The following is a 461,373-nucleotide window of genomic DNA, read 5'->3' on the forward strand; positions in this document are numbered from 1 at the left end:
CAGTTGATCGTTACCACACCGAGCGATCCGGTCTGTTCCGCCGAGCCGAACAGGCCGCCGCCCCGCTTGAGCAGCTCACGGACATCCAGCTGCAAGCGGCAGCACATCGAGCGCACCTGATTGGGCTGCAGGTCCGAATTGAGGAAGTTCTGGAAGTACGGCAGGCCGTAACGGGCGGTCATCTCGAACAGCCGGTCGGCGTTTTCACTGTCCCAGGGAAAGTCATAGGTGATGTTGTAGGTCGGGATCGGAAAGGTGAACACCCGCCCTTTTGCGTCGCCGGCCTGCATCACCTCGATGTAGGCGCGGTTGAGCAGGTCCATTTCCACTTGCAGCTCGCCATAGGCAAACGGCATTTCCTCGCCGCCGATGACGGGGATCTGCTCACGCAAATCCTGCGGACAGACCCAGTCAAAGGTCAGGTTGGTGAACGGCGTCTGGGTGCCCCAGCGCGAAGGCACGTTGAGGTTGTAGATGAACTCCTGGATCGCCTGGCGCACCTCCTCAAAACTCAACTGGTCCTTGCGTACATAGGGTGCCAGGTAGGTATCGAACGAGCTGAACGCCTGGGCGCCGGCCCATTCGTTTTGCAGAGTGCCGAGGAAATTCACCATCTGCCCCAGGGCACTGCTCAAGTGCTTGGGCGGACCGGCTTCGACCCGCCCCGGCACGCCGTTGAGGCCCTCGTGCAGCAGCACGCGCAGCGACCAGCCAGCGCAGTAACCGGCGAGCATGTCGAGGTCGTGCACATGCAGGTCCGCCTCGCGGTGGGCCTGGCCGATGGCCTCGCTGTACACCTCGTCCAGCCAGTAGTTGGCGGTGACCTTGCCCGATACGTTGAGTACCAGGCCGCCCAGGGAATAGCCTTGATTGGCGTTGGCCTGGACTCGCCAGTCGTCGCGGTCCAGGTATTCGTTCATCGAGGTCGCTACTTCGACCAGGGTCCGGCGGTCGCGGCGCAAGCGCCCGTGTTGTTCGCGGTAGACGATGTAGGCGCGCATGGCGAAGAAAAACCCGGCGTCCATCAAGACGCGCTCGACGCGATCCTGGACCTGCTCGACGTGCAGCCGGGATAACCCTTCCAGCCGGGCCAGTACCGCCTGCAGCAAGCCGTCGACTTCATCCTCGGTGTATTCCCCGGTCGCCTTGCCGGCGGCGATCAACGCCTGGCGGATCTTGTCCGCATCGAAGGCGACCAGACTGCCATCGCGTTTGTGCAAGCGGTTGAATCCTGTTGCGATCAGCGTGCTCTGCATTCGGGGCTCCAGACACTACATATAGATGTTTAAACTTAAATAAACACAACATGCAGTGGAGACTACGGACTAAGGGCTGATCTGCAATTGATCAACATCAAGAATATGGGAACAAAAACAACTGGGAAATGACCGAAATGCCAGCCACCCCTGTAGGAGCAAGCTTGCTCGCGATGGTCGTTAACGATTACGCGTGCTGCCTGACGAAACGCATCCAGATTCAAGTCCATCGCGAGCAAGCTTGCTCCTACACAAAACCGAGGTCGGGCTTACCCGCCACTCATATTCATGAACCGCACGATCTGCACCTCCCCCTCCGGGCTGAAATCATGGCGCAGGGGCTTGCCGCGCAAGGCTTTGTGGATTGCATCGATCACCGGCTGGTCATCCAGCGGATAACGCCGCAGCAATCCGCGTAAATCCAGAGCATCCTCCTGCCCCAGGCACAGCAACAGCTTCCCCTCCACAGTCATCCGCACCCGATTGCAGCTGCCACAGAAGTTGTGGCTGTTGGGTGAAATGAAGCCGATGCGGGTCTCGGGGTGGCGCTCCAGGCGCACATAACGCGCCGGCCCACCGCTGTTTTCGGTGCTGTCGAGCAAGCGATGCCGCCCGGCGATCAGCGTGCGCACTTCATCGCTGGAACAAAACGACTCGCCCCGGGAGCGCCCGACGTCGCCCAGGGGCATTTCCTCGATAAAGCTGATATCGATGCGCTGGTCGATGGCGTATTGCACCAACGCCGGGACCTCATCGAAATTGCGCCCCTTCATCACCACGCAGTTGAGTTTGACGCGCTCGAACCCCGCGCCGCGCGCCGCTTCGATGCCGCCCAGCACCTGGTCGAGATCGCCGTTGCGGGTGATCGCCCGAAACTTCTGCCCGTCCAGGCTATCGAGGCTGATGTTCATCCGTTTGACCCCGGCCTCCACCAATGGCCCGGCCAGCCGCCCCAGTTGCGAGCCGTTGCTGGTCATCACCAGTTCGCGCAAACCGGGCAAGGCGGCGATGTTGCGGCACAATCCGACAATGCCCGGGCGAATCAGCGGCTCACCGCCGGTGAGGCGGATCTTGCGAACGCCCAGGCCGACGAACAGCGTCGCCAGGCGCTGCAATTCCTCCAGGGTGAGCACCTGCTGACGCGGCAGGAAGGTCATGTTTTTCGCCATGCAATACACACAGCGAAAATCACACCGGTCCGTCACCGACATCCGCAGATAATCGATCTGGCGCCCAAAACCATCCTGCATCACAGCGTTCATCACATCTCCCGATTGGCCCGATTTCACTGCACCAGCGGTGAGTCGGCGCCCTGCAAGTGGATGCCACGAATGTCCGCCGCACCGATCAGGGTTTGCAGGTACTGCACCAGGGCTTTTTGCCAGACGCCTTGCTGCAGCTGCGTGCGAATCGCAGTCGACACCACTTCATAAGGCAACGGCTTGCCTTCGATGCGCTGATCGACACTGATCACATGCCAGCCATAGCGACTTTCCAGCGGTTTGCCGGCCAGACCCGGAGCCAGGGTAAACAGCTGGCGCTCCAGTTCGGGCACGGTCTGGCCCTTGCTGATCTGGCCCAGGGAACCGCCTTGGGCCTTCGACGGGCAGGCCGAATATTTCACGGCCAGCTCGGCAAAACTGCCGGGCAACTCTGCCAGGCGCTCCAGCAGGATTTGCGCCTGGACCTGCGCCAGGGAGCGCGCCTCGGCATCGTCCGGCGCGCACTCGAGCAGGATGTGCCGCACTGCCAGCAACGGCGCGCTGTGGAAGCGTCCGCGATTGTTTTCGTAGTAACGCAGACTCGACTCCTCGTCGCACTGCGGCACTTTCACCTCACGTTCGAGCAGCAAGCGTGTGGCCGCCTCTTCTTCGTTCTCACCGGCGCCGATCTCCAGCGACACGCCGAGCTCGGTGATGCGCTGCTGCAACAACTCGCGGATCACCAGCGCCCTGGCAGCCAGATAGACCGCCTCCTCGCGGCTTTCGGCCGGGTGATACTGCAGCTCCTGGGCCATCGCCTCGGGGGTGATCGACACCTCGTTGACGCTGATGATCGGCCACTCCTGCTCACTGCTGGCGATCAACTGCGCCGGGGCGTCATCGGCCCCTGCGGGTTCAACCGGCAGCGCTTCAAACTGCGCCTGCGCCACCGGCGCGATGTCGAGGACGTCCTCGGCTTTTTTGGAAGAACCGCAGCCACCGCTGCCCCCGTTACCGCCACCACATCCACATCCACCTGACATGATTCTCTCCTCAGTACTTCTGACGAACGATTTGATAACGACGCCCCAGGTACCAGATCGGCGCGCTGATCATGTGTACGAGACGGGTGAAGGGGAACAGCACGAACAGGGTCAAGCCGAGGAACACATGCAACTTGTAGATCAGCCCGACCGGCGCAATGGCTGCCGCTGCTTCCACCGGACGCAACAGCACGGTGTTCTGCGCCCAATCGGCGAGCATCACCATGACCGAGCCGTCCATGTGCCCGGTAGATGCGACGATGGTCAGCAGACCGAGCAGCAACTGCGCCAGCAGCACCAGCAGAATCAGGATGTCCGAAGGGCTGGAGGTGGCACGGACCCGAGGGTCGCTGAGCCGCCGGTTGACCAGCATCAGCAGGCCGATCAGGCACAACAGCCCGAAAAAGCCGCCGGAGACCATCGCCAGCAACTGCTTGTTCTCAGTGCTGATCACGTGGTGATAAATCGACGCCGGGGTCAGCAGGCCGACGAAATGCCCCGCCAGCACGAACAACACACCGATGTGGAAGAAGTTGCTCGCCACGCGCATGCCGCGTTGGTTGAGCATCTGGCTCGAGCCGGCCTTCCAGGTGTACTGCGACAGATCGAAGCGCGCCCAGCTGCCAATCAGGCAAATCGCCAGGGCGACATAGGGATAGACCCCGAACAACAACAGGTTCCATTTAGACATTGCCCACCTCCTTGGCCGGCACGGCGGCCAACCCTTCATGCTGAAAATCCACCCAGTGCAACGGCACTGCGCTTTCCTCACGGACCTTGCCCGGTGCGCTCGGCAGTCCACTGCAACGGTCCTGCTGTTCGGCCTGGAGAAAGTCCACCGCCTCCTCTTCCCAGATCTTGTCGAGGGCTTCGAGGGAGTCGTCGCGCGGTTCCGCCGCGACCTGCGCCCGCAAGTCGGCGACCGCCTGATGCGGTTCGGCCCCGGCAATTTGCAGCAGCGCTCGAAAGCAACTGGCGTAGGCGCTTTCACGCTCTTCCAGACGTGCGGCGAGCAAGGCCAGCAAGTGCGAAACATCCGCCAGGCCCTCGCGGGCCTCGATGTCTTCGCGGGTGGAGAGGAATTCCAGGTACAGCGGGATGTAATCGGGCAGCTCCTTGACGCCGATGGCAAAACCGGCTTCTTCGTATTGCGCCATCATGTCGACCATCGCCTGGCCACGGTCGCGGGACTCACCGTGCACATGCTCGAATAACAGCAGCGACAACGAGCGCCCCCGACCGAACAGGGCACCGTAGTACTCCTGCCCGTCCATCAGGTCATTGCCGCAGATCAGCTCGAGCAATTCGAACAAGGCGCCGCGCTGTTTCGGGCTGATTTCCCTGGACTGGATGATGGCCTGCTCCAGTTCGTCGCGACCGCCAATCAGCGTCTCGGTCGGGTAATCGAGCAGCAGCGAAATCACTTTGAGAATTTGCATGCTCATTCCTCCCACAACTGCACGGTTTTCAGGATGTCGCGGCGGTTGGCCTTCTTGGCGCCGAACATGTTGGTGTCGGAGCTACCACTACAGCCGCTGCCGAAACTGAAGCCGCAACCGGAACGCTCGGCGAAGGCATCGCTCATGGCGTCTTCACGGTGGGCACTCGGTACAACAAAGCGGTCTTCGTAGTTGGCGATTGCCAGGTAGCGATACATCTCCTCGACCTGGGCCACGCTCAGGCCGACATCCGCCAGCACCTGCAGGTCCTGCACGCCGTCGACTTGCTCGGAACGTTTGTAGGCGCGCATCGCCAGCAAGCGTTTCAGTGCACGCTTGACCGGTTTTTCATCGCCAGCGGTCAGCAGGTTGGCCAGGTACTTCAAGGGAATGCGCAGGCTGTCGACGTCCGGGATCACCCCGTTCATACCGACGGTGCCGGCAGTGGCAGCGTTCTGGATCGGCGACAGCGGCGGTACGTACCAAACCATCGGCAAGGTGCGATATTCCGGGTGCAGCGGCAGTGCGAGTTTCCAGTCCACGGCCATTTTGTAGACCGGCGAACGCTGGGCTGAATCGATCACCGACTGCGGCACGCCATCGGCCAAGGCCTGACGAATCACCGCCGGGTCATTCGGATCGAGGAAGATCTCCAGTTGTTTCTCGTACAGGTCCTGCTCATTGGCGGTGCTCGCCACTTCGCTGATGCGGTCGGCGTCATACAGCAGCACACCGAGGTAGCGGATACGCCCGACACAGGTTTCCGCGCAAACGGTCGGCATCCCGGCTTCGATACGCGGGTAGCAGAAGATGCATTTCTCGGACTTGCCGCTCTTCCAGTTGAAATAGATCTTCTTGTACGGGCAGCCGCTGATGCACATCCGCCAGCCACGGCATTTTTCCTGGTCAATCAGAACGATGCCATCTTCTTCACGCTTGTAGATCGCCCCGCTCGGGCAGGCCGCGGCGCACGTCGGGTTGAGGCAGTGCTCGCACAGGCGCGGCAAATACATCATGAAGGTGTTTTCGTACTCGCCGTAAATGTCCGCCTGGATCTTGTCGAAGTTCTTGTCCTTGCGGCGCTTGGCGAATTCGGTGCCGAGGATTTCCTCCCAGTTCGGGCCCCACTCGATTTTTTCCATGCGCTTGCCGGAGATCAGCGAACGCGGACGCGCGGTAGGTTGATGCTCGCCCAGTGGTGCGGTGTGCAGGTGCTGGTAATCGAAGTCGAACGGTTCGTAGTAATCGTCGAGGCTCGGCAGGTCCGGGTTGGCGAAAATGTTCGCCAACACGCGGAATTTACCGCCGATGCGCGGGTTGATCGTGCCGTTGGCATTGCGGATCCAGCCGCCCTTCCACTTGTCCTGGTTTTCCCATTCTTTCGGGTAGCCGATCCCGGGTTTCGATTCGACGTTGTTGAACCAGGCGTATTCCATGCCTTCGCGACTGGTCCAGACGTTTTTGCAGGTGATGGAACAGGTGTGGCAACCGATGCACTTGTCCAGGTTCAGAACCATCCCGATTTGTGAGCGAATCTTCATCTCAGTTCTCCTCGATATCGGTCGGCAGTGGACGCGGCAGGTCATCGCCACTTGAACCATCGAGCCAGTCGACTTTGGACATTTTGCGCACCACGACGAATTCATCGCGGTTGCAACCGACCGTGCCGTAATAGTTGAAACCGTAGGCTTGCTGCGCATAGCCGCCGATCATGTGGGTCGGTTTGAGCACTACCCGGGTGACCGAGTTGTGGTGGCCGCCACGGGTCTTGGTGGTTTCCGAACCTGGCACGTTCACGATCCGTTCCTGGGCGTGGTACATCATCACCATGCCGTCCTTGACCCGCTGGCTGACCACCGCTCGCGCTGTCAGTGCGCCGTTGATGTTGAAGCACTCGATCCAGTCGTTGTCCTCGATGCCGGCGCTTTTCGCGTCGTTCTCCGAGAGCCAGACAATCGGCCCGCCGCGGCTGAGGGTCAGCATCAGCAAGTTGTCGCTGTAGGTGCTGTGGATGCCCCACTTCTGGTGCGGAGTGATCCAGTTCAGGACGATTTCCTTGTGGCCGTTGCTGCGCTTGCCTTTCACCCCTTCGATGGTGCGGGTGTTGACCGGCGGCCGATAACTCATCAGTTGCTCGCCGAACGCCTGCATCCACGGGTGATCCTGGTAGAACTGCTGGCGACCGGTGATGGTGCGCCATGGGATCCCTTCGTGAACGTTGGTGTAGCCGGCGTTGTAGCTGACGTGATCGTCTTCGAGACCCGACCAGGTCGGGCTGGAAATGATCTTGCGCGGCTGTGCCTGAATGTCGCGGAAACGGATGGCCTCGTGGGCCTTGGACAGCGCCAGGTGGCTATGGTCGATACCGGTGAATTCCGACAGCGCGGCCCAGGCCTTGACGGCCACCTGGCCGTTGGTTTCCGGTGCCAGGGACAGAATCACTTCAGCGGCGTCGATCGCCGTGTCGATTTTCGGCCGACCCTGGCTGATACCGGCATCGCCTTCCTTGTGATTGAGCTCACCGAGGAATTTCACTTCGTCTTCGGTGTTCCAGTTGATGCCTTTGCCGCCGTTGCCGTGTTTCTCCAGCAATGGCCCGAGGGACGAGAACTGCTTGTAGATGTTCGGGTAGTCACGCTCCACCACGTGCAGGTTCGGTGCGTTCTTGCCCGGCACGGGTGCCACGCCGGCGCTTTTCCAGTCGGTGCCGCCAAAGGGTTGGGCCAGTTCGCCGACGCTATCGTGCATCAGCGGGATGGTCACCAGGTCCTTCTCAACGCCCAAGTGCCCGACCGCCATGCTGGAAAACGCCTTGGCGATGCCTTTGTAGATTTCCCAGTCGGAACGCGATTCCCACGCCGGGTCGATGGCGGCCGACAACGGGTGAATGAACGGGTGCATGTCCGAGGTGTTCATGTCGTCTTTTTCGTACCAGGTTGCGGTCGGCAACACGATGTCGGAATAGACGCAGGTCGAGGACATGCGGAAGTCCAGCGTAGTGACCAGGTCGAGCTTGCCGATCGCGCCCTCGTCCACCCATTCGGCTTCTTCGGGTTTGCAGTCGCCGACCTGGCCGATGTCTTCGTTCATCACGCCGTTCTTGGTGCCCAGCAGGTACTTGAGCATGTACTCGTGGCCCTTGCCCGAGGAGCCCAGCAGGTTGGAACGCCAGATGAACATGTTGCGCGGGAAGTTGACCGGGCTGTCCGGCTGTTCGCAGGAGAAACGCAGCGAACCGTCCTGCAACGACTTGACCACGTAGTCTTTCGGGTCCATGCCGGCGGCAGCGGCGTCGCGGCAGATGTGCAAAGGGTTAGTGTTGAGTTGCGGTGCGCTGGGCAACCAGCCGGCACGTTCAGCGCGGATGTTGTAGTCCAGCGCATGCTCGGGGAATTGCGATTTGTCGGCCAATGGCGAGAGCACGTCGTGCATGCTCATTTTCTCGTGGCGCCACTGCGAACTGTGGGCGTAGAAGAAGCTGGTGCCGTTCATTTGGCGAGGCGGACGGTTCCAGTCCAGGCCGAACGCCAGGGGCAGCCAGCCGCATTGCGGACGGAGTTTTTCCTGGCCAACGTAGTGCGCCCAACCGCCACCGGTCTGGCCGACACAGCCGCAGAGCATGAGCATGTTGATCAGCCCGCGGTAGTTCATGTCCATGTGGTACCAGTGGTTCATCGCCGCGCCGACGATAATCATCGAGCGGCCCTTGGTCTTGTCGGCGTTGTCGGCGAACTCACGGGCAATCTGGATGGCTTTCTCGCGGCTGACGCCGGTGATCTGTTCCTGCCACGCCGGGGTGCCGGGCACCGAGGCGTCGTTGTAATCCTTGGCGACGTTTTCGCCGCCGAGGCCGCGATCGATCGCCAGGTTGGCGGCCGACAGGTCGAACACGGTGGCGACTTTGGCCACGCTGCCGTCCGCCAGCACCACGTTATGCACCGGCACGCGGCGGTATTGCACGGCATCGCCGGCCACGTGCTGGAAGTGCTCGTGGGACTCGCCGGCAAAATACGGAAACGCCACTTCAGCCACGTCATCGCCGATCAGGCTCAGCTTCAGATCGATCTCACGGCCTTCGCCGCCTTCACGGGGCAGGATGTTCCACTTGCCCTTCTCGCCCCAGCGATAACCGATGGAACCCTGAGGGGACACCAGTTCGCCGCTGACGTCGAGGGCGATGGTTTTCCATTCCGGGTTGTTTTCCTGGCCGAGGTTGTCGGTCAGGTCACTGGCGCGCAGAAAACGGTCCGGCTGGTAACCGGCGCCCGGTGCCTTGTCGACCATTTGCTTGAGCAGCACCAGCACCGGCAAATCGGTGAAGCGCTTGGCGTAGTCGGTGAAATAGGCGCTCGGCTTGTCCAGGTGGAATTCTTTGAAGATCACATGGTTGAAGGCCTGTGCCAGCGCCGCATCGGTGCCCTGCTTCGGGTTCAGCCACAAGTCGGTGAGCTTGGCGACTTCCGAGTAATCCGGAGTAATGGCAACGGTCTTGGTACCCTTGTAGCGGACTTCGGTAAAGAAGTGCGCGTCCGGGGTACGGGTCTGCGGGACGTTGGAGCCCCAGGCGATGATGTAGTTGGAGTTGTACCAGTCGGCCGATTCCGGCACGTCGGTCTGCTCGCCCCACACCATGGGCGAGGCCGGTGGCAAGTCGCAGTACCAGTCATAGAAACTCAGGCAGGCGCCGCCGATCAGCGACAGGTAACGCGAGCCTGCGGCATAGCTGACCATCGACATGGCTGGAATCGGCGAGAACCCGACGATCCGGTCCGGGCCGTATTGCTTGATCGTATAGACGTTGGCGGCAGCGATGATCTCGTTGACTTCTTCCCAGTTGGAGCGAATGAAGCCACCCATGCCGCGTTTGCTTTTATAGGAGTCGGCCTTGGCCTTGTCCTCGACGATGCTGGCCCAGGCTTCGACCGGCGCCATGGTTTGCCGCGCATCGCGCCAGAGCTTGAGCAACGGCTTGCGGATTTTCGGGTACTTGAGCCGGTTGGCGCTGTAGATGTACCAGCTGTAGCTGGCACCACGCGGACAGCCACGGGGCTCATGGTTCGGCAGGTCGTTACGGGTACGCGGGTAGTCGGTCTGCTGGGTTTCCCAGGTGATCAGGCCGTTCTTGACGTAGATTTTCCACGAGCAGGAGCCGGTGCAGTTCACCCCGTGGGTGGAACGCACGATCTTGTCGTACTGCCAGCGCGAACGGTAGACGTTCTCCCAGTCGCGGGACTCTTTGCGGGTCTCGCCATGACCGTCGGAAAACTCGTTTTGCTTGCGATTGAAAAACTTCAGTTGATCCAGTAAATGACTCACGGTGTAGTCCTCTCAGGCTTGCTGCGGGGTTCTGCGCCCCGCCCACGCGATGGTTGGATTCGGGTTTCTCAGCAGGGAGTCGCTGCGCCTTTGCGCGCGTACCACCACCACGTCACCACGATGCAGCTCAGGTAAAAGCCGACGAACATGTAGAAGGCCATCTCCGGGCCGCCGGTCTGGGCCATCGAAGTGCCGAAGGATTTGGGAATGAAGAACGCGCCGAAGGCGCCCATGGCCGAACTGAAGCCCAGGACCGCGGCTGACTCTTTGCCGGCATTTTTCAGCGCCTGTTCGCGCACTGCCGTTGGTTTGCCGGCCGAAGCTTTTTCATGCTGGGTGCGGAAGATCATCGGGATCATGCGGAAGGTGGAGCCGTTGCCCACACCGGTGGTGATGAACAGCAACATGAACATGCCGAGGAAGCCGTAGAAGTTGCCGCCCGAGCCGTTCTGCGGCAAAAAGTGCAATACGCCGAAGACCATCACGATCATCAGGACGAAGTTCCACAAGGTCACTTTCGCGCCACCGAGCTTGTCCGCCAGCCAGCCGCCCAATGGACGCACCAGGGCGCCAACCAACGGGCCGAGGAAGGCGAATTTCAAGGCGATGACATCAGGGAACGAGGTTTTGATCAGCAGCGGAAACGCGGCGGAGAAGCCGATGAACGAACCGAAGGTCGCCAGGTACAACCAGCACATCAGCCAGTTGTGTTTGCGTTTGAAGATCACCGCCTGCTCGCTGAACGAGGCCCGGGCACTGGACAGATCATTCATGCCAAACCAGGCCAGCACCGTCACCAGGACAATGAACGGCACCCAGATGAAGCCGGCGTTCTGCAACCACAACTGGCCGCCATCCGGCAACGCTTGCGGCGAGCCGCCCATGAAGCCGAACACACCGAAGGTAATCACCAGCGGCACGCAGAACTGCATCACCGAGACGCCCAGGTTACCCAGCCCGGCATTCAGGCCAAGCGCCGTACCCTGCTGCGACTTGGGATAGAAGAAGCTGATGTTGGACATGCTCGAGGCGAAGTTGCCGCCACCGAAACCGCAGAGCAAGGCAATCAACACGAACACGCTGTAGGAGGTGCTCGGGTCCTGCACGGCGAAGCCCATCCAGATCGAGGGCAGCAACAGCGACGCGGTGCTCAGGGCGGTCCAGCGCCGGCCACCGAAGATCGGCACCATAAAGGAATAGAAGACGCGCAAGGTCGCCCCGGACAGCCCCGGCAACGCGGCCAGCCAGAACAGCTGGTCGGTGGTGAAGCTGAAGCCGATGGCGTTCAACCGCACGATCACCGTGCTCCAGACCATCCAGACCGCAAAGGCCAGCAGCAGCGCAGGAATGGAAATCCACAGGTTGCGCGTGGCGGTCTGTTTGCCGCTACTTCCCCAGAACGCGGGGTCCTCGGGGCGCCAGTCATGAATGACCGGGCCTTTGTCAGGCTTTTGCAGAACGGACATGTTCTTCTCCTAGGGCAATGCTGGAAAACGGGGACTGGGTCAGCGGCGGCGCTTTACCCAGCACCGGGCTTTTGCGGATTTCGCTGAAGTACATCCAGGTGAGGGAGACCCAGACCACGCCGTACATCAACATGAAGCAGGAAGAGCGCACGCCGGTGATGTCCACCAGGGCGCCGAACAGGATGGGCAACACGAACCCGCCCAGGCCACCGGCGAGGCCGACGATGCCGGACACCGCACCCATGTTTTTCGGGTAGTCGTTGGCGATGTATTTGAAGACCGAAGCCTTGCCGAACGCGAAGGCGATGCCCATGACGAACAGCAGCACGGTGAACAGCGCGGGGTTGAGGCCGATGTGGAAATCCACCGGGCCGTTGATCGTTTGCACTTGCAGCTGGGTCTGGGGATACGAGAGCAGGAACAGGCAAATCCAGCTGACCCACAACACCCACCAGGTCACGCTTTGCGCACCCCAGCGATCCGACATCCAGCCGCCGACCGCACGCAGCACGCCACCGGGCAGAGAAAAACAGGCCGCCAGCAACGCCGCGCTTTGCAGGCTGAAACCGTATTCCTGCACGTAGTACTTGGTCATCCACAGCGCGAGGGCGACATACCCCCCGAAGACGATCGAGTAGTACTGGCAGTAGCGCCACACCGCCGGATCCTTCAGCGAGCTCAATTGCTCCCGCAAAGTCGCGCCAGTGGCACTGCGGTGGTCCTTGTTTTCGGCGCTGAAGAACCAGAACAACAGCGCAGTAATAAACAGGATTGCGCTGAAGACTTTCGGCACCAGCTGCCAACTGCCGGCAGCGATCAGCGCCGGGGCGAGAAACTTGGTCACCGCGGCCCCGGCGTTACCGGCACCGAAGATGCCCATCGCGAAGCCCTGGTTCTCCTTGTCGAACCATTTGGCGACGTAGGCAATCCCCACCGAGAACGAGCCACCGGCCAGGCCGACGAACAAGCCCAGCACCAGGAACTGCCAGTAGGCGGTGGCGTGACTGATCAGGTACAGCGGCGCGACGCAGGCCAGCATCAGCAGGAAGAACACGCTGCGCCCGCCAAAGCGGTCGGTCAGCAGGCCCAGGGGCAACCGCACCAGCGAGCCGGTCAGTACCGGGGTCGCGGCCAGCAGGCCGAACTGGGTTTCGTTGAGCTGGAGAAGGTCCTTGATCGGCACCCCGAGCACGGCAAACATCATCCAGACCATGAAACAGACAGTGAAGGCCAATGTGCTCATGCCCAGCACTAGGCCTTGTCGTACACGGGGTTGGGTCACGATGCTCTCCAGTCAGTTAGCCACGGCTGCAGACTAGAGAGGCCGACCCCGCAAAAACTTGATCCATATCAACGTAGCCCATGGGGGCACAGGCCTATGCTTGCGCGGCCTACCTCCAAGGAGGTAGTCCTGCAAAGGCTTGAAACCCTAGGTTTATCAGGGGCTTGGGCTTTTCTTCCAAGGTTTTTGCTGACAGGGATCAGTCGACAACTCTTTAGAGGTAGCGCGCCCGGGATCGGCGGCAAAACCTGCTCTGGTGCACTCTATGCTCTGTTTTCCTGATTTTTTCCCGAGTCGGCGTTGATGATTCGCTGGTTGCGCAGCTCCCTGCCCGCTCGCGCCGGGCTGGCGGTGATCCTGATCGCCGTGCTCGCCCTCGCCAGCTCATTGAGCGCCGGGCTGATCGCCTGGTTCAGCCAGGGCGATGCCGCCGCGATCAATACCGCGGGCTCGGTGCGCATGGAGACCTACCACCTGAGCTGGAAACTGGCGGCGGGCGCCTCCAGCGAAGACATCGCCAACGTCGCCGACAGCCTGCAGAATCGCCTCGACAGCCAGTCACTCAAGGCGGTGCTGGAGGATGGCCCGACCACCGCGCTGCAAATCAGCTACGGGCAAATCCAGCACTACTGGAACGAGGAGTTGCGCCCGGCGCTGGAACGCGGCGATGGGGCCGCTTTTCAAGCCAAAGCCCTGCCCTTCGTTGAACAACTGAACCAGTTCGTCCATCTGCTACAGCGCCAAAGCGAACAAAAGCAAGGCTGGCAACAGGTGATCCAGGGCATGGCCTTGTTCACCACCCTGTTCGTCCTGCTGATCGGGTTATACGAATTGCAGTATGGGGTCGTCATGCCCCTGAAAGAGTTGGTGGACGCCACCCAGCGCTTTCGTCGCGGTGACTTCAAGGTGCGGGTCAATCATCAGTCCCAGGATGAACTGGGCCAGTTGGCCATGAGTTTCAACGCCATGGCCGAGACGATCGAAGAGTCGCACCGCACCCTGGAGACTCAGGTCCGGCAAAAAACCCTGAACCTGCAACAAGCCAACGCGGCTCTCGAGTTGCTGTACCAAAGCAGCCGCAGCCTGGCCACACGCCTGGCCAATGCCGAAGGCCTGGATGAGTTGATCCGGCGCTTTCAGCAACGCCTGCCCGGTTTGCGCCTGTCGCTGTGCCTGCAAGGACAATTGCAGGCACCGGCCCAGCAGTTGCTCGCCCTGCACGGCGCAAACATCCGCGAAGTCTGCGCCAGCAGCGATTGCGCCACGTGTCAGAAGCACCATGAAACCAGTCCGCAAACCTTCAGCATCAGCAACCAGGGCAGTGAACTGGGCGAACTCAAGGCGCATTTTGTCGACGGCCATCCCACGCAAGCCTGGGAAACCCAACTGATCCAGGCCCTGGCCAACCTGATTGGCACCTCGCTGTCGCTCAAGCGTCAACGGGAACAGGATCATCGCCTGCTGCTGCTGGACGAACGCACGATCATTGCCCGCGAGCTGCACGATTCACTGGCCCAGGCCCTGTCCTACATGAAACTGCAAGTCAGCCGCCTGCAGACCCTGATGCGCCGTGGCGAACCGGTGGAAACCCTGGAAAACGTCACAGCGGAACTGCGCGAAGGGCTGAACAATGCCTACCGCCAGCTACGCGAGTTGCTGACCACCTTTCGCTTGCAGATTCACGATGCGGGGCTGGTGCAGGAACTCAAGGACACCGCCGAGGAGTTCTCTCGCCGCGGCGAATTCCAGGTGCACCTGCACGTCGACGCATTGGCTTTTCAGCTATCGGCCAGCGAGCAAATCCACATCCTGCAGATCACCCGCGAGGCGCTCTCCAATTGCCTGCGCCACGCCCATGCGCAAAGCGCCTGGCTGCAACTGCGTCAGGAAGGCGAAACCGTGAGGCTCAGCGTCGAAGACGACGGACGCGGGTTCAGCGGCAAAGTCGATCCGCGCGAACACCACGGCCTGAACATCATGGATGAGCGGGCCCGCAGCTTGCGCGGCCAGTTGCAGATTTTTTCCAGGGCGCCCCAGGGCACCCGCGTCCAGCTGGAATTCCGCCCGGAGTTTCTTGGACAGCAAACAGAAGGTAGCGTCACATGACCCCGTCCCCGCGACACCGAATCCTGCTGGTCGACGACCATCCGATGATGCGGCACGGCATCCGCCAGATGCTCGAGCTTGAAGATGATTTCGAGATCGTCGGCGAAGCCAGCCATGGCGAAGAAGCCCTCCCCTTGATCGAGCCGTTGCGACCGGACCTGGTGCTGCTCGACAACAACATGCCGCAGATGAACGGCATTGAAACCCTGCGTCAATTACGCGCGATGCACTACAGCGGCAAGGTGCTGCTGTTCACGGTCTCGGACGCCGAAGACGATATTCGCGACGCACTGCGCCTGGATGCCGACGGCTACCTGCTCAAGGACATGGAACCCGAACTCCTGATTCAGTACATCCGCGATGCCTTGAACGGTGTATTGGTGATCAGCCCGGGCCTGACCCAGGTCATGGCCCAGGCACTGCGCTCACCGCAACGCCAAACCGTGGTGGAACTGACCGAACGTGAACGCCAGGTACTGAAAACCATCGCCAGCGGTTTCAGCAACAAGGTCATCGGGCACAAGCTGGGCATTACTGAAGGTACGGTCAAGGTTCACGTCAAGAACCTGCTGCATAAACTCGGCTTGCGTTCGCGGGTCGAGGCGGCGGTGTGGGCCATGGAGCACTTGCGCAGTGCGGGCTGAAGGGCATGCCTCTTTCGAGGTAGACCTGCAGAGGCATGGGGCAATTGCCTCGTGTTCTTTACTATGATCGTCAGCGGAGGTACGCCATGCTGACCCACCCTTCCATCGTTTTAACGTTGCGCCGACACCATCTGTTCAGCCAACTGCCGGAGAAAGTCTTCGAGGAAGTCTGCGGGCTGGCGATGCTCAAGCGTCTGAGTTGCCACAGCACGCTCATGCACCAAGGGGATCCGGCCAAGCGCTTTTTCCTGTTGGTCAGCGGGCAGATCAAGCTGTACCGGCTCACCGGTGAAGGCCAGGAAAACCTGGTGGAAATCATTCAGCCCGGCCAGACTTTTGCCGAAGCCTTGCTGTTCAGCCAGGCCCGGCTGTACCCGGTGAGCGCCACGGCGCTCAAGGACAGCGTGCTGGTGAGCATCGAGGGCAGCCATTATCGCAACGTTCTGGAGGACCAGCCGAAAGTTTGCCTGGCGATCCTGGCGAGCATGAGCGTGCACCTGCACCTGCGTCTGCGCGATATCGATACCTTGACCATGGCCAGCGCGAGCCGGCGGGTGATCCATTTCCTGTTCCAGGAGCGCAACCCGCTCACCAACCGGATTGTCTTGCAGGTCTCCAAACGCCTGGTGGCCTCGAAGCTGGGTATTCAACCGGAAACCTTTTCGCGGATTTTGCACCGCCTGGTGGACAGTGGCCTGATCGCCATGGAACGGCGCAATATCAGCATCCTCGCCGAAGAGGATCTCGCGGCCTTCCAATAGACGGAATTGACCGCAGTCAATGCGCAATACCGCCGGCCTTGCACACTGAACAAGTCCATCCATGGAGAGCGCTCATGCCCCGTTCAACCTTGCCTCTGGTTTACGCCTGCTCAGGCTGTTCCAATGTTGCCCAGCTGGCCAATACCCTGGCCGTGCGTCTGGATCGCAGCGGCCTGGCGGAAATGTCCTGCATCGTCGGGGTTGGCGGGCACGTGGCGGCGCTGGTAAACAAGGCGAGCTCGGGGCGGCGGATTTTCGCGCTGGACGGTTGTGCGCTGGAATGTGTCGAGAACTGCCTGAAACAGCATGGACTGCACGCGGATGTGCACCTGATCCTCAACCAACACGGCCTGCGCAAACGCAATGGCGAAGACTGCACGCAGGCGCAGGGGGATGAGTTGTTTGAAGCGATCAGGCAGTTGATTGCCACTGATGCCCTGCAGGAAGAAAACCGCCAGGAAACGATGGCCTAAGGGACAACGTAAATCTAAATGTAGGAGCCGGCTTGCCGGCGAAGGCGTCTTCATGGGCGCTGCAAGGCTCAAGGCCGCTTTCGCTGGCAAGCCAGCTCCTACAGGATCGGCTGCGAACCGCTGAATCGTGGACACGTTAAAACCTGTAGGAGCCGGCTTGCCGGCGAAGGCGTCTTCATGGGCGCTGTAAGGCTCAAGGCCGCTTTCGCTGGCAAGCCAGCTCCTACAGGATCGGCTGCGAACCGCTGAATCGTGGACACGTTAAAACCTGTAGGAGCCGGCTTGCCGGCGAAGGCGTCTTCATGGGCGCTGTAAGGCTCAAGGCCGCTTTCGCTGGCAAGCCAGCTCCTACAGGATCGGCTGCGAACCGCTGAATGGTGGACACGTTAAAACCTGTAGGAGCCGGCTTGCCGGCGAAGGCGTCTTCATGGGCGCTGCAAGGCTCAAGGCCGCTTTCGCTGGCAAGCCAGCTCCTACAGGATCGGCTGCGAACCGCTGAATGGTGGACACGTTAAAACCTGTAGGAGCCGGCTTGCCGGCGAAGGCGTCTTCATGGGCGCTGCAAGGCTCAAGGCCGCTTTCGCTGGCAAGCCAGCTCCTACAGGATCGGCTGCGAACCGCTGAATTGTGGACACGCTAAACCCTGTAGGAGCCGGCTTGCCGGCGAAGGCGTCTTCATGGGCGCTGCAAGGCTTGAGGCCGCTTTCGCTGGCAAGCCAGCTCCTACAGGATCGGCTGCGAACCGCTGAATGGTGGACACGTTAAAACCTGTAGGAGCCGGCTTGCCGGCGAAGGCGTCTTCATGGGCGCTGCAAGGCTCAAGGCCGCTTTCGCTGGCAAGCCAGCTCCTACAGGATCGGCTGCGAACCGCTGAATCGTGGACACGTTAAAACCTGTAGGAGCCGGCTTGCCGGCGAAGGCGTCTTCATGGGCGCTGCAAGGCTCAAGGCCGCTTTCGCTGGCAAGCCAGCTCCTACAGGATCGGCTGCGAACCGCTGAATGGTGGACACGTTAAAACCTGTAGGAGCCGGCTTGCCGGCGAAGGCGTCTTCATGGGCGCTGCAAGGCTCAAGGCCGCTTTCGCTGGCAAGCCAGCTCCTACAGGATCGGCTGCGAACCGCTGAATTGTGGACACGCTAAACCCTGTAGGAGCCGGCTTGCCGGCGAAGGCGTCTTCATGGGCGCTGCAAGGCTTGAGCCGCCTTCGATGCGGTGCGGCGATCCGACAAGCCAGCTCCTACATGATCTGTGTTGTTATCCTGCCGCCAAGCCCTTCCCCGCCCGCTCCAGATTGCGCCATAGCCAGACAGGCAATACGTCAGGATCCAGGCTGTCGATCAGGTTCTTCAGCGCCAGTCCCAGTTCGGTATCGCCCTCGATCACCAGGCGCCGGCGAAAGAACAGCGTGTCCGGGTCTTCCTGGCGGCTGGCCAGCAGCAGAAACTCACGCCAGTTACCGCTGATGGTCACGTGTGCCGTGGCGCGCTCGGCAATCTGCAAACCCTGACGGCCGAGGGTCAAGTTCCAGGACAAACCCAGGTCCGGGATCCGCAGGCATAGCCAACGCCCGCGTAACACTTCAAATTCGCCATCGCGTAACGGCTCGGCGAGGCAGCGATTGAGCGCCTGCTGCAACGCCAGGCGCTGCACCGCAAACGGCACTCGACGCACCAGCGGCAACAAGCAGTCGGCACCCTTCAACAGCCATTTTTTTCGATTCAACACAGGCCAACCTCCTCGACGCGCAACATGCCGGCCTGGCCATGCCAGTAGCCGTTGCAACCGTCGACGTACAGCGGTGGAGTCTCACCGAGGCGAACCCGTTGGTAGGCGGCAACCACCTCGGCCATGCCTTCAACCCGGGGGCTCAGGCGCAACAGATCGGCACCGCAGGCCACCAGCCCGGCGTAATCCGCCAGCAGATTGGTCACCTCGGCCGACATCGTTTGAATGCCGTTGATGGTGAACAACGCCTGCCCTTCCTGACTGGTCAACGCCAGGCCATCGGGGTAGTTGATGCAGCAAAACTGGCAGTCGTCCTTGGGCTTGTTTTCCGCCCGAGCCGTGAAGCAGCGTGCGGAATAGGCCAAGGGCAAATGTCCATAGGCGAAGATCTCGACTTCCGGCACCTCACGCCCCAGTTCCCGCACCTGGCCAAGCACATCGCCAATCAGCGCCGCCGAGCATTCCACCGGCGGTACCCAACGGATCATGCCGCTGTCCAACAGTTGCGCCAACGCATGACCGTTGTACAAATTCAGCGCCGGACCGCCCACGAACGGCAACTTGCGCTCGGCGAGGAGCTGCACCGCGCCCATGTCGTTGGCCTCCACCAGCAATTGACCGTTGTCGCAGAGCCGGCGCAGGCTGGACAGTTCGGAGGCCGCTTCGATCAGTGTCAGGCTGGAGATCACCAACTGTGCCTGGCTGCATTCCTGTAACTCGCGTCCCAGCCCCAGCCATTGATCCAGGGAAAAGGACCGGCGTTTGGAGCACACGGTTTCCCCCAGGTAAATCACATCCAGGGGCAAGGCCGACATCTCGGCGTAAAAGTTGCTGAGTTGCTCTTTGTCCCAATAAAACAGGACCGGTCCAAGGCTGAGCTTCATCTCGCCTCCCTCATTGCCATGATCGATGGTAAGCACCCAGGGTGGTCTGGCTGCCTTCGGACAAACCGGCCAGCACCCGACGCCATTCCTCCTTGACCCGAAAACTGCCCGGCGAGCCACGATGGGCATCCAGTGCTGCGCGCCAGACGCGGGTGACTTGCTCGACATAGGCCGGACTGCGTTGCCGGCCCTCGATTTTGACCGCCTCGACGCCGATGGCCGTCAACTCCGGCAGCAAGTCCAGGGTGTCGAGGCTGGTGGGCTCCTCCAGCGCATGAAAGCGTTTACCGCCAACCAGAAAACGGCCCTTGCACAAGGTCGGGTAACCGGCCGGTTCATCGGGGGTGTAGCGATCGATCAGCACTTCACTGAGTCGCGCGCTCAAGCCTTCGGCGTCGTCGCTCCAGCGCACCGCCTTGGCTGGCGAACAGACGCCGCACAGGTTCGGCGACTCGCCGGTAATGTAGGAAGACAGATGGCAACGGCCTTCAGCCATGATGCACAGGCTACCGAAGCCAAAGACTTCGATGGGCACCGGGCTGCTGGCGGCGACCTGGCGCACCTGCGCCAGGGATAACACCCGTGGCAGCACCGCGCGCCGGATGCCGTAGCGTTGCGCATAGAATTGCAGCGCCGCGGCATGGGTCGCCGAGCCCTGGACCGACAGGTGCAACGCCAGTTGCGGATGGCGCTGGCTGGCATAGTTGAGCACCCCGGGGTCGGCGGCAATCAACGCGTCGACGCCGAAATCCGCGGCCCGATCCACTGCCCGTTGCCAGCGCTCCCAGCCCTTGGGCTGCGGGTAGGTGTTCACCGCGACGTAGAGCTTGCGCTGATGCTGGCGGATGTGGGCGACCGCAGCGTCGAACTGCTTGTCGTCCATGTTCAGCCCGGCGAAATGCCGGGCATTGGTGTCATCGCGAAAGCCGACATAGACGGCATCGGCGCCTTGGCGCACCGCCGCTTTCAGCGCAGGCAGGTTGCCTGCCGGGCAGACCAGTTGCATGGGTAATCCTCATGGGAAATCGCGTCTCGCCCGTCCATCGACGCCTGTGGCGCACCGGGCGAAAAAGGCGCTGCCAGTCTAGCGAGACCGGCAGGCATGGCCTTGACGGCAATCAATTGCCCTCAATGCAACAGGTCGGCGAAGGACAGGAACATCACGTTGTCGTGCTTTAGCACTTGCTGTTCGCACTCGATCACCGCCAACCCATCGGCCCAACAGGCGGCCGTCAACATCGCCGAGCTTTGCTGCGGGTGCAGCGCCAGGCTCAACTGGCCATCAGCGCCTGGGGTCAGCCGAGCCCGCAGATACTGCCGACGCTTGTTGCGCTGCAACCAGTCGAACCCGGCGGGCACGGCCAATGGCACCGGCAACACGTCTTTCACGCCCTGGGCCCTGAGCAGGAACGGACGCACCACCACCAACGCGGTAATCAGCGCCGCCGACGGATTGCCCGGCATGCCGATCCAGGGTTTGCCGGCCAACTCGCCAAAGGCCAGTGGCTTACCCGGTTGAATGGCCAGCCGCCAGAAATCCAGGCTGCCGAGTTCCTCGATGGCCTGCTTGAGATGGTCTTCCTCACCGACCGAGACGCCACCGGAACTCAACAGCAGGTCGCACTCCGAGGACGCCAGGCTCAAGGCATGCCGACTGGCCGCCAACTCATCGGCCATGACGCCATAGTCGTGCACCTCGACGCCCCAGCCGCGCAATAACGCGGCCAGGCAATGGCGATTGCTGTTGTAGATCTGCCCCGGAGCCAAGGACTCGCCGGGCTCACGCAGTTCATTGCCGCTGCTGAGCAGGCACACCTGCAGCGGCCGATAGACTTCGACTCGTGCGACACCGGCACCGGCGAGCAAGCCCACTTCCTGGGCACGCAGGCGCTTGCCGGCCTGGAGCAACAGATCACCGCGGCGGACTTCCTCTCCTTCCTTGCGCACGTGATCGCCAGCGCTTACGGGCGGAAACCAGACGCGTTCGCCATCGATCCGGCAGCGCTCCTGCGGCACCACGGTGTCGGCACCCGGAGGCAATGGCGCACCGGTAAAGATCTGCACCGCCTGCTGCGCGAGCAAGGGCGAGCACGCCGGATCACCCGCCGCGATTCGTCCGCCAATCGACAAATAGCCACCGTCCGGTGGCAGGTCAGCGGCCCTCAGGGCGTACCCGTCCATGGCGCTGTTGTCCCAGGCCGGCAGGTTGACAGAAGAATGAATGTCCGCCGCCAGCACCCGCCCCAAGGCTTGATCCAGGCCGATCTTTTGCGCCAGGGGCGGCGGCGGTGCCTGATCCAGCAGACGGCTGATGGCCTCATCCACCGGCATCAGATTGCCGAGGTCGCACACCCGGCCGGTCATGAGCGTGTCTCGCAGGCATCGATGGCCCGCTGAGCTTGCGCTTTCAAATGCGGAGCGAAATTGCACGGGCCGGTGCGGCTGTCCAGCTGTTCGAGCAGGATCTGGTTCCAGGCGGTTCGACACGCGCCCGGCGAACCCGGCACGCAGCACACCAGCACGCCATTGCTCATCCCGGCCAATGCCCGGGACTGCAGGCTGGACATGCCGATCTCCGCCAGGGACACCTGGCGGAACAGTTCACCGAAGCCTTCCACATGCTTGTCCAGCAACGGCAGCACCGCTTGTGGCGTGTTGTCGCGGGTGGTGAAGCCGGTGCCACCGGTCATCAGGATCACTTGCACCCGAGGGTCGGCGATCCACTGGGAGACCTTGGCGCGGATCTGATAAATGTCGTCCTTGACCAGGTCGCGGTCGATCAACACGTGCCCGGCGGTTTGCAGCAAATCGGTCAGGGTCTGTCCCGAGGTGTCGGTCTCGACGGTGCGCGTATCGCTGATGGTCAGCACGGCGATGTTCAGGGGGGCGAAAGTGCGTTGCGCCAGGTGGGCCATGTCCAGGTCTTCCCGTAGATGAGGGTATGGCCCGAAGCCTGAACCGGAATGGCGAGCGGGCCTATTCCTCGTTGGAGGTACCTCCACAGGGCAATACGGATAATGCGTCAGGCACAACACCTGTGGGAACGGGCTTGCTCGCGAATACGGTGGGTCAGGCACATCAATTGTGAATGACACACCGCATTCACGAGCAAGCCCGCTCCCACAGGTCCCTCATAGCTACACGTTTTGCGCGAAGGAGCTCAAGGCGCCAAACGGGTCCGTTGCCACACGCCATCACGCGACCGGTAATCAAGCCGGTCATGCAACCGATCGGCGCGGCCCTGCCAGAACTCCAGCCGGTCCGGCTGCAGGCAGTAGCCGCCCCAATGCTCAGGACGCCGGATGCTGTGGCCGACGAAGCGTTTGATGGTGTGCGCGAGCATGGATTCAAGGGCTGCGCGACTCGCCAGCGGCCGGCTTTGCGGTGAAGCCCAGGCGCCGAGGCGGCTGGCCACCGGGCGGGAATCGAAGTACGTGTCAGAGAGCTGCGGGTCGAGCCTGGACACCTGGCCTTCGATGCGCACCTGCCGTTCCAGTCCCGGCCAGAAAAACGTCATCGCGGCATGGGGGTTGGCCGCCAGTTGTTGCCCTTTGTCGCTCTGGTAATTGCCGAAAAAAGTGAAGCCTTCATCGCTCAGCCCCTTGAGCAGCAGCACCCGGCAGTGCGGCCGGCCGTCGCTGTCGACCGTCGCCAGCACCATGCTGTTGGCCTCGACCGGCGCGCTCTCGGTGTCGCGGGCCTGTTGCAGCCATTGTCGGAACATCGCCAGCGGATCCTCCAGCGCCGCTTCGTCTTGCAGGCCATGAAGGGTGTAGTTACGGCGCAGTTGAGCCAGGGACAGGGGCATGGCGTTGATCTCCGGTGGGTTCTGCGCAGTGTGCGAGGCACCGCGTCAAACCTCCTTGACCGCCATCAACACTGTCGATTACTTGAGCCGCAGGCGCCGCGCCAGTTTGTGCAGATTGCTCGGATCGACTTCCAGGATCCGCGCGGCACTGGCCCAGTTTTCCCCGGACAGGGCCAGGGCCTGGAGGATTTTCTTGCGTTGGTAATCGTCGACGGCTTCCCCCAGGGGCTGGAACGGCGCATCCGCCATCACGTCCTCATTTGGCTCGACCACTACCCCGGGCGCACCCATTGCACTGTCGAGATCGAGAACTTCCGGCTCCAGCGTCATGATCAAGGTGCGACTGCTGCCGCGACTCAGTTGCTTCAACGCGGCGCGACTGATCACGTGCTCCAGTTCCCGCACGTTGCCTGGCCAGGTGTACGCCAGCAGCGCGCGCTCGGCCGGCGGCGACAGGCGCAAGCCGCGCAGGCCGAGCCGCGCCCGGTTTAGCTCGAGGAAATGCCCGGCCAGCATCAACACATCGTTGCCCCGCTCGCGCAGGGGCGGAATCGGCACCGGGTACACCGAGAGCCGGTGATACAGGTCGGCCCGGAACAGACCTTCGCGAATGCTGTCCGGCAGGTGCCGGTTGGTGGCGGCGATGATGCGCACATCGACGTGCAACGGCTTGTCGGCGCCCAGGCGCTGGATCTCGCCATTTTGCAACGTACGCAACAACTTCGCCTGCACCGCCAAGGGCAATTCACCGACTTCGTCGAGAAACAGCGTGCCGCCGTTGGCCGCATCGAAGCGTCCGGCGCGGTCACTGGTGGCGCCGGAAAAGGCGCCTTTGACATGGCCGAACAATTCACTCTCCGCCAGCGACTCCGGCAAGGCGGCGCAATTGACCTGGATCAGCGGCTTGTGGCTGCGCCGTGAAAGCCGGTGCAAGCGGCGGGCGAACAGCTCTTTGCCGACACCGGTCTCGCCCAACAGCAACACCGGCAGTTCGGAATCAGCCAGCACATCCAGCTCATTGAGCAGCTGATGCAAGACCTCGCTCTGACCGAGGATCTCGCCCTCCTCGACGGGCATGCGAAAGTCCTGGGTATCGCTGCGGGACAAACGCAAGCTGCGGTTTTCCTGCTCGAGTCGGGTCACCCGTACGGCGGCCTCGATCTGCAGGGTGCAGCGCTTGAGTTCCTCCCGGGCCTGGCTGTCGAAGGTTCCGGCGTGCAGCGCATCGAGGGTGATCGCCCCCCAGATCCGCCCTTCCACGTACAGGCTCACGCCCATGCAGTCATGCACCGGCAACGGTTCGCCGACGTGGCCGTCGAGCAAGCCGTCGTAAGGATCCGGCAGGCGGCTGTCGGGCTCGAACCAGACCGGCTCGCGGGACGCCATGATCGCCGCCAGCCGGGGATGCTGGGCAATGACGAAGCGCCGCCCCAGGGCTTCATGCACCAGCCCCACGGTCGCCACCGGCCGGAGGCTGTCGTCATCCAGGCGCAGCAATCCCACCGCGCCACTGTTGAAGTATTCGCGCAGGGTCTGGACCAGTCGTTGCAACCGCACGGCATTGGGCAACTCGACAATCAGGTCGGCCGCCAGGCTTTCACGCAACATGGTAGTAAGTACCCTCTTTGGTTGGATTCACCCTAAAGCGTCAGGGTAACTATCACCACAGCTAAAAAAACATCGTTTTTTTTCAATCAGTTAACTATGGCATGCGGGGTGCAATGAGCCTGGGGAACCGTTGAAATCCACACAAGGAACCCTGATGAGCCAGACCCTATTGGAACAAAGCCTCGGCCAACTGGCCTGCGACATTCCCGGCGCCACCCGGATCTTTCACAGCTTCAAACTGGACTTCTGTTGCGGCGGGCATAAAAGCCTGCGCGAAGCGGCCCTTGGCAAGGACCTCGATCCGCTGCTGATCGCCGATGCCCTGCACGACCTGCAAGACGCCGGCGACACCCAGCACGACTGGCGCAACGAACCGTCGGAGACGTTGATCGCCCACCTCCTGGCGCGCTATCACGCCCGCCATCGCGAGCAACTGCCGGAACTGATCCGCCTCGCCCGTCGGGTCGAGCAGGTCCACGGTGCCCGCAGCAGCTGCCCCAATGGCCTGGCCGATCTGCTGACCGACATGCAACAGGAACTCGAAGGGCACATGCTCAAGGAAGAGCAGGTGCTGTTCCCGATGCTGCAACAGGGCATCGGCCCGCAGGCCGCGCCACCGATCCAGGTGCTGCGCTTCGAACATGATCAACATGGCCAGGCGCTGGACCAGCTGCTACTCCTGACCAACCACATCATCCCGCCGGTCGAAGCCTGCAACACCTGGCGCGCGCTCTATCGCGGGTTGCTGGAGTTCAAGGACGACCTGATGCAACACATCCATCTGGAAAACAACGTGCTGTTCATCAACGCCCTCAAACCCCGTCATTGATCGACAATCAATGACACCGCATTCGCCGGCTTGCCGTAATTGTAGGAGCGAGCTTGCTCGCGATGGACTCAAGAGCGCCGCGTTTAACCAGTAAACACGCGTTATCGTTAACGACCATCGCGAGCAAGCTCGCTCCTACAGTATGAACTGACCCACACGTTTTTCAGCGTGATCAACCCTGCCAATAGAACATCGCCTTGGCCAGGATCACGATCATCACCATGTGCCCAAGGATGCTGCGGCGAATCCAGCTCGCACGGCTAACCGTCAGCCGCTCGCTTTTCAGCCAGTACGCCAGCAACAGGTAATGGCCGATGATGCTCAGGGCCAGGACGATCTTCAGGCTCAGCAACGTGCCAAAGCTGCTGGCCAGCGGCTGACTCAAGACCCCACGATGCTGCCATGCCAGGCTGATGCCGGCGCCATACAACAGCACCACCACGCCATGCAGCACCTTGCGTGAACGCACTGCAATCGCTTGATCTGCGCTCGTTTGCGCGGTATCCGCCAACTGCTGGCGGGCGCGGTGCCAGATCACCACTTCGAAAAACAGCGTGCCGATGAAGGCAATCGCCGCCAGCAAGTGGGTGACCAGTAAAAAGGGATACATCACCGGCAGCCTCCATTAGTTCGTTTGCTTATCCCGGATGACCGTCGACCCGGGCCCGCAGCAGCATCGGCCCATAACGCCAGGCGTATAGCGCAAACGCCAACGCCCAACACACGCCGGCCAGCCACAACGCAGGCAGGGGAAAGAACAGGACCAACACGACCCGGCTCAGACAGGCCAGGTTGAGCAGAATGAACGCCAGGGTCATGCCCTGTGGCGGCTCCAGCGCGCGGCCGGTATGCCCCAGGCTGACCCGCGCGATCATCGCCAGAACCAGGCCGCCCATGGCGCCGATGGTCAGGCAATGCACCGCCAGGCTCGAATTGACCGGTACGCCAAAATGCCACAGCGCCATGCCCAGACAGGCCACCGCCAACCAGCCATACGCCAGGTACAACGACCACAGCAACGGCACGTGCCAGAGGGCGCGATCATGCCAGCGCACCAGCCGCACCAGATGCCCTGCTGCCAACACGGCGAACAACAGGCCCACCCACAGATTGGGCTCAAGAGAGAATCCTGCGGCATAGGACAACGCCACCAGGGGCGAACCGATCAGCAGCAGCCAATCCAGCCACGGCCAGGGGGTAACGCCTTCAACCTTGCCGAGGCCGCGCTGAATGAAGAACGGAATCACGCGCCCGCCGATCAAGCCCATCATCGCCGCCACCAGCCAAAGGCCGGTCAGCACGCCTTGACGCTGCCAGCCTTCATGACCTTCTAGCAGGCCGTACAGGGACAAGCCGTCGGCTGCCGCCAATAACAGCAGTACCACGGCAATCGGGTAGTTACGTTTCTGCCGCACCTGCCACAGGGTGAATCCCATGAGCGCGGCCACCGCCAGCGGGAATGCCAATTCCAGCAACGCCAGTACCGGCCAGGGTGCGTTGACCAGCCACGCCACTCGCGCCAATAACCACAGCAGTGCCAGCGCCGCCAGCGGTGCGCCGCTGATGCCGGGGCGGCCGGTCCAGGTCTGTACGGCCGTCAGCAGGAAGCCGGCGATAATCGCCAGGCCGAAACCGAACAGCAATTCATGTCGATGCCAGCCCAGCCAACCTCCGGCGGGTTGCCAGTCGCCCACCGAACCACTGAAGGCTGCCAGCCACAGCGGAATGGCCAGCACGGCCAACAGGCAGCCGGCGAGGAAAAATGGCCGAAAGGCCAGTCGTAACAGCGGCGCAGTAGCCATCGCTTTGCGGCGGTCAATTACTTGCATAAAGCCACTCCTTTACCTTGCTGCTGACCTGACGCCAACCTGCACACGTCGAGGTAAGTCCGGGGGCAATCATCGGGTATTGGCGATCAATTACCGTTGTCGCAGATCAAGTGTGCAAGGGGCGTGCCCCAGGTGCAGATCGACAGCCAGGCGCAGTTCCCTCGCCACAGGGTGATCCGCCTCAGGGTATAAATGACCATTACAGGGTTTTAAGTACCCTGATGCCCATGGTCTTTTTCACCCTAATCCTTGACTACCCTAATAAACAAGGACTTGCGCCTATGGCCCGGGTCTTGCTCAAGCGTTTGCACATCAAAGAAACCTCCCCTTGGAGTCGTCATGAAAAAAGTCATCCAGCCCTTGGCCTGGTTTGTGGTGTTGACCTCGGTCCTGGCGCTGGCCAGCGGCGTTTCCCTGGGCCTCGTCTGACTTGATTGCCCTCCTCCTTCATTTCTCAGGATGAATTCCCATGGTGCTTCACCGCGTCCATCACCAGATTCTGCGCAGTCATCATTTGTTCGAGCCGTTGAACGAAGAACAGCTGGATGAATTGATGAGTACCAGCCACTTGCTGAGCATCGACAAGGGCGAACCGCTGTTCCGCCAGGGTGAGCCGGCAGATTCGTTCTACTTCGTGATCGCCGGCGCGGTGAAGATCTACCGCCTGACGCCCGACGGGCAGGAGAAGGTGTTCGAGGTCATCGGCGATCGGCAAACCTTCGCCGAGGCGATGATGCTGATGGACACCCCCAATTATGTCGCCTCGGCCGAAGCGATCTGCCCCACCCAGTTGTACCGGTTATCCAACAACACTTACATGCGCCTGCTGCAAAGCAACAGCCGACTGACCTTTGCGCTGCTGGGCAAGCTGTGTGTACGCCTGCATCAGCGGGTCAACGAAATCGAAACCCTGTCCCTGAAAAACGCCACCCACCGGGTGGTGCGCTATCTGCTGACGCAGCTGGTGCGTCAGCAGACCGTTAACAGCCAGTTCGAACTGCCGATGGCCAAGCAGCTGATTGCCGGGCATCTGTCGATCCAGCCGGAAACCTTTTCGCGGATCATCCGCCGCCTGATCGATGAAAACATCATCACCCAGGACGGCCGACAGATCGCCATTCTCGATCGTCTGCGCCTGGAACAGTTCGAGTGAGTGACATGCCCGTCTGCCTGTATTGCCAACACGCCAACCCCTCTGGAGAAACCGAATGCCGCCGATGCGGCATGCCCCTGCCAGCCTTGGCCGGCCACGCCGCAGAACGCCGGCAGCGCCGGTTCATGTGGTTTTGCGTGGGCCTGACGCTCTTCTGCGTGGCGATGTTTTTCTGGTTGCCGCGCAGCACCGGCTGATGCTGCGTTGCTCAAGCCGGGGCTCAAGGTTGGGTCAGCTGGCGGTACAACTGCGGCAACCGCAGGGGTAGCTGTTCCGGCTGGCGGATCAAGGTATAGCCATTGGCGCCGAACATGTACGGCAGGTAATCCCCGGCTTCGCGATCAATCGTGATGCAGAACGGTGTCAACCCCTGGCGCCGCGCTTCCAGCACCGCCTCACGGGTGTCCTCGACACCGTAGCGCCCCTCGTATAAATCCAGATCGTTCGGTTTGCCATCGGTCAGCAGCAGCAACAGTTTGCTGCGGCGCTTGCTCTTGCCCAGCAGTTGCGCGGCCTGGCGTATGGCCGCGCCCATGCGCGTGTAGTAACCCGGCTTGAGCCCCTGGATGCGACCGCGGGTGTTGTCGTCGTAACGCTGGGTGAAGGACTTGAGTTCCTGCATCCGTACCTGGTGGCGACGCAGCGAGGAAAACCCGTACAGGGCGAAATCATCACCCAGCACCGACAGGGTTTCGCCGAACAGCAGCAGCGTGTCACGGATCACATCGATCACCCGATGTTCATCGTTCAGGTGCGCGTCGGTCGACATCGAGACGTCGGCCAGCAACAGGCACGCCAGGTCGCGGCGGGTCTGGCGCTGCTCCATGAACAGACCGCGTTCGGCACACTGGCCATGCGCGCGCTCGACATGGAAATCCAGCCAGGCCTGCAGGTCCAGCTCCGAGCCCTGGGGTTGCTGGCGTAACCACTGGCGGTCATTGCGCAGATGCTCGAACTGGCGCCGCAAACGATGCGCCGAGGCCTTGAGCCGTGGCGGCAGCGGCTGTGCCTCACAGTCCCGGGGCACCATCATTTGCAGGTTGACGAAGGCGTCCTGCATCTGCTGTTTGCGATAGTCCCATTCCGGCAACTTGATGCCCTCGCCCAGGGGAATGTCGTCGACATCCGCCGGCGGCAAATCCAGGTGCAGCTTGAGGCCGCCGCCCTTGCGCAGACGGGTGCGCGACAGGCTCAATTCGTCCAGGTCTTCGGCGACCCTGGCCGCGTCCGGGTTGTCGCTGTCGTCGGACCAGCGATCCAGGTCCACATGTTCGGTCCAGCTGAACAGGTTCTCCAGGCGCACGATCAACAACCCGCCGTCGCGGGTGCCTTCATCGATGCGCTTGGCGCGTTTGCTTGCGCCTTTGTGCTCACCGGGCGGGGTCGTCAGCGATTCTTCCGACTCGTCACCGAGGTCGGCAGCCTGGGGGCTGGCGAGGTTTTGCGGCGGGTACAACCACAGCGGCAGCGGCCAGGCCGCCCGTTCGCTGCGGGGAAAGTGCTCGACACTGCCGGGCTCGCGCAACGCCTGGCATAACGCCCGTTCCAGCGCGGCTTCGCCGGGGTTCAGCGTCGCCGGATCCGGGCGCAGTGGCAGATGGGCATCGACCAGGCGCTTGTAACGCGCTCGCAACGCGGGATAACGCCGCAACAGCTGTTGCGTCCAGCGTTGATTGTCTTGCCCCCAGTGGCGCATGGGGCCGGACTGCGCCGCCAGCAAGGCGAGCCAGCGATAGAGTTCCTCGTTCAGTGCCGCTTCGGGAAACACCGCAAGGCTCGACGGCAGCCGCAGGTTGGCCGCGTCGCACCACGCCAGTGGCACCTGCTTGCAGGTACCGGCGATCTGCTGCAATACGTTGCGCCGCAGCAGCAGCTCGCGGTCGCTGGCGGCTTCGACACCGATGCCATTGGCACCGCCCATGGCGCGAAACAACACTGCCAGTGGACGTTGCCGGCTGGCCAGTTCGACCCGCGCTTCGGGGAAGTCCGGGCTGGCGCGCCGGGTGATGAAGCGATGCCAGACACTGCCGACCCACTCTTCCAGTTCGACGGTAAAGGCCATGGTTCTTTTCCTCTGAAAACCAATGTAAAACGGCCCGCTGTACCAGCCGGGCCGCCCTCCTCTAAAGTGTTACCTGACTCACGAGCTAACGACGGAAGCGTTCGCATCGGCGATCGTCAAAGGCACACGCCGCTTGAAGCTGAACAGGTAGCAGATCAGCCCTGCGAAGAAACCGAGACCGGCGCCCAGACGGGCCCAGAACAGCACTTGCAGATGATCGACAGTGGCCATGAACGGCAACGCGACCCCATCCACCGGCCAGCGTTGCAGGTAGATCTGCACGGCTCCGGCGGCGGTGAGCAACAGCGTGATCATCACCATCGACAGGGTCATCAGCCAGAAGCCCCAGATCTCCAGTTGCTGCGAACGCTCGTCCGCCGCCTCGCCCAGCCCGCGCAGCTTCGGCATGGCGTAGCTGATCAAAGTCATCACGATCATCGCGTAGGCACCGTAGAAGGCCAGGTGACCGTGAGCGGCCGTCAACTGCGAACCATGGGTGTAGAAGTTGACCGGTGCCAGGGTATGCAGGAAGCCCCAGACGCCAGCGCCGAAGAACGCGGTGACCGTGGTGCCCTTGGCCCACAGCGTGGCCGCACGGTTCGGGTGGTCCCGGCGCCGGTTCTTGACCATGCTGAAGGCGAATATCACCATCGCCAGGAACGGCAGCGGTTCGAGCGCGGAGAAGATCGAGCCGACCCACAACCAGACCTCTGGCGCACCGATCCAGAAGAAGTGGTGCCCGGTGCCGATGATCCCTGTTATCAACGCCATGGCGATGATCACATACAGCCATTTCTCCACGACCTCGCGGTCCACGCCGGTGATCTTGATCAGCACGAAGGCCAGCATCGACCCCATGATCAGTTCCCACACGCCTTCTACCCAAAGATGCACCACCCACCACCAGTAGAACTTGTCGCGGGCCAGGTTGCCGGGGTTGTAGAAGGAGAACAGGAAGAACACCGCGAGCCCGATCAGCCCGGTCATCATCACCATGCTGACGGTAGTCTTGCGGCCTTTGAGCAGGGTCATGCCGATGTTGTAGAGGAAGCCCAGGCACACCACCACGATCCCCATCTTGCTGATGGTCGGCTGCTCCAGGAACTCCCGGCCCATGGTCGGCAGCAGTTCATTGTGGGTCAGCTTGGCCAGGCCGGCATAAGGCACCAGCAGGTAGCCGAGGATCGTCAGCACGCCCGCGGCGGCGAATACCCAGAACAGGATGATCGCCAGTTTCGGACTGTGCAGTTCGCGGTCGGCCTCTTCCGGAATCAGGTAGTAGGCCGCTCCCATGAAGCCGAACAGTATCCAGACGATCAGCAGGTTGGTGTGGACCATCCGCGCCACGTTGAACGGGATGATCGGAAAGAGAAAGTCCCCTACCACGTATTGCAGGCCCATGATCAAACCGAACAGGATCTGACCGAGAAACAGGATCAGGGCAAACACGAAGTACGGTTTGGCCACGGCTTGCGAGGCAAATTTCAGATGCGGATTAGCAATGCTCATCGCTTAGCCCTCCTTGTTTGGCGGCCAGCCATTGGTGTTGATGTTCGAGGTCCATTTGAGGAACTCGGCGATGTCATCCACCTCCTGGTCACTCAACTTGAACTGCGGCATCGCGCGCCGGCCCGGTACGCCCAGTGGCTGCATTTTCATCCAGGCATGCAGGAAGGGTTTGAAGCCCGCCTCGCCGCCGCGCCGCTTGTACACGTTGCCCAGCTCCGGCGCGAAGTAGGCGCCCTCGCCCAGCAGCGTGTGGCAGCCGATGCAATTGTTTTGCTCCCAGACCAACTTGCCGCGCTCGACTGATTCGGTTAATAGCGCCTCATTGCTGCGCTCTGGAAAGGTCTGTTCCGTGTGATAGGTCAAGGCCAGGAATATCAGGAAGAAGAACACGCTCCCCCCAAAATAGATGTTCCTGGCCATGCCTTTGGTGAAGGTCTCTGACATGGTCGCTTCCTCTTTGCTTGGCGTGTCCATGATAGGAAGCGAGGGGTTGAAAACTGCTTGATGGCGATCAAGAAAGGCAGATGGTTTTAGTCGGGTATAGATCGTATGGCTGACGAAGATCCAAAGTGGGAGCGGGCTTGCTCGCGAAGGCGGTGTGTCAGCCAACATCAATGTCAACTGACACACCGCCTTCGCGAGCAAGCCCGCTCCCACATTGGAAATGTATTTCTTCAGCGGAACTCCACCAGCGTCAGCCCTACAACGGTCGCCAGGGCCACCGCCCAGCTCAGCATCAACCGGCGCCACAGCCGCGGGGCGTGACGCATCTCCATGAAGCCGTCGGCGATCAGCCAGGCCTTGCCGACGGCCACCAGCAGGATGGCGATCGTCAATAGCCGGGTGCCCTCGGCACGCCCCAGCAGCACGGTGCACAGGCTTAACGCGGCCAACGCCGCCCAGCAGACGAGCAAAACCCTGGATACAGACATGATCACCTCGTCAACTCAACACGTAGACCAGCGGAAACAGCACGACCCAGATCAGATCGACCATGTGCCAATACAACACCCCGGATTCAAAGCCGCTGCGGTTGTCGGCGTGGTACAAACCACGGCGGCAGCGCTCGGCCAGCCAGCCGAGGATGACCATGCCGAGCACTACGTGGAGAAAGTGGAACCCGGTGAGGATCCAGTAGAGGGTGAAAAAGGTGTTGTGCTCCATGCCCAGCCCCGAGCCCAGCAAGTGGTGGTACTCGGTGAGCTTCAACAGCACATAGACACTGGCCGCGAGCAGCGCCGCCAGAAGGTAGACCGCGCCATGACGGGATCGTGAGCGCCTGACCTGTTCCTGGGCCAGCGCGGCGAACAGTCCGCCGGTCAGCAGGCTCAGGGTCATCGCCAGGCCGGTAGAAGTGTCGAGCAACAGCCGGCTGTCACTGAACATCTGCGGCTTGAGGGCCTGGGTCACGGCGAACGCCAGGATCAGGATCGCGAACACCGACAACTCGGCCAGGATGAAGAACCACATCGCCAGATCGCCCGGCAAATGGCCCCGCTTAACCCCTGTGAGCTCAGCCGAAGTGGACATCGACCACGCCCATCAGCGCTGCCACGGTCAGCGGATCATCGCTCAGCGGCTCGGCCAGGCAGGCCATGCACGCTTCCCGCGGGCTCATGCCGGCGCCGATCATGCGCGCGGTAAAAATCAGCAGGCGGGTCGAGGCGACTTCCTCCAGATCGTGCTGGTCGAGCCGACGCAGCGCCTGGCCCAGCCTGACCACTTGCGCCGCCAGCGCGTTGTCCACCTGGGCCTCCCTGGCGACGATGCGCTCTTCATCGGCCACCGGCGGGTAGCCGAAGCGCATCGCCACGAAGCGTTGCCGGGTGCTGGGTTTCATGCCTTTGAGCAGGTTCTGGTAACCGGGGTTGTACGACACCACCAGCATGAAAGAAGGCGGAGCCTTGAGCACTTCGCCGGTGCGTTCCAGAAACAGCTCGCGCCGATCGTCGGCCAGGGGATGCAGGACGACCACGGTGTCCTGGCGCGCCTCGACCACTTCGTCCAGATAGCAAATGCCGCCTTCACGCACCGCGCGGGTCAAGGGTCCGTCCTGCCACCAGGTGCCCTGGGCGCCGATCAGATGGCGGCCGATCAGGTCGGCGGCGCTCAGGTCGTCGTGGCAGGCCACGGTATACAGCGGCAGTTGCAGCCGATGGGCCATGTGCTGGACGAAGCGGGTCTTGCCGCACCCCGTCGGCCCTTTGATCAGCACCGGCATGCCGTGGCGCCAGGCTTGTTCGAACAGCGCCTCCTCATTATTCAGTGGTTGATAGAAGGGTTCGATCGGATGTGCGCTAGACGGGATTCGGTCCATGGGCTGCCTGCTCCAAAAGCGGATTCAAGCCACACGCTACGGGCCCCTACGACAACCTGGCAAGGGGTGTGGCCGGCAAACTTGATCGCCGTCAAGCGAGCATTGGCCCCTTGGGCATAGCCTTGCAATGCACTAAGAACCTGCGTTCTGCGCTGCCGTTTCAGCACATCGCAAAGGGCTTGCCTGAGGAGAAATGGAATGCTGATCAGCAACAGAAGAACGTTTGCCCTGACCCTCGCCACAGTGTGTTCGTCACTGGTCCTGGCGGTGAGTAAAGCAGTCATCAAGGACAAACGACTGATCATGCCCACCGGGAAGTTCAACGTCTACAACACCCAACACGACATCTATTGAGCTCCATCAATGCAAGGAACCATCATGAAAAATACACTGTTTTCACTGTTCGCCCTGACCGCTGCGCTGAGCGTGCAGCCGGCCATGGCTGCCGAGGACGGGCCGACGCTGTTCAAGAGCAAACCCTGCGCCGCCTGCCATACCATCGACACCAAGCTGGTGGGCCCCGCGCTCAAGGATGTCGCGGCCAAGAATGCGGGCGTGGCCGGAGCCGCGGACACCCTGGCAGGCCACATCAAGAACGGCACCTCCGGCAACTGGGGGCCGATGCCAATGCCCGCCAACCCCGTGACGGATGAAGAAGCGAAAATTCTCGCGACCTGGGTACTGACGCTCAAATAACCACCTGGAGGGCGTCATGAAGGTCTATCGACACGCTGTGATTGTGGCGGCCCTCCTCCTCATTTGCACCACCGCGGTTGCGACACCGGACGCCACGTGTCAGGCGCAACTCAAACACCTGCCGAGCCTGGACTGTGGCGCCTGCCATGGGCTGCACATGACCGGCGGGCTGGGCCCCGAGCTGACCCCCACGGCACTGGCACTGCAGTCATCCCGGTCGCCGGCCAACCGGTGTTCGTCACGTCGCGGCGCGGTGGTCGCTATGTCCCCTCGCCAACAGGAGCATCCCTGCATGTCAGTGTGGTCTAGCGCGGCCACGTCAATTCACGGTATGCCTGGACCGATGTGTTCTTCGGCCCCGACAACGATGCGATCCACCTGATTGACAAACAGACCCTGGAAATCGCCCGCACCCTGCGTCCGATGCCCGGCAAGACCGCCGCCCATGTCGAGTTCACCCGCGATGGCCGCTACCTGCTGCTGAGCATCTGGGTCACCGACGGCGCGCTGATCGTGTACGACAGCAATACCCTCAAGGAGATCAAACGCATTCCGATGAACAAGCCGTCGGGCAAGTACAACGTGGGCAACAAGATTGAGTTTGTCGAGGGGATGTCGCATTAAGCCTTGGCACACTATTCGTGTACACCCCGATTACCTGTAGGAGCCCGGCTTGCCGGCGAAGACGGTCTGATATACGGCATGGATGTTGGCTGACACGCCGCCTTCGCTGGCAAGCCAGCTCCTGCAGGGTTGCAGGTCGAGCACACTATTCGTGTACGCCCCGATTAACTGTAGGAGCCGGCTTGCCGGCGAAAGCGGTCTGATAGTCGACATTGATGTTGGCTGACACGCCGCCTGCGATGCTCAGCTCAAGGTGTAGCCATTGTCGACCTTCCAGTCCTGGCCATAGACACCCCGGGCGCCTTGCGACAGCTGGAAGACAATCACATTGGCCACCGCCGATGCATCGAGGAAATGCCCGGGCAGCAGACGTTTGCCGAGAGTGTCGGCGACGTCGTCGAGCTCCCTTTCACTCAACCCCAGGTGGTCCCACATCGAGGTGGCGGTGGGTCCCGGGGAGACCAGATTGATGCGCACGTCATACCGCGCGAACTCCACCGCCAGGGTGCGCGCTTGCGCCGCCAGGGCGGCCTTGCCGGCAATGTAGGCCGCCAGGCCGGGAAAGCTCGAACCCGTGAGGAAACTACTGACAAACACCACCGAAGCCGGGCTCGCCAGTTCACCGCGTAACGCCGCCAGGGTGTTCAACGCCCCGGCACCGTTGACCGCCCACTGGCGCTGAAAGGACGACATGTCCAGGCTGTCGGCCATTTCCGCAATGCCCGCGCAGGGCACCAGCCAGGCCACCGGGCCCAGTACCGCGGCTCGCCGCGCCAACTGCTGCAGGTCGTCCTGGCAGGTGACGTCCCCGGCGCACCGTTGCAGTCGCTCACCGTGTATCTCTTTCAAGGCCGGCAATTCACCAGCGGTACGCGACATTGCCAACACCTTGGCGCCACGGGCCAACAGCGCGGCGCACAACGCCAGGCCAATCCCGGAACTGGCGCCGGTGATCACCGCCAGACGATCCTGAAACTCGGTTTGCATCATGTTCTCCTGGGCATCGCTGATGCCAAGCACTGGGGACGTAGCCAGCCTCTATCTTTGAACAAGTGCAGCAATATCGACTTGACGGCGATCAGATTTTCACCAGGGAAACCGGGCGATGCAGCGGGTCAATGGCTCGAGTGCGACGGTGCGGACTGTTGCTGCAGCAGCGCCTGATCGATCTCGCTGAAGCGCAGCACACGCCCGCCCTGTTCCGCCACCAGCTTGTCGGCAGCCTGGCGGCTGGAGAAGGACGCCAACACCACGCCCATCGCGCCCTTGAGCGAGATGCCGACCACGTAAAAGGCGTCTTGGGCATCGATCAGATGGGCGTCATCCGGCGCGTCCCACGGACTGCGGCCCATGTCATGGACATACAACCGGGCAGCGCGATGCTGGTTTTCCGGTTGCAACCACCAGCCGATCATTTCCGCCGTGGAGCAGAATTTCCTGACACCGCTGCGTTCGACCACTTCACCCTTGGGCCCGGGGAAGCCATTGATGATCATCCCGCAGACATGGCATTCATCGCTGGGGTGAAAGGCTACCGCGGCCTCACTCAAGGACGCTTGTGCGGGCTTGTCACAGGCCGCCAACAGCAGGCAGACCATCAGGCCCGCCATGGCACGTACCGTCGTCAGATAAAACGCACTCATCGTCAATTACTCCAGAATTTCAAAGTGAAAATCAACTCGCCCGACGGCGGAACAGCAGCCAGGCCGCGGCCAGCGGCGCCGCCACCCACAGCGACAGACACAGCCACAGCATCGCGCCCGGCATCGGCAACTCACTGCCCAGGGTCAGCACCCCGGCGGTATTGGCGCCGGGTTCAAATCCGGAGAGGTTGATCAGGCGATAGATGTCCGCAGGATTGAGCAGCAACAACCAGGGCAGGATCTTCGGATTGAATTGCCCTTCGCTGAGCACCAGCAGCGCCAGCAGGGCCAGGTCGAACACCAGCACGAAGAAAAACCACACCCCCAGGGCGAGCCCGGCGGCGGTGGACTTCTCCGCAGACACACTGCTCAACCCGTAGGCCAGGCCGAGAAAGCCCCAGCCCAGCAACGTCGACGACAGCATGAAACGACCAAAGGCCCAGAGCAGCAGGCTCAGTTCCACCTCATCCACCAGCAGCGCAATCGCCAGCATCGCGCAGCCGAAGCCGATCAACGTCGCCAGTGCCAGGATCAACCCGTGGCCGACGAACTTGCCGAGCAGGATATGCCCGCGCCCCAGCGGATACGTCAGTAACAGCAGCAAGGTGCCGCTCTCGTCCTCGCCGACGATGGCGTCATAGGCCAGCAGCAAGGCAATCAACGGCATCAGGAAGGTCGCCAGGCTGGCCAGGCTGGCGATGGTCGCGGGCACCGAGGTAAAGCCCACTTGCCCGGACGCCGCGGCGCCCAACCAGGCAATACCGGTCGCCAGCACCGCGAACAACAAGCTGATCGCCAACAGCCAGCGATTGCGCAGACCGTCGTTGAACTCCTTGCGTGCCATGTTCCAGATCGGGTTCATACCACCTCCCCGGTCGCTGTTGCAGCCGCGCGGCCCATGTAGAAGCGGTAGATATCTTCCAGCGACGGTGGGTCGATCTCCACGTCAGCCGGTTCATCGTCATTGAGCAATTGGCGCAACAGGCCGAGCTTGCTGCCATTGAGCGCAGCCACTTCAAGACCTTCCGTGCCCCAGCGTTGAGTGACATGCCCGGCATTGTTCCAACGTTGCTGCAAGGGCCCGGCGTGCTTGAGCCCGTGGGCGCGAATCAACGTCGGCAGCCCGGCTTCCTCCCGCAGGCTGTGCAGACTGCCCAGGGCCAGCAGACGGCCCTGGGTCAGAATCGCCGCGCGGTTGATATGCGCCTCGACCCCGGGCAACACGTGGGAACACAAAATCACGCTGGTGCCCTGGCTGCGCAGGCGATCGAGCAATCGGTACAGGTCCCGAGTGGCGATCGGATCGAGGCCGACGGTTGGCTCGTCGAGCAAAAGCAAGCGCGGCGCCCCGAGCAAGGCTTGCGCCAGCCCCAGGCGTTGGCGCATCCCCTTGGAGTAAGTCTTGACCCGCCGATGCGCCACACCCGCCAGACCGACTTCCTCGAGCAGCCCGTCCACCTGGGTGAACGCTGCGCCCTTGAGTCGGGCGAAATGCCGCAAGGTCTCCAGGCCACTGAGCTGCGGATAAAAGGTCACGTTCTCCGGCAAGTAACCCAGCAGGCGTCTAACGTGGGGATCACTGGGCAATCGACCGAACACCCTGACCTGCCCTGCGCTGGCCTGGAGCAATCCCAGCACCAGCTTCATGCAGGTGGTCTTGCCCGCGCCGTTGTGGCCGAACAAGCCCAGCACTTCCCCTTCGGCCAGGCTCAGGTTCAGCTGATGCAGCACGGTGCTGTGCCCGTAGCGCTGGCTGACACCTTCGATGTCGATGACGTTCATGCGGCAGGCTCCTGGGCCAGGGGTTGAATGGGTGACTTCATCAGCGGATTACTGTCCTGCACACCCGGCGACTTCATCACCGGAAAGGCCCGTTGGACCCAGCGCAACAACTCGATACCCGGGCTGTTCATCAGCAGGCGCACTTGCGGGTACAGCCACAGCAGGCGGTCGACGTTGTCGTTGGGTTCGTAGGCGATGTCGCCCAGGCCATCGTTGTTGCGGTCCCAGCCCAGGTAATCGCTCCAGAAGTTGCCCCGGCCATCCGCCGACCATTCCTGCAAGCGGGTGGCCACGTACTTGACCTGGCGCTGGTTGCCGACAAAGGCGTTGTCGGCGATGCGGTTGTCTTCGGAGCCGGCGGTGAGGTGGATGCCCACGGCGCTGTGTTCGAAGCGATTGTGTTCGATGCTGTTGAACAGCGAGTTGTAGATGAACAACGCCTTGCCCTCGGCGCCGCTGATCATGCTGTCGCCGGTCGAACCGTCGCGCACGTCGCTGACGACGTTGTCGCGCAAGGTTGAATAGGTGATGTAGTTCATCAGGATGCCGTAGTTCTGATCCTGCTCGGAGCGATTGCCGATCACCGTGAGCTTGCGGCTTTGCATCAAGGCGTAGCCGGTACGGGTGCGGCGGGTGGTGTTGCCGATCAGTTGATTATCGTTGGCGAACATGTAATGCACGCCATAGCGCAGGTCTTCCAGGGTATTGCCCTGCAGCAGGTTGCCGTTGGAGGTATCGATATAGATGCCGTCGCGGGTGTCCCGGACCTGGTTGCCAATGACCCTGGCCCCGTGCACCGCATACAGATGGATACCGTTGCCGCGATCCTGGGAGCGCACCGTCGGATCACCCTGGATGCGGTTGTCGACCAGGCTCACATCCGCCGTGCCATCGACCCAGATACCGAAACCCCGGCCTTGCAGGCGATTGTTTTTGATCACGGCGCCACGGGCCTTGGGCTGGATGAACAGCCCTGCGTTCATGGCCGTGAGGTCGTGCCCCCAGTCGAGAAAGGTGCAGCCCTCGATGCCGACATCCGGGGCGCTGATGATCAGGCCGTTGCCCTGCCCCTCGCCCTGGAACACCGCGCCCGGCTCACAGACAATCTGCATCGTTTGATCGACGCTGAACGAGCCGCGGTACTCCCCCGCCGGCAGGTGCCAGCGTTGCCCGGCGTCCTGCTTCAACGGCAAGCTGGTGACGGGTTGCACCGCCGCCAGCGCGCTGCCGCCCAGGGACAGGAGCGCCAGCGCAATGACCTTCATCGACCTTTGCTTGAAATAGGTCATTGGCCCGCTCCTGTCGATGGGCAACCGTCAGGCCTTCTCGACCAGCATGCGGCCGACCATTTCCATGTGCAGCGCATGGCAGAACCAGCTGCAGTAGAACCAGTGCAACCCCGGTTTGTCGGCGACAAAGGTGATCGAGGACGTCTGCTGCGGGCTGATCTCCATGCTCACCCCGTGATTGGTCATGACAAAACCGTGGGTCACGTCTTCGATCTGGTCGATGTTGGTGATGGTCACGGTGACTTCGTCACCCTGCTTGACGGTGAACTCCGGCAAGCCGTAGGCCGGGGCCATCGAGGTCATGTAGACCCGGACCTTCTTGCCGTCGCGGATGACCTTGTTGTCGGTCTCCAGCTTGATCCCGTCCTTGGCGGCGATGGCCACGGTTTCGGCAAAAAACGGGTCGTTGCGGTCCCAGATTTTCTTGGTCTTGATCTGGTCGCGCCGGGCCATGATGCAATCGTGGGGTTCGGCGAAGGCCGGGCCGTCGTGCACCAGCTTCATCTCGTCGCCGGAGATATCGATCAACTGATCGTTTTCCGGGTGCAGCGGGCCGGTCGGCAGGAAGCGGTCCTTGGAGAATTTGCTCAGGACCATCAGCCATTTGCCGTCGGCCTCGCTGGTTTCGGTCAGCGATGCATGGTTGTGCCCCGGCTGGTACTGCACATCGAGCTTCTGCTTGATGTAGTTGACCTTCTCGCCGGTGTAGGCGCGAACGGCTTCTTCCACGTTCCACTTCACCACCTGGCTGTCGATAAACAGCGTGGTGTAGGCGTTGCCGCGACCGTCGTAGGTGGTGTGCAGCGGGCCCAGGCCCAGTTCCGGCTCGCCGACCACCACCTCGCGCGGGTCCTTGAACCTGTCGTTGAACAGATCGTCGAGCTTGGCGGTGGCAATGATGGTGCAGGTCGGCGAAAGCTTGCCGGCAGCAATGAAATACTTGCCATCGGGCGTCATATTGATCCCGTGAGGGTTCTTCGGCACCGGGATGTAGCGGGTGAATTCGCTGTCCTTGCCTGCGGTTTTTCGACCGTCGACCACCGGCACTTTCGCGTCGCCCAGGGTGATGAACTTGCCGGCCTTGATCGCCGCTTCGATGCGCGGGATGTTGAACACCACCACCCAGTCGCGCTCGTTGCGCATCATGCCGCCGAGGTCGTAGGCCTTCTCCGAGTTGTAGCAGGTCGAGGCCGCGTACTTGCCGGTGTAGTCGGCATCGGTGTTGTCCAGGTTGCCGTCAACGATGACCTGAAAGGCCATCTCCATCTTCTCGGCATCGATGGCGTTGAACATCGTGTAGCTGTTCTTGTCCTGCAGGTCGAAGGTGCTGCCGTCATTAGGATGCGGAATCACGAACTCGGCGTTGGCGAACACGTACTTTGTGTGGGGCATTTTCTGCAGGCGCAGACCGTGCACGGCCTGCACATTCGGCACGGTGAGCATCTTGTCGCACTTCATCACATCCAGGCGGATGCGCGCGACCCGGCTGTTGGCCTTGTCATTGATGAACAGGTACTTGCCATCGTACTTGCCATCGGTCATGGACAAATGCGGGTGGTGGCAGTCGCCGTTCTGGAAGTGGGCGCTGTCGCCCATGATCCGCTTGCTTTCGTTGGTCAGGCCCCAGCCGGTGGCGGAATCGACGTTGAACACCGGGATGCGCAACAGTTCACGCATCGACGGAATGCCCATGATCCGCACCTCGCCCTGGTGACCGCCACTCCAGAAACCATAGTAGTCGTCCAGATCCCCCGGTCCCACGTGGATCTTCGACTTCGACTCCTTGGCTGCCGCCGCCCAGGATTCACGAGTGAAGACTGCGCCGCCGATGGCCGTGGCACCGGCCAGCACCGCACCGGTCACTGCACTGGTGCCGAGGAAACCACGCCGGCTCAGGCCGGTCGGTTCCGTTGCCTCGGCTGGTAATGTGGATTCTGTGTCGTTCATGAGGTGCTCCTTGGAGGAATAAAATCAGTCACAGGGGCCGTGAATTCGCGGGGTTCAGCCGTCACTTCCACGACAGGTATGAGTTGCGCGCTGACCGGTGCGGCCTTGCCGCGTTGTTTCTTGCGTTTGTTGATCAGCGGCGGGCATTTGTGATCGTTGTTCCAGGTCATCTGGCAATCGAGGCAGTAGTGGCACTCGTTGGCATTGATCCGGCCATCGGGATGGATTGCCTGGATCTCGCATTCTTTGGCGCAGAGCTGGCAAGGGTCGCCGCACTCCTTGCGGCGCTTGAGCCAGTCGAACAGCCGCAGTTTGGTGGGAATCGCCAGCGCCGCGCCCAACGGGCAGATGTAGCGGCAATAGACTTTGCGCGTGAAGATATTGATCACCAGCAGCGCCACCGCGTAGAGCACGAACCACCACTGGCGGTCGAACCTTAAGGTGATGGCGGTCTTGAAGGGTTCCACTTCAGCGAACAGTTCGGCCGTGGCCATCGACTCCAGGGAGACGCCGAACAGCGCCAGCAGGATGATGTACTTGATCGCCCACAGCCGCTCATGGACCGCGAACGGCAGTTCATATTGGGGAATCTTCAGCTTGCGCGCGGCTTCGTTGATCAATTCCTGCAAGGCGCCGAACGGGCACAGCCAGCCGCAGAACACGCCACGGCCCCACAGCAGAATGCTGGCGGCGGTGAACACCCAGAGCATGAAGATCAGCGGATCGGTGAGAAACAGTTCCCAGCGGAAGTTCTCGAACAGGGCATGGACGAAGGTCAGCACGTTGACCACCGACAGCTGCCCCAGGGCGTACCAGCCGATGAACACCACGGTAAACACCAGGTAGCCGCGGCGCAGCCAATGCAGAAAGTGCGGCCGGCGAGTGAAGGTGTCCTGCAGGAACAGAATCGTCGTCAGCAGCAGCAGCGCCACGCCGAGCACCATGATCTGGAACTGTTTCTGGTACCAGATGGTCACCCACATCGGCCGGCCGGCTTCTTCGATGGCTGCCAATTCTTCGGCGCTGGGCAATGGCCGTTCCAGGTAAGGCTCGGGCATCTGGTATGGCAGTTCGAAACTGCTGAAGGTGCCGCTGACCGGACCGGTCTGACGGCGCACCAGCAATTCCAGGGTCCAGGCGGCTCCCGGATCGAACCTGGCCGGTTCACGCACGATGAAAATCGACATCTCATCGAACTCGGGGATACCCTCGGCGAAGACGTCGTCGAGCCGTTGATGGTCCATGTCGCGAAAGCTGATGACGTTGCCGAACTGGCGCAGTTGCACCCGGTCGAAGATCCCGCCGCGCACATAACCCGAACCCTTGTAGGAGAACAGCCCACGGCCCAGCACGGCGATGGCCTGCTCGCCCGGCTTGAGTTCCTGCATGAGAAACCGGTACTGGTTGTCGCCCAGCAGGTTGCGGCCGATGGTCGGCGGGTTCAGGTCGGCGACGTAGAGTTCGATGAAGGTGTCGTCGACCTGTTCGGCACTGGCGTTGTCGATGCCTTCGGCTTCGGTGCCCTTGAAAGCGGCGTCGACCTGGCCACGGGTCAGGTTCAGGCGGCGGATCGCGCCGTTGCCGGTCAGCTGCTCCCAGGTGGCGGCTTCGAAAATGTCCTGGCGTACGGTGGCAGGTTTCTGCGCGTGGCCGGTCTGGTCCTCGACCAGTTTCAGCGATACAGCCACCTCGTGGGCGGCGCGCATGATCACCTCGTTGACCACCATCGCCGTGACGGTCGCCCCCGCGATGGCATCCACGGTGACGGCATTCGGGTCGCTGGAGTGGCCGACGACCACCCGCTGGCTGACCTTGATGTCCTTGTATTTGGCACTGAAGGCATGAAGTTTTGCTTCGGGAATCCCGATCAGCAGGATCGGTTCGTGGTGCTCCAGGACATAGGCGTCCTTGATCACCCCCGCCGGGTCGAGGATCACCTGGGTGTTGATCGGCTTGCCCGAATAGGCCGGAATATCCACCACATCCAGGCTTTGGAACACATAACCGGTGACGGTGCCGGCCGTTGACAGGGTACGCACCTTGAACGGGCCTTCGGGGGCGGATACCGAGTCGGTCAAGGGGAAGGTTTTTTCGATGCGCTGTTGCTCGATGCCCCCGTATTCCTTGGCCTGAACCGCGCCAATGGTGGCGGCTAGCAGTACGAGCGTCAGCACGACGCACCACTCGCGCAGGCTGCGCAGGTGGCGATGGATCGATGGCTGATGGAGGGTCATGGTTGGCCGAAATCAAGAGGGCTTCCGGTCATGTTAGGGAGCGCTGCGCCCCCTGCCCTTGATTGAAATCAACTTCAGAAAATAGCGGCCGGGGGCACGCGCCAACGCCTCAGACAGTGCGGGAAAACAGGCCTTTTTGCTCAGCCCCCAGATAGGCGTCAAACGCCATCGCGGCACTGCGCATCATCAGATGCCCCTGTGGCAACAGCAGCAGTTCATCGCGGTGAACCAGCAGCAATCCGTCCCGTACATGTTCGTCCAACTGTGCCAGCGCCTCGGCAAAATACTCGGTAAAACAGATGCCATGACGCCGCTCGAACTTGCCGAAATCAATCCGGCCGTGGCACATCAGGTCGCCGATCACCTCTCGGCGCAGCAGGTCGTCGGCGTTCAAGCGGTAGCCCCGATGCACCGGCAATAGACCTTGATCGATTCGGGCGTAGTACTGCGAAAGCTCCTTGACGCTCTGGCTGTAGCTGTCGCCGACATTGCCGATCGACGATACGCCGAGGCCGATAAGGTCGCAGTCGGCATGGGTCGAGTAGCCCTGGAAGTTGCGTTGCAGGGTGCCGTTGGCGCGGGCCAGGGCGAGTTCGTCGTCCGGCAAGGCGAAGTGGTCCATGCCGATATAGACGTAACCGGCCGCGGTCAGTCGGCGGATGGTCAGCTCGAGCAATTCCAGCTTGCGCTCCGGCGGCGGCATGTCTTCCTGGCGGATCAAGCGTTGCGCACGCACCATCTGCGGCAGGTGGGCGTAGCTGTAGGCGGCGATACGGTCCGGGCGCAGGGCAATGATCTTGCCCAGGGTCACATCGAAACTGGCCACGGTCTGCAACGGCAGCCCATAGATCAGATCGACGCTGACCGACTTGAATCGCGCCTCGCGAGCAGCGGCGACCAGCGCATAGATCTGTTCTTCGCTTTGGGTACGATTGACCGCAGCCTGCACGTCCGGATCGAAATCCTGCACGCCGAAGCTCAGGCGATTGAAGCCCAGTTGGCGCAGCGACTGGATCTGTTCGGTGCTGATGGTGCGCGGATCGACCTCGATGGAAAACTCATGGTCGTCGCTGTCGTCCAGGTTGAACGCCTGGTGCAGGCAGTCCATCAGGTCCGCCAGCTGTTCGCTGGTCAGGTAGGTCGGTGTGCCGCCGCCCAGGTGCAGCTGCGTGAGTTTGCGGGTGTTGTCGAACAAGGCCGCCTGCATCGCGATTTCACGCTTGAGGTACGTCAGGTACTCGACGGCGCGATGGGTTTTCTGGGTAATGATTTTGTTGCAGGCGCAGTAATAACACAGGCTTTTGCAGAATGGGATGTGGATGTACACCGACAGCGGTTTGGGCACCGCCACCTGATTGCTGGCGCGCGCGGCCGTTTGATAGTCGTCCACGGCAAACGCCTGGTGAAACTGCGGCGCGGTGGGGTACGACGTATAGCGCGGCCCGGGGCGGTCATACTTCTCGACCAGGGCTCGATTGAAATCGAATGCAGGCTTCATGATCAATCTACTCGCAGGTGGGTCAATGCCATGCCGCGCTTGACCCCTTTTCAAACAAGTTGCAGATGGCATCCACGTCCGGCCGACCGGCGGGGAGAATGCTGATGAAACGGTCCGACAGCTCGATCAACCCATCATGACCCAATTGCTCGAGCAACGGCCAGATCGAGGAAAAATACCTGGAGAAGACCAGGCCGTAACGGCGCTCGATGGCGTGGATATCCAGTTCCTGGTCACAAGCCAGCCGCTCCATGACCAACTGCCTGATCTGATCCCCGGCCTCGAAGCGCCAGCCCCGGGACGTCGGCAACTGCCCGCAGTCCAGATGCTGCTGATAAGGCTCGACTGCTTCGGCGTTTTGCGTATACAGATCGTCGATCTGACCGATGGCCCCCAAGCCGAACCCGAGATGATCGCAATAACCGTGACGGCTGAAACCGTCGCAGGTGCGCCGTAGCCGGCCTCGCTCCTGGGCGATCGCCAGGTCATCGTCGGGCCGCACGAATTGCCCCAGGCCGATGTAGTGATAACCCGCGCCAATCAACTGATCGAAGCAGATCTGGCGCATCGCGCCTTTATCCTCCTGGCTGCATAGCGCCCTGCCCCTGGCGCCGGGCATCGGCCGGTAACGTCGAGGTGGCCGGGCATAGTCGAACACCAGCAGCCTGTCTGGTTCCAGCTCGATAATGGTCGCCAGTTTCTGCGCAAAGCTGTCCGGGGTCTGCCAGGCATGACCGAAACCCAGGTCGACGTTGACGGAGCGAAAGCCGAAGGTGCGCGCAGCATCGATCAGTGAATGAATCGGCGCCGGGTTCTGGTAGCAGGCCACCGACATGTCAGTGTCGCGGTCGATATCCGGAACGCCGATGCTGACGTGGTTGAAGCCCTGGTCGCGCAACGCGCCCATGGTCGACCAATCGGTATGATGAAGATCCACCTCGACACTGTAGTCGCCGCACTCATGTTCGAGAAAATTGAACCGGCCACGCAGATGCGCCATCAGCCGCTGCAGATGAACGATGGTGGGGGTGGCGCCGCCCAGATGAAACTGCTCGACCCGCTGCTCTGCACCCAGGTGGCAGCCGACGAGGTCGATTTCCTTTTCCAGGCGCTGAAGATACTGCTCGATACCGCCGTGCTCGCAAGCGATCTCACGTGGGGAACAGAACGACGGCGTGAGCCTGGACGGCAGTTGCACGTTCAGGGCCAGCGGGCGGCGCTTCTGGCGACTGACGCGCAAGGCCCGCAACAGGTCCAGCGAGCCGATGCCCGCATGAAACTTTTGCGTGTCGGCATGGCAGTTGGGGTCGAGTACGCCCTGATCGCACCGGGCGCTCTCGCCTGGGGCGTGAAAGAAATCGAGCATGGCGGGTCTCCGTGACGGGCTGCGAATCACAGTGTCCGGGCTTGACGCTCAATGCTCCTTGATTTGCATCAAGCTCGAGCGAAGTGGCGGGTCCTACAGGGGATCGGTGGCGTTCGCCGATTTCGTGGCCACATACCGATCCCCTGTAGGAGCCGGCTTGCCGGCGAAGGCGGCGTCACATGCAGCAGAGTTGTTGGCTGACAGACCGCTTTCGCTGGCAAGCCAGCTCCTACAGGGGATCGGTGGAGCCCACCGAGTTTGTGCCCCTGGCGATCACCATGTCAGGTAGAACATACCTTTGGCCAACAGCACGATAACGACCATGTGGCAGAACAGGCTGGCGTGGATGAAGCGCAAGTAGCGCGCATTCATCCGGCCGCTCTTGAACAGGAACATGGCTGTCAGGAAATGCAGGAGCACGCTGGCGGCGACCGCGATTTTCAACGCCAGCAAGGTGCCGAACGATGAAGCCAGGGGCGCCGCGAGGGCTGGCAGGTAACGCAGCCAGACCATGCCCAGCCCCGCGCCGAACAACACCAGCAACACCCACGGCATCAGGCTGCGGGCGCGGCGGCCGATCCCCTGTTCGACCAGCAGCATCACTCTGGCGGGCAGCTGTTTGCGGATGCTTTCCAGAAACAGCACTTCGAAGAACACCGTGCCGATGAAGATCAGGGCGGCAAACAGATGCAGGGTCAGAATCAGCGGATAGATCATGATGAGCGCCACTGGCGGGGTGTCTCTGCAGACTACACAGCCGAACACCCCACCCGGTTGACACCGATCAAGAAAGCCTTGCACCCTGCCGCCACGCCAATCAATGCCCGCGAATGTAATGCTCCAATTGCCGAATCAAATCGGCCTGCTCGACGATGGCTTCCTTGACCAGATCACCGATCGACAACAGTCCGATCAGTTCCCCGCCCTCCACCACCGGCAGGTGGCGCAGGTGGCTGTCGGTCATGACCGCCATGCACCGCTCGATGCTGTGCTGGCTGTCCGCCGTGACTACCGGCGCACTCATGATGGCCCTGACCGGGGTGCCGACCGACGAGCGTCCCAGCAGCACCACCTTGCGTGCGTAGTCGCGCTCGCTGATCACGCCCACCACCTGCCCGTCTTCAATGACCGGCAGCGCGCCGACGTTCTTTTCGGCCATGATCTTCAGCGCTTCAAGGACCATCACGTCTGGTGCGACGCTATGCACCTGGCGGTTTTGCACTACCTTCAGCTTGAGTAACTGTGCGGCTGTTTTCATAAGAGTCTCCGATTCTGTTGCGCCCTGACCCGAAGGAGCGTGGCATCAAGCCACCCCCACCTCCACCACACCGCCATTCAAGCGCACCGGCCACACCCGCAGGCGCTGTTGCGGGTACTCCAGGCAACTGCCGTCCTCCAGGCGGAAGTGCTGCTTGTAGATCGGCGAGGCCACTACCAGGTCGCCCTTGATGCTGCCGACCAGGCCGCGGCCGATCACATTCGCGCCGGATTGCGGGTCATGGTTGTCGATGGCGTACAAGGTCTTGCCGTGAACGCTCGGCAGGTAGAACAGCGCCACTTGTGCGCCGTCGAGCCAGACGACCACGCCGGAGTTGCTGACCAGATCCTGTTGCCCGCACACCGTTTGCCAGACATCGGTGTGGGTCAGGGATGCGACACGCTGGGTAGTGGACTGGCTCATCAGACAATCTCCTCGATGACAGGGATAAGGTTGAGTTCGGCGGCCATGATCGGACGCCGCTGGCCGCGTTCCTGGACAAAGTGGATGTCCGGGTCCGGGCGTTTATCGTTGACGAAGGTGCGAAAGCGCTTGAGTTTTTCCGGGTCCTGGAGGGCGTTGGCCCATTCGCATTCATAACGATTGACCACCAACTGCATCTGCGACTCGAGTTCGGCGCCCAGGCCGAGGCTGTCGTGGATGATCACGTCCTTGAGGTAGTCCAGGCCGCCTTCCAGGCTTTCACGCCAGACCGAGGTGCGCTGCAGTTTGTCGGCAGTGCGGATGTAGAACATCAGGAAGCGGTCGATGTAGCGGATCAGGGTCGCATCGTCGAGGTCGGTGGCGAACAGCTCGGCGTGGCGCGGGCGCATGCCGCCGTTACCGGCAATGTAGAGGTTCCAGCCGTTCTCGGTGGCGATCACGCCGACGTCTTTGCTCTGGGCTTCGGCGCATTCCCGGGTGCAGCCGGAAACGGCGAACTTGAGCTTGTGCGGCGAGCGCAGGCCCTTGTAGCGGTCCTCGATGGTCAGGGCCATCTGCACGCTGTCCTGCACGCCATAACGGCACCAGGTACTGCCGACGCAGGACTTCACCGTGCGGGTCGACTTGCCGTAGGCGTGGCCGGTCTCGAAACCGGCTGCGATCAGCTCGGCCCAGATGTCCGGCAATTCGTGCAACTGCGCGCCAAACAGGTCGATGCGCTGGCCGCCGGTGATTTTGGTGTAGAGGTCGTATTTCTTCGCCACGACGCCGATCGCGATCAGCTTGTCGGCGCTGATTTCGCCGCCGGGAATACGTGGCACCACCGAATAGGTGCCGTTCTTCTGCATGTTGGCCATGAACGTGTCGTTGGTGTCCTGCAACGGCACCAGCGAGGCGTCCATGATCGGCTGGTTCCAGCATGAAGCGAGGATCGAACCCACCGCCGGTTTGCACACATCGCACCCGGTGTGGCCGCGGCCGTGTTTGGCCAGCAGTTCTTCAAAGGTGATCACCCCTTCTACCCGCACCAGTGCATACAGCTCCTGACGGGTATAGGCGAAGTGCTCGCACAGGCTTTTGTCGACACTGACGCCACGGGCAATCAATTCATGCTCGAACACCTGCTTGAGCAACCCGGCGCAACCGCCGCAACCGGTGCAGGCCTTGGTCTGCGCCTTGAGCAGGCCGAGGTCGGTGCAGCCGCCGTCGATGGCCGAGCAAATGGAACCCTTGGTGACGTTATGGCACGAGCACACCGTGGCCGACTCGGGCAACGCGCCCGGGCCCAGGGTCGGCGCGCCTGCGGATGATGGCAGAATCAGGCTGGCTGGCTCAGAAGGCAGCGCAATCGCGTTCTGCATGTATTGCAGCAGCGTGTCGTAGTAGCTGTTGTCGCCGACCAGCACCGCGCCGAGCACGTGCTTGCCCGTGGCGTCCACCACCAGGCGGCGATAGCTGGCGCTGGTTTCGTCGAGGAACTGATAGCTGCGTGCGCCCGGCGTGTTGCCGTGGGCATCGCCGATGGAGCCGACATCGACCCCCAGCAGTTTGAGTTTGGTCGACATGTCGGCGCCGGTGAACGGTTCCGCGACCTGGTGGCACAACCGCGCCGCGACGCTGCGCGCCATCTGGTAGCCGGGCGCGACCAGGCCGAACAGGCTGCCGTTCCAGGAAGCGCACTCGCCGATGGCGTAGATGTTCGGGTCGATGCTCAGGCAATGGTCGTCAATCACCACGCCACCGCGCGGGCCGATGTCCAGCGCGCATCGACGGGCCAGCGCATCCTGCGCACGGATACCGGCGGAGAACACCACCAGGTCGGTTTCGAGGCATTCGTCGTTGGCAAAATTCATCCGGTAGCGGTAGTCCTGACCCGCAGTGATCGATTGGGTGGCGCGGGACAGGTGCACACCGACGCCGAGCCGTTCGATTTGCGACTTGAGCGCCAGGCCGCCCATCTCGTCCAGCTGCACCGGCATCAAGCGCGGGGCGAACTCCACCACATGCGCTTCCAGGCCCAGGCTTTTCAGGGCGTTGGCGGCTTCAAGGCCGAGCAGGCCACCGCCGACCACCACGCCACGCCGGGCGTTGGCGGCCGCGGCACGGATCGCGTCGAGGTCTTCCAGGGTGCGGTAGACCAGGCGCGAGTCGCCCTCGGCGCCTTCGATCGGCGGCACGAAGGGATAGGAGCCCGTCGCCAGCACCAGCTTGTCGTAGGCGACGCAACCTTGCGCGGTGATCACCTGGCGGCGGCCGCGGTCGATTTCCAGCACCGGCACGCCCAGGTGCAGGGTCACGCCCGGGGTCTGGTACAGCGACGCATCGGACAGCGCCAGCGACTCGGCATCACGACCGGTGAAATATTCGGAAAGGTGCACACGGTCGTAGGCGCGCATCGGCTCCTCGCTGAACACATGCAGCCGATAGTGATCGAGGGCACCGCGCTCGATCAGCTGTTCGACACAATGATGTCCGACCATGCCATTGCCGATCACGACCAGCGTCTGCAGTTTGTTCAACGCGCCAACATTGGAATTCATAAGTAGCACCCGGCTAAAGCCCGTCACGGTTCAAAAATGCAAAAAAAAACGCCTGAAACCTTGCGGTTCCAGGCGTCTTTGCCTGTTCTTTTGCGGTGTTGAAACCAGACGTCTATGCCTGATTCACCGATGTTGCCCACGAATCGATCGTCGTTGACCGAGAGGGGCTGCCCACTCGACTGTATTCGCGGCGGGCCTGTAAAGGGCTATGCAGCGACTGTGCCAGATCGTGCAGACAGCGCTTTCAGGCCCGCGTACCGGGCACTTGGCGACGCAAGGGTACAGGGTCGGACACCGGCGGTTTTGCCTTCGCATAGTGCAGCGGTTGCATCAGGGCTTTATAAAAGTGCACGGATCACGCGCCGGCCAGCTCAACGGGGATTGAGCAGGGCCTCGCGCAACAGTCTGGCGGCGAGCCTGCTCGCGAATGCGGTGTGACGGGCGACATCGATGTTGGATGTACCGGCCTCTTCGCTGGCAAGCCAGCTCCTACATTTGAACTGCGCCGGGCGCAGTATCTGTGTACGACCCCAATCCCTTGATCTGCGCCGGGCGCAGTATTTGTGTACGACCCCGATCCCCTGTAGGAGCTGGCTTGCCAGCGAAAGCGGTGTGTCAGGCGACATTGATGCTGGATGTACCGGCCTCTTCGCTGGCAAGCCAGCTCCTACATTTGATCTGCGCCGGGCGCAGTATTTGTGTACGACCCCGATCCCCTGTAGGAGCTGGCTTGCCAGCGAAGGCGGCGTGTCAGGCGACATCGATGTTGGATGTACCGGCCTCTTCGCTGGCAAGCCAGCTCCTACATTTGATCTGCGCCGGGCGCAGTATCTGTGTACGACCCCGATCCCCTGATCTGCGCCGGGCGCAGTATCTGAGTACGACCCCGATCCCCTGATCTGCGCCGGGCGCGGTATCTGAGTACGACCCCGATCCCCTGTAGGAGCTGGCTTGCCAGCGAAGGCGGCGTGTCAGGCGACATCGATGTTGGATGTACTGGCCTCTTCGCTGGCAAGCCAGCTCCTACATTTTGACTTCGGTCCGAGCGCTGACATCGCGCAATAAAAAACGCCACTCCGAAAACGAGTGGCGTTTTTTATCCGGGCCATGCAGCCCTAGATCATCGGCGAACTACTGACCACCCGCAGCGCCAGTCCTTCATAGGCATCCAGGGTGATGGTGAACTCGCCCTCAGCGGTGAGATCGCCCTCGACCCGCTCATTGATGATGTCGACCACCGGCCCGGGCGCAATATTGGGCAGGTGCAGGGTTTCGGTGATCGGTGTCGAGCCGAAGTTCAGCGCGGTGATTTGCGTGCCTTTGCCGGCCGGCAACTCATGGACCATGATCAACAGCCCCGGATGCTCGACATCCGGCACCAGGATCTGGCGGCTGGCGGCGATATCGTAGGCGCGGCGCGCCGCGAGAATCTTCTGCAGCTGCGAGGCGAACGAATCCGGGTCGTCCAATTGACTGAGCAGGCTGCCATACAAGGTTTTCGCCCGCGGCATCTGCCCCGCCGACAGCGGTGCATCGGGATTGAGATCGACCAGGTCGTAGGCACCGCGATGAATCCAGCGGGTATCGCCGTCGAGCATCAAGTCCGCGACCTGCTCCGCCGGCAACGGCAGTGCACCCACCAGGTCCCAGCCCGACAGTGCGAACACCCCGGGTTGCATGGCGTTGTACATCACCAGCAGCAAATGAACCTGGCGGATCTGCTGGATATCCGCAGGGGTAATCGCGTCGAGGTCGCGAATGCCGAGCGCCGCGGTGATGATGCTGGCGGTGGTGCAGGACACGCCATTGGTGACGAACTTGAGGTTATAGGGCGCATGCTCACCGGCCAGGCGTTCGTACATCTGCTCGCGGATGTGCTCGCGCAAAATGTTGCCGGGAAAGGTCTGGCCCTGATAGAGGAAGGTGTCGTGGGCGTGCAGGGTCCAGAAATGCACCAGCTCCAGGGTCAGTTCGTCATGGTTCTGCAGGGCATGGATCAACGAGCCCGGGTCGATGCCGAGGTTGTGCATCTGACGCAGCATCAAACGCAAAAATTCGGTGTCGCCCATCAGCAACGCATGCTGGTAGGCCGGCCGGGTGATGAAGTCATACGACAGGTCGGCCCCACCGTGGGACATGGAAGCGATGTCGTCGACCGTCAGGTTCAACTCCTGAAAACTGAAGCCGCCAGCCTTACGAATCGCGCCGCCCAGCAACTGGTTGCCGGTGATCGACAAGGGGTGGCTTTCGGACCAGGCGGTGCCATCCAGCTTGCGTTCGACGCCGAGGAAACCGTTGGCGTCCAGGCGCAGGATCTTCGCGCCCATGACATCGATTGCATGCAGCGCGTCGCCGATGATCATCTGTTGCGCGGCGAAGGTCGGGTCCAGCCAGTTCAACGACGGTTGCCCCTCCTTGAAGTAATGCAGGTAAACCCAGCGACGCGGCTTGCCGTCGACCCCGATCACCACCGATGTCGCGCTCCAGTCGGTTTCCTTGACCCCGGGTTCGAAGAAGATCACCCGCTGCAACTGGCCGACGATGTAATGTTTGTCCCGCAGCATGTCGACCTGCGGCGGACTGAGGTTCTGCGCATCGCGCCCCTCGGCAATCTCCGGCAGCAACGGCCAGTCCTCTTCGCGGATTTCCACCATGTGGTAGAGCCCCGGATAGTCCTCATACGCCATCTCGGCCAGGCGAAAGTCCGCGCCTTTGCCCGTGTGCGAGGGGATTACGTCATCGATGATGACCGCGTTGTGCGCGGCGGCCATGCGGGTCAGCGCGTGAAGTTGCGCGTCGGTGCCCAGTTGCGGGTCGATGTCGAAGCTGATCCGGTCGAAATTGCCGTCGATCGTCGGGGTGAATTCAGTTCCCTTCAGGCCGCCAGAGCGTTTCAGCGGGCCATTGTGAATCCCCTGGATACCGATTTTCGACAGCGCGTGCCACAGGGCTTCATCACCCAGCGCTTCCAGCACGGTGCCCTCTTCCCGGGTGATGATGGATGCCGGGTACGCGGTGAACCAGACGGACGCCAGGGCCGAAGCATCACGGGGCCGCGTATGGGCATAGGGCTGTTGCCACAATCGACCTTGCCCGGAGTAAAGCCTGGCTCGCTGCCTTGCGGCATACAGCATGGATTGCTCGACCAACCAGGTCACTTGGTTCTTTTCAGCAGCCGTCATATAAACAATTACCTATTGTCGGGGTGAAACCGCAATCGGCCATTGCATCGGTATCAATGGCTCCGCTCGTCTTTATATGAGGCCCTGGCGTGGCATTCGTTGCATCACGGCGGTGTGATAGGCGCGCTGTCATGCCTGGCGAGGCGGGTCGGCCGGGCCAGAAGCCCGGCTTCAAGCGTCCCAAGCCGCCGGTGCATCCACGTCAATGGCATAGCGCGCAATGGCCTCGGCACAGACGCCGGCGTCGAGGCGGCCCTCGTGTACCAGTGCAGTCAGCGCACTCAAGACGAGCTGATAACGGTCCACTTCAAAAAACCTGCGCAGCTGGCTACGGGTATCGCTGCGACCAAAACCATCGGTGCCGAGCACGGTGTAAGGGGCCTTGAGGTAGCTTGCGATCAGCTGTGGCAAGGCGCGAACGTAATCGGTGCAGGCAATGATCGGTGCCGCGTCGTCGAGCGAGGCCTGGACATGGCTGCGGCGCGCGGGCTGTCCGGGGTGAAGGCGATTCCAGCGCTCCACTTCACGGGCATCCCGTGCCAGCTCGGAAAAGCTGGTAACGCTCCAGACCTGGCTGTCGACCTCCCAATCGCTGGCGAGCAACTCGGCGGCGGCCATCACTTCGCGCAGGATGGCGCCGGAGCCCAACAGCCGGACTGCGCCGCGCGCGCCCTCGCCTTGATGCCGGGCAAACAGGTACATGCCCTTGATAATCGCCTGTTCGACGCCTTCAGGCAGGGTGGGCTGCGGGTAGCTTTCGTTCATCAGGGTGACGTAATAAAACTCGTCGACCTGACGCTCCAGCATCTGGCGCATGCCGTGATCCAGGATCACCGCAAACTCACCGGCGAACGCGGGGTCGTAGGCACGGCAGTTGGGCACCATCGACGCCATCAAATGGCTGTTGCCGTCCTGATGCTGCAGGCCTTCGCCCCCCAGCGTCGTGCGTCCCGCGGTTGCGCCAAGCAGGAACCCGCGAGCCCGCTGATCCGCTGCCGCCCAGATCAGATCGCCAACGCGCTGGAAGCCGAACATCGAGTAATAGATGTAGAACGGCAGCATCGGCAGGCCATGCACCGAATAGCTGGTCGCGGCGGCCACCCACGAACTGATGGCGCCGGCCTCGCTGATGCCCTCTTCGAGAATCTGGCCATTGAGGGCTTCGCGATAACTGAGGATCGAACCGATGTCCTCCGGTTCATAGCGCTGCCCCACGCTGGAATAGATACCGATCTGCTTGAACAGGCTGGCCATGCCGAAGGTCCGCGCCTCATCCGCCACGATCGGCACGATTCGCGGCCCCAGTGGCTTGTCCCGCAGCAGACCGCCGAGCATCCGCACGAAGGCCATGGTGGTGGACATTTCCTTGCCTTCGGCGGTGAGGGCAAACCCGGCGTAGCTGTGTACATCGGGCACGGCCAATGATGACTCGCAGGTCGCAGGCCGCGACGGCATGTACCCGCCCAATGCATGGCGGCGTTCATGCAAGTAGCGCATTTCCGCACTGTCTTGCTCGGGTTTGAAGAAGCTCAGCGAGATCGCCTGCTCATCGGTCAACGGCAGGTTGAAACGGTTGCGGAACGCGAGCACTGCCTCGTTATCGAGTTTCTTCTGCTGGTGCACGGTCATCTTGCCCTGCCCCGCAGCGCCCATACCGAAGCCTTTCTTGGTTTGCGCCAATATCACCGTGGGCTGCTTGCCCTCGCGCAGTGCACGTTGATACGCGGCAAAGATCTTGACCAGGTCGTGACCTCCGCGCTTGAGACGGTCGATCTGCTCGTCGGTCAGGCCCTCGGCCAACGCCGCCAACGCCTCGTTCTGGCCGAAGAATCGATCGCGGTTGAAGCGTCCGTCTTTTGCCGCGAATGTTTGAAACTGGCCATCGACGGTGCTGGACAATGCCTGGACCAGCGCGCCGTCGTTATCCCGGGCAAACAGTGCATCCCAGTCGGAGCCCCAGACCAGTTTGATGACATTCCAGCCGGCACCGCCAAACAGCGCCTCAAGCTCATCGATGATGCGCCCGTTGCCCCGGACCGGGCCGTCCAGGCGCTGCAGGTTGCAGTTGATCACCCAGACCAGATTATCCAGCCCTTCACGCGCCGCCAGCGTCAGGGCCGACATGCTTTCCGGCTCATCCATTTCACCGTCGCCGAACACCCCCCAGACGGTCCTTGCGCTGGTGTCTTGCAGGCCGCGGTGCTCCAGGTACCGCATGAAGCGCGCCTGGTAGATCGAATTGATCGGCCCGATCCCCATGGAGCCGGTCGGGAACTGCCAGAAGTCCGGCATCAGCCAGGGGTGCGGATAGCTCGACAACCCCCGGGCGCCGTTGGCGCGCGCGCCTATCTCCTGTCGATAGTGCTGCAGATCCTGTTCCGCCAACCGTCCCTCGAGAAAGGCCCGGGCGTAGACGCCAGGTGCCGAGCGCGGCTGGTAGAACACCAGGTCACCGCCGGACGTTTCGGTTCGGGCCTTGAAGAAGTGGTTGAAACCCACTTCGAACAGGTCCGCGGCACTCGCGTAACTGGCGATGTGGCCGCCCAGTTCGCCATAGGCGTGATTGGCCCTGGCAACCATGGCCAGGGCATTCCAGCGCATGATCGATGCCAGGCGCTCTTCGATGGCCAGGTCCCCTGGAAACACCGGTTGTTGTTCAACGCTGATGGTATTGATGTAGGGCGTGCCGTGACTGGGCCGCCAGCCGATGTCTGAAGCGCTTGCCACGGCCACCAGCATGTCCAGGATCTGCCTGGCCTGTGCGGTGCCGCCGTGCGCGATGACCGATAGCAACGCATCGCGCCATTCAGCGATTTCTTGAGCGTCTTCGGGGATCTGCCCCGGTAACCGGGTGTGAAGATCGGACGGGTTCATGGGCATCTCCCCGGGTCATGGTTGATTCAGTAACAGGATAGTCCTGACATGGCGTCAGAGCTGAAAGCCGTGCCCGATCAACCCCGCCAACACATCCCCCGCTTCACTCAATGTCCCCGGGGCCAGCATCAGTCGCAGTTCATGCACCGGCAATTCAGGCAACCCGTCCGCCGTGGTCAATACGCGCATGCCTGGCCGCACTTGGGCGCGGTCGACGATGCCGACGGCCAGTCCGGCTTCTATGGCGGTTTCCAGGGCGGTGACCCCGGCACTCATGATGACCACCCGCCAGCGTCGGCCCAGTCGGCTAAGCGCGTCTATCGCGACACTTCGATACGGACAGCCCTTGCCGTGCAAAGCCAGCGGCACCGGCCTGGCGAGATCCAGCCGATAGTCGTGGGCGGCGACCCAGACGGGTTGGGTGATGCCCAAGGTCTTTATGCAGCGCGCCTCGGCTGCAGTCGCCTCAACCGGCTCCACCAGCAACGCCAGATCCAGTTGCCCGCGCTGCAGGCGAGTGTTCAAGCGTCCGCTGGAACCGGTTTCGACCTCCAGCTCAATGTGGGGAAAGTCCGCGGTCAAATGCGGCAGCGTACAGCCCAGTACCGCACCCGCGTACTCTTCGGAGATGCCCAGCCTGACCCGGCCACTGGCCACCGGCGTGCTGAAGCTGGCGAGCATCCGGTCGTGCAGCAACAGGAGCTCGGCGCTTTGCAGGGCGAAGCGACGGCCCAGGGGAGTCAGGTTGACCGTCTGGTTGTCACGCTCCAGCAAGCGCCCCCCTGCCAGGGCTTCCAGGCGCCGCACATGCAGACTGACCGCCGATGGGCTTTTGTTCAAAAAGCTCGAAGCCGCCAGGAACTGCCCAAAGCGCACGATCGCATGAAAGGTGCGCAGCAGTTCAATATCGATCGTTTCGGCCATGATTGATAAATCCTGCACCAGTTGTGCTGATCGTATCGTTTGATTGCATCACCTGTTCATTCATACCATCGAACTGAGCCCACTGTCAGGTGCCATTCGATGAACGTCACTGCCTCCCGCTTATCGCTGCTGACCAGCAGCTTGCTGTTGTTGGCCATGGTCGTCAGCTGGAGCTCCGGCTTCATCGGCTACCGATATGTGGCCGATCAGGGCAGCGTCTACCTGGCCACGCTCTGGCGTTTCATCCTGGCAGCGGCTGTATTGCTGCCCTTCGCCTGGACGGGTTTGCGCGCCTTGCGTCGCCGCGATCTGGTGCATCAAGGACTGCTGGGGCTGTTCGCGATTGGCGGCTATATCGGACCGATCGCCGCCTCCATTCAGCTGGGTGTAGCGCCAGGCACGGCCTCACTGATCGCCAATCTGTTGCCACTGACGATCGTGGTGTTGGCCGGTAGCGTGCCCGGGCAGCGCACGCGTGGTTGGCAGTGGCTGGGACTGGCCCTGTGCCTGACCGGCATGCTGGTGGCCAGCGCGGCCAGCGTCGAATGGGACGCGACGAATCTGTGGGTGTATAGCTTGCCGCTGCTGGCAGTCCTGTCCCTGGCGGCGGCGACGCTGTACCAGAAAGCACTGCCCGGGGCCTCGATGTCCGCCCTGACTGCGCTGTTCATTCAAGTCTGTGCGGTGATCCCGGTGTTTGCCGTGCTGGCGGGCCTTGAAGGCGAAATCAGGCCGCCGCTGAGGACAGGCTTTGCAGTGGGCGTGGTGTGGCTGGTGGTCTTTGCGACGCTGGGTGGCTACGGATTTTACTGGCTGTGCCTGCAGCGTTTCAGCATCCAGCGCATCAGTGGCGCCTTGTTCCTGACCCCGCCGGTGACCATGATCTGGGCCTGGCTGCAGTTCGGCGATCCGTTGGCCAGCAGTGCATTGGTGGGCGTGGGATTGACGCTTTTGGGATTGCCATTGCTGGGGATGAGCCCGGTGGAGCCGCTTTGCGCCGGCAAGGCCAGCCGGGTCGGGTAGCGCAGAACCCGCTACCCATTGTCTTGCCAGCGCGTCAGAACGGTATGGTCAGTTTCATCCGGTACGCGTTGCCTTCAGCCCGATTGCGCACCTCGGTTTCCTGCTCCCATTTGGCGGTAAGAAACCATCCCGAGTGGCTGGTGTACTTCACCGAGGGACCGATGGCGAGCGCCCGGCCCTTGTTATCGTCGATACGGTCACCGTGCTGTCGATCGTCAGTCGTCTGATACAGCATGTAGCCGCCGACTCCGACCACCCAGCCATTGCCAAAGCCCCAACCTACTGCGTAATCCACGTGCAGTTCCTGGCCGGACCGGTAGTCCGTGGCATCATTGCGCAGGTTGAAGTCATACATGGTTTTTGCATCGACGTTGAGCCCGTTCGGATCAACGTAGGACACTGCCAGCACCGGTTCGATCACCCAATAATTGCGGCCGATATTCGCCAGGTCGCCGCCATCATACTCCCCCGAAGGAGCGATGAAATCCAGGGCCAGGATGCTGTGCAGTTTCTCGCTGTGATGAAAGCCCAGTGCCGGGCCGAAGATGATGTCGCCCAGCCCCTGCTTGCTCTGTGACTGGCCATTCACTGTAACTTTGAGATCCACTAACGGCACTAAAGCATGAAAGGCCAGGCTGCCTCCCAGTACCTGTTGCTCGGTGACCCAGATCAGCCGTGGTGCCACCGAGTTGGCCCGCACGCGAAAATCCACCGGCACTTTGTCGCCGCGATTATCGCGCAGGGAGTCAGCCTCGTAGTGGCCGACAAAAAACTGCGAGTACAGACCCGGCGGCGGCATCGCGCCGGACATGTAGTTTTCCGCCCCCATCGGGTAGGAAGACCCACCGTTCTCGGCGGCATGAACCCCGGCGCTGGTGGCTGCCAGCAGGCTTAGCCCGGCATGCCACCATTGCCTTGCACGTGTCGCTCTGGATACAGCATTCATAGTCAATGACCTTTTTGTTGTTTTTATAGGCAGCCAGACACAGCCGATCACGGAGCAATCGGCGATGTCCGGCTTTTTCGGGAACACAGGAACGGTGGATTCAGATGCGTTTGAACAGCGCCGATCGCGTACCCTCAGTGGTGCCATCGGCGGCGCTGTAGAACCGCTCCATAAAGATGTCGCGCTCGAACAGTCGCCCTTGCATCAGGCAGGTAATCGCCGAATCGATCATCAGCGGTGGCCCGCACAGATAAGCCTTGCGATTGCTGAAACGACCGTCGAAGTACTGCCTGGCGGCGTCATGCACGTAGCCGTTGAACCCCGTCCATTCGCTGTCTTCTACCGCCTGGCTGAGCGCGGGCACGTAGGTGAAGTTGGCGTGAACGCTCGCCAGCGACTCGAACAAGGTGCGATTGTAGAGCTCGGCACGATTGCGCGCCCCCTGGAACAGGACGATCTGACGCGTATCGCCGGACTCCAACAGGTCGAGAATCATCGACTGCGGACTCGACAGTCCGGAGCCGCCCGCGATGAAAATCAAGTCACCGCTTTGTGAGGTGCGCACAAAAAACTGTCCATACGGCCCGGACAATTGCACCGCGTCGCCGACCTTCAAGTCGTCATGAATTTTGCCGGTGGCCAGTCCGCAGTCGACCCGCCGCACATGCAGTTCAATCTCATCGGCGCGACTGGGCGGGTTGGCCAGGGAAAATGCCCGCGTGCCTTCAATCCCGGGCAACTGCAGGTTGATGTATTGGCCCGCCTGGAACGCCATGGGTCGATCAAGCTTGAGATGCACGCCCTTGATCGTCGGCGACAGGTCGACCAGCGCGCTGACCACCGCCCGATAGTCTTCGACGGGATGCCCGAGGAAGTCCGGGTCGGCATCGATATCCGCCTCGATCACCATGTCGCTTTGCGGAATCGCACAACAGGCCAGCACCTTGCCTTCGTCACGCTCGATATCCATCAGCGCAAAAGACGAGGCCGCGCCCAGGTCCGCTTCGCCTTCAAGCACCTGGACTTTGCAGGTGGCGCAAGTGCCATGGCCGCAGGCGAATGGCAGCCAGACACCCTGGCGCAGCGCCGCCTGGAGAATGGTCTGGCCCTCCTCCACGTCGATCTGCTCGCCCGTGGGTTCGATGGTTACTTGGTAGCTCATTACCCGGTCCTCAGTTGAAGCTGTCGGCGATGCCGTTCAAGCCAGGGGTGTCGAGGTGCAACAGGCTTTTGTGATCGATGCCGTTATCGATCAGGCTTGCTGCATTGTCGGGGGTGAACGGATGATCGTTCAGGCGCCACAGTGCCTGGCTGAAGTCCACCTGCGCTGCATCCGGATGCTGGGCGATCGAAGGTTTGACCACCTGTTCGATAAAGTCGGCGAACGGCATCGCCGGTGGTAGCGGGAAGGTAAAAGGCGCGCAAAACATCAGGTGTTTTTCCCAGCACAGGTACACCAGTTGCAGGCCATGGAAGTTTTCCTGGCGGTCCAGGGGTTGGGCCTCATAGGCACCAATGGAAGTCACGGGCATGATCTTGTCCTTCTTGTAATGTGGGCGTGAAGCAGACCCGCAGGCCCGCTTCGGCGCATGGCTTCATCCGGCCTTGAGCAGGTCCGGGTCGGCGGGGGCGACGGGCGCGCTGTTGCGATCGTTCGGGTGCCAGTCCTGCCAACGGCGATGCTCGGCGGAACCCAGGTACTCGAAGTTGTCCTCGCCCGGGTTGATGTTGTAGTAGTCGCGCACCACGGACTCGACATCCGCGCCACCACAGTTGCCCTGCAGAATCTGGTGCACCGGCAGCCAGGCCTGGATGTACTTGGTCGGCTCGTATTCGAAAATGTCGCAGCAGCCCTGGGAGCAAAAGTGATAGCGCTCGCCTTCGTGCATGGCGCTGCGATGGCCGATGGTGGTCTGGTCGTCCGGCTCGCCGAACGACAGCGGGATCTGGCAGATCTGGCAGAGCATCGGCAACGTCGGGTTGTAGAAACGCTCGCCCTTTTCCTGCAACGCTCGCCAGTGTTCAAACCGTGGGCGGTAGATTTTGTCGAAGGTGTCCGGGTATTTTGCCGACAGCCAGTCCAGCTCTTCGTCGGTCGGCATCCAGGTATGGAAGTTGGTCGCCTGGCTGTATTGATAAAAGATCGACCAGGCCTGGTGACTGACGTGATCCTTGGCGATGTTGGCCTCTTCGACATGCTTGGGTGGACGGATGCCGTAACGCTCCAGATCCTTGAACAGCGCACCGCCGGCCTCTTCGAAATACACGCCCCAGGCTTCGGACCAGGACATGACCTTGTTCGGCAGCATGTAGTCCATCATCATCCCGACCAGCGTCAGCAGGCGGTAGCCGCGCCAGAACCATTTGTCGATCCAGCGCTGGATGATTGGCACGTTGTCTTCATGTTGCTCCAGCAGAAACTTGATCACCTCGAGGCCCAGGGTCATGTGCCGGGCTTCGTCGGATTGTGCGGAGAAGCCGAAGGTCACCGTGGCCATGTCTCCGTTGAACGCCGCTCCCGACATGAACGGCACGAACAGCAGGTTGGTCAGCACGTACTCGAACGAAAACGAGATCGCGGTGAGAAACTCGAACGGGCCGGCGGTGCGCGCATCTTCGAAGAACGACTTGGGCACCGAAAGAAACCACACGCGGTCGTGCATGTGGGCGAAGTCATGCAGGCCGTTGAAGTGCTTGTTGTAGTGACTCATCGCGTGAATCTGGGTCTGCACGTGGCGCAACTCGTCGATGGCCTGCATCTGGCAGGCGATTCGCGCACCGGCACCGCTGAATTGTCGACCGACCCTGGCGAAACCTTGATACGCCTGGTACTCCAGCGGGGTGACGCCCGACAGGAACAGCTTCAGCGCGTTGACATAACGGGCGTCCGACAGCGTGGTATGGCCGTTGTTTTGCGAGAACGCATCGAAGATTGCGTAGAGTTTTTTCTCTTTCTCGGCCTGGTATTTCCAGTAGGTGTCCATGGTCAGGCGGAACGGGTCTTCCCACTTGTCCCAGTCGGTGATCTTGATCCCTTCGAAGCGTTCGTGCGGATAGATGTCTTCGTGAGTCTGGTAGCTCGGCTCCCAGTCCAGGTCACGGGTCATGCAGCGATACTTCTCTTTGGCATTGAGGCGTTTTTTCACGGCCATGATGGCGCTCCCGAATTTTTGTTATGGATCAAACGCTGGTTGGCGGCTGGGGCTCAGCTGTTCCAGTACAGGGAAAAGCTGTCGTCCTCCTCGACGACGTTGCCGCCCAGGGTGATCACGTACATCAGCATTTCCTGAATGTCCCAATGGCTTCCGGTCATCTGCTCGACCGTTTCACGGTGAATATCCAGGCGGCCCGGCGCCTCGATGCGGATCATCGAAGGCTGGTGCCGGATCTCGGCAAGGGGGTTGTCCTGAATGATGGCGTCCACTATCGAGCGGGCGTAGTCGGTGTCCTGCAGGTTCATGTACACAAGGGAAGTCATGCGCTGGCTCCGGTCAGGCCGATTTTCTTCAGGCGGGCATCGAACTCGGCGCAGACCGCATCCAGTGCGGACTCGTCCAGGCCCAGGCCAGCCAGTGGACGCAGCGCCCCGACCGAGCGCTGCTGCCAGTGATCGATCCAGCCCTGAACCAGGGTCCTGTTGGCCGGGCTTTGGTTGATTACGGTCTTGAGCATGACATCGACCCAGCGCTGGCTTTCGGCGAACCACAGGCGCATGAATTCAGTCAGCATGCCGACCTGGCCGGCGCCGTTGGCCGACAGTTGCTCATCGAGCTTGTGGAACAGCAGCGGGTACACCAGGCCATCGCTGACCAGGTTTTGCGCCACGGTCAATTCGAACCAGTCGCGCACCACCAGGGTGTCTTCGACGTAGCGGCGCAGGTCCTGCCATGCCGGATCGCCGAGCCACTGTTGCTTGGCCTGTGCCAGGAGCAGGACATCGCCGTCATCGAGCATCAGGCCGATGCGCGACAGGTACTGGGCGATGCCCAAGCGGTCCATGGCCTGGAACATATGCATTTGCGTGACGCTGGTGCCGAAACCGTCAGCGGCGATGTTGCTGTTGTTCATGTTGGCACCCATCTCGGCGTGCCGCAGGGGCAACAGCAGCTTGCTGATCAGCTGGGCGTTGCGCGTCGACAGGCCGGCGAGCATGTCGCGTTTCTCACAGAACGCGTAATCATGCTCGGCGTTTTCCTGCATTTTCGCCCGGGCCTGGACGTAGGCGCCGTAGTAGTACTGGCGTGGATCGGTGACCGCGTACCAGTCGGCCATGACCACCGCGGTGCGGGTGGCGTCGTTGAGCAGTTTGTTCGGTTGCCACAGTGGCCGGTAATGGAAATTGGTAGCGGACTCGAGATCGAAACTCGCTTCCTGGTAGCGGCTGGCAACTTTGTCGCCAAACCGGCGACGGGTGTGGCTGAAGGTGTTGCGGATCGTCTCGACGGTTGTCGTCTTGATCTCGACACTCATGGAGTGGACTCCTGTGGTTATTGTTCTGTTGGGTGGTCGGCGGCTTGATCAGCGTCGCGGGTTTCGCCGTAGCGCCACTTCTTCGCATCGGCGTCGAGGGCCTCGGACATCTGCGCGTCCATGTGCTGCACACGGTTGTTTTCACAGAACTGGCTGAACGCCTGGCGCGGCAGCACCAGCTCGACAAACAGATCGGGATAGCCGATGGCGAAATCGAATTCGACAAAGGTGTCATCCGGCCCGCTGCGTACGCGGATGTAGCGCGGCATCTGATCGAAAGTGCTGCCAGGTTGGCTCATGCTCGGGGACTCCCTTGGTATGTAAGGGGGGACAGAGCAACAAGGGTGCCAGCCCGCCAAAATGTGCTTGACTTAAGTTTTTACTCTTTAAAAATCAACTAGTTACAAAAACGCTTCGGCCGGTTACGTGGAACTGAAGACGGGTCTTGCAAGGGGTTTCAACGCAGTTGAATCAATCATTTGATCAATCCCCTCGCCCGCTTTGAGCAAATGGAACAATCATCCAGTGATTGACTTTTGATCCGCTTTCAGGCCGCTTAGAAAAAGGAAAACCGACCTTGCCTTGCCAGAAAATAGCGGTCGTTACGGTGCGTAAAAAATCGCCATAGCCTGAGCGGAGCGCATCATCACCCCACATAACTACAATCAGGGGCGCAACAGAATGATCACCACGTACAAGGCCTCGCAGCACCCTCCTTCACTCAAGGACCTGAGCGACCAGGTGCGCTTTCTCGGCAGCGAAGGCAAAATCTGGCTGGACGAACAACGCATGTTGTTGATCCAGGTGTCGATGATGGCGTCCTGCAGACGCGAGCTCATCGAGATGCTCGGCGTCGAACGCGCCAAGGGTTTTTTTCTGCGCCTGGGTTATCAGTCCGGGCTCAAGGACGCCGAACTGGCACGCAAGCTGCGGCCCCATGGCAGTGACCTGGAGATGTTCTTCACCGGCCCGCAGCTGCATTCGCTCAAGGGCATGGTCAACGTGCGTCCGCAGGCCATCGACATCGACCTGGAGAACGGCCAGTTCTATGCCGACATCGAATGGCAAGACTCCTTCGAAGTCGAAAACTGCCAAACGGAAAACCTCCACTCCGACCAACCGGTGTGCTGGATGCTCCTGGGCTACGCGATCAGCTACAGCTCGTTTTTCCTCGGCCGTCAGATCATCTACAAGGAGGTCAGTTGTCGGGGTTGTGGCGACTCACACTGCCGGATCATCGGCAAGCCGGCCGAACAATGGGACGACGCCGAAGAGGTCATGCGTTACTTCCAGAGCGACCCGATCATCGATGAGCTGCAAGCCTTGCAGGTGCAAGTGGCCAACATGCGCCAGCGCCTGCAAATCGAAGCCGGCAAGTTCTACGGCATCGGGCAGTCGGCGGTCTACCGTCGCACGTGCGCCTTGATCGACAAGGTGGCGTTGGGCAAGGCTTCGGTGTTGCTGCTGGGCGAGACCGGGGTCGGCAAGGAAGTCATCGCCCGCAGCCTGCACTTGCGCAGTGAGCGTGCCGGCGGACCGTTTATCGCGCTGAACTGCGCGGCCATCCCGCCAGACTTGATCGAAGCCGAACTGTTTGGCGTCGAGAAAGGCGCCTACACCGGCGCGCAACAGTCGCGGATGGGGCGCTTCGAACGGGCTCATGGCGGCTCGCTGTTTCTGGATGAAATCGTCGAACTCACCCCGCGCGCGCAAGCCTCGCTGTTGCGCGTACTGCAGGAAGAAGAGCTGGAACGCGTCGGTGATTCGCAAACGCGCAAGGTCGATGTGCGGGTTATCACCGCGACCCATGAAGACCTTGAAAATGCGGTCAGACAAGGGCGCTTCCGCGCTGACCTGTTCTACCGCCTGAACGTCTTTCCGGTGCGTATTCCGGCCTTGCGCGAGCGGCGCGAAGACATCCCGTTGCTGATCGAACACTTCCTCGAAAAGCTGCATGCCAGTTACAAGAAAAAGACCCTGGGCCTGTCTGATCGGGCGATGGAGGTGTGCCTGCATTACGACTGGCCTGGCAACATCCGCGAGCTGGAAAACCTGATGGAACGGGGCGTGATCATCACCGACGAAAACCAGAGCATCACCGTCGACGCGCTCTTTCCGCACTCGCCGCAACAGGCCGAAAGCATTGGCCTGGCCAGCGATGGCAGGCTGGTCAAATCGAAGTCCGCCAGCGGTCCCGACTGGATCGACCTGGTCATTCAGAGCGGTCTGGCGCTGGACTCGGTGGAGGACGCGCTGATTCACGCGGCGATGGAGCGCAGCCAACAAAACGTCTCCGAAGCGGCACGCCTGTTAGGCATTACGCGCCCGGCGCTGGCTTACCGCTTGAAAAAATCACCGACGCAGACGCCTCCCGCCAAGGATTGATCATTTGCACTGAACCTGTGGCGAGGGAGCTTGCTCCCGCTGGACTGCGCAGCAGTCCTTTTTTGGATACATTCACCGGTTTGGAGGCCACTTCATTTCCAACTTGGGCACGGTCCCTTGTAGGAGCCGGCTTGCTGGCGATGATCGTTAACGATAACGCGTGCGATCTGGTTAAACGCGGCGCACTTGAGCCCATCGCCAGCAAGCCGGCTCCTACAGGTATTGCGTTATCTGTGTTTCCAGCTGTCGAGCCGCTAACCCAACGCCGTATCCAGAAACATCATCACCCCAAACCCCAGCATCAACCCCAGCGTGGCAGGCGTTTCATGCCCGTTGCGGTGCGTCTCGGGAATCACTTCATGGGAGACCACGAAGATCATCGCACCGGCCGCCAGCCCAGGGCGATCGGATAGCCCAGGGCAAACCCGGAAGACACCCCGAGGCCGATCACCGCACCCAAGGGCTCCATCAGGCCGGAACCGACGGCCACCAGCGCCGCGCGCAGTGCCGAGATGCCGGTCACCCGCAGCGCCAGTGCAATGGCAAGGCCTTCGGGGATGTCCTGCAGGGCGATGGCCGTGGTCAGCGGCAGCCCCACGGTCATGTCGCCGTCGGCGAAGCTGACGCCGATGGCCATGCCTTCGGGCAGGTTGTGCAGGGTGATGGCCAGGACAAACAGCCAGACCCGGTTGATCCGTTGCACCTCGGGCCCTCGCCTTCCGCTTTGCTGGTGTTCATGGGGCACAAAGCGGTCCAGCCCGACCATCAGCGCCGCACCCAGTCCCATTCCGAATACGACGACAACGGCAGCCAACATCTGGTTGCCCGTGATGGACTGCGCCGCATCGATGCCGGGCAGGATCAGCGAGAAGGAACTGGCTGCCAGCATCATCCCGGCGGCAAAGCCGAGCATCATGTCCTGGGTACGCACCGCCACTTCACGAAGCACCAGGGCCAGCAAGGCGCCGAAGGCTGTCGCCGCGAAACCGGCAGTGCCGCCCAGCATCGCGAAATGCAGGATCTTCGGGTCGGCCCCGGTCAGCGCGCCATAGCCACTGAACAGCAACAGGAAGGTGACAATGGTCAGGGTCAACCAAAAACAGGCACCCTGCCAACTGCTGCTGCGAGCCAGTTCAAGCCATGAGCGTGATGCACTTGCACCCGACGACGCTGGATCTGCCATACAACCTCCTAGTGACTGTGCGCCCGCTTGCGGTCTGCCCCTGAAGTCAGCGGTTGCAACTGCCTTGACAGGCGCTGAGCGTCTCGTTCGAATGCCTTCGCCGTGGCGCGGAACAAACCGGACAGGTCCAGGGAGTTGTCCGCGGATCCTCTATTGAAATTCGAAGCCATGTCATTCACCCCGTCGTCATTGGTAGTAGCCACTTGGTAGTCATTTGGTAACGGAAACGCTCCGCACGCCTCAACAGCGTGCTGTGACAGACGGTCTGAATGCGCCGCCCACAGTCATCTGAAGCGCTTGCCTGATTGAAAATTTTAAAAAGATTTTTGTGTCGCGACAGGCGGTATTGAACAGCGTTCGAGACGAAGAATTGCCGCCAGTCGTCGGCGATAGGCCTTGCGAACACAAACTTCGAGTGAGCCTTCGCTCTCTATATCGCGCAAGACGGATTCGAACCGCGGAGGGGTTCATACCGGCGTGAGTTGATCAGAGCTTCCGGTCGCATGGCGGCATCGCTCGCCAGCAGAAAACAGCAAGGTGCGCCTGCCCTGGCGCACCTTGTATCGGGGGGAGTGTCAGGCGTTACAGCGCCAGGGGACGATCGCCATGCTCGTCCTTGATGCGGGTCGGCAGGCCCATCACGTCCAGCGCCTTGAGGAACGGCTCGGCCGGCAGCTCTTCGACGTTGGCCATACGCTGCACATCCCACTCGCCGCGGGCGACCAGCAGGGCTGCGGCCACCGGTGGCACGCCAGCGGTATAGGAAATACCCTGGCTGTCGGTTTCGGCGTAAGCGTCTTCGTGATCGGCGACGTTGTAGATGAACACCTCGCGTGGCTGGCCATCCTTGGTGCCCTTGACCAGATCGCCGATGCAGGTCTTGCCGGTGTAGCCGGGCGCCAGCGAGCTCGGGTCAGGCAGCACGGCCTTGACCACTTTCAGCGGTACCACTTGCAGGCCTTCGGCGGTCGTGACCGGTTGCTCGGAGAGCAGGCCGAGGTTCCTCAGTACCGTGAACACATTGATGTAGTGCTCGCCGAAGCTCATCCAGAATCGCACGTTGGGCACGTCGAGGTTCTTCGACAGCGAGTGCACTTCATCGTGGCCGGTCAGGTACAGGTTCTGCGCCCCTACCACCGGCAGGTCGTCGGTGCGTTTGACTTCGAACATGGTGTTGCTGGTCCACTGGCTGTTCTGCCAGCTCCACACCTGCCCGGTGAATTCGCGGAAGTTGATTTCCGGGTCGAAATTGGTGGCGAAATATTTGCCGTGGGAACCGGCATTGACGTCGAGAATGTCGATCGAATCAATGTGGTCGAAATACTGTTGTTGCGCCAGCGCCGCATAGGCGTTGACCACACCCGGGTCGAAGCCCACGCCGAGGATCGCGGTGATGTTCTTCTCTTTGCACTCTTCGAGGTGGTTCCACTCGTAGTTGCCATACCAGGGCGGCGTCTCGCAGATTTTGCCCGGTTCTTCGTGAATGGCGGTGTCCAGGTAGGCCACGCCGGTATCGATGCAGGCACGCAGCACCGACATGTTGAGGAAGCTGGAGCCGACGTTGATGACGATCTGCGAGCCGGTCTCGCGGATCAGCGCCTTGGTTGCCTCGACATCCATGGCATTGAGCGCAAAGGCCGTGATTTCAGCGGGCACTTTGAGGCTGCCCTTGGCCTTGACGCTGTCGATGATGGCCTGGCATTTGGAGATGTTGCGCGACGCGATAGCAATACGACCGAGTTCATCGTTGTGCTGCGCGCACTTGTGGGCCACCACCTTGGCGACACCTCCTGCACCAATGATAAGTACGTTCTTCTTCAATTTATCTAACTCTCCTCTGCGCCAGCTTACGAAAGGCTGGACATGTAGTCGTTGTAACCAAATTCGCGAACAACCTCGATACTACCGTCGAGTTGTTTCACTACGATGGACGGCATTTTCAAGCCATTGAACCAGTTCTTCTTGACCATGGTGTAACCCGCTGCGTCGACGAACGACAGCCTATCGCCGATCGCCAGCGGCCGATCGAATTGATACTCGCCGAAAATGTCGCCGGCCAGGCAGGATTTGCCGCATACCATGTAGGTATGCTCACCCTCGCTCGGCGCCAGCTTGGCGTTCAGGCGATAGATCAGCAGATCGAGCATGTGCGCTTCGATGGAGCTGTCCACGACGGCCAGGTGTTTGCCGTTGTACAGGGTGTCGAGCACCGTGACTTCCAGCGAAGCGCTCTGGGTGATGGCGGCTTCGCCCGGCTCCAGGTAGACCTGCACGCCGTATTTCTGCGAGAAAGCCTTGAGGCGCGCGCAGAACTCGTCCAGCGCATAGCCTTCACCGGTGAAGTGAATGCCGCCACCGAGGCTGACCCACTCGACCTTGTGCAACAGGTGACCGAAGCGTTCTTCGATGGTGCACAGCATCTGGTCGAACAGGCCGAAGTCGCCGTTCTCGCAGTTGTTGTGGAACATGAAGCCGGAGATCTGGCCGATGACCTGCTCGATCTTCTCCGGGTCCCATTCGCCCAGGCGGCTGAACGGACGCGCCGGGTCGGCCAGCAGATAATCCGAGCTGCTCACCTGCGGGTTGACCCGCAGGCCGCGGACCTTGCCCGCTGAAGCTTCGGTGTAGCGCTGCAGCTGACCGATGGAGTTGAAGATGATCTTGTCGCAGTTCTCGAGCATCTCCTCGATCTCGTCGTCGGCCCAGGCCACGCTGTAGGCGTGGGTCTCGCCGGCGAACTTCTGTCGACCAAGCTTGAGTTCATAAAGCGACGACGACGTGGTGCCGTCCATGTACTGCTGCATCAGGTCGAACACCGACCAGGTGGCGAAGCACTTGAGCGCCAGCAGGGCCTTGGCCCCGGACTGTTCGCGCACATAGGCGATCTTCTGCATGTTCGCCAGCAGCTTCTGTTTATCGATGAGGTAATACGGCGTTTTGATCATTTCGAGGCGCCTCCGGCAAGGCCAGCCAAAAAAGGATGCGCATTGTGCCTTCACTTATTACATATCGAAAGAGCAGAATGCGCAGTTTGCCGATTGTCGGGTGGCCTGTAGCTGGTCGATTGAATCGAAAATGCAGCGCTTGGTGCCCTTCGGACTGACGAATGGTGTTAATTTTGGAAATGTTCTGTTACTTCGATCAGACATTTCCAACCCGCCTGCAAAGGAATGCCCAGCAATGAATTGTTCACTCAAGCCCCTCGCCGCAGCCATCCTGCTACTCGCCAGCCTTGCGCCGTTTGCCACGCCAGCGTACGCCAACATCACCCCGCAACAGAGCGCGGCCATCCTCAAGCGCTTCGATAACGCAACTGTTACGGATTTCAGGCAGTTCCTGGGAGATCTGGCCAACAGCGACCTGGCCAAGACCGACGACCTCGGCGCGGCCATCAGTGCCTTCCTGGGCGACAAGACCCTTGCCCCTGAACAGCAGAACGAGATCCATCGCCTGCTGGGCATTTATGCCCGGGTGAAATACGGCAACGCGGCCAACGAAACCCTGCGCGAACTGGTCGCCATCCCGACCTTCCGCGTGGACGGCGTGGCCCAGCACGAGAACCCCGAGTTCATCAGGATCGCCGACAAACTCAAGGGTCTGGCCCAGGCCTTCAACCTGAACTTTCGCAACATCGACAACCGCGTCTACGAAATCGCCCTCGAAGGCAGTGGCGAGGAAGTCGTGGGCATTCACGCGCATGCCGATGTGGTGCCCGTGACCCCGGAAAACTGGGTGCTCAAAGACGGCACCAAGCTCGATCCATTCAAGGTCACCCTGGTCGGCGACCGCATGTATGGCCGGGGTACCGAGGATGACAAGAACGGCATCGTCGTGGCGCTCTACGCCATGAAGGTCATCAAGGAAGAGAAACTGCCGCTGGCGAGGAATTTCAAGCTGCTGATAGACACCACCGAGGAAACCACCGGCGACGCCATCCCTTACTACTTCGAACGCAACCCGACGCCGAACTACAACCTGGCACTCGATGGCAGCTACCCGGTGGTGATCGCCGAAAAAGGCTACGGCACCGTCATGGCCAGTTTTACCCGGCGTGCCGCCGAGGGTAAAGGCGCCGAAATCACTGCAATGACGGGCGGGATGGCCACCAACCAGATTCCGTCGACCTCGGTCGCCACACTCGTGACGGACCAACCCGCCACACTGGCTGCCAGCCTGCAAAAGGCCGGTGCCGATTATGCGCAGCGCAATGGCGGCGACTTCGAGGTGACCGCCAAGGTTGTCGGCCAGGACGTCCGGCTGACCGTCACCGGCGTTTCCGCCCACTCCTCCGAACCCGAATCCGGCGTCAACCCGGTGGCCAGGATGCTGGACTTGATCAACAGCCTCGACGGCAAGGTCGCGCTCAAGCACAACCACATTACCGACGCCGCGCGCTACGCCGCCGACAACTGGGGACTGGATTACCTGGGCGGCAAATTGGGCGTGGGCTTTTCCGATGCCTTCATGGGCCCGCTGACGGCCTCCCTGACTTATGTCGGGATGGATGAAAAAGCCTTCAAGCTCGCGGTCAACCTGCGGGTGCCGAAAGGCAAGTCACCGCAAGTGCTCAAGACTGAAATAGCCGACAAGCTGGTCGCCTGGAGCAAGAAGTCCGGTATTGCGCCGACCTTCGATTACTCGATCGCCGAGCCGATGTACCGCAACCCCGAGGGTGAATGGGTCAGGGCCTTGCTGGCCGTGGCCAGTGAAAACCTGGGCATGAAACATGACTTCGGCACTTCGGCCGGCGCCACCTCGGTCCATGAGCTGCCCAATGGCGTGCAATTCGGCCTGGCCCGGCCCGAGCTCAAGTACACCGGCCACACCGATAACGAGTTCAAGACCGTCGACCAGTTCCTGCTGGACCTGCAGATCGTGACCGAGATGCTGGGACGCATCGGGCAGTTGCCGAAACTCTGATCGCCTTTCGGACCCGCTGTTCTGGCGGGTCCCACTTCTTTGATCGGCTGGGTCCCGTCGTGACGCCGAGCAGCGCTGTGCTTTTGTAGGAGCAAGCTTGCTCGCGATGGCCTCAAGGGCGACGCGTTAATTCAGGGAACACGCATTATCGTTGACGTCCATCGCGAGCAAGCTCGCTCCTACAGAACCTCTTTTATCCAATTACGACCCTTACACACCGAAAGCGACACCTCCTCCCACAGACGATTGACGCACCAAGCCACGTCCTATTAAGTACTATTTATCCGCATTAATAGGATAAATAGAACAGCATGCTCAGTCGCCCGATCCGCCGCAAACGCCAGAAGCTTTCCGATGTGATAGTCGAGTCGGTCAAGCGCTCCATCGTCACCGACGCGCTGCGCCCTGGCGACCGTTTGCCCACCGAGCGCGAGCTGATGGAAAGTTTCCAATGCTCCAAGGGCTCGGCGCGTGAAGCGCTCAAGGCCCTTGAGGTCGAAGGCCTGGTCAACACCCGCACCGGCCCCAGCGGCGGCGCGTACCTGAATGAAGCCGGCACCGAACCGGCCAGTCGCGCCTTGCGCAACTACCTGCACTTCCAGCACCTGGACGGCGAGCAGGTGTACCAACTGCGCAAGGTCATCGAGGTCGAACTGGCGGTGTCGGTGATCGGCCGCCTCAGCGCGGCTGACTTCAAAGCCCTGCAAGACAACGTGGATTTCTGCAGCGCACCGGAAGACAGCGAAGCCGGCCAGCGCGAACAGCGCCTGGCGGAACTGGAGTTCCACAACCTGCTGGCCCGCGCCTGTCCCAACCCCCTGCTGGCGTTCATGGCGCAATTTCTCAACGACCTGCTGCGCGACCTGGTGGTGTTGAAGAAAGCCTACAAACCCAAACGCAAGCAGTTCGACGCCGCCAACCTCGACTACCACAAACGCCTGCTGAACGCGTTGCAAACCGAAGACGAAAGCAGCGTGCGGCAATTGATGCATGAACACATGTGCGATGCCGAGCACCACATGAGTGCCCTCGAAGGGGAAGTCACCCGCCACTTTTTACTGGAGTTCGATCACACCCACTGAAGTCCGCTCCGACCTCCAATAAAAGGCCTGCCCACAGGCCGTGATGCGCCGTTTTGTCATTGCCACTCCTGCCAATAATTAAACCAGGGAGTTACCCCATGCAGCGTCGTACGTTGTTGAAAGCCAGTCTGACCGTAGCCGGAGCCCTCAGCCTTCCGTTGGGTGTGCGTCATGCGTTTGCCGCCGAGCCCTTTACCTTTTATGGGCTTAAATCGATGTCCGGCGCCTTCGCCAGTTACGGCAAATTCGCCGACATGGGCTCGCGCCTGGCGGTGGAGCAACATCCGACCTTGCTTGGCAGGCCGCTGAACTACAAGGTAATCGACACTGAAGGCAACGCCGGCAAGGCCGTGCGCAAAGTCCAGGAGGCGATCGCCCAGGATGGCGCGCGATTCTTCCAGGGTTGTACCCTATCGTCTTCAGCACTGGCGGTGGCCAAGGAAGTGGGCAAGGTGGGCGGTGTGTTCATGACGCCGGTGGGCGCCGATGAGGTCACCGGCAAGGACTGCAACGCCTCGACCTTTCGCTGGTCGGTGCCGACCTACGGTGCCATTCGCGAAACCATGCTGCCGCTGATCAAGCTGCTGCCCAACGCCAAGCGCTGGTACACCATCACCCCACAATACGTGTTCGGCGAAGCGCTGCTCGCCGGCGCGAAACAGGTGTGCGCCGAACATGGCATCGAACACATCGGTAACAGCTATCACTCGTTGCAGGAGCAGGAATTCTCCGGCTACCTGACCAACGCCATCGCCGCGCAGCCTGACGTGCTGGTGCTGCTCAACTTTGGCAGCCAGTCCTCCAACGCCCTGCGCCAAGCGGTCAACTTCGGCATCAAGGAGCGCATGAAAGTGCTGCTGGTGTGGTCCGCCGGGCTCGACCAGTTCCAGGAGCTGGGCAGTGACGTACTCGAAGGCGTCTACCTCGGCGCGCAGTATTGGCACCAGGTCGATACCCCGCTCAACCGCGAGCTGGTGAAGATCACCCAGGCCAAATACGGGATCAATCCCACCTACCCGCTGGCGGCCGATTACATCGGCACCCGGATCATGCTCGAGAGCATCATCGCCACCGGCAGCTTCGACGGCCCTACCGTGGCCAAGGCCATGCAGGGTCTGAGTTACGAAGGGCCGACCGGTCAGGAATCGATCCGCGCCGGCGATCACCAGGTGATCAAGGATTACTACCTGCTGGTGGGCAAGGCCGCCGCCGACATGCGCGACAAGGATGACCTCGCGCAGGTCGTCAGCTCCGGCCGCTCGTTCCCGCCGGCAGACGCGACCGGCTGCGTCCTGGGCTGACTCGAGAAACTTTCTACCGCTTGCCACAGGCAGCGGGCCGGGTGACGCCTTAGTCGACCGGCCTCCTGCAGAGGGTACCTGCATGCTCAATCTTTACCTGTTCCAGATCCTCAATGGCCTTGGCCTGGGGATGATCTACTTCCTGATCGCGGTCGGCCTGACGATCATTTTCGGCCTGCTGAATTTCGTCAACTTCGCCCACGGCGCGTTTTTCGTGCTCGGCGCCTACATCTGCTACACCGTCGTCAGCCTGAGCGGAAGCTTCTGGCTGGCACTGCTCCTGGCGCCGTTGGTGGTGGCCGCCCTGGCCTGGGCCATCGAGCGATTATTGATCCAGAGGATCTACCACTTACCCCATACCTTCCAGATTCTGGTGACCCTTGGCATCGCGCTGATTATCCAGGAAGCCAGCGTGCTGATCTGGGGGCCGGTGGGCAAGAGCGTGGCGGTGCCGGAACTGCTGCGCGGCGTGTTGATCATCGGCGACTTCGTGTACCCCTATTACCGCTTGTTCCTGATCGTCTTCTCCGGACTGATCGGGCTGACATTGTGGCTGCTGCTGGAGTGCACGCGTTTCGGCGCATTGGTGCGGGCCGGCAGTGAAAGCACTGAAACCGTGTCACTGCTGGGCACCAACATCTTCCGCTTGTTCTCCATGACCTTCGCCCTCGGCGTCGCCCTGGCGGGTGTCGCCGGGGTGCTGTTTGCGCCTTTGCGCGGCGCCCAACCCTTTGTCGGCCCGGAGATTCTCGGGGTCGCGTTCGTGGTGGTGGTGATCGGCGGCATGGGCTCGTTCAGCGGTGCGCTGGTCGGTGGTTTGCTGGTCGGCGTGGTGCAAAGCCTGATGACCACCATCTGGCCCCAAGGCGCCAGCCTGATGATTTACGGCGCCATGGCGGCGGTCATTCTGGTCCGTCCCTACGGCCTGTTCGGGAGAGCATGATCATGAGCGAAAAAAATCCCCTGCCCTTTGCCAAGACCCAGTCGCGCTCCATGCTGCTGTTGGTGATTGCGGTGCTGATCGGCCTGCCGCTGGTGTTGCCATCGGCGACCCTGGCCACAGAAATCCTGATCTTCGCCCTCGCGGCGCTGGCCTGTAACCTGCTGCTGGGCTACACCGGGCTGTTGTCATTCGGCCAGGGCATCTTCTTCGGTGCGGGTGCCTACTGCGCCGCGTTGTTGATGATCCACCTGCAACTGGGGTTGTTGAGCGCATTGCTGGGTGCCGCACTGGCCGGCGCAGTGCTGGCGTTACTGGTAGGCGCCCTGGCGATTCGTCGCACCGGCATCTATTTCGTGATGCTGACCCTGGCGTTCAGCCAGATGGCCTACTTCATCGCCTACACCCTGAGCGACTGGACCGGCGGCGACAATGGCCTGCTCAGCGTGCCGCGCCCGGAAATCCGCATCGGCGACACGGTGCTGCTGTCGTTGAGCGATGCTCGTTACTTCTACGGGTTTGTCGCGGTGCTGTTCCTGCTGATCTTCATTGGCGCCCGTCGGGTGATTGCCTCGCCCTTCGGCAGCACGCTGATGGCGATCCGCGAGAACGAAACCCGCGCCGCCGCCATCGGTTACGACACCCGGCATTTCAAGATCCTGGTGTTCATGCTGTCCGGCGCAGTGACCGGGATCGCCGGGGCGCTGTACGCGATGCTCCTGCATTTCGTGCCGCTGTCGAACATCGACCTGGCGATGTCGGAAAACATCCTGATCATGACCATCGTCGGCGGCACCGGCTCGCTGTTCGGCTCCTTGTTGGGTGCCGGTTCTATCGTGCTGCTCGGCGAGTTCCTTTCCGACCTCTGGCCACGCTGGCTGATGCTGCTGGGGATCATCCTGATCCTGGTGGTGGTGTTCATGCGCGGCGGGTTGTGGGGCGGACTCTCGAGTCTGGTTGAACGCCTCAAGGGTCAGCGCAAAACAGTCGTGCCGGCCGAGGAGAAACTCTCATGAACAGCCCTGCACAGTACTTGCTGGAAACCCGCGACCTGGAACTGGCCTACGGCGCCTTCCACGCGGTCAACGGCGTCAACCTGAAGGTCGAGGCCGGCACCATTCACACCATCATCGGCCCCAACGGCGCCGGCAAGACCAGTCTGTTCCACTGCCTGACCGGTGAACGCCAGGCCACCGCCGGGGCCATCCAGTTCAACGGCAAAAACATCATCAAGAAACCGGCGCACGGCCGGGTCGGCCTGGGCATGGCTCGTTCGTTCCAGTTGACCAGCCTGTTCCAGAACCTCAGCGTGCGGGAAAACCTGCGCCTGGCCGCCCAGGGCCGCGATGGCCTGGCGGCGCTGAACTTCTGGCGGCATGTCGACAGCCGCCGCGAACACCTGGAGATGGCCGATCAGGTACTCGAACGCCTGCAGCTGACGACCCGCGCCGACACCCTCGCCGGCGAACTCTCCCACGGCCAGCAGCGGGTGCTGGAAGTCGGCATGTCGATCTGCTCCAAGCCAAAGTTGCTGATGCTCGATGAGCCCACCTCGGGCATGGGCATCGACGACATCCCGATCATGACCCAACTGATCAGCGACCTGGGCCGCGATCACACCGTGCTGCTGATCGAACACAACATGAGCATCGTCATGTCGATCAGCCAACGCATCACCGTCATGAGCCACGGCCAGATCCTGGTCGAGGGCACACCGGAATTCGTCCGCGCCGACGAGCGCGTACGTATCGCTTACCTGGGAGAAGCCGCCTGATGCTGACCGTCGAGAATATCCATTCCTACTACGACAAGAGCCACGTCCTCGAAGGCGTCTCGCTGCAGGTCAACGCCGGTGAACTGGTGACCCTGCTGGGACGCAACGGTGCGGGCAAGACCACGACCCTGCGCAGCATCCTCGGGATCATCTGCCCGCGTCAGGGGCAGATCCGTTTCAACGGTCAGGAGCTGGTCGGCCAGAAGATCTTCGAAATCGCCCGCCAGGGGCTGGCACTGGTGCCGGAACACCGCGGCATCTTCCGCCTGCTCAGCGTCGAGGAGAACCTGCGTATCGCCCAGCGCAAAACCAGCCGTTGGCAGCTGGAGGATGTCTACGCCATGTTTCCGCGCCTCAAGGAACGGCGCAAGAACGCCGGCCACGCATTGTCCGGCGGCGAACAGCAAATGCTGGCCATCGCCCGCGCCCTGCTCAACGACCCGAAGCTGCTGATCCTCGATGAACCCACCGAAGGCCTGGCCCCGGTGATCGTCGATGAACTGGTGAAGATCCTGCGCAAGATCAAGGACGACGGCCTGCCGGTGCTGCTGGTGGAACAGAACCTGATGGTTTGCGACAAGCTCGCCGACCGCCATTACGTCCTCGAACAGGGCCGGGTGGTTTACGAAGGCAGCGCCGCTGACTTCCGCGCCGACCCGACCATCAAGAACCGCTACCTGGCCCTGAGCGCCTGACGGGAGAGATGAAATGAACCACCCGATAATGTCTGCACCCCAGTTGCAAAACAGCTCGCCGCTGATCAACCGCGAACGTCTCTGGCAATCGCTGATGGACCTTGCGCAGCTGGGTGCCACCGCCAAGGGCGGTGTTTGTCGCCTGGCCCTGACCGACCTGGACCGGCAGGCCCGTGACCTGTTCGTGCGCTGGTGCGAAGAAGCCGGTTGCACCGTCAGCATCGACGGCATCGGTAATATTTTCGCCCGCCGTGCCGGACGAAACCCCGAGCGCGCGCCCGTGATGACCGGTAGCCATATCGACACCCAGCCCACCGGCGGCAAGTTCGACGGCTGCTACGGGGTGATGGCCGGGCTGGAAGTGATCCGTACCCTCAATGACCTCGGCGTGCAAACTGAGGCGCCAATCGAGGTGGTGGTCTGGACCAACGAAGAAGGCTCACGTTTCCCGCCATGCATGATGGGCTCGGGGGTGTTTGCCGGTAAATTCGATCTCGAGGACACCCTGTGCAAGCAGGACGAACAGGGACTGTCGGTGGGCAGCGAGTTGCAGCGCATCGGCTATGCCGGGTCGCGGGCGGTGCTCGGCCATCCGGTGGGTGCCTATTTCGAGGCACACATTGAACAGGGCCCGGTTCTGGAAGACCGTGAGACCACCATCGGTGTCGTCATGGGTTGCCTTGGGCAGAAGTGGTTCGACCTGACCCTGACCGGGGTGGAGGCCCATGCCGGGCCGACGCCGATGCACCTGCGCAAGGATGCCCTGGTCGGCGCCGCGCAAGTGGTCAGCGCGGTCAACCGTATCGCCCATGCGCAACAGCCCCATGCTTGCGGTACCGTCGGTTGCCTGAGCCTGCACCCCGGCTCGCGCAATGTGATCCCCGGTCAGGTGCAGATGACCATCGATCTGCGCCACTTGCATGCCGACAAGTTGCAAGCCATGGTCGATGAGGTGCGCCAGGTGATCGAAGACACCTGCCAGCAGCACGGTTTGTGCTTCGAGCTGACCCCTACCGCCGACTTCCCGCCGCTGGACTTTGACCCCGCCTGTGTCGCTGCAGTGCGCCAGGGTGCCGAGCAGTTGGGGCTGAGCCACATGGACATCGTCAGCGGCGCCGGACACGACGCGATCTTCGTCGCCGAACTGGGCCCGGCCGGGATGATCTTCGTACCCTGCGAGGGTGGCATCAGCCACAACGAAATCGAAAACGCCGCGCCCCAGGACCTTGCCGACGGTTGCGCCGTATTGTTGCGGGCCATGGTCAACGCGGCGCAAGGACAAGGAGGGCCTGCGGCATGAAGCAACACAGCGAAATCACCGAGATGAGTGGCGTCGAGCTACTGGCCCAGTACCGCGACAAGCGCCTGTCGCCGGTGGAGGTGACCGAGGATGTGCTGGCGCGGATCGAGCGCTTCAATCCGCAGGTCAACGCCTATTGCCATGTCGATCCGCAAGGTGCGCTGGACGCGGCGCGGGCCTCCGAACAGCGCTGGTTCAAGGGCCAGCCGTGCGGTGCACTGGACGGTGTGCCGGCGTCGATCAAGGACCTGACCCTGACCCGTGGCATGCCCACGCGCAAGGGTTCCAGAACCACCTCTGCCACGGGCCCCTGGGAAGTCGATGCGCCCTTCTCGGCCTTTATGCGCAACGCCGGCGCGGTACTGCTGGGCAAGACCACCACCCCGGAATTCGGCTGGAAAGGCGTGACCGACAACCCGCTGTACGGCATCACCCGTAACCCCTGGGACACGCGCATGACCGCCGGCGGTTCCTCCGGTGGTGCGGCCGCGGCTGCTTCGCTGAACCTCGGAGTGCTGCACCAGGGCAGCGATGCCGGCGGTTCGATCCGCATCCCCTGCGCCTTCACCGGTACCTTCGGGATCAAGCCGACCTTCGGTTACGTACCCCAGTGGCCGGCCAGCGCCATGACCCTGCTCTCGCACCTGGGGCCGATGACCCGCACTGTCGACGACGCGGTACTGATGCTGCAAACCGTCGCTCGACCGGATAGCCGGGACGGCTTGGCCGGAGCACCACGCAGCACGCCCTGGCTAACTGAAAGCACTGATCTCAGAGGCCTGCGCATCGCCTACAGCCCGGACTTCGGTTACGTGAAGGTCGATCCGCAGGTGGCCCGGGTGGTGGCCCAGGCAGTGGAGCGCCTGGCGCAGCTAGGCGCCCACGTCGAACAGGTCGACCCGGGTTTCAGCGATCCGCTGGAACTGTTCAACACCCTGTGGTTCGCCGGTGCCGCACGATTGGCCGGGCAACTGAGCCCGGCGCAACGCGCACAACTCGACCCGGGCCTGCTGCGTATTGCCGAACAGGGCGAATGCATCAGCCTGCACGACTACACCCTGGCCCTGGAAGCCCGCGCGGCGCTAGTGGCGCATATGGCTGAGTTCCACAGTCGCTACGACCTGCTGGTGTCACCGATGCTGCCGATCACCGCCTTCGCCGCCGGGCACAACATTCCACCGGACTCTGGCCTGGGCGAATGGATGGAGTGGACGCCCTTCAGCTACCCCTTCAATCTGACCCAGCAGCCGGCAGCGTCAGTGCCGTGCGGCTTCGTACAGGACGGGTTGCCCGTCGGCTTGCACGTGGTCGGTGCGCGCTTTGCCGATGATCAGGTGCTGCGCGTATGCCGGGCTTATGAACGGGCATTTCCAAGTCCACATCCTCGACAGCCTTTGGTGAAAAGCTGAAACCTGGCGCAGAACAAGCGGGTCCTGGTTTGACGCAGACCCGCTTTCTGCAGAAAACCTCTGCTCGCAGCTGCGTCGGTGCGACCGGCGAAACGGTCAATTGGCGAGTGCCCATTATCCCGTGGCTTACTGCCGCGGGAGCTCAGTGACCGGTCAATAGAACCCCGAGCATACAATACCTTTTAAGTATCAAATAATACTTTCTCGATATTAGACGATATAAACGGCAGAGTGGAAACTGACGCACACCACAACTATACCTATACCGCATAGTCAAAATCAGCCGTGCGATGTCCGCCCACCTCAGTTTATTGGCATCCCCACCCCGTCCTACCCTGCGCGACGCTCCCCCTTCCGAGCAACCATCAAGCCTCAGCGGAAACTCATCATGCGTATATCCCCACTACCTTTCGGCATTGCTCTCTTAAGCACCTTTTCGGCAGCCCTCTGCCAAGCCTCCGATTTCAGTTGGGTCGACCCCGCCGTCGCCTCAGTCAATCAGCACGTCATCGAACTGCGCCACACCATCCACCAGAACCCCGAACTGGGAAATATGGAGGTGAAAACCGCGGAACTGGTGGCGCAGCAGCTCAAGGCACTGGGGCTGGAGGTGCGCACCCACATCGGCAAGACGGGCGTGGTTGGCGTGCTCAAGGGCGGTAAACCCGGCCCGGTGGTGGCCTTGCGTGCCGACATGGATGCCCTCCCCGTCAAGGAAATGACCGGCTTGCCGTTCGCCAGCACGGCAACCGGCGTGCGCCGGGGCAAAACGGTGCCGGTCATGCATGCCTGTGGGCACGACACGCACACCGCGATGCTGCTGGGCGCGGCCAAGGTGCTTGCGGAGCATCGCGACGAGGTCGCCGGAACCGTGGTTTTTTTGTTCCAGCCGGCTGAAGAAGGCGCCGCCGACGTGGATGAGTTCCAGGCAGACGCGGTGATCGGCGCGCAGGCGATGATTCGCGACGGGGCACTGGACTCGCCGAAAGTCGAAGCCATATTCGGAGTGCATGTCATGGCCGGTTACCCGACCGGCCACCTGTATTACAAATCCGGGACTGTACTCAACAGCAACGACGCCTTCCGCATCACCCTCAAAGGCCAGCAGACCCATGGCTCCGCGCCGTGGAGCGGCGTGGACCCGATAATCGCCGGCGAGAACATCATCGGTGGCCTGCAGACCCTGATCAGTCGACGGATAGACATGACCAAGGGCATGGGCGTCATCAGTGTCGGCACGATCAATGCCGGCTCGGCGAGCAATATCATTCCCGAGACGGTCGAACTCACTGGCACCATCCGCACCAATAACGCCTCGATTCGCAACACCATCTTGCAGAAGATGCCGCCGCTGGTGAACGGCATCTCCAGCGCCTATGAGACCCAGGCCAACCTGTTGCTGGTGAACATTGCCCCGGTGACCACCAATAACCCTGCGCTGACCGAAGCCATGGTGCCCGCGCTGGAGCTGGCTGCGCCGGGCAAGGTCGAGCGGCTGGAATCATCGCTGTCGCCGAGCGAGGACTTTTCCTTCTACGCAGAGAAAGTGCCGGGGCTGTTCGTGTTCCTTGGGGCAACGCCTGCAGACCAGGACATGCAAAAGGTCCCGAACAATCACAGCCCCTACTTCACCGCGGACGATGCGACCCTGGCGACAGGGGTGAAGGCGCATGTCCAGTTTGTGCTGAACTATCCAGGGCAGGTGGCCAAAAAATCTTGAAGGCCTGAAGCGTCCTCAGGACTACTGGCAGTCCAGAGGTTTCGTCTCTCACCAGGCTGTTAAATGGACCACTACGGTCCGCGCGACTGGCAACCCCACGAACGGCCCGGCTTGCCCGGTTCGCCCTCGACGCGGCGGCACCCCAATGCCAAGCGGTTCGCCTACGGACTGGTGGGGTTGCTGGTCGCGTTGACCGGTGGTCTGGGCAACTCGCTGGTGATCCGCCAACCTGCCTTACCTGCAAGGCGCACTCGGGGTGTGCAAGGCGATTGAACGGGTGTCTTGGGTGATCGCTTGCGGAGTATCTGGCGCGCAGCGCAACCCGGGCCCCACCGCGCAGCGGCCCGGGTGCAGCCGCCGTCAGCGGACCAGGGAGGCTGCCGGAGCGACTACGTCGCCCAGCAGCACCACGGCCTGGTCGTCCAGGTAGATATCGCAATTGCGCAGCGGGATATCCAGGTGGCACGGGGTTTTACGCTTGCCACCCACCTCGGTGTTGGGGCCGGTCGAGAACAGGAAGTTGCCATAGAACGCCCGGGCATCCATGCACATGCCGTCGTTCTTGTCGTGCAGGCCCATGGCCGTCCATTGCGCGCGCGGCTGCAGGCCCCAGCCGATATGGGAGATGCCATACACCTCTGGATCTTTGAAGTAGGCCATGTATTCGCGCAAGTACTGCGCCTCGAAACCACCATGGATGCCGGTTATGAAGCCCTTCTCGATCTCCAGGGTGATGCGTTCGCGGCAGTAGTTCTTGAACGGCAGCACGATGTCACCGACATCCAGCACCAGCACACCTTCAGCACTGTCTTCGTTGGGCCAGGTGAACAGGAAACCGCTGGGCCAGTGGTCCCAGCGCCCCGGTTCGTCGGCAAAACCATACTCGGTCACTGCCGGGTACTGGCCCAGCGGTGCGCGGAAATCACTGCCCGCCCCGGAGCGCACGGTCATCGACCGAGCGGCCTTGAGCATCTGCTCGGCGGCCAGTACTCGGGCCTTGTCCGCCTCGCTGGGCAGCATGCGCGCCAGCACTTCCGGTGGCTCCACCGCCAGCAGGATCCGCGTGCCGGTTTTCAGGATCTGCTCCTGCTCCGGAGAGTGGAGCAGCATCATGGTATCGATCACCAGGTCTGCCGCCTCCAGCGCCCGCTGGGCGGCCAGGTTGCCGGTCAACGCCGTGTCGCCGCAATAGGCCGTCATGTCGTTACCCATGGCCACCGGCGCATTGAACGACGGTAGCTCCACCGCATAGACCTTGGCCCCCAGGCGCTGCGCCGCCTCGGTCGCCGCCCGCACGGTGCGCGGGTTGGAATAGTGACTTTTAAGCACGGCGACACTCTGGGTGGCGTCCACCCGCGAGAGTTTCAGCACGTGCTCGAACATTTGGACCAACTCTCCATCACTGACAGCCATCTCGCCTCTCCTGTTGTGGAAATAAACGCACCAAACAGTGCTAGCCGTTTCACCGCCGGCACCAATTTATGATGTACACATCTCTTATTGCTCAATATGGATCAATTTATTCAATGGCACAAGCTATTCGAAATGGCGGAAACCACTGGCTAAACAACCGACACCGCACTGACAAAGACCTCTAAATAGCCAATCAAAAGATTGGAATCCAATTTTTCCTGAAAAGCCTTCACAAAACAAAAAAAGGATGCATACACTGTAAATGCATTCCGATCCCACCCCTGGAGATCGGCTTTCGAGGAGATGAGCCTTATGCCCGCAACAAAACGCATCGCTATCATCGGCGCCGGCCTGGGCGGCGCAGCCACTGCCACTTCACTTCAGCAGGCTGGTTTCGAGGTGAACGTATACGAACAGGCACGCGCCTTCTCACGACTGGGTGCCGGCATCCACATGGGCCCCAACGTGATGAAGATCTTCCGGCGCATGGGCATCGAAAAGCAGCTCGAAGCCATGGGCTCACACCCCGAGTTCTGGTTCAGCCGCGACGCCAGCGGCGAGTACCTGTCGCGCATCCCACTGGGTGAATTCGCCCGCAAGGAATACGACGCCGCCTACATCACGGTGCACCGCGGCGACCTGCACGCCCTGCAGATGTCCACGATCAAGCCCGGCAGCCTGCATTTCGGTAAACACCTGGCCGCCATCGAGGAAACCGACAATGAGGTGCGCCTGCAATTTGCCGACGGCACCCACGCCCTGGCCGATATCGTCATCGGTGCCGACGGCATCAACTCACGGGTCCGCGAACACCTGCTGGGCGCAGAAGCGCCGACCTATAGCGGCTGGGTCGGCCACCGCGCCCTGATCAAAGCCAGCAACCTGGCCAAATACGACTTCAACTTCGAAGACTGCGTGAAGTGGTGGTCGGGCGACCGTCACCTGATGGTCTACTACACCACCGGCAAACGCGATGAGTACTACTTCGTCAGCGGCGTGCCCCAGGCAGAGTGGGAAGGCGGCAACGCCAGCTTCATTCCCAGCTCCAAGGCTGAAATGTTCGACGCCTTCAAGGGCTACCACCCCTCCGTGCAGGCTCTGATCGAAAACGCCGACGCCATCACCAAATGGCCCCTGCTCAATCGCCAACCACTGCCGTTGTGGAGCAAAGGCCGCATGGTATTGCTGGGCGACGCCTGCCACCCGATGAAACCGCACATGGCTCAAGGCGCGGCCATGGCCATCGAAGACGGCGCCATGCTTGCACGCTGCCTGCAGGAAACCGGCCTGGGCGACTACAAGACCGCATTCAAACTGTACGAAGCCAACCGCAAGGACCGGGCATCCAGGGTTCAGGCGACGTCCAATGCCAACACCTGGCTGCGCGCCCAGGAAGATCCGGCCTGGGTGTTTGGCTATGACGTTTACTCGCACCCGCTGAAGTCGGAATCAGCAGCATGAGCACCTTCCTCTACGGCGCCAACGTCCAGGCCAACGGCATTCGTCAGCACTACCTGCGCTACGGCGGCAAGGGCCAGCCACTGGTGCTGATCCCTGGCATCACCAGCCCTGCCATCACCTGGGGATTCGTCGCCGAGCGCCTGGGCGAGCACTTCGACACTTACGTGCTCGACGTGCGCGGCCGCGGCCTGTCGTCCAGCGGTCCTGAGCAGGCATACGACACCAACACCTGCGCCGATGACGTGATCGCCTTTGCACAGGCACTGGACCTGAGCGCCTACCACCTGATGGGCCACTCGATGGGCGCGCGCTTCATCCTGCGCGCGGCCACTCGTCATCCGCAGGCTGCCATCAAGCGCCTGGTGCTGATCGACCCACCCGTGTCCGGCCCAGGCCGCCGCGAATACCCTGGCAAGCTGCCCTGGTATGTGGACTCGATCCGCCAATCCCTATCGGGCATGAACGCCGACGACATGCAGACCTACTGCCCCAGCTGGACCCAGGAACAGCGAGCCCTGCGCGCCGAGTGGCTGCATACCTGCTACGAGCCGGCCATTCGCCAGGCCTACGAGGAATTCCACAGCGTGGATATTCACGCAGACTTCCCCAAGGTCAAGCCGCCCGTCCTGCTGCTGGTCGCCGGCAAGGGCGGCGTGATCCTGCCCGAAGACGAGGCCGAAATTCGCGCGCTGCTGCCCACCCTTCAGGTAAGCCACGCCAAAAACGCAGGCCATATGATCCCCTGGGACGATTTCGACGGCTTCTTTGCCGGCTTGGGTAACTTCCTTGGCCATTCATTCAGCTGATCCGGAGACTCACATGAACACCCTCTATCGCATTGGCCAGATCGTGCCGAGCTCCAACACCACGATGGAAACCGAAATCCCGGCGATGCTCGGCGCGCGCCAGTTGATTCGCCCTGAACGCTTCACCTACCACTCCGCGCGCATGCGCATGAAGCATGTGAAGAAAGAAGAGCTGGCCGCCATGGACGCCCAGTCCGACCGTTGCGCCCTCGAGCTGTCCGACGCCCGGGTTGATGTACTGGGCTATGCCTGCCTGGTGGCTATCATGTCGATGGGACGCGGCTACCACCGTGAATCCCAGGCGCGCCTGGGCCAGGTGGTGCGCGACAACGAATCCGAAGCCAGCGTCATCACCAGCGCCGGCGCCCTGGTCGACGGCCTCAAGGTGCTGGGCGCCAGGCGCATCGCCCTGGTAGCACCCTACATGAAACCCCTGACCGAACTGGTGGTGGACTACATCCAGCACGAAGGCATCGAAGTGAAGGTCTGGCACGCCCTGGAAATCCCCGACAACCTTGCCGTGGCCCGCCATGATCCGGCAAACCTTCCCGGCATCGTTGCAAGCCTGGACCTGGAGGGCGTGGACGTGATCGTGCTATCCGCCTGCGTGCAGATGCCGTCCCTGGGCGCCGTTGCCACTGTGGAAGCGCAAACCGGCAAACCAGTGCTCACTGCCGCCATCGCCACCACCTACGCCATGCTCAAGGCCCTGAACCTGGAGCCTATCGTGCCCGGCGCTGGCGCCTTGTTGTCCGGCGCTTACTGAGGGCTTACCCATGTCCAGTGCACAAGACAACTACCAGGGCGTGTGGGGCAATCGCATCGGTTTCGGCCAGCGACCCGCCCTGCTGATGGTCGATTTCATGCAAGGCTACACCACCCCGGGCGCCCCCCTGTATGCACCCGGGGTCGTCAGTGCCGTGGCAGAGAGCGAGGCGTTGCTGGCCGCGGCACGGGCCGCCGGCATCCCGGTGATCCATACCAACATCCGCTACCACCCCGGCCATTTCGCCAACGGCGGCATGTGGGTGAAAAAGGCGCCCGTGATGAAGGACATGGTCGAGGGCAATCCCCTGGCGGCGTTCTGCCCCCAGGTAACGCCCCTGGATGAAGAGGTAGTGTTGAGCAAGCAATACGCCAGTTCGTTCTTCGGCACCTCACTGGCCCCCATGCTCCAGGCGCAGGGAATCGACACCCTGATCCTGGCCGGCTGTTCGACCAGCGGCTGCATCCGCGCCACTGCAGTGGACGCGGTACAACACGGCTTTCGAACCATCGTCGTGCGCCAGTGCGTGGGCGACCGCCACGAAGCCCCTCATGAAGCCAACCTCTTCGACATCGACAGCAAATACGGCGACGTGGTCAGCAAGCAGGAAGTACTGACCTACCTCAACAGCCTATAAAACACGCAAATCGCCGAGCAGGGACGCTCCTGGAACTTGCGGAAAAGAATCTCAAGGCCGTTACCAAACCACACAGGGAACAAGCAAAAACACTGCACGAATGGATAGGGATCGCTTGCCAGTTCACGAGGCCGCCGATCATAGCGGCAAGGCACAGCAAATCCGGGGGCTGCAGCCACCCCTCACGAGCCAGGAACTAATAGGTACACACCCTTTAAATAACCAGAACATGATATACGCTAGAAAAATAATGCCTATTTAATGCCTATATAGGTCATATAGACGACCGCCACAGGCACAGGTTTTGCTTGTACACATAGTATATGCACAAACCGTTACCTTGGGCGCTGGCAGGCACCCTGAAAGCGACTCGACGCATGGCCAGCCGGATACATCACCGCCACCGATAGCAATATGACGACATAGGAGATAACAATGAGAAAATACGTCCTTAACACTTGGTACCCTTTGACCTGGTCTCGAAATGTCGGTCGAGAACTGGCTTCCTATACCTTGATCGAGCAAAAGTTAGTCGCCTACCGGAAGATCGATGGCAGCGTTGCAGTCCTCGAGGATGCGTGCCCTCATCGCTTATTGCCGCTGTCTGCCGGAAAACTGAAGGGTGACACGGTCGAGTGTGGCTATCACGGCATGACCTTTGACTGTTCCGGCAAATGCGTCCGGGTTCCCGGCCAGGACAACATCCCCAGCACCGCCCTTGTGAGAACATTTCCAGCCCACGAAAACATGGGGATGCTTTGGGTATGGATGGGCGATCCGGAACTCGCAGACACCTCGAAAGTATTTGATCTGCCCGAATATCATTCGCCCGAGTGGAGCGCTGTCGAAGGAGACGCACTGCTCATCAAAGCCGACTACCTGAACCTTGCCGACAACCTCTGCGACCCGGCTCACGTCAACTTTGTCCACCTCAGCACCCTGGGTAACGCCTCAGGAGAAAACATCCCCGTTTACTTCGAGGAGGAAGAACGTAAAGTTTTGACATGGCGCTGGATTCTCGATGCACCTGCAATTCCGGTGTTTGCCAAGCATGGCAGCTTTAAAGGCAACGTAGACCGCTGGCACTACTATCACTATTACGCACCGAGCCTTGCCATTATCGATTTTGGCAGCGCCGACACAGGCACGGGTGCCCCGGAAGGCAAACTCGACAATTGCATTCGCATGTTTGCCTGCCACTTCATCCGCCCCGTCGATGCACACACCTCGGTCGACCACTGGCTGCACGTCAAAAACTTCCAGGCCACTGACGCGCAAAACAAAGAGCTGTCTGACGACTTCCGGGTAGCCTTCGCCGAGGACAAGGCGATCCTTGAAGCCATTGACGAAAACGAACAGCGCTACCCAGGACGCCGCCCCGTCCGTATCGCCATTGATGCCGCACCACAACGCATGCGCCGCATGGTTGACCGCATGATTCAGGCGGAGGCGATCACCCAATGAGCAAGGAAAAAACATTCTCGATTGGATGCAATGGGCGCGGCGTTCAACTTTCATCCCTTGACCACCCGGTAAAGCAAGAAGAGCTGTCCATTCGCGAGCAGTTTCGCCTGGTCAAAGAGGCCGGCGTGTTTGACTATTTTGACCGCCTGCCCTTGCGCAGTAACCTGGGTGAATACCTGCAAGCCATCGATGATTTCCAACTACCGGTCTTGACCAGCAGCTGGTTCTACACGCTGGGGGATGAGGCGGATGACGCAGCGCTGCTCGACAATTTAAAAATCTGTGGCGAAGTGGGTTCGAAAGTCCACAACATCATGACCTTCACCCACGACAACCAAGGGCTCACCCTCACGGACAGCCAGATCATTGACCATTACATTCGCGCCTATGAATTCGGCCATGGCCTGGGCGTCGAACCCAGCTTCGAATTGCACGTCAACATGTGGACTGAAGACTTCCGCCGCATTGAGCCCATCGCACTCAAGCTCAGGGAACAAGGCGTGCCCTTCAATTTCACCCTCGACTACAGCCACGTCATTTTCAAAATAAACAATCCGCAAGAACTTGATATTTCGGGCGTGCGGCGCGAAGTAGAAAGCCTTGAAATGAAGCTCGACCCGTTTGAAGCCGGGAGCCTGTGCGAGCAGTGGCTTGACCTGAACATTGTCAAATGGACGCAATTACGCGTCGTCGCCCCGAACCAGCCGAAAAACCTGTGGTACCAAAATGAGTCGGGTGAATTTGCCAGGGGCATTCAGTACCCCATAACAAGGCCCGCTATTGGCGAGTGGCATTCCGAATGGAATGCCTTCCTGACAGAGCCATCGAAAGAGGCCATTCGCAAAGCCCTCCGATACCACATAACACACCCCGACAGTCCGCTTGAATACATCACGACGGAAATGATCAACCTGCCCGACTATGGCGCGGCCGCCAAGTACAACCTCTTCGAGCAAAATATCGAGGCTGCCAGGTTTATCCGACGCGCATGGCAAGAGACGCAAGCACTGTACAAGGCGGGACTGCTGGCCTGACCACCAGCCCCATCAGCCAAAATCAATAGCGGCGCACATGAAAAATGAAAACACCATCACACACAGTCATCATTGGCGCCGGTCACTCTGGCGGCACGGTAGCCCACCAACTCAGGCAATTGGGCTATGAAGGCCAAATCACCCTGATTGGTGATGAGGGGCGCTCCCCCTATCAACGCCCTCCACTCTCGAAAGCCTGGCTGAAAGGTACCGTCGACGCCGAAGATCTCGCACTGAGGCCAGATACCTACTACACAGAAAACCTGATCAGCTGCCTCCTGGACGATAGTGCGCGGCAAATTGATCGAGCACGACGGGTCGTGATCCTCGAAAGCGGACGAACCCTTGAATACGACCACCTGGTGATCGCCACCGGGGCCAAGGCGCGCAAGCTGGAAACTGAATTCGCCAACGGTATTGTCTATCTTCGTAACATGAGCGACGCCCTGTCACTCAAGACCCTGCTTGCCCGGGAGAAACCCCGGGTTGCCATCCTCGGAGGCGGATTCATTGGCCTGGAAGTCGCCGCCACCGCCAGCCATCTGGGCGCCGAGGTAACAGTCATCGAACGCGAATCGCGCATCCTCAACCGTGTCGCCTCCCAAGCCATATCGGACGCCATCACTCACGCCCACCAAGCAGCGGGCGTACGCATACTGGTTGAACAACGTGTCGAGCGACTGGAGTACAGGGGACAACATATCGCCTCGGTCGTACTGGAGGACGGCACTCGAGTTGACTGCGATCTGCTGTTGATCGGAATAGGCGCGACCCCCAATGATGACATTGCAAGAGAGTCGGGCCTGGAGTGCGACCAGGGCATCATCGTCGACCTGAACGCGCAAACTTCTGATCCTGCCATTTTCGCGATTGGGGATGTCACTCGCACCCGACTTCCCGACGGCCAATTGCTGCCGCGCCTGGAAAGCGTCGGCAATGCACTTGAGCAAGCCAGAAAGGTAGCAGCCACCCTGACAGAAAAACCACTGCCCAAAGATGAAGCCCCCTGGTTCTGGTCTGATCAGTACGAACTGAAACTGCAGATGGTAGGGCTACGTCCTGCTGATTCCGAGGTAATCGTTCGAAAGGCTCTCGACGGTATCGGGATGTCGGTATTCCATGTAAAGGATGGCAAGTTGAAGGCGGCAGAGACCATCAACAGCGCAAAAGATTTTCTCATTTCCAAACGCGCGATCTCAACGGGCCAATTCGTTGACAAAGACGCACTGAGAAATGAGCAACGCCCCACCGCTGAAGCTTTTAACTCCTGATTTCATACGTCAAGAAGTGAGAAATAGAATGGCGACTATAACCTATATAGAATTCAACGGGACCCCACATACCGTTGAAGTAAAAGATGGCGTAAGCGTCATGAAAGCAGCCATCAACAATAATATACCCGGCATCGTTGCCGAATGCGGCGGCGCCTGCGCCTGCGCGACCTGCCATATCTACGTAGACGAGCAATGGATGGATAAGTTGCCACCCATGGAAAATATAGAGCGGGACATGCTTGATTTCGCTTCGGGCGTACAGACCAACTCACGCCTTTCTTGCCGACTCACAGCCGGACCGGAATTAGAGGGTCTCGTGGTAAAGATGCCGGAATCTCAATATTCATGATACCGCGTCGTTAACTCAAGCCGTCGAGCAACGACCCTTCAGCCCAAATAGATTTTGCTAACTCGGGTTATCGGACTATTTGGGCTGTTTTTACCAGCACTCACCCCCCCTTCACTTCACACACATCTGACAGCCGAGCGCCGATAAAACAGATGCCCTTCGCCGGAATCGAGCACACAGCCAACCGCAAGTAGCCCTACCACGAGCGCGCCCGGATCAAGAGGCATCAAGCCTGGCCAGGCTTTATTGAAAATTCAATTTGAGCACTATAGACTACCCAGTACTCCACTCTATTATTCCGGGAAACTTCTGACCATGCATGCTCCACGAGTTGGAACACTGATACGAAGGCTTCACCAGCGCAACCAGGCGGTATGGAGCACCCTGTGCATTGACCCGAAAATCACCTCGGTCCAAACAGCCACTCTCTCCATCTTACTGGATGAAGGCCCCATCTCCTTAAGTGAAATTGGTGTTCTAGCCTCAATGGATCTGGCAACTACTCGAGGCGTGGTAGATCGACTCAAAGCGCAAAACCTCATTACCTTGGTCAAGGATGAGGGCGATAAGAGAAAAGTCATTGCCGAACTTACTGCACAAGGAAAGTCTTACGTAGAGGCCATGTTACCGGTGATGGATATTATCCTGGACAAAACACTTGAGCCACTCAATCCGGCAGAACGCCTGGCATTTGAATTTATCTTACGAAAAATCCTGACCAGCGAAATCGACTACAACCCGGAAATCGCCACTGACGATTGACAAAAAAACCCGCCATTGACAGCGAATCACCTGCTCGGAGACCAGCCACTTCAGCAGCTGGCGTGCCCCACTTTCGGTACGGCGTAGCAATCATCCAATCACTCCACCGCACCTGTTTTTTGTCGACCTCAGTAGTGAATGACCGAACGAATCGACTTGCCCTCATGCATCAAGTCGAAGGCCTGGTTAATGCCAGCCAAGGGCATGGTATGGGTAACAAATGGCGCCAGCTTGATTTTTCCAGCCATGGCGTCTTCCACCATACCCGGCAATTGCGAGCGCCCCTTCACACCCCCAAATGCACTGCCGAGCCAGCGCCGACCAGTGACCAGCTGGAATGGGCGAGTGGCAATTTCCTGCCCCGCTCCTGCAACCCCGATCACTACCGATTGCCCCCAGCCACGATGCGAGCATTCAAGCGCTGCGCGCATGACATTCACATTCCCTATGCATTCAAATGAATGATCCACCCCCCATCCCGTCATCTCGACGACCACCTCCTGGATGGGCTGCTCATAATCCTTGGGATTGACGCAATCCGTAGCACCAAAACTCCGCGCCAGTTCAAACTTCGATGGATTAGTGTCAATCGCAATAATGCGCCCCGCTTTCGCCAGCTGCGCCCCCTGAATGACTGCCAGACCGATGCCACCCAACCCAAAGACAGCCACCGTATCCCCAGGCTGTACCTTTGCCGTGTTTTTAACCACCCCCAATCCCGTTGTAACACCACACCCCAATAGACAGACCTGCTCAGGATTTGCCTCGGGATTGATTTTGGCCAACGAAACCTCCGCCACCACGGTGTACTCGCTAAACGTAGAGCACCCCATGTAATGAAAAATGGGTTGGCCATTGTAAGAGAAGCGAGTCGTGCCATCCGGCATCACGCCCTTACCTTGAGTCGCGCGAACGGCGACGCACAGGTTGGTTTTACCCGACCGGCAAAACAGGCACTCACCACACTCGGCGGTGTAGAGCGGAATCACATGATCACCTGGCTTGACACTGGTAACACCCTCACCCACCTCTACTACGATTCCAGCCCCCTCATGCCCCAGCACAACAGGAAAGACCCCCTCAGGATCACTACCGGATAACGTAAAGGCATCAGTATGACAAACCCCCGTATGAGTCATTCTCACCAACACCTCGCCGGCGCGCGGCGGCTCTACGTCAAGCTCTACAATTTGCAGGGGTTTACCAGCCTCAAAAGCCACGGCGGCACGGGATTTCATATAGCTCTCCTATCAATAGATTGCCTGCTGGCACTTAGCAAGCGTTGAAAACCAGGATTCCAGCCTAATACCTTGTACTCATTGTTTCTTCCTCGGACCTGTCGCGCTGCAATGCAGCACGCAGGCACCCGCGGCAAGTACAAATACAATGCATACAATCTATTGTCAATCACAAAACAGTCTCTGTGAGCTGCCAACAATGGGCCGAACGCCTAATCCACCAAAGAAACAATAAAGTGCACACCCTAATAAACCCTGCCCCACAGACCCCGCCAGCTCAAGCACCCCTCCCTATTACAAAAAACTCCTGTCGCTAATAGAAAGCCCCTACCCCCGACCAACCCCCCCCCATCTTTCAGCCCCACCCCCCTCGGAAACACCCCTGAACCGGCTATTCGCAGGCAGGCAGGCCACACAAAGCCCGAAGCCGCGACGTACCCGAGAGCGACACATGGTGTGCACACACACAAAATCGTAGAGACAATAGGATGTACACGCTGTAGTATCGATTTTGCAGGCGCGTGCAGGACGCCTACTCAACGCACCCGCAAGCCGTGACAATTATCGGGCTTTCTCCTCGTAGACAGTGCGCAAAAGACAAGGATGACGACCCGCTAAACGCCGGCAAACAAACGGTGAAAATGGATGGGCAGCCCGACGAATATAGGGTGCGTACAATGTATAAATCAAAAAATCTACTCTGTGCAGCTCGTAGATTTTGCTACGGAGCGCAATCCCGCACAGCGGGAGCTTCCTCGAAAGCTACTCAGCCCGGTTCCAATCCATTGCCTAAGGCCGTCATGACCATGAGTACAACAACGATCGACCTTGCAGCACCCCATTCAGAGCTCGACGCATTGAAGTTTCGCAAGGCCGCCTGGCGAAGAACTCCCGTCCACGCACCCGCTACTTGATGGCCTACGCGGCCGGAATGAACGTTAACCATTCGGCGTAGAGCTGGTTTGGCTTTCCAATCGAGATAACAATAATGAAAAAAAATCTATTGACGAGTTGGGCAGTTATAAGTTGTGCACTTTTTACCGCAAGCCATGCGAACTCGGCTGACTGGAGCGACAGTTCGATCGGTGTTCGGTACGGAACCCATTATTCGGAGGCGGGTGTCGGGCGCGGCATTACCAAAACCATCTACAACTTTACCCATGTGGATGGCGATGCATATGGGGTCAACTTCTTTACCGTCGACGTCCTCGAGTCCGACAGTGGCGACCCCGCCGCCAATAGCCACGATGGCGCCCAGGAAGTCTATGGACTCTACCAACGAACGATTCCGTTATCGGTATTTGGTTGGGATCCAAAATCCTATGATGTATTCAATAAGGCATCGCTGCTATTTAGAGTAGATCTGGGTTCAAAAAATACAGCATTCGCTCCACGCCCCAGAAAATATCGTCTTGGCCTGAATTTCCCACTACCGATCGAGAAAGGTTTATGGGACCTGTCGTTCTCCGCCTACAAAGAGTCCAACCATAATGGTATTGTCGGACGCGACGTAAACTATGACACGACTTGGTCGCTTGGCAGCGTGTGGAGCATTCCGGCAGGTCCGGGCAATTTCGGAGGCTTCCTGAACGTGACCGGACCAAAAGGAAAAGATGGCTTCAATAATGATACCAAGACTGAAGTTCTTCTGCGGGTAAGCTATTTGTTCGATATAGGCAAGACCGGACTGAAAGCGGGTTTGGCCTATGAACATTGGCGAAACATGTATGGGTGTGACGAAGCGCTGGACGACACAGGCGGCTCGCGAGGGAACACCCCCATGATAATTACAGAGTACCACTTTTGATTAACCCGAATTCAAGTGGAGGCCATTAAATGTCAAACTCTTCAAACATCGACGCTACTGTAAAATCCCGCACGGATCAGAGTTCGGAAGTCTCGGCTCAAGACCATCATGAAGATTACGCACGCACCCGAGTGCCCGACCACGCCAAGCGGAGTGCCGGCGCCGTGCTGAGTGTTCTGGTCGGCTTCGTCACCGCATTCTTCTTCGTCTTGATTGGCGGCCTGTTCCTTAATAAAAGCGGCGCGGCCTCAACCTGGATTGCTCTGGCCATTTCGTTTTGCATGCTGATCATCCTGACACTCATCGTTTCACATACGGCGGCGAAAGAAGGCTTGACCGGCGAGTTATTGACTCGGGGCGCAGGATTCGGTGCGGCCGGATCGGTACTGACCACGCTCATCTATGCCGGCACCTTTGTGATCTATGCGGCGACCGAGGGACAAATCCTAGCCCACTCAATTGACCAGATCTGGGACCTGCCAGATAAAGTCTGGTACGTCGTGGTGGCGCTGATATTCCTTCCAATGGCCTGGAATGGAATAAGCTCCATGACAAAGATCTTGAGCTGGACGATTGTTCTATATATCGCCCTCCTGGCCTGGGCGATAGTGGTCGCCTGGCAGCGCAACAATGGAATGCCTTCCGATATTTTCACTGCCATGCCAGCCGGCGCGGTTGGCGGCGTAACCGGGGTCGTCGCGGTGCTCGCGGCGATGGCGGGGACAGTCGGAATAAACCCATTCGAGGCGGCTGATTACAATCGATTCATACGGGCAAACGAGTTCAAGCGTAAAGCGCTGTTGAGCGTGGTTCTACCCTATGCCTTGTTATTTTTCGGGGCGATTCCGCTGGGGATGTATTTTACCCTGATCACCGGAAGCGCAGACCCTTCAATTTACTTTATCGGGTTACTGGGATTAGTGCCGGGTGTTGTGCTCGCCTGGGTATCACAGATACGCGTGAACCTGACCAACATCCATGTGAGTTCAGTCGCTTTTGCCTCAGGCTCTGAGATTGTCGGGGCGCCCAAACTGGGGCGTCGCTTCTGGATTCTGGCGGTGACGGTGGCTTGCATTGCGCTCATGTGGTTCAACGTATTGGGCAACCTCTATGTTTTCCTGCAATGGACGGGCATATTTTTGCTGTCCTGGGCTGCCTGTGTTGTCGCGGATATCACCGTGGTCCGCGGCCTGCTGAAGATTGTCACGGGACCGATTGAATACCGCACCACGAAGATCCGTCGCTACAATCCTGTTGGCATCACTGGACTGCTCAGCGGGACAATTACCGCGTCTTACATCTGGCTGAGTGTCAGTGACCCGGTAATCAATGGTCTTTCGGCCTATATTGGCTTCGTTGTAGCCTTCGCTGTCCACGTCGGCCTGGCGGTGGCGACCAAAGGGAGGACGTATTTCGCCGACCCTGCCGACCCTCGCATCAGCGCCACCAAAGGAACACTGAAAAAGACTTCCGGATTTGCTGACCTACCCGCCTCACACGAGGCTAACGGTTGAACCTCGAGGAAACAGATCGCGTTCCAGGACGAGGAAAGGTCTGAGGGTCGATTCGGCCAGGTTTTTTTGAGCCTCACCCCTTGAGGCAGCAAAAAAGCCTGGCCACTTCAACGTTTCTGAACAAGCGTCAACAGATCAGGATTCAACCATGCATACGACTATTATCGATCCCGTCATCCGCGCCCGATATCAAGCACTGAAAGGGGGGCGGGAGTTTGCCTTCACCCGCATAGAAACTTATCGAACAGCGCTGCTCGTCATTGATATGCAAAATGGCTTTGTCGAGGAAGGCGCGCTCCTGGAGGTTCCGGCAGCCCGAGGCATCGTTGAAAATATCAATGCCTTGAGTGTCGCTTTACGACACGCGGGAGGGCTGAGTGTTTTCTTCAGGTTTACCACGACGTCGGCTGACGACTGGCCTGTCTATTTTCAGGACTTTCAGAACTCGGAATTTGCACAATCCGAGGTTCAGACTTTCCAGCATGGCTCACACGGCCACGCATTGATCCCTCAGCTGGATATCGGGCCGGACGATCTGGTCTTGGACAAGTCAAGATTCAGCGCTTTCACTCCGGGGGCTTCGGACGCGCTGGAGACACTCAAGAGACGAGGGATCGACACCCTTTTTATCTCGGGAACACTGTCGGACTGCTGCTGTGGAGCGACGGCTCGAGATGCCCAGCAATTGGGTTTCAAGGTTATTTTCATCGCTGACGCCAATGCCGCATTAAGCGATGCCGAACATAATTCGACGGTAAACGCTTTAGCGGCGTGGTTTGCCGATATCAGGACGACAGAACAGGCGCTGACACTCATTCAGGGTGACTGAGTGACAATAGATATACTTGTAAATATAACGCACACAAAAAAGCCACTCTATTGAGTGGCTTTTTTGTGAGTGCTTGGAGCGGGAAACGAGACTCGAACTCGCGACCCCGACCTTGGCAAGGTCGTGCTCTACCAACTGAGCTATTCCCGCGTCTTGGTGTGGCGCATTCTATAGAATTCAGAAGCGCCGTCAAGCCTTTGATTCAAAAAAGTTTTATTTCTTTTCTGCATCGGTCTTCAGATGCGGCCAGGCAGCCCGCAAGTACTGGATCATCGACCATAACGTCAGGCCGGCGGAGACCAGCAGCAAGGCGTAACCGAACAGGACCCAGAACGTGAAGTCCGACGGGTTGGCCAGCAGGATCACCAGCGCCAGCATCTGCGCAGCGGTTTTCCATTTGCCCAGGTTCGATACTGCGACGTGGGCACGGGCACCGAGTTCGGCCATCCACTCGCGCAGTGCCGAGACCACGATCTCGCGACCGATGATCACGGCGGCCGGCAGCGTGAGCCACAGGTTGCCGTGTTCCTGCACCAGCAGCACCAGCGCTACGGCGACCATCAGCTTGTCGGCCACCGGATCGAGGAAGGCCCCGAATGGCGTGCTTTGCTCCAGACGGCGGGCCAGGTACCCGTCCAGCCAGTCTGTGGCGGCGGCAAAGGCGAACACCGAGGCGGACGCCAGGTAGCTCCAGTGGTAAGGCAGGTAAAACAGCAAAATAAAGATCGGAATGAGCAGGACGCGTAGAACGGTAATCAGATTAGGGATATTCATCGGCACAACTGGCTACGAGGTGAGGTGGCATTCTACTCGCTGTGCAGATTTGCATAAATCAACTCTGCGAGCTTTTTACTGATCCCGGGTGCTTTGGCGATCTCTTCGATGCTGGCACGAGACAGCTCCTGCAATCCACCAAAATGTTTCAACAAATCGCGCCGACGGGTCGGGCCGACGCCCGCGACGCCCTCAAGTGTAGACGTACGGCGGGTTTTGCCGCGACGGGCGCGGTGCCCGGTAATCGCGAAACGGTGGGCTTCGTCGCGTATCTGCTGGATCAGATGCAGCGCGGGGGAATCGCCGCGCAAGGTGAATTCGTGGGCGGCATCATTCAGGTACAAAGTTTCGAAGCCGGCCTTGCGTGTTGCGCCCTTGGCCACGCCCAGCAGGATCAAGTCGGGCACCGCCAGTTCATTGAGCACGTCCCGGGCCATCGACAGCTGGCCCTTGCCGCCGTCCACCAACAGAATGTCCGGCAGCTTGCCCTCCCCGTCCTTCAGTTTGCTGAAGCGCCGGGTCAGGGCCTGGTGCATCGCAGCGTAGTCATCGCCCGGGGTGACGCCTTCGATGTTGTAGCGTCGGTAGTCGGACTTGATCGGGCCTTCCGGGCCGAACACCACGCAGGAGGCCACCGTCGCTTCGCCGCTGGAGTGGCTGATGTCGTAACACTCCAGACGCTGCGGTGGCTCGTCCAGGTTCAGCACTTCGGCCAAGGCATCGAAACGTGCGGCAACATGTTGCCGGTTGGCCAGTCGTGCGCCCAGGGCCTGCTCGGCATTGGTGACCGCCAGTTGCTGCCAGCGTGCCCGGGTCCCACGGACCCTGTGACTGATGGTCAGTTCGCGACCGCGCAGCTTGTCGATGGCTGCGATCAGGGTCGGAAAGTCTTCGTGAACCACATTGACGATCAGCTCGCTCGGCAAGTCGCGCTCGGGACTGCTGACGTAGTATTGACCGAGAAACGCCGCCATGACTTCAGATACGTCTTCTTCAATACCCACCTGCGGGAAGAAGTTCTTGCTCCCCAGCACTCGCCCGCCGCGCACGCTGATCAAGTGCACGCAGGCACCGCCGGGATTGACGAACGCCGCGATCACGTCGACATCGCCCGTACCGCCTTCCATGCTCTGCTGATCCTGGACCCGGCGCAGCAACGAGATCTGGTCGCGCAACTCGGCGGCACGCTCGAATTCGAGGTTGATCGCCGCCTCCTCCATGGCGACAGACAATTCGTCCGTCAACGCATTGCTGCGCCCCTCGAGGAACATCACCGAGTGCCGTACGTCTTCGGCGTAGACTTCGGGCTCCACCAGACCGACGCAAGGTGCCTTGCAGCGTTTGATCTGGTATTGCAGGCACGGCCGCGTGCGGTTCTTGTAATAGCTGTCTTCGCACTGGCGTACGAAAAAGGTTTTTTGCAGCAGGCTCAGGCTTTCGCGAATCGCCCCGGCGCTGGGATAAGGACCGAAGTACTTACCCTTGGCCTTTTTCGCCCCGCGATGGATGCTCAGGCGCGGGAATGCGCCGTCCGAGAGAAAGACGTAGGGGTAGGATTTGTCGTCGCGCAGCAGAATGTTGTAGGGCGGCCGCCACTCCTTGATCAGCGTCTGCTCAAGCAACAGGGCTTCGGTTTCATTGGCCGTGATCGTCGTTTCGACCTGGGCGATACGCGCCACCAGGGCCGCGGTCTTGGGGGCGAGCCCGGACTTGCGAAAGTAGCTCGACAGACGACTCTTGAGGTTCTTGGCCTTGCCGACGTAGAGCAGGCGCGCATCGCTGTCGAACATGCGATACACACCGGGACGCCCACTGACCGTCGACAGAAAGGCGCCTGGATCAAAGGCTTCAGTCATGTTCAGAGGCTGGCATCGACCATGCCGTGACGAACCGCCAACAGCGTCAACTCGACATCACTGCTGATCGAAAGCTTTTCGAAAATGCGGTAACGGTAGGTATTCACGGTTTTTGGCGACAGGCACAGCTTGTCGGAGATGATCTGCACTTTCTGACAGCCGACAATCATCAGCGCGATCTGGATTTCCCGTTCCGACAGTGCATCGAACGGTGAATCGTTGGTCGGCTGGAAGGACTTGATCGCCAGTTGCTGGGCAATCTGCGGGCTGATGTAGCGTTGCCCGGCAAACACCAGGCGAATCGCCTGGACCATTTCCGGCAACCCGGCGCCCTTGGTCAGGTAACCCGCGGCACCGGCCTGCAGCAACCGGGTAGGAAACGGGTCTTCTTCGCACACGGTGACCGCGACGACCTTGATGTCCGGATGACTGCGCAATAATTTGCGCGTGGCTTCAAGACCGCCGATTCCCGGCATCTTGACGTCCATCAGTACCACATCGGGTTTCAACTCACGCGCCTTGAGCAGGGATTCTTCACCTGATTCAGCCTGGCCGACCACTTGCAGGCCATCGATGTCAGCCAGCATTCGTGTAATGCCTGTACGAACGAGATCATGGTCATCGACTACTAGCACCCTAATCAAGCAGACACCTCGCGATATGGTCTTATTGGGTTGCTCGACACCTTAGCAAAAAGCGCCTGGCAGACCTAGCGGCACGCGCTATATAAACAGTATCAATAGTTCTTGAAAGGCTTGCCGTATACGTGTCTTAGCCCTGCACCCCGTCGATCTCGCGCTGCATTCTCAGGAAACACCCGTCCGTGCCAACGACTGCCAGTCCCTTTCTCTCATATAAAGCCCGTGCTGGATTGTTTTGGAAAACCGTCAGACGCAACGCCTGGCGTCGCTCCCGGCACGCCATGGCCAGCACCCGATCGATCACCCAGGCGCCGGCGCCCTGCCCTCGAAACGCCTCCAGGATGTGCAATTCGCGGATGTACAGGTCCCTGGCGTCCCGACTCAGGCTGACATAACCGAGCACGGTCTCGCCCTTCACGATCAACCAGTTCTCGCGCCCGGCCCAGCCGATATCGAAACCTTCGTCCAGCCACAACAGATGATGCTGGATGTAGTAGCGCAGCATATTGTCGCAGGTCAGCCTTCGAGCGAAGTCGAGGTCCCGGAGCGTCGCCGGGCGTAATTCCAATGCCATCAAGCCTCCACGACCGCCACTGTGTTCTGCCGCTGGCCCCAGGCCTCAAGTGTGTCACAACCTTCGACGCACTCAAGCGATAGACAACGCCATCGGCAATCGATAGCATTTTCTGATTGAATCTGCCTGCCGGCCTCTAGTAAGCTCGGTGCATTCATCGGAGACAGACCATGTTCAACACCCTCTCACCGCTTCAGACCGCCAGCGCCCTGCGCTCGGTCGCGGCTGCCCGGGTGAATGACGTCTGTGCTTCGGTCAGCTTTTATTTTGGGTATTGGTTTAGCCACTGGCGCGCCTGATACCCACACGGCGCCCACTTTAAACGGGTCGCCACCAGAGAATTCTCAACCCCCGGTCGGCTTCCCGACCGGGGGTTTTGTTTTTTCAGCCCTGCACATTTTTTAGCGACATACCGATAACTCGAGGATTTCAACCATGAACTACGCCACTTATTACCGTTACGACAGTTTTACCGCCTGGCGATTTAGCAGCCTCCGCTCGGGACAGCCTGCCGCCTCCGATCGGTCACCCACAGGTGGCAAGGACACACTCGCAGCCAATCCGGCCAATTGTCGAACACCCCAGTAGGGCCGAGTGCGCGGGACTGAACCCGCCACCTGCCCAGGAAGCCTGAACATGAACTCGTCCGTCTCCGCTCTGCCGCTGTCCACCCTGAACCCTGCCAATGAAGCGCTGACCCTGCGTCTGCCCAGCTCATTGCAACTCAAGCAGCAACTGCCTCTCAGCAACGCCCTGACCCGGCAAGTCGCTGCCCACCGCCAGGCGGTTCGCGCGATCCTCGATGGCGAAGACTCCCGCCTGCTGGTGATCGTCGGCCCTTGCTCGATTCATGATCCCCGCTCAGCGCTCGAATACGCCACCCACCTTGCTCGCCTGGCCACCGACGTCAGCGATGAGATGCTCCTGGTGATGCGCGCCTATGTCGAAAAACCGCGCACCACAGTCGGCTGGAAAGGCCTGGCCTACGATCCGCACCTGGACGGCAGCGACGACATGGCGGGCGGCCTGACCCTGTCTCGCGAGTTGATGCGCGACATGCTCCAGCTGGGCTTGCCGATTGCCACCGAACTGCTGCAACCGATGGCCGCCGGCTACTTCGACGACCTGCTCAGCTGGGTGGCGATCGGCGCCCGCACCACCGAATCGCAGATCCACCGGGAAATGGCCAGCGGCTTGGGCATGCCGGTCGGTTTCAAGAACGGCACCGATGGTGGCGTGACCGTCGCCAGCGACGCCATGCGCTCGGCCGCCCATCCCCATCGTCATTTCGGTGTCGACAGTCAGGGGCATCCTGCAATCATCCAGACCCCTGGCAACCAGGACACTCACCTGGTGCTGCGCGGCGGCCATCGCGGACCGAACTACGACCGCGAGAGCGTCGCCCGGGTGCACAGCGACTTGACCAGGCTGCACATTCCGGCGCGGATCATGGTCGACTGCAGCCATGCCAACAGTGGCAAAGACCCGTTGCGGCAGCCAGAGGTGTTCAACGACGTACTTGAGCAACGCCTGCAAGGTGACCGATCGCTGATCGGGATGATGCTCGAGAGCCATTTGTTCGAAGGCTGCCAGGCGTTGAGCCCGTCGCTGCGGTACGGGGTGTCGGTCACCGACGGCTGCCTCGGCTGGACCGCGACCGAAGACGTGTTGCGCCAGGCGGCGATCCGGTTGCGGGCCCAGCGCGACTGACAGATCAATGACCCTCCGGAGGCAGGCGCGCTGCCTCCGGCGAAAGGCTGTCCAGACCTTCCGGCAAAGACCTCATGTCCCTTCGAGATTTCGTACTGTTTCCATTCCGCTTTCATCAGGCCAGCGCGGCTTTTTCATACATCGCACCCACGCTGGAGTGTTTTAGAGTGAGGCGCAAGCATCCCATAACCTCCTATGAAAAAGGTATGAACAATGCAACGGAATGCAACGACTCGCTACCCGATTCTGCTGGTCCATGGGCTCTTCGGTTTCGATCGCATCGGCCGGTTCGAGCTCTTCCATGACATCAAGCAAGCCCTCAGGAACGCCGGCGTCCGGGTGTTTGTCCCCCACCTGTCGGCCAGCCATAGCAACGAAGTCCGCGGCGACCAGCTGCTGGCGCAGATCGAGCGGGTGCTGGAAGGTACCGGCGCGAACAAGGTCAACCTCATCGGTCACAGCCAGGGCGCGCTGGCCGCGCGTTATGCGGCGGCGATTGCCCCCGGGGCCGTCGCATCGGTAACCTCCGTCAGCGGGCCGAATCACGGTTCGGAGCTGGCCGACGTCCTGCGCCAGGCCCTGACACCCGGACGCCTGTCAGAGCAGGTCGCCGAGGCCGTTGCCACCTTGTTCGCCGACTTTCTATCGGTACTCAGTGGCAATCGCCAGCTGCCGAAAAACGCCATTGCCGCGCTGAGTGCGCTGACCACCGAGGGCGTGGGCCTATTCAATAAAAAATACCCCCAAGGGCTGCCGCACACATGGGGTGGCAACGGCCATGAACTGGTCAACGGTGTTCGCTACTACTCCTGGAGCGGCACGCTGCAAGGGCGCCTCCTCGATCAAGGGCGCAATGCATTCGACCCGTTGCACGGATGTTGTCGGGCCTTCTCCCGTTATTTCACCACTGAAGCCAGGCAGAACGACGGCCTGGTCGGGCGCTACAGTTCTCATCTGGGCACCGTGATCCGCTCCGACTATGCGCTGGATCACTTCGACAGCATCAGTCAGATGGCCGGTCAGATCCGCAGAGGCATCGACCCGGTCGAGCTTTATGTAGAGCATGCCGAACGCTTGAAAAAGGCCGGACTGTGACGAATGCCCCACTGCCGGCAGCCACGGAGGGAACTTTGGGAAGAAATAGGTAACTGAATCCGGTAGGCTCACCATTTTACTGAACATTGAAAGGAGTATTCCCCATGGCTAAAGCCACTGCCCGCCACATCCTTGTTGCCAGCGAAGCCAAGTGCAACGAACTCAAGGCCCAAATCGAGGGTGGCGCCGATTTTGCCGAAATCGCCAAAGCCAACTCCACTTGCCCGTCCAGCCGTCAAGGCGGTGATCTGGGCTCGTTCGGTCCGGGCCAGATGGTCAAGGAATTCGACACCGTGGTCTTCAGCGCACCGATCAACGTGGTGCAAGGCCCGGTAAAGACCCAATTCGGTTACCACTTGCTGGAAGTGACCAGTCGTCAGGACTGATCGATCCGCAGTTTCCTGCATAACGGCCCGCCATTTGGTGGGCCGTTGTGTTTCGGTCATGTGATACGGCTGGCGAGGGACGCGCCGCTAGCGTACAAATTGCGGTTATCGACCACCCGGCTCAAAGGCTGACAATGCGACTGGCTTTCCCAACCTTGTTGTTCACTGCCGTGGCCCTGTTATCGGGTGCCGCCGGGGTGAATGCAACACCGCAACATGCGCTGACCGTGTATGGCGAGCCGGCGAAGTATCCCGCCGACTTCAGTCATTTTGCCTACACCAACCTGCAAGCACCCAAGGGCGGCACCCTGCGTCGTTCGGCGATCGAAATCGGCCATTTCGACCATATCCTGCCGTACATCGACAAGGGCATCGGCGTTACGCAGATCGACGGTTTGATCTATTCGCCCCTGGCCCAGCGCTCGCTGGACGAGCCTTACACCGTGTACGGCCTGGTGGCGCAGACGATGGAACGCGCCGATGACGGCTTGTCCCTGCGTTTCAACCTCAACCCCAAGGCCCGTTTTGCCGATGGCCAGCCGATCACCGCCGAAGACGTGCGTTATACCTTCGAGCTGCTGATGACCCAGGGCAGCCTGCGTTATCGCACGCAATTCGCCGACGTCAAGGGCGTCGAAGTGGAGTCGCCACGCACCGTGCGTTTCGACTTCAAGAACAACGAAAACCGCACCCTGCCCCTGGATATCGCGACCTTGCCGGTGTTTCCCGAGCACTGGTGGAAAACCCGCGACTTCGCCGGTGGCGGCGGATACGAGCCGCCGCTGGGCAGCGGCCCGTACCAGGTCGCCAAAGTCGACTCCGGGCGCAGCATCACCTTCAAGCGCAACCCCGACTGGTGGGGCAAGGACCTGCCGGTCAGCCGCGGCTTGTACAACTTCGACCATTTCAGCATCGAATATTTTGGCGATACCGACGTGGCGCGCCAGGTGCTGCGTGGCGGTGCCTACGACTACAACCGTGAATTTTCCGCCACCGGTTACTCGATCGGCTACGACAGCCCGGCGCTGGGCGATGGGCGCCTGCAAAAGGCCCATCTGGCCCAAAGCGCCCCGCAATCGGCGCAAGGCTTCGTGTTCAATCTGCAAAATCCGCTGTTCCAGGACCGTCGCGTCCGCCAGGCCCTGGCCATGCTCTGGGATTTCGAGTGGAGCAACCGGCAGATGATGCGCGACCTGTATATCCGTCAGCAGAGCTTCTTCTCCAACACCGATCTCGCCGCGCGCAACCTGCCCGATGCCGCCGAGCTGGCGATTCTCGAGCCCCTTCGCGGACAGATCCCGGATGAGGTGTTCACCCAGGTCTTCGAGGCACCGAAAACCGATGGCAGCGGCGTCATTCGCGACAAACAGTTGCAGGCCCTGGCACTGCTGGAAGCCGCAGGCTGGAAGCCTGATGGCGATCAACTGGTGAACGCCGAAGGCAAGCCACTGAGCTTTACCTTCCTGGTCAGCCAGAACGGCATGGACCGCTTGCTCCTGCCGTACAAACGCACGCTGAAACAGATCGGCATCGACCTGAACATCCGTCGCATCGACTCGTCGCAGTACGTCAATCGCCTGATGTCCCGGGACTACGACATGATCGTGACCGGCTACCCGGTTACCACCTCGCCGGGTAATGAGCTGTACAACTACTTTGGCTCGGTGGCGGCCAACGATCCGGGCTCCAACAACTACATGGTGCTGAAGAACCCGGCGGTCGATACGCTGCTCAACGGCCTGGTTCGCGCCAACACCCAGGCCGACATGTTGCGCCATGCCCATGCGCTGGACCGGGTACTGCAATGGAACTACTACTGGATTCCCAACTATTACCCGCCAGGCAGTTCGACCGTGTGGTGGAACCGCTTCGGCATTCCCAGCGTGCAAGCCAGCAATGACGAAGCCGTCGAGAGCTGGTGGGAAGTCAGCTCCACTCCCCTGACCAACCAGCAGATGACGGCCGAGCTCATCAAGCGCGGCGCACCCGGAGGGCCGCACTGATGTGGGCTTATATCCTGCGACGCCTGCTGCTGATCATTCCGACGTTGTTGATCATCCTCCTGGTCAACTTCGTCATCGTCCAGGCGGCGCCCGGCGGCCCGGTGGAACAGGCGATCGCGCACCTGCAAGGCATCGGCGGCGCCAGTGTCGGCGGTGGTTCCAGCGACGCCATCAGCCATGGCGGTTCCCGGGCCAGCCGCGGCCTCGACCCGCAGCTGATCAAGGAGATCGAAAAACAGTACGGCTTCGACAAGCCGGCCCCGGAACGCCTGTGGCTGATGCTCAAGAGCTATGCGCAACTGGACTTCGGCAAGAGCTTCTTCCGCGGCGCCACGGTCACCGACCTGATCCTGGAAAAAATGCCGGTGACCATTTCCCTCGGGCTCTGGGCCACGCTGATCACCTACCTGGTGTCGATTCCCCTGGGCATCCGCAAGGCCGTGCATCACGGCAGCCATTTCGATATCTGGAGCAGCACCGCCATCGTCGTCGGCTACGCCATGCCGGCGTTCCTGTTCGCGATGTTCCTGATCGTGGTGTTCGCCGGGGGCACTTCGTTGAACTGGTTTCCGGTGCGAGGCCTGGTCTCGGACAACTTCGAGTCGCTGTCGACTGTGGGCAAAATCGCCGACTACTTCTGGCACCTGGTGTTGCCGGTCACGTCACTGGTGATCGGCGGCTTCGCCACCCTGACCATCCTGACCAAGAACTCCTTCCTCAATGAAATCACCCGCCAATACGTGGTCACCGCCCGCGCCAAGGGCATGAGCGAGCGACGGGTGCTGTACGGCCATGTGTTTCGCAACGCCATGTTGCTGGTGGTGTCGGGGATACCCCAGGCCTTTATCAGCGTGTTTTTCGCCGGCTCGCTGCTGATCGAAGTGATCTTCTCCCTCGATGGCCTGGGCCGCATGAGTTATGAAGCCGCGGTGTCGCGGGACTACCCGGTGGTGTTCGGCTCGCTGTTCATCTTCACCCTGTTCGGCCTGCTGATAAAAATCGTCGGCGACCTGTGCTACACCCTGGTCGACCCGCGTATCGACTTCGCCGCGAGGAACGCCTGATGTTCAAGCTCTCGCCGCTGGGCCGTCGGCGCTTCGAACGGTTCAAGAAAAACCGGCGTGGCTGGTGGTCGCTGTGGCTGTTTATCGGCCTGTTCCTGCTGACCCTCGGCGGCGAACTGATCGCCAACGACAGACCGCTGGTGGTCGGTTACCAGGGTTCGCTGTACTTCCCTGCCTTCAAACGCCACACCGAGCAGGAGTTCGGCGGACAACTGCCGTTCCAGGCGGATTACCGCAGCGACTATGTGCAGAACCTGATCAAGAAGGACGGCGGCTGGCTGCTGTTTCCGCCGATCCCGTTCAGTGACGACACGCCCAACTATGACCTGGACAAACCGGCACCGAGCCCGCCGTCGAAGGTCAACTGGCTGGGCACCGACGACCAGGCCCGCGACGTGCTGGCCCGGGTGATTTTCGGCGCACGGGTGTCGATCCTGTTCGCCTTGATGCTGACGTTGGTCAGCGCCCTGATCGGTATCGCCGCCGGTGCACTGCAAGGCTATTACGGCGGCTGGGTCGACCTCTTGGGGCAGCGGCTGCTGGAGGTCTGGTCCGGGTTGCCGGTGCTATACCTGCTGATCATTCTCTCGGGGTTCGTCGAGCCGAATTTCTGGTGGCTGCTGGGAATCATGGCGTTGTTTTCCTGGCTGGCCCTGGTCGACGTGGTGCGCGCCGAATTCCTGCGCGGGCGCAACCTGGAATACGTCAAGGCCGCCCGAGCCCTGGGCCTGAGCGACCGCAAGGTCATCGTGCGGCACATCCTGCCGAACGCGATGAATGCGACCCTGAGTTACCTGCCATTCATTCTGACCGGCGCGATCTCGACCCTTACGGCCCTGGATTTCCTCGGTTTCGGCATGCCGGCCGGCAGCGCGTCCCTGGGCGAGTTGATCGGTCAGGGCAAGCAGAACCTGCAAGCGCCGTGGCTGGGACTGACCGCGTTTTTCACCCTGGCACTGATTCTTTCGTTACTGGTATTTATCGGCGAGGCGTTGCGTGACGCCTTTGATCCACGGTCTTGATCCACGGTCATGAGGCGAGCGTTGACATGAGTAATAACCTGATCGAAATCCGTGGCCTCAGCGTGGCCTTCAGCGGCCAGACCGTGGTGCGCAACCTGTGCCTGGACATCCGCCCCGGCGAGTGCCTGGCCCTGGTGGGCGAGTCGGGCTGCGGCAAGTCGGTGACCGCGCACTCGATCCTGCAACTGCTCCCCGAGACCGGCACCGACACCTCGGGCAGCATCCGCTATCGCGGCAAGGAACTGCTCGGCGCTTCCTCCACGGTACTGCGCGAGTTGCGCGGCAACCGGATCGCGATGATCTTCCAGGAACCGATGTCGTCCCTCAACCCGCTGCACAGCGTCGAGAAACAGATCGGTGAAACCCTGCTGTTGCACAAGGGGCTGACCGGCAAGGCGGCGCAGGCGCGGATTCTCGAGTTGTTGCAACTGGTGGGCATCCAGAAACCCAAGGAACGGCTCAAGGCTTATCCCCATCAATTGTCCGGCGGCCAGCGCCAACGGGTGATGATTGCCATGGCCCTGGCCTGCGAGCCGGAGTTGCTGATCGCCGACGAACCCACCACCGCGCTGGACGTGACGGTGCAGCGCAAGATCCTGCTGCTGCTCAAATCCCTGCAGAAGCGGCTCGGCATGTCGCTGCTGTTGATCAGTCACGACCTCAACCTGGTGCGCAGCATCGCCCAGCGCGTCTGTGTGATGAAGTCCGGCGAAATCGTCGAGCAAGCGCCCTGCGAGACGCTGTTCACCGAACCGAAACATCCCTACAGCTGCGTGCTGCTCAACGCCGAACCGGAAGGGGAAGCCCTGCCCCGGGACGAGCGCGAGAACGTGTTGGAGGTGGCCGACCTGTGCGTGCGCTTCGCCCTCGGCGGCGGACTGTTCCAACGCAAGACGTATTTGCACGCGGTGGACGGCATCAGCCTGAATGTCCAGCGCGGCAAGACTTTGGGCATCGTCGGTGAATCCGGTTCCGGCAAGTCGACCCTGGGCCAGGCGATCCTGCGCCTGCTCGATTCCGACGGCAGCATTCGCTTCCAGGGTGAAGCACTGGACGGCTTGTCGCAAAAACAGTTGCGGCCGTGGCGCAAGAAAATGCAGGTGGTGTTCCAGGACCCCTTCGGCAGCCTCAGCCCGCGGATGTCGGTGGCGCAGATCATCAGTGAAGGTCTTGAAGTGCATAGCCGATTGACCGCGGACGAATGCAAGGCCGAGGTGATTCGGGCGCTGGAAGAAGTCGGCCTCGACCCGCAAAGCCGCGATCGTTACCCCCACGAATTCTCCGGCGGGCAACGCCAGCGCATCGCCATCGCTCGCGCGCTGGTGTTGAAACCGGCGCTGATCCTGCTGGACGAACCGACCTCGGCGCTGGATCGCACCGTGCAAAAACAAGTGGTCGCCCTGCTCCGTCAGCTTCAGGAAAAGCACGGGCTGACGTACCTGTTCATCAGTCACGACCTGGCGGTCGTGCGCGCCCTGGCCCACGACATGATCGTGATCAAGGACGGCAAAGTGGTGGAAAGCGGTGCCAGCCACGACGTGTTCGATTCGCCGCAGCACCCCTATACCAAAGAGCTGTTGGCGGCGGCGCAGTTGGGGTGGGCATAATTCGGTGCCTGGCACAGGACCGCGTCGCGGCCATCGCGGGCAAGCCTCGCTCCTACAGATCGATGCATGACCTGTAGGAGCGAGGCTTGCCCGCGAAGGGACCCGCACAGGCAATAATTTATCAGGATCAGCACCCATGAACACCACCGAAAGCCTCAAGGACTACCAACAGGTCCGCCTGTTGGCAATCCGTTCATTGTTCGAAATCATCGAGCAGTCGAGTGAAGGCACGGTGATCGTCGATCGCGATGCCAATATCGTCTGGATGAACGAGCGCTACGCCAAGCGCTTTGGCCTGGAGTCGGCGCAAGTGGCCATCGGCAAAGCCTGCGAAAGCGTGATCCCCGGCAGCCTGCTGCGTGAGGTGGTGCGCAGCGGCCGGCCGATTCTGCTCGACATGCAAGACACCCCCAAGGAACCGCTGGTGGTGATGCGCCTGCCGATTCACGACGATACGGGCGTAGTGATCGGCGCCATCGGCTTTGCCCTGTTCGACGAATTGCGCAGCCTGTCGCCGATGCTCAAGCGCTACATGAGCATGCAGGAAGAGCTTGCTTCCACGCGCTCGCTGCTGCGGGCGCGGCAGACCAAATACAACTTTGCCCACTTCATCGGCACCAGCGCCGCCAGCCTGGAAGTCAAACGTCGCGCCCGGCGCAGTGCCAGCGCCGATTCGCCGGTGCTGCTACTGGGTGAAACCGGCACCGGCAAGGAATTGCTGGCCCAGGCGATTCACGGTGCTTCGCCCCGCGCGCACAAAGCCTTCGTCAGCATCAACAGCGCGGCGATTCCAGAGTCGCTGCTGGAGGCCGAATTCTTCGGCACCGCGCCAGGCGCGTTTACCGGTGCCGACCGCAAGGGCCGCGCGGGCAAATTGCAGATCGCCCAGGGCGGCACGCTGTTCCTCGATGAAATCGGCGACATGCCGCTGCCCCTGCAAAGCAAGTTGCTGCGGGTGCTGCAGGAAAAGGAATTCGAGCCGGTGGGCTCCAACGAAGTGATCCAGAGCGATGTGCGGGTGATTGCCGCCACGTCGACTGATCTTGAAGCGGCGATCAGGCGCGGCGAGTTCCGGGCCGATTTGTATTATCGTCTCAATGTGTTGCCGATTCAGGTCCCGCCCTTGCGCCATCGCCTTGACGATCTCCCGGCGCTCAGCGAAGCGATCCTGGAAGAACTGCGCAGTCAGCATGAACTGAACCGCGAGGCGCTTGAATTATTGGGTCAACATGCCTGGCCGGGAAACATTCGCGAACTGCGCAATGTGCTGGAGCGGGCGGCCTTGCTCAGTGATGACCTGATGCTGAATGTCATGGATATCCGTGCGGCGATCGGTACGCTGATGCCGGTGGAGCGTGTCGCGCCCTCGAACATCGAGGCGGTTGCCCAGGAGACATTCAGCGAGGCGCGGGCGCGGTTTGACCGGCAGTTGATTGAATCGGCCCTGGCGCAATGCGGCGGCAAGGTGATTGAAGCGGCGACTCGGCTGGGGTTGAGGCGGTCGACGCTGTACAAGAAGATGGTGGCGTTGGGGATTGCAGAGTCTCCATAAAGAGACACTTGTCTCTGTTTATAGACACAATCTGGGAGCGCTGCGCGTTCTTCGCCAGCAAGCCGGCTCCTACAGAAAATCGCATGCACACCAGACACCCTGTGTAGGAGCTGGCTTGCCAGCGAAGAGGCCCTCAACTTCAAAATAATTCTCAAAACAGAGACAAAAAACTCATCAACACCACCAAAACAAATAAATATCCTTATATTTCAATATGTTGCGTTCATGGCACGAATCTCGCTATAGCCCTCCCCCACATAGATACACCCTAAAAAAAATAACAATCCAGGAGACACACCATGAGTGTGATCATTGCCTTGGCAGCCCTCGCGCTGCTGATGCTCGCGGCCTACCGTGGCTACAGCGTTATCCTCTTCGCCCCGATTGCCGCCCTCGGCGCTGTCCTGCTCACCGACCCTTCCGCCGTCGCCCCAGCCTTCACCGGGGTGTTCATGGAAAAAATGGTCGGCTTCATCAAACTGTACTTCCCGGTATTCCTGCTGGGCGCAGTGTTCGGCAAGCTGATCGAACTGTCGGGATTCTCGCGCTCCATCGTTGCCGCAGCGATTCGTCTGCTCGGCACTCGCCAGGCGATGCTGGTGATCGTGCTGGTCTGCGCGTTGCTCACCTACGGCGGCGTGTCGCTGTTTGTGGTGGTGTTTGCGGTCTATCCGTTTGCCGCCGAGATGTTCCGCCAAAGCAATATCCCCAAGCGCCTGATCCCGGCGACTATCGCCCTCGGCGCGTTCTCGTTCACCATGGACGCCCTGCCCGGCACCCCGCAGATCCAGAACATCATTCCCAGCACCTTCTTCAACACCACCGCCTGGGCCGCGCCCTGGCTGGGCCTGATCGGCTCGATCTTCGTGGTCTGCGCCGGCATGCTGTTTCTGCAGCGCCAGCGCAACAAGGCTCAGCTGTCCGGTGAAGGTTATGGCACCGAACTGCGCAACGAGCCGGAAACCGCTGCCGACATCAAGCTGCCAAACCCATGGATCGCCCTGTCGCCGCTGCTGGCGGTCGGTATCATGAACCTGTTGTTTACCCAGTGGATTCCGCAGTGGTACGGCAAGACCCACAGCCTCGCGCTGCCGGGCATGGCGGCGCCGGTGACCACCGAAATCGCCAAGCTCACCGCGATCTGGGCGGTCCAGGCCGCCTTGCTGGTCGGCATCATCATGGTGTTGGTGTTCGGTTTCCAGGCGATTCGCGGCAAGTTGGCCGAAGGCAGTCGCAGTGCGGTCGGCGGTTCGTTGCTGGCGGCGATGAACACCGCGTCGGAGTACGGCTTCGGTGCGGTGATCGCCTCCTTGCCGGGCTTCCTGGTTCTCGCCGACTGGCTCAAGAGCATTCCCAACCCGCTGGTCAATGAAGCGATCACCGTGACCCTGCTGGCCGGCATCACCGGCTCGGCGTCTGGCGGCATGAGCATTGCCCTGGCGGCCATGGCCAATGACTTCATCGCGGCGGCCCATGCGGCCGACATTCCCCTGGAAGTGCTGCACCGGGTCGCTGCGATGGCCAGCGGCGGCATGGACACCTTGCCGCACAATGGCGCGGTGATTACTTTGCTCGCAGTGACCGGCCTGACCCACCGCGAAGCTTACAAAGACATTTTCTGTATTACGCTGATCAAGACCCTGGCGGTCTTTGTAGTGATCGGTACTTTCTACGCCACTGGCATTGTGTGAGGTATTCATGACAACTCTTTCGGGCAAGACTGCACTGGTCACCGGTTCCACCAGCGGCATTGGCCTGGGCATCGCCCTGAGCCTGGCCAAGGCCGGCGCCAATTTGATCCTCAACGGCTTCGGCGATGCTTCCAAGGTCATCGCAGAAGTAGCGCAATTCGGAGGCAAGGTCGGTCATCATCCGGCGGACGTGAGCGACCCGGCACAGATTGCCGAGATGATTGCCTACGCCGAGCGCGAATTCGGCGGTGTGGACATTCTGGTCAACAACGCCGGCATCCAGCACGTGGCGCCGGTGGAGGATTTTCCGTTGGAGCGCTGGGATTCGATCATTGCGATCAACCTGTCGTCGGTGTTCCACGGCACCCGCTTGAGCCTGCCGGGCATGCGCGCCAAGGGCTGGGGGCGGATCATCAACATCGCCTCGGTGCACGGTCAGGTCGGCTCGGTGGGCAAGGCGGCGTATGTGGCGGCCAAGCATGGGGTGATCGGTTTGACCAAGGTGGTCGGCCTGGAAACGGCCCGGACGAATGTGACGTGCAACGCCATCTGCCCCGGCTGGGTGTTGACGCCGCTGGTGCAGAAACAGATCGACGCCCGCATCGCGACCGGGATCGAGCCGCAACAGGCACAGCATGATTTGCTGGCCGAGAAGCAGCCGTCCGGCGAGTTCGTGACACCGCCGCAGCTGGGTGAACTGGTGCTGTTCCTGTGCAGCGAAGCCGGTAGCCAGGTCAGGGGCGCGGCGTGGAATATCGATGGTGGGTGGTTGGCGCAGTAACCAGCCGTTAGACCGCGTTATCGTTCTTCGCGGGCAAGCCACGCTCCCACAGGGGGATCGCATTTTTATGTGGGATCGTGGCTTGCCGGCGAAGGGGATCTGAAGATAGAAAAAGAGGCAAACCATGTCCGACATCCTCTGGCAACCCGGCGCCGAGCGCATCGGCAAGACCCGCATGGACGCCTTCCGGCGTTTCATCAATCAACGCCATAACCTCGACGTCGCCGACTACCCCGCCCTGCATCAGTGGTCCATCGAGCAGCGGGTCGACTTCTGGCAGGCCATCGTCGATTTCTTCGACATCCGCTTTCACGAGCAACCCGACGCCGTACTGGTCGAAGGCGCGCAAATGCCCAGCGCCCAGTGGTTTCCCGGCGCCACCCTGAACTTCGCCGAACACCTGCTAAGGCGCCGCGACGATGCCGTGGCGGTGGTCGCCATCGGTGAACACGGTCAGCGTGAACAGTTGACCTGGGCCGAACTGGCGGAACACGTGGCCGGTTTCCAGAACGGTTTGATCGCCTGTGGGGTCGGCCTCGGCGACCGCGTGGCCGCGTGCATGCCGAACACCTGGCAAACTCTGGTGGCCATGCTCGCCACCACCAGCCTCGGGGCGATCTGGTCCTGTTCGTCGCCGGACTTCGGCACCCAGGGGGTGGTGGATCGCTTCGGCCAGATCGAGCCGAAAGTGCTGGTCACCTGCGCCGGCTACCGCTACGCCGGCAAGGAGATCGACCAGACGGCCAAGGTCAACGAAGTACTCGCGCAACTGCCGTCCCTGCAGCAGCTGGTCGTCGTCCCTTACGCACGGCCACAGGCGCGCATCGAACATTTCCATACCCAGGCCAACGTCACGCTCTGGGATGATTTCTACGCGCCTGGCGGCGAGCCGGATTTCGTGCCAGTGCCCTTCGCTCATCCGCTGTATATCCTGTATTCCAGCGGCACCACCGGCATTCCCAAATGCATCATCCACAGCACCGGCGGCGTATTGCTGCAACACGTCAAGGAACATGGGCTGCATTGCGACCTGGGTCCCGGCGACCGGTTGTTCTACTACACCACCTGCGGCTGGATGATGTGGAACTGGCTGGTCTCGGCCCTGGCCGTGGACAGCGCCGTGGTGCTGTATGACGGTTCACCCTTTCATCCCGGGCCCGAACGCCTGGTCGATCTGATCGACGACGAACGCATCAGCGTGTTCGGCACCAGCCCCAAGTACCTGGCCACCCTGGAAAGCAACGGCGTTAAGCCGCGGCACAGCCATGACCTGGGCAGCCTGAAAACCCTGCTGTGCACCGGTTCCGCGCTGTCGCCCCAGAGCTACGACTACGTTTACCGCGACTTCAAGCGCGACCTGTGCCTGGCGTCGATGTCCGGTGGCACCGACATTGTCTCGTGCTTTGTCAACGGCAATCCGCTGCTGCCGGTCCGCCGGGGGGAAATCCAGGGCAAGAGCCTGGGCATGGCCGTCGAGGTCTGGAACGATGCCGGTAATCCCGTCGTTGGCGAAAAAGGCGAACTGGTCTGTACCCGACACTTCCCGGCAATGCCCATCGGCTTGTGGAATGACCCCACCGGGGAAAAGCTGCGCGCGTCGTACTTCAGTCTGTTCCCCGGGGTCTGGGCCCAGGGCGATTACGCCGAACAACTGGCGCACGGCGCGATGCTGATCCACGGGCGCTCGGACGCGGTGCTCAATCCGGGCGGCGTGCGCATTGGCACGGCGGAAATCTACCGTCAGGTGGAGAAAGTCCCCCAAGTGCTCGACAGCGTGGCCATCGGCCAACAGTGGCAGGACGATGTGCGGGTGGTGCTGTTTGTGCGTTTGCGCGACGACCTCGAGCTGGACGATGCCCTGCAACAGCAGATCCGCCAGGTCATCCGCGCCAACACCACGCCACGGCATGTGCCGGCGAAGATCGTGGCGGTGACGGACATTCCCCGCACCATCAGTGGCAAGGTGGTCGAGCTGGCCGTGCGCAATGTGGTGCATGGGCAACCGGTGAAAAACACCGATGCCCTGGCCAATCCCGAGGCGCTCGAACAGTTCCGCAACCGCCCCGAACTCAAGGATTGAAACCCGTCCCTGTAGGAGCTGGCTTGCCAGCGAAAGCGGCCTCACGATGGGTGCAAGACTCGAGGGCCCCTTCGCCGGCAAGCCGGCTCCTACGGGTTATGCGTCAGTCCCTGTAGGAGCTGGCTTGCCAGCGAAAGCGGCCTCACGATGGGTGCAAGACTCGAGGGCCCCTTCGCCGGCAAGCCGGCTCCTACGGGTTATGCGTCAGTCCCTGTAGGAGCTGGCTTGCCAGCGAAAGCGGCCTCACGATGGGTGCAAGACTCGAGGGCCCCTTCGCCGGCAAGCCGGCTCCTACGGGTTATGCGTCAGTCCCTGTAGGAGCTGGCTTGCCAGCGAAAGCGGCCTCACGATGGGTGCAAGACTCGAGGGCCCCTTCGCCGGCAAGCCGGCTCCTACGGGTTATGCGTCAGTCCCTGTAGGAGCTGGCTTGCCAGCGAAAGCGGCCTCACGATGGGTGCAAGACTCGAGGGCCCCTTCGCCGGCAAGCCGGCTCCTACGGGTTATGCGTCAGTCCCTGTAGGAGCTGGCTTGCCAGCGAAAGCGGCCTCACGATGGGTGCAAGACTCGAGGGCCCCTTCGCCGGCAAGCCGGCTCCTACGGGTTATGCGTCAGTCCCTGTAGGAGCTGGCTTGCCAGCGAAAGCGGCCTCACGATGGGTGCAAGACTCGAGGGCCCCTTCGCCGGCAAGCCGGCTCCTACGGGTTATGCGTCAGTCCCTGTAGGAGCTGGCTTGCCAGCGAAAGCGGCCTCACGATGGGTGCAAGACTCGAGGGCCCCTTCGCCGGCAAGCCGGCTCCTACGGGTTATGCGTCAGTCCCTGTAGGAGCTGGCTTGCCAGCGAAAGCGGCCTCACGATGGGTGCAAGACTCGAGGGCCCCTTCGCCGGCAAGCCGGCTCCTACGGGTTATGCGTCAGTCCCTGTAGGAGCTGGCTTGCCAGCGAAAGCGGCCTCACGATGGGTGCAAGACTCGAGGGCCCCTTCGCCGGCAAGCCGGCTCCTACGGGTTATGCGTCAGTCCCTGTAGGAGCTGGCTTGCCAGCGAAAGCGGCCTCACGATGGGTGCAAGACTCGAGGGCCCCTTCGCCGGCAAGCCGGCTCCTACGGGTTATGCGTCAGTCCATGAGTCCCCATTCACCGGGTGCGGCATGGGTTCCCGGTGACGCTTCAGCATGCAACTTCAAGCGCAACCGCAAGTTGTTCACCGAATCCGCATGCTTGAGCGCCTCTTCCTCATTGATCGCCCCCTCGACGACCAAGGCATACAGCGCACCGTCGAACGTCTGCATCCCCGCCTCCTGCGACTTTTCCATGATCCCCTTGAGCTCGGAAAACTCGTTGCGCCGGATCAGATCGCCGATCGTCGGCGAGCCCAGCATCACCTCCACCGCGGCCCGGCGGTGACCGTCGCGCGAAGGTACCAAGCGCTGGGAAACGAAGGCCTTGAGGTTATTCCCCAGGTCATTGAGCAGTTGCGCGCGGCGTTCTTCGGGGAAAAAATTGATGATTCGGTCCAGTGCCTGATTGGCGTTATGCGCATGCAGCGTCGAGATCACCAGATGGCCAGTATCGGCAAACGCCAGCGCATGCTCCATGGTTTCGCGGTCGCGGATTTCGCCGATCAGCACCACGTCCGGCGCCTGGCGCAGGGTATTTTTCAGCGCGGCATGAAAACTGCGGGTATCGACGCCGACCTCGCGCTGGTTGATGATCGACTTCTTGTGCCGATGGATGTACTCGACCGGATCTTCGATGGTGATGATATGGCCGCTGCTGTGGCGGTTGCGGTAGTCGATCAGTGCCGCCAGCGAGGTTGACTTGCCCGAGCCGGTGGCACCGACGAAGAGCATCAGGCCTTGCTTGAGCATGACCGCATCGAGCAACACCGCGGGCAACTTGAGGTCTTCGAAGCGCGGAATGTCGAGTTTGACGTTGCGCGCCACGATCGACACATCGTTGCGTTGCTTGAAAATATTGACCCGAAAGCGCCCGACACCCGCCAACGAGATTGCCAGGTTCATCTCCAGTTCCCGGTCGAACTCCAGGCGCTGTTCGGCGTCCATGATGGACGCGGCAATAGCGGCGATTTCCCCGGGTTTGAACGGCTGATCGGCCAGGGGTTTGAGCACGCCATCGAACCGCGCGCTGGGTGGCGCGCCCGTGGACAGGTATAAATCGGAACCGTCCTGGCTGGCCAGGACTTTCAACAATGCAGCGATTTCCATGGCAAAAAGCACCCGCGAAGCATTCAATGAATAAAAATGACCCAAAACGGGACATCCAGCGTCTACCGCTGTGCAAGGATAGTAGACGCCGCCACACCGACTTAGTGCAGGACAATTTGATGAACGCATCACCGACCGGCAGCGATGCCCAGGCCTTGATTGCCAGGCTGGACTGGACATGCACTCCGCTGGGCCCCGCCATCACCTGGCCGCAGAGCTTGCGCACCGCCGTGGACATCGTGATTCATTCGCCGATGCCCATGCTGTTGCTGTGGGGGCCGCAACTCACGCAGATCTACAACGATGGGTTCGCCCTGCTGGCCGGCAGCAAGCATCCACACGCTTTCGGACAACCCACACACCAGATCTGGCCAGAACTCAAAGACTTTACCGACCCGATTTACAGAGCCGTCCTACAAGGACAAGTGCGGACCTACAGCGAACAGCGCTTCACCTTGCAGCGCGATGGCGATGATTCCGATTTCTGGCTGGACCTGACCTACAGCCCCATTCGCGATGAGAGCGCCCAGGTTGCCGGGATCCTGGTCACCGCCATCGAAACCAACGAGCGCCGCCGCATCGCCCTCGAGCTGGAACAGCGCTCGGCAGCCAGTCTCAAGGCCCAGCATGAAACCGAGGAGCGCCTGCAACTGGCCCTGGCCGCCACCGATGCCGTCGGCACCTGGGACTGGGACATCAGCGAAGACCGTTTCATTGCCGACACCCATTTTGCCCAGCTGCATGGCGTCGACCCATTGCTCGCCAGCCAGTTGCCCATCAGTGACTACCTGCATGCCGTGCACCCGGAAGACCGCGCCATGGTCACCCGCGGCATCAAGTACTCCATTACCCACGGCACCGAATACGCCGAGGAATATCGCCTGCTGCAGCCCGACGGTCAGTTGCGCTGGGTGTTTGCCCGGGGTCGTTGCTACAAGGACCACCATGGCCGGCCCATCCGCTTCCTCGGTGCCGCCCTGGACCTGACCGAACGCAAACTCACCGAGCAGGCGTTGCGCCAGAGCCAGACCGAGTTGCAACTGATCATCAACGCCATGCCGATCCTGATCAGTTACGTCGACAGCGAGGAGCGTTTTCGCCTGAACAACGCCGCTTATCTGGACTGGTACGGCCTGACGCCCCAGGAACTCTATGGGCGCACGATTCGCGAGGTGCTGGGCGAAGCAGCCTACACCCTGCGCGCCGGATACATCGCCGAAGCCCTGTCGGGTAAAGCCTGCTGCTTCAGCATCAGCGCCGCGCACCGTGATGGCAGCACCCGCCAGGCGTTGATGAATTACCTGCCGCGCCACGGACCGGATGGCGCGGTGAATGGCTTCTACATCTTCGTGATCGACGAAACCGAACGCAAACAGACCGAAGAAGCCCTGCGCAATCTCAACGAAACCCTCGAAGAACGCGTCAGCGCCCGCACCCGGCAACTGGCCGAAGCCAATGAAAAACTGCTCAACGAGATGTTCGAACGCGAACGCGCCGAAGAAGCATTGCGCCATGCGCAGAAGATGGAAGCGGTCGGCCAGCTCACCGGCGGCATCGCCCATGACTTCAATAACATGCTCACCGGGATCATCGGCAGCCTCGACCTGATGCAGCGTTACATCGCCGAGGGGCGCACTGCGGAAATCGGCCGTTTCACCGAGGCGGCGGTGTCCTCGGCCCACCGCGCCGCCGCGCTGACCCATCGGCTGCTGGCGTTCTCCCGACGCCAGTCACTGGATCGCAAACCGCTCAACGCCAATGAGCTGATCCATTCCCTGGAAGACCTGCTCAGCCGCACCAAAGGCGACCATATCGAGCTCAAACTGCAACTGGCCGAGGACATCTGGCCGGTCAGTACCGACGTCAGTCAATTGGAAAACGCCCTGCTCAACCTGGTGATCAACGCCCGGGACGCGATGCCCGATGGCGGTCAATTGCTGATCGAAACCGCTAACGTCTATCTCGACGGCAGTGACATCACCACCCTGGAGCCGGTCAAGGCCGGGGATTACCTGATGATCGCCGTCAGCGACAACGGGACCGGCATGACGCCGTCGGTGCTGGCCAAGGCCTTCGATCCGTTTTTCACCACCAAGCCCATCGGCCAGGGCACCGGTCTCGGGTTGTCGATGATCTACGGTTTCGCCCAGCAATCGGGCGGCCACGTCAGCCTGTTCAGCCTGCCGGGCCAGGGCACCAGTGTTCGCCTGTACTTGCCGCGGCTGTACGTCGCAGTGCCGGACCCTGCCGTATCACCAATCGCCAGCGAGGCACCGGCGGCGATCGCCGGTGAAACCGTGATGCTGGTGGAAGACGATCCGGCGGTACGCATGCTGGTGCTCGACCTGCTCAACGAGCTGGGCTATCACGCCCATGAAGCCGAAGACGCGAAGGCCGCCCTGCCGTTGCTCGAATCCGACCTGCGGGTCGATCTGCTGGTGACCGATGTCGGGCTACCGGGCATGAATGGCCGGCAACTGGCGGAAATCGCCCGCCAGCACCGGCCCGACCTCAAAGTGCTGTTCATGACCGGTTATGCGGAGAAAGCCGCCGAACGCCAGGGTTTCCTCGAAGAAGGCATGGACATGGTGGCCAAGCCCTTTTCCATCGACCTGCTGGCCAACAAGATTCGCACGATGATCGGTCAACCCGAGTGAGTTGAGGCATAATCGCGCCCCCCCAGGCTGGCACCAACATAGCCACCTACATAGCCACCAACAGCCACCACCGTTGCAAGGTACCTGTCCCAATGAAAGCTCAAGCCCGCCATATTCTGGTGAAAACCTCGGAAGAAGCCGAGCAGCTCAAACAACGCATCGCCAAGGGTGAAGCCTTCGATGTGCTGGCCAAGAAGTACTCCACCTGCCCGTCCGGCAAGCGCGGCGGCGACCTGGGCGAGGTGCGGCCCGGGCAGATGGTTGGCGTGATCGACGCGGTGATCTTCAAAAAACCGCTGCGGGTGGTGCATGGGCCGATCAAGAGCAAGTTTGGCTATCACCTGGTGCAGGTGTTTTATCGGGATTGAGCGGTTGGCTTGAGGGCCCCTTCGCGGGCAAGCCCGCTCCCACAAGGTTTTTGGTGTGGCTACATCACCATTCCCTGTAGGAGCTGGCTTGCCAGCGAACCGACTGCGCAGCAGGCGGCCATCCTCCACTTATCTTGGAATCAACGCCCCCGGCACCTGAATCACCCGACCCGCCAACCGATGCCCGGCCTCGGCCGCCTCGACCGGACTGCCACCCTTCAACCGACTGGCCAAATACGCCGCACTGAATGAATCCCCCGCCGCCGTAGTATCCACTACCCGCTCGACCACCTGCGCCGGCACTTCAAACGACTCGCCATCACAGCGAATCAAACACGCCTCGGCACCGCGCTTGAGCACCACTTCCGGCGTGCCGACCTGCGCGTAGGCGGCAAACACCGCCGCGCAATCGGCAAAACCAAACAACGCCTGCTCATCATCGACCGTGAGCAACGCCAGGTCGACATATGGCAGCACGCTGCGATAGGCCGCGCGCGCCTCCTCGATCGAGACCCACAAGCGTGGCCGGTAGTTGTTGTCGAACACGATCCGCGCATCGCGCTGCCGGGCCTCGATCAGGGTTTCCAGCAACTTCTCCCGCCCCAGCGCACCGAGTACCGCCAAGGTGATGCCGCTGAAATACAGCACGTCGTAATCCGGCAGCGCCGCCAGGATCGGCGCGGCGGCCGGGGTGGTGAAGCAGTCGCGAACGGCCGCCTCATTGCGCCAGTACAGAAATCGTCGCTCGCCGGCAGCATCGGTCTGGATGCAATACAGGCCGGGCAAGCGCCCGGGCAAACGCTGGACCATGCCCAGGCCAATGCGTTCGGCGGCCCAGCTCTGGCACATGGCATCGCTGAAGCTGTCGTCGCCCAGGGCCGTGACGTAATCCACCGTACCGCCCTCGCCCAGGGTCCGGGACAGGTAGACCGCCGTGTTCAAGGTATCGCCGCCGAAGCTCTGCTGCAGGCTGCCATCTGCGCGTTGCTGCAACTCGATCATGCATTCGCCGATCAGGGCGATGCGCGGGGTGTGGGGGCCGAGGGTGTTGATGGTGCTCATGTTGTGGGGTCTCTGGTGTCTCTATGTTGTCTGGTAGGCCGCCATCGCGGTCCCAAGCCTTAGAAACAGGTTTCCATGGTCTCGATGACATTCAGTTGCTCATCCACCAGGCACCCGATACGCCACTTGTCGAACGTCAGGCACGGATGGGAAGTCCCAAAGGAAATGATATCCCCCACTCGCAACTCGACCCCCGGCGCCACCGTCATGAAGGCATGTTGGTCCATGACCGCCGTCACCTTGCAGGCGCTGACATCTTCACCCGTCGCCGGCACCGCACCCGCCTTGTAGCGCAGCAACGGCACCGGCAGGCCGGCGTCATAGGCCACGTCGCGCTTGCCCAGGGCGATCACCGCAAACCCCGGCTCCGGCAACGACTGCACATGCGCCCAGACTTCCAGCGCCGGGCGCAGGCCTTCGTGCAGGTCGCTGCGACGGTCGAGTACGCAGCACTGCGCTTCTTTATAGATGCCGTGGTCGTGAGCCACATAGCTGCCGGGACGCAGCACGCTGAGGAAACGTCCACCGGCGTTCTGGGCTTCGAAGGATTCGGCGATCAAGTCGTACCAGGCCGAACCCGAGGCGGTGATGATCGGCTTGGCGACGGCGAAGGCGCCGCTGTCCTGCAGCTGCACCGCCAGGCGTACCAGAGAGGCGGCGAACTCGCGGATGCCAGTCACTGCATGATCACCGTGGATCACCCCTTCGTAACCCTCGATCCCGGTCAGCGCCAGGGCCGGCTGCGCGGCAATGGCCGTGGCCAGCGCGAGGACTTCCCCTTCGCTGCGGCAACCACAACGACCACCGACCACCCCGTACTCGATCATCACATTCAGGCGCACGCCGCGGGAGGCGAAATACGCGCCCAGATCAGCGACGTTGTCCGGGTGATCGACCATGCAATAAAAATCGAACGCCGGGTCTGCCAGCAGATCGGCGATCAGCGCCATGTTCGGCGTGCCGACCAGCTGGTTGGCCATCAACACCCGATGCACCCCATGGGCGTAAGCCGCACGGGTCTGGGTGGCGCTGGCCAGGGTAATGCCCCAGGCACCGGCGTCGAGTTGGCGGCGGAACAGCGCCGGCGTCATGCTGGTTTTACCGTGGGGCGCCAGTTCCGCGCCGCTGTTGCTGACAAATGCCTGCATCCAGCGAATGTTGTGTTCCAGCGCCTCGCGATGCAGCACCAGCGCCGGCAGGCTGACGTCGCGCACCAGGTTGGCACCCGTGTGGGCGAAGCCCTTTTCCACGGCGGCAGTATGTTTGGCAGAATACATGGTCGAACTCCTCACATTCGCGGCCGCGAGCAGCCACGGTTATTCGTTGATGCGACGGGCCAGGCTGTTGGCGCTGTCGATCAGCACCCGGCGATAGTCGTTGTAGTTGTTCCTGGCATCGGCCCGGGGGGCGACGATGCACAGGGTCGCGATGGCCACGCCGCCGGGGTCTTTGACCGGAGCGGCGAAGCAATGGGTAAAGGTGTCGGCGACGCTGTCGAAGGAGAAGAATCCATCGATGCCGGCCTGGCGGATTTCCTTGAGAAACTGTTCCAGCGGCAAGCGCTCGCCGTTGGGCAGGACGAAGTCGTCAGGGTCGATCAGGTCGACGATGGCCTGATCGCTCAGGTGCGCCAGCAGCAGGCGCCCGGAAGCGGTCCAGGGGATCGGCGCGTTTTCGCCGATGTCCGAGGAAATGCGGAAATGCCGCTCGCCCTCCTTCATCAGCGCCACCGTGTATTTGCGCCCGTTGAGCAGGCACATCTGCGCGGTTTCACGGGTCTGGCTGACGATCTCCTGCAAGGCGTGATCGGCCTCGCGGGTCAGGTCGAAATGCCGCAAATGCGCCTGCCCGAGGAAGTACAGCTGACGCCCGAGGTAGACGTGCCCGTCCTTGCCCACGGGCTCGAGAATGCGCCGCTCGAGCAGCGATGCGACCAGTTCGTAGACCGTGGATTTCGGACTGCCGATGCCACTGGCGATTTCATTCGGGCGCAGGGGCTGGCCGATCTCCTTGAGGAAATCGAGGATATCGAACGCCCGGTCCAGACCGCGCGCCCGGCGCTTGATGGTGTCTTCGGTCATGTCTTCAGGTTCCCATTCAATGTGGCCGGGAGTTTAACCAGAGTGCAGCGGCGACCGTGAGGCCGTCTTCGCGGATCTCAGGCCTTTTTCTTGTAGGCGATGCAGTCGATCTCGACCTTGCAATCCACCATCATGCTCGCCTGCACACAGGCACGAGCCGGGGCGTGTTCCGGTTTGAAGTATTCAGAGAAGACCTTGTTGAAACTCGTGAAATCCCGCGGATCCTCAAGCCACACGCCTGCACGCACCACATCTTCCAAGCCATAACCGGCTTCTTCGAGAATCGCGATCAGGTTCTTCATGGTCTGGTGCGTCTGCTCGACGATGCCGCCAGTAATGACCTCGCCGTCCACCGCAGGCACCTGCCCGGAAACGTGCAGCCAGCCATCGGCTTCAACGGCGCGGGCGAAAGGGCGAGGCTGACCGCCAGCGGCGGTGCTACCGGTGCCGTAACGAGTAATGCTCATGGGTGTTTCTCCTGATTGAAAATGAGTGTTTAAAACCGCGTGTTCTTGAGAAATTCCGCCAGTCGCGGCGATTGCGGGCGCTCGAACAGTTCCTTGGGCGGCCCCTGCTCTTCGATCCGCCCCTGATTCATGAACACGATCTTGTCCGAGACCTCGAAGGCGAAGCGCATTTCGTGGGTCACCAGCAACATGGTCATGCCGTCTTCGGCCAGGCCCTTGATCACGTTCAGCACTTCGCCCACCAGTTCCGGGTCAAGGGCCGAGGTGACTTCGTCGAACAGCATCAGGCTCGGGTTCATCGCAATCGCCCGGGCAATCGCCACGCGCTGTTGCTGGCCGCCGGACAACTGACCGGGGTAGTGGTCACGGCGGTCCAGCAGCCCGACCCGCTCCAGCCATTTTTCCGCCAGGGCCACCGCCTCGTCCTTGTGCAGCTTCTTGACCTTGAGCAACCCGAGGGTGACGTTCTGCAACGCCGTGAGGTGCGGGAACAGGTTGAACTGCTGGAACGCCATGCCGGTCATGGCCCGATGGCGGGCGATGACTTTCTCCGGGTGGCGCACGCGCTTGCCGTTGACCTCGTCATAACCGATGGATGCGCCGTCGAGCAGGATCTGCCCGCCCTGGAACTCTTCGAGCATGTTCACGCAGCGCAGCAGCGTGGTCTTGCCCGAGCCGCTGGAGCCGATCAGTGTCACGACGTTACCGCGCTGCATCGTCAGGTCGACGCCCTTGAGCACTTCGAGTTGGCCGTACTGTTTGTGCAGGCCGCGGATGTCCAGCAGCGCTTGATTCTGTGTCGAAGCTTGAGCTTGTATCATGGCAAGGCCACCCGCTTTTCAATGTGCCGGCCGAGTAATTCGATGGCGTAGTTGATGACGAAAAACAGCAAACCGGCGAACAGGTAAAACTCCAGGGTCATGAACGTCCGGGCAATGATCTGCTGTGTGCTGAGCAGCAACTCGGCCACGCCGATCACCGACAACAGCGTCGAAGCCTTGACGATCTCGGTGGACGAGTTGACCCAGGTCGGCAAGATCTGCCGCAGTGCCTGCGGCAGCAGCACGTAACCGAGGGATTGAAAGAACGTCAGGCCGATGGCTTTGCTCGCTTCCATCTGGCCACCGGGCAGCGCTTGCAAGGCACCGCGCACAATCTCGGCCACGTGCGAGCCGCAAAACAGCGTCAGCCCCAACGCACCCGCCTGGAATGCGCTGATCTGCCAACCCAGCGCCGGCGCCATGTAGAAGCAGGCCAGCACCAGCACAAACACCGGCGTGCCGCGAATGACGTCGACGTAAAACCGAAACGGCGCGCGCATCCAGAACTTGCCGTAGGTCAGCACCAGACCGGCAACGATGCCGACCATCGTGCCCAGCAGAATCGCCAGGGCCGACACCTGCACACTGGTCAGAAAGCCCTGCCACAGCACTTCCCGCGCCACCCACAACTCATGCAACCAACTGGGGGATTCGTACATGGGAGCCTCCTATCGGCGAATCGCCAGACGTTGCTCGAGGTAACGCAGCATCATGGCAATGAGGTAACAGGCCGCCACATAGAGCGCTGTGGTCACCAGCCAGGTCTCGATCACCCGATAGCTCTCGACATTGATCTTGCGCGCGTAATAGGTCAGCTCCGGCACGGCAATCGCCGCCGCCAGCGAGGTGTCCTTGAACAGCGAAATGAAGTTGTTCGACAGTGCCGGCAGCACATTGCGCAACATCACCGGCACCGTGACATAGGCTTTGACCTGCCACTCACCGAGCCCGATCGCCAACCCGGCTTCACGCTGCCCCTTGGGAATGCTCAACAGCCCGCCGCGGAACACTTCGGTCAAGTACGCCCCGGCATACAGCGACAGGGTAATAATGAACGACGGGATCTTGTCCAGGCGAATGCCCAGGCTCGGCAAGGCGAAGTAGATCAACAGAATCAACACCAGGATCGGCGTATTGCGGATCACCGTCACATACACCGACGCCAGCACCCGCAACGCGCGATGCCTGGACAGCAAGGCAAACGCCATCAGCAGGCCGATCACGCAGCCGATGGCAATCGACACCAGCGCCAGCTGCAGGCCCAGGCTGAGCCCCACCAGCAAGGTGTCGAAATCGCGCCAGACGGCGGCAAAGTTCAACTGATAATTCATGGTCAGCAATACCTTGAGCGGGGCGCGCCAAGGCGCCCCACTCTCACGGGATCATTTGAATTCGACGGGGAAACCGATGACCGGAGTGGGCAGATCGACACCGAACCACTGCTTGAACGAGGCCGCGTAGGTCGGGAATTCAACGCCGGTCATGGCCTCGTGCAGGGCGGTGTTGACGAAGTTCAGCCAGTCCTGATCGCCGCGCTTGACCGCGCAGGCGTAGGTTTGCGGGCTCCAGGCGTAGGCCGGGCTGCGATAGCGCCCCTGGTTCTGCACCATCAGGTACTTGACCGACGACTGATCGGTCGCCGCGGCATCGGCACGGCCGGAGTTCACCGCCTGATACATCAGGTCTACGCTGTCGTACTGATCGACCTTGGCCTTGGGCAGCGCCTGGTGCACCAGTTCTTCGGCATACACGTTCTGCAGCACCGCAACGGTCACGCCGTCGCCGGCGGCCTTGAGGTCTTCGATCTCCTTGTACTTGCTGTTGGCGGGTAACAGCAGGCCGACACCTTCGCGGTAGTACGGCAGGGTAAACGCCACTTGCTGCGCCCGGCTGGCGGTCACGGTGATGAACTGGCAACTCATGTCGACCTTGTCGGTCAGCAGGTTGGGGATCCGCGCATCGGACGACTGCACCACGAACTCGACCTTGCTCGGGTCATTGAACAAGCCCTTGGCGACCATCCGCGCAATATCGATATCGAACCCCTGCAGCTTGCCGTCCGCCCCCTGGAAGTGCCACGGGGCATTGGTACTGCCCGTACCGACGATCAACTTCCCGCGGGCCAGCACACTGTCGAGCTTGCTGTCTGCAGCCTGGGCAACCCCCACGGCAGCAGCCGAAGCCGCTAAGAGAAAAACACACGCTTTGAACAAGGAAGGTCGGCGATGCATGGCAAGCACTCCAGGGTGATGTTTATTCCGCTATACCGGAATATGGTATGTAACAACGGAATAGACAGCAGAAAGTGTGCCACAGGTTGTGCGGCCGCTGTTGGGAAGTTTGAAAAGCGTTGGGAATCAGAAGGATGTATTCAAGCGCGAAAAAGGTGTTACGAAACCCACAGGTCGGGAACGCTACCGATGTCTACGCAGGGCGGGTATCAGGGCCACATTTGCTCGAACCTGAGACATTCGTCGCTTGAAAGATCGTATTCGCGAGCAGGCTCGCGTGTCTCCCGGAACCCGGTGAACAAGATGCATTACAGGTCTTCAGTTTTAGGGAAACCTAGCGTTTTTCTGCGTCCTTATAAACTTCTCCGCGCTCACGCTTGCCCACCGCTATCACCGTCACTACCAGTACCTCGTCGACCACGCGGTACACCAGCCGATACCCGGCATTACGGAGCTTGATCTTGTATGCATTCCCCAAACCGTTTAGCCGGTCAGCCGGGACGTGGGGACTTGAGAGTCTCTCCTGCAACTTTTTCTTGAACTGCTCCCTCAACGTTGCGCCAAGCTTTTGCCACTCTTTCCAGGCCTTATCGGAAAACTCCAACTCATAGGTCATCGAGAGAAACCTTGATCGTTGGATCGTTTTCTCGTTCGCGGCAGAGGGCAATCAACTCCAAGTCTTCCAGTCGATCCATCATCGCTTCATATTCTTTGGCTGGGACGCAGTAGAAAGCCGGCTCGTTGCGGTTAAGAATCGCGACGGACAAGCCACCACCGGCGGCGACTGTTCCCATTGGGTTTTTCTTGAGTTCAGAAATGCTGGCGACGACTTGCGAAAGCACGATATGTGTCATGATTTTTTCCCTGGAGTGCTTTTAATGGTGTTCAAAATAGCACTTTAAGTCGAGCCTTGCCTCCACCTTTTTCACGTAGTTGCAGCGGTCAACGGCGTCATATCGTGCATCCTTATGTGTGGAGGGACCTGAATTAGTCTTCGTCTGAAAGATCGCATTCGCGAGCAAGCCCGCTCCCACATTTGACCGCGTTCGCCAGTAAGACTCGGTCATATGTGGGAGCGGGCTTGCTCGCGAAGGGCTTTCACAGGCGGCGCAGATTTACCCGCCGACAGGTGCCAGCAACACCCGTGTCACCCGCCGCTCTTCAATCGCCATCACCGTCAACCGCCAGCCTTGCCATTCATGGCTGTCACCGATCATCGGCAGTCGATCCAGCAGGCTCACCACCAGTCCGGCGAGGGTCTGGTAGTCGTCGGTCGGTTCTGCCGCAAAGCCGGTGTGCTGGCGTACCCGCGCCAGGTTCAACGCACCGCTGACCATATACCCGCCCTGCTCTTCGATCACATCCGGGCCTTCGATTTCGCTGGCATCGGGCAGTTCGCCGGCAATCGATTCGAGAATGTCGGTCATGGTCAGCACGCCGACGAAGTCGCCGAATTCATTGACCACGAAGGCAATGTGGGTCGAGGCCTTGCGCATTTGCTCCAGGGCATTGAGGATCGAGTAGCTGTCCAGCAAGTTGATGGTGTGGCGCGCCAGGTCCTCAAGGCCGGGCTCGTTACCGGCCAGGTATTCCTTGAGCAATTCTTTTTTATGCACGAAACCCAACGGCTCATCCACCGCTCCGTCGCGAATCAGCGGCAGGCGCGAGTAGGACGAATGCATCAGTCGCGTGCGAATGGTCTCGGCATCGTCGGCCAGGTCGATGTGATCGACGTCGGCGCGTACGGTCATCACACTGCGGATCGGCCGCTCGGCCAGTTGCATCACGCCACTGATCATCACTCGTTCACGACGGTCGAACAGCTCGCCGCCGGGCACTTCACCACTGTCCAGCATGTCGGCGATTTCCTCGCCGACTTCCTCTGCCGCCAGCTTGCGGCCACCGAGCAAACGCATCACCGCATGGGCCGTGCGTTCACGCATTGGCCGCAGGCCCTGCAGGGAGCGCTTGCGCCGGGCCCGGGCGATCTGGTTGAAGACTTCGATCAGGATCGAGAAGCCGATGGCCGCGTACAGGTAGCCCTTGGGTATATGGAAACCCAGGCCTTCGGCGGTCAGGGCGAAGCCGATCATCATCAGGAAGCCCAGACAGAGCATGATCACCGTCGGGTGCGCGTTGACGAACCGGGTCAGCGGTTTGCTGGCAACGATCATCAGGCCGATGGAGATGATCACCGCGATCATCATCACCGCCAGTTCATCGACCATGCCCACGGCGGTAATCACCGCGTCAAGAGAGAACACCGCATCGAGGACCACGATCTGCGCCACGATCGGCCAGAACAGGGCGTAAGCCGTGTTGGACGAGCGCTCGCCGACATGGCCTTCGAGGCGTTCATGCAACTCCATGGTGGCCTTGAACAACAGGAACACACCCCCGAACAGCATGATCAGGTCGCGGCCGGAGAAGCTCTTGTCGAACACCTCGAACAGCGGCTGCGTCAGGGTAACCAGCCAGGAAATACTCGCCAGCAGGCCCAGGCGCATCAACAAGGCCAGGGACAGGCCGATGATCCGCGCACGGTCGCGCTGCTCGGGCGGCAGTTTGTCGGCGAGGATGGCGATAAACACCAGGTTGTCGATGCCCAGAACCAGCTCCAGCACGATCAGGGTCAACAAGCCCAGCCAGGCGGTGGGGTCAGCTATCCATTCCATGAAAACGTCTCGATCTCTTCAGTGATTGTCAGAATGCCGGGCACGGCAAGGCGCGGCGTGGAGGCCGTGGGGTTGCACAGGCATGGACGTTCGGGAATCGGAAGACCGGGTGTTTCGTGTGCATCAAGACCGCGCGATAGCGCGAGGAGAAAGGATAACCGGGAGGCTCCAAGAGGGTGTTCATGCAAGTCCTGAAAGGAAAAAGGCTTTGAAGCGTACAGGGGAATGGGACTTTTCCTACAGTCTGAAATCATTACAAAATCTGTAAACCTCTGGATTTTTGTTATTCCGTCGGCCGCCTTCGCGAGCAAGCCCGCTCCCACAGTTGACCGAGTTGTCCGGACGGACGCGGTCCAATGTGGGAGCGGGCTTGCTCGCGAAGCTCTTGCTCTTGCTCTTGCTCTTGCTCTTGCTCTTAGCGGTTTTTAACTTGCTCGATATACCGCGCCACCGCCGCCGATTTTTCGAAGCGCCGATGAATCAACGACAACCACGAACTCGCCTTGCACCCCTTGATCGGCCGGTACACCACACCCGGCAACCCGACATGCCCGACCACCGATTCCGGCACGACCGCGACGCCCTGTCCCAGGGACACCAGGGCGATCACCGCCACCAGTCCACCTGGCTGCGCCCCCAGCTTCGGGGCAAAGCCACCCTCGGCGGCGACTTGCAAGGTGCCACTGATTTGCTCCGGCAGGATGAACGTCTCGTTTTGCAGATGCTCTGGGGCGATTTCCGGCAAACGACACAACCAAGACTCGGACGGCAGCGCCAGCACGAAGCCTTCCGCATCCAGGCGAATCGCTTCCAGGCCTTCGGGCAAGGTCATGGGTGAGCGCACATAGCCAATGTCGAATCGGCCTTCCGCCACCATCGCCGGCAATGACGCCATGGGGCTTTCCCGTACGCTCAGGCTGACATCCGGACACTCGCGGCTGAAGGCCTGCACCTGTCTTTGCAGCAAACCCGAGTACACCGCAGAGGCTACGTAAGCCAGTTCAATATGGCCAATGTCACCGCGCCCGGCCCGCTGGGCGTTTTGCTGGGCGTATTCGAATTGCCGCACCGTCGCCTCGGCTTCGATCACCAGCGCGGCGCCGGCCTCGGTCAGGCTGACCTCGCGGGTCTGGCGCACGAACAATCGCGTGCCGAGTTCGTTCTCCATGTCCTGGATCTGGCGGGTCAAGGTCGGCGGTGCGATACCGAGTTGCTCGGCGGCGCGGGTAAAGTTGCCTTGCCGGGCAACGGCCAGGAAATAGCGGAAATGCCGTATGTCCATCGGTGTATTAGCTCAAAGGTAATGAAAACCCGTTTTCTGGCTAACGAAGCCTGCATTGGGTCGCGATAAGCTTCCATGGCAGTCACAGTAGAGAGCCCACGCCATGTACGTCAAACCCCTTATCGCAATCAGTCGCCATCATCTTGCCCAAAAGGCAATCCCATCATGAGCCGGGTCAGCCCTCGCCAGACACTGCTGACAGCCTCCGGCGTTTGTTCGCTGATTGTCCTCGACACCAACATTGTCGCCGTCACCCTGCCCACGATAGCCAGGGACTTGGGCGCGAACTTTGCCGACATCGAATGGGTGGTCAGCGCCTACATGCTGGCCTTCGCAGCCCTGTTGCTGCCCGCCGGAAACCTCGCCGATCGCTTCGGCCGGAAGAAAACCCTGCTCTGGGGCCTGGTCATCTTCATCCTCGCCTCCATCGGTTGTGGCGCGGCGCCCAACGCGTTGTTCCTCGATATCGCCCGGGCGATCAAGGGTGTCGGCGCAGCGTTACTGCTGACCTCGGCTCTGGCCTCCATCGGCCATACTTTTCACGACGAAGTGGAACGGGCCAAGGCCTGGGCGTTCTGGGGCGCCTGCATGGGGGTGGCGATGACCGCCGCACCCACCGTCGGCGGGCTGATCACCGAGTACATCGGCTGGCGCTGGATCTTCTACCTCAATTTGCCGGTGGGCTTGTTCCTGATGGCGATGGTCTGGCGTGCAGTGCCGGAATCCCGCGACACCCAATCGGCGCGTCTGGACCCTTGGGGCAGCCTGGCCTTCAGCGCCAGCTTGCTGTGCCTGATCTGGGGCCTGATCGAGGCCAACCGCATCGGCTGGAGCAACCCGCTGACCTACGCCCGACTGATTGGCGGCGTCCTGTTGCTGGGGCTGTTCGTGGTGATTGAGCGGATGCAGCAGCGACCGATGGTCGACCTGCAATTGTTCAAGCATCCGCGCTTCATCGGCGCGCTGCTGGGCATGTTCGCCTACGCCGGCTGCGCCCAGGTGATGATGACCCTGCTGCCGTTCTACCTGCAGAACGGTTTGGGCTTCTCGGCCATTGCATCGGGCCTGGGGATGTTGCCGTTCGCCCTGACCATGTTGATTTGCCCGCGTATCGGTGTGCGACTGGCCTGTCGATTTACGCCGGCAACCATGATGGCCGTCGGCTTGACCCTGGTCGGCAGCGGTAATCTGCTCAGTGCCTGGGCTGTCGGCAGCGGCGACTACCTGCCCTTTGCCCTGGCTATTGCCGTAACAGGTGCCGGTGCCGGGCTGCTCAACGGAGACACGCAAAAGAACATCATGGCCTGCGTGCCTCGGGCGCGCACCGGCATGGCTTCGGGCATGAGCACCACCATGCGTTTCAGTGCGATTGTACTGGCCATCGGCGTATTCGGCGCGCTGCTGTCCAGCCATACCGAGCAGTTACTGCACGCCAGCCTGTCGATCCAAGGTGCCCAATGGCTCGACCAGACCCCGGGCATCGCCTCGCGGGTGGTGGCCGGCGACATGAGCGCCGCCATGGGCCTGGTACCGGACACCGCACGCTCACTGGTTGAACCGCTGGCCCGCCAGGCGTTCGTCGGCGGTTTCAGTCTGTTGCTGTGGGTCGCGGGATTGCTGGCCTTGCTCGGGGCGTTGGTGGTGGGCACGCTGATGCGCCATCCGATTCCGGCACCGAAGGCTTTTTCCCTGGGCCTGGATTAGCGCCCCTTCAGCGTCCGGAAAAGCGCAACCGCGACAACCTGCGCAAATCCCCCGAAAGGTAGTAATCATCGGTCCAGCTGTCATCCGCCACCAAGGGCCGGACCTGCTTGAGCGCCAGTTTTTTCGCGAAGTAGCGAAAGCGGTAATGCTCGTAGAATCGCAACAGCTCCAGGCCATAACGGTCTGCCAGGTCGGTGTCGCCGCGAATGATCAGGTAATTCTCGTCATTGCCGTTGCTGGCCGCCGCGCTGAGGTTGTGGCTGCCGCTGATGATCGTCGGCGAGTCGCTGGTGAAGTCGGTCACCACGGCTTTGGTGTGCACCAGCAGGTTGCCCTTCTGGCCTTTCATGGTCTCCCTGAGCCAGCCTTCCAGCCCGGTATTGAGCAACGCGGTAGCGGCAAACTCGGCAGTGCGGTCAGCGTGGAAACCGGTGATGCGGCTGGTGGTGTTTTGCAGGCCGTAACGCAAGATGTCGTCCTCGGGTTGGCCCAGCAAGGCATTGAGAATGTCGTCAGGCAACGCGAACGCGGTCACGAACAACACATCCTTTTTCGCGGCGTTGATGATCTCCACGAACGCTTGCAGGTCACCCCGACCCGAGCGTGGAGAGAACCCGCTGAACAAGGGTTGCAACGAGTCCATCGGGTTGTGTTGCGTCAGCCATTTGCGGGTGGCGCCGACCACTGCCGGGTTGGCCCAGACCTGCTCGAAGGTCTGCAGATAGCGGGTACTGACGTGCGCGTCGTCCAGCACGTGCACCACGTTAGCCTGGCGGTAAACGCCATTGGCGGTGAAGTTGGTACTGCCGCAAAGCACCGCTTCAGGCTGATGCTGCCCGGTGTCGTCGAGCCGGCTCAGCACCATGAATTTGTTGTGGAAAATCTTGTGGGTGACTCGCCCGCGCTTGCTCGCTTGCGGGATTTTTTCCAGGCTTTCTTCGTTTCTGGCGGTGCCTTTATCACCGGATTTTGCGTGATACAGCACCCGCACCTTCACCCCGCGTTTGAAGGCTGCGTCGATAGCGTCGACAATGACCCGCAATTCGTATTCATAGATGGCGATGTCCAGCGCCCACTGATCATCCACGGCACGCTCGATAAACCCCAGTAAGCGCCCGAGAAGACCGTTTTTCCAACCATTGTCGCGGGGCATCGGGCCAGGCTTCGATGGGCAGGTTCTTGTTGGCGCTGATCAGCGCGTCGAGGTCGGGAAACTTGCGCTGGAACGCCTGGCTGGCGGCCACTGCGCGGTTGAAAATCACGCTCTGGTTCTGCGGCTGGCCGTTGTCGGAGGTGACCGTCACCTCCAGGGATTCACCCAATTGCGGTGCATCGGCACTGCCGTAGGCCAGGTAGACTCGATAATGGAGGGTCATCCCCGGATTGACCGCGTAATCGGCCCAGCGAAATTTCTGCAACGGCGCGATATTGCTCGGAGTGGCGCGAAACTGGGGAAACGTATGGACCTTGCCGGGGAAGGTCAGGCTGTTGAACAGAAACAGCCAGGGCTTGTCGCCTTGCTGCTTTTCGATGGCGAAACCCAGCAGGCCTTTGCGCCGGGGTTCGGCCAGGTCCATGGCCAACAACACGCCGTTGGTGCCGGCGTAGGCTTTGACGCGGAAATCGTCCTGATGGTTGGCGGCTAGTACACGCACGGTTCACTCCTGTGATGGGTGTTTTGTTGAGCATAGGGCTGCGATTCGGGTCGATCGTGTTTATCCGGCACCGAGGTGATGCCTTCGCGAGCAGGCTCGTTCCCACAGGGGATTTGTCAACGACTCAGCTCAACTGTGGGAGCGGGCTTGCTCGCGAAGAGGTCGGAACCGGCAGCACAAGACTCAGTCTGGAACCAGCTCATCGATATGCCGATAATCCGCACCCAATCCGCTCGCCAACACCTTGGCCCGCCCCAGCCGAATCGGCCCTCGCTCAATGTCGATCAACAGCCCCGGACAATCAAGGGTCGGCAACATCGTGAAGTCTTTCAATCGGCCATCGGTCACCAGCAACAGGCGCTGTCGCTCCGCCGGAAAACGCTTCTGGCGAGCAGCCAACCAGCGTCCCGCCTCACCCAACGCGGCCAGCAATGGCGTGCCGCCGCCCGCTCCGAGGCCATCCAGCCACGTACGCAAACCGGCGGACGCCTTCAACCCCTGCACCTGCCATTTCGGCACATGGCCGCTGGCAGTCAGCAAGGCCAGGCGGGCGCGCTGGCGATAGGCGTCGTCGAACAATTGAGCCAGCAGGCCCTTGGCATCGCTCAACGCCTGATGACGCCGGGTCGAGGCCGAGGCATCGACGATCACCAGCCACAGTTCGTGGGGGGAACGGGTACGCAGGTGAAACAGTACATCGTCGCGCTGACGGGGGCGGCCATTGAGCAAGGTTCCAGGCCAATTGATCGAGCCGCTGCGTGCGGCGTGACGCCTGCCTTGCTTGCCGTGGTCCAACCGTCCGGCGCGGGGTCTGGCATTCGCCCCCGCGTCAGATCGAGGGCGAATGCCTAGGGCTTTTTTGGCCAGCTCGGCACTTCACGGCGGGCCCCGACCGGCAAGGCCTGGGCGGGCAATTCGCCCCATTGACCCTGGCCTTCCCCAGGGTTGGCTTGCTGGCCAGCCTGGGGTTGATTGTGTGGTGGCGCAGGCGGCGCCTGTTCCCGACGACGATGGCGCAGGGCGAACTCGGCAACCGCATCGATATCTTCCCCGGCGATGGCGCTCGCACCGCGCCAGGCAGCGTGGGCACGGGCTGCGCGCAACCACACCAGATCGGCGCGCAGGCCATCGACACCCGCGGCAAAACAGCGCTCGGTAATCTGTGCCAGCGCCTGATCGTCGAGGGGGATGCTTGCCAGGATGCTGCGCGCGTTCTGGCAACGCTCACGCAGGGATTGCTGCCGGCTTTCCCACTCGACGCAAAAGTGATGCGGATCGCTGTCGAAATCCAGTCGCCGGCGAATGATCTGACCCCGTTCGGCCGGCACTGTGTGGCCGCTGAGGGCGACGTTCAAACCAAAGCGGTCGAGCAATTGCGGACGCAGTTCGCCCTCCTCCGGGTTCATGGTGCCGATCAGCACGAACTTCGCCGAATGCCGATGGGAAATGCCATCGCGTTCGATCAGGTTGGTGCCGCTGGCGGCCACGTCGAGCAACAGGTCCACCAGGTGATCGGGCAGCAGGTTGACCTCATCGACGTACAGTACGCCGCCGTCCGCCTTGGCCAGCACGCCAGGGGAGAATTGCGCGCGACCCTCGCTCAACGCGGCGTCGAGGTCGAGGGTGCCGACCAGGCGTTCTTCGGTAGCCCCCAGGGGCAAGGTGACGAATTGACCGCTGGCGAGCAGGTCCGCCAGGCCTCGGGCCAGAGTTGATTTGGCCATGCCGCGCGGGCCTTCGATCAGCACTCCGCCGATTTTCGGGTCGATGGCGGTGAGGTAGAGGGCGAGTTTCAAGTCGTCGGCGCCGACCACGGCGGAGAGTGGGAAATGCGGGGTGTCGGTCATCTTTAATACTCAGTCATGGTCGGTGATCCATCAGCAGCACCTTAATCCCTGTGGGAGCAAGCTTGCTCCCACAGGGTTTTGCGGCGCATTAGCTGTCTTCTTCTATATCAAGCAACAAATTCTCCAGCGCCTCGCGGTACTCACCCGGCTCCTGCCACATGCCCCGCTGCTGCGCTTCCAGCAGGCGTTCGGTCATGTCGCGCAGTGCATGGGGATTGTGCTCGCGAACAAAGTCCCGGGTCGCCGGGTCCAGCAGATAAGCGTCCGCCAGCAATGCGTACTGGTGATCGTCAATCAACTGCGTCGTCGCGTCGAAAGCAAACAGATTGTCGACCGTGGCCGCCAGTTCGAACGCGCCTTTATAGCCATGGCGCTTCACGCCGTCGATCCACTTCGGGTTGGCGGCCCGGGAACGGATCACCCGGTTCAGCTCTTCCTTCAGGGTGCGGATCTTCGGCAGGTCCGGCTGGCTGTGATCGCCGTGGTAACTGGCCGCCGGTGCGCCGCTGAGGCTTTCCACGGCAGCGAGCATACCGCCCTGGAATTGGTAATAGTCGTTGGAATCGAGCAAGTCGTGCTCGCGGTTGTCCTGGTTTTGCAGCACCGCCTGCACCTGGCTCAAGCGCTGGGCGAACTGTTCACGGGCGGCGGTGCCTTCGTCGGAACCGCCGTAGGCGTAACCGCCCCAGTTCAGGTAAACCTCGGCCAGGTCCTGGCGGCTTTGCCACAGGCGACCGTCGATCGCGCCTTGCACGCCCGCGCCGTAGGCACCGGGCTTGGCACCAAAGATGCGCCAACCGGCCTGGCGTCGAGCCGTCTCTTCATCCAGACCCGACTGCAGCAGCGTTTCACGCTCGGTGCGGACCTTGGCCGCCAACGGGTTGAGGTCGTCCGGCTCGTCGAGGGCGGCGACCGCTTGCACGGCGGCGTCGAACAGGCGGATCAGGTTGGCAAAGGCATCCCGGAAGAAGCCGGACACGCGCAAGGTCACGTCCACCCGCGGACGGTCGAGCAGACTCAGCGGCAGGATCTCGAAATCGTCGACCCGCTGACTGCCGGTGGCCCAGACCGGCCGCACGCCCATCAGCGCCATGGCCTGGGCGATGTCATCGCCGCCGGTGCGCATGGTCGCGGTGCCCCAGACCGACAGGCCGAGCTGGCGCAAGTGATCACCATGGTCTTGCAGGTGCCGTTCAAGCATCAGGTTGGCCGACTGGAAACCGATGCGCCACGCGGTGGTGGTCGGCAGGTTGCGCACGTCCACCGAATAGAAGTTGCGCCCGGTCGGCAGCACGTCCAGGCGCCCGCGGCTGGGTGCACCGCTGGGGCCGGCCATGACGAAACGACCGCTCAAGGCATCGAGCAGGCCGCGCATTTCCGCCGGGCCGCAGGCATCCAGGCGCGGCGCGACGACTTCGCGCAGGCTGTCGATGATGGCGCTTACTTCAGACCAACCGGGACCCTGTGGAAGCTCGCTCCCACGGGGTTTTGGGTTGGCTTGAGGAGGATTCACTGTCTGCGAGATGAGTTGAGCGGCGAACAATTCCAGGCGTTCGCGTGTGTCACCGGCGGTGCGCCAGACTTCATCGGTGAGGGATTGCAGTTCAATCGGCCGCGGTCCGGTCCATGGTTCTGCCAGCGCACAATCCAGCGGATCGAACCCCAGATCGAAGGCCTTGGCCAATGCCCGCAACACACTCGATTGCGCCCCTCGCCCGTCGCCACGGGGAATTCGCAGCAGGGCCAGCAAGGTATCGATACGCAAACGCCCGGTCGGCGATTCGCCGAAAATGTGCAAGCCATCGCGGATCTGCGACTCTTTCAAGTCGCACAGGTAGGTGTCCAGACGCGGCAGCCAGATCGCCGCATCGGCATCGCTGTCGAGTTTTTCATCCAGTTGCAGTTCGCGGTCGATGTGGCTGTCGCGCACCAGTTGCAGAATGTCCCGCTGCAATTCCCGGGCGCGCCGGGGATCGAGCAATTGCGCTTCGTAATATTCGTCGGCCAGCAACTCGAGGTTGCGCAGCGGCCCGTAGGTTTCGGCGCGGGTCAGCGGCGGCATCAGGTGATCGATGATCACCGCCTGGGTACGGCGCTTGGCCTGGGCGCCTTCGCCCGGGTCGTTGACGATGAACGGGTAGATGTTCGGCAGCGGCCCGAGCAGCGCATCCGGCCAGCACTGTTCCGACAGGCCGACGCCCTTGCCCGGCAGCCATTCAAGGTTGCCGTGCTTGCCGACATGTATCACGCCGTGGGCGCCATAGGTGTTGCGCAGCCAGAAATAGAACGCGAGATAGCCATGCGGCGGCACCAGGTCCGGGTCATGGTAGACCGCGCTCGGATCGACCTGATAGCCCCGGGCCGGTTGAATGCCGACGAAGGTCAGGCCGAAGCGCAAACCGGCAATCATCATCCGCCCGCCGCGGAACATCGGATCGCTTTCGGGGCCGCCCCAGCGTTCCAGCACGGCCTGACGGTTGGCTTCGGGGAGCGCGTCGAACATCAGACGGTAGTCGTTCAGTGCCAGGCTTTGATGGCACGGTCGCTGGTCGAGGGTGTCGAGGTCGTTGCTGACGCCGCCGAGCAACTGCTGGATCAACGCGGTGCCGCTGTCTGGCAGTTCGGCCGGTAGCGGATAACCTTCTTTATGCAGCGCACGCAGGATGTTCAGCGCGGCGGCAGGTGTGTCGAGGCCGACCCCATTGCCGATGCGACCGTCGCGGGTCGGGTAGTTGGCCAGGATCAGCGCGATGCGTTTCTCGCCATTGGGTACCCGTGCCAGATCAATCCAGCGCCGCGCCAGTTCGGCGACGAAATCCATGCGTTCCGGTTGCGGTCGATAACACACCACGTCCGACTGACTGCGCTCGCTGCGCCAGGCCAGGTCCTTGAAACTGATCGGCCGGCTGATGATCCGTCCGTCCAGCTCCGGCAGCGCGATGTGCATCGCCAGGTCACGCGGACCGAGGCCCTGCTCGCTGGCGCGCCAGCCGGGTTCGTTGTCTTGGGCGCAAATGGCCTGAATCACTGGAATGTTGCGGCGAAACGGCCGCAACTGCGGCGCTTCGGGGCTGGACTGGGCGAAACCGGTGGTGTTGAGAATCACCCCGGCAGCCACCTCATCCAGCAGGTCCTCGACCACGGCCAGGCAGCCGGGCTCTTTCAGACTGGCGACCGCAATCGGCAACGGGTTAAGCCCCGCCGCCTGCAGGCGCTGGCAGAACACATCGATGAACGCGGTGTTCGCCGCCTGCAGATGCGAGCGGTAAAACAGCACGGCCGCTACCGGTTGATCGGCCTGCCAGTCGGCTTGCCAATCCTGCAGCGCGGCGGGGCTTTGGCGTGGATGGTAGATCGCGGTGCGCGCAAGGGTCTGCGGCTCGGCCCAGGCGTAGTCGCGATCCAGCCAACGAGTGGCGAGACAGCGAAACAGATCGAGGGCATTGGCCATGCCACCCTGCCGCAGGTAATGCCAGAGTCGGTCGCGGTCTTGCGCAACCACAGTGCTCAGGTCGCTGAGTTCCGGGTCCGGACGGTCATCGCCCGGCACCAGGATCAGCTGCACACCGCGCCCCGACAACTCCACCAGCCGCTCGACGCCGTAACGCCAATAGGCGATGCCACCGTGCAGGGACAGCAGAATGACCTTGGCGTGACGCAGGACCTGGTCGACATACAGGTCGACCGAGGCATGATTCTGCACCTGCATCGGGTTGGCCAGGCGCACGCTCGGGTAATCGTCCGGCAACTGCTGCGCCGCTTCGGCGAGCAGCGCCAGGCTGGAGTCGCCGCTGCACAGGATCACCAGCTCGGCGGGGGTCTGTCCAAGGTCGGCGATATTGTCATCCGACACGAAACCGCCGGGCTGGGTCCTGAGCAGGTGCATGGCTTAGACGCTGAGTGCGGCGCGCAATTGCGCTTCGAGCAGCGTCGCGTCCAGTTCCTGGCCGATCAACACCAGGCGCGTGGTGCGCACTTCATCGGCGCCCCACCGACGGTCGAAATGCTTGTCGAAGCGCGTGCCCACGCCCTGGATCAGCAGGCGCATCGGCTTGCCCGGGATCGCGGCGAACCCTTTGACTCGCAGGATGCCGTGCTGGACCACCAGTTGGGTCAAGGCATCCAGCAGCAGGCTTTCGTCGGCTTGCGGCAGTTCGATGGAGATCGAATCGAAGGCGTCGTGGTCGTGATCGTCCTCGCCTTCATGGTGATGATCATGATGGCTGTGACGACTGTCGATGTGCGCTTCGGAACCGACACCGAGGCCGATCAGTACGTCCAGCGGCAGGCGGCCGCTGCTGGCTTCGATGACTTTCACCGCGGGCGGCAGTTCTTCGGCGACTTCCAGGCGCACACGGGCCAGGTCTTCAGGGCTGATCAGGTCGGCCTTGTTGAGGATCACCAGGTCGGCGCTGGCCAGTTGGTCGGCGAACAGTTCGTGCAGCGGCGATTCGTGGTCCAGGTTCGGGTCGAGTTTGCGCTGGGCGTCGACCTGGTCCGGGAATGCGGCGAAGGTGCCGGCGGCGACGGCCGGGCTGTCGACCACGGTGATCACCGCGTCAACGGTGCAGGCGCTGCGGATTTCCGGCCACTGGAAGGCTTGCACCAGGGGTTTTGGCAGGGCCAGGCCCGAGGTTTCGATGAGGATGTGGTCGAGGTCGCCGCGACGGGCCACCAGTTCACGCATCACCGGGAAGAATTCTTCCTGGACGGTGCAGCACAGGCAGCCGTTGGCCAGCTCGTAGACGCGGCCGTTGGCTTCTTCCTCGGTGCAGCCGATGGCGCACTGCTTGAGGATTTCGCCATCGATGCCCAGCTCGCCGAACTCGTTGACGATCACCGCGATGCGACGGCCCTGGGCGTTGTCGAGCATGTGCCGCAGCAAGGTGGTCTTGCCCGAACCGAGGAAGCCGGTAACGATGGTGACGGGAAGTTTGGCCAGTGTTTTCATCGGATGCCCTTTGGCAAGGTGGCGGGCATACGGGACGACAATCGCTGCGACGGATGCGCGCGCGGAAGAGTTCGCCACCGGATCACCCCGCCCGGTTGTAGTGAGAATCTGTGTCGAGGCAGGTCTCCTGGCTGACGGTGTGCCAGTCGTTGGACTGGCGTTTGCTGCGCCTTCCCGCGAACCCGTTGCACAGGGTTTGCAGTGGCGTGGCAGCGAACATCACCGTTCACAGTTGCGGGGGCAGCCGCGGCATCGACCGCGTTCCCTTCTTAGCTTCGGCAAATGCCGAAGAACCTCGAATGCGCAAGGCTACGCATGGTGTGGGGGCGGGTCAATGTCTTGTGGTCAGCCGTCAGGACGCCTTCGCGGGCAAGTCGGATCGCCGCACCGCTCTCTCCTACAAGAGCGCCGCCGACCTGCAGGCGCGAGGCTCGCCCGCGAATGGAGCGCCTCGGTATCAAGTGAGAACCCTTGCCAATTGACGCCCAACCCCCGCCCATGCTCTCCTACACGCCTTGTTACGGGTGCCCTTCACAGGGTGAAACGGGAAACCGGTGAATCATGTGCTTTACTCAAGGCCATGTCAGTCCGGTGCTGCCCCCGCAACGGTAAGCGAGCGAAGCGTCAGATCCACTGTGCCAGCGTTCGGCATGGGAAGGTGATGCTTGCAGGTCACGGCGAAAGCCAAAGCCCCTCGTGAGCCCGGAGACCGGCCCGCAACACAAAGTGACCATTATGCTCACTGAATAACAAACCCGCGGTGGGCGGGCGCTGTTTGAACCTCTGCGTGCGCGACTCGCAGGGGTCTTCCATGCGCTCTATTCACCCACTGACAGACCAGAGGGAAGCGCCATGTCGATCATCAGCAGCACCGGCAGCAACACAGACAAGAGCACCGCCAGCAGCACCACGACCCTGACTCAACGCCTGACCGCCGCCGCCTGCGCGTCGATCCTCGGCGTGTGCCTGGTCTATTTTGCCGGTTTCTCGCACATCGAAGCGGTGCACAATGCCGCGCACGATACCCGTCACAGCGCCGCCTTCCCGTGCCATTGAGACCTGCCGACATGATCAAGCGTATCGCGCAAACCGCAGGTTTCACCGGGCTGCTGGCCGCCCTGTTGCTGACCCTGCTGCAAAGTTTCTGGGTGTCGCCGCTGATTCTGCAGGCCGAGACCTACGAAAAATCCGAGCCGGCGGCTGTTGAAGTGCATGAGCACGCCGCAGGTGCTGTCGCCGCTCACAGCCATGACGCCGAGGCCTGGGAGCCGGAAGACGGCTGGCAGCGCGTGCTGTCGACCACCGGTGGCAACCTGGTGGTCGCGGTCGGTTTCGCGTTGATGCTCGCCGGCCTCTACACCTTGCGCGCCCCGACCAACACCTCTCAAGGCCTGCTCTGGGGCCTGGCCGGCTATGCGACCTTCGTGCTCGCGCCGACCCTCGGCCTGCCGCCTGAACTGCCGGGAACTGTCGCGGCCGATCTGGCGCAGCGGCAGGTCTGGTGGATCGGCACTGCCGCCTCCACCGCAGCCGGCATCGCCCTGATCGTGTTCAGCCGTCACTGGCTGATGAAGGTCCTCGGCGTCGCCATCCTCGCCGTGCCCCACGTGATAGGCGCGCCACAACCGGAAGTGCACTCGATGCTCGCTCCGGAAGCGCTCGAGTCGCAGTTCAAAATCGCTTCGCAGCTGACCAACGTCGCGTTCTGGCTGGCCCTGGGCCTGATCAGCGCCTGGTTGTTCCGCCGCAAAAGCGCTGGCCAATACCACGCATGACGGATAACAGCACCTTGCCGACCCTGGTGGTCGGCCTGGGCTGCCAGCGCGGCTGCCCCGTCGGCACGTTGCGGGCATTGCTCGACCAGGCGCTGCAGGCTCATCGCATCGAGCTACACCAGGTCAAGGCACTAGCCAGCATCGACCTGAAGCGCGAAGAACCGGGCCTGATCGAACTGGCCGCACAGCTCGCGCTGCCGCTGATGTATTTCAGCAGCGAACAATTGGCCGGCTATCAACCGCAACTCAGCCACCGCTCGGACATCGCGTTCGAACGCACCGGCTGTTACGGCGTCGCGGAAAGTGCCGCCTTGGCCCTGGCCGAACACCTGGCCCAGGCGCCGGCGAAACTGCTGATTTCACGACAGAAATATGCCCAGGCCACCCTCGCGCTGGCTGGCGCTGCTTAAAATCCCCGATAATCCCCGCCTTCGATCATGAGCAATCTTCATCTGAAGCCTTGCCCAGGCCCTTTTTTCACAGGAACCGACAATGACTGTCTATTTCATTGGCGCAGGCCCCGGCGACCCGGAACTGATCACCGTCAAAGGCCAACGGCTGATCCGCAGCTGCCCGGTGATCATCTATGCCGGCTCCCTGGTGCCCGCCGCCGTACTCGAAGGTCATCAGGCCGAACGCCTGGTGAACAGCGCCGAACTGCACCTGGAACAGATCATCGAACTGTTCAAGTGCGCCCATGCCAAGGGCCAGGATGTGGCGCGGGTGCATTCCGGCGATCCGAGCCTGTATGGCGCCATTGGCGAACAGATCCGCTACCTGCGTGAACTCGACATTGCCTTTGAAATCATTCCCGGCGTGACCGCGACAGCGGCCTGTGCGGCCCTGCTGGGTGCGGAGTTGACCTTGCCGGATGTGTCACAGAGCGTGATTCTGACCCGCTACGCCGACAAGACGACGATGCCGGCCGGCGAAGAGTTGGGCAGCCTGGCGCAGCATGGAGCCACCATGGCGATCCATCTGGGAGTCAATCATCTGCAGAAGATCCTGGTCGAATTGTTGCCGCATTACGGTGCGGACTGTCCGATCGCGGTGATTCACCGGGCGACCTGGCCGGATCAGGATTGGGTGGTGGGGACGCTTGAGGATATTGCCGGGAAGGTTGAGGCGAAGGGGTTTCGGAGGACGGCGTTGATTCTGGTGGGCCGGGTGTTGGGCAGCGATCACTTCAGTGAGTCGTCGCTGTATCGCGCCGGGCATGCGCATTTGTATCGGCCATAGAGCCCCTTCGCTGCGGTTCGGCGTTCCGACAAGCCAGCGCCTACAGAGGTACGCATTCCCCTGTAGGAGCTGGCTTGCCAGCGAAGAGGCCATTGAACTTCACCCATAAAAAAACGGCGCTCACGGGGCGCCGTTTTTCATGTCGCAGCGAACACCTTAGTAATAGGCGTTTTCTTTCTGCGTGTGGTCGGTCACGTCCCGAACACCCTTCAACTCAGGAACACGCTCAAGCAAGGTGCGCTCGATGCCTTCGCGCAGGGTGACGTCCGCCTGGCCGCAGCCCTGGCAGCCGCCGCCGAACTTGAGCACGGCGATGCCGTCATCGACCACATCGATCAGGCTGACCTGACCGCCGTGGCTCGCGAGCCCCGGGTTGATCTCGGTCTGCAGGTAATAGTTGATACGCTCGTTGATCGGGCTGTCGGCGTTGACCATCGGTACTTTGGCGTTTGGCGCCTTGATGGTCAGCTGGCCGCCCATGCGGTCGGTGGCGTAGTCGACTACCGCGTCGTCCAGGAACGCTTCGCTGAACGAATCGATGTAGGCGGTGAAGCTTTTCAGCCCCAGCGCCGTGTCTTCAGGTTTTTCTTCGCCCGGCTTGCAGTAGGCAATGCAGGTTTCGGCGTACTGGGTGCCAGGCTGGGTGATAAAGACGCGGATGCCGATACCCGGCGTGTTCTGCTTGGAGAGCAGATCGGCCAGATAGTCGTGGGCGGCGTCGGTAATGGTAATAGCGGTCATGGAAACTCCTCGCAGGCTTGGGCGCAGTTTACGCCAATCAACGCGCCGGACAAAGTCCTAGTATTTATGTCGGAAAAGTACGGATGCGACAACGGTCTTCCGGACACCCGGCCCCCCTGTAGGAGCTGGCTTGCCAGCGAAGGATGCCCGGGCGCCGCGTGCAGCCAGACCGAACGCGTTATCGTTGACCTCCTTCGCTGGCAAGCCAGCTCCTACAGGGCGGGGTAACGGCGACAACATGAGCCAGATTCATGCAAAACCGCAACATACTCCAAAACCGCACAGGTTTGCTATCATCCCGCCCCTTCGTCATGGTCTTTCCGAGTAGTCCCAATGTCCGATCGCAGTGTTCGCCTTCAAGCTCTCAAGCACGCCCTCAAAGAGCGCATCCTGATACTCGATGGCGGTATGGGCACAATGATCCAGAGCTACAAGCTCGAGGAGCAGGATTACCGCGGCAAACGCTTCGCCGACTGGCCGAGCGACGTCAAGGGCAACAACGACCTGTTGATCCTGACCCGCCCGGACGTGATCGGCTCGATCGAAAAAGCCTACCTGGACGCCGGCGCCGACATTCTGGAAACCAACACCTTCAACGCCACCCAGGTGTCCCAGGCCGACTACGGCATGCAGGACCTGGCGTACGAGTTAAACGTAGAAGGCGCCCGCCTGGCACGCAAGGTGGCGGACGCCAAGACCCTGGAAACGCCGGACAAGCCGCGCTTCGTCGCCGGCGTGCTCGGCCCGACCAGCCGGACCTGCTCGCTGTCGCCGGACGTGAACAACCCCGGCTATCGCAACGTGACCTTCGATGAACTGGTGGAAAACTACACCGAGGCCACCAAGGGCCTGATCGAAGGCGGCGCCGACCTGATCCTGATCGAAACCATCTTCGATACCCTGAACGCCAAGGCCGCGATCTTTGCCGTGCAAGGGGTTTACGAAGAACTGGGCGTCGAATTGCCGATCATGATTTCCGGCACCATCACCGATGCGTCGGGCCGCACCTTGTCGGGCCAGACCACCGAGGCGTTCTGGAACTCCGTGGCCCACGCCAAGCCGATCTCGGTCGGGCTGAACTGCGCCCTCGGTGCCAGCGAATTGCGCCCGTACCTGGAAGAGCTGTCGAACAAGGCCGGCACCTACGTCTCCGCGCACCCGAACGCCGGCCTGCCGAACGAATTCGGCGAGTACGACGAACTGCCATCGGAAACCGCCAAGGTCATCGAAGAATTCGCCCAAAGCGGCTTCCTCAACATTGTTGGCGGCTGCTGCGGCACCACCCCGGGTCACATCGAAGCCATCGCCAAGGCCGTGGCCGGTTACGCACCGCGCGCGATCCCGGAGATTCCCAAGGCCTGCCGCCTGTCGGGCCTGGAACCCTTCACCATCGATCGCAGCTCGCTGTTCGTCAACGTCGGCGAACGCACGAACATCACCGGTTCCGCCAAGTTCGCCCGGCTGATTCGTGACGACAACTACACCGAAGCCCTGGAAGTCGCCCTGCAGCAGGTCGAAGCCGGCGCCCAGGTGATCGACATCAACATGGACGAAGGCATGCTCGATTCGAAGAAGGCCATGGTGACCTTCCTCAATCTGATTGCCGGCGAGCCGGACATCTCCCGTGTACCGATCATGATCGACTCCTCCAAGTGGGAAGTGATCGAAGCCGGCCTGAAATGCATCCAGGGCAAGGGCATCGTCAACTCGATCAGCATGAAGGAAGGCGTCGAGCAGTTCATTCAGCACGCCAAACTGTGCAAGCGCTACGGTGCCGCCGTGGTCGTGATGGCCTTCGACGAAGCCGGCCAGGCCGACACCGAAGCGCGCAAGAAAGAAATCTGCAAACGCTCCTACGACATCCTGGTCAATGACGTCGGCTTCCCGCCGGAAGACATTATCTTTGACCCGAACATCTTCGCCGTGGCCACCGGCATCGAAGAACACAACAACTACGCCGTGGACTTCATCAACGCCTGCGCCTACATCCGCGACGAACTGCCGTATGCCCTGACCTCGGGCGGCGTGTCCAACGTGTCGTTCTCGTTCCGCGGCAACAACCCGGTGCGCGAGGCGATTCACTCGGTGTTCCTGCTGTATGCGATCCGCAACGGCCTGACCATGGGTATCGTCAACGCCGGCCAGCTGGAGATCTACGACCAGATCCCGGCCGAACTGCGCGACGCCGTCGAAGACGTGATCCTCAACCGCACCCCGGAGGGCACCGACGCCCTCCTCGCCATCGCCGACAAGTACAAGGGCGACGGCAGCGTCAAGGAAGCCGAGACCGAAGAGTGGCGCAACTGGGACGTCAACAAGCGCCTGGAACACGCACTGGTCAAGGGCATCACCACCCATATCGTCGAAGACACCGAAGAGTCGCGCCAGTCGTTCGCCCGGCCGATCGAAGTCATCGAAGGCCCGCTGATGTCCGGCATGAACATCGTCGGCGACCTGTTCGGCGCCGGTAAGATGTTCCTGCCGCAGGTGGTGAAATCCGCCCGTGTGATGAAGCAGGCCGTGGCCCACCTGATTCCGTTCATCGAACTGGAAAAAGGCGACAAGCCGGAAGCCAAGGGCAAGATCCTGATGGCCACGGTCAAGGGCGACGTGCACGACATCGGCAAGAACATAGTCGGTGTGGTGCTGGGTTGTAACGGCTACGACATCGTCGACCTCGGCGTGATGGTGCCGGCCGAGAAAATCCTGCAAGTGGCCAAGGAGCAGAAGTGCGACATCATCGGCCTGTCCGGCCTGATCACGCCTTCGCTGGATGAAATGGTTCACGTGGCCCGCGAGATGCAGCGCCAGGACTTCCACCTGCCGTTGATGATCGGCGGCGCGACCACCTCCAAGGCGCACACGGCGGTGAAGATCGAACCGAAGTACAGCAACGACGCGGTGATCTACGTCACCGACGCCTCGCGCGCCGTGGGCGTGGCGACCCAGTTGCTGTCCAAGGAACTGAAACCGGCGTTCGTCGAAAAGACCCGCCTGGAATACATCGAAGTCCGCGAGCGCACCGCCAACCGCAGCGCCCGTACCGAACGCCTGAGCTACCCCGCCGCGGTCGCCAAGAAGCCGCAGTTCGACTGGAGCAGCTACACCCCGGTCAAACCAACCTTCACCGGCGCCAAAGTGCTGGACAACATCGACCTCAAGGTGTTGGCCGAATACATCGACTGGACGCCGTTCTTCATCTCCTGGGACCTGGCCGGCAAGTTCCCGCGCATCCTCACCGATGAAGTGGTCGGTGAAGCCGCCACTTCGCTCTACGCCGATGCCCAGGAAATGCTCGCCAAGCTGATCGACGAAAAACTCATCAGCGCCCGTGCGGTGTTCGGCTTCTGGCCGGCCAACCAGGTGCGCGACGATGACATCGAGCTCTACGGCGACGACGGCAAGCCACTGGCCAAGCTGCATCACTTGCGCCAGCAGATCATCAAGACCGACGGCAAGCCGAACTTCTCCCTGGCCGACTTCGTGGCCCCGAAGGACAGCGAAGTCACCGACTACGTGGGGGGGTTCATTACCACCGCCGGGATCGGCGCCGAAGAAGTGGCCAAGGCCTACCAGGATGCCGGCGACGATTACAACTCGATCATGGTCAAGGCCCTGGCCGACCGCCTGGCCGAGGCCTGCGCCGAATGGCTGCACCAGCAGGTCCGTAAGGATTACTGGGGTTACGCCAAGGACGAAACGCTCGACAACGAGGCGTTGATCAAGGAGCAATACACCGGCATCCGCCCTGCTCCGGGCTACCCGGCCTGCCCGGATCACACCGAGAAAGGCACCTTGTTCGCACTGCTCGACCCGCAAGCCAGCGAAATGCAGGCGGGCCGCAGCGGGGTGTTCCTGACCGAGCACTACGCGATGTTCCCGGCGGCGGCGGTCAGCGGCTGGTACTTCGCGCACCCGCAGGCGCAGTACTTCGCCGTGGGCAAGATCGACAAGGACCAGGTGCAGAGCTACACGTCGCGCAAAGGCCAGGAGCTGAGCGTGACCGAGCGCTGGCTGGCGCCGAACCTGGGTTACGACAACTGAGATCAAAAGATCGTCCGAACGCGGCCCGAGCCTGCGGCAGCTCCTGCACGGTGTACACATACCCCCTGTAGGAGCTCGCTTGCCAGCGAAGGCGTCTTCACAGTCGATAACGATGCCGCCTGACACACCGCCTTCGCCAGCAAGCCGGCTCCTACACAATGGTGTCTGACTCCTGAGCCCATGCATTTTTCGGGATTGTCTATGCTTAGCTCTCACACACAAGTGACGAGGGGTTTATGGACGATCCAGTCGACAACAACAAACCGCCCACCTTCTGGCAGATGCTGCACAGCGTCATGGCCGCGGCGTTCGGGGTGCAGAGCGGGAAGAACCGGGCCCGGGACTTCACTCACGGCAAGCCCAGCCATTTCGTGATCCTGGGGATTGTGTTCACGGCAGTGTTCGCCCTGACCCTGTTCGGCATTGTCAAACTGGTGCTGCACCTGGCCGGGATCTGATGCCTGACGCCAGGCCAATCACTCAGTGCAGCAGGGTTTGCAGGCTGAACGGGTAACGATACGACGCCGGTTGCCCCTTGGCCGAGAGCTTGTGAAAATCCACGCCGTAATCCTGCCTGACGCCCAGCGCCAGCAGGCGCATGGCCTGTGCCCGATCGATCAGTTGCAGCAACGGAAGCTGCCGGTCGCGGCCGCCGTACTGACCGAAATCCACACCCTGATCGTAGTCATGCAACTGCACGAGGGCCCAGCCGCCCAGGCTGAAATGCCCACCCAGCAGCACACTCAGCCGACCGTCCAGCAGCGCTTGCAAGGCCGCGGGCGAATGGTTGATGGTGCCGAACAGTGCGTCTTTTCCAGGTTCGCCACCGGCGTCGGCGTAGGCTTGCATGGCCCCGAAGGCCATTTCGTCATTGGCTGTCCAGACCAGCGAGGCCTGCGGATAGCGTTTGAACAGCAATCCGGCCACCTCATAGGCGCGCTCCCGGGTCCAGCCGCCATACACCAACTGGCGCAGTCGCACTTCAGGGTGCTCGGCCAAAGCCCGCATCATGCCTTTCTCACGCAACTGCGCCGCCGGCGTGACCTTCAGCCCGGAGAACGCCAACAGCTCGACGACCTGCCCGGGAGCGACCGGGCCATGCAGGCGAATCAGCTCCTTGAGCATCAGGTAGCCGCCCTCCTCGTCGTTGGGCACCAGGCTGCCCAGCCAATCGGGATATTTTTCAGGTTGCGAGCCGAGCAGGCTCATCTGGTCCGGGGTCAGCGCGTTATTGACCATGAACAGCTTCACGCCACTGCCCTGGGCCAGGCGCAGGATTTCGGGGGCGCCGGACTGCTCGTTGACGAACACCAGGTAGTCCGGCCGGTCTGACCCCTGCAGCGCTTCACGAGCCTGTTTGAGGGTGTTTCCAGGTATCCGCTCGGCGTACTGAATGCGCAAATCCATGGCCAGGTCCCTGGCCGCGGCCTGCATGAACTGCGAGTAACTGACCCAAAAAGCTTCGCCACTGGTTCCCGGGTTCAGGAACAGCACCGACGCCGCCTGGGCACAAGGGGCCGAGACCATCCCCAGCGCCAGCAATACGCCACAGAACACCTTCAACGCTGATCGTCCGAGCCCCGAAAATTCGCCGCACATTTTAGCCAGCGACCTCCCGTACAACGGCGTTTGTCCCCCTTGTCGCCCGACAACCGTCGGAGCGAGCCCGGACGTGGTTTTTACTGATGACTGACCCAGAATACCGCGGTGCCCACGACCAGGATGATCAGGAACAGAATCGCCCAGGCATCGACCGTGCTATCGGGTTTTGTGACTTTGGTAGGGTTGCTCATTGCATCGCCTCTTGTCGGTTTTATCGGTGATTGCATAAAGACTCGACCACAGTTAAGACGATGATTGCCCTCACCACAACCAAGGGCTTTGCAACAACGATTCTCATTAGTCCTTTTGGTTCTTTGCATATACTCAAACATCACTTTTACGCATAACTGCAAACTGGTATCTTGCCCCGGCTCCGTAGGGAGTGCGCGGCCGTGCGCGCAGAATTGCCGAGCAGTATCGGAAGACTTCCAGGCGTCTAAACGCAACTGGATCCGACCGGCCCAAGCCTGAGAACAGGACTTATATGTACGTATACGACGAGTACGATCAGCGGATCATCGAGGACCGCGTCAAGCAGTTCCGTGATCAGACCCGACGCTATCTGGCAGGCGAGCTGAGCGAAGAAGAATTCCGCCCGCTGCGCCTGCAAAACGGGCTTTATATCCAGCGTTTCGCGCCGATGTTGCGGGTGGCGGTGCCTTACGGCCAGCTGACTTCGCGCCAGACGCGAATGATGGCCAAGATTGCCCGCGACTATGACAAGGGCTATGCCCACATCAGTACCCGGCAGAACGTGCAGTTCAACTGGCCGGCGCTGGAAGACATTCCGGACATCCTCGCTGAGCTGGCGACCGTGCAGATGCACGCGATCCAGACCAGCGGCAACTGCCTGCGCAATGTCACCACCGACCAGTTCGCCGGTGTCGCCGCCGATGAACTGATCGATCCGCGCCCATGGTGCGAGATCGTCCGCCAATGGACGACGTTCCACCCGGAATTCGCCTACCTGCCGCGCAAGTTCAAGATCGCCATCAACGGCTCGACTTCCGACCGTGCCGCCATCGAAGTCCATGACATCGGCCTGGAAGCGGTGCGCAATGCCGCTGGCGAAGTCGGCTTCCGCGTGCTGGTCGGTGGCGGCCTGGGCCGTACTCCGGTGGTGGGCGCGTTCATCAATGAATTCCTGCCGTGGCAGGACCTGTTGAGCTACCTCGACGCCATCCTGCGGGTCTACAACCGCTATGGCCGTCGTGACAACAAGTACAAGGCGCGGATCAAGATTCTCGTCAAGGCCTTGACGCCTGAAGTCTTTGCGCAAAAAGTCGACGCGGAAATGGAACACCTGCGCGGTGGCCAGACCACATTGACCGAGGCCGAAGTGCATCGCGTCGCCAAACACTTCGTCGACCCCGAGTACAAGGCGCTGGACAACCAGACCGCCGAACTCGCCGAGCTCGACCAACAGCACCCGGGCTTTGCGCGCTGGCGCACCCGCAATACCCTGGCCCACAAGAAGCCGGGCTATGTGGCGGTGACCCTGTCCCTGAAGCCGACCGGCGTTGCCCCGGGCGACATCACCGACAAACAGCTCGACGCCGTGGCCGACCTGGCCGAGCGTTACAGCTTCGGTCAGCTGCGCACCTCCCACGAGCAGAACATCATCCTGGCCGACGTGGAACAGGGCCGGTTGTTCGAGATGTGGGGCGAACTGCGCGAGCAAGGCTTCGCCACGCCGAACATCGGCTTGCTGACCGACATCATCTGCTGCCCGGGCGGCGATTTCTGCTCCCTGGCCAACGCCAAGTCGATCCCGATCGCCGAATCGATCCAGCGCCGTTTCGACGACCTGGACTATCTGTTCGACATTGGCGAACTGGACCTGAACATCTCCGGCTGCATGAACGCCTGTGGCCACCACCACGTCGGCCACATCGGCATCCTCGGGGTGGACAAGAAAGGTGAAGAGTTCTACCAGGTTTCCCTGGGCGGCAGCGGCACCCGCGATGCGAGCCTGGGCAAGATCCTCGGCCCGTCCTTCGCCCAGGACGTCATGCCTGATGTGATCGAGAAGCTGATCGACGTGTACATCGAACAACGTACCGAAGACGAGCGCTTCATCGACACCTATCAGCGTATTGGCATCGACCTCTTCAAGGAGCGCGTCTATGCAGCGAATAATTAAGAACAACGAGGTCGTCGACGAAACCTGGCACTTGCTGCCCAAGGACTTCAACATCGACGAGATCAGCAACTGCGACGACTACATCGTCCCGCTGCAGCTGTGGCGCGAACACAGCCGTATGCTCAAGGCCCGCGATGGCGGCCTGGGCGTGTGGCTGGACGCCGATGAAGAAGCCGAAGAAATCGGTGACGACGTGGATCAGTTCCAGGTCATCGCCCTGAACTTCCCGGCCTTCACCGATGGCCGCAACTACTCCAATGCGCGCCTGCTGCGTGACCGTTATGGTTTCAAGGGCGAACTGCGGGCGATCGGCGATGTGCTGCGCGATCAGTTGTTCTACCTGCGTCGCTGCGGGTTCGATGCCTTTGCATTGCGCGCCGACAAAGACCCGTACGAAGCGCTGGAAAGCCTCAAGGACTTTTCGGTGACCTATCAGGCCGCCACCGACGAACCGCTGCCGCTGTTCCGTCGCCGCTGACAACATAAAGCCTTGACCCCAAAATGGGGTCAAGGCTTTATTTATAATTTGCAAGCTTTGTATCGATTACAAGAATTGTCAGAACTCGACTTGAGTCAAACCTCTTTTCCTTAGAGCGTGTGCCAAAGCGGGAATATCATCGAATAACTTTCCATTCAGACTCCCCCAAAAGTCACCCTCAATAAAAACCTTAAACTCTGGCTTCAACTGACTCGCTTGATGACCCCGAATAAGTGCCCACTCTATTTCATTGTTACTGGCACGATAAACGACCTTCAAATCCTTATTGGATCGTTGATCGATAAGAAACATGCTTTTTTCGGGCAACAACTCTAAAAAACGAGCGTAATCCCGAGGATCGCCATTGTACTTCCTGCGTTCTTCCATCATGCAACTTCCTTGCTGCGTTGTAGGTCAGTCAAACTCTAACAAAATCCTCGAGCATTAAACCTGCGTTGTAATACAGGATATTTAAGTATTCGAACAACCCGTTCCATCGGCAATTTTCAGGGTTGACCCGTGTTTATCGGAAACGGTCGCCCCATCGCCACCCAATCGGTGTAGAGCCTCGCTCGATCCTCCAGTACCGTGAAACTGGCAAACGGATTATCGGCATCGACCTCGGCCACTTCGACATCCTGGACCAGCCGCGCCCACAATTCCTCTGAAGCATCCGCTTCGCCCAGCAGTCGCCACACCCGCGCTTGCAGCGTCAGATAATCCACCCGGAAATCCGCCGTCAGACTCAGACCGTCCATGATTCTCAAAAATCGCGGGCCCTGCGGTTTGGCTGCCAACCGCTGCCAGATCAATCGCCTGGCTTGCCGTTGCTCATTTGTGCTCTCACGCAACCAATCGATGACTTCGCCGTAGTCAGGGCCAGGCTCACTCAACCACAAGTTGATGCCTGTGCTGCGGCGATGTTCCACGAGGCGCAACAGCGTGTCTTCATCGGTCAATGGATTACCCTGCAGCAGCACGCGGTCACGACTGATGGCCTGGCTCACCACCGCCGGCGGCACCCGGGTGATCTGGTTCTCGCGTAAATCCAGCCGCTCCAGGTACGGCTGATCCATGATCCCGACGGGGCATGTAGTAATCCGGGTGTTTCTCAGGTCGAGCTCGCGCAACTCGTTCATTCCCACCACCAACGGAGGGACGGCCAGCGGGTTATCGCTCAAATCCAGATGTTGCAGCTGAGTCAGCTCACTGAGTTTCGAGGCCATCACCCCTGTGAATGCCATTTCGGTGTCGCGCAGATTCAACCAGGTGAGATGACGCAATCGGCTGATCTGAGGCGGCAGAGCGCTTTCCAGGTTCCCATCGATATCGGGAAGACGAAGGTCGGTACCGGCCAGATTCAAGGTGCGCAGGTTGGGAAAAGATTCGAGAAAATCGTTCATGGATTCACGCTCGAACAAATGAAAGTGGCGCATCGACAACCCGGTCACTTCGTCTAGACGAACATTCAGTGCGGGTAATCGGTGAAAATCCTCAAAATTCATGTTCATCGTGAATCCGTTCAAGTAACTGCCTGAATAATGACTGTCTTCCTGCGGCGCACGTTTTTGCCAGATGTCGATCATTTCATCCGCCAATTCGATTCTGGCAGCACGTTCTTCCTGAATCGCGTTATGCAGCAATACCAGGTTATGCGCCTCGATCTGCGCCTCATTGAGACCCTGCGCTTCAATGTCACCGGCGACGATAAAAGGTAAGTCCATGTCTTCGATGTCGTCGGTTGCCTGATCGATCCAACCGGTCAAATCAGTGTTCAGTTGTTGAAACTGCTGCTGCAAACCGTCGAGGTGTGCCTGGGCTCCCGCCCCCGCTCGCTGCAGCATTTCATCGGCCTCGGTATCGGAGAATTCCGGGTAAAGGTCCCTGACCTGCAACCTCATCATTTGGTGCCGCAACGCCCCGGCCGGCGGCGGGTCCGGAAACCAGCCGCCCCTTAGACCCTGATGCTCGAAGGGTAACCCGTTGTCCATCCTGCCTGATCCAAACATGAATTCAGACCGTGATAACGCCCGGTCGCCGATTTTCAGCCGCAGTTCACTGGCGGGATCAAGGGACGCCAGGTGCAACGCTGAACGCTCATCGTCTGATAGCACCCCGAGGACTGCGCCGTAGAAGTCCGTTTGCAGATTTTGGTGCAGATAGTGATCGCCCCTCCTGATCAGGCGCCGGACGTGCGAAGCACCAAGCGGCCCGCTACGGTCCAGCACACGCCCGATGGCCGACTGATCGAGCACATCAATGCGCAAGTTTGATGGCCAGCCGGGCAGGTTTTTCAGCGAGTGCAAGGCCAGTGTGTCTGACTGCGGATTGCGCATCGAGCGAAGGTATAAGCCCTCATAAGCTCGATTGAGCCGTACATGCTGCTGATATTGGCGAGCCTTGCTGTCCAGGCGCTTGATCACTTGCAAGGCCTCGGTAGTGTCGGGCGCCACCTGGATGTCCACGCCATAGCGGTCGAGCATTTGTTCGATGGCGCTTCTGGGCAAGCCCGGGTACTCGCGTTGAAACAACTGGACCCACGCATTCGCGGACTGTTGAAGCGCTTCATACCGGCTGTTGAATAATTCAGGGTCTGCGGCCGGGCCAAGATCCCGATCGATCTTGAAGCGGCTGATGGTATCGGCCAGCAACGGCGTCGTTGGGCGTCCGGTTTGCATCAGGCGCAGCATGTCGTCATCAACCGCGCTGACCCTGCCGATCTGTGCGAGCATTTCATCACTGAAGGTGGCAACCGACGGGCCCACTCCCCGCAGCAGTGCCAGGCGGGTCGGTACCGCAGGGATCGGTTGAACGGAGGCGTGCGGTTCAGATGCAGCCACAGAAGGTTTGCCGGCGCGATGATCGGTTTTCGCCAGCGTTTCTATATCAACCGCATCGCCCGCGGCCAAGGCCGCGATCCCGGCGATTGGCAGAGCGTTGAGCAAGCCAAACACTGTGCGCGTCACACCTTCGGAACGCTGGCTTGCCGTTTCTCCGTTGACGGCCTGATCCAGGCCATAACCGGCATCGATAAGTCCCGCCAACGCGAGCAGGCCTTCGCCTCCCGGCACGAACAAGGCCAGCGGACCAAAGCGGTTGATCCATTGCACGAGCGGCTCGACCACAGCGCTCAAATTGTCGCGATTGACCTGGGCATCGTCACGAATGGTGTTGACGCTGGCCAATGCCGCCTGCTTCATTGTCAGCACCAGCTGCGCAAACGGGTCCGTGCCTGCGCCAGCGTCATCGAAGCCGATGTACTCGGCAGGATCCCAGTAGCCGTCATTGTTAAAGAAACCGGCCTCTTTGGTCAGCCGGTGTTCTGTGGGATACATCGCCATACCCTCCAGCGCCGTCAGGACACCGGCGTGAAAGGTACCGTCGATGCGATCCTCATCGGCAAAGTGCGCCGCCAGTGCCTGTTTCGTTTCCTCGGTGCGCCCCTGCGCCACCACCCATTGGCGCAGTTGCGCGGCGTCGGTGAAGTCATGCAGCGGTGACGAGTTGCCGGGGATGTACAGCATGATCCTGGCGCTGGACGGGCTATCGAAGACCCAGATATCGCTGGCGGTATAACGATAGAGTTTCAAGCGGCGTGCCGTGACCGCAGAGGAGACCGGAGTCGGTGCCTGCAGCTGGCTGATGGTCAATGTTTCCCAAGGTTGATCAGGCGATAACCCTGCCGCCTGCAATGTCAGTTCCAGACCTTTTTGCGTCAAGCGTCGTTCATGGCGCTGCAGCCAGGCGCTCATGACAAAAGCCGCCTTGACCGAGGTTCTCAAGGCATAGGGCGCAGGCGCCAGCAGCACCTCGTCCGAAGGCCATGCCCGATCAAGGTATGCGCTGTACAGGTCCTGCAACGCCAGTTCCCAGACCCACTGCTTGAAGTCAGCCGGTCTAAGGGCCAGCTGCGTTTGCGGACCGTAGGTTTGCGCAGCGGTTTGCCGATAGATGCCTTCATAGGTCTGGTGGTTGCCGCTGCCCTGATCGGCGAACTCGTCGACTTTCTCCACGATGCGAACGTCCGGACCGATGTCAGGCGGGGTGTAGAGACCAAATGCAGTTTCTCCGAATCGCCCGTCACCCACCGTCTGGTAGTTCAAAAGCAACGCCTGTAGTAAAGACTGGGAACTTGCAACTTGACCCTGGTGGACACCGGCCTGTGCGGGATGGCCCTTGTAATCGTATTCAAGCGTCACCAGCAGGGTGGTCTGCGGGTCGATGTCCTGCCCCCATTTTTGCTTGATCCGGTGTTCGCCAAACTGGCCGGGGGTTTGTGGCAGCGCGATGTCCACGATGCCTTTCAGATCGTTGCGCATTTGCCAGTTCGGTGTCGGAGGCGGATCGGCCAGTGCATCATGAGGGAGCTTATTCATCAGAAACCTCCTCGGCAGGCAGCGCCAGTCCCGGATGTCTCGCCAAGGCTGCAGCGGTCAAGCGATCGATAAATTGTACGGTGTCGTTTTTATAGTTTTCGATGATCGCGTTCAGGCGCTGGGTCGCAGTCGCACGGGGCAAGGCGACTTGCGCTTCCAGTTGTGCAAAGGCACGAGCGCTACGCTCGCTCATGGTGTTGAATTCGTCCTGATAAGTCTGCAGGAGGTATTCGTACCAGAACCTTCGGGCGTTGATCGAGGCCAAAAACGCATCGGAGTTTTCGGCTTTGGCGACCTCTTGATAGGCGCTCTCGAGTGCCTCGGGGGATACGTCGACATTGCGCACGAAATTCATTTCCCTGGGCTGGTCAGGCAGATCCAGGCGCTGCGCCAGCCTCACGCGGTAAATCAGCTCGAGTTCCCGTGCCTGGGCGCGACTGAACGGTCCGGACTGCGTGCGACGACCGATCTCGATCATGGCCTGCCGTTCCACCTGTTGCAGTCGAAACAAGCCTCTCAACAGACGCACCAGCTCCCCCTCCAGGGTACGATTTCCAGTGCGAGCCGACACCACGGCTCGATAACACAGGACCCGCACCACCATATCGCTGAACAACCCCGCAGCGTCCTGGGCGCTGACCCGGCCGAGGCGAGCCGCTTGAAACAAGGCGCGTCGCAACGCGTCATCTTCGCCGGCCGCTTCCAGCACGTCCCATACCCGCTGAGTCAAATCGATTTGCATCAGGTTGTAATCCGCGGTGTCGTGTAGCCGGGCAAGCAAATGGAAAAAATCCCTGGACCTTGGGTTCAACGACAATGAGCTCCAAAGTGATTCTTTACGGGCCAATTCAGCACCAACCTGTCCGCTCAACCAGATCGAGCCCTGTCTGGTGACATCCGGTTGCACGGCCGCAACTTGAAGGTATTCGGCGGCCAGGACCCCCAGGCTGATGCGGTTGGATTGTTGATAGGCGGCGAGCGCCGCAAGGCTCGACGTTGACAATGGGTTGCCATCGACGTTTGTGCCCAGGTTCAAGGAAGGCCGCGCCTTGAACACCGTGTCCGGGATGTGTGCGATGCGGTTGTCGCGCAGGTCCAGTGTCTGCAGTGCGGAAAGGTCGTTGACCCCGACCGGCCAATCGACAATCCCGGAGCCACGCAATGCAAGGTGTCGCAATTGTTTCAGGGCCGTCACCGTCGGGGTTTGCCCGAGCGCCGGGTTGAAGCTCAAGTTGAGGGTCTGCAGCTGCTCCAGGCCATTGAGCAACGGGATCGATTCGGGCGTCAGTTGAATCCGGTTATCGCTCAAGTCCAGGTGCTCAAGCTTGGGCATGGCCGCGATAGCCTGGGGGATTCGGCTCAGCTCATTGCCGGTCAGGCTCAATGTGCGCAGGTTGGGGAAGTTGCGCAGAAATGCATTCAATCCGGCGCTGGCCCCCACTCTGTCCATCTCCAGGGCGCCGATGTGGCTGAAGTTACCGACCAGCACCGGGATTTCCCCCAGTGGCTGCGCATCAAGACTCAGCTTGTAAAGCATTTCCGGAGTGCCAAGCATGAAACTGCCTTCTTTGCGCCAGGCGCGCAAAATCGCCTGAGCGGCTCGCCCCTTGCTGTGTTGAGGCACCCTGAGTCGCGGCCCGTCGCCTTCCTGATAGTGGGTTTGGCGATTGACCCAGCGCTCCAGCGCATCGCGAATGGCCTGATGTTCCTGGCGCAGTGCCTCAAGTGCCTGGATGGCCACCACTTCGTCGGTGCCCAATGTCGTCAGCAAATGTTCGATCTGCGTTGGCGAGTGAGTGGGATAGAGTTCTTGGGCCCGCTGTAGCAGTGCCGGCGAACGCGATGAGCGCTCACCTGAAGGCGGTAGCCCCAATAAAATCGCTTTTGCGACCAACCTGTCTGCCAGGCCCATCGGCGAGCGGTAACCGGCGTGTATCGGCTCGATACCGATGGCCCCGGCGATGGCATCCCGCCGCTGCAATGCCAGTGTCGTGATTTTCTTCCTTAGCTCCACGCCGGCGTCCAGCGCTTCGACCCCCAGCGCTTTGCGCGTATTGACGGGCAAGCCTTGCCATAGCGTTTGGAAAAAATGCGCGCGGGTGCGCTTCAGGTGCGTGAACAACCTTTTCCCACTGGCATCGGACGCTTCAAAACGGTCAGGGTAAGCTTCGATAACGAGCTTTTGCACGGCGTCTTTTGAGCCAATGCTGGCCCGTGCCTCAGCGGGCCCGGCACGTTCCACGATCTCGACAAACACATCGTTTGGCCAGCCCGGCAAATGCTTGAGGGTGTTGAGCACCAATCGGTCCGTGTCCAGCCCGCTGGCCGCGTCCAGGTACAGCCCTTCATAAGCCCGGTTCAGGCGCACTATCTGCGCATACCGCCGGGCCTCTTCGGCCAGCCGCAACGGCACTTTTGCGTCATCGAGCTGCAGCCATTCAGTGGTGTCCGAATTCTGTACCAGCTCGTCGGCGACACTGGCCGGCAGATCGGCAAACTGCTCCTGGACAGGCGCAGCCTTCGTCTCGGTGATCACATTGGAGCGCTGATAGAAGCGCTCAAACAGCGACAACCTCTGGCCCTCTGCTTCCTCGGCAATCACGTTGGCCAACGATTGGGCCTGCAGCGTTTCGTCAGTCGCCGAGCCAATCAGCGCCGTACGCTGCGCCGTGTCCAGCCCCTTCAGCAACGCTGGATAAAACTGCCCTTTGTTGAAAAGATCCTCTGAGATCCTGATTTGCCCGGACGCCGAAGCCAGCCCGTATTGCTTGATTTGCCCACCGGTAATATCGGTAATGCTCACCCTGGTTTCCGAAGGCCATTTATCCCCGGATGTCAGCAAATACAACTGCAGGTCGGCGTCAGCCTGCGGCGCGGAGGTCGATACACGCATTTGCTCCATGAAACGGTTGACGGCCTTGTCCGCGCGAAAGCGTCGCACGGTGTCGACCAGCGTCGCCATCGGCTTGCTGCGGTCCGGATACAGCTGGCGCAACAGCGATTCGTCGAGGCCACTCATGGCAAGGATCTGTAATCCCTCGGTGTCCGGGATGTCCTCCTCGCGATAGCCCAGGCGTCGAAACAAGGTGAGCAGATTCCATTGCTGTGGCAGCTCGGAATCGTGCAGCCACGCCCCTGCGCCGTTAGTCTCCAGCACCGGTGAATAGCGTCCGGAGGCCTGCGCAGGCTCGATTTCCCACAGGTCGGTGCCTTCAATGGGCCGCAAGGCATAAGTATCCGCCCCTGTTCGCACGTACTGACGCTCACGCCACGTTACAAGCCCTTGCTTATCGGCCGGAAGCCTGCGCGGCACGGCTGACTGCTGGCGATAAGCTGTTAAATCGGGTTTCCATAAGCGGATGGAACCGGAGCCAACCGGGACGGCTCTCAATCGACTGATAAAATCCGAAGATTTGACGGTCTTGTAACCTTTGCCCACCAATGTCGCGGCGCCAGCCGTTGCCGCCATCAGAATCAGGTTTTCGATGACATCGAATAGATAGTCGGTGGCTTCTTCCTGCTCCCCCCGGGACCAACTGTCGATGCCTTCATAAACCTCTGCCAGCAATTGAAAGCCGGCGACGGCAAACATGACTTCACCCACCACCGGCACGAAGGAGCTGAAGAACAGCAGCGTGTTGACGCCGATGGTCTTATACGTCTCCAACCTGGCCAGACGGGTTTTTTCATCCTCGTCATCCGTTGGCACCACCAGCAATTGCGCATCGGCGATTACATGGCCCGAGCGCTGGTTAAACAACGTCAGGAACACATCATCTTCCAGATCGAATCCTTCGACTGATACGATAACAGTGGTGTTTGGAAGTGGTGTAGAGACAGATAGCAGCCGCTTATCCAGCGCGTTGTGGAAACCCGGCCGGTCGCTCAGCAAAATGAAACGCATGAAGAACTTGCGAAAATCGGCGTTTCTAAGGCGTCTACTCAGCTCCGACTCAAAGTCCTGGAACGACGCATATTCCTTCAGAGGGTGCAACGGATCCCCCGGCAGGTAAACCACGCATCGATAATCATCGTCTGCATGCTCACTGACGGGGCCAATAAAGATCGCGCCCTGCAGTTTTACACCCAGTATCTCCAACCCTTGATAGCCTGGCGTATTGTTACCCAACTTGATCGGCGAAGCGCTGTCCTTGACCAGCTTCAGCATGCCATAAACATCGGCACTGATATGTTTTTTCATGAACGCAATATGCATGTCGACTTCAAACCGGTCTTTTGCATAAGCTTGATGTTTATCGCGCAACGTCACCGCGCCCAACACGGTCTTGATATGGGTCTGATATTGCTTACCCAAGTCCAATGTTCGACACAGTTGCGCAAACTCATCGGGTTTGATTGACAGGATCTTATCGGACCGACCATTGATATGCTTTGGAACATATAGCAACGAGTTGTCGTCATAATTTCCCGGCGCCGTCTCGCTGGATTCGAAATTTTCGCAGGCCGCCATCAACAGGTCACGGTCAATCGGCGTGATCAGCTTTTTCCTCAACCCGAGCAAGCTCGACGTCGAGCGTACATGCTGGAATATCACGCCTTCCACATCAAACGGCTCGCCCAACTTGGCTGACATGGCCTTGGCCAACAGGGGTGCACAAAAGCGTTCAGGGGCTTTCAATTCACCCAAGGCGTCCGCCACCGCGCGTCGGGTGCGGTAACTTGCCAGCAGGCTCGTGCGCAGGGCGGCGCGAACATCGGAGGGCGACTCGAGCAACCAGGAGGGAGCCTGTTGTTTAATAAGCGAGAAGAAGGCGCCCTGTTGTTCTGGCGTCATGCTATTCAATGCTGTGTTATTCGTTTCCACCATCATCTTGAACAACCTTTAATCTGATTTGGACAACCAGATTAACGTTGGGCATTTTCTTATAAAAGTTTGAATAACCGATGAACAACCAGACCAAACAAACAACATTCCAACGCGTTAAAGTATATATATACCGCACTGGATTCGATTCAAGGGTGCAAAGCGCTTTGTTGCCGTAGGCCGGCAACAAGGCGCTCATGAGGTTTTTTTACCAGAAGCGTTGCTGAGTCAGCCGGCTCCACCAGGACAGCAAGACCCGGTCCACCGACCCGCTGGCCGCCATGCCGATGCGCTCCTGCAGGCTTTTACGTTCAGCGTAATGCAGGTGATACAGCTCGGATTTCTTCGCCCGCTCGGCGAGGTACTCATCGCTGGTCTTCAGTTCGTCGACCAGTTGCTTGTCCATCGCCGCGACGCCCAGCCAGATTTCACCGGTGGCGACCTTATCGATGTCCAGTTGCGGGCGGTAGCGCGAGACAAAGTTCTTGAACAGCTGATGAGTGATGTCCAGGTCTTCCTGAAACTTCTCCCGGCCCTTCTCGGTATTTTCGCCAAACACGGTCAGGGTGCGTTTGTATTCGCCGGCGGTCAGGACTTCGAAGTCGATGTCGTGCTTTTTCAGCAGGCGGTTGACGTTGGGCAGCTGCGCCACCACGCCGATCGAGCCGAGGATGGCAAACGGCGCACTGATGATCTTCTCGCCGATGCACGCCATCATGTAACCGCCGCTGGCCGCCACCTTGTCGATGCACACGGTCAACGGCACACCGGCGTCGCGAATGCGCGCCAGTTGCGAGGACGCCAGGCCATAGCTGTGGACCATGCCGCCACCGCTTTCCAGACGCAGCACCACTTCATCCTTGGGCGTGGCCAGGGTCAGCAGCGCGGTGATTTCATGGCGCAGGCTTTCCGTGGCCGAAGCCTTGATGTCGCCGTCGAAATCGAGCACGAACACCCTAGACTTGTTGACCTCGGGTTTTTTCTTCTGCTTTTTCTCGGATTTGGCTTCGACCTTGCGCAGGGCCTTGAGCTGGTCCTTGTCGAGCAAGGTTTGCTCCAGGCGCTCGCGCAGCCCTTTGTAAAAATCATTGAGTTTACTGACCTGCAACTGGCCGGCGGCTTTGCGTCGACCTTTGCTGCGCAATGCCGCAAAACTGGCCATCACCACCAGGATGGCGATCACCAGTGTCACGGTTTTAGCCAGGAAAACGGCGAACTCGGCAAAAAACTCCACAATGACTCCTTCAATACGATGCGCTGCATAAACGCGCGCGCGATACCCTCAGCATACCCATGCGCCGGCCCGGCGGCCAGCCGTGAAACCTTCGGTAACGGCCTGCCAGGGGCATTTCAAACAAGCGTATGTTTTTTCATTGACAGCTCACCGCCATCCTCATAACCTCGCCGGACCTTCAACGTACCGGGATGATGCGGACGTGGGCAGTATCTATTTGATTCGACATGGCCAGGCCTCCTTTGGTGCAGACGACTATGACGTCCTGTCGCCGACCGGTATCCGCCAGGCAGAAGTCCTCGGCCAACACCTGGCCGGGTTGGGCATCCGCTTCGATCGCTGCCTCTCGGGCGACCTGCGTCGGCAGCAACACACGGCCAGCAGCGCACTGGAACAGTTCGCTGCCGTGGGCCTGCCGGTGCCGATCGTAGAAACCGATTGCGCCTTCAACGAATTCGACGCCGACGCGGTGATCCGCGCCCTGCTGCCAGCCATGCTGGAAGACGAACCCGAAGCGCTGGACATCCTGCGCAATGCCACGCAAAACCGCGCCGAGTTCCAGCGCATCTTCGCCTTGATCATCGAGCGCTGGCTGGCCGGGACCTATGACACGCCCGGGCTGGAAAGCTGGCTGGGGTTTGTCGAACGGGTACAAGCCGGTCTGCAGCGCATCCTCGAACAGGCCGAGAGCACCCAGAAGATCGCCGTGTTCACCTCGGGCGGTACCATCACTGCCCTGCTCCACCTCATTACGCAAATGCCGGCAAGGCAGGCATTCGAGCTCAACTGGCAAATCGTCAACACCTCGCTCAACCTGCTGAAGTTTCGCGGGCTTGAGGTGGCACTGTCTTCTTTCAACAGTCAGGCGCACCTGCAACTGTTGAAGGCCCCGGAACTCATCACGTTTCGCTGAGTCCGGACTATTGTGACCCTGGCTGTAACCACCCAGCTCTAATTACCCAAGAAAGGATCGAACCATGACCTCCGTAGCTGATGCCGTACAAGCAATGAAAGCCAAGTTCAACCCAGCCGCTGCTGCCGGTCTGGACCTGGTATTCGGTTTCCGCATCGACGACACCAAGAACTTCTCGCTGATCGTCAAGGACAGCACCTGCGAGCTGCAAGAAGGTGAGAACCCGGACGCCCAGGTGACCCTGGTGATGGACGGCGAAACCCTGGAAGGCATCGTCAGCGGCGAAACCGACGGCATGCAAGCCTTCATGGGCGGCAAACTGCGCGCCGAAGGCGACATGATGCTGGCCATGAAATTGTCCGAGCTGTTCCCGGCCTAAGCACGTCGCCCCCGTCCTTCGGGGGCACGCCTGGCTGCAAACGAATCCCGCCCCTCGTGGCGGGATTCGTCGTTTTGCGCCCCTGGAAAACGGCTACCTGCGGATTTGCGGTCTATATTCCTTCTGGCCGTATGCGTCAGACATCGGCTGTTGGCCCTCGCTTTTTCATGAAAAGCCTTCTCATGAAGAGGCTTTCCACCAAGAGCCTTTGCGCGGAGCATTGCCATGAGTCCACCTGACGACCACGACGGCTTCAACCGCCGACGTGTACTGCAAGGCCTTTCGGCAGGTGCCGTCGGTGCCTGGATCAGCCCACTGCTAGCAGGGAGTAAAACCATGCCCGACGCCCCGGCCGACCTCATTCTGTACAACGGACGCCTGCACACGGTTGACCGCAAGAAGCCCCAGGCCAGCGCCGTCGCGATCAAGGACGGGCGCTTCGTGGTGGTCGGCAGCGATGCCCAGGCCATGGCCCTGCAAGGTCCCGGCACGCAAATCGTCGACCTGCACGGGCGCACGGTGATTCCCGGCCTCAACGACTCGCACCTGCACTTGATCCGCGGCGGCTTGAATTACAACCTTGAACTGCGCTGGGAAGGCGTGCCGTCGCTGGTCGATGCGTTGCGCCTGCTCAAGGACCAGGCGGACCGCACGCCGACACCGCAATGGGTGCGCGTGGTGGGTGGCTGGAACGAGTTCCAGTTCGCCGAAAAGCGCCTGCCAACCCTCGATGAACTGAACAAGGCCGCGCCGGACACTCCGGTGTTCGTGCTGCACCTCTACGATCGAGCCCTGCTCAACCGCGCCGCCTTGAAAGTGGTGGGCTACACCCGCGACACGCCGAATCCGCCGGGCGGTGAAATCCAGCGCGACGCCAATGGCGACCCGACCGGCCTGTTGATCGCCCGCCCAAATGCGATGATTCTGTACTCGACCCTGGCCAAGGGGCCGAAGCTGCCGCTGGAATACCAGGTCAACTCGACTCGCCAGTTCATGCGCGAGCTCAATCGCCTCGGCGTCACCAGCGCCATCGATGCCGGCGGCGGATATCAGAATTACCCGGACGACTACCAGGTCATCCAGCAACTGGCCAAAGACCGGCAGCTCACGGTGCGCATCGCCTACAACCTGTTCACCCAGAAACCCAAGGAAGAGCTGACCGACTTCAAGAACTGGACCGGCACTTCCCGCTACGGCCAGGGCGATGACTTCCTGCGCCACAACGGCGCCGGGGAAATGCTGGTGTTCTCGGCGGCGGACTTCGAGGACTTCCTCGAACCGCGCCCCGACCTGCCACAGACCATGGAGCAGGAACTGGAACCGGTAGTGCGGCACCTGGTGGAACAGCGCTGGCCGTTCCGCCTGCACGCCACCTACAACGAATCCATCAGCCGCATGCTCGACGTGTTCGAGAAGGTCGATCGCGACATCCCGTTCGACGGGCTGCCATGGTTTTTCGATCACGCCGAAACCATTACCCCGCAGAATATCGAACGGGTGAAGGCCCTCGGTGGCGGGATTGCCATCCAGGATCGCATGGCGTTTCAGGGCGAATACTTCGTCGAGCGCTACGGCGCCCAAGCCGCCGAGCACACGCCACCCATCGCCCGCATGCTCGCCGAAGGGATCCCGGTTGGCGCGGGCACGGACGCCACGCGGGTGTCCAGCTACAACCCCTGGACTTCGCTCTACTGGCTGGTCAGCGGCCGCACCGTCGGCGGGCTGGAGCTCTACCCGCAAGGCTTGAGCCGCGATACCGCGCTGGAACTCTTCACCCACGGCAGCGCCTGGTTCTCATCCGAGCAGGGCAAGAAAGGCCAAATCAAGGTCGGGCAACTGGCAGACCTGATCGCGCTGTCGGCAGATTATTTCCACATCGAAGACGAAGCCGTGAAGTGGATCGAGTCGGTGTTGACCATTGTCGATGGCAAGATTGTCTATGGCAGCGTCGAGTTCGAAAAACTCGGGCCACCGCCGGTGCCTGTGGTGCCCGAGTGGTCTCCGGTGGTTAACGTGCCCGGCCACTGGAAACCGCTGGCGCCGCTGACGGCGCAGGTTCACCACTGCGTGGGGGCGTGTGCGGTGCATGCGCACAGCCATGAGCGGGCGCGCTTGTCGTCGGCACCGGTCAGCGATTTCGCCGGGTTCTGGGGGGCGTTTGGTTGCTCGTGTTTTGCGTTTTGAATGCAGGTGAATCTGACACACCGCGTGACGCCATTCGCCAGCAAGCCGGCTCCTACAGGATCGGGTTGATCGTTGCGCCTTGCAGGAGCTGCGCTTGCACTTACAATGCCCGCACCTCCCGCACCGGCCCGCCCATGGACATCGATCTCGCTCGCACCTTTCTGGAAATCGTCCGTCACGGCAGCCTTGCCGCGGCGGCCGAAAAACTTCACGTCACCCAGACCGCGATCACCGCGCGCGTGCAGAAGCTCGAGAGCCAGCTGGGCAGCACGCTGTTCGTGCGCAACCGCGCCGGCGCTCGCCTGACTGCGAACGGCGAGGCCTTTGTGGTCTATGCCAATCAATTGGTCGAAACCTGGGAAGCCGCACGCCGGGACCTGCCATTGCCCGAGGGTTACCACGACGTGCTGCACATCGGTGGCGAAGTCAGTCTGTGCAACCCGCTGATGCTGCGCTGGGCCGGGGAACTGCGCAAGAAGATTCCCGGGCATGCCCTGCGCATGGAAATCCGTGACGGTGAGAACCTGCTGCGCCAACTGGAACTGGGGGTCCTCGATGCGGCGCTGGTGTACCAGCCCGAATATTGGCCGCGCCTGCAAGTCGAGCAGGTCCTGGAAGAAAAGCTGGTCCTGGTACGACTCGCCGCGAGACCCGATCCTTACGTGTACATCGACTGGGGCCCGGACTTCCGTCGCCAGCACGATGCCGCGCTGCCGGAAAAGGCCCGGGCCGCCTTAAGCTTCAACCTCGGGCCACTGGGCTTGCAGTACATCCTGGAAAACGGCGGCAGCGGCTATTTCCGTACCCGGGTCGTCCAGAGTTACCTGGAAAGCGGCGTCCTGGAAAAAGTGCCGAAAGCCCCGGAATTCAGTTATCCGACCTATCTGGTTTACTCCCGCGACCGCGACTCGGCGACCCTGCAGCGAGCCTTCGATCTATTGCGCGAGGTCATCCAGTCCGACGATGACTGGTCGCAACGCTGGAACCCGCTGGCCTGAGTCTCGCTTGTACCGGAGCATGGCGCTTGTGGCCTCAAGGTTCGCGCGGCCGAAACCGCGGGATCGGCTAATCTGCTGGCTATTGATAACAATAATCACAGGTAATCGCAGTGAGGCAAACCACCGCAGCATTCCGCAGCCGATATCGCGCCGGGATCCATCCGCTCTATAATCCGTGGCTGCATGGCGCCTTTGTGCTGCTGTTCGGGGTATTCGCCATCGCCGGGTTCTGGAGTTCCGTGCATCAGGTCCAGCCGCTGCAGTGGCTGGCGGTGCCGCTGACCTTGTTGTTCTTCAGTTTTGGCGTGTACGGGGTACATCGCCACCTCGGCCACCACAAAAAAAACTTCGCGCGGATGTTCTACGCCCGGCATGCCGGCGACCATCACAGTTTTTTTACCCCCGGCCACATGACCTGCGACTGCCCCCGCGACTGGCGAGTGGTTCTGTTTCCGGCCTGGCTGATCGTAGTGCACACGGTCGTCATCGCCCTGCCCCTCTGGTGGCTGCTCTCACACGTCGATGCCAACGTCGGCGGGTTGGCCGCTGGTTGCCTGGTCCTCGGTTACCTGACCTATGAAGTGTTCCATGCCTGCGAACACCTGCCCCCGGGCAATCCGCTCACCCGCCTGCCGTGGATCCGTCAGATGCGCCGCCTGCATGAACTGCATCACCGCCGCGAGCTGATGCAGGAGCGCAATTTCAATATCGTTTTCCCCCTGATGGACTACCTGTTCGGCACCCTTTATTGGGAACCGGAGCCGATCCCCCTGCACTCGACGAGAATCGCCATGACCCGCATGCAGCATCAGATCGACATTGCCGCCAATCCGATTGCCGTGCTCGCCTATGCCAGCACCGTGACCCGTTGGCCGCAATGGCACCCCTCCTCCCTCAAGATCGATGGCCCGGACGGGCCGTTGCATGCCGGGGCGCGGTTCGAGGAAGACATCCGGGCGGGTGGACGCGAGGGGCATTTGCGCTGGGTGGTGGAGGAGTATTTGCCGGGACGCCGCTGGAGCGCCTGGGCGCGGGGCGATAACGGGCTGTCGCTGGTGGTGACGTACGAGTGCGTGGCCGAGGGTGACGGCACGCGGTTCGTGCGCACCCTGGACTATCAATTCAGCGGCCTGGGGATGCGCATTGCCAATCGCCTGTTGCTCAAGCGACGCATCGATCGTGAGTCGGCCGCGTCGTTGCAGGCCTTGCGGGACATGGCGCTGCAACACCTGGCCTCGACAAGAGTCGCCGCGTAAGTGCAACCGTACATGTAGGGGGCTGGTTGTAACAGACACCACAAATCAATGTGGGAGCGAGCCTGCTCGCGAAAGCGTGTTTCAGACGAGCGCTTTATCACCTGGAAGAATCAGTCATTGGGGCACCTCGCATGAGCCGTCGATTCGACTCTGATCATTCGAGGTGCCGGTATTTAACACCGTTCCAGTTTTTCAGCCACCGGTCGTCGGTGGCGGGGTCGGAGAGTCAGGACGGCGCCTGAAGTCGGTCAACGATCTGGTTCTTGACCTGCACGCGCTTCTCCTTGAGTTTCTTCAGTGCGTCATCGCTGGGAGCGTCAGACTGGGCGGTCTCGGCTTTCACTACTTCCGCGTCCGCCTGCGAATACTTGTTGATCAGTGAATCCAGTAACGGATCCTTGGTGCGTTTTTGCTGGATCTCTTCCTTTGATAGTTTCAGGTCCTGGTAAAGGTCATGGGTCACCGGCATGGAACACCTCCGTTTGTTGATCGGTGGCAAACGCGATCGATTGCGTTCACCAACTATCAGAATGGCCTTGGTTGACGGGTTCTGTCGACCGCCTATCAGACCAGCGGTGTCCGTTCGTCGTCCTTTCGGTAAAGCGATAAAACCTTTGGCCGTCCGTCGCCCTCCACTGCATAACGATCAATCGATCGCCCATGAAAACCTGTGTGGAGAATAACCAATGGACGGATTTACCCTGCGCCACCTCACTCTGGCCGTTGCCTTGAGCACCAGCATGGGCATAGCCTGCGCTGCCACTTCCAATGACTTCGTCGACAGCGCGGCCGCGGGCGGCATCGCCGAGATCGAAACCAGCCGGCTGGCCCTGGAAAAAAGCTCATCGGCCGACATCAAGGAATTCGCCAACATGATGATCACCGATCATTCCAAGGCGAACGATGAACTGGCGGCGTTGGCTAAAGCGAATGACATCGAGGTGCCCGACAGCACGACCCTGGTGAAACAGGCCAAGGAAAAAATCCTCGACATGCGCGATGAATCCTTCGATGCAGCCTATGCCAACAATCAGGTCAAGGCCCACCAAGACACCATCGAGCTGTTCAAGAAAGAAGCCAACACCGTGACAGACGACAAAGTCAAAGGCGGTATGGAGCTGAAAGCGTTTGCGCAAAAAATGCTGCCAGCCCTGGAAAAGCATCTGGACATGGCGAAAAAACTGCAGGCGGCTCATCCAAATAAATAACGCAGCTGTAGGAGCGAGCTTGCTCGCGATGGATTCAACAGCGACGCGGTTAGCCAGACAGTGCGCGTTATCGTTGACGACCATCGCGAGCGAGCTCGCTCCTACAGTGGACCCCATACATCCATGGATGGGGTCATTTTTTGGGTGTTCGTTTCAACCTAACCGCCGTCGGTGTCAATATCGGCATCGGTGTCATCGCTGGGTTTGGGCCGGTCCGGATTCGGTTTGAAACCGGGGCTGAATTCATTGTCGTTATCGGTATGGCGGTGCTTCTGGTCGACCGCCTGGTCGGCACTTTCCGGCTTCGCGGTTTGTCCCTGATGCTGCCCACCCGGTTCGGCCGGCGTCTGCGGGTCGATTGCCGGATCATTGCGTTTGACCGGTGCCCCCGTCTGGTCCTGCTCCTGCGTCATCGGTTCGTCTTTCATAAGTACCTCGTTCGTCACTGCCAGTGCGCGGCCTGAACAATCGGCCCTGTAATTTCGAGGCTTTCCAGCCAGCAACGTTCCATCGGATGGATCACCGCCCTGTGCAGGAGCCGGCTTGCTGGCGAAGGCGTCTTCATGGGCGCTGCATGGCTCAAGGCCGCCTTCGCTGGCAGGCCAGCTCCTACATGATCACCCGCGTACCAAAGCCAGCGCCTGCGGCCAGGTGCAGAAAATCGAAAAAACCTGTCAGAAACGAACAACTATTATGTACGGCAAATGTCACTGATTTGTGCCGATCAATATTTGGAGCATCGGCCACACTTTCCAAGGAGTCAAAGTCCCATGGCGGCACTGCAAACCAGCACACTCGATGCGATGAAAACGAACCGGGCCCACCTGCTGGGCGACTGGTCGAAAAATCTCGAAAACAGCGGCGCCACCCGCAACCTCAAAGAACAAGCGCTGAAACAGGATACGTCTGACTTCCTGGGCCTGGTCATTGCCGGCCTCGAACGGGGCAACGACCAGAACGTCGCGTCCTCCGGCTGGGACGATATTCGCCAGTTCCTCGAAAAACTCTCCCATAGCCGGGCCCTGCTCGGCCAGGATTCGCACCAGACCGCCAGTTTCATCTTCGCCCTCAAGGGCCCGATGTTTGCGCTTCTGCAAAATCATTACCAGGACAGCCCCGCGCTGCTGGCCGAGCAGCTCTGGGAGGTGTCCGAACTGCTCGACGCCTTGGGCATGCACACCATCCGCACGTTCCAGAAGTCCCGCGAAGCGGTGATCAAGCGCCAGCAGGAAGAGCTGCTGGAATTGTCGACACCGGTGGTCAAGCTCTGGGATGGCGTGCTGGCGCTGCCGATGATCGGCACCCTCGACTCACAACGGACCCAGGTGGTGATGGAATCGCTGTTGCAGCGGATCGTCGATACCGGCTCGGAAATCGCCATCATCGACATCACCGGCGTGCCGACCGTCGACACCCTGGTGGCCCAGCACCTGCTCAAGACCGTCACCGCGATCCGCCTGATGGGTGCCGATTGCATCATCAGCGGCGTGCGGCCGCAGATCGCCCAGACCATCGTGCACCTGGGGCTGGACCTGCAAGGCGTGGTCACCAAGGCCAACCTGGCCGACGCCCTGAAACTGGCCCTGACCCGCCTGGGAATCACCGTCAGCAAGGCGGTCTGAGGCGATGGAGCGCATTCCTATCTTGCAAATGGGCGACTTCCTGCTGGTGACCATCCAGGTCGACATGCATGACCAACTGGCCCTGACCCTCCAGGACGACCTGTCCGAGCGCATCAGCCGGACCTCGGCCCGCGGCGTGCTGATCGATATCTCGGCGCTGGACATGGTCGACTCGTTCATCGGCCGAATGATCGGCACCATCTCCGGGCTGTCGAAAATCATGGACGCCCAGACCGTGCTGGTCGGCATGCAGCCGGCGGTGGCCATCACCCTGGTCGAGCTCGGCCTGACCCTGCCCGGCGTCAGTACGGCGCTGAACGTCGAGCGCGGGATGAAACTGCTGCGGGCACGAGTACGCGAGCAATGACCGTGCGCAGCAGCGGCACTCACCCGATTCACATCGAGCAAGACGTGGTGCTGGCCCGGCAACTGGCGCGCAAGCTCGCCCAGGAATGCGGCATGCGCCTGATCGACCTGACCAAGCTGGTGACCGCCGTCAGCGAGCTGGCGCGCAACACTATGGTCTATGGCGGCGGCGGTGACATGGACTGGCAGATTCTCGACGAGAATTCACGCACCGGCTTGCGCCTGGTCTTTCGCGACGAAGGCCCGGGCATCCCCGACATCAAGCTGGCGATGACCGACGGCTGGACCTCCGGCAGCGGCCTGGGGCTGGGCCTGACCGGCGCCAAGCGCCTGGTGGAAGAATTCGACCTGCAAACCGCGCCCGGCAAAGGCACTCGCATAACGATCGCGCGATGGACGTGAACATGGGCGGGTCAATGACCCAGGTGCTGCCGATCGAAGACAGCAGCCAGATCGGTCATGCACGACGCACAGCGCAGCAGCTGGCGGAAAAACATGGTTTCGACGCTACCGATGCCGGGCGAGTGGCCCTGGTGGCCACCGAGCTTGCCAGCAACATTCTCAAGCATGCCACCCGCGGCGAACTGCACCTGAGGGTCCTGCCGCGAGCCTCGGGTGTCGGGATCGAGATTCTCGCCGTCGACCGCGCCCAGGGCTTCGATGTGCACGCGTGCCTGACCGATGGTTTTTCCACCGGCGGTACCCAGGGCATCGGGCTGGGGGCGGTGTCGCGCCAGGCCGAGGTGTTTGATGTCTATGCCGACGCCCGAGGCGCCGTGCTGCTGACGCGGCTGTATCCGCGCAGTGACAAGGCGCCGGACCGACGAATCGGCATCAGCCAGCATGCGCTGCACGACGACCCCGCCTGTGGCGATGTCTGGCACCTGGCGTTTGACGGCTCCCACATCAGCGCCCTGGTGATCGACGGCCTCGGTCACGGTGAAGAAGCCGAACGCGCTGCCCGCGCCGGCGAGCAGGTTTTTGCCCGGTCGCCGTTCGCGTCGCCGCTGTTGCTGCTCGAAGACATCCACCATGCCATGATCGGCACCCGTGGCGGAGCCCTGGCCATTGCCCAGTTCGACGGCACCGGCAATGCCCTGCGATTCGTCGGTATCGGCAACATCGGTGGCAGCCTGATCGCCCCGGACAAATCCCGCGGCCTGGCGTCCCACCCCGGCATCGTCGGCGGCCAGTATCGAAAGGCCCAACCCTTTGACTATGCTCAAGTGAACGGTCAGCTATTGATCCTGTACAGCGACGGCCTGCAGTCCCGTTGGAACCTGCAGGATTACCCCGGCCTGGTGCACCGCCATCCGGCCGTGATTGCCGCCATCCTGCACCGCGACTTCTGCCGTGGACGGGACGATGTGACGGTACTGGTCATTGCTCTGGAGGCAACCCATGGCTGAGAAACCCATGAGTCAGGTTGACGAACAAGCCGCGCTGATCGCGCAATTACAGGGCGAAGCCAGCGCCTTGCGCGAGGAACTGGATGAAACCAACCAGGGGGTGCTGGCGTTGTACGCCGAACTGGACACCCAGGCCGAACAGTTGCGCCAGGCCTCGGACCTCAAAAGCCGATTCCTGTCGTACATGAGCCATGAGTTCCGCACGCCACTGGGCTCGATCCTGAGCATCACCGGCCTGCTGAGCGATGAACTCGACGGTCCCCTGAGCCCCGAGCAGCACAAGCAAGTGGCCTTCGTCAGCGTCGCTGCGCGGGAGCTGAGCGACATGGTCGACGACTTGCTGGACCTGGCCAAGATCGAAGCCGGGCGCATCACCATTTCCCCGGCCTGGTTCGACATGCTGGACCTGTTCGCCGCCTTGCGCGGCATGTTCCGGCCCATTGTCGACGCCAGTGCCGTGGACTTGATTTTCGAAGAGCCGGTGGGCTTGCCAAGGCTCTATACCGATGACAAGAAACTCGCGCAAATCCTGCGCAACTTCATTGCCAATTCATTGAAGTTCACCACTCGCGGCGAAGTCCGCGTCTCGGCCCGGCTGGAAGGCAGCGACCGCGTGCGCTTTGCCGTCAGCGATACCGGAATAGGTATCGCCCCGGCGCTTCATGGCGCATTGTTCGAAGACTTCTCTCAGGTGGACTCCCCCTTGCAGAAACGCCTTCGCGGAACCGGGCTCGGACTGTCGTTGTGCAAACGCTTCGCAGCGTTGCTGGGTGGCGAAGTCGGGGTCCAGAGTACGCCGGGCAAGGGTTCGACCTTTTTCGTAATCATCCCGCTGGCCATCGCCATGGAGCCCGCCGATGAAACGTGACATCCGCTTGCTGATCGTCGACGACAATGTCGCGACCCGCTACGCCCTGCGCCGGCGCCTGGAACGCCACGGCTACGAGGTGCTGGAAGCCGGCACCGGCGGCGAAGGCCTGGTGCTGATCGACAGCGTCAACATCGACGCGTTGATCCTCGACGTCAACCTGCCGGACATGAGCGGCTTCGACATCGTGCGCAAACTGCGCGCCGAGGCGGCTACCGCGCTGCTGCCGGTGATTCACGTGTCGGCGGCTTCGATCCAGACCGGGGACATCATCACCGGCCTGGACGCCGGCGCCGATGCCTACCTGATCCACCCGGTGGACCCGGACGTGTTGCTGGCCACCCTGCGCACCCTGCTGCGCGTGCGGGAAACCGAAAACGCCCTGCGTGACAGCGAGGCGCGGTTCCGGGAAATCTTTGTCAACGTGTCGGCGCCCATCGCCGTGCTGGACGCCGAGCTGAAAATTCACGAATGCAACCATGCCTTCGCGCAGATGATCCAGGACAATCGCAACCCGGACGCCCTGCGCGAGTGCTTTGCCGAAGACCAGGAGGCGATCATCGACGAACTGCGCCTGCGCCTGGCCTATGGCGAGCGCTGGAAAGGCACCCTGGCCATGCGGGTCCAGGGCGAAGTGCGCGACACCGAGTGGCAGATTTCGCCCTACCGCACACCGGAATTGAGCCTGGTGTTCGTCGAGGATGTCACCGAACACCGGCACCGCGAACGCTCGCACCTGGCCCGGCTGGACGACGCCACCACCCAATTGGCCAAGGAAGTCGCCGAACGCGCACGCACCGAAGCCCAGTTGCTGCAAGTGCAGAAGATGGATGCCCTGGGCAAGCTGACGGGCGGCATCGCCCATGACTTCAACAATCTGCTCACCGGCATCATCACCAGCCTGGAGCTGATCCAGAAACGCATCGCGGCCTCGCGCACCGACAAGGTTCAGTTCTACGCCGAAGCGGCCTTGAGTTCGGCCATGAGCGCCGCCTCCCTGACTCATCGCCTGCTCGCCTTCGCGCGTCAGCAACCCCTCGACACCCGGCCCGTGGACATCAACGAGCATGTGCGTTCTCTCGAGGAACTGTTGGTGCGCACCATCGGCGAGCGCATCGCGCTGAAACTGGAATTGACCTCTAAACCGGCGATCGCCCTGGTCGACCCGATCCAGCTCGAAAGCGCCGTGCTCAACCTGGTGATCAACGCCCGCGATGCGTTGCCCCAGGGCGGCAATGTATGGGTCAGCACCTATGCGGCCTTTTCCCACGGCGACCCCAATCTGGCCGATGGCGCATATGTGGCCCTGGCGGTACGCGATGACGGCACCGGTATCGACCACAGTGTGATTGGCAAGGTGTTCGATCCGTTCTTCACCACCAAGCCCCTGGGCCAGGGCACCGGCCTCGGGTTATCGACCATCTACGGTTTCGCCCGGCAATCGGGTGGCGATGCGCACATCCGCAGCGTGGCCCGGCGCGGCACCGAAGTCACCATCATGTTGCCCGCCAGTGCCGACCTCCTGGCGAGCGAAAACCAGCCCTCCAGCGTGGATCCACAGGGTTGCGGCGAACATGTGCTGATTGTCGAAGACATGCCGTCGGTGCGGATGTTTGTCGCCGAAGTGCTGGTGGATGCCGGTTATCGCTGCACGCAAGTGGGCGACATCGAGGGCGCTCTGGAGCGCTTGCAGAACGACGAGACCATCGATCTGCTGCTGACCGACGTCGGCCTGCCGCGCATGAGCGGGCGCGAACTGGCCGATGTGGCGCGAGGCTGGCGGGAAAAGTTGCCGATCCTGTTCATGACCGGTTACGCCGAAACCGCGATCAACCGCCAGGTGTTTCTGGGGGATGGCATGGAGATGCTGGTCAAGCCGTTCCAGATCAATGAATTGCTGGATAAGGTTCGGCGCACACTCGACGGCGCCTGATAGATCGCCTTCGCGAGCAAGCCCGCTCCCACAATGGACCAGTCGCTCCCATTATTTGTGTACCACACAGATCCCCTGTAGGCGCTGGCTTGCCAGCGAAGGCGTCCTCGAACCTTGCAGCGCCCATGCAGACGCCTTCGCCAGCAAGCCGGCTCCTACAGGCGTCGGCACAATCAATACAAACTCATACCCCAAGCACTCTGGCCAAAAACGGCGCCGTTTTGCTCTTTTTGCTTTTAGCCACTTTCTGCGGCGTCCCCGCCACCACGATTTTCCCACCCTGATCCCCCGCCCCCGGGCCGATATCGATCACCCAGTCGCTCTGCGCCACCACGCGCATTTCATGTTCGACGACGATCACCGTATGCCCCGCCGCCACCAGCGTATTCAACTGTTCGAGCAAGCGATCGACGTCCCGTGGATGCAGGCCGGTAGTCGGCTCATCGAGCACATACAAGGTCGCCCCCCGCTGGTTGCGTTGCAGTTCGGTCGCCAGTTTGATCCGCTGGGCTTCGCCACCGGACAATTCGGTCGCCGGCTGGCCGAGGCGCAGATAGCCCAGGCCGATATCGCGCAGCACCTCCAGCGAGCGGCGGATCCCCGGTTGCCCGGCGAACACCCCCACCGCTTCGTCCACCGTCAGCTGCAACACCTGGGCGATGTTCAAACCTTGCCAGAGGATCGCCAGGGTCTCGGGGTTGTAGCGCGCACCGTGGCAGGTCGGGCACGGCGCGTAGACGCTGGGCATGAACAGCAACTCGACGCTGACAAAGCCTTCGCCTTCGCACGTCGCGCAACGTCCCTTGGCGACATTGAAAGAGAATTGGCCGGCGTCATAGCCTGCGGCCCGGGCTTGGGGCGTGCCGGCGTAGAGCTTGCGCACGTTGTCGAACAGCCCGGTGTAGGTCGCCAGGTTCGAGCGAGGTGTGCGGCCGATGGGTTTCTGATCGACCTGCACCAGGCGCTTGATCGACGCCAGGCCACCGATGACCTGGCCGCCGCTGACCTGTGGCGCATCGTCCTCCAGGCTCAACGCGTCAGCCTCGCTGTCACTGGCCGGGCGCCCGAGATGCGCGCCCACCAGCTCCAGCAACGCCTGGCTGACCAGGCTCGATTTGCCTGAACCCGACACACCGGTCACCGCGGTGAAACAGCCCAGCGGAAACTCGACGCCGAGGTTATTCAGGTTATTGCGGGTGATGCCTTCCAGCCGCAGCCAGTCGCTCGCCTGGCGACTGACCCGGGGTTGGCTGACCTGTTCGGCGAACAGGTAGGCGCGAGTCTGGGAGTGAGAGACGTCGGCCAACCCTGGCGGCGGTCCGCTGTAGAGGATCCGGCCACCATGTTCGCCCGCTTCCGGGCCAACGTCGATCAGCCAGTCGGCGCGGCGCATGGTTTCCAGGTCATGCTCGACCACGAACAAGGAGTTGCCAGCGGCTTTGAGCCGTTGCAGGGCTTCGAACAGTGCCTCGCCATCCGCCGGGTGCAGACCGGCCGACGGCTCATCCAGCACATAGATCACGCCGAACAACTGCGAACCCAATTGCGTCGCCAGGCGCAGGCGCTGCAACTCGCCGGAGGACAAGGTCGGCGTGCTGCGTTCCAGGGCCAGGTAACCGAGGCCAAGGTCGGTCAAGGTGCTGACCCGTTCCAGCAAATCCTGGGCGATCCGCTGCGCGGCCAGGCGTTTTTCCACCGACAGGTTGGGCGTGTGGCGCACGTCCGGCGCGTTCGCGTGACCGCTGGCACCGTGGGCCACTCGCTGCTCGCGGGCCTCGCGGGTCTGCAGATGCGTCAACACTTCACCCGCTTCATCGGCCTGTTCGAGGTAACTGTGCGCCGCCACCGGCTTCAACACTTCGGCCACTTGCAGCAACGGCATCTGCGACAGTTCACCGATGTCGTAACCGGCAAAGGTCACCGACAACGCCTCGCGCTTGAGCCGTTTGCCGTCGCATACCGGGCAAGGACTGCCCAGCATGAATTGCGCCACGCGCTTCTTCATCAGCGCACTTTGCGAATGGGTAAAGGTGTGCAGGATGTAGCGCCGGGCGCCGGTGAAGGTGCCCTGGTAACTCGGTTCCATGTTGCGCTTGAGCGCGACCCTGGTTTCTTTCGGCGTGAGCCCGGCGTACACCGGCACCGTCGGTGTCTCTTCGGTGAACAGAATCCAGTCGCGCTGTTTTTTCGGCAGTTCGCGCCAGGGTTTATCGACGTCGTAGCCCAGGGTCACCAGGATGTCCCGCAGGTTCTGTCCCTGCCAGGCCATGGGCCAGGAGGCCACGGCGCGCTGGCGGATGGTCAGGCTCGGATCCGGGACCATCAAGGCTTCGGTGACTTCGTACACCCGGCCCAGACCATGGCATTGCGCGCACGCCCCCTGTGGCGTGTTGGGCGAGAAGTCTTCGGCGTACAGCATCGGCTGTCCCGGCGGATAGCTCCCGGCCCGGGAATACAGCATGCGGATCAGGCTCGACAACGTGGTCACGCTGCCCACCGACGACCGCGTGCTCGGCGTGCCCCGCTGCTGCTGCAAGGCCACGGCGGGTGGCAAGCCGTCGATAGAGTCGACATCCGGCACCCCGACCTGGTCGATCAGGCGCCGCGCATAAGGCGCCACGGATTCGAAATAGCGGCGTTGCGCTTCAGCGTAGAGGGTCGAGAACGCCAGCGAGGACTTGCCCGAACCGGAGACCCCGGTGAACACCACCAGGGCGTCGCGGGGAATATCGACGTCGACGTTCTTGAGGTTGTGCTCCCGGGCGCCGCGCACCCTGACCATGCCGGAAGGGGGGTTGGAGGTGCGCTTGTCAGTCATGGGTAGCCCCGATGGAATGGTATGGATGTACGCGGCTCCCCTGTAGGAGCCGGCTTGCTGGCGAAGGCGGTGTGTCAGGCGACATCTTTATTGACTGTGAGGACGCCTTCGCTGGCAAGCCAGCTCCTACAGGGGTTTTGTATTCAGCCGTCACGTTTTGTGTTCATCCGGGGATTTTGTGTTCAGCCGTCACGTTTTGTGTTCATCCGGGGGTTTTGTGTTCAGCAGTTACGTGTTCACCCGGGGGGTTTGTGTTCAGCAGTTACGTGTTCACCCGGGGGTTCTGTGTTCAGCGGTTGAGCACCGCGCGGACCATTTGGCTGAGCGCTTCGGGGCCATAAGGTTTGCTCAGCAGATGCGTGTCGGGGCTGAGCTGGTGATTGCGCGAAATGATGTCACGGGTGTGGCCGGAGGTGAACAGGATCGGCACCGGCGGCGTCTGCACCTTGGCCCAGGCGGCCAGGTCCGAACTCTTGATCAGTCCGGGCATGACCACATCGGTGAAAATCAGGTCCACCGGCACGCCTTCCAGCAACATCTGCATGGCCGTGTCGCCGTTCCCGGCGGTCAGGACTTGATAGCCCTCTTCGCGCAGCAACTCGACCGCCGCGCTGCGCACCGCCTCGTTATCCTCGACCACCAATACGGTTTCGTTGCCGCCAGGCTGTTGGGGATCATGCAAGGCTGATTCACTGGGCAGCGGCCGCAGGCTACGGGGGAAATACAGCTGCACCCGGGTGCCCTGCCCCGGCACACTGGACATGTCGATATGCCCGCCGCTTTGCTTGACGAACCCGAACACCATGCTCAAGCCCAGCCCCGTGCCCTGGCCATCGGCCTTGGTGGTGTAAAACGGTTCGAACGCATGCCCCAGCACCTCGGGTGACATGCCGACGCCGCTGTCCGCCACCGCAACGCAGACATAATCGCCGGGCACAATGCCCTTGCCCGCGCAGAACCGGGCGTCGAGCGCGATATTGCCGGCACTCAGCTCGATGGTTCCTTCGCCCTGCATGGCGTCACGGGCATTGATCGCCAGGTTGAGGATGGCGTTTTCCAGCTGATTGCGATCCACATGCAGATGCCAGGCATCTTCAGGTGCCGTCACACTGATCTGGATGGTTTCCCCCAGGGCCCGCTGCAACAGCTCAGCCAGGCCGTCGAAAATCTGTCGTGGATCGCAGACTGCCGGGGACAAGGGCTGGCGGCGGGCAAACGCCAACAGTTGCGAGGACAGCTTGGCGCCGCGCTCGACCGCGGCAATCGAGGCGCTGACCCGGCGCTGCACGTTGGCATTGTCCGGTTCATGCCGCGCCAGCAAGTGCAGGTTGCCGGCGATCACCTGCAACAGGTTGTTGAAGTCATGGGCCACGCCGCCGGTAAGGCCGCCGATGGCTTCGAGTTTCTGCGATTGACGCAATTGCTCTTCGGCCGTCAGCCGCGCTTCCACTTCATCGGCGACGCGCTGCTCCAGGTTGCGGGTGAACCTGAGCAAGGATTCCTCGGCCGTCTTGCGTTCATGGATGTCGATCAACACCCCGGGAAAGCGGAAAGGTTCGCCCAGCTCGTTGAACTCGCAGCAGCCGCTTGCCTGCACCCACAGATAACTGCCATCGGCGCGCAGGACCCGGTATTCGGCGTTGAAGGGGTCGCCGGTTGCCACCGATTGACTGACTTGTTCCTGAATCCAACTGCGATCATCGGGATGGATCCGTGCCTGGGCGATGTCCGTTGGCAGGTCGGCCAGGTTTTGCTCGGCCGGGTAGGAAAAAGTGCGGGCGAAGCGCTCGTCGCCGGACAGCACATTGCCCTTGATGTCCCAGACGAACGAGCCGAGCAAGGCACCGGCATTGAGCGCCAGGCGCACTCGTTCGTTGTCGGCGCGATAGGCGTCTTCGGCGGCGCGGCGGCGACGTTCGGAGATCACGTGATCAGTGGTCTCGACCACCATCGCCATGACCCCGGCCGGTTTGCCGTCATCATCGGCCACCGGGCTGTAATACAGGTCCAGCCAGACGTCTTCGGGGACCCCGTCGCGCAGCAGCACCAGCTCTTTATTGCGATAGGACAACGTGCCGCCCGCCAGGCAGGTGTTGACCACGTGCCGATTGAACTCGGCCACTTCCGGCCAGCCCAATTCCACCGGGGCACCCAACAGGTAAGGATGGCGACCACCGGCGAATTTCGAGTACCCATCGTTATAGATCATGTAACCGGCGCGGCCCCAGAGCATCACCATCGGCAGTGGCGAAGCGAGCATCAACTGCACTGCGCTGCACAGGCTTGCGGGCCAGGCGTCCATCGTCCCCAGCTCGGTCAGGCTCCAGTCGAACGCACGAATACGCCCGGCCATTTCACCGCTCCAGCCGGCACATCCGTGGCTATCGTCTAGAAACTGCATTGGCTGACTCTTTTGTCCCTGAATGGCACCTGTTTGCTTCGAGCACTTGCCGCGACAATGGTTCATTGATGTATCACTGATTCAATGCCTGCCTGGGGCGCCCATGGTTCATCGATGTATCACTGATTCACCCCCTGTAGGAGCAAGCTCGCTCGCGATGGACGTCAACGATGACGAGTACCGCCTGGAAAAACGCGGTGCCCTTGCGTCCTTCGCGAGCAAGCTCGCTCCTACAGGACCTCGATCAAATGCTTGAGCGGGTGGTAGCCGGTTTTCAAAGTGGCGGCGACGTCGAGAATCGCCTTCTCGATGCCGTTCAAATGCAGGCAGGTCAATTCGATGGCCGCACTCTGGTTGCCGGCCTCGATGTACTCGATCAGACGCAGGTGTTCGTCATCGCGGCAGGCCTGGTGGCTGTCGTCATCCAGCGCGGCGGCGTAGAGCGAGGCACGGGAAATCAGTTTGCGGAACCAGTCCAGCAGCACCGGGTTGTTCAGGCTTTGCGCGAGCTTGATGTGGAACTCGCCGAGCAGATGAATCAGCCGCTCATGATCGCCGCTGCGGTGCGCTTCGTCCTCGAGCAACAAATGATCGCGCAGGTCCCGGGCCACTGCGGTGTCACGCCGACGGCACAGTTCGCTGACGATGCCGATCTCGATCAGGCGCCGGGTTTCGAACAACGAACGGATCTCCTCGTCACTGGGCAATGACACCGACGCCCCCTTGTTGGGCTCGGTGGTGACCAGTCCATCGGCCTCCAGTTGCTTGAGCGCGGCACGAACCGACGTCCGGCTGACATTGAAAAGTTCGGCCAGCGACGCCTCGCCCAGCTTCATCCCCGGACGCAACGAACGGCTGCTGATCGCCTCGTAAACCCCTTGGTAGACGCGGTCGACTGTGGTCTCCAGCTTCTTCTCGGTCATCTGAACCCTCCCTTTTGCGCTAGACAACCGGCCCCTGGCGATGCTCAGCCATTGAAAAAGGGGGTTGCATGAGCAGATTAATCCGGTTATTTGTAGATTGCATCCAGATATTGCATACAATAATTAGAGGAATGCACCATTATGGGTCATCCAGTAGCGATTGAAGTGCGTAACGTCTCCAAGCGGTATTCCGACGATCCAGGGCTGGCTCCCGCCCTCGACAACGTGTCGGTGGACATCGCCGACAACGAGTTCTTCACCCTGCTCGGCCCTTCCGGCTGTGGCAAGACTACCCTGCTGCGCACGATCGCCGGCTTCGAGCATGTCAGCGAGGGCGAGATCCGCCTCGCCGGCGAACCGGTCAACGACCTGCCGCCGTTCAAGCGTCGGGTCAATACGGTGTTCCAGAGCTACGCGCTGTTTCCGCACATGAGTGTCGCGCAGAATATCGCCTTCGGCCTCGAGATGCAGGGTCTTGATCGCGAGCAGATAACACCACGCGTCGATGAGATGCTGGCCCTGGTGCAAATGCAACACCTGGCCCGGCGCAAACCGGCCGAGCTGTCCGGTGGTCAACAGCAACGCGTGGCGCTGGCCCGGGCCCTGGCGCCAAAACCCAGGGTGTTGCTGCTCGACGAACCGCTGTCGGCCCTCGACCTCAAGCTGCGCAAGGAAATGCAGGTCGAACTCAAGCGCGTGCAGAAGGAAGCCGGGATCACCTTCATTTTCGTCACCCACGATCAGGAAGAAGCCCTGACCCTGTCCGATCGCATCGCGGTGATGTCCGCCGGCAAGATCCTGCAGATCGGCACCCCCAACGACATCTACGAACGCCCGCAACATCAGTTCGTCGCCCAGTTCATCGGCGACATCAATTTCCTGCCCGGCCATCTCAAGCGCGGCCAGCACAATGAAAACCTGTTCGTGCCCAGTGGCATGCCGGTGGAAATCCCCTGCCCGGCCCCAGGTTTCGACGGCGCCAGGGTGCAACTGGCGTTCCGCCCGGAACGTTCGCAACTGGTCGACCCGGCGCAACCGCACCACCTGCGCGGGGTGATCGAGGCGGTGCTGTATGTCGGCACCGCCACCCTGTACCAGTGCCGCTTGAACAACGACATCAAGGTCATGCTGCGCGAAAACAACGAAGGCCTGAACCGCGGCCGGGTGGTCGGTGATCGCGTCGCGGTCAACCTGCCGCCCCACGCCTGCCTGTTGATGGAGGCCTGAGATGAGCGTCAGCAGCACTTCTCCCGCACTCAACCGCGCGCTGTTGCTCAGCCCGGTGGTTCTGACTTTGCTGGCGCTGATCGCCATTCCGCTCGGCATCATGGGCTACATCAGCCTGCTGCCGCGCAACGTCTATGGCGGAGTCGACTGGCAGGCCGACTGGCAATTGCACAGCTACGTGCAACTGTTTTTCCAGGAAGGGTTCGACGGTGAACTGGAGCTCAACTGGGTGTATGCCCAGGCGCTGTTGCGCTCGGTGTTTCAGGCCGGCGGCACCACGGTGTTGTGTTTCCTGTTCGGTTTTCCGGTGGCGCTGTGGATGTCGAGCCTGACCCCGCGTCGGCGCAACCTCATGGTGTTGCTGATCACCATTCCGTTCTGGACCAACCTGCTGATCCGCAACTACGCCTGGCTGATCATCCTGCGCGAGCATGGCTGGGTCGCCCAGAGCCTCAATGCGCTGTTCCCGCAAGCCGGCGGCATCACCCTGCTCTACAACGACTTCGCGGTCAGCGTCGGGCTGGTCTACAGCTTCCTGCCGTTCATGATTTTGCCGATCTACTCGACCCTGGAAAAACTCGACTGGCGCCTGGTGGAAGCCGCCTACGACCTGGGCGCCAATCGCTGGCACGCTCTGAAGCGGATCATCCTGCCGCTGTCGATGCCTGGGGTGATTGCCGGCGCGCTGCTGGTGTTCGTGCCAAGTCTTGGCGCCTTCATCACCCCGGCGATTCTCGGCGGCGGCAAGACCCTGATGATCGGCAACCTGATCCAGCAGCAGTTCGGCACCGCGCGCAACTGGCCGCTGGGCAGTTCGCTGTCGTTCCTGCTGCTGGGGATTCTGCTGCTGTCGCTGGTGCTGTACGCCCTCTATAGCCGCCGCGCCGCCAAAACACTTCGCCGGGGAGCCACCGCATGATCGCCCTGCACCTGAAAAAACTGCCCCTGACCCGGGAAGTCAGCCTGCTGATCCTGGCCTATCTGTACTTGCCGATCCTGGTGTTGATTGCTTACAGCTTCAACGCCAACCGCTCGGCGACGGTGTGGACCGAGTTTTCGTTCGCCTGGTACGGACGAATCCTGGCGAACCCGTCGATCCAGACCGCGGCGCTGAACTCGATCATCGTCGCCAGCATCGCCACGGTCTGCGCCACGGCCATAGCGTTGCTGGCGGCGCTGGCGACCTACCGGCCGTTCTATGGACAGAAAATGGTCGAGGGCGGGATCAACCTGCCGCTGATCCTGCCGGAGATCGTCACCGCCGTGGCGACCCTGCTGCTGTTCATGGCGCTGGGGATCAAGTTGGGCTTGCTGACAGTGATCGTCGCGCACATCGGCTTCTGCATTCCCTTCGCCTACCTGCCGATTCGCGCGCGGCTCAACGACCTGGACAAGAGCCTGCTGGAGGCGGCGAACGATCTGTACGCCAACCCCTGGCAGGTGTTTCGCCGGGTGACCCTGCCGCTGCTGTGGCCGGCGGTGTTGTCGGGTTCGGTGCTGGCGTTCGTGGTCAGTCTCGACGATTTCATCATGACCTTCTTCGTTGCCGGCCCGGGCTCCACGACCTTGCCGGTGTACATCTTCTCGGCGATCAAGGCCGGTGTGACCCCGGAGATCAACGCGATCTCGACCCTGATGCTGCTGATTTCCATCGTGCTGGTGGTGCTGGCCTTCTGGCTGGGACAGCGCGGCAAACACCAATGAGCCTGGAGCGTTCTCTAATGAAAAAAACAAAAAGCATGCGTTTCGCTGTTGCCGGTCTTGCCCTGAGTTGCTTCACGGTGTTCGCACAGGCCGCCGAGCCCAAGCAACTGTTCTTCTACAACTGGACCGACTACTACCCGGTCGAACTGCTGGCGAAGTTCGAAAAGGAAACCGGCATCAAGGTCACCATGGATGGCTACGACAGCAACGAAACCCTGCTGGCCAAGTTGCAGGCCGGCGGCGCGGCGTATGACGTGATCGTGCCGTCGCAGTCGATCATGCAAACCCTGATCAAGCAGGACTTGCTGCTGGCATTCGATGCCTCGAGCCTGCCCAACTTCCAGTACGTCAAACCGGCATTCCGCAACCCGAGCTTCGACCCCGGGCGCAAATTCTCGGCGCCGTACCTGTGGGGCACCACCGGGTTTTCCTATGACAGCGCGCGAGTGCCCGGTGGCCAGCTGGACGACTCGTGGAAAGAGTTCTTCGAACCGCGCAAGGAACTGCAAGGCCAACTCGCCGCCCTCGACACCTCCAGCAGCGTGATCAACGCCGCCAGCCATTACCTGAACGTCGATGAATGCAGCGAAAACCCGCAGGACGCCAAGCGCATCCTGGAACTGCTGCAAAAACAGAAACCCTTCCTGAAGATGTACAGCTCCGACAACACCGTCGACCGCATGGCGTCCGGTGAAGTGATCATGATGCAGAACTGGAACGGCTCCACCGCTCGGGCCACGTTGCAGAAGAGCACGATCAAGTATGTGTATCCCCGTGAAGGCCTGGCGATGTTCCAGGACAACTTCGCCGTACCGAAAAGCGCGCCGCACCCGGGCAACGCGAAGGTGTTCATCGACTGGATGATGAAACCGGAAAACGCCGCCGCCGTGTCCAACGCCATCGCCTACGCCAACGGCATCCAGAGCGACACCTTGATCGACGCCAAATGGCGGGTGATGGACGCCATCAACATGCCGGATGAATTCGCCTCGCGCCTGCGCCCGGAGAAAGAGTGCAGCAACAAGGCGCGGGAGTTGCAGGACCGGATCTGGGCGAAGCTCAAGGGTTAAGTGCCAGGCTTGAAACCGAGTCGCGGCCTTCGCGGGCAAGCCCGCTCCCACAGGTTTTTGTGCTGGAACAAAAATGGTGTGCCAACCGAGCCCCCTGTAGGAGCTGGCTTGCCAGCGAAGAGGCCCGTCCAGACAACACAAAATTCGCGAGCAGGTCGACAGGGTTGTCCACATTTTTTCTGTTCAACCCATACCCCCTGTAGGAGCGGGCTTGCTCGCGATGAGGCCCGTCCATACAACACAAAATTCGCGAGCAGGTCGACAGGGTTGTCCACATTTTTTCTGTTCAACCCATACCCCCTGTGGGAGCGGGCTTGCTCGCGAAGAGGCCCGGCCAAACACTACACAATTCGAGGTATGCAATGACCCACCCACGCTGGCTGCGCAATGTGCGCCCCTACGGCGCCCCCGCCGAAGACCTGCTTCTGGAAAACGGCCTGTTCAAAGCTCGGCGCCCGGCCACCAGCGCACCGCTGACCGCCACCGACATCGACGGCCAGAACCACCTCCTCACCCCGGCCCTGGTGGAAAGCCACGTCCACCTCGATAAAACCCTCTGGGGCCAGCCCTGGCGCCCCAACAGCGCCGGCCCGACCCTCAAGGACTACATCGCCAACGAACGCCGGGTACTGCGGGAAATCGACGCCCCGATTGCCCGACGGGCCGGCGCCCTGCTGGAAAACTGCATCGCCCGCGGGTCGCTGACCCTGCGCTGTCACGTCGATATCGACCCCGACTTCGGCCTGCGCCATGTCGACGCCATGCAGCAACTGCGCGAAACCTACCGCGACCTGATCGACCTGCAACTGGTGGTGTTCCCCCAAACCGGCCTGATCAGCCGCCCCGGCACTGCCGAGCTGATGCGCGAAGCCATGGCCCTGGGCGTGGAGAACGTCGGAGGCCTCGACCCCTGCGGCATCGACAACGACCCGATCGCCCAACTCGACTTCGTCTTCAAGCTGGCCAGCGAGTTCGATCGCGGCGTCGACATCCACCTGCATGACAAAGGTGAACTGGGCCTGTGGCAGATCGCGCTGATCGCCGACTACACCGAGCGTTTCGCGCGTCAGGGTCGGGTGATGATCAGTCATGCTTACTGCCTCGGGATGTTGCCGTGGAGTCAGGTCAAACCCGTGGCCGACCGTCTGGCGGCACTGAATATTTCATTGATGAGTTCGGCACCCGCCGACTGCGCGGTGCCACCGTTCCTCGCCCTGCGCGAAGCCGGGGTCAACGTCTGCCTGGGTTCGGACGGCATTCGTGACGCCTGGTCGCCCATGGGCAACGGCGACATGCTGGAACGGGCGATGTTGCTGGCGTTTCGTTTCGACTTGAGCAAGGACGAGGAACTGGCGGCGGCGTTCGAGGCGGCGACGGTCAATGGCGCCCGGGCATTGGGCTGTAAAGGTTACGGGCTGGAGATCGGCCACGCGGCGGACTTCCTGCTGCTGCCGGTGCAAACCCTGGGTGAGGCCGTGGTCTCGCGGCCAGTGCGCCAGGTGTATCGGGCAGGCAGGCTGATCGCCGCCGGCGGGTCTTTACTGGACAGTCGTCTGTGAAGCGCATCGGCCTGAAATCCAGCTGTGTCGTCGGCTTCGATGGCCAGCGACATGTGCTGTGGCGCGACGGCGAAGTGGTGTTCGAAGGCACGTGCATCCTGTTTGTCGGGCGCGATTATCCGGGGCCGGTGGATCAGTGGATCGATTACGGCAATGCCTTGATCGGGCCGGGCTTCATCGATCTGGATGCGCTCGGGGATCTGGATTCCACGGTGCTGACACTCGACAACGGCGATGAGCGGGCCATGGGCCGAATGTGGTCCGAGGACTACCTGGCGGCCGGCCCGCGGGAGAGCTACACCGCGGAGGAAGAGATTTTCAAATACCGCTACGCCTTCACTCAGCTGATCCGCAACGGCATCACCACAGCCATGCCGATCACCTCGATGTACTACCGCGAGTGGGCCGAGACCTACGACGAATTTGCCGCGGTGGCCGGGATCGCCGGTGAGCTGGGGCTGCGCACTTACCTCGGTCCCTGCTACATGAGCGGCATGAGTTACTGGCGCGCCGATGCCAGTCTCGGGCATCACTGGGACGAGGCCCGGGGGATGGCCGGACTTGCGGCCGCCGCGCGGTTTTTCCATGACTTCGACGGCGCCCAGGGCGACCTGATTCGCGGCGCACTGCTGCCGGATCGCATCCAGACCTGTACCCCGGCGCTGCTGCAACGCACTGCCGCGCTGAGCCGGGAACTGAATGCGCCGATGCGTCTGCACTGCTGCCAAGGGCTTGGCGAGGTGGCGATGGTCGAGCAACTGCGCGGCGTCTCGCCCCTGGCGTGGCTGGAACAACTGGAGCTGTTGACCCCGCGCAGCCTGCTGCCCCACGGCCTCTACACCCACGGCGATGACGACCTGCAACGCATCGTGGACGGCGGCGCCAGCCTGGTGCATTGCCCGGTGGTGTTTGCCCGGGATGGCGAGGCGCTGAATTCCTTCGGGCGCTATCGGGCCAAGGGCATCAACTTCGCGCTGGGTACCGACACCTGGCCGGCGGACTTGCTGGAGAACATGCGCCAGGGCCTGAACATCGCTCGCTTGCTGGAGGGCGGCAACTCGCTGACCAGCACGCTGGACCTGTACAACGCCGCGACCCTCGGCGGCGCCAGGGCCTTGGGCCGAGATGATCTCGGGCGTCTGGCACCGGGCGCCAAGGCCGACATCACGGTGTTCAGCCTGCGCGGCCTGCACCTGGGACCGCTGTTCGATCCGCTGAAAAACCTGCTGCTCGCCGGGCGCGGTGACGACTGCATCGCCAGCTACATCGACGGCCGCTGTGTCATGCAAGACGGCCAGGTTCAAGGGGTCGACTACCCCGCCCTGCAACGCCAGGCGCAACGCCAATTCGAAAAACTGATGCGCAGCCACAGTGACCGGGCTTTTGGCCAACCCGACTGGAGAGGCCTGTTCCAACCGGCCATCCCGTTCGCCGACGACTACAGCGCACAGGTGCCATTGAGCACCATCGATCCACTTCTCTAGAGATTTCTGCCCATGCAAAGCTTCGACTTCAGCACATTGAGTGCGCGGGATAAATACAAGATCCTGATCGGCAGCGTGGTGCCACGGCCGATTGCCCTGGTCACCACCATCGACGGCGAAGGCCGGATCAACGCTGCGCCGTTCAGCTTCTTCAACGCCCTCTCCGCCGATCCGCCGATCCTCGCACTGGGCGTGGAAAACTACGGTGACCAGAGCCCCAAGGACACCACCCGCAACATCCAGCTCAATCAGGAATTCACCGTGAACATCGTCAGCGATGCCCTGGTGGAAGCCATGAACGTCTGCGCCGTGCCCTTCGCCCCGGGCTTCGACGAACTGACGGCCGCGGGCCTCACCGCGATTGCTGGCACGACCGTCAAATGCCCGAGGATCGGCGAAGCCCCCGTGGCGCTGGAATGCCGCAGGATGATGGCGCTGTCCATCGGCCAGTCGCGGGAGATCATCTTTGGTGAAGTGCTGATGGCCCATGTGCGGGATGAGTTGATCGATCCAAAAACCCTGTATATCGATCAACTGGGGCTCGATGCGATTGGCCGGATGGGTGGCCATGGGTATGCGCGTACCCGTGATTATTTCGATTTGCCGACCCGGTCGCTGCAAGCGTGGACGGATGCGCCGGGGGGTGGGCAGCGGTTTTGGCCTGAGGCCAAATAATCCGCGAGATCAGGACCACGATCTGTAGGAGCCGGCTTGCTGGCGAAAGCGGCAGGTCAGCCACAGAGTTGTTGAATGTGCTGACGCATTCGCCGGCAAGCCGGCTCCTACCCATCGGGGAAGTATTCGGGATCGAAGTCTGCCGCAAGTCCTGTAGGAGCCGGCTTGCTGGCGAAAGCGGTGGGTCAGCCACAGAGTTGTTGAATGTGCTGACGCATTCGCCGGCAAGCCGGCTCCTACCCATCGGGGAAGTATTCGGGATCGAAGTCTGCCGCAAGTCCTGTAGGAGCCGGCTTGCTGGCGAAAGCGGTGGGTCAGCCGCAGAGTTGTTGGATGTGCTGACGCATTCGCCGGCAAGCCGGCTCCTACCCATCGGGGAAGTATTCGGGATCGAAGTCTGCCGCAAGTCCTGTAGGAGCCGGCTTGCTGGCGAAGGCGGCAGGTCAGCCACAGAGTTGTTGGATGTGCTGACGCATTCGCCGGCAAGCCGGCTCCTACCCATCGGGGAAGTATTCGGGATCGAAGTCTGCCGCAAGTCCTGTAGGAGCCGGCTTGCCGGCGAAGGCGGCGGGTCAGCCGCAGAGATGTTGAATGTGCTGACGCATTCGCCGGCAAGCCGGCTCCTACCCATCGGGGAAGTATTCGGGATCGAAGTCTGCCGCAAGTCCTGTAGGAGCCGGCTTGCTGGCGAAGGCGGCGGGTCAGCCGCAGAGTTGTTGGATGTGCTGACGCATTCGCCGGCAAGCCGGCTCCTACCCATCGGGGAAGTATTCGGGATCGAAGTCTGCCGCAAGTCCTGTAGGAGCCGGCTTGCTGGCGAAGGCGGCGGGTCAGCCGCAGAGTTGTTGGATGTGCTGACGCATTCGCCGGCAAGCCGGCTCCTACCCATCGGGGAAGTATTCGGGATCGAAGTCTGCCGCAAGTCCTGTAGGAGCCGGCTTGCTGGCGAAAGCGGTGGGTCAGTCACAGAGTTGTTGGATGTGCTGACGCATTCGCCGGCAAGCCGGCTCCTACCCATCGGGGAAGTATTCGGGATCGAAGTCTGCCGCAAGTCCTGTAGGAGCCGGCTTGCTGGCGAAGGCGGCGGGTCAGCCGCAGAGTTGTTGGATGTGCTGACGCATTCGCCGGCAAGCCGGCTCCTACCCATCGGGGAAGTATTCGGGATCGAAGTCTGCCGCAAGTCCTGTAGGAGCCGGCTTGCTGGCGAAGGCGGCGGGTCAGCCACAGAGATGTTGAATGTGCTGACGCATTCGCCGGCAAGCCGGCTCCTACCCATCGGGGAAGTATTCGGGATCGAAGTCTGCCGCAAGTCCTGTAGGAGCCGGCTTGCTGGCGAAGGCGGCGGGTCAGCCACAGAGATGTTGGATGTGCTGACGCATTCGCCGGCAAGCCGGCTCCTACCCATCGGGGAAGTATTCGGGATCGAAGTCTGCCGCAAGTCCTGTAGGAGCCGGCTTGCCGGCGAAGGCGGCGGGTCAGCCGCAGAGATGTTGAATGTGCTGACGCATTCGCCGGCAAGCCGGCTCCTACCCATCGGGGAAGTATTCGGGATCGAAGTCTGCCGCAAGTCCTGTAGGAGCCGGCTTGCTGGCGAAGGCGGCGGGTCAGCCACAGAGATGTTGAATGTGCTGACGCATTCGCCGGCAAGCCGGCTCCTACCCATCGGGGAAGTATTCGGGATCGAAGTCTGCCGCAAGTCCTGTAGGAGCCGGCTTGCTGGCGAAAGCGGTGGGTCAGTCACAGAGTTGTTGGATGTGCTGACGCATTCGCCGGCAAGCCGGCTCCTACCCATCGGGGAAGTATTCGGGATCGAAGTCTGCCGCAAGTCCTGTAGGAGCCGGCTTGCCGGCGAAAGCGGCAGGTCAGCCACAGAGATGTTGGATGTGCTGACGCATTCGCCGGCAAGCCGGCTCCTACCCATCGGGGAAGTATTCGGGATCGAAGTCTGCCGCAAGTCCTGTAGGAGCCGGCTTGCTGGCGAAGGCGGCGGGTCAGCCACAGAGATGTTGAATGTGCTGACGCATTCGCCGGCAAGCCGGCTCCTACCCATCGGGGAAGTATTCGGGATCGAAGTCTGCCGCAAGTCCTGTAGGAGCCGGCTTGCTGGCGAAGGCGGCGGTCAGCCACAGAGATGTTGAATGTGCTGACGCATTCGCCGGCAAGCCGGCTCCTACCCATCGGGGAAGTATTCGGGATCGAAGTCTGCCGCAAGTCCTGTAGGAGCCGGCTTGCTGGCGAAGGCGGCGGGTCAGCCGCAGAGTTGTTGGATGTGCTGACGCATTCGCCGGCAAGCCGGCTCCTACCCATCGGGGAAGTATTCGGGATCGAAGTCTGCCGCAAGTCCTGTAGGAGCCGGCTTGCCGGCGAAGGCGGCGGGTCAGCCGCAGAGTTGTTGGATGTGCTGACGCATTCGCCGGCAAGCCGGCTCCTACCCATCGGGGAAGTATTCGGGATCGAAGTCTGCCGCAAGTCCTGTAGGAGCCGGCTTGCTGGCGAAGGCGGCGGTCAGCCACAGAGATGTTGAATGTGCTGACGCATTCGCCGGCAAGCCGGCTCCTACCCATCGGGGAAGTATTCGGGATCGAAGTCTGCCGCAAGTCCTGTAGGAGCCGGCTTGCTGGCGAAGGCGGCGGTCAGCCACAGAGATGTTGAATGTGCTGACGCATTCGCCGGCAAGCCGGCTCCTACAGGGGGATGTGCGGGATCAGCGGAAATCCCGGCTGCGCACGCTGATGCCGTCCAGCAACGGGCTCAGGTCACTCAAGCGTCCGGCAATCAGGTGGCGCACCTCGCCCTCTTTTTCCCAACGCCCGTCGACCTTGAGCAACTGCGAGCCGACCAGCACCTGTCGCTGCCGGTCGGCCAGGTCGCGCCAGACCACCACGTTGACGTTGCCGAACTCGTCTTCCAGGGTGACGAAGGTCACGCCACTGGCGGTGCCCGGGCGTTGCCGGCCGGTCACCAGCCCGGCGACGCTGACCGGGCGGCCGTGCTCGACCGCCATGAGCTCTTTCGAACTGCGGCAACGCCGGGCTTTCAATTCATCCCGCAGCAGGGCGAGCGGATGCGGCCCGAGGGTGGTGCCGACACTGGTGTAATCGGCCAGCAGGTCCTCGCCCACGGTGGGTTTGGGCAATGCCACCGCGTCTTCCTCCTGGCTCGGCAGCCCGGCAAACAAACCGAGCTGTTTCTGCACCCCCGCCACCTCCCAGCGCGCCCGATGCCGGTCACCGGCCAGCCCGCGCAGGGCCCCGGCATCGGCCAGTTGTTCCTGGGCGCGGGCATCGAGTCGCGCCCGTGCACCGAGGTCGGCAATGTCGATGAAGACCCCCTTGGCACGGGCCGCTTCGATCCGCCGGGCATCGTCCTCGCGAAACCCCTTGATCATCCGCAAGCCCATGCGAATCGCCGGCTGCGCGCCGCTGATCGGTTCCAGGCTGCAATCCCAGTCACTGGCCCGCACGTCGACCGGGCGAATCTGCAAGTGGTGCCGGCGCGCGTCCTGCAGAATCTGGTCCGGGCTGTAGAAACCCATGGGCCAGCTGTTGATCAGCGCACAGGCGAAGGCCGCCGGCTCGTGACATTTCAACCAGCAACTGGCGTAGGTCAGCAAGGCAAAACTGGCGGCATGGGACTCGGGGAACCCGTAGCTGCCAAAGCCTTTGATCTGTTCGAAGATCAGCGCGGCGAACTCGGGCGTATAGCCATTTTTCTTCATCCCGGCGGCCAGGCGATCCTTGTGCGGCTCCAGTCCGCCATGGCGTTTCCAGGCAGCCATGGAACGACGCAATTGATCGGCTTCGCCGGGGCTGTAGTCGGCGGCCACGATGGCGATCTGCATCACCTGTTCCTGGAACAGTGGCACGCCCAGGGTGCGTTTGAGCACGGCCTCCAGTTCCGGGGAGGGATAGGTCTCGGGCTCTTCCTTGTTTCGCCGCCGCAGGTAAGGGTGAACCATGCCGCCCTGGATCGGCCCCGGCCGCACGATCGCGACCTCGATCACCAGGTCGTAGAAGGTCCGGGGCTTGAGCCTGGGCAGCATCGACATCTGTGCCCGCGACTCGATCTGGAACACGCCGACGGTGTCGGCATGGCCGATCATGTCGTAGGTTGACGAATCCTCGGCCGGGATCGTCGCCAGGCTCAGGTCCAGGTGGCGGTGACGACGCAAAAGATCAAAGCAGCGGCGAATCGCGCTGAGCATGCCCAAGGCCAGAATATCGACCTTGAGCAGCCCGACCGCGTCCAGGTCGTCCTTGTCCCACTGGATGATGGTGCGATCGGCCATGGCGGCGTTTTCCACCGGCACCAGGCTGTCCAGGGGCTGCTCGGAAATCACGAAGCCGCCGGGGTGCTGGGACAGGTGCCGGGGGAAGCCGATCAACTGCCCGGTCAGGCTCAGCACCCGGCGCAACACCGGGCTGTCGGGGTCGAAACCGCCTTCGCGCAGGCGCTCCACGGGGGGTGTTTCATCGCTCCAGTGGCCGCAGCAATCGGCCAGGGCATTGACCTGGTCCGGCGGCAACCCCAAGGCCTTGGCCACGTCGCGCACCGCGCCGGCCGAGTGATAGGTGCTGACCACCGCGGTCAGCGCCGCGCGGGTGCGGCCATAACGCCGGAACACGTACTGCAGGACTTCTTCACGCCGCTCGTGTTCGAAATCGACGTCGATGTCCGGCGGTTCGTTGCGTTCCCTGGAGAGAAAGCGCTCGAACAACAGCGTAGTGCGATCCGGATCGATTTCCGTGATCCCCAGGGCAAAGCACACCGCCGAGTTGGCGGCCGAACCACGACCCTGACAAAGAATCCGTTGCTCGCGGGCGTACCGCACAATGTCGTGAACCGTGAGGAAATAGCTTTCATAGCCCAGCTCGGCGATCAGCTCCAGTTCCTTGTCGATCTGCAGCAATACCTTGGCTTGCGGGCCTTGTGGCCAACGCCACGCAATGCCCTGCTCGGTCAGCACCCGCAGCCAGGAGGTGGCCGTGTGCCCCTCGGGCACCAGCTCCCGAGGGTACTGATAACGCAACTGGCCGAGGTCGAACGTGCAGCGCCGGGCGATGTTCAGCGTTTCATCGAGCAATGCTGGCGGATACAGCTCGCCCAAGGCCTCGAGGCTGCGCAGATGGCGCTCGCCATTGGGGTGCAGGCGCAACCCGGCCTCGGCCACCGGCAGGTGATGACGGATCGCGGTCATGGTGTCCTGCAAGGCGCGCCGCCCGCGTGCATGCATGTGCACATCGCCGCTGGCCACCGCCGGGATGCGCAGCGCCCTTGCCAGCCCCAGCAGCTCGTGCAGCCGGCGGCTATCGTCCTGGCCGCGATGCAACTGGACCGCCAGCCACAGCCGTTCGGCAAAGGTCTGCTGCAGCCAGCGACCGGTTTCAACGTCATCGACCGCGTCCGGTACCCATAACACCAACAGACCCGGCATCGGTTCGCTGAAGTCTTCGCGCAGCACCTGATACTGGCCTTTTTGCGTGCGGCGTCGGGCCCGGGTAATCAGTCGGCACAGGGTCTGGTAACCCTCCAGACTTTCCACCAGCAGCACCAGTTTCGGACCGTGGTCGATGCGGATCTCGCTGCCGATGATCAGCGGCAGTTCCACGGATTTGGCCGCTTGCCAGGCGCGAACGATGCCCGACAGGGTGCACTCATCGGTGATTGCCAGCGCTTGATAGCCCTGTTTTTTCGCCCGTTGAAAGAGTTCGAGGGCACTGGAGGCTCCGCGCTGGAAACTGAAGTTCGACAGGCAATGCAGCTCGGCATAATCGATCGTCATGCGAACCAGCCCTGCAGCCATAACGGGCCGCCCTCACCCACCGCCCGATAGGCCCAGCCCTGCTGGCCGGAACGGGTTTCGACCAGGTAGTAATCGCGGCGCACGTCGGCGCCGTCCCACCAACCGGACTCGATGCGTTCCGGCCCCATGAGGATGCGCGTCGAGCTTTCGTGGACCGCCAAGGGTTCGGTCAGCAGCCAACCCGGTCGTTGCACGCCCGACAACTCCGCACAGGGCTGACTGTCGACACTGGCCTGCCACGCACACTCCGGCCGGTGATCGGCCTGGAACCGCAAGCCCTGCACCGCATCATCCCCGAGCCGCGCGCGCAGGCGTTCGCGCAGTTGCTCCCAGGGCAAGGACTGCTGCGGGCGGTCGTCGAACAGTTCCTGATACTGGGGAACGAAGGCTGGCAAGTCTTCGGCGCGCAGACGAAAACCGCGCACCGGGGCCTCGACCCGGACCTGTTCCAGCCGCCCCCGGGCCAGCTCGAAGAGCATCGCCGGATCGCGCTCGGCGCTGAGCAGGCCGACCTTGATCACGCTGTCCGGTAACCCGGCATGTTCCAGGTGCAGGTCAAAGCGCTGCACGCCGCTGTCCCGGCCACAGAGGAAAGCAGCAAGATCACAGGTCAGGCGGCGTAACGGAAACAGCAGCGCCTGATGGGACTGCACATCGAAATTGAGCTCGATGCGCACATCGAACCGGTCCGGCGGCAAGTAGAACGCCAGCGCCAGCCGACGGGCGCCCAGCAGGGCATCCAGGTGCTTGAGCACCTGGGCCTCGAAACGTCGGGCCAGGCTCTGCCGGGGCAACGCCTGCACCTGACTCAGGGTGCGCAAGCCCATGCGCGACAACGCCGTGGCGACCCCCGCCTCCAACCCGATGCGGTCAATGGGCAACTGCCCCAGGTGATACTGCAAGGCTTGATCGTCGGGCACCACCAGACCGTCATAGGCATTGGCCAATACCCGCGCCGCCACCGGGTTGGGCGCGGCAACGATGCGGTGGCGAAACCCCAGCTCGCCCAGTTCGGCGCGCAAGCGTGCTTCGAAGTGCGGCCAGGGCCCGAACAACCCCAGGCTGGATTCGATTTCAAACACCACCGCCCGCGGGTAATGCACGCTGACCTGGGAGCTGAACCGATAGGCCCAGGCGGCGAGAAACTGCTGCCAGTGCTCGATCTCGGCAGCGTCGTATTCCGCCGTGACAAAACCCTTGCTCAGGGCCTGCGCAGCCGTCATCGACTGGCCCGGACGCAAGCCCAGCGCCCGCGCCGAAGCGTTGACCGCCTGCAGCACCCGACGCTGGGCCGGGCCGCTCAGCAGCGCCAGCGGCTCATCGGGGTCGGCGCGCTGACGCAGGACCGCGTCCAGCGCCAATTGCGGGAAGAGAATGCACACCCAGCGCATGGCAACCTCAATGCCCCACCGGGAAGGCAATCGGCGCCGACCGCGCCAACCCGCCCCGGCACTTGAGCACCCGCAACTGCGCAGGCCTGGCGTCGATGGCAATGCGCAAGGCGGCGGGCGAAGGGTTGATGGCTTCATGGATCGAGCGGTAGGCGAATGCCAGGGTCGAGCCGGTTTCCGCCGCCACCTGCAAGCGGCGCAAAGCGCGGTCATCGGCCTTGTGCGGCCAGCACAACACCGCGCCGCAACTGCCCGAACGCAAGCATTGTTCCGCCGCCCACAGCGCATCGCGCTCGCTGGCCTGGATGATCGACAACTGGCGCAGATCGACCCCGGCGCTCTGCCACGCCTGGGGATACGGCACGTAGGGCGGCGCCACCAGCACGATGCGTTCACCCGCCGCCGACAACCGCGCCAGCGCCGGCCATACCAGTTGCAACTCGCCGACGCCCTGCCCGGCCAGGAGGATCTCCGTCAACGCCGCTTCCGGCCAGCCGCCCGTGGGCAAGGCCGCATCCAGCGCGGCATGCCCGGTGGGTTGCGGGCTGGCGGCCGGTGGCGCAGGCCGGCCCCGCCAGACCTGGCCGCCATTGAACAGCGCATCCAACGCAACGACGGCGCCCATCACCCTTGCCTCACCAGACCGCAGAACACCCCTTCGATGGCCAGGTCCTGATCTGCGCGAACGATGATCGGCTGATACGCCGGGTTGCGCGGCAACAGGCGCACGGCATCGCCGACCCGCTCGAAACGCTTGATGGTGACTTCTCCATCGAGCCGCGCCACGACGATCTGGCCGTTGACGGCCTCCGGATTGCGATGCACACCCACCAGGTCACCGTCGAGAATGCCGTCCTCGATCATGGAGTCGCCCCGGACCCGCAACATGTAATCCGGCACCCGGGAGAACATCGACGGGTCCAGCAGCAAGCGGCTGTGCACCTCGGCATCGGCCCCGATCGGCGCCCCCGCCGCCACCCGCCCCAGTACCGCAATGTCCAGCAGCTCGGGCCGCGCCGGTTGCCCGGGCAAGCGAATGCCCCGGGCCTGATGCGCATTGACCTCGATGAAACCGGCTTCGGTCAGCGCCAGCACATGCTTGCGCGCCACGCTGCGGGAGGCGAAACCGAACGCCTCGCTGATTTCAGCGAGGCTCGGGGACTGACCGTGCTCGGCGATTCGCTCGCGGATGAAGGTCAGGATGGCGGTACGGCGGGGGGTTAGAGTCGTCATGGAGTACATTTGTACTCTTTTGGTGTTTTCCTGGCAAGGACCGTCAATCTGCTGTCGGTAGGGTCGATCACGAAACTCGCTCACAGGTTCAGCCGCGCTTGAGTATTTGGTCCATCACCCAATCGGTTTTCAACGCCTCTTCGGCCACCGCCGGATGCCGGGATTCGCCCCGGATATGCGCGTTCATGCCCAGCACGTGATGCCACTGGATGTGGTGGTGATGTTCAATGTGCAGGCTGAGGTGTTCATCCGCTTCAAGCTGAACCGGATGCTCATCGAATACCGAAAAGCTGATCCGCCCTTTGCTGCCGATCACCTCGACCCGGTCCTCGCGCCGATCCGCGACAAAGTTCCAGCAGCCCATGCCCATCGGCCCGCTGGCAAAGCGCCAACTGGCACTGACCGCATCTTCGGCGGCATACAACCCGGCCTGTCGTGCAGTGAAACCGGCAACTTCGACGATGTCACCGAGCAGGTACTGAAACAGGTCCAGGCCATGGCTGGCCAGGTCTGCGAAATAGCCACCACCGGCAATCGCCGGATCGGTACGCCAGTTGCCGGCACCGCTGCGATCCTCTGCCGACGGCGCCTTGGTCAGGGTCCAGCTCAGGTGCCGGACCTCGCCGATTCGCCCCGCTTCCAACCACTGCCGCACCTGCTGGAAACGCGGCAACGAACGTCGGTAATAGGACACGAACAGGTGCAGCCCGGCATCGGCAAAGACCTGTTGCATCTCCCGGCTTTGCCCGGCATTCAGCGACATCGGTTTTTCGACACAGCAATGTTTACCCGCGGCGGCCACTCTCAAGGCGTAGGCGTAATGACTGCCGGGCGGCGTGGCGATGTACACCGCGTCCACCTCGGGATCGTTGATCAACGCCTCGACGTCGGTGTAGGTCCTGGCGATGCCGTGGCGCGCAGCATAATCGGTCACCGCCTCCAGCCGTCGCCCCATCACCGCCACCAGCGCCGAGCCGGGAGCCTTGTAGAAGGCCGGTCCGCTCTTGCGCTCAGCGACGCTGCCACACCCGATCATGCCCCAGCGCACCAGGTTCATATTCACTCCTTGATAATCAGCCGACGCGCAATGCGCGCAAATCCCGAATCCGGCAACGATCCCCTGTAGGAGCTGGCTTGCCAGCGAAGGCGCCCTCCAGCCTTGCAGCGCCCATCACGACGCCTTCGCCAGCAAGCCGGCTCCTACACAGGTAACCGGGCCGTACACCAATCCCGAGTTCGACAACGATCCCCTGTAGGAGCTGGCTTGCCAGCGAAGGCGCCCTCCAGCCTTGCAGCGCCCATCACGACGCCTTCGCCAGCAAGCCGGCTCCTACACAGGTAACCGGGCCGTACACCAATCCCGAGTTCGACAACGATCCCCTGTAGGAGCTGGCTTGCCAGCGAAGGCGCCCTCCAGCCTTGCAGCGCCCATCACGACGCCTTCGCCAGCAAGCCGGCTCCTACACACAGTTCAGCCGACGCGCAATGCGCGCAAATCCAGATGACCATCCTTGAGCGGCGGGCACCAGTAATAGCCGCCCGTGATCGGCCGGCTCATGCGGTACAGACCATCGGTGATGCCGTCTTCCAGGCCGCTCATGCGCCGCAATTGGGCTTCGAACGCATCGAGGGAAAAACCGAAGGCGAGGAACATCAGGCCGGCGCGGTCACCTTCGATCCACGGCATCGAACGACGGACCACGAACGCTTCAGGGGCGAAGCTTTCCTGGGCGGTGCGTTTGACGTGGGCGGAGATCGGCGCATCGTCGAGCTCTTCGTTGTCGCTCAGGCGGCGGCCCATGATGTTGTCCTTCTCATGGGAAGGCATCGCATTGAAGCCTTTGAGGTCGTGCTGCCACTGCTGGATCGCGGCGAAACTGCCTCCCACCAGGCCTTCGGCGCCCTCACCCACCAGCGCGGCGGCCACGGCGGCTTCGTCGTGGGGGTTTTCGGTGCCGTCTTCGTAACCGGTCAGGTCATGCCCGGTGAGGTGGCGGAACGTTTCGTTCATCTGCACCAGGCGCAAGGCCGGGGCCAGGGCGGCTTCGATGGCGTTGCTGCGATTGAGCAACTCGCCACGGTCGACTCCGTGCAACCAGCACCATAGCGCGTGCTGGGTCGACGGGTTGTCGACGCCGACCCCGGTCAGCGCCGGAAAGGGACGCAGGCCTTCGATCTGGCCATGAAGCGCCTTGACCAGGGACTCGCCGAAACCGACCACAACCGACTTGCCGTCCACCAGTTGCATCAAGTTGTCGAGCGCGGCCGGGAGTGCAGCGGTCGATTCCAGTGCGAAGAACATATGACGGGCTTGAGGGGGGACTGGGGTGGCGAGAATGCCCGGCTGGTAGTGGCTCATATGAACTCCTTTGGAAAGAGCGCGAAGTTTACCCCCAGCGTTGGCCGTTGTGTGTTCCCGGGGGTAAAAGAATGCTGGCTCGCCGCACGGCGCAGGGACTTTTAACCAATCAGGACAGGCTGCATGCCGTGGGTCATGACAATCGGTGCAGCGATCTGGTAAAACGTTTCAGCCAGGCTGATCGAACGCGCAGCCTGCTCAGGGTTTCAAACCACTGCGCGACTGGTTTCCACTACTTTCGACAGCCGCGTCGTGATCAGGCCTTGACCTGATCGCAGCGCATGGCGATAACAGACCTTATCCGCATCACCCAATCCAGACGGGGTAGCGACATGACCACAGCACAGATCCTTGGCAACCTGTTTCCCTCTGCCGGCGACATCCCGGAAAAATACCGCCTCGACGGCCAGATCGAGCAGCGTGAATACCTGGTCGACGGTGAGCTGAAAACCTGGTCAGGCGCCCTCGCCCAGGTCCGCAGCCCGGTGTACCTGGCCGGTGCGAGCGGCGACGAACAAGTCATCCTCGGCAGCACGCCATTGCTCGACGCCGACACCGCATTGACCGCCCTCGACGCCGCCGTCCGCGCCTATGACCGGGGTCAGGGGTTGTGGCCGACCATGCGCGTGGCCGAGCGGATCCAGCACGTCGAAACCTTCCTCGGCCGCATGCGCGAACAACGTGAAGCGGTGGTCAAGTTGTTGATGTGGGAGATCGGCAAGAACCTCAAGGACTCGGAAAAAGAGTTCGACCGCACCTGCGACTACATCGTCGACACCATCAACGCCCTCAAGGAACTCGACCGCCGCTCCAGTCGCTTCGAGCTGGAACAGGACACCCTCGGCCAGATCCGCCGCGTGCCCATGGGCGTGGCGTTGTGCATGGGGCCTTACAACTACCCGTTGAACGAAACCTTCACCACGCTGATTCCGGCGCTGATCATGGGCAACACCGTGGTGTTCAAACCGGCCAAACTCGGCGTGCTGCTGATCCGTCCGCTGCTGGAAGCCTTCCGCGACAGCTTCCCGGCCGGGGTGATCAACGTGATCTACGGCAGCGGCCGCGAGACCGTCAGCGCGCTGATGGCCAGCGGCAAGATCGACATCTTTGCGTTCATCGGCACCAACAAGGCCGCCAGCGACCTGAAAAAACTGCACCCAAGACCGCACCGCCTGCGCGCGGCGCTGGGTCTGGATGCGAAGAACCCCGGTATCGTCCTGCCCGAGGTGGACCTGGACAACGCGGTCAGTGAAGCGCTGACCGGCTCCCTGTCCTTCAACGGTCAGCGCTGCACCGCGCTGAAAATCCTCTTCGTCCACGAAGATGTGGTCGAGGCCTTCATCGAAAAATTCAACGCCAGACTCGCCACGCTCAAACCCGGCATGCCGTGGGACAGCGGCGTGGCGCTGACACCATTGCCGGAAGCGAGCAAGGTCGATTACCTGCACTCGCTGGTGGCCGATGCGGTGAGCAAAGGCGCCGCCGTGGTCAACCCCAATGGCGGTGAAGCCCGCGCCTCGTTCTTCTACCCCGCCGTGCTGTACCCGGTGACACCGCAGATGCGTGTCTATCAGGAAGAACAGTTCGGCCCGGTGGTGCCGATCGTGCCTTACCGGCATCTGGACACGGTGATCGACTACGTCCTGGAATCGGACTTCGGCCAGCAGTTGAGCATCTTCGGCACCAACCCGGTGGCGGTCGGCCGGCTGGTGGACACCTTCGCCAACCAGGTCGGGCGAATCAACCTCAACGCCCAGTGCCAGCGCGGCCCGGACACCTACCCGTTCAACGGCCGCAAGAACTCCGCCGAAGGCACGCTGTCGGTACATGATGCGCTGCGGGTGTTTTCGATCCGGACACTGGTGGCGACCAAGTTTCAGGAAACCAACAAGGAACTCATCAGCGATATCATCAGCGGACGCAGTTCGAGTTTCCTGACCACCGATTACATTTTCTGAGGAGATCAAGCCTGAGCACATTCAGAGCCAACCGACTGCCACCACTGCTGCGCCGGATGCTGCGTCCGTTACTGGACCCGTACCGGCGCTATCGCCACGCCAGACTGATCCACGCGGTGCGCGTATCGCTTGGATTGCTGGCCACGATCCTGCTGACCACCGGCATCAACCTGCCCCATGGTGAGTGGGCATCGGTGACGATGCTGGTGGTGATCGGCGGCTTGCAGCATCACGGCAATATCGGCAAAAAGGCTGCCGAACGCGCCATCGGCACCTTGATCGGCGCCGCTGTCGGTCTGGCGCTGGTGGCGCAAGAGGCCTGGCTCGGCATGCCTTGGCTGACCTATTTCGAGATGGCCGTGGTGTGCGGGTTTTTCTCGTACCACGCCATCGGCAAGGGCGGTTACACCGCGCTGCTGTCGGCGATCACCGTGTTCATCGTCGCCGGGCATGGCGACAATCCAGTCACCGACGGGTTGTGGCGCGGGGTCGATATCCTGATCGGCATTGCCCTGGCCCTGGCGTTTTCCTTCGCCCTGCCGCTGTACGCGGTCTACTCCTGGCGCTACAACCTGGCCGACGCTTTGCGCGACTGCGCGGCGATCCACGCCCGCATCATCAATGGCCAGTCGGTCAGCGATGACGAATACCACAAAATCATGGGCCGCCTGAACACGGTGATGCTGCAACTGCGCTCGCTGATGCCGTCGGTGTCCAAGGAAGTGCGGATTTCCATGACCGAACTCGATGCCATCCAGCGCCATCTGCGCCTGTGTATCAGCACCCTGGAAATCCTCGGCAACACCCGGCCGGATACCAACGACCCCGTGGCCATGGCCAATCTGCAATCGACGCTCAAAGCCGAGCATCGGCTGATTCGGGTGCAGTTGATCGGCATGGCCCGGGCGTTGAAATCCGGTGCCACCCAGCGCCTCAGTCGGCCCGCCGAACTGCCGACCGATGCCAGCCTGGATGCCCCGGTCTATAACGCCCTGGACGGCTACCGGTTGCTGAACCGCCAGCTGGCCGCCAACATCGGCCAGATGCGCCAGCGCCTGGCCAAGACCGCGCCGCGCTGGAACATCTGACGCCGGTTCAGGGCGTGACCGTGCGCCGCCATTTCAGGGTCCAGCCCTGCTGCATGCCGGCAGCCGCCAGGAGAATCGCGGCGACACCCAGCCATTGCAGGGGCTCCAGGCGATGGCCGAAGGCAAACCAGTCGACGAAGATCGCCGCAATCGGGTAGATGAACGACAACGCACCGGTCAGTGCCGTCGGCAGTTTCTGAATCGCGCCGTACAGCAGCACATACATCACGCCGGTGTGGACAATGCCCAGGGTCACCAGGCTGGCCCAGGCGCTGGGTGCCTGGGGCAGCGCCGAGAAGTGCGCGAACGGCGCGAGCAGCAGCACGCCGGTGCTGACCTGGATCAGCGCGATCAGGTGCGGCGGCGTACCGGTCAGGCGCTTGATGATCAGCGCGGCAATCGCATAAAGGAATGCAGCGCCCAGCGCCAGGGCGATGCCAACCAGGTAATCATTGCCGCTTTCATTCTGGTCGCCATGGGCGCTGACAATGGCCAACATCCCGAGAAACGAGATGCCCAGCCAGAACAGTTTCTGCAGGGTGATTTTCTCGTTGAGGAATAACGCCGCCAACCCCACCAGCATGAACGGCTGAACGTTGTACACCGCGGTACCGATGGCAATCGAGGCGCGGGAGTAAGACGCGAACAGCAATACCCAGTTGCCGACAATCGCCACGCCGCTGAGCACGGCCAGCAAGAAGGTGGTGCGGGTCAGGATGCCGGGGCGCAGGAAGCCGAATGCCGCGCAAATCAGCAACAAGGTCCCGGCGCCGAACACGCAGCGCCAGAACACCACGTCCAGCACCGGTTGCCCGGACACCAGCACGAACCAGCCGATGGTCCCGGAAATCAGCATGGCGGCGGTCATTTCAAATGAGCCGCGACGTATTGTCTTGTCCATCATCAGACTCCTGTGTGTGAGCCCAAAGTATGCCAATCCGCCCGGGGGCTTCTCCAGCGCAAAAATCAGGCTAAACTCGGTTTCTGCCTTTTTTATCAAGGCGGTTCCGATTAATTGCCTAATCGAGGATTTCGCCATGACCGATGACATCGACCAGGTGCTGATCACCGCCTTGATGGAGGACTCGCGGCGCTCGCTCAAGGCCCTGGCGAACATCAGCGGACTGTCTTCGCCCAGTGTTGCCGAACGCCTGCGCCGCCTCGAAGAACGAGGTGTACTCAAGGGATACACGGTAGAGATCGATCCCAGATGCTTCGGCTATCAACTGCAGGCCATCGTCCGTATCCGCCCGCTGCCGGGTCAGTTGCAGGAGGTGGAGCGGCAGATCCAGGCGATCCCCGAGTTCACCGAATGTGACAAGGTTACTGGGGACGATTGCTTCATTGCCCGGTTGCATGTGCGGTCGATGGAGCAACTGGACACATTGCTTGACCGGCTTAATAGCCATGCTGAAACCAACACGGCTATTGTCAAGAAGACGCCGGTCAAGCGGCGGTTGCCACCGATGGCATGAGTACGCAGCCAGACGGCCGGGGCGTGAGGGGGCGTGCACCGCAAAAGCCAAAGCGAGGCGGCCTACCAGCCGACCTGGCTCCCTGATCCGCACACAATCCAACTGTAGGAGCTGGCTTGCCAGCGAAGGCGCCCTGACAGCCGCCCCATCTCTTCCGACCCTACTCAATCCCCCTGTAGATACCGTCTTGAACCTCACCGGACACTTTCTTCACGAACACCTCAAAACGACAAATCAACGACAACACTGCAAGCCCTGATCCCCCACGACGCTCTACAAAAGCCAATAAAAAAACCCGCCGAAGCGGGTTTTTTACTCAACGCCAGCGATCAGTCATCGCGGCTCATGATGCCGAAGATCTGCAACAAGCTGATAAACAGGTTGTAGATCGATACATACAGGCTGATGGTCGCCATGATGTAGTTACGCTCGCCGCCATGGATGATGGCGCTGGTCTGGAACAGAATGCAGACCGAGGAGAACAGCACGAAACCTGCGCTGATCGCCAGTTGCAGGCCGCTGATCTGGAAGAAGAAGCTGGCAACCACCGCACCCAGCAACACGAAGAAACCCGCAGTGATGAAGCCACTGAGGAAACTCATGTCCTTGCGGGAGATCAGCACATAGGCCGACAGGCCGCCAAACACCAGCGCGGTCATCGCGAAGGCCGAGCTCACGACTTCGGCGCCGCCCTGCATGCCCAGGTAACGGTTGAGAATCGGGCCGAGCAGGAAACCCATGAAACCGGTCAGGGCAAATGCCGACACCAGGCCCCAGGCGGAATCACGGAGCTTGTTGGTCAGGAAGAAAAGGCCGTAGAAACCGATCAGCACCACGAAAATGTTCGGGTAGCCGACACGCATCTGCTGGGCGACATACGCCATCACGCCGCTGAATGCGAGGGTGAGGGCGAGTAAGCCGTAAGTGTTGCGCAGGACGCGGCTAACCTCTAGCTGCTCAGCCTGCACGCTGTTATTAACTGCGTAATCCTGTTCGCGCATGGCGACACTCCTGTTGGTTTGAAACGTTCAGTCGCAAAGATCATAACAGACGCTCTGTAACAAGCTACGAAGAGAGTTTGACAGTGTGTTTCATTCAGGTATTATGGCGCCCGCAACGCAAACGGAGGTGTGGCCGAGTGGTTTAAGGCAACGGTCTTGAAAACCGTCGACTGTAACAGGTCCATGAGTTCGAATCCCATCGCCTCCGCCATCTTTATACGACAAAGCCCTGATTATTCAGGGCTTTGTCGTTTCTGGGGTTTGGTGCACGAGGCAAAGGCAACACCATGGATCGGCTTCATCAGTCTTCTTCTCTCAGCGCATTGATCCGCCCTGATTTTTCTGCGGCCACCAGCGCGGCATGGTCCTTTGCATTTTGATCGGCATAGGCGATGGCAAATTTTCCGATGGCCTGGTCGAATGAATCCGTCTTGCCCAAGTAGCCACTAATAAGAGCCGCATCCCCTGATTTGGCGTGGGCACGGGCGAGGGTAAGACCGCACCACTCGGCGTACATCTTCATTCGTGCGGCGGATATGCCTTCGATGGGCGCTGACATTTTCATGTCTCGCAACTGGCGTACAAAGAAATACCGGCCGTTTTGGCTGCGTGTCCAGCCCAAAAAGATGTCGCTGGAGGACTGCATCAGACGCTGCCCCGTGACTACGCGCTGCCCTTGGTTCTCGTAGTCGCTCTTGCCTGCATAGGGCGCCAGTACCGAGGTACAGGCTTCCTTGAATTGCAGGAGCAAAGGGTGGTTTTCCGCGGAAAAGAACAGACCGACGAAACAATAGGTACCGACGCTGCCGATCCCGACAGCTTTGACGGCAATGTCTTCGAGACGGTAACGATCAAAGAGCACGCGCCGTTCATGGGGCAGCGACAATCGATAATCTTGCAGAGCCAAACGGACGTTCTGCACGAAGCCCTTTTCATACACATGAAACAGTATGGGCGGCTGATCGATCAGCCGCCGACGCCCCCCAACTTCGCTGCTGATCTTGGGATAGAGGTAATCGCCGACACGCATCCTGGCCTTTGCAACCACTTGCTCCCGAACTTTCTTGATTTCAGCATTGGGTGCCATATCGATGATCGATTGGGCATCCAGGTGGTCATACCAGACATCCAGTGGGCTCATCTTCGAAAATTTGCGCAGGCGCTCGCGGTAAGCACGAACGCATTCGGCAGCAATGGCCCGTGCGTCTTTTTCGCTGATTTGGTTATCGCGTGCGGCCACGGCAAAACTGATCGCCAAGCGTTTTACATCCCATTCCCAAGGGGCTGGGAGCGTTTCGTCGAAATCGTTGATGTCAAAAATCAGATTGCGCTCAGGTGTCGCGAACAACCCGAAGTTCATCAGGTGGCAATCCCCGCAAGCCTGCACCGCAATGCCAGTGGTCGGGGTAGTGGCCAGGTCATGCGCCATCAAACCCGCAGCGCCGCGCAAAAAGGTGAATGGACTGCGCAACATGCGCCCGTAGCGCACAGGCACCAGATTGGGCAGTCGATAACGGTTGGACTCCTCGAGGAGATCGATAGGGTCACGGTGTTTGCGCGGTAGTTTCCATACGGCGTGAACCGAATGCGGCAGACGCTCGCGTAATTGCTCACCCGCGTACAGACGCTCCTTGCGCGAGTGAAAGACTAGTTCGTCCCCGTTGCCTTCCGATTGCTTTGTCATGCTGCTGGCAGACTTATTTTTGCGGGGGGACATGTCCACTCCTTTGCTCAACGAAGTCTAACTCGCTTGGACACAGGATCTGGTAAGGCGACTGTTCCATCAGCCAACAGAGAGCGCGTGCACCGGCATCCTGGAAAGCGCCGAAGGCTATTATTTCAAGCGTAGCAGCTCTGATCTTGGGTGCTGTATTGCGCCGGGTGTATTGAATTGACTCTGGAATCGTAGACTTATCCGAATGGCTGCTTGCTTGCCAAGCGGTCACTCGCTACAGACCACGAATTACGGGCATTTGTATCTCGGTCTTGACAACCGTCGACTGTAACAGGTCCATGAGTTCGAATCCCATCGCCTCCGCCATCTTTATACGACAAAGCCCTGATTTTTCAGGGCTTTGTCGTTTCTGGGGTTTGGCAAAACCTGCCAGCCCTCACTTCGGCCCACACCTCGGATGAAGTATTGATTCGTCAGATGTCAGTGTTGCGCTGCCTTGAAGCCCTTCGATTTCGCGGGCTACCATTTCTTGCAGGAGCCGCGACGTTGCCTCCTGCTGGGGACCAGGATTCAGGCAACGGCGCGAGTGATAGTGGGAGTAACTAGCTTTATTGAGTGCCTGGGACTGTCCCCCCTCCTCCCTGCCTCCAGAAACCGGACGGTCATCCCCCACACCAAGAGACTGAGTATGGGGGCGATTAGTGGCGGGAGCTATTGCTTGGTGATGCTTTCACTGCCGGGCCAATTCAACAGGCGACGGGTGAAACCATAACTCGCGGCCTGGTAGTGGGCAATCGCACGTGCGACCAGGGGGTCGTCGAGCTGAACCGTCACCTCATGGCTGGCACCCAGCGCGTCATCGTGGCGTCGCAACATCGCTCGGGGGCTGAGGATCGCCAGATCTTTACCATCGAACAGGCCAAGGTGTTGGTAATTACCTACCAACACGCGGGGTGGCAAGGCGGAAGGCTGAAGCAAATTGCGACCGAAGAATGTCGATTCGTAATTGAGGTTTAACAGACCGAGTAGGGTTGGAGCCAAGTCGATCTGACTCGCAAGCTGGCCGTCCTCACGCGCCGGAATGAGCTTGGGCGCATAGATGAACAAAGGGATTTGGTAGTTACGAATCGGAAGATCTTCCTTACCCGCGCTGCCCGCGGTGTGGTCAGCGACAAAGACGAAGATAGTGTCGTTGAACCAGGCTTTATTTCGGGCGGCTTCAAGAAACCTGCCGATTGCATAATCGGTGTATTTCACAGCGCCGTCGCGGCCGTCACCGGATGCAATATCGATCCTGCCTTCAGGGTAAGTGTATGGACGATGATTGGAGGTAGTCATCAGTTGCAGAAGGAACGGTTTTTGGTTGGCAAAATTTTCGTCTGCCAGCTTCAGCGTTTGCTGGTAGAGGTCTTCATCAGCCATACCCCAGGCATTTTTGAAATGGATCTCGGCTTCATCGATGCTGCTTTGATCTACGACCCGATAACCATTGCCGCTGAAGAACGCATTCATGTTGTCAAAATAGCCACGGCCGCCATACACAAACACGCTGTCGTAACCGACGTGCTTCAGCTGTTGGCCCAGGCTGGCGAAACCGCTTTCACGGCCAACCCGTTTGACAATAGAGCGTCCCGGCGTCGGCGGGATAGACAACGTAATGGCCTCCAGGCCGCGGTCCGTCCTGGTGCCAGTGGCATAGAAGTTGTTGAAGTACAGGCTCTCTTTACGCAGTTGGTCGAGGTTGGGCGTCAGGTTGTCGGGGTTCCCATTGCTGCCCATGTACTTGGCGCTGAAGCTTTCGATAGTCACCAGAATAATATTATGTCGCTGGGTCTTATCATTCTGGGTCACGGTACGGCGGACATCGAGCGAATCTTTACCGATGAATTGCACGTTGCCTTCCGCTAGCTCCTGGCGGATGTGCTGGCCAACCACGTCATTCGGCAAGGTGCCATAGAACTGATCGTAGTCCAGCTCGTTGTTGCGAAATGCGGCAAAAAACTGATACGGACCATTACTGGCCAGCTCATGTTGATAGGTGTTGCCGCCTTTGCCACGTGGAGTGTCCTGGTCAACGACCAATAGAACGACAGCACTCAAAGCGAAAATCACCCCGATACTCAGCACGCGTTGGCGCCAGGAAGGCAACGGTGCACCAATCACCCGCTGTAGAGGTTTGTGCAGAGCGATACAAATAGCAACCGCGATAACCGCCAGCCCGCCAAGCAATTTGCCGATTGGGTAGGACTCCAGAATGTTGTTCAACACCTCGTCGGAGTACACCAGATAATCCACGGCAATAAAATTGAAGCGTACGCCGAACTCGTCCCAGAACAGCCATTCAGCCACCGCAGTAAATAACATGGCGAAAACGCTGAGCGTCAGTAGCCCCTGCAAAAACCAGCGGTGAGCACGTGATCGCCACAGCGACGGCGGGCACAGCAGCACATACAGGCTCATCGGCAGCGCAGCGTAAAGTAGGAAGCTCAGGTCGTATAAGGCGCCGATGCCAAAGATCGACGCAAATGCACTACCCGACTCTGAAAGATGAGTGGCGAGTAACACTAGGCGGGTGAGGAAAAAAATCACTAGCCACAGGCCTGTGATCATCAATAGGAAACGCAGAGGGGCTGAAGCGGGAAAACGCATTAAAAACTCCTTGTTGTGCTCCCCTCCAGATTGAAAATTGCTGTGCCGATTGGCCGAAAAGTCGTAAGCATTAAGACGTTCTTGTCTTCGAATGCACTGAGTTACGACCCATTTTGAGGGGACGTAAATCTATCCGACGAATTAGCAAAATTTCGTCAAAACGAAGTCCTGAATTGCGGTCTTGGTGAAAATCAATGCCGCGGCAGCTGCTGGCTCTTCAGACAAGCAAAGCCCCCAATGCACCTCGGCAGCGCTGAAGAGTATCGGGGGAAGCGAGGTACGCAGAGTAGATTTTCCAGTAAAAAACGATTTTATGGTTTACGACTAAACGAATAGAACAAATTTGGCTCCGCCACGACGTACAAATGCCCTTGCGCATCCATGGTTACGCCTTCTGGATTCACCTTGGACGAGAAAAAATCCTTCACGCCTTCGAGCAGACTTTTATAACTGACAAAGCGACCTTCTTTATCCAGCTCAATCAATAATTTGGACTGCTCGCTGAGTAAAACGAGATGTCCAGTGCCCGGATCGTAATAAGCGTCGGCCAGGTCACGCCCGAAAACGCTTTGGTTAACCCATTCAGTTCGATCGATCAAGTTGATGGACAGGTGTCCATTCAAGCTCTTCGACACTCCACCAATTTCATACAACTGGCGCGGATCGCGCTCCTTGATCACAAATAATCGGTCCCCGACAGGGTCATAGGTCACCCCTTCGAAGCCTTTGTTGTTTGTACTCAGGTTGACGCCTACGGTGAGGAACGGCTCTGCACCCTTTCGAAGGGTCGCGGACTTCTCGGGTAGTTGGATAAACGTCAGACGTTGATCACCTTCTTCAGTGACAACGACTCGACCATTGCCCATGTAGGCCAATCCTTCGGTATCGTCAAAGCCCTCAAGCGGATAACGCTCAAGTACATTGCCAGTGCGGTCGAGAGCGACAATTTGCAGCTCGCCGCCATTGGTAATGGCCAGCAACCGATCAAGGTCGTAGTCGTAGGTGATACCCGAGAGGTTATCTTCAATGCCCTCGAGTGGCTTAGCCACTACATCAGGCATAAACCCCGGCAACCACAAACCTGGCTTTACCTCAGCGGAGCTGCCCCAGGTTTGCAAAACAAAGTGATACAGCTGTTGGTGCCAGAAGAAACGGCTGGAAGCCGCCCCAAGCACTCCTAGTGTCAGCAACACCAGAATAACAATGCGCAGCCGATGGCGTCGCTGAGCTTTGCGCAAGACCAAAGCCACACCCAATTCAACATTCATCGAACAACTCCGGCCGTCACAGGGGATGCTTCCACACGAATTGATAAACCTTGTCTGGTGCCGGAGGCTGGCAACTATGGTTGTCCGCATCCGCACCCACCAAGAACCACTCCGCCCTTGAGGTGTCGCCAACACTGCGAGCTTTTTCCGGGTCGTAACAGCGGGCCAAATCCCGTGCGGGCACCAGGGCATAGGCCTGCGGGTGGCTACGAAGCCACATGGCTGAGTGTTCCAGAGATTGGCGGTCCATGAAGCCAAAATGCACTATCGGTTGCTGCGCAAATAACCAGTGCCCCTCACGCCAGCTGACCAGCACCAACTCGGAGTTTCCGGTCAGCCGCGCCACCTCACGCATGATGGTTTCGTGGGGGTTGATGCCTTCTTTATGGGGCTCGATGAAGCCGCGTACCCACCAAGCGCACAACCACACCACGGTCAATACAACAAATACCGTTCTGCCCCTGGGACGCTTGCTGAAACAACGGCGTAGCATCCAGGGAATAAGTGGCGCCACCAACAGAATCAGTGCCGGTAACGCAGGAAAGATATACAGCTTGCGTTTGCCACTGCTCAGGCTGAAAAACAACAACACCAAGACCACCCAACCGAGTAGCACCAACACTCGACCGTCGTGCTTGACCAGTTGCTTACGCCAAGCGGGCACCAGCCATGGGAGCATGAAAAAAATCGGCACCCAATACTTCGGGATAACCTGGACGAAGAAATACCAAAAGGGTTCGCGGTGATCCCAAGCGTTGGAGTACCGGCCAGCCGTTTGTTTCAGCAAGATTTCCTGGGCGTAAGCCAGGCTATCGGAACTGCCCTGCAGCACGATCATCAACAGAGGCCCCAGCCATATCGCGATTGCTGCTAACGCGACCAGCAGCCCTAGCCACCAGGCTCGCGCTTTGCCGGGCATGGGCACCACTCCTTTCCAGCCTTTACGCACCGCATACGCGTATGGGATCAGCATCAACACCGGCAGAAAGCCCACGCCTTTGCTGATGATTCCAAACCCCATGGCTGCACAGGCAACGTAGTACCAACGCCACGCCGGGCCTAGCAATAGATGCCGGCATAGACCATAGATCCCCAGAATTATCCATAGAGCCAGAAAGCCATCAATCTGCCCTGTCCGTAAAATGCTGTAGGTCTGGTAAGTCGCGAGAAACAATATCGCTGCGATTACACCTACACGCCGACCCCACAAGCGACGGCCCAGGTCATACAAGCAGGCCGTAGTAACGGCGCCTGCCAGTAGCGCTGGTAAGTAGAGGGCTACTTTTGGCAGGTGGGTAAGCTGCACGAATAGCGCCACAGCCCACATGAACAGAGGAGGCTTGTCCGCGTAAATTTCGCTAGCGCGATGGGGAATAAACCACGAACCGTTCTGCATCATTTCCAGGGCTACGCCGAGAAAACGCTCTTCATCGACATTTAACGGCTGGCGCCAGCCAAGACCGGCTCCTACCATGACCAACGTCAACACCACAAAAGCCAAAAGTTCTAACCGCGAAGAAGCTAGTCGTATCCGCACCGTCTCAGTCCTTTTTTTCTAATTCGCGGCTTTCCTGCTCGCGATGTTTGGCAATTAACTGCAAATTGCGCAGGTACACAATGAAACCGAAAGACTGGCCGACAATAAAAACCGGGTCCTCGCGGTAGATTGCGTACGCCAACAGCAGCGCGCTGCCAACGATGCTCAGATACCAGAACCCAACAGGAATCATGCTGCGTTTTTTGTATTCGCTGTACAGCCACTGCAGAACAAAACGCCCGGTAAATGCCAACTGGCCAGCGAAGCCAATAGCCAACCACAAAGATTCTTTGCCCATGTCACACCTCGGTTTCTTGTGCGTTGACTTCCAGGCGGGTGCGTTTTATCAGCCACCACACACCGAACAAATCCACAATGCCCACCAGGGCTCGGTCGAGATTTCCGTAGTTGGAAACCCCTGAGCCACGCTCACGGTGGTTCACCGGTTGAATCAACATTCGGCCGTTGTGACGACGGATCAGGGCAGGAATAAAGCGGTGCATGTGATCGAAATATGGCAAGCGCAGAAAAGCTTCACGTTCAATCAATTTGATACCGCAACCGGTGTCGGGCGTTTGGTCCTTCAGCAGGCTGCTGCGCAGGTTGTTGGCAAATCGCGAAGCCCAGCGTTTGCTCGTCGTGTCCCGGCGATTTACACGGTGACCCGCCACCAGTTTTACACCTCCGGGTTTGCCCTCCGAACCACGAACCAGGTCCAGCATTTTCGGTAGATCGGCCGGATCGTTCTGGCCATCGCCATCAAGGGTTGCCAACCAATGCCCACTCGCCACTTCGGCCGCGTGGTAAATCGAGGTGCTCTGCCCGAGGGAACGAGCATGACTGAGTACCCTCAATTGACTGTAACCACTACTTTGTAGCGTTCGTAATTCGGTGGCGGTGGCGTCGGTGCTTCCATCATCGACCACTATGACCTCAAAGGTCTCATTGGCTAGCGCGACACGCACCTCTTCCAATAGCGGAATGAGGTTACCTGCTTCATTTTTTGCCGGAATCAGGACCGACACATATGGCGTTTCGTGCATGACGTTTCCGTAAAAAAGCTGAGAAAGTGAGTGGCTAAACGCCGTAATAGTTGCGGTACCAATCGACAAACGACTGCACACCGGTAGACACCGTGACCTGTGGGCGGAAACCCACGCGGTCCTCCAGTTCGCGAGTGTCTGCCCAAGTGTTAACGACATCGCCTGGCTGCAGCGGCATGAAATTTTTTATTGCGCGGATTCCCAGCGCCTCTTCAATGCACTCGACAAATTCCAGAAGCTTCACCGGCGCGCCAAAGCCGATGTTGTAAACCTTGTTTCGCGCGCCGGTCTCATCGGTCGGTGGCAGCGGTATCAATCGCACAAGGCCCTCGACGATATCGTCGATATAAGTGAAATCGCGAGACATCGCACCGTCGTTGTACACGTCAATAGTGCGACCTTTCAGGATGGCGTCAGTGAATTTGAACAGTGCCATGTCGGGCCGTCCCCAAGGACCATACACGGTAAAAAATCTCAGACCGGTAGTGGGAATGCCATAGAGATGCGAGTAGGCGTGGGCCATCAGTTCATTGGCGCGCTTGGTAGCTGCGTAGAACGACACCGGCTGATCGACAGGGTCGGTTGTGGCATACGGTAAGTGGTCGTTCAATCCGTACACCGAGCTACTTGAGGCGTATATCAGATGCGCCGGCATACGAGCACGACAGGCTTCCAACACATTGAGGAATCCCACCAGATTGCTTTGCGCATAGGTGTCCGGGTGGTCGATGGAATAGCGCACTCCGGCTTGAGCAGCCAGGTGGACGACTTGCTCGAACTCCTTTTCAGCAAACAAATCCAACAACGCTTGCTTGTCGGCGACGTCCAGTAATTGGAACTGGAAATTGCGGCATTCAGCTAGTTGCGAAAGGCGAGCCTGTTTCAGCTCAACGCTGTAGTAGTTGTTGAGGTTGTCGATGCCAATAACCTGATGGCCATCGCTGCATAGGCGCCTGGCAGTATGGAACCCGATAAAACCTGCAACGCCGGTTACCAGTATCCTCATACGCCGCTCCGTCCTTGCGTGCCTTTCCCTATTACGCCATAAGACTGATGCTGCACCCCGTTGATATTTTCGATGCAGATGAGTTCAGAAAACGCGATGGTGAACTGGCCATCGGCACCATGTCTAGCGTCGACAGCTCTCCAGCACATCTGATTGAACATTTTTGTTACGCAGGATGGCTGTGCCAAATCGACATAGCCACTAACAAGAACGGTCACATCCATAAATCACTCTGCTTGGTGGCAAGGCTTTTCTGTACCTACAGAGGCTTATAATCAAAAAGAAATGAAAATTTTGTGAGTGGCACAAGGTGATAGTGAGAAAGCGCAGAGCAATAAGGTGAGCACATCTAATTGAAATGAAAATGACATAGATTAAAGGTATTTTTGACGTTTTTTTCTCATTTTACTCTCTACATTCGCTGCACCTCAAAATATGCAAATGATTCGCATTGATAGGCAGCGAATCTGTGTGCATCACCTCTAAAAAGAATCAGGAACTGCCACAGAATGATCTCCCCTACCCCCTCGTTCTTCAAAATAGCACTGCTAACTACTGCGCTGCTGAGCGCCGGCCAAGTGAATGCAGCAGAGGCAGATGGCATCGTGGTCTACAACGCTCAACACGAAAGCCTGACCAAAGCTTGGATCGAGGGCTTTACCCAGGAAACCGGCATCAAAGTCACCGTACGCAATGGCGACGATACCGAGATGGGGAATCAGCTTGTGCAGGAAGGCGTGGCGTCTCCGGCCGATGTGTTCCTTACCGAGAACTCCCCGGCCATGGTGCTGGTCGACAACGCGGGGCTGTTTGCCCCGGTTTCACCGGCCACCCTGGAACAGGTTGGCGCAGCGTACCGCCCGGCGCATGGGAAATGGGTGGGAATCGCGGCGCGCTCTACGGTGTTTGTCTACAACCCGAGCAAGCTGCCAGAGGCCCAACTGCCCAATTCGGTGATGGATCTCGCGGGGCCGGAGTGGAAAGGTCGCTGGGGCGCTTCGCCGGCCGGCGCGGACTTCCAGGCTATCGTCGCCGCCGTGCTTGCACTCAAGGGAGAAGCCGCGACGCTTGATTGGCTGAAAGCGATGAAAACCAATGCCACCGTCTACCGGGGTAACAGCGCGGTGCTCAAAGCGGTCAACGCCGGGCAGGTCGACAGCGGCTTGATCTACCACTATTACAGCTTTGGGGATCAGGCCAAGACCGGCGAAAACAGCAAGAACACCGCCTTGCACTATTTCAAGCACAAGGATCCTGGCGCGTTTGTCAGTGTCTCCGGTGGCGGCGTCCTGGCGTCGAGCAAACACAAGGAACAAGCCCAGGCGTTCCTCAAATGGATTACCGGGAAAGATGGCCAGGAAGTCCTGAAAACCGGCAAATCGTTCGAATACGCCGTGGGCAAAAATACCGAATCCAACCCCAAACTGGTGCCTTTGCAGCAACTCGACGCGCCGACAGTCGATGCCTCAAAACTCGACAGTAAAAAAGCCGTGGAGTTGATGACTCAGGCAGGACTGCTTTAATTGATGCCTGAAACTTTTCCGGCGGGTGTCGCTGAGGCGATACCCGCGAACTTGCGACGACGATCTCGTGGTCTCTTTACGAGCCGTGGTGGCGGTTGGGTAGTCGGTTTGGCGGTGCTGGTATCGCTGCTGGCGCTGCTACCGATTGTCTTCGTCATCGGTGTGTCGTTCCAGACCGGCTGGGCGACTCTTGTGCCGCTGGTATTGCGGCCGCGGGTCGCTGAACTGTTGATCAACACCATTTTACTGGTGGCGATCACGATTCCATTGTGCGTCACGTTAGGCCTGTCACTGGCATGGCTGACAGAACGCACCAATCTGCCGGGGCGACGCTGGTGGTCGTTGTTGGCGACCGCCCCATTGGCGGTTCCGGCGTTTGTTCACAGCTATGCGTGGGTCAGTCTGGTCCCACCGATTCACGGGCTCTTTGCCGGGGTTCTGGTCTCGGTCATCGCCTACTTCCCGTTCCTGTATCTGCCGATTGCTGCGACCCTGCGCAGGCTCGATCCGGCCATCGAAGACGTTGCCGAATCGCTGGGCCTCAAACCCTGGGCGATATTTTTTCGCGTGGTATTGCCACAACTGCGCCTGGCCATCTGTGGCGGCGCCTTGCTGGTCGGCCTGCACCTGCTGGCCGAATATGGCCTGTACGCGATGATCCGCTTCGACACCTTCACCACAGCAATCTTCGATCAGTTCAAGTCCACCTTCAATGGACCCGCCGCCAACATGCTGGCCAGCGTGCTCGCCCTGTGTTGCCTAGTGATGCTGACCGCAGAATCGGCCGCTCGCGGCACGGCGCGTTACGCCCGGGTCGGGTCGGGAAGCGCTCGGGAGCAGCGGGTTGTGCGCCTGAAATCCGCAACAACCCTCCTCGCGCTGACGCTGCAGATCGTCACCTGCGCGCTGGCGCTGGGCGTGCCATTGGTGACGTTGGGGCACTGGTTGGTGGCCGGTGGCACGCAGGTCTGGCAGATGGCCGAGCTTCTGCAGGCGTTGCAACAGACCCTGCTGTTCGGTGTTGCGGGTGCAGCCCTCACGACCTGCGCCGCCATCCCGATTGCCTGGTTGTCGATTCGCTCTCCGGGCCGGTTGCAACGTGTACTGGAAAGCTGTAACTACATCACCAGTTCGTTGCCCGGGATCGTCGTAGCCCTGGCATTGGTGACCATCACCATCCATTTCGCCCGGCCGATCTACCAAACCACTATCACAGTGTTGCTGGCGTACCTGCTGATGTTTCTTCCCCGCGCCCTGGTGAGTTTGCGCGCAGGCATCGCGCAGGCCCCGGTAGAACTGGAAAACATGGCTCGCAGCCTGGGCCGCTCCCCCGCTCGGGCATTGTGGTTGATCACCCTGCGCCTGGCCGCGCCCGGCGCCGCCGCGGGCGCCGCACTGGTATTTTTGGCGATTACCAATGAGTTGACAGCTACTCTGCTGCTGGCCCCAAACGGCACGCGCACCCTGGCGACCGGGTTCTGGGCGTTGACCAGCGAAATCGATTACGCCGCCGCTGCGCCCTATGCCTTGCTGATGATCCTGCTGTCGCTTCCGTTAACCGGACTTCTTTATCATCAATCCAAACGGACGGCTGGCCGATGAACGCTCTTGAACTCCATTCCATTTCCAAGTCTTACGGCTCCCATCAAGCGCTGGAGAGCATCAACCTGTTGGTGCCGACGGGCAGCCGCACGGTGATTGTCGGCCCTTCGGGCTCGGGCAAGACCACCTTGCTGCGCATGATCGCCGGCTTCGAATTCCCGGACTCGGGCCGCCTTTCACTCAATGGCCAAACACTCGTCGACGACACCCACGAAGTCCCGGCGCATCAGCGTTTGATTGGGTTTGTTCCCCAGGACGGCGCCCTGTTCCCGCACATGACCGTGGCCGCGAACATCGGTTTCGGGCTGTCGATCAAGGGCGGTGCAAAACAGGAGCGAGTCGCAGAGTTGATGGACAGCGTGGCGCTGGATGCGAACATGACTAACCGTTGGCCCCATGAACTGTCCGGTGGCCAGCAACAACGCGTGGCACTCGCGCGGGCGTTGGCGCAACAGCCGCGTTTGATGTTGCTGGACGAGCCGTTTTCGGCCCTCGACACCGGACTTCGGGGAGCCATGCGCAAAATGGTCGCACGGCTACTGACCGACGCCGGCGTCACCACCATTCTGGTCACCCATGACCAGAGCGAAGCCTTGTCGTTTGCCGATCAGTTGGCGGTGATGCGCGACGGTCGGCTTGTTCAGTCAGGCCATCCGCTGGACCTTTACCGCTACCCCGAAGATGAACAAACCGCGCTGTTTCTGGGGGATGCCGTGGTCATGCCGGCGCGGATCGAAGCGGGTTGGGCGCATTGCGACCTGGGCCGGATACCGGTCAACAACCACCGAAACAACAATTCAGCGCAGATCATGCTGCGGCCCGAACAACTGCAACTGGTCGGCGTCCCATCCACCCCCGCCGAGGCCAGCGGATGTCGCGCCGTGGTAACCGAGCGCGAGTTCAGCGGCAATACCTGCACATTGACCGTGCAATTGCAGGCTTTGTCTGCCAATCAGCAATGTCGAACTTTGAGGGTGCGTAGTTCCGGCATGTACGCACCGCCCACCGGTAGCGCAGTGCATGTCTCGGCCATCGGTCATGCCCACGTTTTGAGCGAGCCTTGAATCCTGTCAGGTCAAGATTGAAGATCCGCCACCCTTCACGCCAAGAATCGTGAGGTGGCGCTCTTCGATCATTCGATTGGTCAATAGCGAGATGGTTTTAAATGCATAGCTATCGGGGCACATCACAATAATTACCCGATGCTGTCCAGAGCCAAACTTCTTGCTGCACATTAGAATACCAAGATAACCACAACTACCCACATTAAGTGAACGTATAAAGTCAAAATAGCTGTAAGCCTTTTCCCACCTGTGGTGTGTGATCGATAAGGATGAGGCGCTATCTGCCTGGAATTGCATATAAACGATTTGACGACCGTTTTTTCATGCATCTTTCACAAAATCGAGCTTAACCTCAATCAATACAGGCGAGTTCTCACTTACCCACACGAGCACGAAATATCTACTGGAGTGTTTGATCAAGCCTTTCAGGTAATTGATTGATGCAGCTTTTCTTTTAACGTCTACGCTGTCACTGGATCCATGTTGTCAGCCTCAAAGGTTATTCACTTTTCAGCCAGAGGTGCCCATGACTCAAGCATTTCTTCCGTTTTCCCGCCCCTGTATCGGCGCTGAAGAAATTGCCGCCGTAGAGCAAGTACTGCGCTCCGGCTGGATTACTACCGGCCCGAAAAGCCAGGAACTCGAAGAACAGTTCGCCAACTATGTTGGCTGCAGGCATGCCGTTGCACTTTCTTCGGCCACCGGCGGTATGCATATCACGTTACTGGCATTGGGAATCGGTCCGGGCGATGAAGTTATTACCCCGTCGCAAACCTGGGTGTCGACCGCCAACATGATCTGCCTGCTGGGGGCCACGCCGGTGTTCGTCGACGTGGACCGTGACACGTTGATGAGTGATCTCTGGAGCATCGAAGCGGCGATCACGCCACACACCAAAGCAATCATTCCGGTGCATTACGCCGGTGCCGCGTTTGATCTCGATCCGCTGTATGCGCTGGCCGACAAACACGGCATCCCGGTTATCGAAGACGCCGCGCACGCCGCCGGCACGTTCTACAAAGGACGTCATATCGGATCAACAGGCACGGCGATTTTCTCATTCCACGCGATCAAGAACATGACCTGCGCCGAAGGCGCAATGTTCGTCAGCGACAATGAAGCGCTGGCCAGTCGCGTGCGCATGCTCAAGTTTCATGGCCTTGGTGTCGACGCCTACGACCGCCTGACCCATGGGCGCAAGCCCCAGGCCCAGGTCATGGAACCTGGCTTCAAATACAACCTGGCCGACATCAATGCTGCCATCGCGCTGGTGCAGCTGGAGCGCCTGGACGAGATCAACGCCAAGCGCACGGAACTGGCCCGGACCTATTTGCAACGGCTGGAAAGCCTGCCGGTGCAACCGCTGGCACTGCCCGCCTACCCGCAGCAGCACGCCTGGCATTTGTTCATCCTGCGCATTGATGCCGAACGCTGCGGGCTCGATCGTGAAGCGTTCATGAAGGCCTTGCAAGAACAGGGCATCGGCACCGGCATTCATTTCATCGCCACGCATCTGCACACGTATTACCGCCAGCGTTACCCCGACATCCACCTGCCCAACACCGAATGGAACTCGGCGCGCCTGTGCTCGATTCCGTTGTTCCCCGACATGACTACCGACGATGTCGAGCGCGTGGTCGACGCCATTGAAATCGTTATGGACACATGCCTGTGAAACCTTACCCGATCCATTGCGTGTCGATTGTCATTCCGGTCTACAACGAAGAAGACAGCCTGCCCGAGTTGCTACGACGTACCGAAGCGGCCTGTCAGCAATTAAGACACACATATGAAATTGTGCTGGTCGACGACGGCAGTCGGGACGAGTCGGCGCAAATATTGGAACAGGCAGCATCGGTCAAAGGCAGCCCGGTAGTAGCGGTCATTCTCAATCGAAACTATGGCCAGCACGCAGCAATCATGGCCGGATTTGAGCAGTGCAAAGGCGATGTGGTGATCACCCTCGACGCAGACCTGCAAAACCCTCCGGAAGAGATCCCACGGCTAGTGGCGCAGGCCGAACTTGGCTATGACGTGGTCGCCACGGTGCGTAACAACCGGCGGGACTCTGCGCTACGCCGCTGGCCATCAAAGCTGATCAACCTCGCCGTACAGCGTTCCACCGGCGTGGCCATGAGCGATTACGGCTGCATGCTCCGCGCCTACCGCCGGACCATTGTCGACGCCATGCTCGCCTGTAGCGAACGCAGCACCTTCATTCCGATCCTGGCCAACAGCTTTGCCCGGCACACCACGGAAATTCTGGTGACCCACGCCGAGCGCGAACACGGTGAATCCAAGTACAGCCCGATGCGCCTGGTCAACCTGATGTTCGACCTGATCACTTGCATGACCACCACCCCTCTGCGTTTGCTGAGCATTGTCGGCTTCGCCATGGCCGGCTTGGGCGTGTTGTTCGCCACTGCCTTGATCGTCCTGCGCCTGGTCTTCGGCGCCAACTGGGCCGGCCACGGGACGTTCGTGCTGTTCGCCGTGCTGTTCGTGTTTACCGGTGGCCAGTTCATCGGCATGGGCCTGCTGGGCGAGTACCTGGGACGTATGTACAGCGATGTCCGCGCCCGTCCCCGGTTTTTTATCGAAAAAGTCTTGCGTGGACAACCCGCGTCTCCTCCCCCCGTAGTCACCGTTGACGGCCTCGCCTCCACACCTTCAGTTCAGGTTCTCTCATGAGTGCAAAAGCTGTTGTATTCGCCTATCACGATATTGGCTGTGCCGGCATCGAAGCCCTGCTCAGCGCGGGCTATGACATCGCCGCCGTGTTTACCCACGCCGATGATCCGAATGAAAAAGCTTTCTATGGATCCGTGGCGCAACTCTGCGCACGTAAAAGCATCCCGGTGTATGCCCCGGAAGATGCGAACCATCCGCTGTGGATCGAACGCATCAGCCAACTCAACCCGGATTATCTGTTCTCGTTCTACTACCGCCACCTGCTGAGCGAACCATTACTGGCCATTGCCAGCAAAGGTGCCTTCAATTTGCACGGCTCGTTGTTGCCACGCTACCGTGGGCGGGCGCCAGCCAACTGGGTGCTGGTGAACGGAGAAACCGAAACCGGCGTGACCTTGCACCGCATGGTCAAACGGGCCGATGCCGGCGCAATCCTCGCCCAGAAAGCGGTGGCGATTGAGCGCAGCGACACCGCGCTGAGCTTGCACGGCAAATTGCGGGTAGCCGCCTCCGACCTGCTGCGCGACACCTTGCCGGCCTTGCTTCAAGGCACAGTCAGCGAAACCGCCCAGGACGAATCGAAAGCCACGGTGTTTGGTCGTCGCACGCCGGCCGACGGCAAACTGGTGTGGAAGCGTCCCGCAGAAGAACTGTTCAACTTGGTGCGTGCCGTGACCCAGCCATATCCGGGCGCGTTCTGCGCCGTCGGTGAACACAAGCTGATCGTCTGGAGCGCCGAAGTCGCCAAGGGCAACGAAGGTCAGGCACCCGGCCGGGTGATCAGCTTCGATCCGCTGCGCATCGCTTGTGGCGAAGATTCCCTGGTGATCACCGCCGGTCAGCGCAACGATAACGGCTTGTACCTCAGTGGCCCGCAACTGGCCAACGAGCTGGGCCTGGTAGACGGTTCCATGCTGCGCGGCGCGGAATCCAGTCGCGCCCCACGGCGCACCCGCGTGCTGATCCTTGGCGTCAACGGTTTCATCGGCAATCACCTGTCTGAGCGCCTGTTGCGTGACGACCGCTACGAGGTGTATGGCCTGGACATTGGCTCGGACGCCATTGAACGTTTGCGCAGCCATCCGAATTTCCACTTCGTCGAAGGCGACATCAGCATCCACTCCGAGTGGATCGAATACCACATCAAGAAGTGCGACGTGATCCTGCCACTGGTAGCGATTGCCACACCGATCGAGTACACGCGCAACCCGCTACGTGTGTTTGAACTGGACTTCGAAGAGAACCTGAAACTGGTGCGCTACTGCGTCAAGTACCACAAACGCGTGATCTTCCCCTCGACTTCGGAAGTCTATGGCATGTGCCAGGACGACAAGTTCGACGAAGACAGCTCCAACCTCGTCGTCGGTCCGATCAACAAGCAACGCTGGATCTACTCGATCTCCAAGCAATTGCTCGACCGTGTGATCTGGGCTTACGGCCAGAAAGGCCTGAACTTCACCCTGTTCCGCCCCTTCAACTGGATGGGCCCACGCCTCGACCGCCTGGACTCGGCGCGAATCGGCAGTTCCCGGGCCATCACCCAGCTGATCCTCAACCTGGTGGAAGGCACGCCGATTCGCCTGTTCGATGGCGGCGAGCAAAAGCGCTGCTTCACTGATATTGCCGACGGCGTCGAAGCGCTGGCCCGGATCATCGACAACGACAACGACGCCTGCAATGGCCAGATCATCAACATCGGCAACCCGGACAACGAAGCCAGCATTCGCCAGTTGGGTGAAGGGCTGCTGCGCCAGTTCGAAGCGCACCCGCTGCGCCACAACTTCCCGCCGTTCGCCGGGTTCCGCGATGTCGAAAGCAAAGCGTTCTATGGCACCGGTTACCAAGACGTATCTCACCGCAAACCGAGCATTGCCAACGCCAAGCGCCTGCTGGACTGGACGCCGACTGTAGAAATGAGTGAAACCATCGGCAACACCCTGGATTTCTTCTTGCGCGAGGCCATGCTCGAAATCGCGGACAAGCGCTAATGCGGGCGGGCCTGCGGATCGATGTCGACACTTACCGAGGCACCCGTGAGGGGGTACCACGGCTGCTGGAGATCCTGGATGAAGCGCAGGTCAAAGCGACGTTTTTCTTCAGTGTCGGACCGGACAACATGGGGCGCCATTTGTGGCGCCTGATCCGACCGCAATTCTTCTGGAAAATGCTTCGCTCCAACGCTGCCGGTCTGTATGGCTGGGACATCTTGCTCGCCGGCACTGCGTGGCCCGGCAAGCCGATAGGCCGCGATCTCGGGCATCTGATGCGTCAGGCCCGGGCCGCTGGCCACGAGGTCGGCTTGCATGCCTGGGATCACCATGGCTGGCAGGCCAATGCCGGGCGCTGGAGCGATGGGCAACTGATCGAGCAGATTCGCCAGGGCGTGGACACGCTCAGCGACATCCTTGGGCAAAAAGTCGAGTGCTCGGCCGCTGCTGGATGGCGGGCGGACGAGCGCGTGATCGAGGCCAAGCAAGGTTTCAACTTTCGCTACAACAGCGATTGTCGCGGGCAGATCCTGTTTCAGCCGACTCTGGCCAATGGTGGTTTGGGGGCGCCGCAAATCCCGGTGGACTTGCCGACCTTCGATGAAATAGTCGGCGCGACCGTGGCGGCCAAGGATTTCAACGCTTTCATTCTTGAGCGCTTCAGTCCCGAAAAACTCAACGTTTACACGATTCATGCCGAAGTAGAAGGGATTCTGATGGCCAACGATTTTCGTCAACTACTGGCCGACGCACGCCAGCGAGGTATCCGTTTTCAACCCTTGGGCCATCTGCTGCCCGAGGCGTCCGGCACGTTGCCGACCGGTCGCGTATTGCGCGGCACGCTGGAAGGCCGTGAAGGCTGGGTGGGAGTGCAAGGTTTATGAGCAAACGTTGGGCATTGCCGCTGCTGCTGGGTTTTTTTCTGTTGGCGTACTTACTGCCATTAGGCAGTCATGGCTTGTGGATTCCCGACGAAACCCGCTACGCCCAGATCAGCCAGGACATGCTCCTGAGCGGCAACTGGGTGACGCCGCATTTCATGAGCCTGCGCTATTTCGAAAAACCGGCGGCCGGCTACTGGATGTTCGCCGCCAGCCAGGCATTGTTTGGTCAGAACCTGTTCGGAGTGCGGTTTGCCTCCGCCCTGAGCACCGGTATGAGTGTGTTGCTGTGTTACCTCATCGCTCGCCGGATGTGGAACGAACCGCGCAAGAGTTTTGCCTGCGCGCTGCTGTACATGAGTATCACCGTAGTCGCCGGTGCCGCGGGCTACGCCAACCTCGATCCGCAATTCACCCTCTGGGTCAACCTGAGTCTGGTGGCCCTGTGGTTTGCATTGGACAGCACCAGCCGCAGTCGGCGGCTGTTGAGCTGGGCCGCGTTGGGACTGGCCTGCGGCATGGGCTTCATGACTAAGGGGTTTCTGGCCTGGCTGCTGCCAGTGCTGATTGCCCTGCCCTGGATGCTCTGGCAAAAACGCTGGCGTGAGTTGTTGCTCTACGGCCCGCTGGCGATTGCCGTGGCCATCGCCGTGAGCTTGCCCTGGGTCTTGGCGGTGCATGCGCAGGAGCCCGACTACTGGCGGTTCTTTTTCTGGCATGAACACATTCGCCGTTTCGCTGGCGACGACGCGCAGCATGACGCACCGTGGTGGTTCTATCTGCCGTTGCTGGTGGCGTTCAGCCTGCCGTGGGCGGCGTTGCTGCCTTCGGCGCTGAAACAGGCGTGGCAAACCCGTCGCCAGGCCAATATCGGTTTCCTGTTGCTGTGGCTGTTGATGCCGTTACTGTTTTTCAGCCTCAGCAAAGGCAAATTGCCGAGCTACATCCTGCCGTGCCTGCTGCCGCTATCCTTGCTCCTGGGTCATGCGTTGGCCGACCGACTGCAGCTGAAACAGGGCCGGGCCCTTGGAATTAACGCAATACTGAACCTGATTCTGGGCCTGTTCACTCTGCTGGCCGTGGTCTACCTGCAACTGAAAAAACCTCTCTATGACCATGAGCAACACAACCTGGGGCTGATGGTCATCGGTCTGCTCGGCTGGATCATGGCCAACCTGCTGCAAGCCTTCAGACCTTTGCAATGCTGGACAGCGCCGGCGTTCGGCAGTTTGCTGCTGATCGGGCTGCTGCCAGCCGGATTGCCCAAGTCGGTGGTGGCTAACAAAATGCCCGACCAGTTCATCCTCGAACACCTTCAGGAACTCGGCCAGACCGACACGTTGCTGAGCAATGACCTTGGTGCCGCCGCAGCCCTGGCGTGGCGTCTGAAACGCCCGGACGTGGCGTTGTACAACACGATAGGTGAATTGAAATATGGCCTTGCTTACCCTGACGGGATACAGCAACGGGTCGACCCTAACCAGGTGCAACATTGGATGCGCGAGGCCCGCCGCAGCGGCTCGGTCGGGGTAGTCATGCGCGTCAAGGGTGATGAAGAACTGCAAGAAATCGAACGGCTGCCCAAAGATGGCAAACGCTATGAACAAGGCAATCTGGTCATTCTGATTATCCCTCAGGGTACGTCATGAGCCTGTTGTTGCTGCTGGCCGCCTGCGTGCTGACTTGCCTGGGTCAGATTGCCCAGAAGTGCGCCGTGGAAAGTTGGCGCGCAAGGACGTCGGACTGGAGCGAGAAACTGCGCTCGCCGTGGCTGTGGCTGGCGCTCGGCGCTCTGGGGTTGGGATTGCTGGTGTGGTTGCTGGTGTTGCAGCGCCTCGAAGTCGGCATTGCCTACCCGATGCTGAGCCTGAATTTCGTGCTGATCACCCTGGTCGCCCGTTTCGTTTTCCACGAGACCATCGACCGTCGTCACTGGTTGGGCGTGACCCTGGTGATAGGCGGCGTGGTTCTGCTGGGGCAACACACATGAACCTTCATCGCGGAATCACCTTTGCGCTGGGCAGCGTGGTGCTGGTCAGTGCCGCGCAGTTGGGCATGCGCTGGAGCATGAGTCGCCTGCCTTTCCCTGAAAAATGGCTGACAGCGAGCGTCGATCTGATGGCGGTTGCTGTGGTTCTGATAGCTATGTTTGCCTACGCCTTGTCCATGCTGAGTTGGCTGGTTGCCCTGCGGGACTTGCCGTTGGGCCGAGCCTACTCGCTGCTGAGCATCAGCTACGCCCTTGTCTACCTGCTGGCTGCCAGCGTGCCGGTGTTCAACGAAGATTTCAGCCTCTCAAAAAGCCTGGGGGTGGCCCTGGTCATCCTCGGCGTCATCACCATCAACTATCGACCTGCTCACGCGCCCGAAATCAGGAGTGCCTCATGAAAATCAGTGTATTTGGTAGCGGGTATGTTGGCCTGGTGCAGGCCGCAGTGCTGGCGGAAGTCGGCCACGACGTGGTCTGCATGGACATCGACGAAAAGAAAGTCGAGTTGCTGCAACAGGGCCACGTGAGCATTTTCGAACCGGGGCTCGCAAACCTGGTGCGTGAAGGCCTGGAAAGCAAGCGGCTGCAGTTCACCACCGATGAAAAACTCGCGGTGCAACACGGTCAGGTATTGTTCATCGCAGTCGGCACGCCGTCCCGGGACGATGGTTCGGCGGACCTGTGTTACGTGTTGTCGGTGGGCGAAGCCGTGGCCCGTCATCGCGAGCAACCGGTGATTCTGGTGGAGAAATCCACGGTTCCCGTGGGCACCGGTGATACCTTGCGCGCGCACATCGACAAGTGCCTGATCAAGGTCGGTCGGTTGCTGCAGTTCGAGATCGTCTCCAACCCGGAGTTCCTCAAGGAAGGCTCGGCCGTCGCCGATTGCCGGCGTCCAGACCGGATAGTCATCGGTTGCGAGCGTGATGACGTGCGCGACGTGATGCGGGAGCTTTATGCGCCGTTCAATCGCAACCATGACCGAATAATGTTCATGGATCTGCGCAGCGCCGAGCTGACCAAGTACGCCGCCAACTGCATGCTGGCGACCAAGATCAGCTTCATCAACCAGATCGCCGAACTGGCCGAACACCTCGGTGCCGACATCGAATCGGTGCGCCTGGGCATCGGTGCCGACTCACGCATTGGCTACGATTTTATTTATGCCGGTTGTGGTTATGGCGGCTCGTGTTTCCCTAAGGACATGCGCGCGCTGATCCACAGCGCACAACAAGCTCAATGCTCCAATGATCTATTGCAGGCAGTGGAAGCCATTAACCAGCGACAGAAAAATAAACTGTTCGAGCGCATCAATGCGTTCTACAAGGGTGATCTGCGTGGCAGAACATTTGCCGTGTGGGGCCTGGCATTCAAACCTAACACCGATGACATGCGAGATGCACCAAGCCGGGTGCTCATGGAAGCGCTATGGGAAGTCGGCGCACATGTTCGGGCGTTCGATCCCGAGGCTATGCAACAGACCCAATCGTTGTATCAGGACCAACCCAACCTGAGTCTGATGGGGACACCGGAAGCAACGCTCAGTGGTGCCGATGCACTGATCGTTTGCACCGAGTGGCAGCAGTTCAAGGCGCCGGATTTCGACTTCATCCACAAAAGGCTCAAAGCCCCTGTGATCTTCGATGGTCGCAACCTGTACGACGCAGAGCGTCTCGCACACCGGGGTTTCCAATACTTCCCGATGGGGAGAGGCGATTCGTGCAGGTTGCCGATCCCACACCAAAAGTGGAATGCCAACGTCGCGCTGTGATTATTGAAACCCGGGGCTGGCGTTACGTGGCGCAACGTTCACGGCACCGGGTTTATCAGGCGAGTTGATGGATGGAAGGCTTGTTTCGGCGGCTCAAATCACGATAACAGCGCTGGGCACCTTGCCCAGCGTTTAAATCTTGCGCAGAACGTAAACACGCCACATTGCATAAAACGGGATAAAGTCCGACTTGCTATCGATGGCGAATCCGGCCTGCTTGAATTCAGTTTCTGCGACGGATCGAGGGATAACAAACCTATTTTGGTATTCACTCTGCTCGCCTCTGGCCTTGCGCCGCTGTTCGTGGCGCCTTCGCTTCCATGACTTAAAGTTGCCATCGACCCACATCGACAAGATGACGGTGTCTCGTGTCACCCTATGAAACTCTTGTAGCATCGCCAATCGATGCGCAGATTCACCGATGTGATGAATCAGTCGCATGCTGAAAATACAGTCGACCGAATTACCAGGTAGATCAATGGCAAACGCTGAAGTCTCGAGAGGCTTCACACGCTTGACTATATCGGCAGGTTGATTCTCCAGTGCGGTGGTAATCATATCCGGCGAATTGTCTGCGCCAATGATGATTCGATTAGAGTTTTCTGCAAGCAAAGGCCAGAACCGCCCCGCTCCGCATGGAAGGTCGAGAACCAGCCCAGGGTCTCCCGCCTTGTGCAACGCATCTCGCGCCATCTGTACGTCCCGATAATGGGACAATTTCCGCGACAGACCATCCTGATGCTTCAGGTAGTATTTTTTTGCGTGATCTTTATCGTATTTTTCGGAAAATTTAAGTTTGACAGGGGCGCTCATTGGCGTTCTCCAGTGGCCAGAACAGTATGATAGTTGTCAGCCTGTCGCTGAAAGGTCAACGTGATGTGAATTTTCTGTAGTACTGACGCTGAGGTCGGCCCAACGATTAGTCTTGCGCACGTTTTTGTGGTGACTAAGCCCGGAGGACTTAGTTGACTTACCCCTGCTTGTCAGCATCGATTTTGAGCGTAGCGCTGGACCAGTTGCATGCCAGCAATCGGCAAGCCTATTCCTGTAATACACAGACTCCAGATCAGGCCTTCGATACCAAAAGCAATCAACGCCCCACCAATGAATGTCGCGGGTAACACCGGGAACAACAGTATAAAAATCATCAATGCGTGGGCACCCAAGAGACTCTTTAGACGGTCCTTAGCATTGAAAATGCAAACCATCCAAAACAACGCCCAAAATGCAATAGTCGTCAAATAAAGGGCTAGACGAAGCAAATCCTCCACCATTCCGTATCCATGCATACCCTATCTCCTTTTTGAATTTCGCTTTCGCCGCTGACCGTCCCCAGCGTAGACGAGTTTACTGAATAATGGTTTGCCGCCCAACGTGAGTGTGAAAGATTACTCAAATCATTCGTGCGCGACCGCTGAAACGCGGCAGAATACAAATTCGAGGCTTTCGCTCGCGCATCGAATACGCAGGTACCCGAGATAGAAAATTTACCTCCCTCTACAACAGTCAGAGATTGTTCAACTTGATTAGAAGCATAAAGGCAATGCCATGAACATATTAATTATCGAGGATAATCGCGACATTCACGACAATCTGATGGAGTTTTTCGTGCTCAAAGGCCACACCGTCGAGGGAGCACTTGATGGACTCAGCGGGCTTCATCTAGCCGCTTCGAAAGATTTCGATGCGATTGTCCTGGATGTCATGCTCCCAGGCATCGACGGCAACCAGATCTGCCAAAGCTTGCGCGAGAATTCAAAATTCTGACATTGCCATTGTGATGTTGAGTGCGCGAGACCAACTGGAGGATCGCCTGGCCGGCTTCAAGGTCGGCGCTGACGATTACGTCACCAAGCCCTTTGCCATGTCCGAGATTCTTGCCACATCCTACTAGCAGTGACAGTCTTCGCAGTAATATCCACATGTTGAGACGGGCATTGGATAAAGTCTTTGATGAACCACTGCGGCACACCGTACATGGGATTGGGTACAAGCTATGCGCCCTGAGCAGTAAGCATCTATAGCGCAATATGGCTAACACCGTCTGTGTAACCTGCTCAATTTAAAGAGCATCAGCCAATTCTTTCCACTGTCCGGCATTCAATGATCCGAGAATCCTGGGTTCGTGCCTGCCATCCTCCTCGACGAACAGCGATTGCGTGTAAGCGCTGGAGCGTTGTCCCGCACGTACCCCCATCTGGCGCTCGAAATGATCGATACAACCGCTATGGGTGATTAGGATCAGATTCTCATTGCGGCTTTTATGAGCTGACACGGCATCTTTGAAGCCGCTATCGCATGCACTAACCCAATCCTGAGTCGTTACGGCCCGACCCGATATCAGATCAGCTGTCTGCCGGGTGCGAGTCGAAGGACTGGCGATCATCCGGGCTTTATCAAGACCTAGTTGTCGTAAACCTGTACCGACCGCTATCGCAGCATTACTACCATTGACGGTAATGCCTTCGGTGTCGCCCAGACAGGGGTTCGCCGATCGGTCACATCGTTCGGCGTGCCTCACCAGAACCACTATGGAACCTTGCATCCATTTCTCTTTCAGCTGTGACTTGATCATGTTGTTGCCCGCGCCCAGATCCATCACAGGGGTCGCCGTCAAACACCATAAAACCACTGTACCGAGCACGAGAGTGATGACTATCAGCGCAAGGTATTTGCCATGTAAGCGAAGAGAGTGCGGGACGAATCTTGAAATTAACGAGCCATCGATCGGGGTGCGGGGCATACCATCGAACCTGCAGCATCAGGACTTGGTGCCAGCCAGGGGGATCCCTTAGAACTCACCGTGCCATTAACGTCAAGATAAATGCGGCGCTGTGCTGGAGCAGTGAAAGCGATGTGAAAATATCAGTAAACCTGGGAATTCACTGACCCAGCCAGCGACGACTGTGTCAGCTCAACGGTAAAACAACAGCCGTTGGGTTCCAGACTAGTAAGCTCCACCCGCCAGTTCTGCTTGTGACAGATTCGCTGAACCAGAGAAAGCCCTAGCCCGAGGCCCTCGCCGCGGCTCTCATCGCCCCTGACGAAAGGCTGAAACATCTCCTGTTGCTTTTCTAACGGAATGCCGATGCCGCTGTCTTCGACACTGAAACCTTGTTCACCCAGCGTCAACCGAATGTAACCTCGATCCGTGTAGTGCCAGGCATTGCGCAACAAATTGCCCATGACCGACTGAAGAAACGTCAGATTATGGCGCTCCAGTGAAGTATGCCCACGGACATAGATGAACTCGATGCCTTTTTCACGAATCAACCGGCCCCATATTTCTACCAGGCCATCGGCGACTTCTTTTAACGTCGCGCTCGCCTCGCTGCCAGCGTCCTCACGAGCGCGTGCCAACATCAGAAACGTGTCGACCAGCTGCCGCATTTCTTCGCTGGCCCGGGCAATCCGGCCGACCTGGGCCGAGGACCGCGGGTCCAGCGAGGGATTACTGAGTAGCTGTTCACAGGAACTGGCCAGCACCATCAATGGCGTATGTAATTCTTTGCTAACATCACTGGTAAAGAGCTTTTCCCTACCTACCGCGGCTCGTAACCGGCCTAGAGTCTGATCGAAGGACAATGCCAGTTCCCCGACTTCATCCACGGCATAATCGGGATGAAGCGGCGGCGCCAGATCAAGCAGTTGGTCGCGATGCCTCACCTGGCGTGCTAAGCGAATCACCGGGGCCATCACCCGCCGGGCCAGCAATCTGCCCAGCAATGTCGCCAGAGCAATGCTCAAGACGAAACCAACGAACACCACGGCAAACAGCACATGTTCACGTTGCTTGAGACTGAGTTTGTCACGCAATAAAACGTACTTCTGGCCATTTACCTCTCCGGCCATGACATAGAAGTCCTGACCCTGATATTGAATCTCCTGAAAACCCGGAGCCAGTGCTTCCAGCTTCGGGTCCATTGCCATAAGCCCCTGCCCGCCCTGGTAGAAAAACAGTTCATCCTTTTCCGGTTGATGGCTCCACTCGCTAGTGCTGTCCATCCGCAGTAAACGATTCAACCCCCCGCCCAGGCTGATGGCGGTGAGATTGCGCTCGACCACGTGTACCGTCGAGATAATCCCGACGGCAAAGACCCCCGCGACCAAAGCGCTCATCAGGGTAAATACGATCACAATCCGTTTGGTCAAACTTTGTTTGAAATCCATTCCGATGCGTTACTCCACTGCTGTTTTCAAACTGCGAACCTGTTGTAATCGAACCCCGTAGCGAAGTGCTCGACTAAGTCAGGACTGTATTGAGCTTGTCGGCATCGATGTGCAGCGCGGGCTCGATCATCCTTATTGAACCCACATCCAAACCACTGGCCTCTACCTGAGCAAGTAAATCGCGTTAATGGTCCGCAAGGAAGAATGGGCTTGGTTTTTTTTAAGGTCCTTCGCCGCATGCGTTGGAGTGCAACCTGTCATGCCTTCGTAACACCTGCCAAGCACAATGGGATCAGCCAAAGGGATTTGGCCACGTGTACAGAAAGCCCGGCCAATGAGCCGGGCTTTTTGTTTCTCCCCTCTACATTCTGTACAGACCCTGCCACTCGCCTCGACGGTGATTGTTGACCCAACGATACATGCCCATGCTGTCCGTGCGACCACCCATCAGCTCGATCCCGCGCCCGCCGCAGGCAACTAGACTTCACAGGGGGGATGAAATCAACGTACCTCAACTCAGGAGATCTGTGATGAACAGAACATCTTGGCTGGCGTTGGTGGTGGCAGCAGGGGCAATTTCAAGTTGCGCGAGCAGAACCGAGATTGTCGATGTCCCCCTTGAAGCTACCCCGCTAAACGCCGAGCATATCGCTCGAGCCACCCTCAGCCCGGTGGGCAACCAAACCAGCATCTGGCTCACCGTCGGTGGTGTCCCCCACGACATGGCCGTCTCCAGCCGCCTCGACACCGCCATCTACGCTGGCTCCTGCCAGCAGCTCAGCGCACAGCCTGCGTACAGGACCCGTCAGGCCAACAGCGTCGACTATCCATCGCTCGCCCCACGAACCAAGCATTGGGCCCAGGCACCGGTGGCGCTGAGCGAACTGACCCAGGGTGACTATGTGTTGCTCGTTCGCACCAGCCCGGCAGACGGCAGCCGCCCTCTTTTCTGCGGCAACATCAACGCGGGCTAGGGGCGAATCGAGCAAGCAGTTCGGTACCGTGGCCTGTGCAACTTCAGCCAGGGCACGGTGACGCCTCGATCACTGCAGTCCACGCGCGTAGAAATGCGGGTTGTCCAGGCCGGGCTTGCCATAGCGCAACGCATCGCCGGCCAGGGTGCAGACCTGTCCGCCGGCGGCGACCAGCACCGCATGCCCCGCGGCGATATCCCACTCCATGGTGCGTCCCAGGCGCGGATAAAGGTCCGCTTCGCCGGCCGCCACCAGGCAAATCTTCAGCGATGAGCCGGCACTTATCAGGGAGCGCACCTTGCGCCCGTCGAGGAATGCATCCAGCGCCTCGGCATCCCCATGGGAGCGGCTGGCAACCACGTCCATTCCCTCCTCCGTCACCGCCCGACAATGGATGGCCTGGCGCTGTCCGGCCTGTTCGATAAAGGCTCCGCAATCCCGGGCACCGGCGAACAGGCGCTCCAGCGCGGGCGCCAGGACCACCCCCAGCACCGGTTCGCCGTTATCGATCAGGGCGATATTGACGGTGAACTCGCCGTTGCGATTGATGAACTCCTTGGTGCCATCCAGCGGGTCCACCAGCCAGAAACGCCGGCCCACCTCGGGCACCTGGCCAGCGGCGGCGGCTTCTTCGGAAATCACCGGAATCTGCGGTGTGCGCGCCGCCAAGGCCTGCAGAATCAGGGTCTCGGCGCGCTCGTCAGCTTCGGTCACCGGGGAGGTGTCGACTTTCCCGCGCACCTCGAAATCCGAGCGGTACACCTCCATCACCAACTCGCCCGCCGCGCGGGCAATACCGATGACATCTTCGAGCAGAACAGCCATTGACTCGTTCATGGGGTTTCTCCTGTTTTTGTTCTTCGTATGGTCCATACGGCCTATGCGCCGTTTTCCGGATCGGGGAACAGTACAGACATCCGCAACAGCGCCAATCAGCAAATGGATGTTTAACAGGAGTTCCTGTGCCCCACGGCAATCAGCTATCCGTTCCTCAGATCAACACACTCCGCCTACGCGCCGTGCAGTTGCGCATCGCCGGTAGCACGCTCAAAACCATCAGCCAGGACACAGGACTCTCTTCCCCGACCATCATCGCCGCCTACAAGGCCTGGCAAGCCGGCGGCTGGAATGCCGTGCCCGTGCGCGACCGCGGGCGCAAGCAAGGCGAAGGCCGCAGCCTCTCTGCCGAGCAGGAACGGCACATCTACCAACTGCTGGTCAGCACACTGCCGGAACGGCACCAGTTACCGTTCCTGCTCTGGCAGCTGGAGGCCATGCAGGCACTGGTCAAGCGTCTGCATGGCATCGACTTGCCGGAGCGCACCGCCGCCCATTATTTGCAACGCTGGCAGCTCAATGCCGAGCGCCCGGCCAAACGTGTCGCCAAGGCTTCGCCGGCCGTGCAGCGCTGGTACCGCAGCACCTACGAACACATCCTTGACCAGGCTCGCGCACAGAACGGCGAGATCCTCTGGATCGACGACTACGGTGCACCCAACGACCAGGGCAAACTCAGTTATGGCGTACTGCGCGCTGTCAGCAATCGCGGCAAGGTCCTCTGGCTGCCTTACGAAGACGGGCTGCGCGCGCCTCATCTGGTGGAGTTCTTCGACCGCCTGCATCGCTGCGCCGAACGCAAGGTGATCGCGCTGCTCTCGGGCATGCACTGGCAACGCGCGGCCGCCTTCATCACCTGGGCCGGCGAGCACGCCGACCGGCTGCTTCTGTTTCACCTGCCGCAAGCCAGCGAAATGCTCAGCGGCGCCCGCGAGCTGGCGACCCACATCGGCCAGCAAGCTGCGCGCAGCAGCCATGACGATGCGCTCGACAACATGACCGGTGTCGCGCCCACCCTGCCCCCCAACCCCATGCTGCAGATGTTGCGCCTGATGTTAAAACATCAAGTCGCGCATAAGTCCGAACCGCGGCAGTTGTACGTTGATAAGCGACAACAACAAAAAGCGAAAGGAAGATCTATGACGCTTACCCACCTGCAACGACTGGAAGCCGAAAGCATCCAGGCCATGCGCGAGGTTGTCGCCGAATCCGACAACCCGGTCATGCTTTACTCCATCGGCAAGGACAGCGCGGTCATGCTGCACCTGGCCATGAAGGCCTTCTACCCGGCCAAGCCGCCCTTCCCTTTGCTGCATGTCGACACCACCTGGAAGTTCCAGGAGATGTATCGCTTCCGCGATCAGATGGTGGCCAAACTCAACGTGGACCTGCTGACCCACACCAACCCCGAAGGCGTTGAAATGGGGATCAGCCCGTTCAAGCACGGCTCGCAAATCCACACCGACATCATGAAGACCGAAGGTCTGAAGCAGGCGCTGGATCACTACGGCTTCGACGCGGCTTTCGGCGGCGCACGCCGCGACGAAGAAAAATCCCGGGCCAAGGAACGGATTTTCTCCTTCCGCTCCGACCAGCACCGCTGGGACCCGAAGAACCAGCGCCCGGAGCTCTGGCACCTGTACAACACCCGTAAACACAAGGGTGAGTCGATCCGCGTGTTCCCCCTCTCCAACTGGACCGAGCTGGACATCTGGCAGTACATCCACCTGGAAAACATCCCGATCGTACCGCTGTACTTCGCCGCGCCGCGCCCGGTGGTCGAGCGTGACGGGATGCTGATCATGGTCGATGACGAGCGCATGCCGCTCAACCCGGGTGAAGTGCCGATGATTCGCAACGTGCGCTTCCGCACCCTCGGTTGCTACCCCCTCACCGGTGCCGTCGAATCCGATGCCGATACGCTGCCCAAGATCATTCAGGAAATGCTGCTGACCCGCACATCCGAGCGTCAGGGGCGAATGATCGACCACGACTCGGCCGCATCGATGGAGAAGAAAAAACAAGAGGGGTATTTCTAATGGCACACGTATCTGACCTGATTGCCGAGGATATCGAGCAATACCTCAAGGCCCACGAGCACAAGAGCCTGCTGCGCTTCCTGACCTGCGGCAGTGTGGACGATGGCAAGAGCACCCTGATCGGGCGCCTGCTCTACGATTCGAAAATGCTCTTCGAAGACCAGATGGAAGCACTGGAGGCCGACTCGAAAAAAGTCGGCACCCAGGGTGGCGAACTGGACTTCGCCCTGTTGGTGGACGGCCTGGCCGCCGAGCGCGAACAAGGCATCACCATCGACGTGGCCTACCGTTTTTTCTCCACTGACCGGCGCAAGTTCATCGTTGCCGACACCCCGGGGCATGAGCAGTACACCCGCAACATGGTGACCGGTGCCTCCACGGCCGACGTGGCCGTGGTGATGATCGATGCACGACGCGGCGTCCTGACTCAATCCAGGCGTCACAGCTATCTGGCCTCGTTGCTCGGCATTCGCAAGGTGGTCCTGGCGGTCAACAAGATGGACCTGATGGACTATTCGGAGAAAGTCTATAACGCCATCGTCGACGACTACCGCGCCTTCGCCAAGCAGATCGGTCTACAGGATTTCACCGCCATCCCGATGTCCGCGCTACGGGGCGAGAACATCACCGAGCAAAGCGAACACATGCTTTGGTACCGCGGTACCACGCTGATGGGCTACCTGGAAACCGTCGAGATCGACGAGGCGCACCAACAGAAACTGTCGTTCCGTATGCCGGTGCAGTGGGTCAACCGCCCCAACCTGGATTTCCGTGGCTTCACCGGCACCATCGCCAGCGGCGTGATTCGTCCTGGTGACCGGGTACGCGTGTTGCCGGGCGGACAAGAGAGCCGAATCTCGCGCATCGTCACCCTCGACGGTGACTTGCAACAAGCCGTGGCCGGACAGTCGATCACCCTGACCCTGACCGAAGAAGTCGATTGCAGTCGCGGCGATGTGCTGTCCACCGCAGAAGACCCGACCAGCGTGGCCGACCAGTTCCAGGTCAGCCTGATCTGGATGCACGAGCAGGCCATGCTCGCCGGTCGCCCCTACCTGATGAAAATCGGCGGCAAAACCCTGCCGGTGACCTTGTCGATGCCCAAGTACAAGGTCAACGTCAACACCATGGAACACTTGGCGGCCAAAGAGTTGGCGCTGAACGAGATTGGCGTGTGCAACCTCTTTACCAGCCAGCCGATCGCCTTCGATGCCTACAAGGACAACCGTGAAACCGGCAGCTTCATCCTCATCGACCGTCTGTCGAACGCCACCGTTGGCGCGGGCCTGATCGAGTATTCCCTGCGCCGTTCGCAGAATATTCATATGCAGCACGTGGATGTGAGCAAGCAAGCGCGCGCCGAACAGATGGGCCAGCAGCCCGTGCTGCTGTGGTTCACCGGTTTGTCCGGCGCCGGCAAGTCGGCCATCGCCAACCTGCTGGAAACCCGCCTGTACGCCCGCGGCCGGCACACCTACTTGCTCGACGGCGACAACGTGCGCCACGGCCTGAACCGCGACCTGGGCTTCACCGATGCCGACCGGGTGGAAAACATCCGCCGGGTGGCCGAGGTGTCCAAGTTGTTCGTGGATGCCGGGCTGATTGTATTGACGGCCTTCATCTCGCCGTTCCGTTCCGAGCGCGAGATGGCGCGCGGGCTGCTGCAGGAAGGCGAGTTCATCGAGATCTTCGTCGACACGCCGCTGGCCGTGGCCGAGGAGCGTGATCCCAAGGGCCTGTACAAGAAAGTCCGCCGTGGCGAGTTGAAGAACTTCACCGGCATCGACTCACCTTACGAGGTGCCGAACAAGCCGGACATCCATATCAAGACCGGCGAGCTGACGCCGGAGAAAGCAGTGGATCGCATCATCGCGGTGCTGACCGAGCGCGGCATCATCGGTAAAGAGTTCTAGTCCCGTCGCCTGGTTCGCCGGGCGTTTAACGATCGCCTCGAATAGCCCGAAAGGACGACGCCAGGCGAATAACACAGTGGCCCTGTTGTGGGCCGATGAATCCGGTTCGGGCGTCTGTGCGCAGAGGTTCACGATCCGGGTTCGACTAATCAAGAGCGTCGAACAATGACAATCAGCTCGATTGACGAACAACACCTGTTGAGTGGCCAGACCTGGTCCACGTTTTGCGATCACCTCAAACGCTGCGGCGAGCAGATTCTGCGCCCCGAAGCGCCGGCCGATGCGGCCACCCGCGCCGAAGGTTTCCGCTACCTCACGCGGTTGCTGCGCATTGGCCTGGAAATGCACATCGAGTTTGCCGATCCGGCCTTTCCCAGCTTCTTCAAAACCTCCCACGAGACCGCGAAGATCGGTGCCGACAACCCGGACAATCTCTACGAGTACTCGCGCCTGGACGGCACGCTGGACTATCGCATCAAAGGTCAGCGCGGCAGCGTCGCCTACCTGAGTTTCGGCACCCAGAAAGGCGGTTATGAAACCGACGGTACGCTGATCCAGACCGGCTTCATCGATGCCAGCCAATTGGAAGTCGATGCCCAGGGCAACTTCGAAATCATCCTCAGCCGCGAGCCGAAACCGGGCAACTGGCTGAAAATGGAAGACGCCACCAACGCCCTGATCGTGCGCCAGACGTTTCTCGACCGGCGGATTGAAGCGCCGGCCAAGCTGGGCATTGAGCGCATGGGTACCGATTCCAAGCCACAGGCCCTTGATCCGGCGACCTTCCAGCAAGGCCTGGCGCGGGTCTCCAGTTTCGTGGAGAACACCGCCAGGCTGTTCGCCGACTGGAGCCAAAGCTACCTGCCTCACAGCAATCAACTGCCACCGGCCAACCAGGCCCTGTGTCAGTCAGTGGGCGGCGACCCGAACATTTTCTACTACCACTCGCACTGGGCGCTGGCTGAAGACGAAGCCTTGGTCATCCACATCGACAAAGTGCCGGAGTGCGACTTCTGGAACCTGCAGATCAACAACTACTGGATGGAGTCGCTGGACTACCGCCACCACCAGATCTGCTTTAACAAACACCAGGCCCAATACGACGACAACGGCGGCGTGACCCTGGTCCTCAGCGAGCTGGATCCCGGGCTGAGTAACTGGCTGCAAACCGCCGGCGTACGCCAAGGCACGATGTGCCTGCGCTGGGTCGGTGCCCAGGAGCAATGCCACCCCACCACCCAAGTCGTAAAAGTGACTGCCATCGCGGAGGCCCTATGAACGCGCATACCCTGATTGAAGAGTTGACCGTCGACAGCCTGCTGGCCAGCGCCATCGCGCGCACCGACGGCCTGAGCAATTTTGGCGATGACAACTATCGCGAGTCTCTGGAGGCGCTGCTGGTTGCCTTGGCCGCCGAAGCCGGGTTGTCGCAGACCGGCCAGTACTTGCTGCAGGAAAGGCTGGTGGGACAACTGGTCAATCGCCTGGTGATCGAGGACTACCTTGTCCGCTATCCGCAAATCACCCAGATACAGATCGACGATCCGCTCGTCATCGTAGGCCTGCCACGCACCGGCACCACCATGCTGCAACGCACGCTGGCGGTTGACCCGCGCTTCCACTCGGCGGCCTGGTGGGAGACCCGCTTCCCGGCACCGCTGGCAGACGAAACCCTGGCCGTGCCGGCCAAACGCATCGCCCAGGCCAAGGCCGAGGTCGAGCTGATGGCGCAGGTCATCCCGCAGATCCTCGCCATCCACCCGCTGGATGCCATGCTCTGCGACGAAGAGTTCATGCTCATGGAACACTCGTTCATGTGCGCCATGGACGCCTACGTCAACGTGCCCAGCTATACCCGCTGGCTTGATCAGCAAGATCAGCGGCCGGTCTATACCCAGCTGAAAAAAATGCTGCAGTTCCTGCAATGGCAGAAAGGCCAACGGGGTGAACCCGCAGGCCAGCGCTGGCTGCTCAAAGCTCCCCAACACCTGCACACCCTGCATCTGCTGCTGGATGTTTTCCCGAAGGCGCAGGTGATTCTGACCCACCGCGAGCCGGCCCAGACCATCCCGTCAATGGCGAGCATGGCCCACACCCTGTGGCAGATGTACAGCGACACGCCTGATCCGAAAGCCGCCGGCGAACAGTGGAACCACCGCATGGCGCGTGGCATCCGTCACACCATGCAGGTCCGCGACCAGCACGCTGCCGAGCGCTTTCTCGACATCCACTTCGCCGACACCGTGAGCCAGCCGATGGACGTGCTGGAAAGGGTCTACGCCTTTGCCGATCTGCCGTTTACCGACAAGGCCCGCGCCGACGCGCAGGCATGGCTGGCGCAAAACAGCCGGGAAAAACGTGCCAGCCACGACTACAGCCTGGAGCGCTTCGGTTTGAACGAGGCGCAGATGACTGAGGACTACAAGGAATATCGCGCCCGTCACTTGAGTGCCAACCACTAACCGCAGGCTGGAGGATTCATGGAAAAACTCATGTTGACCCTGTGGAAACCGCCACAGCAAAGCGTCGAGCAATGGCGCCAGGCGTTGCTCGACCTGAGCGCCAATCTGCTCAGCGTCGGCGCGCGCACCCTGCGCGTCATGGTGGTTGATGAGGGCGTGGCCGCCGCGTCTGCACAGCGCATTACCAATAGCGCCGTCCCGCTGGACGGCTTGCTCTCGCTGTGGCTGGACAGTGCCGCGCAATGGCCGTCCATCAAGGCACTTGTGACGCCGTTGACCAGTCGCCTGGAGGCTTATCTGGTGCTGGAGTCCGAGCCCTACCCCGAGGAGCGCAAGTCGCGTGTAGCCCACTACCGGGTACCGGTTGGCGAGCGCACACCCGGCATGAATCAGGTGGCGCTGCTGCAAAAGCCAGACCGGATGAGCTACGAGCATTGGTACGACACCTGGCGCAACGGCCACGGGCCGAATGCCTACCCTCTGCAGTCGATCTTCGGCTACCGACAGAACACCGTGGTACGCGCGCTCACCTTCGGTGCGCCGGTGCTGCACGGGATCGTCGAAGAAAACTTCCCGCCCGAGGCCATCGGCAATCCGCAAGGATTCTTCGCGGCCCTGGGCGACCCGGACAAATGCGCGCAGCGCCAGCAGGCCATGTACGAATCGACCAGCAAGTTCATCGACTTCCAGAAGCTCGACTGCATCCTCACCAGCGAGTACCAGCTCAGTGCCTGAGTAGCCCACAAGGAGGCTTCCCATGTTGGACCTAGAAGCAATCGAGCTGATCAAGCAGCTCAAGGCGCGCTACTTTCGTGCCATCGACACCTGCAACATCGAGATGCTGCAGGGCATGCTCACCGAAGACGTCACCCTGTCGTTCAAGAGCCCTGCCTACGAGTTCCAGGTCAATGGCCTGGGCGATGCGCTGGACTTCTACCGCACCTCGTTCACCAAGACCCGCCTGGCCACCCACAACGGTCACACCCCGGAAATCGAAGTCGATGGCCACAAGGCTTCGGCCCTCTGGTACCTGAGCTACGTGTTCATCAACCTCGAGGACAACACCCACCTGCACGGCAGCGCGATCTACCAGGATCGCTACATCAAACGCGGCGAGCGCTGGATGATCGCCGAGACGGGCTACGAAACCTTGCTCGAGACTATCCAGCCGTTGAGCGAACACCTGCAAATCACCTCCAGACCCATCAACTGAACACAACAGGAGACAGTCATGGCCAGAGCCGAAAACATAGTGACCTCCCACACGGTGGAAATTAACGCCCCCGCCCGCGTGGTCTGGGAAGTGCTGATTGACCTGGACAATTACCACACGTGGAACACCTTCTGTCCGAGCATCAAGTGCGGCCTGCAGGTCGGCGACGAGGTGCATATGCAGGTACGGAACCCCGCTACCGGCGAAACCGTTCCGGTCTTCGAATACCTCGTGGCCTGCGACCCCGAGCAGCTGTTGTCCTGGGAGCAGCGTCCTGTCCCGGAAAACATGGACGCCGCCCGCCGTGACCAATACATCACGGCCATCGATGCCAACCGTTGCAGCTATTTCACAACCGATATTTTTCTGGGCCTGAACCAGGACACCATCATGCTGGAACACGGTGCCTGGGTAAAAATCGCCTTCGATCAGGTGGCCCTGGACCTGAAACGCCGCGCCGAAGAACTGCACGGCAGCGGCATCTGAGCGGCCCATTTCCCATCATAAAAACAAGAAGGTAATTGCCATGTTGCTGAAAGATAAAGTCGTCATCATTTCCGGTATCGGCCCTGGCCTGGGCATCAAGCTGGCCGTGCGAGCCGCGGAGTATCAGGCGAAGGCCGTGGTGTTGGCCACCCGCACCCCCGCCAAACTGGACCTGGCTGAACAGGCCATCCGCGACGCCGGCTACAGCACGCCCGTCCTGAAAGTCCCCACCGACATCGCCCAGGCCGAACAGTGCCAGACGCTCGCCGACCTGACGATCGAGCACTTCGGCCAGATCGACGTATTGATCAACTCCGCCTACGCCCATGGCGCCTGGGGCAGTTCCTCCGAGTCGTCAATGGACGACTGGCGCAAGGCGATGGACGTCAACCTGTTTGGCACCATGCACATGACCCAGGCCGTGCTGCCGCAGATGAAGAAACAGCAGTCGGGCAGCATCGTCATGATCAACACCATGGCCACCCGCACCCCCAACCAACTGGAATCCGGCTATGCCGTCTCCAAGGGCGCATTGAAAACCGCCGTGCAGTATCTGGCCCAGGACCTCGGCCCGTTCGGAATCCGCGTCAACTCCGCCTTCATGGGCTGGATGTGGGGCGCGCCGGTGATCGGTTACTTCGAGAGCGAAGCCCAGCGCCTGGGCGTCCCGATGGAGTCGCTGGTCGACCAGGTCGCCCAGCAGATTGCGTTGCGCAAAATCCCCGAAGACAACGACTGCGCCATGGCCGCCCTGTACCTGGCCAGCGATTACGCCAAGGTCATTACCGGCGCGCAACTGGATGTCAACGGCGGTCATTTTCTGCCCTGCTAAATACTGCAAGGCGACAGGGATGTCGCCTCACTCAGCTATTAACAGGTGGCCCGTGCGGCCATCGCCCTGCCCCTGGAGACTACCGACATGCTGGACCTCGTTGCCATCGAGCAAATCAAGCAGCTCAAGGCCCGCTATTTTCGTGGTATCGACACCTGTAATCTCGAACTGCTGCGCACCCTCTTCGCACCCGATGTGAAGATCAGCTTCGACAGCCCGACCTACCAGTTCGAACTCAACGGAGTGGAGCAGGCCATCGAGTTCTACCGCAGCAACTTCACCAACCGCCGTTTCGGACTGCGATTTGCAGCTCAAGGTAAACAGTTTGTCTCGCGCGTACCCTTCGCTGCCGAGTGAACAAATCCAGCTTGAAAAAGTACGATTGTGCACTGGGCGGCCATGGCCGCCACATCGACACCGCCAGCGCAGGCTCTAAGGCATGCGCTGAAAGTGAAGGAAGTCTGAAAGCCGTTATCCATTGATACTCATCGCCATAAAGGCTCGCAAGGAACATCGTCTGTTCGGATTATTCCTCGGCGCGTTCGCGCTTGTACCATGCTGTCCAGACTCACGGACCGGAACGCATCCGGACTCAAGGAGATGGCATGGCTCCCATTGATCAACTGGAAACACGTCTGCGCAAACTGGAAGACGTCGAGGCGATTCGCCGGCTGAAAGCGCGTTATCTGGCGTGTTGCGACCTGAAGGATCCGCAGGGCATGCGTGATTGCTTCGCGTCAGGCCTGGTACGCATCGACTACGGCGAGATCGGAGTGTTTGAAAACCGCGATCAGCTCGCTGTGATTTTCGAGCAACTCGGCTGCCATCCGCACATTGTCGAGATGCACCACGGCGTCAACCCGCAGATCGACGTGCTCGATGAAACGCAGGCCCGGGGCACCTGGGGCCTGCATTACCAGATGATCAACACGTGCTCGTGCGTTATCACGCAGCTCGGCGCGCACTACGAAGACGAGTACCGCAAGATCGACGGCCATTGGAAAATCTCCGCCACGCGCTGCGTTGTGACGTCCACGCTGGTGGCGAGCTACGAAGAGACTGTGCCCGGCGTACGCTTCGCCGGCGTTCAGACGAGTGGCGCGCAGACTATGGCGACTGCACTTGACGTCAAGTCTTGAGCCGAGGTCCATCACTCAACAAAAAGGAGGATCCGCAAATGAGTAACGATCAAAGCACATGGGTCGCCGTCGTGACGGGCGCGTCGCGCGGTGCCGGCAAAGGTATTGCGCTCGCGCTTGGCGCGGCGGGTGCGACGGTTTACGTGACCGGCCGCTCGCAGAATGAGGGCGACGCGTCGCTGCCAGGCACGATCCACGCGACCGCGCGTGAGATCGACGCGCTGGGCGGCAAAGGTATCGCCGTCGCGTGTGATCACGCCGATGACGAGCAGGTTCGACGCCTCTTCGAACAGGTCGAACGCGAAAGCGGGCGGCTCGACATCCTGGTCAATAATGCGACTTTTCTACACGACCAACTGATTGAGCCTGGGCCGTTCTGGGAAAAGCCGCTCGATCTCGTCAACATCCTCGACGTCGGCTTACGCTCCGCCTATGTGGCGAGCTGGTACGCGGCTGCGCTGATGGCGAAGCGGCGTGGCGGGCTGATCGCGTTCACCTCCTCATTTGGCTCGAACTGCTACATGCATGGCGCTGCCTATGGCGCGCAGAAGGCCGGTGTCGACAAGTTCGCCAAAGACATGGCCGTGGACCTTCGTCCTTACGACGTCTCGGTGGTGTCCATCTGGATGGGACCGTTGCGCACGGAGCGCACGATACGCGCGTTGGCAGACGACCCGGAGCGTTACGAAGAATTTTCGTTCGTCATGGAAAGCCCGGAGTTCACCGGCAAGGTCATACACGCGCTGTATGGCGACCCGAACCGGATGACGCAATCCGGACAGGTGCTGATCGGCGCAGAAGTGGCGCTGACCTACGGCATTGTCGATCTGGAAGGCCAGCAACCTCCCTCCTATCGCGACCGTCTGGGTGGTCCAGTGCAGGCGCATCCGGCGATAATCGAGTAACCACACTGCCGATAGGCAAAAAAACAGAAGGCGCGCAATGCGCGCCCACCAAAAGACCATCGCGCACCCACCCACGCCCAACGACCGCACACACGCACACCACAAGGCCGCTTCAGCCTTGTGGTGTGACGCTCCAACCTTAGCGGAAATTCAGCCAGTTCGGCACGCTCTGGCTGATGGCGACACAGCCTGCGTATTGCTTGCAGGCTTTGAAACTGGGCGATTGCGCTGGTGGGGAGACCAGCACGGTCCCCACCAGGAGGAACAGAAGCAACAAGCAAACGTGATAGGCAAGAAGACTTTTTGTTTTCATTGTCAGTGCTCTCGTGACCGTTAAGTCGGACCTATGTCATTGCAATAACTCAGGGAGCGTTACCCTTCAACGCTCATCGACCGTGATGAACTCACGGCGTTCAGCCATGCTCGCGGGCACTTTGTCTTCATCGGTAAAGAACTGTTGGTACCACTCGCGCAGTTGGTAGACCGGGCCGTCGTTTTCCGCCAGCACCGGGTTGTCGATACGGATTTTATGCTTCCAGATATCCACGTCCTGATAGAACGAGGTGCGATTACCCAGGACGTACGCTTTGGCCACTTCAATGTTCTGCTCTTCGCTCCAGCCGGGCACACGCTTGACCATGCAGCCGAAACGCAGGTCGAAGCTGTTGGCTGTCACCGGCACATGGCTGTTGAGCAAAATAGCATGTATGCGCACATCGCCAAACATCGAGCTGATGTGAGTGAAGTGGGTCGCCGGGCCGTAGTAGGCCGACGGTGCGATCAGATCGCCACCCAGGCGCTCGGAATCACCGTGGAAGATCTGGTGGCCGATGTGCCCTTCGAAGACATTGGCGAAGTACTTGGTCGGCGTGCCGTGCACGGGGCCGAAATGCATGGCGTCCACCAGGTTATCGACCAACTCCCGTGGGTTGGTTTCGATCAGCATGCTGTCGATGTTCCAGTCGTGAATCCAGTCCGGGTCGTCCATCTCGGCCAGGTGCGGGATGATCACGCCCTCTTTCGGCGGACGTCCTTCCGGGTTGTTCCAGACGAACAGCAGGTTGTTTTCCTCACAGGTCAACCAGCTGCGGGTCTTGGCCTTCGGTGGAATGCGCTTGCAGTAGGGAATCTCGACGCATTTACCGCTGGTGTCATATTTCCAGTGGTGGAACGGACACACCACCGTGTCGTTTTCGATGGTGCCCTGGGACAGGTCGGCCCCCATGTGCGGGCAATAGGCATCGAGGATGCTGATAGCACCCTTGCTGTCGGCAAACGCCACCAGGCGGGTGCCAAAGATATTCAATGTGTGCAACTGGCCATCGCGGTAATTTTCCGCCACGCCCAGACAGTGCCAGCCACGGGCGTAACGGTGAGTACGCTGGGCGTTTTCGATGCTGATTTCAGCGAGTTTCGTCATTGTTATTGTTCCTCGATTGGAAACTTTGGGGAGTAATACCCCCAAAAAAAACAGGGTGAACCCATAGCCGATATCATTGAGCGCCCCGACAAGGGATTCATCCCTCACTTGGACTAGATCAAACGAGATCCGCTCTCAAAGGGTTCACCTGTCAGCCTCTACCTTCCAAAATCTGCGTCGATTATTGGCCAAACCGACGGGCAGCTTCCGGGCCGAAATCCCGCGGGCTGAAGCCCGGCTTGTTCAACTTATAGCCGTCGCGCTGTTCGTTGATCAGGTTGAACGCCAGGTAACTGCCGGCATTCAGGTCGTAGTACAGCCCCACGCCCGCTTGTGGCCGCTGGCTTTCATAGGCGTAGAAAAAGTTCAGCATCGAGGTCCGCCACAGCTCGCCACGGTTGTCGTAGTTATCGGCGAGCATCGGGAACCAGGTGTCTTCGTCGATGTACAACTTGCGTTTGCCGTACAGGTGGCGGTAACCCGGCTTGAGGGTGCCTTCCAGCTCCCACACCCGATGGCGCTCAAAGCGCATGGCATCCGGGTTGATATGGCCAGGGGTCAGCAGGTTGGCGTACTTGAGGTTGGCCGCATGCAGGCGATAGGTGTTGTAGGGAATGAACATCTCGCGCTTGCCGACGATCTTCCAGTCATAACGCTGGCCCGAGCCGTTGAACAGACGCACCTCGTCCACGGTGATCGATCCGCCGCTGCCGGGAAACGACATGTCGAAGCCATAACCCGGCGACTGCCGCACACGGCGGGTGCCCGGATCGTAACGCCAGGCCTGGCGAGGCTCGGTCTTGTCGTTCCAGAACTCGGTGCCGGTATTGATCTCGCCTTTGTCCCGTTGTGGCAGCAGGGTTTCGTTGAGGTAGAAGGCCGAGTTACCCGCGGTCTCGCCTTTTTTGCCCGGTTCCAGCGACGGCGCCAGGTTGCGCGAATGCACGCGGCCCCAGTTGATGTTGCCGTCCTTGAGTACGTAGGCGTTGTCGGAGGTGTATTCCTCGGTCCAGGCGCGCAAGGTAAAGGCCGAGGCGTTCTTCAGCAGTTCCAGGCCGCTGCGGGGTACCGGAAAGGCTGTGCCGCCGGTTTTGCCCACCACCCCTTCACCGTCATCCACCAGGCGCGCGATGCTGGCGTTCTCGCGGGTGGCTTGGCAAACCGCGTCGTCGAAACGGAAATCGCGGTGCGAGGGGTAGATCGGCATCTTGTACGTAGCCGGGTAGAGCTTGAACAAGGCTTTCTGCCCGTCGGACAGGTAATCGCTGTATTGCGCCAGGTTGGCCGCCGTAATCACGAACAGCGGTTTTTCTTGCGGATACGGATCCACCGGATGGTTGCCGGTGCCTTTGAAGTCTACATGCGGCGGTACGCCCAGCCATTTGCCACTGAACGCCGGAATGCTGCCATCGGCATTGGCGCTCTTGTCGGCACCGACGCAAGTCAAATCCTTGCCCAGGCGTTCCACATCTTCCGGTGCGGCGTTCGCCGTACCGATTGCACTGCATCCCAATAACAACCCCAGCACCCAGGTGGGAGTGGCGTTGGCAGCCCGCGAGACAAGACAACTGGAGGCCAGGTTACTGCCGGTCATTTTTATTCTCCTTGGTTACCGATAGCGGTCACCCAGTATCGGCAGCCCAAGGAAACGCCAGCATCGTCCGCACGGACTAACGCGTTTGCCCACGGTGCCTGTGAACGACAGACTAAAGCGCATCCTTCGCTAATCCTGGCAGCTGTGGCCCGGCCAATGCCACGACACTGTTGAGCATGATCCGCACAAGCTCGGTCTGGCGCCGCACCCCCGTCTTGGAAAAGATCGAACGCAGGTGCGCACGAGCGGTATTGCGGCGGATGTTCAGCGCCTCCGAGGCCTCCTCCAGCGACAGGCCGTTAGCCAGTTCCAGCGCCAGCAAGGTTTCCGCGGGGGTCAGGTTGTACAGCTGCGACGTCACCACATTGCTCACCAGCGACTTGCTGACAGCGTCGCGGACATAGACCACCACGGTCGGTTTTCCCTTGCCCTCGACCAGCTCCTGCGTCGGAATCAACTCCACCACCACCCCCAGGCTGACTTTCCCGGAAGGGCGGGAAATCGACGTGGCCTCGGCTATCTGTAATCCGGCGTGGCCCTGCTTCACCCGTTGAAAGGCGTTGCGCACCAGCCGCGACAGTTCGCGATTGTCACTCGGGTAAGTCGCCTCCAACCGTCCGCCGACGACTTTAAGGCCGTCCTGGCTGGCGATAATCTCCCGGGCCACCGGGTTCAGTTGCACCACGGTGCCGTTTTCATCGAGCACGATAGTCGCCACCGCCATGCGGCTGATCGTTTGCGAGTACAAACTGCCCAGCGACTCACTGCGATCCAGTAGCGAATGCATGTGCAGGGCGCGGCGCAAATGCGGCAAGAGCATGGCGCACATGTCCCGCTCCACCTGGGAAAAACGCGCCTGGCCCCGTGGCCGGTTGATCCGCAAGCGCACCGTGCTGCCGTCCGGCATGCGGATGTCGGCGCCGAGCATCTGGTGGCAGTCATGGGGCTGGCAAAACAACAGGTAAAAAGAAGAGCTGACCCATTCCTCATCCGTCATCAACTCATCGATGGTGAACACCGTGTCGGTGGGCAGACCGTCGAACAGCGTGGACTTGGCGTAATAGGCGTAATGGTTGATGCCGCCCTCCCCCAGTTCGATGTCCCCGGCGACCATCATCGGCGACAGCAGCGGCTCATCCTGCACACGCAGAATCAAGGTCACGAAATTGGCCTTGAACAGCTTCCGGAGCTGGCGCAACGAATCACCCATGCAACGAATATCCATGGCCGAGTCGTACATGTTGCCGATGAGGCCTTCGTACTCGGCCAGCTCCAGCCCCATTTGCGCAAGGACCTGCGCATTCGGCACGCGACTTTGCATAACCACTCCCCAGCAGCGGGCCCGGACTGCATGGCCCGCATCAATTGATCGTAATGGGTGTTATAGACGCTCAACGCACCCCGGCCAGCCCTATGGCAGTTCGAACAAACCGGCCGCCCCCATGCCGCCGCCAATGCACATGGCGATTACCACATAACGGGCGCCGCGACGGCGACCCTCCAGCAGTGCGTGACCGACCATGCGTGCGCCGGACATGCCGAACGGATGGCCGATGGCAATCGCGCCGCCGTTGACGTTCAGACGTTCCGCCGGGATTTGCAGTGCATCGCGGCAATGCAGGACCTGGCAGGCAAAGGCTTCGTTGATTTCCCACAGGCCGATATCCGCCACGCTCAGGCCAAAGCGCTTGAGCAATTTCGGCACGGCCACCACCGGGCCGATGCCCATTTCCTCCGGCGCGCAGCCGCCCACGGCAATGCCTCGGTAGATGCCCAACGGAGTCAGCCCCCGACGCTTGGCTTCGACGCGGCTCATCAGCAGGCTGGCCGAGGCGCCATCGGAAAACTGCGAAGCGTTGCCGGCGGTAATGAATTCACCCTGCTCGATCCATTTACCGTCCTTCCACACCGGTTTCAGCGAAGCCAGGTCTTCCAGGCGCGTGTTCGGCCGATTGCATTCGTCACGCTCGACCAGCACACGCTGATGGCCGCTGGGCTGGCCAGCGGCATCGAAGCACAACTTATCGACGCTCAAGCCGACGATTTCATCGTCGAACAAGCCGTCACGTTGGGCGGCGGCGGTGCGCAGCTGGCTCTGCAGGGAATACTCGTCCTGGGCCGCGCGGCTGATGCCATAACGGCGCGAGACAATTTCGGCGGTTTCCAGCATCGGGATATAGGCGCTGGGCATGATGTCCAGCACGGCTTCGGACTGGGCGCGATAGCTGTTCTTGTGCTTGGTCTGGGTCAGTGACAGCGACTCCACGCCGCCGCCAATGGCGATGGTCATTTCGCCGGTCATGATGCCCTTGGCGGCGACGCCGATGCTCATCAGGCCCGAGGCGCACATGCGGTCCAGGGCCATGCCCGGCACGGTGTCCGGCAAGCCGCCGGTATACGCGCAGAGGCGGCCGATGTTGTAGGCCTGGGTGCCCTGCTGCACCGCCGCGCCCATGATCACATCTTCTACTTCACCCGGTTCGATGCCGGCGCGCTCGACCACCGCACGCACCACATGTCCGCCCAGTACCGGGGCTTCGGTATCGTTGAACGAGCCGCGGAACGACTTGGCGAGCGCGGTCCGCGCAGTGGCAACGATGACAACTTCATTCAGGTCCATGACAGGCTCACTCGGTAATAGGGTTGAAGGTGTAACGGCTGATGGTGTCGATCACACAGCCAGGCCGCGCCTGGCCCTCGACTTCCACGGTCACGCGCACCACCAGTTGCACGGCGTCTGCCAGCTGCTCGGCGCGCACGATGCTGGCGTTGCCGCGCACTCGCGACCCCACCTTGACCGGCGCCGGGAAACGCACGCGGTCGCTGCCGTAATTGACCCCCATCGCCATGTTGTCGATGGTGAGCAATTGCGGCAGGAACAGATTGACGAGCGACTGGGTCAGGTAGCCGTGGGCGATACAGACGCCAAACGGCCCGCTGGCGGCGCGCACCGGGTCGACATGAATCCACTGGTGATCACCCGTGGCTTCGGCAAACAGGTCAATGCGCTGCTGGCTGATGGTCAGCCACTCGGTGCAACCCAGGTCCAGGCCCTCGGCCTCGAGCAACGCCTGGGCACTGCTGAAAACATGACTCATGGCCCACTCCTCAGGCTTGTTGGGAACTGACGGACAATACTTCGCCAACCATGTAGGAGGCGTAGTCGCTGGCCAGGAACATCATCACGTTGGCGACTTCCCAGACTTCGGCGGCACGGCCGAATGCCTCGCGCCCGGCGAGGCTGGCGAGCAGCTCTTCACTGGAGGCCTTCTTGAGAAAATCATGCAGGGCGATCGACGGTGAAACCGCGTTGATGCGCACGCCGAACTCGGCAGCTTCCAGCGCACTGCAACGGGTCAGGGCCATCACCCCGGCCTTGGCCGCGGCGTAATGGGCCTGTTCCTTCTGTGCGCGCCAACCCAGGACCGAAGCATTGTTGACGATGGCTCCGGCGCCACGGCGCTGCATGTGTGGCAGTATCGCGCGGGTCATGCGGAACGTCCCGGTCAGGGTCACATCCAGCACTCGCAGCCATTCTTCGTCACTCATCTCGACTACGAGTTTCTGGCCACCGAGGCCGGCGTTGTTGATCAACACATCGACACCGCCCAGCAACTCTTCCGCGCTCGCCACCAAGGCCTGGACCTCGGCTTCGACCGTGACATTGCACAGCTGGCCGTAAATGGCCTGCAGGCCGGTTTCGGCCTTGAGACGCTCCACGGCTTCTTCGAGGCGGCGCGGGTGCACGTCCGAAATCATCAGTGCCCGGCAACCCTCCTCGGCGCTGCGCCGGGCGGCCGAGTAACCGATACCGGCACCTGCGGCAGCGGTAATCAGCACGGATTTTCCAGCCAGTAATTGATGGCCCGGGACATAAGGGGGAGCTTGTTTCACAGCGTTTACCTCCGAAGGTATCAGTTCGCTGTCAGGTATAAAGCCACGCCCTGGCCGGCACATCGTCAAAACGGGGTATGACCGCCTCCGGCGGCCGGTTTTGCGCGGTCAGCTGCCCCAGACTCGCTGCGCCGCAGGCGCTTCGGCGAGAATCTCAGCCACGGCGGCGCCGATTTCCTCGACACGCCACAACGCGCCCTTGTCGCGGGTGACCCCGGTGCGCCAGCCGTCCCCAAGGGAAATGCGGCCACCCTGGCTCTCGAAAATCTGGCCGCTGACGTGGGCCGATTCGGCGCTGCCCAACCACACCACCAACGGCGCGACGTTGTCCGGCGCCCAGGCGTCGAAACTGCCGTCCTCAGGCTTCTTGACCACATCGGGCATGGCGCTTTCGGTCATCGAGGTGCGCGCAGCCGGAGCCAACGCGTTGGCGGTGATGCCGTAGCGCGCCAGCTCAGCGGCCTGCACCAGGGTCAACGCGGCAATCCCGCCCTTGGCCGCCGAATAGTTGGACTGCCCCACCGAGCCTTGCAGGCCCGCGCCGGAACTGGTGTTGATGATGCGTGCATCGACCGGAGTGCCGGCCTTGGCCAGATCGCGCCAGCGTCGCCCCAACAGGTTCGCCAGGCAATAATGGCCCTTGAGGTGAACGCGCATGACCATGTCCCAGTCCTCTTCGCTGAGACTGATGAACATGCGGTCGCGCAGGACGCCGGCATTGTTGACCAGCACGTGCACCTCACCGAACGCCGCCACTGCCGCTTCGACGATGCGCTCGGCGGTGGCCAGGGTGGTGATGTCGTCACTGTTGGCGATGGCCTGGCCACCGTTGGCGCGGATCTCGCCCGCTACATCCTGCGCCGCGTCGGCGCGAATATCGTTGATCACCACGTTGGCGCCCGCCGCCGCGAACGCCAGCGCGTAGGCGCGACCGAGTCCGCCGCCGGCCCCGGTGATGATCACGGTGCGGCCTGAACAAATAGCCATGCTTGACTCCTTATGACTGCGTGACCGCACGCCCAGCGGACGGCGGCACGGATGGGAAATACCTAGAGGCGTTCGATGATCGTGACGTTGGCCTGGCCGCCGCCTTCGCACATCGTTTGCAGGCCATAACGGCCGCCGCTGCATTCCAGCTCGTTCAACAGCGTGGTCATCAGCCGGGCGCCCGTGGCGCCGAGCGGGTGGCCCAGGGCAATGGCGCCACCGTTGACGTTGGTGCGCGCCGGGTCGTAGTCCAGTTCCTTGGTCCAGGCCATGACCACCGAGGCAAACGCTTCGTTGATCTCTACCCGGTCGATATCGCTCATGCGCAGGCCGGTTTTTGCCAGGGCCCGGCGTGTCGCGGCGATTGGCGCGGTCAGGTGCCAGATCGGATCATCGCCCAACACCGTCAGGTGATGGATGCGCGCCCGTGGCGTCAAGTCGTAGCGCTTGAGCGCCGCCTCGGACACCACCAGCAACGCCGCCGAGGCATCGCAGGTCTGGCTCGAAACAGCGGCAGTGATCGAGGGGTATTGCGGGTCCACCGGCTGCAGCTCGGCCATTTTTGCCAGGCTGGTCAAGCGCGGGGTTTCATCCGCGAACAGGCCGTTGCAAGCGACGATTTCCCGAGCGAAACGCCCGCTCTCGATGGCGGCCAGGGCGCGGCTATGGCTTTGCAGGGCAAACGCTTCCATCTGCTCACGCGTGATGCCCCAATGATCGGCGATGCGCTGGGCGGCATAGAACTGGTTGACCGGCTGATTACCGAAACGTGCGCGCCAGCCTTCGCTACCGGAAAACGGATCGGTAAAACCCAAGGGTTGTCCGGCGAGCATGGCCGAGGAAATCGGAATCCGGGTCATGGTTTGCACCCCGCCCACGGCGATCACATCCTGGGTGCCGCTCATCACCGCCTGCGCCGCAAAATGCAGCGCCTGTTGCGACGACCCACACTGGCGATCGATCGTGGTGCCGGGCACATTCAGCGGCAACCCGGCGGCGAGCCAACTGGTACGGGCAATATCACCGGCCTGGGAGCCAATGGTGTCGACGCAACCGAAAATCACGTCGTCATAGTCTTCGCCCGGGATAGCGTTGCGTTCCACCAATGCCCTGAGCACATGAGCCCCCAGGTCTATGGCATGGACCTCGCTCAAGGCGCCTTTGCGCTTGCCGGTCGGGCTGCGCAGTGCATCAACAATATAGGCCTCTGGCATGACTCACTCCTCGAAAGTATGGCCCGGGCCCAGGCGGGCACCGTCGGCGAACAGGTAGTCGCTGACACGGGTTTTATGAAAGCCCCGATCACCCCAGGACGCATCGAGCGCCCAGGCACGTTTCATGAACATCTGCAGATCGACTTCCCAGGTGTAACCCATTGCGCCGTGCACCTGAATGCCCTTGCGCGCGGCGATCCAGCTTGCCTCGCAGCAGGCCAGGCGGGCCTGGGAAACCCAGACGCTGGCGTTGCTGTCGCCTTGCGCCAGGCCGTGGGCGGCGCGGTACAGCACGGGTTTGGCCTGTTCGATCTGCCGGGCGACATCGGCCAAATGATGCTTGACCGCCTGGAAGCTGCCGATGGGCTTGCCAAACTGCTTGCGCTGAGCGACGTAGTCCACCGACAAATCGAGCATGCGTTGCGCCAGCCCGAGCAATTGCCCGGCCACCGACAAGGCGCCACGGTCGAGCAGTTGCGCTTGCAAGGCACGACCCGCCGCGCCGCTGGCCACACAGGTGGCCGGTGTCGGGTTCCAGGTCACCCGACCCAGGCGCCGCGACGCATCGATGCTCGTCCGGGGTTGCACATCCACCTGCGAACGCGGCACCACGTGAATGTCATCGCCATCGATGAGAATCAACACTTCTGCCAGTTGCGCATCGCCGACCAGCACGTTGACGGGGTGGTTGATGGCAAGGCGCAATGTGCCTTCGGCGATCCGTGGCAACAAGCTGCTGCGTGCCGGGTGATCAGTCGCCAGGCCGGCGAGCAAGCCGGTGGCGACATAGGCGGTGTCAGCCAGGGAATCGGGAATCGCGTAGTACCCCAGCTCCTGGGTCATCAGCGCCCAGGCCACATCGTCCATGCCCAGGCCACCCTCGGCTTCGGGGACCGACAAGGCGGTCAGGCCCTGGGCGGCGATCTTGTGACGCAGGTCCGGTGAGCGACCGACATCGGTTTCCCAGATTTCCCGGAGCATCTCCGGGGCGGCTTCAGTCATCAGGAAACGACTGATGGCTTCGCGAAACGTCAGCTGGTCATCGGTAAAAGTGAAGTCCATGGCCCGTTCCTTATTTCGGCAAGCCGAGCATCCGCTCGGCAATGATATTGCGCTGGATTTCGTTGGTCCCGGCGTAGATCGGTCCGGCCTGGGCGAACAGGAAACCCTCCAGCCAGCCAGCAGTATCGGTATCGGTATCGGTATCGGCATCCGGCAGCAGCTCGGCGCCGGCGCCCAGAATGCGCATGGCGGTTTCGTGCATTTTCAGGTCGAGCTCCGACCAGATGATCTTGTTGATGCTCGACTCGGCACCGATCTGCTCACCCCGGCTGAGGCGCCCGACCGTGTGGTAGGCCGACAGGGCGTAGGCCTCGGCGCCCATCCAGGTCTCCAGCACCGCGTCACGCAGACCCGGATCGCGGTCGGCGCTGTCGCGGTTGGCCTTGTACAGTTCCACCAACTTGCGGGCGGTGTACTGGAAACGCGCCGGTGAACGCAGCAGCAACCCGCGTTCAAAACCGGCGGTGGCCATTGCCACATGCCAGCCCTGCCCTTCGGCACCGATGCGGTTGGCCACCGGCACGCGCACGTCGTCGAAAAACACTTCGGCAAAGGCGTCCTTGCCATTGAGTGCCTTGATCGGACGGATGCTCACGCCCGGCGCATTCAGTGGCACCATCACGAACGACAGGCCGTGGTGGCGCGAGGAGCCCGGTTCGCTGCGGAACAGGCCGAATAGCCAGTCGGCGAAGGTCGCTCGGGTCGACCAGGTTTTCTGGCCGTTGATCACGTAATGATCGCCGTCGAGCGTGGCCTTGCTGGTGATCGCTGCCATGTCCGAACCGGCATTCGGTTCCGACCAGCCTTGCGCCCACATGTCGAGGCTGGCGGCCATGCGTGGCAGGAAGCGCTGCTTCTGTTCCGGGGTGCCAAACTCCATCAGGGTCGGCCCCAGCAACAACTGGCCGTTCTGGTTGACGCGCATCGGCGCCCCGGCACCGTAATACTCCTCTTCGAAGATCAGCCACTCGATCAGATCGCAACCGCGACCGCCCAGTTCGGCGGGCCACATCACCATCGACCAGCGGCTCTCGAACAGCTTCGCTTCCCAGGCGCGGTGCTGCTCAAAGCCTTCCCGGGTGTCGTAGCTGGCCAGCGGTTCGCGTGGAAGGTTGGCCGCCAGCCAGGCGCGTACTTCGGCGCGGAAGGCGTTTTGCTTGGGGGTATAAGTCAGTTCCATGGCGTTCTCTCAGAACTTCGCGTCGCGTTTTTCGACGAAGGCCCGGCGCGTTTCCGCGGAGTCCGGGCTGCTGTAGGCCTGCATGGTGAAGCCCTGCTCCCAGCGGTATTTGTCTTCCAGGTTGCCGTCTTCGATGCCGTTCAAGGCTTCCTTGGCGATGCGGATCATGCCCGGGCTCTTCTCGGCGATTTTCGCCGCGATGCCCAGCGCGGTTTCGCGCAGTTGGTCCTTGCTGACGATGCGCTCGATAAAGCCGTATTGCAGGGCTTCGGGGGCGCCGATGCTGTCGCCGGTAAAGAACAGGTAACGGACTTTTTGCACCGGGAACAGCCGTTGCAGATGCGCACCGCCGCCCATGGCGCCACGGTCGACTTCCGGCAGGGCGAAGGTCGCGCATTCGGAGGCGATGACGATGTCCGCCGCCCCGGTGATGCCGATGCCGCCGCCCAGGACAAAACCATGCACCGCGACAATCACCGGCACCGGGTTGCGGTGCACGGCCTTGAACGTGGCGTAGTTACCGGCGTTGACCTCGACGATCCGCTCTGGATACTTGTCCAGCTCCTTGATGTCGACACCGGCGCAAAAGCCGCGACCATCGGCGCGGATCACGATCACCCGCACCTCGGGATTGGCCCCGAGGGCTTCGATCTGTCGCGCCAGCGCCTGCCATTCCTGGCTGTCGAGGGCATTGACCGGAGGTTTGGCGATCACCAGTTCAGCGATCCCCTGATTGAGTTGTGTCGTAAATGCCTGGTTCACAGGGGTTCTCCAATACTGGCGGGATGGGTCGAAGGGTGGGTCTGGCTGCGGGCCAGGAGCGCGTCCAGACATTGCTGGGCCTCGCTGGCGATGCCTTCAATGACTTCACGGCAACTGAGCAATTCGCCGATGGCCGCCGCCACCTGGCCGCTGGGCAAGATGCCCTCGTCCGGGGCGCCATCGACCATCGAGCGCTGCAACAGCACCGGCTGGTTGGCGGCCATCACCACTTGCGACAGCTGCGAGGGGTCTTCACGCAACGCACGGATAAAGACCGAGGCCATGTGCCCCAGGCTCATGCCGGTCTGCTGCTTCCACTGCCAGGCGCTGCCCAGGGCAATGCGCAGGCGGCCGAACGGACCGGCCTTCTCCAGATGATTGATAAAACGGTTTTCGATCATGCGGTGGCGCATGCCATCCACCGCCGTGGTCACGCGCACCTGTTGCGGGTCGTTGACCTTCAGGTAACGCTCCAGGGTCGCGACCGGTGTCGGCGATTCGCGGGTCATGAGGAACCGCGTGCCCATGGCGATGCCAGCGCCCCCGGCGGCCAGCACCGAAGCCAGGCCACGACCGGTGGCATAACCGCCGGCGGCGATCACCGGCACCTTGACCGCGGCCAGTACCTGAGGCAACAGAATGGAACTGGGTACGCCGCCGGTATGACCGCCGCCCTCGCCGCCCTGGATGGTGATCAGGTCGGCGCCCAGTTCCACAGCCTTCAATGCATGTTTGAGTGCGCCCACGGTGGGAATGCACAACACCTTGGCCGCCTTGAAACGCGCAATGGTCTGTTTGTCCGGGCCGCGCCCGTAGCTGACGGCGCGCAGGCGGTACTGGATCGCCAGGTCGACGCACTGCGCGGCGTTGTCCTGGAACATATGAAAATTGAGCCCGAAGTTGCTGCCACCGGTGGCGTCGATCACCTTGCGGATTTCGCCTTCCAGCTCATCGGCCGCGATAGTCGCCCCGGCCAGGAAACCGAAGCCTCCGGCCTGGGTGGTGGCGATCACCAGGTTGGCATCGGCAACCCACCCCATGGCGGTTTGCACAATCGGGTAGCGGCAACCGAGGGCCTCGGTCAGTGGCGTATCCAGCCAGCGGTTCATTGGCTCTTGTCCTCTGCCTGCTTGTTGGCCCGGGCCATGCCCTTGGCATCGAAGCCGCCCAGTTTGTCGCCAGACAACAGCTCGTTATGGGCATGCGCAAACTGGTGCCAGGCGAACACCGCATCCATCGCCGTGCGCTTGCCTTGCAGGTCCTCGACGTGGTTGATCGCCTGTTTGGTCAGGGCCAGGCCCATGCGCGGCTGACGGGCGATGCCGGCGGCCAGGGCATAGGTGGCCTGCTCCAGTTCATCGCGGGGCACCATGCGGTTGACCATGCCAACCTGCCAGGCTCGGGTGGCGCTCATGCGGTCACCGGTGAAGAGGAATTCCTTGGCGATACGCGGGTTCATTTCATAGGGATGGGCAAAATACTCCACCCCCGGAATGCCCATGCGCACCACCGGATCCTGGAAGAACGCGTCATCACTGGCGACGATCAGATCGCAGACCCAGGCCAGCATCAGCCCGCCCGCCACGCATGCGCCCTGGACCATGGCGATGGTCGGCTTGGGCAGTTCACGCCAGCGCCGGCACATGCCCAGGTACACCTCCTGCTCGCGGGCATACAGCTGCTCGCCACCGGGCTTGTTGGTGTGGTCCCACCACAGGTGTGCACGCTCGAACGGCTTGTCGATATCGCGTCCAGGCGTGCCGATATCGTGGCCTGCCGAAAAATGTTTGCCGTTACCGCGCAGGACGATGACCTTGACGTTGTCGTCGTTCACCGCCTCGCGAAAGGCGGCGTCCAGCGCGTAGGTCATTTGCGAGTTTTGCGCGTTGTTGAAGGTCGGCCGGTTCAGCGTCAACGTGGCGATCCCCTCGGCCACGCTGTACAGCACCGGTGTGTCTGTTTCGTAGACGGCTTTGTCCTCGCGGACGACGAATTCACTCTCGCTGCTGTGCATGTTCACTGTCCTCGCCTCAGGCCGTACGGATGCCGGGCGGGTTGCCCTTGATCGCCGTGGCGCGGTAATCGTGGGGGTCGAGTCGGCGGATCAGGGCCAACTGCTCGCTGGTGGGGTGCACGGTCTCGTGCAACTGCGCCGACTTGAGCAACGGGAAGCCGGTGTTTTCCTGGACCTGCTCGAAACTCACGCCGGGGTGCAACGAGCGCACCTGCACCGCACGCTCCGGGCCATTGAAATCGAGGACGCACAGGTCGCTGACCACGCAATGGATGTCCATCAAGTCGCGACGCGCACCTTCGGGCCAGCGATCGGCCTTGAAGCCGACACCGGAGACCATGTCCACTTCACCGCTGACGAACACCCGGCTGTTATGGCTGGGCACGAAGAACGAGTTGAGGTGGTTGATGCTGTTGCCCGGCAAGCCGCGCACGCCAAGAATCGCCGTCCTGGGCTTTTGATAGTCACCGACGCAAGACAGGTTGGTCTGGCCCCAGCGGTCGATCTGGGTCGGGCCGATCATCGCGTGGCGGCGTCCGCCCCACACGCATTCGAACACCCGTTCGAACGACATGTAACCCGAGTAACGCGGCACGTAGTCGCCACGCGGGCCCAACGGGATCGGCTCTTCGACCAGGAACGCTTCGCTGTCGGTCATCAACAGTTCAGGGCTGTGGGTCAGTTTGGCCAGGCTGGCACCCAGGCGCGGAATCACGCCAAGGCCCGAGGCAATCACTTCACCATTGCCGCGCCAGGCTTCGGATGCGGCGACGATCATCAGTTCCGCGAGGGTAAAATCACAGGTTGCAGACATAGTGGCTAATCCTCAGAACACGGGAAGGGGCAAGGCGCCCATGGAGTCGGCACCGCCGTTCTGTGCCTGATAGGCCTGCTCGCCACCGGCGATGTAGGTCTGCACATAGTCCTGCCAGCCGTTTTCCGCCTGGCTGCTGGCGACATAACCCTTGAGGTGCTTCATGTCCCAGCCATAGTCGGGGGCGCAGAGCGTCGGGTGCGCACCGAGGGGCGCATGCACCACGCCTTTCACCAGGTAACGCTCGAAGGTGTTGAAACGGGCCATCTCGGCGCTCAGTTCCAGACGTTCTTCCAGGCGTTCGCACGAGACAAAGCACTGCTCGGCGGCACGGGCGAACAGGTGATCGAAATACGGGTCCGGCCCGGTCACCAGGCAGTTGCCCAGGCGGTCGGCGACGTTGACATGCACAAACGCAACGTCGAGATTGAGTGCCGGCATCGCCACCAGTACTTCGCCATCGGCGTAGGGCGACTGGACAGTCTTGAGTTGCGGGTTCAGGCGCGTCACATCGGTGGCCAGGCCGCAACGGGTCGGCAGAAACGGCAAGCGCATGCCAGCGGCGCGCAGGCCCCACTGGAACATGCCTTCGTCCAGTTCCATCAACTCCAGCTCGCCCGCTTCGCGAGCCTTGCGGTAGTAGGGTTCCAGCGGAATGGCGTCAAGGGTGGCGAAGCCGAACACCAGCTTCTTGACCTTGCCGGCTGCGCACAGCATGCCCACTTCCGGACCGCCGTAGGCGACGACGGTCAGGTCCTTGACTGGCGAGCGCAGGATCTCGCGCACAATCGCCATCGGCTTGCGCCGTGGTCCCCAGCCGCCGAAACCGATGGTCATCCCATCGCGTAATTGAGCGACCGCATCGGCCGCTGTCAGTTGTTTATTCATCATCACAATTCCTTACTGTTGGCCGACCGAAAAGTCGTGCCCCCAAATGCTCACGCGGGTGAACTCGAATGCCGAATGTTCGGCCCAGTCGACTTGCAATCCGCCAAAGCCGTATTCCAGATCGAAACCGGATGGCGTCTTCATGTAGAAGCTGGTCATGCGGTCGTTGAGGTGCTGGCCGAGGGTTGCCGACAGGCTCACGTCATGGGCCAGCAAACGGTCATGGGCGCGCCCCACCTCGGTCATCGAATCCACCTCGACCATCACGTGCACGCAACCTGACGGCGACGGGTATTCGGCCAGTGCCAGGCTGTGATGGCGGGTGTTGTGGCAATGCAGGAAGTGAATACGGATCGCCGGGGCCGACGGGTCGGGCCGGAAGTTGTAAATGTCCGAGAGTTCGAAACCCAGCACGTCCTTGGCGAACGCCAGCGTGGCATCGAAGTTCGGTGCCGGCAGCACGGTGTGCCCCAGGCCCATGTCACCGGTGATAAAACGCGGCACGCCCTGAGGCGAAACAAATGGCAGGCAATCGGAGCGATGGCCCCAGCTCAATTCATGGTTGTTGCCCGACGGGTCGGTGAGTTTGACCAGCGCCTGAACGCCGCGCTGCTCGATCTCGGCGCCAGAGCCTGGCTGCCATTCGATACCGGCGGCGGTCAGATGCTCAAGTGCGGCCTGGAACGCCGATTCGCCGGCCAGCTCCCAGCCGGAAGCCAGGTACCGCGCCTCGCTGCCTTCGACGATCAGCATGCGGAACGGACGTTCGTCCATTTTTACGTACAGGCCACCGCCCGGCGCCGGACGTACCTGCATGCCCAGCACGTCCTCGGCATACCGTTGCCAGTGACTGAGGTTTTCGATCTGGGAGACGAAATAGCTCAAACCGCGAATGTCGATCATGCCTGGGTTCCTCGTTGGCTGATTCGGTGCATGGCGAGCATTGTGCAAAGCGTCGGGGCCTGCTTCATCGTCCATTGAGACTAAGCAGGACAACGGTTTCAGGGGCGGCGGCCGTAGGGTTCTAGTCCGTTTCGATGATTCGGGGCAAACCGACGGCGCCCTAGACTCGCTCATCTATCCGCCTAGCAGAGACAACCCCCATGGAGTTCGCCTTTACCCAGGAACACTTGATGATTCGCGACAGCGCCGAGCGCTTTCTCGCCACGGCCAGCGACTCCCAAGCCGTGCGCGCAACCATGGTTCGCGCGGACGGCTACGATCCCGACGTCTGGCAACGCATCGGCCTGGAGCTGTGCTGGCCGGCCCTGATGGTCCCCGAGCGTTTCGGGGGTATGGGCCTGGGGTTTGTCGAGCTGGCGATCCTGCTGGAACAGAGTGGTCGTTTTCTGCTGGGCTCGCCGCTTTTCGCCACCACCTGCCTGGCCACCCCGGCCCTGCTGTCGGGACACAACCCGGCGCTGCAAGAGCGCTGGCTCAGCGCGATTGCCGGTGGCGAAACCCGCGCGACCCTGGCGTTCGCCAGTGGCCCCGGATGGGATGCGCACAGCGTGCAAACCGTCGCCCGGGCGTGTACGGGGGGGTTTAACCTCAGCGGTTGTTACGCCCAGGTCATCGACGGGGCGCAAGCGGACCTGTTGATCGTCGCCGCGCGTACACCTGGCAGCGAGGGGGAATCGGGGATCAGCCTGTTCGCCGTCGACGCCGCTACACCGGGCGTGGAGCGCACTGCCCTGCCCACCCTGGATCAGACCCGGCGCCTGGCACGGGTCGAACTGCAGAATGTATTCGTCAGCGACGCACAATTGCTCTGCGCCCCCGACCAGGGCTGGCCGGTACTGCGCGAGAGCCTGCAGATCGCCGCCGTGGGCCTGGCTGCCGAACAGGTGGGAGGCGCACAGCAAGTCCTCGACCTGACCCTGGCGTACATCGCCGAACGCCGGCAGTTCAGCCGCACCATCGCCAGCTTCCAGGCGATCAAGCACCGCTGCGCCGACATGATGGTGCAGGTCGAGTGCGCCCGCTCTGCGATCTATTACGCCGCCTGCGTGGCCCAGGAGCACCTCGACCCCGCCGGTGACAAAGCTGTGGCCAGCGAATTGGTGATGGCCACCGCCACGGCGAAAATCCATGCCAGCGAAGCGTTTTTCAACTGCGCCGCCGAGTCGATCCAGATGCATGGCGGCGTGGGCTTTACCTGGGAATACGACCCGCACCTGTACTTCAAGCGCGCTCGCGCCAGCGAGCAATTGCTGGGCAGCCCCGCACTGCATCGCGAACGCCTGGCGGCACACCTGTTCGGAGAAGACGCATGAAAATCGGTTTCAGCAATGCCGACGAGGCTTTCCGTCGCGAGGTCGCCCAATGGTTGGCAGAACACCTGAGTGGCGAGTTTGCGCCGTTGCGCTTTCGCGGCGGTCCCGGTGACGAGCACAGCTTTCCCGAAGAACGCAAAGCCTGGGAACGTGAACTCGCCGCGGGTGCCTGGATTGGCCTCGGATGGTCGAAGGAGCATGGCGGACGCGGCCTGAGCCTCTGCCAGCAGGTGATCTTCCATGAGGAATATGCACGCGCCGGCGGGCCCGGACGCATGGGCCACATCGGCGAAGGGCTGGTCGGCCCGACCCTCGCCACCTTTGGCACGGCAGCCCAGCAACAGCGCCTGTTGCCGGGCATCCTCGGTGGCAGCGAGTTCTGGTGCCAGGGTTACTCTGAACCCGGTGCCGGTTCCGACCTGGCGAACGTACAAACCCGGGCCAGGCTCGACGCCACGGGCGAACACTGGCTGATCAGCGGCCAGAAGGTCTGGACCTCGCTGGCCCACGAAGCCGACTGGTGTTTTGTCTTGGCGCGCACCGAACCCGGCAGTCAAGGGCATCACGGTTTGTCGTTCCTGCTGGTACCGATGGCCCAGACGCAGATCCGTGTGCATCCGATCCAGCAACTGACCGGCACCAGCGAGTTCAACGAAGTGTTTTTCGATCAGGCGGTGACCCACGCCGATAACCTGATCGGCCAACCGGGCGACGGCTGGAAAATCGCCATGGCCCTGCTCGGCTTCGAGCGCGGTGCCTCGACGCTGGGCCAGCAAATGCAGTTTAACAATGAGCTCGACGAGATCATTCGCATTGCCCGCGCCAATGGCGCTTCACGCGACCCACTGCTGCGCCAGCGCATCGCCCAGGCATGGGCCGGGCTCAAGGTGTTGCGCTACAACTCCTTGCGCATGCTCTCGGGTCCACAAGATGGCAGCCTGCGCCGCGAAGCCATGATCTACAAACTGGCCTGGTCAACCTGGCACTCAGACCTCGGGAAGCTGGCAATGGATGTGTTGGGCGACGATGCCGAAATCCTCGATGGCCAGTCTTATCAGCTGAGTCGTCTTCAATCGCTGTTTCTGTTTACCCGCGCCGATACGATTTATGGCGGCAGTAACGAGATCCAGCGCAATATCATTGCCGAGCGTGCCTTGGGAATGCCACGTGAAGCGCGGGTGCGGGAATGAAGCGGCAACCGCGACTTCAGTGAACCCGATACTGGCCGCAACACTGGCCAACTGTAGGAGCTGGCTTGCCAGCGAAAGCGGTCTGACATCCGGCAATAATGTCGACTGACACGCCGCCTTCGCCGGCAAGCCGGCTCCTACAGGTGATCGGGGTGTACACAAGCCCCATGCACGGCAAAGATCCAATGTAGGAGCTGGCTTGCCAGCGAAAGTGGTCTGACATCCGGCAATAATGTCGACTGACACGCCGCCTTCGCCGGCAAGCCGGCTCCTACAGGTGATCGGGGTGTACACAAGCCCCATGCACGGCAAAGATCCAATGTAGGAGCTGGCTTGCCAGCGAAAGCGGTCTGACACCCGGCAATAATGTCGACTGACACGCCGCCTTCGCCGGCAAGCCGGCTCCTACAAGTGATCGGGGTGTACACAAATCCTGTGATCGGCATAGATCCAATGTAGGAGCTGGCTTGCCAGCGAAAGCGGTCTGACACCCAGCAATAATGTCGACTGACACGCCGCCTTCGCCGGCAAGCCGGCTCCTACAGGTGATCGGGGTGTACACAAATCCTGTGATCGGCATAGATCCAATGTAGGAGCTGGCTTGCCAGCGAAAGCGGTCTGACACCCAGCAATAATGTCGACTGACACGCCGCCTTCGCCGGCAAGCCGGCTCCTACAAGTGATCGGGGTGTACACAAATCCTGTGATCGGCATAGATCCAATGTAGGAGCTGGCTTGCCAGCGAAAGCGGTCTGACACCCGGCAATAATGTCGACTGACACGCCGCCTTCGCCGGCAAGCCGGCTCCTACAGGTGATCGGGGTGTACACAAATCCTGTGATCGGCATAGATCCAATGTAGGAGCTGGCTTGCCAGCGAAAGCGGTCTGACACCCGGCAATAATGTCGACTGACACGCCGCCTTCGCCGGCAAGCCGGCTCCTACAGGTGATCGGGGTGTACACAAGCCCTGTGATCGGCATAGATCCAATGTAGGAGCTGGCTTGCCAGCGAAAGCGGTCTGACACCCGGCAATAATGTCGACTGACACGCCGCCTTCGCCGGCAAGCCGGCTCCTACAGGTGATCGGGGTGTACACAAATCCTGTGATCGGCATAGATCCAATGTAGGAGCTGGCTTGCCAGCGAAAGCGGTCTGACATCCGGCAATAATGTCGACTGACACGCCGCCTTCGCCGGCAAGCCGGCTCCTACAGGTGATCGGGGTGTACACAAATCCTGTGATCGGCATAGATCCAATGTAGGAGCTGGCTTGCCAGCGAAAGCGGTCTGACATCCAGCAATAATGTCGACTGACTCGTCGCCTTCGCCGGCAAGCCGGCTCCTACAGGTGATCGGGGTGTACACATGCCCCATGCACGGCAAAGATCCAATGTAGGAGCTGGCTTGCCAGCGAAGGCGGTCTGATAAAAGAACCGCCCTTCAGCGAACGCGAATCTTGGGATCACCCGCCCCGCGCCGCAAGGTTGCAAGAAAGCCCTCCAGCGGTGCCGGTTCGGCAATTTCCGGTAACGCGTCCTTGTCCGGCCGTTGCGCCCAGAATGCGTCCCAGGAAGGGAACAGCTCGTGGAACGTGCCGGCATAGGGCTCGCGCCCCGGCCAGCGCATTTTCAGGCCGCCAATCGGTGGTTTGTTAAGGTCGGTCGCGTACCAATAGCACGGCAAGCGACGACGGAAGCACCAACGTCCGTCGATCCGCTCGTAGTCGTCCCAATACAGCATCTGCATGATCACCCACTCCGGACCGGTCTCATGCTCGTTCTTGGAATAGACCACGCCCGTGGCGTGATCCGGATCGCTGAACTCGATGATGTGCTGCCCCAAGTGATGGGAAGTGCCGTGAAACTGCTTGCGCATGGTTTCGTCCAGCCATGCCTTGAGGTGTGCACGGCCCGTCTTGTCGCGCCCCACACGCACGTCCGGGGCGAAACAGTTGGCCATGGCATCCATGTCGCGCATGTCCAGGGCCAACGCGTACTTGCCGGCCAGTTGGCGGATCGCGTCCAGCGACTCCAGTCGATCGATGCGCTCGAGCAATGCGTTCGTGTCCTGGTTCATCAGTCGAACACCACGTACAGGTCCGAGCCGCGACCGCCGTCCACCGCCAGGCTGGCGCCGGTGACATAGGACGCCTCGTCGCTGGCCAGGAACAGAATGGCGTTGGCCAGCTCCACCGGCAGGCCGACCCGTTTCATCGGGATGACTTTCTCGGTGTTGGTGCGGGCCTTGGCGTCGCCGAGCATGCCGGCGGTAGCCGGGGTATCGACCACGCCAGGGATGATCACGTTGCACCGAATGTTGTTGGGCGCGCCTTCGCTGGCCGCCGCCCGACTGAAGTTGATCACCGCGGCCTTGGCCGCCGAGTAACCGGCCATCCACGCCGTGCCGAACAGGCCGCAGATCGAGGCAATGTTGACGATCGAACCGCCGCCTTGCTCTTTCATCAGACGCATCGCGGTACGAGTGCCAAAGAAGGTGCCATCGACGGTAGTGGCGAAGTTGGCGTGCCAGTCGGCGGTGGACATCGTGTCGATGCTGCCCCAGGTGTAGGCCATCGCATTGTTGACCAGAATGTCCAGGCGACCGTGTCGTTGCGCGGTGGCTTCCAATGCACTGACGTAGGCCTGCTCATCGCTGACGTCGGCCACGGCAATTTCAGCGCGCCCGCCCAATCCAATGATTTTTTCCTGCACCCCTTGCAACGGCTCCACGCGTCGCCCGCAGAGCACGACGGTGGCGCCCTCCTCGGCGAACCGCAGCGCGGTGGCTTCACCGATGCCCGAACCGGCGCCGGTCACAAAGGCGATTTTTCCCTGTAAACGCTTGCTCATCAGTGACTCTCCAATCAGATAAAGGCCATGCCGCCATTAACCGCGATGTTCTGGCCAGTCATGAAGCTGGCGTCTTCGCTGGCAAGGAACACCGCGACACGCGCGATCTCGTCGGTCTCGCACATGCGCCCCAACGGTACGTTTTTCAGCAGCGCTTGCATGTAGTCGTCAGGGATGCCAGCCATCATCGGCGTGTTGGTCGGTCCCGGCACCAGGGTGTTCACGCGTATGCCGCTGGCCGCCAGTTCACGGGCGATCGAGCGGGTCAGGCCCATCACCCCGGCTTTCGATGCGCAGTAATGGCTAGGACCGTCGCCGGTCAGCGCGGCAGTGCTGGAGAGGTTGATGATCGCCCCTTTGCGCCCGCCCTTGACCATCAGCTTGGCGCCTTCGCGGCAGCACAGGAAGGTGCCGCCCAGGTTCACACCGATCACCCGCGCCCAACTCTCGTCCGGGGTTTCGAGGAAGCTGTCCAGCGCGCCCACGCCTGCGTTGTTGACCAGGATGTCGAGGCCGCCGAAGTGCTGCTCGGCCTGGCCCATGGCATCGGCCACGGAGGCGCCGTCACCGACGTTGCAGGCCAGGGCCAGTACCTTGTCGCCCAAGTCCGCCAGGCTCTCGGCCAGGGCAGCCTGATTCAGGTCGACAGCCACCACCTTGGCGCCTTCGGCGATAAAACCACGGACGATGGCCTGGCCCATGCCTTGCCCTGCGCCGGTTACAAAGGCGACTTTATTGAGTAACTTCATCAGCAATCTCCGAATGTGCAAATACGCTGCAGCCCGCTGCCCTTGCAGTGGAGCCGTCACCTGCATGATTAGCGGCAAGTGCCTTGGCCCACATCGTCCGATGGGACTATCGCCGCGTGGTCTGAATGGACGATGCCGGCAATCCTTCGCGGCCCCAGCATTCATGGGTGCACACCCCGTCAGGTGCAGCGTTTCCCTTCAACTCGCTGCATTCAATTCGCTGTCGCGCCTGACGCGGCTGTGCTTTATGAATCCGCAGAAAATGGAGAACCCCATGAACCAACCCGTAGACCTGCCCCTGCCCGTCGGCCATTACGCAACGCTGCCCAACAACGGTTTGCGCCTGCACTATCTGGATGAAGGCGCGGGCCCCGTGGTGCTGTGGCTGCACGGCAGCGGACCGGGCGCCAGTGGTTTCAGCAACTTCAAGGGCAACTACCCGCAATTCGCCGCCGCCGGCTACCGCAACATCGTGCTCGATCTGCCGGGTTTCGGCCGTTCGGACAAACCCGAGGACGCCCAGTACAACCTGGATTTCTTCGTCGACTGCGTAGCGGCGTTTCTGCAAGCCATCGGCGTACAGCGCTGCACCCTGCTCGGTAACTCGCTGGGTGGCGCGATTGCCCTGGGCCTGGCCCTGCGTCTGCCGCAATTGCCCCAGGGCCTGATCCTGTTGGCACCGGGCGGCGTCGAGGAGCGGGAAACCTACTTCAAGATGGACGGCATCGTGCGCATGGTCAGCCTGTTCAACGCCGGCCCCATCGGCATGGACGAGATGCGCAGCATGATGCGCCTGCAGTTGTTCGATGATTCGATCCTGCCCGAAAGCCTGCTGCAGGAACGCGTGGCGGTGGCGGTGACCCAGCCGAAGAACCTGTTCAGCACGATGATGGTGCCGAACATGGAAACACGCCTGGGCGAGATCCAGTGCCCGATCCTCGGTTTCTGGGGCACCAACGATCTGTTCAACCCGATCAGCGGCGCCCAACGCATCATCGACGGCGCGCCCAACGCCCGGTTCATCGTGCTCAACCGTTGCGGACATTGGGTCCAGGTAGAACACCGCGAGCTGTTCAACCGCAGCTGCATCGACTTCCTGCAGAACGGTTGATCCCCCAATACCGTTGCTCCCCTTGTAGGAGCGAGCTTGCTCGCGAAGGACTCAAAGACAACGCGTTCATCCAGCAAACACGCGTTATCGTTAACGACCTTCGCGAGCAAGCTCGCTCTTACAGGGGGGGTGGTCAGGGTGGTTAGCGATCTGCCGCCTTCTGGCTGTTCAACACGGCGTCGCCGGGCTGGCCCAGTACGCAGGAGGTGCCGCCGGGGGTGTACATCATCGCCACGCAGCGGTTGCAGGCGGTGCAGATCGAGTCGCGGCTGGCACCGCTTTCGAGCTTGTTGACGTAGTCATTCTCGGCCAGCAACACCCGGCCCATGGCGACCAGGTCAAAACCCTCGGCCATGATCTTTTCGATGCTCGCCAGGCTCTTGGCGCCGCCCAGATAAGCCAGGGGCATTTTCACCGCGGCACGCACCTTGCGCGCATGTTCCAGCAAATACAGCTCGCGAAATTCCACGGTGGGCTCTTTACGGCGCTGAATGGCCATCGCCAGGGCAATCACCTTGTTCTTCTGCTGCACCCGGTTTTCCTTGGGGAAGGAAGAGCCGAACATGGTGGTGATCGACTCGGCGTTCATCCCGGCGCTGAGTACCAGCAGGTGCGCACCCTCCTCTTCCAGCATGCGGGCGATCTGCGCCCCGTCTTCGGCACTGTTACCGGCGCGCACGCCTTCAGTGACGCTGTATTTGCAGATCACCGCCATGTCATTGCCGACGGCATCCAGGACCGCACGCAGCACCCGGCGCGGAAAACGCAGGCGGTTTTCCAGGCTGCCGCCGTACTGGTCGCGGCGCTTGTTGTACATCGGCGAAATGAACTGGCTGAGCAGGTAGCCGTGACCCATGTGGATTTCCACGGCATCGAAACCTGCCTGGCGTGCCAGGCGAGCACCTTGCGCGAAGTCGCGCACCACCAGTTGCATGTCGTCTTCGTTCATCGCCTGTTTAAGAAACATGCCACTCATCAGGCCGATCTTGTTGAAACCGCCGCTGGCTGACAGCGGACGTTTGGTCGAGCGTTCGCGGATGAAGGTAAAGCAGCCGCCGTGGGTGATCTGCGCGCTGGCCAGGCCACCGGACTGGTGCACACCGTCGGTCAGGGCCTTGAAGTGCGGCAAGCTGGATTGGGTGAGTGTCAACTGGTTGGGCAAGGTACGGCCATCATCGCTTACCGCGCAATAAGCCACGGTGGTCATGGCAGTGCCCCCGGCGACCAGGGCCGAGTGCAGCTTGACCAATTGTTTGGAAGGCACGCCCTGGGCACTCATGCCCTCGTTGGTGGCGGACTTGATAAACCGGTTTTTCAGGGTCAGTGGGCCAATCGTTATAGGGCTGAACGGTGATGGGGTTGGACGAGGGTTCATGACAGGCCTCTCTTTGTTGTTATCAGGCTACAAATGAAGGCTGCGTCGCCATCTCGCGACGCAGCCATGATCATCAGAAGGTGTACTTGGCGTTGAGCGACAGGTAATCGCGGTCAGCCAGCAGTCGGCCCTGGGCGGCATCCGGCGAGCTCAGGTAGGCGACATAAGTCATGCCGATCTGGAAGTTGCCCAGGTACTTGAAATCGCCACCCACGGTCAGGCGCTTCTCGTCACGGCCCAGGCCTTGATAGGCGCTGCCATCGACGTTCTGCGTCCAGACCACTTTGGTGCTCAGGTCCAGGCCCGTGGCAATGGACGGGTAATCCATGTAGGCGCCAATGCCCAGCAGGGTCGAACCGCGGGTCTGGGTCTTCGACTCGAACGTGTCGAAGGTGCCGTCCACGCCGACCCCGCCGCCAGTGATCGTCAGGCTGTCCACCCCGTCGATGCGTTGATGCACCACTTCGCCCATGAAGGTGGTCTGATGGGCGAGCAGGCTTGGGCCCAGGATGTACATGGCGTTGAGGTTGCCTTGCCAGATCTGCCCGGTGGTGGGCGCGCCGTTGTTCAGGTAGACCGACGCGCCATCGCGGTAGCTCAGGTCACCGGCGTACTGCACCGAGTCGCCAACCTTGGAGGTGAAACTGATGCCCGTCAGCTTGACGTCTTCGAAGTAACCCAGGCGATAGGACGGCGCGGTGCCGTCATGGCCGATGCCCTTGAGCGAGGAGTATTGGGTGGTGCCGGTGAAGTCGAAGAACATCGAGCCGATGCGCTCGTTATAGCGGTAATGGAACAGCCCCACTTCGGTGTTTTCGGTGATCCGGTAGCGCACGCCCAGGCCCCATTGGCCGCTGTCGCTGGCGTCTTTTTCACCGGCATAACCGACCGCCAGACCATTGGGCAGGCGGTCGACCGCACCGCTGCCCAGGCGATAGAACTCGGCGCCGGGACCAAAGGTATCGCTGCCGAAGTAGTCGCCCACCGGGTTGAGCTGGGTCTTTTCCCACTCGTACTGGTAGTAGCCCACCAGCGCCAGGTTTTCATTCAGCGACCACGAACCGGACACCTGCCCTACCGGCAGGTACGAGTCCTTGGCCTCGGTACCCGGCACGTTGAACTTGGTGGCGTCCACCGGGGCCTGGCCCTGGCTGATGTTGGGCCAGAACAGGCTCTCGCCCCAGGCCACCAGGTGCCGCCCGGCCTTGAGCGACAGGTACTGAGTCTCGCCGACATCGAAATTGCCATATACATACGCATCGAGCAGCCGCGCCATGCTGCCACTGAGCCTGCGGGTTTCGTCGCTGAAGCCATCGTTGTGGCCGGTCTTGTTCACCGTCAGCGGCGAGTCATTGGCGTTTTTCTGGTTGTAGACATCATCGTAGAACTGACTGCCGCGCAACACCGCACCGAGGTTGTCGTGCTTGAGCTGCAATTCGCCGAACAGGCTGAGGCGGTTGTTGATCAACGAGCCACGCTTGAAGTTGCGCGTGCCGTCGTCGTTGTTCGGGTCGTTGAGGTATTGATTGGCCTGCTTGGCGGTACGCATGGAAGCGGTGTAGTTGACCGTCAGCGACGAATCCAGGGTGGTGTTTTCCCCCAGTTCGATAGTGGGTGCGGCGCCGGCTGTGGCACTGGCGATGGTGATCGCCGTTGCCAACAGGCAGCGGCTCCCGATCAGGTTCCCCGAATGGTGCGCGACAGTGTTTCGCGTAAACATGCTCCTCTCCTTTTGTTGTTGTTTTTTCTGGTGTCGCCACAGCATGAAAAAAGCCCGTGTCGCGCACATCGTCCGTTTGATGAGACGGGTGCGCCTTATGCCTGAGCGGTGCTGGCCACCAGTGCCCGCAATTCGTTTTTCGCCACCTTGCTCGACGGATTGAGTGGCAAGGCGCTGAAGAAGCGCACCTGGCGCGGCACCTTGTAATTGGCCATCTGCTCACGGCTCCAGGCGATCAGTTGCGCCTGGTCAAGTGCTTCACCTTCGCGCAGCACCACGCAGGCACATCCGACCTCGCCCATGCGTTCATCGGCGATGCCGATCACCGCCACCTGGGCAATTGCCGGATGCCTGATCAGCGCCGCTTCGATTTCCGCCGGGTAGCAGTTGAAACCGCCAACGATGAACATGTCCTTCAGGCGGTCGGTGATGATCAGGTTGCCCGCCTCGTCCAGGCGCCCGACATCGCCGGTGTGCAGCCAGCCTTCGGCGTCGATCGCTTCGCGGGTCGCTTCGGGGTTCTGGAAATAGCCCTGCATGATGTGGAAGCCACGCAGGCAGATCTCACCGGTAAGCCCGGCGTCCAGTGCCTGGTTGTCCGGGTCGCGAATGCTCACTTCGGTCCCGGCAATCGGCCGTCCGCTGGTGCCGGCGATCACCTGCGCCGAGTCCCGGGGATCGCAGATCGTCGCCAGCCCGCCGCACTCGGTCAGGCCGTAGGCGGTAGTGACCACGGCAAATCCCAACTCGTTGCGCATGCGCTCGATCAGGCTCGGTGGAATGCTGGCCGAACCGGTGACCGCAATGCGCAGGCTCGACAGGTCGGTCTGCTTGAGTCGCGGGTGAGCCAGCAGCGACAGGTACAGGGTCGGCGCGCCGGGCAAGACGCTGATACGCTCCCGGGCAATGCGCTGGAAGACTTGTTCTGCGTCGAACACCGCGTGGGGCAGGATGGTCGCCCCGCCGATCAGGCACGTCAGCCAACCGGCTTTGTAGCCAAAGGCGTGGAAGAACGGATTGACGATCAGGTAGCGGTCGCCCGGCACCAGGCCGATGACCTTGACGTATTCGCTGAAGGCCCGCAGGTTCTGCCCATGGCCGCTCATCACGCCCTTGGGTTTGCCGGTGGTGCCGGAGGTGAACAACAGGTCGCACATGGCCTCGGGGTCGACCGCCAATGCACGGCGTTTGGCACCCTCGGCGTCGACGCTCGCGGCACCGCCCAGGAACTGTTCAAGGGTCAGGTCCGAAGACCGCTCGGGAGTATCGCCCTCGATGATCACCAGGTGTTCGAGGCCGACCGGTCGATGGGGCGCGAGCAGCGCCGGGTAGTCGACGTCGAGAAAACGCTGCTGGACAAACAACAGCCGGCAGCCGCTGCGTTCCAGCACATCGGCGGCCTCCAGGCCCTTCATGCGCGTGTTGATCGGCACCAGCACCGCGCCGGCGCATTGAATGCCCAATGCCGCGAGGATCCAGTCACCGCTGTTTGGCGCCCACACACCGACCCGGTCGCCGGCCTGAATGCCCAGCGCCATCAAGCCCCGGGCAAAGCCCATGACCCGTTCCGGCAGCTCGGCGTAATCGGTGCACTGCCCGTTGTCTTCGATGGCCGTGCGACCGGCAAAACGTTCGGCACTCTGGAACACCAACCGGGCAATGTTGGTGGGCACTTCGCTCAGCGGCAGGGATAACTTCAGGCTCTGGTTCATCGTAGGCTCGGTGATCTGCATCATTCGGGAAATCGGATACGCAAGTGGGCGCTCGTCGGCACGGCCTGGCAGGCCAGGATCCAGCCTTCGGCCAGCTCATCGCTGTCCAGCGCATCGTTGTGCAGCAGCTCGATCTCGCCACTGTCCAGCGTGCACATGCACGAGGCGCAGCCTCCCACCCGGCAGGCGCTGGGGGGCTTGAGGCCGGCACGCTCCATCGCGGCCAGCACGGTTTCGCCGCTGTCGCAAGCCAGGCTGTGATCCTCGCCATCCAGGCGCACCGACAGCTGCGCCGCCATCGCCGCTTCACTGCTGACCGCCAGGGGCAGTTCGCCTTCGCCGGGCAACGAGACAAAGCGTTCGACATGGACCCGCCCGCCAGGCAGGCCCAGGCTTTTCAGCGCACTGACCGCTGCATCCATGAACGGTCCCGGGCCACAGATAAAGGCCTGGGCGTCTGTGAACGGACGCGCCAGCTCCGCCAATTGCTCGACGGTCGGAATGCCCTGCACCGAATCGAGCCAGTGGACAATCTGCAGACGTTGCGGGTGCGCGCTGGCCAGGGCCTTGAGTTCGTCGCGAAAAATCACCGAGGCTTCATCGCGGTTGGCGTAGATCAACAGAATCCTGCCGTGGCCGGCCAACAGCGCCGAGCGCAGGATTGAAAGCACCGGCGTTACGCCGCTGCCCCCGCCGAACAGCAGCAGGTCATCGTCCAGACTGCGCGGCACAAACACCCCGGCGGGCGGCAGCACCTCCAGGGTTTGACCGGCCTGCAACTCGCCGCAGAGCCAGTTCGAGGCCCGGCCGTCACGCACGCGCTTGACCGTCACTCGCAGGGGTTCGCCGAGCAACGGCGTGCTCGACAACGAATAACAGCGCGGCAACCAGCCGTCCTCGAAGGGCACCCGCAAGGTCAGGAACTGGCCGGGTTGATAACGAAAGTGTTCGCTCAAATGCTCCGGCACGTCGAACACCAGGGAACGCGCATCAGCGGTTTCCTCGATCACTCGCGCCACGCGCAGGGCAAGATAATTGTTCATAGCTCAGGTACTCATGACCACCTGCCCGTGTATCACGGGCAGGTGTAAACCCAGGGGTATCGAAACGGGCACCATGGCCTCAGACGTACGGGTCCGGGTTGGGCAGGCCCAGCATCACCGCGCCGTAGCTGCGTCCGTAGGCCATGTAGTTGTTGGCGATGTGCCCACGCGCCTGATGCAGGTCGCGGAACAGCCGCGCCACCGGGTTGGTGTTGTACAAACCCGAGGCGGCCATGCTGCGCAGCAGATCGTTGGCCCGCTCGGCGCAGATGTTGGTCACATAGGCCGACTGGTAGCGATACAACAGGCGGGTCTCGGTGTCCGGGTATTCGCCGGCACGGGCCAGGCTCATCAGGTGCTCGTAGTTGCGCTCCAGCACCAGGCGCAGGCTGTCGACGGTGATCATCGCCTCGGCAACAGCGGTTTGCGCCACCGGATCGTCAGCGGTACGGGCGCCGTGCTTGCCGATGTGTTTGGCGGCGTTGTCGCGGAACTCGTTGATCGCGCCTTGCAGGGCACCGATGGCCGAGGTCGAGACAGCGCGCGAGAACACCTGGGCGAAGGGGATCGCGTAGATCGGGTTGGTGTTGACCAGGCGCCCGGGCGTCGCTTCAAGGGTCCAGTTATTGGTGCGTTGCACGCGATGGGCCGGGACGAACACATCCTCGACCACGATGTTATGACTGCCGGTGCCCCGCAGGCCCAGCACGTCCCAATTGTGCTCGATCAGATAGTCGCGTTGTGGCAGCAGGAAGGTGCCGTGCTCGGCGGCCAGTTCGCCATCGGGTGGCAGGATGCCGCCCAACAGCACCCATTGGCAGTGCTCGCTGCCGCTGGAGAAACCCCAGCGCCCGCTGATCCGGTAGCCGCCTTCCACTACCGTGACCTTGGCCGCCGGCATATAAGTCGAGCAGATCAACGTGCTGTGGTCATCCGCCCAGACTTCACGCTGCGCTTCGATTGGATAACGTGCCAGCTGCCAGGGGTGAACCCCCATCACGCCATAGATCCAGGCCGTGGACATGCAACCCTCGGCGAGGATGGTCTGGATTTCGAAAAAGGTCCGCGGGTCCACTTCATAGCCACCGAACGCCCGTGGCTGCAAGGCCCGCAGCAAGCCGGCGGATTGCAACTCGGCGATGGTCTCCACCGGTACCTTCTGATCCTTGTCGGCCTGCGCCGTGCGCGCCTTGAGTGCCGGCACCAGGCTGCGTGCACGTTCCAGCAGATCACGTTCGTCCTGGGTCTTTTCTCGCATGCTGTGCATCACTCAATTCTCCCGATCTCACTGCGCCACTGCGCGAGTTGTGATGGATCATCGGATCGAGCGAGCAATCATTCATCGTCAAAGCGGACTAGGGGGGTGCCCGGTTCCCGTAGGAGCCAGGCTTGCCGGCGAAGAACGATAACGCGGTTTGATAGATACACCGCAGCGTCTGGTTCGCCGGCAAGCCTGGCTCCTACAGGCGAAGAACGCGGCCCCCGCGGCGCTAGTCCGTTGAGACGATGCTGGCGGCGGCCGTTGCGGCGATATTAAATCCATCAACAATCGACCCCACGGAGCAAGGGCCCATGAGTATTTTGCAGCGTTTCCAGATGCACGGCAGCGTCGCCATCGTCACCGGTAGCGGCCGCGGCATTGGTCGGGCGATTGCCCTGGCGTATGCCGAAGCCGGCGCCGATGTCGTGTGCTCGGCACGTTCGCTGGATGAAGTAGAGGCCGTGGCCGAAGAAGTTCGCGGTCTAGGCCGACGCGCCCTGGCGTTCGCCTGCGACGTCAACGATGCCGAGCAACGCCAAGCACTGGTGCGCCACAGCGTTGAGCAAATGGGCCGTATCACCCATCTGGTGAACAACGTCGGCGGCGGCGGGCCCAACGATCCGCTGGCCATGACCCCTGAGCAGTTCGCCGAGGTGCTGAACTTCAACGTCGCCACCAGCTACGCCTTCTGCCAGCTGTGCGTGCCGCTGATGCGCGAAGCCGGTGGCGGCAACATCATTAATATCAGTTCGGTGGCGGCGCGCTATGCCCAGCGCCATTTCAGCGCCTACGGCACGGCCAAGGCCGCCCTCAGCCATCTGACCCGCTTGCTGGCCCAGGACTTCGCGCCGCAGATCCGGGTCAACGCCGTCGCCCCCGGCCCCACCCTGACCGAAGCGCTGAATGGCGTGATGCCCGCCGCCATGCGCGAAGTCATGGAAGCCAACACCCCGCTCAAATGCCTGGGCACCCCGCAAGACATCGCCGCCGCCGCGCTGTACCTGGCCAGCCCCGCTTCGGCCTGGGTGACCGGCAAGATCATTGATGTCGATGGCGGCGCCGACTCGTCGGTCTGGCCCGGCTGAACCACTCCTTTGGGTCCGTCCCTGTTGATGTCGGGGCGGGCTTTTTTTCTTCCCTGCCATCTGGAGCCCTCCCATGGACGCCCATTTGATCAAAGCGCTCGGTGACGAGCTGTTCAACGCCCTGCGCAGCCGCCAGACACTGGCGCCCCTGACCCGACGCTACCCGCACATCACGCTGGAGCAGGCGTACCGGATTTCCCTGCAGTTCCTGCTACGCCGCGAAGCGCTTGGCGAGCGGGTGATCGGCAAAAAAATCGGGGTCACCAGCCGTGCCGTTCAGGAAATGCTCGATGTTCACCAACCGGACTTCGGCTTCCTCACCAATGCCATGCAGGTCGAGGATGGCAGCGATGTCAGCCTGGCCCGCTACAACTTGATCCAGCCCCGGGCCGAAGGCGAAATCGCCTTTATCCTCGGCGAAGACTTGCAAGGCCCGGGCATCAGCGCCGAGGACGTGCTGGCCGCCACCCAATCGGTGGCGCCATGCTTCGAGATCGTCGATTCGCGGATCGACGACTGGCAGATCCGCATCCAGGACACCGTGGCCGATAACGCATCCTGTGGCGTATTCGCCCTCGGTACTCAGCGCATCGACCCGCGCTCGCTGGACCTCGCCGCAGTGCACATGCAACTGCTGAAAAACGGCCAGCCGGCAGGCTCGGGCCTGGGCTCGGCGGTGCAAGGCCACCCTTGTGCGGCCGTGGCCTGGCTGGCCAATACCCTGGGCGAGCTGGGCATTCCGTTCCGCCGGGGCGAAATCATTCTGTCCGGTGCCCTGGCGCCGCTGGTCCCGGTGATGGCCGGTGACCGTATCAGCCTGTCAATGACCGGTCTCGGTGAAGCCAGCCTGCGCTTCGTCCCTTGATCACCCCTTGATAACCCCCTTTCCCTCCTGGAGCCAAAGACCATGAGCAAAAAGATCAAATGCGCGCTGATCGGGCCGGGCAACATCGGCACCGACCTGCTGTACAAACTGATGCGCAGCGAGGTACTCGAACCGGTGTGGATGGTGGGCATCGACGCCACCTCCGAAGGGCTTGCACGGGCTCGCGAGCTGGGCCTGAAAACCACCGCCGATGGCGTCGACGGCCTGCTGCCCCATGTCCTCGAAGACCAGATCCAGATCGCCTTCGACGCCACCTCGGCCTACGTGCACGCGCAGAACTCGCGCAAGCTCAATGCCCTGGGCGTGTTGATGATTGACCTGACCCCGGCGGCCATCGGCCCGTATTGCGTGCCGCCCGTCAACCTCAAGGCCCAACTGGGACTGGGCGTGATGAACGTCAACATGGTCACCTGCGGTGGCCAGGCCACCATTCCGCTGGTGGCGGCGGTGTCCAGTGTGCAACCGGTGGAATACGCCGAAATCATTGCCACCGCCGCCTCCAAATCGGTCGGCCCCGGCACCCGGAAGAATATCGACGAGTTCACGCGTACCACCGCCAGCGCAGTGGAAAAGGTCGGCGGCGCGAAGAAAGGCAAGGCGATCATCATCATCAACCCTGCCGAGCCACCGCTGATGATGCGCGACACCGTGCACTGCCTGACCGCCAGCGAACCCGACCAGCCGGCGATCACCGCCGCCATCGAGGCCATGATCAAGCAAGTGCAACGCTATGTGCCCGGCTACAGGCTGGTCAACGGCCCGGTGTTCGACGGCAATCGGGTGTCGATCTTCATGGAAGTCGAAGGCCTGGGCGACTACCTGCCCAAGTACGCCGGCAACCTCGACATCATGACCGCCGCCGCGGCACGCACCGCCGAGATGTTCGCCGAGGAAATCCTCAAAGGCGAACTCGTGCTGACCGCCACCGCCCAAACCGCCCACGCATAAGGAGCCGACCATGGATCTTCGCGGCAAAAGCATTACCGTTCACGACATGTGCCTGCGCGATGGCATGCACCCCAAACGCCACCAGATCAGCCTGCAGCAGATGAAAGACATCGCCTGCGGCCTCGACGCGGCCGGCGTGCCGCTGATCGAAGTCACTCACGGCGATGGCCTGGGCGGCAGCTCGGTGAACTATGGCTTCCCGGCCCACACCGACGAGGAGTACCTGTCGGCGGTGATCCCGCTGATGAAAAAGGCCAAGGTCTCGGCCCTGCTGCTGCCGGGCATCGGCACCGTCGACCACCTGACGATGGCCCATGAACTGGGGGTCAGCACCATTCGCGTGGCCACCCATTGCACCGAGGCCGATGTCAGCGAACAGCACATCTCCCACGCCCGCGGTCTGGGCATGGATACCGTCGGTTTCCTGATGATGGCCCACATGAACAGCCCCGAAGGCCTGGTCAAGCAAGGCTTGCTGATGGAAAGCTACGGCGCCAACTGCATCTACCTGACCGACTCGGCGGGCTACCTGCTGCCGCACGACGTGAGCGCCCGCGTGGCGGCGATGCGCGCGGCCCTGAAGCCTGAAACCGAAATCGGCTTTCATGGCCACCACAATCTGTCGATGGGCGTGTCCAACTCCATCGCCGCGATTGCCGCCGGGGCCAACCGTATCGACGCCGCCTGCGCGGGCCTCGGCGCGGGTGCCGGCAACACGCCGATGGAAGTACTGGTCGCGGTGTGCGACCGCATGGGCATCGAGACGGGCGTCAGCGTGTTCGGCATCCAGGACGTGGCCGAGGATCTGGTGGTGCCGATCATGGACTTCCCGATCCGCAGCGACCGCGATGCCTTGACCATGGGCTACGCCGGGGTCTATGGCTCGTTCCTGTTGTTCGCCAAGCGCGCCGAGAAAAAATATGGCGTGTCGGCCCGGGAAATCCTCGTGGAAATGGGCCGTCGCGGCATGGTCGGCGGCCAGGAAGACATGATCGAAGACACCGCCATGACCCTCGCCCGCCAGCGGCGGCAGGCGTAAGCCAGCACAGGCCCGCTATCAGGGATCAAGCACTACTCTTGCGGGGGATTCCATGTTGCAGAGTTGCACTGCAACGTGGAATCCCCCACGCCTCTTTCAGTACCGCGGTTAGAAGCGCGAGGCGCGGACCATGGCGTCCATACCGCCATCGACGAACACCACGCTGCCATGGACAAACGACGCTTGTGGCGATTGCAGGAAGGCCACCACTGCGGCGAGCTCGTCCGGGCGCCCTGAGCGGCCCAGGGGCGCGACGAAATCACGGGTCGCCTGGCCAAACCGTGCATCTTCCAGCGAAGCCTGGTGCAACGGGGTTTCTACCGCCCCCGGCGCCACCACGTTCAAGCGCATGCCCTGCTTGCCCCAGCTCACAGCGAGGTTACGGGCATGGTGACTGATGGCGTACTTGGAGGCGGCATAGGCGACGTGAGGTTGACCGAGGGTGTTGGCCAATGCCATCGCCTGGGCTTCATCGCCTGCGAGCATCGCGTCAATCATCGGCTGGCCGGCGGGCCCCGAATGCGTCGCCGCCACGGAGCCGATCACTAGCGCAGCCGGTTGCTGGCTCCGGGCCAACGCCCCTTGCAGGCCGTCGAGCAACTGGCTGACGCCGAAGTAGTTGACCGCCAGGATCAGGCTGCAGGTCGGTGCCGTGACACCGACCCCGGCGCAGCAGATCAGCCCGTCGAGCACCCCGCCGCTGAGTTCAAGCACTTGCGCGATGGCCGCGTCACGACCCTGTGGGGTGGACAGGTCCGCGATCACTTCGGCGTTGCTGCGATCGATACCGATGACCTGGTGCCCGGCGGCGCGCATGGCGGCGGATACGGCGGCCCCAATTCCCGAGGCACTCCCGGTAATGGCTGTAATAGGCATAGTTGTTCTCCGTGATAGGTCCCCCAGTATCGACAGGGCTATCACGCGACGGCATCGTCTGTGCGGACTAAGTAGGAGCGAGCTTGCTCGCGATGGTCGTTAACGATGACGCGTGTTTGCTGGTTAAACGCGGCGCTCTTCAGTCCATCGCGAGCAAGCTCGCTCCTACAGCAAAACGGGTTCAGGCCTGACGATAGAGAGGCACGGCCAGTTTCAGCGGCGGGATCTTGATTTTCTCACCCATTTTCAACACCAGCTTGGGTTTACCCAAGGCCACCACGCTGTTGAGCATGATGCGCACCAGCTCGGTCTGGCGTCGCACCCCGGTCTTGGAGAAGATCGAACGCAAGTGCGCCCGCGCGGTGTTACGCCGGATATTGAGGGCCTCGGCCGCTTCTTCCAGAGACAGGCCGTTGGCCAGTTCCATCGCCAGGGCGGTTTCGGCCTTGGTCAGGTTGAACAGCTGCTTGGTCACCACTTCGCTGGCCAGGGATTTGCTCGACGCATCGCGGATGTACACCAACGCCGTCGGCTGGCCCTTCTCCTCGGCCCAGTCCAGGGACGGAATGGATTCGACCACCACACCGAGGTTGACCAGACCTGAAGGCCGCGTCACCGACATGGCCTCGGCACTTTTCGGGGCATCCGGGCAGAACGCAGCGCGAATCAGGCGTTGCAGTTCACGGTTGTCACTTGGATAGGTCGCCTCCAGGCGCCCGCCCACCAGTTTCAGGCCATCGGAACGGGCGAGAATTTCCTCGGCCACCGGGTTGATCTGCAAGACGCTGCCGCTCTCGTCGAGCACCAGGGTCGCCACCGATAACCGGCTGATCGCCTGGGAGTACAGCCCGCTCAGCGATTCGCTGCGGTCCAGCAGGTTATGCAATTGCGAGGCGCGACGCAGGTGTGGCAGGAAACTGGCGCACAGCGCCCGCTCGTTGGCGCAGAAGTTGGGGGCGTGTTTCGGGCGGGTGGCGCGAAAGCGCAGTTTGCCGCCGTCCGGGGTGGAAATGTCCGCACACATCACGTGATACACATCGTTGGGACCGCAGAACGCCTTGAAGTAGGCGCTGTGTTCCCATTCCGTGGAGCTCATGATGTCATCGACGGTGAACACCTTGTCCAGTGGCTGGTTGGCGAACGGCGTATTGGTCTGCGGGTAAGTCATATAGCAGACGTCACCGGCACCTTCCAGATCGCCCACGAGGATCATCACGCCCGTATCGGGTTGGTCCGGCACCCGCAGGATCAGCGTGACGTAGTTGGCCTCGTAGAGTTTGCGAAAGCTTCTGAGGGCGTTGGCCATCAGTTTCGGATCGAGGGCGCCGTCGTAGATCTCGCCCACCAACTCGTTGTAGCGCGTGAGATCCAGGCCAAGGCTCGCCAGGACTTCCGGGGTCAGGACACCATCTTGCATAGTCTTTCCTCGCTCGGGTAAGGACGGTGCCCTTCCCTTGTTATTTTTATATTTTGGCTAGTGGCCTGCGGGGGCCCCGAAAACAGGGGCCCCGCGCGTCAGTTTCGCTGTCGCCTGCCTACTCCACAATAGGCCCGGCAGGTTTATTTTTTCGCTATTGAGAATCACGCGCAGCCGGGCTTTTTTTCAGCTGATACGTGCCTTTTGGTGCCGGGTGCTGGCGTGCCCGTTCGCTGACCAACGGTCGCCCGCGATTGAACCAGGCCGCCAGTGCCGGCAAGAGGAAAATCGCCCCCAGCACGTTGACCAGGAACATGAACGACAGCAACACACCCATGTCCGCCTGGAACTTCAGCGGCGCGAAGGCCCAGGTGCAGACGCCAATGGACATGGTCACGGCCGTGAATACCGCCGCCGTGCCGCGTTGGCACATGGCCTCGTAGAACGCCTCGCGCAGGTTGGCTCCGCGCAGCATTTCATGCTGGATGCGCTCGTACAGATAAATGCCGTAGTCGACGCCCACGCCCACCCCCAACGCCATCACCGGCAAGGTGGCGACCTTCAGGCCGATCCCGAGCATGGTCATCAAGGCGTTGCACAGGATCGCGACAATTGCCAGCGGCACCAGAATGCACAGCACCGCGCGGATCGACAGGAAGGTCATCCAGCAAAACAGCGCGACTGAACCGAACAGCGCCCCGAGCATGATGATTTCGGCGCGCTTGACCGCCTCGTTGGAAGCCGCCATTACCCCGACGTTGCCACCGGCCAGCAGGAATTCGACTTGCGGCGAGCTGATCTCGGCAATGATCCGCTTGGCTTCACTGATGGTATGACTGACCGTGCTGCCTTCGTGGTCGGCAAGGAACACCAGGATCTGCATCTGCTGGCAGCCGTCGGTGACCAGCCCGTCATCGGGCACATAGGCCCGCGCGCCCTGGCTCAGGCCACGGGGCGATCCTGGAATCGCCGCCCAGCGCGGATTGCCTTCGTTATTGCCGGCGATCACCCGCTTGCCCATGTCCGCCACGCTCTGGATCGACTGCACGCCCGAGACCGTGCGCATGCGGAAATCGAAGGCTTCCACCGCACGCATCACGGTGGGGGACAGGCAGCCTTCTTCGACGCCCTTGACCTGGACGAACACCGACATCACATCGAGGCCGATGGAATAGCTGCTGATGATCTTGCCGTTGTCCAGGTTATAGCGAGAATCGGCCCGCAGCTCCGGCGCGCCCGCACCGATATCGCCCACCGCCAGGTCGCGAGCCTTGTAGGCCCCGCCCGCCAGCAGCAACAGACTGATGGCGAACACCCCGAGGGCCGGGCCCGGTTCGGCCAGCGCCGACAGGCGCCACCACAGGCGGTGCCTGCCCGCAGGACGCGATTGCGCCCGGCGCAATAGCGCCGGCTCCAGGCGCAGGTAGGAAATGATGATGGGCAGCATCAGTTTGTTGGTGATGATCATCAGCATCACGCCGATGCAGGCAGTCACCCCCAGTTCGTGGACGATGGGAATGTCGATCAGCATGATCACCGCAAATCCCAGGGCGTTCATCAACAAGGCCAGGGAACCGGGAATGAAAATCTTGCAGAACGCCGAACGCGCCGCGTCCGTGGAAGTGCTGCCGGCCAGCACATCCTGCTTCCAGGCGTTGGTCATCTGCACCGCATGGGACACGCCGATGGAGAAGATCAGGAACGGCACCAGGATCGACATCGGATCAATGCCCAGCCCCAGCAACGGCAACAGGCCCAGCAGCCAGACCACCGGCAGCAACGCCACCACCAACGCCACCACGGTCAAGCGCAGAGAACGGGAATACAGCCACAGCAGCAACCCGGTGATCACGAAGGCCACGACAAAAAAGCCGATTACCGTGTTCAGCCCTTCGACCACATCGCCCACCAGTTTGGCGAAGCCGACGATGTTGATCTCGATATCGGGACTGTTGTACTTGGCGCGGATTTCTTCCAGGCGCTTGGCGATGTCGACATAGGACACCGGCTGGCCGGTCTTGGGGTCGGTGTCCTGCAAGTCGGCGCGGACCATGGCCGACTTCAAGTCATTGGCCACCAGCCGGCCTACCTGTCCGGAGGCCGCCGTGTTGCTGCGTACCTGCGCCAGGTCCTCGAGGGTACCGCTAAAGCGCGGAGGCACCACCACGTCGCCAAAAAAACCTTCCTCGGTAATTTCGATGTAGCGCACATTGGCGGTAAACAGCGACGTCACGCTGGGGCGACTGACCCCGGAAATGAAAAACACATCGTCGGTGACTTTGCGCAGGGTCTCCAGGTACTGGGCGTTATAGATGTCGCCCTCGCCTTTCCAGCGCACGCTGACCAGGAGGCGGTTGGCGCCGGTGAAGTAGCGGCTGAATTTGAGAAAGTTGACCATGTAGGGATGCGTCACCGGGATCTGTTTGTTGAACCCCGGATCCAGCTGCGTGTGGGTGGCGCTGTAGCCCAGGCCCAGCGTCACCAGTACGAACAGCAACAGCAGCCCCTTGCGCCAGGCCATCAGATGGTCGGCGCTCGTTTCAACGCAACGCGTCACCCAGTGTTTACCTTGATTCATTGCCTGCCTCTCATTTACCGGGTGGCCTGTTTGGCCACTAGGGCAGCAACGCTGCCACCTGAACCCTGCAATACTCCGCGCTCGCCACCCACCAGCAGCCGCGAGCCGACCATCGTCGCCGAGGTCAACGTACCGAGCCCTGCCAGGCGCTCGACACCCACCAGCGCGCCTTGTGCATCCAGGCGCACCACCGAGCTGCCAGCGCCGACGATCACCAGCCCCGAGTGATCGGGCAGCAGCACATGGCCGTACAACGGCAGTTGGTTACCCACGTTGACCTGTGTCCAGCTGTCGCCGAAGTCGTGGCTGACGAACACATGCCCGCGCATCCCGTAGGTCACCCAGTTATCCGCGCTCAGGCGCACGATGCCGAACAGCGAGCCGCTGTAGAACGCCGGCAAGGTCTGCCAGTGCTGGCCGGCGTCGGCCGTGCGCAATATCAGGCCCTGCTCCCCCACCAGCATGCGCCGGCCATCGTCGCCACCGGCCATGCTGTTCAGGTGCGCGCTGTCGATGTCCAGGGACTGCGGCGTCCAGGTCTGCCCGGCATCGACGGATTGATAGAACTTGCCGAAGCTGCCGAACGCCATGACGTTGTCGCCACCGCCGGTCCAGATGCCGAGCAGCGGTTCGCCCAGATCGGCGTCGTAGCGTATTTCCTGCCAACTGCTGCCGGCGTCCATCGAACGCAGGATCCAGCTGTCATGCCCGACGGCGAGCAAACGCTTGGCGTCCAGTGCCACGACGGCAGTCAGGGTGGCATTGCGCTGCGTGGCGACGCTGCCTGGTTGCCAGCTGACGCCCTGATCGTCACTGAGCAGAATGCTGCCGCGCTCGCCCACGGCGACCACGCGCGAGCCCAGATTGAGCAAGCCGTTGATCTGCACCCGGTCGGGGCGTGTGGCCAACAGTTCCGCTTGCGGTGGGGATTTTGGGGAGAAGGTGTAGCCGATGGTCAAGGCGACCACCAGGCAAACCGCGTAGCCGATCACAGAGCGCATGAGTAATGCTCCTGTCTAAGGCACGTGTGCATGGGGCAAGTCATAGGGCCGATCCTCTTGTTCTTGTCAGGCGCCAGGGCATGCGAGGCAATCGAGATGGCTTGCCTCTGAGGGGATAGTCGACGCAAGGCGTGGGGTGACACATCGTCCATATGGCTTATGCAATGGCGCAAATGGCGTGGGGCGGGGATGTGTGTGCGAAGCGGAGATTTGTAGGAGCGAGGCTTGCCCGCGAACCAGGCACTGCGGTTTATCTGACACACCGCGTTATCGTTCTTCGCCGGCAAGCCTGGCTCCTACAGGCGAACCAGACGCCGCGGTGTCTCAGGTACACCGCGTCATCGTTCTTCGCCTGTAGGAGCCAGGCTTGCCCGCGAACAGGAGTGGGGCGATCAGGCGATGTAGAGGATCACCAGTTCGTTGATCACCGACGGCCGGTCCTGGCCCACGACATGGATATTGAGTTCCAGGGTCATCTGGGTGCCACGGGCCGACACCTCGACTTTTTTCACCCGGGCCCGCGAATGGATCCGCGAACCGGCCGGCACTGGCGCCGGGAAGCGCAAGCGATCGGAGCCGTAGTTGATCTGGGTGGTGTAGCCGCTGACCTCGAAGCCCAGCGCCAGTTTCATCCGCGACTGCAGCACCTGGACCAGCGCGCCATGGGCGATGGTGCCGCCGAACGGGCTTTGCAGGCGCGCCCGCTCCGGATCGGTATGGATCCAGTAATCATCGCCCGACAACTGGGCAAAGGCGTCGATCAATGCCTGATCGACCAGCACCACATTGCTCCAGTCGCTGAACTGCTCGCTGACCAGGGCCTGCAAGGCCGGCCCGTCGTTGAGGTCGATCTGCCGGATGGCCTGTTGCTGTGACGCAACAGGCGCCGGTTCGCTGTCCAGCGCGGGCAGCGATTCAAGGCTCGCCGCATCCTTGTCCACCCCGGTAAAACGCAGCAGGCGGTTACCCTTGGCGTCGACTTCGGCGAACACCGGCCGCAATGGCATGCCGATGCGGATTTCGGCTTCATCGAGGCCCACCAGGTTGGTATTGATGCGCACGCCCTGGGCCAACTCGACCACCGCCAGTTTCTGCGGCATTTCATCCATGAAGTCGGGCAAGGTGGCAATGCGCGTCACGGTGTAGCTGTACAGCGTCGCGGTGCCGTCCACTTCGCGCCAGGCCAGGTCATGCTCCAGGCAGGCCGTGCAATGCCGGCGCGGGTAGAAGTTCCAATGCGCGCAGGCGTTGCATTGCTGGATCAACAGGCGGCGAGCCTTCAGGCCCTCCCAGAACGGTGCGGAGATCTGCGTCGGCACCGGCATCGGTTTGTTGTTGGACATGTGCTTATGCTCCCTGAAGTATCAATGCGCCCTGCTCGCTCATCACGCCGCCGGTGCCGGAGACGTAGACGCTGTCACAGCGCCCCAGTTGGCGCTCACCGGCAGTGCCGGCGATCTGCGTCACCGCCTCGATCACCTGGCTCATGCCACCGGCCGAGGCCGACTGGCCGAAACTGAGCTGCCCGCCATGGGTGTTCATCGGAAAATCGCCACGCCAGGTCAGGTCGTGTTCGCGCACGAACGCCATGCCCTCGCCCTTGCCACAGAACCCGGCATCTTCCAGGGTCAGCAAGGTGGTGATGGTGTAGCAGTCGTAGATCTGCGCCGCATCGACGTCCTTGGGCTTGAGCCCGGCCATGGCAAAGGCCCGCTGGGAAGCCGGACCAATCGGCGTGTTCAGCATGTCTTCGGCATAGGACGGCGACTTGAACGCCAGGTGTTCGCCAAACCCGGTAATGAAGGCCGGACGCTTGCGGGACCGTGCCGCCACTTCCTTGTTGGTAATGATCATCGCGGCGCCACCGGCCACCGGCATGACGATTTCCAGGATGTGCAACGGGTCGGCGACCATTTTGCTGGCCAGGACCTGTTCGATGGTCAACGGCTGGCCGTAGAACATCGCCTGCGGATTGGCCAGGGCGTTGGTGCGCTGGTCGACGGCGATCTTGGCCATCGCCCGCTGGTCGTAGTCGTACTGTGCGGCATAACGCTGGGCGATCATCGCGTAGCCGGTGTTCTGGCCCATGTGCCCGTAAGGCAGGTCGAACTCGGCTTCGGGCGCGCCAAATGCCGTGCTGTGTCCACCAAAACGCATGGACCGGGCCATCCAGCCGGCATCCTCGTCGGGGCCCAAGGGCGCCATGCGTGCCGGAATGACGCACAGTACGGCCTGGCACAGCCCCAGTTCGATGGCCGCGGCGGCGCGCCAGACCATGCCCACCGACGTGCAGCCGCCCAGGTCGACCACTTCGGCGAAGTTCAGGCGCAGGCCCAGGTACTCGGCGGCCATCGCCGGCACGAACACCGAGGCTTCATGAAAATGCGGGCCGTTGATTACCAGCCCATCGAGGTCCGAAGCCTTGAGCCCGGCATCGCGCAAGGCCTGGGCCGCCAGGTCGGCGACTTGCTCAAGGTGAAACATCTTGGGCGCGGTCGCGTATTTTTCCGGTTTGTATTGTGCGGTGCCAACAATGGCCGCATGCCCTTTGAGCCCCATAGTGCCTCCATGCCGAAGCGTTACGCTACGGCGATTTCCAGGTGTAATTGAAGGTCCGGGCACGTCAGGCGACCCGGACCTTGCGAAGTCGATCAGAAGGTGTATTTCGCCGAGAACGTGGCGTAGTCGCGGTCAGCGAACGGACGGTTGACCGGGTCCGCTTCGCCCAGGTAGCTGATGTACTTCAAGCCGAGTTCAAGATTGCCCAGGTACTTGAAGGTGGTGCCGGCGCTCAGGCGTCGGTCGCCTCGCACCCCGGAGATGCTGCCGGACATGGGGGTAGAGCCGCTGAACACGTTGGAGAAACTGAAGGGCACTTCCAGATCCCAGCCTTGGAAAACCCCCGGATAACTGAACGATGCGCCCACGGTGTAGGCACTGGACGACTTGGTGCGGAAACTGCTGCCGGTGTTGTAAGTATAGTCATCGGAAGGTGCCACTAGAGGTGCCAGGGAAGGCAACAGGTTCACGCCTTGCAGGTTGGGCGCCGCCGAAGTGGATTCAACGCTGTCGACCTGCACACGGATGATTTCGGCAGTCAGGGTGGTCTGGCTGGCCCAGGGGCGGTTCCCCAGGATCCGGAGCGCCGATAGCTGCATTTGCTGGCCCTTGCCCTTGGACGGCACCGCGCCAAGGCCGGTATTGACCATCACTGGCGCACCGTCGCGGTACGACCATTCGGCGCCGACCTGGGTGTCGCCGATCTTGGTCGAGGCGGCGATGCCGGTCAGCTTGATGTCTTCAAAGTACTTGATCCGGTAACCATTGCTGACGAAGGCGTTGAGGCCACCGCCCACCGGCAGCGGGTCGTAGCCGACCAGAGCGGTGGCCGGGTTTTTGTCGTGGTAGTTGACGTGGAACAATGACAGCTCGATGGCCGGTACCGGGCGGTAGCGCACCTGCACGCCCCACTGGCCGCTATCGCGCGGTTCGTCGGTGCCGCGGTAAGCGATCTTCTGGCCGTTGGCGTAGATGAACTCGCGACCGGGGCCAACCACGTCACTGCTCGACAGGTAGCTACCCACCGGCGGCAGTTCGGTGCCCTTCCATTCGTATTGCACGTATGCACCGAACGTCAGCTGGGGGTTCAGTCGGAACGAGCCGGAGAACTGGCCCACCGGCAGGAGTATTTCCTTGACCTCGACACCCGGCTGGGACGCTTTTACCGCGTCAGACGGGTTTTGTACGCCATTCACACCCGGGTAGAACAAACTTTCGCCCCAGGATTCGATATGCCGCCCGGCCTTGACGTCCAGCATGGTGTCGTTGTCAAAGCGCCAGCCGCTGAACACATAGGCATCCAGCAGTTTGCTACGCCCGCCGCTGTAGTAACGGGTATCACTGGTGAACTCGTCATTGCTGCCGGTTTTGTTCACGGTGGCGGGCGAGTCGTTATCGTTCCCGCTGTGGTAGACGTCGTCGTAGAAGGTACTGCCGCGCACCACGGCGCCATAGTTGTCCTTGCGCAGGATTATTTCGCCCAGCGCGCCCACACGGTTGGTGGTCAGGCTGCCACTGTCGAAGTTGCGGTTGGCATCGTCGGCGTTGACCGTCAGCAAGCGATCGCTCTGGCTGCCGGTGCGCACACCGATGCCATAGCTGGTGGTCACCGACCAGTCCATGGTCAAACCGTTGTCGAATTCGATCGTATCGCCGGCCCATACCGGCGTGGTCACCAGCGCAATCGCCGCCGCCAGGCTGCTGACCTGAAATGCGCTCGAAACCATGACCTTAGCGTTATTTTTGTTGTTGTTGATCACACTGATTCTCCTCAAGGGCAACCGGTTGGCTGCCTGGAATGTTCAACACTGCTGTCGTGCCATCCGCTCAAAACACGTTGAGCGGTGTAACCGGGCACGCTCCCCTTACAGCACGCCGGTAGCGAAAACACCCCCGGTCCTCTTCCCGCGCAAGCGACCCTTCGGCCACCAGATAGTTGGCATGGGCCAACGTTTCGCCCAGCGCCATCAGTTCGTCGAAACGACCCGACAACCTGGGAAACAACACGGCCATCAGTTCGAGCACGGTGCGCGGCTCGTCACAGTTGGCCAGCATCTGCGCCAGGTGCCCGCGGTGATGGGCGTCCAGCTGATCCAGGCGTTCATGCAAATTGAAAAACGGCCGCTCGTGCGCCGGCAGCACCAGCACGCTGTCGGGCACGCTGCGCAAATGCTCGATGGAATCGAGCCAGTCGCCCAGCGGGTTGGCCAACGGCTCCGTGGCATGTACGCCGACGGTGGAGGTGATGCGTGGCAACACCTGGTCGCCGGAGATCAGCAAGCCGTCATCGGCGGCATACAGACAGGCATGCTCCGGCGAGTGACCGCGGCCGATGACCACCTGCCAGGTGCGGCCACCGATATTCAGGAGGCTGCCCTCGCGCAAACGGCGGTAATGGTTCAGCGGCGCAGGCAGAAAATGGGCATTGCTCATCACCGCGAACATCTCGGTGCTTTGCTCGTCAGCCACGCCGGCCTTGCGGTAGAAGTCGAGGAAGTCCCAGCCCGGTGGTTGACCGGCGGGAAACTTGAGGTGCAGCGCCTGGAACTCGCTGGCGGTCATGTACACCGGGCATTGAAAACGCTCCGAAAGCCAGGCGGCCACCCCGGCGTGGTCGGAGTGAAAATGGGTGCAGACCACTGCCAGCACCGGCAGGCCAGCACACACATCCTTCAGCACCCGGTCCCAGACTTCGCGGGTCTGCTCGGTGTTCATGCCGGTGTCTACCACCACCCAACCGTCGGTGTGACGCAGCAGGTAGAGGTTGATGTGGTCCAGGCGAAACGGCAGCGGCATACGCAACCACCAGACGCCTGGCGCCACTTCGCGCACCTGCCCGGAATCAGGCGCCTGAGGCCATGGATACCGCAGGCCGCCGCGCAGTTCGTGACCGTTGTCGTCGAGATCAGCCATGGTCGGCCACCGCGAAAGGCGTCAGGCCGGCCCGCGTCAGGGCCTCTACCGAATAGGGCACATAGGTGCGGGCTTGCTCGTCGCGGATGAACAGCGGATCGTTGCAACGGGTCGGGCAGTAGCCCTGGCGCTGCAGATCGACCTTGCGCAGCTTGAAGCTGGCCGTCAGGTCCGCCGACTGGGTGACTCGCACGAACAGCGGGGCTGCATAGCGCGGCAAGCGCGTTTCGGTCAGGCGGTACAGGGCGTCCGGATCGAACGCCTGGCCCTCCTGCATCAGCACTGCGGCCATGCCGGCGCGGCCTTCATGGCCAGGCACCTGGACGCCATAGACGTTGATCAGCTCCAGGCCCGACAGATCGCTCAGGGCGTCCGCCACTTCCAGGGTCGACACGTTCTCGCTCTTCCAGCGATAGGTATCGCCGATGCGGTCGACGAAGTAGCAGTAACCGTCGGCGTCCTCGCGCAGCAAGTCGCCGGAGCTCCAGTAGGCATCGCCCTCGCGAAACACATTGCGGCGAATCTTGCTTTCGGTAGCCTCGCTTGAGGTGTAGCCCTCGAAACGTCCGCCACCGATCTCCGGGTGATCGACGATAAAGCCCATGGCCTCGCCAATCTCACCCACTTTGCAAACTTGATAGAAACCGTTTTCGTCCCGTGGATGGCAGTCGTTTTCGATGTCGTAACGCACCAGCCGCAGGTTGGTTTTGCTCCAGTCGGGTACCCGGCCGCAGGAACCGAAATAGTTGTCGACGTTGATCACCGTGGTATTGGCCTCGGTGGCGCCCCAACCCTCGAACACCTGGATCGGACCGAAGCGCTCCAGCCAGCGCTGCCAGGAGTCCGGCGACAGACCGGCACCGAGCATGCAACGCAGACTGTGCTCGCGCTCACCCGTTTGCACCGGCTGATTGAGCAGGTAGCGGCAGATCTCACCGATATACTGGAAGATGCTGATCTGATGACGCGCGACGTCCTTCCAGAACTCTCGCACGCTGAACTTGCGGCGCACCACAATGGCAGCACCCACCCGCAGCGCGGTGGAGGTCACCGACGTGGCAGCAGCACCGTGGTACAGCGGCAGACAGCAATAGAACACATCCTCGCAAGTGGCTTGCAGAGTGGTTTCCATCACATCGCCCGAGGACATCCAGCGCATGTGGCTGTAGCGCGCCGCCTTGGGCAAGCCCGTAGTGCCCGAGGTGAAGATCAGCAGGGTCGGGGCTTGCGCTTCGATGTGCGCGCGGATATCGCGGGGAAACGGCGTGCACGGGGCTTTCTCCAGGCGCGCATCGAAATGCCCGTCGACGCTCTTGGGCAGCGGTCCGGTCCAGGGATTTTCCGGGTCGCGTATCAGCCAGCACGGCAGGTCCGGAAACCCTTCGGTGGCCTGCACATTGGCCAGGCATTCTTCGCCTGTCACCAACGCCTTGGCTTCGGTGGTTTGCAACGCATGCAGCAGCGCGCGACCGCTGACCTGAGTGTTGATGAATGCCACCACCACCCCGAGCTTGACCAGGCCGAACCAGGTGCAGAAAAACGCCGGGCGGTTCTCCATGGCCAGGGCGCAGACATCGCCGGCGCGCAGACCATTGGCATAGAACGTGTGAGCCATCTGATTGGCCCGCGCATCGACCTCGAAGTAGCTCAGGGTCTGCTCGCCATAGATCAGAAACGTGCGCTCGCCCTGCTCAGCCACCCGTTGCTCCAGACGGTCAGCCAAGGTGTAGAGGTCTTTCGGCTTGATCTGCCCGGCGGCGATCGAACGCTGATCGAGCAGCGCCTGTGTCTGCTCCCGTGGTACCGGGTGGGCCGGCAGGACGTTGGGCAAGTCGTTCAGGTTCATTGCGCCACCTCCTGGGCATCGGCTTGATAGGCGGGGTAATCCGAGTAACCAGCCGAGCCCGGCGTATAAAGCGTCTTGCGGTCGAAGCGAGTCAGCGGCAGGCCACGCTTCAAGCGTTCCACCAGATCGGGGTTGGCAATAAAGTGACGAGCGAACGACACGGCAGCCCCCTCGCCCGACGCGAGAGCGGCACTGGCCGAAGGACCGTCGAAACCATCGTTGAGAATCAACGCATGAGGGCTGTGTTGACGCGCCAGGGCGAAGGCGTTGAGGTCTGCCAGTGGCGAGCGCATGATGTGCAGGTAAGCCAGGCCCAACGGCGCCACGGCCTCACACAAGGCGGCCGCGGTGGCAGCCGGATCCTGGTCGTCGATGTCGTTGTAGGGATTACCGGGGCACAGGCGAAAGCCGACGCGTCCGGCGCCAATCGCGCTGGCCATGGCCTCGATCACTTCCTTGGCAAAACGCACCCGCCCGGTCACATCGCCGCCGTAGGCATCGTTGCGTTGATTGCTGCCGGAGGCCATGAATTGCATTGGCAGGTAACCGCTGGTGCAGTGCAGCTCGACACCGTCGAAGCCTGCCAGGCGCGCATTCAATGCGGCCTGGCGATAGTCTTCGATGACCTCGTCAATACCCTGCAGGGTCAGCGCCTGTGGTTCGTCGGTATCGACCAGGCCCGCGGCGTCACTGAACACCTGGGTCCGCGCACGCAGCGCCGAAGGTGCCACCGTCGCGGCGCCTGCCGGTTTGTTGTGCTGGGTGGCGGCGCGGCCGACGTGCATCAGTTGCAGGACGATGCATCCGCCCTCGGCATGCACGGCCTCGGTGACCCGCTGCCAGCCGGTGATCTGCTCGCTGCTGTAGATCGCCGGGGTGCGGCAATAGCCCAGGCCGCTGGCGGACGGCGCGGTGCCCTCGGCCACGATCAACCCGGCACTGGCACGCTGACGGTAGTACTCGACCATCTCGCTACCGGGTACTGCATCGGCAAGGGCGCGGCTGCGGGTCATGGGCGCCATGACAATGCGGTTGGCCAGTTGCAGCTCGCCCAGGGTGACCGGCTCGAACAAGACGCTCATTTCAATTCCTCAGCTTTTTTGTTTTCAGGCTGTCGGATCGCTTGCCGCAGCTTGGGCAAGCACTGACACGCCAGCGAATATGGGCTGAATGATTGACGTTGGACGCGAGCGAAACATCGTCCGACAAGACTAGGTTCGCTATCGACAAGGCGATCCCGATACCGCATCGTTTGTACGCACGTAGGAGACCAGCCGGGGACGACAAAGATGGTCTGAACGGACGATGAAAAAAAACCGTGACGAGCCGAACATCGCGGCAACTAGAACAAAACCGGGAGCACCCGCAGTGAACCAATCCCCCGTGACATGGCGAACGCATTACGCGCTGTTCGTGCTCGCCAGCATCTATGTGTTCAACTACATCGACCGCCAGTTGATGGCGATCCTGATCGAGCCGGTGAAGCTCGAATTCGGCATTTCCGATACCGGCATCGGCTTGCTGTCGGGGGTGACCTTCGCCGTGTTCTACACCGTGTTCGGCTTCCCGCTGGGGCGCCTGTCGGACCGCATCGGGCGCAAGCCAGTGATTGCCTTCAGCTGCATCGCCTGGAGCCTGATGACCATGCTCTGCGGCATGGCCGGCAACTTTTTGACCCTGGTGCTGGCGCGAGTCGGCGTGGCGGTTGGCGAGGCCGGCGGCACGGCGCCGTCGGTGGCCATGGTCTCGGATTTGTACCCGGCGAACCGCCGTTCCACTGCCCTGTCGGTGCTGATGCTCGGTTCCAGCCTGGGGGCGATAGTTGGCCTGGGCCTGGGCGGCTGGATTGCCCAGCACCACGGCTGGCGCTACGCCTTCTTGCTGATAGGCGCACCCGGCATCTTCCTTGGCCTGCTACTGCTGCTGACCGTGCGGACGCCCAAGCGCGCAGTGCCGCTGGGCAACGTCGCGGCGCCACAGGATGGCTGGCTCAAGACTCTGGTCGAGCTGTTTCGCATGCCCTCGTTCCTGTGCCTGGTACTCACCGGCGGTTCGGCGGCGATTGCCGGCTACGCCATCGGCACCTGGAGCCCGAGCTTCCTGATCCGTTCCCACGGCCTCAACCTGCAAGAGGCCGGATTTCTGGTGGGCGTAGTGGGCGGCATCGGGTCGACTATCGGCACCCTGGTATGCGGCATGCTCACCGACCGCATGGCGCGGCGTGATGTCGGCTGGCAAATCGGTGTGCCGTTGCTGGGTACGCTGATCAGCATTCCCTTCGCCCTGGCGTACTTCCTCTGGCCCCAGGGCACGGCGTTCCATATCGGCAGCATCGCCGTGCCGCAAGCGTTCCTGTTCTACAGCGCCTTCGGTTTCTTCGGGGTGTGGTGGGCAACGCCGTGCCTGAGCGCCATTACCCACCTGTTCCCATCCACGCGACTGGCCCAGGCCACGGCGATTTTCGTCATGTCCATGACCCTGCTGGGTGTCGGTGTCGGGCCGCTGTTCGTAGGCATGCTCAGTGACTTCTTCGTGCCGACCCTGGGCAGTGAATCCCTGCGCTATGCCCTGGCTTCGTCGGTGTCAATGCTGGTGCTGGCCAGCGTATTCCTGACCCTGGCGCTGCCGCGTTACCGCCAACACATGAAGAGCCCCGCCCCGCGGTCCTCACCGAACCAGGCCGTGACTGCCTGACCCTCCTCCCCATACCACCGCGCCGCTGGAAACCTGTCAGGTTCCAGCGGCTTTTTTATGAGGATCACCATGAGTACCAGCGCCGTACAGATCAGCAACCTGCTCTACCGTTACGCCGAATGCCTGGACAGCGGCCAACTGGTCGAGGCCGCCGAGCTGTTTCGTCATGCCCGCATCAAGGTGCAAAGCCAGGGCGACTTCCTTGATCACACCGCCCTGCTGGACATCTGGCAACGACGAATCAAGCTCTACCCCTGCGGCACGCCCCGCACCCGACACGTCATCAGCAACCCCATCATCGACATCGACGAAGCCGCAGGAACCGCGACGGTTCGCTCCTGCTACACCGTGCTTCAGGCCACCGACACCCTGCCCCTGCAACCCATCGCCGCCGGGCGTTACCTCGACGAGTTCGAGCATGCCGACGGGGTGTGGCGGTTCAGCTTTCGTGATTATTCGCAGCTGGAAATGATGGGGGACCTGACGGGGCATTTGTTGATGTAGGCGCAATGGTATCGCCTGGATCGTGATGCTCAGGAAGGCAGGGCCCAGACGCTGGCCCGATTGTTCCAGACTCCGTCCTTCGTATGGCGGGTGCTCACTGGCAGTACAGATTCAACGATTGTTCTTTGCAGGAGAGGGCCAGGTTGGCCCACTCCCTTTGAGTCACAATAAATAAATCGTTTTGAAATCAGCTCGTCCGAACTGTCAGGCCTAACGCTGCGCTGACTTGAGTTGGCTGCGCACCTGGACCAGGCCGCGGGTGGTCCCTACATAGAGCGAGCCGTCAGGGCCGATCGACATCGAGGCCCAGTTATTGTCAAAGACCTTGCCTCGTCCTGTAGGGATCTTGATGACCTGTTTGCCCGTACGGAAATCGAGGCCGACGACCGACCAGTCCTGGGTGCCTTGGGGGCCTTGGTCAAAACTGTAGTAATAGGCGATGCCGTTACTTGCGGACAGCTTGGCAACCGACGAAGGCGCCTTGAGCGGCGATGTCCAGACCGTGTCGCAGCCGCTTTCGTCTGCACGGATGTCGACCCTGACCACGCCACCGGTAATCGCGTCCCAATCCTTTTGCGTATGAGCGCTTTTGTATCCCGAATTGTTTTCGAGCAGGATCGAATGCCCCCAACCGATCATCGAGTTGTCGGTGGCGCTGTTGCCGGCGGTGAACACGGGAACCCGGCAGATTTCGCGCTGCTCACCGGGCTTCAGATCACCACGGCGTAATACGACGATGTTGATGCGCGGATTGGCGTTGTCGGCGAAAGTGATGTAGCGCTCACCGAGCAGCGTCGGGGTGGTCCCGCTACCCTGGTTGATCGTGCCGACCTTGCGCTCGTCACCCCGGTCATAGGTGTGCCGCCACAGTTGCCGCGGCATACCGTCCTGGTCTGCGGCAAAGGCATATTGCGCATGGTCGGAGAGTACATAGACGGCGCGGCTATCCATCGCGACGGCGTTCTGGATTTCTTCGTCCGGCAGGCGCAGTTGCTGGACCTGCCCAGTCTCGGGATTGAGCGTCCCCACGCGACCAAAGCGCGTGAGCCACCAGTAATGCCCCTTGGTGTCGGGCATGACGGTGGTGATCATGTCGCAGGCGCCGGACGGGAACCAGTTGTCGTAGTTCTGGCAGTCGTGTGGGACATGAGGTCGCATGTCCCATTCCTTCTCGACGACGAAGCGCCACTGGCCACCTTCCTCATGCAGGGCAATGCGCTGGATCATCTGACGGCTGTCGCCGAGAACAATACGATCCTGATTATCGAGGAACAGGTAGGCGCCGCCCGAGGAGTCATTCATCATCAGGCTCATGTCGCGATGGATCAGCGCCTGGAATGAACTTGGGCGCAGAGGCAAATCGTAATAAGCCAGGGCCTTGAGCGTGGTCGGATCAATCAGGACGATGCGAAAGCCGGTGAGCCCGCCGCACATCGAGATGATCTTGCCGTCGCTGCGGTACACATAAGTCGCGCACTGGCGCGGCAGCCAATTACCTCCCTGTCGCGTACGGACTTCGAGGGCCGTACCCATCGGCCCACTGGCTGGATGGGTATCTGACTGAAAGCCGTCGCCATGCATCGTGCCTTGCCCGAGCGGCGCAAGATAAGGGTGAGCTTCTACCGCACCCGGAACCGACGCTGGCTTGAAGCTGTTATCCCATTGGATGGCAGCGGAGGATTGGCCCTCGATAGGGACTGCTTCCATTCGCTCGCGGCTGGCGATTGGCAAGAGTGCAAAGGGCAATGCAAGGATGGCCGCCGCAGCCGGGGTTATGATCCAGCGTTTTTTCATTATTATTTTCGCTCACGTAACAATTGGAGGGGCTGCCAAAAAAAGAGCCAGCACCGACTGGCAATTCTGTCAGGTGGTTTTTGGCCAGCCCTACGTGGTGTATCAGTGTTTAAACCGAAGTGTGTTAGTGGGAGGCGGTGTCAAGGCTTGGTTGTTTATCCAGATGCTTAAGGCGTTGTTTAAGGTTGAGCATGTGTTCCAGATAAACAGTCAACTCTTGAGTGGGGATGCCGGGTGCAATGCGTTTGGAGTATGCATCCAGGGACACCTGCAGGACGTCTTTATTGTCCGGGGCCGCAAAGTAAGCCATGTCTGCGAGCTTGCACGCCAAGGCCGGATTAGTCTCCTGCAGTGCTCGAATGCGTGTGGTCACCTTATCGATCCCGCCGCTCAGTTCGACCATTTCACTGCCAAAGGCCGATAGTGGGGCTGGGGCCCAATCCGAAGGCACGCCATTCCACCAGCCGCCGTCTTCTTTCAAGACCATTTTTGCAACGTCTTGAAAACGGTTGTAGGTTTCCGCCATGTCCGTGCGCCCTTGCAGCTTTTCAGGCAGCTTGACGGAAGCCACGATTTCATCGGGACGTTTATCTGCATTCAGTCCGTCGGCCACTTGGGTGACAGCCGAATCCAACATGTCGGCAGCGGCCAGTAACTTGTCTTGAGCTTCAGCGGCAGAGATCATTGCCGCGCCGTGCATCGGTAATACCCATTCCGGCCTGGCGGCGGCCATATCGCGTAATGCCTGTGCCCACTCGGCCACATGGCGCTGACGGCGCTTGCCATTGCCGGCATTGAGCAGGAAGGGTTGCCAATAGTCGGCGCTGACCACCACTTTGCGTGAAGGCACGCTCACCCATAGTTGATCGGCAGACTCCCCGCGGGCCTGGGTCAATATGAAGTCTTCACCGCCAATGCTCAGGGTTTTGGTTCCGTGGAATGTTTCAGTGGGCAGGATGGTGTCTTCCATGCGCCGTGGAACATCCCGCGGGTCCTGGTTGTTAAGGCGGACGATGGAAAAATTGACCAGTTTGGTGTCAATCGCCAATTCGGAAAGATAAGTGTCAGTGGAAATGATGCGCGGCTTTTCCCCGGCCGCGAGTAGCGCCCAGGCACCAAACGCATGGTCGGCATGGTGATGGGTAATAATAATGGTGTTAACGGGTTTATTGCTGATCTTGCGCAGTGCTTCAACCAGGGCCGGGCCAGCCGGTGCATAACCGGTATCGACCAGAACCAGCCCCTCGGTTGTTTCGAATACCGCGACATTGACAAAGGGAAAACGCAATAACCAGGTCCCCTTGCCCTGTTGCTCAATAGTCAGCATCGAGCGCGCATCGTCGATCGCGGCCTGGTTGGTTCTACTGTACATATGATTGGCAATAGCCGCGGACACAGGGCCGCCAAACCCGGCATTTGGATTGGATCGCAGGGTGTTCAATACGTTGGGATATTGCTTCATGAGTTCGGTGCGCAACTCAAACCGTTCAACGGCTTTAGGATCTGGCGTTGCGGCGGAGGTCGGCACTTGAGTCGCGGCGTTCAGCCCCCCCACGACAAAAGTCAGTCCCATTGAAAGTAGTGCTTTTTTATAATTGTTATGCATGTTTATAAATAACCTTTGGTTGGTGAAGGCAATCAAAAACGGCTGGAGCTCATGGCTTGCAGATACAGACGTTGCACTGGCGATACGACAGTGGGTTTGGGCTTTAATATAGTCAGTTGAGGGTGGTCAGCATCGTCTATTGGGACTAAGTGTTTTGCGCGCAAAGTTTCATCGCCCGCCAGGATCTGATGCATGGCAAAAGCCACCTGGACCGTTCTTGTTTCTGTATTTCCAGGAATTACGTGAACAAAAAAGGCCTCGCCGTTATCCGGCGAGGCCTTTACTTGTAGCGGGGTGTTGCTAAGGCATTAGCGCCCTATCGCACGTGCCGCATCCGCGGTGTACTGGTCCTTGGTGAACTTGCCTTCGTTGAGGATCGGGCCCTTCTTCGACTCGTTGGTCATGCCGTAGCCTGTGTACTGGCCGGAGTTCAGGTCCATGAAGAACTGAGAACCGGCCTGCCAGCTGCTCATGTCAGGGTGGTAGTAGTAGTTGACCATGGCGTGTTTCCACAGCTGCCCACGGGCATCGTAGTTGTCGGCCATGACCGAATGCCAGGTGTCTTCGTCAATGAACAACACCCGCTTGCCATAGACATGGCGATAGCCTTCCTTCAAGTCGGCCTCCAGCACCCACACGCGACGCAACTCATAACGCATAAAGTCAGGGTTGGGATGGTTGGGCGTCAGGATGTCGGCGTATTTGACGGTCGCAGCGTTGGGTTTGAACGCGTTGGCCGGGATGTAGATCTCGCGCTTGCCGATCAGTTTCCAGTTGTAGCGCTCTGGTGAACCGTTGAACAAGCGGTCTTCGTCAATGGTCATGGTGCCGTTGGTGCCGATCATCGGCTGATCGAAACCGTAACCCGGCAGTTGCCGTACGCGTCGGGTCGACGGGCTGTAGCTCCAGGCCTGACGCCCCTCGGTGGCGAAGTTGTAGGGTTCATGGGAAATGCTGATGGTGCCGTTGTCGCGGGCCGGTTTGAGGGTCATGTTGTTGCTCATGGCCGAAATCTTGTCTTCGGTCCTGACGTCTTCTGTCGGTGAGTTGCCAATTCCCATGTTACGTGCGTAGGCACGCCCCCAGCCAATACTGCCGTTGGGCAGGACCGAGGCCAGGTCGGTGGTTTTTTCCTCGGTGTAGGCACGTGCCGGCACTAGCTGATTCCACAACACTTCCATGCCGTTTTTGGGGATTGGGAACGGCAACTGGCCGATCCCGGTGAAACCTCCACCGTCGTTCACCAGCTTGGCATGCTGGGCATTATCCACCGCGCGGCGGCAGACATAATCGGGGTAGCGGAAATCCCGGTGACCTGGATAGATGTTCATCTTGTAGGTGGTTGGATATTTCTTCAGCAGGGCCTTCTGCCCTTCGGTCAGGTGCGACTCATACTGGCTCATGTTCTGCGCGGTAATCACCAGGGTTGGCTTTTCGGCAGCGTAAGGGTCAACCGGGTGGTCGCCAGAGAACTTCACATGATTCCAGCCTGGCACTTCACCCAGGTATTTGCCGGTGTACGGCGGAATGGTGCCCTCGGCGTTGCCGGCTTGCTCGGCGCCGACACAGGTCAGCTCCTTGCCCAGTTTGGCGGCTTCCTGAGGTGACACCGCGGCGTGCGCAGCACCCATCAGCCCGCTATTGGCTGTGACTGCGACCGCGAGCATGAGACCTGTTCTTGTTATTTTCATGTAATGCCTCCTACGCTGATAAGGCTTTGTTGGTATGGACCCATTGTTCGTGTTCTGCCGGCAGCAACATCGTCCGGAAAGACTAAGCAGGCGTTATGCGCCCAATTTTTCTTGCAGTTGTGCCTTGAGCACCTTGCCGGTGGCATTGCGTGGCAAGGGCTCGAGTGCCCGATAGACCTGCGTCGGCACCTTGTAGGCGGCCAGGCGCTCGGCGATGAATGCGCAGACTTGCGCCTCCTGGGGCAGCGTCGATGCCTGGCCATGCACGGCCAGCCCCACCGTCTCACCCAGCAACGGGTCGGCGATGGCGAATGCCGCTGCCTCCAGAACGCCGGGCATATCGAGGATGCAGGTTTCGATTTCAGCCGCGGAAATCTTCTCGCCACCGCGGTTGATCAACTCCTTGACCCGCCCGGTGATGCTGAGGAAGCCCTCGTCGTCGAGATAGCCGATATCGCCGGTGTCGAGCCAACCGTCGCGCAGGCTTTGCGCAGTGGCCTCGGGCAGATTCCAGTAGGCGCTCATCAGGGTCGGCGAGCGCAGCCAGATCACCCCGCGGGTGTTCGCCAACTGCGGCTGGTCAGGGCTGTCACCGATGCGAATATCGACGATCGGCAGCGCCCAGCCCGCCGTTGCCGGCTTGTACACAAACTGATCGCCACCAATCGCCGCGCCAATGCCGTTGCTTTCGGTCAGGCCGTAGCCGGCGCCGCCAATGGCGTCAGGCTTGAGCTTGAGCATGTTGTCGAGCACCATGGCGGACGAAGCGCCACCGCCCAACCCCAAGCCAAACAGACTGGCGGTGTGCTCACTGCCAAAGCGCGGCGAAGCGAGCAGTTGCTGCATCATCACCGGTGCCCCGTTGAACTGGGTGCAGCGCTCATCGCGGATCAGGTCGATGGCGTGTTCGACATCCCACTTGTACATCAGCATCAAGCGCCGACCGCCGCGCAATGCCGACAGGAACTGCGCATGCAAGCCGCTGACATGGAACAGCGGAACCGCCGCCAGCGTAGTTGGCGCAAAGCCGCTGTTGATCACCACGCCGATGCGTTCCGGCGAACTCATGGCGCAAAACGCGCCCTGGAAATCCAGTGCGAACAGCGCCTGGCAGATGGCCCGGTGAGTGGACACTGCGCCCTTGGCGCGACTGGTGGTGCCGGAGGTGTAGAGGATCATTGCCGGCGCGTCGGGATCGATTTCCAGCGCAGGCAACGGTGATGCCGGGGCGCTGATCAAGTCTTCGAAACGCAGGCAATACTCGGGCAACGTTCCTTCCTGGCTCCCGACGACAATCGTGGCGTGCTGCTCACGGGCCAGATCTGCGCGCAGGGTATCGAGGCGCGCTTCGTCGCACAGCAACAGGCGCGAACCGCTGTCCTGCAACGCGTACTGCAACTCGTCGCGCAGCCCCCAGCTGTTGAGCGGTACACACACCGCGCCACAGCGCAGGATCGCGGCGAAGGCCACCAGCCACGCCGGCTGGTTGCGCATGGCAATCGCCACCCGTTCGCCCGGTTGCAGGCCAAAACGAGCGACCATCTGCTCGGCGAGGCGGTCAACCTGGTCATAGTACTGATTGAAGGTCAGGCGCTGCGCCTGCCAGACCAGGAACTCACGGTCGCCGTGCACACGACCGGCGTCGAGCACCTGCAGCAGGTCGTGCGCAGCGTGACGGAAATAGCGTGGCGCGCCGTCATCGGGCGTCACCACTTCAAACGGCGCACCGGGGGCGATCAATTGTCGCCACGCGGTTTGCCAGCGTTCAATGCTCATCTGTGTTTTCTCCAGAACAGCGAAAAGCCTGTGGGAGCGTGTCGCACGCACATGTTGAATACCCCGCCGCTCCTTGTGGGAGCGGGCTTGCCCGCGAAGGGGTCGGCACATTCAACATCTGCGTCGCTTAACACTCCGTCTTCGTCGGAACGCCGCCCGGGGCAAGCCCGCTCCCACAGAGGTCGGGTTACACCAGGGGACCTTGCGAGGGTTCAATCCCGCTGTTCGGTTATGCGTGGGCCAAATAGCGTTCGCAATGGAAATCCCGGTCACCCAGGCAGCCCTGTGCAACGCGAACACGCTTGAGGTACAGGCCGACATCCAGCTCGTCGGTGACGCCAATGCCGCCGTGCATCTGCACCGCCTCGTTGGCAACCTTGATTGCCGTATCGCCGGCCTTCCATTTCGCCAGGCTGACCAGGCGAGCGCGTACCCTGGCGTCGTGACTGGCGTCATCCAGGGTCGCCAGCGCGGCCATCAGGGCGCTGCGGCTCAGCGCCAGGTCGATGTACATCTGTGCGGCGCGATGTTGCAGGACCTGGAAGGTGCCAATCGGCGTGTCGAACTGCTGGCGGGTCTTGAGGTACTCCAGGGTGGTCTCGAACAGTTGCTCGGCCATCCCCAACAGCTCCGCGGCCAGGCAGGCGCGGCCCCGGTCCAGCGCGGTTTCCAGCGCCGTCCAGCCCTCGCCCGGGGTGCCCAGCAGCGCGTCGCTGCCCAATTGCACCTGATCCAGTTGCAGGCGTGCGCTGTTGCGCGAATCGATCAGCGCCAAGGCACTGACAGTCAAACCCCGGGTATCGGCGGGTACCAGGAACAGGCTGATGCCTTGCGTGTCGCCCGGCTGCCCGCAGGTGCGCGCCGCCACCACATAGGCATCGGCGCCGAGGCCGTCGACCACCCAGAATTTGTCGCCATGCAAGCGATAGCCCTGCCCTTCGGCTTTCGCCTCAAGGGCAATGCGGCTCGGGTCGTGGCGCGAGCGTTCGTCCACGGCCAGGGCCAGGCGCTGTTCGCCGCCGATCACCGCTTGCAACCAGTGCGTCTGTTGCGCCGAATTGCCCGCCAGATGCAACAGCGAACCGCCGAGCACTACACTGGATAACAGCGGCGAGGCCGACAGGTTGCGGCCCATGGATTCAAAGATCGGCCCCAGGCCCTTGCAGCCGAAATCCAGGCCGCCGAAGTCTTCCGGGAACGGAATCGCACTCCAGCCCAGCTCGACCGCGTCGCGCCACAACGGCGCATCGAAGCCCAGGTCCACCGCGTCATCGCGCAGTCGACGCTGGGCGCTGACCGGGCTGCGGGCGGCGAGAAAGTCCCGCGCGCTGTCGGCCAGCAAACGCTGTTCATCGCTATAACGCAGGCTCATGGCTGTACTCCTGTTTTCACGGCAACCTTCTTCACTTCAGGCAAACCAAGCACGCGCTTGGCGATGACATTGAGCTGGATCTCCGAAGCCCCACCCGAAATGGTCAGCGCATAGCTGCTGAGCCAGGCACGGGTGATCGCCAGTTGCTGCTCGCTGAATGCCGTGCTCTCCCAGCCGAAAGCGTGCCCGGCCATGGCGTCGAGCAGTACTTCGAACTTGTCGCGCTCCTGTTCGGTGTGCACCAGTTTCATGATCGACATCAGGCCGCCGATGTCATCACCGGCCCGCGCCTCTTCACCCATGCGCTGCACGGTCAGGTTGTAGGCATGCTCGTTCATCGCACAGGCCGTGGCCCGCGCCTGCAATGCGTGTTCACTCATGGTCTGTGGCGCCGGCACGTATTCACGCATCAAGGCCAGAAGATCGAAGTGCGACGGCAGGCTGAACTCGCCGAATTTCGACATCGCCTTGCGTTCGTGCTGCAACAGGTACTTGGCCAGGTTCCAGCCACCATTCAACGGGCCGATCAACTGGCTCTTGGGCACCTTCACACCATCGAAGAACACCTGGCAGAACGCCGATTTGCCGCTGATCAAATCAATCGGCTGTGGCGTGACGCCGGGGCTGCGCATGTCCAGCACGATCAGGCTGATGCCTTCGTGTTTAGGCGCGCTGAAGTCGGTGCGCACCAGGGCATACATCCAGTCGGATTTGTCGCCGTAGGAGGTCCAGATCTTGCTGCCGTCCACCACGAAGTGATCGCCGGCATCACGCGCGGCCATCTTCAGGCTGGCCAGGTCCGAACCGGCGTTCGGCTCGGAAAAGCCCTGGCACCAGCGCACTTCACCGCGGGCGATCGGCGGCAACAGATCGCGTTTCTGCTCATCGCTGCCGAACGCCAGCAACACCGGCCCGAGCATCCAGATGCCCAGGTTGATTTGCGGTGGGCGGCACTTGATGCGACGCATCTCGCTTTCCAGCACCGACAGTTGCTCGTCACTCAGGCCCGCGCCGCCATATTCCTCAGGCCACTCGGGACAGAACCAGCGCTTGTCGCGCATGCGTTCGAACCACAGGCGTGCGTCTTCACAGGGAAATTGCGGGTTCTGACTGCCCCACACCACATCGCCTTCTGCCATGCCGGTACGCATCGACAGCGGGCAATTGGCCTCCAGCCAGGCACGGGTGTCCTGCCGAAATTGCTCGATAGTGCTCATGAAAGTCCCCTTCGACTCGCCCCGGATCGGGGGCGAGTACGGTTTTTGTTTTTGATGGACGAGCTTCAGCGTTGGGTACGCGGCATGCCGAGGCCAAACTGGGCGATCAGCTCACGCTGGATTTCATTGGTGCCGCCGCCAAAGGTCAGGGTCGGGGCAGAGCGCAATTCAAATTCCAGTTCACCCTGCAACAGGGTGGCCGCCGAGCCGCTGCGCATCGAACCATTGGCGCCGACGATCGCCGCCAGCTTGCGCAGGATCTCGATCGCCGACTCCGAGCCGAACACCTTGGTGGTCGAACTCAGCGCGACGTTCATGCGTTCGAGCTCAAGGTCGGCGGCGATGCGCATGTTGATCAGGCGCATCGCTTCCAGGCGCGCATAACACTCGGCCAGCGAGCTGCGCACCCAGGCCTTGTCCATCGCCCGACGGCCCTGCTCGTCGCGGGCTCGCGCCCACAGGTAGACCCGGCGAAACAGCGCCACCACCTTGTCCGACCAGGTGCCCAGGCCGAGGCGTTCGTGGTTCAGTTGCGAGGTGATCAGCTTCCAGCCGCCGTTCAACTGACCCACCAGCATCTCGCTGGGCACCCGCACGTTGTCGTAGTAGGTGGCCGTGGTCGGAATGCTGGTAGTAGGAATCAGGGTGTGGGAGAAGCCCGGCGTCGTGGTATCGACGATCAACAGCGAAATGCCCTTATGCCGCGCCTCGGTCGGATCGGTGCGGGCCGCCAGCCAGACGAAATCGGCCGATTCGGCACCCGACGTCCACAGCTTGTTGCCATTGACCACGAAGCCTTCATCGTCCTGGCGGGCACTGGTTTTCAGCACCGCCAGATCGCTGCCGGCGCCGGGTTCGGAGTAACCGATGGCGAACATGATTTCGCCCGCGGCGATCCCCGGCAGAAAACGCTCTTTCTGCAGCTCGCTGCCATGGGTCATCAAGGCCGGGCCGACAGTGCTGATGGTCACGAACGGCAGCGGCGCCCCGGCAATGTTGGCTTCTTCAAAGAAGATCAACTGTTCGGTGGCGGCGTAGCCCTGACCGCCATGGGCCTTGGGCCAGCCGACCGCCAGCCAGCCGTCGCGCCCCATCTGGCGGATGGTCTGGCGAAACAGATCGCCGCCTTCCTTGCCGCGCAACTGGTCGCGCAGGTCCGGGGTCATCAGGGCCTGGAAATAGTCCCGCACCTTGTGGCGCAGGGCATGTTGTTCGGGAGTGAGGTCGACGAACATATGCTGCTCCTTAGGCTGCGCCGAGAATCAGGCCGCTGGTGGGTACGCCGGTGCCGGCGGTGACCAGCACGTTCTGCACATCCGCCACCTGGTTGACCGCCGTGCCACGCACCTGGCGAACCGCTTCGGCGATGCCGTTCATGCCGTGGATGTAGGCTTCGCCCAATTGCCCGCCATGGGTGTTGATCGGCAGTTTGCCGCCACGGGCGTGGTGCCCGGCGCGGATGAATTCCTTGGCTTCACCGCGCTTGGCGAAACCGAACTCTTCCAGCTGCGGCAATACGAACGGGGTGAAATGGTCGTAGATCACGGCGGTCTGGAAAGACTCCGGGCCCAGGCCTGACTGGCGATACAGCTCGCGGGCGACCACGCCCATTTCCGGCAGCCCGGTAATGTCGTCGCGGTAGAACGAGGTCATGCTCTGCTGGCCGTGGCTGATACCCTGGGAACCGGCCTTGATGGTCACCGGTTTCTGCCGAAGGTCACGGGCGCGCTCGGCCGAGGTGATGACCATCGCCACGGCGCCATCGGATTCCTGGCAGCAATCGAGCAGGTGCAGCGGTTCGCAGATCCAGCGCGAGGCCTGGTGTTCTTCCAGGGTGATCGGCTTGCCGTGGAAAAACGCCTGGGGGTTGGTGGCGGCAAAATCCCGCGCCGCCACTGCGATCCGGCCGAAGTCTTCGCTGGTGGCGCCATAGGTGTGCATGTAGCGCTGGGCAAACATGCCGACCCAGGCTGCCGGCGTATGGAAGCCGTGGGGCATGTACCAGCCGTAGTTGACGTTGTCGAAGGTTGGCGCAGAAGCGAAGCCGTAGTTACCGGTACCGAAGCGATACCAGGAGCGTTCGTTCATGGCGCGATACACCACCACCACTTTCGCCATCCCGGTCGCCACTGCCATGGCCGCGTGCATCACCGGCCCGCAAGCCGCGCCGCCACCGTGGGGTACTTGCGAGAAAAACTTCACGTCCTTGCAACCGAGCAAACGGGCAATTTCGTATTCCGGGACCTTGTCCACGGAATAGGAACTGAAACCCTCGACCTCGCTCGGGTCGATGCCGGCGTCCTTGAGAGCACTCAAGGTGGCCTCCAGGGCCAGGCGCAATTCGGTGCGTCCGGAGTTCTTGGAAAATTCGGTTGCGCCTAGACCAACGATCGCGGCACGCCCGGAAATCGATGAATCAGTCATCTGTGTCTCTCCGGCTGTCAGGGCAGGACCAGCGCGACCGTGCCGGTCACGTGGTTGCCCATGGAATTTTTGCCGCTCAAGGTGATGTCCACCGAGCGGGTGTGCGCATCGACGCCGGTGACGCTGCCGCTGAAGGTCATGCAGTCGCCGGGGTAGTTCGGTGCGCCGAGCTTGATTTTCAGCGCGGTGAATTGCGCCAGCGGTCCGGCCCACTGCTCGATGAACCGCTGCACCAACCCGTTGGTGGTGAGGATGTTCATGAACACGTGGGGCGAACCCAAGGCACGGGCCGCTTCTGCGTCGTGGTGGCCGGGGAAGTAATCACGGGTGGCAATCGCGCCGCCGTTGATCAGGGTCACCGTGATTGGGACGGCAAGCTCCGGCAGTACTTCGCCGGGGCGCACGTCTTCAAAGCGCTTGGTGTTCTTCGAGGTCATATTTCCATCCCAGCTTGTCGTTATCGTTGAGCCAGTCGCCCAGGCGCTCCAGGTTTGCTGCCGAACCCCCCAGGGCAAGACACAGGCCACGGCTCCAGTAGAGAAAACGGTGGATCGGGTACGTCAGGTCGACGCCGATGCCGCCATGCACGTGTTGCGCGACATGGCCAATGCGGTGCCCCGCTTCACAGGCCATCCACGCGGTGGCCAGGGCTTCGGAAGGCGCCAGCAAGCCGGCATCGATGCGGTAGGCCAGTTGCCACAGCACCGTGCGCAAGGCTTCGACGGCGATATGGGTGTCGGCCATGCTCATCTGCACGGCCTGAAAGCTGCCGATGCTGCGCTCGAACTGCCGGCGCTCGCTGACATAGGCCACGGTGCGGCGGATCTGCTCTTCGCTGACCCCCAGTTGCAGGGCAGCCAGCGCCGCCACGCTGCGCAGTTCCAGCCAGGCAACGGCCTCGGCCGGCAGCAGCGCTGCGCCGCTCACGGTCAAGCCCTCGATATGCAGGTCGGCCACCGCTTCGCCGTGGGTCAATACCGCCGACACCCGTTGGATTTCGGGCGCTGCCAGGTCCAACAGCAGCAAGCGCGGTTGGCCGTCGACCTGCGCCAATACCAGTGCAGCCTGGGCTTGATCACCCAGGGACAGGGCCGCGACCCGGCCATTGACCGACCAGCCCCCCTCAGTCGCCTGCGCCTGCAACTCAATGCCCAGCGCACTGCTCAACGCATCGACGGACAGGCTCAACAGCGCCTCGCCGGACGCCGCCTTGGCGACCCATCCCGCACTGTCGCTGGCGTCAAAACGAGCCAGGGTCGCGGCCGCCAGTTGATGGCGCCACAACGGCACCTGGGCCAGGGCCTTGCCTTGAGCCTGCAACACCAGCATCAGCTCGGTCATGCCCAAACCGCTGCCACCGTGTTCTTCGGGGATGGCCAGGGCCTGCAGCCCGGTCTCGATGCAGAGCTTCCACAGCGGCGCCATCATCGGTTCGCCGCTGGTGTCCCATTGGCGCATGTAGTCGTCATGGCAATGGTCGACAAACAGGCTGTCGGCCATTTGCGCAATGGCGCGCTGGTCTTCACTTAATTCGAAATCCATGGTGAATGGCTCCTAGGCGTCTACCGGCCGGAACAAAGGCAGCGTCAACTGGTCATCGAAGGTCTGGAACTCGACCTGCAAGCGCTGGCCGATCTGCAGTTGCTCGCGCTCGATACCGACCAGGCCGGCAATCAGGCGCACGCCCTCCTCCAGCTCGATCAGGCCGATCGGGTTGGGGTAATCGAACGGCGGCACTTCGGGGTAGTGCATCACCACGAACGAGTACAGGCTGGCGCGGCCGCTGGCCTGCAAGGTGTCCCAGTCGAAGCTGTGGCACTGGATGCATACCGGCGCCGGTGGATGGCGCAGGGTCTGGCACGCGGTGCAGCGCTGGATCAGCAATTGGCCCTTCTCGCAGCCTTCCCAGAAGAACCGGGTGTCGTCGCTGATGCCCGGCAGCGGGCGCTTGGCCTTGACCGGTGCCGCCTCGACCTTGGCAGGTGCCTGGGCATTCGCCGCGCGGAACTTGAAGACGCGAAACAGCAATTGGCCGACCGGCTCGTCTCCGCCGGCTTTTTCGACAAAGTGGCTCATGACCAGGGTGACGAAGAAACCAGTGCCCAGGGCGGTGGTTTTTTCATCGCCAACCGAGTCCAGGCGCGTGGTGTAGTAGAGCTTTTCGCCCAGGCGCACCGGGCGGGTGAAACTCAGCTCGGAGTTCACCGCCACGGTGGAGGCATAGCCGTAGGCTTCCATTTCCTTGAGCACCTCGTAAGGGTTCTCGTCGGTGGAGCCAGGTGGATAGTTGTTGGCGTGCAGGCCTTCCATGGTCCACACCTGCAACATCGCAGGCGGAGCGATCAGGCCCTCATGGACGGTGCCCAAGGCAAAACCCGCGTCGGTGTATAGCGGGTTGTCCACGCCCATGACTTCGCACCACTGGCGAATCATCGGGGCATTGACCTCGTCCCAGGCATACACGCGGCCGTACTCGCGCCCCACCAGGGCGCGCACATTGGATAGCAATTGTGGATCAGCCAAAGTCGTCTCCTTCACATTGAAGGCGGCCACCGAACCCGGTCGCCGCAATAGGTCGATCAGGTGGGCAGAACCTGCGCGGCATCGAGAAATGCCGGGCGTTCACCACCGCCATGCAGCAACAGGTTGCAACCGCTGGCGTAACTGGCCAGCGGCGATGCGATGTAGAGACAGGCGTTGGCGATGTCTTCGGCCACCGCCATGCGCGCGGCCGGAATGCCGGCCGCGACGGCGGCGATACCGGCCTCGGAGCCGTAGTGCAGGTGCGACTGCTCGGTCTGTACCAGCCCCGGGCTGACCGTGACCACCCGCACCTTGGGCCCCCACTCCACCGCCAGCGATTGCACCAGCGCCAGCACCCCGGCCTTGGCCGCGCCGTAAGCGGCGGTGCCTGGCGAGGAACGCAGCGCACTGATGCTGCCGATAAAGACGATGCAACCGCCCTGCACCTGGGCCTGCATCAGCCGGTTGGCGTGCTGGGCGACGTTGAGCGGCGCGATCAGGTTCAGACCGATGATGCTTTCATGAAACCTGGGCGACGCCGTGGCTGCGTCGGCGGAAGGGCTGCCGCCGGCGTTGTTGACCACCACGTCGAGGCGCCCGAAGTCGCGCTCGATGGTGGCGAACAGGCGTTGCAGGGAATCGTGGTCCCGCACATCCGCGGCGATGAAGGTCGCGCGCTTGCCACCCTGCGCCGGCACCTGTTCAGGTTCGCGCCGGGCACAGACGATCACCCGTGCGTTCGCGGCCAGGAACCCCAGCGCAATACCGGCGCCGATGCCCTTGGTGCCACCGGTGACCAGCACCACCTTGCCGCTGTAATCAAGACCCGAATGCAGCTCCATCATGTGCTCCTTTTCTACTGACAAGGGTCACTCTAGGGACGAACCGCAGGCCAAACTACGTCTGAACGGACGATGAAAATTCAACCGCCTGAACAGGACACTGGTGGCCATTTACACGTTGTCAGGTCTTCGAGAATGCTCATGTCCGACTCATCCGCTGCACCGGTTCTGCTCGAACGCCCACTGCCCGGCGTGGCCCTGCTGCGGCTCAACCGCCCGCAGGCGACCAACGCCTTGAGCCTGGAATTGCAGGCGCTGCTGTCGCGTTATTTCAGTGAACTTGCGATCGACCCCGAGGTGCGTTGCATCGTGCTGACCGGCGGTGACAAGGTGTTCGCCGCCGGTGGCGACATCAACAGCATGGCCGGGGTCGGCGCCATCGATATCTACAAGCGCCACACCGAACGGGTCTGGGGGCCGATCCAGCACTGCCCGAAACCGGTGATTGCGGCAATTTGCGGTTATGCCTATGGCGGCGGCTGTGAGCTGGCAATGCATGCCGACCTGATTGTCGCCGGCCGCAGCGCGCGCTTCTGCCAACCGGAAATCCGCATCGGCATCATGCCCGGCATCGGTGGCACCCAGCGGCTGGTGCGCGCGGTGGGCAAGGTCAAGGCAATGCGCATGGCGCTCACCGGCCAGCCGATCAGCGCCGAGGAAGCCTGGGTCGCCGGACTGATCAGTGACCTGGTCGACGATGACCAGGTACAAGCCCACGCCCTGGAGCTGGCGCGTGTCATCGCCGCCATGCCGGCCCTGGCCGCCGAGCAGATCAAGGAAGTGATCCTGGCGGGCATGGACGCGCCACTGGAAGCAGGCCTGGCGCTGGAGCGCAAGGCCAATGCATTGTTGTTCGCCTCACGGGATCAGAAGGAAGGCATGCAGGCGTTTATCGAGAAACGCCCGGCGCAGTTTGAGGGGTATTAACATCTCCCGAACGAAAACGTTGATCTCCTATTCAACCCGATCAATCCGATCCAACGCCCGGTTCACCGCCAGTTCGCCCAGCATAATGACCTGGGCAATCCCCAACAGGGCGTTGCGACTCGTCCCTTCCATATGATCCGCCAGATCCAGCGCCATGACATTGGCCGAAGCCAGCGACTCACAGGCGTGGGCCAGCAGGGTTTCGGTATCGAGTTCCGGGTTGACGATGAACATGGTGCAAAGCTTGCGCGGAGTGGACCGGATGTCGGCGGCAGAGGGAATGCGTTCGGAGGGTGGGTGGGAATTGTTGGAGTCGATGGTTTCTGAGGGCGTTGCCGGATCGGTGTCCGGCGGGTTTGGTGTCTGCTTGATCATGAATACTTCCCTTAATTAGCTGGGCCGCACCATCTCGCTACTACACGAAAGGGTGGCAGCTGTGCGCAAGTTAGTAGACCGGCAAGGGAAAGCAAAAACCGGCGCGCCCGAGGACGCCATGCGCACAGCTGCCATCAAGTGCAGGCGGATACCTGACTGATGATGCTCATGCGACCGCTTTAACCTTGGCCGGGCTACTAAACCCGATCACTGACCATCAGTGACGCGAATCAAGTTACCGAGCAGCCCCTGGGCGCACAAGCCGGCGGATTCTGGCTTAACCGTAGGCAACGACGCAAGGTGCTGTGGCCTTCGGGAAGTGACGTGAAGGCTTTCTTACAAACACTCGGAAGCGTCCTACACATCCATCAGAAACGCCCTATTTCCACCTCGACCGACTTCGTAAAAGCTTGCGAGCGTTTGCACGCTGCGGTCTGTCTTTGTGACCGCGTTATCGTTCTTCGCCGGCAAGCCTGGCTCCTACAGGGCGGGGCGCGGTGGAATGGGGTGGCAACGGCCGCTAGATACTCATCACCATCTGCCCGCTATCAATGCGCAACTCGACACCATTGATCGCCCGGGCTTCATCGCTCGCCAGGAACAGCACGCTGGCCGCCACGTCCTCGGGCCGGCACATGCGGTTCATCGGGTCGCTGTCGATGGTCATGCGGTCGGGGTCGACGCCTGCGGGGAGGCTGCCACGGGTCATGTCGGTGAGCACGCCATCCGGGTGCAGCGTGTTGCAGCGGATGCGGTATCTGCGCCGCCGGCAAAGCGCCGCCACCGAACGCGACAATGCCGCCACCGCGCCCTTGGAGGCGCTGTAAGCCAGGTAATCGTCACGCCCGGCCAGGGCCGCGACGGACGATAGGTTGATGATCGAACCACCGCTGCCCTTCATCAACGCGATGCCTTCGCGACAGCCCAGAAACACACTGTCGGCATTCACCCGCATCACCTGTTGCCACGCCTGCAGACTGGTCTCTTCAATCGAGCCGGCGATCAGGATGCCGGCATTGTTGACCAGGATATCCAGACGCCCGTAGCGCTCGCGCACATGGTCGATGACCTGGCGCCACGCGTCTTCACTGCTGACGTCGTGGCGGATAAAGGCTGCAGCCGGCCCGATTTCAGCCGCCAGGGCCTGGCCTGCCTCGACGTCCAGGTCGCTGATCAGCACCTGGGCCCCTTCGGCCGCCAGCACCCGCACGCTGGCAGCGCCGATCCCCTTGGCGCCGCCGGTGACCAGCGCGACTTTGCCGTGAACCCGGCCGTTCTTGTTGTTTTGATTGAGCGTCATCATGTCATCTCATGTGCGTGGGTCGTTTCGAATTGCTGGCCGTGCGGGCGCGCGACGGCGGCACCGGCACGACGACCGGAGAACACGCAGTCGGCCAGGGACAGGCCGCTGATGTACAAATGCGAAGGTATGCCCAGGGCGCTGCGTCCGGCTGCGTACAAACCCGCTATGGCTTGCCCCTGCTGGTCCAGCACTGCGCCGCTGCGTTCATCCACGCGCAAGCCGCCCAGGGTCAGGGCGCCCAGGGGGAATACCGGATTGGTCACCGAGATATCGCAGGCATAAAAAGGCCCCTGTTCCAGCACCTGGCGTCCGCCCTCGGACTTGCCGAACGGCTCCGGCGCCTCGCCACGGGCGGCTGCGTTGGCAGCCAGCACCGAGGCACGCAGTACGGCAGGGTCCATGGCCGTCGCATTGGCCAATTCGCTCAGGCTCTTGCCCTTGCGCACCTTGAACAGCATCAGCACCAGGGCGGGCAAGCTTTGAAACCACCAATAGCCGCCAAACAGTGCCTCACGGATGGCTTTCTTGCGCAACGGCGCATCCAGCACCAGCCAGGCTTTGCCGCCCTGCTCTTCCATCAAGGGTTGGCCCAGGGTGGCGCCATAGACTTCTTCGTTGCAGAAACGCCGGCCTTCGCGATTGACGACGATGCCCTTGTGCCAACTGTACGGCGGGTTGATAAAGCGCCAGGCCGAAACACGCTCCAGTGCAGCGCCTTGACCACCGACGCTGGTCCCCAGGCGCAGGCCGCTGCCGTCACAGCCTGTGGCACCGACTTTGAAGTTACGCTCGAATTTCGGCGCGTGCCGTTTGATCAGTTCGCGATTGAAAATGAAACCGCCGGTACTGAGGATGACGCCGTTGCGGGCGTGCACCAGCCGTGGCCGGGCGAAGTCCCGTTCGAGCTGGCCGATGCGCTGGCGCAGCTTCTTGCAGTAACCCGCGGCGAAGTTCTGTAAACGTTCGGCGCGAGCGGCCAGGCGCGCATGCAACTGCGCTTGCGGGGTGCCGGGCGTCATGCACCACATCTCGGCACCCACCACCCGCCCCTGCGCATCAACCACCAGGCGTTTGGCTGCCGCTTGCAGCAATGGCCGGGCCCCGGCGCGCAGGCACGCGTCCTTGAGATGTGCATACAGCACCGCGCCGCACTGGCCTTTGCCCACGGTGCGATGACCCCGTGGTGCCGGTGGCAGCGGTCCGCCATGCTGCGGGACCAGTTCGTTGCCGGAGTAATAGAGAAAGTAGCCGTCAGGCGGGTACGAAGTCTTGCCGCCCGGCGGCATCTGGTGGCCATAGGGCGCACCGTGGCTTTCCAGCCAGTCGAGGTTGCTGACGCTGTCGGCGCAGAAGCGCCGCAGGGTGTCGTCGCTGACCACGTTTTGGGTTTCATGCTTGAGGTAGTCAAACATGGCTTCGGGCGTGTCGCTGAACCCTGCCGCCTGCTGATGGCGGGTACCGCCACCGGCGTAGACCACCCCGCCACTCTTGGCACTGGCACCGCCACCGGTGAATCGGTCGGCAATCAGGACATCGGCACCCTGGGCGCGGGCCTCCAGCGCCGAGCAGGCCCCGGCCGCGCCCCACCCGATAATCAATACATCGCAGTGCTCGTCCCACAGCAACGCGCTGCTGTCGGCGACCTGCAAAGGTGTCTGGATCGGCGTGCAGAAACTGTCATCGAACGTCGCCATACACCCTCCTATCGCTGGCTGGCCAAGTGGTTGGCGGCGACATAAGCAAAGGTCATCGCCGGCCCCAGTGTGCCGCCCGCGCCTGGATAGCTGGTGCCCATCACCGACGCCGAGCAGTTGCCGATCGCGTACAGGCCAGCGATGGCGGCGCCGTCTTCGCGGACCACTTGCGCATGTTCGTTGGTCAGCAGGCCGCCCTTGGTGCCGATGTCCCCGGCATCAAGACGCATGGCGTAGTACGCGCCTTTGCGCAATGGCGCCAGGCACGGGTTGGGCTTGATATTGCTGTCGCCGTAATAACGGTCGAATACGTTGCCGCCGCGCCCGAAGTCCGGATCCGTGCCCGTGCGCGCATACTCGTTGACCTTGACCACGGTGGCTTCGAGACCGGCGGCATCGACGCCGATCTGCTTGGCCAGCCCGGCCAGGGTGTCGTCCTTCCAGTACAGGGTGTTCAGCCATTCCTTGCGCAAGCGGCTGTCGGGCATGATCTGGCCTGGCATCAACGGCCCCATCGCGTAGTTGAAACGGAAATGGCCATCGAAAATCACCCAGGCCGGCACCGACTTGCCACCCGTGAGCCCGTTGTCGCGGTACATCGCATCGACGAACTCCAGATACGGCGCGGCCTCGTTGACGAAGCGCCGGCCCAGGCTGTTGACCACGATGGCGCCGGGGAACGCGCGCTCGGCGAAGATCCCCCGGGGTTTTTCCTCGCCCGGTACGGCGATCGTCGGCGCCCACCAGGCCCAATCCATCAATGCGGTGGCCGCCCCCTGAGCCAGCCCGGCCTCCAGCGCGGCACCGGTGTTGTTGCCCGGCGGTGTCGCACTCCAGGCCATGCGGGTCGGTTGCGGCAAGTATTTTTCACGCAGGGCCTGGTTCTGTTCAAAACCACCGGACGCCAGGATCACCCCGTGACGCGCGTGCAGTTGCACCTCGGCACCGTTGCGCCGCACGCTGACGCCGCTGACCCGGCCGTCCTTGGTGAGCAAGCCGGCAAAATCGGTGTTGAGCCAGAGCGGCACGTTGCGGTCCATCAGCGAGCGCCGCAGCGACGCCACCAGCGAGCTGCCCAGGGACGCCCGGCGGTCGATCTTGCTTTTGCGGCGCCATTTGAAATCGAGTTTGTAACGCAGCATCAGGCCCATGATCAGCAGGCGCCAGCCAAAACCACGCGCCATGACCTTGTGCGCATCCCGGGCGGTCCAGGCGATGCAGCCCATGAGCAAGGTCGACGGCGAAGGTTTACGCAGGTTGTCCAGTTCGTCGCCCAACAGGCTGGTATCGAAGAACTCCGGATCCAGGGTTCTGCCGCCGGGCAGCGCGCCCGGCAGGTGCGGGTAATAGTCGGGGTATTTGGCGGCCACCGCGTAGCGGACCCGACTGGTCTGGGCAAGCTCTTCGATCATCTTCGGCGCATTGTCCAGGTAGGTGCGCAGCCGGGTTTCATCGACATGTTCGCCCGCCGCGGCTTGCAGATAACGCAAGGCTGTTGCGTAAGTGTCATTGCCGTTCAGCTTGGCGAAATAGTGGTTGTTGGGGATCCAGATACCGCCGCCGGAGATCGCCGAGGTGCCGCCGTACTTGTCGCTTTTTTCCACGATCAGCACACTGAAGCCGTGATCGGCGAGGAACACCGCCGACGTCATTGCACCTGCACCCGAACCAACGACAATCACATCGTAGTGGGTCTGAGACTGAACTTGAGCCGTCATTGTTGTTATGCCATTAGCTGAGGTCAGAGATAACCGCCGACGACGCTGTGGGAGCGCTGGCGGAGTGCATCCCATGATCGGGGCTGCACTGGCCGGGCTCATCGTCAAAGCGGACTAGGAAGCCGGCCCGATGCCGGTTGCTCATGAAAGCGGCGAACAACCGGCCGAAAGGGCCAGGCAAGCGCTGTCAGAGGACGGCGCGTCTGGCGGCCCAGGGACGATCCTGCTCCAGTTGACTGGCCAGGCGCAGCAGACCGTCTTCACCTCCCAGGCGGGCGGTGAACATCATGCCCACCGGCAGGCCGCTATCACTCTGGCCCAACGGCAGCGAGATGGCCGGTTGGCCGCTGACGTTGGCCAGCACGGTGAAGCCGGCGCTGCCCATGGCGTGATGGGCATAGCTGTCCCAGGATTGATCCAGCGTCAGCAGGCCCAGTTGCGGTGTCAGGTTGGCGGTGACCGGCGACAGGATCACGTCGAAGCGTTCGAACGGCTGCTCCATGGTTGCGCCAATACTTTCGAACGACTGACGGGCGCGATACAGGGCTTCACCCGTGGTGGCCTGGGCGCGTTCCAGGTTGACCAGGGTGATTTTCTCCAGGTCCTGCGCCGTGGCGGCCCGCCCCAGCACTTGTTCGCGGTCGTGAATCGCGGTGCGCAATGCGGTGCCGATCACCGCGCCATGCGCACCGAACAGCTGACGTGGATCGATGTTCAGCGTCAGCTCTTCGACTTCATGTCCCAGTCCCAGCAATTGCTTGATGGTCTGCTCCAGCGTGGCGGCAATCGCCGGCTCCAACGCCGCGCCGGTCAATGACTGGCGAACCACGGCGACCCGCAACTTGCCCGGCTCGCGCTGCAACTCTTCTACATAGGGCCGTACCAGCGGCGGGATCCAGTAGGCACTGCCCGCTTCATGGCCCTGGCCGGCATCGAGAAACAGCGCGGTATCGCGCACCGTGCGCGAGACCACATTGCCGACGCTGGCGCCAAACCAGCCCTCGAAATGCGCCGGCCCACTCGGCGTGCGATAACGGCTGGGCTTGAGCCCCACCAGGCCGCAATACGAGGCAGGAATGCGGATCGAGCCGCCGCCGTCGGTGGCATGGGCCACAGGCACGATCCCGGCGGCCACGGCCGCTGCCGCGCCGCCGGAGGAACCACCCGCGCTCATGGCCAGGTTCCACGGGTTGCACGTCTGCCCCCACAGCTTCGATTCAGTGGTGGTGGTCAAGCCGAACTCGGGACAGGTCGTCTTGCCGAAGGGCACGGCGCCAGCTTGCTCGTAACGGCTGATCAGGGTGCTGGTCCGGGCCGCTGGCGGGGCGTCCTTGAACAACCGGCAACCATTGCTGGTCGAGGTGCCTTCCAGGTAGGTATTGAGGTCTTTGATCAACACCGGCACGCCGGCCAGCCCCCCTTGGGTTTGAGTACCGGCGGCACGGCGTTGGGCTAACAGTGTGCGGGCGTAGGCTTCGTGCAGCATGTTCACGGCCTTGACCCTGGGATTCACCGCCTGGCAGCGAGCCAGCGCCGCCGCCAGCAGGTCTTCGGGCTGCAGCTCGCCGCTGCGAATGGCCTGACCCATGGCCCAGGCGTCCAGCCCCTGGTAGTCACTGGCCGACAGACCCGCCGCACGGGCATCGGCAAAACGTCCCAGCAAGCCGATCCCCGCGACCAGGGCGCCCGCCTTGAGCACACTGCGCCGCGGCCAGCCGGTCGGCGGCTCGTTGGACAAGGTGGTTGTCGAGGCAGTCATCGGTTGGTGTTCGTTGGTTTTCATAGCGATTGTCGCGCCCTGTCGATTATTGTTATGCGGTCACGTTGGCCAGCATGGCCGCCAGAAAGTGTTCGCCATACGGCGGCAAGAGCCCCCACTCGCGACGCGGGTCATGCTCCGGCGCCTTGAACACCGTGCGCTGGTGGCTGAACTCGAGAAATCCTTCGTGACCATGGTAATGGCCCATGCCCGAGGCGCCGACTCCGCCAAACGGCGCATCGTGCATCGCCGCGTGCATCATCACATCGTTGACGGTCACCCCGCCGGACACGGTGCGCTCCAGCACATAGCGCTGCTGCTCGGGGTCTTTGCCGAAGTAATACAGCGCCAGCGGGCGGGGACGACCATTGATGTCGTCAATGACCTGATCGAGGTGTTCATAGGTGAGCACGACCATGGCGGGACCGAAAATTTCTTCACCCATGATCACGCTGTCCGGCGCCGGGTCGACCACCACGCGCAGGGGCCGGCGCCGGTCCTCGGCATTCGGCGCCAGGGGTTCGGGCAGGCACTCGACACGTGCGCCGCGGGCCTGGGCGTCCAGCACGTAACCTTCGACCCGGTCCAGGTGCCGCTGGTTGACCACCGCCACCACGTCCGGGTTGCCGGCCACCGCAGGATTGAGTTCGCTGTAAGTGGCGCGCAGGGCTTCAAGGAAGGGTTCCAGCAGCGCCTTGGGCACGTACACCAGATCCGGACTGATGCAGATTTGCCCGCCATTGCAGGCTTTCCCTACGGCGATGCTGAAGGCGGCTTTTTTCAGGTCGGCGCTGGCGGAGACGATGACCGGCGACTTGCCGCCCAGCTCCAGCGTCACCGGCACCAGGTTCAGTGCGGCGTTGCGCATGACCAGCCGCCCCGTCGCGGTACTGCCGGTGTACACCAGGTGGTCAAACGGTTGGGCGCTGAAGGCTTCGGCCAGCTCCACGTCGCCGGTGACGACGCCGATCTCCAGCGGGTCGAGGTGTTCCGCGAACAGCTGCGCCACCAACTCGGCCGTCCGTGGAACCACGTCCGACGGCTTGAGGATGGCCCGGTTGCCCGCGGCCAGCACCGAGGCCAAGGGGCTGAACAGGGTAAACAAAGGCGCGTTCCAGGTACCGAGAATGCCCACCGTGCCCTTGGGCTGGTGCATCACCCACGCCTTGGCGCCGAGCTGATCGTAGGGCGCAAAAGGCGCACGTGGATCATCCTGCATCCAGTCCTGCAGATGGTCGCGCGCATATTTGAGCGAGGCCAGGGCGCCCAGCACGTCATTCATCAACGAGAAACCGGCAGGCCGACCGCCGAAATCCAGGTCGATCGCCTCGGTCAACACGCCATGGTGGCGCACCAACAGATCGATGACTTGCTGGAGTCGGCGTCGGCGGGTGTCGGCGCTCACCGCACCGGCGCTGGCGAATGCGCTTTTTTGCCGGGATAACAGACTGGTGAGTCCTTGGACGGATGATATGACTGAACTCATTCGTGTCCCCTTGCTGGTACTGGCCCAATGGCCGGGAAGCGCCCGATGCGCTTGCCGCCACCCTAGCCGTACACCCCGCGCGACGCCTCGTCCGATCGGACGAGTAGCGAGCAAATCTGTTAGTCCGTTGAGACGATGTTGAACCCCGTGATGCGACCAATACTGGCCCTACGAAAATCCCACCCCATGAGGCCAGTCATGGCAATGCAAAACGTCAGTTTCGATCCCCAGGCTTTTCGTGCCGCACTCGGCACCTTTACCACCGGGGTCACCATCATCACCACCCAGACCGAAGACGGCTCACCCGTGGGTATCACGGCCAACAGTTTCAACTCGGTGTCGCTCAATCCGCCGATGGTGCTCTGGAGCCTGTCCAAGCAGGCCCGCAGCTTGCCAGTCTTCACCAGCGGCAAACACTGGAACGTCCACGTGTTGTCCACCGAACAGGAAGCTCTGTCGGGACGTTTCGCCACCCAGGGCGAGGACAAGTTTTCTGAGATCAAGCTGGACCATGGCGTCAGCGGGGCGCCGCTGCTGCAAGACTGCACGGCACGTTTTCAATGCCGCACCGCCTTCCAGTATGAAGGCGGCGACCACGTGATTTTTGTCGGTGAAGTCCTCGCCTTCGATCACAGCGACCGCGCGCCGCTGGCGTTCCAGAGTGGCCAATATGCATTGGCGACCCGCAAGCCACGCAGCGAACTGCGCCTGGCCACCACGCCGCCGCCCCCCGAATGCAGTTACACCGAGGACCTGCTCGGTTACCTGTTGGGGCGCGGACACTACCAGGTCCTCAATGCCCTGCGGCAGATGCTGAGTAATCAGCACCTGGACGAACAGGCGTTTTTTATCTTGTCGATCTTGTGCATCCGCGACAACCTGAACCTCGAGGAAATCAATACCTTCGTCAACTACACCGGGCGTGAAGTCACGCTGGCCAGCATGCGTTTTCTCGAAAACCAGCGCCTGGTGGCGTTCGAGGGCTCGGCAGAGTCACTGCGTTTCGTCCTCACCGCCCAGGGCCGCGAGGTTTCGTTGCATCAGTTGGCGCTGGCCAAGGCAGTGGAAGAGGACCTCTCGGCCAAGCTCGGCGCCGCCGATGCACAAGCCTTGAAGGTCTTGCTCAAGCGCCTGATTGTCGTGAGTGATCCCGGCTTGCCGGATCTCTGGGCACCGCGATGAACGTGGCCTCGGGCATGCTGCCCCCGGCCAGGGTTGGTTGGGGGAGCCACGGTTTGCTGATGCTGCTGGCCATGGTGTTTGCCGACAACTTCGTCGGACGACAGATACTCGCGGTGATGATCGAACCGATCAAAGCCGAATTCGGGGTCAGCGATACCGCCATCGGGTTGATCTCCGGCCTGGCGTTCGCGGCGGTGTACGCCCTCCTCGGCCTCCCGGCGGGAAGGCTGGTGGACCGCATGCCGCGCACCCGCCTGCTGGCCATGTCGTGCCTGCTCTGGGCCGTGGCGACAATGGCCTGCGGACTGGCCGGCAGCTTCCTTGCGCTGGCCGTCGCGCGCATGCTGGTGGCGGTCAGTGAATCGCCGACGACCTCGGCCTCGCTGTCGTTGATCGCGGACCTGTATCCCCCGCAACGACGCTCGTTCGCAATCAGTTGTTTTACCGCGGCACCGACGTTTTCCTCGATCATCGGCTTGAGTCTCGGGGCCTGGGTGGTGGAACACTATGGCTGGCGCACCGGGTTTATCGCCATTGGCATGCCGGCCCTGGTATCTTGCGCGGTCCTGACCTTTTTCGTGCGCGAACCGCAGCGTGGCCGTTGGGACCTCGCGCCCCACGCCCACTCGCCCTCGCCACTGCTCGGCATGGGTGCCGAAGCCCGCAAACTGTGGGCGTTGCCGGCCTACCGGTGCCTGATCCTCGCGGGCGGCCTGGTCACGCTCAGCTCCTACGCCATCGGCATGTGGAACACCAGTTTCCTGGTGCGCTCCCACGGCCTGTCACTGCAACACGCCGGGCTGCTGGTCGGGGTGATCTGCGGTATCTCGGCCGGGATCGGTGGCCTCTTCAGTGGCTGGTTGAGTGACCGCCTGTGCCGCCGCCACCCCCACTGGCAGATTTCCATTCCCGTGTTGGGCCATGTGGCGGCCCTCGCCGCGCTGACCCCTTATCTGCTCTGGTCCGATGCCCTGCTGGTGCGCTTGGGCGATGTACCTGTTCCAACCGCCATGCTCTGGGCCGCGCTCTATTCCTTCTTTGCCGTCTGGTGGATCGCCCCGTCCTACAACCTCGTCACCCAACTGGTGCCGGCCAATCGGCGCGGCACCGCCATGGCCCTGCAGACCATCGTCAGTACCCTGCTCGGGGTCGGCATCGGGCCACTGATCACCGGGTTGTTCAGCGACATGCTGTTGCCGCTGTTTGGCCAGGAATCGTTGCGTTATGCACTGATGCTGGTGAGCCTGCCGGTGATTGGCGCTGTGCTGTTGCTGGTACGCACCGCGCACCATGCGTCCAGGACGGCCTATCGTCACGCCGCGACCGCCTAGTAGCCCCTGCGAGGACACGAAGTCGACCGTGCAATCGAGACTCCATTAGGCACGAATCATGCGTACCTCAATCGCCATGAGTCGGTCATGACTACGCGGATGACACTTTTGAAGTGAGCCGTTCCAGTCGATGCCCCGATAATCGAAAGCCTACTAATGGAATGTCGAGGGTTCAGCATGACAAGCGCAGCTCAGGTCAGCCCGCAAACGCTGAGAAAAGTCATTGTCGCGGCCGCCATCGGCAATTTCGTCGAGTGGTTCGACTTCGCCGTCTACGGTTTTCTGGCGACCACCATCGCCCAGCAATTTTTCCCCAGCGGCGATGCCAGCGTCGCCTTGCTGAAAACCTTCGCGGTGTTCGCCGTGGCCTTTGCCTTCCGGCCCCTGGGCGGGATTTTCTTCGGCATGCTCGGTGACCGGATTGGCCGCAAGCGCACCCTGGCCATGACCATCCTGCTGATGGCGGGTGCGACGACCTTGATCGGGTTGTTGCCCGCTTATGCCGCTATCGGGGTCATGGCGCCGATCCTGCTGACCGTCATCCGTTGCGCCCAGGGCTTTTCCGCCGGGGGCGAATACGCTGGTGCGTGTGCCTACCTGATGGAGCATGCACCCAACGATAAAAGGGCCTGGTATGGCAGCTTCATTCCGGTTTCGACCTTTTCCGCCTTCGCCGCGGCCGCCGTGGTGGCCTACGCGCTCGAGGCGTCATTATCGGCCGAAGCGATGGGCAGCTGGGGCTGGCGCCTGCCGTTCCTGATTGCCGCGCCGCTGGGGTTGGTGGGTCTGTACCTGCGCTGGAAGCTGGATGAAACCCCGGCGTTCCAGGCGGTGACCGAGGAGCATGCGGTGGCGCATTCCCCGCTCAAGGAGACCTTGCGCAACCATGGCGCCGCGATCTGCTGCCTGGGTGCCTTCGTGTCGCTGACGGCACTGTCGTTCTATATGTTCACCACCTACTTTGCGACCTACCTGCAAGTCGCGGGCGGGCTGAGTCGCGCCACGGCGTTGCTGGTGTCGCTGATCGCCTTGATCTTCGCCGCGGCGATCTGCCCGCTGGCCGGGCTGTATTCGGACCGGGTCGGGCGGCGGGTCACGGTGATGAGCGCTTGCGCGCTGTTGATCGTGGCGGTGTACCCCTCGTTCCTGATGGCCAGTTCCGGCTCGTTCGCCGCCTCCATCGTCGGCGTCATGCTGTTGGCGATCGGCGCGGTGTTGTGTGGCGTGGTCACCGCGGCCCTGCTCTCGGAAACCTTCCCCACCCGTACTCGCTATACCGCGTCGGCGATCACCTACAACATGGCCTACACCCTGTTCGGCGGCACCGCGCCGCTGGTGGCGACGTGGCTGATCAGCACCACCGGCAGCAACCTGTCGCCGGCATTTTATCTGATGGCAGTCGCGTTGCTCGCGCTGGCCGGTGGTTTGGCGTTGCCCGAGACTTCACGGATTTCCCTGCATGACGTGCCGCCTGATCGTCGCGCCTCGAAGTCTCTGGCCGCTGGGCTACGCTGAAGACACAGCCGGAGAACCCACCATGTGCGGACGCCTATCCCAGTATCGGGGCATTCACGATTTCGTCGCGGCGCTCGCCATTCCCAACGCCCTGATCAACTACGCCGGCGACCAGCCGTTGGCGCGCTATAACGCCGCGCCGACCACGCAGCTCGCGCTGTTTCATCAGGAAGGCCAGTTTTTACGCGCCGACCTGGTGCGCTGGGGCTGGCGCCCGCACTGGGCCAAGGACCGCGCCGCGCCGATCAACGCCCGGGTCGAGAAAGTCGCCCATGGTCCGTTCTTCAAAGCGATCTGGCCGCGCCGGGCGATCATCGCCATCGACAACTGGTTTGAATGGGTCGACGAAGGCGGACCGAAGAAGCAGCCCTACCTGATCCGTCACCGAGACCGAGCGCCGATCCTCTGCGCCGCGATCGGCCAGTACCCCAGCGCCGAGCACGGGCCGGGCGAACACGACGGCTTCGTCATCATCACCGCCGACAGCGCCGGCGGCATGGTGGACATCCATGACCGGCGGCCAGTGACCTTATCGCCGCAATTGGCCCGGGAATGGCTGGAACCCGCCACGCCCACGGAACGCGCCGAGCAAATGGCGCTGTTTCAGGGCGAGCCGGCCGCGGCCTTCGAGTGGTTCAAGGTCGACCGCGCGATCGGCAACGTGCGCAACCAGAGCGCCCAGGTGATCGAACCTGCGGCCGGAATCGAGGGGTGAGGCCTGCACGCAAGCCACCCCTCAAAAGCACCTGCTCAAGCCTGCTTACCGGAAGAATCCCCGCTGCTTACTCGCCGTAGATATCGAAGTCGAAATACTTCTGGCGAATGGTGTCGTAGGTGCCATTGGCCCGAATGGTCGCCAGCGCCTGGTTGAACCGCCCTGCCAGCGGATCGTTCTTGCGCACGGCAATGCCGATGCCGGTACCGAAGAACTGCTCTTCGGTGAAATTCGGGCCGACGAATTCGAAGTCTTGCCCTTCCGGCCGCTTCAACAGGCTTTCATCGATCACCACCGAACTGGCCATGGTCGCATCGAGTCGTCCGCCGAGCAGGTCGAGGAAGATTTCATTCTGCGAGCCGTAGCGCACCACTTCGGCACCGGCCGGGGCAAATTTTTCGGTGACGTAGCGATCGAAGTTGGTCGCGCGCTGCACCCCGATCCGCTTGCCTTTGAGCTGGGCCGGAATCTCGCTGATGCCGCTGCCCTTCTTGAACACCAGGCGCGCCGGGATGCGGTAATAGCGATTGCTGAAGTCGACCGATTTCAGCCGTTCAGGGGTCATGGACATCGACGAAATCACCGCATCGACTTTCTTCACCTTGAGCGCGGGAATCAGCCCGTCGAACTCCTGTTCCTGCCACACGCACTGGACTTTCATCTCGGCGCACAGTGCCTGGCCGATGTCGTAGTCGAAGCCGACGATGGTGTTATCCGGGGTTTTCGAAGCGAACGGCGGGTAAGCCGCTTCGATGCCCAGGCGCAGCGGTTGCTCCGCCGCGTGCAGGTGGGCGCCGAACGCCAGCAGCGAGATCAGGCCAACCTTCAATAGCGTGTTTTTTACGTTCATTCATGGCTCCAGGTGCGATGTTGTTTATGTCGGGCGCTCCGCAAAGGAAGGCGACCGTTATGGCAGCGGCAATGTGAACAGGGAGATGACGGCTCTGTCGGCGGTCTGCTCCGTCGTAGCGCCAGGCATCCACCCGGCGCTACGGGGACCTCAGGCGGCAGCGGTGACGATCAACTCCAACAGGATCTGCGGATCATCGAACATCACTTGCGCGGTGGCCCGTGCCGGCGTCTGCCCGGCATCGACCCAGGCGCTCCAGGTTTCATTCATGCCGGCGAAATCGGCCGCCATGTCTTTCATCCAGATCTGCACGCTGAGCAGTCGGCTTTTGTCGCTGCCGGAGATTTCCAGCAGTTCGTCGAGCCGTTGCAGCACTTGGCGCGTCTGGCCACGGATGTCCTGGCTGCAGTCGGCGGCGACGATGCCGCTGAGCCAGGCCACGCCGTTATGCACGACGCTGCGGCTCAGGCGTGGATTGCTTTCGATACGTTGAATAAGGCTCATACAGGCTCCTGGGTGAGAGGTGTCTCAGTGGATAATTGGGCAAGGGTGATGGGTTTGAGTGGCGATCGAATGCGGTAATACCCGACCTCGGCGGCCGGGACGTTGCGCTGTTCGGCAATGATTTCGGTGACGCTCAAGCCACACAGGCGCCCCTGGCAGGGCCCCATGCCGCAGCGGCCGAACGCCTTGGCCTGATTGGGCCCCAGGCAACCGAGGGCGACGTGTTGGCGGATCGCGCCGGCGCTGACTTCTTCGCAGCGACAGACGATTACCTCGTCGGCGGGAATGCGGTTTTGCTGTTGCGGGCGGTATAACGCATCGATCAGTGGCCGCGCGGCACGCTGGCGAACCAAGGCCTTTCGGTAAGGCGCGGCGAGTCGCTGCAGCTGTAGCGCGTCAATCTTGCCCGCGCTGGCAGCAATCGCCAGCCCGGCCAGGCGGCCTTCGAGCAGCGCCACCTGCGCGCCGCCGATGGCGCCACCGTCACCGGCGATGAAAATGCCCGGCAGACTGGTTTCACCCTGGCTGTCGCGACGCGCGATCCAGCACAGTTGCTGTTCGCTCCAGTCATGTTCGAGGCGCAGCGACCAGCTGATCTGGGTGTTGGGTACCACGCCTTGGTGCAGCAGAATCAGCGAGGCCGGCAGGGTCCGGCGCCGACCGCCACTGGCGAAACTCAGGGCGCTGGCCTGCGCCGTGCCTTCGATCTGCAGATCCCGGGCCTCGCGGAAATGCCTGACCCCGGCGCGTTTCAATTCGACCAGCAATTGCCCGCCCTTGAGCAGGTCACGCCAGCCGCGCAAGGCGCCCGGGACGTTGCGCCAGGCACGCCGCAGATCGCCCCGGCCACTGGTGTCCACCAGCGCTTCGATGGCGATGCCGGCGCGCAAGTATTGCACCGCCAGCAGGTACAACAAGGGTCCGCAGCCGGCCAGCACCAGCGGCCCTTGCGGCACCAGCGCGGCGCTTTTGAGCAGGATCTGCCCGGCGCCGGCCGTCATCACGCCCGGCAAGGTCCAGCCCGGAATGGGCATGGGCCGTTCGAACGCACCGGTGGCGATCAATACATGACGCCCGTGCAGGATCTCGGCGCGGCCATCGATCAGGTAATGCACCTGCCGCTGTGGCGTCACTTGCCAGATGGCCGCGTTGGCCAGGTAGCGGGCCCCGCACTGGAGGAATTTCGCGACCAGCGCCGCACCCGCCCCATAGTCATCGCCCAATACACGGCGGCTGCGCGCATCGGCCTGCCGGATATTGCGATAGATCTGCCCACCGGGGCTGCCCTGTTCATCCAGCACCACCACCGACAGGCCGTGGCGCGTGGCCTCAAGCGCCGCGCTCAGGCCGGCGGGGCCGGCGCCGATCACGATCAGGTCGACTGTTGGCTTATTCATCGGCGCCCTCCTCGTCGTGGCCACTCTCCAGAAAATCCCGAGCCCCGCGCTGGCGCAGCACACGCATACCCGCACGAACCGGCAGCAGGCACGCCTGACAATTGGCCTGCCCGTCCACCTCGACCAGACACTCGAAGCACACGCCCATCATGCAAAAGGGTGCGCCGGGCCTGCCGCTGACTGCACTGTCGCGGGTATGAGTGACGCCGCTGAGCAGCAAGGCGGCGGCCAGGGAAATGCCTGCGGGCACCGCTAACGACGCGCCTTCGAATTCGATCTGCACGGTGTTTTCCGCCGGGCCCAACGCCCGGAACAAACTGTCAGCCGGCATGGCGCACCTCGGGTTTGCGCCTGAAGCGCTGCAGACTGAAAGGCGCCACGGCCGGCTCGTCATAGTCACCGGCAATCCACGGCGCCAGGCGCAAGGCATGGATCGCCGCCAGGGTCACGCCACTGTGGCAACTGACCACCACTGCCCCCGGGCAGGCCTGCGCAGCTTCGTAGATGGGCAAGCCGTCGGCGCTCAGCACCCGCAGCGCACCCCAGGCCCGAACCAGACGGACCTGGCCCAATCGGGGAAAGCACTGCACCGCGCGCCGGGCGATGTCGGCCATCACGTCGCTGCTGGTACCGTCGTCGAAACCCGCCGACTCATGGGAATCGCCCAGTTGCACCGTGCCTTCGTCGGTCTGGCGCACGTAGGTGGTGGGGTAATGCAGAAAGGGTTTGAGACGCTCGGTCACCAGAATCTGCCCCCGATTGGGGCGCACCGGCACGTCCATGCCCAACTGCGCGCCCAGTTCGCGATTGCCGAGCCCGGCGGCCAGCACCAACTGCCCGGCGTACCAGCGCTGTTCACCGGTATCCAGTTCGAAGCCCGAGCCGTGCTGGCCAATGGCGCGGACCCGCTGGCCATTGAGGATCCTGACCCCGCGCACCTGGCAGGCGGCGTACAGCGCACGCAGCAATTTCAACGGATTGACCTGACCGTCCATGGGCGAGTAACAGCCGCCCACCACCGACGGTCCCACGCCCGGCAAACGAGCGCGCAGTTGCGCCGGATCCAGCAGTTCGAACGGATAATCACCGTGCATGGCGTCGCGCAACCAGCGCAGTCGACGGCTTTCCTCGGCCATCTCCTGCTCACTCAAACACAGCTGGAATCCGCCGGGCTGACGCAGATGGAGGTCAATGCCGCTGTCGGCCTGCAACGCGGCGGCGAACCGAGGCCACAGCGCCACCGAATCCCGAGTCCATTGCGCATAGGGACTCATCCCGTAGCCCTTGCCCTGGACCCACAGCAAGCCAAAGTTGCCCCGCGCCGCCCGATAGGCGTCATCGCCCTCGTCGAAGACGCTGACCTGGCGACCGAGCAGGGCCAGGCCATAGGCAATGGACAGCCCGACCAAACCACCCCCTACGATCATCACATCAGTTTTTTGCATGATTGCACTGCCGCTCTTTCAACGCCGCGAAATCACCTGCAGCGCAGGCATTACGCCTGAATGATCTTGATGCAGAAGATCCTAGAGCGCTGTCAGCGACTTGAAAAATGCTTTATTTTGCCAAGGTCATGTCTTTTTGTTATGGATATTAGCCAAGGATACCCGCCATGAATCTTCGTCAGCTGGAGGCCTTTCGCGCGGTCATCCTCGGCCAGACCGTCACCCGTGCCGCCGAGATGCTGCACATCTCGCAGCCGGCCGCGACGCGACTGATTGCCAGCCTCGAGGAGGACATCGGTTTCAGTTTGTTCGACCGGATCAAGGGGCGGCTGCAACCGACCGCCGAAGCCATGACGCTGTACCAGGAAGTCCAACGCTCGTTGCTCGGGGTCGAACGCATTGCCCGCACGGCGCAGGACATCCGCAGCCTTAAACGCGGTTCACTGCACATCGCCAGCGCCCCGGCCATGGGGCTTTCATTCCTGCCGCGCGCCATCGCCGCGTTCATGGCCGAGCATGAGCACGTGCAGATTTCGCTGGTGGTGCATTCCTCGCGCGAGGTCGTGGACCTGGTGGTCGGCCAGCGCTGCGACCTGGGCATCATCGTCCTGCCCAATACCTACCCCAGCCCGCGCGCCGAAAAACTCCTGGCCACCCGCATGCTCTGCGCCCTGCCGGCCAACCATCGCTTGCAGGGCAAGGCCACGATCCATCCCGAGGACCTGCAAGGCGAGGCGTTCATTTCCTACCCGCAATCCATCGGCTCGCGCCAACACATTGACTCGATATTTGCCGCGTATGGGGTCGAGCGCGAACTGCGCCTGGAAACCCAACTGTCGCTGCCCATGTGCACCTTTGTCGAACAAGGGCTGGGGGTCGCGCTGGTCGACGCCATCAGCGCGGTCGAATACCGCGGCAATGGCGTGGTGTTCAGGGCGTTCGAGCCGGCGATCGAAATGGATTTCAGCCTGCTGCTGCCGGTGCAGGGGCCGACGTCGAAACTGCAGACGCGCTTTTTCGAACACATGCAGCACTTCATCGCCCATCAGGTCCCAGCCGAGTATCGGTTCTGAAAAGCACCGGCCAAACACAAAATCCGTGCCCAGCGTACACCCCATGCAGGAGCCGGCTTGCCAGCGAAGGCGGCCTCAAGTCTTGCATCGACCATGCAGACGCCTTCGCCAGCAAGCCGGCTCCTACAGGGGATTAGCGCCGACCACAATCAATCTATACGCAGGTGATCCCTGTAGGAGCTGGCTTGCCAGCGAAGGCGGCCTCAAGTCTTGCATCGACCATGCAGACGCCTTCGCCAGCAAGCCGGCTCCTACAGGGGATTAGCGCCGACCACAATCAATCTATACGCAGGTGATCCCTGTAGGAGCTGGCTTGCCAGCGAAGGCGGCCTCAAGCCTTGCATCGACCATGCAGACGCCTTCGCCAGCAAGCCGGCTCCTACAGGGGATTAGCGCCGACCACAATCAATCTATACGCAGGTGATCCCTGTAGGAGCTGGCTTGCCAGCGAAGGCGGCCTCAAGCCTTGCATCGACCATGCAGACGCCTTCGCCAGCAAGCCGGCTCCTACAGGGGATTAGCGCCGACCACAATCAATCTATACGCAGGTGATCCCTGTAGGAGCTGGCTTGCCAGCGAAGGCGGCCTCAAGCCTTGCATCGACCATGCAGACGCCTTCGCCAGCAAGCCGGCTCCTACAGGGGATTAGCGCCGACCACAATCAATCTATACGCAGGTGATCCCTGTAGGAGCTGGCTTGCCAGCGAAGGCGGCCTCAAGCCTTGCATCGACCATGCAGACGCCTTCGCCAGCAAGCCGGCTCCTACAGGGGATTAGCGCCGACCACAATCAATCTATACGCAGGTGATCCCTGTAGGAGCTGGCTTGCCAGCGAAGGCGGCCTCAAGCCTTGCATCGACCATGCAGACGCCTTCGCCAGCAAGCCGGCTCCTACAGGGGATTAGCGCCGACCACAATCAATCTATACGCAGGTGATCCCTGTAGGAGCTGGCTTGCCAGCGAAGGCGGCCTCAAGCCTTGCATCGACCATGCAGACGCCTTCGCCAGCAAGCCGGCTCCTACAGGGGATTAGCGCCGACCACAATCAATCTATACGCAGGTGATCCCTGTAGGAGCTGGCTTGCCAGCGAAGGCGGCCTCAAGTCTTGCATCGACCATGCAGACGCCTTCGCCAGCAAGCCGGCTCCTACAGGGGATTAGCGCCGACCACAATCAATCTATACGCAGGTGATCCCTGTAGGAGCTGGCTTGCCAGCGAAGGCGGCCTCAAGTCTTGCATCGACCATGCAGACGCCTTCGCCAGCAAGCCGGCTCCTACAGGGGATTAGCGCCGACCACAATCAATCTATACGCAGGTGATCCCTGTAGGAGCTGGCTTGCCAGCGAAGGCGGCCTCAAGCCTTGCATCGACCATGCAGACGCCTTCGCCAGCAAGCCGGCTCCTACAGGGGATTAGCTTGTAACGCAAACCCACCATTCGTCGCCTATGCTATGGGCAGCGTCAATTACCCAACCCTCTCTGGCTCAAGGATTGCAAAGGCCGGTCGTAGCAGCTCCAGATCGACGTAATTCTGACGCGGCAGCACTCAAATCAATGTTCAAGGACTCCAGCGATACGCTTGGTCAGTCACCCGGGGGATGTAACATGTCAACTCTCAATGAAATCGCCGCGAATCACGCAAAAATGGCTAAAATACTGGCTGGAGAGTCGACCGAAGTGTGCGAGCGACAGCCCCAGGTGGTGGGAGGTTTTGAAGTCTCATCCATCGATGAACAGCAACACATCCCCCTGCACCTCATCGCTGGCGCGCAGGACAAAAATCTCGGACAAGCCACCGGCTTCTGACTTCGCTCGATCGGTGTCGGAAACGTAATGGCCTGATGTTCGCCAACCAGACCGACACCGACACCCTGGCTGTCAACCAGCACTTCCTGGCCTAAACTCAACGGACTACCAGCCCGCCAACGTGAGGTGGGCAAGGCATTGCCATGTCCGAAACCCGAGAAGTGCAGCGCTTCGCCGCCAACCCTGTCGGTCGCGACCTGGCCGTGGGTGACATTCACGGCCACTTCGCCCGGTTGCAGATTGCACTGGAAGCGGCCGCATTCAACCCTGCCATCGACCGCCTGTTCAGCGTGGGCGATCTGGTCGACCGCGGGCCGCAAACACTGGACGTCGATCAATGGCTGCTGCGCAAACCCTGGTTCCATGCAGCGCGGGGCAACCACGAGCAAATGACCATCGATTCCCACGCCGCCGGCCGCGCCAGCGCCGAACGCGGCCTGCACTTTGCCAATGGTGGCGCCTGGTTCTACAGCCTGTCGGGCGTCGAGCAAGCCTATTACGCGGCCATCCTCGCCGACTTGCCGTTGGTGATGGAGGTCGAGACCACGCAAGGCCTGATCGGCATCGTGCACGCGGATATTCCACGGGGCAGCTGGCAAGCCATGACTGAAGCGCTCTCGGCCTCAGCGATCGAGGCCGAACAGATCGCCACGACCCTGCAGTGGTCACGCCGACGCATCACCGACAGCGACCCCGGCGGCGTGTCGGGTGCGCGCGCGGTGGTGGTGGGGCATACACCCCTGCCCGAGCCGGTCATCCTGGGCAATGTCTACCACATCGACACCGGCGGCTGGCTGCCGGAACGCGGTCACTTCACCCTGCTGAACCTGCAAACGCTCGAATTCATCCCTGCGACACGGCCAGGCCTCAGCCGGCACTGGTAACAAGACGGGCAAGTAATGGCAAATGCCTGCGGCACCCATCCGTTGGGCACCGCCCTGCACCCTTCCAACCCCGCAAAGAAGGCCTACTTCGTGACATATTGCGAGCCGTTTGGATTATCAAGCTTCGCCTGCAACAACCCCCACTCGCGCAGAACGATCGAGTAAGGCACAAAGATACTCATCCTCTCGGCGGTATTGACCCCGGGGTGCGCGCTCACATCGTTCAATGTAGTGGAATAGAAACCGATATTGATGCCGACCACACTGCCGTCGCTGGCAACGACCGGCCCACCCGACATGCCCTTGATCAACGGGGCATCATGGATACCGTACAGATCGCCGCTGTGTTCATCGGTATTGATGAAAGGCGTTGGATACACTTTGCCCTTGCCGGTGGTGGTAATCAGATAAGGGCTGCCCCCCACGGCCGTGATGCGCTCGCCCACACGCGGCGCGCGCCAGGACGGGAAGCGGCCATTAGCCTTGTGCAGGAAGAACACCAGGTCGCAACCTGTGCTGCAGCTGTACTTCACGTTGGGGATCAATGGCGTATGGCGGGCGGTGACGGCGTAGTCCTCGTTCCATTGCACCGCTGAAGCCATATACACATACGCCAGAGGAAAGCCGGAGAAAACCAGAAAGTATGAATCGTTGATAGGGCCCGAAAATTCGGGTTTAACGATGCCGTTGCATCCTGCAGTAAGAGCTCCCATTAGCAAGCACGCCATGATCTTGATCATGATGCATCACCGACTTTAAGGGGGAGGATATGACTGTTTTTTTTGTTTGTCAGTTTTCTGCCGCTTTCTTGTTCACTGGCCCACAGCGCCGCTTAGCGATTGATTTGCCTGATCTAGCTGTATTTATGGCTGACGCTTGAACGACGTGCTCAACTGTTTTGCACTAAGGCCAATCGCTTTTAGATGCAACCAGGCAGTGCAAATCCTGACGTCAACAAGCTGTCGATAATGACGAGGGAAATAGAGCGACTATATGTTTAGTTCCGAACTTGGTTTATCCCCGCGCAAACGACAAACGCCGCTCGAATGAGCGGCGTTTTCGATTCTGCTATTTAAAACAGGTTCAATAAAGAACGCTGGTTGCCCTCAACAACACTTCGGACCGCTCTTGCTCCCGTAACGGGCTTCCTGACGTTCGCGGAAAAATATTTCGTAGCTCATCACCGGTTTGTCCGGGTGTTTGCTCTGCATATGCTCCACGTAGTTGTCGTAGTCGGGCATGCCGACCATCAGGCGCGCGGCCTGACCGAGGTATTTACCCAGGCGACTCAGGTCATTGAACATGCTGCACTCCTCGATCAAGCATCCGGCAGGGCCTGGAACGGTGCTTCTTTATCCGTACGTTCCTTGGTGCCCCAGGCGGCAATGCCGACCTTGAGTGCAAAGAACAGGATGCTGAACACCACCAACAGGAACAGCGCCGTCAGCGTGGCGTTGGTGTAGGCGTTGTAGATCACGTGCTGCATCTGGTCGATGTTCTTGGCCGGTGCCAGCACCTGGCCGTTGGCCAGGGCATCGCTGTATTTCTTCGCCAGCGCGAGGAAACCGATCGCCGGGTTGGCGTCGAACAGCTTGATGAAACCGGCGGTGGTGGTGCAGATCAGCAGCCAGACCGCAGGCAGCATGGTGACCCAGACGTAACGTTGACGCTTCATCTTGATCAGCACCACCGTCGCCAGCATCAGTGCGATCCCGGCCAGCATCTGGTTGGAGATACCGAACAGCGGCCACAAGGTGTTGATGCCGCCCAGCGGATCGATCACGCCCTGATACAGCAACCAACCCCACATGGCCACGCAACCGGCGGTGGCGATCAGGTTGGCGGTCCAGGACTCGGTGCGTTTCAGCGCCGGCACGAAGGAGCCGAGCAAATCCTGGAGCATGAAGCGTCCGGCACGGGTGCCGGCGTCGACCGCGGTGAGGATGAACAGCGCTTCGAACAGGATCGCAAAGTGGTACCAGAACGCCATGGTGTTTTCACCCGGCAGGACACTGTGCAGGATCTGCGCGATCCCGACCGCCAGGGTCGGCGCACCGCCGGCACGGGCCAGGATGGTGGTTTCACCGATGTCCTTGGCCACCGCTTGCAGCGCTTCCGGAGTAATCGCAAAACCCCAGCTGCTGACGGTCTGCGCCACCGTAACGGCATCGGAGCCAACGATCGCTGCCGGGCTGTTCATGGCGAAGTACACACCCGGCTCGATCACCGAAGCGGCCACCATCGCCATGATCGCCACAAAGGACTCCATCAGCATGCCGCCGTACCCGATGTAACGGGCATGGCCTTCGCTGGCCAGCAACTTGGGCGTGGTGCCCGAAGCGATCAGCGCATGGAAACCCGAGACCGCGCCGCAGGCAATGGTGATGAACAGGAACGGGAACAGACCGCCCTTCCACACCGGCCCGGTGCCGTCGATGAACTGGGTCAATGCCGGCATTTTCAGCTCGGGCATGGTGACCAGGATGCCGATCGCCAGGGCGACGATGGTGCCGATCTTGAGGAAGGTCGACAGGTAGTCACGCGGCGCCAGGATCAGCCACACCGGCAACACCGCCGCAACGAAACCGTAGCCGATCAACATCCAGGTGATCTGCACGCCGGTGAAGCTGAACGCCTTGGCCCAGACCGGATCGGCGGCAATCTGCCCACCCAGCCAGATCGAACCGAGCAGTAGCGCCACGCCGATCACCGAAATTTCACCGATGCGGCCCGGACGGATGTAGCGCATGTAGATGCCCATGAACATCGCGATCGGGATGGTCGCCATCACCGTGAACATGCCCCACGGGCTTTCGGCCAGGGCCTTGACCACGATCAGCGCCAGCACCGCGAGGATGATGATCATGATCAGGAAGCAGCCGAACAAAGCGATGGTGCCGGGGATGCGGCCCATTTCTTCGCGGACCATGTCGCCCAGGGAACGACCGTTGCGGCGGGTGGACAGGAACAGGACCATGAAGTCCTGCACCGCACCAGCCAGCACCACCCCGGCGATCAGCCACAGCGTACCGGGCAGGTAGCCCATCTGCGCCGCCAAAACCGGACCGACCAGAGGGCCCGCGCCGGCAATCGCCGCGAAGTGGTGACCGAAGAGCACGTGTTTGTTGGTCGGCACGAAGTCCAGGCCGTCATTGTTGAGCACGGCGGGCGTAGCGCGATTGGGGTCGAGCTGCATCACTTTATTGGCGATGAACAGGCTGTAGTAACGGTATGCGACGAGGTAGATAGCGACTGCAGCGACGACGATCCACAGGGCGTTGATGGCTTCGCCGCGGCGCAGGGCCACGACACTCAGCGCGAACGCTCCCAGGACAGCCACGGCAAACCAGGCGAGGTGTTTAGCCAGACGGGGCATAGCGTGTCTCCTGCCGACAGCCAGTGGACTGCGGCGGTAATTTTTATAATTGTGTCCGCTGAGCGGAGCTGGCCCAATATCCGCGCATGCCGTCCACAAATAAATCCGCGTTACTACGTACGCGACCTCTACGTAGTTCTACGTAGACCGCCCCGATACGTCTGTTAAAACACAATCCCCTGTAGGAGCTGGCTTGCCAGCGAAAGCGGTGTGTCAGTCGCCGTTGATATCGAATGTGCCGCCGCCTTCGCTGGCAAGCCAGCTCCTACAGGGGGTTTGCATTCAACCGACAGATCCCGGCAGCAGGTCATTCCGTCCACCACCGCTACTGGACCCGCACTCCTTGGCATATGATGCCCGCCCAGGAACTGTAGGAGCGAGCTTGCTCGCGATGGACTTCAGAACACTGCGTATACCCGGTAAACACGCGTTTTCGTTGACGACCATCGCGAGCAAGCTCGGTCCTACAGTATTAGCGTCATCGCCCGCCTTCGGCCCGGTCAGGAGCCCAGATGCAGCTCAAACACAAAATCGTCGCGCTCGGTATCCTGCCGCTGGTCCTGGCGATCGCCGTCATCTGCGCCCTGGTCATCTCCCTGAACCGCCAACTGGGCGATCAACAGGCGCAACTGATCGAAGACAGCATCCTGGCCAGCAAGCGCGCCGAACTGAAAAACTACGTCGAAATGGCGCAGAGCCTGATCGAGCCGCTGTACGACGACGGCCACGGTGACGCGCGCGCCCAGCAGCAAGTGCTGGAAGAGCTGCGCAAGCTCAGCTTCGGCGTCAACGGCTATTTCTTCGTCTACGACCGCGAAGGTCGCAGCCTGATGCACGCGCGCCAGTCCGATCTGGTCGGCAAAGACCTGTGGGACATGAAAGACCCCCACGGCCTGCCGGTGATCCAGGCGTTGCTCAACAGTGCGCAATCGGGCGAAGGCTTCCAGCGCTACGCCTGGAACAAACCCTCCTCCGGCCAGGTCACCGACAAGCTCGCCTACGTGGTCATGCTCGATCGCTGGGGCTGGATGCTCGGCACCGGCATCTACCTGGAAGACGTCGAACGCGCCACCCAGCAGGCCCGTGACGAAGTGGCCATGGGCATCCGCAAGACCATGCTGGCCATTGCCGCCGTGGCCCTGGTGGCGGTGCTGTTGGTGTTCGCCAGCGGCATGACCCTCAACGTCAGCGAGCACCGACTGGCCGACAAGAAACTGCAGCGCCTGACCCAGCGCATCGTCAGCCTGCAGGAAGAAGAGCGATCCCGGGTGTCCCGTGAACTGCACGACGGCATCAGCCAGGTCCTGGTCTCCATCAAGTTCCAGTTCGAACTGGCCAGCCATGTGCTGGAGAATGGCCAGGATGCCGACAAGGGCGTGGGTATTTTAAGAGAAGCCACGCAACGCTTGGGGGATGCAATTGGCGAGGTTCGCAGCCTGTCCCACGACCTGCGCTCATCCTTGCTCGACACCCTGGGCCTGCCCGCAGCCATCGGCCAACTGGCCGCCGAATTCGAGCAGCGCAGCGGCCTGGTGGTGACCTACGACGACAACGAATTCGCCTGCGACCTGGTCGACGGCGCCGCCGTCTCGCTGTTTCGCATCGTCCAGGAAGGCCTGACCAACATCGAACGCCACGCCCGGGCCCGCAACGTTTCCATTACCCTGCACGGCTCTGAAGACGGCGTGCGCCTGACGGTGGTCGATGACGGCATCGGCTTCAACGTCGCCCAGGTCGAACGTCGCCACGCCGGCATCGGCCTGCGTAATATCCGCGAACGCGTCGAACATTTCGGCGGCCAGTTCGCCCTGACCTCGATGCCGGGAAGAAGTGAACTGGACGTCCTGCTGCCGATGAAAATGCCCGGCACCCAACGCTGAGTCGTGCCCACAACAAGAGTGAATGCCTGCAATGAACCTGCCCTACCCGATCCGCGTCGCCCTGGTCGACGATCACTCCCTGGTCCGCGACGGGATCAAGGCGCTGCTGGCGGTGATGGCGCCCCTGGAAGTGGTGGGCGAAGCCGAGAACGGCGCGGACGCGATCGAAATGGTCGGCCGCTGCCAGCCGGACCTGCTGCTGGTCGACATCAGCCTCAAGGACATGAACGGGCTGGAACTGACCCGGGTGCTGCGCGGCCAGTACCCGGCACTCAAAGTGCTGATGCTGAGCATGTACGACAATAACGAATACGTGAGCGAGTCCGTGCGCGCCGGGGCCAGCGGCTATGTGCTGAAGAACTCGCCGTCCCGGGAAATCATCGCGGCAATCGAAGCCATCGCCAGCGGCGGTACCTTCTACAGCGCCGAAATAGCCCAGCGGCTGATTGCCGACAAAAGCGCCGACAACGAACTGACGCCCCGTGAGAGCCAGGTGTTGTACAAAATGGTCCAAGGCCTGAACAACAAGGAAATGGCCCGGGAACTGGACATCAGTGTGCGCACCGTGGAAACCCATCGCCTGAGCATCCGGCGCAAACTCAACATTGATAAACCGGCGGCGCTGGTGAAGTATGCGATCGATCACGGGATCATTTCGCGCTAGAAGATCTCGCCGCAAAATCCGGCTCGACGCACAAAACTTGTAGGAGCGGGCTTGCCCGCGAAGGCGGCGGGAAGTCTAACGATGATCTCTCGGCCGCCATCGCCAGCAAGCCGGCTCTTATGGAACAAAGTTTATCTCATTGATTTTTTAGATAAATTATTTGCCGATTTAGCGGCATGTTCTCTGCGCGAAAGCGCAGCCTCTTCGCAGGCTGGGTGGTCTCCTACAGGGCAATGCGTCTGTCCACTATGTTGTGATCGACATAACTCCCTGTGGGAGCGGGCCTGCCCGCGAAGGCGGTGCACCAGTCAAAACCAATGTTGACTATAAAATTGCTTTCGCGAGCAAGCCCGCTCCGTACATTCACTAGCCGGGTTCTTATTCCCGGTGTGCGTCAGGACCTGGCCGAGGGCGTTGTAGGTGAAGAATTCAGCGCTGCCGTCCGGGTGCTGGATGCGCAGGACTTCGCCGTCGGGTTTGCGTTCCAGGGTGGTGGTCTGGTTCAGGGCGTCGGTGACGGCGATCAGGTGGTGGCGGTCGTTGTAGAAATAATAATTTCGAGGTAAGAAGTCTTAATATTTTTCCAGCACCGTGTTTTTTTAAAACTACAACTTCAGTCCGCCACCAAACCTAGTCAATTGTTACCGGCGGCACAACGAACAAAACTAAGCATACATACTGTCGTTAGAGTCAGAATTTTCAAGAAAGATAGACATCCAAGTATCCATAACAGCCCACATATCTATATTTTTATCTGGAAACTCTGGTTTTTCATGCCACCAAATATAAGCCTCATTAGCCGATAATGTCAGCTCAAGAGCTAAATAGTCACCAGCACCGCTTGAAAAAAAGCCCACTAAGCTAGGTAAGCCAGGAATAGTCTCATCACAGAGATCCTCTATAAAGACAAAGTCTTCTGTGCGCGAAGGCCCCATTGTGCAACCGATGTAAAAACCAAAACCGTCGTGCAAATTACAATAAAACCGCTTCAAATCGCCATTCAAATAGGCAAGTTTACCACTCCAGATGCTATCTTCAATCGGAACGCCGCCGATATAAAAGTTAAGCTCATCATCCTCACAATAAACATACAACAAATAAGGCTTATCACTAACAGCCAAAAAGGTTCCCAAAACACATTTATCTAACCAAGAGGTTACCCACGGTAAGTGATCTGCAAATAAACCCCACGCATCGGGAATACGAGAATGTTTGCCATCTACAAAGCCAAAATTTTTCCAAGCAACAGGAAAATTAATGTTTTTCGGAACACTCTCAGGAGAAAAATATATATTGTAATCTTCAAGTTCTGCAGCGATTCTTTTTTTAAGATCATCAATATTTTTCATTTAATGCATCCCATTAATAACCTGACAACAAATTGGTAATATGCTGCTGGATCTCAGGTTCCAGCTTGGCAGCTTTGTCAATCATACTAGATCTAAATGCCGGATCAACATCAATCCCACCTTTTTTGTAACTCACCCACTCGCTATTGGATTTAGCCCCCTTTGATGTATTCGCCACCTCATTTAACCCTTGGAAATTTTTTCATAGTTTAGAACCTTAACCTGGCCAGCAAAGGTTAGCTTAGAAAAACCACTCATCTCGATTATTTGCCTTCATTGGCACGATATCATCCGCGTGCGAAATTTAGTCACCTACAAACCTGGGAGGGCTGGATCCTTCATTGGAAGAACTACATCTTTATTTACTGCTTTTCGTATTGTTGCGCTGGGAGTCTTAGCTCTTAGATTTTTATAAAGCTCAGGAGATACTCGTCAGTCTTCGCAGAAAAAATTAGTTTTCTAACAATCTTCACAGCGTCGTCAAGTCACCAGCGTCGCATATCTACTCAACTCATCACAAACTTGTCCAAATGAACAAACCGCCCAACCTCCGGATCATAATACCGAAACATATTGTAGTGCAGCCCCGTCTCGTCGTCGAAATACTGCCCCTGAAACCGCAGGTTCTGCTCAACCTCGTTCACCGCCAGCGTTTCGATGGACCCCCACGCCTTGTACGTCGCCTGCCAGACAATCCGCCCCTCACGGTCCGTCATCTCCAGCGGCGTACCAATCTGGTCGGTATGGAAGTAGTAAAGCTTCTGCTCTTCCCCTTCGCTTTGATCAACGCGGGCCAGCGGCGCATAGCTGCCGGGCTCGTAGATGTACAGGTTGCTCTGCCCCGGCTGTTCTTCGCGCAGCATCCTCAGGCCTTGCCAGAGGAAGTTCTTGTGTTCGGTTTTGCCGCCTTTTACTGAGGTTTTACCTACCCGTCGGCCGAGGCTGTCATAGCGATACGTGCCGATACTTTCAAGCTTGCTATTGACCAGCGTCTCCGCTTTGACGAGGCGGTTTTCGCAGTCGTAGCTGAAGGTCTGTAGCGTGGTCAGACCGATGCGTTTCTCGATCAGATTGCCCCACGGGTCGTAGCTGTATTCCTGATCCCGCCACTGCTTGATCCGGTTGTCTTTGACGTGATCAAACTGACTGGTGTTGAAGTTCAGCCGGTTCGCCGCCGCGTCGTACCTGAACTCCTCACTGTCCACCAGCTTGCCCGTGTCACGGCTATGCAGTTGGCCATTGGCTTCGTAACCGTATTTGATCTCGCCGCGCAGTTTGTCCAGCGTGCGGATCAGTTCACCTGCCGGGTCGTATTGGTAACGGCGGTGGATCGGGTTGTAAGCGTGCTCCACCAGCAATTGTGGCGTTTCGCTGCCCAGCACGTGCGACAGCTTGTCAGCCGGAAGCGTTGAGGCAAACTGCCACGACTTGCGGCCCATGGCGTCATAGCCGAAGCAACTGGTAAGTGTGCCTTGTGTGCGATAGACCTCGCGGTGCAGGTCATCGCGTTCCATGTCGCTGATCAGCTGGCCGTCGAGGTTGAGCTGGTGCAGGTGGCCGCTGCCGTAGTACAGGTGGTTCAGGTGCTGGCCGGTGGGCAGGGTCAGCGTGGTCAGGTTGCTCAGTGGATCGTAGTCGTAGGACAGAGTGCCTTGCGGTGTGGTCTCCTTGATCAGGCGGCCCAGCGGATCGTAGGAAAAATCGAGTTTTTCTGCGCTGACGCCGAGTTTTTTGCCGTTGGCGGTGGGCAGGCGCTCGATGGTGAGCAAGCGGTCTGCGTCGTCGTAGGTGTAGTCCTGGCGAGCGTCGGCGTTGAGCTTGCCCAGCAGTCGGCCGATTGGGTCGCGTTCGAATTCGGTATGCCGTTGTGGTCGTTCGCCGCGCTCGCCGTAGCCGATTTCATCCACCCGCGTCAGGTGCCCGCCGAGGTTGTAGCTGAACCGGCGGGTCAGTTCGCCGGCAGGATCGTATTTACGCAAGATCATCAAAACCAGAGGCCACTTCCCGGCCGACGATACCGCAACGAAACTGATCTGGCTGGCACTGCAAAACATCACTGCCAACTGGGTAGCGCAGCGCACGACTGGAGGATAGCAATGAATCAATTTGCAATTCTTTATGGAGATCGATTTACAAGGTTGAACTGGCTAAAGCGCTTGAACACCAACCCAGTGGTTCAACCCAACTCGTCGAGTTTGTCGCATAGCCATAGAGATTAAACCCACCTAGCAACCCAATCGGATCCAGTCGTAGGCAGCACCTGGAAAGCCCAAGGATCAGCCCACAAGATAAAAAATAGTAGGCAGCTGAGACAAGTTTGGCAGCCGCTCTGCAGCATGAGTTATTAAAGAGCTTAAAGCATGCATAGAAATCGCTGAAATTTATGCGATAGCGCTAATAATCCCGCAAACCTTATAAAATCACCAATCCGAGACAAGGCACTTATTACCTCACCATGACCATTTTCGGTTAACATATAGAATCATCTCGCACATTTTTAAAAACTCAATAGCCTCCCAAAAATAACGTTAGCGTCGCGACCGTCACAAAACTACAGACCAGACTCATACTCCAGTCCCTCAATAAAACCTTCGAAAGATGTCGCGATTATTTTTTGTGCAGCAACTTGATTCGCAGCCATGCTTACATCGGAACGAAAAGTATCAACCGCGTAAAACATGACGGCACCACTCAACAAATCCAAACAAAAGAAATTACCTCCATCATCGACCGCAAACGGAAGTAGCGTATGAGGAATTACTTGGCGCTCACACATAAGCTTGTAGCACCCACCAATGAACTGTGTGTCATCCGGATTTCCCGCCCCATCCGAATATACATTTTTAAAGTCAGCAACCTGCATCGGATCGTAACCATCGTCCGTGATAACCCAACTGCGATTAGGAACACCACCATTACTTACAAAGTAAAGAGCTTTAAATGAATTCGGCAAACTAAAGCCAATATCTTTTTCAAGCCGAGAAATATCTGCAGACTTCAACTGCATACCAGAATGCATCAGAGAAAAATCTTTCATAGAACCACCAATTTTTTAACAAGTTGAACTTGATGTGCTTGGGGCACGCCCCTTTAGCCAGCCTTTAGATTGTGAAATCCCTACTGCATCTTTGCCCCCATAAGCCCCAGATTGTAGACCAAAATGCTTTTCAAATTGAGCTACTGATCCGGTGTGAGGCAGAGAGGCCTCATGCGCAGACCTTGTGACTAGCTGCATAGTTGTTTTTCCTGTAGCTGGATCAAAATCGTCAAGGTGATGCCAAGTGAATTTCCCCTGCGCTTTCACGTCAGCCTCTTTCAACCCTGCCTGTCTATATGCTTCTGTAAAATCTCGTCCTCGAGATCCTTGCATTTGAATAGACACAATGTTTTTTTGATTTCCTGATACCGGAAATAACTCTTTTGAACCCTCAAAGTTAACGCTCTTGAAAGCTAAACCCCAAGGATCAATCCAACTGGTGGAGTTAGGAGCATATTGATATAGATTATCCCCTCCCAACAACCCAATCGGATCCTGCGTAACAAACCGCCCCACCCCCGGATCGTAATACCGAAACGTATTGTAGTGCAGCCCCGTCTCGTCGTCGAAGTACTGCCCCTGAAACCTCAGATTCTGCTCAACCTCGTTCACCGCCAGCGCTTCGATGGAACCCCACGCCTTGTACGTCGCCTGCCAGACAATCCGCCCCTCACGGTCCGTCATCTCCAGCGGCGTACCAATCTGGTCGGTATGGAAGTAATAGAGCTGTTGTTCCCCACCCTCAACCTGATCCACCCGCGCCAACGGCGCATAACTGCCCGGCTCGTAGAGGTACAGACTGCTCTGCCCCGGCGTTTCCTCGCGCAAAAGGCGCAGGCCTTGCCACAAAAAGTGCTTCTGCTCGGTGACGCCGTTGACCGCTGACACCTTGGCCACCCGCCGTCCCAGGCTGTCATAACGATAGGCACCGCTGCTTTCCAGCTTGCCATTCACCAAGGTCTCGGCCTTGACCAGCCGATTTTCGCCGTCATAACTGAACGTTTGCAGCCGGCTCAACCCGCTGCGTTTTTCAACCAGGTTACCCCACGCATCGTAGGTATATTCCTGATCTCGCCACTGCTTGATCCGGTTGTCCTTGACGTGATCAAACTGACTGGTGTTGAAGTTCAGCCGGTTCGCCGCCGCGTCGTAGCGGAATTCTTCGCTGTCCACCAGCTTGCCGGTGTCACGGCTGCGCAGTTGACCATTGGCTTCATAGTCGTACTTGATCTCACCCCGCAGCTTGTCGAGGGTGCGGGTCAGTTCGCCGGCGGGATCGTATTGGTGACGGCGGTGGATCGGGTTATAGCCGTGTTCTACCAATAGTTCAGGCTGGATGCCCGGGTTAAGAATCTGCGAGAGTTTTTCTGCCGGCAAAGTCGAGGCGAATTGCCAGGCCTTGCGGCCCATCGCGTCATAGCCAAAACAACTGGTGAGCGTGCCTTGAGTGCGCAGCACTTCGCGGTGCAGGTCGTCGCGTTCCATGTCGCTAATGAGCTGGCCGTCGAGGTTGAGCTGGTGCAGGTGGCCGCTGCCGTAGTACAGGTGGTTCAGGTGCTGGCCGGTGGGCAGGGTCAGCGTGGTCAGGTTGCTCAGCGGATCGTAGTCGTAGGACAGAGCACCTTGGGGTGTGGTCTCCTTAATCAGGCGGCCCAGCAGGTCGTAGGAGAAATCGAGTTTCTCCGCGCTGACGCCGAGCTTTTTGCCTTTTGCGGTGGGCAGATGCTCGATGGTCAGCAAGCGGTCTGCGTCGTCGTAGGTGTAGTCCTGCCGCGCGTCGGTGTTGAGTTTTTCGAGCAGTCGGCCAATGCCATCGCGTTCGAATTCGGTACTGCGTTGTGGGCGTTCGACGTATCTAAATTCCTTGGAATCGTACCAAATCCCGCAGCGATTCGCTTACAGGTTTGAGCTAGCTCCACTTGGCAGTTCAGTTTGATTGCTCAGCAGCTGCCTTCATTGAATAGAATATTGCAGTCTTGGCAATAACAATACATTGTGAAACCCAAAACTGCAGTCACCTCCACCCTCAGAAACTGAATTATCGTTAATTAACCTCTAGAAAATCATCATTTTCCAGGTAATAATTTAGCGCAGACAACACCTCTTCCAAGCTGGCACTTTTCTTCTGGCTTAAAACATTAATCACAACATCTTTAAACTGCTGCCCATAATAAACAAGCTCTAGATTATTTGACACAACGAAATCGCTAAAAACCTCTATATCGCCTGATACCGTAGGGTATTCATCCAAATAGCAAATTAGCTCCAAGCTGATGTCGTCGACATCTTCCTCAGCATACACACATAGGTCGTCAATATTTACACTACCCGATTGCACCGCTTCAATCACGCTAGCAATCGTTGTAGATTCTTTAGTGTTTATTTTGCTCATCAACATGCCCCTTTCAGTGATTGCCCAGTTTTTCCGTCAAGTTTACCTTTGCGCCCGTCCTTTCCGCCCCCCAAATATCACGTCGCCCCTTACCTGTTGGGTGGTACACTCCATGACTGGAAGAATGATCAGCTCTATCCACCAGCTTTAACACCCCTACATCTTCGTGGTGATGCCAAGTCAGCCCTGCTGGGCTACTTGCCATATTTGGTTTGTTCATTCAGGTATCTAGCTCTGGATGCCTACCCAACATATCCCTTCGAAACGAGGCGTCTTTGTTAATTTTTTTAATAAAACTTTGGTTTGCTCGGTTGAATTGTGCACCGCCACTGGAATACCGAAGATCGGAGGGCACCTTAATACTATCAAAAGAATGATAAAGATTATCCAGACGCGAGCCCATCCAACCGGCAGGATCGATCCAATTTATTGCGCTAGGCGCGTATTGATAGAGGTTGAATCCAACCTCGATCCCTATCGGATCCTGCGCAACAAACCGCCCCACCTCGGGATCATAATACCAAAACGTATTGTAATGCAGCCCCGTCTCATCATTGCGCGGCGGGAGCCTTTGCCTTTGGGATCGGTGCTGCGCCTGGAGCCGCTGGTGCGGGCATCGGCCGGCAAGTCGGCAACCTGATCCTGAGGGGCTGCGTTTGTCGGCCATCGCTGAGTGTTTCTACCAGGGCTTGCCGGCCTGCCTCTCCATTTTGCAGGAAGGCATCACCAACGCGTGGCAGGCCGATGACGGCGTCAAGCCTACGGGCCTGTATTGGCTCGACATTCCGAATCACGGAAATCACCCGAATGCTGAACCACGAACCTATTTACGTATGTAAATGTTTACCTCTTTACCATTCGCCACAAAGAACAGTCTAGACACCTCATTCAGACTATTAAATTCAGCTTGAATCACTGTACCCGCCACACTGTTACTCGCAAATGAAACAATCGTATCAATTAAATTATCCTTCCATTCATAACTGTACGCCCAGTATTCAAAATCACCATCCACTCTACAGCCTCGAACAACTTTTCCACAGTCAAGATCTACAACCTTCAAAGACAGGACTTCATCGTGCTTATTTTTCCTTAGAGATATAAATCTATCATCGATTTTATTTACTATCTCAGCTTCGTCAAGAAAGCCGCCCGAGTCGTAACTTTCAATCTTGACTACAGCACCATCACTTACGTAGTGCTTGAATAGATTTTTTTTGTTTGCTGGCTCTTTGTCGATAATTTTAGACGGTGTTACACCCGACATTTCCAGCTCAAGAGGCAAGATTGTAAAGCACGGCCCTTTAGAGAAAAAAAATCGATCATGGACAGGATCACTTTCAAAAGAGTTGCAAACACTAATATCATTTAGCATTGCCACAACTTCGTTTTTCAAAGACTCCAACTCAGAAGTACTCATAACTTAAACCCCTTGAAATTTACTCCATCAGCTAGCGATTTTTTAATATCCGCAAGCCCACTTAAAAACTCACCTTTGGTAGTTGCCCTGGACGAAGAGTCAAAAACTCTCTGTTTGTAGGCGTTACTGTGAACTCCGGCACCTTTATGCGGTGTTGCACCTGTCCCTGGAACTCTGGCTGACTCGGTATTGGGTAACCATATGCCATTTCTCTTATCGTTTATATTTATGTCTAGATCATTCATTTTATCTCGCAGGGCGATCATTCTAAGATCTTTAGAATTTGACATAATAATATGGTGCGCGTCGTATTGCCCTCCACCGACAGGACTAGGACCGAGGTTTTTTCTTAAAACCTTCGCATCGGTACCGCATGAAAGACCTTCGGGATCGATCCACCCAATAGGACTTGGTGCATACTTGTATAGATTGCTACCCCCCTCTAACCCGATCGGATCCTGCGTAATAAACCGCCCAACCTCGGGATCATAATACCGAAACGTATTGTAATGCAGCCCCGTCTCGTCGTCGAAATACTGCCCTTGAAACCGCAGGTTCTGTTCGACGTCATCGACCTCCAACCGCTCCAGCGCTCCCCACGCCTTGTATGTCGCCTGCCAGACAATCCGCCCCTCGCGGTCCGTCATCTCCAGCGGCGTACCGATCTGGTCGGTATGGAAGTAATAGAGCTTCTGCTCCCCACCTTCCGTCTGGTCCACCCGCGCCAAGGGCGCATAACTGCCCGGCTCGTAGAGGTACAGGCTGCTCTGCCCCGGCGTCTCCTCGCGCAACATCCGCAAGCCTTGCCACAGGAAATGCTTCTGTTCCGTGACCCCGTTGACCACTGACACCTTGGCCACGCGCCGTCCCAGGCTGTCATAACGATAGGCACCGCTGCTTTCCAGCTTGCCATTCACCAAGGTCTCGGCCTTGACCAGCCGATTTTCGCCGTCATAGCTGAACGTCTGCAGCCGGCTCAACCCGCTGCGTTTTTCAACCAGGTTACCCCACGCATCGTAGGTATATTCCTGATCTCGCCACTGCTTGATCCGGTTGTCCTTCACGTGATCAAACTGACTGGTGTTGAAGTTCAGCCGGTTCGCCGCCGCGTCATAGCGAAACTCTTCGCTGTCCACCAACTTGCCGGTGTCGCGGCTGTGCAGTTGGCCGTTGGCTTCATACGCGTACTTGATCTCGCCGCGCAGCTTGTCGAGGGTGCGGGTCAGTTCGCCGGCCGGGTCGTACTGGTGACGGCGGTGGATCGGGTTGTAGGCGTGCTCTACCAGCAGTTGCGGCTGGATGCCGGGGTTGTGGAGTTGCGAGAGCTTTTCCGCCGGCAGGGTCGAGGCGAACTGCCAGGCCTTGCGGCCCATGGCGTCGTAGCCGTAGCAGCTGGTGAGGTGCCCCTGGGTGCGCAGGACTTCGCGGTGCAGGTCGTCGCGTTCCATGTCGCTAATGAGCTGGCCGTCGAGGTTGAGCTGGTGCAGGTGGCCGCTGCCGTAGTACAGGTGATTCAGGTGCTGGCCGGTAGGCAGGGTCAGCGTGGTCAGGTTGCTCAGTGGATCGTAGTCGTAGGACAAGGTGCCCTGTGGCGTGGTTTCCTTGATCAGACGGCCCAGCAGGTCGTAGGAAAAATCGAGTTTCTCTTCGCCGACGCCGAGCTTTTTGCCGTTGGCGGTGGGCAGACGCTCGATGGTCAGCAAGCGGTCTGCGTCGTCGTAGGTGTAGTCCTGCCGCGCATCGGCGTTGAGCTTGGCCAGCAGTCGGCCGATTGGGTCGCGCTCAAATTCGGTATGACGCTGTGGGCGTTCGCCGCGCTCGCCGTAGCCGATTTCATCCACCCGCGTCAGGTGCCCACCCAGGTTGTAGCTGAACCGGCGGGTCAGGTTGTCGATGCGTTGTTCTTCGATCAACCGATCCGAGGCATCGTAGGCAAAGCGGTAGGCGGCGTTGTTTTCGTTGACCAGTGCGGTCAGGCGAAAGGCCTTGTCGTACTCGTAGCTGAATATGGGCTACGTTGCATAGAGAACTTAGGTGATCAGGAGATGACTGAGACAATGTTGGCAGCATCTCCCTTTATTCAGGCTGTTAAAGATCAACTACTATTTAAAAAACCTCAACCCGGACCAGGAAAATTCAATAGAAACCCAACCTAAAACAACAGAAAAACAACGAAATATTTAGATCGGTCTTATCCAGCAGAGCAGCCACAGCTAAAGAACTGAAGCCTGCCACTTACCAGATCTGTATGTGTCCTTTTTTTTAATTCTCCAAAGATTAGAATCCTTTACCAGCGTAAATCTAAAAACCGCCTCAAGCCCAACAGCCTGCGTTACTATGAAAGAAGCTGAGCTTTCTTTTTGTTGAAGCTCTTCAATGCTATCTCGCTCCGGGTCGTACATTGTAGGATCTCCGCAACCTGGATCATATAATCGGTCCCAACTTTTTCCGTTCTGTATAGAATATTTGCGTAAAAGCACTTCAAGTATTTTTTTATACTTCTCATTGCACTCCGACGTTGGCTGCGCGCTATCGACCAAGGACATCTTTTCTTCGAAAAAACCCTGCTCCCACGACTTCATTTCGGCGAAAAACTCTTCAAGCAGCGCGCGAGGTGTAGTTATTCCACTCATAAGCCCTCCTAGTTAGGGAAAATATTAAACAATACACGCTTACCCATTTGGGAGACCTCGTAAACTATCTCGTCCGGCCGAGTTAAAGACGTATTATAAACAAACTTAATATCTACATCGACAGGCCCTTTCGTGCGAACGAAATTCGCGACATCCTTTTCAAAATCTCTGAACAGCCCTCCATTAATACCTGGCAATTGTGGGAATACGCCGCCTTTCCCGCCGGAACCACCAAGAAGCTTACCTACGATATGACCCGCATCGTCATCAGCTTCACCAAGGCCGCGTGCCCACAACCTTGAGGATTTGTTGGTCGCGGTCCCAGTCCCTAAATCCTTTGCAGTGATAGTGGCGGTTGCTCGCAAAGGTTGGCCCGCGACCCCTCTCGTAACATTTGTAGTGATACACCAGCCAAGTGGATCTATCCACCCATTGGTATTCGGAGCGTAGGCATAAAGATTTTCCCCACCCAACAACCCAATCGGATCCTGCGTAATAAACCGTCCAACCTGCGGATCGTAATACCGAAAAGTATTGTAGTGCAGCCCCGTTTCGTCGTCGAAGTACTGCCCCTGAAACCTCAGATTCTGCTCAACCTCGTTCACCGCCAGCGTTTCGATGGAGCCCCACGCCTTGTACGTCGCTTGCCAGACAATACTTCCGTCAGCGTCGGTCATTTCCAACGGCGTGCCGATCTGGTCGGTATGAAAGTAGTAAAGCCTCTGCTCTTCCCCTTCGCTTTGATCAACGCGGGCCAACGGCGCATAACTGCCCGGCTCGTAGATGTACAGGCTGCTCTGCCCTGGCTGTTCTTCGCGCAGCATCCTCAGGCCTTGCCAGAGAAAGTTTTTGTGCTGGGTTTTGCCGTCGACTGTTGAGGTTTTACCTACCCGTCGGCCCAGGCTGTCGTAGCGATACGTGCCAACACTTTCAAGCTTGCTGTTAACCAGCGTCTCCGCTTTAACAAGGCGGTTTTCACAGTCGTAGCTGAAGGTCTGCAGCGTGGTCAGGCCGATGCGCTTCTCGATCAGATTGCCCCACGGGTCGTAGCTGTATTCCTGATCGCGCCACTGCTTGATGCGGTTGTCTTTGACGTGATCGAACTGACTGGTGCTGAAGTTCAAACGATTGGCCGCGGCGTCGTAGCGGAATTCTTCGCTGTCGACGAGCTGGCCGGTGTCGCGGCTGTGCAACTGGCCGTTGGCTTCGTATTCGTATTTGATTTCGCCGCGCAGTTTGTCGAGGGTGCGGGTCAGTTCGCCGGCCGGGTCGTATTGGTAGCGGCGGTGGATCGGGTTGTAGGCGTGCTCCACCAGCAGACTGGTGTTGATGCCGGGGTTGTGCACCTGCGAAAGCTTTTCTGCCGGTAGCGTCGAGGCGAACTGCCAGGCCTTGCGCCCCATGGCGTCATAGCCGAAGCAACTGGTGAGTTTGCCTTGGGTGCGTAACACCTCGCGGTGCAGGTCATCGCGTTCCATGTCGCTGATGAGCTGGCCGTCGAGGTTGAGTTGGTGCAGGTGGCCGCTGCCGTAGTACAGGTGATTCAGGTGCTGCCCGGTAGGCAACGTCAGCGTGGTCAAGTTGCTGAGCGGATCGTATTCGTAGGCCAGGGCGCCTTGTGGCGTCGTCTCTTTGATCAGGCGACCCAGGATGTCGTATTCGAAGTTCAGTGTTTCTCCGATGACGCCAAGAGTCTTGCCGATTGCACTCGGCAGGCGCTGAATGCTGAGCAGTCGGTCTGCCTCGTCGTAGGCGTAATCCTGACGGGCGTCGCTGTTGACCTTGGCCAGCAAGCGGCCGATGGTGTCGCGCTCAAACTCCGTCGTGCGCTGTGGCCGTTCGGCCCGTTCGCTGTAGCCGGTTTCCTCAACCTGAGTCAGATGCCCACCCACGTTGAAGGCGAAACGTCGGGTCAGGTTGTCGATGCGTTGTTCTTCGATCAACCGATCCGAGGCATCGTAGGCAAAGCGGTAGGCGGCGTTGTTTTCGTTGACCAACGCGGTCAGGCGGATGGCCTTGTCGTACTCGTAGCTGATCCGCTGGCCCTTGGCGTCCTGACGGCTGGCGGGCAGGCCTCGCGCGGTTCTCAACAGCCGCGTGGTCTGGCCTTTGCCGTCGGTGTGCGTCAGCACCTGGCCAAGGGCGTTGTAGGTAAAAGTCTCAGCCGTGCCGTCCGGATAGTCGATGCGCAGCACTTCGCCTTCGGGTTTGCGTTGCAGCGTGGTGGTCTGTTTCAGGGCATCGGTGACGGCCTCCAGATGATGGCGCTCGTCGTAGCGGTAATACGTGCTTTTGCCCGAGCAGTCCTGAAAGCGCTCGACCTGGGCCAGGGTGTTCCACCACAGGTATTTCGACTTTTGCGTGGCATCGATGATGGTGTGCGGCAGGCCGTCGTCGCTGTTGAGGTATTCGGTGGTATGTCCCAGTGCGTCAACCTCGGCAATTAGATTACCTTTGTTGTCGTACTGCGCTTTCCACTTACTACCGTCCGGGTATTCGACCTGCTTGACCAGCGTGGTCAGGTGATGATGCTGGTACCGGGTCTTCCGCCCGAGCGGGTCGGTCTCCTCCACCAGCCGAGAGTATTGGTCATATTTGAGCGTGATCACATTGCCGTCAGGCAACGTCAGCCCTGTCATGTTGCCGCTGGTATCTAGATCAATCCGGTAGCGCTCGCCGCCAAAGTCGGTACTGGCCACCACCCGAAAAAAGGCGTCGTAGTGCACCTCGGACTCACGCCCCAGCACGTCGGTCACCCACGTGGTGCGGGCGTTGAAGTCGTAGCGGAAATGGAAGTGCTCGCCATCGCTGGTCCAGTGTTCGACCACACGCGGCTGACCGTCGATGGTTTGCCAGCGATAGTTACAGCTCAGGCCCAAGGCATTGCTGTGGCGACTCATGACGCCATCGCTGTAGGCGAAACTGCGCACAGAATCGCCGTTACGATTGACCACTTCGATCAGTTGGCCGAATTCGTCGTAACGGTACTGCACCAATGTTTCCACGGCGACGTTGGCAACGATGCGCTTGACCTCGCTTAGACGACCTAGCGCAGGTTCGTAATGCAGGTGGACGCGCTGCTCGCCGGTGGCGGTAATATCAGTCAGCGTGCCGTCAACGGTGCGGGTGAAATGCAGGTAATGACCGAGGGCGTTTTCGATGCGTTGCAGCGGGACGTTGATGTTGTCGTCCGGCACTTCGCCGAAGTAGAAGAAGATGTTGTCGAGGGTTTGCAGAAGGTAGTGGCCACCTTCGGTACGCACCAGATACACCTGCTCGTGAGGATTATAAATTCGCTCGCCGGGTTCCAGCGTCACAAACGGCACACTGCGGCCCTGGTTATCCGTGAGGTAGAGAAAATCCCCACGCCGACGCAGGCTTTGCTCCCACGGCAGTACCCAGCCGCGGCCGAGTACGCTGTCGACAGTCAGGTCGCTGGCGTAGAAACGAGACCACTCGATGGGCATCAGGCCAGGTAAGGCAAAGTCGACTTCATCAATAAGGAGTTTGCGGCCCTTAGTGGTATCGACAGGGTTACCGTACAAACCACCCAAGACTTTGTCAGCAACGGGCGCGACTCCGAAGCGAATGATTGCATCGCCCGCAATCACGCCGCTCATGAATTGCAACGCGCAACGGGCAGAGCCAATCAGGCCCTTCTGAAGTCCCATTTTGTAGATATTGACGAGAGCCCGTGCGCCCCCGGCGACAGCCATCAGGATATCAACGGTATATCGCAGCCAGGCCGGAACTTCGTCATCGACCGGCAAGTAGGCATAGGTACCACCACCAATAATGACGTTATCGGAGCCAGATGCGATCTTTGCTCCACAGGTCAGCTTGTCGCCTTTACGTGCGGCACCAAACCCGTTGATGAACACATTGGCCGAGCCTTCAGCGACCTGAACGGTAGGTGAGTGTTTCTCACAGGCAGCAATGCTGCCATCAGCGTAAGCGGCGGCGCGGCTATTGATGAAGACGTTGGGCGATGCAGTTTCGATCTGCCCCGCTGGCGAGCTAAAGGCTTTGCCAAGTTTCTCCCCTAGCATGACGATACCTCCCCCCAGCAGGCCGGCAGCCATACCCAGCAGGAAACCGCCCACGCCGCACGTTGCAAAGGTAATTGCCACATACGCTACCAGAGCGATACCAACCACCGCCCCTAGCAGGAAGCCAGCCAAAGCGCTGGTGTGCTCAACTCCATCGTATAGCCGCGCCGCCTCGAACATGGTTTTTTACTCCTGTTCGCTGTCAGCAGTCGGGGCTGGCGTCACATTACGCGGTTCAAAACTGGCAAGCACATCGCTCCAGTTACGATTCTGTTCGGCAGTGAAATCTGCCTGGCTGGTACAGGCGAACACCAACACGCGCCCCGGGCCAATGATGAATGCCGCCTGGCGCTGATAAATGGGCCGTTTATCATTGAGGTAATACGCTTCGATCTGCACGCCGGGAATCGGCTGAGAGGCTGATAGCGATACTGTCTTCTGCTCGAGTACGGTATACCCCCGCAGTTTGGAAGCGAGCAGTTTCAACTGCCTTTTTAGGTAGGCGCTGAGGTCTTCGCCGGGCAGATGAGCGTCCCGGGACAATGTAATGCTGAGAGGGCCAGGCACCGTGTTGCCGAACACAAACATGTTCACGGTGCGGTCTTGAAAACCTTCTGGCAGCGTGAAACTTCCTTCTTGCAGGTGGTAGTCCATTGTCAAATTCTGTCCTGTCTTAAAATGAGAGCTGTCTTTAGCGCGGAGAAAGGCCGGTGAGCATGTCATCGAAATCCAGAAGCCACCCAGCCAGTGCGGGCTTATCTGGATCAATCACGCAGGACACACCCAGCCATTGCCGCTCATTTCTGCCGGCAAGTGGCACCATCGCGCCGATCAGTCGGCCATGACGCTCTTCATGGCCAACTCTAAAAGTGAAATCCAGGGTCATTGCCGGGTTGCCCGCCAGCGAACTTTCACGCTGACGGACGACGCGCATCTCGAGATAACGTTGCTGTAACTCCTCACAAGCCTCAGCGAAGCCCTGAGCCAGGGTCCGCTCTTCCGGCACAGAGCGACGCTGTACTGAAATGGCAATCTCTTCACCATCCAAATGGGCGATCGCAGAGATATCACTAAAAGCCAAGCCTTCCGGAAAGGCAAAATTGAAGCCGCCAAAATTGAAACTGCTGGGTATGTCCTGCAGCGGGGCTGGCGGTGCCACCTCGATCACTTCAATGACAGGCTCGGCTGCGGGATTTTCGAGTGCAATGCGCTCAGCCTCTTCCTGCGCCAGACGCTTCTCTGAAATACGATCGTAAATACTGGTTCTTTTTATCATCCCGCTGCCTCAGTCATTGACTCTGACCGGCGCGCCGGTGATTTGAGTCGTGCCCGTACTCACTGTGGTGATGATGTTGCCTCTGATCTCAATACCGGCCGGCGTGATGGTGATGCTGCTTTCACCCACAGTTAGTGAGATCTTCTCCATGGCCGTAACTTGTACAAATTGCTTATCCACCTCGATGGTTAGCGATCCTTCCTTCACGGTCAGCAAAGTATCTTTGACGATGGTTTTGGTGTGCTTGCCATCGACCGTGATCGTCCGGTTATTGCCGACCTTGTGCGTCTCATCGAGCTCAATCTCGGTATCCATGTTGCGCTCGGCGTGCATGATCACTTGCTCAGCGCCGGCCTTGTCTTCGAAGCGGAAGAAGTTCGCCGTACCGCCATCGCCTTTCATCGACCGGGTCAAGAAACCACTCTGGGTCTTGTTCGCCGGCAACGACCACGGCGGCATGTTCTGGCTGTTGTAGAGGCTGCCCATGATCAGCGGGCGGTCGGGGTTGCCGTCGAGGAATACCACGACGACTTCGTCGCCTACACGAGGAATCTGCATGCTGCCGAAACCGCCGCTGGCACCGGATTGGGCAACGCGGACCCAGCAAGAGCTTTTGTCGTTGAACTCGCCGTAGCGGTCCCAGTGGAACTGCACTTTCACGCGGCCCATTTCGTCGGTGTATATTTCTTCGCCGGGCGGGCCGACGATGATGGCGGTTTGTGGGCCGGAAATCGCAGGCTTGAGCAGGTCCATCTGTGGACGGAATTTGATCTTTTTCCGCACGCAATAAAATTTATTACCGTAGCCAGCCTGACTTCCCGAGGTGTAATTGTTGCTGCCGCGGTGCTCGATGTTCATCACCAGGAACTGCCTGTCATCGGCAGAGCCAGCGTCATGCTCGTAATGCTGCGTCAGCTCAAACGTATGGCCTGGGCGCATAGCGCGACAGTTGCTTGAGCCGACAAATGTCTTGCCTTTGAGCTCCAGCGCCTCAATGCGGTTACGCACCAGAAGTTCGCCATCTTCATACGTGCCGTGGGTGTACTGCCCCATGTAATCGAAGATTTCATACGACGGAACATCGCCTTGTTGATTGAGGCTGTTCATCGTGACGGGAATCCGATTTCCCGGCTGTCGATAATCGAAGGTTTGCACCGAGATCTTTCCGGCCTGGAACTCCCGGGCGGAACTCCAGTGAGTGATGGAGTCAGAGTTTTCGGTCACTGATGCTGTGTGGAAGCGCACTTGCGGCTGCTCAGGCAGCAGCGTCAGAACGCTGGAGTCGTCCATGATGATGAGCGTGTGGCTGTCGGCCGTGTGCTCGAAGTAGAAGAACAACCCTTCTTGCTCAAGCAGCCGCATGACAAAATGACTGTCGCTTTCGCGGTACTGAGTGATATAGCTGTGTGGCTTGAGTGTACGGCTGACGCGGAACTCGTATTTCGCGAGACCTTCATAGCGACCAAAGACCTTCCTGACCACCTGCTCTACGGTTTGATCCTGATAGATTTGAGAGTCATACCGCTGCGCAATCAAGCTCAACCATGAACCCACATAGGCTGAGTAGCGCGACATGCCGCCATTGCTGCCGTTGTTCCCGAAGCTCAGCACATGGCCGTTGATATAACGACTACCGCCGGTGGCGAGTTCGATTTCAATCGTCGCAGCCTGCCCGATGGCGGACTTGAGTTTTACGCTTGCGTCCTCGGAAATCAGATCCAGCTGAAACCCGAAATCAGTCGATAAACCTTCACTCCCGGCAAAGGATTCAAGCAGCAACTCCTGGCCGCCCTTGAGGGCCATGGTCAGCTTGAACAGGCGCCTGTTCTGCGCCGACTACAGTGAGGAAAGATCCATCGCTTCAACTACTCCTTAAACCGGTAACACGTCATCAGGCTTGGGCGGCCTGCACGTAGTGATCATCGAAAATCAGACACCCGGCGACTTGCACCAGGAAGCGACCCACTTGAACAATCTGCTCAACCACCAACGACTGCGCGCTTCGCGAATTTCGTCGATTTGCATGAAGGTGTAGGGTGTGGGCATGGTTTTTTCTTGGATGCGGAGGGTGCGCAGGCCTCTGATTATATGGCGTGCGTGGAACAATAACGCGACCGAGAAAGCCAGCAGCCCAAACATCGCAACCATCCCAGCAGTGAGGGTGCCGGCTGCTTTGGTAAAAATACTTGCTGTCAAAGTGGTTGCGCCAGCCACCAAGAGAGGGCTATACGCGGTCGATGGTTTTTGCTTTTCTTGCGGACGGGGCTGCACCTTGATTCCATCATATTCGAATGGATGAAAGGACGATTTGCCATTTGCCAGGACCAAATACGTCAACGACACGATTCCTATTGGAACAGGCCACATCATGAGGGCAGCAATACTTGTCTTACCCCAGAACCTCGCAGCGACCAAATAAGCCGAGGTGGAGGCTAACAAACAGAAGAGGCTTACAACCGTAATGAGTATCGAAGTCATGTACAGAGTAAATTTTTCACACGCATAGACAAGATACAAGGTCCATATAAATGCAGATAAAGACACGACGAAATATGCAGGCCAAAAATACTTAAACCCGGAAGGACCAAAGGCGAACAACAAAACAAAAAAACCGAATAAAAACCATGTAAATTTTTTGAGCTTATCTGAGTCAATCATTATGGATTCTCAATCTTCATCGCGTTGCCAATCACATTATCCACCCCGAACTCAACCATCGCCCACTGCACCACCAAACCTGCAACGAATCCAACGGCTACTACCACAACTAATGGCGCTGCTGGAACCGCAAACAGAGCAGCTGCGCCTGCCAAGGCGTACCCGGAACCGACGCCTACAGCAGCCGATACGATATTAGTGGACTGGCTGTAAACAGACTTATTATAGAACTCTGTACCCGTAGTTGAACTTGAATAATCCAGAAATGCTTGCGGACCTACAGCCAGAGCAGCACCAACAGAATCCCCCCCCATGAACTTCAACATGCCGATAGCGCCATTCGCATGCAGATGTGCACGTTGAGTCAATGCCACCTTGGTATTTCCGACAGTGATATGAGCGACAGACGGCCCAACCTCACCAAGTATCTTATAGTGTCGCGCCACAGCAGTTACAGGAATCTCGAAAAACAACTGACCTTTCTTGGAGATTATTCTAATACTGCCTTTGAACGTTTTACTAGCTGACTGAGCGCCGGGAGCTCCTCGACTATTGGCCCAAGCATTTAGCTTTGATTTCTGCTCAGCAGTTAGATCTAGTAGATCAGTTACCTTTCTGGCCCTGGCTGCTGCCATAACGCCGCCTGCAGCAGTTGCAATAGTCCCTGGCAAGTTACCTCCCGAAAACATCAGAGGTCCAATTACTGGAATTTTTGCGGCGGCCTGTTGCAGGGCTTGCAGCGCTTCAACCGATACATTAGTGGCGGACTTCAGCTTCTGCAGGAGCTCGCGGAGCAGCAGAGCAGCACTTATGAATTCATCAGGGTTCGAGCAACGATACGTTGAGCATCCGCCTGACCTGCAGCAACCGCGATTTACCTTTGATGCTGCCGTTCGGTGGCGAGCGCGGCGATTTCAATATTCCCGGCAACTCGGTGATCAACGACATCCGCTGCTTGCGCAAACCCACCGCAACGGCCCGCGTGCCCTTGGGCAACGGGGTGATCTGGCGCCTGATCTCGCACCTGTCGCTCAACCATATGTCCCTGGTGTCCCGGGGGCGCGACGTGCTGCTGGAGCTGTTGTCGCTCTACAACTACCGCAACGTCTCGGCGATCCGCAAGCAGATCAACGGCATCGTTTCGCTGAGCAGCGAACCGGTGGTGGCGCGTATCGGCCACCCGCGCCCGAACTTCGTGCGCGGGGTCGGCATCACCCTCAATTTCGATGAAAGCCAATACACCGGCAGCGGTGTGTTTTTGTTCGGCATGGTGCTGGACCACTTCTTTGGCCAGTACTGCAGCATGAACAGTTTTACCCAATTAACCCTTCGCACCTTGCAGCGCGAAAAGAGAGTCGTCCAATGGCCACCACGAACCGGCGATCAACCCCTGGTCTGATCGACCAGGCACGGGCTGAGCCGCACCGATTCGAGTTTTTCCAATTGGTACGCTTGCTCCGCCTGCATTACAGCAGAACCGGGCGCATGGACCTGGACACTCGACCGCACGAAGACCCTTTGCGTTTTCGCTCGCAGCTGTCGCTCAACTTCCCCGCCAGTGAAGTCAGCGACCTGCAGTTCGAGCGTGAGGGCAAGGTGTCCGCGGCCGGTCTGCCGCTGTCCGAAGTGCAGGTCACGTTCATGGGCCTGGTCGGGCCTTCGGGTGTGCTGCCGCGCCCCTACACCGAGCTGTTGATCGAGCGGCACATCCAGTACCGGGATGACGCGGCCCATGCGTTCCTCGATATTTTCTCGCACCGCATGACCACGCTGTTTTACGAGGCCTGGCAGAAATACAAGTTCTACATCGAGTACGAGCGCAACGGCACCTCGGATTTCGATCGCTACCTGCTCAACCTGGTGGGCTTCGGGCCGGAGGCGCAGAAGCAGAAATTCGACAGGCAAGGCTCACCGCTGCGGCGCGAATTGTTCAGCTATTTCTCCGGCCTGTTCGCCCAGAAGCCACGCAATGCGATGAACCTCGAAGCGATGCTGGGTTTCTATTTTTCGCTGCCGTTCAAGGTCAAGCCGTTTGCCGGCCGCTGGCTGAAACTCGATGCCGGCCAGTGCACGCAGTTGGGTCGCAAGAACGCCGTGCTCGGGCAAAGCGCCGTGGCCGGCAACCGGGTCTGGGACTATCAATCCTGCGTGCGCATCGAGATCGGCCCGCTGGACCTGGTCGACTATCAACGCTTCCAGCCCGGCACCGTGGACTACCAGAAACTGGTGGAACTGGTGCGCTTCTACGTCGGCGCCGAACTGGACTTCCAGTTGGCGCCCAGGCTCAAGCCCGCAGCCGTCCCCGTGGCCCGCCTCGGTCGCCAGGGCAATGTGTCACTGGGCTGGCTGGGCTGGCTCAAACGCCCGGGCGTCGACGTGGAACCATCCCGTTGCGCCCTCTTCCACATTCCATTCGATGGGGTCTCCCTGTGAACCTGAAGTCCCTGTTTGCCAAGTTGAACGACACCAGCCGCACCGCCACCGAAAGCGCCGCGGCGCTGTGCCTGTCGGAACAGCACTACGACGTCGAGATCGAGCACCTGTTGTTGCAGTTGCTGGACAGCCACGACAACGACCTGCCGGCCATCCTGCGTCACTACGACGTGGTGCCCGAGCGCCTGCAGGCGCAGTTGCTGACCGCGCTGGGCACGTTCAAGAAAGGCAATACCCGCACCCCGGCACTGTCGCCGCACATCACGCGGATGATCGAGCAGGCTTGGGTGCTGGCCTCCATCGAATTCGGCCAGGGGCAGATTCGCACCGGTTATCTGTTGCAGGCGTTGCTGGATGACAACGAGCTGCGCCGGGTGGTGATCGCCTCCGCCCCCGAGCTGGAAAAAATCAATGCCGACGACCTGCGGGTCAACCTCGGCGCGCTGGTCGAAGGCAGCGCCGAATCGCAACAGGCCAAGCCCCTGGCCGGTGCGGACGTCACGGCCCGCGGCACGGTCAAAGGCAACGGCAAGACCCCGGCCCTCGATCAGTACACCATCAACCTGACGCAAAGCGCCCGCGAAGGCCGGATCGATCCGGTGCTCGGCCGCGAGTTCGAGGTGCGGCAGATGGTCGACATCCTGACCCGTCGTCGCCAGAACAATCCGATCCTGACCGGTGAAGCCGGCGTGGGTAAAACCGCCGTGGTCGAAGGCCTGGCGCTGCGCATCATCCAGGGTGACGTGCCGTCGGTGCTTAAAGACGTCGCCATCCACACCCTCGACCTGGGCTTGCTGCAGGCCGGTGCCGGGGTCAAGGGCGAGTTTGAAAACCGCCTCAAGTCGGTCATCGAGGAAACCAAGCGCAGCCTGCACCCGATCATTCTGTTCATCGACGAAGCGCACACCTTGATCGGCTCGGGTGGCCAGGCCGGGCAGAACGATGCCGCCAACCTGCTCAAGCCGGCCCTGGCCCGGGGCGAACTGCGCACCATCGCCGCGACTACCTGGGCCGAGTACAAGAAGTACTTCGAGAAAGACGCCGCGTTGGCCCGGCGCTTCCAGGTGGTCAAGGTCGAGGAGCCGGACGAAGACAAGGCGATCCACATGCTGCGCGGCCTGCTGGGCAAGATGCAGGATCACCACAAGGTCACGGTGATGGACGAAGCGCTGGTGCAGGCCGTGCGCCTGTCCAATCGCTACATCACCGGGCGCCAGTTGCCGGACAAGGCCGTCAGCGTGCTGGACACCGCCTGCGCCCGTGTCGCCCTGGGCCAATCGGCGCAGCCGGGGCCGCTGGAAGACTGCAAAAAAACCCTCGACAACCTCCAGGCAGAAATCGCGGTGCTGCAGCAGGAAGCGGCCAAAGGCAGCGACCATGCCCGGCGCCTGGCCGCCTTGCAGACCGAATTGCAGGCCGGGCAGCAGACCCGCGAAACCCTGGAACAACAGTGGCAGCGCGAGCTGGAACTGGTGGAAAAGCTCGGCGCGCTCAGCCATCCGGACAACCAGGCGCCCGATGTGCGCGAGATTGCCGCCGTACGTGCCGAACTGGCCAGCGTCCAGGGCGAACAACCGCTGGTGCACGCCCTGGTGGATGGCGGCACCATCGGTGAAGTGATCTCCGGCTGGACCGGCATCCCCCTGGGCAAGATGCTGCGCGACGAGATCGACACCGTCCAGCGCCTGCCCGCCCTGTTGGGTGAACGCGTGCTCGGACAGGACCACGCACTGCAGGAAATCGGCAAGCGCATCAAGGTGTCCCGCGCGCGCATGGAAGACCCGAACAAACCGATCGGCGTGTTCCTGCTGCTCGGCCCGAGTGGCGTCGGCAAGACCGAAACCGCCCTGGCCCTGGCCGACACCCTGTACGGCGGCGAGCGTAACCTGATCACCATCAATATGTCCGAGTACCAGGAAGCCCATACGGTATCGAGCCTCAAGGGCTCGCCACCGGGTTACGTCGGCTACGGCGAAGGCGGCGTGCTGACCGAAGCCGTGCGGCGCAAACCGTATAGCGTGGTGCTGCTGGATGAAGTGGAAAAAGCCCACCCGGATGTGCTCGAACTGTTCTTCCAGGTATTCGATAAAGGCGTGCTGGATGACGGCGAAGGCCGCGAGATCAACTTCCGCAACACCGTGATCATTCTCACGTCCAACACCGGCACCGAGCACATCATGCAGGCGTGCCTGAATGCCGGGCAGCAGCCGACGCCGGATGAAATCGTCGAAGGCTTGCGCGAGGAGTTGAACCAGGTGTTCAAGCCGGCGTTCCTCGGCCGCCTGACCGTCGTCCCCTACTACCCGGTCAAGGACGCGATCCTGGAGCGCATCGTCGCGCTCAAGCTCGAGCGCATCCGCCAGCGCTTCGAGCGTAACCATCAAGCCGCACTGAGCTACGACGCCGCGCTGGTCAAGGCCATTGCCGCACGCTGCACCGAAGTCGACAGCGGCGCGCGCAACATCGACAACATTCTGTCCAAGACCCTGATGCCGGAACTGGCCCAGCAGGTGCTGGAGCGAATGGCACAGGACACACCGATTCAGAGTTTGCACATCGAGATGGACAGCGACGGCGATTTCGCCTGTCGCCTGAGCTGATCGAGCACTTACAGGTAACCGTGATGGATAACAGACAGACAGGGAAGCGTGCAGCGCAGCCAGCATTGGCAAAGTGCCTGGTCGCGGTGGCAATGATGATGGCACTGACCGCCTGTGGCGTCACCGACCGTGTCGGCAAGCGGGTCGACGATACCTGGGCCGGCGACATGCTGTTCGACGACAACGAGAAGGTCATCCTGACCTCCGACGGCGGCAATCAGCTCAATCCCGACGAGTCCGGCAAACCGCTGTCGGTGGTGATTCGCGTGTACCAGCTGACTTCGCTGGAGCGCTTTTCCTCGATCGACGCCGACACCCTGTGGGACGACCCGCAAAAGGCCCTGGGCAACACGCTGCTGGAAAACCGCGAAATCACCCTGCTGCCGGGCATGGGACAAGTCGACAAGTGGCCTTTGAACAAGGCCGCGGGCTATGTCGGGGTCGCCGCTTTTTTCCGCTCGGAAGAAAACAGCCGCTGGAAGGTCGCCTTTGACGCCGAATCGCTGCGCAAGGAAGGCATCTGGTTTTCCTCCGATGGCCTGCGGGTGCTGGTGGACAACAACACCGTCTCCGCCATGGGCGGCGTCGACGTACTGAACAAACCCAAGACCGAAGCGCAGCTCGCCAAGGCGTCTGCGCCGCTTTCACAGGCTACCGCCCAGGCCGACCAGCCAACTGAAGGCAGCCTCACCCAGCGCGTCCAGGACGCGGTCGTGCAACAGGCCGAAGACACGGCCACCAGCTCCGCGCAACAGGCGACGGAGTCGAAATTAAACTCTTTACTGGAAGGCGTTCATGAGTAAGCAAAGCCGGGTGATGTGGTCGGAAGGCATGTTCCTTTTGCCACAACATTTCCAATACCAGGATGAGTTCCACCAGCATCAGCTGGCGGAATCGACGCTGCGCAGCACGCCCTTCCATTGGGGCGTGCAGATGCTGCAGGTCGATGAAGAAGCCCTCGCCACCGGCTCCTTGCAGCTCAAACGGCTGAAACTGGTGTTTCCCGACGGCAGCTTGTATGACGCGCCGCAGCATGACCCGCTGCCGGCGGCCCGTGACTTGAAAGACTTGCTCAAGAGCAACGACCTGAAGGTCTACGCCGCGCTGAAACTGCCTGAGCCCTTCGGCATGAATTATGTCGAAGACGGCCAGGAACAAAAAAGCGCACGGCGTTTTCGCAAGCAGTTCGACACCTTGCCGGACCTCAACGAAGGCGACCTCGAGAACGAAATCACCAGCCTGCGCCTGAACGTGGTGATGCTGATCGACGGCGACAACCTGGATGGCTACAGCTGGTGCCCGATCGCCCGGCTGTCGCGCAATAACATCGGGGGGTTCAACCTCGACGCGCACTTCGTGCACCCGACCCTGCATGTCGGCACCCACGAAACCCTGATCGGGCTTGGCAAACGCTTGCTCGGTGCCTTGCAATCCAAGAGCAAGGCGCTGTCGGGCCGTCGTCGCGAACGCGCGGACCAGATTACCGAATTCGGCTCCAGCGATGTGACCCTGTTCTGGCTGTTGAACACGGTGAACCGGGCACACCCGGGCCTGGCGCACCTGCTTGCCCACCCGCGCCTGCACCCCGAGCGCCTGTATCTGTTTCTGGCGGAGCTCGCGGGCGGCCTGCTGACGTTTTCCCTGGACACCCAGCTCAACGACATCCCCGAGTATGACCATCACGACCCGGCGGCCTCGCTGGTCAAGCTCGACGAGATGATTCGGGTGCTGCTCGACAACGTGGTGCCTAACCAGTGCGTGGTGATCAACCTGACCCAGACCAAGCCGTCGTACTGGCAGGGACAGTTGCTCGACCCGCGCCTGGCCGAGGCCGATTTCTATATTTCCGTGCACGCCGACATGCCGGGTTCCAGCCTGCTGGAACTGGTGCCGCGCGCGTTCAAGGTCGGTTCGCCCGAAGACATTGAAGTGGTGGTCAACAGCGCCATGCCCGGGGTCACGCTCAATCACGCGAGCCGCTTGCCCAATGCGATTCCGGTGCGCCTGGACAATCACTACTTCTCCATCGAGCCCCATGGCCGGGTGTACGAACGCATGATGAGTGCCCAGGCCATCTCGTTCTACGCGCCCAGCGCCTTTACCAATCTCAAGCTTGAACTGATGGCGGTACTCAAATGACTGAAGCCGTAATGCAAGGCGCCGTGGCGACCGCCAGCGAAAAACCGCTGATGAAAGACCTGGTGCAAGACTTCATCAGCATGGCGCTGATCGTGCGCAAAGGCCGGCAAGTGACCTCGGTCAGCGCTTTCGAGGCGAGCATCGATGCCTTCTTTTCGACCCTGGAACGCGAAGCCCGCAGCGCCAACTACAGCGTCGAACAAGTGAAGGACACGCAATACGCCCTGTGTGCGTTCCTCGACGAAAGCGTGTTGCGCTCCGGCGTCCCGGGGGCTGTCGATAACCCGTTGCGCAGTCACTTCGAACTGCAGCCGTTGCAGTTCCGCTATTTCGGCGTGCACCTGGCCGGCGAAGGCTTCTTCGAGAAAATCGATTCGTTGCGCAGCGACGTCAAGCAGAACCTGGACGTGCTCGAGGTGTACCACCTGTGCCTGGCGCTGGGTTTCGAAGGCAAGTTCAGCCTCGGCCAGAAAGACCAGTTGCGCTACCTGGCCAACACCCTGGGCCAGGACATCGCGCGTTACCGCAAGACGCCCAAGGCGCTGTCGCCCGATTGGGCCCTGCCCGACCAGGTCTCGCAGATGCTGCGCCATGAAGTGCCCGTCTGGCTCTACCTGGCGCTGATTGCGCTGGTCTGCGTGGGGGTTTACCTGACGCTGGACTGGCTGTTGGCCAAGGACGTCGCCGCGTTGTCCGAACAAATCAGCCAGCTGTTCAGTGCCTGAGCACAGGTCAGGTAATCGAGTCAGGAAGACATGAAGACATTATTGCGTTTGTTGAAAAGTTTTTGGTTGGTCATCCCCGTGTTGTGGCTGGCAAGCCTGGCGGTGTGCTGGTTCGTCGCGCCGCACGTCAGCTGGTTGCGCGGCTATGCGCTGGAGGCGATGGCGATCATCAGCGCCTTCTATTTGCTGATCATTGTGCTGCGTCAGTACAAGCGGATCCGTGCGGAACACAACCTTGAGCATCTGGTGCAGATCGAAGTCGATCGATCGCTCAAGTCCACCGGTGAGTTCCGCGACCAGCAAGTGCTGAGCGAACGCCTCAAGCACGCCATCGCGATGCTGCGCACCGATCGCTCGGCCGGTGGCGGTGGCTCGTCGGCGCTGTATGACCTGCCGTGGTACCTGGTCATCGGCATGTCCGGCGCCGGCAAGACGTCGTTGCTGACCCGTTCCGGCCTGTCCGCGAGCATCGCCAACAGCGCCAATGACACCCAGAGCGGCACTCAACACTGCGACTGGTACTTCAGCCCCGAGGCCGTGATGATCGACACGGCCGGCCGTTACCTGCGCGACGACCAGTCCGCCAGCGAATTCGCCGCGTTCCTGCGGATGCTGAAAAAACAACGCAACAAGGCGGCAGTCAATGGCCTGGTGCTGGTGGTCAGCCTGCCCGAGTTGCTGGCGGCCAGCGCAGCCGAGCGCCACGAACTCGCCGCGCAACTGGTGTCGCGCATCGAGGAATACACCGACTGCCTGGACGCCAACCCGCCGATCTACCTGATGCTGAGCAAGACCGACCAACTGCCGGGCTTCAGCCAGGCATTCGAAGGCCTGGACCTCAATGAACGCCAGCAACCGCTGGGCATGACCTTCGGCCTGTCGGAAATCCGCAACCAGGGTCTGCGCCCGGTGCTGGATGCCAAGCTGGCCAACCTGCACAGTCATATCCGCCGGCATGTCGACGCACAGATGATTGCGTTGGGGGCGGATGCCAACAGCGCGCTGCTGAACTTCCCGAACTACTTTTCCGAACTGTCGGTGGTGCTGGAACAGTTCCTCCAGCACTTCGCCCACACCGGGCAGGCAGGAACGCCGCTGTTGTTGCGCGGCCTGTATTTCACCAGCGCCCTGCAGACCGATCAGCAGCTGAGCCAGGTCTATGAAGATGACCTCGCCGAGTCGTTCGCGCTGCAGCCACAACCCGAGCACGCGCCGCACGCGTCCGGCAGCGGCAAGAAAACCAGCGATCGCAGCTATTTCATTACCGATACCTTCCGCCGGGTGATTTTCCCGGACCGCGACCTGACGCTCTATCAGTCGCGTTTCGGCCAAAACAAATCCTTCAGCCCCGCCGTGCTGGGTGTGGCGGTGCTGGCCGGGCTGGTGTTCATTGGCTGGCAAACCCTGTCATTCCAGAACAACCGCCAGTGGCTGGACGCGTTGCGCGAGCAACTGACCGCGCTGCAGCAATCACCGGACCGCGCCCAGTTGCTCGCTTCGGGCCAGGGCCTGGAATTGCTGCGCGATCAACTCGCCGCCATCGAAAAATACCGTGCCCAAGGCGTGCCGCTGCAACTCGGCGCCGGCCTTTATCGGGGTGAGGACATCTACCTCCTCGCCCAGAATGCCTATTTGCAGCAACTGCGCACCCAGGCGCTGGAACCGGTGGCCCTGCACCTGCAATTGCAGATGCGCGCGTTCAACGAATTCGCCAAAACCATGGACCCGCAGAACAACTTTGCGCCCGCGTCCGCCAAGGCCGGTAGCCCCTCCGCCAAGGCCCGTGCCCAAGGGCTGAAATTGCCGACCCGCTTGAGCAGCGTGCCGCGCAGCGCCGGTGATGTCAGCAACCGTTTGAGCGGTGCCGCCAAGGGTGCCGCCAGCAATGCTCGCGCAGAGGCCATGACCGCGCTGCGCAATCCGGCCACGGCGAGCGACGCTGCCGATCTGTCGGCGACCACCGGTGGGCTCTCGTTGTCCGAGGAAATGCTGGGCCGGCTGGACGAGCGCCAGGTCGAGTCCATCATCGAATCCTATAACGCGCTGAAGCTGTACCTGATGCTGACCCAGCCCGATGCGCATCCCGAGCCGGAATTCGTCGGGGCGGCGTTGCCGGTGGCCTGGGCCAGTACCGCCAGTGCCGACAAACCGGTCAGCGCTGACGTCATAGCGGACAACTCGCCGGTCTACGTGCAACTGCTCAAGAACGGCCAGGCGCCGTCTTTGCCTCGCAACGAGCAGTTGATCAGCGAAACCCGCAATAGCCTGAAGTCATTCATGATTTCCAGCTCGCTGGTGGATCGCGAATATTTGCGCCTGCAATTGGAGTCCAGCCGCCAGTTTCCGGCCCTGGGCCTGAGCGATCTGGTGCCGTTGCCGGGGCGTCAGCTGTTGTACGGCACCGAAGCGGTGCCGGCGATTTTCACCCGCCAGGGCTGGGAGCAGTTCGTCAAACCTGAGCTGATCAAGCTGGTGTCGGGCAACCTGCGCAACGAATCGGACTGGGTGCTCGACGGCGAAGGCGGCGACAGCCTGGTGCAGAAAGCCAACTTCATCCGTGAGTTCATGACCCGCTACAAGCGCGACTACACCCAGGCCTGGTATGGCTTCATCGACAGTGTCGGCGTGCGCCATTTCACCGACATGGCCAACGCGACCCAACAACTGTCGCTGCTCAGCGACGTGCAGAACTCGCCGGTGAAAAACCTGCTGGCGGCGGTCAACGACAACACCCAATGGGATGTACCTGCACCCCGTGAAACACTGCAACCGGGGATCAAGCGCGATGACGGGTTCTGGGGCAAGGTCACCGGTATCTTCGATGGCCAGGACACCTCGGCTAACGCGCTGATTTCGCCGCTGCCCGCCGTGGATGACGGCAGCCTGGCCAAGCGCTTCGAGCCGGTGTCTCGAGTGTTCGCGGTGCAGAACGCCGAGGGTGCCGACAGCACCATCATGGATCGCTACCTGGCGGCGTTGCGCAAGCTCAAGGTGCGGATGAACAACATCCAGCGCTCGCAAGACGTCGGCAAAAGCAGCAAGCAACTGATCAGCGAGACCCTGGAAGGCCAGCCGAGCGAAGTCACCAGCGTGCGCAACTATGTCGAGACTACCGTCGACACCAGCCAGGGCGGCCTGTCCACCTCGCTGCAAGGTCTGTTCAGCCTGCCGATCCAGTTTGCCTGGGAAACCCTGCGCGATCCGGCCGGCGAGCAGATCGCCAAGGCCTGGGCGCAACAGATCGCCAAGCCCTGGGAACAGGTGATGGCGCACCGTTACCCGATCGCGGCGGGCAGTCGCAACGAAGCCTCGGTCAAGGACCTGCAGCGTTTTGTCGACCCGGAGTCCGGCCTGCTGCCGAACTTCAAGCGCAACGAAATCGGTAACTTGTCCGGCGGCGAAGGCCTGGGCATGAGCAGCGCCAGCAAGGCCACGCCACTGGTCAACCCGAGCATGGTCAACAGCATCGACAAGGCCAGCTCCCTGGGCCAGGTGATCGCCAGCCTGTCGGACCGGGAAAACGGCTTCGAGATCATGCTCGAGCCTTCGGCCCACTTCACCGACATCATCTTTAGCCTCGATGGCCAGGTGCAGCATTACCGCAACGGCAAGACCAGCTGGAGCCGCTTCTCCTGGCCGGGCACCACCACCGCACCCGGTGCGCGCATGGACGTGGTCACCCTGACCGGCGAGCGCATCACCGTGTTCGATTACCCGGGTCGCTGGGGCCTGTTGCGCATGAATGACAGTGCCCGGGTCAGTGACCTGGACGGTATCCAGCAACGTTTCAGCTGGAACACCGCCAGTGGCCAGGTCAGCCTCACCGTGCGCAATTACGGTGGCGTCAAGCTGACCGACCTGGCCAACGTCAAGGCTCTGAGCGCACTCAACTCGACAGGCGGACGGACCCAGTGAGCACGCGCGTTTGCAATCAGGGACCCGGCCGATGATCGGCTGTTTCGGCAAGGTCCCCGCGAGCCCGGACTTCGTCAGCCTGCACGGCGCGGCCGACGACGTCTGTGAGTTCGATGCCTGGCTGCAAGGCGCATTGGCCACCCTGCAACCTCTTGAGGACTGGCGGGAACTGTTCGATGGCTTGCCGCTGTGCTTCTTCTGCTATCGCGCCCGCAGCGGCAACTGGCTGCTGGGCGGGCTGATCAGTTCAAGGGATTCAAGCCAGCGCCGCTACCCGTTTTTCATTTTCCAGACGGTAAAAGCCAGCGAAGCCGGGCCCTTGGTCAACCCTTTCACCCTCGGCGAGCTGTTCAGCGGGCAGATCCGGCCCTTGTTGCACATGGCCGCCCAGGGCGAAAGCACCTCGGTGCTGTTCGAACGCATCAAGGCCTTGCGCCCCTTGCAGGGCCAGGACTTCGAATTGTTCCGGCGCGTGCACGACAAGTTCCTGGTGAACTTCAACCTGCGCGACATCGCCACCGCGCTGGAAGGCGCCTACCCGGAGTTCGTCACCAGCGCGGTGCTCACCCGCTTGCAGGCCTTGAACCGGCATCTGCACCACGGGACGCCGATCGGTATCGCCCTGCCCTTGCCGGCGGAGCGCGGGTTGAAAAATCCGACCGCCGATTTGTGGGTCACCTGGTTGACGCGCATGACACCCGGCAACGCCGTGCCGCAGATCAGCCTGCTGGCGGACGACTTCATGCGTCCCCGGCTGATCTGCTTCGCCTCGCGCACCACCAGCGACGCCTATCGCGTGCTGACCGGCACCGCCGAGCGCTCGCAAAGCTATGACGTGCTGGGGTCATTCGAGGCGTTTGACGAGCACCACCCTGCCGGCGTTTTTCCCGAAATCGATCGCCCTCTTGATGACGTCATCGACCGTTTTGTCGCTGCCCTGGATTCGAAGTCCGTATGAACAAGATCAAGTATTACTGCTTGCGCTACCAACCCTACATTCTGGGGGTGGTGTTTTTCCTCACGATCTTCCTGGTGTGGGGCATCGGGCGCGCGTTTGACTTCAGCTCGTTGAACAGCCTGCTGACGGGCATCGGCGTGTTCCTGCTGCTCGCCTGCGGCTACGTGCTGCTGCTGTATCGCGGGGTGTCGCGGCACCACAATCTCGAAGGGCTGCTGCGCGAGGATGCCGACCAGGCAGTGCTGAACGCCAGCCCGGCGGACCGCGAGGAAGTCAGCCTGTTGCGCGAGCGCCTGTTGCAGAGCATCGAGCGCCTGCACAGCAACAAGCCCCGGGGCGGCAATCCCAAGGATGCCTTGTATGCCCTGCCCTGGTACCTGGTGATCGGCCAGCCGGCCGCGGGCAAAAGCACGATGCTTTATCAATCGGGCCTCAACTTTCCTTATGCCGAGCGCGAAGGTGCACGCGTGGCGGGCCTGGGTGGCACTCGCAACTGCGACTGGTTTTTCAGCTCCGAGGCCGTGCTGCTGGATACCGCCGGTCGCTACATGAACAACCAGGAGGAAGCCGGCAAATGGCGCGCCTTCCTCCAGCTGCTGCGCCAGCACCGCCAGCGCCGGCCGCTCAATGGCTTGATCGTCACCGTCAGCATCCATGACATTCTGCAAGCCTCGCTCGAGGACCAGGAGCGGATTGCCAAGCGCCTGCGCGAGCGCATCCAGGAAACCCATGCGCTGCTGGAAGTGCGCCTGCCGGTCTACCTGGTGTTCACCAAGTGCGACCTGGTGCCGGGATTCGCCCCCTTCTATCGCCAACTGGATGACGTTGCCCGGGGCGAAGTCATGGGCAAGACATTCCCCCATAAAGGTTATGAGCAGGCCGACTGGGGCCGGCAGTTCGGCGTGGCGATGGACGAGCTGGTCAGCTATTGGCAACAGGTGGCGAGCCAGCAGTTGGTCCTGCAGGACATTCAGATCACCCGCCAGGATTCGGCGGTGTATCGCTTCCCGCTGGAACTGGCAGCACTGAAACCGCGGCTCCAGCTGTTCGTCGATGCGCTGTTGCGCGCCAACCCGTATCAAAAAGCCGAACTGCTGCGCGGCTTCTATTTCACCAGCGCCCTGGATGCCGACCAGCCGGAACTGGGCGGGCACACCCGCCAGGTCACCGAGCGTTTCTCCCTGGGTTCTGACCAGGCGCTCGCCAGCGGCACCGCGCAAGCGCGCCCGTTGTTCATCAGCAGCCTGTTTCGCAAGGTCATCATCCCTGACCAGCACCTGGTGGCGTTGTACACCACCAATCATCGCGAACGTCGGCGCAAAGCCGCCTGGATTGGCGGCGCCGGCCTGTTGGCGCTGCTGCTGTGTGGACTGTTGGGCTGGTCTTATGTGAACAACAGAAACACGGTGCAGGCGATCTCGACGGAACTGGCCCAGGCGGCCGCCACTGATGCGGCGGCGACGGGTCAATACACCGAGTGGCAAACCCTGGACCGCATGCGCTTCTGGACCGCCCATTACTACGCGCAACATCACGACCAGGGTGTGCCACTGCGCATGCGTCTGGGGCTGTACCAGGGCTACAAGGTCGAGCCGCTGCTGCGCAGCCGGTATTTCGCCCGGCTGGAAAGCGTGATGCTCAAGCCGACGGCCGACAACCTGACCCGCTCGCTGTACCTGCTGACCACCCTCAAGGTGTATCAGCGCAACAGCAAGGAACTGCTGCCCGTGACCGGCATCGACAGCGTCGAACCCAAGGCCTTGCCGAGCGACAACCGGGCCCAGTCGATCGCGGCCTTCGGCAAGACGACGCTGGACACCTACGTCATGCTCTCCCGTGCGCAGCGCGAAAAGGCTGACCCTGGGTTCCTGAAGGCAAAGATCCCGGACTACTGGTACCCGGCGATCGCCCGCCAGACAGGAAAGACCATCGGTGCCGGCAATGACGGCTCGGGCGCGAATCTGGATTACGAGTTTGCCAGCCGGCAGATCAATTTCTACAGCGACCAGATCCACGAGGAAGACGTGCCGCGGATCCTCGACAACGCGTTCCTGACGTCCAGTTCGCGCAATTACATCAACAGTCTGCTGACCCAGTCGCTGCGCTCGATCGAGACCATCACCCTGGAGTCGGACACCTTGTTCGCCTTTGGCCGCGCCGATTTCCAGAGCCTGAAAACCGAAGGCCAGGGCCAGCTCAGCGCGATCGCCGGCAAGCTGTTGAGCACCCCTGACATCGGCAAGATCATCATCGCCGGGCATGCCGATCAACTGGGCGACCCACAGGGCAATATGCAGGTGTCCAGACAGCGCGCGCAGACCATCAAGACCTACCTGGTGGGCAAAGGCGTGCCCGGCGAGTTGGTCGAAGCCATCGGCGAAGGCAGCACCCGGCCCCTGGTCAAATGCGACATGCAGCAGCCCCGGGCCCGGCTGATCCAGTGCCTGGAGCCGAACCGGCGGGTAGAAATCGAAGTGCGGGCGCTCAACTGAGAGCGTCTCGCGCTTGCAGAAACACCGGTGCCCGGGTCGTCTCGACGCAAAGGCCCAGGCCGGTAACACACCTCTGTTGATCGTTTCAAAGAGGTTAAAACGAAGGGTTCGTGACCTGTTCGCAGGTCAGTCCTTAAATGAAGGTAAGGAGCAATTAAAAATGGCATTTGACGCATATATCCAGATCGAAGGCATTCCAGGTGAAGTGCTGGACGACAAGCACAAGGACTGGATCGAAGTGCTGGGCTACGAGTTCAGCGCAACCCAGGCAACTTCCGCGACGGCCAGTTCTTCGGGCGGCGCTTCGTCGGAGCGTGTGGCGTTGAGCGACTTCAGCATCCGCAAGGCCGTGGACAAGGCTTCTGCCAAACTGTTCGAAGCCTGCTGCAAAGGCACGCACATCGCCAAGATCCAGCTGAACGTCAACCGCGCCGGCGGCGACAAGGTCACCTACCTGACCATCAACCTGGAAGAAGTGGTGGTTTCTTCGGTCAAGGCCGTTGCCGGTGGCAGTCAAGGCGGTGAAGACAAATCGGTCAGCGACTTGCCGATCGAGGAAATCAGCTTCAACTTCGCCCGCATCAAGACCACCTACACCCAGCAGAGCCGGGCCGATGGCCAGGGCGGCGGCAACGTGACCGGCGGTTGGGATCGCACGGCCAACAAGGTTTTCGCTTAAGTCTGCAGCGATGGCGGGCCGCGCAAGCGGTCCGTGTTCGGCACCGTGCCTGGCGATCAGGCACGGTGTTCTTTTATCTTGACCAGAGTTGCCTATGTCTGAATTTCTCAACGACCTTTCGCTGGCCGACCTGACAGCGCCCATCAATGAGGGAAGCGGCGAAGACTTGAGCTTTTCCACCTTGTTCGATCAGGTGAAGGAAGCGCGTCGAGCAGACCCCGATTACCTGACCCAGGGTGATTGGCAGACCGATCTGAAATCCTCGGATTGGGACCTGACCATCACCCTGGCTGCCCAAGGCCTGGCTCGACAGAGCAAGGACCTGATGCTGGTCGCCTGGCTCAGCGAGGGCCTGGCGCACCGCTACCACTTCGTCGGCATCACCTTCGGCCTGACCCTGGCCGAGCGCATTCTGCAGGCCTTCTGGGCGGACTTGTTCCCGTCCCTCGAGGACGGCGTCGATGAACGCGCCGCACGGCTGGCGTGGATGAAAACCTCGCTGGCGGACATTGTCGGCGCGCTGCCGATTACCCAGGGGCAGCAATACGGTTTGCTGCGTTATGACGAGTCCAGGCATGTGGAAAACCTGGCGCTGCAGAACCCCCAGGCCATGCGGGCCGCCCTCGACGAAGGCAAGATCAACGCGGAGATTTTCCAGCGTTCGGTGGTATTGACCGACTCGGACTATCTGCGTCTCAAGGCCGCCGAAATCGCCGCCAGCCTGAAAGCCTGCCAGCAGCTGCAGAGCACCGCGGACCACCACTTCGGCGCCGAAGCGCCCAGTTTCGCCGGGCTCAATGACATCCTGTTCCGCGCCGGGCAACTGGTCGAGAAACTGCTCAAGGATCGGGGCATCGAACTGCACCCGGCCGTGGCCGTTGCGGCCGCCCCTGAAAACGCTGCTGAACAACCTGCAGGTCCTGCCATGACCCAGCCCCAAGACCTTTCGGCCACGCCGCTGCGCACCACACCGCTGACCCGCGACGAGGCCTTCACCCAGCTGGCGGGCATCGCCCAGTTCTTCAAACAGACCGAACCCCAGAGCCCCGTCCCCTACCTGATCGAACGCGCAATCAAATGGGGCAACATGCCGCTCGAGGGGTGGCTGAACGATGTGATCAAGGACAGCAATGTGGTGGACAGCATTCGCGATGTGCTGGGGACCAAAGAGTCGAAGTCCTGATTCACCGCCTCCGACTTGCTCGCGATAGCGGTCTGCCAGCCAACACCTCTATTGAATGTGCCACCGTCTTCGCCGGCAAGCCGGCTCCTACAAGGGATCGCTGGTGTTCACCGATTTCTTGTTCACTGAAAATCCCCTGTAGGAGCTGGCTTGCCAGCGAAAGCGGCCTGTCAGCCAACACCTCTGCTGAATGTGCCACCGTCTTCGCCGGCAAGCCGGCTCCTACACGGGATCGCTGGTGTTCACCGATTTCTTGTTCACTGAAAATCCCCTGTAGGAGATTCTATGTTTGGGGGGAAGCCCCAAAAACTGGATTTGGCTGATATTCGCTCTGGTTCTTCATCAGGGCGAATGCCACCCGTGCCAGCTTGCGAGCCAGGATGACCAGCACTTGAGTCGTCTTTAATCCCCGCTCCAGATAGCGTTCGTAAAACGGCTTCCAGGTCTTTGAGCGACTGGCAGCCATCGCCGCGTTATGCAGCAGGCGCCGTATCTCTGAGTCACCTTTCTTGGTCAGCTTTCGACGTCCGTTCATCTGCCCCGAATCAGAGACTCTCAAATCCATTCCAAGAAACGCGATATAGGCGTCACCACTGGCGAAATCGCCGCGTTGAAATGCCATCGTCAGTGCGGTGGCGGTAAGAAAACCGACCCCCTCTACGGCCTGGCAGCGTTTGACTTGCTCGAGCAGACCCGCCTCTTTTACGACGTCCAACAGCTTCTTCTGGATGAGTAAATCCAATCGGCCCATGGCAGCGATCTGTTGTTTGAATGCCGCTTTCAGCAGCGGTTCGTCGTTCCAGCTTTGAGTCAAACTGACACGCGCCTGGACCAATGTCGCTCGTCTTCGAAGCAGGCTTTGAAGCTTGGTATAGACCTTCGGCGGCGGGCTCCAAGGACGTAGCTCTTCCTCTTCGTTCTTCAAGTAACGCGCCAGTAAACGGGCGTCGCTGGCATCTGTTTTGGCGCGGCCACCCACTCCTTTGCGGTAATTACTCAAACGGAAGCCGTCGATGACATAGACGGTATGTCCCATTGCATGAGCCAGCTCAACCGTATCCAGGTGATAGATATTGGTGGCTTCAATAGCGATGGCGCTGTTTGCAGGTAACGTTTTCAGCCACTTTGTAAGAGACGGTTTATCGTTTGACACGGCCAACAGCAGATCCGTGTCGGCCTGATAGACCACCACTTCGGCCTTGGCGACATCCACTCCGACTACAGAACGCGAGACACTCATTGCCACAAAGAAAGCTCCGGGTTAGGGTTTAAAGGCTTGTCGGGGCTTCACCATTGCGCTGGCTTGCTTCTATCGTCGGTCATGGCCGATGCATTCCTTATCGGCGCTTTGGTGAAGGGGTGGGGCGAAGTCTCCCACGGTCTGTACTGGCTAGAGTCAGATGCTGGCTTTTAGTCCCACCACCCCTACAAGTCTAAACATACAAGCTGGCTTGCCAGCGAAAGCGGTCTGTCAGCCAACACCTCTATTGAATGTGCCACCGTCTTCGCCAGCAAGCCGGCTCCTACACGGGATCGCTGGTGTTCACCGATTTCTTGTTCACTGAAAATCCCCTGTAGGCGCTGGCTTGCCAGCGAAAGCGGTCTGTCAGCCAACACCTCTATTGAATGTGCCACCGTCTTCGCCGGCAAGCCGGCTCCTACACGGGATCGCTGGTGTTCACCGATTTCTTGTTCACTGAAAATCCCCTGTAGGAGCTGGCTTGCCAGCGAAAGCAGCCTGTCAGCCACCACCTCTATTGAATGTGCCACCGTCTTCGCCAGCAAGCCGGCTCCTACACGGGATCGCTGGTGTTCACCGATTTCTTGTTCACTGAAAATCCCCTGTAGGCGCTGGCTTGCCAGCGAAAGCGGTCTGTCAGCCAACACCTCTATTGAATGTGCCACCGTCTTCGCCGGCAAGCCGGCTCCTACACGGGATCGCTGGTGTTCACCGATTTCTTGTTCACTGAAAACCCCCTGTAGGAGCTGGCTTGCCAGCGAAAGCGGTCTGTCAGCCAACACCTCTATTGAATGTGCCACCGTCTTCGCCGGCAAGCCGGCTCCTACACGGGATCGCTGGTGTTCACCGATTTCTTGTTCACTGAAAATCCCCTGTAGGAGCTGGCTTGCCAGCGAAAGCGGTCTGTCAGCCAACATCTCTATTGAATGTGCCACCGTCTTCGCCGGCAAGCCGGCTCCTACACGGGGTCGGTGGCGTCCACCGATCTGGTTTGCGCTGGAGACTCCTGTAGGAGCTGGCTTGCCAGCGAAAGCGGTCTGTCAGCCAACACCTCTGCTGAATGTGCCACCGTCTTCGCCGGCAAGCCGGCTCCTACACGGGGTCGGTGGCGTTCATCAATACGGCGTTCACTGAAAATCCCCCTTTTTCAAGCCGTCCGACCAGAAACTCATTCGAGGGACTTGTGCTTCCGGTATTATGGTATACCATCAGACGCACAGACACCCAAAACCTCCTACGGAGCAGCTCATGAGTTTCGAAATCCGCAAGATCGTCAGCTACGTCGAAGAAACCTTTATCGAAGGCGGCAAGGCCACCGACAAACCCGTGACCATGGTCGGCCTGGCTGTCGTCATGAAGAACCCTTGGGTGGGCAATGGTTTTGTCGAAGACCTGAAACCACAGATCCGCGAAAACTGCTCCGACCTCGGTGCCATGATGGTTGAACGCCTGGTGGGCATCATCGGCGGCGCCGAGAAGATCGAAGCGTATGGCAAGGCGGCCGTGGTCGGCGCCGACGGTGAAATCGAGCACGCCTCCGCCGTCATCCACACCCTGCGCTTCGGCAACCATTACCGCGAAGCGGTGAAAGCCAAGAGCTACCTGAGCTTCACCAACAAGCGCGGCGGCCCGGGCACTTCGATCCAGATTCCGATGATGCACAAGGACGACGAAGGCCTGCGTTCGCACTACATCACCCTGGAAATGAAAATCGAAGATGCACCGCGCGCCGACGAAATCGTCGTGGTCCTGGGTTGTGCCGACGGCGGCCGCCTGCACCCACGCATCGGCAACCGTTACATCGATCTGGAAGAACTGGCGGCCGAAAAAGCCCAGTAATCCCGGTCAGCCTAACTACAACAAAAAGGCATGCAGGAGCGCTCCATGATTCGGCTCACCGCTGAACGTACCCCGGCTGGCACCAGTTACCTGGCGACCGGCCAAGGCCAGCCCGTGGTCTTGATCCACGGCGTGGGCCTGAACAAAGAAATGTGGGGCGGCCAGGTCGTTGGCCTGGCCACCAAATACCGCGTGATCGCCTACGACATGCTCGGCCATGGCGCCAGCCCGCGTCCGGCCAGCGGCACCCCCCTGCTCGGCTATGCCGACCAGTTGCTGGAACTGCTCGACCACCTGCAGTTGCCCCAGGCGACGGTGATCGGCTTTTCCATGGGCGGGCTGGTGGCGCGGGCGTTTGCCTTGCACTACCCGCAGCGCCTGCAACGCCTGGTGGTGCTCAACAGCGTGTTCAATCGCAGCCCCGAGCAGCGTGCCGGCGTCATCGCCCGCACCGCCCAGGCGGCCGAGCACGGCCCGGATGCCAACGCCGAAGCCGCGCTGTCGCGCTGGTTCAGCCGCGAGTACCAGGCGGCCAACCCGGCGCAGATCGCCGCGTTGCGCCAGACCCTGGCCGACAATGACCCCCAGGGTTACCTGACCACTTACGAGCTGTTCGCGACCCAGGACATGTACCGCGCCGAGGACCTGGCGAGCATCCAGGTGCCGACCCTGGTCGCCACCGGCGAACTCGATCCGGGCTCGACACCGGAAATGGCCCGGCAACTGGCCGACCGCATTCCCGGTGCCACGGTTGCCGTGCTCGCCGAGCAGCGGCATATGATGCCGGTAGAATCGCCGCGCCTGGTCAACCAGCTGTTGCTGGAATTTATCGACAACGCGCACGCCCGACAAAACCAGATAAAGGGGATCGTTGCATGACTCTCGCCTCCTTCCAGATGTGCATCGGCGGTGAATGGGTCGATGCCCTGTCCGGCAAGACCTTTGAAAGCCTGAACCCGGCCCTGGCCGAACCCTGGGCGCAACTGCCCGATGCCGATGAAACCGATGTCGAACGCGCCGTACAGGCCGCGCAGACCGCCTTCGACAGCCCGGCCTGGCGCGGCCTGACCGCCACCGCCCGGGGCAAGCTGCTGCGGCGCCTGGGCGACCTGATCGCCGAAAACAAGGAACAACTGGCGCAGCTGGAAAGCCGTGACAACGGCAAGCTGATCCGCGAAACCCGCGGTCAGGTCGGCTACCTGCCGGAATTTTTCCACTACACCGCGGGCCTGGCCGACAAGCTCGAAGGCGGCACCCTGCCCCTGGACAAGCCGGACCTGTTTGCCTACACCGTGCACGAAGCCATGGGCGTGGTGGCGGCGATCATTCCCTGGAACAGCCCGCTGTACCTGACCGCGATCAAACTGGCCCCGGCCCTGGCCGCGGGCAACACCATCGTGATCAAACCGTCCGAGCACGCCTCGGCCACCATTCTGGAGCTGGCGCGCCTGGCACTGGAAGCCGGCATTCCACCGGGCGTGGTCAACGTGGTCACCGGCTACGGTCCGAGCACCGGCGCAGCCCTGACCCGTCATCCGCTGGTGCGCAAGATCGCCTTCACCGGCGGCGCTGCCACGGCGCGCCATGTGGTGCGCAGCAGCGCTGAGAACTTCGCCAAGCTATCCCTGGAGCTGGGCGGCAAATCGCCGAACATCATCTTTGCCGACGCCGACCTCGACAGCGCGATCAACGGCGCGATCGCCGGGATCTATGCGGCCTCCGGCCAGAGCTGCGTGTCCGGTTCGCGGCTGCTGGTGCAGGACGAGATCTACGATGAGTTCGTCGAGCGCCTGGTCGAACGCGCCAAACGCATCCGCATCGGCAACCCCCAGGAAGACAGCAGCGAAATGGGGCCGATGGCCACCGCGCAGCAACTGGCGGTGGTCGAAGGCCTGGTCGCCGATGCCATCGCCGAAGGTGCGCACCTGCGCCTGGGCGGCAAGCGTCCAGAGAACCTGGGCGAAGGCTGGTTCTACGAGCCGACCCTGTTCGAATGCGACAGCAACTCGATGAAGATCATGCAGGAAGAAGTCTTCGGCCCAGTGGCCTCGGTCATTCGCTTCAAGGACGAAGCCGAAGCGTTGGCGATTGCCAACGACTCGCAGTTCGGTCTCGCCGCCGGCATCTGGACCCGCGACCTGGGCCGCGCCCATCGCCTGGCCCGGGACGTGCGCTCCGGGATCATCTGGGTCAACACCTACCGCGCCGTATCGGCCATGGCGCCGATCGGCGGGTTCAAGAACAGCGGCTATGGACGCGAAAGCGGCATCGATTCGGTGCTGGCCTACACCGAGCTCAAGACGGTGTGGATCAACCTTTCCCAGGCCCCCATGCCTGATCCGTTTGTGATGCGCTAGGAGATTTGCGAAATGATCGAACCCGGCATTTACAAAGACGTCATGAGCTCGTTCCCTTCCGGGGTCACGGTGGTCACCACCCTGGACCCGGACGGCGGCATCGTCGGCATTACCGCCAGTGCGTTCAGTGCGCTGTCGATCGATCCGGCACTGGTGCTGTTCTGCCCCAACTACGCCTCTGACACTTACCCGGTCCTGCGCGACAGCAAGCAGTTCGCGATTCACCTGCTGTCCGCCGACCAGACCGCCGAAGCCTATGCCTTTGCCAGTAAAGGCAAGGACAAGGCCAAGGCCATCGAGTGGCACCTCAGCGCCCTGGGCAACCCGTTGCTGGCCAAGGCAACGGCGATTATAGAGTGCGAACTGTGGCGTGAATACGACGGCGGCGACCACGCGATCATCGTCGGCGCGGTGAAGAACCTGATCCTGCCCGAGCAGCCGGTGACGCCGATGATCTACCACAAAGGCAAGCTGGGGCCGCTGCCCACACTGGCCTGATGGGTCTACACAAACCCCGCTGCTGTAGGAGCAAGCTTGCTCGCGAAGGCGGTATGTCAGTCAGCATCCATGTTGAATGGGCGACCGCTTTCGCTGGCAAGCCAGCTCCTACAAGGGATCTGCGGTGAGAGGACGAACATGAGTAATGACAAGTACGAAAAAGGCCTGAAAATCCGCACCCAGGTGCTGGGCGAGGCCTACGTGAAGCGCTCCATCGAGAACGCCGACGACTTCACCCGCCCGCTCCAGGAAATGGTCACCGAGTACTGCTGGGGCCACGTCTGGGGCCGTGAGGGTTTATCGCTTAAAGAACGCAGCATGATAAACTTGGCGATGATTTCGGCCCTCAACCGGCCGCACGAACTCAAGCTGCATGTACGCGGCGCCTTGCGTAACGGGCTGAGTCGTGAACAAATACGCGAAATTCTGCTTCAGGTCGGTATTTATTGCGGTGTCCCCGCAGCCGTGGACAGTTTCCGGCTCGCCCGTGAAGCCTTCGCCGAAGCCGATGCCGAGGCCTCAAGTTAACCCTTGGCTGTTGTGACCGAGCACCGATGATCCCCGGATCGCCGTGCTCTTTTTGCATGGACAGCCACATTCAGAGCGGACCCCATGAAACGCCTGCCACTCGACGACAGCTTCAAGGTCAATCGCAACCCCGTTACCCTGCGCGAAATCGTGCTGGATAAACTGCGAAGCGCCATCATGAACTTCCAGCTTCTGCCGGGAGACCGTCTGGTCGAGCGCGATCTGTGCGATCGCCTGGGCGTCAGCCGCACGTCCGTACGCGAAGCCTTGCGTCACCTGGAATCCGAGGGACTGGTGGAGTTCGCCGACGCCAAGGGCCCACGGGTCGCCATCATTACCCTGGCCGACGCCGTCGACATCTATGAGCTGCGTTGCGTGCTCGAAGGCCTGATCGTCCAGCTGTTCACCCTGCGCGCCAAGGCCAAGGACATCAAGGCCCTGGAAAGAGCCCTCGAGGAAAACCGCCAGGCCCTCAAGGAAGGCGAACTGCAGCAGGTCATCGATTCGGTGCAAGGCTTTTATGACGTGCTGCTCGAAGGCTCCGGCAACCATGTCGCGGCGTTGCAATTGCGTCAGTTGCAGGCGCGCATCAGCTACTTGCGCGCGACGTCGGTGTCCCAGGAGAACCGTCGCGGATCGAGCAATCAGGAGATGGAGCGCATGGTCGAGGCGATCAAGAGCGGAGATCCGCTGGCCGCCCACCAGGCGTGCGTCGACCACGTACGCGCCGCCGCTGCCGTGGCCCTGGAATACCTCCGGCGCAAGCAGGAAGAGACCGGGGCGATCCCCGAGATCACCCTGCCGATCGCGCTGAAAGAACCGCGCATAGGTCGCTGATCATGTTCAGCCCGAGCTTTTGTCCAAAGTGCGGCGGCAATGACCTCAAGTCTCAGCTGCCGCCGGGCGATACGCACGAGCGCCTGATGTGCCGCGGTTGCGGCTACATCCACTACATCAATCCGAAAATCATTGCCGGCTGCATCATCGAGCAGGACGGCAAGTATTTGCTGTGCCAGCGCGCCATCCCGCCGCGTCCCGGCACCTGGACCCTGCCGGCGGGTTTCATGGAAGGCGGCGAGACCACCGAACAGGCCGCGTTGCGCGAAGTCTGGGAAGAGAGCGGCGTGCGCGCGGAAATTCTCTCGCCCTACTCGATCTTCAGCGTGCCGACCATCAGCGAGGTGTACATCATCTTCCGCGCCATCGCGCTTGAGATCACTGGCCAGTACGGGCCGGAAACCCTCGACTACAAATTCTTCGCGCCCGAGGATATTCCCTGGGACAGCATCTACTACCCGGCGATCCGGCAGATCCTCGAGCGCTACATCGAGGAGCGGCAGGCCGGGGTGTATGGCATCTACATCGGCAACGACGATACCGGCAAGATTCACTTCATTCGCTGACGATTCCCGGTCGTACACCAGCGCCTACATTCGATCGCGGGGATTTTCGGGATTGAAGGCTGACGCATGACCTGTAGGAGCCGGCTTGCCGGCGAAGGCGTCCGTTCAGGCGATAAATGTGTCGACTGACCCACCGCCTTCGCTGGCAAGCCAGCGCCTACATTCGATCGCGGGGATTTTCGGGATTGAAGGCTGACGCATGACCTGTAGGAGCCGGCTTGCCGGCGAAGGCGTCCGTTCAGGCGATAAATGTGTCGACTGACCCACCGCCTTCGCTGGCAAGCCAGCGCCTACATTCGATCGCGGGGATTTTCGGGATTGAAGGCTGACGCATGACCTGTAGGAGCCGGCTTGCCGGCGAAGGCGTCCGTTCAGCCAATGAATGTGTTGATTCACCCATCGCCTTCGCCGGCAAGCCGGCTCCTACAGGGGCGGTGATCTATCAAATCGGCGCTACGCCCTCGACAATCACAATCTGCGCCCGAGCAACCCCCTCGCGGTGCCTTTTTGCCTCCTGATATTCCTCCGACCGGTAGCAAGCCAGCGCCTGTTCGTATGAATCAAACTCAATGACCACATTGCGCTGCGCCGCAGGCCCGCCTTCCAGCGCCTCGCACCGCCCGCCCCGGGCCAGCACTCGCCCGCCATACAAGGCAAACGTCGCCGGCGCGCGCTGGGTGTATTGGCTGTATTGGTCGGGATCGGTGACATCTACATGTGCAATCCAGTACGCCTTCATAGTGACCTCTCGGTTAATTTTGTATTATGGTATACCACAAAGTATTTCCATCAAACACTGAGAATCCGCACATGGCCTTCAACAGCATCGAAGAAATTATCGAAGACTACCGCCAAGGCAAAATGGTGCTGCTGGTCGACGACGAAGACCGGGAAAACGAAGGCGACCTGCTGCTGGCCGCCGACCGTTGCACCGCCGAGGCCATCAGCTTCATGGCCCGGGAAGCCCGCGGGCTGATCTGCCTGACCTTGACCGACGAGCACTGCCAGCGCCTCGGCCTCGAGCAGATGGTGCCGAGCAACGGCAGCGTGTTCAGCACCGCGTTCACCGTGTCCATCGAGGCCGCCGTCGGCGTGACCACCGGCATCTCCGCCGCCGACCGGACGCGTACCGTCGCCGCCGCCGTCGCCCCTGGGGCGGGTCCTGCCGATATCGTGCAGCCCGGCCACATCTTCCCCTTGCGCGCCAAGGAAGGCGGGGTGCTGACCCGTGCCGGGCATACCGAAGCCGGCTGTGACCTGGCCCGCCTGGCCGGTTTCACCCCGGCCTCGGTGATCGTCGAAGTGATGAACGATGACGGCACCATGGCCCGTCGCCCGGACCTGGAAGTGTTCGCCCGCCAGCACGGGATCAAGATCGGCACCATCGCCGACCTCATCCACTACCGCCTCAGCACCGAACACACCGTGGTGCGTATCGGTGAACGCGAATTGCCCACGGTGCATGGCACCTTTCGTCTGATCACCTTTGAGGATCGCATCGAAGGCGGTGTCCACATGGCAATGGTGATGGGTGAATTGCGCCGGGACGAGCCGACTCTGGTCCGCGTGCACGTGATCGACCCGTTGCGCGATCTGGTGGGCGCCGAATACAGCGGTCCGGCGAACTGGACGCTGTGGGCCGCACTCCAGCGCGTGGCCGAGGAAGGTCGCGGCGTCGTGGTGGTGCTGGCCAATCATGAGTCGTCGCAGGCGCTGCTGGAGCGGGTACCCCAGCTCACCCAGTCGCCGCGGCAATTCAGCCGTTCGCAATCGCGCATCTATTCTGAAGTAGGAACCGGCGCGCAGATTCTGCAGGACCTTGGCGTCGGCAAGCTGCGTCACCTCGGCCCGCCGTTGAAATATGCCGGCTTGACCGGGTACGACCTGGAGGTGGTGGAGAGCATTCCTTTCACCGGGTAACCCGCAACCCTCTGGCATGGCGCGACTCCCTGTGGGAGCGGGCTTGCCCGCGATGGTCGTTAACGATAACGCGTGTTGCCTGGTTAAACGCGGCGCTCTTGAGTCCATCGCGAGCAAGCTTGCTCCTACAGGGGATTGCGTTGACCGGATTGCTCTGGGCAAGGCATGGGAGCCATTAAAAAAACCGCTTTTGGCTGATAGCCGGTAAGGCAAAGTGCTTGCACAAAGCTTGGAATACCATAATATGATATTCCATAGACCGGACGACCTTACGGCCAGACGGACCTACTGCTCCCTATAGGCGGGCACTGAAAAGCCCCGCTCATAAACACAACAATGAGGGCGTGAAAATGGTGTTGAACAAACGTGCAACCGCAATCCTGTTTGCGGGACTGCTCAGCGTGACCAGCCAGGCGATATTGGCAGCTGAAAGCGTCAACTTCGTCAGCTGGGGCGGCAGCACCCAGGATGCGCAGAAGCAGGCCTGGGCCGACCCGTTCAGCAAGGCCACCGGTATCACCGTGGTCCAGGATGGCCCTACCGACTACGGCAAACTCAAGGCTATGGTCGAGAGCGGCAACGTGCAGTGGGACGTGGTCGACGTCGAAGCCGATTTCGCCCTGCGCGCCGCTGCCGAAGGCCTGCTCGAACCCCTCGATTTCTCGGTGATCCAGCGCGACAAGATCGACCCGCGGTTTGTCTCCGATCACGGCGTCGGTTCGTTCTTCTTCTCCTTCGTCCTCGGCTACAACGAAGGCAAGCTCGGTGCCAAAAAACCCCAGGACTGGTCCGCGCTGTTCGACACCAAGACCTACCCCGGCAAACGCGCCCTCTACAAATGGCCTAGCCCTGGCGTGCTCGAACTGGCGCTGCTGGCCGATGGCGTAGCCGCCGACAAGCTCTACCCGCTGGACCTGGATCGCGCCTTCAAGAAACTCGACACCATCAAGAAAGACATCGTCTGGTGGGGCGGCGGCGCGCAGTCGCAACAGTTGCTGGCCTCGGGTGAAGCGAGCATGGGCCAGTTCTGGAACGGCCGGATCCACGCCCTGCAGGAAGATGGCGCGCCGGTGGGCGTGAGCTGGAAGCAGAACCTGGTCATGGCCGACATCCTGGTCATTCCCAAGGGCAGCAAGAACAAAGCCGCGGCGATGAAGTTCCTGGCCAACGCCAGCAGTGCCAAGGGACAGGCCGACTTCTCCAACCTGACCGCCTATGCGCCGGTCAACGTCGACAGCGTGGCGCGCCTGGATTCGGTGCTGGCGCCTAACCTGCCGACTGCCTACGCCAAGGATCAGATCACTCTTGACTTCGCGTACTGGGCCAAAAACGGTCCGGCCATCGCGACACGGTGGAACGAATGGCTGGTCAAATGAAAATGACGGCATCCACGCCCCGTCAACCCACCCAGACCGGGAGCGCCATGGGCGCTGCCGGCCCGGCTTCCGGCAAGGCGGCTGCGATGAACCAATCCCCTTCCCTGGCACAGCGCTGGCGCGGCTCGGGCAACCTGATCCCCGCCCTGCTGTTCCTCGGCCTGTTCTTTCTCGCGCCGTTGATCGGCCTGCTGCTGCGAGGCGTGCTGGAACCGGTGCCGGGGCTAGGCAACTACGAACAATTGTTCGCCAACTCGGCCTATGCCCGGGTCTTGCTCAACACCTTCTCGGTGGCGGGCCTGGTGACGCTGTTCAGCCTGCTGCTCGGCTTTCCGCTGGCCTGGGCGATCACCCTGGTACCAAAAGGCTGGGGCCGCTGGATCCTCAACATCGTGCTGCTGTCGATGTGGACCAGCCTCCTCGCCCGGACCTACTCCTGGCTGGTGCTGTTGCAGGCGTCCGGCGTCATCAACAAGGCGCTGATGGCGATGGGCATCATCGATCAGCCGCTGGAGATGGTGCATAACCTGACCGGCGTGGTGATCGGCATGAGCTACATCATGATCCCGTTCATCGTCCTGCCGCTGCAGGCGACCATGCAGGCCATCGACCCGATGATCCTGCAGGCCGGTTCGATCTGCGGTGCCAGCCCCTGGACCAACTTCTTCCGGGTGTTCCTGCCGCTGTGCCGGCCGGGGCTGTTCTCCGGCGGCCTGATGGTGTTCGTGATGTCCCTCGGGTACTACGTCACCCCGGCGCTGCTGGGCGGTGCGCAGAACATGATGCTGCCCGAGTTCATCATCCAGCAGGTGCAATCGTTCCTCAACTGGGGCCTGGCCAGCGCCGGCGCCGCGTTGCTGATCGTCATCACGCTGGTGTTGTTCTACTTCTACCTGAAGCTCCAGCCGGAATCCCCGGTCGGCGCCAGCAACGCGAGGTAAGCCGTCATGCTCCTGACCCCCAATGCCATGAGCCGGCGCATGCGCTTCGGCCTGTATGCCACCACCGGGCTGATCGCACTGTTCCTGCTGCTGCCGATCGTGTTCATCGTGCTGCTGTCCTTCGGCTCATCCCAATGGCTGGTGTTCCCGCCACCGGGCTGGACCCTGAAATGGTACGGCCAGTTCTTCTCCAACCCCGACTGGATGAACGCGGCGGTGGCCAGCCTCAAGGTCGCGGTCCTGACGACCATCTGCGCCGTCGCCCTGGGTTTGCCGACCGCTTTCGCCCTGGTGCGCGGGCGCTTCCCGGGCCGGGAAATGCTCTACGGCCTGTTCACCCTGCCGATGATCGTGCCGCTGGTGATCATTGCCGTGGCGGTGTACGCGCTGTTTCTCAAGCTCGGCTACACCGGGACCATGTTCGCCTTCGTCGTCAGTCACGTGATCGTCGCGCTGCCATTCACCATCATCTCGATCATCAACTCGCTGAAGCTGTTCGATCAGTCGATCGAGGATGCCGCGGTGATCTGCGGTGCCTCGCGCCTGCAAGCGGTGTTCAAGGTGACCTTTCCGGCGATTCGTCCGGGCATGGTCGCCGGCGCCCTGTTCGCCTTCCTCGTGTCCTGGGATGAAGTGGTGCTGAGCGTGATGATGGCCAGCCCGACCCTGCAAACCCTTCCCGTGAAAATGTGGACCACCCTGCGCCAGGACCTGACGCCCGTGATCGCCGTCGCTTCGACGCTGCTGATCGGCCTCTCGGTATTGGTCATGGTCATCGCCGCCGCCGTTCGCCGGCGCAACCCAATCAGCGCCTGAGCGCCAGGAGAACGACATGAGTGCCGTGATCAAAGATTCCGCCCAGCAGAGTGACAAGCCCCTGGTCAGCCTGCGCAACCTGAACAAGTACTACGGCGACTTTGCCGCCGTGGACGACATCTCGCTGGACATCAAGGACGGTGAATTCCTCACCTTCCTCGGCTCCAGCGGCTCCGGCAAAAGCACCACCCTGTCGATGCTCGCCGGCTTCGAAACCCCGAGCAGCGGCGAGATCCTGGTCAACGGCCAGTCGCTGGTCAACGTGCCGCCACACAAGCGCGACATCGGCATGGTGTTCCAGCGTTACTCGCTGTTCCCGCACCTGTCGGTGCGCGACAACATTGCGTTCCCATTGGCGATTCGCAAACTGGCCACGGCCGAGCGCGAACGCCGGGTCGATGCCATGCTCAAGCTGGTGCAGCTCGAGCAATTTGCCCATCGCCGCCCTTCGCAACTGTCCGGCGGCCAGCAACAACGCGTCGCCATCGCCCGGGCGCTGGTCTATGAGCCACGCATCCTGCTGATGGACGAACCGCTCGGTGCCCTCGACAAAAAGCTGCGCGAAGACTTGCAGGACGAACTGCGCCAGCTGCATCGGCGCCTGGGCATCACCATTGTCTACGTGACCCACGACCAGGAAGAAGCCATGCGCCTGTCCCAGCGCATTGCGATTTTCAGCCATGGCAAGATCGTCGGTTTGGGCAGCGGCTTCGACCTGTACCAGAATCCGCCGAATGCCTTTGTCGCGTCGTTCCTGGGTAACTCGAACTTCCTCAAGCTCAAGGCCCAGGGCAATGCGGTGGCGACGTTTGAAGGTCAATCGTTGTCGATTCGCCTGACGGCCGGGCTGCAAACCGATCAGGATGTACTGCTGATGGTGCGTCCGGAAAAAGCCGTGGCATTGAGTGTCGAGCAAGCGGCTGTCGAACCCTTGGCGGCCGGCTGGAATGAAGTCTCGGCCAAGGTCGTGGAAGTGTTGTTCCTGGGTGAGAGCCAGACCTGCAGCGTGGTGACGTCGGGCGGCACTTCGATGACGGTCAAGGCGCTGTCGGCGGCGGGCATGCCGCTCAAGGCCGGTGATCCGGTGCGTGTGCGTTGGGCGACGGCGGATGCTTGTGTGTATACCGAATGGGCTGAGAGTGATTTGAACAAGGCTGCCGGGGCTCATTGATTTAGCGTTGGCCCATGCCAGTGGGCCAGCGGTTACGTGTCACCCTCGGGTCGCCGCAACGTCGGGTTGTGGCGGCCTTTTTTTTTTGCTTTTTTTTAGTGGGCATATCCGGTTTTTTGGTGACGGCTGCTGGCGGTTCCGCCCTTACGGCGGGTCACTTGGAAAAGCGCCAAGTAACCAAGCGCTTCTGCCCCTGTCGTTCGGTGCCTCGCCCAGGCTCGGCATGCCCTCGCTCCGGTCCTGCTCCACTCTGCCTCTCGAGGGGGCGATGCATCAAGATCAAAAGCGGCAGGCGAGCTAACGCTCGGCCTGTTGAGTGGTGAAGAGCGAAAGCCGTACGCCGATCCCTTGTGGAGCTTGCTCGCGAAGAGGCCTGCACATTCAACATCGACGTTGGATGACGCACCGCCTTCGCGAGCAGGCTCGCACACATTGGATGTTTGCCAGATTCGGGATTTGTGTGGGTTAAAAGGCTGGCCGCCGGACCTGTAGGAGCTGGCTTGTCGGATCGCCGCACCGCAGCGAAAGCGGTGGGTCAGGCAACATTTTTTTCGTCTGGAAGGACGCCTTCGCTGGCAAGCCAGCTCCTACCAGGGATCGGTGCCAGGCTCGGGATTGAGGGCTGGCACAAGACCTGTAGGAGCTGGCTGTCGGATCGCCGCACCGCAGCGAAAAAGGTGGGTCAGGCAACATTTTTTTCGTCTGGAAGGACGCCTTCGCTGGCAAGCCAGCTCCTACCAGGGATCGGTGCCAGGCTCGGGATTGAGGGCTGGCACAAGACCTGTAGGAGCTGGCTGTCGGATCGCCGCACCGCAGCGAAAAAGGTGGGTCAGGCAACATTTTTTTCGTCTGGAAGGACGCCTTCGCTGGCAAGCCAGCTCCTACCAGGGATCGGTGCCAGGCTCGGGATTGAGGGCTGGCACAAGACCTGTAGGAGCTGGCTGTCGGATCGCCGCACCGCAGCGAAAGCGGTGGGTCAGGCAACATTTTTTTCGTCTGGAAGGACGCCTTCGCTGGCAAGCCAGCTCCTACCAGGGATCGGTGCCAGGCTCGGGATTGAGGGCTGGCACAAGACCTGTAGGAGCTGGCTGTCGGATCGCCGCACCGCAGCGAAAGCGGTGGGTCAGGCAACATTTTTTTCGTCTGGAAGGACGCCTTCGCTGGCAAGCCAGCTCCTACCAGGGATCGGTGCCAGGCTCGGGATTGAGGGCTGGCACAAGACCTGTAGGAGCTGGCTTGCCAGCGAAAGCGGTGGCTCAGTCGATACAGTCACCAGTGAGTGGACGCCTTCGCTGCGGGGCGGCGATCCGACAAGCCAGCGCCTACAATTTGAACTGCATGCGGATCAGAGAGCCAGGTCGGCCCGTAGGCCGCCTCGCTTTTGCTTTTGCTTTTGCGGTGTACGCCCCCTCGAGAGGCCGAGCGCAGGTTCTGCGCAGTGGGCAACCCGGCATGGATGCCGGGTTAGCCGCCCCCGGCCATGGATGGCCGATGGCGGCGGGCCCACGGAGCAGGACCGGAGCGAGGGCATGCCGAGCACTAGCGAGGCACCGAACGAAAGGGGCAAGAGCCCTTGGTTACTTGGGGCTTTTCCAAGTGACCCGCCGTAAGGGCGGAACCCTAAGTCGCCATGACCACAGAAACGGATATGTACTCGGTCAAAAAACAGAGGTCGCCTGCCAGACTGCCTTCGCCGGCAAGCCGGTCTCGCTCCCACAATGGCTCCAGAGCATTTCAGCCAAGCTTCGATCAGTCGGTATAACCGAGCCTGGCGGCCTTGAGATCTTGAGCCTGCCCACGCGTCGCCAGGCAGTAGTACAGCGGACAAGTCACCACCAACCCCACCAGCCACGACAAGTCAGCCCCTTCAATCAAATTGGCATAGGGCCCGACATACAACGAGGTATTGGCAAATGGCAACTGCACGATAATCCCGATGAAATACGCCACGATCGCATGCAGATTGAACCGCCCGTAAATCCCCCCATCCGCCCGGAAGATCGAGGCAATGTCATAGCTGCCACGCTTGATCAGGTAGAAATCAATCAGGTTGATCGAAGCCCAAGGCACCAGCACCAGCAGCAGCGCCAGAATCAAACCGATGAACTGCGATATGAAGTCCGCCGAAGCACCCAGCGCCACCACGCAGCAGCCCGCCAATACAATGCTCGACAACACCACCCGCACCTTGATGCTCGGTGTCCACTGGCTGGCGAAGGTCTGGATCGACGTGATGATCGACAGCACCGCGCCATACAGATTCAAGGCGTTGTGGCTGATGATGTTGAGCAGGAACAGCACCATCAGGATCGGCCCCAGCCAGCCGGTGGATTGCTTGACCGCGGCCATCGCCTCGGTGCCTTCCGGGGTCGCCAGCACCGCCACCGCACCAAAGGTGAACGACAGGATGGTGCCCAGGGTCGCCCCCAGGTAAGTGGCCCAGAACGGCTTGGCAATGCCGATATCCGCCGGCAGGTAACGCGAGTAGTCCGACACATAAGGCGAGAAGCTGATCTGCCAGATGATGCCCAGCGACACCGTCGCCAGCCAGCCGGACAGGTTGAAACCGCCGCGACTGAAGAAGTCCGCCGGCAGGTCATGGGCGAAGATGTAGAGGAACCCGGCGAGCAAGGCGCTGCCCATGACCCAGGTGCCGATGCGGTTGAGGGTGTGGATGAAGCGGTAGCCGATCACCCCGATCGCCGTGGCGCTCAAAGCACCGATAAGGATGCTCGCCGGTACCGGCACCGACGGCGCGATGCCGACGATCGATTTACCAGCGAGGACGATGTTGGAGATGAAAAAACCGATATAGATCAGCGCCGCGAAGAACACGATCAGCAGCGCGCCATAACGGCCGAACTGGCCGCGGCTCTGCACCATCTGCGGAATTCCCATGCGCGGGCCCTGGGCCGATGCCAGGGCAATCACCAGGCCGCCGATCATGTGGCCGAGCGCAATCGCCAGCAGCCCCCAGAACAGGTCGAGGTGGAACACCTGCACCACCATGGCGCCGGTGACAATGGGCAGCGGTGCGATGTTGGTGCTGAACCATAGGGTGAACAGATCGCGGGCCTTCCCATGGCGTTCCGCGAGTGGGACGTAATCGACCGTGTGATTCTCGATCAGGGGGTCTTGCCGGGACATCTGGGACATATGCATGAACTCGAGTTTGTCTGATCTTATAGTTGTACGAAGCCAAACCGGGGGTGCTTCGTGGCGACCCCTCAGATGCCGACCATATTATGGTATTCCAAACTTTGTACAAGGCTGAGCCGCTCTTTTCTCCGGCATCTGATGCGCATTCCTGACGGGTGACCGCCAGCGTGATCGCGCTTCAAGGCCCGGAATCATTGGCTTTACCGCCTGATACTCACGTTTATCGGCTGGAGGAAAAAGCGCTTGCAAACTATGTATTACGGTATACCATCAGACCTACAAACACATAAAAACCGCACCACACCGCCAGAGGACCGTCCCATGATCGATGCTGCCATCTATAAACAAGTGATGGGTTCGTTTCCGTCCGGTGTGACCGTGATCACCACGCTCGATGACGATGGCCAGATTGTCGGCCTGACCGCCAGCGCGTTCAGTTCGCTGTCCATGGACCCGGCCCTGGTGCTGTTCTGCCCCAACTACAGCTCCGATTCCTACCCCGTGCTGATCAAGAACAAACGCTTTGCCATTCACGTCCTGTCCGGCGGCCAGCAGAGCGAAGCCTATGCCTTCGCCCGCAAAGGCAAGGACAAGGCGCAGGGCATCGAATGGACCTTGAGCGAGCTGGGCAACCCGATTCTGGCCAACGCCACGGCGGTGATCGAATGCGAACTGTGGCGCGAATATGAAGGCGGCGATCACGCGATCATGGTCGGCGCGGTGAAGAACCTCATCGTGCCCCAGCACAATGCCGGCCCGCTGGTGTACTGCCACGGCAAGATGGGTGCCCTGCCCGTTCTCGCCTGACCCCGGAACCGGTCGACCCGAGAAACATTTTGCCGCCGTATCGTATTACGGTATACCAATAATCAACAGGCCCGCAGTCGACAGGCCGACAACAAAAGATCCGAGGTAAGCGTCATGAAGTTTTCCCTGTTCGTGCACATGGAACGTTGGGACGAAAGTGTCAGCCACCGTCAGCTGTTCGAAGACTTGACCGAACTGACCCTGATGGCCGAGGCCGGTGGTTTCAGCACCGTCTGGATCGGCGAGCACCACGCCATGGAATACACCATCTCGCCGAGCCCGATGCCGCTGTTGGCCTACCTGGCCGCCAAGACCACCACCATCCACCTCGGCGCCGGCACCATCATCGCGCCGTTCTGGCACCCGTTGCGGGTCGCCGGCGAATGCGCCCTGCTCGATGTGATCAGTAACGGCCGCATGGAAGTCGGGCTGGCCCGCGGTGCCTACCAGGTGGAGTTCGACCGCATGGCCGGCGGCATGCCTGCGTCCTCCGGTGGTCAGGCCCTGCGGGAAATGGTTCCGGTGGTGCGCGCCCTGTGGCAAGGCGATTACGCCCACGACGGCGATATCTGGAAATTCCCGACGTCCACCAGCGTGCCCAAGCCGATCCAGAAGCCCAACCCGCCGATGTGGATCGCCGCCCGCGACCCGGATTCGCACAACTTCGCAGTGGCCAACGGCTGCAACGTCATGGTCACGCCGCTGATGAAAGGCGACGAAGAAGTCCTCGACCTGAAGAACAAGTTCCAGACGGCCCTGGACAACAACCCGGACGTGCCGCGCCCACAATTGATGGTGCTGCGCCACACCCACGTCCACTCGGTCGACGATCCCGAGGGCTGGAAAGTCGGGGCCAAGGCCATCTCGCGTTTCTACCGCACCTTCGACGCCTGGTTCGGCAACAAGACCACGCCGGTCAACGGCTTCCTGGAACCGAGCCCGGAAGAGAAGTTCGCCGAGCGCCCGGAGTTCCAACTCGAGAGCCTGCACAGGACCGCGATGATCGGGACCCCGGAAGAAATCATCCCGCGCATCAAGTACTACCAGGAACTGGGGGTCGACGAGTTCAGCTTCTGGTGCGATAACAGCCTGCCCCACGCGGAGAAGAAAAAATCCCTGGAGCTGTTTATCAAACACGTGGTCCCGGCGTTCCGCTGAGCCCACCCACCGATCCCCGGGACGCGAAGCCCGGGGGTTGACTGACGTGCAGGGTCGATTCCGATGCTCAATGGTCGTCTCCCATCACTCACACTTTCTTCCGGTGCCGAGCAGGCTTACCTGCGCGGCGAATGGACCGCTTCGCATATCCATCTCAAGCGCCTGAGCGCCAGCGTTTCCGCCAAACAGAACGGCTTCTGGCAAATAGTTCACTGAGCCCCGAACAAGACTCCACGCACCTCACGTCGCGCCATCGCGCGGCGTGCCCGGTGCAATGTGTTCCGGCCCATGATCAGGTTTGCCCAATGAACAACAATAACGCGCTGTTGATCATCGACATGCAGCAAGAGGACGGCTTCGTCCTGGAAAATTTCGACCCAGTGCTGGCCAATACGGCCGCCCTGCTCGAGTCCGCCCGCCGTCGGCGGGTCCCTGTCATCTATACCCGCCACATCAATCAGGCCGACGGCAGTGATTTGCCGCGCGGCGAACCACGTGCGGCCGACGGCGGCCCGAGCAGCTATCGCGCCGGTACCCGGCAAGTGGAAATCATCGAGCGCCTGGCACCGCGGCCCGATGAACTCGTCGTCGACAAGGGTCGCTACAGCGCCTTCCACCGCACTGACCTGGACAATCAACTCAAGGCGCTTGGAGTCGACACCCTGATCGTCTGCGGCGTGTTGACCGATGTCTGTGTACTGAGCACGGTGTTCGATGCCTTCGCCCTGGGTTATGCCATTCGCCTGGTCAGCGACGCCTGCACCACGACCACGCTGGCCGGGCACTACTCGGCACTGCTGATCATGGCCAACTGGGTCTACGCTCTGGAAATCCTCACCGGCGAGCAATGCCTGCGCGCCCTCGAGGGTGAAGACTACTTGAGCCTGGTCCCCGGGCAGCCGGATGAATTCGCCTACCAGCCCCACCAACTGGAAAGCACCATCGCCCGTTTGCAAACCCGCCTCGTCCAGACCCAGGAGTGATCGCCATGCAAGTCGAAAAACGCAGCATCGATTTCATCCCCGAGGCTGAACGCCACGGCCAACCCGGCTCGCTGTTCTTCATCTGGTTCGGCGCCAACATGAACATCACCACCATCGCTTCCGGCGTATTGCCGGTGGTCATGGGGCTGAACCTGTTCTGGAGTGCTCTGGCGATTATTGTCGGCTCGCTGGTGGGGGCGATTTTCATGGCCTCCCACTCCGCCCAGGGACCGAAACTGGGTATTCCGCAAATGATCCAGAGCCGGGCGCAATTCGGTGTGCTGGGGGCGGTGTTGCCGCTGCTGTTCGTCATGCTGATCTACCTGGGATTCTTCGTCAGCAATACCTTGCTCGCCGCCCAGGCCATGGAGTCGGTCAGCCCGCTGCCGGCCACCGGTAATATCTACCTGATCGGTGCACTGTGCTTCGTCGTCGCGCTGTTTGGCTACCGGCTGATCCATCGCCTGCAGAAGCTGTTGTCGCTGCTTTCGCTGCTGGTGTTCGTCGCGGCCACGCTGCTCGCGTTGCAACTGCCGATCCCCGCCGAACAATGGCTGCCGACGGGCTTTTCGCTATCGAAGTTCCTGGTGGCGGTGAGCATTGCCGTGACCTGGCAACTGTCCTATGCGCCTTATGTGGCCGACTACTCGCGCTACCTGCCGAGCAACACGCCGACCGCCAAGGTGTTCTGGTACAGCTATGCCGGCACGGTCAGCGGCGGGGCATGGATGATGATTCTGGGGGCGATGCTCAGCGTCGGCATCAGCGATTTCTCCAGTAACGTCGGCAGTCATGTCGCCGGGTTGTTCGGCAGCGGCGCGTTGCTGCTGTTCGTCTTCATCCTGTATGGCCAGGTGTCGATCAACGTCTTCAACCTGTATGGCGCCTTCATGTCGACCATCACCGTGATCGAACCCTTTACCCGGCTCAAGGTGACGCCGCGGGTGCGCGGCCTGTTCATGCTGGTGATCAGCCTGGTGGCCACGGCCTTGTGCACCATCAGTCAGGATGACTTCATCAACTTCTTCCTCAACTTCATCTTCTTCATGAGCTACTTCCTGATCCCCTGGACGGCGATCAATCTGGTGGACTACTACTGCCTGCGCAAAGGCCAGTACCGGATCGCCGACATCTTCGACCTGGACGGGATCTACGGGCGCGTCAACTGGATCGCCTGCGGCAGTTTCCTGCTGGCGATAGCCCTGGAAATCCCGTTCATGAACACCACGTTCTATGTCGGTCCCGTCGCTACCGCGCTTGACGGCGTCGACCTGGCCTGGCTGGTCGGGCTGCTGGTGCCCGCCTTCAGTTACTACGGGTTGATGAAACTCGGCAAGCGCGCCCACGGGGTCGGCGAACTGTCTTGATCCACGGCTGAAAAACCAGGCTGCCGGCCCGACTCGCCGGCCGGCGGCCTTATGTCACCCTGATTGCGGCTGGACTGGTGGTGCATGGCCAGCAACTGGTAGCCTGAGCCCCCTTGCCTGCGGGTCTGTGATGGATCATCGGCGTCGCAACGACACCTCGATGATCACTTCGCCCCTTTATCAATCAAGACGACGGTGACTCTTTTGCTCAGCCCCCCCCCTGCCCTTGCCCGCGATATCGACGGCAAAGCCATTTCCGCCCGGGTTCTCGACGAGGTTCGGGAAGAAGTCCTGGCCCTCGCCAGCCAGCAGATCTACCCGGCCCTCGCCGTACTGCTCGTCGGTGAAGACCCGGCCAGCGAAGTCTATGTGCGCAACAAACTGCTACGGGCCAGGGAGGTCGGCATCCGCTCCCTGGAGTACCGTCTGGCGCACAGTGCCAGCCAGCGCGAAGTACTGGAGCTGATTGCACGATTGAACGCCGATGCCACGGTGAACGGGATCCTGGTGCAGTTGCCCTTGCCGGCGCATATCGACGAGCAGGCGGTGATTCATGCCATCCACCCGATCAAGGACGTGGACGGTTTTCATCGGGAAAACGTCGGCGGCCTGGTGCAAGGCATCGAAGTCCTGACGCCCTGCACACCCAGCGGCTGTATGCGTCTGCTGCGTGAAACCTGCGGTGAGTTGAGTGGCTTGCATGCGGTGGTCATCGGTCGCTCGAATATTGTCGGCAAGCCGATGGCGACCCTGCTGCTGCAGGCCGACTGCTCGGTCAGTGTGGTGCACTCGCGCAGTGTCGATGCGCCGACGCTGTGTCGAATGGCGGACATCGTTGTTGCTGCGGTGGGTCGACCACAGTTGATCGATGCCAGTTGGCTCAAGCCCGGGGCCGTGGTGATCGATGTCGGGATCAACCGGATTGCCGGCGAATCCGGCCCGCGCCTGGTGGGCGATGTCGATTACGCCAGTGCGCGCACCGTTGCCAGCGCGATCACGCCGGTGCCCGGGGGCGTTGGGCCGATGACCATTGCGTATTTGCTGAAGAACACGCTGATTGCCAGCCAGTTGCAGCGTACGGCAGGCCTTGGCGGGTTGCTGTCGGTCAGTGTGCCATTGTCGAACTGAGTGCATTTCAACCTGTAGGAGCTGGCTTGCCAGCGAAGGTCTAAAGGGCGACGCGTTTATTCAGGAGAAACACGTCAACGTTGACGTCCTTCGCTGGCAAGCCAGCTCCTACAGTGATCAGGTACATGCGCAGGGATGGTTTGGCTGTCAGGCCGCCTTCGGCCAAAAATCCCGGGCAAAAAAAATCCCGGGCAGCTGATGGACGCCCGGGACTTAAAAATGCATAAACCGTGGTGGTGAACGCGGGGCGAATATTACGCAATATTTCTGACTGTAACAAGATATTTTAGCTAACCATCCAGTTACTAATATCTCCAAGCCCTTAAATATCCACACTATTTTTAAGGCGACCTACAAAAACCAACGGTATTCCCGCGCACTGATGTCCTGCATGAACGCCAGGTGATCCTGCCGTTTGTTCTCGCAGTAGACATCCACGAACTCCGCGCCCAACCCCTCGCGCAACGGCGCATGGCGTTGCATCGACTGCACCGCTTCGAGCATCTCCAGCGGAAAATCGATACCGCTGTTGCGGTCTTCGTTGAGTGGTGCGATCGGCTCGCGACCGGCTTGCAGTCCCTGTTCCAGCCCCACCAGAATCGCCGCCAGCACCAGATAAGGGTTGGCATCGGCACCTGACAGGCGATGTTCGATCCGCAGGTTCCGCTCATCCGATTCGGGCACCCGCAGACAGGCGTCACGGTCTTCGAAGCCCCAGCTGGCCCGCGTCGCGACGTTCACCGTGCCGCTCAAGCGCCGCATGGCATTGTGATTCGGGGCAAAGATCGGCATGCAATGGGGCAATACCTCAAGACAGCCTGCCACCGCATGGCGCAGCGCCTGCTGCCCGTCGACGGCCAACAGGTTATTCCCCGCCTCGTCGTAGAGGCTGACATGGACATGCATGCCGTTGCCCGGATGGTGCAGATAAGGTTTGGCCATGAAGCTGGCGCGATAGTCATGCTTGAGCGCCACGCCCCGCGTGCTGCGGCAGAACAGGGCCGCCCAGTCTGCGGCGCGCAGACCGTCATCGAGGTGACCGAAGTTGATTTCGAACTGGCCAGGGCCCAGCTCGGCAGTGATCACCGTGGCATCGATGCCTTGCGCCTGCGCGGTCTCGACCATGTCATCGAGCACCGCGGAAAATCGCGACAGGCGCTCGATGTGCATGTTTGGCTGGTCGTCCGCATCGCCGCTCAGCGGATCGCGCGGAAACTGGGGCAGGCCACCCTGTAACTGTCGATCGAACAGATAGAATTCCAGCTCGAACGCCACCACCGGGAAAATCCCTTTGCGCCCGAGCCTTTCCAGCACCTGCGCCAATACTTCCCGCGGTTCGAAGACAATCGGTTGTTCCGTGCCGCTCGAAGTGATCAGCATCTGCCCCAGCGCCTGCTTTTCCCAACCCACCCGTTTCAAGGTGCCAGGCACCAGGCGCCGGGGCGCATCCGGATCGCCGTCGTTGAAACAGTAGTCGCCAATCTTGAACAGCCCCCCTTGAGTCCCCAGCAACACACAGTTCTGCGGCAGCTTGAGGGCGCTGCCGGCAGCGACCTTTTCCAGCATCTCGATCGGGTAGCGCTTGCCGTAGAAATGCCCGGGAATGTCCAGGGAGATCAGGTCCACATAACGCACATCCGGGTAACGCTGGCGGAAGGTGCGAACTTCGGCGAGCAGATCGGAGCAGACAGCATCCATCGTTGATAGTCCTTGTCGTGTCATCAGGTGTAGACCCACAGCACGCGGGTGAGTCGGTCCGAGAGGTTGCCGTAGCGGCAGTGGGCATGACTGGCCAGTTGAAAACTGTCGCCAGCCTGCAAGGTGACCGGCTCGTCGTCAGCCAGCCATAACGTCAGCTCGCCTTCCAGGACATAACCGCCCTGCTCCGAGCTGTCATTCATGTGCCGGTCACCGCTGCTGGCGCCGGGCTCGAGCTGGCTTTCCAGCATCGAGAACGAGGCGCGCATCTTGGGCGAGACCAGGATGTCGGTGATGCCGTCGGCGTAATACAGGGTGCGACGCTCGTCCGGACGGGTCACCCACCGCAGGGCCATGGGTTTGGGCAGACTGTAGAAATAAGTGGTCGGCACGCCGAGGGTTTCGCTGATGGCGGTCAAGTCCGCCACCGTCGGCCGTGACAATCCGCGCTCGACCTGGGAGAGAAAGCCCACGGAACGACCGATCTTGTCCGCCAAATCCTTGAGCGTGTATTTCTTGTGCTTGCGCAGGTCCTGGATCAGGATCGCCAGCGCCGAGATTTCTTCTTGCATGTCCATCCAAAGGCTTCCAGAAAGGGTGCAATTCAAAGGCTGTCGCGCAGTCGGTACCAGGCCTTGCCGATGGCTTCCAGTGGCGCCGCCATGTATTTTCCGCCGGGGAAACTGCCGTTGACCAATCCCTGGTACAACTCCAGCTCATCCGGCTGCCCCAGTATCGCGTCCGACACTGCGCGGGCCCCGGCCAGCGTCGGCAGTACGCCGTGCCCCGAATACCCCTGCAGCCAATAAAGTTCGCCCCGTCGACCGATGTCCGGGGTGCGCTTGAGGGTCAGGTCGATGTGTCCGCCCCAGGCGAATTGCAGCTCGACGCCCTTGAGCTGGGGGAACACACGCTCCAGGCAGGGCCGGGTCGCGGCGGCGATGTCCCGGGGCATTCCGCCCAGATAGGTGCAGCCACCGCCGAACAGCAGGCGGTTGTCCGGGGTGCGGCGGAAATAATCGAGCACGAACTGATTGTCGGTGACGCACACATTGCTCGGTAACAGCGCGCTCGCCTGCTGTGCCGTGAGCGGCGCCGTGGCCACCTGATAGGTGCCGACCGGCAATACACAACTCGACAGCTTCGGCTCCAGCCGATCGAGATAAGCGTTGCACGCCAGCACCAACACGTCGGCCCGAATGCGGCCGCGCCCGGTGGTGACCACGTACTGATTGCCCGCTTCGCGATAACTCAAGGCTTTACTCTGCTCATGAATCTTGCCACCGGCACGCTCGATCGCGGCGGCCAGGCCAAGTGCCAGCTTCAACGGATTCAGGTGCCCGCCTTCCGGATCGAACAGGCCTGCCTGATAGCGCTCACTGGCGACCCATTGCGGCAACTGCGCACGGGGGATGAACTGCAACCCGTCGTGGCCCCATTTGTGGCTGGCCTCATGCTGCCACTCAGTGAGCAGCTTGACCCGCCGCGGCATCACCGACGTCCACAGATGACCCGCCCGATAATCACACTCGAAAGCATGCCGTGCCGGTAACGCGCGCAACTCCCGCGCAGCCCAGCGCATGCCCTCCCACAAGCGCCGCGCCCGTTCATGGCCCAGCGCCGCCTCCAGTGGCGGCATGTCGCACGACCAACCGAGAATGGCCTGGCCGCCATTACGTCCCGACGCGGCCCATGCCACCCGGCTGGCTTCCAGCACGGTCACGCGCTTGCCGGCCAAGGCCAGTCGCAGCGCGGTATGCAGGCCGCTGAAGCCGGCGCCGATGATCAACACTTCCGCGTCCTGCTCCCCTTCCAGGGCCGCTCGATCGACTAAAAGATCCGCACAGCTGTGGGCGTAGTAACTGTCGACGTGCCGGGTGGATTGTTGAAACATGCGGGCCTCATGAAATTTTATATTTATAATTTCATGAAAAAATACAGGTTAAATTTCACAGCCGCAACCTTTCAGCCGGAAAAAGGCTATTCACGCCATCCTGGGAAATACCGATAACGGTAGGAGCCAGCTTGCTGGCGATGGACTCAAGTGCGCCTTGTCGGATCGCCGCACCGCAGCGAAGGGGCCGGCACATTCAATATCATTGTTGCCTGTGACACCGCCTTCGCTGGCAAGCCAGCTCCTACAGGGCCTGTCATGCGATAGGGATCAGCGGATCCGCAGCGGCCCAGGCCGTTTCGCGATCGGCCAGCGGTGGGTAGATCCACTGGGTGTTGATCTGGGTCTTCAGCGCCTTGCCTTCCTGCCTGACCAGCTTGACCTGGCGATCCCAGCCTTCGGTGTACACCGCGCCCCACGCCCCCAGGTCCAGACAGGTGACGTATTTGGGCTGGCGGTACGGCGTCGGGTCCACCCCCAGGATCTGCGCGGCGACGTTGTTGCCGGCGTGGCGGCCCAACACGATGGCGTGCTGGCAAGTCATCAAGGCGTAATTGCCGATGTCGTCAGTGGCGGCGTAGGCGACATCGCCGGTGGCGAAGATGTCGTCCTGGCCGATGACTTGCAGGTGGCTGTCCACGTGCAGCCGGCCCAGATGATCGCGTTCGGCGGGGATCTGCTCGGTCAGCGAGCTGGCGCGCACGCCGGTGGTCCAGATCACGGTGCTGGCGTCGATGCGCTGGCCGTCACTCAGGTCCACCCCATCGGCGTCGATGGCGACCACCGAGGCTCGCAAGTGCCATTTCACCCCCGTCTCGAGACTGGCTTCTTCGATCGACCTGGCGATCTCCGGCCCCATGGATCCGCCGATTTTCTCCCCGCGATCGACAATGATCACTTCGATATCGGCCTCGTCACCGAGGATCGCCCGCAAGCGGGCCGGCATTTCGGTCGCCGTTTCAATCCCGGTGAAGCCACCGCCGGCGACGACCACTGTGTTGCGGGCTTTGCTGTGCGGCTGGTCGGCCAGGGATTTGAGGTGGTTTTCCAGGCGTATGGCCTGTTCGATCTGGTCGACGTCGAACGCATGTTCGGTCACACCCGGAGTGCTGGACTGTGCCAGGCGGCTGCCGGTGGCCAGAACGAGTTTGTCGTAGCTGCAAGTGTGGCGGGTGCCCGAAGCATCGAGGTAGCCCACCCGCTTTTGCTGCACATCGATGGAGTCCGCAGCGCCCTTGATGAACTTGACGCCGACCGCCTCGAACAGCTCGCCGATCGGTGCCGCCAGTTGGTGCGCATTCGGTTCATAGAAGCGCGGACGAACGCGCAGCTCGGCCTGCGGGGCCAACACGGTGACTTCAACGTCGTTGTGAGCATGGATATCGAACAGGCGGGTCGCACTCAACGCCGTCCACATGCCACCGAAACCTGCGCCGATTACCAGAATGTGCTGTTTCATTTTCAACTCCGGGGGAAGACCAATGATGAGTTCGCAAGCGGTCGCACACCTGTCAGTGCCGACCGAACAACTACGACTGTATTGATCCGAGTTACTTCGCGCAATGGTTTTTTTGTGATGGTTGCTATCGACGTATTCGATTTCTAAGCAGCCGCATCACTATGGCGCGCCCTGCCATTGAGCGCGTACCAGGCGCGTTGCCTGACTCACGTCCAGCTGCTAATATTTGCGACAACATTAGTCGGAGATACCGATGTCTCTTTACAGCGCTGGCGTCGAGTACGGCATTCATTGCCTGATTTTTCTGGTGGGTCACCACGGGGACACCCGGGAGGCGAGTGTGCGCGACCTCGCCGAGTTGCAAGGCGTGCCTCTGGATTATCTGGCAAAAATCTTCACCCGACTGGCCAAGGCCAAGCTGGTGGTGGCGACCGAGGGGGTGCGCGGCGGGTTCAAGCTGGCCAGGCCTGCCGACGAAATCAGCGTGCTCGATATCGTCAATGCCGTCGACGGCCAGAAACTCATCTTTGATTGCCGCGAGATTCGTGGGCGCTGCGCGTTGTTCGAAGGCGCCACGCCCGACTGGGCGGTGGCCGGTCCCTGCGCGGTGCATGCCGTGATGATGACGGCGCAGAAACGCATGGAAGAAGCCCTCGCCCAGCAGACCATTCTGGATCTGGCGCGCAAGGTCGGGCGCAAGGCCCCGCCGGAATTCGGCGAGCAAGTGGACCACTGGATGAGCGATCGTCGGGAAAAGAAAAGCGCTGCAAACGCTCAGGCAAGCGACGACACACTCATCCAGGTGAACGAGATCCGCGATTGAATCCTACAGACAGTCGCGCACAGCCTGGCGCAGCGCCGCTGATTTAGCCCAGGGCGGTCCCTGATACAGCGATACGCGACTGCCGTCTTTGGATTTCACGATATCGAGGATTTCGTCGGCTGTGATGATGCTCGGCGCCGTGATCCGGTAGCCATTGGAAATCCCCGCCTGAGTCGAGTTGGGCACCACTTGCTGCCAGGCCGGCAGGACGCAGGCAGCGTATTCCTTCGGCGGTTTTTCGCTGTACTTGCTGAAATTCGGTTCACCCGGCACCACCGACGCGGGCAACGAACAGCCCGCCAGCAACGCCACCCCCAAGGCCCCGATCAACATTCGCATGACGCTTCCCTTTCCTGAAAAGGACGCAATGTAGCGCGTCGCTGATCAGACATCCATCCATTGAGCAGAACTCAGTGCGGGGCATTTGTATCATCCGATTCCGGATAAGACCTGGCGTTCAGATAGGTCATCCACCGTTCGTAGGCATCATGCTGCCATTGACTGACCCGTTCCCATTCCGGGCCGCTCAGCTGATGAGCAGAAATAAGCTTCATCATTTCCGTGGTGGCCGCGTCGAGATCGACTATCAGCTCATGGGCATGAAATCTGAAATCATCGGTAGTCGTCATTTGAAAGGGCCTCGTCACAGCAAGTAATTGGCTACCTCAATACGACACCAACCTGCCGAATTCGCGTTATTTTCCCGACAAAAGGACGCGCCTTTCACGCCTAGCCTTTGACGCAGACCACCTGGCGCAGGGTGTGCACCACTTCCACCAGTTCGCGCTGAGCCTGCATGACCTTGTCGATATCCTTGTAGGCCATCGGTATTTCATCAATCACCGATGCATCCTTGCGGCACTCCACATGGGCCGTGGCGCGGACCTGATCGTCGACGGTGAAGGTATTTTTCGCTTTGGTACGGCTCATGGTGCGCCCGGCGCCATGGCTGCAGGAGCAGAACGATTGTTCGTTGCCCAGGCCGCGGACGATGAAGCTTTTCGCCCCCATGGAGCCGGGAATGATCCCCAGTTCGCCTTTTTTTGCCGACACCGCGCCCTTGCGGGTGACCCACACGTCCTCACCGAAATGCCGCTCTTTCTGCACATAGTTGTGATGGCAATTGACGGCCTCCAGCGCGACCTCGAATGGCTTGTGGATCACTTGCCGGGTGGCCCCGATCACCGCCTGCATCATCAAGGCACGGTTCTGCCGGGCGAAATCCTGGGCCCAGCCCACCGCTTCGACATAGTCCGTGAAATGCCGACTGCCTTCTTCGAAGTAGGCCAGGTCGCGGTCCGGCAGATTGGCCAGGTGCTGACGCATGTCTGCCTGGGCCAATTGAATGAACAGGTTGCCAATGGCGTTACCGACGCCGCGCGAGCCGCTGTGCAGCATGAACCAGACCCTGTCGGCCTCGTCCAGGCAGACCTCGATGAAATGATTGCCGCTGCCCAGCGTGCCCAAATGGTGGCGGTTGTTGGTGCTGGCCAGTTTCGGGTATTTGGCGGTGATGGCCTTGAACCGCGGGTCCAGCGCCGCCCAGGCCTGATCCGCCTGCCTTGGCACGCTGTGCCACGCGCCTTCGTCGCGGCGACCCCGGCTCAGTGTCCGGCCGTGGGGTACGGCCCTTTCGATGGCGCTGCGCAGCGCGTGCAGGTTGTCGGGCAAGTCGGCGGCGCTCAGCGTGGTGCACGCGGCGATCATGCCGCAGCCGATGTCGACCCCGACCGCGGCCGGGATGATCGCGCCCACGGTGGGGATCACGCTGCCAATGGTCGACCCTTTGCCCAGATGCACATCGGGCATGACCGCCAGGTGTTTGAAGATGAACGGCATCTTCGCGGTGTTGATCAATTGCTGCCGGGCTTCGCTCTCGACCGGGACGCCCTCGGTCCACAGCTTGATCGGCTTGCCGTTACGCACTGCCAACAATTGCCAGGTAGAGGCTTGCATGATTGCGGTTCTATAGGTATCGGACGAACTTAACGCTCCCCCGCCGAAATGGGACTAAAATTTCTTAGCGGAGCTTATCAGGAGAGCATTATGTGGCTTAACGAATCGGAAAACGAACTTCGTCGCGACCTGCAAAGCGTTGCCTCGGACTTGCGATGGTCGGCGGTCGAGCTTTTGCGCATCGCGGACCAGTTGCGCCAGGCGGGCAATGATGTAGACGCACAGGCAGCCCTACGCTTGTGCGACCTGTTCCAGGGCGACGAACAGCGTTTGGCGGGCTATGCCGAAGAGGTGAAGGCCAAGGCGATCAGTCGAAAAGAGCACAATCCGCCTGAACACGACAAGCCCCGGCAAACCGGGGCTTAAGGCGCACTATTTATCGGTTTTCTGACTGGTGGCGGGCTTTTTTGCCCGGGATTTGTAACCGGGGAGAGAGGCTGCAAAGGCCAGCGCCTCTTCCCTGCTGGCAAACGCGCCGAGCCGGTCACCCTCGGTGCAGACCCGCCATGGGCCGTTGTTGACGCTGAGTACGTCATAACCGTTCATGTGCATCTTGTTGAGCATGGGAACACTCATGGTTACCTCCTGTTCGGCAGTGATCAGCCACCTTTGAGTTGATTACCTTACACCCGCCCCTTACTTAAATGCAGACCAGACGTCGCGCCGGTGGTTGCAATCGGTTTGCACTTTCTCTGCCTCCCGCCACTCCAACCTATCAAGCAGCAATCGGGACGGTTCCGGCCGGAATATTGCATTCTTATGTCTGATTCATGACAACAGGCGATCAAGTGGCACATGAAAGTACGCGCAACCGTCATTTGCGAGCAGGACCGGCATATTCTGCTGGTGCGCAAGCTCAAGAGTCGCTGGACGCTGCCGGGCGGCAAGGTCGAGCGCGGTGAAACCATCGCGGGCGCGGCCATGCGCGAACTTCACGAAGAAACCGGGCTGGGGATCGACGGCCTGCTGTATCTGATGGAGCTGCAAACCGGCAGTACCCGACACCACGTCTACGAGGCCTCGGTGCTGAACCCGGGAGAGGCCCGGCCGCAAAACGAAATCTTCGATTGCATCTGGTATCCGCTGGACGCGATACACAACCTGGACACAAGCGACGCTACGCTCAGGATCGTCCAGGCGTTTCGGCGTCGCTTTTGATCGGCGGGCCGCATCAATCCCGGCACCGCCACTTATTGTAAACGCCCGCTATTGCGTCAGCGTCCTCCCTTCGAAGCTCGAACGCCGCTCCTCCATGAGCTCCTGTTAACCCGTTGAGTGCGCATCTTCCACACTTTGTGTCTTCTGGTGACACCGTGGGGTGCATTCAATTCGTTGCCCTCGCTCATTCCGAGCCACCTCAAAAAAATACTGCTTTAAAAAACAGTTCCTTGGGCGTCGCGGACGCCATCGGCGGATTGATTGGCGCAGCATTTGCTTAATTGTACGTCGTACAATTACCCCGATCTTCCGATCGGTCACTTCGAGCACGGCCGCGAAAGCAGCTGGGGGAATAATGATGCCCGACTCACCGTTAAAGCACCCTGATCACTCTTCGATAGCAGACCTGCCTCAAGTAACGTCCAACAACGGGTTGGCAACGTCTCTCAAAGAACGCCACGTCATGTTGATCGCCATCGGCGGCGTCATTGGTGCCGGGTTGTTTCTGGGTTCCGGCAAGGCGATTGCCCACGCAGGCCCTGCCTTGCTGATTGCCTATGGGATCTGTGGCTTCATGATTTACCTGGTGGCCCGGGCGCTGGGCGAGCTGTCGCTTTACCGTCCGAACAGCGGTTCGTTCGCGGCCTTTGCCGAAGAGTTCCTGGGGCCGCGCATAGGCTTCATCACCGGTTGGTCATACTGGCTGATCTGGATTCTGGTGGGCATCGTCGAAGTCACCGCCATCGGAATGCTGGTGAAATATTGGTTTCCACAAGTGCCACAGTGGATTCCCGCATTGATCACCACCAGCGTGTTGATGGCGAGCAACCTGTTCAATGTCAAAGCATTCGGCGAAATCGAGTTCTGGCTGGCACTGATCAAGGTGGTGACCATCGTCGGCCTGATTGCCGCCGGTGTGATCATTCTGATCTTCGGCCTCGACATCTCGGCAGCGTCGCAACCTTCAATTGCCAACCTGTGGCGCCACGGGGGCTTCCTGCCCCAAGGCTGGAGCGGCCTGCTGTACGCGATTCCCGTCGCGGCCTTCGGCTTTGCCGGTGTCGAGGTGATAGGTGTCGTCGCCGCTGAAACGGCCAATCCGCAACGCACCCTGCCCAGGGCCATCAACAGCATTATCTGGCGCATGTTCATTTTTTACATCGGATCGATGGCGATCGTCATGGCGCTTTATCCATGGAACCAGATCAGCACCGAGCAAAGTCCATTCGTCACGGTGTTCGAAAGCCTCGGCCTGGGCATCGCCGCCGGCTTGATCAATTTCGTGGTCATCACCGCCCTGGCGTCATCGTGCAACACCGGCCTCTTCGCCACCAGCCGCATGCTGTTTGCGTTGTCCCATACCGGACAGGCACCCCGGAGTTTGCAAAAGCTGAGTCGAAACCAGATACCTGCCCGCTGCCTCATGGTTTCAACCGCCCTGTTGCTGGTCGGCGTGCTGCTCAATTACATGATCCCGGACAGTATTTTCGGACTCTTGATCACAGGGGTGCTGGGACTGTTGATCTGGGTATGGATGGTGATCATCCTTTCCCACCTGGCCTATCGCCGAAAAGTAAATCGAGGCGAGTTGCCTGCCGTGGCCTATCGCATGCCATGGGCCGGTCCAAGTAGCGTGCTGGTGCTGGTCTTTCTTTCGGTGCTGGCCGTGCTGGTCGCCTGGGACCCGCAAACCCGTACCGCCTACTACGTGACCTTTGCCTGGTTTGTGCTGCTGTTGCTGGCGTATTCCAGGCTGAACCTGCAAAAAACGGCATCTGTCTGTTCTGTTACCCACTAGGCACACCCTCCCCGTTTAGTTGTCCAGAGAGTCCCATATGTCTGCGATCGAGGCCTGCAATCACGTATTGCAACCAGAGCTTGATGCCTGCATCGAGCGATTCATCCGTGCCAATCCTGGCAGTGCACGCCAGTTTGATCTGGCAGCTCGAGTCATGCCCGGCGGCAACACCCGTTCGGTGCTGTTTTACCCACCCTTCCCGCTGACAATGTCTGGCGGCCATGGTTGTTTCCTGACTGACCTGGATGGGCATTGCTATATCGACTTTGTCGCCGAATACACGGCGGCCCTTTATGGTCACTCCAACAGCGTCATTACCCAGGCGCTGTCACAAGCCATGGCGAACGGGATGAACCTGAGTGCGCATACTCTACTCGAAGCCAGACTGGCGACCCTGATCGTTGATCGATTCAGTTGCGTCGAGCAAGTGCGTTTCACCAACTCCGGCACCGAAGCCAACTTGCTCGCGCTTGCCGCCGCGACGGCCTTTACCGGGCGTACCGGCATCATTGCCTTTTCCGGCGGCTACCACGGCGGCGCCCTGAACTTTGTGGGTCCGTCCACGGCGATGAACGTCCCGCATCGTGTTTACCTGGCGGACTACAACGATCTGCAAAGTGTCGAACGCCTTCTGGATGAACATCGAGATGAGATTGCGGCGATCCTGGTGGAACCCATGCTCGGTGCCGGTGGCTGCCTCTGTGCAGCTCCGGGCTTTCTCGAAGGCTTGCGCGAGCTGGCCCTGACGCATGACGCGCTGCTGATCTTCGATGAAGTCATGACCTCGCGCCTCGCGCCCGGTGGCCTGCAGCAGAAACTGCGGGTCACACCGGACCTGATCACCTTGGGTAAGTACCTGGGCGGTGGCCTGCCCTGCGGCATGCTCGGGGGCAGGCACTCGATCATGATGCAGTTCGACCCGCGTCGTCAGGTTCTGTCCCATGCAGGGACCTTCAACAATAACGTGCTGACCCTGGCTGCGGGAATCGCCGGGCTGGAACAGTTGTACGTGGAGGAAACCGCATTGGCGCTCAATGCCAGGGGCGATGCCCTGCGCGCCACACTCAACGCGGTGCTGGCACAGGCCAAGGCGCCCTTGCAGTTCACGGGGCAAGGATCGGTGATGAACTTGCATCCGACAGCAAAAAATATTCGGCATCCGGCAGACATTCCCCAGGATCGAAATCACGTCCGCGACCTGTTCTTTTTCCATCTGATCGAGAACGGCATTTACATCGCCCGTCGCGGCTTGATCGCACTGAGCCTGCCGCTGGGCGAACGCGAATTCTCGGCACTGGTTGGCGCTGTCCAGAGCTTCATTGAGCGATACGGAGCGAGGTTGCCGGCTGATTGACAATCATGCCGCCGTGCGGGGGAAAAGCTGCCCGCACGGAAAACGATCACGCCTCAAAACCTGTGGGATTTCCTGTCCAAGACAGCGAATCCCTTAGTCGGTATTCTTTCGCCTTTGCCTAGCGCGGAACGAAATACCCATGACCAGCAAATCCGAAAACCCACGAGGCAGACGAAAAAAATCCGCCGGGGACGACCCGAAAAATGTATTGAACAAAGAGACCATCGTCACAGCGGCGCTGGATCTGATCGATAAAGACGGGCTTGAAAAATTCAGCCTGCGCCACCTGGCCACTGCGCTGGGCGCCTACCCCACCGCCATTTACTGGTATGTCGCTTCCCGCGAGTTGCTGTTGGCAGAGGTATTGAACAAAGTGTTGAGCCATTCGGCGCCTGTGCAACAGGCGCACTGGCAAGACTATTTGCGAGAAGCCATGGCCAACTGCCGCAATGCCGTGCGGCGACACCCGAACATTGCGCCACTGCTCGGCGCGCAGCTGTTCTCCAACACCAACAGTGATTTTCTCCTGGCCGAAGGCTCGCTGGCCGCACTGCAACAGGCGGGTTTCAGCGGACCATCGCTGGCCGGTGCCTACAACACCTTCATTGCAGCGCTCGCCGGCTTTACCACTCAAGAATTTGCACCGCTGCCGGAAAACACTGCGGCCTGGCAGGACCAGGTCCAGGAACGCCTTGGGCAAATCGATCCACAAGAGCACCCGAACCTGGCAGGAAACCTGGACCAACTGCGCAACCGCAGTTTCATGCTGCGCTGGCAAAACGGTGTGCACGTGTCGATGGATGAAAGCTTCGAGTTCTACACCGAGACCGTCATTGCCGGGCTCGAGACGATGGCAGTGCGATCGAGTGCGCGCCGTCTGTAGGTGAGGGTGATTCGCCGCGGCATGCGGCGCTTCACAATCCGCTCAAGGCAATTTTTTCCAACAGCGAAAATTTAATTGTACGTCGTACAATTTATAATTAAGATCCCTCACGCCTGAAGAAACTCATCAGCTGGTTGCCCCTATAAAAACAACAGCAGAGGTCCTTTATCGTGACAAATACGCTGCCTTCTTCCGATACCGTCATTCAGGGCCAGTTGTTGTGGCAGCCTTCACTGGAGCATATCCAACAGACTAATCTCACCCGTTACCTGAATTGGCTGGAGCGTGAGCGCGGTCTCAACTTTGCCGATTACCCCGCATTGTGGACGTGGTCGGTCAACGACCTGGATGCCTTCTGGCAATCGATCTGGGATCATTTTCAAGTGCAGTCTTCGGCGCGCCACAGCGCCGTGCTGGCCAGGCGCACGATGCCCGGCGCGCAGTGGTTTCCCGGCGCACGCCTGAACTTCGCCGAACACATATTGCGCAACGAACGAGGCGATACCGATGCGCTGCTCTACCAGAGCGAGTCCGATGGACTGCAAGCCATGTCCTGGAAAGACTTCGCCGATCAGGTACGCAGCCTCGCCACCTACCTGCGGGAACTGGGTGTGCAGCCCGGGGATCGTATCGTCGCCTACATGCCGAACATTCCCGAGACCATGATCGCACTATGCGCCAGCGCTGCCATCGGTGCTGTCTGGTCCAGTTGCTCACCGGACTTCGGCGCCAGCGGCGTACTGGATCGGGTGCGCCAGCTGAGTCCCAGGATTCTCATCGCCGTCGATGGCTACCGCTACGGCGGGCAGCCCCATGATTGTCGCGCGCAGGTGCGGCAGATTGCGCAGACGCTGGAGAGTATCGAGCAGGTCATCGTTCTGCCGGTGTTGTTTCCCCAGGCGCCCATCTGCATCCCGGAAGCCATCAGCTGGCACTCGCTGCGCCAGCGTCCGGCCGTGGCGGCGACTGAGTTTCACTTCGAACAACTGCCGTTCGAGCATCCGCTCTGGGTGCTGTTTTCTTCCGGCACCACTGGCCTGCCCAAAGCCATTGTCCAGAGCCACGGCGGCATTTTGCTGGAGCAATTGAAGGCCCTGCACCTGCACATGGATCTACGTCGGGGGGATACTGCGTTTTTCTTCACCACCACCGGCTGGATGATGTGGAACACGCTGGTCAGCACCTTGCTGTGTGGCGTACGGTCGGTGCTCTACGATGGCAACCCGACCTGGCCGCAAGCGGATGTACTGTGGCAAATGGTGCAGGACAGCGGTGCCAGTTTCTTTGGCACCAGCCCCACCTACATTGAATTGATGAAGCGCAAGGGAATCATCCCCTGCAAAGATTTCGACCTGTCGGCCCTGCGGACCGTCATGCCGGTCGGCTCGCCGCTTTCACCGGAGTGCAACGCCTGGTTCTATCGCAATCTGAAGCCGGACCTGTGGGTCACCACTGGCAGCGGCGGTACTGATATTTGCACCGGACTGGTCAGTGGCATTCCTACACTGGCAGTGCATGCCGGTGAAATCCAGGGGCGGGCCCTGGGTGTCGACGCCCATGCCTTTAATGAGCAGGGTGATCCTCTGACCGGTCAGGTTGGCGAGTTGGTGGTGACCGCGCCCATGCCGTCGATGCCGGTGTATTTCTGGAATGATCCCAACGGCGAACGTTATCTTGACAGCTACTTCCAGACCTACCCGGGTGTATGGCGCCACGGCGATTTCTTTTTACTCAATGCCCGCGGCAGCTGCCAGGTCCTGGGCCGCTCCGACGCTACGCTCAACCGTTTCGGCATTCGCATTGGCACAGCGGAAATCTATCGTGCGCTGGAGCGGATCGAAGCGGTTGAAGAGGCGCTGATCGTCAACCTGGATCTGCCCAAGGGGGGATTCTTCATGCCGTTGTTCGTCCAGTTGCGACCCGGGACCCACCTGGACGCCGTGCTTGAAGAACGCCTGCGCGACTGCCTGCGCCGCGAATGCACGCCCCGCCACGTCCCCGACTGCATCTACGCGGTGCCGCAGATCCCAATGACCCTGACTGGGAAGAAAATGGAAGTGCCGGTGCGCCGCATCCTGATGGGCCACCCCGTAGAAAAGGCTGCCAACAGGAATGCCATGCGTGATCCGCAAGCGCTGGACTTTTTCATCGAGTACGTAGGCCGCCAGACCGACTATCAGCTCTGACCCGCGCCTCTCTCGGGAGGGATCGCAGGGTTGTCGTCCATGCACAGTGCAGGAATATTTCAATCATGAGCCTGAAAGGAAAAGCCTTTATCGTCGGTGCCTATGAGCACCCCACGCGCCATGCCGTGGATCGTTCCCTGGCCCAACTGCACGCCGACGTCGCTCGTGGCGCCCTGGATGATGCAGGCCTGAGTATCGCCGATGTCGATGGATTCTTCTGCGCCGGTGATGTACCCGGCTGGACATCGCAAGGTGTGGGTCCCTTTTCCCTGGTCGAGTACCTTGGCATAAAACCCCAACATATCGAAACCACTGAAAGCTGGGGTTCTTCCTACATTCAGCATGTGGCCCAAGCCGCTCGCGCCATCGCCGAAGACCGCTGCAAGGTGGCGCTGATCACCCAGGCCGGACGTCCTCGGGCCGAGCGTCTGCGACCGGATGCCAGCCAACTCGGCCAAGCGCAGAGTGCCTGCGAGGCACCGTTTGAAACGCCCTATGGCGCAGCGGTCACCAATCTATACGCCATGTGTGCCATGCGACATCGCTACGAACATGGAACGACCGCCGAACAATTGGCCTGGATCAAGGTCGCAGCGTCACACCATGCCCGACACAACCCCAACGCCATGCTGCGCAAAGTCGTCAGCGTGGACGACGTGCTGAGCTCCCCCCTGGTTGCGGCCTCACTGCGACGGCTGGACTGCTGCGTCATCAGCGACGGTGGCGGTGCACTGGTCCTGGTACATCCCTCGGTAGCCCGTTCCCTGAAAAAACCGCTGATCACCCCGATCGGCTCCGGGTATTCGATCCAGCATTTGAATGGAGGCTACTTCGACCTGCTGGCTTCGGGTGGCGTCCAGTCGGGAGCCGATGCCTTGGCCCAGGCGGGGCTCAAACCCGGTGATATCCGCTATGCCTCACTCTATGACAGCTTCACCATCACGGTGCTCATTCAACTGGAAAACCTCGGTTTTTGCCCTCCGGGAAAAGGCGGTGCCTTCGTCGCCGACGGCAAACTGATCAGCGGCGAAGGCCCGCTGGCGGTGAACACCGATGGTGGAGGCCTGTGCAATAACCATCCGGGCAACCGAGGCGGTATGACCAAACTGATCGAGGCTGTGCGCCAACTGCGTGGCGAAGCACATCCAGCGGTTCAACTGCCCGACTGCACCCTCGCCATGGCCCACGGCACCGGGGGCCTGTTGGGCTCACGGCACGGCAGTGCCACAGTCATCCTGGAGAGAATCTGACATGCAGATCAATGCGCCTTGCATCAGCGTGGAAACGGCCCCTTTCTGGGACGCGGCCAATCATGACCAATTGCTGTTGCGTCGTTGCCTGGATACCGGCAAGCCCTACTGGTACCCCCGGGATCACAGTCCTTTTACCGGCTCCACACGCACCGACTGGATAGTCGCCAGTGGTGACGGCACCTTGTACAGCTTCAGTTACAGCCAGCGTGACGATCAGGTCCATTGCATCGCCTACGTCACGCTGGATGAAGGTCCGACAATGCTTTCAGTCGTAGCCTGCGATGACCCGCAAAAGCTACGCATCGGCCAACGCATGACAGTCGCTTTTGCGGCCAGTGCAAACGGGCAGAAAGTACCGATCTTCGTGCCCTTCGAACAGGGATGAAACTAGCCTAGATCACCGCCGCCGACCGGCAGGGTCATGCCGGTGATATAGGACGCTTCGTCGCTGGCCAGGAACAGGATAGCCGCGGCCTGTTCATCCAGGGTGCCGTAGCGTTTCATCAAGCTGCTGTCGAGGGTCTGGTCGACGATCTGCTGATACCACACTTTCTCCTCGGCACTTTGCTGCGCGGCGTTGCGCGGGATGGCCCGCGGCGGCGCTTCGGTACCACCGGGGGCGGTGGCGTTGACTCGAATGCCACGCCCGGCGGTTTCGAACGCCAGGCACGCGGTCAGCGCGTTCACCCCACCTTTCGCCGCACCGTAGGGCACGCGATTGACACTGCGGGTGGCGATGGACGACACGTTGACGATGGCGCCACTGCCCTGTTCAAGCATGAACGGCAGCGCGGCATGGCAGCACCACAGCGTCGGGAACAGCGAACGACGGACTTCGGCTTCGATCTGCTGCGGTTCGTAGTGTTCGAAAGGCTTGGTCCAGATCGTGCCGCCGACGTTGTTGACCAGCACGTCCAGGCGCCCGAAGCGCTCGACGGCGGCCTGCATCACCCGGCTGCATTCTTCGTATTGCTCAAGATCGGCCGTCAGGGCCAGCACCTGGCTGCCCGGCGCCAATGCCGCCTGCACTTCGAACACCAGCTCGGAGCGATCCACCAGGATCAACTGCGCGCCCTCGGCTGCCATGCGCTCGGCCACCCGGCGCCCGATACCTTGGGCGGCACCGGTAATCAACGCGACTTTTTCGTGAAATCTGTTCATGTGTACCTCACGCGGCGCTGGCGGCAAATTTTTCGTAGTAGAAGTTCGCCGGGGCGATGCCTTGTTCGCGAATGAACTGGCTGACCGCTTCGACCATCGGCGGCGGGCCGCACAGGTAGACATCGACGTCGCCGTCGTTCAAATGTTTGGGCTCGATGTGCTGGGTCACGTAGCCCTTGAGCGGGTGCCGGCTGTCGGGGCTGGCCACGCAGGCGCTGAAGCTGAAGTTGGGGATGCGGGCCGCGAAGGCTTCCAGGCGATCCATTTCCACCAGGTCGAAATCGTTGGTCACGCCATAGATCAGATGCAGCGGATGCTCACTGCCCTGCTCGGCGATTTTCTCCAGCATCGCGGTGAACGGCGCCAGGCCGGTACCGCCAGCCAGCAGCAACAACGGACGGCGGATCTCGCGCAGGTAAAAACTGCCCAGCGGCCCGGCCAGGCTTATGCTGTCGCCCGCCTTTGCCATGCCAGTGAGGAAGCTGCTCATCAGGCCGCCAGGCACGTTGCGGATCAGGAAGCTGACTTCGCCATCGCGCTGCAACGAGCTGAACGAGTAGGCGCGGGTCTGTTCGCTGCCGGGAATCCCCAGGTTCACGTACTGCCCCGGCAGGAACGCCAGTTTGCTCAAGGCTTCACCCTTGATCGACAGCGCAATGGTGCTGTCGGACAGCTGGCGCACGGCGCTGATGGTCGCGTCATAGCTGGCCTGGCGGGTGCGGCAGACATCCGAGGAGGTCGGCACGCGGACCACGCAATCGCTCAGGGCGCGCATCTGGCAGGTCAGGACAAAACCCTGCTCGGCCTCATCGCTGCTGAGGGCGTCTTCGATGTATTCCTCGCCCAAGTCATAACGACCGGCTTCGGCGAAACATTTGCAAGTGCCGCAGGCGCCGTCGCGGCAGTCCAGCGGAATGTTGATGCCCTGGCGGTACGCGGCATCGGCCACGGTTTCACCGGCATTGGCGTCGATAAAGCGGGTGACACCGTCTTCGAAGTTGAACGCAATGGAATGGGTCATGACGGCAGCCTCACAAATGGTAAACATCGATGACCTGGCGAACGTAGTCGTTCTTCAGGATCACTTTCTTGGCCTTGATCAGCGGGTTCTCACCGCGCACATCCAGGGTGTAGAAGCTGCTGCCGAAATAGCTGTCGACGGTCTTGTAGCGAAAGCTCAGGGTGTGCCAGTTGAAGCGCACCTTGCACAATCCGTCGGCCTGTTCGAGCAGCTCGATGTTGCTGATGTTGTGGGACGTGCGGGTGTCCGGCATGGTGGCGCTGGAGCGCTCGGTCTTGATCCGGAACACGCGGTCTTCCAGGCCGGTGCGGTTGCCGTACCAGATCAGCGAGATTTCCCGCTGCGGGTCTTCGGTCAACTCGTCGTTGTCGTCCCAGGACGGCATCCAGTAGGTGGCGTCCACTGCATACAATTCCAGCCATTCATCCCATTGCCGGTCATCGAGGTAGCGGGCTTCGCGATAGAGGAAGTCGCGCACGGCTTCATAGGTGATAGTCATTGCACGGCCTCCACTGCAATCAGGTCGGACTGCTCTGCGGCCAAGGCCTTGAGCATGGTCTGCTGCCAATATTTGTGCTGCAGCACGAACAGGCCTTCGTCTTCGGTGCGCACGCCGCTGAGCAGCGGATGCAGGTCGATTTCCTTCGCGGCCTCATCGGCGCCTTCGACCCAGTGCTCGGCACCACGGGACATGTCGTTCCAGGCCGTCGCGCTGCCCTCGTAACTGGTCTGGCAGGAGCGGAACTCTTCCAGGTCGTCCGGGGTGGCCATGCCGCTGACGTTGAAGAAATCCTCGTACTGGCGGATCCGGCTCGAACGGGCGTGATCGCTTTCACCTTTGGGGGCGATGCAGTAAATGGTGATTTCCGTGCGGTTGACCGAAATCGGCCGGGCGATACGGATCTGCGAGCTGAACTGGTCCATCAGGTACACGTTCGGGTACAGGCACAGGTTGCGCGAGTTCTCGATCATCCAGTCGGCGCGAGCCTTGCCGAAGTCCTGGGCCAGTTCGTCGCGACGCTCGTACAGCGGACGGTCCTCAGGGTTGGCCCAGCGGGTCCAGAGCAGCATGTGGCCCTTGTCGAAGGAGTAGAAACCACCGCCCTGCTTGGCCCAGCTGCCGGCGCTCATGGTCGGATTGTCATCGCCGGCCTCGCGCTGCTTGCGCTGGTTCTGGGTCGCGGCGTAGTTCCAGTGCACGGAGCTGACGTGATAGCCGTCGGCGCCGTTTTCGGCGGTGAGTTTCCAGTTGCCTTCGTAGATGTAGCTGGAGGAACCGCGCAGCACTTCCAGGCCATCGGCGGACTGGTCGACGATCATGTCGATGATCTTCGCCGACTCGCCCAGGTGCTCGACCAGCGGCAACACATCAGCGTTGAGGCTGCCGAACAGGAAGCCGCGATAGGATTCGAAACGCGCGACCTTGGTCAGGTCGTGGGAGCCTTCGCAGTTGAAGCTGGCCGGGTAGCCCGCTTCGGCCGGATCCTTGACCTTGAGCAGCTTGCCGGAGTTGTTGAAGGTCCAGCCGTGGAACGGACAGGTGTAGGAGCTCTTGTTGCCGGACTTGTGCCGGCACAGCGTCGCGCCGCGATGGCTGCAGGCGTTGAGGAATGCGTTGAGCACACCGTCCTTGTTGCGCGCGATGAAGATCGACTGGCGCCCCATGGTGGTGGTGTAGAAATCGTTTTTGTTGGGAATCTGGCTTTCGTGGGCGAGATACAGCCAGTTGCCTTCGAAGATGTGTTTCATCTCGAGGTCAAACAGCCGCGGGTCGGTGAACATCTCGCGTTTGCAGCGATAGATGCCCTGCTCTGGATCGTCTTCAAGCAGGGAATGCAGGTATTCGGGTCGCAGGGTCATGGCCACCGCCTCCATTGTTATTGTCAGGCAGGACCATGCTAGGACGGGGGGATGGTTCGGACTATCCGCTGGGTGCAGACCTGTATCCGTTTAGTGCAGCCCCAAGGGACTAGATACTGCCGTTGAATCGGCGGTGCATGCGGACCGCAGGAGCCGGCTTGCTGGCGAAGGCGTCTGCATGGGCGATGCAAGGCTTGAGGCCGCCTTCGCTGGCAAGCCAGCTCCTACAGCTGATCTGTGTCGAGATGATAGAAGGTCAGTGCCGGCGCTTGAGGGTGTCCGAAGGCAATTCGCCGAATTGCTTGCGGTAGTTGTCCGAAAACCGTCCCAGGTGCAGGAAGCCGTAATCCATGGCCACCTCCGTGACATTGCGCACGTTACAGGTCGGGTCGCTCAGGCAGGCCTTGATGCGTTCGAGGCGCTTTTGCCGGATGTAGTTTTTCGGCGTGGTACCGGCGTTGCGTTCGAACAAGCCATACAGCGAACGCAGGCTCATCCGCGCCTGGCGGGCCAACTCTTCGCTATCGATGTCCTGCTTGAGGTGACGATCGATGTAGTCGGCAATCACCTCGAACGTGGCCGTCTGCGAGCCAAGACTGATCCGGCTGACGTTGGTCTTCATCAGGCTGAGCATCTTGCTGACGATGATCTGCGCGTAGTGCTCCTGCACTTTGGGAATTTGCTCGGTGGCCTCGGCTTCCTGGCAAATCATCGCCAGCAAACCGACAAAACCTTCAAGTTCGTCGAGCTGATAGCGGTTCTCCAGGAACCGCACGCCCTGCCCCGGGTACCGCCAACGCTGTTCGTCGCACACCGACTCGAACAATGTCGTGGGCACCTTGAGGATGAATTTCTCGCAATCGTCGGAGTAAGTCAGGTCCACCGGATCGTCGGGGTTGATCAACAGCAATTCGCCAGGGGCAAAGTAGTGTTCCTGGCCATGGCCGCGCCACAGGCAGTTGCCTTGCAGCAATACCTGCAGGTGATAGATGCTTTCCAGGGCGCCGGAGGTGACCCGTACGCTACCGCCATAGCTGATGCGGCAGAGGTCGAGGCTGGCAAATTTGCGGTGATTGAGGCTGGCCAGCGGTCGCCCGGCCCGGGGCATCAGGATGCAATGGTTACCGACGTGCTGATTGACGTAGCCCGACACCGCGTAAGGATCGGCATGGTCGAATACGGTGCTGCGCTGACTCAACAATTGCGCTTGCATCATCGGGTCACTCTCGTTGTTGTTATAGGGTGCTGCGGGTCTTGCGGGGCAGAGCTCGTCACAAGCAAAGCCACGAGATAAACGGTCGGTTATCTCGTGGCCCGGTCCCGCTACCTAAGGATATCAGTCCTCGAGTGCGCGAACCCGCTCGTGACGCTGCTGTTCATCGGGTTGTGCGGAGGTCTGCAAAGTGAAATCGAAGTCGATTTCGGCAAAACGACCGGTCACGCCATGGGCCGCTGCCCGCTCTTGATCGTCGCTGAAGGTGATTTTGGCGATCAGCTCGTCACGGGTGGCATAGGCAAAATCGTCATGCAGGTATTGATCGCCATCCAGGTTGATCTGGGTGGTCAGGTGGCGATGGTCCGGCGCGGAAATGAAGAAGTGCACATGCGCCGGGCGCTGGCCATGACGGCCCAGTTGATCGAGCAGCTGCTGGGTCGGACCGTCCGGCGGGCAACCGTAGCCCGACGGCACGATGCTGCGGAAACGATAGCGACCTTCGGCATCGGTGACGATGCGCCGACGCAGGTTGAACTCCGACTGCGTGGTATCGAAGTAAGAGTAGGTGCCGCCGGTGTTGGCGTGCCAGACATCCACCACCGCACCGGCCAAGGGTTCGCCGGCGGTGTTCTTGACCTGGCCCTGCATGAACAGCACCACACCCGGATCGACGCCGTCATCCAGGCGTGCTTCGCCTTCCGACAGCGGTGCACCCGCCACGTACAGCGGCCCTTCGATGGTGCGCGGAGTGCCGCCAGCCTTGCCGGCCTGCTCGTCTTCGGCGTCCATCAGCAGGTCGAGATAATGCTCGAGACCGATCCCGGCCACCAGCAATCCTGCCTCCTGGCGCGCACCCAGCACGTTGAGGTAGTTGACGGCTTTCCAGAACTCTTCCGGGGTTACGGCCAGGTCTTCGATGATATTCACCGAGTCACGCAGGATGCGGTAGACCAGGGCCTTGGTGCGCGGGTTGCCTGCATCGTTGAGCAGGCCGCTGGCCTCTTCGAGAAACTTTTGTACTTCGGCAGTGTGGGAAATCTTGACGTTCATTTTGGTGGGTTCCTCATCTTGTAATTATAAGCGTAGCGAACTGAACAGGCTGGGTTCAGCGGTCATCTTCGCGAATCGACGAAGGATGCCGGCACATCGCGGTGACTTCGATCGCCATGTACGGGTACAGCGGCAATTGCATCAGCAGATCGTGCAGTTCCTGAACGCTGTCGACATCGAACACGCTGTAATTGGCATACAGCCCGGCGATGCGCCACAGGTGCCGCCACTTGCCCTGCTCTTGCAGGCGCTGGGCCAGGGCTTTTTCGTCAGCCTTGAGCCTGGCGGCGATTTCGGGATTCATGTCGACCGGCAGGTTCACGGTCATCTTTACGTGGAACAGCATGATGCACTCCTCAGGCGTGATGAAGGACAGTGGATGATTTGTCGCGACGGAAAAACGCCAGGCGCTCTTCATCCAGGCTCAGGCCCAGGCCCGGTGTTTTCGGCACATGCAGTTCGAAGTCGCGATAGACCAGCGGCTCGCCGAGAATGTCCTCGGTCAGCAGCAATGGGCCGAACAGCTCGGTGTCCCAGGCCAGTTTGTTCAGGGTGACAAAGGCATGGGCCGAGGCCATGGTGCCGACGCCACCTTCGAGCATGGTGCCACCATACAGGCCGATGCCGGCCGCTTCGGCGATGGCTGCGGTGCGCAACACGGCGCGAGGGCCGCCATTCTTGGCGATCTTCAGGGCGAACACCGATGCCGCACCTTCTCGCGCCAGGTTGAAGGCATCCTCCACGCACTCGATCGACTCATCGGCCATGATCGGCGCCGGGCTCATGGCATTCAGGCGCGCCATGCCGGCGCGGTTGTTGCGCGAAATCGGTTGTTCGATCAGGTCGATGCCGTTGGTGCCCAGGACCCGGCAGGCACGCAATGCCACCGCTTCATCCCAGGCCTGGTTGACATCGACCCGCACGCTGGCGCGATCACCCAGGGCTTTCTTGATGGCGATGACGTGGGCCAGGTCGCGGTTGACTTCACCGGCGCCGATTTTCAGCTTGAAGATCCGGTGGCGGCGCAGGTCGAGCATTTGTTCCGCTTCGGCGATGTCCTTGGCGGTGTCGCCACTGGCCAGGGTCCAGGCCACTGGCAGGGAATCGCGCACGCGGCCGCCGAGCAATTCGCTGACTGGCAGGCCAAGGCGCTTGCCCTGGGCATCGAGCAAAGCGGTTTCGACGCCGGACTTGGCGAAGGTGTTGCCACGGATGCTGCGCTCCAGGCGCAACATCGCGGCGTTCACGTTGCTGGCGTCCTGGCCCAGCAATAGCGGCGCGAAGTGTCGATCGATATTGGTCTTGATGCTTTCAGGGCTTTCGTTGCCGTAAGCCAGGCCACCGATGGTGGTGGATTCGCCGATGCCTTCGATGCCGTCGGCGCAGCGCACACGAATGATCACCAAAGTCTGGTTCTGCATGGTGTGCATCGCCAGCTTGTGCGGGCGGATGGTTGGCAGATCGACGATGATCGTCTCGATCGATTCAATGGCTGTTGCAAGCATGTCGATACCCGTCAGGTTCTTGAAGTTCTGATCCGGATTCTCGTACGGCTTTTTCCGGGCGGCCAATATAGAATTAGTCTGGCTTGATACCTTAAAGGTATTCAACCACTGCCCAACGGGAGGCTCCATGGAACTGCGTCACCTGCGTTACTTTCAGGTATTGGCCAAAACCCTCAATTTCACCCGTGCCGCCGAGCTGCTGCACATCGCCCAACCGCCGCTGAGTCGACAGATCCAGCAACTGGAAGACGAACTGGGGGTCATGCTGCTGGAACGCGGGCGGCCGTTGAAACTGACCGACGCCGGGCGGTTTTTCCATGAGCATTCCAGCGCCCTGCTCGAACAGTTGGCCAAGGTGTGCGACAACACGCGGCGCATCGGTCTGGGCGAAAAGACCTGGCTGGGCATCGGCTTTGCGCCATCGACCCTCTACGGCGTCCTGCCCGAGCTGATTCGTCGCTTGCGCAGCGGCGAACCCCTGGAACTGGAGCTCGGGCTCTCGGAAATGACCACCCTGCAACAGGTGCAGGCGCTCAAGGCCGGGCGCATCGATATCGGCTTCGGGCGGATCCGTATCGACGACCCGGCCATCATCCAGACCGTGTTGACCGAAGACCGGCTGGTCGCCGCCCTGCCCGCCGGCCACCCGTTGCTGGCCGGGCCGATCAGCCTGCGCGAACTGGCGAAGGAACCCTTTGTGCTGTACCCCGGCAATCCGCGGCCGAGCTATGCCGACCATGTGATCGCCTTGTTCGAATCCTATGGCGTGAGCATCCATGTGGCGCAATGGACCAATGAACTGCAAACCGCCATCGGCTTGGTGGGCGCCGGCATCGGGGTCACGCTGGTGCCGGCCTCGGTGCAATTGCTGCACCGCGACGACATTGGCTTCACCCCGCTGCTGGAAGACAACGCCACCTCGCCGATCATCCTCAGCCGGCGTGTCGGCGACGTCTCGCCGGGGTTGAATCATTGCTTGCGGATGATCGACGAGCTGTTGCCATCGGCATGAAACCGCGATGCGACAAGCGCATTCGCCCTACGGGGGGATTCCAGCAGTGTCGAAATGGATTGGTCGGCTGTCAGGTCGCCATCGCCCCCTGTAGGAGCTGGCTTGCCAGCGAAGGACGTCAACGATAACGCGTGTCTTCCTGAATCAACGCGGTGTCTTTGAGTGCTTCGCTGGCAAGCCAGCTCCTACATTAGAAGCGCGCAGCGAGCTTCAATGGGGGTTGCCGCTCCAGAGCCAGTTCCAGATGCCCGGCAGCTTGACCGCCTGTGAACTGTCGCGAACGGTACGGGCCATGGCGGCGCGTTGCAGCGCTGCCGTATCGTCGTAAAACGGCTTCTGCGCCAACTTCACCCCGGTGGCGCTGGCGCTGTCGAGGAGGATTTGCAGGTACTCCCGGGTGTGCCGGGCGGTGTAGCGATTGAGATCGTGGAACGTCACCACCACCGGAATCACGCCGTCCACGGTCGGCAGCTCGCCCCGGGCGATGCGCTCACGGACTTCGGAGAGTTGCCGCAGCATGTTGGCCCGTCGCCGGGGGCTGGCATTGAAACCCCAGATCTTGCCGTCATTGGCGCTCAGGTCGGTGAGCAGCAGATGCAGGCCCTGTTGCCGATAAGCCGTGAAGGTGCGCTTGTCGTAGCTCCAGAATGGCGGACGCAGCAGGGTCGGCGGCGCTCCGGCGATCGCGGCAATATCGGCGCTGCCGTTGCTGAGCGACTGCTGCAGTGCCGGCCCGTCCAGCGAGCGATGATTGCTGTGCCCGGGCGTGGCGGTGTGCAAGCCCAGAATGTGGCCTTCGGCCTGTTCGCGCTGCATGATTTCGCGCCCCAACTCGCTGCCGCCGGCCCGTGAGGCGCGGGTCTGCACGAAGAACACCGCCTTGATGTCCGCTTGCAGCGGATTGCGCGCCAGGCTGTCGAGCACGGTCACGGTCGGATTCCACCAACTGGATGCGCTGGGACCGTCGTCGAAGGTCAGCAGGAAACGGATTGGCGGTTGCGCGCGCAGACGTTGCTCGGTCTGCGGCGTCATCTCGATGGGAGAAGCGATGCACCCCAGCAGACCGACTGCGATGGCGAACGCCGATAAAACCTTGACCAGCTGTTTCATGATTTGCCTTGGGCCAGACGGTTGCGCCCACACGTCTGTGCGGGCGCAGGTTGGAACAAGGTACACAGAGTTTGGTTCCGGCGCTGCGATAGATCCTGATGTTCAACTGGAAATACGTGTAGGCCTGTGGAGGCATTCAATGTAGGAGCTAGCTTGCTAGCGAAGGTCGACAACGATAACGCGTGGTTCCTGGCTAAACGCGGCGCTCCAGAGTCCATCGCGAGCAAGCTTGCTCCTACAACCACGGCATCCCGCTCAATAGCGGGGGTGTTGTTGCATGTGCAGATTGATCAGGGCTTCAGCGGGAATTCCTGGTCGCGATCTGAAAGCTCTTTGCCGTCGTCAGGATGCTTCCAGGTAGGCGACGAACGCTTTTGCCGCTCGAGCTCTTCTTCCGTCGGTTCATCCATGTCTTCATCATCCGGATCCGGACGCTTTTGGTCAGTTGCCATGCTCACCTCTCTTCCTGAAGGGGTCGGTTATCAACGTTAAGCGTAGAACAGTTTCGAGTCCCCGGCTCACAGCCACCCGCGCAGCAAAAAGAAAAAGCCCATGCTCAACAACATGCTGAGCAGGGTATTTCGCGTGTAAAGCACCAGCCCCACCGCCACCAGCGAACTGATCAGGTAGGGATTGTCCCACTGCAGGTTCAACTGTTTGTCCGGCATGAACACGATCGGCCCGCAGATCGCAGTCAACATGCCCGGCACCGCAAAACCGAGGAACTGCCGGGCATTGCTGCTCAGGCGCAGCGGCAACCGGGGTTCGAGAAACACGTAGCGGTTGAGGAACACCAGGATCCCCATGCCGACAATCACCGCCCAGACCATCATGTGCGCCCCCCATAAAGTTTGTTGCAGACAAAGCCGGCCGTCATGCCCGCCAACCCCGCCAGCACCAGCGCCGAACCCCATTGCCAATGGCTGAACAGCACCGAGCAGAACAGCGAAACCGCCACGCACACCACGGTCGGCACATTGCGCACCACCGGCGTGATCAGGGCGATAAAGGTCGCCGCGATGGAGAAGTCCAGCCCCAGATGCTCCAGGCCTGGAATGCTGCTGCCCAGCACGATGCCGGCCAGGGTGAAGAGGTTCCAGGCGATGTAGAACGTCAGGCCGACGCCCAGGGCGTACCAACGGTTGAACTGCTGTTTGTCATGCGCACTGGTCAGGGCGAACAGTTCGTCAGTGAGCAAAAAGCCCAGCCCCGCCCGCCAGCGACCCGGCAGCGGCGAAATCACCGACCGCAGACTCATCCCGTACAGCAGATGCTGGGAAGTCAGGAGCACAGTGGTCAGCAGAATCGAAAAGATCCCGGCACCGCCCTTGAGCATACCGATGGCCACCAGTTGTGCCGCACCGGCAAACACGATGCTCGACAAGCCCTGGCCTTGCAGGGGCGTGAGATTGGCTTCGATGGCCATGGAGCCGGCCAGCAGCCCCCAGGGCGCGGTCGCCAGGGACAACGGCAGGATCGCCACGGCGCCGCGCAGAAAGGCGCTGCGCGGCATGAGTGAGTTGGACATAACGCTCTGCAACCAGGGAAAGACTGCAGACTGTGCCAGCACCCGCGCCTGATGGCTTGCACAATCTTGCGCACTTGCACGCAACCGGCGCCGATTGTTCGCCTGCGTCACCCGCCCGAGTACCATGGCGCCATTGGGATAACATTCCTGGGTGTCGACATGCTGTACCGAATCGCCGCCGACGGGCTGGTGCTGTTTCACTTGCTGTTCATTCTGTTCGTATTGTTCGGCGGCCTGCTGGTGCTCAAATGGCGCCCTCTGATCTGGTGGCACCTGCCCGCGGCCGTGTGGGGGGTGTCGGTGGAGGTCTTCCACTGGCCCTGCCCGCTGACCGACTGGGAAAACCTGATGCGCCACGGGGCCGGGCAAACCGGTTACGGTGGTGGCTTCATCGAACATTACCTGTTGCCGGTCATTTACCCGGCCGGCCTGACGCCGACGATTCAGCTGGGGCTGGGCGGTGTGGTGCTGGTGATCAATGTGCTGGTCTATGTCTGGCTGATCAGACTCTGGAAGTCGCGTCGGGGGTGATGACACTCAGTTGGCAATCACGCTCATGTTCCGGCCACTGGCCTTGGCGACATAGAGCGCCTTGTCCGCAGCGCTGACCAGATCATTGGGCTGATCCTGAGAGGCCGGGTTGTAGGCGCAGACCCCCAGGCTGACGGTGACCGTGCCCTCTACCCCTTCGCTGTGGGCGATGCCGGCCTGCTGCACCGCGCGACGGATTTTTTCCGCCAGCAGAAACGCGCCCACATAGTCGGTGCCCGGCAGCACCACCGTGAACTCTTCACCGCCATACCGCGCTGCCAGGTCACCGGGACACTTGATGTGCTCACTGATGATCCTGCTGATGCTGCGCAAACACTCATCGCCGGCCACGTGGCCGTAAAGGTCGTTAAAGCGCTTGAAGTGATCGACATCGATGATCAGCAGTGCGAGGTGGGTCTGGCTGCGTCTGGCCCGGCCCATTTCGGCAAGAATGAACAGATCGAACTGACGCCGGTTGGACAACCCGGTCAGTGCATCCTCCAGCGCCAGCAATTCCAGGCTGCGGTTGACCTCGATCAGCTTTTCCTGGGCATCGAGCAACACGCTCTGGACCTGATTCTGCTGCTTCATCAGGCGAATCAGGCGAAAACCGAACACCAGCAGAAACCCGAGGAATAACGCAACGATGCCCGCACTCAGCAGCACCTGCTGACGCCAGCCGGTCAACACGTCCTCTTTATCCAGCGCAGCAAAGATGATCAGCGGATAACCGTCGACCCTGCGAAATCCGACCACCCGCTCGGTGCCATCCACATAGGAGGTGACCGTAGCGGTGCCTGAATCGCCTTTGGGCAGCAACTGCGTGAACAGCGGCCCCTTGGCGACGCTGGTGCCGACTTCAGCCTCCTTGAACGGCCGGCGAACGACAATGCTGGCGTCGTTGGCGATCAGGTTGATCACGCCGTTATTGCCCATGTCGATACTGTCGTAGAGCGTCAAGAAATGACTGAGGTAGAGGGTTGCCAGCGCCACGCCGGCGAAGCTGCCATCGGGATGATTGAACCGACGCGACACCGTCATGATCCATTCACGGGTGGAACGACTCTTGATGGACGGGCCGATGTGCGGTCCACGATCGGCATGATCGCGATGGTAGATGAAATACTCGCGGTCGGCATTGTTCGCGCCGGTCATGACGGCGCCGTTGGAATTGGCAATCCAGCGCCCTTCCTCGTCATACACGAACAAGCCATGAATCTGGCTCAGCTCACTGCGCTGGGCCGGCAGCAGACGCTCCAGCCTTGGCACCTGGCCTTGGGCGATGCCGTCGTTTTCAAGGCGGTCGACCAGCGTAAACAACAGGGTATCGGCCTGCTTGATCGACGCCTGTGCTTGCGAGGCCAGGGTCTGCGCAAGGTTGGACATCGCCACTTCCTTGTCATGCAGATGGTACTGGCGCGAATTCCAGGCTTCCCAGATCACGATGGCGGTCATGGACAGGCACACCGCGAGCAGCAAAAACACCACCGACCGAACCTTGAGGCGGGTCACTGACTGCTCGGCGACCAGCGCCACGCCGTGGCGCGATTGTTCGATTCGATCTTTAACGGACAGCTGCCCCATGACGCTCCCTGAATCCTGATGAACCGGCGACCCATCCCGGTCGCCGCGGTTTAGCCGATTGCTCCGTTCACTATGATACGGATTTCGCCCATGCCCTGGTTACTTCGATGCCTGCTTCACCGTCTCGATCCAGGCCGGATTCAACCGGGTCTGTTCGGTGTCGATGCCCAGTGCTTCCATCCGCGCCTTGTGTTGATCCATCTCACGCGTCAACTGGCCGTGATCGCTGGAATTACCGTCCAGCTCATGCATCTGGCTCAGCCCCAGATGATAGAAGCGCAAGAGCTTCATCGCGCTCGGGTCCCCCTGCTCCACGGCTGCCGTGACCTGGTGCATGACGTTGGTGATGCTCATCAGGCTGCGCTTGAGCTGCCAGCCGTAGACGGCCGGCGCCATCCATTCCTGGGTCCAGAAGGTGCTGCGCATCAACGCGACCATCAGCAGCACCGCCACAAACACACCCCCGACATTGAAGCGCAAATTGTCCCCGCCGGGCTCGCCGAACAGCGCCACCGCCGCGGTGGACAACAGCATCGCCAGCGCCAGGAAAATCAGGGCGATGATCACCGTGCTGCGGCGCGTCTGCTGCCGATAGGTGGCGGCGTTCTTCGGCTGGATTTCGAACATTGCGTCGGGTTTCCTTCGGACATGGGCAAAAAGTCTGCGGGGCATTATCGCCTCTGTGAGGGATTTAGCTATGCTGGGGTTTCTTATCATCTTTTTATCGTCAAACGGGAACATGGCGATCCAGCGCAGTTCGTGCCATCTTCTTTTATGGATACATACTATTCGGATGCCATTGGCCCCTGTCAGGGCGAATGACATCCTTTTAAGGATCATTGAATGACCCAACGACATGTAATCAACGCCTCGGTCAGCCCCAAAGGCAGCCTGGAAACCCTCTCTCAACGTGAAGTACAGCAACTGAGCGAAGCCGGATCCGGCAGCACCTACACCCTCTTCCGCCAGTGCGCCCTGGCCATCCTCAATACCGGCGCCCATGTTGATAACGCCAAGACCATCCTCGAAGCCTACAAGGACTTCGAAATCCGCATTCACCAGCAGGACCGTGGCGTTCGCCTCGAGTTGCTGAACGCGCCTGCCAACGCCTTCGTCGACGGCGAAATGATCGCCAGCACCCGGGAAATGCTGTTCAGCGCCCTGCGCGACATCGTCTACACCGAAAACGAACTCGACGCCCAGCGCATCGACTTGAGCACCTCCCAGGGCATCAGCGACTACGTCTTCCACCTGCTGCGCAACGCCCGCACCCTGCGCCCCGGCATCGAGCCGAAGATCGTGGTGTGCTGGGGCGGCCACTCGATCAACACCGAAGAATACAAATACACCAAGGAAGTCGGCCACGAACTGGGCCTGCGCAGCCTGGACATCTGCACCGGTTGCGGCCCCGGCGTGATGAAAGGCCCGATGAAAGGCGCGACCATCGCCCACGCCAAGCAACGCATCCATGGCGGACGTTACCTCGGCCTGACCGAACCCGGCATCATCGCCGCGGAAGCGCCGAACCCGATCGTCAACGAACTGGTGATCCTGCCGGACATCGAAAAGCGCCTGGAAGCCTTCGTCCGTGTCGGCCACGGCATCATCATCTTCCCCGGCGGCGCCGGCACCGCCGAAGAGTTCCTGTACCTGCTGGGCATCCTGATGCACCCGGACAACGCGGGCGTGCCCTTCCCGGTCATCCTCACCGGGCCGAAACACGCGGCGCCGTACCTGGAACAGCTTGATGCGTTCGTCGGGGCCACGCTGGGTGAAGGCGCCAAGCAACATTACGAGATCATCATCGACGACCCGGCCGAAGTGGCGCGCCAGATGACCCAGGGCCTCAAGGCGGTGAAACAGTTCCGCCGCGAACGCAACGACGCCTTCCATTTCAACTGGCTGCTGAAGATCGACGAAGGCTTTCAGCGGCCGTTCGATCCGACCCACGAAAACATGGCCAACCTGCAACTGAGCCGCGACCTGCCCGCCCACGAACTGGCCGCGAACCTGCGCCGGGCGTTCTCCGGCATCGTCGCCGGCAACGTCAAGGACAAGGGCATCCGCCTGATCGAAGAACACGGGCCGTACCAGATCCGGGGCGACGCAGCGGTCATGCAACCGCTCGATCAACTGCTCAAGGCGTTTGTCGCCCAGCACCGGATGAAATTGCCGGGTGGCGCGGCGTATGTTCCGTGTTATCAAGTGGTTGCGTGATATTGCTCAAGTAAATACTTGTGGCGAGATTTTTTTCCTCGCCACAAGTACCTCCTTGGAATGCGCAACGTGCGAATGACAAGAGGGTTGAGCAATGGAACACGTGAACCACATCCTGATCGTCGACGACGATCGCGAGATCCGCGAACTGGTGGGCAATTACCTGAAGAAAAACGGCCTGCGCACCACCGTGGTCGCCGATGGCCGGCAGATGCGCAGCTTTCTCGAAGCCAACACCGTGGACCTGATCGTGCTCGACATCATGATGCCCGGCGATGACGGCCTGCTGCTGTGCCGCGAGTTGCGCTCGGGCAAGCACAAGGCCACGCCTATCCTCATGCTCACCGCCCGCAATGATGAAACCGACCGGATCCTCGGCCTGGAGATGGGCGCCGACGATTACCTGACCAAACCCTTCGCCGCCCGCGAACTGCTGGCGCGGATCAATGCCGTACTGCGCCGCACGCGGATGCTGCCGCCCAACCTGCTGATTACCGAAAGCGGCCGGCTGCTGCGCTTCGGCCGCTGGCGCCTGGACACCACCGCCCGCCACCTGCTGGACGAAGACGGCACCATGGTCGCTCTCAGCGGTGCCGAATATCGCCTGCTGCGGGTGTTCCTCGACCACCCGCAACGGGTGCTCAGCCGCGATCAGTTACTGAACCTGACCCAGGGCCGCGACGCCGACCTGTTCGACCGTTCCATCGATTTGCTGGTCAGCCGTTTGCGCCAGCGGCTGAAGGATGATTCCCGGGAATCGACCTACATCAAGACCGTGCGCAGCGAAGGCTATGTGTTCTCCTACCCGGTGGAATTGCTCGGCGCGGAGTCGTGAGCCTGGCTGACGACGGATCAATGTCCTCGATAAAGACTATGCGTCAGGGTGTTTTTTCATCGCAGTGCCCCAGCCCTACAGTGGCGACATCTTCTCCCCACTCTTCTGGAGCACATCATGAAAAGCATCATCGGTCTTGGTTTTGCCCTGTCGGTACTGGGCGCGACATCCGCCATTGCGGCTCCGCACGCCACGTCGACAGTCGTTGCGGCGGCTAAAGTCAGCCAGCCGGCATTGTTGAATGTGAATACCGTTGGCATTGACCGTAAAGACAGCCAACAGGCCAGACTCTACGTCGCGGAAAACCGTCCCGAGTTTGGTTCGAAGTATCAGCGTTATTGATCAACGGCGTTGTAATGCCTGAAACAGCCCCCCCTGTAGGAGCTGGCTTGCCAGCGAAGGCGTCCATTCAGTCAATGAATGTATCGATTGACCCACCGCTTTCGCTGGCAAGCCAGCTCCTACAAGGGATCGGTGTCATGCCCAAAAACGTTGATCGGTGTTCGAGCCCAAAAACCGGGCCCGCTACCCGCCAGTAACCAATCGAGCCGCAAGCGCCTTGGCCTGACTCGCCACATCCGTCACCGCGGTACTCTCCCACCACATCCCACGCAACGGCGGCCCCATGGCAAACAGTCGACGGGCAACCTGTCCATCGACGTCCAGCACCGCGCCATCAATCGCCGCCGCAATCCCCAATGCCAACGGCCCCGGCCGCACCAGCCCGCGAGCCAGCAACTGCTGGGGCAATGGCCGCGACACCCGCCGCCAGTCATACTCGATCCCGCTGGAATTGATCAACGCCGCACCACTGACGACAACCGTTTCAGCTTCACCACGACGACGGATGCGAATGCTCACTTCACCGCTGGCAGACGGCTCCAGCCCCTTGAACGACGCCGCCTGAATCCGCAACCGCCCTTCCCCATGCAGCCGCGCCACCAGTTCGGCACTCAACGGCGGTGAACGGTGATGATGGCTTTCCCACCACGGCCGCACATGCCGCACAAACTGCCGACGCTGCACGTCCGTCGCCAGACTCCACAAGCGCCCGATGTGCGCCCGCACCGTGTCCAGCGGCGCCTGCCAGTCGATACCCTGGGCGATGGCGTCCCGGCAATGCCGGCGCAGTTCGCGCACCAGCTGTCGCGGTGTGCGAATGCTCGGGTCCTCGGCAAGAAAATCCACCCAGGCCGGCGGTTGCCGACGTACGTGCGGCAGCAGCCCATGGCGCGAAAACACTTCGATCGGCCCGCGATGCCCGGCCTGTTCCAGCGACACCACGGCATCGACCATGGTCAGGCCCGAGCCGATGATCAACACCGTCGAATGTGGATCGAGCTGGCGCATGGCAGCGACATCCCACGGATCGAGCGCGGCGGCGTTCAACCCGCTGGATTCGGTCTGCGGCGTACGTGCGGCGGGAAACATGCCGGTCGCCAGCACCGCATAAGCACCTTGCAAGCGTTGCCCGTCACTCAAGGTCAGGCGCACCGAATCATCCAGGGTTTGCAGGTCGACCACTTCAGCCTGCACATGCTCGACCGTTGACCCATGCAACACGCCAACGGCCTGGGCCTCGGCCAGCCGCTGCTGCACGTACTCACCGAAAAGTCCCCGCGGCGGGAACAATTCGCTGACCGGCACATGCTGCTCATCGGCCTGCGGCCAGCCGCCGGCCGCGATGTACCCGGTCAGCCATTGGGTGAGGTCGTCGGCGTTGTCCGGGTCGACGCTCATGCGGGCCGCGTTGCCGTTGAGGGTATGGCCCAACTCGACCGCGCTATACGCCTCGCCCCGGCCCAGTTCGGCGCGGGGTTCGATCACCAGCACCGATCGTTTGCCGGGCAGGCGCAGCAACCGCGCCGCCAGCATCGTGCCGCTGAGGCCGCCGCCGACGATCAGGATGTCTGCAGTGCGCAGGGCGTCGGTCACCGGTCCGTTTGGGGTTTCGCTCATGCCGTTCTCGCTGGTCAGTGTTTGCTTGAATTGAATCGTACAAGTCGCCCCGAGCCGACATCACTTCGTTGCTGCCGAGCTGGACGACTATCTCGAAATCTCCTGGACGATAATAGGCGCCAAACCAATGGAAGATTTATCAAGCAGTACCAAAGTAGGACGTACGACGCCGATTACCTGTGGGAGCTGGCTTGCTCGCGAAGGCGGTGCATCAGTCGACACAAATGCTGAATGACACACCGTCTTCGCGAGCAAGCCCGCTCCCACAAGGGATGTGTGTTGTGTTGGCTAAGCGTCTACCCGGTGTTGATCGGCAAACGGTCAGATCACCACGTTCCTGATGAACCGCGCGGCCACCGCGCCGTCGTTGCGGTAGGCATGGGGCTGGTTGCTGGCAAACATATAGAACTCACCGGCGCCAATCGCGTGCGGCGTGTCGCCGAGCATCAATGTCAGGCAGCCTTCGAACACGTAGATCTGTTCGCTCCAGCCATCGGCATCGGGTTGCGAGGGGTAGATTTCCCCCGGTTGCAGGCACCATTCCCATTGCTCCACCTCGCGAGTGGCAGTGGCCTTGGACAGTAAGACGGCTTTGCTGCCGGGAATCGTACCGGCCCAGGCCACCTCGTTGATGCGACTGGGGTCGCGGGCGTCCGGCGCCTGGATCAGGTCGCTGAAGGCAACGTTCAGGGCTTCGGCCACGCGGTCGAGTGTGGTCAGGCTGACGTTTTTCTCGCCGGCCTCGATGGCCACCAGCATCCGTCGGCTGACCCCGGACTTTTCGGCCAGCGCGGCCTGGCTCATGTCGGCGGCATGGCGCAGACGCCGAACGTTCTGGCTGACATGTTGAAGGACCGAAGCCCGCTGCGTTGAATCTTTGTGCACTATATTGCTCACATGGTGGGGTTGGGCAGTATACTGCGCAACATTCGACGCATTGTGCGTCGCCCTCAGGTAGTGTGCAAGGTCATGACGTCGGTGAACTCCTCCCAGGTTTCTTCCCGTTTCTCACGGTTCAGCAAGGCCGAGTGCGTGCTGGTGCTGATCACCATGGTCTGGGGCGGTACCTTTTTGCTGGTCCAGCATGCGATGACCGTCAGCGGGCCGATGTTTTTTGTCGGCCTGCGCTTTGCCGCGGCAGCGATCATTGTCGCGTTGTTCTCCTGGCGGCATCTGCGGCAGCTGACCCTGTTCGAACTCAAGGCCGGGGCGTTCATCGGCGTGGCGATCATGCTCGGTTACGGCTTGCAGACCGTGGGCTTGCAGAGCATTCCCAGCAGTCAGTCGGCCTTCATTACCGCGTTGTACGTGCCCTTCGTGCCGTTGCTGCAATGGCTGGTGTTGGGGCGGCGTCCGGGGTTGATGCCGAGCATCGGGATCATGCTGGCGTTTACCGGGTTGATGTTGCTGTCCGGGCCTGCCGGGGCCGCTTTCAATTTCAGCCCCGGTGAAATCGCCACGCTGATCAGCGCCGTGGCGATTGCGGCGGAGATCATTTTGATCAGTACCTATGCCGGTCAGGTCGATGTACGCCGGGTGACGGTGGTGCAACTGGCGGTGACGTCGGTACTGGCGTTCCTGATGGTGGTGCCGACCCGGGAAGTGATTCCGGGCTTTTCCTGGCTGCTGCTGTGCAGCGCGCTGGGCCTGGGCGCGGCCAGTGCAGCGATCCAGGTGGCGATGAACTGGGCGCAGAAGAGTGTTTCGCCGACCCGGGCGACCTTGATCTATGCCGGTGAGCCGGTGTGGGCCGGGATTGTCGGACGGATTGCCGGGGAACGGTTGCCGGCGATTGCATTGCTGGGGGCGGGGTTGATTGTGGCGGCGGTGATTGTCAGTGAGTTGAAGACCAAGGGGAAGGTTGTTGCGCCTGAGAAAGAATTGGAGCAGGAGATCCAGGGTTAAGCTTCTGGATTTGTAGCGTCTGGTAGATAGTCTTCGCGAGCAAGCCCGCTCCCACAGTGGATCTCAGTGGTACTCGCATGCTGTGTTCGCTGAAGATCCACTGTGGGAGCGGGCTTGCTCGCGAAGGGGCCAGACCTGCCGAATACAGCCCTTCGAAACAATGAAAAACAGGATTTATCCGCCTACCTTGTAGGATTCTGCGACAGCTTGGCGTTTGGTAATCCGTGGGCTGGCACGTATGATGCTTCACAAACTTCCGCAGATTAGAAGCCTATGTCCCTGATAGTTCTACTGCTTCTGCCCTTTGTCGGCAGCTGTCTGGCCGCCTTGCTGCCACACAACGCGCGTAATACCGAATCCTTGCTGGCTGGCCTGGTTGCCTTGATCGGCACGGTTCAGGTCGCCCTGTTGTTTCCACAAATCGCCGATGGCGGGGTGATTCGCGAAGAGTTCTCCTGGCTGCCCAGCCTGGGCCTGAACTTCGTGCTGCGCATGGACGGTTTCGCCTGGCTGTTCTCGATGCTGGTGCTGGGCATCGGCACCCTGGTTTCACTGTACGCCCGTTATTACATGTCGCCGGACGATCCGGTGCCACGCTTCTTTGCGTTTTTCCTGGCGTTCATGGGCGCCATGCTCGGCCTGGTGATCTCCGGCAACCTGATCCAGATCGTGTTTTTCTGGGAGCTGACCAGCCTCTTCTCGTTCCTGTTGATCGGTTACTGGCACCACCGCGCCGATGCACGACGCGGCGCCTACATGGCGCTGATGGTCACCGGTGCCGGCGGATTATGCCTGCTGGCGGGGGTCATGCTGCTTGGCCATGTGGTTGGCAGCTATGACCTCGACAAGGTCCTGGCCGCCGGCGAACTGATTCGCGCACATGCCCTCTACCCTATCCTGCTGCCCCTGATCCTGATCGGCGCCTTGAGCAAAAGCGCGCAATTCCCCTTCCACTTCTGGCTGCCCCATGCCATGGCGGCGCCGACACCGGTCTCGGCCTATCTGCACTCGGCGACCATGGTCAAGGCCGGGGTGTTCCTGCTCGCGCGTCTGTGGCCGTCACTGTCCGGCAGCGAAGAATGGTTCTACATCGTCAGCGGCGCCGGCGCCTGCACCCTGCTGCTCGGCGCGTACTGCGCAATGTTCCAGAACGACCTCAAGGGCCTGCTGGCCTATTCGACCATCAGCCACCTGGGCCTGATCACCCTGCTGCTGGGGCTGAACAGTCCACTGGCCGCCGTGGCCGCGGTGTTCCACATTTTCAACCACGCCACGTTCAAGGCGTCGCTGTTCATGGCCGCGGGCATCATCGACCACGAAAGCGGCACCCGCGACATTCGCAAGCTCAGCGGCCTGGTCAAGCTGATTCCGTTCACCGCCACCCTGGCCATGGTCGCCAGTGCCTCGATGGCCGGGGTACCGTTGCTCAACGGCTTCCTCTCCAAAGAGATGTTCTTCGCCGAAACCGTGTTCATCAATGCCACGGCCTGGATCGAGTTGACCCTGCCGATCGTCGCGACCATCGCCGGCACGTTCAGCGTCGCCTATTCCCTGCGCTTCACGGTCGATGTGTTCTTCGGCCCGACCGCCACCGACCTGCCGCACACCCCGCATGAACCGCCACGCTGGATGCGCGCGCCGGTGGAGTTGCTGGTGTTCGCCTGCCTGATCGTGGGGATTTTCCCGGCGCAGGTGGTCGGCCCGTTGCTGGCCGCCGCGGCACAGCCCGTGGTGGGCGGCGTCTTGCCGGAGTACAGCCTGGCGATCTGGCACGGCTGGAACGCGCCGATGATCATGAGCCTGGTCGCCATGTCCGGCGGCATCGTGCTCTACCTGCTGCTGCGCAATCAGCTCAAGCGCGGGCGCTTCAAGTACCCGCCGCTGATCGGCCGGTTCAACGGCAAGCGTTTGTTCGAGCGCAGCCTGGTGATCAAGATGCGCCTGGCCCGGCGTCTGGAGCGGCGGATCAGCACCAAGCGCCTGCAAACCCAACTGTTCCTGATGGTGCTCGCCGCCGTGCTGGCCGGGTTGATCCCGATGCTCCACAGCAGCCTGAGCTGGGGCGACCGCCCGAAGATTGCGGGTTCGATCGTGTTCGTCACCTTGTGGCTGCTGGCGATTGCCTGCGCCCTCGGCGCGGCGTGGCAGGCCAAGTATCACCGGCTCGCGGCCCTGACCATGGTCAGCGTCTGCGGCTTGATGACGTGCATCACGTTCGTCTGGTTCTCGGCACCGGACCTGGCACTGACGCAACTGGTGGTCGAGGTGGTGACCACGGTGCTGATCCTGCTGGGCCTGCGCTGGTTACCGCGGCGGATCGAAGAGGTGTCACCGCTGCCGAGCACCCTGCGCAAGGCACGCATTCGCCGATTGCGCGACTTGCTGCTGTCGATCGCCGTCGGGGGCGGCATGGCGCTGCTGTCCTACGCCATGCTGACGCGCCAGACCCCGAACGACATTTCTTCGTTCTACCTCAGTCGCGCCCTGCCCGAAGGCGGCGGCAGCAACGTGGTCAACGTGATGCTGGTGGACTTCCGTGGCTTCGACACCCTCGGCGAGATCACCGTGCTGGCGGCGGTGGCGCTGACGGTGTTCGCCCTGTTGCGACGCTTCCGCCCACCGAAAGAAAGCCTGCAGTTGCCGGCCCAGCAGCGCCTGCTGGCGCCCGACGTGGTCACCGACCTGGTCAACCCGCGTCACGCCAGCGACACCGCGCTCGGCTTCATGATGGTCCCGGCAGTGCTGGTGCGCCTGCTGCTGCCGGTTGCCTTCGTCGTGTCGGTCTATCTGTTCATGCGCGGCCACAATCAACCGGGCGGCGGCTTCGTGGCGGGCCTGGTGATGTCGGTGGCGTTCATCCTGCAATACATGGTCGCCGGCACCCAGTGGGTCGAGGCGCAAATGAGCCTGCGTCCCTTGCGCTGGATGGGCACCGGGCTGCTGTTCGCCACCGTGACCGGGCTCGGGGCGATGGCGGTCGGGTATCCGTTCCTGACCACCCACACCTGGCATTTCGCTTTGCCGGTGTTCGGCGACATTCACATCGCGAGCGCGCTGTTCTTCGACATCGGCGTGTACGCCGTGGTGGTCGGTTCGACCCTGTTGATCCTCACCGCCCTCGCCCACCAATCGGTACGGGGTCACAAGACCGCTGCCTTGCCCCGAGCCGTTGCCACCGAAGGAGCCGTCTGATGGAAGAAGTCATCGCAATCGCCATCGGCGTACTGGCCGCGTCCGGCGTCTGGCTGATCCTGCGCCCACGGACGTTCCAGGTGGTCATGGGCCTGTGCCTGCTGTCCTACGGCGTCAACCTGTTCATCTTCAGCATGGGCAGCCTGTTCATCGGCAAGGAGCCGATCATCAAGGACGGCGTGCCGCAGGATTTGCTGCACTACACCGATCCGCTGCCGCAAGCGCTGGTGCTGACCGCGATCGTCATCAGCTTCGCCATGACCGCACTGTTCCTGGTGGTGTTGCTCGCGTCCCGAGGGCTGACCGGTACCGACCATGTGGATGGCCGGGAGCCTAAAGAATGAATCTGATGCCGCACCTGATCGCCGCCCCGATTCTGCTGCCGCTGCTGACCGCCGCGGTGATGCTGATGCTGGGCGAGAAACACCGGCCGCTGAAGGCCAGGATCAACCTGTTCTCCAGCCTGGTGGGCCTGGGCATCGCCGTGCTGTTGCTGCAATGGACCCAGGAAACCGGTGTGCCCGGCTCCATCGGCGTGTACCTGCCGGGCAACTGGCAAGCGCCGTTCGGCATCGTGCTGGTGGTCGATCGCCTGTCGGCGCTGATGCTGGTGCTGACCGGGATCATCGGCGTCAGCGCCCTGCTGTTCGCGATGGCCCGCTGGGACGGCGCCGGTTCGAGTTTCCACGCGCTGTTCCAGATCCAGATGATGGGCCTGTATGGCGCGTTCCTGACGGCGGACCTGTTCAACCTGTTCGTGTTCTTCGAAGTGCTGCTGGCCGCCTCTTACGGCCTGATGCTGCATGGTTCTGGCCGGTCGCGGGTGTCGGCGGGGCTGCATTACATCTCGATCAACCTGCTGGCCTCGTCGCTGTTCCTGATTGGCGCGGCGCTGATCTACGGCGTCACCGGCACCCTGAACATGGCCGACCTGGCGCTGAAAATCCCCCTGGTGCCCGAAGCCGATCGCGGCTTGCTGCACGCGGGCGCGGCGATTCTCGCCGTGGCGTTCCTGGCCAAGGCTGGCATGTGGCCGCTGAACTTCTGGCTGGTCCCGGCCTACTCCGCCGCCAGCGCGCCGGTGGCGGCGATGTTCGCGATCATGACCAAGGTCGGTGTCTACACCCTGCTGCGCCTGTGGACCCTGCTGTTCTCCGGCCAGGCCGGTGCGTCGGCGTACTTTGGCGGCGACTGGCTGATCTACGGCGGCATGGCGACCATCGTCTGTGCGGCGGTGGCGATCGTCGCCGCCCAACGCCTGGAACGCCTGGCCAGCCTGAGCATCCTGGTGTCGGCGGGGATCCTGCTGTCGGCCATCGGTTTCGCCCAACCCAACCTGATCGGCGCGGCCCTGTTCTATCTGGTCAGCTCGACCCTGGCCTTGAGCGCGCTGTTCCTGCTGGCCGAGTTGATCGAGCGTTCGCGTTCGGCCAATGAACTACCGCTGTTCGATGACGGCGACCTGCTGCCGCGGCCGCTGGAATCCCTGCAGCCGCCCAAAGGCATCAACCTCGACGACGAACAGAAAGCCGTGGTCGGCCAGGTGATTCCCTGGACCATGGCGCTCCTCGGCTTGAGTTTCATCGCCTGCTCGCTGCTGATCATCGGCATGCCGCCGCTCTCCGGGTTCATCGGCAAACTCGGCCTGCTCAATGCCCTGCTCAACCCGCTGGGCCTGGGTCAGTCCGGCGATGTACCGGTGTCGAACGCGGCGTGGGGCTTGCTGGCGCTGCTGATTATTTCCGGGCTGGCCTCCCTGATTGCCTTTTCGCGCCTGGGTATCCAGCGTTTCTGGACCCCTGAAGAACGGCCATCGCCCTTGTTGCGTCGCTTCGAATGCGTGCCGATCATCGCGCTGCTGGGCTTGAGCATCGCGCTCACGTTCAAGGCCGAGCCACTGCTGCGCTATACCCAGGCCGCCGCCGACGCCCTGAACAACCCGCAGCAATACGTGATGGCAGTGCTCGGCACTCGCGCCATTCCAAGCCCGGAAGCCAAGACCGCACTGGCCGAGGTGCAACCATGAAGCGTCTGTTTCCCGCGCCGTGGTTGTCCCTGGCCCTGGGGGTGTTGTGGTTGGTGCTGAACCTGTCGATGAGTCCCGGCAACCTGCTGCTGGGCGCGGTGCTGGGGTTCTGCGCGCCGTTGATGATGCGCAAACTGCGTCCGCTGCCGATCCGCATTCGTCGTCCCGGCGTCATCCTGCGCCTGTTCCTGCTGGTCGGGCGCGATGTGCTGGCGTCCAACCTCGCCGTGGCCTGGAGCGTGCTGAATGCCGGGCGTCGCCCACCGCGCTCGCGCTTCATCAAGGTGCCGCTGGACCTGCGCGATGCCAACGGCCTGGCGGCCCTGTCGATGATCTGCACCGTGGTGCCCGGCACCGTCTGGTCGGAGCTGGCGCTGGATCGCAGCATCCTGTTGCTGCACGTGTTCGATCTGGATGACGAAGCGTTGTTCATCCAGCACTTCAAGGCGACCTACGAGCGCCCCTTGATGGAGATCTTCGAATGAGCCCGTTGCTGTCGAACGCAATCCTGCTGAGCCTGTTCATCTTTTCCCTGGCGATGGTGCTGACCCTGGTCCGGCTGTTCAAGGGGCCTTCGGCCCAGGACCGGGTTCTGGCCCTGGATTACCTGTACATCGTCGCCATGCTGATGATGCTGACCCTGGGCATTCGTTATGCCAGTGACACCTACTTCGAGGCGGCGTTGCTGATCGCTCTGTTCGGCTTCGTCGGTTCGTTTGCCCTGGCCAAATTCTTGCTGCGTGGCGAGGTGATCGAATGAATATGCAACTGTCGCTGTGGGTCGAGATTCCGGTGGCGATCCTGCTGGTGCTCAGCAGCCTGTTTGCGCTGATCGGTGCCGTCGGGCTGCTGCGGATGAAGGATTATTTCCAGCGCATGCACCCGCCGGCCCTGGCCTCGACACTCGGCGCGTGGTGCGCGGCATTGGCCTCGATCATTTACTTTTCCGCGCTCAAGTCCGGGCCAGTGCTGCATGCCTGGCTGATTCCGGTTCTGCTGGCGATCACCGTGCCGGTGACCACCTTGCTGCTGGCGCGGGCGGCGTTGTTCCGCAAGCGGATGGCGGGGGATGATGTGCCGGCGGAGGTGAGCAGTCGGCGAACGAAAAGCGACACAGATCCCCTGTAGGAGCCGGCTTGCCGGCGAAGCTTTTCAGATCCAGGCCACTGCCAGCAATCCAGCCCCCAACACCACACACAACGGCGAATAAGCCCAGGTATCCAACCGGGCAAACCGCGAATCCTTGACCTGCTTGAAAAACCCCACCAGATTCGAATCGCCGATCGCCCGGGCGAACATCAGCATCGCGATGGCGCTGATCACCCATTGCAGCGCCCCGTGATGCACCCTGGGCAGATACAGCCCGACCCGCAGGCACACCAGCATCGCGATCAGCAGCAACCCGACCGCCACCAGCAGCGTGGCAAAGCCCGAAGGCTTGAACGCCGGTTTGGGCGGTGCGCCGCTCTCCCCGGGCACGCGCGGCACTGCAGCCTCACTGCCGATCTTGCCACCCGCCGCCCAGTACAGGTGGATCAGGCTGATCAACAGGAAGATGGCAGCCATCCATTGCGCAATAATCAGGCTCATGTTCAGACGTCCAGCGTGAAATGTCGCAGCAGGATGAACCTCCCTGAACGATTTTGTAAGGGTATTCGTGATCGGCGGTGGTAAAGTGCCGCTCCATGAAACTTGCGCGAACCGACCGCTCACTCATTGCCTGGATGCTCTATTGCTGCGTCCTGTTCAATGTGTTCGCCTGCAGCATCGGTCATGGGCAAATGGTCGGGGCGCAGCTCAACGGCCTCGGCGGCCAGTTCTGTACGGTCGACCCGGCCACCCAGGCGCCGGCCTCGTCCAACACCCCCGAAGGCAAACTGCCGACCCTGTCCCAAGCCTTCGGCTGCCCGCTGTGTTCCGCGGGAGGCATGGGCCCGGCGCTCAATTCCAGCGCGACCCTGGCGATCCTCCCCGAGCAACACAGCCCGCCCTTGGCCGTCATCGCCAGCGCCGACCTTCCTGCCCGCCTCACCTGGCCCTCGGCCAATCCTCGCGCCCCACCTTTCGCCTGAGTTTCCTTGCCTTTTTTGTTCAGCCCACTGCGCCAACGCGTGGCGTTTGCCTGTGCGCCGTTCCCTAGCCAAGCATTCAGGATTCATCGATGAAAACCATTTCTTTGTTGGCAAGCCTGTTCGGCTGCCTGTCCGTTAACGCCTGGGCGCAATCCACGGTCGAGCTCGCCCCCATCACTGTTGATGGAGAGGCGGCGGCTGAGCCGGGCCTGAGCCTCGATCAGTCCAGCGGCATGGCCTCGCGCCTGGGCCTGAGCCTGCGCGACACCCCGGCTTCGGTGGCGATCGCCAACCGCAACGACATCGAGCGCCACGGTGCGCAAAACTTCCAGGACGCCGCCAACACCTTGCCCGGCGTGAATGCCAGTGCACCGCCGGGCTTCGGCGGCTTCGTGTCCTACCGGGGTTTTACCAGCAGCCAGATCACCCAGATGTTCAACGGCATCAACGTCTCCGGCGGTCTCGCCCGGCCGGTGGATGCCTGGATCTATGACCGGGTGGAACTGGTCGGTGGCCCATCGTCATTGATCAATGGCGCCGGCGCCGTGGGCGGTTCGCTGAACTACGTGACCAAACTGGCCACCCGTGCCGAGCAGGCCGTCGAAGGTCGGGTCAGCTACGGCACTTACGACGCCACCGAAACCGCGTTCGGTCTCAACCACGCCCTGAGCGAGGCCGGCGCGAACGTGCAGCACTACGCCCGCCTGGACGTCAGCCACAACACCGGCAACGGCTACATCGACCGCCAGGAGCGCGATGCCTGGAGCGTGGCGTTTTCCCTGCTCAGCGACCTGACACCGAACCTGTCCCACACCCTGGCCCTGGAATATCAGGACGAGCACGAAGACAGCCCTTACTGGGGCACACCGGTACTCAATCCCAAGGCCGGCGAACTGAAAATCGACCGGCACAACCGCTTCAACAACTACAACGTCGAGGATGGCCGCTACGAACAACGGACGATCTGGGTCCGCTCGATCATCGACTACCGGATCAACGACAGCACCAGCCTGCGCAACACCCTCTATCACCTCGACAGCCAGCGCGACTACCGCAACCTGGAAACCTACCAGTACAACGCCGACAACAGCGCGGTGAACCGCTCCACGGCGTATCAGGTGCGACACCAGGGCGAGCAGAACGGCAACCAGTTCGAACTGCGCCACGACAACCGCCTGTTCGGCCTGGAGACCACCTGGTCCGGCGGTTTCGAATACAAGGTCAACCAGACCACCAATTCGCCGCTGAACGTCAAAGGCGCCAGCACGGTCGATCCGGACAATCTGCAGCCGGGGCATTTCTACGACATACCGGGCACCCGACCAGGGTTCGTCAGCGACAAGACCAACCAGGTCACCACCAAGGCCTTGTTCGTCGAAAACCGCCTGGCACTGACCGACAAGTTGGCGTTGCTGACCGGCCTGCGTTACGACGACATCGACCTGGACGTGACCAATCACCGGGAAGTGATCGCCAGCAATCCCCGGCACGTGAAACGCAGCTGGGAGCCGGTGACCGGTCGGGCCGGCCTGACCTACCAGTTCATTCCCGCCGCCAACGTCTATGTGCAATACAGCACCGCCGCCGAACAGCCCAATGGTACCCAGGACTTCGACGTATCCACCGGCAAGCAGTGGGAAGTGGGCAGCAAGTTCGATTATCTGGACGGGCGCGGGTCGGCGACGGTGGCGGCGTATACGATCGAGCGCAAGGACTTCGCGGTGACCGATCCACTGGACCCGACCCTTAGCATTCCAGTGGGGCAGCAGACATCCAGGGGCATTGAGTTGGCCAGTTCGTTGCGCATCACCGACAGGTTGCTGGCCGAGGGCAACTTCGCCTGGGTCGATGCCCGGTACGACGCATTCACCGAGAAGAACGCCGCAGGCGTGGTGGTTTCCCGCGAAGGCAATACACCGACCAACGTGCCGGACCGGGTCGGCAATCTGTGGCTGACCTATGACTTCGCGCGGCAATGGCGAGGCGGCATCGATGCGCGGTACGTGGCTTCGGTATTTGCCGACAGCGCCAATACCCTGACTGTGCCGTCATACACGCTGTTTGGCACATTCCTCAGCTATAAGGTCGATCAGCACACCACCGTCACTGGCCGCGTGCGCAACCTGACCAACGAGGTGTATGCCGAGTTTGCCCATGTGTCGCCGGCGTATTACCTGGGGACACCGCGGACCTTCGAGTTGGCAGTACAGACAAGGTTCTAAAGCAAAGGCAAAAGCTTCGTCGGAACGCCGCCCGGAGCAAGCCCACTCCCACATTGATATCTGTCGTACACAAAATTTGTGTTCGCAGGAGATCTAATGTGGGCGGGCTTGCTCGCGAAGGCGGCATCAGCTCACTGCATCACTTCAGTTCGGCAGCCACCTTATCCGCCACATCCTTGGGCACCCAAGCCCGCCACACATCCGGGTGCGCCTTCATGAACGCCTCCGCCGCCTGCCGTGGCGCGGTGTGTTTTTCGCTCATCTCGGCCAGGGCCTTGTTCAACGGGTCGATCGGAAAATCGACCTTGCTGAAAAACTCGGCAATCTGCGGGTACTGTTTCTGGAAGGGCGTGGACACGCCGATGGACAGTTTCGAGGCCAGCGAGCGCGTCGGTTTCGGATTCGGGTTATCGGCGTCGGTCAGGGTTTTCCAGGCGTCGGCATCGAACGGCGGCTCTTGCAGCTGAATCAGCTTGAAGCGGCCAAGCAATGGCGTCGGCGACCAGTAATAGAACAGGACCGGCTTGCCGCGGCGAATCGACGAACTGATCTCCGCATCCAGTGCCGCCCCCGAGCCGCTGCGAAAATTCACATAGCTGTCGTCCAGGCCGTACGCCTTGAGCTTTTGCTTGTTGACCACTTCCGAGGTCCAGCCGATCGGGCTGTTGAGGAAGCGCCCCTTGCCCGGGGTTTCCGGATCGCTGAACACGCCCTTGTATCTGGGCAGGTCGCTGACGCTGCGCAGGTCCGGCGCCAGTGGCTTGATGCCTCTGGCCGGGTCGCCCTTGATCACATACTCCGGCACCCACCAGCCTTCGGTGGCGCCCTTGACCGTATCGCCCAGACTCACCACTTTGCCTTCGGCCTCGGCCTTGACCCACACCGGGCTGCGACCGGCCCATTCCTCGCCAATGACCTGAATGTCATTGTTGGCCAGGGCGGTTTCCAGGGTGATGGTCGTCCCCGGCAAGGTATCGGTCGGCAAGCCGTAGCCCTTCTCGACGATGATCCGCAGGATGTCGGTGATCAGGCTGCCGCTTTCCCAGTTCAGGTCGGCAAAATGGATCGGCGCCTGGGCAGCGATCACCGGAACGGGTGAAGCCAACAAACCGAACGCGACCAGGGTGGCGGCCAGCAGCCGTCGAAATCCGTTCATGGTTTTGCACCTCGTGCTGTTCACAGCAATGGCAGGATGGCCTGGCAGAAGACCGCAAAGCCTCTGAATACTCAGTCAACTGACTGTAGTAGAGGTTCCTGCTTTCGAAGGCATTACTCGCTGGCCTTGAACGTCACCAGTTCACCCTTGCGCCATTTGGCAGCCTTGGCGGTAACGGCTTTAAGGGTTTTGGTCAGGCCCTCCTGCAACTGCTGGTGGGCAGCAAACACCATCACCACGCTGTGTCCTTCCTTGAACAGGATCCCGTGCCCGTCGACGCTGGTCACGAACGCGTAATCGCCCAGCCCGTAGACCGTCAGCTTGATATCGCGGAACTTGATGTCCAGCTTGCCGCCTTCGCGACTGGGCAGTACGGCGGCGCTGAAATGATCGCCGACCTTGAGTTTGAGCCCTGGCTTGTCGTCTACCACCAGCGCTGACTCGGTATCGATTTCGGCAATGTAAATGCCTTCAGCGTTCTGTTCGGTGATGTAGACGAAACGTGACTGGAACTGTTTGACCAGCTTTGCGCGCAAATCACCCAACACGAACAAGGCATGCATATCGAGATTACTTACTGCCAAGGAAACATCCCCACATCTGAAAATGATGCCGCACACGGAAAAAGCGCACAGCAGAAAAAAGCGGCAATGCCGAGGGTTTAGCCAAATGACCCGGTTGAAATCCTGAGGATGGCTGAGCGCTCATCCACCGCGAGGCGTGAAAAGACTACTGGAATGTCATTCGCGTCGTCCTGCCTGGCGTTCGTCAGAGGTTGAAGGAAAACGCCCTGCTAACGGTCAGAAAAAACGGATTACTAACTTTAGGGAAAAAACGCTAAAAAAAAAGCACTTTTCTGACATATCGCCAGCAAAAAATTGCTTTAGATAAACATCAATCGCCCACCAGTGGTGGTGATTCTAGAGCAGCGATGCTCACCGAGACTAGCCAAAACGAAGTACACGCGTCGGCAAAACTACGAAAAGGACTTCCCATGTGCACACTGACCCACTTCGCTCAACCTCAGCCATTCTACACCAGCGGCCCGGCGCCCCGGCCCCCGACGGTGTTCCCGCCCCATGACTTTCCCGCGCCGCCTCCTGTCGCACTGCGATTCCAGGTGGTTCTGGCGGGCAATGCCTTCTTCCATATCAAGGACATCGCCACGGGCCATGTAAGGGGTTTCCGCGGCGACCATAACGAAGCCTGCGCCCTCGCCCGCGCCCTAGAGTCACGCATTTGACACGCCCCCGACCTTCACCCCCCTGGACGTTTCGTCATGCCGGCGACTTAACTCAGCCGCCGGCAGGCAACTACTGCCATACTGGCCGATCAAACGAACCGCAACCCCAGGGCGGGCGGCGTTCCACACCATAATATTTCCAAGGGAAGGCGGCTACGTGACGGAATTTGATATCGGTGAATTTTTTATCCGGGGCGAAGCCAGAGAGGTCGAAGGCGAATTCCAGGCAGTCATTATCATGCGCGCCAAACCACCGCTGACCACCGTGACCTATCACCAGGTCGAGAAGGATCGCTGGTTCAAGACCTCCGACGTCGCCGCCATCGCCGCCCAGGAAGCCGCCAAAGCCCTGAAGCTTGCCGTCGATGAAGGCGCATTGAAAGCCTGATCAGCCGTTTGCAGTCTATGCTCATCCCTGCTTTCGAACATCGCTATCGAACTCCTGAAGCGCGGCTCCCTCAGATGCAATGAAGCCGCACCTCAGATCTCGCATCCGCGTGACCAGTAAGGAGATGAAGATGGATTCACCTACACACGACTTGAAAGGCTTGTTCGACCAACTCGGCCTGGATTCCACCGAGAAAGCCATCGACGATTTCATCGCCAGCCATTCCCCGCTGCCCGATGACAAGAAACTCATCGATGCCGAGTTCTGGACACCGCAGCAAGCCGGCTTCCTGAAAGAGCAATTGCGCGAAGACGCGGATTGGGCGCGGGTGGTCGACGACCTCAACCTGCGCATGCATCAAGTTCACTAGCCTTTGATTCAATGCAGGCTGTCGGGTGTTCCGGCGCTCAATTGCGCCAGCCAGGCAGCCCTGCACTCTTGCGCCTCTTCGCGACTGGAAAACGCCGTCCCCCGGCGCTCGCCATCCAGCAGCACCACCCAGCAGACTCTCTGACCCATCGCACGCAAGCTGGCGGGCACACCGCTGCCAATCATCACCGCTACATCGACCCTGCCTTGCATGCTGACCTCGTGAATTTCATTAGCCACCTAACTATGTAGGCAGAATAATGAGTCCATTCACAAAGAAACAGTCACAGGCGTGCACATCTTTTTTGCGCAACAAGTAACAATAAGATGCTCAGCGCGGCTTTTCCGGCTGGTAGCCCAGGCGCAGTCCACCCCAGTGCCGGCCCTTGAGCATGATCGGCACCGAGAGATCGTGCATCAGCTCACCGGTGTCGCGGGTATAGGTTTGCAGCAGCACGGCCTGTTGATGGCTGCCACAGCGCAGCCCGGTGCGGTCGGCGAACTTGCGTTTGGTGCGGTTGTTCAGGCTGTCGACCTGCGCGTCGCCGGTCAATGGCTGGCTGAAGGCCTTGTTATGGGTCGGCACATAGCCTTGCTGGGTGCAGGCAATGGCGAACACCAGGCCTTCATGGCGCGGCAGCAACGATTCCTGGATCGCCGGCAGGACCTGATCGGTGTAGCGATCGAAACGGGTCTGGTATTTGGCCGGGCTGGTGTTGGGGATCGTCTGGTAATTGCGATCGAACAGGTCGTCGAGGCTGACTCGGCCTTCGTCGATATCCGCTTCGAAACGCGCCGCAATCCGGCTCGCGCCTTCGCGGGCCAGGTCATAAATGCGCTGGTGATAGTCATCCAGCCCGACTTCGGCCAGACGCTCGCTGATGGTTTCGGCCTGACCCTCCATTTGCACGGCCGCCTGGGCCAGGCGGCGGGTCTGTTGGTCGCTGACCGCCAGATCGCTGCGCATCTGTTCGATGGCGTGGAACAGGCTGTCGAGTTGCTCGCGGTTGGTCTGCGCACCCTTGGCGATGTCCCCCACCTGGCTTTCGACGCCTGCCGCCAGACGCGCGATGTTGTCCAGATGCTTGCCGGTGTGCTCGACCTGTTCGACGCCGGTGTCGAGGTCACTGGACAGCTGGCGGATCTGCTCCACCACTTGCGCAGTGCGCTGCTGGATATCGGCGACCATCTCCCCGACTTCGCCAGTGGCGATCGCCGTGCGCGCGGCCAGCCCGCGAACCTCATCGGCCACCACCGCAAAACCGCGACCGTGCTCCCCGGCACGGGCCGCCTCGATTGCCGCGTTGAGTGCCAGCAGATTGGTCTGACTGGCGATCGACTGGATCACCAGGGTCACCCGCTGGATCTCGTCGCTGCGCAGGCTCAGGGCTTCGATCAGCTCCCGGCTGTTACTGGCGCGCTGGCTGAGCTGATGCATGCGGGCAATGGACTCGATCAGCTCCGTGCGCCCTGTCGCGCTGCTGCGGTGAGCCTCGCTGGCCGCACTCAGGGCTTGGTGGCTGAGGGTCGAAGTGGCTTGTTCGGTGGCGATCATCACTTCGGCATTGCTGACGATCCGCGCGGCGGCACCGAGTTGCGATTGCAGCCTGTCGGCCAGTTGCTTGACCGAATAGGCGACGCCGGCGGCCGACAGTGCGTTATGACTGGTGGTGTAGGAAAGATCGCGAGTCAACTCGCCAAGGGCGTCGGCGTTGTCGGCAGGAGGTTGGGTGATGGGTCGCGAGCGCAGGCGCGGCAGCCAGATAATCAGCACGGCCAATGGCAGGCCAAGATAAAGCGAGCCGCCACCCAGCGCCATGCCACACAACAGGAGCATCAGGGCGATGCTTTGCAGGGTCGGCGTGAGCCACTGTTTTTTCGGCAGAAGTACGGCTGCGGGCACTGCCGCGGCCAGAGACCCGTCTTGCGTCATCGTTGTCACCCCATGCAGCTTCTAATTGTTGTGTCCGCATTAAACGCCACTACAAGGCCATTATCTATGGTCCGTTAGTCGTGGGCGTTGCAGCAGATCAATAGAAGTGCGCGGGGTTTTTCGCAGACGTCGAAAAGCATCGCGGGCAAGCCCGCTCCCACAAGGTATGCATTGAACCTGTGGGAGCGGGCTTGCCCGCGATGGGGGCGCTACTGAATCGCGCTACTGAATCAGGCCTGACGCTGGTGCTTGTCGATCTGCTCGTGACGCTCTTGAGCTTCGATGCAGTACTTGGTGGTCGGGCTGATCAGCAGGCGCTTGAGGCCAATGGCCTCGCCGCTGTCGTCGCACCAGCCGAAGCTGTCTTCCTTGATGCGCTCCAGCGCCTGTTCCAACTGAGGCAGCATTCGCTGGTCGCGATCGATCGCGTTCACCAGCCAGGTGCGCTCTTCTTCGACAGACGCAGCGTCAGCCGGGTCGGCCGGGGTATCCAGGCTCTCGATGGCGATGCGGTTCTGTTCGATGCGCTCGTGGGTTTCGACTTTCATGTTCTGCAACAGCTCGGAGAAAAAAGCATGTTGCTCGGCATTCATGTAGTCATCCGCCGGCATGGCCAGCAACTTGTCCTTTGTCATTGATTTCTCTATAAAAAAACGTGCATTAAGGCGAATAAGGGAGCGTTCCGGCGGACCTGGTCGGTCAGCGGAAAGGCGCCAGTTGTTCCAAGCGCCACCCGGCACTCAATTTACGAGGGGCGGCAGTCTAAGGCCGACTTGAGGCCTCAGCAACTGAAAAGACAGCGAATTCGTCCGACAAAGCCCCGAAAGTGCTCTATGGCAGGCTATGCGGTGGTTATCGGAGTGCGTTTATAGCAAGAAATTCCATCGAGCGGCTTTACAGAGAAGACAAACGGCTGCGCCACGCGGGTCAGGCGTGGCGCTTTTTGCGGTTTGCTTCGGTTTCAGCGCTTGAGTTTACGCTTGTTGCGGTATTGGTCGATCACCACCGCTAACACAATGATCAAGCCCTTGATGATGTCCTGAATATACGCATCAACCCCGACAAAGGTAAAGCCGCTGGCCATCACCCCGAGGATCAGTGCGCCGATCACGGTGCCGGTGATGCGCCCCACCCCACCGGCCAGGCTGGTGCCGCCGATCACTGCCGCGGCAATCGCGTCCAGCTCATACGACATGCCCATCCCCGCCTGCCCGGTCGCCGCGCGTGCCGAAGCCACCACCCCTGCCAGGCCGGCAAGCAGCCCGGCGATGCTGTAGACGATCACCAGATGGCGCTTGACGTTGATCCCCGAGGTGCGCGCCGCCTGCATGTTGCCGCCGATGGCATAGGTGTACTTGCCGTACTTGGTGTAACGCAACGCGATGTGAAAGATCACCGCGACCACCAGGAAAATCACCACCGGCATCGCGCCGTGGCCGATGGCGGTGTAGGAGTCCGACAGCATGCTCACCGGCTGCCCTTCGGTGTAGTAACGCGCCAGGCCGCGCGCCGAGACCATCATGCCGAGGGTGGCAATGAACGGTGGGATGCCGGTGATGGCAATGATGCTGCCGTTGATCGCCCCCGCCAGCAACCCCACGCCAAGCCCCGCGATCACCGGAATCCACACCGGCAAGTCGGTCAGCGAGGGGAACACCGCCCGGGTAAAGTCGGAGGTCTGGGCCAGGCTGGCGGCGATCATCGCCGACAGCGCCAGCACCGAGCCGGAGGACAGGTCGATACCGGTGGTAATGATGACCTGAGTGACGCCGATGGCCAGCAGGCCGATGATCGACACTTGCAGGATCATCAGCACCAGGCGCTGGGAGTTCATCAGGAAGCTCTGGTCGCGCACGATCCAGCCGAACACTTCGAACACCAGGCCGATGCCGATCAGCACCAGGAAGATACTCAATTCGGTCGGAAAGCGCCGGCGACTCTTGACCGGTACCGTTGCTGGCTTGTTTTCCAGTATCGCGTTCATAACCCATCACCCTTCTATCGCGTCTTTGACGCTGGCCGAGCCAGCGCCGGCATCCATTAGTGAACCGCGGACATGCCCGAGGCCAGTTGCATCACCCGTTCCTGGGTCGCTTCGCTGCGGTCGAGGGTGCCCATCAGATCGCCCTCGTGCATGACCATCACCCGGTCGCTCATGCCGAGTACCTCCGGCAGTTCCGAGGAAATCATGATCACCGCCATGCCCTCGCTGGCCAGGTAGGAAATCAGCCGATAGATCTCGGCCTTGGCGCCGACATCGATGCCGCGGGTCGGCTCGTCGAGAATCAGGATTCGCGGGTTGGTCATCAGCCAGCGCGCCAGCAAGGCCTTCTGCTGATTACCGCCGGACAGCGTGTCGATGCACTGCTCGAGCGACGGAGTTTTCACCCGAAGCTTCTTGCACATGTCTTCGCACAAGGCGCGCAGGGCTTTTTGCTGGATGAATCCGTGGCCGGCGTAGTGCGGCAGCACGGCCATTTCCATGTTTTCCAGGACCGACAGGCACGGGAACAGGCCGCTGAGCTTGCGATCCTCGGTCAACAGCGCGAAGCCCTTCTCGATGGCCATGTGCGGATCGGTAATGCGCACCACCTCGCCATCCAGCCGCATCTCGCCACCGTCGCTCGGGGTGATGCCGAAGATCGCCTCGGCGACATTGGTCCGCCCCGAGCCCATCAACCCGGCGATGCCAAGAATCTCGCCGACATGCAGGTCGAAGGACACGTCCTTGAAAATGCCGTCGAGCTTGAGGTCGCGCACCGACAGCAACAGCTCGCCGATCGGCGTCTCGCGCACCGGGAACAGCTGGCTCAGTTCGCGCCCGACCATCATCGAAATCAGGCTGTCGCCGTCCATGCTGTCGGCCCGCTGCAGGCCGATGTAGGCGCCGTCACGGAACACCGCCACTTCATCGGCGATGCTGAACACTTCGTTCATCTTGTGGGTGATGTAGATGATGCCTTTGCCCTGGCGCTTGAGGTCGGCAATGATCGAAAACAGGTGGGCGACTTCCTTGTCGGTAATGGCCGAGGTCGGTTCGTCCATGATCAGGATGTCCGAGTCGTAGGACACCGCCTTGGCAATCTCGACCATCTGCCGCTCGGCGATGCTCAGGTTGCCGACCTGCTCTTCCGGGTCGAGGTCGATGCGCAGCCGCTCCAGCAGCTTCGCCGTGCAGCGGTGCATCTCGCGGTGGTCGATCATGTGCAGGCCGTTGAGCTGTTCCCGGCCAATCCAGATGTTCTCGGCGATGCTCATGTGCGGCATCAGGTTGAGTTCCTGGTGGATCATCGCGATCCCGGCCTGCAGCGCCGCCAGTGGCGTCTCGAACACCACCGGTTGGCCCCGCAGGCGCAGTTCGCCGGCATCCGGCTGGTAGATGCCGGCGATGATTTTCATCAGGGTGGATTTGCCTGCGCCATTTTCGCCCATCAGCGCCAGCACGGAACCGGGGCGGACCCGCAGCTGCACATCGGACAGGGCCACCACACCGGGAAACCCCTTGCTGACGTTGATGATCTCCAGCAGGTACGGCTCATCGACAGGCATTGCAGTTGGCAGGACACCCACCATCGGGGGGCTCGAAGCGGTCGCTGAAGCGAACATGATCAGGTACTCCATCAGCAAGGTCGCGCTTGCCCCTTGCGTGCTTATTGTTGTTATTGAACGGAAGGACTATTTGAACTGGTCGACGTTGTCCGGGGTGATCAGGCGAAACGGCACCCACACCGCCGACTCGACCGGCTCGTTTTTCGCCATTTTCACCGCGGTGTCGATCGAGCCGTCAGCCTGGCCCTTGGCGTCCTGGAACACCGACGCCGCCAGCGCCCCCTTCTTCACCGCGTTCAAGCCATCCGGCGTACCGTCCACTCCGGCGATCAACACACTGCCCTTGGCCACGCCGGCCTGTTGCAGGGCCATCGCGGCACCGATGGCCATCTCGTCGTTGTTCGAGACCACGGCGTCGAACTTGCGGCCCTGGGTCAGCCAGTCGTTGACCAGGGTCATGCCTTTATCCCGCAGCCAGATGCCGGTCTGCTCTTGCTCGATCTTGATGTTCGGGTATTTGGCCAGCACCTCCTTGACGCCCTGGGTGCGGTTGGTGGTGGAATTGTTCGCGAGGTCGCCCAGCAGAATCACGATATCGCCCTTGCCGCCCATCTTGTCGGCCAGGTACTGCATCTGCATCTCGCCAGCCTCCCGATCGTTGGAGGCGACGGTTACCACGCCTTTGGGCAGGTTCAGGTCATCGGGACGACGGTTGACATAGACCAGCGGGATACCGGCCTTGACTGCGGCCTGGGTGATTTTTCTGGTGGCGGCGGTATCCACCGGGTTGACCACGATGGCGTCGACTTTCTGACTGATAAAGCTTTCCACCTGGCTCAGTTGCTTGACCACGTCGCTGCGTGCGTCTTCGAACTGCAGCTGGACGCCGTCGGGATAGGACTTGGCTTTCTGGTCCATGGATTCGCGCAGGTAGGTCAGCCAGGTGTCATCGAACTGCGACATGCTGACGCCGATCTTCATGTCGGCGAGCGCAGCGCCGCTGGCGAACATCAGGGACAGGGCAAGTGAGGCGAAACGGATCCTGGTCTTCATGAAAAGTCTTTCTCCACATTCTTGTTGGTTTTATGGATAAGGCGTGACGATTTCAGTGAACGGACGAGCGGGAAAAGCGTTGAAACGTAGCGCATGGCAGGGCGCTGGAAATGACTTTATTGGAAATTAATTTCCATATCAACTCATTTTAGAATTTTTCTATGATTTTATTCCATGAGGCCCGAACGGGCTCAATTCCACCACTTGCCGGCGTTCGGCACTGAGCCGCGCGGCGTCTAGCACGCGGGTTGTCGCCAGTGCATCACGGGCGTCCACGGGCAGTGGGCCACCGCTGTGTAACGCGGTTTGCAGCTGTAAATAGAACTGATTCCAGCAGCCTCGCTCGGAGGGCACCCGCTCGCGCACCTCGCCCTGCTCGAACCAGCCCCAGCGACGATGCTCTTCAACGCCCCAGCGTTCGCCTTCGGACCTGGGTGTGAGCCCGGCGAGCGACGCTGCCTCCTGCCCGTCCAGACCGTCGACGCTGTAGCACCCCAGGGTGCCGGTCACCCGAAAGCGCGGCCCGGGGGTGTTTTGCCGACAACTGCCGCCCAGGTGCGAGGTCACGCCACTGGCGTGGGTCAGGGCCATGAAGAAGCCATCGTCGAAGGCCTGGCCCGGCTCCAGATAATCGAGTTCGGCATAAACCCGTTGCACCGGGCCGAACAACAGGAGCGCCTGATCCACCAGATGGCTGCCCAGGTCGCGCAGGAAACCGCCGCCGCTGCCGTTGTTCACCGACTGCGGCGAGTAACGTTCGATCCGCGATTCGAAACGGCTGACCTGCCCCAACGCGCCAGACTCGATGAGTTTGCGCACCGTGAGGAAGTCCGAGTCCCAGCGCCGGTTCTGATAGACGCTGAGCCGCACGCCCTGGCGCTCGGCCATGGTGATCAGGGTTTGCGCCTGCTGCGCATCGGCGGCGAACGGCTTGTCGCTGACCACTGCCACACCGTGTTCGATACCGTCGAGCACCAGCGCCGGACGCCCCTTGAGCGGCGTCGACACCACCAGCACATCGATCCCGGCTTCCACCAGTTGGCCGATGCTGTCGAAGGCCGGCACGCCCGGATGCTCGGCCGCCAGCAACTGTCGGCGCTCCGGTGAGCGGGTCACCACCCCGACAAACTTCGCCGCCGGCAAACTGCTGATCAGCGGAGCATGGAAAAACCGGCCACCGTGGCCGTAACCGACAAGTCCGATACGCATGTGTGCATTCCTTCTTATTGTTCTGTAACCGCTTACTGGGTGAACACGGAATCTGTGGGAGCGGGCTTGCCCGCGATGGCGGCAGCACATTCAACATCATTGTTGCCAGTGACACCGCTTTCGCTGGCAAGCCAGCTCCTACAGGGGGAAAGGGGTTAGCCGTAGAAGTGGGGGCGGTCAGGGAGTGCGACCTTGACGATCTGGCCGCTGTTTTGCGCTTCGATGCAGGCATCCGCCGCCACTGCCGCGGCAAAACCGTCCCACGCCGAAGGCCCACCCACCTGCCCGGCCCGCACGCCATCGATAAAGGCCTGCAGCTCGACGTCATAGGCGGCGATGAAGCGGTCCTTCCAGTCCATCAGAATCGCGTTGGACAGCTTCGCGCCACTGCGCAATTGCACCTGTTGCGGCTCCGGCAGTTTGGCGATGCCGGTCTCCCCCACCACTTCGCACTGGATGTCGTAGCCATATTGGCAATTGACGAACACTTCGACGTCGATGCGCGTGCCCTTGGCGGTTTCCAGCAGCACGATCTGCGGGTCTTTCAAATGCGCCAGGGCTTTGCTGGTCTTGCGCGGGAACACCACCTGCACCGACACGTAGTCATCGTCGAGCAACCAGCGCAGCACATCCAGTTCGTGGATCAGGGTGTCGGTGATCGCCATGTCAGTCTTGTAGTTCTCACCCACGGTCGGGTTGCGGTGCGCGCAATGCAGCATCAATGGCTCGCCGATCTGGCCGCTGTCGATCACCGCTTTGAGTGCCCGATAACCTTCGTCGTACGGCCGCATGAAACCGACCTGGACCAGGCGTTTGCCGTAAGCCACTTCGGCGTCGACGATCTTGCGGCAGCCTTCGGCGGTGACGGCCAGCGGCTTCTCGCAGAACACCGGCTTGCCCGCGGCAATCGCCGCCAACACGAATTCTTCATGGGTCGGGCCCCAGGAGGTGACGAGAATGGCCTCGACTTCCGGCGCCTTGATCAGCGA

The 461,373-nt window shown here is 60.9% G+C and carries 392 protein-coding genes, 2 tRNA genes, 13 pseudogenes and 2 riboswitches (2 of these 409 running past the window's edge); of the genes and pseudogenes, 184 read left to right on the forward strand and 223 right to left on the reverse strand.

From position 1 onward, the window contains the following. From ELQ88_RS19390 to ELQ88_RS19430, 9 genes are all read right to left on the reverse strand, one after another. Nucleotides 1-1,256, reverse strand: partial view of a ribonucleoside triphosphate reductase gene (locus ELQ88_RS19390; protein WP_138967072.1) — the 5' portion only. The gene continues 760 nt to the left of window position 1, outside the view; 1,256 of the gene's 2,016 nt are visible here — the first part of the coding sequence; the start codon lies at nucleotides 1,254-1,256; the stop codon falls past the left edge of the window. Between the two features lie 269 nt (nucleotides 1,257-1,525). Then, entirely contained in the window at nucleotides 1,526-2,518 is a 993-nt protein-coding gene (moaA, locus tag ELQ88_RS19395; protein ID WP_138967074.1) for a GTP 3',8-cyclase MoaA, read from the reverse strand. Nucleotides 2,519-2,541: 23 nt separating this feature from the next. Then, on the reverse strand, nucleotides 2,542-3,501 hold the full coding sequence (locus tag ELQ88_RS19400; RefSeq protein ID WP_138967076.1) for a peptidylprolyl isomerase: 960 nt from the start codon (nucleotides 3,499-3,501) through the stop codon (nucleotides 2,542-2,544). A gap of 10 nt (nucleotides 3,502-3,511) precedes the next feature. Further along, nucleotides 3,512-4,192 (reverse strand): respiratory nitrate reductase subunit gamma, encoded by a 681-nt coding sequence (gene narI / locus ELQ88_RS19405; RefSeq protein WP_128871529.1) that lies wholly within the window; start codon nucleotides 4,190-4,192, stop codon nucleotides 3,512-3,514. Further along, on the reverse strand, nucleotides 4,185-4,940 hold the full coding sequence (narJ, locus tag ELQ88_RS19410; RefSeq protein WP_138967078.1) for a nitrate reductase molybdenum cofactor assembly chaperone: 756 nt from the start codon (nucleotides 4,938-4,940) through the stop codon (nucleotides 4,185-4,187). The genes narI and narJ overlap by 8 nt, the downstream gene beginning before the upstream one ends. A 2-nt stretch (nucleotides 4,941-4,942) precedes the next feature. Continuing rightward, entirely contained in the window at nucleotides 4,943-6,481 is a 1,539-nt protein-coding gene (gene narH, locus ELQ88_RS19415; protein ID WP_046047388.1) for a nitrate reductase subunit beta, read from the reverse strand. 1 nt (nucleotide 6,482) lies between these two features. Continuing rightward, the gene (locus ELQ88_RS19420; protein WP_138967080.1) at nucleotides 6,483-10,256 is read right to left on the reverse strand and encodes a nitrate reductase subunit alpha; all 3,774 of its coding nucleotides are present in this window, start codon (nucleotides 10,254-10,256) and stop codon (nucleotides 6,483-6,485) included. A 68-nt stretch (nucleotides 10,257-10,324) separates the two neighbouring features. Further along, entirely contained in the window at nucleotides 10,325-11,722 is a 1,398-nt protein-coding gene (locus ELQ88_RS19425) for a NarK family nitrate/nitrite MFS transporter (RefSeq protein ID WP_138967082.1), read from the reverse strand. Further along, the gene (locus ELQ88_RS19430) at nucleotides 11,700-13,004 is read right to left on the reverse strand and encodes a nitrate/nitrite transporter (RefSeq protein ID WP_138967084.1); all 1,305 of its coding nucleotides are present in this window, start codon (nucleotides 13,002-13,004) and stop codon (nucleotides 11,700-11,702) included. The genes ELQ88_RS19425 and ELQ88_RS19430 overlap by 23 nt, the downstream gene beginning before the upstream one ends. Before the next feature lie 303 nt (nucleotides 13,005-13,307). Between ELQ88_RS19430 and ELQ88_RS19435 the strand changes: the two genes are divergently transcribed. The 4 genes from ELQ88_RS19435 to ELQ88_RS19450 all read left to right on the forward strand — a co-directional run bounded on the left by ELQ88_RS19435 (nucleotide 13,308) and on the right by ELQ88_RS19450 (nucleotide 16,988). Beyond that, the gene (locus tag ELQ88_RS19435) at nucleotides 13,308-15,110 is read left to right on the forward strand and encodes a HAMP domain-containing protein (RefSeq protein ID WP_138967086.1); all 1,803 of its coding nucleotides are present in this window, start codon (nucleotides 13,308-13,310) and stop codon (nucleotides 15,108-15,110) included. Then, nucleotides 15,107-15,754, forward strand: a complete 648-nt coding sequence (gene narL, locus ELQ88_RS19440) for a two-component system response regulator NarL (RefSeq protein ID WP_128871534.1) — start codon at nucleotides 15,107-15,109, stop codon at nucleotides 15,752-15,754. Before ELQ88_RS19435 ends, narL begins: the two co-directional genes overlap by 4 nt. Nucleotides 15,755-15,840: 86 nt before the next feature. Further along, the gene (locus ELQ88_RS19445) at nucleotides 15,841-16,515 is read left to right on the forward strand and encodes a Crp/Fnr family transcriptional regulator (RefSeq protein ID WP_138967088.1); all 675 of its coding nucleotides are present in this window, start codon (nucleotides 15,841-15,843) and stop codon (nucleotides 16,513-16,515) included. Between the two features lie 74 nt (nucleotides 16,516-16,589). Then, on the forward strand, nucleotides 16,590-16,988 hold the full coding sequence (locus ELQ88_RS19450) for a putative zinc-binding protein (RefSeq protein ID WP_128871536.1): 399 nt from the start codon (nucleotides 16,590-16,592) through the stop codon (nucleotides 16,986-16,988). 1,254 nt (nucleotides 16,989-18,242) lie between these two features. Here the strand turns inward: ELQ88_RS19450 and ELQ88_RS19480 are convergent. The 7 genes from ELQ88_RS19480 to norR form a co-directional block, all read right to left on the reverse strand. Then, nucleotides 18,243-18,713 (reverse strand): SCP2 sterol-binding domain-containing protein, encoded by a 471-nt coding sequence (locus ELQ88_RS19480; RefSeq protein ID WP_138967090.1) that lies wholly within the window; start codon nucleotides 18,711-18,713, stop codon nucleotides 18,243-18,245. Beyond that, nucleotides 18,707-19,597: a U32 family peptidase gene (locus ELQ88_RS19485; protein WP_138967092.1), complete on the reverse strand. Its 891-nt coding sequence runs from the start codon at nucleotides 19,595-19,597 to the stop codon at nucleotides 18,707-18,709. Before ELQ88_RS19485 ends, ELQ88_RS19480 begins: the two co-directional genes overlap by 7 nt. Before the next feature lie 10 nt (nucleotides 19,598-19,607). Beyond that, on the reverse strand, nucleotides 19,608-20,603 hold the full coding sequence (locus ELQ88_RS19490) for a peptidase U32 family protein (RefSeq protein WP_138967094.1): 996 nt from the start codon (nucleotides 20,601-20,603) through the stop codon (nucleotides 19,608-19,610). 122 nt (nucleotides 20,604-20,725) lie between these two features. Then, nucleotides 20,726-21,961: a gephyrin-like molybdotransferase Glp gene (gene glp, locus ELQ88_RS19495; RefSeq protein ID WP_138967096.1), complete on the reverse strand. Its 1,236-nt coding sequence runs from the start codon at nucleotides 21,959-21,961 to the stop codon at nucleotides 20,726-20,728. Further along, nucleotides 21,958-22,512, reverse strand: a complete 555-nt coding sequence (gene moaB / locus ELQ88_RS19500) for a molybdenum cofactor biosynthesis protein B (RefSeq protein ID WP_128871540.1) — start codon at nucleotides 22,510-22,512, stop codon at nucleotides 21,958-21,960. Before moaB ends, glp begins: the two co-directional genes overlap by 4 nt. Before the next feature lie 245 nt (nucleotides 22,513-22,757). Further along, complete coding sequence (gene pdxH / locus ELQ88_RS19505) at nucleotides 22,758-23,405, reverse strand: pyridoxamine 5'-phosphate oxidase (RefSeq protein ID WP_128871541.1); 648 nt, start codon at nucleotides 23,403-23,405, stop codon at nucleotides 22,758-22,760. 78 nt (nucleotides 23,406-23,483) lie between these two features. Then, nucleotides 23,484-25,013 carry a nitric oxide reductase transcriptional regulator NorR gene (norR, locus tag ELQ88_RS19510; protein ID WP_138967098.1) on the reverse strand — a complete coding sequence of 510 codons (1,530 nt, stop codon included), beginning with the start codon at nucleotides 25,011-25,013 and terminating at the stop codon, nucleotides 23,484-23,486. 154 nt (nucleotides 25,014-25,167) lie between these two features. Between norR and ytfE the strand changes: the two genes are divergently transcribed. After that, nucleotides 25,168-25,842 (forward strand): iron-sulfur cluster repair protein YtfE, encoded by a 675-nt coding sequence (gene ytfE, locus ELQ88_RS19515; protein WP_138967100.1) that lies wholly within the window; start codon nucleotides 25,168-25,170, stop codon nucleotides 25,840-25,842. A gap of 172 nt (nucleotides 25,843-26,014) precedes the next feature. Here ytfE and ELQ88_RS19520 read toward each other — a convergent pair whose 3' ends face one another. Together ELQ88_RS19520 and ELQ88_RS19525 are read right to left on the reverse strand one after the other, a co-directional pair. Next, a complete protein-coding gene (locus tag ELQ88_RS19520; protein ID WP_138967102.1) occupies nucleotides 26,015-26,452 on the reverse strand; it encodes a hypothetical protein in 438 nt (145 codons plus the stop codon). Between the two features lie 28 nt (nucleotides 26,453-26,480). Then, on the reverse strand, nucleotides 26,481-27,671 hold the full coding sequence (locus ELQ88_RS19525; RefSeq protein WP_138967104.1) for an NnrS family protein: 1,191 nt from the start codon (nucleotides 27,669-27,671) through the stop codon (nucleotides 26,481-26,483). Between the two features lie 469 nt (nucleotides 27,672-28,140). Here ELQ88_RS19525 and ELQ88_RS19530 point away from each other — a divergent pair, with 469 nt between their 5' ends. Next, nucleotides 28,141-28,824 carry a Crp/Fnr family transcriptional regulator gene (locus tag ELQ88_RS19530; protein WP_138967106.1) on the forward strand — a complete coding sequence of 228 codons (684 nt, stop codon included), beginning with the start codon at nucleotides 28,141-28,143 and terminating at the stop codon, nucleotides 28,822-28,824. Beyond that, nucleotides 28,821-29,021, forward strand: coding sequence for a protein DnrP (locus ELQ88_RS19535; RefSeq protein ID WP_138967108.1), 201 nt, complete (start codon nucleotides 28,821-28,823; stop codon nucleotides 29,019-29,021). The genes ELQ88_RS19530 and ELQ88_RS19535 overlap by 4 nt, the downstream gene beginning before the upstream one ends. Before the next feature lie 23 nt (nucleotides 29,022-29,044). On the opposite strand, the gene ELQ88_RS19540 is transcribed toward ELQ88_RS19535, so the two are convergent. The 6 genes from ELQ88_RS19540 to ELQ88_RS19570 form a co-directional block, all read right to left on the reverse strand. Next, nucleotides 29,045-30,886 carry a VWA domain-containing protein gene (locus tag ELQ88_RS19540; RefSeq protein WP_138967110.1) on the reverse strand — a complete coding sequence of 614 codons (1,842 nt, stop codon included), beginning with the start codon at nucleotides 30,884-30,886 and terminating at the stop codon, nucleotides 29,045-29,047. Nucleotides 30,887-30,964: 78 nt separating this feature from the next. After that, entirely contained in the window at nucleotides 30,965-32,395 is a 1,431-nt protein-coding gene (locus ELQ88_RS19545; RefSeq protein WP_138967112.1) for a cbb3-type cytochrome c oxidase subunit I, read from the reverse strand. 3 nt (nucleotides 32,396-32,398) lie between these two features. Continuing rightward, a complete protein-coding gene (locus ELQ88_RS19550) occupies nucleotides 32,399-32,839 on the reverse strand; it encodes a cytochrome c (protein ID WP_138969548.1) in 441 nt (146 codons plus the stop codon). A gap of 230 nt (nucleotides 32,840-33,069) precedes the next feature. Then, nucleotides 33,070-33,327: a cytochrome C oxidase subunit IV family protein gene (locus tag ELQ88_RS19560; RefSeq protein WP_128871548.1), complete on the reverse strand. Its 258-nt coding sequence runs from the start codon at nucleotides 33,325-33,327 to the stop codon at nucleotides 33,070-33,072. Nucleotides 33,328-33,337: 10 nt separating this feature from the next. After that, entirely contained in the window at nucleotides 33,338-33,925 is a 588-nt protein-coding gene (locus tag ELQ88_RS19565) for a cytochrome c oxidase subunit 3 (RefSeq protein ID WP_128871549.1), read from the reverse strand. Further along, nucleotides 33,909-34,712 carry a CbbQ/NirQ/NorQ/GpvN family protein gene (locus tag ELQ88_RS19570; RefSeq protein ID WP_138967114.1) on the reverse strand — a complete coding sequence of 268 codons (804 nt, stop codon included), beginning with the start codon at nucleotides 34,710-34,712 and terminating at the stop codon, nucleotides 33,909-33,911. The genes ELQ88_RS19565 and ELQ88_RS19570 overlap by 17 nt, the downstream gene beginning before the upstream one ends. A 198-nt stretch (nucleotides 34,713-34,910) precedes the next feature. Here ELQ88_RS19570 and ELQ88_RS34355 point away from each other — a divergent pair, with 198 nt between their 5' ends. From ELQ88_RS34355 to ELQ88_RS19585, 4 genes and pseudogenes are all read left to right on the forward strand, one after another. After that, nucleotides 34,911-35,066, forward strand: a complete 156-nt coding sequence (locus ELQ88_RS34355; RefSeq protein WP_178084667.1) for a hypothetical protein — start codon at nucleotides 34,911-34,913, stop codon at nucleotides 35,064-35,066. Nucleotides 35,067-35,090: 24 nt separating this feature from the next. Further along, nucleotides 35,091-35,408 carry a c-type cytochrome gene (locus ELQ88_RS19575; RefSeq protein WP_138967116.1) on the forward strand — a complete coding sequence of 106 codons (318 nt, stop codon included), beginning with the start codon at nucleotides 35,091-35,093 and terminating at the stop codon, nucleotides 35,406-35,408. Nucleotides 35,409-35,424: 16 nt separating this feature from the next. Then, a pseudogene (locus ELQ88_RS34745) lies at nucleotides 35,425-35,619 on the forward strand (cytochrome c); the annotation flags it as partial. Nucleotides 35,620-35,723: 104 nt separating this feature from the next. Then, nucleotides 35,724-36,032: pseudogene (locus ELQ88_RS19585) on the forward strand (cytochrome D1 domain-containing protein); the annotation flags it as partial. A 243-nt stretch (nucleotides 36,033-36,275) separates the two neighbouring features. On the opposite strand, the gene ELQ88_RS19590 reads toward ELQ88_RS19585, so the two are convergent. From ELQ88_RS19590 to ELQ88_RS19675, 16 genes are all read right to left on the reverse strand, one after another. Further along, complete coding sequence (locus ELQ88_RS19590; RefSeq protein ID WP_138967118.1) at nucleotides 36,276-37,019, reverse strand: SDR family oxidoreductase; 744 nt, start codon at nucleotides 37,017-37,019, stop codon at nucleotides 36,276-36,278. Nucleotides 37,020-37,147: 128 nt separating this feature from the next. Further along, complete coding sequence (locus tag ELQ88_RS19595; protein ID WP_138967120.1) at nucleotides 37,148-37,675, reverse strand: nitrous oxide reductase accessory protein NosL; 528 nt, start codon at nucleotides 37,673-37,675, stop codon at nucleotides 37,148-37,150. A 31-nt stretch (nucleotides 37,676-37,706) separates the two neighbouring features. Then, entirely contained in the window at nucleotides 37,707-38,537 is an 831-nt protein-coding gene (locus ELQ88_RS19600; RefSeq protein WP_138967122.1) for an ABC transporter permease subunit, read from the reverse strand. Then, nucleotides 38,534-39,457, reverse strand: a complete 924-nt coding sequence (locus ELQ88_RS19605) for an ABC transporter ATP-binding protein (protein WP_138967124.1) — start codon at nucleotides 39,455-39,457, stop codon at nucleotides 38,534-38,536. Before ELQ88_RS19605 ends, ELQ88_RS19600 begins: the two co-directional genes overlap by 4 nt. Beyond that, a complete protein-coding gene (locus tag ELQ88_RS19610) occupies nucleotides 39,454-40,722 on the reverse strand; it encodes a nitrous oxide reductase family maturation protein NosD (protein WP_138969549.1) in 1,269 nt (422 codons plus the stop codon). The genes ELQ88_RS19605 and ELQ88_RS19610 overlap by 4 nt, the downstream gene beginning before the upstream one ends. A gap of 51 nt (nucleotides 40,723-40,773) precedes the next feature. Then, nucleotides 40,774-42,693 (reverse strand): TAT-dependent nitrous-oxide reductase, encoded by a 1,920-nt coding sequence (nosZ, locus tag ELQ88_RS19615; protein WP_138967126.1) that lies wholly within the window; start codon nucleotides 42,691-42,693, stop codon nucleotides 40,774-40,776. Further along, nucleotides 42,690-44,927: a NosR/NirI family protein gene (locus ELQ88_RS19620; RefSeq protein ID WP_138967128.1), complete on the reverse strand. Its 2,238-nt coding sequence runs from the start codon at nucleotides 44,925-44,927 to the stop codon at nucleotides 42,690-42,692. Before ELQ88_RS19620 ends, nosZ begins: the two co-directional genes overlap by 4 nt. A gap of 109 nt (nucleotides 44,928-45,036) precedes the next feature. Further along, nucleotides 45,037-46,425 (reverse strand): oxygen-independent coproporphyrinogen III oxidase, encoded by a 1,389-nt coding sequence (gene hemN / locus ELQ88_RS19625; RefSeq protein WP_138967129.1) that lies wholly within the window; start codon nucleotides 46,423-46,425, stop codon nucleotides 45,037-45,039. 22 nt (nucleotides 46,426-46,447) lie between these two features. Next, nucleotides 46,448-47,791, reverse strand: coding sequence for a coproporphyrinogen III oxidase (locus tag ELQ88_RS19630; RefSeq protein WP_138967131.1), 1,344 nt, complete (start codon nucleotides 47,789-47,791; stop codon nucleotides 46,448-46,450). Nucleotides 47,792-48,064: 273 nt separating this feature from the next. Then, the gene (locus ELQ88_RS19635; protein WP_138967133.1) at nucleotides 48,065-48,508 is read right to left on the reverse strand and encodes a hypothetical protein; all 444 of its coding nucleotides are present in this window, start codon (nucleotides 48,506-48,508) and stop codon (nucleotides 48,065-48,067) included. 100 nt (nucleotides 48,509-48,608) lie between these two features. Beyond that, nucleotides 48,609-49,049, reverse strand: a complete 441-nt coding sequence (locus ELQ88_RS19640) for a CBS domain-containing protein (RefSeq protein ID WP_138967135.1) — start codon at nucleotides 49,047-49,049, stop codon at nucleotides 48,609-48,611. Between the two features lie 45 nt (nucleotides 49,050-49,094). Further along, on the reverse strand, nucleotides 49,095-49,472 hold the full coding sequence (gene nirD / locus ELQ88_RS19645) for a nitrite reductase small subunit NirD (protein WP_128869658.1): 378 nt from the start codon (nucleotides 49,470-49,472) through the stop codon (nucleotides 49,095-49,097). Next, nucleotides 49,472-52,033, reverse strand: coding sequence for a nitrite reductase large subunit NirB (gene nirB, locus ELQ88_RS19650; protein ID WP_138967137.1), 2,562 nt, complete (start codon nucleotides 52,031-52,033; stop codon nucleotides 49,472-49,474). The genes nirD and nirB overlap by 1 nt, the downstream gene beginning before the upstream one ends. A 1,115-nt stretch (nucleotides 52,034-53,148) precedes the next feature. Further along, nucleotides 53,149-55,215, reverse strand: a complete 2,067-nt coding sequence (gene treS, locus ELQ88_RS19665) for a maltose alpha-D-glucosyltransferase (protein ID WP_138967139.1) — start codon at nucleotides 55,213-55,215, stop codon at nucleotides 53,149-53,151. A 171-nt stretch (nucleotides 55,216-55,386) separates the two neighbouring features. Beyond that, the gene (gene mdeB / locus ELQ88_RS19670; protein ID WP_138967141.1) at nucleotides 55,387-58,089 is read right to left on the reverse strand and encodes an alpha-ketoglutarate dehydrogenase; all 2,703 of its coding nucleotides are present in this window, start codon (nucleotides 58,087-58,089) and stop codon (nucleotides 55,387-55,389) included. Nucleotides 58,090-58,143: 54 nt separating this feature from the next. Next, entirely contained in the window at nucleotides 58,144-59,013 is an 870-nt protein-coding gene (locus tag ELQ88_RS19675; protein WP_138967143.1) for a LysR family transcriptional regulator, read from the reverse strand. A gap of 99 nt (nucleotides 59,014-59,112) precedes the next feature. Here ELQ88_RS19675 and ELQ88_RS19680 point away from each other — a divergent pair, with 99 nt between their 5' ends. Then, nucleotides 59,113-60,036, forward strand: coding sequence for a DMT family transporter (locus ELQ88_RS19680; protein WP_138967145.1), 924 nt, complete (start codon nucleotides 59,113-59,115; stop codon nucleotides 60,034-60,036). Nucleotides 60,037-60,070: 34 nt separating this feature from the next. On the opposite strand, the gene ELQ88_RS19685 is transcribed toward ELQ88_RS19680, so the two are convergent. From ELQ88_RS19685 to ELQ88_RS19715, 7 genes are all read right to left on the reverse strand, one after another. After that, complete coding sequence (locus tag ELQ88_RS19685; RefSeq protein ID WP_138967147.1) at nucleotides 60,071-60,982, reverse strand: transporter; 912 nt, start codon at nucleotides 60,980-60,982, stop codon at nucleotides 60,071-60,073. A gap of 100 nt (nucleotides 60,983-61,082) precedes the next feature. After that, nucleotides 61,083-62,144, reverse strand: coding sequence for a phenol 2-monooxygenase domain-containing protein (locus ELQ88_RS19690; protein ID WP_138967149.1), 1,062 nt, complete (start codon nucleotides 62,142-62,144; stop codon nucleotides 61,083-61,085). A 10-nt stretch (nucleotides 62,145-62,154) separates the two neighbouring features. Continuing rightward, on the reverse strand, nucleotides 62,155-62,514 hold the full coding sequence (locus ELQ88_RS19695; RefSeq protein WP_138967151.1) for a phenol hydroxylase subunit P4: 360 nt from the start codon (nucleotides 62,512-62,514) through the stop codon (nucleotides 62,155-62,157). Nucleotides 62,515-62,577: 63 nt separating this feature from the next. Next, the gene (locus tag ELQ88_RS19700) at nucleotides 62,578-64,134 is read right to left on the reverse strand and encodes an aromatic/alkene/methane monooxygenase hydroxylase/oxygenase subunit alpha (RefSeq protein WP_138967153.1); all 1,557 of its coding nucleotides are present in this window, start codon (nucleotides 64,132-64,134) and stop codon (nucleotides 62,578-62,580) included. Nucleotides 64,135-64,187: 53 nt separating this feature from the next. Next, on the reverse strand, nucleotides 64,188-64,460 hold the full coding sequence (locus ELQ88_RS19705; protein WP_138967154.1) for an MmoB/DmpM family protein: 273 nt from the start codon (nucleotides 64,458-64,460) through the stop codon (nucleotides 64,188-64,190). Next, the gene (locus ELQ88_RS19710) at nucleotides 64,457-65,452 is read right to left on the reverse strand and encodes an aromatic/alkene monooxygenase hydroxylase subunit beta (protein ID WP_138967156.1); all 996 of its coding nucleotides are present in this window, start codon (nucleotides 65,450-65,452) and stop codon (nucleotides 64,457-64,459) included. Before ELQ88_RS19710 ends, ELQ88_RS19705 begins: the two co-directional genes overlap by 4 nt. A 17-nt stretch (nucleotides 65,453-65,469) precedes the next feature. Further along, on the reverse strand, nucleotides 65,470-65,751 hold the full coding sequence (locus ELQ88_RS19715) for a phenol hydroxylase subunit (protein ID WP_138967158.1): 282 nt from the start codon (nucleotides 65,749-65,751) through the stop codon (nucleotides 65,470-65,472). Between the two features lie 382 nt (nucleotides 65,752-66,133). Here ELQ88_RS19715 and ELQ88_RS19720 point away from each other — a divergent pair, with 382 nt between their 5' ends. Next, nucleotides 66,134-67,837 (forward strand): sigma-54-dependent Fis family transcriptional regulator, encoded by a 1,704-nt coding sequence (locus ELQ88_RS19720; protein WP_138967160.1) that lies wholly within the window; start codon nucleotides 66,134-66,136, stop codon nucleotides 67,835-67,837. Nucleotides 67,838-68,091: 254 nt separating this feature from the next. Here the strand turns inward: ELQ88_RS19720 and ELQ88_RS19725 are convergent. The 3 genes and pseudogenes from ELQ88_RS19725 to nspC form a co-directional block, all read right to left on the reverse strand. Then, nucleotides 68,092-69,020 (reverse strand): annotated as a pseudogene (locus ELQ88_RS19725) (ZIP family metal transporter). Nucleotides 69,021-69,602: 582 nt separating this feature from the next. Continuing rightward, nucleotides 69,603-70,841 (reverse strand): saccharopine dehydrogenase family protein, encoded by a 1,239-nt coding sequence (locus tag ELQ88_RS19730; RefSeq protein ID WP_138967162.1) that lies wholly within the window; start codon nucleotides 70,839-70,841, stop codon nucleotides 69,603-69,605. 26 nt (nucleotides 70,842-70,867) lie between these two features. Beyond that, complete coding sequence (gene nspC, locus ELQ88_RS19735; protein WP_128871038.1) at nucleotides 70,868-71,965, reverse strand: carboxynorspermidine decarboxylase; 1,098 nt, start codon at nucleotides 71,963-71,965, stop codon at nucleotides 70,868-70,870. A gap of 235 nt (nucleotides 71,966-72,200) precedes the next feature. Between nspC and ELQ88_RS19740 the strand changes: the two genes are divergently transcribed. The 11 genes and pseudogenes from ELQ88_RS19740 to ELQ88_RS19790 form a co-directional block, all read left to right on the forward strand. Further along, on the forward strand, nucleotides 72,201-73,940 hold the full coding sequence (locus ELQ88_RS19740; protein WP_138967164.1) for a dipeptidase: 1,740 nt from the start codon (nucleotides 72,201-72,203) through the stop codon (nucleotides 73,938-73,940). A gap of 311 nt (nucleotides 73,941-74,251) precedes the next feature. Next, complete coding sequence (locus ELQ88_RS19745; RefSeq protein ID WP_138967166.1) at nucleotides 74,252-75,022, forward strand: FCD domain-containing protein; 771 nt, start codon at nucleotides 74,252-74,254, stop codon at nucleotides 75,020-75,022. Nucleotides 75,023-75,120: 98 nt separating this feature from the next. Beyond that, complete coding sequence (locus ELQ88_RS19750; protein WP_138967168.1) at nucleotides 75,121-76,323, forward strand: ABC transporter substrate-binding protein; 1,203 nt, start codon at nucleotides 75,121-75,123, stop codon at nucleotides 76,321-76,323. Between the two features lie 82 nt (nucleotides 76,324-76,405). Beyond that, nucleotides 76,406-77,266 (forward strand): branched-chain amino acid ABC transporter permease, encoded by an 861-nt coding sequence (locus ELQ88_RS19755; protein WP_128871041.1) that lies wholly within the window; start codon nucleotides 76,406-76,408, stop codon nucleotides 77,264-77,266. Nucleotides 77,267-77,268: 2 nt separating this feature from the next. Beyond that, nucleotides 77,269-78,279, forward strand: coding sequence for a branched-chain amino acid ABC transporter permease (locus ELQ88_RS19760; RefSeq protein ID WP_138967170.1), 1,011 nt, complete (start codon nucleotides 77,269-77,271; stop codon nucleotides 78,277-78,279). Beyond that, nucleotides 78,276-79,037: an ABC transporter ATP-binding protein gene (locus ELQ88_RS19765; protein ID WP_138967172.1), complete on the forward strand. Its 762-nt coding sequence runs from the start codon at nucleotides 78,276-78,278 to the stop codon at nucleotides 79,035-79,037. The genes ELQ88_RS19760 and ELQ88_RS19765 overlap by 4 nt, the downstream gene beginning before the upstream one ends. Then, nucleotides 79,037-79,732, forward strand: a complete 696-nt coding sequence (locus tag ELQ88_RS19770; RefSeq protein WP_128871044.1) for an ABC transporter ATP-binding protein — start codon at nucleotides 79,037-79,039, stop codon at nucleotides 79,730-79,732. The genes ELQ88_RS19765 and ELQ88_RS19770 overlap by 1 nt, the downstream gene beginning before the upstream one ends. 28 nt (nucleotides 79,733-79,760) lie before the next feature. Beyond that, a complete protein-coding gene (locus ELQ88_RS19775) occupies nucleotides 79,761-81,032 on the forward strand; it encodes a Zn-dependent hydrolase (protein ID WP_178084764.1) in 1,272 nt (423 codons plus the stop codon). Next, nucleotides 81,029-82,441: an amidase gene (locus ELQ88_RS19780; RefSeq protein ID WP_138967176.1), complete on the forward strand. Its 1,413-nt coding sequence runs from the start codon at nucleotides 81,029-81,031 to the stop codon at nucleotides 82,439-82,441. The genes ELQ88_RS19775 and ELQ88_RS19780 overlap by 4 nt, the downstream gene beginning before the upstream one ends. Nucleotides 82,442-82,829: 388 nt before the next feature. Then, complete coding sequence (locus ELQ88_RS19785) at nucleotides 82,830-84,161, forward strand: amidohydrolase (RefSeq protein WP_138967178.1); 1,332 nt, start codon at nucleotides 82,830-82,832, stop codon at nucleotides 84,159-84,161. Nucleotides 84,162-84,224: 63 nt separating this feature from the next. Next, nucleotides 84,225-84,417, forward strand: a pseudogene (locus tag ELQ88_RS19790) (MFS transporter); the annotation flags it as partial. 104 nt (nucleotides 84,418-84,521) lie between these two features. Here the strand turns inward: ELQ88_RS19790 and ELQ88_RS19795 are convergent. Continuing rightward, nucleotides 84,522-85,574: a 2,5-dihydroxypyridine 5,6-dioxygenase gene (locus ELQ88_RS19795; RefSeq protein WP_138967180.1), complete on the reverse strand. Its 1,053-nt coding sequence runs from the start codon at nucleotides 85,572-85,574 to the stop codon at nucleotides 84,522-84,524. Nucleotides 85,575-85,886: 312 nt separating this feature from the next. Here ELQ88_RS19795 and ELQ88_RS19800 point away from each other — a divergent pair, with 312 nt between their 5' ends. The 9 genes from ELQ88_RS19800 (at nucleotide 85,887) to ELQ88_RS19840 (ending at nucleotide 94,127) form a co-directional block, all read left to right on the forward strand. After that, nucleotides 85,887-87,035 carry an FAD-dependent monooxygenase gene (locus tag ELQ88_RS19800; protein ID WP_138967182.1) on the forward strand — a complete coding sequence of 383 codons (1,149 nt, stop codon included), beginning with the start codon at nucleotides 85,887-85,889 and terminating at the stop codon, nucleotides 87,033-87,035. Then, the gene (locus ELQ88_RS19805) at nucleotides 87,032-87,841 is read left to right on the forward strand and encodes an alpha/beta hydrolase (RefSeq protein WP_128871048.1); all 810 of its coding nucleotides are present in this window, start codon (nucleotides 87,032-87,034) and stop codon (nucleotides 87,839-87,841) included. Before ELQ88_RS19800 ends, ELQ88_RS19805 begins: the two co-directional genes overlap by 4 nt. A gap of 13 nt (nucleotides 87,842-87,854) precedes the next feature. After that, nucleotides 87,855-88,607 carry an Asp/Glu racemase gene (locus ELQ88_RS19810; RefSeq protein ID WP_138967184.1) on the forward strand — a complete coding sequence of 251 codons (753 nt, stop codon included), beginning with the start codon at nucleotides 87,855-87,857 and terminating at the stop codon, nucleotides 88,605-88,607. 10 nt (nucleotides 88,608-88,617) lie between these two features. Continuing rightward, entirely contained in the window at nucleotides 88,618-89,244 is a 627-nt protein-coding gene (locus ELQ88_RS19815) for an N-carbamoylsarcosine amidohydrolase (RefSeq protein WP_138967186.1), read from the forward strand. A 435-nt stretch (nucleotides 89,245-89,679) separates the two neighbouring features. After that, on the forward strand, nucleotides 89,680-90,708 hold the full coding sequence (locus ELQ88_RS19820; RefSeq protein ID WP_128871049.1) for an aromatic ring-hydroxylating dioxygenase subunit alpha: 1,029 nt from the start codon (nucleotides 89,680-89,682) through the stop codon (nucleotides 90,706-90,708). Next, nucleotides 90,705-91,742 (forward strand): xylose isomerase, encoded by a 1,038-nt coding sequence (locus ELQ88_RS19825; RefSeq protein ID WP_138967188.1) that lies wholly within the window; start codon nucleotides 90,705-90,707, stop codon nucleotides 91,740-91,742. Before ELQ88_RS19820 ends, ELQ88_RS19825 begins: the two co-directional genes overlap by 4 nt. A 44-nt stretch (nucleotides 91,743-91,786) precedes the next feature. Beyond that, a complete protein-coding gene (locus ELQ88_RS19830; RefSeq protein ID WP_128871051.1) occupies nucleotides 91,787-93,013 on the forward strand; it encodes an FAD-dependent oxidoreductase in 1,227 nt (408 codons plus the stop codon). Then, complete coding sequence (locus tag ELQ88_RS19835; protein WP_346342794.1) at nucleotides 92,976-93,365, forward strand: 2Fe-2S iron-sulfur cluster-binding protein; 390 nt, start codon at nucleotides 92,976-92,978, stop codon at nucleotides 93,363-93,365. The genes ELQ88_RS19830 and ELQ88_RS19835 overlap by 38 nt, the downstream gene beginning before the upstream one ends. 315 nt (nucleotides 93,366-93,680) lie before the next feature. Further along, on the forward strand, nucleotides 93,681-94,127 hold the full coding sequence (locus ELQ88_RS19840) for a MarR family transcriptional regulator (RefSeq protein ID WP_128871052.1): 447 nt from the start codon (nucleotides 93,681-93,683) through the stop codon (nucleotides 94,125-94,127). Between the two features lie 128 nt (nucleotides 94,128-94,255). Here ELQ88_RS19840 and ELQ88_RS19845 read toward each other — a convergent pair whose 3' ends face one another. Further along, nucleotides 94,256-95,365 (reverse strand): S-(hydroxymethyl)glutathione dehydrogenase/class III alcohol dehydrogenase, encoded by a 1,110-nt coding sequence (locus tag ELQ88_RS19845; RefSeq protein WP_138967190.1) that lies wholly within the window; start codon nucleotides 95,363-95,365, stop codon nucleotides 94,256-94,258. A 988-nt stretch (nucleotides 95,366-96,353) separates the two neighbouring features. On the opposite strand from ELQ88_RS19845, the gene ELQ88_RS19850 reads away from it, so the two are divergent. The 3 genes from ELQ88_RS19850 (at nucleotide 96,354) to ELQ88_RS19860 (ending at nucleotide 99,515) form a co-directional block, all read left to right on the forward strand. Beyond that, nucleotides 96,354-97,172: a hypothetical protein gene (locus ELQ88_RS19850; protein ID WP_138967192.1), complete on the forward strand. Its 819-nt coding sequence runs from the start codon at nucleotides 96,354-96,356 to the stop codon at nucleotides 97,170-97,172. Nucleotides 97,173-97,201: 29 nt separating this feature from the next. Further along, a complete protein-coding gene (locus ELQ88_RS19855) occupies nucleotides 97,202-98,686 on the forward strand; it encodes a hypothetical protein (protein WP_128871055.1) in 1,485 nt (494 codons plus the stop codon). A 148-nt stretch (nucleotides 98,687-98,834) separates the two neighbouring features. Then, entirely contained in the window at nucleotides 98,835-99,515 is a 681-nt protein-coding gene (locus ELQ88_RS19860) for an isochorismatase family cysteine hydrolase (protein WP_138967194.1), read from the forward strand. Between the two features lie 74 nt (nucleotides 99,516-99,589). Here the strand turns inward: ELQ88_RS19860 and ELQ88_RS19865 are convergent. The 5 genes from ELQ88_RS19865 to ELQ88_RS19885 all read right to left on the reverse strand — a co-directional run bounded on the left by ELQ88_RS19865 (nucleotide 99,590) and on the right by ELQ88_RS19885 (nucleotide 103,360). After that, nucleotides 99,590-99,665 (reverse strand) — tRNA-Gly (locus tag ELQ88_RS19865). Between the two features lie 63 nt (nucleotides 99,666-99,728). After that, complete coding sequence (gene pgsA / locus ELQ88_RS19870; RefSeq protein ID WP_128872701.1) at nucleotides 99,729-100,289, reverse strand: CDP-diacylglycerol--glycerol-3-phosphate 3-phosphatidyltransferase; 561 nt, start codon at nucleotides 100,287-100,289, stop codon at nucleotides 99,729-99,731. A 32-nt stretch (nucleotides 100,290-100,321) separates the two neighbouring features. After that, on the reverse strand, nucleotides 100,322-102,145 hold the full coding sequence (gene uvrC / locus ELQ88_RS19875) for an excinuclease ABC subunit UvrC (protein WP_128872702.1): 1,824 nt from the start codon (nucleotides 102,143-102,145) through the stop codon (nucleotides 100,322-100,324). A 2-nt stretch (nucleotides 102,146-102,147) separates the two neighbouring features. Further along, a complete protein-coding gene (gene uvrY / locus ELQ88_RS19880) occupies nucleotides 102,148-102,789 on the reverse strand; it encodes a UvrY/SirA/GacA family response regulator transcription factor (RefSeq protein WP_008015884.1) in 642 nt (213 codons plus the stop codon). A 127-nt stretch (nucleotides 102,790-102,916) separates the two neighbouring features. Beyond that, a complete protein-coding gene (locus tag ELQ88_RS19885; protein ID WP_138967196.1) occupies nucleotides 102,917-103,360 on the reverse strand; it encodes a GNAT family N-acetyltransferase in 444 nt (147 codons plus the stop codon). A 170-nt stretch (nucleotides 103,361-103,530) separates the two neighbouring features. Here ELQ88_RS19885 and ELQ88_RS34965 point away from each other — a divergent pair, with 170 nt between their 5' ends. The 12 genes from ELQ88_RS34965 (at nucleotide 103,531) to ELQ88_RS19940 (ending at nucleotide 118,351) form a co-directional block, all read left to right on the forward strand. Next, complete coding sequence (locus ELQ88_RS34965) at nucleotides 103,531-103,659, forward strand: hypothetical protein (RefSeq protein WP_256579095.1); 129 nt, start codon at nucleotides 103,531-103,533, stop codon at nucleotides 103,657-103,659. Between the two features lie 337 nt (nucleotides 103,660-103,996). Next, nucleotides 103,997-105,070, forward strand: a complete 1,074-nt coding sequence (locus ELQ88_RS19890) for a 3-deoxy-7-phosphoheptulonate synthase (protein ID WP_138967198.1) — start codon at nucleotides 103,997-103,999, stop codon at nucleotides 105,068-105,070. 213 nt (nucleotides 105,071-105,283) lie between these two features. Further along, complete coding sequence (locus ELQ88_RS19895) at nucleotides 105,284-106,165, forward strand: triacylglycerol lipase (protein ID WP_138967200.1); 882 nt, start codon at nucleotides 105,284-105,286, stop codon at nucleotides 106,163-106,165. Between the two features lie 104 nt (nucleotides 106,166-106,269). Then, entirely contained in the window at nucleotides 106,270-106,551 is a 282-nt protein-coding gene (locus ELQ88_RS19900) for a peptidylprolyl isomerase (protein WP_027923796.1), read from the forward strand. Nucleotides 106,552-106,685: 134 nt separating this feature from the next. Then, nucleotides 106,686-108,554 carry an extracellular solute-binding protein gene (locus ELQ88_RS19905; RefSeq protein WP_128872704.1) on the forward strand — a complete coding sequence of 623 codons (1,869 nt, stop codon included), beginning with the start codon at nucleotides 106,686-106,688 and terminating at the stop codon, nucleotides 108,552-108,554. Then, nucleotides 108,554-109,618: a microcin C ABC transporter permease YejB gene (gene yejB / locus ELQ88_RS19910; RefSeq protein WP_138967202.1), complete on the forward strand. Its 1,065-nt coding sequence runs from the start codon at nucleotides 108,554-108,556 to the stop codon at nucleotides 109,616-109,618. Before ELQ88_RS19905 ends, yejB begins: the two co-directional genes overlap by 1 nt. Next, on the forward strand, nucleotides 109,618-110,640 hold the full coding sequence (locus ELQ88_RS19915; protein ID WP_138967204.1) for an ABC transporter permease: 1,023 nt from the start codon (nucleotides 109,618-109,620) through the stop codon (nucleotides 110,638-110,640). Before yejB ends, ELQ88_RS19915 begins: the two co-directional genes overlap by 1 nt. Before the next feature lie 26 nt (nucleotides 110,641-110,666). After that, nucleotides 110,667-112,247, forward strand: a complete 1,581-nt coding sequence (locus ELQ88_RS19920) for an ABC transporter ATP-binding protein (protein WP_138967206.1) — start codon at nucleotides 110,667-110,669, stop codon at nucleotides 112,245-112,247. 136 nt (nucleotides 112,248-112,383) lie between these two features. Beyond that, nucleotides 112,384-113,799, forward strand: coding sequence for a sigma 54-interacting transcriptional regulator (locus ELQ88_RS19925; protein WP_138967208.1), 1,416 nt, complete (start codon nucleotides 112,384-112,386; stop codon nucleotides 113,797-113,799). Between the two features lie 299 nt (nucleotides 113,800-114,098). Continuing rightward, nucleotides 114,099-115,490, forward strand: a complete 1,392-nt coding sequence (locus tag ELQ88_RS19930; protein ID WP_138967210.1) for a GntP family permease — start codon at nucleotides 114,099-114,101, stop codon at nucleotides 115,488-115,490. A 7-nt stretch (nucleotides 115,491-115,497) separates the two neighbouring features. Beyond that, nucleotides 115,498-116,271: a 3-hydroxybutyrate dehydrogenase gene (locus tag ELQ88_RS19935; protein ID WP_138967212.1), complete on the forward strand. Its 774-nt coding sequence runs from the start codon at nucleotides 115,498-115,500 to the stop codon at nucleotides 116,269-116,271. A gap of 124 nt (nucleotides 116,272-116,395) precedes the next feature. Beyond that, nucleotides 116,396-118,351: an acetoacetate--CoA ligase gene (locus tag ELQ88_RS19940; protein WP_138967214.1), complete on the forward strand. Its 1,956-nt coding sequence runs from the start codon at nucleotides 116,396-116,398 to the stop codon at nucleotides 118,349-118,351. Nucleotides 118,352-119,464: 1,113 nt separating this feature from the next. On the opposite strand, the gene ELQ88_RS19945 is transcribed toward ELQ88_RS19940, so the two are convergent. Beyond that, the gene (locus tag ELQ88_RS19945) at nucleotides 119,465-120,574 is read right to left on the reverse strand and encodes a PilT/PilU family type 4a pilus ATPase (RefSeq protein WP_128872711.1); all 1,110 of its coding nucleotides are present in this window, start codon (nucleotides 120,572-120,574) and stop codon (nucleotides 119,465-119,467) included. A gap of 119 nt (nucleotides 120,575-120,693) precedes the next feature. Between ELQ88_RS19945 and ELQ88_RS19950 the strand changes: the two genes are divergently transcribed. Further along, nucleotides 120,694-123,231, forward strand: coding sequence for a PAS domain-containing protein (locus tag ELQ88_RS19950; protein ID WP_138967216.1), 2,538 nt, complete (start codon nucleotides 120,694-120,696; stop codon nucleotides 123,229-123,231). Between the two features lie 92 nt (nucleotides 123,232-123,323). After that, a complete protein-coding gene (locus ELQ88_RS19955; protein WP_007898282.1) occupies nucleotides 123,324-123,599 on the forward strand; it encodes a peptidylprolyl isomerase in 276 nt (91 codons plus the stop codon). 129 nt (nucleotides 123,600-123,728) lie between these two features. On the opposite strand, the gene ELQ88_RS19960 is transcribed toward ELQ88_RS19955, so the two are convergent. From ELQ88_RS19960 to ELQ88_RS20015, 12 genes are all read right to left on the reverse strand, one after another. Next, complete coding sequence (locus ELQ88_RS19960; protein ID WP_138967218.1) at nucleotides 123,729-124,661, reverse strand: sugar kinase; 933 nt, start codon at nucleotides 124,659-124,661, stop codon at nucleotides 123,729-123,731. Nucleotides 124,662-124,720: 59 nt separating this feature from the next. Beyond that, nucleotides 124,721-125,938 carry an amino acid deaminase gene (locus tag ELQ88_RS19965; RefSeq protein WP_138967220.1) on the reverse strand — a complete coding sequence of 406 codons (1,218 nt, stop codon included), beginning with the start codon at nucleotides 125,936-125,938 and terminating at the stop codon, nucleotides 124,721-124,723. A gap of 39 nt (nucleotides 125,939-125,977) precedes the next feature. Further along, nucleotides 125,978-126,742: an IclR family transcriptional regulator gene (locus ELQ88_RS19970; RefSeq protein WP_138967221.1), complete on the reverse strand. Its 765-nt coding sequence runs from the start codon at nucleotides 126,740-126,742 to the stop codon at nucleotides 125,978-125,980. A 77-nt stretch (nucleotides 126,743-126,819) separates the two neighbouring features. Beyond that, entirely contained in the window at nucleotides 126,820-127,209 is a 390-nt protein-coding gene (locus tag ELQ88_RS19975) for a RidA family protein (protein WP_138967223.1), read from the reverse strand. A 29-nt stretch (nucleotides 127,210-127,238) separates the two neighbouring features. Continuing rightward, complete coding sequence (locus ELQ88_RS19980) at nucleotides 127,239-128,030, reverse strand: amino acid ABC transporter ATP-binding protein (protein WP_128872714.1); 792 nt, start codon at nucleotides 128,028-128,030, stop codon at nucleotides 127,239-127,241. After that, entirely contained in the window at nucleotides 128,027-128,689 is a 663-nt protein-coding gene (locus tag ELQ88_RS19985; protein WP_128872715.1) for an amino acid ABC transporter permease, read from the reverse strand. Before ELQ88_RS19985 ends, ELQ88_RS19980 begins: the two co-directional genes overlap by 4 nt. A 9-nt stretch (nucleotides 128,690-128,698) precedes the next feature. Then, nucleotides 128,699-129,361 (reverse strand): amino acid ABC transporter permease, encoded by a 663-nt coding sequence (locus ELQ88_RS19990; RefSeq protein WP_138967225.1) that lies wholly within the window; start codon nucleotides 129,359-129,361, stop codon nucleotides 128,699-128,701. A 51-nt stretch (nucleotides 129,362-129,412) separates the two neighbouring features. Continuing rightward, nucleotides 129,413-130,261 carry a transporter substrate-binding domain-containing protein gene (locus tag ELQ88_RS19995; RefSeq protein ID WP_138967227.1) on the reverse strand — a complete coding sequence of 283 codons (849 nt, stop codon included), beginning with the start codon at nucleotides 130,259-130,261 and terminating at the stop codon, nucleotides 129,413-129,415. Nucleotides 130,262-130,595: 334 nt separating this feature from the next. After that, nucleotides 130,596-130,877 carry a type II toxin-antitoxin system RelE/ParE family toxin gene (locus ELQ88_RS20000; RefSeq protein WP_138967229.1) on the reverse strand — a complete coding sequence of 94 codons (282 nt, stop codon included), beginning with the start codon at nucleotides 130,875-130,877 and terminating at the stop codon, nucleotides 130,596-130,598. Then, a complete protein-coding gene (locus ELQ88_RS20005) occupies nucleotides 130,867-131,115 on the reverse strand; it encodes a plasmid stabilization protein (protein ID WP_138967231.1) in 249 nt (82 codons plus the stop codon). The genes ELQ88_RS20000 and ELQ88_RS20005 overlap by 11 nt, the downstream gene beginning before the upstream one ends. Nucleotides 131,116-131,376: 261 nt before the next feature. Next, complete coding sequence (locus tag ELQ88_RS20010; protein WP_138967232.1) at nucleotides 131,377-132,936, reverse strand: TerC family protein; 1,560 nt, start codon at nucleotides 132,934-132,936, stop codon at nucleotides 131,377-131,379. 415 nt (nucleotides 132,937-133,351) lie between these two features. Next, entirely contained in the window at nucleotides 133,352-134,218 is an 867-nt protein-coding gene (locus ELQ88_RS20015; protein WP_138967234.1) for a LysR substrate-binding domain-containing protein, read from the reverse strand. Nucleotides 134,219-134,383: 165 nt separating this feature from the next. On the opposite strand from ELQ88_RS20015, the gene ELQ88_RS20020 reads away from it, so the two are divergent. After that, a complete protein-coding gene (locus ELQ88_RS20020) occupies nucleotides 134,384-135,922 on the forward strand; it encodes an MFS transporter (RefSeq protein WP_138967236.1) in 1,539 nt (512 codons plus the stop codon). Nucleotides 135,923-135,929: 7 nt separating this feature from the next. Here ELQ88_RS20020 and ELQ88_RS20025 read toward each other — a convergent pair. From ELQ88_RS20025 to cobW, 5 genes and pseudogenes are all read right to left on the reverse strand, one after another. Then, a pseudogene (locus ELQ88_RS20025) lies at nucleotides 135,930-137,577 on the reverse strand (phospholipase D-like domain-containing protein). 183 nt (nucleotides 137,578-137,760) lie between these two features. After that, nucleotides 137,761-138,306, reverse strand: a complete 546-nt coding sequence (locus ELQ88_RS20030; RefSeq protein WP_346342821.1) for a VWA domain-containing protein — start codon at nucleotides 138,304-138,306, stop codon at nucleotides 137,761-137,763. A 119-nt stretch (nucleotides 138,307-138,425) separates the two neighbouring features. Continuing rightward, on the reverse strand, nucleotides 138,426-139,424 hold the full coding sequence (locus tag ELQ88_RS20035; protein ID WP_138967240.1) for an AAA family ATPase: 999 nt from the start codon (nucleotides 139,422-139,424) through the stop codon (nucleotides 138,426-138,428). An 88-nt stretch (nucleotides 139,425-139,512) separates the two neighbouring features. Further along, a complete protein-coding gene (gene cobN / locus ELQ88_RS20040) occupies nucleotides 139,513-143,310 on the reverse strand; it encodes a cobaltochelatase subunit CobN (protein WP_138967242.1) in 3,798 nt (1,265 codons plus the stop codon). A gap of 3 nt (nucleotides 143,311-143,313) precedes the next feature. Then, nucleotides 143,314-144,375: a cobalamin biosynthesis protein CobW gene (gene cobW, locus ELQ88_RS20045; RefSeq protein WP_138967244.1), complete on the reverse strand. Its 1,062-nt coding sequence runs from the start codon at nucleotides 144,373-144,375 to the stop codon at nucleotides 143,314-143,316. Nucleotides 144,376-144,474: 99 nt separating this feature from the next. Further along, nucleotides 144,475-144,688: riboswitch (cobalamin riboswitch) on the reverse strand. Between the two features lie 192 nt (nucleotides 144,689-144,880). Continuing rightward, nucleotides 144,881-145,108: riboswitch (cobalamin riboswitch) on the forward strand. Nucleotides 145,109-145,227: 119 nt separating this feature from the next. Between cobW and ELQ88_RS20050 the strand changes: the two genes are divergently transcribed. The 4 genes from ELQ88_RS20050 (at nucleotide 145,228) to cobM (ending at nucleotide 147,389) form a co-directional block, all read left to right on the forward strand. Next, nucleotides 145,228-145,431 carry a CbtB-domain containing protein gene (locus ELQ88_RS20050; protein ID WP_138967245.1) on the forward strand — a complete coding sequence of 68 codons (204 nt, stop codon included), beginning with the start codon at nucleotides 145,228-145,230 and terminating at the stop codon, nucleotides 145,429-145,431. Between the two features lie 11 nt (nucleotides 145,432-145,442). Then, nucleotides 145,443-146,150, forward strand: a complete 708-nt coding sequence (locus ELQ88_RS20055; RefSeq protein WP_138967247.1) for a CbtA family protein — start codon at nucleotides 145,443-145,445, stop codon at nucleotides 146,148-146,150. Continuing rightward, nucleotides 146,147-146,560 (forward strand): cobalamin biosynthesis protein, encoded by a 414-nt coding sequence (locus tag ELQ88_RS20060; protein ID WP_128872722.1) that lies wholly within the window; start codon nucleotides 146,147-146,149, stop codon nucleotides 146,558-146,560. Before ELQ88_RS20055 ends, ELQ88_RS20060 begins: the two co-directional genes overlap by 4 nt. 82 nt (nucleotides 146,561-146,642) lie before the next feature. Then, a complete protein-coding gene (cobM, locus tag ELQ88_RS20065) occupies nucleotides 146,643-147,389 on the forward strand; it encodes a precorrin-4 C(11)-methyltransferase (RefSeq protein ID WP_128872723.1) in 747 nt (248 codons plus the stop codon). A 156-nt stretch (nucleotides 147,390-147,545) separates the two neighbouring features. On the opposite strand, the gene nfuA is transcribed toward cobM, so the two are convergent. Continuing rightward, a complete protein-coding gene (gene nfuA, locus ELQ88_RS20070) occupies nucleotides 147,546-148,130 on the reverse strand; it encodes a Fe-S biogenesis protein NfuA (RefSeq protein ID WP_045057579.1) in 585 nt (194 codons plus the stop codon). A gap of 333 nt (nucleotides 148,131-148,463) precedes the next feature. Here nfuA and metH point away from each other — a divergent pair, with 333 nt between their 5' ends. Next, nucleotides 148,464-152,174 carry a methionine synthase gene (gene metH, locus ELQ88_RS20080; protein WP_138967251.1) on the forward strand — a complete coding sequence of 1,237 codons (3,711 nt, stop codon included), beginning with the start codon at nucleotides 148,464-148,466 and terminating at the stop codon, nucleotides 152,172-152,174. Between the two features lie 236 nt (nucleotides 152,175-152,410). Next, the gene (locus ELQ88_RS20085) at nucleotides 152,411-152,632 is read left to right on the forward strand and encodes a DUF2970 domain-containing protein (protein WP_138967253.1); all 222 of its coding nucleotides are present in this window, start codon (nucleotides 152,411-152,413) and stop codon (nucleotides 152,630-152,632) included. Nucleotides 152,633-152,654: 22 nt separating this feature from the next. Here the strand turns inward: ELQ88_RS20085 and ELQ88_RS20090 are convergent, their stop codons facing one another. Next, a complete protein-coding gene (locus ELQ88_RS20090) occupies nucleotides 152,655-153,773 on the reverse strand; it encodes an ABC transporter substrate-binding protein (RefSeq protein WP_138967255.1) in 1,119 nt (372 codons plus the stop codon). Nucleotides 153,774-154,260: 487 nt separating this feature from the next. On the opposite strand from ELQ88_RS20090, the gene ELQ88_RS20095 reads away from it, so the two are divergent. Together ELQ88_RS20095 and ELQ88_RS20100 are read left to right on the forward strand one after the other, a co-directional pair. Continuing rightward, entirely contained in the window at nucleotides 154,261-155,919 is a 1,659-nt protein-coding gene (locus tag ELQ88_RS20095) for a nitrite/sulfite reductase (protein WP_138967257.1), read from the forward strand. Further along, entirely contained in the window at nucleotides 155,903-156,397 is a 495-nt protein-coding gene (locus tag ELQ88_RS20100) for a DUF934 domain-containing protein (protein WP_128872728.1), read from the forward strand. Before ELQ88_RS20095 ends, ELQ88_RS20100 begins: the two co-directional genes overlap by 17 nt. Before the next feature lie 78 nt (nucleotides 156,398-156,475). On the opposite strand, the gene ELQ88_RS20105 is transcribed toward ELQ88_RS20100, so the two are convergent. From ELQ88_RS20105 to sohB, 4 genes are all read right to left on the reverse strand, one after another. Continuing rightward, nucleotides 156,476-156,787: a hypothetical protein gene (locus ELQ88_RS20105; RefSeq protein ID WP_228761539.1), complete on the reverse strand. Its 312-nt coding sequence runs from the start codon at nucleotides 156,785-156,787 to the stop codon at nucleotides 156,476-156,478. A 116-nt stretch (nucleotides 156,788-156,903) separates the two neighbouring features. Then, the gene (locus tag ELQ88_RS20110) at nucleotides 156,904-160,773 is read right to left on the reverse strand and encodes a DUF6543 domain-containing protein (protein WP_138967259.1); all 3,870 of its coding nucleotides are present in this window, start codon (nucleotides 160,771-160,773) and stop codon (nucleotides 156,904-156,906) included. Next, nucleotides 160,766-165,568, reverse strand: coding sequence for a DUF6543 domain-containing protein (locus tag ELQ88_RS20115; RefSeq protein ID WP_138967261.1), 4,803 nt, complete (start codon nucleotides 165,566-165,568; stop codon nucleotides 160,766-160,768). The genes ELQ88_RS20110 and ELQ88_RS20115 overlap by 8 nt, the downstream gene beginning before the upstream one ends. Nucleotides 165,569-165,806: 238 nt before the next feature. Beyond that, a complete protein-coding gene (sohB, locus tag ELQ88_RS20120) occupies nucleotides 165,807-166,832 on the reverse strand; it encodes a protease SohB (RefSeq protein ID WP_128872731.1) in 1,026 nt (341 codons plus the stop codon). Nucleotides 166,833-167,034: 202 nt separating this feature from the next. On the opposite strand from sohB, the gene ELQ88_RS20125 reads away from it, so the two are divergent. From ELQ88_RS20125 to ELQ88_RS20145, 5 genes are all read left to right on the forward strand, one after another. Next, nucleotides 167,035-167,745, forward strand: a complete 711-nt coding sequence (locus ELQ88_RS20125; protein WP_138967262.1) for a histidine phosphatase family protein — start codon at nucleotides 167,035-167,037, stop codon at nucleotides 167,743-167,745. 64 nt (nucleotides 167,746-167,809) lie between these two features. Then, a complete protein-coding gene (locus tag ELQ88_RS20130; protein ID WP_008154977.1) occupies nucleotides 167,810-168,124 on the forward strand; it encodes an SCP2 sterol-binding domain-containing protein in 315 nt (104 codons plus the stop codon). A 336-nt stretch (nucleotides 168,125-168,460) separates the two neighbouring features. Further along, complete coding sequence (locus tag ELQ88_RS20135) at nucleotides 168,461-170,308, forward strand: amidohydrolase (RefSeq protein ID WP_128872750.1); 1,848 nt, start codon at nucleotides 168,461-168,463, stop codon at nucleotides 170,306-170,308. A gap of 134 nt (nucleotides 170,309-170,442) precedes the next feature. Next, the gene (locus ELQ88_RS20140) at nucleotides 170,443-171,306 is read left to right on the forward strand and encodes a LysR family transcriptional regulator (RefSeq protein ID WP_138967264.1); all 864 of its coding nucleotides are present in this window, start codon (nucleotides 170,443-170,445) and stop codon (nucleotides 171,304-171,306) included. Nucleotides 171,307-171,416: 110 nt separating this feature from the next. Next, nucleotides 171,417-172,562 (forward strand): SRPBCC family protein, encoded by a 1,146-nt coding sequence (locus ELQ88_RS20145; RefSeq protein WP_138967266.1) that lies wholly within the window; start codon nucleotides 171,417-171,419, stop codon nucleotides 172,560-172,562. Between the two features lie 226 nt (nucleotides 172,563-172,788). Here ELQ88_RS20145 and ELQ88_RS20150 read toward each other — a convergent pair whose 3' ends face one another. Next, a complete protein-coding gene (locus ELQ88_RS20150; protein ID WP_128872732.1) occupies nucleotides 172,789-173,031 on the reverse strand; it encodes a DUF465 domain-containing protein in 243 nt (80 codons plus the stop codon). Between the two features lie 217 nt (nucleotides 173,032-173,248). Here ELQ88_RS20150 and ELQ88_RS20155 point away from each other — a divergent pair, with 217 nt between their 5' ends. Continuing rightward, on the forward strand, nucleotides 173,249-173,770 hold the full coding sequence (locus ELQ88_RS20155; protein ID WP_138967268.1) for a DUF4142 domain-containing protein: 522 nt from the start codon (nucleotides 173,249-173,251) through the stop codon (nucleotides 173,768-173,770). Between the two features lie 158 nt (nucleotides 173,771-173,928). Here ELQ88_RS20155 and ELQ88_RS20160 read toward each other — a convergent pair whose 3' ends face one another. After that, nucleotides 173,929-174,198 carry a hypothetical protein gene (locus tag ELQ88_RS20160; RefSeq protein ID WP_128872734.1) on the reverse strand — a complete coding sequence of 90 codons (270 nt, stop codon included), beginning with the start codon at nucleotides 174,196-174,198 and terminating at the stop codon, nucleotides 173,929-173,931. Nucleotides 174,199-174,540: 342 nt separating this feature from the next. Here ELQ88_RS20160 and ELQ88_RS20165 point away from each other — a divergent pair, with 342 nt between their 5' ends. From ELQ88_RS20165 to ELQ88_RS20190, 6 genes are read left to right on the forward strand one after another with little or no spacing between them, the layout of a single operon-like run. After that, nucleotides 174,541-175,392, forward strand: a complete 852-nt coding sequence (locus ELQ88_RS20165; protein WP_138967270.1) for an STAS domain-containing protein — start codon at nucleotides 174,541-174,543, stop codon at nucleotides 175,390-175,392. Between the two features lie 4 nt (nucleotides 175,393-175,396). Beyond that, nucleotides 175,397-175,759: an STAS domain-containing protein gene (locus ELQ88_RS20170; RefSeq protein ID WP_138967272.1), complete on the forward strand. Its 363-nt coding sequence runs from the start codon at nucleotides 175,397-175,399 to the stop codon at nucleotides 175,757-175,759. Then, nucleotides 175,756-176,160, forward strand: coding sequence for an anti-sigma regulatory factor (locus tag ELQ88_RS20175; protein WP_128872736.1), 405 nt, complete (start codon nucleotides 175,756-175,758; stop codon nucleotides 176,158-176,160). The genes ELQ88_RS20170 and ELQ88_RS20175 overlap by 4 nt, the downstream gene beginning before the upstream one ends. Then, a complete protein-coding gene (locus tag ELQ88_RS20180; protein ID WP_138969550.1) occupies nucleotides 176,157-177,167 on the forward strand; it encodes an ATP-binding protein in 1,011 nt (336 codons plus the stop codon). Before ELQ88_RS20175 ends, ELQ88_RS20180 begins: the two co-directional genes overlap by 4 nt. Next, nucleotides 177,160-178,035, forward strand: a complete 876-nt coding sequence (locus tag ELQ88_RS20185) for an ATP-binding protein (RefSeq protein WP_138967274.1) — start codon at nucleotides 177,160-177,162, stop codon at nucleotides 178,033-178,035. The genes ELQ88_RS20180 and ELQ88_RS20185 overlap by 8 nt, the downstream gene beginning before the upstream one ends. After that, the gene (locus tag ELQ88_RS20190) at nucleotides 178,025-179,968 is read left to right on the forward strand and encodes a response regulator (protein WP_138967276.1); all 1,944 of its coding nucleotides are present in this window, start codon (nucleotides 178,025-178,027) and stop codon (nucleotides 179,966-179,968) included. The genes ELQ88_RS20185 and ELQ88_RS20190 overlap by 11 nt, the downstream gene beginning before the upstream one ends. A gap of 184 nt (nucleotides 179,969-180,152) precedes the next feature. On the opposite strand, the gene ELQ88_RS20195 is transcribed toward ELQ88_RS20190, so the two are convergent. The 3 genes from ELQ88_RS20195 to ELQ88_RS20205 all read right to left on the reverse strand — a co-directional run bounded on the left by ELQ88_RS20195 (nucleotide 180,153) and on the right by ELQ88_RS20205 (nucleotide 186,110). After that, nucleotides 180,153-182,786, reverse strand: a complete 2,634-nt coding sequence (locus tag ELQ88_RS20195; RefSeq protein WP_138967278.1) for an excinuclease ABC subunit UvrA — start codon at nucleotides 182,784-182,786, stop codon at nucleotides 180,153-180,155. 289 nt (nucleotides 182,787-183,075) lie between these two features. Beyond that, on the reverse strand, nucleotides 183,076-185,187 hold the full coding sequence (locus tag ELQ88_RS20200) for an ATP-binding protein (protein ID WP_138967280.1): 2,112 nt from the start codon (nucleotides 185,185-185,187) through the stop codon (nucleotides 183,076-183,078). A gap of 230 nt (nucleotides 185,188-185,417) precedes the next feature. Continuing rightward, nucleotides 185,418-186,110, reverse strand: a complete 693-nt coding sequence (locus ELQ88_RS20205) for a GntR family transcriptional regulator (protein ID WP_138967282.1) — start codon at nucleotides 186,108-186,110, stop codon at nucleotides 185,418-185,420. Nucleotides 186,111-186,251: 141 nt separating this feature from the next. Here ELQ88_RS20205 and ELQ88_RS20210 point away from each other — a divergent pair, with 141 nt between their 5' ends. The 7 genes from ELQ88_RS20210 (at nucleotide 186,252) to ELQ88_RS20240 (ending at nucleotide 193,829) form a co-directional block, all read left to right on the forward strand. Continuing rightward, on the forward strand, nucleotides 186,252-187,337 hold the full coding sequence (locus ELQ88_RS20210) for an ABC transporter ATP-binding protein (protein ID WP_138967284.1): 1,086 nt from the start codon (nucleotides 186,252-186,254) through the stop codon (nucleotides 187,335-187,337). 1 nt (nucleotide 187,338) lies between these two features. Beyond that, entirely contained in the window at nucleotides 187,339-188,256 is a 918-nt protein-coding gene (locus ELQ88_RS20215; protein ID WP_138967286.1) for an ABC transporter permease, read from the forward strand. Next, nucleotides 188,253-189,041, forward strand: a complete 789-nt coding sequence (locus ELQ88_RS20220) for an ABC transporter permease (protein WP_128872743.1) — start codon at nucleotides 188,253-188,255, stop codon at nucleotides 189,039-189,041. Before ELQ88_RS20215 ends, ELQ88_RS20220 begins: the two co-directional genes overlap by 4 nt. A 17-nt stretch (nucleotides 189,042-189,058) precedes the next feature. Next, the gene (locus ELQ88_RS20225; RefSeq protein WP_128872744.1) at nucleotides 189,059-190,111 is read left to right on the forward strand and encodes an extracellular solute-binding protein; all 1,053 of its coding nucleotides are present in this window, start codon (nucleotides 189,059-189,061) and stop codon (nucleotides 190,109-190,111) included. Nucleotides 190,112-190,473: 362 nt separating this feature from the next. Continuing rightward, complete coding sequence (locus tag ELQ88_RS20230) at nucleotides 190,474-191,670, forward strand: amidohydrolase family protein (RefSeq protein ID WP_138967287.1); 1,197 nt, start codon at nucleotides 190,474-190,476, stop codon at nucleotides 191,668-191,670. Next, complete coding sequence (locus ELQ88_RS20235) at nucleotides 191,667-193,154, forward strand: amidohydrolase family protein (protein WP_138967289.1); 1,488 nt, start codon at nucleotides 191,667-191,669, stop codon at nucleotides 193,152-193,154. The genes ELQ88_RS20230 and ELQ88_RS20235 overlap by 4 nt, the downstream gene beginning before the upstream one ends. Before the next feature lie 12 nt (nucleotides 193,155-193,166). Further along, entirely contained in the window at nucleotides 193,167-193,829 is a 663-nt protein-coding gene (locus ELQ88_RS20240; protein WP_138967291.1) for a flavin reductase family protein, read from the forward strand. A 2,704-nt stretch (nucleotides 193,830-196,533) separates the two neighbouring features. Here ELQ88_RS20240 and ELQ88_RS20245 read toward each other — a convergent pair. The 6 genes from ELQ88_RS20245 to ELQ88_RS20270 form a co-directional block, all read right to left on the reverse strand. Further along, complete coding sequence (locus ELQ88_RS20245; protein ID WP_228761540.1) at nucleotides 196,534-199,632, reverse strand: error-prone DNA polymerase; 3,099 nt, start codon at nucleotides 199,630-199,632, stop codon at nucleotides 196,534-196,536. After that, complete coding sequence (locus ELQ88_RS20250) at nucleotides 199,608-201,023, reverse strand: DNA polymerase Y family protein (RefSeq protein WP_138967295.1); 1,416 nt, start codon at nucleotides 201,021-201,023, stop codon at nucleotides 199,608-199,610. Before ELQ88_RS20250 ends, ELQ88_RS20245 begins: the two co-directional genes overlap by 25 nt. Nucleotides 201,024-201,030: 7 nt before the next feature. Beyond that, a complete protein-coding gene (imuA, locus tag ELQ88_RS20255; protein WP_138967297.1) occupies nucleotides 201,031-201,648 on the reverse strand; it encodes a translesion DNA synthesis-associated protein ImuA in 618 nt (205 codons plus the stop codon). After that, a complete protein-coding gene (gene lexA, locus ELQ88_RS20260; protein ID WP_064677362.1) occupies nucleotides 201,648-202,265 on the reverse strand; it encodes a transcriptional repressor LexA in 618 nt (205 codons plus the stop codon). Before lexA ends, imuA begins: the two co-directional genes overlap by 1 nt. A gap of 79 nt (nucleotides 202,266-202,344) precedes the next feature. Further along, nucleotides 202,345-203,313: a Gfo/Idh/MocA family oxidoreductase gene (locus tag ELQ88_RS20265; RefSeq protein ID WP_138967299.1), complete on the reverse strand. Its 969-nt coding sequence runs from the start codon at nucleotides 203,311-203,313 to the stop codon at nucleotides 202,345-202,347. 414 nt (nucleotides 203,314-203,727) lie between these two features. Further along, on the reverse strand, nucleotides 203,728-204,615 hold the full coding sequence (locus ELQ88_RS20270; protein WP_138967300.1) for a Dyp-type peroxidase: 888 nt from the start codon (nucleotides 204,613-204,615) through the stop codon (nucleotides 203,728-203,730). A 332-nt stretch (nucleotides 204,616-204,947) separates the two neighbouring features. Between ELQ88_RS20270 and ELQ88_RS20275 the strand changes: the two genes are divergently transcribed. Both ELQ88_RS20275 and ELQ88_RS20280 read left to right on the forward strand, forming a co-directional pair. Further along, nucleotides 204,948-206,573, forward strand: coding sequence for an NADP-dependent glyceraldehyde-3-phosphate dehydrogenase (locus ELQ88_RS20275; RefSeq protein ID WP_138967302.1), 1,626 nt, complete (start codon nucleotides 204,948-204,950; stop codon nucleotides 206,571-206,573). Between the two features lie 56 nt (nucleotides 206,574-206,629). Continuing rightward, on the forward strand, nucleotides 206,630-207,661 hold the full coding sequence (locus ELQ88_RS20280) for an FUSC family protein (RefSeq protein ID WP_138967304.1): 1,032 nt from the start codon (nucleotides 206,630-206,632) through the stop codon (nucleotides 207,659-207,661). Between the two features lie 7 nt (nucleotides 207,662-207,668). Here the strand turns inward: ELQ88_RS20280 and ELQ88_RS20285 are convergent, their stop codons facing one another. Next, nucleotides 207,669-208,562, reverse strand: coding sequence for a DMT family transporter (locus tag ELQ88_RS20285; RefSeq protein WP_128872387.1), 894 nt, complete (start codon nucleotides 208,560-208,562; stop codon nucleotides 207,669-207,671). 136 nt (nucleotides 208,563-208,698) lie between these two features. Between ELQ88_RS20285 and ELQ88_RS20290 the strand changes: the two genes are divergently transcribed. Continuing rightward, nucleotides 208,699-209,136 carry an Lrp/AsnC family transcriptional regulator gene (locus ELQ88_RS20290; protein WP_128872388.1) on the forward strand — a complete coding sequence of 146 codons (438 nt, stop codon included), beginning with the start codon at nucleotides 208,699-208,701 and terminating at the stop codon, nucleotides 209,134-209,136. Nucleotides 209,137-209,465: 329 nt separating this feature from the next. Here the strand turns inward: ELQ88_RS20290 and ELQ88_RS20295 are convergent, their stop codons facing one another. Then, nucleotides 209,466-210,137, reverse strand: coding sequence for a Bax inhibitor-1/YccA family protein (locus ELQ88_RS20295; RefSeq protein WP_064677351.1), 672 nt, complete (start codon nucleotides 210,135-210,137; stop codon nucleotides 209,466-209,468). A gap of 123 nt (nucleotides 210,138-210,260) precedes the next feature. Between ELQ88_RS20295 and ELQ88_RS20300 the strand changes: the two genes are divergently transcribed. Next, a tRNA-Ser gene (locus tag ELQ88_RS20300) sits at nucleotides 210,261-210,348 on the forward strand. A gap of 90 nt (nucleotides 210,349-210,438) precedes the next feature. On the opposite strand, the gene ELQ88_RS20305 is transcribed toward ELQ88_RS20300, so the two are convergent. From ELQ88_RS20305 to ELQ88_RS20340, 8 genes are all read right to left on the reverse strand, one after another. Beyond that, nucleotides 210,439-211,611: a DUF2252 domain-containing protein gene (locus ELQ88_RS20305; RefSeq protein WP_346342822.1), complete on the reverse strand. Its 1,173-nt coding sequence runs from the start codon at nucleotides 211,609-211,611 to the stop codon at nucleotides 210,439-210,441. A gap of 912 nt (nucleotides 211,612-212,523) precedes the next feature. Next, nucleotides 212,524-214,461, reverse strand: a complete 1,938-nt coding sequence (locus ELQ88_RS20310; protein ID WP_138967308.1) for an LTA synthase family protein — start codon at nucleotides 214,459-214,461, stop codon at nucleotides 212,524-212,526. A gap of 311 nt (nucleotides 214,462-214,772) precedes the next feature. Then, a complete protein-coding gene (locus tag ELQ88_RS20315) occupies nucleotides 214,773-215,729 on the reverse strand; it encodes an SdiA-regulated domain-containing protein (RefSeq protein ID WP_138967310.1) in 957 nt (318 codons plus the stop codon). Between the two features lie 16 nt (nucleotides 215,730-215,745). Next, entirely contained in the window at nucleotides 215,746-217,203 is a 1,458-nt protein-coding gene (locus ELQ88_RS20320; RefSeq protein WP_178084766.1) for a glycosyltransferase family 39 protein, read from the reverse strand. 67 nt (nucleotides 217,204-217,270) lie between these two features. After that, nucleotides 217,271-217,564 carry a lipid-A-disaccharide synthase N-terminal domain-containing protein gene (locus ELQ88_RS20325; protein ID WP_138967311.1) on the reverse strand — a complete coding sequence of 98 codons (294 nt, stop codon included), beginning with the start codon at nucleotides 217,562-217,564 and terminating at the stop codon, nucleotides 217,271-217,273. A 1-nt stretch (nucleotide 217,565) separates the two neighbouring features. Continuing rightward, complete coding sequence (locus tag ELQ88_RS20330; protein WP_138967313.1) at nucleotides 217,566-218,309, reverse strand: glycosyltransferase family 2 protein; 744 nt, start codon at nucleotides 218,307-218,309, stop codon at nucleotides 217,566-217,568. A 34-nt stretch (nucleotides 218,310-218,343) separates the two neighbouring features. Further along, on the reverse strand, nucleotides 218,344-219,315 hold the full coding sequence (locus tag ELQ88_RS20335; protein WP_138967315.1) for an NAD-dependent epimerase: 972 nt from the start codon (nucleotides 219,313-219,315) through the stop codon (nucleotides 218,344-218,346). Continuing rightward, nucleotides 219,312-219,539, reverse strand: coding sequence for a hypothetical protein (locus ELQ88_RS20340; protein WP_138967317.1), 228 nt, complete (start codon nucleotides 219,537-219,539; stop codon nucleotides 219,312-219,314). The genes ELQ88_RS20335 and ELQ88_RS20340 overlap by 4 nt, the downstream gene beginning before the upstream one ends. A 285-nt stretch (nucleotides 219,540-219,824) precedes the next feature. On the opposite strand from ELQ88_RS20340, the gene ELQ88_RS20345 reads away from it, so the two are divergent. The 11 genes from ELQ88_RS20345 to ELQ88_RS20395 all read left to right on the forward strand — a co-directional run bounded on the left by ELQ88_RS20345 (nucleotide 219,825) and on the right by ELQ88_RS20395 (nucleotide 232,825). Beyond that, entirely contained in the window at nucleotides 219,825-220,838 is a 1,014-nt protein-coding gene (locus ELQ88_RS20345; RefSeq protein ID WP_138967319.1) for an iron ABC transporter substrate-binding protein, read from the forward strand. Nucleotides 220,839-220,841: 3 nt separating this feature from the next. Then, nucleotides 220,842-222,440 carry an iron ABC transporter permease gene (locus ELQ88_RS20350; RefSeq protein WP_138967321.1) on the forward strand — a complete coding sequence of 533 codons (1,599 nt, stop codon included), beginning with the start codon at nucleotides 220,842-220,844 and terminating at the stop codon, nucleotides 222,438-222,440. Then, complete coding sequence (locus ELQ88_RS20355) at nucleotides 222,437-223,504, forward strand: ABC transporter ATP-binding protein (protein WP_138967323.1); 1,068 nt, start codon at nucleotides 222,437-222,439, stop codon at nucleotides 223,502-223,504. Before ELQ88_RS20350 ends, ELQ88_RS20355 begins: the two co-directional genes overlap by 4 nt. Before the next feature lie 526 nt (nucleotides 223,505-224,030). Beyond that, nucleotides 224,031-225,179, forward strand: coding sequence for a UDP-4-amino-4-deoxy-L-arabinose aminotransferase (gene arnB, locus ELQ88_RS20360; RefSeq protein WP_138967325.1), 1,149 nt, complete (start codon nucleotides 224,031-224,033; stop codon nucleotides 225,177-225,179). Beyond that, on the forward strand, nucleotides 225,176-226,195 hold the full coding sequence (gene arnC / locus ELQ88_RS20365) for an undecaprenyl-phosphate 4-deoxy-4-formamido-L-arabinose transferase (RefSeq protein WP_138967327.1): 1,020 nt from the start codon (nucleotides 225,176-225,178) through the stop codon (nucleotides 226,193-226,195). Before arnB ends, arnC begins: the two co-directional genes overlap by 4 nt. Next, nucleotides 226,192-228,183, forward strand: coding sequence for a bifunctional UDP-4-amino-4-deoxy-L-arabinose formyltransferase/UDP-glucuronic acid oxidase ArnA (gene arnA / locus ELQ88_RS20370; protein WP_138967329.1), 1,992 nt, complete (start codon nucleotides 226,192-226,194; stop codon nucleotides 228,181-228,183). The genes arnC and arnA overlap by 4 nt, the downstream gene beginning before the upstream one ends. Beyond that, the gene (arnD, locus tag ELQ88_RS20375; protein ID WP_138967331.1) at nucleotides 228,183-229,067 is read left to right on the forward strand and encodes a 4-deoxy-4-formamido-L-arabinose-phosphoundecaprenol deformylase; all 885 of its coding nucleotides are present in this window, start codon (nucleotides 228,183-228,185) and stop codon (nucleotides 229,065-229,067) included. The genes arnA and arnD overlap by 1 nt, the downstream gene beginning before the upstream one ends. Continuing rightward, nucleotides 229,064-230,713: a lipid IV(A) 4-amino-4-deoxy-L-arabinosyltransferase gene (arnT, locus tag ELQ88_RS20380; RefSeq protein WP_138967333.1), complete on the forward strand. Its 1,650-nt coding sequence runs from the start codon at nucleotides 229,064-229,066 to the stop codon at nucleotides 230,711-230,713. Before arnD ends, arnT begins: the two co-directional genes overlap by 4 nt. After that, the gene (gene arnE, locus ELQ88_RS20385; RefSeq protein ID WP_138967335.1) at nucleotides 230,710-231,054 is read left to right on the forward strand and encodes a 4-amino-4-deoxy-L-arabinose-phosphoundecaprenol flippase subunit ArnE; all 345 of its coding nucleotides are present in this window, start codon (nucleotides 230,710-230,712) and stop codon (nucleotides 231,052-231,054) included. Before arnT ends, arnE begins: the two co-directional genes overlap by 4 nt. After that, on the forward strand, nucleotides 231,051-231,452 hold the full coding sequence (gene arnF, locus ELQ88_RS20390) for a 4-amino-4-deoxy-L-arabinose-phosphoundecaprenol flippase subunit ArnF (RefSeq protein WP_138967337.1): 402 nt from the start codon (nucleotides 231,051-231,053) through the stop codon (nucleotides 231,450-231,452). Before arnE ends, arnF begins: the two co-directional genes overlap by 4 nt. Next, complete coding sequence (locus tag ELQ88_RS20395) at nucleotides 231,449-232,825, forward strand: UDP-glucose/GDP-mannose dehydrogenase family protein (protein WP_138967339.1); 1,377 nt, start codon at nucleotides 231,449-231,451, stop codon at nucleotides 232,823-232,825. The genes arnF and ELQ88_RS20395 overlap by 4 nt, the downstream gene beginning before the upstream one ends. Nucleotides 232,826-232,957: 132 nt before the next feature. Here the strand turns inward: ELQ88_RS20395 and ELQ88_RS20400 are convergent, their stop codons facing one another. Beyond that, nucleotides 232,958-233,638: a class I SAM-dependent methyltransferase gene (locus ELQ88_RS20400; protein ID WP_138967341.1), complete on the reverse strand. Its 681-nt coding sequence runs from the start codon at nucleotides 233,636-233,638 to the stop codon at nucleotides 232,958-232,960. A 170-nt stretch (nucleotides 233,639-233,808) separates the two neighbouring features. Then, a complete protein-coding gene (locus tag ELQ88_RS20405; RefSeq protein ID WP_138967343.1) occupies nucleotides 233,809-234,114 on the reverse strand; it encodes a hypothetical protein in 306 nt (101 codons plus the stop codon). A 259-nt stretch (nucleotides 234,115-234,373) separates the two neighbouring features. Between ELQ88_RS20405 and ELQ88_RS34970 the strand changes: the two are divergent. After that, nucleotides 234,374-234,849 (forward strand): annotated as a pseudogene (locus ELQ88_RS34970) (response regulator). Between the two features lie 38 nt (nucleotides 234,850-234,887). On the opposite strand, the gene ELQ88_RS20415 reads toward ELQ88_RS34970, so the two are convergent. Both ELQ88_RS20415 and ELQ88_RS20420 read right to left on the reverse strand, forming a co-directional pair. After that, the gene (locus tag ELQ88_RS20415; RefSeq protein ID WP_138967345.1) at nucleotides 234,888-235,568 is read right to left on the reverse strand and encodes a histidine phosphatase family protein; all 681 of its coding nucleotides are present in this window, start codon (nucleotides 235,566-235,568) and stop codon (nucleotides 234,888-234,890) included. A 122-nt stretch (nucleotides 235,569-235,690) separates the two neighbouring features. Beyond that, nucleotides 235,691-236,995 carry a HAMP domain-containing sensor histidine kinase gene (locus ELQ88_RS20420; RefSeq protein ID WP_138967347.1) on the reverse strand — a complete coding sequence of 435 codons (1,305 nt, stop codon included), beginning with the start codon at nucleotides 236,993-236,995 and terminating at the stop codon, nucleotides 235,691-235,693. Between the two features lie 530 nt (nucleotides 236,996-237,525). Here ELQ88_RS20420 and ELQ88_RS20425 point away from each other — a divergent pair. Continuing rightward, the gene (locus ELQ88_RS20425) at nucleotides 237,526-237,969 is read left to right on the forward strand and encodes a hypothetical protein (protein ID WP_138967349.1); all 444 of its coding nucleotides are present in this window, start codon (nucleotides 237,526-237,528) and stop codon (nucleotides 237,967-237,969) included. Nucleotides 237,970-238,038: 69 nt separating this feature from the next. Here the strand turns inward: ELQ88_RS20425 and cysQ are convergent, their stop codons facing one another. Then, complete coding sequence (gene cysQ, locus ELQ88_RS20430; protein WP_138967351.1) at nucleotides 238,039-238,806, reverse strand: 3'(2'),5'-bisphosphate nucleotidase CysQ; 768 nt, start codon at nucleotides 238,804-238,806, stop codon at nucleotides 238,039-238,041. A 302-nt stretch (nucleotides 238,807-239,108) separates the two neighbouring features. Here cysQ and ELQ88_RS34975 point away from each other — a divergent pair. The 12 genes and pseudogenes from ELQ88_RS34975 to ELQ88_RS20485 form a co-directional block, all read left to right on the forward strand. Next, nucleotides 239,109-239,363 (forward strand): annotated as a pseudogene (locus ELQ88_RS34975) (winged helix-turn-helix domain-containing protein); the annotation flags it as partial. Nucleotides 239,364-239,720: 357 nt separating this feature from the next. Further along, a complete protein-coding gene (cysD, locus tag ELQ88_RS34760) occupies nucleotides 239,721-240,845 on the forward strand; it encodes a sulfate adenylyltransferase subunit CysD (RefSeq protein ID WP_346342823.1) in 1,125 nt (374 codons plus the stop codon). Then, nucleotides 240,845-242,758: a sulfate adenylyltransferase subunit CysN gene (cysN, locus tag ELQ88_RS20440; RefSeq protein WP_138967355.1), complete on the forward strand. Its 1,914-nt coding sequence runs from the start codon at nucleotides 240,845-240,847 to the stop codon at nucleotides 242,756-242,758. The genes cysD and cysN overlap by 1 nt, the downstream gene beginning before the upstream one ends. 165 nt (nucleotides 242,759-242,923) lie before the next feature. Then, complete coding sequence (locus tag ELQ88_RS20445) at nucleotides 242,924-244,036, forward strand: DUF1214 domain-containing protein (protein WP_128872395.1); 1,113 nt, start codon at nucleotides 242,924-242,926, stop codon at nucleotides 244,034-244,036. Further along, nucleotides 244,033-245,220 (forward strand): sulfotransferase, encoded by a 1,188-nt coding sequence (locus tag ELQ88_RS20450; RefSeq protein ID WP_138967357.1) that lies wholly within the window; start codon nucleotides 244,033-244,035, stop codon nucleotides 245,218-245,220. Before ELQ88_RS20445 ends, ELQ88_RS20450 begins: the two co-directional genes overlap by 4 nt. 18 nt (nucleotides 245,221-245,238) lie before the next feature. Continuing rightward, nucleotides 245,239-245,955, forward strand: a complete 717-nt coding sequence (locus ELQ88_RS20455) for an EthD domain-containing protein (RefSeq protein ID WP_138967359.1) — start codon at nucleotides 245,239-245,241, stop codon at nucleotides 245,953-245,955. Between the two features lie 22 nt (nucleotides 245,956-245,977). Continuing rightward, nucleotides 245,978-246,433 (forward strand): nuclear transport factor 2 family protein, encoded by a 456-nt coding sequence (locus ELQ88_RS20460; protein ID WP_138967361.1) that lies wholly within the window; start codon nucleotides 245,978-245,980, stop codon nucleotides 246,431-246,433. 18 nt (nucleotides 246,434-246,451) lie between these two features. After that, nucleotides 246,452-246,919 carry an SRPBCC domain-containing protein gene (locus ELQ88_RS20465; protein ID WP_138967363.1) on the forward strand — a complete coding sequence of 156 codons (468 nt, stop codon included), beginning with the start codon at nucleotides 246,452-246,454 and terminating at the stop codon, nucleotides 246,917-246,919. 40 nt (nucleotides 246,920-246,959) lie between these two features. After that, nucleotides 246,960-247,751, forward strand: a complete 792-nt coding sequence (locus tag ELQ88_RS20470; protein WP_128872400.1) for an SDR family oxidoreductase — start codon at nucleotides 246,960-246,962, stop codon at nucleotides 247,749-247,751. 87 nt (nucleotides 247,752-247,838) lie between these two features. Then, nucleotides 247,839-248,108, forward strand: coding sequence for a nuclear transport factor 2 family protein (locus ELQ88_RS20475; protein WP_228761542.1), 270 nt, complete (start codon nucleotides 247,839-247,841; stop codon nucleotides 248,106-248,108). Between the two features lie 248 nt (nucleotides 248,109-248,356). Then, on the forward strand, nucleotides 248,357-248,890 hold the full coding sequence (locus tag ELQ88_RS20480; protein WP_138967365.1) for a nuclear transport factor 2 family protein: 534 nt from the start codon (nucleotides 248,357-248,359) through the stop codon (nucleotides 248,888-248,890). Nucleotides 248,891-248,928: 38 nt separating this feature from the next. Beyond that, a complete protein-coding gene (locus ELQ88_RS20485) occupies nucleotides 248,929-249,795 on the forward strand; it encodes an SDR family NAD(P)-dependent oxidoreductase (protein WP_138967367.1) in 867 nt (288 codons plus the stop codon). Nucleotides 249,796-250,174: 379 nt separating this feature from the next. Here the strand turns inward: ELQ88_RS20485 and ELQ88_RS20490 are convergent, their stop codons facing one another. The 16 genes from ELQ88_RS20490 to ELQ88_RS20565 form a co-directional block, all read right to left on the reverse strand. After that, the gene (locus tag ELQ88_RS20490; RefSeq protein WP_128872403.1) at nucleotides 250,175-251,215 is read right to left on the reverse strand and encodes a Rieske 2Fe-2S domain-containing protein; all 1,041 of its coding nucleotides are present in this window, start codon (nucleotides 251,213-251,215) and stop codon (nucleotides 250,175-250,177) included. Between the two features lie 181 nt (nucleotides 251,216-251,396). Further along, nucleotides 251,397-252,809, reverse strand: coding sequence for a DUF1329 domain-containing protein (locus ELQ88_RS20495; RefSeq protein WP_128872404.1), 1,413 nt, complete (start codon nucleotides 252,807-252,809; stop codon nucleotides 251,397-251,399). Between the two features lie 112 nt (nucleotides 252,810-252,921). Continuing rightward, the gene (locus ELQ88_RS20500; RefSeq protein WP_138967369.1) at nucleotides 252,922-254,130 is read right to left on the reverse strand and encodes a helix-turn-helix transcriptional regulator; all 1,209 of its coding nucleotides are present in this window, start codon (nucleotides 254,128-254,130) and stop codon (nucleotides 252,922-252,924) included. Between the two features lie 90 nt (nucleotides 254,131-254,220). After that, nucleotides 254,221-255,429 (reverse strand): acetyl-CoA C-acyltransferase, encoded by a 1,209-nt coding sequence (locus ELQ88_RS20505; protein WP_138967371.1) that lies wholly within the window; start codon nucleotides 255,427-255,429, stop codon nucleotides 254,221-254,223. A gap of 7 nt (nucleotides 255,430-255,436) precedes the next feature. Next, nucleotides 255,437-255,907, reverse strand: coding sequence for a MaoC family dehydratase (locus ELQ88_RS20510; protein ID WP_138967373.1), 471 nt, complete (start codon nucleotides 255,905-255,907; stop codon nucleotides 255,437-255,439). A gap of 10 nt (nucleotides 255,908-255,917) precedes the next feature. After that, nucleotides 255,918-256,703 carry an SDR family oxidoreductase gene (locus ELQ88_RS20515; protein WP_138967375.1) on the reverse strand — a complete coding sequence of 262 codons (786 nt, stop codon included), beginning with the start codon at nucleotides 256,701-256,703 and terminating at the stop codon, nucleotides 255,918-255,920. A 108-nt stretch (nucleotides 256,704-256,811) separates the two neighbouring features. Continuing rightward, nucleotides 256,812-257,690, reverse strand: coding sequence for an SDR family oxidoreductase (locus ELQ88_RS20520; protein WP_128872408.1), 879 nt, complete (start codon nucleotides 257,688-257,690; stop codon nucleotides 256,812-256,814). Nucleotides 257,691-257,752: 62 nt separating this feature from the next. Continuing rightward, nucleotides 257,753-258,904, reverse strand: a complete 1,152-nt coding sequence (locus ELQ88_RS20525) for an acetyl-CoA C-acetyltransferase (RefSeq protein ID WP_138967377.1) — start codon at nucleotides 258,902-258,904, stop codon at nucleotides 257,753-257,755. A 3-nt stretch (nucleotides 258,905-258,907) separates the two neighbouring features. Then, complete coding sequence (locus tag ELQ88_RS20530; protein WP_128872409.1) at nucleotides 258,908-259,966, reverse strand: acyl-CoA dehydrogenase family protein; 1,059 nt, start codon at nucleotides 259,964-259,966, stop codon at nucleotides 258,908-258,910. Nucleotides 259,967-259,976: 10 nt separating this feature from the next. Next, nucleotides 259,977-261,146: an acyl-CoA dehydrogenase family protein gene (locus ELQ88_RS20535; RefSeq protein WP_138967379.1), complete on the reverse strand. Its 1,170-nt coding sequence runs from the start codon at nucleotides 261,144-261,146 to the stop codon at nucleotides 259,977-259,979. 9 nt (nucleotides 261,147-261,155) lie between these two features. Next, entirely contained in the window at nucleotides 261,156-261,908 is a 753-nt protein-coding gene (locus tag ELQ88_RS20540; protein ID WP_138967381.1) for an enoyl-CoA hydratase family protein, read from the reverse strand. Beyond that, complete coding sequence (locus tag ELQ88_RS20545) at nucleotides 261,905-263,017, reverse strand: nitronate monooxygenase (RefSeq protein ID WP_138967383.1); 1,113 nt, start codon at nucleotides 263,015-263,017, stop codon at nucleotides 261,905-261,907. The genes ELQ88_RS20540 and ELQ88_RS20545 overlap by 4 nt, the downstream gene beginning before the upstream one ends. Next, nucleotides 263,014-263,922 carry an enoyl-CoA hydratase gene (locus tag ELQ88_RS20550; RefSeq protein WP_064677326.1) on the reverse strand — a complete coding sequence of 303 codons (909 nt, stop codon included), beginning with the start codon at nucleotides 263,920-263,922 and terminating at the stop codon, nucleotides 263,014-263,016. Before ELQ88_RS20550 ends, ELQ88_RS20545 begins: the two co-directional genes overlap by 4 nt. Before the next feature lie 16 nt (nucleotides 263,923-263,938). Continuing rightward, a complete protein-coding gene (locus ELQ88_RS20555) occupies nucleotides 263,939-264,736 on the reverse strand; it encodes a ketoacid CoA transferase (RefSeq protein ID WP_138967385.1) in 798 nt (265 codons plus the stop codon). Between the two features lie 12 nt (nucleotides 264,737-264,748). Continuing rightward, nucleotides 264,749-265,624, reverse strand: a complete 876-nt coding sequence (locus ELQ88_RS20560; protein ID WP_128872448.1) for a CoA-transferase — start codon at nucleotides 265,622-265,624, stop codon at nucleotides 264,749-264,751. A 12-nt stretch (nucleotides 265,625-265,636) separates the two neighbouring features. Continuing rightward, complete coding sequence (locus ELQ88_RS20565; RefSeq protein WP_138967387.1) at nucleotides 265,637-266,527, reverse strand: VOC family protein; 891 nt, start codon at nucleotides 266,525-266,527, stop codon at nucleotides 265,637-265,639. Between the two features lie 200 nt (nucleotides 266,528-266,727). Here ELQ88_RS20565 and ELQ88_RS20570 point away from each other — a divergent pair, with 200 nt between their 5' ends. Next, nucleotides 266,728-267,900, forward strand: a complete 1,173-nt coding sequence (locus ELQ88_RS20570; RefSeq protein ID WP_138967389.1) for an acyl-CoA dehydrogenase family protein — start codon at nucleotides 266,728-266,730, stop codon at nucleotides 267,898-267,900. Then, entirely contained in the window at nucleotides 267,897-269,090 is a 1,194-nt protein-coding gene (locus tag ELQ88_RS20575) for an acyl-CoA dehydrogenase family protein (protein WP_138967390.1), read from the forward strand. The genes ELQ88_RS20570 and ELQ88_RS20575 overlap by 4 nt, the downstream gene beginning before the upstream one ends. A 1,441-nt stretch (nucleotides 269,091-270,531) precedes the next feature. On the opposite strand, the gene ELQ88_RS20590 is transcribed toward ELQ88_RS20575, so the two are convergent. Genes ELQ88_RS20590 through ELQ88_RS20600 form a run of 3 tightly spaced genes read right to left on the reverse strand, consistent with a single transcriptional unit; the run spans nucleotide 270,532 to nucleotide 272,689 of the window. Next, nucleotides 270,532-271,167, reverse strand: coding sequence for a nuclear transport factor 2 family protein (locus ELQ88_RS20590; protein WP_128872413.1), 636 nt, complete (start codon nucleotides 271,165-271,167; stop codon nucleotides 270,532-270,534). Continuing rightward, nucleotides 271,167-271,940 (reverse strand): SDR family NAD(P)-dependent oxidoreductase, encoded by a 774-nt coding sequence (locus ELQ88_RS20595; RefSeq protein WP_138967392.1) that lies wholly within the window; start codon nucleotides 271,938-271,940, stop codon nucleotides 271,167-271,169. Before ELQ88_RS20595 ends, ELQ88_RS20590 begins: the two co-directional genes overlap by 1 nt. Nucleotides 271,941-271,954: 14 nt before the next feature. Then, nucleotides 271,955-272,689, reverse strand: a complete 735-nt coding sequence (locus ELQ88_RS20600; protein ID WP_138967394.1) for a 3-oxoacyl-ACP reductase family protein — start codon at nucleotides 272,687-272,689, stop codon at nucleotides 271,955-271,957. Nucleotides 272,690-272,963: 274 nt separating this feature from the next. On the opposite strand from ELQ88_RS20600, the gene ELQ88_RS20605 reads away from it, so the two are divergent. After that, nucleotides 272,964-273,800 (forward strand): alpha/beta hydrolase, encoded by an 837-nt coding sequence (locus tag ELQ88_RS20605; RefSeq protein ID WP_138967396.1) that lies wholly within the window; start codon nucleotides 272,964-272,966, stop codon nucleotides 273,798-273,800. Nucleotides 273,801-273,942: 142 nt separating this feature from the next. Here ELQ88_RS20605 and ELQ88_RS20610 read toward each other — a convergent pair whose 3' ends face one another. The 5 genes from ELQ88_RS20610 to ELQ88_RS20630 form a co-directional block, all read right to left on the reverse strand. Next, on the reverse strand, nucleotides 273,943-275,175 hold the full coding sequence (locus ELQ88_RS20610) for an NADH:flavin oxidoreductase (protein WP_138967398.1): 1,233 nt from the start codon (nucleotides 275,173-275,175) through the stop codon (nucleotides 273,943-273,945). 73 nt (nucleotides 275,176-275,248) lie between these two features. After that, nucleotides 275,249-276,895 (reverse strand): DUF1302 family protein, encoded by a 1,647-nt coding sequence (locus tag ELQ88_RS20615; RefSeq protein ID WP_138967400.1) that lies wholly within the window; start codon nucleotides 276,893-276,895, stop codon nucleotides 275,249-275,251. Nucleotides 276,896-276,990: 95 nt separating this feature from the next. Further along, nucleotides 276,991-278,607 carry a FadD3 family acyl-CoA ligase gene (locus ELQ88_RS20620; protein ID WP_138967402.1) on the reverse strand — a complete coding sequence of 539 codons (1,617 nt, stop codon included), beginning with the start codon at nucleotides 278,605-278,607 and terminating at the stop codon, nucleotides 276,991-276,993. Nucleotides 278,608-278,627: 20 nt separating this feature from the next. After that, on the reverse strand, nucleotides 278,628-279,650 hold the full coding sequence (locus tag ELQ88_RS20625; RefSeq protein WP_138967403.1) for a ferredoxin--NADP reductase: 1,023 nt from the start codon (nucleotides 279,648-279,650) through the stop codon (nucleotides 278,628-278,630). A 79-nt stretch (nucleotides 279,651-279,729) separates the two neighbouring features. Further along, complete coding sequence (locus tag ELQ88_RS20630) at nucleotides 279,730-280,917, reverse strand: acyl-CoA dehydrogenase family protein (protein WP_138967405.1); 1,188 nt, start codon at nucleotides 280,915-280,917, stop codon at nucleotides 279,730-279,732. A 305-nt stretch (nucleotides 280,918-281,222) separates the two neighbouring features. Here ELQ88_RS20630 and ELQ88_RS20635 point away from each other — a divergent pair, with 305 nt between their 5' ends. The 4 genes from ELQ88_RS20635 (at nucleotide 281,223) to dmpG (ending at nucleotide 284,869) form a co-directional block, all read left to right on the forward strand. Continuing rightward, a complete protein-coding gene (locus ELQ88_RS20635) occupies nucleotides 281,223-281,996 on the forward strand; it encodes a glucose 1-dehydrogenase (RefSeq protein WP_064677312.1) in 774 nt (257 codons plus the stop codon). 73 nt (nucleotides 281,997-282,069) lie between these two features. Beyond that, complete coding sequence (locus ELQ88_RS20640; RefSeq protein WP_138967407.1) at nucleotides 282,070-282,861, forward strand: fumarylacetoacetate hydrolase family protein; 792 nt, start codon at nucleotides 282,070-282,072, stop codon at nucleotides 282,859-282,861. A 42-nt stretch (nucleotides 282,862-282,903) separates the two neighbouring features. Next, the gene (locus ELQ88_RS20645; RefSeq protein ID WP_138967409.1) at nucleotides 282,904-283,830 is read left to right on the forward strand and encodes an acetaldehyde dehydrogenase (acetylating); all 927 of its coding nucleotides are present in this window, start codon (nucleotides 282,904-282,906) and stop codon (nucleotides 283,828-283,830) included. A 10-nt stretch (nucleotides 283,831-283,840) separates the two neighbouring features. Beyond that, complete coding sequence (gene dmpG / locus ELQ88_RS20650) at nucleotides 283,841-284,869, forward strand: 4-hydroxy-2-oxovalerate aldolase (RefSeq protein WP_138967411.1); 1,029 nt, start codon at nucleotides 283,841-283,843, stop codon at nucleotides 284,867-284,869. A gap of 108 nt (nucleotides 284,870-284,977) precedes the next feature. On the opposite strand, the gene ELQ88_RS20655 is transcribed toward dmpG, so the two are convergent. The 10 genes from ELQ88_RS20655 to ELQ88_RS20705 form a co-directional block, all read right to left on the reverse strand. Further along, nucleotides 284,978-285,745, reverse strand: coding sequence for an SDR family oxidoreductase (locus ELQ88_RS20655; protein ID WP_128872423.1), 768 nt, complete (start codon nucleotides 285,743-285,745; stop codon nucleotides 284,978-284,980). A gap of 181 nt (nucleotides 285,746-285,926) precedes the next feature. Then, nucleotides 285,927-287,162, reverse strand: coding sequence for a helix-turn-helix transcriptional regulator (locus tag ELQ88_RS20660; protein WP_128872424.1), 1,236 nt, complete (start codon nucleotides 287,160-287,162; stop codon nucleotides 285,927-285,929). A gap of 154 nt (nucleotides 287,163-287,316) precedes the next feature. After that, nucleotides 287,317-289,740 (reverse strand): MMPL family transporter, encoded by a 2,424-nt coding sequence (locus ELQ88_RS20665; RefSeq protein WP_138967413.1) that lies wholly within the window; start codon nucleotides 289,738-289,740, stop codon nucleotides 287,317-287,319. 14 nt (nucleotides 289,741-289,754) lie between these two features. Then, on the reverse strand, nucleotides 289,755-290,741 hold the full coding sequence (locus tag ELQ88_RS20670; RefSeq protein ID WP_138967415.1) for a YCF48-related protein: 987 nt from the start codon (nucleotides 290,739-290,741) through the stop codon (nucleotides 289,755-289,757). A gap of 392 nt (nucleotides 290,742-291,133) precedes the next feature. Further along, nucleotides 291,134-292,084 carry an OB-fold domain-containing protein gene (locus tag ELQ88_RS20680; RefSeq protein WP_138967419.1) on the reverse strand — a complete coding sequence of 317 codons (951 nt, stop codon included), beginning with the start codon at nucleotides 292,082-292,084 and terminating at the stop codon, nucleotides 291,134-291,136. Between the two features lie 4 nt (nucleotides 292,085-292,088). Beyond that, nucleotides 292,089-293,300, reverse strand: a complete 1,212-nt coding sequence (locus tag ELQ88_RS20685) for a thiolase family protein (protein ID WP_138967421.1) — start codon at nucleotides 293,298-293,300, stop codon at nucleotides 292,089-292,091. Nucleotides 293,301-293,392: 92 nt separating this feature from the next. Continuing rightward, nucleotides 293,393-295,027 (reverse strand): DUF1302 family protein, encoded by a 1,635-nt coding sequence (locus ELQ88_RS20690; RefSeq protein WP_138969552.1) that lies wholly within the window; start codon nucleotides 295,025-295,027, stop codon nucleotides 293,393-293,395. A 100-nt stretch (nucleotides 295,028-295,127) separates the two neighbouring features. Beyond that, a complete protein-coding gene (locus ELQ88_RS20695; RefSeq protein WP_138967423.1) occupies nucleotides 295,128-296,213 on the reverse strand; it encodes an MBL fold metallo-hydrolase in 1,086 nt (361 codons plus the stop codon). Next, the gene (locus tag ELQ88_RS20700) at nucleotides 296,206-298,059 is read right to left on the reverse strand and encodes a long-chain-acyl-CoA synthetase (protein ID WP_128872429.1); all 1,854 of its coding nucleotides are present in this window, start codon (nucleotides 298,057-298,059) and stop codon (nucleotides 296,206-296,208) included. Before ELQ88_RS20700 ends, ELQ88_RS20695 begins: the two co-directional genes overlap by 8 nt. Then, nucleotides 298,056-299,141 (reverse strand): alkene reductase, encoded by a 1,086-nt coding sequence (locus ELQ88_RS20705; protein ID WP_138967425.1) that lies wholly within the window; start codon nucleotides 299,139-299,141, stop codon nucleotides 298,056-298,058. The genes ELQ88_RS20700 and ELQ88_RS20705 overlap by 4 nt, the downstream gene beginning before the upstream one ends. A gap of 286 nt (nucleotides 299,142-299,427) precedes the next feature. Between ELQ88_RS20705 and ELQ88_RS20710 the strand changes: the two genes are divergently transcribed. Both ELQ88_RS20710 and ELQ88_RS20715 read left to right on the forward strand, forming a co-directional pair. Beyond that, nucleotides 299,428-300,753, forward strand: a complete 1,326-nt coding sequence (locus tag ELQ88_RS20710) for an MFS transporter (protein WP_138967427.1) — start codon at nucleotides 299,428-299,430, stop codon at nucleotides 300,751-300,753. Between the two features lie 69 nt (nucleotides 300,754-300,822). Beyond that, nucleotides 300,823-301,257: a nuclear transport factor 2 family protein gene (locus ELQ88_RS20715; protein WP_138967429.1), complete on the forward strand. Its 435-nt coding sequence runs from the start codon at nucleotides 300,823-300,825 to the stop codon at nucleotides 301,255-301,257. 210 nt (nucleotides 301,258-301,467) lie between these two features. Here the strand turns inward: ELQ88_RS20715 and ELQ88_RS34155 are convergent, their stop codons facing one another. The 12 genes from ELQ88_RS34155 to ELQ88_RS20775 form a co-directional block, all read right to left on the reverse strand. Beyond that, a complete protein-coding gene (locus ELQ88_RS34155; protein WP_161599975.1) occupies nucleotides 301,468-303,051 on the reverse strand; it encodes a hypothetical protein in 1,584 nt (527 codons plus the stop codon). 124 nt (nucleotides 303,052-303,175) lie between these two features. Further along, entirely contained in the window at nucleotides 303,176-304,657 is a 1,482-nt protein-coding gene (locus ELQ88_RS20725) for an MBL fold metallo-hydrolase (RefSeq protein WP_128872435.1), read from the reverse strand. Nucleotides 304,658-304,965: 308 nt separating this feature from the next. Beyond that, a complete protein-coding gene (locus ELQ88_RS20730; protein WP_178084703.1) occupies nucleotides 304,966-306,348 on the reverse strand; it encodes a DUF1329 domain-containing protein in 1,383 nt (460 codons plus the stop codon). A 93-nt stretch (nucleotides 306,349-306,441) separates the two neighbouring features. Beyond that, nucleotides 306,442-308,124 (reverse strand): class I adenylate-forming enzyme family protein, encoded by a 1,683-nt coding sequence (locus tag ELQ88_RS20735; RefSeq protein WP_138967431.1) that lies wholly within the window; start codon nucleotides 308,122-308,124, stop codon nucleotides 306,442-306,444. A 229-nt stretch (nucleotides 308,125-308,353) separates the two neighbouring features. After that, nucleotides 308,354-309,496 (reverse strand): acyl-CoA dehydrogenase, encoded by a 1,143-nt coding sequence (locus tag ELQ88_RS20740; RefSeq protein ID WP_138967433.1) that lies wholly within the window; start codon nucleotides 309,494-309,496, stop codon nucleotides 308,354-308,356. After that, on the reverse strand, nucleotides 309,493-310,713 hold the full coding sequence (locus tag ELQ88_RS20745; protein ID WP_138967435.1) for an acyl-CoA dehydrogenase family protein: 1,221 nt from the start codon (nucleotides 310,711-310,713) through the stop codon (nucleotides 309,493-309,495). The genes ELQ88_RS20740 and ELQ88_RS20745 overlap by 4 nt, the downstream gene beginning before the upstream one ends. Nucleotides 310,714-310,778: 65 nt before the next feature. Then, the gene (locus ELQ88_RS20750; RefSeq protein WP_128872438.1) at nucleotides 310,779-311,948 is read right to left on the reverse strand and encodes an acyl-CoA dehydrogenase family protein; all 1,170 of its coding nucleotides are present in this window, start codon (nucleotides 311,946-311,948) and stop codon (nucleotides 310,779-310,781) included. 10 nt (nucleotides 311,949-311,958) lie between these two features. Further along, on the reverse strand, nucleotides 311,959-313,137 hold the full coding sequence (locus tag ELQ88_RS20755; RefSeq protein WP_064677291.1) for a lipid-transfer protein: 1,179 nt from the start codon (nucleotides 313,135-313,137) through the stop codon (nucleotides 311,959-311,961). A 17-nt stretch (nucleotides 313,138-313,154) separates the two neighbouring features. Next, nucleotides 313,155-313,574 carry a MaoC family dehydratase gene (locus tag ELQ88_RS20760; RefSeq protein WP_128872439.1) on the reverse strand — a complete coding sequence of 140 codons (420 nt, stop codon included), beginning with the start codon at nucleotides 313,572-313,574 and terminating at the stop codon, nucleotides 313,155-313,157. Further along, nucleotides 313,546-314,679 carry an acyl-CoA dehydrogenase family protein gene (locus ELQ88_RS20765; RefSeq protein WP_138967437.1) on the reverse strand — a complete coding sequence of 378 codons (1,134 nt, stop codon included), beginning with the start codon at nucleotides 314,677-314,679 and terminating at the stop codon, nucleotides 313,546-313,548. Before ELQ88_RS20765 ends, ELQ88_RS20760 begins: the two co-directional genes overlap by 29 nt. Nucleotides 314,680-314,691: 12 nt before the next feature. Further along, nucleotides 314,692-315,660: an OB-fold domain-containing protein gene (locus tag ELQ88_RS20770; protein WP_138967439.1), complete on the reverse strand. Its 969-nt coding sequence runs from the start codon at nucleotides 315,658-315,660 to the stop codon at nucleotides 314,692-314,694. A 56-nt stretch (nucleotides 315,661-315,716) separates the two neighbouring features. Further along, nucleotides 315,717-316,502 (reverse strand): SDR family oxidoreductase, encoded by a 786-nt coding sequence (locus ELQ88_RS20775; protein WP_138967441.1) that lies wholly within the window; start codon nucleotides 316,500-316,502, stop codon nucleotides 315,717-315,719. Nucleotides 316,503-316,643: 141 nt separating this feature from the next. Between ELQ88_RS20775 and ELQ88_RS20780 the strand changes: the two genes are divergently transcribed. After that, nucleotides 316,644-317,429, forward strand: coding sequence for an enoyl-CoA hydratase (locus tag ELQ88_RS20780; protein WP_138967443.1), 786 nt, complete (start codon nucleotides 316,644-316,646; stop codon nucleotides 317,427-317,429). 27 nt (nucleotides 317,430-317,456) lie between these two features. Here the strand turns inward: ELQ88_RS20780 and ELQ88_RS20785 are convergent, their stop codons facing one another. The 6 genes from ELQ88_RS20785 to ELQ88_RS20810 form a co-directional block, all read right to left on the reverse strand. Further along, the gene (locus ELQ88_RS20785; RefSeq protein ID WP_138967445.1) at nucleotides 317,457-317,804 is read right to left on the reverse strand and encodes a DUF6124 family protein; all 348 of its coding nucleotides are present in this window, start codon (nucleotides 317,802-317,804) and stop codon (nucleotides 317,457-317,459) included. Between the two features lie 520 nt (nucleotides 317,805-318,324). After that, the gene (locus tag ELQ88_RS20790) at nucleotides 318,325-319,107 is read right to left on the reverse strand and encodes an SDR family oxidoreductase (RefSeq protein WP_138967447.1); all 783 of its coding nucleotides are present in this window, start codon (nucleotides 319,105-319,107) and stop codon (nucleotides 318,325-318,327) included. Next, nucleotides 319,104-320,801 (reverse strand): FAD-binding protein, encoded by a 1,698-nt coding sequence (locus tag ELQ88_RS20795; RefSeq protein ID WP_138967449.1) that lies wholly within the window; start codon nucleotides 320,799-320,801, stop codon nucleotides 319,104-319,106. Before ELQ88_RS20795 ends, ELQ88_RS20790 begins: the two co-directional genes overlap by 4 nt. Nucleotides 320,802-320,809: 8 nt before the next feature. Next, nucleotides 320,810-322,519, reverse strand: a complete 1,710-nt coding sequence (locus ELQ88_RS20800; RefSeq protein WP_138967451.1) for an FAD-binding protein — start codon at nucleotides 322,517-322,519, stop codon at nucleotides 320,810-320,812. Between the two features lie 187 nt (nucleotides 322,520-322,706). Beyond that, on the reverse strand, nucleotides 322,707-324,278 hold the full coding sequence (locus ELQ88_RS20805; RefSeq protein WP_228761543.1) for an amidase family protein: 1,572 nt from the start codon (nucleotides 324,276-324,278) through the stop codon (nucleotides 322,707-322,709). A 52-nt stretch (nucleotides 324,279-324,330) separates the two neighbouring features. Continuing rightward, the gene (locus ELQ88_RS20810; protein ID WP_138967455.1) at nucleotides 324,331-325,764 is read right to left on the reverse strand and encodes a coniferyl aldehyde dehydrogenase; all 1,434 of its coding nucleotides are present in this window, start codon (nucleotides 325,762-325,764) and stop codon (nucleotides 324,331-324,333) included. 198 nt (nucleotides 325,765-325,962) lie between these two features. Here ELQ88_RS20810 and ELQ88_RS20815 point away from each other — a divergent pair, with 198 nt between their 5' ends. From ELQ88_RS20815 to ELQ88_RS20830, 4 genes are all read left to right on the forward strand, one after another. Continuing rightward, nucleotides 325,963-326,946 (forward strand): flavin reductase family protein, encoded by a 984-nt coding sequence (locus ELQ88_RS20815; protein ID WP_128869669.1) that lies wholly within the window; start codon nucleotides 325,963-325,965, stop codon nucleotides 326,944-326,946. Continuing rightward, nucleotides 326,943-328,277, forward strand: a complete 1,335-nt coding sequence (locus ELQ88_RS20820; protein WP_138967457.1) for an MFS transporter — start codon at nucleotides 326,943-326,945, stop codon at nucleotides 328,275-328,277. Before ELQ88_RS20815 ends, ELQ88_RS20820 begins: the two co-directional genes overlap by 4 nt. Nucleotides 328,278-328,454: 177 nt before the next feature. Further along, nucleotides 328,455-329,792 (forward strand): MFS transporter, encoded by a 1,338-nt coding sequence (locus ELQ88_RS20825; RefSeq protein WP_128869670.1) that lies wholly within the window; start codon nucleotides 328,455-328,457, stop codon nucleotides 329,790-329,792. A 22-nt stretch (nucleotides 329,793-329,814) separates the two neighbouring features. Continuing rightward, nucleotides 329,815-330,507: an SOS response-associated peptidase family protein gene (locus tag ELQ88_RS20830; protein ID WP_138967459.1), complete on the forward strand. Its 693-nt coding sequence runs from the start codon at nucleotides 329,815-329,817 to the stop codon at nucleotides 330,505-330,507. A gap of 67 nt (nucleotides 330,508-330,574) precedes the next feature. Here the strand turns inward: ELQ88_RS20830 and ELQ88_RS20835 are convergent, their stop codons facing one another. From ELQ88_RS20835 to ELQ88_RS20855, 5 genes are all read right to left on the reverse strand, one after another. Beyond that, complete coding sequence (locus ELQ88_RS20835) at nucleotides 330,575-331,357, reverse strand: ABC transporter substrate-binding protein (protein WP_128869671.1); 783 nt, start codon at nucleotides 331,355-331,357, stop codon at nucleotides 330,575-330,577. A gap of 150 nt (nucleotides 331,358-331,507) precedes the next feature. Further along, nucleotides 331,508-331,861 carry a RidA family protein gene (locus tag ELQ88_RS20840; protein ID WP_138967461.1) on the reverse strand — a complete coding sequence of 118 codons (354 nt, stop codon included), beginning with the start codon at nucleotides 331,859-331,861 and terminating at the stop codon, nucleotides 331,508-331,510. Next, nucleotides 331,858-333,258 carry an FAD/NAD(P)-binding oxidoreductase gene (locus ELQ88_RS20845; RefSeq protein WP_138967463.1) on the reverse strand — a complete coding sequence of 467 codons (1,401 nt, stop codon included), beginning with the start codon at nucleotides 333,256-333,258 and terminating at the stop codon, nucleotides 331,858-331,860. Before ELQ88_RS20845 ends, ELQ88_RS20840 begins: the two co-directional genes overlap by 4 nt. After that, a complete protein-coding gene (locus ELQ88_RS20850) occupies nucleotides 333,251-333,589 on the reverse strand; it encodes a (2Fe-2S)-binding protein (RefSeq protein WP_128869673.1) in 339 nt (112 codons plus the stop codon). The genes ELQ88_RS20845 and ELQ88_RS20850 overlap by 8 nt, the downstream gene beginning before the upstream one ends. Then, nucleotides 333,579-334,703, reverse strand: a complete 1,125-nt coding sequence (locus ELQ88_RS20855) for an FAD-dependent oxidoreductase (RefSeq protein ID WP_138967465.1) — start codon at nucleotides 334,701-334,703, stop codon at nucleotides 333,579-333,581. Before ELQ88_RS20855 ends, ELQ88_RS20850 begins: the two co-directional genes overlap by 11 nt. 167 nt (nucleotides 334,704-334,870) lie before the next feature. On the opposite strand from ELQ88_RS20855, the gene ELQ88_RS20860 reads away from it, so the two are divergent. From ELQ88_RS20860 to ELQ88_RS20870, 3 genes are all read left to right on the forward strand, one after another. After that, nucleotides 334,871-335,776 (forward strand): LysR substrate-binding domain-containing protein, encoded by a 906-nt coding sequence (locus tag ELQ88_RS20860; RefSeq protein WP_138967467.1) that lies wholly within the window; start codon nucleotides 334,871-334,873, stop codon nucleotides 335,774-335,776. Between the two features lie 1,606 nt (nucleotides 335,777-337,382). Next, complete coding sequence (locus tag ELQ88_RS20865) at nucleotides 337,383-337,583, forward strand: hypothetical protein (RefSeq protein ID WP_138967469.1); 201 nt, start codon at nucleotides 337,383-337,385, stop codon at nucleotides 337,581-337,583. 143 nt (nucleotides 337,584-337,726) lie between these two features. Further along, nucleotides 337,727-338,467, forward strand: a complete 741-nt coding sequence (locus ELQ88_RS20870) for a metallophosphoesterase (protein WP_138967471.1) — start codon at nucleotides 337,727-337,729, stop codon at nucleotides 338,465-338,467. Nucleotides 338,468-338,550: 83 nt separating this feature from the next. Here the strand turns inward: ELQ88_RS20870 and ELQ88_RS20875 are convergent, their stop codons facing one another. The 3 genes from ELQ88_RS20875 to ELQ88_RS20885 form a co-directional block, all read right to left on the reverse strand. After that, entirely contained in the window at nucleotides 338,551-339,207 is a 657-nt protein-coding gene (locus ELQ88_RS20875; RefSeq protein ID WP_128869676.1) for a serine protease, read from the reverse strand. Between the two features lie 366 nt (nucleotides 339,208-339,573). Continuing rightward, a complete protein-coding gene (locus ELQ88_RS20880; protein WP_128869677.1) occupies nucleotides 339,574-339,771 on the reverse strand; it encodes a YbdD/YjiX family protein in 198 nt (65 codons plus the stop codon). Nucleotides 339,772-339,785: 14 nt separating this feature from the next. Next, nucleotides 339,786-341,843, reverse strand: a complete 2,058-nt coding sequence (locus tag ELQ88_RS20885; protein ID WP_138967473.1) for a carbon starvation CstA family protein — start codon at nucleotides 341,841-341,843, stop codon at nucleotides 339,786-339,788. Nucleotides 341,844-342,355: 512 nt separating this feature from the next. On the opposite strand from ELQ88_RS20885, the gene ELQ88_RS20895 reads away from it, so the two are divergent. Together ELQ88_RS20895 and ELQ88_RS20900 are read left to right on the forward strand one after the other, a co-directional pair. Further along, complete coding sequence (locus ELQ88_RS20895; RefSeq protein WP_138967475.1) at nucleotides 342,356-343,723, forward strand: cache domain-containing protein; 1,368 nt, start codon at nucleotides 342,356-342,358, stop codon at nucleotides 343,721-343,723. Between the two features lie 31 nt (nucleotides 343,724-343,754). Continuing rightward, on the forward strand, nucleotides 343,755-344,387 hold the full coding sequence (locus ELQ88_RS20900; protein ID WP_138967477.1) for a response regulator transcription factor: 633 nt from the start codon (nucleotides 343,755-343,757) through the stop codon (nucleotides 344,385-344,387). Nucleotides 344,388-344,695: 308 nt separating this feature from the next. On the opposite strand, the gene ELQ88_RS34765 is transcribed toward ELQ88_RS20900, so the two are convergent. Beyond that, on the reverse strand, nucleotides 344,696-344,848 hold the full coding sequence (locus ELQ88_RS34765) for a hypothetical protein (RefSeq protein WP_346342824.1): 153 nt from the start codon (nucleotides 344,846-344,848) through the stop codon (nucleotides 344,696-344,698). On the opposite strand from ELQ88_RS34765, the gene ELQ88_RS35060 reads away from it, so the two are divergent. Continuing rightward, on the forward strand, nucleotides 344,777-344,953 hold the full coding sequence (locus ELQ88_RS35060; protein WP_346342799.1) for a hypothetical protein: 177 nt from the start codon (nucleotides 344,777-344,779) through the stop codon (nucleotides 344,951-344,953). The genes ELQ88_RS34765 and ELQ88_RS35060 overlap by 72 nt on opposite strands. A 99-nt stretch (nucleotides 344,954-345,052) precedes the next feature. On the opposite strand, the gene ELQ88_RS20910 is transcribed toward ELQ88_RS35060, so the two are convergent. Together ELQ88_RS20910 and ELQ88_RS20920 are read right to left on the reverse strand one after the other, a co-directional pair. After that, complete coding sequence (locus ELQ88_RS20910; RefSeq protein ID WP_138967479.1) at nucleotides 345,053-345,736, reverse strand: hypothetical protein; 684 nt, start codon at nucleotides 345,734-345,736, stop codon at nucleotides 345,053-345,055. 506 nt (nucleotides 345,737-346,242) lie between these two features. Continuing rightward, nucleotides 346,243-347,688 (reverse strand): annotated as a pseudogene (locus ELQ88_RS20920) (RHS domain-containing protein); the annotation flags it as partial. 13 nt (nucleotides 347,689-347,701) lie between these two features. Here ELQ88_RS20920 and ELQ88_RS20925 point away from each other — a divergent pair. Further along, nucleotides 347,702-347,874, forward strand: a pseudogene (locus tag ELQ88_RS20925) (IS256 family transposase); the annotation flags it as partial. 413 nt (nucleotides 347,875-348,287) lie between these two features. Here the strand turns inward: ELQ88_RS20925 and ELQ88_RS20930 are convergent. The 5 genes and pseudogenes from ELQ88_RS20930 to ELQ88_RS34365 all read right to left on the reverse strand — a co-directional run bounded on the left by ELQ88_RS20930 (nucleotide 348,288) and on the right by ELQ88_RS34365 (nucleotide 351,670). Beyond that, the gene (locus ELQ88_RS20930) at nucleotides 348,288-348,773 is read right to left on the reverse strand and encodes an SMI1/KNR4 family protein (protein ID WP_128871127.1); all 486 of its coding nucleotides are present in this window, start codon (nucleotides 348,771-348,773) and stop codon (nucleotides 348,288-348,290) included. 15 nt (nucleotides 348,774-348,788) lie between these two features. Then, nucleotides 348,789-350,621, reverse strand: a pseudogene (locus ELQ88_RS20935) (RHS repeat-associated core domain-containing protein); the annotation flags it as partial. A 196-nt stretch (nucleotides 350,622-350,817) separates the two neighbouring features. Beyond that, nucleotides 350,818-351,165 carry a hypothetical protein gene (locus tag ELQ88_RS20945; RefSeq protein ID WP_224791003.1) on the reverse strand — a complete coding sequence of 116 codons (348 nt, stop codon included), beginning with the start codon at nucleotides 351,163-351,165 and terminating at the stop codon, nucleotides 350,818-350,820. Nucleotides 351,166-351,178: 13 nt separating this feature from the next. Next, nucleotides 351,179-351,385: an HNH endonuclease gene (locus ELQ88_RS34360; RefSeq protein WP_178084704.1), complete on the reverse strand. Its 207-nt coding sequence runs from the start codon at nucleotides 351,383-351,385 to the stop codon at nucleotides 351,179-351,181. Continuing rightward, nucleotides 351,386-351,670, reverse strand: coding sequence for an RHS repeat-associated core domain-containing protein (locus ELQ88_RS34365; protein WP_228761544.1), 285 nt, complete (start codon nucleotides 351,668-351,670; stop codon nucleotides 351,386-351,388). Between the two features lie 77 nt (nucleotides 351,671-351,747). On the opposite strand from ELQ88_RS34365, the pseudogene ELQ88_RS34770 reads away from it, so the two are divergent. Further along, nucleotides 351,748-351,935 (forward strand): annotated as a pseudogene (locus tag ELQ88_RS34770) (DUF6861 domain-containing protein); the annotation flags it as partial. Between the two features lie 53 nt (nucleotides 351,936-351,988). On the opposite strand, the gene ELQ88_RS20960 reads toward ELQ88_RS34770, so the two are convergent. The 9 genes and pseudogenes from ELQ88_RS20960 to ELQ88_RS21000 form a co-directional block, all read right to left on the reverse strand. Beyond that, nucleotides 351,989-352,585 carry a hypothetical protein gene (locus tag ELQ88_RS20960; RefSeq protein WP_138967487.1) on the reverse strand — a complete coding sequence of 199 codons (597 nt, stop codon included), beginning with the start codon at nucleotides 352,583-352,585 and terminating at the stop codon, nucleotides 351,989-351,991. Continuing rightward, a pseudogene (locus tag ELQ88_RS20965) lies at nucleotides 352,582-354,585 on the reverse strand (RHS repeat-associated core domain-containing protein); the annotation flags it as partial. The pseudogene ELQ88_RS20965 and the gene ELQ88_RS20960, both read right to left, overlap by 4 nt. Before the next feature lie 213 nt (nucleotides 354,586-354,798). Beyond that, on the reverse strand, nucleotides 354,799-355,218 hold the full coding sequence (locus tag ELQ88_RS20970) for an NTF2 fold immunity protein (RefSeq protein WP_128871125.1): 420 nt from the start codon (nucleotides 355,216-355,218) through the stop codon (nucleotides 354,799-354,801). An 8-nt stretch (nucleotides 355,219-355,226) separates the two neighbouring features. Further along, nucleotides 355,227-359,447 (reverse strand): RHS repeat-associated core domain-containing protein, encoded by a 4,221-nt coding sequence (locus ELQ88_RS20975; protein ID WP_138967491.1) that lies wholly within the window; start codon nucleotides 359,445-359,447, stop codon nucleotides 355,227-355,229. Between the two features lie 6 nt (nucleotides 359,448-359,453). Continuing rightward, nucleotides 359,454-359,921: a DUF1795 domain-containing protein gene (locus ELQ88_RS20980; RefSeq protein WP_128871123.1), complete on the reverse strand. Its 468-nt coding sequence runs from the start codon at nucleotides 359,919-359,921 to the stop codon at nucleotides 359,454-359,456. A 37-nt stretch (nucleotides 359,922-359,958) separates the two neighbouring features. Next, nucleotides 359,959-360,540, reverse strand: coding sequence for a hypothetical protein (locus ELQ88_RS20985; protein ID WP_138969554.1), 582 nt, complete (start codon nucleotides 360,538-360,540; stop codon nucleotides 359,959-359,961). A 12-nt stretch (nucleotides 360,541-360,552) separates the two neighbouring features. Beyond that, nucleotides 360,553-362,346 carry a type VI secretion system tip protein VgrG gene (locus ELQ88_RS20990; RefSeq protein ID WP_138967493.1) on the reverse strand — a complete coding sequence of 598 codons (1,794 nt, stop codon included), beginning with the start codon at nucleotides 362,344-362,346 and terminating at the stop codon, nucleotides 360,553-360,555. 126 nt (nucleotides 362,347-362,472) lie between these two features. Continuing rightward, a complete protein-coding gene (locus ELQ88_RS20995) occupies nucleotides 362,473-363,201 on the reverse strand; it encodes a hypothetical protein (protein ID WP_138967495.1) in 729 nt (242 codons plus the stop codon). Then, nucleotides 363,201-363,872, reverse strand: a complete 672-nt coding sequence (locus tag ELQ88_RS21000) for a hypothetical protein (protein WP_178084705.1) — start codon at nucleotides 363,870-363,872, stop codon at nucleotides 363,201-363,203. Before ELQ88_RS21000 ends, ELQ88_RS20995 begins: the two co-directional genes overlap by 1 nt. A 155-nt stretch (nucleotides 363,873-364,027) precedes the next feature. Between ELQ88_RS21000 and ELQ88_RS21005 the strand changes: the two are divergent. From ELQ88_RS21005 to tssA, 11 genes and pseudogenes are all read left to right on the forward strand, one after another. Beyond that, nucleotides 364,028-364,600, forward strand: a pseudogene (locus ELQ88_RS21005) (type VI secretion system baseplate subunit TssF); the annotation flags it as partial. Then, the gene (gene tssG, locus ELQ88_RS21010; RefSeq protein WP_138967497.1) at nucleotides 364,564-365,634 is read left to right on the forward strand and encodes a type VI secretion system baseplate subunit TssG; all 1,071 of its coding nucleotides are present in this window, start codon (nucleotides 364,564-364,566) and stop codon (nucleotides 365,632-365,634) included. The pseudogene ELQ88_RS21005 and the gene tssG, both read left to right, overlap by 37 nt. Beyond that, entirely contained in the window at nucleotides 365,631-368,234 is a 2,604-nt protein-coding gene (gene tssH / locus ELQ88_RS21015; protein ID WP_138967499.1) for a type VI secretion system ATPase TssH, read from the forward strand. The genes tssG and tssH overlap by 4 nt, the downstream gene beginning before the upstream one ends. A gap of 23 nt (nucleotides 368,235-368,257) precedes the next feature. Beyond that, the gene (gene tssJ / locus ELQ88_RS21020) at nucleotides 368,258-369,037 is read left to right on the forward strand and encodes a type VI secretion system lipoprotein TssJ (protein WP_128871106.1); all 780 of its coding nucleotides are present in this window, start codon (nucleotides 368,258-368,260) and stop codon (nucleotides 369,035-369,037) included. Beyond that, complete coding sequence (gene tssK / locus ELQ88_RS21025) at nucleotides 369,030-370,373, forward strand: type VI secretion system baseplate subunit TssK (RefSeq protein WP_138967501.1); 1,344 nt, start codon at nucleotides 369,030-369,032, stop codon at nucleotides 370,371-370,373. Before tssJ ends, tssK begins: the two co-directional genes overlap by 8 nt. Beyond that, nucleotides 370,370-371,098, forward strand: coding sequence for a type IVB secretion system protein IcmH/DotU (icmH, locus tag ELQ88_RS21030; protein WP_128871104.1), 729 nt, complete (start codon nucleotides 370,370-370,372; stop codon nucleotides 371,096-371,098). The genes tssK and icmH overlap by 4 nt, the downstream gene beginning before the upstream one ends. A 30-nt stretch (nucleotides 371,099-371,128) precedes the next feature. Continuing rightward, complete coding sequence (locus ELQ88_RS21035) at nucleotides 371,129-375,013, forward strand: type VI secretion protein IcmF/TssM N-terminal domain-containing protein (RefSeq protein WP_138967503.1); 3,885 nt, start codon at nucleotides 371,129-371,131, stop codon at nucleotides 375,011-375,013. A 31-nt stretch (nucleotides 375,014-375,044) separates the two neighbouring features. Next, nucleotides 375,045-375,971: a type VI secretion system-associated protein TagF gene (tagF, locus tag ELQ88_RS21040; RefSeq protein WP_138967505.1), complete on the forward strand. Its 927-nt coding sequence runs from the start codon at nucleotides 375,045-375,047 to the stop codon at nucleotides 375,969-375,971. Beyond that, the gene (gene tssM / locus ELQ88_RS21045; RefSeq protein WP_138967507.1) at nucleotides 375,968-378,463 is read left to right on the forward strand and encodes a type VI secretion system membrane subunit TssM; all 2,496 of its coding nucleotides are present in this window, start codon (nucleotides 375,968-375,970) and stop codon (nucleotides 378,461-378,463) included. Before tagF ends, tssM begins: the two co-directional genes overlap by 4 nt. 160 nt (nucleotides 378,464-378,623) lie before the next feature. Next, nucleotides 378,624-379,142, forward strand: a complete 519-nt coding sequence (locus tag ELQ88_RS21050; RefSeq protein ID WP_064677225.1) for a type VI secretion system tube protein Hcp — start codon at nucleotides 378,624-378,626, stop codon at nucleotides 379,140-379,142. Between the two features lie 94 nt (nucleotides 379,143-379,236). Next, nucleotides 379,237-380,325, forward strand: coding sequence for a type VI secretion system protein TssA (tssA, locus tag ELQ88_RS21055; protein WP_138967509.1), 1,089 nt, complete (start codon nucleotides 379,237-379,239; stop codon nucleotides 380,323-380,325). A gap of 283 nt (nucleotides 380,326-380,608) precedes the next feature. Here the strand turns inward: tssA and ELQ88_RS21065 are convergent, their stop codons facing one another. Next, on the reverse strand, nucleotides 380,609-381,571 hold the full coding sequence (locus tag ELQ88_RS21065; RefSeq protein WP_138963519.1) for an IS110 family transposase: 963 nt from the start codon (nucleotides 381,569-381,571) through the stop codon (nucleotides 380,609-380,611). Nucleotides 381,572-381,750: 179 nt separating this feature from the next. Next, nucleotides 381,751-382,515 carry a hypothetical protein gene (locus tag ELQ88_RS34160; protein ID WP_161599976.1) on the reverse strand — a complete coding sequence of 255 codons (765 nt, stop codon included), beginning with the start codon at nucleotides 382,513-382,515 and terminating at the stop codon, nucleotides 381,751-381,753. A gap of 298 nt (nucleotides 382,516-382,813) precedes the next feature. On the opposite strand from ELQ88_RS34160, the gene ELQ88_RS21100 reads away from it, so the two are divergent. From ELQ88_RS21100 to ELQ88_RS21130, 7 genes are all read left to right on the forward strand, one after another. After that, nucleotides 382,814-383,404: an amino acid synthesis family protein gene (locus ELQ88_RS21100; protein WP_138967511.1), complete on the forward strand. Its 591-nt coding sequence runs from the start codon at nucleotides 382,814-382,816 to the stop codon at nucleotides 383,402-383,404. A 45-nt stretch (nucleotides 383,405-383,449) separates the two neighbouring features. Then, on the forward strand, nucleotides 383,450-384,283 hold the full coding sequence (locus tag ELQ88_RS21105; RefSeq protein WP_138967513.1) for an alpha/beta fold hydrolase: 834 nt from the start codon (nucleotides 383,450-383,452) through the stop codon (nucleotides 384,281-384,283). After that, nucleotides 384,280-385,761, forward strand: a complete 1,482-nt coding sequence (locus ELQ88_RS21110; RefSeq protein ID WP_138967515.1) for an aldehyde dehydrogenase — start codon at nucleotides 384,280-384,282, stop codon at nucleotides 385,759-385,761. The genes ELQ88_RS21105 and ELQ88_RS21110 overlap by 4 nt, the downstream gene beginning before the upstream one ends. Nucleotides 385,762-385,773: 12 nt before the next feature. Next, nucleotides 385,774-386,259, forward strand: a complete 486-nt coding sequence (locus ELQ88_RS21115; protein WP_128869383.1) for a flavin reductase family protein — start codon at nucleotides 385,774-385,776, stop codon at nucleotides 386,257-386,259. A gap of 138 nt (nucleotides 386,260-386,397) precedes the next feature. Beyond that, a complete protein-coding gene (locus ELQ88_RS21120; protein ID WP_128869384.1) occupies nucleotides 386,398-386,787 on the forward strand; it encodes a carboxymuconolactone decarboxylase family protein in 390 nt (129 codons plus the stop codon). Nucleotides 386,788-386,871: 84 nt separating this feature from the next. Continuing rightward, nucleotides 386,872-387,624: a GntR family transcriptional regulator gene (locus ELQ88_RS21125; RefSeq protein ID WP_138967517.1), complete on the forward strand. Its 753-nt coding sequence runs from the start codon at nucleotides 386,872-386,874 to the stop codon at nucleotides 387,622-387,624. Between the two features lie 2 nt (nucleotides 387,625-387,626). Continuing rightward, the gene (locus ELQ88_RS21130) at nucleotides 387,627-388,190 is read left to right on the forward strand and encodes an NUDIX hydrolase (protein WP_064677217.1); all 564 of its coding nucleotides are present in this window, start codon (nucleotides 387,627-387,629) and stop codon (nucleotides 388,188-388,190) included. 442 nt (nucleotides 388,191-388,632) lie between these two features. On the opposite strand, the gene ELQ88_RS21135 is transcribed toward ELQ88_RS21130, so the two are convergent. After that, nucleotides 388,633-388,929: a DUF1330 domain-containing protein gene (locus tag ELQ88_RS21135; protein WP_138967519.1), complete on the reverse strand. Its 297-nt coding sequence runs from the start codon at nucleotides 388,927-388,929 to the stop codon at nucleotides 388,633-388,635. A gap of 71 nt (nucleotides 388,930-389,000) precedes the next feature. On the opposite strand from ELQ88_RS21135, the gene ribBA reads away from it, so the two are divergent. From ribBA to ELQ88_RS21165, 5 genes are all read left to right on the forward strand, one after another. Continuing rightward, nucleotides 389,001-390,110, forward strand: coding sequence for a bifunctional 3,4-dihydroxy-2-butanone-4-phosphate synthase/GTP cyclohydrolase II (gene ribBA / locus ELQ88_RS21140; protein WP_138967521.1), 1,110 nt, complete (start codon nucleotides 389,001-389,003; stop codon nucleotides 390,108-390,110). A gap of 350 nt (nucleotides 390,111-390,460) precedes the next feature. Continuing rightward, the gene (locus ELQ88_RS21150; RefSeq protein ID WP_138967523.1) at nucleotides 390,461-391,486 is read left to right on the forward strand and encodes an ABC transporter substrate-binding protein; all 1,026 of its coding nucleotides are present in this window, start codon (nucleotides 390,461-390,463) and stop codon (nucleotides 391,484-391,486) included. Next, nucleotides 391,483-392,427 carry an ABC transporter permease gene (locus ELQ88_RS21155; protein WP_178084706.1) on the forward strand — a complete coding sequence of 315 codons (945 nt, stop codon included), beginning with the start codon at nucleotides 391,483-391,485 and terminating at the stop codon, nucleotides 392,425-392,427. The genes ELQ88_RS21150 and ELQ88_RS21155 overlap by 4 nt, the downstream gene beginning before the upstream one ends. Nucleotides 392,428-392,433: 6 nt before the next feature. Continuing rightward, nucleotides 392,434-393,243, forward strand: a complete 810-nt coding sequence (locus tag ELQ88_RS21160; RefSeq protein WP_138967527.1) for an ABC transporter permease — start codon at nucleotides 392,434-392,436, stop codon at nucleotides 393,241-393,243. Nucleotides 393,244-393,259: 16 nt separating this feature from the next. Continuing rightward, nucleotides 393,260-394,414, forward strand: a complete 1,155-nt coding sequence (locus ELQ88_RS21165) for an ABC transporter ATP-binding protein (protein WP_138967529.1) — start codon at nucleotides 393,260-393,262, stop codon at nucleotides 394,412-394,414. 1,749 nt (nucleotides 394,415-396,163) lie between these two features. Here the strand turns inward: ELQ88_RS21165 and ELQ88_RS21170 are convergent. Next, entirely contained in the window at nucleotides 396,164-397,570 is a 1,407-nt protein-coding gene (locus ELQ88_RS21170) for a cytosine permease (RefSeq protein WP_138967531.1), read from the reverse strand. 324 nt (nucleotides 397,571-397,894) lie between these two features. Here ELQ88_RS21170 and ELQ88_RS21175 point away from each other — a divergent pair, with 324 nt between their 5' ends. The 6 genes from ELQ88_RS21175 to folD all read left to right on the forward strand — a co-directional run bounded on the left by ELQ88_RS21175 (nucleotide 397,895) and on the right by folD (nucleotide 403,016). After that, nucleotides 397,895-398,380, forward strand: coding sequence for a flavin reductase family protein (locus ELQ88_RS21175; protein WP_128872071.1), 486 nt, complete (start codon nucleotides 397,895-397,897; stop codon nucleotides 398,378-398,380). 114 nt (nucleotides 398,381-398,494) lie between these two features. Continuing rightward, nucleotides 398,495-399,538, forward strand: coding sequence for an LLM class flavin-dependent oxidoreductase (locus ELQ88_RS21180; protein ID WP_138967533.1), 1,044 nt, complete (start codon nucleotides 398,495-398,497; stop codon nucleotides 399,536-399,538). 63 nt (nucleotides 399,539-399,601) lie between these two features. Then, entirely contained in the window at nucleotides 399,602-399,754 is a 153-nt protein-coding gene (locus tag ELQ88_RS34370; RefSeq protein ID WP_178084707.1) for a hypothetical protein, read from the forward strand. Between the two features lie 89 nt (nucleotides 399,755-399,843). Beyond that, nucleotides 399,844-400,521, forward strand: a complete 678-nt coding sequence (locus ELQ88_RS21185; protein WP_138967535.1) for an isochorismatase family cysteine hydrolase — start codon at nucleotides 399,844-399,846, stop codon at nucleotides 400,519-400,521. A 5-nt stretch (nucleotides 400,522-400,526) separates the two neighbouring features. Beyond that, nucleotides 400,527-401,888 carry a cytosine permease gene (locus ELQ88_RS21190; RefSeq protein ID WP_138967536.1) on the forward strand — a complete coding sequence of 454 codons (1,362 nt, stop codon included), beginning with the start codon at nucleotides 400,527-400,529 and terminating at the stop codon, nucleotides 401,886-401,888. Nucleotides 401,889-402,083: 195 nt separating this feature from the next. Next, nucleotides 402,084-403,016, forward strand: a complete 933-nt coding sequence (gene folD / locus ELQ88_RS21195; RefSeq protein WP_138967538.1) for a bifunctional methylenetetrahydrofolate dehydrogenase/methenyltetrahydrofolate cyclohydrolase FolD — start codon at nucleotides 402,084-402,086, stop codon at nucleotides 403,014-403,016. Nucleotides 403,017-403,367: 351 nt separating this feature from the next. Here the strand turns inward: folD and ELQ88_RS21200 are convergent, their stop codons facing one another. The 4 genes from ELQ88_RS21200 to ELQ88_RS21215 form a co-directional block, all read right to left on the reverse strand. Further along, the gene (locus ELQ88_RS21200) at nucleotides 403,368-404,714 is read right to left on the reverse strand and encodes a glutamine synthetase family protein (protein WP_138967540.1); all 1,347 of its coding nucleotides are present in this window, start codon (nucleotides 404,712-404,714) and stop codon (nucleotides 403,368-403,370) included. Nucleotides 404,715-404,737: 23 nt separating this feature from the next. Beyond that, nucleotides 404,738-405,292: an XRE family transcriptional regulator gene (locus tag ELQ88_RS21205; protein WP_128872090.1), complete on the reverse strand. Its 555-nt coding sequence runs from the start codon at nucleotides 405,290-405,292 to the stop codon at nucleotides 404,738-404,740. A 26-nt stretch (nucleotides 405,293-405,318) separates the two neighbouring features. Then, entirely contained in the window at nucleotides 405,319-406,608 is a 1,290-nt protein-coding gene (locus ELQ88_RS21210) for an FAD-binding oxidoreductase (RefSeq protein ID WP_138967542.1), read from the reverse strand. 256 nt (nucleotides 406,609-406,864) lie between these two features. Then, complete coding sequence (locus ELQ88_RS21215) at nucleotides 406,865-408,067, reverse strand: NAD(P)/FAD-dependent oxidoreductase (RefSeq protein ID WP_138967544.1); 1,203 nt, start codon at nucleotides 408,065-408,067, stop codon at nucleotides 406,865-406,867. Between the two features lie 253 nt (nucleotides 408,068-408,320). On the opposite strand from ELQ88_RS21215, the gene ELQ88_RS21220 reads away from it, so the two are divergent. Continuing rightward, nucleotides 408,321-408,890: an Rrf2 family transcriptional regulator gene (locus ELQ88_RS21220; protein ID WP_138967546.1), complete on the forward strand. Its 570-nt coding sequence runs from the start codon at nucleotides 408,321-408,323 to the stop codon at nucleotides 408,888-408,890. A 3-nt stretch (nucleotides 408,891-408,893) separates the two neighbouring features. Here ELQ88_RS21220 and ELQ88_RS21225 read toward each other — a convergent pair whose 3' ends face one another. The 3 genes from ELQ88_RS21225 to ELQ88_RS21235 all read right to left on the reverse strand — a co-directional run bounded on the left by ELQ88_RS21225 (nucleotide 408,894) and on the right by ELQ88_RS21235 (nucleotide 410,846). After that, nucleotides 408,894-409,229, reverse strand: coding sequence for a hypothetical protein (locus tag ELQ88_RS21225; RefSeq protein ID WP_138967548.1), 336 nt, complete (start codon nucleotides 409,227-409,229; stop codon nucleotides 408,894-408,896). A gap of 71 nt (nucleotides 409,230-409,300) precedes the next feature. Further along, a complete protein-coding gene (locus ELQ88_RS21230) occupies nucleotides 409,301-409,519 on the reverse strand; it encodes a hypothetical protein (RefSeq protein WP_138967550.1) in 219 nt (72 codons plus the stop codon). A gap of 100 nt (nucleotides 409,520-409,619) precedes the next feature. Then, complete coding sequence (locus tag ELQ88_RS21235; protein WP_138967552.1) at nucleotides 409,620-410,846, reverse strand: RtcB family protein; 1,227 nt, start codon at nucleotides 410,844-410,846, stop codon at nucleotides 409,620-409,622. Between the two features lie 90 nt (nucleotides 410,847-410,936). Between ELQ88_RS21235 and ELQ88_RS21240 the strand changes: the two genes are divergently transcribed. Continuing rightward, nucleotides 410,937-411,212, forward strand: coding sequence for a hypothetical protein (locus ELQ88_RS21240; protein WP_138967554.1), 276 nt, complete (start codon nucleotides 410,937-410,939; stop codon nucleotides 411,210-411,212). A gap of 6 nt (nucleotides 411,213-411,218) precedes the next feature. On the opposite strand, the gene ELQ88_RS21245 is transcribed toward ELQ88_RS21240, so the two are convergent. Beyond that, on the reverse strand, nucleotides 411,219-411,422 hold the full coding sequence (locus ELQ88_RS21245) for an SPOR domain-containing protein (RefSeq protein ID WP_128872098.1): 204 nt from the start codon (nucleotides 411,420-411,422) through the stop codon (nucleotides 411,219-411,221). 219 nt (nucleotides 411,423-411,641) lie between these two features. Here ELQ88_RS21245 and ELQ88_RS21250 point away from each other — a divergent pair, with 219 nt between their 5' ends. The 7 genes from ELQ88_RS21250 (at nucleotide 411,642) to ELQ88_RS21280 (ending at nucleotide 419,863) form a co-directional block, all read left to right on the forward strand. After that, entirely contained in the window at nucleotides 411,642-412,004 is a 363-nt protein-coding gene (locus ELQ88_RS21250) for an NUDIX hydrolase (RefSeq protein ID WP_138967556.1), read from the forward strand. A 463-nt stretch (nucleotides 412,005-412,467) separates the two neighbouring features. Beyond that, a complete protein-coding gene (locus ELQ88_RS21255) occupies nucleotides 412,468-413,802 on the forward strand; it encodes an amino acid permease (RefSeq protein ID WP_138967558.1) in 1,335 nt (444 codons plus the stop codon). Nucleotides 413,803-413,839: 37 nt separating this feature from the next. After that, nucleotides 413,840-415,156 (forward strand): aminotransferase class III-fold pyridoxal phosphate-dependent enzyme, encoded by a 1,317-nt coding sequence (locus tag ELQ88_RS21260; RefSeq protein WP_138967560.1) that lies wholly within the window; start codon nucleotides 413,840-413,842, stop codon nucleotides 415,154-415,156. Nucleotides 415,157-415,295: 139 nt separating this feature from the next. Then, nucleotides 415,296-416,039, forward strand: a complete 744-nt coding sequence (locus tag ELQ88_RS21265; RefSeq protein ID WP_138967562.1) for a TetR/AcrR family transcriptional regulator C-terminal domain-containing protein — start codon at nucleotides 415,296-415,298, stop codon at nucleotides 416,037-416,039. 170 nt (nucleotides 416,040-416,209) lie between these two features. Beyond that, the gene (locus ELQ88_RS21270; RefSeq protein WP_228761545.1) at nucleotides 416,210-418,225 is read left to right on the forward strand and encodes an acetoacetate--CoA ligase; all 2,016 of its coding nucleotides are present in this window, start codon (nucleotides 416,210-416,212) and stop codon (nucleotides 418,223-418,225) included. A gap of 65 nt (nucleotides 418,226-418,290) precedes the next feature. Continuing rightward, a complete protein-coding gene (locus ELQ88_RS21275; protein ID WP_138967564.1) occupies nucleotides 418,291-419,475 on the forward strand; it encodes a thiolase domain-containing protein in 1,185 nt (394 codons plus the stop codon). Nucleotide 419,476: 1 nt separating this feature from the next. After that, complete coding sequence (locus tag ELQ88_RS21280) at nucleotides 419,477-419,863, forward strand: OB-fold domain-containing protein (RefSeq protein WP_138967566.1); 387 nt, start codon at nucleotides 419,477-419,479, stop codon at nucleotides 419,861-419,863. A 2-nt stretch (nucleotides 419,864-419,865) separates the two neighbouring features. Here ELQ88_RS21280 and ELQ88_RS21285 read toward each other — a convergent pair whose 3' ends face one another. From ELQ88_RS21285 to ELQ88_RS21320, 8 genes are all read right to left on the reverse strand, one after another. After that, nucleotides 419,866-420,639 carry a 1,6-dihydroxycyclohexa-2,4-diene-1-carboxylate dehydrogenase gene (locus ELQ88_RS21285; protein ID WP_138967568.1) on the reverse strand — a complete coding sequence of 258 codons (774 nt, stop codon included), beginning with the start codon at nucleotides 420,637-420,639 and terminating at the stop codon, nucleotides 419,866-419,868. Nucleotides 420,640-420,646: 7 nt separating this feature from the next. Then, nucleotides 420,647-421,660: a benzoate 1,2-dioxygenase electron transfer component BenC gene (benC, locus tag ELQ88_RS21290; protein WP_138967570.1), complete on the reverse strand. Its 1,014-nt coding sequence runs from the start codon at nucleotides 421,658-421,660 to the stop codon at nucleotides 420,647-420,649. 10 nt (nucleotides 421,661-421,670) lie between these two features. Further along, on the reverse strand, nucleotides 421,671-422,159 hold the full coding sequence (benB, locus tag ELQ88_RS21295) for a benzoate 1,2-dioxygenase small subunit (protein WP_138967572.1): 489 nt from the start codon (nucleotides 422,157-422,159) through the stop codon (nucleotides 421,671-421,673). Further along, complete coding sequence (benA, locus tag ELQ88_RS21300) at nucleotides 422,156-423,520, reverse strand: benzoate 1,2-dioxygenase large subunit (RefSeq protein WP_064677166.1); 1,365 nt, start codon at nucleotides 423,518-423,520, stop codon at nucleotides 422,156-422,158. The genes benB and benA overlap by 4 nt, the downstream gene beginning before the upstream one ends. A gap of 256 nt (nucleotides 423,521-423,776) precedes the next feature. After that, entirely contained in the window at nucleotides 423,777-424,736 is a 960-nt protein-coding gene (locus ELQ88_RS21305; RefSeq protein WP_128872104.1) for an AraC family transcriptional regulator, read from the reverse strand. 120 nt (nucleotides 424,737-424,856) lie between these two features. Continuing rightward, nucleotides 424,857-425,786: a catechol 1,2-dioxygenase gene (catA, locus tag ELQ88_RS21310; protein WP_128872105.1), complete on the reverse strand. Its 930-nt coding sequence runs from the start codon at nucleotides 425,784-425,786 to the stop codon at nucleotides 424,857-424,859. Nucleotides 425,787-425,841: 55 nt separating this feature from the next. Next, complete coding sequence (catC, locus tag ELQ88_RS21315) at nucleotides 425,842-426,132, reverse strand: muconolactone Delta-isomerase (protein ID WP_128872106.1); 291 nt, start codon at nucleotides 426,130-426,132, stop codon at nucleotides 425,842-425,844. 10 nt (nucleotides 426,133-426,142) lie between these two features. After that, nucleotides 426,143-427,291 (reverse strand): muconate cycloisomerase family protein, encoded by a 1,149-nt coding sequence (locus ELQ88_RS21320; RefSeq protein WP_178084768.1) that lies wholly within the window; start codon nucleotides 427,289-427,291, stop codon nucleotides 426,143-426,145. Between the two features lie 127 nt (nucleotides 427,292-427,418). Here ELQ88_RS21320 and ELQ88_RS21325 point away from each other — a divergent pair, with 127 nt between their 5' ends. After that, entirely contained in the window at nucleotides 427,419-428,303 is an 885-nt protein-coding gene (locus ELQ88_RS21325; protein ID WP_128872107.1) for a LysR family transcriptional regulator, read from the forward strand. 210 nt (nucleotides 428,304-428,513) lie between these two features. Here the strand turns inward: ELQ88_RS21325 and ELQ88_RS21330 are convergent, their stop codons facing one another. The 4 genes from ELQ88_RS21330 to ELQ88_RS21340 form a co-directional block, all read right to left on the reverse strand. Next, nucleotides 428,514-429,413 carry a polysaccharide deacetylase family protein gene (locus tag ELQ88_RS21330; RefSeq protein ID WP_128872108.1) on the reverse strand — a complete coding sequence of 300 codons (900 nt, stop codon included), beginning with the start codon at nucleotides 429,411-429,413 and terminating at the stop codon, nucleotides 428,514-428,516. 290 nt (nucleotides 429,414-429,703) lie between these two features. Beyond that, the gene (locus ELQ88_RS34375; protein ID WP_178084708.1) at nucleotides 429,704-429,865 is read right to left on the reverse strand and encodes a hypothetical protein; all 162 of its coding nucleotides are present in this window, start codon (nucleotides 429,863-429,865) and stop codon (nucleotides 429,704-429,706) included. Between the two features lie 66 nt (nucleotides 429,866-429,931). Then, entirely contained in the window at nucleotides 429,932-430,243 is a 312-nt protein-coding gene (locus tag ELQ88_RS21335; RefSeq protein WP_167355130.1) for an AzlD domain-containing protein, read from the reverse strand. Continuing rightward, nucleotides 430,243-430,941 (reverse strand): AzlC family ABC transporter permease, encoded by a 699-nt coding sequence (locus ELQ88_RS21340; RefSeq protein WP_138967574.1) that lies wholly within the window; start codon nucleotides 430,939-430,941, stop codon nucleotides 430,243-430,245. Before ELQ88_RS21340 ends, ELQ88_RS21335 begins: the two co-directional genes overlap by 1 nt. A gap of 159 nt (nucleotides 430,942-431,100) precedes the next feature. On the opposite strand from ELQ88_RS21340, the gene ELQ88_RS21345 reads away from it, so the two are divergent. Beyond that, a complete protein-coding gene (locus ELQ88_RS21345) occupies nucleotides 431,101-431,472 on the forward strand; it encodes a DUF2784 domain-containing protein (RefSeq protein WP_138969557.1) in 372 nt (123 codons plus the stop codon). 6 nt (nucleotides 431,473-431,478) lie between these two features. Here ELQ88_RS21345 and ELQ88_RS21350 read toward each other — a convergent pair whose 3' ends face one another. Next, on the reverse strand, nucleotides 431,479-433,056 hold the full coding sequence (locus ELQ88_RS21350; RefSeq protein WP_138967575.1) for a sensor domain-containing diguanylate cyclase: 1,578 nt from the start codon (nucleotides 433,054-433,056) through the stop codon (nucleotides 431,479-431,481). A gap of 99 nt (nucleotides 433,057-433,155) precedes the next feature. Beyond that, nucleotides 433,156-433,683 carry a DUF3087 domain-containing protein gene (locus tag ELQ88_RS21355; protein WP_138967577.1) on the reverse strand — a complete coding sequence of 176 codons (528 nt, stop codon included), beginning with the start codon at nucleotides 433,681-433,683 and terminating at the stop codon, nucleotides 433,156-433,158. Nucleotides 433,684-433,899: 216 nt separating this feature from the next. Here ELQ88_RS21355 and ppnN point away from each other — a divergent pair, with 216 nt between their 5' ends. The 3 genes from ppnN (at nucleotide 433,900) to ELQ88_RS21370 (ending at nucleotide 436,450) form a co-directional block, all read left to right on the forward strand. Further along, nucleotides 433,900-435,273 carry a nucleotide 5'-monophosphate nucleosidase PpnN gene (ppnN, locus tag ELQ88_RS21360; RefSeq protein WP_138967578.1) on the forward strand — a complete coding sequence of 458 codons (1,374 nt, stop codon included), beginning with the start codon at nucleotides 433,900-433,902 and terminating at the stop codon, nucleotides 435,271-435,273. A gap of 94 nt (nucleotides 435,274-435,367) precedes the next feature. Further along, complete coding sequence (locus ELQ88_RS21365) at nucleotides 435,368-436,108, forward strand: response regulator (protein ID WP_138967580.1); 741 nt, start codon at nucleotides 435,368-435,370, stop codon at nucleotides 436,106-436,108. A gap of 117 nt (nucleotides 436,109-436,225) precedes the next feature. Next, the gene (locus tag ELQ88_RS21370; RefSeq protein WP_138967582.1) at nucleotides 436,226-436,450 is read left to right on the forward strand and encodes a hypothetical protein; all 225 of its coding nucleotides are present in this window, start codon (nucleotides 436,226-436,228) and stop codon (nucleotides 436,448-436,450) included. Nucleotides 436,451-436,633: 183 nt separating this feature from the next. Here ELQ88_RS21370 and ELQ88_RS21375 read toward each other — a convergent pair whose 3' ends face one another. Together ELQ88_RS21375 and ELQ88_RS21385 are read right to left on the reverse strand one after the other, a co-directional pair. Beyond that, the gene (locus tag ELQ88_RS21375) at nucleotides 436,634-438,067 is read right to left on the reverse strand and encodes an FAD/NAD(P)-binding protein (protein ID WP_138967584.1); all 1,434 of its coding nucleotides are present in this window, start codon (nucleotides 438,065-438,067) and stop codon (nucleotides 436,634-436,636) included. 321 nt (nucleotides 438,068-438,388) lie between these two features. Continuing rightward, nucleotides 438,389-438,952 carry an XRE family transcriptional regulator gene (locus tag ELQ88_RS21385; RefSeq protein ID WP_128872114.1) on the reverse strand — a complete coding sequence of 188 codons (564 nt, stop codon included), beginning with the start codon at nucleotides 438,950-438,952 and terminating at the stop codon, nucleotides 438,389-438,391. Between ELQ88_RS21385 and ELQ88_RS21390 the strand changes: the two genes are divergently transcribed. The 7 genes from ELQ88_RS21390 to ELQ88_RS21420 all read left to right on the forward strand — a co-directional run bounded on the left by ELQ88_RS21390 (nucleotide 438,947) and on the right by ELQ88_RS21420 (nucleotide 446,318). Then, the gene (locus ELQ88_RS21390; protein ID WP_138967586.1) at nucleotides 438,947-439,972 is read left to right on the forward strand and encodes a DMT family transporter; all 1,026 of its coding nucleotides are present in this window, start codon (nucleotides 438,947-438,949) and stop codon (nucleotides 439,970-439,972) included. The two genes, ELQ88_RS21385 and ELQ88_RS21390, sit on opposite strands and share 6 nt — an antisense overlap. A 273-nt stretch (nucleotides 439,973-440,245) precedes the next feature. Further along, entirely contained in the window at nucleotides 440,246-443,164 is a 2,919-nt protein-coding gene (locus tag ELQ88_RS21395; protein WP_138967587.1) for a monovalent cation/H+ antiporter subunit A, read from the forward strand. Continuing rightward, a complete protein-coding gene (locus ELQ88_RS21400) occupies nucleotides 443,164-443,508 on the forward strand; it encodes a Na+/H+ antiporter subunit C (protein WP_007986256.1) in 345 nt (114 codons plus the stop codon). Before ELQ88_RS21395 ends, ELQ88_RS21400 begins: the two co-directional genes overlap by 1 nt. Further along, on the forward strand, nucleotides 443,505-445,190 hold the full coding sequence (locus ELQ88_RS21405; RefSeq protein ID WP_138967589.1) for a monovalent cation/H+ antiporter subunit D: 1,686 nt from the start codon (nucleotides 443,505-443,507) through the stop codon (nucleotides 445,188-445,190). Before ELQ88_RS21400 ends, ELQ88_RS21405 begins: the two co-directional genes overlap by 4 nt. After that, a complete protein-coding gene (locus ELQ88_RS21410; RefSeq protein ID WP_138967591.1) occupies nucleotides 445,187-445,675 on the forward strand; it encodes a Na+/H+ antiporter subunit E in 489 nt (162 codons plus the stop codon). The genes ELQ88_RS21405 and ELQ88_RS21410 overlap by 4 nt, the downstream gene beginning before the upstream one ends. Further along, nucleotides 445,672-445,950 (forward strand): K+/H+ antiporter subunit F, encoded by a 279-nt coding sequence (locus tag ELQ88_RS21415; protein ID WP_128872117.1) that lies wholly within the window; start codon nucleotides 445,672-445,674, stop codon nucleotides 445,948-445,950. The genes ELQ88_RS21410 and ELQ88_RS21415 overlap by 4 nt, the downstream gene beginning before the upstream one ends. Beyond that, nucleotides 445,947-446,318: a Na+/H+ antiporter subunit G gene (locus ELQ88_RS21420; RefSeq protein WP_128872118.1), complete on the forward strand. Its 372-nt coding sequence runs from the start codon at nucleotides 445,947-445,949 to the stop codon at nucleotides 446,316-446,318. Before ELQ88_RS21415 ends, ELQ88_RS21420 begins: the two co-directional genes overlap by 4 nt. Nucleotides 446,319-446,342: 24 nt before the next feature. Here ELQ88_RS21420 and ELQ88_RS21425 read toward each other — a convergent pair whose 3' ends face one another. Continuing rightward, nucleotides 446,343-446,780 (reverse strand): DUF3995 domain-containing protein, encoded by a 438-nt coding sequence (locus ELQ88_RS21425; RefSeq protein WP_138967593.1) that lies wholly within the window; start codon nucleotides 446,778-446,780, stop codon nucleotides 446,343-446,345. A gap of 95 nt (nucleotides 446,781-446,875) precedes the next feature. Here ELQ88_RS21425 and ELQ88_RS21430 point away from each other — a divergent pair, with 95 nt between their 5' ends. Continuing rightward, a complete protein-coding gene (locus ELQ88_RS21430) occupies nucleotides 446,876-447,262 on the forward strand; it encodes a DUF2946 domain-containing protein (RefSeq protein ID WP_138967595.1) in 387 nt (128 codons plus the stop codon). A gap of 89 nt (nucleotides 447,263-447,351) precedes the next feature. Further along, nucleotides 447,352-449,484: a TonB-dependent receptor gene (locus ELQ88_RS21435; protein WP_138967597.1), complete on the forward strand. Its 2,133-nt coding sequence runs from the start codon at nucleotides 447,352-447,354 to the stop codon at nucleotides 449,482-449,484. A gap of 139 nt (nucleotides 449,485-449,623) precedes the next feature. Here ELQ88_RS21435 and ELQ88_RS21440 read toward each other — a convergent pair whose 3' ends face one another. Then, a complete protein-coding gene (locus ELQ88_RS21440) occupies nucleotides 449,624-450,640 on the reverse strand; it encodes an ABC transporter substrate-binding protein (RefSeq protein ID WP_138967599.1) in 1,017 nt (338 codons plus the stop codon). 113 nt (nucleotides 450,641-450,753) lie between these two features. Beyond that, the gene (locus ELQ88_RS21445) at nucleotides 450,754-451,203 is read right to left on the reverse strand and encodes a hypothetical protein (RefSeq protein WP_178084769.1); all 450 of its coding nucleotides are present in this window, start codon (nucleotides 451,201-451,203) and stop codon (nucleotides 450,754-450,756) included. Between the two features lie 431 nt (nucleotides 451,204-451,634). On the opposite strand from ELQ88_RS21445, the gene ELQ88_RS21450 reads away from it, so the two are divergent. The 3 genes from ELQ88_RS21450 to ELQ88_RS21460 all read left to right on the forward strand — a co-directional run bounded on the left by ELQ88_RS21450 (nucleotide 451,635) and on the right by ELQ88_RS21460 (nucleotide 452,641). After that, nucleotides 451,635-451,883, forward strand: coding sequence for a hypothetical protein (locus ELQ88_RS21450; protein WP_138967603.1), 249 nt, complete (start codon nucleotides 451,635-451,637; stop codon nucleotides 451,881-451,883). Nucleotides 451,884-452,040: 157 nt separating this feature from the next. Continuing rightward, a complete protein-coding gene (locus tag ELQ88_RS21455) occupies nucleotides 452,041-452,271 on the forward strand; it encodes a hypothetical protein (RefSeq protein WP_033057642.1) in 231 nt (76 codons plus the stop codon). 130 nt (nucleotides 452,272-452,401) lie between these two features. Continuing rightward, nucleotides 452,402-452,641 (forward strand): DUF2789 domain-containing protein, encoded by a 240-nt coding sequence (locus tag ELQ88_RS21460; protein ID WP_128870127.1) that lies wholly within the window; start codon nucleotides 452,402-452,404, stop codon nucleotides 452,639-452,641. Between the two features lie 8 nt (nucleotides 452,642-452,649). Here ELQ88_RS21460 and ELQ88_RS21465 read toward each other — a convergent pair whose 3' ends face one another. The 8 genes from ELQ88_RS21465 to ELQ88_RS21500 all read right to left on the reverse strand — a co-directional run. Further along, nucleotides 452,650-452,853: a hypothetical protein gene (locus ELQ88_RS21465; protein WP_128870126.1), complete on the reverse strand. Its 204-nt coding sequence runs from the start codon at nucleotides 452,851-452,853 to the stop codon at nucleotides 452,650-452,652. Between the two features lie 118 nt (nucleotides 452,854-452,971). Then, on the reverse strand, nucleotides 452,972-454,573 hold the full coding sequence (locus ELQ88_RS21470; protein ID WP_138967605.1) for a methyl-accepting chemotaxis protein: 1,602 nt from the start codon (nucleotides 454,571-454,573) through the stop codon (nucleotides 452,972-452,974). 230 nt (nucleotides 454,574-454,803) lie between these two features. Beyond that, the gene (locus ELQ88_RS21475; RefSeq protein WP_007907888.1) at nucleotides 454,804-455,208 is read right to left on the reverse strand and encodes a TraR/DksA family transcriptional regulator; all 405 of its coding nucleotides are present in this window, start codon (nucleotides 455,206-455,208) and stop codon (nucleotides 454,804-454,806) included. A gap of 326 nt (nucleotides 455,209-455,534) precedes the next feature. Next, nucleotides 455,535-456,557: an ABC transporter permease gene (locus ELQ88_RS21480; protein ID WP_138967607.1), complete on the reverse strand. Its 1,023-nt coding sequence runs from the start codon at nucleotides 456,555-456,557 to the stop codon at nucleotides 455,535-455,537. 56 nt (nucleotides 456,558-456,613) lie between these two features. Further along, nucleotides 456,614-458,179, reverse strand: coding sequence for a sugar ABC transporter ATP-binding protein (locus ELQ88_RS21485; RefSeq protein WP_128870124.1), 1,566 nt, complete (start codon nucleotides 458,177-458,179; stop codon nucleotides 456,614-456,616). A gap of 69 nt (nucleotides 458,180-458,248) precedes the next feature. Next, nucleotides 458,249-459,175, reverse strand: coding sequence for a sugar ABC transporter substrate-binding protein (locus ELQ88_RS21490; protein WP_128870123.1), 927 nt, complete (start codon nucleotides 459,173-459,175; stop codon nucleotides 458,249-458,251). Between the two features lie 159 nt (nucleotides 459,176-459,334). Continuing rightward, complete coding sequence (locus ELQ88_RS21495; RefSeq protein ID WP_138967609.1) at nucleotides 459,335-460,384, reverse strand: Gfo/Idh/MocA family oxidoreductase; 1,050 nt, start codon at nucleotides 460,382-460,384, stop codon at nucleotides 459,335-459,337. 155 nt (nucleotides 460,385-460,539) lie between these two features. Beyond that, nucleotides 460,540-461,373, reverse strand: partial view of a Gfo/Idh/MocA family oxidoreductase gene (locus tag ELQ88_RS21500; protein ID WP_128870121.1) — the 3' portion only. It continues 177 nt past the right edge of the window; 834 of the gene's 1,011 nt are visible here — the last part of the coding sequence; the start codon falls outside the window, past its right edge; it ends in the stop codon at nucleotides 460,540-460,542.

Source organism: Pseudomonas sp. MPC6, assembly GCF_006094435.1.
Taxonomy (GTDB): domain Bacteria; phylum Pseudomonadota; class Gammaproteobacteria; order Pseudomonadales; family Pseudomonadaceae; genus Aquipseudomonas.

Coding starts and splice junctions, on each gene's coding strand:
- ELQ88_RS20590 (WP_128872413.1), bottom strand. CDS start 271,167: ATGAACCAGGACACGAACGCATTGCTCGAGCGCATCGATCGACTGGAG.
- ELQ88_RS20060 (WP_128872722.1), top strand. CDS start 146,147: ATGACGGATAACAGCACCTTGCCGACCCTGGTGGTCGGCCTGGGCTGC.
- ELQ88_RS21395 (WP_138967587.1), top strand. CDS start 440,246: ATGTCCCTGATAGTTCTACTGCTTCTGCCCTTTGTCGGCAGCTGTCTG.
- ELQ88_RS20550 (WP_064677326.1), bottom strand. CDS start 263,922: ATGCACAGCAGCGAGAGTGAATTCGTCGTCCGCGAGGACAAAGCCGTC.
- ELQ88_RS20755 (WP_064677291.1), bottom strand. CDS start 313,137: ATGACTGATTCATCGATTTCCGGGCGTGCCGCGATCGTTGGTCTAGGC.
- ELQ88_RS20995 (WP_138967495.1), bottom strand. CDS start 363,201: ATGATTGACTCAGATAAGCTCAAAAAATTTACATGGTTTTTATTCGGT.
- arnA (WP_138967329.1), top strand. CDS start 226,192: ATGAGTGCAAAAGCTGTTGTATTCGCCTATCACGATATTGGCTGTGCC.
- nirD (WP_128869658.1), bottom strand. CDS start 49,472: ATGAGCCAGTCCACTACCCAGCGTGTCGCATCCCTGACCCACACCGAT.
- ELQ88_RS20530 (WP_128872409.1), bottom strand. CDS start 259,966: ATGGACTTCACTTTTACCGATGACCAGCTGACGTTTCGCGAAGCCATC.
- tssJ (WP_128871106.1), top strand. CDS start 368,258: ATGGATAACAGACAGACAGGGAAGCGTGCAGCGCAGCCAGCATTGGCA.
- cysD (WP_346342823.1), top strand. CDS start 239,721: ATGCTCAGCGGCGCCCGCGAGCTGGCGACCCACATCGGCCAGCAAGCT.
- ELQ88_RS19450 (WP_128871536.1), top strand. CDS start 16,590: ATGCCCCGTTCAACCTTGCCTCTGGTTTACGCCTGCTCAGGCTGTTCC.
- ELQ88_RS19960 (WP_138967218.1), bottom strand. CDS start 124,661: ATGAGCACCATCAACACCCTCGGCCCCCACACCCCGCGCATCGCCCTG.
- ELQ88_RS21105 (WP_138967513.1), top strand. CDS start 383,450: ATGATTCGGCTCACCGCTGAACGTACCCCGGCTGGCACCAGTTACCTG.
- ELQ88_RS20525 (WP_138967377.1), bottom strand. CDS start 258,904: ATGCCAGAGGCCTATATTGTTGATGCACTGCGCAGCCCGACCGGCAAG.
- mdeB (WP_138967141.1), bottom strand. CDS start 58,089: ATGAACCCGTCCGATCTTCACACCCGGTTACCGGGGCAGATCCCCGAA.
- ELQ88_RS20975 (WP_138967491.1), bottom strand. CDS start 359,447: ATGTTCGAGGCGGCGCGGCTATACGATGGAGTTGAGCACACCAGCGCT.
- ELQ88_RS20495 (WP_128872404.1), bottom strand. CDS start 252,809: ATGACCGGCAGTAACCTGGCCTCCAGTTGTCTTGTCTCGCGGGCTGCC.
- ELQ88_RS20805 (WP_228761543.1), bottom strand. CDS start 324,278: ATGACTGCCTCGACAACCACCTTGTCCAACGAGCCGCCGACCGGCTGG.
- ELQ88_RS20490 (WP_128872403.1), bottom strand. CDS start 251,215: ATGACGAAACTCGCTGAAATCAGCATCGAAAACGCCCAGCGTACTCAC.
- ELQ88_RS19600 (WP_138967122.1), bottom strand. CDS start 38,537: ATGAACCCGATCTGGAACATGGCACGCAAGGAGTTCAACGACGGTCTG.
- ELQ88_RS20900 (WP_138967477.1), top strand. CDS start 343,755: ATGAACCTGCCCTACCCGATCCGCGTCGCCCTGGTCGACGATCACTCC.
- ELQ88_RS20535 (WP_138967379.1), bottom strand. CDS start 261,146: ATGGAACTGACTTATACCCCCAAGCAAAACGCCTTCCGCGCCGAAGTA.
- ELQ88_RS19920 (WP_138967206.1), top strand. CDS start 110,667: ATGAGTAATAACCTGATCGAAATCCGTGGCCTCAGCGTGGCCTTCAGC.
- ELQ88_RS19770 (WP_128871044.1), top strand. CDS start 79,037: ATGCTGACCGTCGAGAATATCCATTCCTACTACGACAAGAGCCACGTC.
- ELQ88_RS19635 (WP_138967133.1), bottom strand. CDS start 48,508: ATGATCTATCCGCTGATTCTGACCCTGCATCTGTTTGCCGCCCTGATC.
- ELQ88_RS20295 (WP_064677351.1), bottom strand. CDS start 210,137: ATGCGCGAACAGGATTACGCAGTTAATAACAGCGTGCAGGCTGAGCAG.
- ELQ88_RS21170 (WP_138967531.1), bottom strand. CDS start 397,570: ATGTCCCAGATGTCCCGGCAAGACCCCCTGATCGAGAATCACACGGTC.
- ELQ88_RS21050 (WP_064677225.1), top strand. CDS start 378,624: ATGGCATTTGACGCATATATCCAGATCGAAGGCATTCCAGGTGAAGTG.
- ELQ88_RS21475 (WP_007907888.1), bottom strand. CDS start 455,208: ATGACAAAGGACAAGTTGCTGGCCATGCCGGCGGATGACTACATGAAT.
- ELQ88_RS21435 (WP_138967597.1), top strand. CDS start 447,352: ATGAAAACCATTTCTTTGTTGGCAAGCCTGTTCGGCTGCCTGTCCGTT.
- ELQ88_RS19985 (WP_128872715.1), bottom strand. CDS start 128,689: ATGTACGAATCCCCCAGTTGGTTGCATGAGTTGTGGGTGGCGCGGGAA.
- ELQ88_RS19530 (WP_138967106.1), top strand. CDS start 28,141: ATGGTGCTTCACCGCGTCCATCACCAGATTCTGCGCAGTCATCATTTG.
- norR (WP_138967098.1), bottom strand. CDS start 25,013: ATGTTGCGTGAAAGCCTGGCGGCCGACCTGATTGTCGAGTTGCCCAAT.
- arnF (WP_138967337.1), top strand. CDS start 231,051: ATGAACCTTCATCGCGGAATCACCTTTGCGCTGGGCAGCGTGGTGCTG.
- ELQ88_RS20150 (WP_128872732.1), bottom strand. CDS start 173,031: ATGCCGGTGACCCATGACCTTTACCAGGACCTGAAACTATCAAAGGAA.
- arnD (WP_138967331.1), top strand. CDS start 228,183: ATGCGGGCGGGCCTGCGGATCGATGTCGACACTTACCGAGGCACCCGT.
- ELQ88_RS20560 (WP_128872448.1), bottom strand. CDS start 265,624: ATGAATAAACAACTGACAGCGGCCGATGCGGTCGCTCAATTACGCGAT.
- ELQ88_RS19815 (WP_138967186.1), top strand. CDS start 88,618: ATGTCCAGTGCACAAGACAACTACCAGGGCGTGTGGGGCAATCGCATC.
- ELQ88_RS34360 (WP_178084704.1), bottom strand. CDS start 351,385: ATGAACAAACCAAATATGGCAAGTAGCCCAGCAGGGCTGACTTGGCAT.
- nfuA (WP_045057579.1), bottom strand. CDS start 148,130: ATGACCGCTATTACCATTACCGACGCCGCCCACGACTATCTGGCCGAT.
- ELQ88_RS19975 (WP_138967223.1), bottom strand. CDS start 127,209: ATGAGCATTACTCGTTACGGCACCGGTAGCACCGCCGCTGGCGGTCAG.
- ELQ88_RS20165 (WP_138967270.1), top strand. CDS start 174,541: ATGGCGGCACTGCAAACCAGCACACTCGATGCGATGAAAACGAACCGG.
- ELQ88_RS19640 (WP_138967135.1), bottom strand. CDS start 49,049: ATGAAAACAGCCGCACAGTTACTCAAGCTGAAGGTAGTGCAAAACCGC.
- ELQ88_RS20990 (WP_138967493.1), bottom strand. CDS start 362,346: ATGGCCCTCAAGGGCGGCCAGGAGTTGCTGCTTGAATCCTTTGCCGGG.
- ELQ88_RS21245 (WP_128872098.1), bottom strand. CDS start 411,422: ATGAGTGTTCCCATGCTCAACAAGATGCACATGAACGGTTATGACGTA.
- ELQ88_RS21320 (WP_178084768.1), bottom strand. CDS start 427,291: ATGCTTGCAACAGCCATTGAATCGATCGAGACGATCATCGTCGATCTG.
- ELQ88_RS21375 (WP_138967584.1), bottom strand. CDS start 438,067: ATGAGCGAAACCCCAAACGGACCGGTGACCGACGCCCTGCGCACTGCA.
- ELQ88_RS21490 (WP_128870123.1), bottom strand. CDS start 459,175: ATGAAGACCAGGATCCGTTTCGCCTCACTTGCCCTGTCCCTGATGTTC.
- ELQ88_RS21470 (WP_138967605.1), bottom strand. CDS start 454,573: ATGACGCAAGACGGGTCTCTGGCCGCGGCAGTGCCCGCAGCCGTACTT.
- nosZ (WP_138967126.1), bottom strand. CDS start 42,693: ATGAACGACACAGAATCCACATTACCAGCCGAGGCAACGGAACCGACC.
- ELQ88_RS20345 (WP_138967319.1), top strand. CDS start 219,825: ATGATCTCCCCTACCCCCTCGTTCTTCAAAATAGCACTGCTAACTACT.
- ELQ88_RS20190 (WP_138967276.1), top strand. CDS start 178,025: ATGAAACGTGACATCCGCTTGCTGATCGTCGACGACAATGTCGCGACC.
- narI (WP_128871529.1), bottom strand. CDS start 4,192: ATGTCTAAATGGAACCTGTTGTTGTTCGGGGTCTATCCCTATGTCGCC.
- ELQ88_RS21240 (WP_138967554.1), top strand. CDS start 410,937: ATGTGGCTTAACGAATCGGAAAACGAACTTCGTCGCGACCTGCAAAGC.
- ELQ88_RS19520 (WP_138967102.1), bottom strand. CDS start 26,452: ATGTATCCCTTTTTACTGGTCACCCACTTGCTGGCGGCGATTGCCTTC.
- ELQ88_RS20605 (WP_138967396.1), top strand. CDS start 272,964: ATGAACCAACCCGTAGACCTGCCCCTGCCCGTCGGCCATTACGCAACG.
- ELQ88_RS20750 (WP_128872438.1), bottom strand. CDS start 311,948: ATGTTCGTCGACCTCACTCCCGAACAACATGCCCTGCGCCACAAGGTG.
- ELQ88_RS21190 (WP_138967536.1), top strand. CDS start 400,527: ATGCAAGTCGAAAAACGCAGCATCGATTTCATCCCCGAGGCTGAACGC.
- moaB (WP_128871540.1), bottom strand. CDS start 22,512: ATGGCCCACCTGGCGCAACGCACTTTCGCCCCCCTGAACATCGCCGTG.
- ELQ88_RS19755 (WP_128871041.1), top strand. CDS start 76,406: ATGCTCAATCTTTACCTGTTCCAGATCCTCAATGGCCTTGGCCTGGGG.
- ELQ88_RS20320 (WP_178084766.1), bottom strand. CDS start 217,203: ATGGTAGGAGCCGGTCTTGGCTGGCGCCAGCCGTTAAATGTCGATGAA.
- ELQ88_RS21355 (WP_138967577.1), bottom strand. CDS start 433,683: ATGTTCGAAATCCAGCCGAAGAACGCCGCCACCTATCGGCAGCAGACG.
- ribBA (WP_138967521.1), top strand. CDS start 389,001: ATGGCCTTCAACAGCATCGAAGAAATTATCGAAGACTACCGCCAAGGC.
- ELQ88_RS19710 (WP_138967156.1), bottom strand. CDS start 65,452: ATGAGTGTCGAGATCAAGACGACAACCGTCGAGACGATCCGCAACACC.
- ELQ88_RS21275 (WP_138967564.1), top strand. CDS start 418,291: ATGAGCCTGAAAGGAAAAGCCTTTATCGTCGGTGCCTATGAGCACCCC.
- ELQ88_RS20015 (WP_138967234.1), bottom strand. CDS start 134,218: ATGGACATACGGCATTTCCGCTATTTCCTGGCCGTTGCCCGGCAAGGC.
- cobN (WP_138967242.1), bottom strand. CDS start 143,310: ATGCACCTGCTCAGGACCCAGCCCGGCGGTTTCGTGTCGGATGACAAT.
- hemN (WP_138967129.1), bottom strand. CDS start 46,425: ATGAAGCCTGCATTCGATTTCAATCGAGCCCTGGTCGAGAAGTATGAC.
- ELQ88_RS20175 (WP_128872736.1), top strand. CDS start 175,756: ATGACCGTGCGCAGCAGCGGCACTCACCCGATTCACATCGAGCAAGAC.
- ELQ88_RS20140 (WP_138967264.1), top strand. CDS start 170,443: ATGGACATCGATCTCGCTCGCACCTTTCTGGAAATCGTCCGTCACGGC.
- ELQ88_RS21415 (WP_128872117.1), top strand. CDS start 445,672: ATGAGCCCGTTGCTGTCGAACGCAATCCTGCTGAGCCTGTTCATCTTT.
- ELQ88_RS19995 (WP_138967227.1), bottom strand. CDS start 130,261: ATGCATCGCCGACCTTCCTTGTTCAAAGCGTGTGTTTTTCTCTTAGCG.
- ELQ88_RS21420 (WP_128872118.1), top strand. CDS start 445,947: ATGAATATGCAACTGTCGCTGTGGGTCGAGATTCCGGTGGCGATCCTG.
- tssG (WP_138967497.1), top strand. CDS start 364,564: ATGGCCACCACGAACCGGCGATCAACCCCTGGTCTGATCGACCAGGCA.
- ELQ88_RS21165 (WP_138967529.1), top strand. CDS start 393,260: ATGAGTGCCGTGATCAAAGATTCCGCCCAGCAGAGTGACAAGCCCCTG.
- ELQ88_RS19695 (WP_138967151.1), bottom strand. CDS start 62,514: ATGCCCGTGACTTCCATTGGTGCCTATGAGGCCCAACCCCTGGACCGC.
- ELQ88_RS19760 (WP_138967170.1), top strand. CDS start 77,269: ATGAGCGAAAAAAATCCCCTGCCCTTTGCCAAGACCCAGTCGCGCTCC.
- ELQ88_RS20795 (WP_138967449.1), bottom strand. CDS start 320,801: ATGGCGACGTTCGATGACAGTTTCTGCACGCCGATCCAGACACCTTTG.
- ELQ88_RS20050 (WP_138967245.1), top strand. CDS start 145,228: ATGTCGATCATCAGCAGCACCGGCAGCAACACAGACAAGAGCACCGCC.
- ELQ88_RS21205 (WP_128872090.1), bottom strand. CDS start 405,292: ATGGACATGCAAGAAGAAATCTCGGCGCTGGCGATCCTGATCCAGGAC.
- tagF (WP_138967505.1), top strand. CDS start 375,045: ATGATCGGCTGTTTCGGCAAGGTCCCCGCGAGCCCGGACTTCGTCAGC.
- ELQ88_RS19775 (WP_178084764.1), top strand. CDS start 79,761: ATGTCTGCACCCCAGTTGCAAAACAGCTCGCCGCTGATCAACCGCGAA.
- ELQ88_RS19915 (WP_138967204.1), top strand. CDS start 109,618: ATGTTCAAGCTCTCGCCGCTGGGCCGTCGGCGCTTCGAACGGTTCAAG.
- ELQ88_RS19705 (WP_138967154.1), bottom strand. CDS start 64,460: ATGACTTCCCTTGTGTACATGAACCTGCAGGACACCGACTACGCCCGC.
- ELQ88_RS19590 (WP_138967118.1), bottom strand. CDS start 37,019: ATGCAAACCGAGTTTCAGGATCGTCTGGCGGTGATCACCGGCGCCAGT.
- ELQ88_RS20715 (WP_138967429.1), top strand. CDS start 300,823: ATGAGTACCAGCGCCGTACAGATCAGCAACCTGCTCTACCGTTACGCC.
- ELQ88_RS20415 (WP_138967345.1), bottom strand. CDS start 235,568: ATGCCCCGCACCCCGATCGATGGCTCGTTAATTTCAAGATTCGTCCCG.
- ELQ88_RS21255 (WP_138967558.1), top strand. CDS start 412,468: ATGTTGATCGCCATCGGCGGCGTCATTGGTGCCGGGTTGTTTCTGGGT.
- ELQ88_RS20610 (WP_138967398.1), bottom strand. CDS start 275,175: ATGAACCCTCGTCCAACCCCATCACCGTTCAGCCCTATAACGATTGGC.
- ELQ88_RS21495 (WP_138967609.1), bottom strand. CDS start 460,384: ATGCGTATCGGACTTGTCGGTTACGGCCACGGTGGCCGGTTTTTCCAT.
- ELQ88_RS21345 (WP_138969557.1), top strand. CDS start 431,101: ATGCTGTACCGAATCGCCGCCGACGGGCTGGTGCTGTTTCACTTGCTG.
- ELQ88_RS19570 (WP_138967114.1), bottom strand. CDS start 34,712: ATGGACCGAATCCCGTCTAGCGCACATCCGATCGAACCCTTCTATCAA.
- ELQ88_RS34375 (WP_178084708.1), bottom strand. CDS start 429,865: ATGGCAACTGACCAAAAGCGTCCGGATCCGGATGATGAAGACATGGAT.
- ELQ88_RS20405 (WP_138967343.1), bottom strand. CDS start 234,114: ATGCATGGATACGGAATGGTGGAGGATTTGCTTCGTCTAGCCCTTTAT.
- ELQ88_RS20035 (WP_138967240.1), bottom strand. CDS start 139,424: ATGACCGACACCCCGCATTTCCCACTCTCCGCCGTGGTCGGCGCCGAC.
- ELQ88_RS19785 (WP_138967178.1), top strand. CDS start 82,830: ATGCGTATATCCCCACTACCTTTCGGCATTGCTCTCTTAAGCACCTTT.
- ELQ88_RS20670 (WP_138967415.1), bottom strand. CDS start 290,741: ATGCGCTCTGTGATCGGCTACGCGGTTTGCCTGGTGGTCGCCTTGACC.
- ELQ88_RS19595 (WP_138967120.1), bottom strand. CDS start 37,675: ATGAGTGCGTTTTATCTGACGACGGTACGTGCCATGGCGGGCCTGATG.
- ELQ88_RS19930 (WP_138967210.1), top strand. CDS start 114,099: ATGAGTGTGATCATTGCCTTGGCAGCCCTCGCGCTGCTGATGCTCGCG.
- ELQ88_RS20575 (WP_138967390.1), top strand. CDS start 267,897: ATGAAAATCGGTTTCAGCAATGCCGACGAGGCTTTCCGTCGCGAGGTC.
- benB (WP_138967572.1), bottom strand. CDS start 422,159: ATGACTATCACCTATGAAGCCGTGCGCGACTTCCTCTATCGCGAAGCC.
- ELQ88_RS20620 (WP_138967402.1), bottom strand. CDS start 278,607: ATGAACCAGAGCCTGAAGTTATCCCTGCCGCTGAGCGAAGTGCCCACC.
- ELQ88_RS20555 (WP_138967385.1), bottom strand. CDS start 264,736: ATGTCTGCAACCTGTGATTTTACCCTCGCGGAACTGATGATCGTCGCC.
- ELQ88_RS19700 (WP_138967153.1), bottom strand. CDS start 64,134: ATGGCCGTGAAAAAACGCCTCAATGCCAAAGAGAAGTATCGCTGCATG.
- ELQ88_RS20445 (WP_128872395.1), top strand. CDS start 242,924: ATGACAATCAGCTCGATTGACGAACAACACCTGTTGAGTGGCCAGACC.
- ELQ88_RS20970 (WP_128871125.1), bottom strand. CDS start 355,218: ATGAGTGGAATAACTACACCTCGCGCGCTGCTTGAAGAGTTTTTCGCC.
- ELQ88_RS20760 (WP_128872439.1), bottom strand. CDS start 313,574: ATGACCTCGAAGAACACCAAGCGCTTTGAAGACGTGCGCCCCGGCGAA.
- dmpG (WP_138967411.1), top strand. CDS start 283,841: ATGGATCTTCGCGGCAAAAGCATTACCGTTCACGACATGTGCCTGCGC.
- ELQ88_RS21035 (WP_138967503.1), top strand. CDS start 371,129: ATGAAGACATTATTGCGTTTGTTGAAAAGTTTTTGGTTGGTCATCCCC.
- catA (WP_128872105.1), bottom strand. CDS start 425,786: ATGAACGTCAAGATTTCCCACACTGCCGAAGTACAAAAGTTTCTCGAA.
- ELQ88_RS20875 (WP_128869676.1), bottom strand. CDS start 339,207: ATGATCAAGATCATGGCGTGCTTGCTAATGGGAGCTCTTACTGCAGGA.
- ELQ88_RS20185 (WP_138967274.1), top strand. CDS start 177,160: ATGGCTGAGAAACCCATGAGTCAGGTTGACGAACAAGCCGCGCTGATC.
- ELQ88_RS20170 (WP_138967272.1), top strand. CDS start 175,397: ATGGAGCGCATTCCTATCTTGCAAATGGGCGACTTCCTGCTGGTGACC.
- ELQ88_RS20745 (WP_138967435.1), bottom strand. CDS start 310,713: ATGAGCACTATCGAGCAATTTCGGCAGGACACCCGTGCCTGGCTGGAG.
- ELQ88_RS19525 (WP_138967104.1), bottom strand. CDS start 27,671: ATGCAAGTAATTGACCGCCGCAAAGCGATGGCTACTGCGCCGCTGTTA.
- ELQ88_RS21460 (WP_128870127.1), top strand. CDS start 452,402: ATGGATTCACCTACACACGACTTGAAAGGCTTGTTCGACCAACTCGGC.
- ELQ88_RS20085 (WP_138967253.1), top strand. CDS start 152,411: ATGGACGATCCAGTCGACAACAACAAACCGCCCACCTTCTGGCAGATG.
- tssA (WP_138967509.1), top strand. CDS start 379,237: ATGTCTGAATTTCTCAACGACCTTTCGCTGGCCGACCTGACAGCGCCC.
- ELQ88_RS20700 (WP_128872429.1), bottom strand. CDS start 298,059: ATGAACCTGAACGACTTGCCCAACGTCCTGCCGGCCCACCCGGTACCA.
- ELQ88_RS20315 (WP_138967310.1), bottom strand. CDS start 215,729: ATGAATGTTGAATTGGGTGTGGCTTTGGTCTTGCGCAAAGCTCAGCGA.
- yejB (WP_138967202.1), top strand. CDS start 108,554: ATGTGGGCTTATATCCTGCGACGCCTGCTGCTGATCATTCCGACGTTG.
- ELQ88_RS20870 (WP_138967471.1), top strand. CDS start 337,727: ATGTCCGAAACCCGAGAAGTGCAGCGCTTCGCCGCCAACCCTGTCGGT.
- ELQ88_RS20215 (WP_138967286.1), top strand. CDS start 187,339: ATGAGCGTCAGCAGCACTTCTCCCGCACTCAACCGCGCGCTGTTGCTC.
- icmH (WP_128871104.1), top strand. CDS start 370,370: ATGACTGAAGCCGTAATGCAAGGCGCCGTGGCGACCGCCAGCGAAAAA.
- ELQ88_RS20765 (WP_138967437.1), bottom strand. CDS start 314,679: ATGGATTTCGAATTAAGTGAAGACCAGCGCGCCATTGCGCAAATGGCC.
- ELQ88_RS19800 (WP_138967182.1), top strand. CDS start 85,887: ATGCCCGCAACAAAACGCATCGCTATCATCGGCGCCGGCCTGGGCGGC.
- ELQ88_RS20280 (WP_138967304.1), top strand. CDS start 206,630: ATGCTGCGTCCGTTACTGGACCCGTACCGGCGCTATCGCCACGCCAGA.
- ELQ88_RS20945 (WP_224791003.1), bottom strand. CDS start 351,165: ATGAGCAAAATAAACACTAAAGAATCTACAACGATTGCTAGCGTGATT.
- ELQ88_RS19540 (WP_138967110.1), bottom strand. CDS start 30,886: ATGGCCTTTACCGTCGAACTGGAAGAGTGGGTCGGCAGTGTCTGGCAT.
- ELQ88_RS21370 (WP_138967582.1), top strand. CDS start 436,226: ATGAAAAGCATCATCGGTCTTGGTTTTGCCCTGTCGGTACTGGGCGCG.
- ELQ88_RS19575 (WP_138967116.1), top strand. CDS start 35,091: ATGAAAAATACACTGTTTTCACTGTTCGCCCTGACCGCTGCGCTGAGC.
- ELQ88_RS21175 (WP_128872071.1), top strand. CDS start 397,895: ATGATCGATGCTGCCATCTATAAACAAGTGATGGGTTCGTTTCCGTCC.
- ELQ88_RS20105 (WP_228761539.1), bottom strand. CDS start 156,787: ATGATGGAAGAACGCAGGAAGTACAATGGCGATCCTCGGGATTACGCT.
- ELQ88_RS20470 (WP_128872400.1), top strand. CDS start 246,960: ATGTTGCTGAAAGATAAAGTCGTCATCATTTCCGGTATCGGCCCTGGC.
- ELQ88_RS19620 (WP_138967128.1), bottom strand. CDS start 44,927: ATGACCCTCCATCAGCCATCGATCCATCGCCACCTGCGCAGCCTGCGC.
- ELQ88_RS20690 (WP_138969552.1), bottom strand. CDS start 295,027: ATGGTTTCGAGCGCATTTCAGGTCAGCAGCCTGGCGGCGGCGATTGCG.
- ppnN (WP_138967578.1), top strand. CDS start 433,900: ATGACCCAACGACATGTAATCAACGCCTCGGTCAGCCCCAAAGGCAGC.
- cobW (WP_138967244.1), bottom strand. CDS start 144,375: ATGAAAACACTGGCCAAACTTCCCGTCACCATCGTTACCGGCTTCCTC.
- ELQ88_RS20465 (WP_138967363.1), top strand. CDS start 246,452: ATGGCCAGAGCCGAAAACATAGTGACCTCCCACACGGTGGAAATTAAC.
- ELQ88_RS19885 (WP_138967196.1), bottom strand. CDS start 103,360: ATGGCATTGGAATTACGCCCGGCGACGCTCCGGGACCTCGACTTCGCT.
- ELQ88_RS21110 (WP_138967515.1), top strand. CDS start 384,280: ATGACTCTCGCCTCCTTCCAGATGTGCATCGGCGGTGAATGGGTCGAT.
- ELQ88_RS20565 (WP_138967387.1), bottom strand. CDS start 266,527: ATGATCGACATTCGCGGTTTGAGCTATTTCGTCTCCCAGATCGAAAAC.
- ELQ88_RS20425 (WP_138967349.1), top strand. CDS start 237,526: ATGAACAGAACATCTTGGCTGGCGTTGGTGGTGGCAGCAGGGGCAATT.
- ELQ88_RS20330 (WP_138967313.1), bottom strand. CDS start 218,309: ATGCACGAAACGCCATATGTGTCGGTCCTGATTCCGGCAAAAAATGAA.
- ELQ88_RS19795 (WP_138967180.1), bottom strand. CDS start 85,574: ATGGCTGTCAGTGATGGAGAGTTGGTCCAAATGTTCGAGCACGTGCTG.
- ELQ88_RS20835 (WP_128869671.1), bottom strand. CDS start 331,357: ATGAACGTAAAAAACACGCTATTGAAGGTTGGCCTGATCTCGCTGCTG.
- uvrC (WP_128872702.1), bottom strand. CDS start 102,145: ATGACTGAAGCCTTTGATCCAGGCGCCTTTCTGTCGACGGTCAGTGGG.
- ELQ88_RS19905 (WP_128872704.1), top strand. CDS start 106,686: ATGCGACTGGCTTTCCCAACCTTGTTGTTCACTGCCGTGGCCCTGTTA.
- ELQ88_RS20785 (WP_138967445.1), bottom strand. CDS start 317,804: ATGATCAAGCAGACACCAAACCCGCCGGACACCGATCCGGCAACGCCC.
- narH (WP_046047388.1), bottom strand. CDS start 6,481: ATGAAGATTCGCTCACAAATCGGGATGGTTCTGAACCTGGACAAGTGC.
- arnB (WP_138967325.1), top strand. CDS start 224,031: ATGACTCAAGCATTTCTTCCGTTTTCCCGCCCCTGTATCGGCGCTGAA.
- ELQ88_RS21150 (WP_138967523.1), top strand. CDS start 390,461: ATGGTGTTGAACAAACGTGCAACCGCAATCCTGTTTGCGGGACTGCTC.
- ELQ88_RS19830 (WP_128871051.1), top strand. CDS start 91,787: ATGAAAACACCATCACACACAGTCATCATTGGCGCCGGTCACTCTGGC.
- ELQ88_RS20820 (WP_138967457.1), top strand. CDS start 326,943: ATGAACGTGGCCTCGGGCATGCTGCCCCCGGCCAGGGTTGGTTGGGGG.
- ELQ88_RS21480 (WP_138967607.1), bottom strand. CDS start 456,557: ATGAACGCGATACTGGAAAACAAGCCAGCAACGGTACCGGTCAAGAGT.
- ELQ88_RS21235 (WP_138967552.1), bottom strand. CDS start 410,846: ATGCAAGCCTCTACCTGGCAATTGTTGGCAGTGCGTAACGGCAAGCCG.
- metH (WP_138967251.1), top strand. CDS start 148,464: ATGTCCGATCGCAGTGTTCGCCTTCAAGCTCTCAAGCACGCCCTCAAA.
- ELQ88_RS19765 (WP_138967172.1), top strand. CDS start 78,276: ATGAACAGCCCTGCACAGTACTTGCTGGAAACCCGCGACCTGGAACTG.
- moaA (WP_138967074.1), bottom strand. CDS start 2,518: ATGAACGCTGTGATGCAGGATGGTTTTGGGCGCCAGATCGATTATCTG.
- ELQ88_RS19740 (WP_138967164.1), top strand. CDS start 72,201: ATGAATTGTTCACTCAAGCCCCTCGCCGCAGCCATCCTGCTACTCGCC.
- ELQ88_RS19445 (WP_138967088.1), top strand. CDS start 15,841: ATGCTGACCCACCCTTCCATCGTTTTAACGTTGCGCCGACACCATCTG.
- ELQ88_RS20825 (WP_128869670.1), top strand. CDS start 328,455: ATGACAAGCGCAGCTCAGGTCAGCCCGCAAACGCTGAGAAAAGTCATT.
- ELQ88_RS20545 (WP_138967383.1), bottom strand. CDS start 263,017: ATGAACCGCTGGCTGGATACGCCACTGACCGAGGCCCTCGGTTGCCGC.
- ELQ88_RS21100 (WP_138967511.1), top strand. CDS start 382,814: ATGAGTTTCGAAATCCGCAAGATCGTCAGCTACGTCGAAGAAACCTTT.
- ELQ88_RS20865 (WP_138967469.1), top strand. CDS start 337,383: ATGTCAACTCTCAATGAAATCGCCGCGAATCACGCAAAAATGGCTAAA.
- ELQ88_RS19690 (WP_138967149.1), bottom strand. CDS start 62,144: ATGAGCTACCAAGTAACCATCGAACCCACGGGCGAGCAGATCGACGTG.
- ELQ88_RS34355 (WP_178084667.1), top strand. CDS start 34,911: ATGCTGATCAGCAACAGAAGAACGTTTGCCCTGACCCTCGCCACAGTG.
- ELQ88_RS21220 (WP_138967546.1), top strand. CDS start 408,321: ATGTCTCTTTACAGCGCTGGCGTCGAGTACGGCATTCATTGCCTGATT.
- ELQ88_RS20695 (WP_138967423.1), bottom strand. CDS start 296,213: ATGGCTGATCTCGACGACAACGGTCACGAACTGCGCGGCGGCCTGCGG.
- ELQ88_RS19545 (WP_138967112.1), bottom strand. CDS start 32,395: ATGAGCATTGCTAATCCGCATCTGAAATTTGCCTCGCAAGCCGTGGCC.
- ELQ88_RS21305 (WP_128872104.1), bottom strand. CDS start 424,736: ATGATGCAAGCGCAATTGTTGAGTCAGCGCAGCACCGTATTCGACCAT.
- ELQ88_RS19900 (WP_027923796.1), top strand. CDS start 106,270: ATGGCTAAAGCCACTGCCCGCCACATCCTTGTTGCCAGCGAAGCCAAG.
- ELQ88_RS21430 (WP_138967595.1), top strand. CDS start 446,876: ATGAAACTTGCGCGAACCGACCGCTCACTCATTGCCTGGATGCTCTAT.
- ELQ88_RS20660 (WP_128872424.1), bottom strand. CDS start 287,162: ATGCAAGATGGTGTCCTGACCCCGGAAGTCCTGGCGAGCCTTGGCCTG.
- ELQ88_RS21440 (WP_138967599.1), bottom strand. CDS start 450,640: ATGAACGGATTTCGACGGCTGCTGGCCGCCACCCTGGTCGCGTTCGGT.
- ELQ88_RS20400 (WP_138967341.1), bottom strand. CDS start 233,638: ATGAGCGCCCCTGTCAAACTTAAATTTTCCGAAAAATACGATAAAGAT.
- ELQ88_RS21485 (WP_128870124.1), bottom strand. CDS start 458,179: ATGTTCGCTTCAGCGACCGCTTCGAGCCCCCCGATGGTGGGTGTCCTG.
- ELQ88_RS21160 (WP_138967527.1), top strand. CDS start 392,434: ATGCTCCTGACCCCCAATGCCATGAGCCGGCGCATGCGCTTCGGCCTG.
- ELQ88_RS20730 (WP_178084703.1), bottom strand. CDS start 306,348: ATGAAAATAACAAGAACAGGTCTCATGCTCGCGGTCGCAGTCACAGCC.
- tssM (WP_138967507.1), top strand. CDS start 375,968: ATGAACAAGATCAAGTATTACTGCTTGCGCTACCAACCCTACATTCTG.
- ELQ88_RS21285 (WP_138967568.1), bottom strand. CDS start 420,639: ATGAACAGATTTCACGAAAAAGTCGCGTTGATTACCGGTGCCGCCCAA.
- ELQ88_RS19435 (WP_138967086.1), top strand. CDS start 13,308: ATGATTCGCTGGTTGCGCAGCTCCCTGCCCGCTCGCGCCGGGCTGGCG.
- ELQ88_RS20480 (WP_138967365.1), top strand. CDS start 248,357: ATGGCTCCCATTGATCAACTGGAAACACGTCTGCGCAAACTGGAAGAC.
- ELQ88_RS20520 (WP_128872408.1), bottom strand. CDS start 257,690: ATGGCTATTTGTTCAGGCCGCACCGTGATCATCACCGGGGCCGGCGGC.
- ELQ88_RS19990 (WP_138967225.1), bottom strand. CDS start 129,361: ATGAATTATCAGTTGAACTTTGCCGCCGTCTGGCGCGATTTCGACACC.
- ELQ88_RS20340 (WP_138967317.1), bottom strand. CDS start 219,539: ATGGATGTGACCGTTCTTGTTAGTGGCTATGTCGATTTGGCACAGCCA.
- ELQ88_RS19950 (WP_138967216.1), top strand. CDS start 120,694: ATGAACGCATCACCGACCGGCAGCGATGCCCAGGCCTTGATTGCCAGG.
- ELQ88_RS20265 (WP_138967299.1), bottom strand. CDS start 203,313: ATGAACCTGGTGCGCTGGGGCATGATCGGGTGTGGCAGCGTCGCTGAG.
- ELQ88_RS21230 (WP_138967550.1), bottom strand. CDS start 409,519: ATGACGACTACCGATGATTTCAGATTTCATGCCCATGAGCTGATAGTC.
- ELQ88_RS20195 (WP_138967278.1), bottom strand. CDS start 182,786: ATGACTGACAAGCGCACCTCCAACCCCCCTTCCGGCATGGTCAGGGTG.
- ELQ88_RS20880 (WP_128869677.1), bottom strand. CDS start 339,771: ATGTTCAATGACCTGAGTCGCCTGGGTAAATACCTCGGTCAGGCCGCG.
- ELQ88_RS19685 (WP_138967147.1), bottom strand. CDS start 60,982: ATGAATGCTGTATCCAGAGCGACACGTGCAAGGCAATGGTGGCATGCC.
- ELQ88_RS19840 (WP_128871052.1), top strand. CDS start 93,681: ATGCATGCTCCACGAGTTGGAACACTGATACGAAGGCTTCACCAGCGC.
- nirB (WP_138967137.1), bottom strand. CDS start 52,033: ATGAATTCCAATGTTGGCGCGTTGAACAAACTGCAGACGCTGGTCGTG.
- ELQ88_RS19550 (WP_138969548.1), bottom strand. CDS start 32,839: ATGTCAGAGACCTTCACCAAAGGCATGGCCAGGAACATCTATTTTGGG.
- ELQ88_RS21400 (WP_007986256.1), top strand. CDS start 443,164: ATGGAAGAAGTCATCGCAATCGCCATCGGCGTACTGGCCGCGTCCGGC.
- ELQ88_RS19805 (WP_128871048.1), top strand. CDS start 87,032: ATGAGCACCTTCCTCTACGGCGCCAACGTCCAGGCCAACGGCATTCGT.
- ELQ88_RS19400 (WP_138967076.1), bottom strand. CDS start 3,501: ATGTCAGGTGGATGTGGATGTGGTGGCGGTAACGGGGGCAGCGGTGGC.
- ELQ88_RS20270 (WP_138967300.1), bottom strand. CDS start 204,615: ATGAGCCACTACCAGCCGGGCATTCTCGCCACCCCAGTCCCCCCTCAA.
- pgsA (WP_128872701.1), bottom strand. CDS start 100,289: ATGAATATCCCTAATCTGATTACCGTTCTACGCGTCCTGCTCATTCCG.
- ELQ88_RS20310 (WP_138967308.1), bottom strand. CDS start 214,461: ATGCGTTTTCCCGCTTCAGCCCCTCTGCGTTTCCTATTGATGATCACA.
- ELQ88_RS19845 (WP_138967190.1), bottom strand. CDS start 95,365: ATGAAATCCCGTGCCGCCGTGGCTTTTGAGGCTGGTAAACCCCTGCAA.
- ELQ88_RS19425 (WP_138967082.1), bottom strand. CDS start 11,722: ATGTCCGTTCTGCAAAAGCCTGACAAAGGCCCGGTCATTCATGACTGG.
- arnT (WP_138967333.1), top strand. CDS start 229,064: ATGAGCAAACGTTGGGCATTGCCGCTGCTGCTGGGTTTTTTTCTGTTG.
- ELQ88_RS21445 (WP_178084769.1), bottom strand. CDS start 451,203: ATGCATGCCTTGTTCGTGTTGGGTGATTTGCGCGCAAAGCTGGTCAAA.
- ELQ88_RS19605 (WP_138967124.1), bottom strand. CDS start 39,457: ATGAACGTCATCGACATCGAAGGTGTCAGCCAGCGCTACGGGCACAGC.
- ELQ88_RS20160 (WP_128872734.1), bottom strand. CDS start 174,198: ATGAAAGACGAACCGATGACGCAGGAGCAGGACCAGACGGGGGCACCG.
- ELQ88_RS19715 (WP_138967158.1), bottom strand. CDS start 65,751: ATGAGCCAACCTGGCAGCACTTTCGATCAGATGCCGCGCTACATCCGC.
- ELQ88_RS19895 (WP_138967200.1), top strand. CDS start 105,284: ATGCAACGGAATGCAACGACTCGCTACCCGATTCTGCTGGTCCATGGG.
- ELQ88_RS20980 (WP_128871123.1), bottom strand. CDS start 359,921: ATGGACTACCACCTGCAAGAAGGAAGTTTCACGCTGCCAGAAGGTTTT.
- ELQ88_RS21265 (WP_138967562.1), top strand. CDS start 415,296: ATGACCAGCAAATCCGAAAACCCACGAGGCAGACGAAAAAAATCCGCC.
- ELQ88_RS20810 (WP_138967455.1), bottom strand. CDS start 325,764: ATGAGTTCAGTCATATCATCCGTCCAAGGACTCACCAGTCTGTTATCC.
- ELQ88_RS20505 (WP_138967371.1), bottom strand. CDS start 255,429: ATGGACCTGAATGAAGTTGTCATCGTTGCCACTGCGCGGACCGCGCTC.
- ELQ88_RS20250 (WP_138967295.1), bottom strand. CDS start 201,023: ATGCGCTGGGTGTGCATTCTCTTCCCGCAATTGGCGCTGGACGCGGTC.
- ELQ88_RS21210 (WP_138967542.1), bottom strand. CDS start 406,608: ATGTTTCAACAATCCACCCGGCACGTCGACAGTTACTACGCCCACAGC.
- ELQ88_RS21340 (WP_138967574.1), bottom strand. CDS start 430,941: ATGTCCAACTCACTCATGCCGCGCAGCGCCTTTCTGCGCGGCGCCGTG.
- ELQ88_RS19565 (WP_128871549.1), bottom strand. CDS start 33,925: ATGTCCACTTCGGCTGAGCTCACAGGGGTTAAGCGGGGCCATTTGCCG.
- narJ (WP_138967078.1), bottom strand. CDS start 4,940: ATGCAAATTCTCAAAGTGATTTCGCTGCTGCTCGATTACCCGACCGAG.
- ELQ88_RS20775 (WP_138967441.1), bottom strand. CDS start 316,502: ATGGAGCTGCATTCGGGTCTTGATTACAGCGGCAAGGTGGTGCTGGTC.
- cysN (WP_138967355.1), top strand. CDS start 240,845: ATGGCACACGTATCTGACCTGATTGCCGAGGATATCGAGCAATACCTC.
- ELQ88_RS21130 (WP_064677217.1), top strand. CDS start 387,627: ATGTTCAGCCCGAGCTTTTGTCCAAAGTGCGGCGGCAATGACCTCAAG.
- ELQ88_RS19980 (WP_128872714.1), bottom strand. CDS start 128,030: ATGATACAAGCTCAAGCTTCGACACAGAATCAAGCGCTGCTGGACATC.
- ELQ88_RS20780 (WP_138967443.1), top strand. CDS start 316,644: ATGTCCGACTCATCCGCTGCACCGGTTCTGCTCGAACGCCCACTGCCC.
- ELQ88_RS20845 (WP_138967463.1), bottom strand. CDS start 333,258: ATGAATAAGCCAACAGTCGACCTGATCGTGATCGGCGCCGGCCCCGCC.
- ELQ88_RS19825 (WP_138967188.1), top strand. CDS start 90,705: ATGAGCAAGGAAAAAACATTCTCGATTGGATGCAATGGGCGCGGCGTT.
- ELQ88_RS20665 (WP_138967413.1), bottom strand. CDS start 289,740: ATGAATCAAGGTAAACACTGGGTGACGCGTTGCGTTGAAACGAGCGCC.
- ELQ88_RS19890 (WP_138967198.1), top strand. CDS start 103,997: ATGAACTCGTCCGTCTCCGCTCTGCCGCTGTCCACCCTGAACCCTGCC.
- ELQ88_RS19680 (WP_138967145.1), top strand. CDS start 59,113: ATGAACGTCACTGCCTCCCGCTTATCGCTGCTGACCAGCAGCTTGCTG.
- ELQ88_RS20510 (WP_138967373.1), bottom strand. CDS start 255,907: ATGAGTCATGTTTTCAGCAGTGCCCAGGCGTTGCTCGAGGCCGAGGGC.
- ELQ88_RS19750 (WP_138967168.1), top strand. CDS start 75,121: ATGCAGCGTCGTACGTTGTTGAAAGCCAGTCTGACCGTAGCCGGAGCC.
- ELQ88_RS34370 (WP_178084707.1), top strand. CDS start 399,602: ATGCTCAATGGTCGTCTCCCATCACTCACACTTTCTTCCGGTGCCGAG.
- ELQ88_RS19810 (WP_138967184.1), top strand. CDS start 87,855: ATGAACACCCTCTATCGCATTGGCCAGATCGTGCCGAGCTCCAACACC.
- ELQ88_RS21180 (WP_138967533.1), top strand. CDS start 398,495: ATGAAGTTTTCCCTGTTCGTGCACATGGAACGTTGGGACGAAAGTGTC.
- ELQ88_RS20640 (WP_138967407.1), top strand. CDS start 282,070: ATGGACGCCCATTTGATCAAAGCGCTCGGTGACGAGCTGTTCAACGCC.
- ELQ88_RS20020 (WP_138967236.1), top strand. CDS start 134,384: ATGAGCCGGGTCAGCCCTCGCCAGACACTGCTGACAGCCTCCGGCGTT.
- ELQ88_RS19925 (WP_138967208.1), top strand. CDS start 112,384: ATGAACACCACCGAAAGCCTCAAGGACTACCAACAGGTCCGCCTGTTG.
- ELQ88_RS20855 (WP_138967465.1), bottom strand. CDS start 334,703: ATGCAAAAAACTGATGTGATGATCGTAGGGGGTGGTTTGGTCGGGCTG.
- ELQ88_RS20285 (WP_128872387.1), bottom strand. CDS start 208,562: ATGGACAAGACAATACGTCGCGGCTCATTTGAAATGACCGCCGCCATG.
- ELQ88_RS20305 (WP_346342822.1), bottom strand. CDS start 211,611: ATGTTGCGCAGTCCATTCACCTTTTTGCGCGGCGCTGCGGGTTTGATG.
- ELQ88_RS21330 (WP_128872108.1), bottom strand. CDS start 429,413: ATGAAACAGCTGGTCAAGGTTTTATCGGCGTTCGCCATCGCAGTCGGT.
- ELQ88_RS21185 (WP_138967535.1), top strand. CDS start 399,844: ATGAACAACAATAACGCGCTGTTGATCATCGACATGCAGCAAGAGGAC.
- ELQ88_RS19820 (WP_128871049.1), top strand. CDS start 89,680: ATGAGAAAATACGTCCTTAACACTTGGTACCCTTTGACCTGGTCTCGA.
- ELQ88_RS20475 (WP_228761542.1), top strand. CDS start 247,839: ATGCTGGACCTCGTTGCCATCGAGCAAATCAAGCAGCTCAAGGCCCGC.
- ELQ88_RS21260 (WP_138967560.1), top strand. CDS start 413,840: ATGTCTGCGATCGAGGCCTGCAATCACGTATTGCAACCAGAGCTTGAT.
- ELQ88_RS19860 (WP_138967194.1), top strand. CDS start 98,835: ATGCATACGACTATTATCGATCCCGTCATCCGCGCCCGATATCAAGCA.
- ELQ88_RS20010 (WP_138967232.1), bottom strand. CDS start 132,936: ATGGAATGGATAGCTGACCCCACCGCCTGGCTGGGCTTGTTGACCCTG.
- ELQ88_RS20090 (WP_138967255.1), bottom strand. CDS start 153,773: ATGTGCGGCGAATTTTCGGGGCTCGGACGATCAGCGTTGAAGGTGTTC.
- ELQ88_RS20615 (WP_138967400.1), bottom strand. CDS start 276,895: ATGTTTACGCGAAACACTGTCGCGCACCATTCGGGGAACCTGATCGGG.
- ELQ88_RS20815 (WP_128869669.1), top strand. CDS start 325,963: ATGGCAATGCAAAACGTCAGTTTCGATCCCCAGGCTTTTCGTGCCGCA.
- ELQ88_RS20460 (WP_138967361.1), top strand. CDS start 245,978: ATGTTGGACCTAGAAGCAATCGAGCTGATCAAGCAGCTCAAGGCGCGC.
- ELQ88_RS21465 (WP_128870126.1), bottom strand. CDS start 452,853: ATGCAAGGCAGGGTCGATGTAGCGGTGATGATTGGCAGCGGTGTGCCC.
- ELQ88_RS20790 (WP_138967447.1), bottom strand. CDS start 319,107: ATGATGACGCTCAATCAAAACAACAAGAACGGCCGGGTTCACGGCAAA.
- ELQ88_RS21200 (WP_138967540.1), bottom strand. CDS start 404,714: ATGGATGCTGTCTGCTCCGATCTGCTCGCCGAAGTTCGCACCTTCCGC.
- ELQ88_RS20115 (WP_138967261.1), bottom strand. CDS start 165,568: ATGACGCCAGAACAACAGGGCGCCTTCTTCTCGCTTATTAAACAACAG.
- ELQ88_RS20830 (WP_138967459.1), top strand. CDS start 329,815: ATGTGCGGACGCCTATCCCAGTATCGGGGCATTCACGATTTCGTCGCG.
- ELQ88_RS20740 (WP_138967433.1), bottom strand. CDS start 309,496: ATGAGCCTGCGTTATAGCGATGAACAGCGTTTGCTGGCCGACAGCGCG.
- ELQ88_RS20225 (WP_128872744.1), top strand. CDS start 189,059: ATGAAAAAAACAAAAAGCATGCGTTTCGCTGTTGCCGGTCTTGCCCTG.
- ELQ88_RS20485 (WP_138967367.1), top strand. CDS start 248,929: ATGAGTAACGATCAAAGCACATGGGTCGCCGTCGTGACGGGCGCGTCG.
- ELQ88_RS19955 (WP_007898282.1), top strand. CDS start 123,324: ATGAAAGCTCAAGCCCGCCATATTCTGGTGAAAACCTCGGAAGAAGCC.
- ELQ88_RS20245 (WP_228761540.1), bottom strand. CDS start 199,632: ATGGCTGCAGGGCTGGTTCGCATGACGATCGATTATGCCGAGCTGCAT.
- ELQ88_RS20725 (WP_128872435.1), bottom strand. CDS start 304,657: ATGCATAACAATTATAAAAAAGCACTACTTTCAATGGGACTGACTTTT.
- arnE (WP_138967335.1), top strand. CDS start 230,710: ATGAGCCTGTTGTTGCTGCTGGCCGCCTGCGTGCTGACTTGCCTGGGT.
- ELQ88_RS20635 (WP_064677312.1), top strand. CDS start 281,223: ATGAGTATTTTGCAGCGTTTCCAGATGCACGGCAGCGTCGCCATCGTC.
- ytfE (WP_138967100.1), top strand. CDS start 25,168: ATGAGCCAGACCCTATTGGAACAAAGCCTCGGCCAACTGGCCTGCGAC.
- tssK (WP_138967501.1), top strand. CDS start 369,030: ATGAGTAAGCAAAGCCGGGTGATGTGGTCGGAAGGCATGTTCCTTTTG.
- ELQ88_RS20000 (WP_138967229.1), bottom strand. CDS start 130,877: ATGACCTATGAGTTGGAGTTTTCCGATAAGGCCTGGAAAGAGTGGCAA.
- ELQ88_RS20885 (WP_138967473.1), bottom strand. CDS start 341,843: ATGCCCCGTCTGGCTAAACACCTCGCCTGGTTTGCCGTGGCTGTCCTG.
- ELQ88_RS20455 (WP_138967359.1), top strand. CDS start 245,239: ATGGAAAAACTCATGTTGACCCTGTGGAAACCGCCACAGCAAAGCGTC.
- ELQ88_RS21425 (WP_138967593.1), bottom strand. CDS start 446,780: ATGAGCCTGATTATTGCGCAATGGATGGCTGCCATCTTCCTGTTGATC.
- ELQ88_RS20135 (WP_128872750.1), top strand. CDS start 168,461: ATGCCCGACGCCCCGGCCGACCTCATTCTGTACAACGGACGCCTGCAC.
- ELQ88_RS20110 (WP_138967259.1), bottom strand. CDS start 160,773: ATGAATAAGCTCCCTCATGATGCACTGGCCGATCCGCCTCCGACACCG.
- ELQ88_RS21225 (WP_138967548.1), bottom strand. CDS start 409,229: ATGCGAATGTTGATCGGGGCCTTGGGGGTGGCGTTGCTGGCGGGCTGT.
- ELQ88_RS20055 (WP_138967247.1), top strand. CDS start 145,443: ATGATCAAGCGTATCGCGCAAACCGCAGGTTTCACCGGGCTGCTGGCC.
- ELQ88_RS21280 (WP_138967566.1), top strand. CDS start 419,477: ATGCAGATCAATGCGCCTTGCATCAGCGTGGAAACGGCCCCTTTCTGG.
- ELQ88_RS20895 (WP_138967475.1), top strand. CDS start 342,356: ATGCAGCTCAAACACAAAATCGTCGCGCTCGGTATCCTGCCGCTGGTC.
- ELQ88_RS20205 (WP_138967282.1), bottom strand. CDS start 186,110: ATGACCGAGAAGAAGCTGGAGACCACAGTCGACCGCGTCTACCAAGGG.
- ELQ88_RS20005 (WP_138967231.1), bottom strand. CDS start 131,115: ATGACACATATCGTGCTTTCGCAAGTCGTCGCCAGCATTTCTGAACTC.
- ELQ88_RS21405 (WP_138967589.1), top strand. CDS start 443,505: ATGAATCTGATGCCGCACCTGATCGCCGCCCCGATTCTGCTGCCGCTG.
- ELQ88_RS21450 (WP_138967603.1), top strand. CDS start 451,635: ATGTGCACACTGACCCACTTCGCTCAACCTCAGCCATTCTACACCAGC.
- ELQ88_RS21215 (WP_138967544.1), bottom strand. CDS start 408,067: ATGAAACAGCACATTCTGGTAATCGGCGCAGGTTTCGGTGGCATGTGG.
- ELQ88_RS20930 (WP_128871127.1), bottom strand. CDS start 348,773: ATGAAAGATTTTTCTCTGATGCATTCTGGTATGCAGTTGAAGTCTGCA.
- ELQ88_RS20910 (WP_138967479.1), bottom strand. CDS start 345,736: ATGAAAAATATTGATGATCTTAAAAAAAGAATCGCTGCAGAACTTGAA.
- ELQ88_RS20155 (WP_138967268.1), top strand. CDS start 173,249: ATGGACGGATTTACCCTGCGCCACCTCACTCTGGCCGTTGCCTTGAGC.
- ELQ88_RS20395 (WP_138967339.1), top strand. CDS start 231,449: ATGAAAATCAGTGTATTTGGTAGCGGGTATGTTGGCCTGGTGCAGGCC.
- ELQ88_RS20630 (WP_138967405.1), bottom strand. CDS start 280,917: ATGCACAGCATGCGAGAAAAGACCCAGGACGAACGTGATCTGCTGGAA.
- ELQ88_RS19745 (WP_138967166.1), top strand. CDS start 74,252: ATGCTCAGTCGCCCGATCCGCCGCAAACGCCAGAAGCTTTCCGATGTG.
- ELQ88_RS19630 (WP_138967131.1), bottom strand. CDS start 47,791: ATGCTCGATTTCTTTCACGCCCCAGGCGAGAGCGCCCGGTGCGATCAG.
- ELQ88_RS21135 (WP_138967519.1), bottom strand. CDS start 388,929: ATGAAGGCGTACTGGATTGCACATGTAGATGTCACCGATCCCGACCAA.
- ELQ88_RS34965 (WP_256579095.1), top strand. CDS start 103,531: ATGTTCAACACCCTCTCACCGCTTCAGACCGCCAGCGCCCTGCGCTCG.
- ELQ88_RS20200 (WP_138967280.1), bottom strand. CDS start 185,187: ATGCAGTTTCTAGACGATAGCCACGGATGTGCCGGCTGGAGCGGTGAA.
- ELQ88_RS20645 (WP_138967409.1), top strand. CDS start 282,904: ATGAGCAAAAAGATCAAATGCGCGCTGATCGGGCCGGGCAACATCGGC.
- narL (WP_128871534.1), top strand. CDS start 15,107: ATGACCCCGTCCCCGCGACACCGAATCCTGCTGGTCGACGACCATCCG.
- ELQ88_RS19965 (WP_138967220.1), bottom strand. CDS start 125,938: ATGTATTCTGCCAAACATACTGCCGCCGTGGAAAAGGGCTTCGCCCAC.
- ELQ88_RS20655 (WP_128872423.1), bottom strand. CDS start 285,745: ATGCCTATTACAGCCATTACCGGGAGTGCCTCGGGAATTGGGGCCGCC.
- ELQ88_RS19490 (WP_138967094.1), bottom strand. CDS start 20,603: ATGCAACTGGTCTGCCCGGCAGGCAACCTGCCTGCGCTGAAAGCGGCG.
- ELQ88_RS19945 (WP_128872711.1), bottom strand. CDS start 120,574: ATGGAAATCGCTGCATTGTTGAAAGTCCTGGCCAGCCAGGACGGTTCC.
- ELQ88_RS19610 (WP_138969549.1), bottom strand. CDS start 40,722: ATGAAGGTCATTGCGCTGGCGCTCCTGTCCCTGGGCGGCAGCGCGCTG.
- ELQ88_RS21250 (WP_138967556.1), top strand. CDS start 411,642: ATGAAAGTACGCGCAACCGTCATTTGCGAGCAGGACCGGCATATTCTG.
- ELQ88_RS21335 (WP_167355130.1), bottom strand. CDS start 430,243: ATGGTCTGGGCGGTGATTGTCGGCATGGGGATCCTGGTGTTCCTCAAC.
- ELQ88_RS20210 (WP_138967284.1), top strand. CDS start 186,252: ATGGGTCATCCAGTAGCGATTGAAGTGCGTAACGTCTCCAAGCGGTAT.
- imuA (WP_138967297.1), bottom strand. CDS start 201,648: ATGGGCGCCGTCGTTGCGTTGGATGCGCTGTTCAATGGCGGCCAGGTC.
- ELQ88_RS20685 (WP_138967421.1), bottom strand. CDS start 293,300: ATGGGGCTCAAAGGGCATGCGGCCATTGTTGGCACCGCACAATACAAA.
- ELQ88_RS20220 (WP_128872743.1), top strand. CDS start 188,253: ATGATCGCCCTGCACCTGAAAAAACTGCCCCTGACCCGGGAAGTCAGC.
- ELQ88_RS19935 (WP_138967212.1), top strand. CDS start 115,498: ATGACAACTCTTTCGGGCAAGACTGCACTGGTCACCGGTTCCACCAGC.
- ELQ88_RS20290 (WP_128872388.1), top strand. CDS start 208,699: ATGACCGATGACATCGACCAGGTGCTGATCACCGCCTTGATGGAGGAC.
- ELQ88_RS20355 (WP_138967323.1), top strand. CDS start 222,437: ATGAACGCTCTTGAACTCCATTCCATTTCCAAGTCTTACGGCTCCCAT.
- ELQ88_RS19560 (WP_128871548.1), bottom strand. CDS start 33,327: ATGTCTGTATCCAGGGTTTTGCTCGTCTGCTGGGCGGCGTTGGCCGCG.
- nspC (WP_128871038.1), bottom strand. CDS start 71,965: ATGATCAAAACGCCGTATTACCTCATCGATAAACAGAAGCTGCTGGCG.
- pdxH (WP_128871541.1), bottom strand. CDS start 23,405: ATGCCCCTGTCCCTGGCTCAACTGCGCCGTAACTACACCCTTCATGGC.
- ELQ88_RS19855 (WP_128871055.1), top strand. CDS start 97,202: ATGTCAAACTCTTCAAACATCGACGCTACTGTAAAATCCCGCACGGAT.
- ELQ88_RS19485 (WP_138967092.1), bottom strand. CDS start 19,597: ATGAAGCTCAGCCTTGGACCGGTCCTGTTTTATTGGGACAAAGAGCAA.
- cysQ (WP_138967351.1), bottom strand. CDS start 238,806: ATGAACGAGTCAATGGCTGTTCTGCTCGAAGATGTCATCGGTATTGCC.
- lexA (WP_064677362.1), bottom strand. CDS start 202,265: ATGTACTCCATGACGACTCTAACCCCCCGCCGTACCGCCATCCTGACC.
- ELQ88_RS20335 (WP_138967315.1), bottom strand. CDS start 219,315: ATGAGGATACTGGTAACCGGCGTTGCAGGTTTTATCGGGTTCCATACT.
- ELQ88_RS20450 (WP_138967357.1), top strand. CDS start 244,033: ATGAACGCGCATACCCTGATTGAAGAGTTGACCGTCGACAGCCTGCTG.
- ELQ88_RS20420 (WP_138967347.1), bottom strand. CDS start 236,995: ATGGATTTCAAACAAAGTTTGACCAAACGGATTGTGATCGTATTTACC.
- glp (WP_138967096.1), bottom strand. CDS start 21,961: ATGACCGGCCGGGTGTGCGACCTCGGCAATCTGATGCCGGTGGATGAG.
- ELQ88_RS21155 (WP_178084706.1), top strand. CDS start 391,483: ATGAAAATGACGGCATCCACGCCCCGTCAACCCACCCAGACCGGGAGC.
- ELQ88_RS20800 (WP_138967451.1), bottom strand. CDS start 322,519: ATGACGGCTCAAGTTCAGTCTCAGACCCACTACGATGTGATTGTCGTT.
- ELQ88_RS19940 (WP_138967214.1), top strand. CDS start 116,396: ATGTCCGACATCCTCTGGCAACCCGGCGCCGAGCGCATCGGCAAGACC.
- ELQ88_RS19720 (WP_138967160.1), top strand. CDS start 66,134: ATGATCACCACGTACAAGGCCTCGCAGCACCCTCCTTCACTCAAGGAC.
- ELQ88_RS20850 (WP_128869673.1), bottom strand. CDS start 333,589: ATGCCGGCTGACAGTTTGTTCCGGGCGTTGGGCCCGGCGGAAAACACC.
- ELQ88_RS20570 (WP_138967389.1), top strand. CDS start 266,728: ATGGAGTTCGCCTTTACCCAGGAACACTTGATGATTCGCGACAGCGCC.
- ELQ88_RS20500 (WP_138967369.1), bottom strand. CDS start 254,130: ATGCAAAGTCGCGTGCCGAATGCGCAGGTCCTTGCGCAAATGGGGCTG.
- ELQ88_RS20680 (WP_138967419.1), bottom strand. CDS start 292,084: ATGTCCAACAACAAACCGATGCCGGTGCCGACGCAGATCTCCGCACCG.
- ELQ88_RS21365 (WP_138967580.1), top strand. CDS start 435,368: ATGGAACACGTGAACCACATCCTGATCGTCGACGACGATCGCGAGATC.
- ELQ88_RS20100 (WP_128872728.1), top strand. CDS start 155,903: ATGCAGCGAATAATTAAGAACAACGAGGTCGTCGACGAAACCTGGCAC.
- ELQ88_RS20600 (WP_138967394.1), bottom strand. CDS start 272,689: ATGAAGTTACTCAATAAAGTCGCCTTTGTAACCGGCGCAGGGCAAGGC.
- ELQ88_RS19850 (WP_138967192.1), top strand. CDS start 96,354: ATGAAAAAAAATCTATTGACGAGTTGGGCAGTTATAAGTTGTGCACTT.
- ELQ88_RS20275 (WP_138967302.1), top strand. CDS start 204,948: ATGACCACAGCACAGATCCTTGGCAACCTGTTTCCCTCTGCCGGCGAC.
- ELQ88_RS19675 (WP_138967143.1), bottom strand. CDS start 59,013: ATGGCCGAAACGATCGATATTGAACTGCTGCGCACCTTTCATGCGATC.
- ELQ88_RS20325 (WP_138967311.1), bottom strand. CDS start 217,564: ATGGGCAAAGAATCTTTGTGGTTGGCTATTGGCTTCGCTGGCCAGTTG.
- benC (WP_138967570.1), bottom strand. CDS start 421,660: ATGACCCATTCCATTGCGTTCAACTTCGAAGACGGTGTCACCCGCTTT.
- ELQ88_RS20095 (WP_138967257.1), top strand. CDS start 154,261: ATGTACGTATACGACGAGTACGATCAGCGGATCATCGAGGACCGCGTC.
- ELQ88_RS21120 (WP_128869384.1), top strand. CDS start 386,398: ATGAGTAATGACAAGTACGAAAAAGGCCTGAAAATCCGCACCCAGGTG.
- catC (WP_128872106.1), bottom strand. CDS start 426,132: ATGCTGTTCCACGTAAAGATGACCGTGAACCTGCCGGTCGACATGAAT.
- ELQ88_RS19780 (WP_138967176.1), top strand. CDS start 81,029: ATGAAGCAACACAGCGAAATCACCGAGATGAGTGGCGTCGAGCTACTG.
- ELQ88_RS20735 (WP_138967431.1), bottom strand. CDS start 308,124: ATGAGCATTGAACGCTGGCAAACCGCGTGGCGACAATTGATCGCCCCC.
- ELQ88_RS21325 (WP_128872107.1), top strand. CDS start 427,419: ATGGAACTGCGTCACCTGCGTTACTTTCAGGTATTGGCCAAAACCCTC.
- ELQ88_RS20840 (WP_138967461.1), bottom strand. CDS start 331,861: ATGAGCCTTATTCAACGTATCGAAAGCAATCCACGCCTGAGCCGCAGC.
- ELQ88_RS20625 (WP_138967403.1), bottom strand. CDS start 279,650: ATGAACAATTATCTTGCCCTGCGCGTGGCGCGAGTGATCGAGGAAACC.
- ELQ88_RS19970 (WP_138967221.1), bottom strand. CDS start 126,742: ATGACCGAAGACACCATCAAGCGCCGGGCGCGCGGTCTGGACCGGGCG.
- benA (WP_064677166.1), bottom strand. CDS start 423,520: ATGACCCTGCGACCCGAATACCTGCATTCCCTGCTTGAAGACGATCCA.
- treS (WP_138967139.1), bottom strand. CDS start 55,215: ATGACGGCTGCTGAAAAGAACCAAGTGACCTGGTTGGTCGAGCAATCC.
- ELQ88_RS21115 (WP_128869383.1), top strand. CDS start 385,774: ATGATCGAACCCGGCATTTACAAAGACGTCATGAGCTCGTTCCCTTCC.
- ELQ88_RS20705 (WP_138967425.1), bottom strand. CDS start 299,141: ATGAGCGTCTTGTTCGAGCCGGTCACCCTGGGCGAGCTGCAACTGGCC.
- ELQ88_RS21125 (WP_138967517.1), top strand. CDS start 386,872: ATGAAACGCCTGCCACTCGACGACAGCTTCAAGGTCAATCGCAACCCC.
- ELQ88_RS20860 (WP_138967467.1), top strand. CDS start 334,871: ATGAATCTTCGTCAGCTGGAGGCCTTTCGCGCGGTCATCCTCGGCCAG.
- ELQ88_RS20230 (WP_138967287.1), top strand. CDS start 190,474: ATGACCCACCCACGCTGGCTGCGCAATGTGCGCCCCTACGGCGCCCCC.
- cobM (WP_128872723.1), top strand. CDS start 146,643: ATGACTGTCTATTTCATTGGCGCAGGCCCCGGCGACCCGGAACTGATC.
- ELQ88_RS20240 (WP_138967291.1), top strand. CDS start 193,167: ATGCAAAGCTTCGACTTCAGCACATTGAGTGCGCGGGATAAATACAAG.
- ELQ88_RS21350 (WP_138967575.1), bottom strand. CDS start 433,056: ATGGGGCAGCTGTCCGTTAAAGATCGAATCGAACAATCGCGCCACGGC.
- ELQ88_RS20960 (WP_138967487.1), bottom strand. CDS start 352,585: ATGAGTACTTCTGAGTTGGAGTCTTTGAAAAACGAAGTTGTGGCAATG.
- ELQ88_RS20350 (WP_138967321.1), top strand. CDS start 220,842: ATGCCTGAAACTTTTCCGGCGGGTGTCGCTGAGGCGATACCCGCGAAC.
- ELQ88_RS20595 (WP_138967392.1), bottom strand. CDS start 271,940: ATGAGCAAGCGTTTACAGGGAAAAATCGCCTTTGTGACCGGCGCCGGT.
- ELQ88_RS20130 (WP_008154977.1), top strand. CDS start 167,810: ATGACCTCCGTAGCTGATGCCGTACAAGCAATGAAAGCCAAGTTCAAC.
- ELQ88_RS21410 (WP_138967591.1), top strand. CDS start 445,187: ATGAAGCGTCTGTTTCCCGCGCCGTGGTTGTCCCTGGCCCTGGGGGTG.
- ELQ88_RS34155 (WP_161599975.1), bottom strand. CDS start 303,051: ATGAAAAAACGCTGGATCATAACCCCGGCTGCGGCGGCCATCCTTGCA.
- ELQ88_RS19835 (WP_346342794.1), top strand. CDS start 92,976: ATGAGCAACGCCCCACCGCTGAAGCTTTTAACTCCTGATTTCATACGT.